Genomic DNA, 461,373 nt, shown 5'->3' on the forward strand with positions numbered 1-461,373 from the left:
CTGGAACGCCGGATCGAGTTGTTAGGAGAAGGTTTCCGTTCCAACGATTTGCTGCGGCAGAATCTTCCGCTCCCCGCCAAAGCCAATATTCAGGCTGTAACAGTAGCAGCCTCGGTATACATCTGGCCGATTCCACAGGGCGAACTGAACGTGAACAAACTGGCCGTGCCAAATCCGTAACCACCGCGTGAAGTAGCCAGAAAAACCGCGCGACGGATTATCTTAACGCCTTCCGGAAAGGGTCGAAACTCGAGTAGAACGGGTTAGAATCCTTCTCCGGAAGGTTTTCTTTTGAGCAGAACACCATATTATTCAATTTATCATTATATTGATCCTACTATTATAACAGTAGTTAAAAAACCGTCTGTTCTAGTTTAGGCAGCAACTCATAGTGTACTGGAAAAAAAAGTTACTTAACGCACTATTTGGTTTACTTATTGCTGATATAAAAGTACTTTTGCAACCATTTTTTTACGTTCATCCAAACAATAACCTATCTATGAGAAAACGTTTAGCCGGATTCTGGCTATTGTGCGTGCTTTTTGCCCTGCCCGCGCTAGCCCAGGATCGGACGGTGACCGGTAAAGTCACTTCATCCGACGACGGCTCCACCCTGCCGGGTGTGAGCATCCAATTGAAAGGTACCAGCCGTGGTACCACCACCGATTCAGACGGAAACTACAGTCTGACCAACGTTCCGGCCGACGCCCGTCTGGTGTTCAGCTTCATCGGAACCGCCACCCAGGAAATTGTGGTCGGCAACCAATCCACCATCAATGTACAATTGAAAGCCGACGCCAGTCAATTGTCGGAAGTGGTCGTAACGGCTCAGGGGATCGAGCGCGACCGGCGTTCGCTGGGGTATTCGACCCAGGACGTTCGGGGTGATGTGCTGGCCCAACGCTCGGAACCCAACGTGCTGAACGCGCTTCAGGGTAAACTGGCCGGGGTAAACATTACCGGAGCCAGTGGTGCGCCGGGTGCTTCCACCAACATCAACATCCGGGGGATTACGTCGTTCAACGGCAGCAACCAGCCGCTGATCGTGGTCGATGGCATCATTTTCAGCAACGACCTGAACCAGACCGAAAACACGCTGTTCGGTTCACAACCCGCCAACCGCCTGGCCGACGTCAACCCCGAAAGCATCGAATCGATCAACGTGCTGAAAGGACCGGCGGCTGCGGTATTGTACGGTTCGAGAGCTTCGGCCGGTGCCATTGTCATCACGACCAAAACCGGTCGGAACATGAAGGGGAAAACGGAAGTGACGGTTAACTCGTCCTACAACATCCAGAATGTCTCCGGTCTGGCCGAGTTGCAAAATGATTACGGTCAGGGAACCCAGAACAATTTCGTGAACACCTCCGGCAACTCCTGGGGACCGAAATTCGGTGGACCGCTCACGCAGGTTGTGACTTTGCAGGGCGAAACGGTCCCCTACCAGGCCTACCCCAACAACGTGAAGGACTTTTATCGTCAGGGGAGCATTCTGCAAAACTCCTTCAACATTGCTTCCGGCGACGAACGGCGCAATTTTATTCTGGCGGTGGGAAATACGCTCCAGAACGGGGTTATTCCCAACACCAAATTTAACCGGACCAACGTTCAGGTTGGTGGGGAATCACGCCTGAATAATGGTATTAAAATCAACGGTACGGTAACCTACGTACAAACCGTGCAGCAGGGTGTTCCGGGCGGAAACGGTGGTAGTGCGTTCGGTCAGTTAACCCGGATACCGCGCAGTTATGATCTGATTGGTCGCCCCTACCAGAACGCGCTGGGCCGGAGCATTTATTACAACCCTACCCAGAACCACCCCCTATGGAGTGCTTACAACGAAACGCTACAGGGCCAGGTCGACCGGGTTTTCGGAAACATTCAGGTTGGTTACGACATCACCAAATGGTTGAACGTATCGTACCGGGCAACCGCCGATACCTACACCGATCGCCGGAAATTCATTGCCGCCATTGGCGCAGCGCGTACCCCGGCTGGTGAACTTCGGGAAGATATCTTCTTCCGGTCGGAGTTGAACGGAGATTTGATCATCACTGCTCAGAAAGACAATCTGTTTCTGGAAGGGTTGAATGCCAGTCTGTTGCTGGGAAATAACATCAACCAGCGGAAGACTCAGAATCCAACGATCATTAGCCAGCAGTTGACCATTCCCGGTTTCGAAAACGTCAGCAACGGATCGGTTTTCTCTGCCAGTACCGAGAGCAGCACCATGCGTCGGCTGATGGGGTATTATGGCCAGCTTTCGCTGGGCTACCAGAACTATCTATTTCTGGAACTGACCGGTCGGGTTGATAAATCATCGACCTTGCCGAAGGCCAACAACACCTACTTTTACCCATCGGCTGCGGTCAGTTTTGTGCCAACGGATGCGTTCAAGTTGAACTCAAACGTACTTTCTTACGCCAAAGTACGGGCCAGCATTGCCCGGGTGGGCCGGGATGCCGATCCGTATCTGCTGAACTCCGTGTTTGAACCGGCATCTTACGGAAACAATGCCGCCCAAATTACCTTCCCTATCTCCGTAGGAACCGCCAGTTTACCCGGTTTTCGCATCGACGACCGGATTGGCAATTCAAATTTGACGCCGGAATTCGTCCGGTCGTATGAATTTGGTTTGAACCTGGGGCTGTTCCGCAACCGGGCCAGCATTGATCTGGCGTATTTCGATACCCGCAGTACCAACCAGATTTTCAACGTTTCGGTATCCAACTCAACCGGTTACGACACCCGCACCACCAACGTAGGTTCCATGCGAAATCGGGGGATCGAACTGGTTTTGAACACGACCCCGGTTCGATTGGATAACGGCTTCAAGTGGGATCTGATCCTGAACTTTACCCGCATCCGGAATAAAGTGGAGGAAATTGCCCCGGGCGTCACGCAATCGCCAATTACCGGCAATGCGTTCATCGGGATCAACCCATCTATTGTGCTGGGGCAACCCTACGGGGTTATTGTTGGAACGGCTAACGCTCGCAGTCCGCAGGGTGAGTATCTGATCAACCCCAACACCGGCCAGTTCGTACCCGGTCTTGCCGGTCAGGTGATTGCCAATCCAAATCCGGACTGGACGGCGGGTCTGACGAATAACTTCAGTTACAAAGGTCTGTCGTTGTCGGTTTTGTTCGATACCCGTCAGGGAGGAGACCTCTACTCGTTTAGTGCAGCCGATTTGAGAGGCCAGGGTCACCTGAAAGTAACGGGCATCGACCGGGATCAACCCCGCATTTTACCAGGCGTCATCGAGGTAACCAATACGGATGGTTCGAAAACGTACACGCCCAACAACATCCAGGTTAGCGCTCAGACGTACTGGGCCGGCCTCGGTGGTCTGGCTTCCGAAGCGGCTGTATTCGATGCCACGGTTTACCGGCTGCGTGAAGTAGCCCTCAACTACAGCCTGCCTAGTAGCCTGATTGGCAAAACGCCTTTCGGTGCCATTTCGGTAGGGGTTAGTGGACGGAACCTGTTCTTCTATGCGCCTAACTTCTTCATGGATCCGGAAGTAAACACGCAGGGTGCCGGGAATATTCAGGGGCTTGATTTGAACGGCGCGCCCAACACCCGGAATTATGGCGTTAACCTGCGGTTTACTTTTTAACTAACCTTCATCATTCTTCCGACAATGAAAGTCTTGAATTATAAAAAATTTCTTCTGGTTCCGCTGATGCTGTCAATCGGGGCCTGCAGCAATTTTGTGGACGATATCAACCTCGATCCCAACAAACCTACGGCTGTAACGCCACCGGTTTTATTGCCTACTGCTTTAGCGGGTTCCGCGTTTGCCAATAATGGTGAACTCAACCGGTTTGGCTCGGTGGTGATGAACTACCTGGCGGGTGCCGGTGGTAGCCCGGCTGCCTACGATATCTTCAATACGAACGGTGCCGATTTTGGAAACCAGTGGCGCTTTGACATCTATGGTGGTGCGCTCGTCAACTATCAGAAATTGATCGAAGCCGCCGACCAGACCAACGCCAAAGCCTATACCGGTATTGCCAAAATCATGAAAGCCTATACGTTCAGCATTGCTACGGACGTATGGGGCGATGTACCGTATTCGCAGGCGCTGAAGGGTGAAGAGTTCATTCAGCCGCGGTTGGACAAGCAGGAAGACATCTACAAAGGCAATCAAGCCTTAGGAATTCAGAGCCTTTTTGATCTGGTGCGCGAAGGTCTGGCCGACCTGGAGGCTGCTTCGACTTCCAAGCCTGCCGCCGAAGACATGGTTTACGGTGGCAACATGGATAACTGGAAACGGGCGGGTTACACCCTGATGCTGAAACTCGCCAATACCATCAGCCGGAAAGAACCGCAACTGGCGACGCAGGTGATCAACGAAGTGTTGACTAAAAACCTGTATATCAACAGCAACGCGCTCGATTTGAACGTAAAATTTGGCAGCAACGTGGGTAGTACCAGTCCTATGTGGAACCTGGCCATCTTCGCTTCTTTCAGCAACGAGCTGATTATGAGCACCCGGTTTCTGAACGTGCTACGGCCCAGTGCCACAGATCCGACCAAAACCGACCCCCGGCTGGCCAAGTTCTTCACCAAACCGGCGGCTGATTACGTCACTATTGACAACGGTTTTCGGGGTACATTGCCCACTCCGCCAGCCAACTGGTCACGCTACAGTCCATATGTCACGGGAACGAGTGGTGAAGGTCCGGTCCGGCTGCTGACCAACTTCCAACGGGCGTTTATCCTGGCCGAATCGGCCTTGATCCTGGGAACGCCGGGCAATCCGCAGACGCTGTATACCGAAGGCATTACGGCTTCGATGAAACTGGCGGGTGTTGCTGATGCCGACATTGCAGCCTATCTGGCCGCCAATCCGAACATCGCCACCCTGACCGGAACCAAAGAGCAGCAACTGGAGCAGATCATCACCCAGAAATGGATTGCCTGGACCGGCAACGGTCTGGAGTCGTGGAACGACTGGCGCAGAACCGGGTACCCCCGCTTGACAGCATCGCAGAATGCCGTGGGGATCGATGGAACCCGACCAGTGCGGGCGGCTTACATCACCCAGGAAATCGAGCGGAATCCGGCTTTCCCAAATCCGGGGCCACAGTCTAACGTACGAGTGTGGTGGGATGTTGATTAATCGGTCATTCGTTAACGAAATACAATCATGAAAAAAATAACACAATTCCTTTTGCTTACCGTACTCGCGCTGGCCGGAGTTTCCTGCAAAGACGACTACGTTTACAGTGACCTCGTTCAGGATAACCGCCCGGCCGTTCCGGTCACCTACACCGGTGCCACGACTTACGGTTTCGACCCGTATTACGAAACGTCGGTAGCCGCAGGTGGCAACATCAAAATCACGCTGTCAATCCCGTCTTCCAGTGGCCGGACGATCAAGGAGATTTCGAAAGTAGCCGCTGGTGCCACCAGCATCAACGCCGGAACTGTGGCTACGGCGGGTAATTACAATGCAGCTCCGATTGCCGGCAGCGGCACCACCGTGGAGTTTACGACGACCGTTAAGGATTTTGCCACGAAGCGTCCCGCCGTTCCGAGTACGCCGGTTGCGCTACCGGGTTTCCGGGAGATTGCCTTTATTTTTCAGGTAACCCTAGATGACGGCACTCAGATCATTGCTACGCCGGTGCGCGTTCGCATCCTCGCCTAGCGCAACGGTCTCATTCTTACTAAAAAAGCCAGCCTTCAAATTGAAGGCTGGCTTTTTTAGTAAGAATATCTTTGGTTTCTTTACTCCACACCTTTCACCTGCATCTCCAGGGTATAAACCGACTCCGAAGCCGTAATAAACAGCGTACGGCGGTCTTTCCCACCAAAACAAAGATTACCCACCCAGCGGGACGGAACCGGAATAACCTGCAGTTTTTCACCCGCCGGATTGTAAACCGTTACCCCTCTGCCACTCAGGTAAACATTGCCCTGATCATCGATCGTCATGCCATCGGAACCCTGTGAAACAAAAAGTTGGCGATTGGTCAGCGTGCCGTCGTCGTTGATCTGGTACTTATATGTTTTGCCAGCGCGAATATCGGCGACATACAGAGACTTACCGTCGGGCGTGCCCACAATTCCGTTGGGTTGCATCAGATCACCATCGACAACGACCGGTTGCTTTTTCCCTTTGGGCAAATAATAGACCTTCTGGCCTTCAATATCCGGTTTTTTTCGCTCCCAGTAGTCTCGCTGATAATAGGGATCCGTGAAATAAATACCACCTTTCGCGTCAATCCACAAGTCGTTGGGGCCATTGAGCCGTTTGCCTTCGAAATCCGTCAGCAAAACCGTCACCTTCCCTTTCGGGCTGATCGACCACAGCTCATCTTTTTCGTCGGCACAGGCAATCAAATTGCCTTTCCTGTCGAAATACAGACCGTTGGAACGCCCGGTTTTGTCCATATACAGCGACAGATGGCCGTCGGTGTCATACTTCCAGATTTTATCGTTGGGCTGATCGGTGAAATAAATATCTCCTTTTTTATTGACGGCGGGACCTTCCGTAAACTTGAACTGGCTGGAAATCTGCTTCGGAACGGCACCCGTTGCGGTAACTTTGACGGAATCGGCACCGCCGGACGGACTGCCGTAACTAAAACCTAGGAATGCGTGTAGCAACAGACCGGCGGAAAGAAGCCCGGCTTTTCCGGTAAGATTCATGGGAATCGTGTTAAGGTTCAGGAAGGTACAAAGATAGCAGATTCCGCTTACCACGGCACTTCCCGCTTGTCTTTCCAGAACTTTCCGGTTTCGGCCAGAGGAGCTTCAGTGGCCAACCAGAGGGTGGTTTCCGCTCCTTTTTCAGGAGAGCGATTGGCCCCCTCTCCTCCCATGCTGGTTTGCACCCAACCCGGATTGACGCAGTTAACCGCAATATTTTTCCCCACCAGGGCAGCCGAAAACTGGCGGGTCATGGCGTGCAGGGCGGTTTTGGAAAGACTGTAGGCCGGATAACTATCCTGCATATGGGAAAGCGAGCCTAAGTCACTGGTCACGTTGATGATGCGGGCACCGGTTCGGCCTTTTTCCAGAAATGGCAAAAAATTCTGAATCACCATGATGGGACCAATCAAATTGGTTTTCAGGGTGCGTTCCAGCGATTCAATGTTGAGCTTGCAGATCGACACATGCCGGTCCGTCTCTTCCAGAATGGCGGCATTGTTTACCAGCACATCCAAATGACTGGCCTTTTGGGAAAAGGCACCGTACGCATTTTTGACACTGACCGGATCAGTTACATCCAGGTGCAGAAAGAGGGCTTCATACCCCTGCCCACAAAGCTCATGAACAGCTTCGCGGCCTTTTTCTATATCGCGGGAGGCCATGAAAACCGCATAGCCTTTTTTACACAACTCCTGAGAAATCTCTTTGCCCAATCCCCGGTTTGCACCGGTTACTAAGGCAACCTTTTCGTGATTGGTGTTCATGATTTCAATGATTGAATGGTAGAGTTGAAGCACGTCGGTCCCTTCGGGTAGCAACGTAACCCCACCAACTCTACTATTCAATCACTGAAATTGTTTAAAAAACGACCTTTTTCAGGCATTTTCACTCCATACATGATTGCACAATCATTACTCCATTTCGTGTTAAAACGGAAGATTATGAATCTTTTCCCAGCGCTTTCACCGCCCCGTATAGCATGTCAGTCATCCGGCGGGAACTTTCATCACCCAGGATATCAGCGTAACGACGCATCAGGTTGTCCCACGCTTTTTTGATGTCCGGTAGCATGGTAATCCCTTTCTCCGTTGCGTAAACCAGCGTGTGTTTTCCCTCGATTTTCCGCTCTACCAGTTTTTTCAATTCCAATTTTTCAATCAGACGGGTAATGGTCGATGGCGTCAAATGCAATTCTCCACTCAATTCCTTCGGCTGAATACCGGGATTTTCGATGGCTTCTTTCAAAACAAAAGCATGGGAAGCCGTGAGGCCTAACCGACCAAATTCATCGTCGGAAATGTTAGTCATTACTCTCGCTAAAGCATTCGCCGTAAAATTCAGGCAACTGCTGTACTTTGAAATCCGTTTTTTTTCTGCGATCATGATTGCTAGGGTTTTTAAAATCCAATCACCTTTAATATGTTACCGATTTGTAAATATAACGAACTTAATTAGAATTAGTTTGTCAAAGCAATTGTTTTCTATTATGCTCGAACACGTTTGTTACTAATTTGTTAACACAAATGACTATAGTTTTGAAGAATTGAAAAAGTAAAAGTATATGTTGCTACAATTAAGTTATTAAACGGTATTAAAGATACAAGAAAATAGCAAATAAATACAATTCGAAAAAGGATAAGCACGAACTTATTATAAAGAGAGTTTCTGTCAACTCCTGCGGTTTCAGGTCCTATTAATGAATGATCAATTCATGGCTCGGTATCCTGATTCTCTGTTCAGTAACACTTCTCTACCGGGAAGGCAGATGAATTTCGGCCATCATACACCGCGCCGAGCCCCCCCCGTTTCCTTCGATCGTTGACAGATTGAAATGGAACAGCGTAGCGAAATCGTCCAATTCGTCCTGCTGCCGGGTCGAAAGCGAATTAAACGCCCGTGTCGACATAATCAGCAATTTTTGTCCTTTCTGGGTTGTCACCAGCAGCATGTTTCCCGCAAAATGAGCCATTTGCTCCAGTGTAATATCGATCACGTGCTTCCCGCTGTTCACCAGTGCCTGCCGAACCATCAACCGCTCGTCGGGGTCGGCAATGGCCGCCAGACACACTATAGCAAAAACGTCGCCAATGCACATCATCACATTGGTATGATAAACCGGTATGCCTGCCGCATCGACGGCTGAAAAGGCGACGACACTATACCCGGTTTGGTGGCTGAACTCAGCCAGAACGTCGGCATCGGTTCGGGGCGACAGACAGGCGTAGGCAATCTTCTTCATCCGGTCAAGCACCAGACTACCGGTTCCTTCGAGGTATTTTCCTTCCTGTTCAAAATGCGTCAGATCGACAATTTTGGCAACGTGGTATTTTTTTGCCAGATCATCGATGATGTCCAACCGCCGTTCGAGCCGGCGGTTGGGCGCCTGCATCGGGTAGAGCACAACCGTACCGCTGAAGTGAAACGACACCCAGTTGTTCGGAAAAATGGAATCAGGCGTATACGGCTCCGGCAAATCGTCGTAAATGATGACGTTCACCCCGGCAGCCATCAACTGATGCGTCATGTCGTCAAATTCACGAAGGGCATTTTCCTGTGCCACATCCTGGGACTGAGTCGCCATATCAGCGTTCTGAAACGCGTTGCTCCCGACGGTTTGCGCATTGAACCCAAACCGTACGGGCCTGATCATGAGAAGGTTTGAGGTTGTCTGTGATTGCATAGGGTTAGGAATTAGGGTTATAACTCGGCACGTAACAAAGGTAAACTCATGCAATGGGAACCGCCCCGCGCCCTCGACAGTTCAGCCGACGGCAACAGGATAAATGTATTTTCAAGGGTTTCCGGGTCGGCTTCACCCCGCTCAAACCGGTCCAGCAGGTCGGCCGCCCGCACGGTTTCGAAGCCCGCCTGGCGAAAGGCCTCCAGAGTCTTGTCGTTCCGGTCATACCCAATCACTACCCCGTCTTTCAGTGCCAGCAGATTACAGGAATCCGTCCATTGTTCGCGGGCTCCGAACGGGAACTCGTTGTTTCCGGAATAAATAAACCGCACCGGTTCCAGACAGCCCAGATCGTCCCGGCTGATGGCCGTCAGCAGGTCTTCCAGGTTTTCGATCTCCACCGGTTTCTGCTCCTCTCCTTTCCTGAACTGGATGATCCGCAAGTCGTCCGGAACGTCTTTCGGGGCCAGGAAATGCAGCAAATCACGCTTCCGGGCTTCGTCACCTGTGCGTCCCAACGATCCCAGCAACACCCAGACGTTGCGTTTTACCTGCGTAAAAATGGTGTCGATGTGCATGTAATCCCGCTTTTTCGGAATCTTGACAATCGTCACTTTGTCGACCACATTTTTGTCAAATAACAAACGAATAACCTGCTGGGCGGCATACAAAGTCGTTCGTTCACTACAGCCGATCAACAGGTGGTTTTTAGCCACCATCATCACATCGCCCCCTTCGAGCGTCGACCGCGAATAGTCGTTGCTCACTTCGTTATCGGGCAGCAGAAAATGATGCTCGTTGTCCGGTATTTCGATAATTTTATCCCGGTATTTGCTAAACAACGGGTGATAAAAGAAAATGTACTGGGCCAGAAACGCTTCGCGGGTCCGGGCCAGCTTGGCGGGCTTGTTCAGTAAAATATGGCTATTAATAACTATGCCAATGTCGCGCGTGAAGATGAAATTCGGCAAGGGCGCGAACAGCATCGTTCGGTCGGGCAGTGATCCGGAAATCAGAATTTTCGACAATTCAACCGGATCATACGTATACAACTGACTCTGAATGAGGAAACTACACCGTTCAACGGCGCAAATTCCCGAAATCAGCCGGGTGCGGATGACTTCATCGGCTAAAATTTCGGTCAGCAAGTGCTGAATATCGATAACGGCGTCGGACCGAAAATAGTCCGGGTGGTCGGGTTTAAAAAAATTACGCTCGGAATCGGCATTGATTTCGGCCAGTTTGCCCCGTATTTTATCCGGATCCAGAAAATACAGCAGAATTTTTACGTAGTAGTCATACTCGTCTTTCCGCATCGTTTCCAGGTGAACGATGTCTTCAAAAAGCCAGTCCTGTGCCTTGGAAGGGACAACTTTTCCCAGGCCGCGGTCGGGGCTGTGAATCAGCAGCCGTTTCAGCGAACCGACTTCTGAAGTCACCCTGATTTCCTGTGTGCGCACCTGATGATTACTATTTTGCATACGACCAATGACCAAAAAAGGGAATACTTCATCAAGTTGCAAGGTAAGGCATTGGGTACTGAAAAAAAAAGTCGGGCCGTGTCTGCCAACGAAATGCGGTGAGCGTCAACTTTTAACGGGTCTAAATTGTTATCAAATCGTGTAGCTATCGCTTCATGCATTACCTTTGCAGTTTAATTGAGTCGAAATCAACCTCCTGTTATGCTAACTATTAGCAATTTACAAGCATCTATTGGCAGTAAAGAGATATTAAAGGGTATCAACCTGGAAGTCAAACCCGGTGAAGTACACGCGATCATGGGACCGAACGGTTCCGGAAAAAGCACCCTGGCATCGGTGCTGGCGGGTCGCGAAGATTATGATGTGACCGGTGGTAGTGTGCTGTTTGAAGGCAAAGACCTGCTGGAAATGGCTCCGGAAAACCGGGCCGCCGAAGGAATTTTCCTGGCTTTTCAATATCCGGTGGAGATTCCGGGGGTCAGCACGACTAACTTCCTGAAAACCGCCATGAATGAGATCCGGAAATACCGGGGTCAGGATCCGCTGGATGCCGTTCAGTTTCTGAAACTGATGAAGGAGAAGATGAAACTGGTGAATATCGATCAATCGTTGCTGAGCCGGTCACTGAACGAAGGATTCTCGGGCGGTGAAAAGAAACGGAACGAGATTTTTCAAATGGCGATGCTGGAACCCAAGCTGGCGATTCTGGACGAAACCGACTCCGGACTGGACATCGACGCCCTCCGGATTGTGGCCGAAGGCGTCAACCAACTCCGCTCACCGGAACGGGCTACGATCGTGGTAACTCACTACCAGCGGCTGCTCGACTACATTGTGCCGGATTACGTTCACGTCCTGTACAAAGGCCGGATCGTGAAGTCAGGTCCGAAAGAGCTGGCTTTCGAGCTGGAAGAAAAAGGCTACGACTGGATCAAGGCAGAAGTGGAAACGGTCTAATTTTTTAGTTAAGAGTTAGGAATTAAGAGTTAAGAGTTATTTCACGGGATGCTCTTTAATTCTTAATTCTTAACTCTTAACCGCACGGGCGGCCCCGTCTTAACTCATAAAGATGAACAATCAGCCTCATAACGATCTCAAATCCAGGCTACTGGCGGATTTCCGAACCTCGGAAGAGCGGATGAACGGAGCCAGCAAGTCGGCTTTGCATCAAATCCGGCGCGAAGCCCTCAACCAGTTCGATCGCCTGGGTTTCCCCACCGTCAAACACGAAGAGTGGAAATATACCAACGTCAATAGCTTAATCAAGGAGGTATTCGAATTCAATGCCCCTTCCGCGATCACGCTGGAAGATCTGGCCCAGTTGGAGTCGTCGCAGCTCAACGGTAACGTTCTCTACTTTGTCAACGGCCAGTATCAGCCCCAGTTGTCGAAGATTGTCAGCCCGGCCGATCAGCTTTCGATCACGACACTGGCCGAAGCGGTCAAAAATACGCCGGATTTGCTGAATCAGTATTTTGCGAAATATGCTGATTTTCAGGACAATGCTTTCACTGCCCTGAACACGGCTTTTGCCAGCGAAGGCGTGGTGATTCATGTCCCCGCCCATACGACGGTGGAAGCACCGACCATTCTGCGCTTCATTTCCGATGCCCGGCAGATGAACGTGGCTTCGCAGCCGCGCAACCTGTTTATTGTCGATCAAAACGCGGAAGTCAAAGTCGCCGAATCGTTCCGAACCCTGGGCGATCAGGCCAGCTTTACCAACGTCGTCACCGAGATCGTGGTGGCCGAAGACGCCCGGATGGAGTATTACAAAATCCAGAACGAATCGGATATGGCTTACCACATCGGCACAACGCAGGTGTATCAGCAAGACCGCAGCCATTTTTATTCGGCTACCGTCACCCTCGATGGCGGTTTTATCCGCAACAACCTGAACATCGCCCTCGACGGTTCCAACTGCGAAGCGCACATGTACGGTTTGTATTTCCCGAACGGACGCCAGCACATCGACAACCACACGCTGGTGGATCACCGCAAACCGAATTCACACAGCAACGAATTGTATAAAGGGATTCTGGAAGACCGTTCGACGGGGGTCTTCAACGGCAAGATTTTCGTTCGTCAGGACGCCCAGAAGACCAACGCCTACCAGTCGTGCAAAAACGTGGTGCTGTCGAACGATGCCACCATGAACACCAAACCGCAGTTGGAAATTTTCGCCGACGACGTGAAGTGTTCGCACGGTACGACCACCGGAAAACTGAACGAAGAAGCGTTATTTTATCTTCAGTCGCGCGGTATTCCGAAAACGGAAGCCCAATCGCTGCTGATGTTCGCCTTTGCGGAAGATGTGATCAAAAAGATCAAAATCGATCCGCTCCGCGAGCAACTGGAACGCCGGATTCAGGCCAAACTTGCACGATAATAAAACTGAAATATCGAATAACGAATGTTGAATAACGAACGCCGAAGTTCTCTTCATTTCGCTATTCAACATTCGTTATCACTATTCGATATTATCATAAATCTTCGCACCATTCCCTGTCGCTTCGTGTTATTTTCTGACAGCTCACTCTGATTTCCATGCAAACTGCGACACACGAAATCCTTGATATTGAAGCCATTCGCCGGGATTTTCCGATTCTCGATCAGGTCGTGAACGGTCGGCAACTGGTATATTTTGATAACGCAGCGACGACCCAAAAACCGCTTCCGGTTCTCCACGCCCTGACCCGGTATTACGAAGGCTACAATGCCAACATTCACCGGGGAATCCATACGCTGGCCGAAAAAGCGACGTCGGCCTTTGAAGCCTCGCGCCGGGCCATTCAACAGTTTCTGAACGCGGCCCATGTCGAGGAAATCATCTTTACCTACGGCACCACCGACGGGATTAACCTCGTGGCCCAGACCTACGGACGGCGGTTTTTGAAAGAAGGGGATGAAATCATCATCACGACGATGGAGCACCACTCCAACATCGTCCCCTGGCAGATGCTTTGCGAAGAAAAAGGCTGCGTCCTGAAAGTCATTCCCATTGACGATAACGGCGATCTGATTCTGGAAGAGTACGAAAAGCTACTTTCGGAACGGACCAAATTTGTCTCCGCCGTTCACGTTTCGAACGCGATGGGCACCATCAACCCGGTGAAGTTTCTCATCGAAAAAGCGCACGCCGTGGGGGCCAAAGTGCTGATCGATGGTGCACAGGCCAGTTCACACATCGACATCGATGTGCAGGCACTGGATGCGGATTTTTACGTCTTTTCGGCGCATAAGCTTTATGGCCCGACGGGCATGGGCGTTCTCTACGGCAAACGGGATATGCTGAATGCCATGCCGCCCTGGCGGGGAGGTGGCGAAATGATCAAGGAAGTTACCTTCGAGAAAACCACCTACAACGATCTGCCGTACAAGTTTGAAGCCGGAACGCCTAACATTGCCGATGTCATTGCGGTGTATGCGGCACTGGAGTACATCGAAACACTTGGCAAGAAAAAGATAGCGGATTACGAACACAGCCTGCTCGAGTATGCGACCGAAGCACTCGAAAGTATCGAAGGTTTGCGGATTATTGGCCAAAGTGCCGAAAAGATCAGCGTCGTTTCGTTCGTTCTGGACGGGATTCACCACCAGGATACGGGCGTCATTCTGGATCAGCAGGGCATTGCCGTCCGGACAGGCCACCACTGTACGCAGCCATTGATGCGCCGGTTTAACCTCACGGGAACCACCCGGGCGTCCTTTGCGGTTTACAACACGAAAGAGGAGATTGACCGGCTGGTACAAGGTTTGCTGCGGGTCAAAAAAATGATGTTGTAATCTTGTAAAAAGCGGTTAGCAATTCGCCCAATGAATGGGCAGGTTATAAATATGACCATCAACGAGAAGCAGGACGAAATTATCGAAGACTTCGATCTCTTTGACGATCAGCTCGATAAGACGCAATACATCATCGACATCGGCAAGAAATTGCCGCCCATGCCGGTGCAGTTCCAGACGGATGAGAACCTGATTCGGGGCTGTCAGTCGAAAGTGTGGCTGCATTCCGAAATGCGGGGCGACACCGTCCATTTTGAAGCCGACAGCGAACCGACCGCCCAAATTAGCAAAGGGCTGGTGAGTTTATTGATCCGGATTTTGTCGAATGAAAAAGCCGAAGACATTGCCAACGCCGATTTGTATTTCATTGACCGAATTGGATTGAGTAACTTAGTAACCTCCCGGCGGGCCGGCGGACTGGCTTCCATGATTCAGCAGATGAAGCAATTTTCGGCGGCACAAGCTGGTAAAAACCGTACGGCCGAACAGCCAACGCTATAAAGCAGAAAGTCATGAATGACGAAGAACTCAAAGAACAAGTCGTAAAAGCCCTGAAAGAAGTCTATGATCCGGAAATTCCGGTAGACGTGTACGAATTGGGGTTGATCTACGAAATCAAAATATTTCCGATCAACAACGTCTACATTCTGATGACGTTGACCTCCCCCTCCTGCCCATCGGCCGGAACCATTCCGGGGGAGATCGAAGCGAAAGTCCGGAGCATCGAAGGCGTCAACGATGTGAGCGTCGAGCTGACATTCGAACCGACCTATTCCACCGAAATGATGTCGGAAGTGGCCAAGCTGGAACTGGGCTTTATGTAACTTGAACGGTTCGATGGTTACTATGGTTAATGGGTTGAAAAGGGTTGTATGGTTGCAATGGTTGGATAGCTAGCCGTACGAGACAAACCATTCAGCCATTTCTAACCATTCAACCATTACTGCCATCTAACCATTACAACCATTTACTATACACTTTAAAAACTCAATACAATGTATCCTCCACATTTAGTTGCCCCGATGAAAGACGACCTGCTAAGCGTCGGTTTCGAGGACCTGAGCACCGCCGAAAAAGTCGATGAGGCCATGGACAATGCCGAAGGCACCATGCTGGTAGTCGTCAACTCGGTCTGCGGTTGCGCGGCTGGTGCAGCCCGTCCCGGCGTTAAGGCGGCTTTAAACCTGAGCGGTATCAAACCCGACAAACTGGTGACGGTTTTTGCCGGCGTCGATTTTGAAGCCACGGCCCGGATGCGCGAGTATCTCCTGCCTTATCCGCCGTCATCACCGGCCATCGGTATTTTCAAAGATGGCGAACTGGTGCACTTTATCGAGCGCCACCACATCGAAGGACGCTCAGCGCAAATGATCGCCCAGCACCTGGAAATGGCTTTTGAAGAATTCTGCGAAAAGGCGTAAGGAAGTCATAGAATAAAGAAGAAAGACAAGGGAGTAAAGACCTGGAACCTGGCTACACCAGATTTCTGTCTCTACTCTTTTGTCTTTCTTCTTTTCTCTCAAAAACTATTGCGGCACTTTGGCCTGCCCCAGCACCCGCAGCAAATTCCCGCCCCAGATTTTGGCAATGTCCTGTTCAGAATAGCCTTTCCGTACCAGTTCCAAGGTCAGGGCTTCGATTTCGCTGACATCCTCCAGACCGTTGACGCCCCCGCCCCCATCGAAATCGCTGCCAATGCCGACATGGTCGATGCCTACCAGCCGGACAATGTAGTCGATGTGTTTGACGATGTCCGCCACGCTAGCCCGTTCATAGGCATACCGTTTCTGAATCGAATCTTCCTTCGCATCAAGACGCGTCCGCATTTCCGGGGTCACTAGCCGGCCCACACCCGACATCCGGATGGAATTCAACGCCTGACGGTGTTCGTCCGACGGTTTCCGGAGGTAATCGGTTACGAAATTCACCTGAATCACCCCGCCTTTCGCGGCTAGTGCCTGGATCATTTCGTCGGTCATATTCCGCGGAAAATTGCAAAGCGCACGCACGTTGGAGTGAGACGCAATCACCGGTGCTTTCGACAAGGCCAGCACGTCGTAAAATGATTTATCGGAAATATGGGACACATCGATCAGAATGCCGAGTCGGTTCATTTCCGGTACCACCTTTTTACCAAAATCACTCAATCCGTTGTAAAGCGGACCATCTGGATCGGTTGCGGAGTCGCAGATGGCGTTGTTGGCAAAGTGAGCGAGCGTAATGTAGCGGCAACCCAGGTCGAAATACGTCTTCAGCATTGCCAGATCTTCGCCCACCGGGTAGCCATTTTCCATACCGATAAAAACCGCCCGCTTCCCGGCTTTTTCAATCCGGTAAGCATCGGCGGGTGTCGTTGCCAGTTCGGCCTGATCGGGGTGTTTTTTCAAAGCGGCATCGATACTTTGAAAAATGGCAAGTGCCCGGGCTTTGGCCTCCGCGTGGCCTTCCGGCGTGCGAGGTCCCTGAGCCAGATAAACCGCAAAAAACATCGCATCCATCCCGCCTTCTTTCATGCGGGGAAAGTCGATCTGCGACTTGTCGCGCACCCGGTCGTGCCGCTCACCCACGTCAAAACCGTCTTTCACCATGTTGATCGGCGCATCGGCGTGGGTGTCGAGCGTCAATATACGCTGGTGAATTTTATGGGCTTTCCGCGTCAGGCGGTCGGAAGGCAGGAAAAAAACGGCAAGAAGTAGAAATAGGGAAAGAATGGGGTTCATTGACGAGTAGTCTAAATCCCAAGGTAGAAAAGAATCGCTAAATAATCGCTATTATAGCCGTTTAAAGCGTCTGAGAAGCGGAATTGGTTCGGAATGATCCTGCCTGGCTGCTTTTTCACCAACCGTTTTTTCAACAAAACAGGAATAAAATGACCCCAACCGCTCTAATCACCGGCTCCACCTCCGGCATCGGTCTTGCCATTGCGACCGCTTTCTCCAAACTGAAGTACCGACTCATTTTGTGTGGCCGACGGCAAGAACGCCTGGACGAATTACAACAGACTCTCAGCCGGGATTCAGCGTGTTACACGCTCAACTTCGACGTTCGCGACCGGGCCGCCGTTGAAACCGCTATCGCTACCCTGCCTGCCGACTGGAAAACCATCGATATTCTGATCAACAACGCCGGCAACGCGCACGGCATGGGGCCAATTCACGAAGGCGACGTGGACGACTGGGATGCGATGATCGACGGCAACGTGAAGGGCTTGCTGTATGTTACACGGGCGGTTGCGCCGGGCATGGTGGCCAACGGGCACGGTCATATCGTCAACATCAGTTCCATTGCCGGGAAACAGACCTACGCGAACGGCGGGGTCTACTGTGCTTCAAAAGCCGCCGTCGAAGCTTTGAGCGAAGGAATGCGGCTGGATTTGACCCAATACGGCATTAAAATTACCAACGTGGCCCCTGGTGCGGTCGAAACCGAGTTTTCGCTGGTTCGTTTCAAAGGCGACGAAGCGCGGGCGGCCAAGATTTACGAAGGCTTCTCCCCACTAACCGCTACGGACATTGCCGATGCCGTCGTATACGCCGTCACCGCCCCGCCCCACGTGACCATTGCCGACATGACGATTCTGGCTTCCGCCCAGGCCGCAGCAACGACGATACACAGGAAGTAATGGTTTGAAGGTTGGGATGGTTAAAGGATGGCTGAATGGCTCTGATGGATAAAAATGGTTGGGATGGTTAAGAATGGTTAAAGATAGCAGCTAGCCCTCCAACCATTCTTAACCATCCCAACCATTCAACCATCCTCCAACTTTACTTCAAAATCATACACGTCGAGGTCGCGTGGGAGTAGAGTTTGCCCTGCGCATCTTCTACCCGTGCTTCGGCCGTGGCAACACTGCGACCGACGTGGATAACGGTTCCGGTGCAGATGAGCTTACCGGTTTTGGCCGTCACGGGCCGCACCAGATTCACTTTCAGTTCAAGGGTGGTGTAGCCAACGCCAGCCGCCAGTTTGGTGTGAATGGCGCAACCCATGGCCGAATCACAGAGAGTGCTCAACAAACCGCCGTGTACTACACCAATCGGATTGTAATGGAATTCAGAGGGAATCACAGAAAAAACCGCTTTGCCGTCTTCCATGGACACCGGGTCAAAATCCAGCGTCTGACAAATGGGCGGAAGCGGGTTGATGCCATCCTGAATGCTTTGTAAATATTCCAGTCCGGACATGGTTTTGGCGGCCTGTGCGCCCTGCATGGGATCTTCCCAGTTATACGATCGTTCTCTTTCGTCTGCTGCCATTGGGTACGTAAAAAATATAGTTAATTAGTTAATTTTAAGGCATTCCCGCGTCAAAACCGTTCTTTTCAGGGTTGAAAAATACCGGCCAGAACGCCTTCTTTCAGCGAATATGTCGACACCCGGATCTGCTGAATCCCGTAGGCCCGCAGCACGTAATCGATCAGGCAGACACCCACCACAATCATATCGACGCGCAACTCGATCATGCCCGGCAGTTGCATCCGTTCTGCGTGGTTGCGGGTTAATAACAATTCATAAGACCGGTAAAATTCGCGGATCGGCAACTCAAAAGCCGTCTGGCCTTCGTCCGGCAAATGGCCTTTTTCGTGCATAAACTGCAGATCGACCAGCGTATCGAACGAACCCGACGAACCCACCAGCGCAACGGGTGCGTATTGGTGAACCGCATTCGTCAACGGCAGGAGTTGTTCCTGAAAATAGCGGTTCAGCCGATTGACCGCCGACGGACTGATCGGGTCGGTATCCATAAACCGTTCCAGCAACCGTTGCCCGCCGATTTCAAAACTTTGTTTCCAGTAGACCCGTCGCTCCGTACACAAAATAAATTCGACGCTGCCGCCACCGATGTCGATTACCAGTGCCATGTTATCATCCAGCGCGCCCGCAGCCCGCACCCCGGCATAAATATAACCCGCTTCTTCGTCGCCCGAGATGGTCCGGATGACAATCCCGGTTTCCTGCCGAATCCGTTCAAGAAACGCAGCCTGGTTTCCCGCGTTGCGGATGGCGCTGGTACCGATGGCAACGACGTCTTCGGGCAAAACCTGGTGCCCGTCAAGCACATCCCGAAAATACCGCAGAACCGTTAACGCCCGCTCGGTGGCTTCGTCGGTGATCAGGCCCTGATTGATACCGGATTTCCCAATTTTCGTCGGTCGGCTCTCGCGAAAAAGCGTCCGCCCTGCGTCCGTAATCATCAAATGGAAGGTATTGGTTCCGAGGTCAATAACGGCTTGTTTCATGGAATGGATGGTTAAATGGTTCCTGGTGGCTAAAAAGGGTTCAATGGTTAAAATGGCTGGTGTCCATTGAACCATTTTTTACCATCAATAACCATTTAACCATTCGACCATTTCGTTGTTAATCATTTCGTGCAAAACTATTGGTTTTTTCCTTCTGGAAACATACCTTTGCAATCCGTTTGGTATCAGAAAATTAACGAATTGCAGGATATGCTTATCATAAACGTCAAAGAAAACGAGTCAATTGACAAAGCCCTCAAGCGCTTTAAGAAAAAATTTGAAAAAACCGGCGTATTGCGCGCCCTGCGTTCCCGGACTGCTTTCCAGAAACCTTCGATCAAACGTCGTCAGGAAATCCTGAAAGCGGTTTACCGTGAAAAAATGTACGGCAGCAATAGTGAAGTATAGTCTGTAGTAAAAGCACCGACAACAGCATGGGTTGGCAGTAGGCATTCGCTTACTGCTTTTTTTATGGTATCTTGTTGTGTATTCCGACTCTCAACGCTCTATGGTTTCGACTTTCCTTGAACACATCCGCTACGAGAAACGCCTGAGCCATCATACCCTGACGGCGTATCGCATTGACATCGACCAGTTTCAGGCCTATCTGAAAAGCCAGTATGAGCTGGAACAACCCGAACAGGCGACCTTTCACATGATTCGTTCCTGGATTGTGAGCCTGGTCGAAAGCGGGCTGGATAAGACATCCGTCAACCGGAAAATTGCCACGCTCCGGAGTTTTTTCGGGTTTATGCTCCGCCGGAAAGCCATTGCCGCCGACCCGATGCTGAAAGTTTCGGCGCTGAAAACCAGCAAAAAAATTCCGGTTTTCGTGGAAGAAAAACCGATGGAAACCTTGCTGGACGACGTCGATTTCCCGGATGATTTCAAGGGGTTGCGCGATAAACTGGTGCTGGAACTCCTCTACGGTACCGGCATCCGGCTCGCCGAACTGGTGGGGCTGAAAACCGCCGACGTCAATCTGTACGAAAAAACCATCACGGTGTTGGGCAAACGCAACAAACACCGGATCATTCCGGTGCCGACGCCCTTGTTCACGTTGATTCAACAATACCAGCAAACGAAGGAAACGGAGTTTGGTCCCAACGCCGACCCGTTTTTTCTGATCCTGAGCGACCAGGGTGTAAAATCGTACCCGGTTCTGATTCAGCGGATTGTAAAGCGGTATCTGGGGTTGGTAACGACCCTGGAAAAGAAAAGTCCGCACGTGCTGCGCCATACTTACGCCACCCATCTGCTCAACCGGGGTGCCGATCTGAACGCCATCAAGGATTTGCTGGGCCATAGCAGCCTGGCCGCGACGCAGATCTATACGCACACGACGATCGATAAATTGAAGAAAGCGTATAATCAGGCCCACCCAAAGGCCGGGTAAGTTGGCAGTCGTCAATCTGCTTACTACTTTTACGGCATGAATTCGCCAGCACTTTCCGACACCCTCCTCGACCTGATCCGGCAGCAACCCGACGCCGAAAAAGCCGTTGCGTACCTGACCCAACAAGCCGACGCCTACCGCAACCAACCCACCACTGCGGTTTTCTACCGCGTTTTTACCGCCATTCCGCGGTTTGTCGGTAAACAATCCATTCGCGTTTCGCCCGACCAAGCGCAGGAAATCCAGTCTTTACGGAATGGTTTTACCGTCGAAAGCTGGTCGCTCGACCGGCTGGCACGCGTGTGGTGGCTGCTCCAATTGCCTGCCAATGATCCGGCGGTATATTTCAGCACCATCGAAAACCTGTTCAAAGCCGCTGAAATGAACGAACTGGCAGCTTTGTATTCGGCCATTCCGGTCCTCCGGTTTCCTGAACACTGGCGGTTTCAAGCTACTGAGGGCGTTCGAAGTAACATGAGTCCGGTGCAGGATGCGCTCATGCTCCAGAATCCGTATCCGGCCGAACAACTGGACGAACCCGCCTGGAACCAACTGGTCATGAAGGCTTTCTTCTGCGACAAACCGGTCGAGGAAATTCTCGGTTTTGAAGAACGCACCAATGAAACGCTGGCACGCATCGCCGTCGACTACGCCCACGAGCGTCGGGCGGCCGGACGCACCATTCCCCCGCAACTCTGGACGCTGGTAAAACCGTTTGTAACCGAAGCCAACCGGGCCGAACTGGAAAGTTTGTTACGTACCCACGGATCGGCTGGCGATCTTGTTTAGCCTTCAATGGGTCATCCCTACGGGATTTTTTCACCCAATCCCGCCTATTTCAGTGGGTTAAAACCCACCGCTACAAAATGAATCATCCCTACGGGATTGTTGGCCTAAACAATCTGTAGGGATAGCCCATTTTGTAGCCCCCGTTTTTAACCGGGAAGGATGCAACATGACAAATCAGCAATCCCATAGGGATGATCCATTTTGTAGCCCCCGTTTTTAACCGGGAAGGATGCAACATGACAAATCAGCAATCCCATAGGGATGATCCATTTTGTAGCCCCCGTTTTTAACCGGGAAGGATGCAACATGACAAATCAGCAATCCCGTAGGGATGACCCATTTTGTAGCCCCCGTTTTTAACCGAAAAGGATGCAACATGGCAAACCAGCAATCCCGTAGGGATGATCCATTTTGTAGCCCCCGGTTTTAACCGGGAGGGCAGGAGGCAACATGACAAATCAGCAATCCCGTAGGGATGACCCATTTTGTAGCCCCCGTTTTTAACCGGGAAGGATGCAACATGACAAATCAGCAATCCCGTAGGGATGACCCATTTTGTAGGGATGACCCATTTTGTAGGGATGACCGATTGAAAGCCAATAAAGGGGTGATTCCCGAAATCCGGATTTAGCTTACAACCAGCGATACGATAACCCGACTGAAAACAGCAAATTTGTGCTGTTTTTCAACTCGTTGTAGTTAAAGAAAACGTGCTGGTACTGCGCCTGGATTTCTCCGCCAAGGTTATTGTTTTTTCCAAACTGAAACTTGGCGCCAATGGCCGGTGCCACCGCGCCCCGAACACCGGTTTTCTGATCCACCAGCGTGCCGTAATACCGGGCATAGTCGACGTAAGCACCACCGGCACCCAATTGTACATACGGTCGGAAAACCGAGTTGATGTCGTTCAGGTATACCGAGCCAATCGCTAGCAGCGGAATGGTCGTCAGCGCCCGGGTTTGCACCGCCGAGATATCTGTTCCGTCTTCAAACGAAAAAACCTGACGCGGCAACCGCTCCGAAACGTATTGCTGACCAATGCGTGCCCCGACCGAAAACCGACCCGGAAACATCGCTTCGACGGCAACGGCAAAATTGCGGTTTCCCACCTTGTCGATGAAGTTCTGCTGGCTACCCTGGGGCAGTCCAACCCCGTAGAACACTGTAGCCCGGCCCGAGACAAACCGCTCGTAGAGTGTTTTATTAAACTCGATGTCCCGCTCTTTTTGTTCCTGATCTGTCTGCGCCACTGCTCCCATGGCCCAGAGGATGCCGAATAGACTCCATATGATTTTCGTATTCATGGCTGTTTTTTTGATGAAAGAGGATAGACAAGAGATGAAAGATGGGATCGCCCTGATTGTCTTTTCTCTCTTGTCTGTCCTCTATTGTCTTTACTGATTAGCCCGCAGATAAGCTGATTGGTCGAACACTTTGGTAATGATGGAATCGACCGAAGTCGCATCAAAAATACCGGTGCCACGAATCTGGGCCTGCCAGATGACGTTCAACTCCTGACTGGCGGTATTTGCATTCTTCAAATCGATCAGTTGAATCAGCCAGTAGGTGTCGCTTACCTCGTAGAACGAATAATAATTGGGGTAATAGGGGTTGAAGCCCCCAAAACCGCCCAAACCGCCGTAGCCCCAGTAATCGAGGTAATAAGGCGAAAAGGGCATGGAGTTAACTCCTACATAACTGTTGTTGACCCGCATCACGGAAACCCCCAGATCGGAGTTGGTGCTCCGGTTCACCCGCTGATAACCACGGCTGGTGAGCGTTTGGGCCAAACGATCCAGAAACGGTTGCTCAATTCCCGTCATGGAAAGTTGCTGCTGATCATTACTGACTTCCACCACCGAATCCGGCAGACTAAACGTTCTATAATTGGCAAAATTGACCGAACGATCATGATTGGTAATAAAAACCTGGCTCTCTTCGGGCGACAGGTTGTCGAGTGGGTCGGGTCGGCAGGAACTGACTCCACTTCCTATGCCTCCACAAACGCCTACCCACAGCAGAATCCGAACGATAGTTTTCATAAGTTACTGAATTTACCTTTTACTTAATTAACGATAAACGCACCGCATCTATTTAACGAAATGGAGAAAGCTTCGGTTTTTAATAGTATTCTAATGGCTCAAAACCGGTTTTCAGAGCATCGGAATCAGAATCGTTCTCCCGGTCGCTTGCAACTGGATGACTACCCAACTAACTTTGCTTTTTAAAGCCGACACACGCATGAGTTTTTTAGATACAGTACGCGGGATGAAGTTTTTTGACATGCACGTCCACATGACCTCCCGCACCACGGACGACTACCAGGCGATGGCCGACGCCGGGATTGTGGCCGTGATCGAACCGGCCTTCTGGCTCGGGCAGCCGCGCACGGGCGTCGATTCGTTCCGCGATTATTTTGCCAGCCTTGTGGGTTGGGAGCGGTTTCGGGCGTCGCAATTTGGCATCCGGCATTACTGCACCATTGGTTTGAACTCCAAGGAAGCCAACAACGAGGCCCTGGCCGAGCAGGTGATGGAAATTCTCCCGCTGTTTATTTACAAGGAAGGCGTTGTCGGCGTAGGGGAAATTGGTTTCGACGACCAGACGCCCGCCGAAGAAAAATACTACCGCGCGCAACTGGATCTGGCCAAAGAAGCCGGTTTGCCCGTTCAGATTCACACGCCCCACCGCGACAAAAAACAGGGCACCAGCCGCAGCATGGACATTGCCCTCGAACACGGCCTGGACCCCGGCATGGTGATTGTCGATCACAACAACGAAGAAACCGTCAAGGAAGTCCTGGATCGCGGATTCTGGGCTGGTTTTACGATTTATCCGTTCACCAAGATGGGCAATGAGCGCATGGTGGAAGTGGTGAAACAATACGGCCCGGAACGCATCATGATCAACTCGGCGGCCGACTGGGGCATCAGTGATCCCCTGGCATTGCCGAAAACCGCAGCCCTGATGAAAGAACGCGGTATTTCCGACGAAACCATCCGTCTGGTCACCTTCGAAAACGCTGTGACGGCTTTTGCCCAAAGTGGCCAGATCAGCCTCGCCGACTTCGAACAACCCATCGACATCGACCAGAGCCAGCGGTACAATGGCAGTTCGGTTTTGCGCGGAGGACAAGCGCCGAGGGTGGATAAATCATCAACGATTATTAAGTAAAAAATAATGAATATTGAATATCGAATGGCGAATAACGAAGGTTGATGACATCCATTAGACTTCAGTATTCGTTATTCAATATTCAATATTCGATATTCCCTTGAACATACTCCCGCTTCTTCGCCTAACCCGCCCTGCCAACCTCATTACGTCTGTTGCCGATGTCATGGCGGGAATGGCCATTGCCGGCTATTACCTCATTCCTGATGCCGATCCGGTGCCGGTGGGCTGGCTTTGCCTGTCGACGGTCGGTCTGTATGGTGGGGGCGTGGTGTTCAATGATGTTTTCGATGCCGAACTCGATGCCATCGAGCGACCGGAACGGCCCATTCCGAGCGGGCAGGTGAGTCTGGGACAGGCAACTTTACTGGGAAGTGTATTATTGCTGATCGGTATCGTGGCGGCCTGGATGGTGAACCCAACGGCGGGGTGGCTGGCGGTGGCGATTAGCGTGGCATCGCTGGTTTACGACAAGTTTGGAAAACACAATGCCATCATCGGACCACTGAATATGGGCCTGTGCCGGGGGCTGAATCTGGTGCTGGGTATCAGTATTCTGCCCGATCAGGTGCCGCTCTGGGCGTCACTGGGCGTGATACCGATTGTCTACATTGCCGCCATTACGATGATCAGCCGGGGCGAGGTGCATGGTGGAAAACCCATGGTTCTCAGGGTGGCCGGTTTGCTGTATGGACTCGTGATCGGCTGCATCGGTGCGATTGCCCAGCAGCAAAACCAATTAGGAACGGCCATTCCGTTTCTTTTACTGTTTGGTTTCTTCATTTTTCCGCCCCTCTGGCAAGCCATTCGCGAACCAACGGGCCGAAACATCGGTATGGCGGTTAAATCGGGGGTGTTGTCGCTGATTGTGATGAATGCCGCGTGGGTGGCCGCTTTTGCTTCGTTTCCGCTGGCAATGCTTGTTGTCTGTCTGCTCCCATTGTCGCGGCTGCTGGCCAAAGTATTTGCGGTGACGTAACCGAACGGTTCCGGCCAAACTCTTGTTTTAAAGAATAAACCGTTGGTTTTAAGTACCTATACATTCTATTAACTTAGTGTTCCAAGGAATGAATACCCTTCACCAGTCATTCAGCGTTCAGTTTACCTACGACGTTTACTTTTCCGACCGTTTGTTCGAAAGTACCAATCTCACCTTACTTGAATTCCTGAAAAAACGCCATTCGGAAGGATTCCGCAAAAAACTGTTCTTCATTCTGGATGAAGGCGTTGTAAACAGCCATCCCGCTTTACCGGAACAAATTAAAGCGTATTTTGCCCATGTCCCGATTGTCGATCTCATCCCTGACCTACTGGTTATTCCGGGCGGTGAAGGTGCTAAAAACGATCCGGAACTGGTCGATCAACTCATCGAGGCCGTGGATCGCTACGGCATCGACCGGCATTCCTACGTGATTGCCATCGGGGGCGGTTCGGTGCTCGATCTGGTGGGCTACGTGGCCGCCATCTCGCACCGGGGCATCCGCCACATCCGGATTCCGACAACGGTTCTGTCGCAAAACGATTCGGGCATCGGTGTCAAAAACGGCGTTAATTACCGGGGAAAAAAGAACTTCCTGGGTTCGTTTGCCCCACCGGTTGCGGTTTTCAACGACGCGGAATTTCTGAAAACCCTCGACGACCGCGACTGGCGGGCGGGCATTTCGGAAGCCATCAAAGTCGCCCTGATCAAGGACCAACCGTTTTTTGAATGGCTGGAAACGAACGCCGAAAAACTGGCCGCCCGCGATCTGGACGCCATGCAATACCTGATTCACCGCTGCGCCGAGTTACACCTCGACCACATTGCCAGTGGTGACCCCTTCGAAATGGGCTCCTCACGTCCGCTGGATTTTGGCCACTGGAGTGCGCACAAACTTGAACAACTTACTGACTTTGAAATTCGTCATGGCGAAGCCGTTGCCATTGGCATTGCCCTCGACAGCCTGTATTCGCAACGACTGGGCTGGCTCAGCGAAGCCGACACCCACCGCATTCTGAATCTGGAACGCACCCTCGGTTTTACGTTATTCCACCCCGCTCTCGACGGCGACGGTTTACTAAAAGGGCTGAATGAGTTCCGGGAACACCTCGGCGGTCAACTGACGATCATGCTGCTGAAAGCCATTGGCAAAGGCGTGGAAGTCCACGAAATGGATACGGAGCTGATTCGCGAAGCGATCGGTATTTTAAAAGAAAACGAAATTCAGCCCGCATGAAAACCCCGCTGGGACATCTCGGTTATTGCACGAACATTCACGCCGGTGAGCATTGGGCGGATCATTTTATCGCGCTGCAACACGCCATTCCGACCATTAAAAAAAAGCTTTCGCCCGATGCCCCCTTCGGCATCGGCCTGCGATTGTCCAACATCGCCAGCCTAGAACTCACGCAGCCCGAGCGACTGAAGGAGTTTCAGAACTGGCTGACCGACAACGACTGCTACGTTTTTACAATGAACGGCTTTCCGTACGGCGGTTTTCACAATACCCGCGTCAAAGACCAGGTTCACGCCCCCGACTGGCGAACGCCCGAACGGGTCGACTATACCATCCGGCTTTTTCATTTGCTGACGGCACTGCTACCGATCCATATGGCGGGCGGTATTACGGAAGCCGGGATTTCTACCTCGCCCCTCTCCTACCGCTACTGGTTTCAATGGAACAACCGGGATGAACGCGATCTGGCGTTCGAAGCTACCACGCAACGGCTGATGACGGTCGTGGAAGAGCTGGTTCGGATCAAACAGGCCGAAGGCATCAGTCTTCACCTCGACCTCGAACCCGAACCCGACGGTTTGCTGGAAACCGGCGACGAGTTTATCGAATGGTTCAACCTGTATCTGTTGCCCATTGGCCTCGAACGGCTCAACGATGAGTTTGGTCTATCGGCGGGTGAAGCGGAAGCGGCTCTGCGCGAACACGTGCAGTTGTGCTACGATGTTTGCCATTTTGCGGTCGGCTACGAACGCCCGGACGAGGTGCTGAAAAAGCTGAAAGAGAATGACCTGAAGGTGGGCAAAATTCAGATCAGCGCGGCTTTGAAAGCCACTTTTCCGGTGGAAGAAAACAGCCGGGCAGCAGTTCTGGACCAGTTCCGACAGTTCAATGAGCCCACGTATCTGCATCAGGTCGTGGCGCGGGATGTGAACGGTGACTTGCTCCGGTTCCCGGATTTACCCGAAGCGCTGCTGGCCTTTGATGAAAGTCACGTCGAATGGCGGTCGCATTTCCACGTTCCGCTTTTTGTGGCCGATTACGGTTTGCTGCAATCGACGCAGGACGACATTTCAGAAGTGCTTCGTTTACAGAAAGAAAACCCGTTTACGGAGCAACTGGAAGTCGAAACCTATACGTGGGAGGTGTTGCCCGAGGATATGAAGCTGCGGTTGAATGATTCGATTGGGCGGGAACTCTTCTGGGTGTTGAATAAAATAAATAATATCGAATCATGAATATTGAATAACGAATATCGAAGTTCAGAAGCGTGCGAGCCACTTCGTTATTCAAGATTCGCCATTCTATATTCGTTATTCCCCGATTTTTATGAAAAAAACCGTAGTAATCGACGTGGTGGGCTTATCAGCCGCTTTGATTGGTGAACATACCCCCTTCCTGAAACAGTGGGTAGCCGAAAAGCAGCTTTCCAGCATCGAGCCGATGTTGCCCGCCGTCACGACCTCGGTGCAATCGACCTACGTAACAGGAAAATGGCCCACCGAAACCGGGATCGTCGGCAACGGCTGGTATGACCGCACCGAATGTGAAGTCAAATTCTGGAAGCAGTCGAACAAACTGGTTGGTGGCGAAAAAATCTGGGAACGCGCCCGGCAACTCGATCCGTCGTTTACGGTTTCCAAAATGTTCTGGTGGTACAACATGTATTCGTCCGCCGACTTTTCGGTAACGCCCCGCCCGCAATACCACGCCGACGGTGTCAAAGCGCCTGACTGTTACAGCCAGCCTGCCGACCTGCGCGACCGGCTCCAGGAAGCGCTCGGCACGTTTCCGCTGTTCAGTTTCTGGGGGCCCAATGCCAACATCAAATCGACCCGCTGGATTGCCGATGCGTCGTTGCTCGTCGACCGCTGGCACAACCCGACCCTGACGCTCATTTACCTGCCGCACCTGGATTACTGCCTACAAAAGTTTGGACAGGATTTCAGCAAAATCTCGAAGGAATTGCAAGAAATCGATGACGTTTGCAAGGATCTGATTCAGCATTACGAACGGCAAAACGCGGAAATCATCCTTCTGTCGGAATACGGAATCACGAACGTCAGCCAGCCGATTCACCTGAACCGCCTGTTGCGGGAAGCCGGGCTGATTCAGGTTCGGGTCGAACAAGGGCTGGAATTGCTCGATGCAGGCGCGTCACGGGCTTTTGCCGTGGCCGACCATCAGATTGCCCACGTCTACATCAACGACCCGTCCTGTGCCGCGCAGGTGCGTTTGATTCTGGAAAAAACACCGGGTGTGGAACTGGTGCTGGATGAAGCCGGGAAAAGGAAATACCATATCGAACACGAACGGGCGGGCGATTTTGTCGTCATGGCCGATGCCAAAAGCTGGTTCACGTATTACTATTGGACGGACGACGCCAAAGCCCCGGATTACGCCCGGCTGGTCGACATTCACCGGAAACCGGGGTACGATCCGGTCGAGATGTTTATGGACCCGGCCAATCCGATGATCAAACTCAAAGCCGGGTATAAACTGATCCGCAAAAAGCTCGGCTTCCGGTATTTGATGAACGTCATTCCGCTGGATGCCACACTGATCAAAGGTTCGCACGGGCGGGTGGGCACCCAACCCGCCGATCACCCGGTTTTTGTGTCGACGCGTCCGGGTCAGGCGAGCGCAAAACCGATACCAGCCATTGACGTTTACGATAAAATCTGGGAAGCCCTGACGACGGAAATACCCCGGAAGACGACCTGATACAGAACACCTTATCAAAAAAAAGCCGACGGTTTCCGAACTGTCGGCTTTTTTTATAGTCCGTTCGATAATAGAATCCAGTCAAAAGCCCGGGGATTGTGTTGTTGAGTCAGGAGACAAAAGAGGTGAGATGCGAGAGTAGTGACGTGGGGAATTCCGATGAACTCATCAAGTGTTGTCTTTCTTCTCTCATCTCACCTTGATCATCTACCCACACTTTCTGATTTACTCAACAACGCAAGAAACGGTATGGAAACTAAAATTCCACCCCAGCACCAGGCTGTCCAGCCCGGTCTGGAAAGTGAACTCAATCCGCAGCCGAAAGTGATTCGGTACACCTACGTCGGGTCGGGGAAATTGCAAGACAAAGTGGCGTTGATTACGGGGGGAGACAGCGGAATTGGTCGGGCCGTCGCCGTCCATTTCGCCCGGGAGGGGGCCGACGTGGCCATTGCCTACACGCAGCGCGAAGAAGGTGACGCGCAAAAAACCCGGGATCTGGTGAAAGCCGAGGGGCGGCAATGCCTGCTTATACCCGGCGATCTGCGTGATCCGTCCTATTGCGAACAACTGGTCGAAGATACCGTCCGGCGGTTTGGCAAGCTCAACATTCTGGTGAATAATGCCGCCCTGCAACTCCAGCACAAGCGGTTTGAAGACATGACCGACGACGATCTGGTCAACACCTTCGAAATCAATATCTACTCGTTTTTTCGGGTCACCCGGGCTGCGGTAAAACACCTGCACGAAGGCGACAGCATCATCAACACGACATCTGTAACGGCTTTTCAGGGCCGCGCCGATTTGCCGGAATATTCAGCCACGAAAGGCGCGATCATGAGTTTTACCCGCGCGTTGTCGTCCAACCTGGCGAAGAAGAAAATCCGGGTGAATGGTGTGGCCCCCGGCCCCATCTGGACGCCCCTGAATCCGGCCTCGGTTCCGGCGGAGGAAGTCGCCCAGTTTGGCAAAGATGTACCGATGAAACGCCCCGGCCAACCCAGTGAAGTGGCACCGGCGTATGTCTATCTGGCGTCGAACGATGCCAGTTATGTCACCGGTCAAACGATCCACCCCAACGGCGGAACGATCATAAATGCCTGACCCAAAAATTTTTACAGCCATGAATCTGGAACTAGAAACACCACCCCAGCACCAGGAAGCACAACCGGGTCTGGAAAACGAAATGCATCCGCAGCCAATTTACATCCAGGATTCGTATGTCGGCACGGGAAAGCTGGAGAATAAAGTTGCCCTCATAACGGGGGGCGACAGCGGAATTGGCCGGGCCGTTGCCGTGCATTTTGCGCGCGAAGGTGCCGACCTCGCCATTGTTCATCATCCGCGCGAAGAGGAAGACGCCCAAAAGACCAAATCACTGGTCGAAGCCGAAGGACGTCGCTGTTTATTAATCGCCGGCGACCTCCGAAATTCGTCATTTATCAGACAGCTAGTGGATCGGGTCATCGGCGAATACCACCACATTAATATCCTGGTGAATAACGCAGCCAACCACGTCGAACAACACGAATTTACCGACATTACGGATCAGCAACTGACCGACACGTTTGAACTCAACATCCTGGCGATTTTCCGGCTGACCAAACTGGCGTTGCCCTATATGAATGCCTACGACTGCATCATCAATACCACCTCTGTGGTGTCGTACCGGGGCAGCAAGGCACTGATCGATTACGCGTCTACGAAAGGGGCCGTAACGGCTTTTACGCGGTCTTTATCGCAACATTTGGTAGAACGGAATATCCGGGTCAACGCAGTAGCTCCCGGCCCCATCTGGACCCCTCTGATCGTTTCAACCAAAACGGAAGAGGAAGTCTCCAAATTTGGCAAAGACACCCCCCTGGAGCGGGTCGGGCAACCAGCAGAAGTGGCTCCGGCCTTCGTTTTTCTGGCTTCTGAAGATGCTTCTTACCTCACCGGGCAGGTCATGCACGTCAACGGTGGGGAAGTAGTCAACTCCTGACCGATTATAAAAGTTGCCTGAAAGGGGCTGATTACCCCGGTTTTCCAGACGGCGTAATTAGACAATAAAAAGAATCTTTACGCCGGTCGGATTGGGGGTTGGTATGATAAGTGTTGGTTGTGAGTCCTGAAGTAGCATTCGTACAGTTTCGGGCAATATACTGAGTTGGATATTTCTGTCAGCCTATTGACTCTGTCAAATGGTTTTCCAAACTTAGGTAGTCCGTGGGTTCTTTGTTTAACTTTTAAACCATGTGACACGTATGAGAATTCAAATTCATTGCGTCCATTTTACAGCAGACCAAAAGTTGCTGGACTTCATTCAGAAGAAGCTTGACAAATTAGAAACCTTCAACGACCGGATTATCAGCGGTGAAGTGTATTTGAGGTTAGAGGGAAGCGATACCAACAAAGTCAAACAGAAAATTTTCGAGGTTAAACTGTTTTTGCCCGGCGACTCCATTTTTGTCCGCCAGCAGGGTACCACGTTCGAGGAAGCAACCGATGTGGTGATCGATACGCTCAAAAACAAGTTGAAACGCCATAAAGATAAACAGCGAAGTATTTCCGCCCAGCAAATCAATGAGTCGACCGACCTCGTTGAAGCGGACACCGTCAACGAAGACATCGAATATTAACCGATACATTTCAACGAAAAAAGCCGCCCCGAAAAGGCGGCTTTTTTCCTATGTACTCACGGAATTTGGCCCGTAAAATTCTCACTATTCCCAAGCTACATTTATCACGGACTACAAACCAAAAGCTTCTTTCACTTTATCGACGTAGTCGAGTTTCTCCCACGTAAAGAGCTCTACTTCAACTTCTTTCGTGCTGCCATTCATGCCGAACACCTTTTTCACAATCTGGTTTTCCCGGCCCATGTGTCCGTAAGCCGCCGTTTCTGAATAGATCGGATTCCGGAGTTTCAGCCGTTGTTCGATGGCATACGGACGCATGTCGAACAGTTCTTCGATTTTGGTCGCAATTTCACCATCGGTCATATCAACTTTAGCCGAGTTATACGTATTGACGTACAAACCGCAGGGTTTAGCCACCCCAATGGCGTAGGAAACCTGAACCAGAATCTGATCGCAAAGGCCAGCCGCTACCAGGTTTTTGGCGATGTGACGCGTAGCATAAGCCGCCGAACGGTCCACTTTCGAGGGATCTTTGCCCGAGAACGCCCCACCACCGTGCGCACCCTTGCCGCCGTAGGTATCGACAATGATCTTACGACCCGTCAAACCCGTATCACCGTGTGGCCCGCCAATGACAAACTTGCCCGTCGGGTTGATGTAATACGTAATGTTATCGGTAAACAAAGCCTGCAATTCCGGCTTCAGTTTTGCCTTCACGCGCGGAATGACAATGTTGATCACGTCTTCGCGAATCCGCTCCAGCATCACCGCATCGGCAGCAAAATCATCATGTTGCGTCGAAACCACGATCGTATCGATCCGGATGGGCTTGTCGTCGTCGCTGTATTCAATCGTCACCTGCGACTTGGCATCCGGCCGGAGGTACGTCAGAATATCCCGGTCGTGGTTGCGGATGTACGACATTTCCTGCAAAATCTTGTGGGCCAGATCCAGCGGCAACGGCATAAAATTGTCCGTTTCGTTGGTCGCGTAGCCAAACATCATGCCCTGGTCGCCCGCGCCCTGGTCTTCCGGGTTGGTGCGTTCGACGCCCTGGTTGATGTCGGCCGACTGATCGTGAATAGCGGATAAAATACCGCACGAATCGGCCTCAAACATGTATTCACTCTTGGTATATCCAATACGCCTGATAACCTCCCGGGCAATTTTCTGAACATCGAGGTAGGTGTTCGTTTTTACCTCACCTGCCAGCACCACCTGTCCGGTAGTAACCAGGGTTTCGCAGGCGACCTTGCTGGAAGGATCGTAGGCCAGAAAATGATCGATCAATGCATCGGAAATCTGATCCGCGACTTTGTCGGGATGTCCTTCAGAGACTGACTCTGAGGTAAATAGATAGGGCATTGTACGTAAGATTTAAGACTAAAAACAGCCGCAAAGCTACTGGAATTTTACGACAGGTCAAATGCTAAATTTAGGTTCGATCCAAAGCGCGGTCAACCCGCTGAGGAATAGCAGTATCCAGACCCAATCTAGTATTTTCGCCGGAAAACCGCTTTCGGAACCAGGTTTCGTTTCAACCGCAACGGCCGACCGGGCGCGGAGGTAATCACTCACCAAACGGTTTCCAAATACCGGTTTTTCGTCCGGCTGGTCGACGTAAACCGCCAGACTGTCCTGCAATGCCAGCCAGCCCGCCTTTCCAAAGCCATACGAAACCTCAGCCGACAGGGGATTGATGGCCGAATAATCGAGCCTGACCGTGTCGTTTCCCAGTCGGATTTCAGCCGGTTTCCGGGTCAGATTATTGAAGTGAATGACGGATCGAAGGCCTTTAAAAACCGGCGCGTCGAGCTGGATGTTATCCGGAAAGGTAGGTTGCAAGGGCGTCAGAATGGCCGTCCAGATCCGGTCGTACGTAACACTGTCGCCACTCAATTTCAGGGGAAACGTCTCGCTCACCAGACTTACCCCGATTTTTCCACTCGTTTTCTGAATCGCCACGGGATACCCGGCCACCGGAAACTGATTCAGAGCCTCCGTAAGCTGAAAAGGCAACGCCTGCAAACCGCTCCCGATCGGAATGGTCGCTTCATTCGATAAGCGCTTCAATTTCCAGCCCGTACCCAAAGCCCGGTTGATGGTTTTCGTGTCGGTTTCGGCGTCCGACAGATTGATAAACAGCACCGGTTTCCCCTGCACCACGGCTTTTTTAACGACAGGATTCGTCGCATTGGCCGGATCGGTGATGATCACGTCGGGCGTGGCCGACCGGTTGATACTCAGGTTACTGCTGATGTTTTTGGAAATCGTGGATGTCAACTGGACGGAATACCCTTTTTTCCCCAGCCAACCGGCGAGCATTCTGCTTTCAAAATCCGGGCTGTCGAGAATGAACTGGTAGGCAATGGGTTCTGTAGGTCGGCTGAAATACCGAAGCGTGTCCAGCGGTTTCTGATCCAGCACCAGCGTCAGTTCGGTACGTCCCTGCGAGAAGGCCGGAAAGTGAAAATTAAAATCCGTCGTGCCGGTTTTTACGGATAAACTATCCAGCGTCTGGTTGCCATACCGGAGCTTCAGCACCCGTTCCTGCGACGATTGAAGACGCCCGCTCACCGACTGTATTTCGCCTTTCCGAAGGATGGCTTTCCAGCGCAGTAGCTGCACCTGATCGGGTTGGACATACGGAATCCACTGGACGGTTTGCCGACTCAGTTGGCCCAGCACATCGGGCGAAAAACCAGTGCCGATCAAGGTGACGGTATCAATCATTCCGTCGGTCAGCCGCGACTGAAACGAAGCATCTTTGAACACCCTGACCCGAACGACTTCCCGGCTTTTCAGACTGTCTTTCAATTGACTAACCGCCGAAGCAGGCACGTTTGAATCCACAATCCAGACTGACTTTGAATCCGGCTTTATTTCCCATTCAATCTGAAGAAAATACGCCAGCAGAAGGCTCCAAAGCAAGCCGTTTAAAGCACCGCGAATCCATTTTCTTCGAACCGGAAGGGTGTCATTTCGAACGACCAGCCCCACCTGCACCACGAGCAAAACCGTTAAAAGAAGCAAGATCAGCCAGCTAACGAAATCAGCCGGGTTAAACGTGACCGCAATCCGATTCAATACGCTCATTTTAAATGCCGCCAGAACGACTGTTCTAATTTCTTTTCGCTGGAATACGAGCCCATTTCGGATTGTATTCGGTTTCGGGATGAACCAGCCGCCAGACTATACAACTTTGTTTTCAAATCCATTCGCTCTTTATCAGACAGTTTTTTACCACTTCCCAGTTTCTGTAAACCGCTGATCACCGACCAGTTCGACAACCCGCTGTTCAGGATATCATTCGTTAAGGATGAACTCAATTGTTGTACGGTTCTTTTCTGGTTTTGATTCAAGGTTTTCAATTCCAGATAGCCCAATACTTCGCCAACCAACTGCCCGGTTTGAACCGGGTCATACATGCGCACCTGATTCAACTTGGTGTTGACCTTCTCTAATTCGCCGGTCAGGCGGGTTTCTTTTTCTTTAATGGGGGGCGGATCGTAGCCGCTTTTCTTCACAAAAGTCCGGGCTTTGTGTTGGGCGGCTTTCAGATAAACCAGGGCTTTATTTTCGAAAGGCAATGCTTTTTCCGGCTCGTATAAACGCAGGTGCAGCTCCGATTGCCACATCTGTTCCAGCGCCATTTTCAACAAACTGCGGGTCGATTGTTCGTAAAACGTGTTGGTTTCCGCATCGTCGTGGGCGTGGATATACTGCTCCATCAAAGCCGCCACCGGGTCTTCGTTGTCACTTTTGGCCTCATTCGCGTGGTCATGTCCGTGTGCATCCGGAGCGGGCAGATCTTTCTTCTGCTGTTCTTCGGCTTTTTCGGCCAGCTTAAACGCAAACGGTTTGGGCGCATTTTTCTCTTCTTCGGTGTCGTGCTTGTGGATAAACCCTTCCAGCACATTGCCCTCGGCCACCAGATCGTGTCCGCCAATCGAATTTTCAAACTCCTCGCCCAAATATTGCCCATACCGCAGCCGCAGCACTTTCTGGTCGAAGCCAATTTCGTTGGACGTACTTTTAAAATCCTTAGCCGCCAGTTTTTTTCGTTTGGCAATCAGCTTTTCCGTGTCGATGATGATTTGCCGCTGGCTGCGAAAATACTCCGGCATGATGTTTACCGCCATTGTTGCCAGTTCAGCTTCTTCCACCCGGGCGGTGTCTTTATACACGACAAAATAAGTATCGGATTTGGCAAAATTTGGTTCCGGCTCTTTGTTGTCGATGGCCGCCCAGTAATAATAAAGTTCGTCGCCCGGCGCAAAATTGAGAGCTTTCAGGTCAATAGTTTTTGTCAGTCGGGCCGCTTTGAAATTGGTTTGTGGCAACGCAAATTTTACTTCCCGGAACTTCACACTTTCACCGGAACCACGCGCTACCGTGGCTACAATGAAGGCTTGCCGAACTTTAAAATCGTCGGAAATCCGCGCCGAAATCCGCAGGTTTTTGTCATCTTTCAGAAAATGAAACTGGTATACTTCCCTGGAATCCGGTTGAATTTTCGGTGCCAGATCGGGTTGCGCTTCCAGTCGGTAATAATCCGATTGATAAACCAACGAATCCTTCCCTGCCGGCGTTTTCCAGTAGCCTTTGATGGCATAAATCCCGGAACTGACCAACTTATCACGGTACTCAAATACGGCTCCGGCCTTCTTAAAAGCGATCTCTTCGCCCCGGCTATTCACCAATCGAACCGAAACCGTCCGGGATTCGCTGAATGCTAACTGCCATTTGAGCAATGAACCACTCACGGCTGACGCGTTTAGATCCGATGATTCTTTGACCGGCAAACCGGTATAATTGGGCGGCTGAATCTGCAACAAAGCCGATTGAAAAGCGGGAATAGCGGGACGGTTCTTGCCAACAAGAACCGGAATGTATTTCGTCAATTGTTTCTGAACAACCGGGTTCGATTGCAGGAGGGGATAGCCGTAATAAACCGCCACGGAAAGCAAAACGAGCAACCCGTAAAAACCGGTTTTTGAAAAAATCAACGAAAGATACCGGCTCGCGGGAATCCGGACCGTCTGGATTCGTTCGTTCAGCCGCGCCAGCTGGAGCTGTTCCGCCATGTTCAGTACTTCTTTCTCCAGCAACGGCAAACTGTATTCCGCATCGCCCACCAACCGATGCATGATTCCAATAGCCTGCGATTTTTTATCCCGAAACAGACCGGTAAACCAGGCACCGAATCCAAATCCCAGTACCCCGAGAATAGCCGCCAGTTCCGGCGAAAAACCGCAGAGTCGGCCAATCATCCCCACCGCAATGCCCAGCAAACTGCTCTTCAGCAGCGCGTTGGCAACAAGCTGGTAGATGATCGTCGACAGGGTCTTTTTCAGTTCGTTCATGCGTTCTGTTTTAAAGCCATCCAGCGTTCCAGGCCGATCAAACCAACGAATGCCAGCAACAGCCAGTTACGAATGTTCTCCGGTTGTTTCTCTCTTCGCTCCCCCGCCGGAACAAACAGCGTATTTAACTGCTCCCGGCTCAACGGGAACGGGTTTGGTTTGAGGTTAAAATGCCGGATCAGAAGCTCGCCCAACTGTTCCGGCAATTGTCCGGTTCGCACCCGTTCGGCGGTTTGGGGAGTCAGTTTTTCTTCCCAGTATACCACATTCGGAACCTTCGGAATGTTGAGCTTTCCCGAAACCACATAAAGAGTTTGGGGGGCGGGAGTAACCACGTCCTGATCCGTTAAAACCCAATCGTACCCGGTTTTCTGCTCTTTTTTTACATCGATCTGCATCCCGAGCGCATACACATCCGACAAGGCATTCAAAGCCGCCAAGACGGTTTGCTGTTCGGTTTTATCGCGGAAATCAACCAGCGCTTTCAAACGCCCCGAATGCACCGGAACATCCTGAAAACGAACGTCTTTGCTCAAGTCTGGACTACTCGTTAGCTGGTTGGAAGCGTTCACAAACACGTTGCCGCTGCCCGGTAATTTCAGATACGGCCGAACCGGACGACTCGCCGAATCAACTATCGTGTGCAATTTAAACTGTGCCAGAACCCGAATAAACGGGGCATCTGCCAGTTGCTGATTATTCAGGACATACAGGTGCAATTCCGACGGCTTTGTTGATACGGTATTGATGGCCGACTGCAATACATCTGAATTAAACTTCCGCTGATCAGGCAATTGCGCTGGCTTATCCGCTGCATCGGTGGCGGCATTGATCCAGTAAACCGCTTCTCCTTTTTTGATTGCTTCCTCCAGTTCAAACCGGTAATTATCGACCACCATTTTCTCCGGCTGCACCAGGTGAATTTTGGCAACGGCCACCGGTTTTGTCAACCCGGTCAGGATCGGTTGGCTCAGGATCAACGCCAGCAGAATTATAACCAGGCAGCGCAGGATCAGCAACAGGAGGTTATCGAGCTTGATGCCCCGCTGCTGTTGCTGGTTCTTTTCCTGAAGCCAGCGTGTGGCGGCCCAGGCCAGGGTTTTGCCCTGTTTCTGGTGCCAGAAATGGATGACCACCGGAATCACCACGGCCCCAATGCCCCACAAAAACAACGGTTGTATGAACTCCATTAAACGCTCCTCCTGGTCAGAAAATCTTTTAGTGCCCCCGCGATGGGCTCACTCAGTTTTACGCGAATCAGGTGAACGTGCGGCAGCAACAGTTCTTCCTGTATTTTTTTGAAATAGGCCGAAACCGCCTGCTGGAACGTCTCTTTGATCGTTTCGGCCTGCACTTCAATTTCCCGATCGGTTTCCAGGTCCTTAAACCGGTAGAAACCGCTCAGGTTAAAGTCCGTTTCCTGATCGCCAAGCAGTTGAAAAATGACAATCTCCCGGCGCGGACTGGCCACGGTTTTAATCAGTTGCAACCACTCATCGTCTACTTGCAGGAAGTCCGAAACCATCACCAGCAACTCCTTTTGCTTCTGCTGAAATTCCGGAAACCGGGCCTGTTTGGGCAGCCAGGTTCCGGAAGCGGTGGCATTTTGCAGGGCAAACAAAATTCGCTGAAAAGCCTGCTTTCCGGTCGGGACCAACGTCTGCAAGGCACCGTTTTGTAGCGCATACAAACTCATCTGATCGCTTTGCCGGTAGCCCAGATAGGCCAGCGAAGCCATCAATAGTTTTGCGTACTCCAATCGGCTGACGCCCTGTTCGGTGTAGTTCATCGAACCCGATAAGTCCAGCAAAAAGCGGATTTGCAGGTTGCTTTCCGTGGCCGATTCGCGCACGAGATGCTTGTCGGTTCGGGCGTATAATTTCCAGTCGATGCGCCGGGGATCATCGCCGGGTTCATAATGGCGATATTGCTCAAACTCCGTCCCCGACCCCGAGCGTTTGCTGGCGTGAATCCCCAGCAGCAACTCATCGCTGACGAGTTTGCCGGCGAGTTGCAGGTTGTTGAGTTTGATGAGATCTGTGGCTAATTGCATTGGAGTTTTCGGTTTACGGTTTTTGGTTTACGGTGGCTGACGCAGGAAGGCTAACGCGTCAGCCACCGTAAACCAAAAACCGTAAACCGAAAACCTATTTCAACAACTCTTTTATCACCTGATCCGTCGTAATATTCTCAGCCTCAGCCCGGAAGTTGAGGGCGATGCGGTGGCGCAGGATGGGGTAGGCCAGCGTCTGAATGTCTTCCGGGATCACCGAAAACCGTTCGTTCAAAACCGCCCGTGCTTTGGAACAGAGCACCAGCGCCTGCCCCGCGCGCGGCCCCGCTCCCCAGTCGCACCACTGCCTGACAAACGCCGACGGACTGCTTTCGGGGCGCGTCGACCGGACGAGTTGGTTGATGAAACCGATCAGTTCATCGCTGATGTGGACCTGTCTCGTCAGGCGTTGCAAGTCGATAATTTCCTGATCGGTCAGCACGGTTTGCAGTTCCGGACGGGCGGTGCCGGTGGTGTTTTTCAACACACTCAGTTCTTCCTGTTCAGAAGGGTAACTCAGTTTGATATACAGTAAAAACCGGTCTAACTGGGCTTCCGGCAGCGGATAGGTTCCGGCCTGTTCGATCGGGTTTTGGGTGGCAATGATCAGAAACGGCCGGGGCAGTTCGTAGTCGGTTCCGGCGTAGGTTACCTTGCCTTCCTGCATGGCTTCCAGCAAAGCCGCCTGCGTTTTGGGCGGTGTCCGGTTGATTTCGTCGGCCAGCACCACATGGGCGAAGATGGGCCCCCGGTTGAATTTGAAGAATTTCTTGCCGGTATGGTGATCTTCTTCCAGAATCTCCGTTCCGATAATATCGCCCGGCATGAGATCCGGCGTAAACTGAATGCGTTTAAAATTCATCTCCAGAGCTTCCGCCATCGTTTTCACCATCAGCGTTTTGGCTAGCCCCGGCACGCCTTCCAGTAAACAATGGCCGCCCGCCAGCAGAGCAATCAGGATTTCGTCAATGGCTTCCTGCTGTCCGACAATCACCTTACCGATTTCTTTCTTCAGGCGCGGAAGCTTGGCGACTACGGTTTTGTAATGGGTCAGTTCCTTGGTTTCCAATGCTTATGCGGTTAATGCGTACGTGATAATGTTGACGCCAAATTTGGTATTATCCTCGGCCAGAAATCGTTTGTTGCGGAAGTCGTAATCCCACTCGCAACCATAATCCTTGTTGCTGTACAGAACGCCAATGCGCCCGTTGATCAGCACGGCTTTCAGGTAATCATGCACCAGATCGTCCCCCCAGCCGTTCAGTTCGAACGTCGTAGTCGGCGGCCCTTCCTCAAACTTGAAAAAGCAGGTATAAATCGGGTGGGAATTCGGGATTTTCTGCAAGGCTTTCGGGCCAAAGGTGCGGGCCATTTCCTGCTCGAACGATTTGGCAAAAAGCCCGTCGATGTCGTGGTTGCAATCGTCCACAAACACAAAACCGCCGTTCTGAACGTAGCGCTTGAAGTGATCCCGTTCCTGGGTCGAAAACTCCACCAGTTTATGCCCACTGAGGTAGCAGAACGGACTCTTGAAAATTTCGTTACTCGTCAACTGAACCACTTTTTCCTTCTCATCCACCGGAATCGTGGTATATTCGACCAGGGAATGCAGCAGGTTGGAAGGCATTCGCTGGTCCGTATCCCAATCGCCGGAGGTATACTGGATGCGGGTGAAAATGAATGGTTTCAAGTTGAGTTGAGTTAAAAGGAACTATTTCGCAGAGTTAAGCGGAGAAAATCAGAGTTAAGCAGAGAAAAAACAACTCTGCTTAACTCCCTTTTTCTCCGCTCAACTCCGCGAAATAACTAAACCGCATCCGACAGCGAACTGAACGTAAATTCCCGGATTTTCATCGGAGGAATCAGGTAGTTTGAATTTGACTCCGTGCTGACCACCCGCTCCGGTCTGCCCAGGGCTTCGAGGTTGTTCAGCATGATGATCGGGCTTTCGTTGAACCGGAAGTTCTTGACCGGATGTTTGATCTTGCCATTTTCGATGTAAAAAGTCCCATCGCGGGTCAGGCCCGTCAGCAGCAGCGTTTGCGGATCGACGGAACGGATGTACCAGAGCTTCGTCACCAGAATACCGCGCTGGGTGCTCTTGATCATGTCTTCCAGCGAAGCCGTGCCACCCGCCATGATCACATTCGTGGGCGATGGAACCGCCTTCACGCCTTTCTTCTGCGCCCAGAACCGGGAATAGGCGACGTTTTTCACCACGCCTTTCTCAATCCAGTTGACCTTTTCCTGCGCCCGGCCATCGCCCGACCACGGCGAAGCCGGCAGTTCGGGATTTGTCGGGTCGGAATAGATCGTAACGCGCTCATCCACAATCTTCTCGCCCAGCTTGGTCTTGCCACCGGGTTTGCTCAGGAACGACCGGCCTTCGTCAGCACTGCGGGCATCCATGTTAAAAAAGATGTTTTCGAGCAACACGGCGGCCGCTGTAGGTTCCAGAATGACCGTATATTTTCCCGGTTCCAGGGCCCGCGCGCCTACCGAACCCAGACACTTCTGAACGGCAATTTTAGTCGCTGAAACCGTATCCAGTTTGGAAAAATCACTGTAGCCGCGCGTCACGTAGCCCGAGCCGGTTCCGTCGTCGGTCCGAACCGTCAGCGAAAAATTTACGTTTGTGCTGGGGTAATACGCAAACAGCCCTTTGGAATTCATCATGGCCGAATAGCCCCGGAAATCCTCCAGAAAACCAGCCGCAGCCAGTTTTTGCTGGCCCGATTCCTGCAAGCTTTTGGCAACGGCTTCCGCCCGAATGGCGGGGGTAACTTTGGCAGTCGATTCAAAATAGCCCGTCGATTTCAGGTATTGCTGCGGTTCCAGCACGCCCATAAATTCCGGATTTTCGGGAGCCAGCTGGGCCAGTTCCTCGGCCCGGCGAACCACTTTTTCCAGGGAAGCATCGTCAAATTCGTCGATGGCAGCAACCCCGTTTTTCTTTCCGAACGACGATTGCACCTGGATGGTCTGCGTAATCATGGTGCCGCTGGTCGAGACTTCGTTCCGGGCGTAGCGGATGTTTCCCCGCTCCCCGCCCACCACGTTCACCTCGCACGCATCCGCTTTGGAATAACTTAATACCTTCTGAAGCAATGCCTTAGCCTCAGACTCGGTTAGTAAAGCCATATTTTTGAATTGTTTACGGTTCTCTGTTTACGGTTTTCGGTGGCTGACGCATTCTTGGCTAACGCATTAAAATCGTGCGTCAGCCAACCGCAAACCAAAAACCGTTAACCGAAAACTAGATTTTCCGTGCTGTATTAATCACATTGACACCGTTGAAACGGGTGGTGGAGCTGCCGTGGGAGACGGCGCTGACCTGCATCGGCTGGCCTTTGCCATCGAAGAACGAGCCACCCAGCCGGTAGTCTTTCTCGTCGCAAATCTGAACACAGGAGTTCCAGAATTCCTGCGTATTCGACTGGTAGGCCACATCTTTCAGCATGCCCGCAATCTGTCCGTCTTTGATTTCGTAGAACAACTGCCCGCCAAACTGGAAGTTATACCGCTGCTGGTCAATCGAAAAAGAGCCGTCGCCGATGATGTAAATGCCTTTTTTGACGTCCTTGATCATCTGCTCTACCGACAGGGGCGTTTTGCCAGCCGCCAGCGATACGTTCGCCATCCGCTGAAACTGCACCGAACTCCAGTTGTCGGCGTAACAGCAACCCTGCGATTCGTTTTCGCCGATGATGTGAACCTGATCCCGAATGGCCTGGTAATTCACCAGCGTGCCGTCTTTCACCAGATCCCACTTTTTGCAGGCAACTCCCTCGTCGTCCCAGCCCACGGCACCCAGCGAACCGACCTGCGTTTTGTCGGCAAACAGATTGACCTGCTTGCTGCCGTAGTTGAAGTTTTTGGATTTCCACTTGTCGAGTGTAGCGAAGGATGTTCCGGCAAAATTGGCTTCGTAGCCCAAGACACGATCCAGTTCCAGCGGGTGACCCACCGACTCGTGGATGGTCAGCCAGAGGTGCGAAGGATCAAGCACGAGGTCGTATTTCCCGGCTTCGACCGACTTGGCCGTCAGCTTCTGCTTGGCGTGTTTGGCCGCCGACGTTACGTCTTCCAGCATGTCGTACCCTTTGTTGTAGCGGGTCGTAATACCGGTTATTTTATCGCTCGGATTAGCTTGCAGGTAATCATACCCCATGCCCATCGGCGCACTCAGCTCGCTGCGGGTTTCAAACTTGCCACTCTTCGGATCGATGGCCGTCACGGTAAACGTGGGCCACAGACGGTGAATGTCCTGATCGATGTACGAACCGTCCGACGACGCAAAATACTTCTGCTCGTTGACCATGAACAACACCGAGTTGACGTAATTGGCACCGTTTTTCAGAGCCGCATCGTTGACCGTCAACAGTAAATCCACTTTTTCCTTGATGGGAACTTCGAACGCATTTTTCTTGATGGGTGCTTTCCAGCTCACTTCTCCGAAGCCTTTCTGTGGCGCTAGTTGCACGGGTTGTTTCATCAACCGGGCGTTGGCTTTGGCAATGGCTACGGCTTCTTCGGCGGCTTTGGCGGTTTGGGCTTCACTTTTGGCTTCCACCACCGACGCAAATCCCCAGCAGCCGTCGACAATCACGCGCACACCCACCCCGTAGGATTCGGTATTGACAATGTTCTGCACCTTGTCTTCGCGCGTAATGACAAACTGCCGCAAATACCGGCCAATCCGGACATCGGTGTAGCTGGCGCCTTTGGCTTTGGCGGCATTCAGGGCGGCATCGGCCAGTCGTTTTTTAACGGCCACATCCACGCCGGGTTCCAGCAGGGCTTCCGGTGCAACCGAGCGACCGAAAACCGCGCTGTCAGGCAAAAGGAATGCCCCGGCACTCAGGCCGGTCAATTGAAGAAAATCTCTACGGTTCAAAGTTTGTTGGTGATAAAGTGATACGGTAAAGCTATCTAAATTTTCGTCCTAATACGGATGGGAACACGGATTCGGCGGATTGAACGGATTTTCGCAGATGAAAATCCGTTTTGATCGGTCCAATCCGCTGAATCCGTGTGCCATCCAAAATCCTAAACAGATTCGGTATAATGCTAACGAAACCCAGTATGCTTTCTGTGGATTTTTGACCGGAAAAATGCGAAATAAGCAGTCGTAACCTATCCTTCAAAATGAGGGATATTTTATCGATCACACCGCATCCGAGAGTGAACTGAACGTAAAATCCCGGATTTTCATGGGCGGAATCAAAACACCACCGGAGCGAACGGGTTTGCCCAAAGCCTCGACGTTGTTCAGCATAATGACCGGACTTTCGTTGAACCGGAAGTTTTTGACGGGGTATTTGATCTGCCCGTTTTCGATCAGAAACGTCCCGTCGCGGGTCAAACCGGTGTAAAGCAGCGTTTGCGGATCGACGGCGCGGATGTACCAGAACCGGGTTACCAGTATGCCTTTCTGGGTGCTTTTGATCAAATCGAGCAGTGACTGGTTACCGCCCTGCATGATGAAGCCCCGGGCGGGCGGAGTGCCTTTCACCCCACTTTTCTGGGCCCAGAACTGGGAATAACTCATGTTTTTGATGATCCCGTTTTCGACCCAGAGTGTTTTCTCCTGCGGACGACCGTCGACGCCACCGCCCCCAAAGCGGCCACCTCCTCCGCCCCCGCCACCACCGGCGAATGGTGAACCGGGAATTTCAGCATTGGCCGGATCGGAATAAATCGTAATCCGCTCGTCGAAGAATTTCTCACCCAATCGGGTGCCGCCCCCTTTCCGGCTCAGAAAACTCCGGCCTTCTTCGGCATTCCGGGCATCCAGGCTGTTCATCATCAGGCCGATGAGATCACCGGCTGCGGTAGGTTCCAGAATAACCGTATATTTTCCCGGTTCCAGGGCTTTGGCATTCGTGGACGCCAGGGCCTTGTTCATGGCCACTTCCGTAGCCTCTTTGGTGCTTAGTTTGGATACGTCGTTATAATCGCGGGATGCGTAGCCGGAACCGGTGCCGTCGGCGGTTCGGGTGGTCACCGAAAATTCGACGGACGTAACCGGGTTGTACCCAAACAATCCTTTGCTGTTGGCAATGGCCGTAAAACCGGCACTGTCTTCCATGTATCCGGCGGCCGTCAGGTTCTTTTTGCTGCACGGATCGATGCTGTCGAAAGCTGCCTGGGCGCGAAACTCCGGATTGATTTTAGCCGTACTTTCGGCATACGCACCGGTTTCGATGTATTTCTGGGGCCCGAGCATCGGCACGTATTCCGGATTTTCGGGAGCCAGCCGGGCGGTTTCTTCGGCTCTCCGGACGGTTTTTTCCAGGGAAGCGTCGTCAAATTCGTTGATGGTGGCCGAACCTACTTTTTTTCCAAAAACCGCCGTTACCGCCAGCGACATGTTATCGGTTTCGCCACTCGTCGACACGTTATTCCGGGCGTAGCGAATGTTGCCGGTTCGGTTGCCATTCAGCGTAACACTCATTTCATCGGCTTTGGAATACCCCAAAACCTTATCCACTATTTTTTTTGCTTCGTCTTTCGTTAGGATAGCCATTTTGTTGATGATTTACCGTTTTCAAATCTTCCGACCGGTATTGATGACGTTCACGCCGTTGAAACGGGTCGTGGGGCAGCCGTGGGAGACGGCGCTGATTTGCGAAGGCTGGCCTTTTCCGTCGAAAAACGAACCGAATGTCCGGTAATCGTCTTTGTCGCAAAGCTGGGCGCACGAATTCCAGAACTCCTGCGTGTTCGACTGGTAGGCGACATCATCCAGCATGCCGACAATCTGACCATTTTTGATTTCGTAATACACCTGGCCACCAAACTGGAAGTTATACCGCTGCTGGTCAATGGAATATGAACCACGTCCCAGAATATAGATGCCTTTATCGACGCCTTTGATCATGTCGGACACGGAGCGTTTTTCAGCACTGGGTTTCAGCGAGACATTCGGCATCCGCTGAAACTGGATCGAATCCCAGTTGTCGGCATAACTGCACCCGTTCGATTCGGTGCCGCCCAGGATTTTCACCTGATCGCGGGTTGCCTGGTAATTGACCAGAATACCGTCTTTGATGAGGTCCCATTCTTTGGCCGGAACCCCTTCGTCGTCGTAGGCCACCGTCCCGAGCGTCAGCGGCTGGGTTTTGTCGGCCACAATATTGACCAGTTTGCTGCCGTAATTGAAGTTTTTGGATTTCCACTTGTCGAGCGTCGCAAAACTGGTTCCGGCGTAATTGGCTTCGTAGCCCAGCACCCGGTCGAGTTCCGTGGCGTGGCCGACCGATTCGTGGATGGTCAGGCCGAGGTGGTTGGGGTCCAGCACAAGGTCATATTTGCCGGGCTGAATCGACTTGGCCGACAGTTTTTCCTTCGCCTGCTTGGCCGCCACCGTCGCATCCTCGACCATGTCGTAGGAATTTCGGTAACTGATCAGGCCGTTCGGGCCGGGAATTTTATCCCCTGCCAAGCCGTCCAGATACTCATAGCCCATGCCCATCGGCGAGCTAAGCGCATCCCGGGTTTTGAACTTACCGGCCTGACGATCAACGGCGGTCACGGTAAACGTCGGCCAGATCCGGTGAATATCCTGGTCGATGTAGGAGCCATCCGTGGAGGCAAAATACTTTTGTTCGTTGATAAAAAACAGGTTGGACGTAACAAAACCGGCTCCGTTTTTCATCGCTTCGCCGTTCACTTTCATCAACAGATCGATTTTCTCCTGAACCGGTATTTCGAAGGCGTTTTTTTTCAGGGGTGTTTTCCAGGCCACTTCGCCCACGCCTTTCTGCGGAGCCAGATCGACGGGTTCCTTCTGGATGCGGGCGTTGGCTTTGGCAATGGCAACGGCGGTTTCGGCGCATTTGGCAATGGCTTCGGGCCGAACGTCACTCGTGGCCGAAAACCCCCAGGTTCCGTTGGCAATCACCCGGATGCCAACCCCGTAGGATTCAGCATTGGTGATGTTTTGCACCTTCATTTCGCGGGTGAACACAAACTGCTGCAAATACCGCCCGATCCGAACGTCGGCGTAAGTCGCGCCTTTGCTTTTGGCTGCGTTCAGGGCCACATCGGCCAGCTTTTTCTTCAGAGCGGCATCGGCGCGGGGTTCAAGCAGTTGGTGCAACGAAACCGTATTGCCCAGCACAGGAACAGAACTGCCCATCAGAGCGCTCATTCCCAAACCGGAGAGTTGGATAAAATCCCTTCTTCTCATGAATTGTTGATGGAGTTATGGAATACGAAAAATCAGAACAGACGCGTGATTTTACAGGTACTTTTCAGAGGAAATAGAGATGTGGCTACTCAATGGTGTAAAAACAGAGCACGAAAATGGTCAAAAATAGCCAAAAGGGCAAAAAAGTGTCTGTTTTTAATGGTAGCTATTTTCTACTTTTCCAGCTTGCCGATGATCAAAAGCTGACTCGCATAGACGGCATTTTCGGCATACTTGCGCGGATCGGTGATGGTCTGGTTGCGGTTTTTGAGAATGGCAGCTTTGTCCAGCGGTTCCGGCGAAACCGTCAGCGTAATGGTGTGCGTGCCTTCGTCCAGGGCCGGCAAAAAGAAATAATGCGAGCGGTAATAGGTAGCATAACTGTCGAAACGGGGATACAGCGCACCGGGCGTACCATCGACCGTCACGGCATATTGCCCACAACCGGGGCCGATGACATCGTAAATCCCTGCCATTGTGCCTTTAATTTTGAACTGAATCGACGCCCCCGGCTGGTTCGATTTCAGGAGGTAGGGAAACCGGTTCCGAAGTTGGCGGGCCACGGTATCGGTCGTCGGGGTCAGCTCTTTCCAGTCGCCCTGGCGGGCCAGCGATTGCACTGAAATCATCTGCGCGTTTTCCCAGTTGTCGGACACAAACGGTTTTGGAACGGCATGAGAGCCGGGTTTGCCCACGGTGGCGATCTGTTGCAACGCCTTGCTCAACGCTTCTACATACAGGCGGTGACCGGTATCCGAATACGGGTGCGTTTTGTCGGGAGCGAAAACCGTTTTATCGGGAAAGTCTTCTTTTTTGCCGCCCCAGACCAGTTTTCCCTGACGATCTAACCGAATCACTTCCAGCCCCATATGCACCGACGGAATCCCGTAATGATTCGCAATGTCTTCCATCGCCCGCACGGAGTTCGGCATCCGGCGTGCCAGCAAGGCCGGGGCCATCGGGGCATTCAGGGTGTAGACGAAACAAATGTCGGTGCGCCGGTTTTGCCGCCAGATTTGCCGAACAATACCTTCCATTGCTTTGTGGATTTTGGCCGGTTGCTGACCGCCATCGTTGACCGCAAATTCGACGAATACCAGATCCGGTTTATGCACCAGCACATGCTCTTTCAGCCGGAAAACGCCCAGGTCTGATCCGGTTCCGCCAATGGCCGCGTTGATGTGCGTCAGGTTGGCTTTCGGATACTGCTGCTGCAACCAGTTCAGGGATTGCTCCCGCCAGCCGTTTCCGGCCTCCGTGATGCTGCCGCCAAAATAGGCGATGGAAACCGGGCCGCCTTTCTGCACCTTCTGAAAAAAATTGGGCAACCCCTCCCGAACCAGAAACTCCCGGCTTTCGGATAAGGTGTCGGTCTGCGCCTGCGCAAAACCGGAATAACTGAGGATAACAATCGAAAAAAGAGTATTCAAAAAACGTCGCATGATGGATCAATGATTAGTTCTGTTCGTGTTGGGCAACCATCTGGTCGAACTCCTGCGCCACCGCCGAATCCAGCCGGGCCTTGTTGCGCCAGGCCATCGTTCCGTAAACACCCGCCTGGCTGTAATCGAACGGTTTGAAGCCAATCCGGCTGACCACATCGGTATTCTTTAACCGAAAATCAAACGCTTTCGGATCGATAAACCCCGGGTCGGCCACGATGGAATGCGGGTCTTTCCCCCCCTCCTGCCATTCTTTCACGGATTGTTTGCCAAAAACCGGCTCTTTCGAGCGGGCATCCCAGTAGCAATTCTGGTCGGCCAATAGGTTGAACTTGGCCCAGTTACTGCTCAGCAAAGTGCCGCTGTTGTAATAAACGATGTTGTTGGTGAACGAAAACGACCGGTGCGGTTCGACGCGGGTGGCCTGGAGCTGTGCCTTGATGTTGTCAGCAAAAATGTTGTTGCGGATGAGGTTGTCCTTGCCGTAATGCTGGTGAAAACCGGAGCTTTTGCAGGCATACACGAGGTTGTTTTCCATCACAATATCCGTCGAACCCTCGTCGGTATACAGCCCCCAGCCACCGTAGTCGAAGGCGTAAATGTGGTGGATCACGTTGTTCGACACCACGGTTCCCTCCGAAACGCCGAGCGTATAGACCCCGCCCATATCGCTCAGAACGCCCCAGCCGAGGTGGTGAATGTGGTTGAATTCGACCCGGTTTCGCTTGGACGGACTGAAAGCGTAGCCCCAAACCCAGCCGACCGACACCCCGGAATACCGAAAATCAGCCACTTCGTTGTGGGACAACACGTTATCCCGACCGTGAAAGATGGTCAGGGCTACGGCGCAGGGAAAAACGTGGCCGCCCGAACGCAGAATGTTGTTGTCGACCGTAATGTGGTGCGTCAGTTCCGACGAATCGGGCCGGATGACGGTTTCGCCGATTTTGACGCCACTCGCGCCCAGATCGTGCAGGTAACACCGCTCCACCCGGCCGTTGGCACAGGCCCGCCGGAACCAGATGCCGCTGCCGCCGGTATGCGCAATTTCACAATCGATAAAGCTGATCTGATCGGCAAAATCGAGTTGAATGGTGGCTTCCACACGCGCGGCCGCCTGCTCCGGTTCCACACCAAACGGCGGCATTCGGTAGCCCGCCACCTGAAACGACAGGTTTTCAAACCGGATGTTTTTCACCCGTTTCCCGCCGGTTTCATCGCCTTTGATAACGACGAATTTCTCGTTGACCGGCGCAAAAACCGTGAGCTTATCGATGGTTTCGCCGGGCCGGGGGCGGTAATACAGAGTGCCGGTTTTTTCGAGAAACCACTCGCCGGGGACATCCAGGGCCGCTTTCAGGTTTTCGATGACAAACAGGGAATGGTTGGTAATTTTATTCCAGGGTTTCATCCCTTCGCCCGCGATGTAAAGAGCCGTATCGGCTTTGCTAACGGCCAGCACCGGTTTGCGGGTGTTGTCCCAGTGGTGGTAGAACGTCAAAACCGCCTGGCTCAATTCGGTTTCCGGGAGCCGGGCCAGCCAGTCCAGACTTTCCGGCGAAACCGTGATTTTCTGTGCGGCAAAATCGGCAAACGGCCCCGTTCCTTTGCTCAGGACGGTTTCGGAGACGGCTTTCGGCTGAAAAAAACCGGTGTTAGGCGTTTGGGCGCGAACGACCCGCTGCCCGTTGACGTACAATTGCTCGAACGACCAGCCATACCGGCGTACTTCCGGTACGTCGGTTTTCCAGAGATCGTCCGATACTTTCTCAAACCGGTTCAGGCGCAGGCCACCGTAAAAAACCGGGGTGCTGCCCGCTTCGCCTTTGACAATCAGCGGGGCAGTTTCGGCGCCGGAATCTTCGGCCGTCAGCGTCAGGGGTTCATTCAGCATATATTCCCCTTTCCGAACCACAATTTCGATGGGTTTGGTGGGCGGCTTTTGCCGACGCAGCAGCCGGGCGCGGTTGCGGGCCGCCGTGAGGGTTGCCAGCGGTTTCTGGATCGTTCCGGGGTTTTTGTCGTTGCCCGAAGGAGCCACGTAGATCGTTTGGGCAACGGATTCAATCACCAGCAGAAAAAGGCTGGAAAGCAGGAAAAGAGGAACGGTTTTGCGCATGGTTCAGGAAATATACTGCCTTCAAAAGCCGGTCGCAGCCGCATTTTACTAGTGAATAAACGGCAAAGCCAAAAGTAGTTGCGACAACCCGACTGACTAGGCTTTTTTCAGCCACCGGTCAAACCAGTCAAAGGCATCGGTCTGCATGTCTTTGTCAAACTTGTGCCCGCCGTCGTAAAACCGTGCCGCATAGCGATCTGCGGCCCCCGCCTTTTTAAAAACCTCACCCAGTATTGTATCAGCGGTCTTCATTTCGGGGAGCGTATACAGCTCATCCTGGTTGTTGCATTGAATCATGGTGGGAAGCGGCACCCGCAGGCCCAGAATCTCCGGAAAATCAAGGTACCGGGGCAACAAAGGCGTATAGGTCATCCACGTATGCGTATACGTTTTATGAAGCGTCAGATCGTCCCATGTCGTCATGAACCCGACGCAGACACAACATTTGATCCGGGAATCCATGCCGGCCAGATACACGGTTCGCAGTCCTCCGCCCGACAAGCCACCACAGCCAACCCGCTGTTTATCAACATCTTTCCGACCACACAAGATAGACAGCGCAACCTGATCTTCGCTTAGAAAAACGCCCGGCCAGGTGGTACCCGCACAAAACAGGGACTTCGACATGACGTGTTCATGCTCGGCGGACCATTGGTTATAGGCTTCGATGTGTTCCGTTTTTTCCGGATCGGCATCGGTCTTCCCCCTCGTATCGAGTCCTTCATATTTCAAATCGACCACATCCTCATACAACACCCGCCGACTGCCAAACGCAAACGCATCGTGCACCAGCACTATATACCCCCGCCTGGCTATATCGTTGGCCCAGGCCCTTCCGCTGTAATCCTCAAGCTGGTGCTCGGTTAATAACGGATGCTGATCATCGCCGGTTTTGACGATTTTTCGATACCCGAAATATTTCTTCCCGGCGTGGTCATGAAGGGCCAGAATGGCAGGCAACGGCTCTTTGGCTCCCTTGGGCTTCAGAACAACCGCCCTGGTGGGTCGGCCGTAGGGAAGCTGCCAGCTAATTTCCTCGATCATCAGCCCGTCATACTCGAAGGTCCGGTCGATGCGGACCTCGGGCGTGGCCGGTTGCGGGGGAGCCGCCACCAATTCCCGGGTCTTTTCCAGTGCTTCCTGCTTCCAGCGGGTCAACTGCTCCGGCTTCCACCGGGCATTCCGGAACGAAAGTGATGGCTGCGTTTGAAGCGAGGCCGCCCAGGAGCCATACAAGCCGATAATACTCTTTGTTTCCGGTACCATTTTGGGTGACAGGGGATTGGTTTGACTTTCCCGGATGGCATCAAAGTCTATGCCGGGAGGCAAAAAGGGAACGGTACCGGTCAGGACCGATGCCTTGATAAATGTTCTGCGGGTTGGGTTGAATTTCATAGCGATTGTAGGCATTTCGTGTGCGTCGGCCAAAGATATTCGTCCTGGAACAGGAATGGAGAGAACGCCCGGTAAATTTAGCCAATTGCGGCTTGATTGGGCCATTTCGTCCAGTAGATCTGGTTTATTTGCCAACCGTTCCAGAAACCGAATTCGTAGAGCTGTGTTCGAAGGCCACCGGTGGTACGATCTGCTCCGAACCGGGCGCGCCAAAACGGTTTTGGGTGTCGACAAAAAACCGCTGTTGCCCGTTCCGATTACTGAAATCATGCCCAACCCCAATGTATTGCCCCAAAATCCAGGGTATTGATCCTCTTGTCCAGCCGCTCATCGGTAGTCCGGCGGAGCGGCTGGCTTTTAGGTAAAAACGTTGAAACCATGCAAGTCAACCTGAAAAGAATCGTCCTGTCGCTCAGTCTCGGATTCGCCCTGACTGGTGTGCTGGTGGCGCAGGACGCCCGCGATATTAAAACCGGGATGGTGATTCCCGACGAAACGTACAGTGATCAACCCTACATCGTCAAGACCAACGACGGCGCGTGGCTCTGCGTGCTCACCACCGGAACCGGTCACGAAGGCGCGTCGGGGCAGCACCTGATTTCGCAGCGGAGTCTCGATCAGGGAAAAACCTGGATCGATAAACGCGATGTTGAACCGGGCGATGGGCCGGAAGCGTCGTATGCCGTGCTGTTAAAAGCCCCGTCGGGCCGGGTTTTTGTTTTCTACAACCACAATACCGACAACATCCGGGCGGTGAAAGGCGACAGTCCGCCGTATGCCGATGGGTTGGTCAAGCGGGTGGATAGCCAGGGATATTTTGTCTTTAAATACTCGGACGACAACGGCAAAAGCTGGTCGGCAAACCGGGTAGCGATTCCGATGCGGAATTTTGAAATCGACAAAAAGAACCCGTATCAGGGCAAAATTCAGTACTTCTGGAACGTGGGCCGGGCGTTTGCCTACAAGGAATCGGCGTATGTTCCGGTTCATAAAGTCGGCGGTTTCGGCGAAGGCTTTTTCACGACGAGCGAAGGCGCGTTGCTGCAAAGTCCCGATCTGTTCACCGCAACCGATCCCGCCAAAGCGAAGTGGAACACCCTGCCCGACGGCGAAATCGGCCTGCGGACACCAGCCAAAGACGGTGGTCCTATTGCCGAAGAGCAGAATTTCGTGGTGTTGAGCGACGGTTCGTTCTTCTGCGTTTACCGGACCATCGACGGCCATCCGGCCTACACCTACAGCCGGGATGCGGGCCACACGTGGGAACCACCCCAGTACATGCGGTATGGCAACGGCCAGTTGATGAAGCATCCGCGAGCGGCTAATTTTGTCTGGAAATGCGAGAATGGGAAATACCTCTACTGGTTTCACAACCACGGCGGGCGGTTTATTCGGGAACACAAAAACCGGCGCAGCATGGCCTACGACGACCGGAATCCGGCCTGGGTATCGGGCGGTGTGGAAGTAGATTCGCCCAAGGGAAAAGTCATCAAATGGACGCAGCCCGAGGTTTTGCTGTACGACGAAGACCCGCTGATTCGGATGAGTTACCCCGATCTGGTCGAAGACAAAGGCTCGTATTACATCACCGAAACGCAGAAAGACATCGCCCGCGTCCACAAAATTGACGACAAGCTGCTGAATCTGGTATGGAATCAGTTCGACAACCCGAAAAAAGCGCAGGACGGTTTGGTCATCAACTGGTCGTATCAATTGGGAAAATTTCCGCAAACCGTGGTCGCCCCAACGCTGCCCGAATTCTACAAACGCGATACCAAAAAACTGGAACAGCCCGGCATGAACGTGCCGAACGGTTTTACCATCGACTTCAGCTTCACGCTCAGCAGCCTGTCTGACAACCAGATCCTGCTCGATGCCCGCGACCCCACCGGCAAAGGGTGGATTGTACGCATGACCGACAAAAAAACGGTTGCGTTTGCGATGAACGACGGCCGAACGGAATCCACCTGGACCTGCGACGAAGGCTTGCTGAAAGCCAATCAAAACCATCACGTCAGCATCATCGTCGACGGCGGACCGCACCTCATTTCCTTTGTGGTCGACGGCAATTTCAACGACGGGGGCGACACGCGACAGTTCGGCTGGGGACGGTTCAACCCCTATCTGAAGTCGGTGGCCGGGGCCGCTCAGATCACCCTCGGAACCCAACTCAATGGACGGATCAGCCAGCTTTCGGTCTACAACCGGGCGCTGACGGTGTCGGAAGCCATCGGCAATTATAACGCCCAGAAGAAGACGCCCTAAAGTCCATGTAAACCCATCACAAAACGTTTTTCAAGATCGGTTATCCCCTACGGGAGTATCAATTTCACCAATCCCGTAGGGATGAATCATCTTGCAGCCTGGCTGCACCCGGCGCCTGGGACCGGGCGAGATCGTACGGCTACGACCCGGCGAAAGCCTGACGATTCACCCGCGCACCATTCACCAGTTCTGGGGCGAAGAAGGTACCGGGTGGCAGATCAACGGCGTTGGCTATACGCTTGGTGCCGGGATTTCGAGCGTCTGCGACGACCTGAACGACAACGTTTTTCTGGTGGATTATGACATCCGGTTTCCCGAAATCGAAGAGGACGAAGCCCGCCGATATTTCCTCTGCCATGAGTATCCCAGGGCTGGTATTGAACTTATTAGCGAATAAACCTAAACCTGATGATGCCACGTCGCTTTTCGATTGCCCTGCTGGTTTTGTCCGGCCTGGCCTTTGCCGGTTCCGCTTTCCTGTATGCATCGGATGAGGTGGGAACAACCGGCCCGGTTTTGATGCTGGCCCTGGTTTTGCTGGCGCTGGCGTTCCGGGGCTTTACCCAACTCAAAGGTTTTTCCTACACCGTCTGGATTCTGGCGGCTGTCACAGTCGCGATGTTCTATCCCACGTATTTCTTCACCGTCGGCGGTTTTCAGTTAAAAAAACTCATCGTTCCTTTTGTGCAACTTACCATGTTCGGCATGGGGTCACACATGAGTTTCGACGATTTTAAGGGCGTCGTCAAAATGCCGAAGGGCGTTCTGATCGGGGTTGGCTGCCACTTTATGGTCATGCCGCTGGTCGGTTTTTCCTTATCCCATCTGTTTGATTTTGAACCAGAAATTGCCGGGGGCGTCATCCTGATCGGCTGCGTTTCCAGCGCGATGGCGTCCAATGTGATGTCGTATCTGTCGGGGGCCAACCTGGCGCTGGCCGTCACGATCGGGGCCTGTTCCACCATTCTGTCGCCGTTCATAACACCCTTTCTGATGAAATGGCTGGGTGGGCAGTACGTCGAAATCGACATTGCGCACATGATGATCGACATCACCAACATGATCATCATTCCGATTGTGGCGGGTTTTATTTTCAACCTGTTTTATTTCGGCAACGAAACCAGACGCGCCAAAACCGTTCAGTTGCTGGCTTTTGCCGGTATCATTCTGGTAACCAATCTGGTGATGATGGTGGTTACGAAGGCCGACGGCCTGGGTTTTCTGACGGCACTCCTGACCTCGACGTTCTGGTTTTACCTGCTGCCCATGGTGAGCGCGATGCTGCTGAAAAATGCGAAGACCATCGACCGGCCCATGATCGAAAGCAGCCTTTCATTCGTTGCCATGCTCGGCATTGTCATCAATACCGTCATCATCACAGCATCCGGGCGCGACAATCTGCTGCAAGTCGGTGGTTTGCTGATCATTACCTGCCTGTTGCACAACCTGATCGGATTGAGCGTCGGTTATTTCACGGCCTTGCTGTTCGGTCTGCCCGAGCGGGACCGGCGGACGATTGCGTTTGAAGTCGGGATGCAGAACGGCGGAGTAGCCACGGGCCTGGCCCTGCAAATGGGGAAAGTGGCGACCTTGGGGCTGGCTTCGGCCATCTTCGGGCCGTTGCAGAATGTGACGGGTTCGGCACTGGCGAACTGGTTTCGGAAACGACCGACGGGGGAAGAAACCGTCAGTGGGTTACCGGTTCAATCGGAAAATCAGGAAGTTTCCATGCGTTAATTGTGGGCATCAAATCCAAATGAGATACTAACCAATCCGTAAAGTTTTGCGGTTGTACCCCAGCGGGGTTTTCTGTCAATAGCCATAACCCGTAAATTAAGATGATGAGCCCCAGCGGGGCGACCTACCTGAAGTTAGTACGCCCCGTCGGGGCTGGAATGGGAATGGGCTGATCCAATTACTATTGACAGAAAACCCCGCCGGGGTTACCCATCATCGCTTTTATCAATGCAGCAGCAACAGCGTCGATACAACCCCGGCCACGTACAGTAGCTTGACCCGCAACACCCGCAGGCACTTGCTGATGTGAAATTCGACGGTTTTTTCGGCCAGCCCGAGTTGCTCCGCAATTTCCTTGTTGGCGAGACCGCTGCGGCTGAGCTCAAATACTTCCCGGCTTTTTTCGGGGAAATTTTTCAATTCCCGCAGGTAGACTTCCTGAACCTCCCGGACCTGAATCCATTCCTGAACCACGTTGGCCGAGTGCGAAATCTGAACTTCCGAATACACCTCGTCCAGTGAAACCGATTTGTGCAGAATTTGCTTCCGAAGGTGGGAAATGATCCGGTTTTTGAGCGCCGAAAACAGATAGACCTGAATGGTTTTGTCGATGGAAAGGGCTTCCCGCTGCACCCAGAGCGTCACGTATAAATCCTGCACCAGATCTTCGGAAGCATCCGAATCACCGGTTTTCCGGTAGGCCAATGCGTAGAGTTTTCCGGAAAACCGGGCGTGCAGTTCCGCAAAAGCCGCCGAATCGGCCTTCGTTTTCACCAGTTGCCACAGCGCCTGGGCGTCCATCTCACGGTACGGGTTGTGCATCGATTCTAAAAAGCAGGGCGGATGCAATACTACTAAGCTTTCAGATAGTATTTGTTATAAACTTTCTTCAAATCCCACCAGGGTTACCGGTTTTTTGTGCGTCTTGTCAGTAGAAAGGCCAACCAACTGGAAGCTGACCACACGAACCTATGAGCCAAAATGCCATTTCGCCCGACTTGCTGAAGAAATACCTGGAGGGAAAGTGCAACCCGGACGAAGTTGAACAGGTAGAGCAATGGTACGCCAGCCTGAACAATGAAACCGCCGAAAGCCGGGAATTTGACCAGCTTGGTCATTTAAATAAAATTCAGGAAATCATTCGCCACCAAACCGATGACGAAATTCAGCCGGAACAGCCGTCCCAAGTCCGTCCGCTGGTGCCAACTTTCTGGCGGTATGCTGCGGCTGCCGTGGTGCTGCTCATCGCGAGTCTGGGTATCTACTTCTATCTGAACACGGCCCAACCGGCTGCAAACCCGGTCGCCGATGCGGTTTCCATTGTCAACACGCAAAAACAGGTGGTCCGTCACCAGTTGCCGGATGGCAGCAAGGTCTGGCTGAATCCGGAGGCCAAAATTCAGTACACGGCCCGGGCGTTTTCCGAAACGTCGCGGACGGTGAGCGTCGAAGGCGAAGCGTTTTTTGAAGTCACCAAAGACCCGGCGCGGCCCTTCTTTGTCAAAAGCAATTCGCTGCTGGTGAAAGTGTTGGGAACCAGTTTCAACGTAAAATCTAATTCCGATCAGTCGTGGTATGAGGTATCGGTCGTAACGGGTAAGGTGTCGGTGTCGGTTCCAGACCGTCAGGGGAAAGCGAAATCGGTGCTGCTCTTGCCCCGGCAACAGGCGGTTTTCGAAGTCGCTTCGGGCCTGCTGACGTCCACGGAACTCTCGAAATTCCGGGAAAAAGTCGATACCTGGCAACCCATCTCGCTCACGTTTGAGGACGAAAAACTGTCGGAAATTGCGATGCGGCTGCAAAAGAAATACGGGATCAAAGTCAAACTCGCCAACCCGAATCTGGCCAATTGCCGCCTGAAAGCCACTTTTGACCACAACCGGCTGGCGGAAATTCTGGAAATAACGACCCAGATGGTGGAAGCGACTTATGAAATGCGGGGCGACAGCATCGTGATCAACGGCGAAGGCTGTAGTACCGTAGAATGAACCCCAAAACCGGAAGACGAAAATTGAATGATAATCTCTAAACCCCCTCCTATGCTACAACGACAACCCCTCTTTTTGCCGGGCTTGTAAAGGAAATCAGGAGTGATTGCGGCACTCCTGACTCTGAACAAGCATTCCTGACTACCATCACTCGGAAGGTGATGATCGGTTTTCTATTGTTCAATTTAACCACCCAAACCTATGCATTTTTTTCTAAAAAACAAGACTGTATATGCCCTTATGCGGTTATCGGTACTTCAAATTCTGCTCATTGGGCTCTTCACGGCGGTTGCCTACGCCCGGGAATCCGACGCGCAGGATCTTCTCAAACGAAACATTAGCCTGAAGGCTGAAAATATATCGCTGCAAAAGGCCCTTTCGGAAATCGAAAACCGGGCCAACGTGCGGTTTGCCTACAGCCGGAGCATGATTCCGGTCGACGAAAAAGTGAGCATCTCGGCCCTCAACGAACCGCTTTCGGCCGTCCTCGACCGGCTTTTGTCGCCCCTGCAAATCGAATACAAATCCACCAACGAGCAGATCATCCTCAAGCGCAACCGACGAAAAACGTCCTTCCTGAACACCCCCGGGATTATTCGGGACATTACGCCCCTGCCGATCCAGCCCAAAGCCGACCTCACGATTTCGGGGAAAGTGACCGACGAGAAAAACGAAGCCCTGCCGGGTGTCAGTGTCGTTCTGAAAGGCTCGCAGCGCGGAACCACCACCAATGCCGAGGGCCGGTATACGCTCGCCGTTCCGAATGAAAACGCGACGCTGGTTTTCTCGTTTGTGGGCTATTTGCCGGAAGAAGTGGTGGTTGGCAATCGCTCCACCGTCGATGTTCTGCTTAAAACCGACACGAAAGCCCTGGCCGAGGTGGTTGTGGTCGGCTACGGAACGCAGCAAAAAGAAGACATCACCGGCGCGATTGCCACGATTTCCGAACGGCAGATGAAGGACGCGCCCGTGGCCCAGGTGGGGCAATTGTTGCAGGGAAAACTGAGCGGGGTGCGCATCGATCAGGTATCGGGCCGACCCGGCGAAGGCATGAACATCAAAATTCGGGGGGCGGTTTCGATCACCGCCGGGGCCGATCCGCTGTATGTGGTAGACGGCATGCCCATTTCCGGCAACATCAACACCATCAACCCCGCTGAAATTGAAAGCATTACGGTTCTGAAAGATGCCGCAGCTTCCTCGCTTTACGGCTCCCGGGCAGCCAACGGCGTGGTGCTGATCCAGACCAAATCGGCGATTCCCGGCAAAACGCAGCTCGATTTCGATGCCTATTACGGTTTTGAACAAATCCCGAAATCACGCCGACTGACGATGATGAACGCGCAGGAATATACGCAGTTTCAGAAAGAAATCGCCGAATTGAACGGTCGTCCGGTGAATGCAGCCTTTCAGAATCCCGAACAATACGCTGGCAAAGGCACCGACTGGTATGACGCCATCACCCGCACCGCGCCCATCCAGAGCTACAACCTGACCGTCAATGCGGGCATGAAAAATTTCAGCACCTCCGTAACGGGCGGTTATTTCAGTCAGGAAGGCGTCATTGTCGGAACGGGGTATAAGCGGCTTTCGCTACGGGTTAACTCGGTTTTTACGCCCAGCCCGAAGGTGCGAATCGGCTTCAACATCGCCCCGAATTACGCTACCAACACCAATTTTGCCACCGACGGCGGACCCTACGGTTCCGAGAACATCGTTTCGGCGGCTCTGGCGACGACTCCGCTGGCAAGCCCGTATAACCCGGACGGCAGCCTGACGCTGACGGCTTCGGACCCGGCGACGTTTGGCAATCCGAACTGGCTGCGGGTGGCCAAAGAGAAAGTGTATGAGGGGAAGAATCTACAACTGCTGGCCAACGCCTTTGTCGAATACAAAATTCTGAAAGGGCTGACGGCCAAGACGACGGTGAATGTTCAGACGAGCAATTCCAACGTGTTCCAGTTCAATCCGTCGACCATCGGCGTCATGTTTACGCCCCCGCCCCGGATTCCGTTCGGTTCAGACAACGCCAGCCGGTCGTATAACTGGGTGAACGAGAACTCGTTGATGTACCAAACCGACTTCAACGGGCACAACATCGACGCGCTGGTCGATTTTACGGCGCAGCGGTTTCGGAGCGAAAACACGCTCGTTACGGCCAGCAACTACGCCGACGACAAGATTCAGGCCGTCAGTGCCGCTGGTCGGGTGGTCGTCACCAGCGGGGTTCAGGAATGGGCGTTGCTGTCGTATCTGGCGCGGCTAAATTACAATTACAAGAGCAAATACCTCTTCACGGCTTCGGTTCGGCGCGACGGTTCCTCGCGGTTCGGGCCGGACAACCGCTGGGGAAATTTCCCCTCGGCCTCCGTGGGCTGGATTGTGTCGAAGGAAGATTTCTGGAAAATCAAACCGGTTTCGTTCCTGAAACTCCGCGCCAGCTACGGCACCACCGGCAATTTCGACATCGGGAATTACACGTTTCGTTCGACCATCAGCCCGGTGTATTACGGTTTTAACAACGGGCTGTTTCAGGGCCGGGCCACCACCAACCTGGGCGACAACGCGTTAGGCTGGGAACGCAAAAAGCAACTGAACGTGGGAGCCGACATCTACTTCCTGAACGACCGCATTCAGTTGACGTATAATTATTATTCCACGAAATCCAGCGATCTGCTGTTTAACGTTGCGGTTCCCCAATCCTCCGGTTTCAGTAACATCCAGACCAACATCGGCGAGTTGAAACTGTGGGGCCACGAAATCGGGATCAATACTTACAACATCAACACCAGCCGGTTTTCGTGGAATACCAACTTCAACATTTCGTTCGACCGCAACAAAACCGTCAGCCTGTCGACCCAATCAACCACGGCCTTGTTCCACGGCATCAGCAGCTACGGTTTTTACAGCCACCGCTCGCAGGTAGGCCGACCCGTCGGGATGTTCTACGGAGCCGTGCAGGATGGGGTGTATAAAAATCAGGAAGACTTCGACAGTTCGCCCAAATACGCTGATTCGCAGGTGGGAACCATCAAATTCCGGGATTTGAACGGCGACCGAAAAATCACGTTTCCCGAAGACTACACCGACATCGGCAACCCCTGGCCGGATTTCATTTTCGGGATGACCAACACCTTTACCTACGGCAATTTTGACGGCTCGCTGACCCTCACCGGCACCTACGGCAACCAGATTCTGACGCAGTATGAAAACTGGACGACCAACCTCGACGGCGTTTTCAACGTCCTGGCCGAGGTAAAAGATCGCTGGAAATCGCCGGAAAATCCGGGAGCGGGCAAATACGGCAGCACTAAACAGGGAACGACGTATCTGGAGCGCGACCGCTGGCACACCCGCTACATCAAGGATGGCAGTTTTCTGTCGTTCAAAAACATTACGCTGGGCTACACGCTACCACTGAAAGCCGGGAGTGTCGTCCGTCGGCTGCGGGTTTACGGCAGCGTTCAGAACGCGTTTGTGATCACCAACTATCCGGGGCCAAATCCAGAAGTGAACACCCGCAATTCGGCCAGCGGCAGTTCGCCGGGCATCGATGAAAATTCGTATCCGGTGCCCCGCACGGTCAGTTTCGGCGTCAACGTCGGTTTCTAAACCCTCCAATTCGACTCACCATGAAAAATAGATTTTTACTCGCGGGGCTCCTGCTTTTACTGGTCAGTGCCTGCAAAGATTTTTTAGATGTTGTTCCTGAAACCGTGCTGACACCGGCCAGTTTCTACCAGTCGAAAGCGGATTTTGAACAGGCCGTCGGCGGAATTTACGCCCCCCTGCAACCGCTCTATAACCAGGACTGGATTCTGAACGAGATGCGCTCCGACAACACCCATTTTGTGTTCAACATCGCCCAGCGCGGCCCCAAACCGGAAGAAGATCCTTCGACGTTCACCATCGAAAACAATAACCGGAATACGGCCGGAAAATGGACGAACGACTACCTGATCATCGCCCGCGCCAACCAGGTGCTGAGCACGATCGATGCGGTGAATTTCGATCAGGCTTCCAAAGACAATCTGAAAGGGCAGGCGTATTTCCTGCGGGCTTTTGCGTATTTTGATCTGCTAAAAAATTTCGGGGGCGTCCCGGTTTTTCTGGAACCGGCGGGTTCCTACAAAGACACCTTCAAGCCGCGCGCCGACATTGCGGAGGTCTACAAACAGATCATCGCCGACGCCGAACAGGCGGCCAAACTGCTGCCCGCCAAAACCGCCCAGACGGCCGGACGCGTCGCATCGGGCGCAGCTTACACCCTGCTCGGCGACGTGTATATCAACCAAAAACGCTGGCCCGAAGCCGAAGCGGCTTTGAAACAGGTGACCGCCCAGGGCTATGCGCTGGTGGCGGAATACGGCGATGTTTTCAAACCGACGAACGAAGGCAATAGCGAAATCATTTTCGATGTGCAGTACGCGGAAGGCACGTCGCAGGCCGTCAGCAATTACATGCCGTATAAATTTTTACCGGTTTTGACCGATCCGTCGGTGATTACCGGCGTAAAACCGTCGTCGTCGAATACGGATGGCTGCTACAACACGCCCACGCCGGATTTGCTGGCGGCTTACGAGGATACGCTCAGAGACCAACGATACAAGGCGTCGATCGGGTTTTATTCCGGCACCTCGCCGTTGGTGGGCGTTACGTATAAAAACACGCCGTACATCAAAAAGTACCAGTTCCCGCACGCCCGCTACGGCGAAACCGGGGTCAACTGGCCGGTCTACCGGTATGCGGAAGTGTTGTTGCTGCTGGCCGAAGCCGTCAATGAGCAGGGCCGTTCGGCAGATGCAGGCGGTTTTCTCAATCAGGTTCGGGCCCGGGCGGGCCTGCCCAATGTCACCGCCACCAACCAAACGGCCTTGCGCGATGCCATCCTGCGTGAACGCCGGATCGAGCTGGCTTTTGAGAACAAACGCTGGCATGATCTGGTCCGCAGTGGTCTGGCCGTCAAGACGATGAGCGAATATGGTGCGCGAATGAAGGCCAATCCGCAGAAATATTATTACCCGCTGGGTAGTGCGCCCGCAACCGCTGCTTTTAACGTTACGGACCGGGATTTGCTGTATCCGATTCCCATCGGCGAGATCATCATCAATCCGGATATGAAACAGAATCCGGGGTACTAAAAAAAGCCCTGTCAGCGGTCGAAGACCCTGACAGCGGCTATCGCTTATCCAACTCTATTGTTCAACAACGGTCCTAAATCAGCTATTTTTCAATATGATACGACCTGAATTTCTCTACAGCAATGTAGGGTGTAACGTCAGCCCAGCGTTGCAACCGCTGACCGGGCCTTCGACCGTACGACGGCCCGGCGCTGTCAGGGTTATGCACCGGTTTCTGCTATTGACAACACTGCTATGGATGTCCTTCTCAACCGGTTTCGCGCAACCCCGCTTGGACAAATCCTTCTTCAACGGGAAAGATTTATCTGGCTGGTCGGCGACGGACATGAAGTATTGGTCGGTGAAAGACGGTGCCATTGTGGGCCGGGCGGACCAGCCAGTTCCCAAAAACCGCTTCCTCTGGTCGTCGGTCAAAGTGAGCGATTTTTATTTGAGCATCGATGTCAAACTCGAACCGGACAACCGCAATGCCGGCATTCAGTTTCGCTCCAGACAGGCCGACGCGACGGGTCAGGCCCTGGGCTATCAGGCGGATATGGGGAAGGATGTCTGGGGGCGGCTGTACCACGAACATGGTCGGCAGAAACTGGACTGGTCGGATCGGGGCGAGAAAGCCGTCAAACGCGGGCAGTGGAATCACTACGAAATTCTGGCCGTGGGCGACCGGATCTGGACGGCGATCAACGGCAAACTAGCCGTCGCGATAAAAGACCCCGGCGGGGATGCATCGGGGCAGATTGCCCTCCAGATTCACAGCGGTGATCCCCAAACCGTTACCTACAAAATCAACAGGCTGGTCCATCATCCGAAGGTGGAACTGGCAGGGATGACTGAAGCGCAGTTGAACGACCAACTGAAACGCCCGGAGGACAAACGCCAGAGCAGTCTGCCGCTGAAATTCAACCCGGACGATGTGATCGCTTTTGCGGGTGGCACCAACATCGCCACGATGCGCAAAGACGGTATTCTGGAAACGCTGCTTATGGCCGCTCACCCCACCACGAAGCTCCACCTCTGGAACCTGGGCTGGGACGGCGACACGGTGTATGAGCAATTCCGGGATGTCGGTTTCGGGAGCTGGAGCAAGAATCTGGACAGCCTGGGCGTTGACGTGGTGTTTGTGCAGTTCGGGCAAATGGAGTCGCTGGAGGGTGAAAAAGCCCTTCCCAGATTCATAGCTGCGTACCAAAAACTGCTGAATGAAATTCGGAAAACCGACCGGCGCATTGTGCTGCTTTCGCCTACGCCATTTGAACCGAACATGGTGCCCCAAACGCTAATGGGAAAATCCGAAAACCCGGTGAATACCGCGCCTGTCGAACGCTATGCGGATGCCATCTTTTGGATGGCGAAAGAGGAGGGCTACCATTACATTGACCTGTTTCATCCGCTTCAAAAACTATCGTCTTTGGCGTATTGGACGGAAGATGGTAAGCATGTGAATCGGAGTGGGCAATTGACAATTCATGGTATGCATTTGTATATGATAACGCCATTAACAACAGACGGCTTGCACCTGAGTTTTGGTGGCCAAGATTTGGTGGCGAGTTTGATCATGGCGGAATTAGGACTTCCCGGAAATATCTCAAGACGGCTGGAGTCGCTTCGGCAGGAAGTTTTACAAAAAAACGTCCTCTGGTTCAACTACTGGCGACCGAGCAACTGGGCGTTTCTGAACGGCGACCGGATCACGCAACCGTTCAGCCACGATTGGAAAGACAAAAACCGGCGGATTTTTCCCGAAGAAATGAAGGCATTCGAACCACTGATCCGCGAAGCCGAACAGCGAATTGCGGACGAACAACGCAAGCTGGCTCCGGTGCGGTGAGCAGTATTCGTCTATTTTCAAAATCTAGCCCACGGTTTCAACCGTGGGAATCCGTCGAAAAAAAACACGACCAGGAAACCGTTTTAACGGTTTTGTAAACCGCATTAAACCGTTAAAACGGTTCATAAAATTACGTTTTTTCTCCAAACCCACGGTTAAAACCGTGGGCTGTATGAACCTGCAAACGCTCAATTCATCATTCCTAAAACCTGATTTTTTGTCAAATGACGCTTACCATTTCTACTTTTCCACCTAAAATCCCGCTATTGATTGCGCTCATTTTGAGTTTAATCAGCCATTCCAATCGTGGTTTCGGTCAAATCAATCCGATGTCGGTTTCGCCAGCCGAAACCGACAATTCGGTGGCCGCCGAACTCAAATCCTTTCAGTTGGCCAAAGGTTACAAAATCGAGTTGTTCGCTTCCGAAGACCTCGGCATTGCCGACCCCTGCGCCATGCGGTGGGACGAAAAAGGACGGCTCTGGGTGCTGACCATTCCGTCGTATCCGCAACTGGAACCCGGCAAAAAACCGGTCGATAAACTCACTGTTCTGGAAGACCGCAATGGCGATGGGAAGGCCGACACATCCTGGGTTTTTGCAGACGGGCTCATGATGCCGCTCGGTTTTGAACTCGGCCACGGCGGGGTCTATCTGGGCGAACAAACCGAACTGGTGTTTCTGAAAGATACCGACGGCGACGGAAGAGCCGACACGCGGCAGGTGCTGATGTCGGGTTTTGGTACGCACGATTCGCACCAGACCATCAACTCGTTTATCTGGAGTCCGGGAGGTGAGTTGTTTTTTTCGCAGGGACACAGCATCTACAGCCGCGTCGAAACCGCCTGGGGCATCGAAAAAGCCGACCGGGCTGCCATCTGGCGGTATCGGCCCCTGCGCCGTCAGCTTGATAATTTTCTGGATGGTTCGATGGCCAGCGTCAATCCGTGGGGCATGAACTTCGGCGAGTGGGGCGAAATGTTTCACAAAGCCAACGACCCCGAATTGTTTTATACCGTTCCCGGTCTGGTCAAAACCGTCCAGCGCGCCCTGCTCCCGCCCATTGGCAAACTCGTCATCAAAGGCTCCATCATCGAAATCATTCGGACCAAACACCTGCCGGACGATCTGAAGGGCGATTTTGTGATTGCGGGGTATTACAACAACAAAATCGAGCGGATGCGGGTCACGAACGATTCGTCCGGGTATTCGGCCCGGTTGCTCGACCCGATCCTGAGTTCGAGCAGCCGCAGTTTCCGACCCATCGACGTCAAGGTGGGTCCCGACGGCGCCTTGTACATTCTGGATTGGTACAATCCGATTATCGGACACTACCAGGCTTCCATGCGGCACCCGGATCGTGACAAACTCCACGGACGAATCTGGCGAATTACGGCCACCGACCGGCCACTCGTTCAGCCACCGAAACTGGCCGGGCAGCCGGTCCCGGTTTTGCTGGATCATCTGAAATCCGATGAACACTGGGTGCGGTATCAGGTGAAACGGTTATTGGCCGAAAAACCGATGCCCGAAGTACGACCGGATTTGACGGAATGGGTGGCAAAATTAGACCCGAAAGACCCGAATTATGAGCACCATCTGATGGAGGCACTCGGCGTGTTTGAAAGCCACGAGCTGGTCTATGAAGCCCTGCTTCGGCAACTTGCCAACGGAAAAGAACCGGGCGCGCGGGCCTATGCCGCCCACGTGGCCGGTCGCTGGTCCGACCGCCTGGCTGATCCGTTGGCCGTGCTGGAACCGTTGATCAACGACAAAAATGCGCGGGTTCGGCTGGAAGCCCTCGTGGCGGTCAGTTCGGTTCACCGCCCCGAAGCGATGGTACTGGCGACTCAGGTGCTGAACCAGCCGATGGACAAATTTCTGACGTATGCGCTGAACAAAACCGCTTATGCCTTGCAGGATTCGTGGGAACCGGCTTTGCAAACCGGGAAGCTGGCGTTCAAAAAACCGGCGCATCTGGCCTGGCTTGTGAGCGTTTTACCACCGTCGTGGTATTCGCCGGATCAATATCGGAAGCTGGTTGGTTCTGAGAATCTATCGCCGGAGGTCCGGCGGAACCTGCTGCTCAGTCTGGCGAAAACCGGAAAAGCCGCCGACATCGAGTTCGTGTTGAGTCAGCCGTTGGCGCAAACCGATGCGGTTTTGCTCGAAAACCTGAGCAAACTGGAAGCCCGGCCCGTCTCTCCTATTGCGGCCGCTTCGCTCAAAAACAGCCTTCTTCCTACCAAAACCGCCGAAGTCAACATGGCCGCGATTCATCTGGCGCGGGCCTGGAAAATCAGTTCAACCGCGGCAACGATCAACAACCTGGCAATGAACAACCAGATCGATCAGCGGGTCCGGGCCGAAGGCTTGAAGGCGTTGGTCGAACTGCGCGGGCGGGCCGCTTTGCCGTTGCTGCAAAAGCTGGTGGGTTCTGCCGAAACGCCCCGCGTAATCCGGCTGGCATCGTTGAAAGGCATCAGTGAGCTGGATGTGGTACTGGCAGCCGGGGCCACCGTGGCCGAAATGCAGCGCTCTGGTTCTTCTGCCGAAGCCATGCGGGAAGCCATCACCCCCCTGATCGATCAACGTTCCGGCATCAAAGCCCTCACGGTGGAACTGGGAAAAACCGCCCTGCCCAAACCGCAGGCCCGGCTGGCGCTGGAAGCCCTGGCGATTAAGGGCATCAATGCGCCCGACCTCAGCGCCCGGCTGAATGCCCTGGCCGAAGAACGAACCATTGTGGCCCGGAAATACAGTTCGGAATATGTGGAAAAACTGGCGAAAGCCGTTCACGAACAGGGCGATGCGAAACGGGGTGAGTTGATTTATCAGGCCAACCCAAGCTGCTCGGCCTGCCATTCGCTGAACGGCAAAGGCGGCACCATTGGCCCGAACCTGTCGGCCATTGGCCGCGGCCTTTCCTCCCGCGAAATCATCACCGAAGTGCTGTGGCCCAACCAGAACATCAAGGAAGGCTATAATCAGGTGCAGGTGGAAACGAAAAAAGGCGAAATCATTCAGGGTATCAAGGTCTTCGAAACCGCTGAGGTGATTCACATCAAAACGACGGGTTCCACCAAAAACCGGGTCATCAACAAAAAGGAACTGGCGAGCCAGACCGAAAGCGGTTCGCTGATGCCGACGGGACTCATGGATGCGTACTCGGAGGAAGATGTGCGGGATTTGATCCGGTATTTAAGCGAATTGGGGAGTAAATAACGGCAGAAATCCGTACGTTTGCTTATTCAGGTTATTCGATTGGCCAAACAACAGAAATGCCATGATCCGGCAATCCTTCCTTACCACACTTTCACTACTGGGAATGCTCTGGTTTCTGGCCCAATGCCAGCCCAAAAACCTCGATTCGGCGTCCACATTCGACCGCCCGGTTTATTTGGTTGTTGACGATTCACCCACTTTTTCAGGAGGAATGAGCAAGTTCGGCGAGTATATTGGAAAGCATCTTCACTACCCCGAAACCGCCCGGAAAGCCGGACAGGAAGGTAAGGTGTTCGTTACCTTTATCGTCAGCGAGCAGGGCCGGATCGAGAAGGCGGAAATTTTAAAAGGCTTAGGTTCGGAACTGGATGCGGAGGCCATTCGACTCATCGAAAATATGCCTGCCTGGATACCGGCGAAACAAGGGGGACAGGTGGTGGCTTGTCGGTATAACCTACCGATCAATTTCAGCCTCAATGGGAGCCGGTAATGCGAAAACCGTTATAAGTGCGTTCCGCAGTATTTGCAGAAAACCGCATCGACGTCGTGCCCTTCCGCCCCGCACGACGGACACGATTGGGACGAAACGCCTTGCTTTAGCTTCAGGGCTGCCTGCGAAAGTTCAACGGTGACAATACCGGTGGGAACCGCAATGATGCCATAGCCCATGATCATGACGAGTGAGGCTAGGGCTTTGCCCAGGGGTGTTTGGGGGGAAAGGTCGCCGTAGCCCACGGTCGTCAGCGTCACAATGGCCCAGTAAATGCTGGTCGGAATGCTGTCGAAACCGTTTTCTTCCCCCTCGATGATGTACATCAGTGACCCCAGCACGACCACCAGCGACAGAACCGTCAGGATGAACACGCTGATTTTGCGACGGCTGGCCCGCAACGCACTGGTCAGAATCGTGGCTTCCGAAAGGTATGCCGACAGCTTCAGGATGCGAAAAATCCGGAGCAGCCGCAAAATACGGATCGTGAACAGATACTGGGTGCCGGGAACGAACAAACTCAGGTAGGTCGGCAAAATGGCCAGAATATCGACGATGCCGAAGAAACTCAGTGCATACCGTAGCGGTCGCTTCACGCTGATGAGCCGGAGGAGGTATTCAACGGTAAACAGCACGGTAAAAAACAACTCCGCAAGGTGCAGTTCATCTCCATACACCGCCCTGACCCGGCCGATGCTTTCCAGCATGACGATGATGACACTCACCAGAATACTCCCGATCAGAATAATATCGAACGCCTTCCCGGCGGGCGTATCGGCTTCGAAAATAATCTCGTGCAGCCGAAGCCGCCAGTGCGTGGAAGGCGGTTTGGGGGTAGACAGGGACATAGGCGCGGTGGTTAATACGGGACGATCCACCTGCTTAACACCGTTTGTTGAAGTCCGGTTTAAAAGGGGTAGTTCGTCCTTCCCATTCCCGAAGCGAATTCATACGAACGAACTACCCATTTTCAGCCCTCTTTTCTTCCTGAATCCGAGACGCGTCCGTAATTCAATACCGAAACGTCTGGTTTTCCGGCAAAACCGATACATGCCCCATTTTGCCCTGCCGAAAAGCCTGGTACAAGCCCTTGATGTCGCTTTCGGTGTCGCCAATGAAAGGCCCGTAGGAAACAATCGGATCATGCTGGGGCTGTCCGGCATACAAAATCACCCGTCCCCCCGATTCTCCGGCCGTCAGTTGAAGGTCACTGAGCGCATCACCCGAAAAGGTATCGAGCCAGCCTACCTGGTTTTCTTTCAACGGTTTGCCTTCGACCTCCACGCTGCCTGCAATCACATACATAAAGGTTTTGAACGAAGCCGGTAGCTGTTGGATGGTGCTGACACCGGATTGCAACTGAATATCGGCAATAATAACCGGAACATGATTCTGAACCGGTGAGGAGATTCCGGCAAACGAACCGCTGTAAAGCCGGATTTCCAGACCGGGTTCAGACACGCGGGGAACCGTCTCTACCGTCACATCCTGAACGCGGGGTGCAGTCCAACGGTCTTTTTTAGGCAGATTGAGCCATAATTGCAAAAGCCGCATTCTCGTTTTCCGGTCGATGGTTTCCGTGTGAACAATCCCGCTTCCGGCGGTCATCATCTGGAAATCGCCCGCTTTCATCCGGTGGTCACCATCCCCCAGTTCGCCTTCCAGGATCAGCGTAACCGTTTCAAAGCCGGCATGGGGATGCGGACCGCCCACTGGCTCACCCCCCTTTTTGTCGAGCACGTCATCCATCAACAGGATAAAAGGATCACTTTCGGCAAAGCTGGTATGAATGACCGCGCGGGCCGTGTGGTCGGGTCCCAGAAATCCCGGTTGAGCGGGTGGCGTATATACGTTGACCAGCTTGCGCCGGATCATCACGTCTTGTTGTGTTTCCATGTCTGTATTCTTTTTATTTCGTAAACAAATTTACCTATATTTACTATTCATTTGTAAGCACTATACTTTTTAATAGCGCTATCCTTTTAGATAGCAAACCGGAAAATATGGAAAAGCCCGTCGAATTGAACCACTCGGAATGTACGGGAATTTTAAGACCCATTCGGGACGCCCTGGATGTGCTGAATGGCAAATGGAAATTGCCCATCATCGTGGCGCTAACCTTTGGGGAGAAGCGTTTCAGCGAAATTGCCCGGGAGGTTCACGGCATAACTGACCGCGTGTTATCCAAGGAGTTACAAGATCTGACGATGAACGGACTGGTGAAACGGACCGTGGAAGACACCTTCCCGGTGAAGGTCACCTACGCCCTGACCCCTCACAGCAAGTCGCTGGATGAAGTCATTGAAGCCCTGCGAAAATGGGGCGTTTTGCACCGGGAAATCATCCTGAAAGGATCGTCAGGCGAGTAACGCCCGACGATCCCTTTTCAGGAGAAATTACCCACTTACTTCAGCCGATTTCCTAAAAACAGATACGGATTCAGCAGGTGGTTTTGAAAGAGTTTTTTGGGGTCAGCCGGAAACTGCTGGAAATACGCTTCGTCGGCATCCAGAACGATGGTTTGCCCGGCCCGCATGAAATGACTGCTTGGGAAATAAGTCGGCGGCTGGTAATCCGGCAAATTTTTACTGACGGCCTTGCTGATGTAGTTCCCCAGAAACCGCTGGTATTGCTTCTGCGCTTTGCGGGACGGTTTATCCATCTTATTGAAAACGTAATTGAACATCACCCGGTTGAGAAACTTCTGATTCCGGATGGCCTTGCGAATCGTCGTAACGGGATTGGTCAGGTTGAAATCATCGGTAGTCTGAACTGTCAACGGAAATTCGGGAACCCAGTCGGCGGAATTGACCACATTAAACGCCCAGCCACTTTGCGTAAGGACTTCATAATCATACGCATACGAAAGATTGCCCGGCTTTGGCGCGGCAATGCTGTAGGTTTTGAACCGGAGGTCGGCGGGCAACCGGTTGCCCCGCAAATTGGAGAGGTACGATGTCATTAAAAAGGTGATAGCGCCCCCCTGACTGATCCCGGTGATCATGAATTCTTTGGTGCCTTTCTGAATGCAGGAATCCATTTTTGGCAGGATGTCTTTGGCCAGATACGCCATTCCGATCAGCCAACCGGCGTGTACAGCCGCACGCGGATTTTTAGCCAGTTTGTAGGAAAACGGCTCATTGGCGCTCAACTGGATCTGGCCCGTGGCGGGCACCATCGCGGCATAGAAGTTTTCAATCCAGCCCAGCGGGTCGAGGGTGGTGCCCCGAATGCTGATCACGGCAACGCCGTTGTCGCCCTGCCACAACTCCCAGCGGTTGTCGAGACCCACAACGGGCGAGCGATATACTTTCTTGTAGCCTTGCGGAGGATCAATCGTCACCGAGTCAATGTGGCCAGCGCCCACCCGCAGCATTTCCAGGTATTCAGCCTTTTCGAAACCGGGTTTCAGCGGGTTCGATTGTGCCGAAACACGCCCGAAAAGCAAGCCAACCGATACAATCAGAAGCAGTAGAAATCGTGTTTTCATACGGAGCGTAATTGGTTACGACGGTAACGGATTGATCAACCTTTTTGATTTACGAAATCCGCCGATTTGTTTCTTCCTGCTCAATACGTTGCCCTGCCACCCGAAATATCGTAGATAAACCCGGTTGAAAAACTATTTTCGGGAGAAACGATGAAACAGGCCATAGCCGCCACTTCGTCCGTTTCACCCAGGCGTCCCATCGGGATTTTGGCGGTCATGTAGGCCAGTTGTTCGGGGGCGGTGTCGGCGTTCATGGCGGTTCTGATCACAGCCGGGGCCAGCCCGTTGACGGTGATTCCGGCGGTTGCGTATTCCTTGGCAATGGCTTTCACCAACCCGATCACACCCGCTTTGCTGACCGAATAGCCCACCATGCCGGGATTGCCTTCTTTTCCGGCGATGGACGCAATGAGCAGAATCCGGCCATATTGCCGGCTGGCCATGTGCCCGACGGTGTATTTGGTAATGAGGAAACTCCCGAACAGGTTGACGGCAAGCAGCTTTTCAAAATCAGCCGACGTGTAGGACGTAATATTGGTGCTGGTAGGCCCGACAATCCCCGCCGAATGCACCACCACATCGAGTTGCCCGAAATCCGCCACGGTTTGCGCCACGGCTTGTTTGACCTGTTCTTCCTGCGAAATGTCCACGGTATACGTCCGAACAACAACGCCCAAAGCCGTCAGTTCCTCCGCCGTTTGTTCCAGCAAAACCGCATTCCGGTCGAACAAGGCCAGGGAAGCACCCTCAGCACCCAGCCGCCGGGCAATGGCTTTTCCTAAACCGTCTGCGCCACCGGTAACGATAGCAACCTGACCTCTGTAGCGGTCAGGGAATACTAAATCACTCATACGTAATGGATTAATAAGAAGATCAAAATTTTTCAGGAATGATAAATGCAAAATGCTGAATGTTAAATGTAAAAAAATTTCAAACCGGCCCTTTTACATTTAACATTCAGCATTTTACATTTATCATTCTTTTCTATCCTCTCCGCTCAATTTTCCCTACCAGAAAAATATACGAACAGGCACCGATCAGACCCAGAGCGCCGATAAAGACCAGAGCCGGTTTGAAATCACCGTCTTTGGCCAGATAGCCGATGACGATCGGAACGATAATCGACGCCAGATTGCCCATGAAATTGAAGACGCCACCCGTTAATCCAATCAGGTGTTTCGGTGATAACAAGGAGACGAAAACCCAGGAAATCAGCGCCATACCGGCTCCGAAAAACGAAAAGGCCATGAAGAAAATGATGTAGGCCGTGTCGGTGCTGTAGTTGGCACCCACAATGCTGGTCGATAAAATGAGCCCGACGATGATCGGCGTCTTTCGGGCCGCGCTCACCGACCAGCCCTTTTTGACCAGATTATCGGACAGGAAGCCGGACAACAGAACCCCGGCGCAGGCGGCCAGAAACGGAATGGAAGCCAGGTAACCGGATTTGATAAAATCCAGGCCCCGGTATTTCACCAGATAGGTGGGAAACCAGGTCAGAAAAAACCAGAGCGTTGCGTTCACGGCAAACTGGGCGATGTAGACGCCCCATAACGTGCGGCCCCGAAACACCAGTTTAATATTTTCCCAACTCCACACGCTGGTGTGCTTTGTTCCCGTTTTTTTCCCCCGGAACAAACCGCCCCCCTCTTCGATATACGCCAGCTCAGCCTCATTGACGCCCTTGTGCTCCAGCGGATCGCGGTAGGAAAGATACCAGATAATACCCCACACCAAACCGACCAAACCCGTGATGACGAACAGCCCTTTCCAGCCCGCGTAATACTGAATCGTTACCAGAACCGGTGTCAGAAACGCCAGGCCGATGAACTGGCCCGAAACATACATGGCCGTCGCAGCCGCCCGCTCATTGTCTGGAAACCAACTGGTTACGATCCGGTTGTTGATCGGATACGAAGGTGCTTCAAAAGCTCCGGTGGCCAGCCGCAATGCAAACAGGCTGGCAAAGCCACGTGCAAAGCCCTGAAATACAGTGGAGATCGACCAGGTAATGAGACAGAATGCGTACAAGATCCGGGGGCCGAAGCGGTCGGCGACCAGCCCACCGGGAATTTGCAACACCGCGTAGGTCCAGCCAAAAGCAGAAAAAATGTACCCCATTTCGACCGGAGACAGGGCCAGGTCTTTGCTCAGCGAAGCCGCAGCCACCGAGAGATTACTGCGGTCTAAGTAGTTGATAACGACGTTGACGAATACGAGTGCCAGCATCCCGTATCGTACCCGGGTTTTGGGGGCCTTGCCAATGACTTGTTCCATTTACGGTTTTGGGTTTAGGTATAGTTTACGGTTGTCGGTATACGGTTTTCGGTATACCAAAAACCGTATACCGTTAAACTATTTCGCCGTCCAGCCGCCATCGACGGTGAGCAGGGAGCCGACCATGTAGGTGGCGGCATCACTGGCGAGGAAGATTGCGGCTCCCTGGATTTCGCGCAGATGCCCCCAGCGACCCAGTGCCGTGGCGCCCACGACAAACTTCTTGCCTTCTTCTGTGTCGGCAATCGGCAGATTCATATCCGTCAGAAACGGTCCGGGGCAAATGGCATTGACGGTGATGTTATGCGACGCCAGTTCCAGCGCCAGCGCACGGGTCATCTGCACGACGGCCCCTTTGCTGGATGTATACGGCGTCCGGTTGGCCAGACCCACAACCCCCAGCGTACTGGCCAGGTTGATGATGCTGCCCCGCCCGGCTTTTTTCATGTAGGGCGTCACGGCCCGGCAGCATAGCCAGGTGCCGGTGACATTGGCCGTCATGACCTTGTTGAAATCTTCCAGCGTCACCTCATCGATGGGCCCTCGGATGTTGATTCCGGCACTGTTGATCAGAATATCGATCCGGCCAAAAGCGTCGATTGCGGCCTGAGCCATCGCTTCGGTCTGTTCCTGACTTGTAATATCGGCGCTGAACGAAAGGACTTTTACCCCAAAATCCTGGCTCAGCTCCCCGGCGGCTTTCGCGCCTTCCTCCGCGTTCCGGTTCACCAGCATCACGTTCGCTCCGGCCGAAGCGAGACCGGCCGCCATCGCAAATCCCAGCCCTTTGGAGCCTCCGGTAATGATGGCGGCTTTTCCGCTTAAATCAAATTGCTTAATTCCCGGCAGTGTTTCTTTACTCATCATTCGTTGATTGGTTTTCAGTTTACGGTTTTCAGTTTACGGTTTCCGGTGCGGCTCCCCGCCGGGACTGACGCATTCCAATCGGACGTCAACCACCGAAAACTGAAAACCGGAAACTCTAGTTAAGCCCCAGTTTGCTGCTACTGTAGGAAAGGCAGGAAACGATGTTTTTCTCCTCAACCGCCAGTCGTTCTTCGGGAGAAAGTTGGGAGACCTTCGGAAGTGCCGGTTTGTAGGAATGCTGTTTGACCATGCGAAGCGTCCGGTTCATGTCTTCACGCGGGATGCCTGCAAAGGTTTCCCAATAGGTCTCTTTTCGGCATGGTATTTCCAGCGGATCACGGGTAATCATTTCCAGGTTGAAGGTAACAGCCGGGTTGTGTTTTTTACAGATGGCCACCATTTTTTGCAGATCCAGGATGCCGCTGCCGAGCGGTACTTCCGACAACAGAAAACCGTCCGCATATTCGGCCACGCCCATGTCTTTGACGTGGGTTGTAAACACATAGGGAGCCAGCGTTTGCACCACGGCCATCGGTTCTTCCAGCAGGGCGATGCTATTACCAAAGTCCAGCGTCACACCAACCCACTCACTGTCAATCTGTTTCAGGATCGTCACCAGTTCGTCGGCCCGCCAGTCCTTATGGTTTTCGACCGCCAGTTTGACTTTGTGTTTGCGCAGAACCGGTTCCGACAGTTGCAGCGAAACCAGCGCATTTTTCTTCAACGCCTGCCACTCTTCGTTGGAATGGTAGGTTTCATACCGCCGACCGCTCGAACAAACCGTCCGTAAAACCGTTGCGCCCGCTTCTTTCGCGTTGATGACTTCCTGCTCAAAAGCCGCTACCTGTTCCGCTTTTTTGGGTAAGCCGATGGACCCTTCCAGATACAGGCCCGTTTTCTCCCGTTCCGTACGCACTTTTTTGGCAAACTCGGCCGACCAGTCTTTGACCACCGTCTGAACCCCGCCCGCGCCGATTTCCTTGCAGTGATCGATTAATTCAATTGCGCTCGTAAAACCGGGGTATTTTTTGCTTTCGACCTTTGAATTCCAGCGACTTCCGTAGGAATGCACGACCACGCCCATCGGTACGTCTTTCAGGAAAGCGGGCATTGTAGGCCACGAGAGCACCAGGGCACCCAGGGTCGCCTTTTGTATAAAGTCACGTCTGTACATGCGGATTACGGGTTTGGAATAGTCTGTATTCGATCTTGCTTTCGGGCGGATTTATTTCCCGCCCGCGGCTTTGGCTTCCAGCATATAGCTGTTCAATTCTTTGGCGGTCCAGGGCATAACGCGCCCCTGCGACGTAATGCGGGTCATCCCGACGGTTCTCCGGCCAATCGGCCCGGCGTTATTCCCCCATTCGTTGCGGATGTACATTAAAATGGACGTGATCGAGGCATCATCCATCGTGGAATGAGCAGGCATCACCGGCAGAATCTCCGGCGCATTGTACACCTTTTTGCCCACTTCTACCGGCCCTTCCATGCCGTGCAACAGAATCAATGCCAGCCGTTTTTCATCGCCCAATACCCAATCCGAGCCCACGAGCGGAGGGCCGAACCGGTTCAGGCCGGCTCCGTCCGTGCCGTGACAACCCGAGCAGGTACTCAGATACAGTTGCCGTCCTGACGCAAACAATTTCTGCTCCTCATCGCTCAAGGGGTTCTTTTTGGTTGCGCTACTCTTGACGGCGGTGTGTCCGGGCCATTCAAAAAGCAGATTTAAGCCCTCCAGACGGAACGGCTCGATTTTCGTGTTGGAATGAGTCAGCAGTGTGGGGGCGGTTTCGAGCCGGATCGGTTTTTTGGTGGTATTGCCCTGAATGGACAGGCTGGTGAGAACGGCTTTTTCCTGCCATCCCAGCGACTCCCGGTCCAGTTGGTTCAACAGGTCGGCGAGTTCAGCCGGATTCCGCTTCCGAACAATCGATGTGGTCAGCATTTCCAGAAAAATCTCCTTCGAAGGTTCATGCGCCTGCCACTGGGGCGATTTCATCAAGCTTTGCAAAAACGCAAACTCCTGATTCTGAAGACTGCTGAGGGCGGCATCCCGGATCAGGGCGGTATTTCCGTACCGGTTTACAATCCCGGCCAGAAGTTGATGAGACACGTTCGGGGAGAGAACACCCGCCGTAAAGGTCATTTGAAGCACCTGCTCGATGGGGGCTTTTTCCCAGGCTCTCAGTAGTTGCGCTTCCAGTTTGGCCCGAACCGCCGGGTTTGTTTGGGCCATCGGTTCCAGCAGCCGCAGCGCGGTGGTTTTGACCAGCGTGTTGGGATCGGCCAGCAGACTCAAAAGCAGTTCCGGACTGCTCAGTTTCAGGCCGTCCAGCGTCCATAACGCGTGAAACCGCCCCAGTTGGCTTTTGCCTTTCAGCACCAACTCGGTGAGCGGCTGCCGCACGGTTTTGTCGTTGCGCTCCACGAGCAGTCGCTGCGCCATATCCCGGTGCCAGCCGTCGGGGCTCGACAATTCCCGAATCAGGTCTTTGGATGCGGTTTTTGATAACTTAGCTGGTTTGGTCGGTTTCCAGTTTTCCGGCACAATCCGCCAGATTCGCCCCCGGTTGATCGGCATGACCAGCCCCCGGCTGATCGTCTGTTCCCGCAAATAGGGGGTTACATACGCTTTGTGCTGCACCAGACCCCGGTACATATCCGCCACGTAAAGCGCGCCGTCGGGACCCGTTGCCTGATGAACCGGCCGAAACCTTTCGTCGGTCGAAGCCAGAAACTCCCGGCCCGGATTGGGATCCTGCGCCGTTATCAGTAGCCCATTGTCTTCGGCGACGTTGCGTTTGACCAGATTGCCCGCGGGTTCGCAGACAAAAACATTGCCGTAATAGGCGGCTGGCAAGGCCGTTCCCCGGTAGACCAGGGGTGAACAGGCCGCCGTAAATTCCAGCAGCCGACCTTCTTTATTCAACGTTCCGGGAATGTAACCCCGGTTCACCGCCGGTGTCGGCCGGATCGGATACACCCGACGGTCGATGGTCAGGCCGTGGTCGATGCCGGTGGTTGGCGTATGGTTTTTATTGCGGGAAAGGTAATTCGGCGGAACCAGATCGGCGTGGAGTTGCGACCAGTTGTAGTTGTAATAAAGTCGACCTTCATCGTCGTGGCTGATGCCCCACTGCCCCCGAAATTCCGTGCTGTCGCGCTCCCATTTTCCGTCGTTCAGCCGGTAGCGAAGGCGCGATTTGGCGTTGTAATACCAGTTGTCCATGCTGCGCCAGAGGCCATTCCCGGCGTGTTCGGGCAAACCGTTGGCCGCATAGGTTGGGTCGATCAGCGTTTTTGTATCGGCTTTCAGATCGCCATTGCGGTCGTTGGTCATCCACAGAGCGCCACTTTCGACCACCAAGGCGCCACCCGGAACCAGTGCCAGCGCCCGGGGCATGACCAGACTGTCGAGGTAGACTTTACTGACGTCCATCTGCCCGTCGCCGTTCGTATCTTCCAATACCGAAATGCGGCCCACCGGTTTTTCTTCGCCGGTACCGTCCATGTTGGGCATGAATCCCCGCATTTCGACTACCCAGAGTCGGCCATCTTCATCGAAGGTAATCACAACCGGGTCCTGAACCATCGGCTCCGACGCAACCAGTTGAACCTTTAACCCCGGCTCAATCTGGAAGGTCGCCAGCTCTTCGGCGGGTGTTCGAACCGGCGACGGAGAGTCTTGCCGAATCGTGATGAAACCCAACAGGCCCAGCAGCCCGGCACCGATCAGGTAAAGGTAATAGACGCGCTTAACCATGAGACGCTTTTTGTCATTATTACATAATAAAGAATTTTTAGTAAAATACTACTCATCTGTTTTGGTACAATCAGCGCCTTTTATCCGTTTTCCTGGAAGATGGTTGATAGAGGTATCCGTCATGATCCCGTAGGGATCTAATAGCGCAGCGTCGGTTGGTTAAGGCAAATCCCCCAACCGCGTGCCGTGAGGTACGCAATGATGCCCATCAAACAGCCGGTTTTGTACCTGACGGCACGCGGGAAAGGGCGGGGAACTGATGTAGCTACCGACGCTATGCTGTGCTGCCCCTAACGGGGCAAAACGGCACTTTACACTTATAAGCAGTTAGTTGCGTTCAGGTCAAACCCGGAAAACGCGCTTGCGAATCACATCAAAGGCCGCAATCGTAAAGGCTCCCAGCGGAACCGTGGTCATAATTTTGAGATCTTCGGCCAGCGTTGTGTCTTCATCCAGAAACCGGAAAATCTGCGCGGGCGGGTTGCGTTGATACAGGCGGGTGAACACATCGTCGGCCGGATGACGGTGGTATTGCAGCACATTCAGCAGCACACTGTCCAGAAACCGCTTGAACACCCGCCGTAGCCACGGCTTACGACGTTTGGGTTTGCCGTTTGCCGCCAGATTCTGAACGATTTCGCGCAAATACCGCTGCGTTCGCTGAAAGGTGTATCCTGTCGAGGGTTTTGTGTAACCACCTGCCGTCCCGATCCGGATGACGTGCTTGCCCGGGCGTTCGGTCGTCGGCTCGTCGGACATCGGGATGATGCCAAATTCCGTTTCCTGAACCGCGTAACTTCCCGTATCGATAAACCGATCGATGTAACTCAGGAGCGCATTTTCGTACTGTTCGTCCGACAACAGCCGGTCGTTGAAAATCGTGTATTCGACCAGCGCGGTCCGGTCATCAAAGGGGAGCACGTACAAAAACCGGCAATCGCCCTGCTGATCCACCCGAAAATCCATCATGCAGGGCTTGTCGACATCGAAACATGGTTTTTCGGCAGTAATCGTCCAGCCTTTGAAATGTTGCCACAGGTTGTGGTTTTCGGAGCGGTTCAGTTTGAGCAAATGGGTGCTGTCAAACACGTAGTCGGCAATGTAAGGTTCGTCATCGGCGATTACAAAACCGCCCTGGGGCGTGTCCTTGACGCGATTGACGGTCACCTGCCGAAACTCAATGGACGGAAACTGCGCGAGGTGATTCTTCATAAACGTATAAAAATCAATGCCGCGCAGCATTTTATACTGATAAGCTCCCATATCGAGCATCCCGTTGAAGGTGGTTCCGAAAAACTCGACAGTATCCCATTTCCGAAATAAAATCGACTCAAACGGCCCTTCCTGATCTTCCCAGAAACACCACGTCCGGTCGTTCCGGTGTTTGGTTTCTTTGTCGAGAATCAGGATGGAACGGTCACGGAGGGACGACAGGCTCAGGTAATACGCCAGGCTTAACCCAGCCATTCCGCCCCCCGCGATGATGAAGTCGTATTTTTTCATTATGAACAAGAAAGCAAAAAAGGAGGTAAGGAAAAAGGGAGGAGCGGAAAAAGGCTTTAAAAACCTCTTTTCCACTCCTCCCCTTCTTTTTAATCCAATTATGTGGGATCAGACGTTCACATGCCGCTCGGCATGGTAGGACGAACGGACCAAAGGCCCGGATTCGACGTATTTCAACCCGCGTTTCAGGCCTTCCTCCCGGTACATTGCGAACGTGTCAGGATGAATCCATTCGATCACTTCGTGGTGCATTTTGGTCGGTTGCAGATACTGACCCAGCGTTAGAATGTCCAGGCCGTGTTCGACCAGATCGTCCATTGCTTTCAGCACTTCGTCGACGGTTTCGCCCAGCCCCAGCATGATGCCCGATTTGGTCCGCTGGCCAAAGTCTTTCGTCCGGCGAATTTGTTCCAGGCTGCGTTCGTACCGGGCCTGCGGACGCACACGACGGTACAGCCGCTCGACGGTTTCCATGTTGTGTGAAACCACTTCCTGCCCGGCTTCAATCATCCGGATCAGCGCATCCCAGTTGCCTTTGGTATCCGGAATGAGCGTTTCGATGGTGGTGGTGGGCGACACCTCTTTCACGGCCCGCACGGTCTGGTACCAGATTTCGGCCCCCCGGTCTTTCAGTTCGTCGCGGTTCACCGACGTCAGAACGGCGTGTTTGACTTTCATCAGCAGAATGGCTTCGGCCACCCGGCGGGGTTCGTCGGTATCGTATTCGTTCGGGCGACCCGTTGCGACGGCACAGAACGTACAGCTCCGCGTGCAGACGTTGCCCAGAATCATGAAAGTAGCCGTACCGGCGCCCCAGCACTCGCCCATGTTCGGGCAATTGCCGCTTTCACAAATGGTATGCAGTTTATACGTATCGACTAATTTGCGGACTTTGGCATATTCCGGGCCAATGGGCAATTTTACCCGCAGCCAGTCGGGGCGTTTCTTTCGTTGTGTTTCGGAGGGAATTACGGGAAGTTCAATCATGGCAAACCTCAATCCTGTTTTTTACACAAGGAATTTTCGGGCAGTAAAGTTCTTAAAAAGAAAGATGCGTTATGAATTGTGAGTCGGCTTTTGCCACCAATAACCCCAAATTCCCAACGCATCCTGATTTAGTACTACTTATCGTTTGTTACCAAAAAACAGCGTTACGAATCCGGAAGTATACACGCTGCGGTTGTTGGTAGCATTCATGATCACCACTTCTTTGGGGAACGCTTCGGCCAGAAAACCAATTTCCAGCCCCGTCATGTTGTTCCGAAACGCGCTCAGTTCGAAAGCCACGGCGGCTTTGAAATTCAGACCCAGCGTTAATTTGGACTTGTCAAAACCCTGAAAGAAACTTCCGGCGCCCACGATCAGTTCGGGTTGCAAACTGGGGTCGAACGGACGGGTATCGACCTGTCCCGGACTGGTCGTATACTGCACGTAATAGGGCTTGATGACACCAATGGACGGCCCAACGGCAACAATACCGTTGATCGCAATGCCTTCATCGGCAGTCCGGGTAAAGAGCGATATTTCGCGACCATACTGCGGCCGGACGACGAAAAGATAATTCTGCTTGTTGTATACATACCGCGCTCCCGAATAGGGCGTCTGTGACTGCACCTCTTTGGGATGCTTCACATTGACAATTTCGAGGGCCATATACCGAAACTGCCGCTTTCCCTGAAACAGGTTCGGCAACGCTTTGGAATGCCGGAAAACAAAACCGCCTAAAATACCGGAGTTCGTATTGGTCGTTACACCGTAGGTGGTAACAGTTGTATACTTATCCTCGTCGGTATCGGCAGTCTGAGCCTGCGCACGGCAAACGCTTAGCAGCAGGCCTAAGATGGACACTATCGGTAAAACTCGTGACACGGTCGTAATAGAAAACTTTTGTAAGGATAAAAATAACAGTTTACTTTGACACTACGAAATTATCGCCGGCATCAACCAACGCGTCTCTTGTAACTTCCTCGTTCTATTGAGTAACGGTCTGAGTCATTGGATGGTTGCGTGAAGCAATTTATATTTTTCAATTTATAGTTGTACACAAACAGGATTTTAGTTTTTGGTCTTATGCCCACGGTACAAACAACCTACTTAGGAGACTTGCGGACGGAAGCGGTTCACCTCCAGTCCGGCACCCGAATTCTGACCGACGCCCCCACCGACAATACCGGCAAAGGCGAGGCCTTTTCACCAACCGATCTGACGGCAACTTCACTGGGTAGCTGCATCATCACCACGATGGGAATAGTGGCCCGGCGCGACGGCATCGAACTGACCAACGGCGAATTGTCGATTACGAAAGTGATGTCGAAAGACGCTCCCCGGCGGATTGTTCGCATTGAAGTCGACATCGTGATGCCGCCCTCGGAAGCCCATACGGAAGCGTTTCGGGCCAAAATGGAGCATACCGCCCACACCTGCCCCGTTGCCCTCAGCCTGCACCCGGATCTGGAGCAGGTGATCCGGTTTGAGTGGAAGGAATGAGTGATTCTATTTCAGAAGCCGGGCTTTAATTTCCGTTAGTTTATCTTCATAGGAAGCGCCAACGGGAATTTTAAAACCGGCGATGGTGATTTCGTTCCGGGCAATTTTCTCGATTTTCCGGAGCGAAATACTGTAGGATCGGTGTACACGGACAAATTGACTTTCCGGCAAAATTCGCGGAATATCCGACAGGGTCTGGCGGCTCAGGACCTTGCGGTTTTTCAGGACGAACGTCACATAATTCCCGTCGGATTCCAGATATAAAATATCATCCAGCCAGACCTTTTCTTCCTCGTAGCCGGTTTTAACAAAAATAAATTCTTCGGCCTCACTATCCCGTAAATTCTTGTAATCCAGTGCCTTGTTGCAGGCTTTCAGGAAACGGGCCAACGGAAACGGTTTCAATAGATAGTCGATGGCATCCAGTTCAAAGCCCTGAACGGCGTAATCGGAATAAGCCGTGGTAAAAACCACCATCGGCACGGTTTGCAGGCAGCGCACAAACTCGATCCCCGAAATATCCGGCATTTTTATATCCAGAAAAATCAGGTCGGTTTTGTGCTTTTGCAAATACGGAATCGCTTCAAACGCATCCGTAAAACTCGCTTTTAAATCAAGAAACGGCACTTTGGCGGCATGGAGCCGGACGACTTCCAAAGCCTGCGGTTCGTCGTCGATAGCGATGGCGGTTAACATGTGCGGTATACTGATTTCAAATACCGGTTTTTAATATCTATATACATGAAATGGTTAATTGTTGTCTATTCCCCACCTTTAGTTATGCTAATAGCGTCTTTATTATATTATTTTTACCCACCGAAAAAGATCAATCTATTTTATGGTTATAGAACCAAGCTTTCTATGATTAATAGTGACACATGGACGACGGCCAATGGATTTGCCTCAAAATATATGTTAAATTTAATTAGTATCTATTCTATTATTTTATCCATAACCTTATCATTTTTAAGAAGAGACGGAATAATTCATGTATTTTATAGTTTAAAGAATTTTTTCCTGATTACAATATTTTTACTTTCGTTACTGATCTTACTCAGTATCATCCTGGTCGAATTAAAGTTAAATGCCATCTTTGACAGCTCAGGGAAACGGAAAATTTAACAAATAGCGATACGAATAGATTACTGAACGGATGGCGGTTAACATTCAATAGCGAATCGTTAAAGCAACAAAATAATCCTGTTCCGACGCCTGAATGGCCAGCGTATGCCGTCCGGGGTAAATTAACTCCAGCCGTTTGCTGACATTTTCCAGACCAATGCCGGTATGCTCTCTCTCCGGGTCATTGACCAGTCCCGGATGGCGCGAATTGTGAACTTTGAAGTAAATCGTTGCGTGATCGAGGGTCAAGGTAACAAAAATCCAGGACGGTTTACGCAGACTAATCCCGTGTTTGAAGGCATTTTCGACGAACGGAATCAGCATCATTGGCGCAATGGATATGTCCCGATCCGGTTCCTGAATCGTCACCCGAATTTCGATTCCGTGCGATTCGTCCAGCCGCATCCGCTGGAGCTCGATGTAATTACGCAAATATTCCACCTCTTTTTCCAGCGAAATCCGATCCCGGTTGTTTTCCTGCAACATGAACCGCATCATATCGCCCAGTTTCTGAATCCCGTCGGCGGTTTTTTCGCTGTTTTCTTTCAAAGCCGTGGCATAAAGACTATTGAGAGCGTTGAACAAAAAATGCGGATTGATCTGGGACTGGAGGCCCGCCAGTTCGGCGGAAGTGTGGGAAACCTGGGTTTGCAACGCGACCTTTTCTTTAACCGAAGTCCGGCGCAGCAGGGCAATGATAACCGCGCAAAAAAGCGTCAGTATCGACAACGTATTGTTCAGCCCTGAATTGGGAAACCTGAAATAGGTGCGGGCGCCCCAGAGCATCGCACTGAGCAGAAACCAGATCAGCAAACCGGCCAACAAACGACCCAGAAACTCGGTCGTGCGAAAGCTTCGGATATAGGGCAACAGTGACGTATAGATATACGCCTGTAGAATATACACCTGAATGGGAATAGCCAGCGTAAGCAGGATTTCAAAAACCGGACTTTGCCAGAGTCTTTCGGGCAGGTTTCCTCCCAGCACAAAAATCGTCAGGAAGGTGTATAACGGCCCCCACACCAGGAAGCTGATGAACCAGACATCCTGGCGGGCTTTTCGATGCAGGTAGTATCCCAACTGGCAGAGCAATTCATACCCAACGATGAAAATTCCCATGCCGATGGCATCGGCCAGCACATTTCGCTTGCTGTATAAGGAATACACTTTCAGGCCAATCGTAGTACCCACTTCGTTCTGCCGGTAATGCACATGAAGTTTGGCAAAATAATAAAAGGCCACGCTGCTCACGACCAGTAAAATACTCAGACCGGCATACAACCGGATTTTCTCTTCATTGTCTTTGCTGTTCCAGTTCGGAAGGGTGAGGTAATGAAAAACGTACCAGGCGGCCAGAAAATGCACCGCACCGACAATCAGCGGAAAATTGTTGTTGATGATGTGGTTATAACCCGCCAGATCCCGCCAAATGATAGCCGAAGAAACCCGGTTTTGTTCGACTACCTCAATCATTCCGTCAATCCGGTTCGCTTCTTCCAAAAGCCTTCGGACAACGTAAATTAAGGTCGCTCCCCCGGCGAACCACAATTCAAAGCGTCGGATACCCGCTAATTCCCGCATAACTGATCTGTTTTTTCAACAAAACTAGGCCGGGAATGGCAATGCGTGGGAGAATTGGGGTGAACTGACACAAAAATGGGCCGAAGAGGGACAAGTCAGGAAGATACGTGTTTACGGCCGCTGTTTTTTCCGCATTAAATAAATGAACTGGTCATATGAATAGCGAGTAGCTTGCATCACTTGGAATGAAGCCACCTCCCAGCCTGCTTTTTCGACGTAATTGACGGCCTGCATGACCGTATCGAAACGCTGGGTATAGTTCCCCAATGAATCGATACGGCGAAGTTCCCAATAGACACTCCGCTGGAAATTGGCTTGCCCGTAATCAATGTAGACTTCGACTTTTTCTCTGGTCAACCCGGTACGGTGTTCACAAACCAATTGGCAATACTGAATATCCAGGCTATTGACATCGACCCGATTAACCATCAGTTGGGCCGTTGCATTCGTCGTGAGTACAAACAAAAAAAACAGTGTGCTTACTATCCTCATCATGGCGGTTTATTTACTTGTTATACCAAAGCAATACCGCCCGCAAAGATAGAAGATCAACTCTTCTTTTGTTTCGTTGCCAGATTTTGTTTTCCCGCCAGTTCCGTGATGGCCACCACCAGCCGATCGAGGTCTTTGGGCGTCGTGTAGACGTGGGGCGTCACCCGAACCCCGTCGACGGGGCCTAACGTAATCGGCGTCGTATGGATTTTATACGTTCCCAGAAGCTGGCTTTCCAGCTCGGGGCCCGTCATTCCGCTGATGCCGACAACGGCCAGGGCACCGGCAAATTCCGGTTTGAGCGACGTGAATAATTTGACGCCAGAAACCGCCTTCACCTTTTCGGCCCAGTAGTTTTTCAGGTAATGCAGACGCGCAAATTTCCGGGCGGCTCCGATTCCCAGTTGAAAATCGACCGCCGTCCCAATGGCCATTTCGGCGGCAAACGAGCGCGTTCCGAGCGACTCGAATTTCCGGATGTCCGGCCCGTCGGGTTCAGGACTGGACAACAACGCCCAGATGTTTTTGATTTTCTCCTTTTGAATATACATCATACCACTGCCGAAAGGCGCACTAAGCCATTTGTGCAGACTGGTCGCGTAATAATCGCAGCCCAGCTCCGGAATTTTGTAGTCGAGGTGGGCGAAGCTGTGGGCACCGTCGCAAATGACTTCAATGCCCTGCTTGTGCGCCAGATCGGCAATTTTCCGAACCGGCATGATCTGCCCGGTCCAGTTGACAACGTGGGTGACATGAACTACTTTGGTTTTGCTGGTAATGGCGCTGGCGTATTGCCGCACCAGCTCATCGTCGTTTTCGGAAGGCAGTTTCAGGTCGAGCCAGACAAGTTTAATGCCGTCGCGTTTTTCCCGCTGTTTCCAGGCATTCATCATATTCGGATAATCCTGCTTCGCCAGCACGACCTCGTCGCCCGGTTTCAGCGTTAGGCCGAAAATAATGGTATTCAGGCCTTCCGTCGCATTGCGGTTGATGGCCAGTTCGTCCGGTGAGCATCCCGCCAGATCGGCCAGTTTAGCCCGTAGCGACTCCCGGCCCTGATCCAGAATCCGCCACATGTAATAGCTGGGGGCTTCGTTGCAATACTGATAAAACCGGATGTGGGCGTCCTGAACCGTTTTCGGCTGCGGACTGACCCCGCCATTGTTCAGGTTCAGAATATTGGGCGAAACCGTATACTCGGCTTTGATCCACGACCAGTAGTCTTCGTCCTGCGCAATCTGCTGCGGGCTTCCCGGTTTTTGAAGTCGCTGAAAAGCCGTGCGGGTCGATTCAGTCAGAAAATCAGGCAAAACGAGGGGCGTAGCGGCTGCTGCACCCAGTTGGCGGAAGAAAGTACGGCGGGTAGACATTCTGTTCAGGAGGGAATATGGCGTTCGGACTACAAGGTATAAATAAAATTGCCATTTCCGTATTTACACCAAAGAATATTAAAGTAAATCACCAAACCATCTACTTTTCTTCCGCATTGATCGATCAAATAGTATACAATGAATGATGAAAGGGTAACTACGCACTTCCGGCGGAAGGGTATGTGGAAACTACGTGATTTTCAGATTGCGTAGTTGTGCGCTAAAAGAGCTACCCCGGTCGCCCTACCTTTGTAAAGTCGAATCTGACATATCCACACCATTGATACAATTCTAGTCGCAACAAACTAATGAAAACGGTCTTGATAATCAGTACACTCTGCCTCGCCTTGGCAATCACTTTACGGGCTTCGGGTCAGAAAAAAATTACGCTCAAACAAACGCTGGAACAACAGATTGCCTCCTATGTTTTGTATCCGGAGATCTTGCAACAGCTTGATAACGAAGATTTCGTCGTCATCAAATTCCGGGTCGATGGCGAACAACGGCTGGCCGATTTGCGGATTTCCAGCGGTGACAACAAAAGCCTGAATGCCACGCTGATTAAGCAACTCATGGGCAAAAAAGTATTTTTGACCGAGCCAAACTCGAACGAAAATCAGGAATACCTGGCCAAGGTTCGCATTCGCCTGATCTAATGCACTACCTGTCCTCCACCAAAAACGCTGACGGCCCCGGATTGCTCCGGGGCCGTCAGCGTTTGTAGCAACTGGTCTGCCATCTTTCGGTATAAAAAAACCGTATGGCGTTGAGCCATACGGTTTTTTACTAGAAGCAGAAGATTCCCTTACTGCGGATTCTTCGTGAAGGCAATGTAGTCGGCCAGTAACTTGCCACACTCATCCAGATACAAATCCTTCTTCGGTGCCTTGGCATCTTTCGGATCTTTGGCCGGTGTGGTCGAGTCGTTGGTTGCCACCGGTTCGCCCGCCGAAGCACTGATCGACTTCCGACGTTTTTCCGCGTCGTCGCGTTCCTTCTTGCGTTTCGACTCCTGGAGGGAAACGACGGTTTTCTCTTTGGCGCGTTTCAGTTCGGCAAAATCAGCCATCAACTGTTTCATATCCGTATCCGACTTCAAACGCTGTTCGTAGCGTTCGCGGATTTTGGTGATGATTTTGTCGTCCAGGCTACTGGTGACGTCGAACCGGGCCGAAGCAATTTGGTCCCAGGGCAACGCGCTGGGTTGTGAGCTTTCGCCGTATTCTTCCGCGCTGAAAGCCGATGGCAATTCAATGTCCGGAGTCACGCCTTTGTGCTGGGTGCTGCTGCCGTTGATGCGGTAGAACTTGGCAATGGTCATTTTAACCTGTCCCACTTTCTCCGATTCTTTCAACCAGGTGTTCAGATCCACCATCGTCTGAACGGTGCCTTTCCCGTAGGTCTGGCTACCAACGATCAGCCCGCGTTTGTAATCCTGAATAGCGGCCGCAAAAATTTCCGACGCCGATGCGCTGAAGCGGTTTACCATCACCGCCAGCGGACCATCGTAGATGATCGACGGATCGGGATCGGTTTGTACTTCAATGTCGCCCTGGGCTTCTTTCACCTGCACCACGGGTCCGCGTGAGATGAACAAACCAGTCAAGGTAATGGCTTCGGTCAGCGACCCTCCGCCGTTGTCGCGCAAATCCACCACAACGCCGTCTACTTTTTCAGCTTTCAGCTCGTTCAAAAATTTCTGAACATCGCCGGTTGTGCTGGCAAAGCCTTCTTCACGCTTGCGGGCACCTTCAAAATCGCGGTAGAAAACCGGAATGGTAATCACGCCCAGTTTGTATTTCTTCTGGTTCTGCGTGACTTCGATCACCTCTTTCTTGGCACGTTGCTCTTCCAGTTTGATTTTTTCACGAACCAGCCGAATCTCTTTTGGGGGAGCACCGGCAATGGCATCATTCGACTGAATTTGCAGACGAACCGTCGTACCTTTAGGACCTTTGATCAGTTTAACGGCGTCGTCGACCTGATAGCCAACAATGTTGACAATCTGACCGCCTTCACCCTGGGCCACGCCCACGATCTTATCGCCTTTCGTCAACAGCTTGCTTTTGAAAGCCGGGCCGCCGGGAACGATGTCCGAAATCTTGATGTAGTCGCCATCTTCCTGCAACAGGGCACCAATGCCTTCCAGCGATGCGCTCATTTCCTGGTTGAAACGGTCGGCCGAGCGGGGCGACATGTAGTTGGTGTGCGGATCGAGTGATTCGGCAAACGAGTTCATATAAATCTGAAACACGTCTTCGGCTTTGATCCGGCTCATGTACCGATCGAGGTTTTTATACCGCGACTTCATGCTGTTGACGACCGACGTATCGGCTTTTCCGGTCAGCTTCAGTTCCAGCGACTGGTTTTTCAGCAGTTTGCGCCACAAGTCGTTTTGCTCTTCGACGCTTTTGGGCCAGTTGGCTTTTTCGCGGTCGGTATTGAAAGTTTCGTCTACCGTAAAATCGAACGGTTTTACGAAGTTCTCCTGAACAAATTTATTGCGCTCCTGGTAGCGTTTCCGGAACACATTGTAGATGTCGTAAGCGGCCGTCAGCTCGCCGTTGATCAACTGATCATCAATGTTGTTGCGGTATTTCTCGAATGAATTGACGTCGGAAGCCAGAAAGTAAGCTTTGTTTCCGTCCAGTTCCTTGAGGTAATTGTCAAAAACGACCGACGACAGGGAGTCGTTCAGGCGCACTTTGCGGTAGTGGTGGGTCGTCAGCAAACGCGCGACCAGTTGTTCAACATGTTCCTGCGATACCGACGGTTTTAAATCATCAGCGCTCGGGGGGGGCAGCGGTACGGCTGACATCCCTGCTTGTGGACCCGGCTGAAGACTCAGCATCAGCACCGGTACTAACGTAATGAGATACTTTCTCATGTTCCCCTTTTATGATTAATGTAGCACCACTCTTTATTTAAAAACTGAATGGCTAAAAATGGTTAAGATGGTTTATCCAATGGCTACACAGTTTCATCCATTCACCAATTGATTAACCATATTTAGCCCTTGAACCATCCACTGCATCCAACCATTTAACAATTTTTAACCATTCATTGATTACTTCTTCACAATTTCCAGCAGTTCGATATCGAAAACGAGCGTCGAGTTGGGCCCAATTTGGGGGCCGGTTCCCTGCGCGCCATAGGCCAGCGATGATGGAATAAACAATTTCCATTTCGAGCCCACCGGCATCAACTGAAGCGCTTCACTCCATCCCTGAATGACCTGATTGACCGGTATTTCGAGCGGCTGCCCCCGTTCAACGGAGCTGTCAAAAACCGTTCCGTCGATCAGTCGGCCCGTATAATGTGCTTTAACGGTATCGGTGGTCATCGGTTTGGGACCGGTTCCCTCCTTGACGATTTCGTATTGCAACCCGCTGGCCGTCGTCTGCACGCCCGGTTTCTTTTTATTCTCCGTTAAAAACTGTTCTCCAATCTTTTTGTTGGCATCCGCTTTGGCCGACCGTTCTTTCTGGAAATACGCGCCGATGATCTGGTTAGCCTGCTCCGGTGCAATCTGCATGTTCTGCGACTGGAGTGCATCCTGCAATGCTTTCGTAATGGCTTTGATGTTGGCATTGCCGAGATTCTGCTGTTTCAGCCCTAATCCCACATTGACGCCAATGCTATAACTAACGGAATCGATGGCATTGTTTAATTTGAGCGGGGCAGCGGCTCCCGCAACGGCAGCAGCCGGTGCTTTGGGTTTGGGCTTAACGGCCGTTTTTTTCGTTTGAGCCATAACCTGACCCGTTACCAATACAGCCGACAGCAGGCCGGCTAAAGTCCATTGTTTAATCGTCATGTGTAAGATACAAAAGTTGTATTCAAAAAGTGCTTAAGCTGAAAACGTAAAGATGTAGGTCAAAAGTTTGGCAATAGCAGGATTTAATGAAACAAATTATTGATGAATGGTGACAGGCAGGGGTCAGTGGAGACCACCAGGATGGGTAATTCGGTCAATACCGGACTGGGGTTCCTGACGACGAATGACTCACAACTCACTAAAGTAAAAAACAAATGTCAGGATCTCAACAAGCGGAGTTCAAATAGTGTACTTTTTTTCGGGGAACCCCGACTTTCCGGTTAAAATGCGATTCATACCGGCTCAGTCCACTTTATGAAATCATGCACGCCCGATTCTTAGAAAAGTATAAACTTTGCCAACGAATTTTCTTGATAACGTCTGTTTTAGTGAAATTTAGTGCGTAACTTTGCACCCGAATTCTTAGAACCATCATAAAACGATTCTTCCACTCATATGGTATCAGTTAGACCCGACGAGGTTTCGGCCATTCTCCGGGAACAGCTATCGAACTCCAGAACCACCGCCGAACTCGAGGAAATCGGTACGGTGTTGCAGATTGGTGACGGAGTAGCCCGCATTTACGGACTGTCAAAAGTCCAGGCCGGTGAATTGCTGGTGTTTGAAAACGGATTGCAGGCATTAGCCCTGAACCTCGAAGAAGACAACGTCGGAACCGTATTGCTGGGTGACTACAGCGAAATTAAAGAAGGTGCCACGGTGAAGCGTACGAATCAGATTGCCTACGTCAACGTTGGCGAAGGTATTCTGGGTCGGGTTGTCAACACGCTTGGTATCCCCATCGACGGTTTAGGCCCTATTGTTGGCGAAACGTTTGCCATGCCACTGGAGCGCAAAGCCCCGGGGGTTATCTTCCGCCAGCCCGTAACCGAACCGCTGCAAACCGGTATTAAATCCATCGACGCCATGATCCCCATCGGTCGGGGACAGCGCGAGTTGATCATTGGTGACCGCCAGACGGGTAAAACCGCCGTGGCCATCGACACCATTATCAACCAGAAAGAATTTTACGACAAAGGTCAGCCCGTATTCTGTATCTACGTGGCCTGTGGCCAGAAAGCCTCTACCGTTAAGCAGGTGGAAGCCACCCTGCGCCGGGCCGGAGCCATGGACTATACGGTGATCGTAGCGGCTCCCGCAGCCGATCCGTCGCCGATGCAGTTCTTTGCGCCTTTTACCGGTGCCGCCATCGGTGAGTACTTCCGGGATACGGGTCGTCCGGCCCTGGTGGTCTATGACGATTTGTCGAAACAAGCCGTGGCCTACCGTGAGGTGTCGCTGCTGCTGCGTCGTCCTCCGGGACGGGAAGCCTATCCGGGTGACGTCTTCTACCTGCACAGCCGTCTGCTGGAACGGGCCGCCAAGATTATCAATAACGACGCCATTGCCGCCACCATGAACGACCTGCCGCCGTCTTTGACGGGTAAGGTTAAAGGAGGTGGTTCGCTGACGGCTCTGCCGATCATCGAAACCCAGGCCGGTGACGTTTCTGCTTATATTCCGACGAACGTAATTTCGATTACCGACGGACAGATCTTCCTGGAAACCAACCTCTTCAACTCCGGTATCCGCCCCGCCATCAACGTCGGTATCTCGGTATCGCGGGTGGGTGGTAATGCCCAGATCAAGTCGATGAAGAAAGTGGCCGGTACACTGAAACTGGATCAGGCTCAGTTCCGCGAACTGGAAGCCTTTGCCAAGTTCGGTTCTGACCTCGATGCGTCGACGAAACTGACCATCGAACGGGGTCGGCGGAACCAGGAAATCCTGAAACAACCGCAGTATTCGCCGGTTTTGGTAGAGCATCAGGTGGCCATCATCCTGGCCTCGACCAACGGTTTCCTCGATAAAGTGCCGGTCAACCGGGTCAAAGAATTTGAATCCGAATTCACGATGCTACTGACAACGCAATACCAGGATACGCTGGATCTGCTCCGCGCCGGGAAACTGGACGACAGCATCATCGGGGTCATCAAGAAAGTTGCCACGGAATTAGCAGTTCGTTACGCATAACGTTTAGATACTCAGGAGTTCAGATCGTTGAAAGTGCGGAACTAATCGTCCCGGAGACCCCGGCGGATTATTTCCCAACTTTCAACGATCACCACTCCACAACCAAAGACAATGGCCTCACTAAAAGAAGTACGAAGCCGGATTACCTCAATTATCTCGACGCAGCAGATCACCAAAGCCATGAAAATGGTGGCTGCGGCTAAACTGCGCCGGGCACAGGACAACATCATCCAGATGCGTCCGTATGCCCGAAAACTGAGTGAAATGCTCAGCACCGTCGCGGCTGGTGCCGAACTGGCGGGTGAAAGTCCGTACAACCAGGTTCGTCCCATCGAACGGGTACTGCTGATCGTGGTAACCTCGGACCGGGGTCTGGCGGGGGCCTTCAACACCAACGTTGTCAAGGAAACGCTGGTCCTGATCAATGAACGCTACGCCGAGCAAAACCGCCGGGGTAACGTTGAAATTCTGGCCATTGGTAAAAAAGGAGCTGAAGCTTTTCAACGCCGGGGGTATAAGGTCAATACCAACTTTGTCGATACCTTTCTGTCGTTGAGTTTTGCCAAAGTCCGGGCGGCCGCTGAAGAGGTCATGGCGGCTTTCACCGCCGGTCAGTACGATCGCGTAGACGTCGTTTTCAACGAGTTCAAAAACGTGGCGACGCAGGTGATCCGCTCCGAGCAGTTTCTGCCCATCGTTTCGGCAGCAACGCATTCCGCTACGAAGGCGAACAACGTTAACTATCTGTTTGAGCCTTCGGAAGAAGAAATCATCACGGAGCTGATTCCGAAAACGCTGAAAATTCAGTTGTACAAAGCCGTTCTTGAATCCAATGCCTCTGAACACGGCGCGCGGATGACGGCGATGGACAAAGCCACGGAAAATGCCGGGGAACTGTTGAAAGAACTCAAGCTGGTTTACAACCGTACCCGTCAGGCCGCTATTACGAAAGAAATTCTCGAAATCGTTGGTGGAGCCGAAGCACTGGCACAACAATAACAAATAAGAAGCCGATACCGAACCCCCGTTGCGTGATCCGCAACGGGGGTTTATTTTTTATAGCTTCGCAACATTCGAACCGTTGCCATACGAAAGAATCGTTTTCATTATTGTGGTAACTTTATAAATCCACTCACAGCGACAAATTACCTTTCTGCCCATAACTTCCCTACGGTTTTCCGTGAAAATCTATCTTTAAGCCCGTTAATTTTCACACTACAAACCGTATTTTCCATGACCATTGAACATGAAATTGCCAACCGGTATTCCTGTGCAAAATGCCAAAACCGTGAGGTGTATGTCAAGCGGATTGCTGCTACCGGAACGGGCCTGTCCCGTATTTTCGACATCGAGCACAACGTGTTTATAGCCTGCTCGTGTACAAAATGTAGTTATACCGAGTTTTATAATCCGGAAATTCTTGAGGGGAAAGATAATCTGGGGGCCGCCCTTGATTTACTATTTGGTTGATAGCCAGAAATTTGCACGAAATTTTACAACCTCTTCATGAATTGATCTTCAGTGACATCATTCTTTTTCAAAAAAAAATAAGGAATCTTGAAACATTTTTTCGACATTAAATGTATTAACATTAAATGTATTAACATTATTAACCAAAAATAAAAGACAATCATGGCAACTGCTGCTCCCGAAACCATCGTATGGACCATTGATCCATCTCACTCCGTCATCCAGTTTAAAGTACGTCACCTGATGGTCTCGAACGTAACCGGTAAATTCAACTCCTTCGATGGAAAAGTTGAAACGGTTGGCGACGACTTTGAAAACGCTTCGGTTTCTTTCTCCGCCGATATCGATAGCATCACTACGGGTAACGACCAACGCGACGGTCACTTGAAATCAGCCGATTTTTTTGATGCCGAAAACCATCCACAACTGACTTTTGTATCGACGTCTGTCAAGAAAACCGGCGATGATACGTACGACATTACGGGCGACCTCACCATCCGGGGAACCACAAAATCCATCACCCTGAAAGCAGAACACGGCGGACAAATGGGTGATTTCTACGGTAACACCAAAGCTGGTTTCGAAATTACCGGCACCATCAAGCGGAAAGAATACGGTTTGTCGTGGGATGCCGTTACCGAAGCCGGTGGCGTGGTCGTTAGCGACGATGTCAAGCTGCTTCTCGACGTTCAGGTGTCGCATCAGTAAGACTTCTTTTAACTATTTTTAACCATCCGTCTCCAGAGGGCGGATGGTTTTTTAATGCCCTAAAAAACACAGCCTACACAACTAATTTGCTATTAGTCAGCCTTTTAAAAAATAAAGATTTAAACATATAACTCAAGAAAGCAAGGTTGATTCAGCGAACTAACTTTTGTAAAATTTAGTTATTTAAGGGACTAAATACTAATGAGAAATCAGTAAGCGTTAACAAGTAGTTCACTTAAATTTGGAAGTCGATTACATTAACCCTAATAACGCAAATCAACCGATGAATATCAGGAGCATAATTGCCAGTCTGTTCATGTTGGGTCTGTTGGCAAGTTGTTCGCCATCAGTGAATGTCAAATTTGACTATGACCCCAAAGTCAATGTTCGCCAGTTCAGCACCTTCCGGGTTGAAGCTGACCAACGCCGTAATGCTGACCCGATTGCGGGCAGTAACCTGAACCAACGCCGTATTGCCGACGAGATCGAGAAAACGATGCGGGCCAAAGGCTACAAGCCGGTCGTAGGCGGAGAAGCCGACCTTGTCATCCGGTTTTTCTCCGATTCGAAAGACCGTCAGCAAGTGCAGTCCAACAACAACTGGTCGCCTTACTGGATGTGGTATAACCCCGGTTTTAACAATGTATACACCCGTCAATACGAAGAAAACCGGGTCGTTGTCAACGTGTATGATACCCGCACGAACGACATCATCTGGCAGGGCTGGGCTTCGGGTCAGTTAAACCAGAGCAAAAAGGAGAGCAATCGTGATGTGGCTTACCGGACAACGGTTCAAAGCATCATGAAACAACTTCCAGAAAGTGCCGGTTCTGATTACGGCTCAATTAAAGAGAAATAATCAACGACAACACGACGCCTGGCAGGTGTGAGTTTCAAATTGATTGAAAGGTATCAAAACCGCTTACTTCCAACGAAGTGAGCGGTTTTTGCTTTTAGGGCGCTTGCGACAGCCAGCCCGTTAGGCCGGTGGTGTGCCGCACCAGTTGGAACGATCCGAAGACGCCCAAAACATCGACAGCCGATCCGGAGGGCAGTCTTTCGATAACCGCGGCTTGTGAACTGGCCGATTCCAGCAGATCGGTCCCAACGGGCAAGGACGCCCGGCGCAACACCCGCCGGGCCGGTTCAACAACGCTGCTGGCGACATAGCCCCTTACCCCATCCGGCAATTCAACCCGCAGCCACGTTGCTGTTCCGCCCGCAATGGTAAATGCAGAAGAACGCGGCAAGGTGCGCAGAATGGGGGCATCACCGTTGGGCGATTGACGGACCACGGCCCGGGTGGACGAAATGCGAACGGAGTCGCCCAGCGTTTCGGCGGCAAGCAGGGACTGACGCGCCGGACCGGTTCCGCGCCGGACAAAAGGCAGCGGATCGACGGCACCCGTATTGGAACTGTAAATGCCAAAATGCAGGTGCGGACCGGTCGTTCGGGCGTTGCCGGTATTGCCCACAAAACCCACGGTGTCGCCCACCGAAACCTTCTGTCCCTGCTGAACGGCCTGCGAATCCAGGTGGGCGTAATACAGCGTCTGGTTCCGCCGGGCGTCCGATACATAAACCACATTCCCACCCAGGTTATTGGTCCCTACCCGGGAAATATACCCGTCGGATGCAGAAATAGCCGGAGTGCCACGGGGGGCAAAAATGTCGATGCCCTCGTGCCGACGACGCCCCGCATCGCGCGGAACGCCGAAGTAACTGCTGATCTGGCGACTATCGCGACCGACAACCGGAAAACTCAGGATCGGTTCGCGGGTGATGGAAAGCGTGTAGCGGCCACTGCGTAATAACTCAGGCTGAATCCGGACGAGGTGGGTGCGCGTTCGGCGGATTTCCAGCTCTAACTGATTGGTATCAGCTTTGGCGGACGATAGCCGGTCGGGGTCCCGGTTACTTTCGTTCAGTTCAAAAACGTCGATGAAGACCTGCACCGGCTCCTGCCCCTGCACATCGACTTTGATGATGAATTTGTCGCCCCGCTGTCCGTTCAGGCGATAACCGAGCGCAAAAGGGCGGGAAGACGAGAAATAACCGCTTTCGCGGTACGGCACCGTGATAAGCACCGAATCTTTCAAAGCCCGGTCGGCCGTCGTCAGCCAGTCAGTGCCTAAAGCCGTACGTTCCAGCCGGGCATCGCGCAGTGACTGGGCGTATTGATCGTGCGGTGATGCCGACCGAAACAATTTGCCCGGCCCGACACTTGTGCAGGCTCCCAGCAGACTCAGTATGGCGCAAGAGAGAAGTCGGTTGATGAAAGAGAAGTTCATTGATGAGCAGTCGTTTGATTAATAAACGGCTACTCTGGCTGCAAGGTTTATTATTTGCCCATCCAGACTTTAAAATCACTTACCTTCTCGCGGCTAACGATGGCTTCTTTTTCGAATACCGGTTTCAGCGTAAGAGAAAGGCGGTTTCCGAAATACGGCTGAATCTGTTCAACGGTGCTGTGGGTAACGATGACACCCCGGTTGATGCGAAAAAACATACCCGGATCCAGCGCATCCTCCAGTTCGTCGAGGGTGTAGTCGATCAGGTATTTCTGATTATTCCAGGTTTTGAAAAAGCTAAACCGTTCGTCGGTAAAGAAAAAAGCAATGTCCTGCACCTCAATCGAAAGCAGCCGCTGCCCCAGCCGCACCAGAAACCGTCGCCGGTATTCCTTCGGCTGTTGCAATTGCAGTTCGCGCAGGAGTTTATCCAAATTGAAAGCCGGAGCGGATGGGGCACTGACTTCCTGCCGCCGAACTTTCAAATCACGGAATTTTTTCAGACTGCGCTGTAAATCATCCTTCTGAATCGGTTTCAACAAATAGTCGATGCTGTTGACTTTAAAAGCCTGGAGTGCATATTCGTCGTAGGAAGTCGTAAAAATAACCGTACTGTTCACCTCCACCTGCTCGAATATTTCGAAGCTCTGCCCATCGGCCAGTTCAATATCCATGAAAATCAGGTCGGGGGCCGGGTTGTTTTTGAGCCAGCCGACGGTATCTTCAATGCTGGCCGTGATACCCGCCACTTCGAGCGTCGGGTCCACTTCCTGCACCAGTTTTCGCAACTTGCGCACCGCCAGATCCTCGTCTTCAACAATCAATACCTTCATCAGAATAATTTTTCAGGAAACAACAGCAAGTAATGGCATTTCGGCCAATTTCTAAAAAGAATCCTGACCGAAATGCTTTTTCTGATGGGTGTATTGCGAAAACCGGTGAAGGAATTGTGCCGCAGCCTTAATTCTTCCGCCCACGCGAGGTCATGAAATAGATCGGGACGCCCAGACCGGCAATCAACAATCCCATGCCGGTATTGAATGTTTTTTCTTTCAGCAGAATCAGGCAGATGGTCACCCCGGCCAGGATGTAGAGCGCCGGCACCAGCGGATATCCAAAGGCTTTGTAGGGTCGCTCGGCATTGGGTTCTTTGCGACGAAGCAGAAAAAGACCACCGATGGTAATGATGTAGAACACCAACGAAGTGAAAGTACAATAATCCAGCAAATCGCCGTACGTTCCTGACAAACAAAGGACAGACGCCCAGCCGCACTGCAGCCAAAGCGCAATACCGGGGACGGAATTTTTGTTGAGTTGGGCCGCGGTTTTCAGAAAAAGCCCTTCTTTCGCCATGGCGTAATAGAGCCGGGCTCCCGACAGAATCAGGCCGTTGTTGCAGCCGAAGGTTGACACCATGATCAAAACCGCCATGATGGCCACGGCCACATCCCCGAAAATCAGCGAAACCGAAGCTGTTGCCACGCGGTCGTAGGAAGCAAACTGAATGCCCCGGCCCACCACATCCGCAGCACTGGGCGATCCCTGCAAGGGCAGCAGCGAGAGATAGGCAATATTGGCCAGCACGTAAATGGTGGTTACCATCAGCGTTCCCACGAACAAACTCAGGGGTATGTTCCGGCGCGGATTGCGGATTTCGCCGGCAATGAACGTCACGTTATTCCACGAATCGGCTGAGAAAAGCGACCCGATCATCGAAACGCCCAACGCCAGCAGCAATGCCATGCCGCCGAGCGACACCACGGAGCCATCGGCCGTCGTTTGGGTAGCCGCCCAGGCATTCTGGAAGTTCGCCGAGAGCGTTCCGGTTTTTGAGCCAACGCCGATGCCCACGACAATCAAACCCAGAAGAGCCAGTAATTTCGCCGACGTAAACACGTTCTGAATCAGCTTCCCACTTTGAATACCCTGGCTGTTGATCCAGGTTAGCAACACCACACTGCCAATGGCAAAGAGCGCCGACGCCTTGATGGGAAAACTCCCGATGCTAAACAGGATATTTTCGGGATTCAAGGCCGGTATAAAAACCGCCGTAAACTTGGTAAAGGCCACCGCAACGGCGGCAATGGTTCCCGTTTGAATCACGGCAAAAACCGTCCAGCCATATACAAACCCGAGCAGTGAGCCATACGCCCGCTGGATGTACACAAACTGGCCGCCCGCTTTGGGCATCATACCGGCCAATTCGCCGTAACTCAAAGCCGCCGTAACGGTAATGACGCCCGTCAACACCCAGAGTAACAGCAACCAACCTGCCGATCCGACGTTGCGGGACATATCGGCGCTGACGATAAAAATACCGGAACCAATCATCGACCCCGATACGAGCAGGGTAGCATCGATGAACCCCAGCGAGCGTTTTAACTCAGTTTTTTCTTCGGTTAACGGGTTTGCGTAATCAGACATACAGGGGTTGTGAGCTTGAAAAGGTTGGAATCGGAAGATAAAGAAAAAAACTGCGATTCGGCAAAACCGGTCTGAAAAACAAGTTTTGGGTCCTCAAAACAACCTGTCAGCGCGTATTGACGCTTTCTGATGCGATTTTTACCTTTTGATTGAACGGTCGGTTCCTGTCGGGAAATGTAGTTTTTTTGACGCATTCCGACACCGCCAAACCCACCCGCACCCGCTTAATTTGTGTCTGTAAACACGAATACTTCTCATTAATTTTCCTCTTGTATGAAAAAAGTACTGCGCATTGTGCTGATCGTAGTCGGCTTTGTCGTCGTTGGCTTGCTGGGCTTTGTCAGTTTCGTTGCCGTCCGTGGCATTCCCACTTACGACCCTCCCGTGGTTCAGGAAATGACCATCGAAGCTACCCCGGCCCGGCTGGAACGGGGTGCCAAGATTGCCCAGATGCATTGTATTGCCTGCCATGCCGATGCTGATAACCAACTCACAGGCAGACACATGAACGACCTTCCCAGTATGTTTGGAACGGTTTACTCCATGAACATTACGCAGGATAAAACCGTCGGAATTGGCAACTGGACCGATGGGGAACTGCTCCACTTTTTGCGAACCGGCGTCCGTAAAAACGGCACCTTCGCCGGGATCATGCCGAAATTTGCGACCATGGCCGACGAAGACCTGAAATCGGTCGTGGTCTGGCTCCGCTCGGATGCGGCTCCGGTACAAGCCTCCGGCAAAGAAGCTCCTCCATCCGAATTTTCGCTATTCACCAAGCTACTGGCCAATACCGTCATCAAACCGCTCCCCTACCCGGAAAAGCCCATTGTGATTCCGGATAGCACCGACGAAGTGGCATTCGGGCGTTACGTAGCCGACGGTTTGGGAACCTGCTATGCCTGCCATTCGGCCGATTTCACCAAACAAAATCCCCTAACCCCCGAGTTGTCAGCGGGGTATTACGGCGGTGGAAACGAGATGAAAACGCCCGATGGCAAACCCATTTTTACGTCCAATCTCACCTTTGACGAAGAAACTGGAATCGGCAAAAAATACACGAAAGCGCAGTTCATCCAGGCCGTCAAAGCCTGTGTGCGGCCGGATGGCAGCCTGATTCGCTCGCCAATGTTCCCGCACCAGATGACCGACTATGAAGTGGGAGCGATTTATGAGTACCTCAAAACGGTGCCTAAAATCAAGAACGACGTTGCCGGCAAGGAGAAAGAAGCCCTCGCCAGCAACTAAATCGGGGCTTACTCCACCGTAATTTCATCCGCCATGACCCAGGCCTCTTTGCCAGCCTGGGTCATTCCGGTGGGTACTTTTCCTACATTTCGGGCCATGATTCGCACATACCGACACGTCACCGGTTCAAAAGTGATCGTCTGGCGGATGATGGCCTTTTTTCCGCGTTCCGTCGGGTCCATCGACACGGTTTTGACGGTACGGAACGTCTGGCCATCGTCCGAAACGGCAACCTCGACCTGCTTTGGCAACAGAATGGCCCCGGCAGTGGCTTTTACCAATCCAATCCTCACCAACTGAATCGACTTCGGTTCGGCCAGGTCCAGGGTGGCCGTCAGGTCGGCGGTTTTCACACCGGCCACGTTTTGCATTTCCTCCAGATAGCCAATGGTGGTCCCGTAGCGACCGTCAATGACTATCGATGGGTCTATATTTTTCGGCCGGGTTGGTGGCGTGGCGAATTGGATCGATTTACCGGTTGCTTTGGAAACCGCAAAGTCCCACGCTTGCACATCGCCAATCACCGCACCGCCTTTTACCGCAACGGCTTTCACCGTCGTGGGTTTTGTCAGGTCGAACGGGCGATCATACCGAACAGATTGGGCCGTAGGCGTCGAGCCATCGGTCGAATACCGGATTTCGGCGGTTTCTTCCTGCGTTGTCAAGGAAACCTGCAACGTTCCATCTGGCTGCGGACGGGTTTCGGCCACCACATCATAATAAGCCCGTGAATACGAAACCCCCAGCGCATCCAGTCGTTTGAAGAGAACCGGAAGCCGCCGGGTGAAGTCCGGCCAGTTCTTCTGATCGAGGGGTGTCCACACCACTTCGGCCACGGCAGCCGCCCGCGGCCAGACCATATATTCGACCTGATTGGCGGTTTTGAGGTATTCCGTCCAGACGTTGGCCTGCGCACCGATGAGGTGTTTTTGAGCCGTGGCCGGTAGATCAGCCGGTGTTGGATCATACGAATACGTTTTTTCGAGGGGTGTAAACCGGCCAAAAGCCAGCGGTTCCTGCGACCGATCGGCCTGGTAATGATCCAGATACAGAAAGTTGCCGGGTGTCATGATCACATCGTGATTCTGCCGGGCGGCTTTCAAACCACCGTCGATGCCGCGCCAGCTCATGACGGTTGCACCCGGCGATACCCGGATGGCCGGACTGTTCCCTTCCAGAATTTCATCCCAGCCAATGGTTTTCCAGCCTTTGGATGTCACCCATTTATCAATTCGGGAAATAAAATAACGCTGCAACTGATTCTCGTTTTTCAGTTTGAGCTTCTTCATCAGGTTCTGACAGAACGGGCTTTTTTTCCAGGAAATTTTCGGGCATTCGTCACCACCGATGTGAATATAGGGGCCGGGGAATAACGTCATCACCTCCGACAGCACATCTTCCAGAAAAGTAAACGTCCGGTCGTAAGGGCACAAAACGTCCGTGAAGATCCCCCATTTGGTGGCGGTTTCGTAGGGGCCTCCCGAACAGCCGAACTCCGGATAAGCCGCTAAAATGGCCAGGGCGTGACCCGGCATTTCTATTTCAGGAATAATAGTTACATATTTGGATTTCGCATACCGCACCACCTCGCGCACTTCATCCTGCGTATAGAAACCGCCGTACGATTGACCGTCAAACTGTTGTGGATCTGATTCATAATAGTGGCCAATGAGGGTTTCCTTCCGCCGACTACCGACCTGAGTCAATTTGGGGTATTTTTTTATTTCGATCCGCCAGCCCTGATCGTCGGTCAGGTGCCAGTGAAATGTGTTGAATTTATGCAGAGCCAACAGGTCGATGTATTTTTTGATGAACGAAACCGGGAAGAAGTGTCGGGCGACATCCAGGTGCAGCCCCCGGTAACCGTAGCGGGGTTTATCCTCAATGTGGCAAGCGGGAACTGACCACTTAACCGACAGGTCGGCGGGTGTGGAACGGAAGATTTCGGGCGGCAGAAGTTGATACAGCGATTGGATGGCGTAAAAAAAACCAGCCGGTTTGGTCGCTTCTATCGTTATAGTAGTGGTGGTAACGTCAATCCGGTAACCTTCGTCGCCCAGATTCGCGTCAGAAACCGGCAAAAAAGCGAGCAAAGTGCCGGTTGGCGTCGCTCCGGGCCGATTTTCCGTTCGCAGTAAAAAACCGGTAGCGGCCTGAAGTTGACGGATAAACGGATCAGCCAACGATTTCAGCTCGGCGTTGTCCGGGGGAAACCGGACGGTGGTTTCGCTGCTGAAAATAAACCGGCCGTCAAGAACTTCCATTTTGGCCGGTTTGGGAATGATCTGGAAGTGCTGATCCGACTGGCCAAAGCCGGAAAAAGACAGCAGTAAACCCAGCCACAGACCGACAATTCGAGGCATGCACACAAGCAGTTGAGTTTTTAATCGGTTAAAAGTACATAAAACCAGTTCGAACGTGCTACAGTTTTTTCTCATTACCAGCTTATTGATACTGACCTGCACGCAAAGCTTCTGCCAGACGGTAAATCAAAAATACGAAATCGATATCGCCGGTTTTCGCGTCGGAACAATGACGGTTGCCCAGATTACCAGCCCCGGCTCAGTGGTTTACGACCAGATCAGCGACGTTGAATTCTGGTTTTTCGGAAAAATAAAGGTCTATTACAAAACCGTTTCCCGCCACGATCCAACCTCCCGCCAGCTCCTGCATTCCGACATCGACGCGCTGTCCAATCACGGAAATTACCAGTCCGACATTGTCTGGAAAAAAGACCACTATGACATCAACGTCAGGCAGTACAAATATGAACGAAAAGCGATTGAACCGAACCCGATCGATTTTACCACCATGCGGCTTTATTTTGAAGAACCGGTGGGTCGCACCCGGGTTTTTGCGGAATACTTTGGTAATTACGCCACCATCGAACCCACAAAAAAAGGGAGTTACCGCATTCGGATCGATGATCGGGAAGATGAGTACTTTTATGTGAAAGGAAAATTGGTAAAGATCATAAAAAAGAACCCAATCAAGAACTTCGTAATACGATCGATTGAATAAGTACGCAATGGCAGCATTTTATTACCCATCGCCTGTTTTCAATAAAACATTATAAAAAAGATAGAAAATATACCACATTTAATTCCTTAATTCCAGCAATAATCTTTAAAAAATTTTGACAATTTTAATATTATCAAAATTATATTTGCACTTCAAGAATAAGTACCTATAATTGCATCGTCAGTTTTTCTGACGCCTTACAAAACCAGCAGGCCCAAACCATCTCCGGCAAACTTCCCGGTTTGCTGCCCTTTTTCGTCCCATTCTGAACAAGTCGTGCAGTCTCCTTGTCGTGAGGAGCGCAGAACGGCTATTGCCTGTACTCAACACACCCATTCTTTCTTTCTTCCATTTTTATAACCCAAACTATTCAAAAATGAAGCAAATCTACTCTCTGCTACTGGTCTGGATTGTCGTCAGCGGCCTCGGAAAAGCCTGGGCGCAAGACCGAACGCTTTCGGGCAAAATCACCAGTTCGTCTGATGGCACTCCCCTGCCCGGCGTCAACGTGGTGGCCAAAGGTTCTTCAAAAGGCAGCGTTTCGGACGTTAACGGAAATTATTCCCTGCTGGCTCCGGCCGGCACCAAAACGCTGGTCTTCTCCTACATTGGCTTTCTGACCCAGGAAGCACCTGTTTCGGCCTCCTCCAACGCCATCAACGTGACGATGACGGAAGCCAGCCAGAGCCTCGACGAAGTTATTGTTTCAGGTCTGGCTACGAGCGTCAAACGCAGCAATGCCGCCAATGCCGTTACCCGGATTTCGTCGGAAGAACTGGTCGGAAAAACCCGCCCGGTGACCCTCGATGCCGCCATGAGCGGTAAAATTGTCGGGGCCAACATCGTGCAGAACAGTGGTGCGCCCGGCGGTGGGATTTCCGTGAAACTGCGCGGAATTTCGTCCATCAACGGAAGTTCCGAACCCCTGTATGTCATCGATGGCGTTTTCGTCAACAACTCGCAGTTTGCCACCGGGGCCGGCTCCGGCTCGTTCAGCGGGGCGGGCACCAACCAGGATCAGGCCCCCAACCGGATTTCGGACATCAATCCCGCCGACATCGAGTCGATGGAAATTCTGAAAGGTCCCAGTGCGGCCGCTATCTACGGAACCCGCGCCAATGCCGGGGTGATTATCATTACTACGAAAAAAGGGAAAGCGGGCAAAACCAAAGTGAGTTTCGGTCAGGATGTCGGCTTTTCTTCTGCTACCAAACTGCTGGGTTATGAAGGCTTCAGCCTGGACCCCATTGGCCCGGAAGGACAGACCAAATTCGACTACGTTTTTGGCAATGGAACCGTGGGCAGTGGCAGCAAAACCGAAATCGACCTGTGGCAGAAAGCCACCGCCGAAGGCAAGTTGTATGATTACGAAAAGTACATTTACGGCAATACTGGCAAAATCACCAACACCCGGTTAAGCATTTCCGGCGGGAATGACAAGACCAAATTTTACATGGCGGCTGGTTTGAACGACGAAACCGGCATTCAAAAAGGAACCGGTTTTCAACGGAAGTCGATCCGTCTGAACGTGGATCACAAGCTGGCGAAATGGGTCGATTTTTCGATCGGTTCCAGCTACATGCAGACGGGCGCCCAGCGGAGTTTCAGCGGGAACGACAACCGGGGCGTTTCGATTGGCTATACCCTGGCCTATACTCCTAATTATGCCCAGTTGATGCCCGTCAACGGCGTTTACCCACAGTCCCGCTACACCGGCGACAGCCCGGTTGCCATTGCCGAGCGGACGATCAACGACGAACTCACCAACCGGTTTATTCAGTCGTTTACCAGCAACATTTACTTCCTGCAAAAACCGAACAGCACGCTGAAACTGGCCCTCCAGGGCGGTCTGGATTATGTCAACACGGAAGCGGAAGTGTATTTCCCGGAAGATTTGCAGTCGCAGCTCACCCGGGCCACGCCCGGTGCTTCCCGGTATTCGAAAAACCGGAGCTTCAACACCAATTTGCAGGCTTTCCTGATTTACAACTGGCAGTTGCTGGGCGGCAAACTCGACCTGACGTCGCAGGTGGGAACGGTGCGGCTCTCGACCGACAACGATTTTAGCTGGATTCAGGGTGACGGTTTGTTACCCAAGCAGAAGAATCCCAACACCGGGAGCGTTCGTACGTTCAGCGAAACCTGGCAGACCTGGCAGGATGTGGGTCTGATTGCCCAGCAGGAAGCCAATTACCAGGATAAAATCATCGGTACGCTGGGGATTCGCTTCGACAAATCGAGCCTGAACGGCGACAATGCGAAATGGTACGGTTTTCCACGGGCATCACTGGCGGTTAACCTGACGAAATTCGGATTCTGGTCCTACGAACCCATCAGCCAGTTCAAACTCCGGGGGGCTTTTGGCCGGACCGGGGGTGTACCGGCTTATGGAAACCTCTTCACCTCACTCGGAACCACCATCATCGACGGCCAACTGGGTTCTGTAACTCCCACGAGCGTTGGAAACCCGACCATCGAGCCCGAAACGGCGCAGGAAGTGGAATGGGGCGTCGATCTGGGCTTGTTCAAAAACCGGGTTAGTCTGGAAGCGACCTATTACGACAAAAAAATCTTCAACCTGCTGAATCCCTACACGTTATCATCCGGAACGGGGGTTACGCAGTTCAACGCCTATCCGGTCGGTGACTTGCAAAACCGGGGGGTTGAACTGGGCCTGAACGTCACACCGGTCGAGATGTCGAATTTCACCTGGACCTCCTCGGTGCAATACTGGTTCAACCGCAGCAAAATCACGCGGCTGGAAATTCCGAACACGACGGTGGGTTCCGGTTTCAGTATTTACGGACGCAACCAGTTGCGTTTGGGCGAATCGCCAACCCGCTGGTATGGCTCCCCGAACGTTCCGGATGCACAGGGCGTTGCCCAGGCGACCCGCTACGAAGACGCGCAGCCGAAATACCAGGTTTCGTTTTCCAACCAGTTCAAGCTTTTCCAAAGCTTCGACTTCGGATTCCTGCTGCACACCAGCCAGGGGAATCATAACTCCAACCTGACGACCAAACAGAAAGATACGGGCGGTACGACGAAAGACTGGAGCCAGGTCGACAATTTGTATGGCAACGTGGGACTGCCCAACGGACGCGCCCGGCTGCCGGCCAACCCCAACGTAACGGCCCGTGAATTCATTCAGGATGCGAGTTATGTGCGGCTGCGCGAGGTTTCGCTCTACTACACGGTTCCCAGGGCCATTCTGGGCAAAGCGTTTGCCAATGTGGTGTCCAACATCCGGATCGGTACGTCGGCCCAAAACCTGCTGACCTTTACCAAATACGAAGGCTACGATCCCGAAGCGTCGAACTTTGGAAACCAGTCGGTGGGCGCGAGCGTCGACAATGCCGCTTTCCCGAACAGCAAACGGATTTTCTTCCACATTGCGGTTGATTTTTAGTCTCCAAACGTTTTCCTCTATGAAATTTTCTCTAAAACATACCATTCTTCTGGCCGGACTTGCTTTTGCGATGCCGTCCTGTAGCTTTTTTGAAGTCGAAGACACCATCGACCCCAACAACCCCGCCCTGGAGTCTATCCTGACCAACGCGTCCCGGATCCAGATCAACCAGATGGGCATCGGCATCCAGTCGTCTTTCCGCAACGGCCAGTCGAATCTGGTTCGGGTTACCGGCTCCATTGGCCGGGAAATCTACAACCTGGCTTCCACGGAGCTGACCTGGACCACCGAATTACTGGGAACGACCAACGGCGGTTTTAGCGCAACCACCTTATTCAACGGTTATTACAGCGATTACGCCCAGACCCGTCGCCGGGCCGAGTATTTTAAACTGGCCGCCGAAAATTCCGCCCCCAGCGCGCTGACCGACGCCGAAAAGCAGGGGATTCGGGGTTTTGCCAATACCGTATCGGCCTACACGATGTTGTGTATGCTCAACATGCAGTATAAAAATGGCATCCGGATCAAATACACGGACTTGTACAGCCCGGGTGACATGCTGAAACCGGGACCGTTTGTGTCCTACGAAGAAGCGCTGAACGAAATCCGGCGGTTGCTGGACGAAGGAGCAACGCAACTGGCTGCCGGTGGAACGGCTTTCGGATTTACGATGACGAGCGGTTATGCCGGGTTCAATACGCCCGCCAATTTCCGAAAATTCAACCGGGCACTGGCCGCACGGACGGCGATGTACCAGCAGGACTGGACGGGTTTGTTGACCACCCTGAACGAATCGTTTTTCGACCTGAACGGTGCGCTGACCACCGGCCCCAATTTTACGTATTCAACCACCTCGGGGGATATCACGAATCCGCAATTTCAGCAACTGAACACGACGGCTTCGCCCGTGGTCGCCCAGGCGTTGTTTATCTCTCAGGCCGAAGCGGGTGATACGCGGGTGACGAAAAAAGTAACGAAACGCACCTCCGCCCGCGCTCTAAACGGGATTATTGGTGAGTACGACGTGTCGATGTATCCGCTCAGTACCAATCCGATCTCGATCATCCGGAACGAAGAACTGATTCTGATGTATGCCGAAGCGATGATTCAAACCGGCAAACTGGCGGATGCCGTAACAGCCCTGAACAAGGTTCGGGTTGGTGCCGGATTAAAGGAACTGGCGACCGCCAAACCGGCGATTCTGAACGACAAAAATGCCCTGATCGACGAGTTGCTGAATCAACGCCGGTATTCGTTGTTTTACGAAGGCCACCGCTGGTTCGACATGCGACGCTACGGCCGTCTGGCCCAGCTTCCGAACGATCAGCCGAATCATAAAGTGTACGATCAACTGATTCGTCCGTTTGCCGAAGTTCAGTGGGATGCCAAAAATCCGCAGTAACCTAACCCCTAACCCCCATTTTATGAATCATTTCCACAGTAAGATCGCCCGTCGATTGCTGATCGTCCTGGCGTTTCTGACCTCGTTTACTGGTTTTGCCCAGACGAAGCTCAAGTTTGAACTTTCGTTTCCGGCTGCCATCAGCTCAACGCCACTGACGGGCCGGATGTTTCTGATCATTACGCGCAAAGACAGCACCGAACCCCGGCAGCAGGTGGGCCGCTACGGCACGCAGTTCTGGGGAGCGGATTTCGAAAAACTGGCTGCGGGCAAAGCTGTCACCATCGACGGTTCTACGCTGGGTTATCCCATCAACGCGCTGAAAGATGTTCCGAAAGGCGAGTACTTTGTGCAGGCGGTTTTGAACAAATACACCGAATTCAAGCGGTCGGACGGCCACACGGTCTGGATGCACATGGACCAGTGGGAAGGCCAGCAGTGGACGCGCTCGCCGGGGAACGTCTACAGTGCGGTTCAGAAAATCACGATCGATCCGGCGAAAAGCGAAACCATCAAGCTGGAAGTGACGAAGGTGATTCCGCCCATTTCGGTGCCTGCGGATACCAAATGGGTGAAGCACATCAAAATCCAGAGTGCCAAACTAACGAAATTCTGGGGCCATCCGATTTTTATCGGTGCCACCATTCTGCTGCCGAAAGGCTACGACGAGGAACCTACCCGGCTCTATCCGACGGTGTATCAGCAAGGCCACTTTTCGACCGCGCCCCCGTTCCGGTTTGCCGAAAACCCGAACAACGAGTTTTACAAAGACTGGACGGCGGATAATGCCCCCCGGTTTATTGCCATCACGCTGCAACATCCGTCGCCTTACTTCGATGATTCGTACGCGGTCAACTCGGCCAACAACGGCCCGTTTGGCGACGCCATTCACGAAGAATTGATCCCGGAAATTGAAACGAAATTTCGTTGCATCCGCGAAGGCTACGCCCGTTTACTCACGGGTGGTTCGACCGGTGGTTGGGAATCGTTTGCGCTCCAGGTCTGGTATCCCGAGTTTTACGGTGGCACCTGGTCGTTTGCCCCCGATCCGCTCGACTTCTGGAACGTGGAAGGCATCGATATTTACAAAGACAAAAATGCGTTTTACAAAGAATACGAGTGGTATAAAGTCCCTACGACCAACACGCGCATCCCGGCAACGGGCGAACCCCGCCTGACCTCCGAACAGCGCAACATGATGGAGTTGGTCAATGGCACGAAAGGGCGGTCGGGCGGTCAGCTCGACGTCTGGAGTTCGGTGTTCGGGCCGGTCGGTGCCGACGGGTATTTCAAACCGCTGTTCGACAAAAAGACCGGGGTGATCGATCCCAGCGTGGCCGCTTACTGGAAGGAACATTATGATTTGCGGCATTACCTGGAGAAAAACTGGGCAACCGTTGGGCCGAAGCTGGTGGGCAAGCTAAACATCATCGTTGGGCGGATGGACGATTTCTTCCTTAACTTTGGGGTGTATAAAGTCGACGAGTTTTTGAGCAAAACCACCAATCCGGCTTACGGCGGTTCGGTGACCTACGGCGACCGCGGTGGTCATAGCTGGCGGCCCTACTCCAACGGCGAATTGCTCAAAATCATGGATGCGCACATCAAAAAGATGGCTCCGGCCAAGGGTGCAACGACGAAAGCCAATTAGTATAACCAACGCAATCGCATGAAAATCAGTCTGAAAATACCGTCGATTTGCCAGCTGCTGCTGCTGGCGGTGGTCGTTGCTCTGAGTCATCCACTGCTGGCGCAAGTGCCGGGAGTCAACAAGGCGGATTCGTTGTACATCCGGGAAAACTACGTCAAGACGGAAGTGATGGTGCCGATGCGCGACGGGGTGAAACTGTTCACATCGATTTATACGCCGAAAAATACCTCGCAGAAATACCCGATCATGTTCGATCGCACGCCCTACAGCGTGGCTCCTTACGGAGCCGATGCGTATAAAACGTCGCTGGGACCTTCGATGGCGTTCGCCAAAGACGGTTATATCTTTGTTTATCAGGATGTTCGGGGTCGCTGGATGTCGGAAGGCAACTTTGTAGCGGTTCGGCCGCACATTCCCGACAAGAAGAAAAAAACCGATGTGGACGAAAGTTCGGATACCTACGATGCCATCGACTGGCTGATCAAAAACATTCCGAACAACAACGGCAAGGTGGGCACCTGGGGCATTTCGGCACCCGGTTTCTACACGACCATGACCGCCATCGACGCCCACCCGGCCCTCAAGGCGGTTTCGCCCCAGGCACCGGTAACGGACTGGTACATGGGCGACGACCGGCACCACAACGGCGCCTTTTTTCTGATGGGTACCTTCGCCTTTCTATCGTCGTATGGCCAGCCGCGCCCGGTTCCAACCACCAAGGGAGGACCCCGTTTCAACGGCTACTACACCCCGGATTCGTATAAATTTTACATGAATGTCGGGCCGCTGTCGAAGGTCAACGAAAAGTATTTCAAAGGCGAAAATGCGCTCTGGCAGGAGATGATGGTACACGATGCCTACGATGAATACTGGCAAAGCCGGACGCCCGTTCCGCACCTGAAAAATATCAAACCGGCCATCATGACCGTGGGCGGGTGGTTCGATCAGGAAGATTTGTACGGGCCGCTCAAGACTTACGCGGGCATCGAAAGCAAGAATCCGAAAACAAAAAACCTGCTGGTCATGGGGCCGTGGATTCACGGCGGCTGGGCGCGCAGCACCGGCGAATCGCTGGGAAATATTCGTTTTGGCGCCAAAACGTCGCTGTATTACCGGGAAAAAATTGAGCTGCCATTTTTCAATCATTACCTGAAAGACGGTCCCGATCCGCAACTGCCGGATGCGTCTATTTTTCTGACGGGTTCCAATGAGTGGAAGCAATACAGCCAGTGGCCCCCCAAAGAGTCGGAAGAACGCAGCATTTATTTACACGCCAACGGCAAGCTGTCGTTCGAAGCGCCAAAGGAAACCGAAGCGGTTTTTGACGAATACGTGAACGATCCCAAGAAACCGGTTCCGTATACGAACAACATCCAGATTATCCGGGGTGCCGATTTTATGTATGAAGACCAGCGGTTTGCGGCTGCCCGCCCCGACGTGATGGTGTATGAGTCGGAAGCGTTGACGGAAGACCTGACGATTACCGGGAATGTGATGGCGAATCTGTTTGTCACCTCAACCGGAACGGATGCGGATTTTGTGGTGAAACTGATCGATGTCTATCCCGACACGACAACGGCCACCAGCCCGATTCCAACGACCAAAATGGCCGGTTTTCAGTTGCTGGTGCGGGGCGAAGTGATGCGGGCGAAATTCCGCAACAGCTTCTCCAAGCCGGAACCGCTGAAACCGGGTGAAGTGGCTGAAGTGAGGTTCGACATGCAGGATGCGGCCCATACGTTCAAAAAAGGCCACAAAATGATGGTACAGGTGCAGAGTTCGTGGTTCCCGCTGGTCGACCGCAATCCGGGCAAGTTCATGAACATCTACGACGCTACGGAAGCCGATTTCCAGAAAACCACCCAACGGGTTTATTTCTCAAACAAGAATCCCTCGCACGTCAAGGTGCGGGTGTTGAACAAGGGTATTTGAGAGTTGATAATAAAAAGCCGCCGGGCCGTAAGGGAGAGATTCCTTGACGGCCCCGGCGGCTTTTTATTGATGAAACGATTTTAAAATATCGATGAATTCATCAATATTTATCACTTGTAATCGAGGAAAAGGAATACCCTTGAGAATAGTAAAGTGACGGTCGTTGGTGACAATAAAATCGGCGTTACAGGCTACAGCACAATCGACAAACTTATTATCATCCGGGTCATTTTTAATTAGCTCCCAGCGGAAGAATTTAGTAACCAGAGCAACATTGGGGGCATTATCAATGACTTCTAAAACATCCTGCGTTATTGTCGGTCCCAGATGATGTGGTTGTTCAAAAATCTCTTCGTATTCGTCTAAAATGTCACCCGTTACACAAAGTGTGTAGATTCCATTCAGAAAAGCACGGTAAATAAGGTGATAGCGGGAACGGTCAGAAATTGATACTAATAGCACATTGGTATCAATAGTAACTTTAAGATCCGACATAATGCGGTTTATTACCTATTTGCGATAAGGAGTCCGCAGATGGGCATTTAAAATCTCGTCTACTTTTTGGTCATCCCACGCCTGTTCATCCCACGTTTTGTTAGCTCCTTCAATGGATTTCTGAGCGAAGTAATCGACAATGATCTTCTTAATCTCCAGCCAGTGCTCACTATCGACCTCTCTTGAAAACATTTTTAGTAATTCAAGTTGGGGCTGATTAAGAGGGGTTTGCAACGAATTTTCCATAGGCTAATTCCCGAAATTCAGCATTCCTACTGAGTAATTTGCTTATTCAAAGATACACAATGCCTAACGTAATTTTCAACAAAAATTACGTTAGGCTAATTCTTCTACTTTTTCGCATAAACAATCTCCCTTTCCAATCGAAACCCATACCTTTGGGTTCAAATTCCTTCCCTGAAAAAACCGTTTACTTTCCCAATGAAAACCCGATTTACCCTTCTTTTCCTCAGTCTTCTCCCCGGGTTTTTAGCGGCCCAAACCACCGGCATAGTCAAATCCGAGTTTATTTACGAAACGGCCCCTTTCCCCTCCTGTCACGCGTCTACGCTAGCCGAAACCTCGGATGCCATCGTAGCAGCCTGGTTCGGAGGCACCCGTGAACGGCATCCCGATGTCGGCATCTGGTTCAGTCGCAAAACCGGGTCAGGCTGGACCGCCCCGGTCGAACTGGCCAATGGCATTCAGGCTGAAGGGGCACGGCAACCGACCTGGAATCCGGTTTTGTTCCAAATGCCGAATGGACCGTTGCTGCTGTTTTATAAAGTTGGCCCCAGCCCGTCGACCTGGTGGGGCATGCAGATGAGTTCGGCTGACGGTGGAAAAACCTGGTCGAAACCCACGCGACTCCCCGACGGAATCGTTGGCCCGATTAAAAACAAACCGGTTTTGCTGGCCTCCGGCAAATTACTTTGCCCGTCGAGCAGCGAAGACAACGGCTGGCGGTTGCATATGGAAAGCAGCACTGATGGCGGAAAAACCTGGCAGAAAACCCCGGCACTCAACGACGGCAAGCAATTCAGTGCCATTCAGCCCAGCATTCTGTTTCACCCCAACGGCAAATTGCAGTTGCTTTGCCGCAGTAAAAACGGTCGTGTTCTGGAAGCCTGGTCGGAAGATGGCGGGACAAAATGGACGGAGTTGAAAGCGACTGAATTGCCCAACCCGAATTCCGGGACGGATGCCGTAACGCTCCAGGATGGCCGGCAACTGCTGGTGTATAACCACACGCCCAAAGGCCGCTCACCGCTTAACGTGGCCGTGTCGCCCGATGGCAAACGCTGGCAGGCTGCGGTGGTGCTCGAAAACGAGCCCGGTGGCGAGTTTTCGTATCCGGCCGTGATTCAGTCCCGCGACGGACTGGTGCACCTTACCTACACCCATCATCGGAAAAAGATAAAATACGTAGTGCTGGACCCGGCCAAACTGTCGTTGACCGATATCAAAGAAGGGCAATGGCCAAAACCGTAGGGATTGGCTTCGAAAGGTTGTTGAAAAACACAATCAGCGCGTGACCTGCTGTTGCTGGATGGTGCTTTTGAGTCGCTCGATTTCCTGCTGCTGGCTGTCGGCTTTGAAGTAGTAATACAGGCCGGCAATCAGAAAGATCTTGGATAAAACAAACACAATCACAAAAGCCAGTCGCCAGTATTTGTGGACGCGGATAAACGAGTCGCTCACCTCTACTTCCACGTAGTCAGATTTAGCGGTTCGGGGTTCCGCGTCTTTTTTATCGTCCGTTTCGGGCTCTCGTTTCCTGATTTCCTGGCCGGGAATGCGCGCCTGGATGAGTTCCCAGGTGCCGGGTGGCGGGGGAACCGAATTTTCGACACAATACGTTTCAATCACCACTTCAAGCTCGTTCAAAGCCGAAGACACTTCCGGATAAAGAACCTTCATCTGCTGGACTTCGTGTTGCTCCTCTTCGGACGCTAATCCCAACAGATAGGCCTCTAAAACTCCACTATCTATGTATTGACGAATTTCCAATTTCCTACGTAATTACGATCGACGAAACACGTGAATAAAATCCCGAATGGCTTTTACTAATTCCGGTCTGGAAAGGCCAGACTGCTCGGAAATCGTTTCAAAAGAGTAGCCCTGACGAAAGGATAAGTCAAAAATATACTCCGGTGAATAACTGTTATTTACCGAAAATGGTTCCGTGCGGTCGGCTTCCCGTTCTTTCGCCTTATCCTTCAACTCAAGCGCTTTGGCGCGGGCGATTCGGATGACCGCAATCGCCGGATTAACCGCTGAATTGGCGAAAGCCGGTAAGTGTTCGGCGGAAAAAACCTCCATCAGCGCCTTCTGGGCTAAGGTCGATTGCGGAAGAATCTGCAAGATAATCCCATAGGCCAGTGCGCCAAACCGATCGTAGAGCGCTCGTTGATCAACCGGCCGGCGATGATGCCGAAAGGCACCATTTTCTGCTGATCGTTCCAGTTCATTCATGCCATACCCCATTAGTGAAACAAATTCGAATGATCTCCAGATCGGGTTAGACACGGTTGTCGTTAACCAGCTTCTGATGCAATGTATTCTTTGTGTCTCGTTTTCAGCCCGATTCGCACAAAGTTAATGCCAAATTTAAGGTGAAAATGTAGAAAAAAACATAACTATTCCTAAACTTACGATCACAAAAAAGGAATCATTTTCTTTCTCTGCCACCGAAAAACCGTTTGGCTCCGTTCCTCTTCCCCGCACGGCCATGCGTTCCGCCCAATTTTCCGTATCTTTGCGGTCAATTCCAAATCCCAGTACGATCGTGAGTTACAAAGAATATAAGAACCTGAATTATGCGCAGGTTGGCGATGATATATTAGCCTTCTGGAAAGCCAATCGCGTCTTTGAACAATCCGTCGACACACGCGAAGGCCAGCCTACGTTTACGTTTTACGAAGGGCCGCCCTCGGCGAACGGAAAACCGGGCATTCACCACGTGATGGCCCGGGCGATTAAAGATATTTTTTGCCGGTATAAAACCTTGCAGGGCTTTCAGGTCAAACGCAAAGGGGGTTGGGATACCCACGGTTTGCCCATCGAGTTGCAGGTCGAAAAAGAGCTGGGCATTACGAAAGATCACATCGGCAAGCCCGAATCCGAAGGCGGCATCAGCATCGAGGACTACAACCAGAAATGCCGGGAAGCCGTGATGAAATTCACGGACTTGTGGAACGACCTGACCGAAAAAATGGGCTACTGGGTCGATCTCGACAATCCGTATGTCACCTACCAGAGTGAATACATCGAATCCGTCTGGCAGTTACTGAAACGACTGTATGACAAGGGATTACTGTATAAAGGCTATACGATTCAGCCGTATTCGCCGAAGGCCGGAACCGGTCTGTCGTCGCACGAGCTGAACATGCCCGGCACCTACAAAGACGTGAAAGACACGACGATTGTGGCGATGTTTAAGACCAAACCGTCGAATCAAACCGTACAGGTCTTTGGCGACCTGCAAGGTTCACAACCTTACATCCTGGCCTGGACCACCACACCCTGGACCCTGCCGGGCAACTCCGCGCTGACCGTTGGGAAAGACATTGATTATGTGCTGGTCAAGACCTTTAATCCGTATACCTACGAACCGGTGAATGTAGTGCTGGCCAAAGCACTCGTCGGCCGTTGGTTCAATGAGAAAGCCGAACGGTCGGACCCCCACGACGGCGATTTCGACGGCTTTGCGGTTTCGGACAAAAAACTGGTTCCGTGGACGGTTCTTAAGGAGTTCAAAGGCTCGGAACTGGCCGGGATCGAATATGAGCAGCTCATGCCTTACGTGACGCCTGAAACGCCCGCTTTCCGCGTCATTCTGGGTGATTTCGTGACGACCGAAGATGGTACGGGGGTGGTTCATACTTCACCGACGTTTGGGGCCGATGACTTTCGGGTTGCCCAGCAAAACGGCATTCCGTCCATCATGGTGAAGGATGAAAACGGGAAGGAAGTACCGATTGTCGACAAGCACGGGCAGTTTGTGCAGGAAATCGGGGAGTTTGCCGGGCGGTATGTGAAAGAGCAATATTACTCCGACGAAGAACAGGAAGCGCCGGAGTTTAAACCGACGGACGTGCTGATTGCCATCAAGTTAAAGACCGAAGGAAAGGCGTTTCACGTCGAAAAATACGAACACCCGTACCCGCACTGCTGGCGGACCGACAAACCCATTCTGTATTACCCGCTCGATAGCTGGTTTATCAAAACCACGGCGGTTAAAGACAAACTGGTCGCGCTGAACAAAACGATCAACTGGAATCCCGAAAGCACCGGAACCGGGCGGTTTGGCAACTGGCTCGAAAACCTGGTGGACTGGAACCTCAGCCGCAGCCGGTTTTGGGGAACACCCCTGCCGATCTGGCGCAATGAAACCGGCGACGAAATCTGCATCGGTTCGGTCGCCGAACTGAAAGCGGGAGTTGAAAAAGCCGTTGCGTCGGGCTTGTTGTCGGACGAACAAAAGAGCAAAAACGAAGCCTATCTGCAAAAAATCGAATCCGGCGATTACGACCTTCACCGGCCTTTTGTCGATGAATTGTACCTGGTTTCCGAATCTGGTAAAGTGCTGCAACGCGAATCGGATCTGATCGACGTCTGGTTCGATTCGGGTGCGATGCCCTACGCCCAGTGGCATTATCCGTTCGAGAACAAGGACGTTTTCGACAAGGCGTATCCCGCCGACTTCATCTCCGAGGGGGTCGATCAGACGCGCGGCTGGTTCTTCACGCTCCACGCCATTTCCGGGATGCTCGGCACGCTGGATGAAAAAGCCGATTCGTCGGTAGCGTTCAAAAATGTGGTTTCGACCGGTTTGGTGCTGGACAAAAATGGCAACAAAATGTCGAAGCGGCTGGGCAACGCCGTCGATCCGTTCACGACGCTGGCGACCTACGGGGCCGATGCCACCCGCTGGTACATGATCACCAACGCCGAGCCCTGGGATAACCTGAAATTCAACATCGACGGCATTGCCGAAGTGCAACGCCGGTTTTTCGGAACACTCTATAACACCTATTCGTTTTTTGCGCTGTACGCCAACCTCGACCAGTTCGATTTCGACGGTGCGCGGACGATTCCCGTTGACCAACGCCCGGAGCTAGACCGCTGGATTCTGTCGAAATTGCAGTCGCTGGTGCTGGAAGTGGAGCAGCAATTCGAGAATTATAACCCCACCAAAGCGGGCCGGGCAGTGCAGGATTTTGTGAACGACCAGCTTTCCAACTGGTACGTGCGGCTTTCGCGCCGGCGTTTCTGGAATGCGCCCAAAACGTCATCGGGCGAATTAAGCCTGGACACCCGGGCGGCTTACGAAACGCTGCACGAATGTCTGACAACGGTTTCCAAACTGATGTCGCCGATCGCGCCGTTCTTCGCCGACTGGCTTTACCGCAACCTGACGAAAGAAACGGATTTGTCGGTTCACCTGACCAATTTCCCGAAAGCGGAACAAGCCTTAATCGACGGCGACCTGGAAACGTCCATGCAACTCGGGCAGGACATCTGCTCGCTGGTTCACTCGCTGCGGAAAGGGCATAAAATCAAGGTACGCCAGCCATTGACGAAGGTGCTGATCCCGGTTCTGAACGAAACGACCCGACGGCAGATCGAACACGTTTCACCGATTATTCAGTCGGAAGTGAACGTGAAAGCCGTTGAGTTCATCGATGATGCGTCCGGTATTCTGAAGAAGAAAATCAAGCCCAACTTCAAAACGCTGGGTCCGAAATTCGGTCCGATGATGAAAGACGTAGCAACGACGATCAACACCATGACCGAAGACGACATCCGCAAACTGGAAGCCGCCGGAAGCATGCAACTGGCCATTGGCGAGATCACGATAGCCGACGTCGAGATTCGGACGGAGGACGTTCCGGGCTGGATTGTAGCCACGCAAAACGGTTTAACGGTTGCGCTGGACGTGACGGTTACGCCCGAGCTGCGCCAGGAAGGCATCGCCCGTGACTTCATCAACCGCATCCAGAACCTGCGGAAAGACCAGAATTTTGAAGTGACGGATAAGATTCGGATCGAACTGGAGAACAGCCCGACCGAGGTACTAACCAGTGCCATCGAAACCCACAAAGACTACATCTGTCAGGAAGTACAGGCGCTGTCGCTGGAGTTGGTCAACGATCTGAACGGCAATGCGACGGAAATTGAAATGGATGAATTTCTGCTGCGCGTGAAAGTGGAAGTCGCTTAACACAGGAATACGAATACCCACGGATTCAGGTTCGTGGGTATTTTTTTATAAAAAAGATGGTGAATCCTCCGGCACATTCCTCTCTACACATGATCCACCATCTATGTGTAGAAACATCAAAGAAATCGTATTGTTTTAAATAAGACTAAATTCGACCGCTGCCATTGCGTGAAGCGTTGTGGTATCGAACAGCGGTACGTTTGTGTGTTCTGCCTGAACCAGGATGGGAATTTCAGTACAGCCTAAAATCACCCCTTCCGCGCCCTGCCCGGCGAGTTTCTCGATGATCTCTACAAAGCGGATGCGGGTACTGTCGCTGAAGATGCCTTTGCTGAATTCGTGGTAAATCTTGTCGTGAACGTATTTCTGATCTTCTTCGTCGGGCAAAATGACGTCGATGCCAAAACGCTCTTTCAATCGCCCGCGAAAAAACAGACGTTCCATTGTGAAGCGGGTTCCCAATAATCCGACTGTCCGAAAACCGGCTTTCTGAATGGCTTCGGCGGTTACATCGGTAATGTGCAACAACGGAACCGGCAAACGCTCGGTCACGCCTTCAGCGACTTCGTGCTGGGTGTTGCAGGCAATCACCACAAAGTCGGCTCCGGCCCGAACGAGGCCCTGCGCCATGTCGTCAACGGCGGTTTCAATCGCCTTCCAGTCGTCGGCTTTTTGCCACTGGCTGAATTCTTCAAAATTGGCACTCGACAGCACGAGTTTCGCCGAATAATGACCGCCCAACCGTTTCCCAATCTCCTGATTGATCAGGCGGTAGTAAACCGCCGAGCTTTCCCACGACATGCCGCCGATGATTCCGATGGTTTTCATTTTTCAAGATCGGTTACGGTGATTACCCTACCAACGCGACGCCCCACAACACGACAAACAGCAAGGTCGATAAGGCCAGTTGCCCCAGACGCGGGTTCAACTCCCCCGGTTTCTGGTGATTGGCAACCGCCCGACCATTCAGCACAAACAGCGGAAAGGCCAGCAAATACAGCCAGCTAAACCAGTTGTGCCCGATGAGCAGTGTGTAGATTACGGCACAAAGCATACCGCCCAGCAGCAGCAGCCAGTGGTAGCGAACGGCCCGTTGCCGCCCCAGCCGCACCGGAATGGAATATTTGCCGGTTTTGGCGTCGGTTTCAATATCGCGGATGTTGTTGATATTCAGTACGCCAGTGGCCAGTAAACCAACACTGGTGGCCGGTAACAGCAGAATGGGTTCGAAGGACAGGGTGTGCAGAAAGTAGGTTCCCAGAACGCCCACCCAACCGAAGAAAAGCAGGACGGCAATGTCGCCAAAACCGCTGTAGCCGTAGGGCCGTTTCCCGTTGGTGTAGGCAATAGCGGCTCCGATGCAGAGCAAACCCAGGCCCACGAAGATCCAGAAAACTTCCGTTGGAGCATTTTTCAGCGACTCGACCAGCAGCCAGATGCCGGAAATCAACGCCAGCAAGGAGGTAACGATAATCCCGCGCAACATCGATTCTTTGGTGATCAGGCCGGTTGCCACCGCCCGGCGGGGACCCACGCGCTCGGCGGTGTCCTTGCCCGATACCGCATCGCCGTAGTCGTTGGCAAAATTGGAGAGGATTTGCAGAAAAATCGTGGTGAGCGATGCCAGAACGCAAATGGTCCAGCTAAACTGGCCAGCCGAAGCCGCCAGAAAGCTTCCCAGAATGATGCTGGCCAGCGCCAGCGGTAACGTACGCGGCCGGGCAGCCGCAAGCCAACTTTTCATAGTGATGAGTTAAGAGTTAAGAATTAAGAGTTAAGAGTTGGCTGACGCACAAAAACTCTTAACTCTTAATTCTTAACTCTTAATTTTTAACTCAAATGCCAACGGCCGATTTGAATTCCGGATCGGTTGGTAATACTTTGGATGCGAAGAAGTGCGTCAGTTCGCCTTTTTCGTTGATGACGTATTTGCAGAAGTTCCAGGTTGGCACCTTGTCATTCCAGCCATTCAACGACTTGTCCGACAGCCACTTGTAGAGCGGAGCCTGGTTTTCGCCCAGCACTTCGGTTTTTTCGAACATCGGGAACGATACGCCATAGTTCTTTTTGCAGAACTCGGCGATTTCGGAGTTGGTACCGGGATCCTGGCTCTTGAAGTTGTTGGACGGGAACCCTAACACGACCACTTTGTCGCCGTGTTCTTTGTAGAACGCTTCCCATTTTTCAAACTGTGGCGTAAAACCGCACTTGGAGGCTGTGTTCAGAATCACCACCTTTTTGCCCCGGTATTGTTTCAGGGGGACGGTTTTGCCTTCAATGGAGTTGACGGTAAAATCGTACAATGATTTGGTCGGAGCAACCGCGTTGGCCGGACGTACAGCGACTTCGCTTTTGTCACTCAGCAGGAAATTCAAAACAGTTTTTACAGACATAAAGCTGGATAAGGTTACAGCCAGGACACCAACAGATACTAGAAGAAGTAGCTTTTTCATTTGAGTTGGGAAAGGTTTACATTTTAGTAGGCACTTCAATTCCTAATAACTCCATTGTTTTACAGATAGTTTCGACAACGGCTTTCGATAACGCTACCCGAAATTTGAGTTTGTCGGCATCCGGTTCCGACAGGATCGACAACTCCCCGTAAAACTGGTTGTAGGCCTTGGCTAACTCGAAAGCATACTGCCCCAGGTACGAGGGAGCATAGTCGGTGCCAGCTTCGGTAATCCGCTGATGAAACTGCGTCAGCAAATAGACCAGTTGTTGCTCACTATCAGCGAGTTCGACCGTTTGCAAGGGACCAGTAGGGTCGATTGCCAACTGTGCCGCTTTCCGTAAAATCGAGCAAATCCGGGCGTGGGTGTATTGAATAAACGGCCCGGTATGTCCCTGAAAGTCAATCGACTCTTCCGGGTTGAAGGTCATTCTTTTTTTCGGATCGACCTTCAATAAATAATATTTCAACGCCCCCATCGCCAGCATGTGATACAGCCGGGTGGCCTCTTCGCTTTCAAAGTCGTCAATTTTGCCCAATTCCCGGGTGCGGTTCCGGGCGGTTTCGACCATCTCTACGATCAGGTCATCGGCATCGACCACCGTGCCTTCGCGCGATTTCATCTTGCCACTTGGCAAGTCGACCATGCCGTAGGAAAGGTGGAACAGGCCGTCGGCATATGGGCGGCCCAACCGGCGCAGAATCGCAAATAATACCGCAAAGTGGTAGTCCTGCTCGTTGCCCACCACCCAGATGCCGCGCTGAACCGGATAATCCTGAAATTTCAGGTCGGTGGTGCCCAAATCCTGTGTGATGTACACCGAGGTGCCATCCGACCGCAGCACCAGCTTCTGGTCGAGCCCTTCGTCGGCAAGGTCGATCCAGACCGAACCATCCGGTTTACGATAGAAAACATTTTTCTGTAAACCGTCTTCGATGACGTCTTTGCCCAGCAGATAGGTCTCCGATTCGTAATAGGTTTTATCGAAACTCACGCCAATTTCGTGGTAGGTTTCGGCAAAACCGGCGTACACCCACTCGTTCATCAGCTTCCAGAGCGCGACGGTTTCGGGGTCGCCCTGCTCCCACTTCCGCAGCATTTCCTGCACTTTCAGCAGCAGGGGCGTCTTTTTTTCGGCTTCTTCCCGCGGCATTCCCTCCTCGATCAGCTCCTCGATTTGCTGCTTGTGGGCTTTATCGAACCAGACGTAGTATTTCCCGATCAAATGATCGCCTTTCATGCCCGTCGATTCGGGGGTCTCGCCATTGCCGAACTCCTGGTAGGCCAGCATCGACTTGCAGATGTGAATACCCCGGTCGTTGACCAGACAGGCTTTCACGACCTCATAGCCGTTGGCTTTCAGAATCCGGCTGACCGAATCGCCCAGAAAGTTGTTACGCAGGTGGCCCAGGTGCAGCGGTTTATTGGTGTTGGGCGACGAAAACTCCACCATCACCGACTCGTTTCGGGACGGCAACTGCCCCCAGTCCGGATTCGCCAGCATCGCGCTCAACTCATCGACCCAGACTGAATCGGCAATGGTGAGATTCAGAAAGCCCTGAACGACATTGAATTGGCTGATGATCGTCGTGTTTTCTTTCAGGTACGTTCCGATGGCCTGACCGATTTCCACCGGCTGTTTTCGGGTTGTTTTGGTCAACGGGAAGGTGACGAAGGTATAGAGCCCTTCAAATTCTTTTTTGGTAGGTTGCAGAATAACGGTTTCAACGGGCACATTGAACAGCGAATTGATCGCTTCGGCAATGGCTAGTTTAAGTTGTGCTTGAATGTCCATTCGACCAGGTAAGATTCAAAGCACAAAACTACGCCAAAAATTAGTTTCCATCCGTGTTGGGGGAAAGGAACTGCATTAAAAACCGCTCACTCGTCCCGGTTCTTCCGTTTGCTGAGCCGAATGGGATACGAAGCCGTGATCCGAAACGCAAAGCCTCTAGCCGCCATTTGCAGGAAGTAGGCGGTTTGGTTGAGGAATCGTTACTATATTTTTCATCCTGAAATTTCCGATGAGATCGCCTGTCAATATTATCCATAACAAACCGGCCAAATCGTTGGATACAAGTTTCTGTCTGACATAAGACGTATCGCCCGTCCACAAGTCACTTTCTGCCTATTTAATAGTACAGAATTAAGAATTTCCATTCACGCAAAAACCCGCTGTTTGATTTGACAAAAGGGGCGGAATACGTACCTTTAATCAGTACTTAATCAAAATGCTGATGATCAATCGTCTCACGATAGGGCTGTGGTGCTGGATGCTGGTGGCATGTATTCCTGCAATGGCCCAATTTGAGCCTTCCATCCGCCTGGAATTGCCCATTAGTCAGAATTCGGAGGAGTTTTTCGACGTAACGACGCTCGGTGATCAGGGTGTTCTGGTAAATGTCCGGCATGGCGATTACTACTCGTCAGCCCCCACCAAGTTCTCTTTCAAACGCTACGATACCGACCTCAAACTGCTCTGGTCGACGGATTATAAAATTGATGCGTTCTACGAACCGGTTCGGTCGGCCCGCACGGAACATTACCTCTACTGGCTGCTGAAAGAAACCGCCAACGAGAAAATTGCCATCCTGCGGATCAACCTCACCGACGGAGCGATGGAAACCTACCGGGGCGATCTGGTGACGCCCATGGATATTTTTCATTTCAAGGTGCTGGATAACATCGCCTACCTCGGCGGCTATTACCGCTCCCGGCCGGTGGTGGTGTCGTTCTCGTTTTTCGATCTGACTTCCAAAGTGTTACCCGGTTTGTATACCAACCACATTCAGCTCAACAACATCGAAGTCGATGAACAACGGCGGCTGGTTCACGTCATGACTGATGCCACGCACCAGCGGAACTGCGAGTTTACGGTTCGCACCTATTCGTACGAGGGCAAACTGATCCGGACGGTGAACCTGGACGGAAACAAACACAGTCTGATTTCGGGTAAACTGCTTCCCCTCAACGACGACGAATCGCTGCTCGTCGGCAACTATTCCAACGACTGTACGCCCTATTCGCAGGGGGTTTACATCACGCGAATCCGCAATGCCGCGTCGCCGGTGGGTGAAAGCACGGTGATTACGCCGACCGAAGACACCCGGTACATCGACTTTTCGGAGCTTCAGAATTTCTTCAACTACATGAAGCCCAAACGCCAGCAGAAAATGATCGAGCGATTGGCGCGTCGGAAAGACCAGGGCAAAGACACCAAGTTCCGGTATCGGCTGCTGGTCCACGATCTGGTGCCGACCGACGAAGGGTTGATGCTGATTGCGGAAGTCTACTACCCCCAATACCGGGGCAGTTCCTATCCGTATCTGGGCGCCGGGCGTTCCTTTGACCGCTACCAGGAGGGCTACCGGTATACGCACGCGTTTCTGTGCGGTTTTGACAAAAAAGGCAAACTGCTGTGGGACAACTCCCTGCCCATTCCCGATCTGAGCAGTTATGATTTGAATCAGATGGTGCAGGTTTCCCGCCAGGGCAACACGACCATTCTGGCCTATCCGCACGACGGCGAAATCCACGCCGAGGTGATTCAGGGCGGCAAGGTGGTACGGGAGCAGGAGAAGTATTCGCTGAAAAAATTACGGGAAAACGAGAAAGTGGTTTATTCCGAAAACGAACAACTGGAAGCCTGGTATGACGGCCATTTTCTGGCCTGCGGATTTCAGAAAATTTCGACCGACCGCTCCCTCGCTCCTCCGCGTGAAGTTTTTTACATCAATAAAGTAACCCGCATTCCCGACGATCCGGACACCCGCCCGTCGAGCCGCTCGGCCAGCCCGGACGATACCAACGCTACCCGAAAAACTTCCGGATCAAAACAAAAATGAGGTTCAGCAGAACGCTGACGACGATGCAGGTGACAATCGGGAAATAAAAACCGCCGTTTTTACCTTCGATACGAATGTCGCCCGGCAACCGACCGAGCCAGCTTAGTTTGTCACCGAAGAAATAGACGACCAGCCCAATCAGGACTATCACCACTCCAATTCCGATCAGATATTTACCAATGCCTGCGTTCATACCCGTACCCTGTCCGTGTTTGAATCTTTCTCTACAAGTATAGACTACCCTTCTCAAAAAGGCAATTTTCCGGCTAACCCCATTTTTTTAACAGAAACTTGCGCCACCCTATAATTACTAATCAACTTCCTGAACCCACAAGACGAGACGTTTTTCAAACGATACACAAAACCGGCTACGGCCGTTCAGGCCATGTATAAAACCGGGCAAGCCGAGATAACATACGAGGTTTAAAACAAAAACAATCTTTTTCCTTTTCCAGACACTACGGCTACATTGAAAAAACCGACAACGCTGGAACCCTTGGGATTTTGATTGGCCAGATTGGTGGAGACATTTGCCATGGGGGTCGACGTAAATAGCTCTGATAGACCGCCAATTTTGTCAGTCTGATCAATCACTTCATTCAGGTAATTAAAGGCAGCCAGACTGATGGAATGGATCTCGACATACAACGAATCCCGGTGTATAATAGAGGGTTCCCGTTGACCGTCACTGTCTACTTCATTCGGGGTGATTTTGCCCCGAACCGGCGAAATAAACGGTACGCCATCGAAGCCGTTTCCAGATGAAATTCCGGCATCATAGGCAATGTTAATCTCGCTGGCTTTGTTTATAAATTTCCCATTCTTATAGGTTTTGATCCAATAGGTATCGCCTTTACCGACCAGATCGTTCCCCCAGAATTCCGCCCGATATTCATCTTCGATAGGCCCCCTTCCTTCTTCGAATTTATAGGTAATACTGTCGATTGGGGGTACCCGGCCAGCCCTACAGGTAGCTTCAAACGTTTCACCCTGATAGTCAACAATCAATTGGTAGGTTCTGCCGGGAATACCAAGTTGCTCGCCAGTTGCCGGCATCCAGGTGTATGAGCCATCTCTCGTGCGCTCATTTTCAGTAAAATCATACCAATTACCGGCATCATCGCTGATCCGAACCCGCGCTCCGGATACGCCCGGAGGCAGTTGGTCATTTTCGAAATAGGGCTGTGATAAAGTAAGCTTTATCGTCTGGAGTTCGCTTTTGTTGTTCACCCAGGCATCGATATTCAGCACGGCCGTTGAACTACCAAGCATGATGTCGACCTCATCATCGCAGGCCAACAGAACCGGCATCATGAGTGCCAGTAGGAACTTCGTCCAGAATTTTAGTTGGATACCCATGGAGCGTTACAGTGAAGAGTTAAGCTAAAACTTAAAGTTGTAGGAAACAGACGGAACCATCGTTCCAATGATGGCAACCCGGTGTGCATCAGCTTGTAAAGGGGTGTTGGCCGTAACCCGTTGGGTGCTCTGTAAAAAATACTCCGAAAAGGTATTTTTTCGCCCATACACATTATAAATCGAGAATACCCAATAATCACGGTTTTTTCGGGGTACCCCATTTCGGCGAAGGGGGTTCCCTTCCATGCGAATTGAAAGGTCCAATCGGTGGTAGGAGCTTACCCGAATATCGTTCCGCGACTCATTCGAATTATACGGGATCAGGTATCCCTGCGAAACAATTCGCTGGTTGGGATAGGTGGTGGGCGTGCCCGTGGTATAGACAAAATCTGCGGTAGCCGACCATTGCGGGTTGATCGTATACGAACCAACCACTTTCAGGTTATGCGTCTGATCGAATCGGGCCGCATACCAATTCCCTTTGTTGATGCCCTCAATCTTTAATTCAGACCGGCTTAAGGTATAACTGACCCAGCCAGTCAGGTCACCCTTTTTCTTTTGCAGATACAACTCCAGGCCATACGCTCTTCCCTTGCCACTGAGCAAATCGCCTTCCAGATACTTGTTACTCAACAGTTCGGCACCATTGATGTAGTCAACTTCATTCACTGATTTCTTGTAAAAAGTCTCGACCGACGCTTCATACATTCCGGTAGTTCCGATAGTCATAAAATAGCCCAGTGTATATTGATCCGCTACGGTTGGTTTTAAATTGTTCGTGCTGGGAGTCCAGACATTCAACGGATTCGAGGCTGTCGTGTTGGAAATAAACTGCACATACTGCGCGGTCCGTGAATAACTGGCTTTCACCGATTTTTGATCATCGATCCCAAATTTTAAGGAGAATCGGGGTTCCGGATTCTGATACGACGCGATGGTTTGCCCACGCTCATAGTGTTTTTCACGCACTACGGTTCTTCTTTTTCCCGGTATGGTGTCGTTATAAGTTGCTGCGGTACCGGGCCCGAGGTAGTTAAAACGGGAAAACCGGAACCCATACTGAATTTCAAGCCGGGGCGTAACCTGCCATTGATGGCTTGCATAGGCCGCCATTTCCAGGGCATACTTTCGCTCCAGGCTATTGTCAACAGGTTCGCCGTTGGTAATACCTTTTGTATTCGAAGGATTAAATCGGTAATAAGAACCTTCAAACCCAAACTTGATCTCCGACCGGGCACTGATAAAATAGCTAAAGTCGGGTTTGATCACATAATTGGCAATCGAAGAATGCCAGGCGTATTGGTTATTGGCATCCTGATTAAACGCCAGATTGTAGTTATACTCACTGAAAATGGCCGAAACGTTCGAAAATAATTTATTGGTAATCAAGCTATTCCATCGTAGCGTGGCGGATTTATTGCCCCAGTTAAATTTGGCATCATCCGACAGCCCGAAGTTGTCCCGGCCCAAAAAACCGGAGAGGTATACCCGGTTTTTGTCGTTGATTATGTAATTGGATTTAAGGGTAACATCATAGAAGTTCAACCCAAATTTGTCGCCCGTAACCGCGGAGGCTACTGCATCGATGTACGATCGCCGGGCGGCAATCAGAAATGAAGATTTATCCTTGACCAGCGGGCCTTGTACCGATAACCGACTAAAAATAAAACCGACACCACCCTCGACTTCGGTCTTTTTCATATTTCCTTCCTTCAGCCTAACATCCAGAACCGCACTTGTTCGACCGCCGAATTGGGAAGGAATAGCGCCTTTATACAATTTAACGTCCTTGACGGCATCAGGATTGAAAACCGAGAAAAAACCCAGCATGTGGGATGAATTATAGACCGGGGCTTCGTCGAGCAGCACCAAATTCTGACCAACACTCCCGCCCCTGACATTAAACCCGGAAGATCCCTCGCCAACCTGGCTGACACCCGGCAGAAACTGAAGGCTTTTCACAATATCTACTTCGCCCAATAAGGCAGGCAATTTTTGAATCGTCTTAATATCAAGCCGATTCACACTCATCTCTATATTTCTGGCATTGGCACCACCCACACTTTTGTCAACGATCTTGACCTCCTGAAGACTTTGGACTTTGGAGGGTAAGTCAACATCAATTTGAAGGTTCGCTTTCAGATCAATGTTTTTTACAATCGTACTATATCCCACCGAAGTGAATTCAATCCGGTACTGACCAACCGGCAGTGTGATCGAATAAAACCCGTAGCTGTTGGTAGCAGTACCGGTTTTTGCTTCTTTACTAAGAATCGAAGCGCCAATGAGGGTTTCTCCATTGGTCGAATCTTTTACCGTTCCACTGATGGTGTACCGGGCTTGTCCAAACGCACCGCCTGATAAGGTGAGAACCATCAAAATGAATAAAATAAAGCAATGGGCCGCATGCGGTCTTAGTTTGTTGATTAGCATTCGAATGACTCTATTTAATAGCAAATGGAAGATTTTTGACGCGGTTGGCATTGAAGATATACCCTACAGATCCGTTTACCTGCAAGCCTTTAATTCCATTAACTTTTCCGGCGGTATCAAAATTTCCAGAATGGATGTACCGGAGGTGCCCTCCCAAAACCAGCCGCTTGCCAAAGCGCCAGTCAAAACCGGTTTCCAGAGTCGTATGGAGCGCTACCCTGGCTTCTGCTTTAATGCTGGTGGGTCGTGATGAAGGAGGTCCCGAACCTGAACCCATTGACAGCGTGCTAAGTTTTCCACCAAAGATCATGACTGGAATTACGCCCGTACCGAGTGAAATGTAAGGCCTGTATTTGTGCCGTGGTAAAGCATATTTAAATCCAGCCGTGAATAGGAAGACCATACCTCCTCCGGTTTCCAGTAAATCTCCGTCAATTTCCTGCTTTTGGGGTATTTTCAGGCGACCGATATCGACAAACCAGGCGATTGAGTCGTTTACCCATTTTGTCAAATGAATATCGAATGTGGAATGGGAGTTACTGATATCCATATACGTTTTATCCGTAATACCGGTTTTTACCGAGCTATTCATAAAAAAGAGACCGGGCCGAAATTCCAGTACAATGCGACGATGCCAGGTAAATTCCTTAATGGAATCAACCCGGGTCATTCCACCGGTGCCAGCCACATTTTTCCATAATTCATGGTCTGCTTCTGATCGGTAGTTCCCCGCTAACAGTTCCGAAATCACCTTTGCCATTGTCGTGCTGTCGCTGAGCGTGCGCTGGTCGACGGTCAGGCTATAGGCCACCAGGTGCGGGTACTTTTTCTTCAACCTTTCAATCAAACAAGCCTGTTGGTTGTTCCCCAACAGGTAAACCCGGTTCCGGTCGATATGAAAATTGGAGTAGGTTTCTTTTATAATGAGATCGATAAAGTCGGTGTCCTGATCCGCACGGGTGCTATCGGCACAGCGCCATTGGTTTTCACCGGGATTGGGAAACAGAAAAACGGCAGGCCTTCTGCTAGCCAGCCACGCACCATTTGATGCAAACGTCTTTCTCGCATCATCTCCACTGGGTGGCAAGACCACGACAACCGGCAAATTGGGGGATATCGTTTTGTCGCCATTGGTGGTATAATTGATGTACGTACGGTTTATAGAACCCGATTTGGCAACAAAGACTCGTTGTGCCTGGACGAAACGGGGTAAACCCAATAAAACCAGTATAAAAACAATTTTTGGGGTCGGCGTAAAAATGAGCATTGGACCGTATTCAAACTTTGTGGGCATCTAGTCATGGGTACCCAGTTTTTACGGCCAACGTTGAAAAGTATAGACATTTAGGGGGATTGTGTATACATTCTCTGGCTGTTGCCATCCCTGGTCTGCTCAAACGGAAGAATTGCGATATACTTTCTCAAATTCGTCCGCAAAGCGCCCGCCAATGGGAATCTCACGCGTGCCAATGAACAGTTTGGCCCGCTGGAAGGAGGTAATGTGAGCCAGGGAAACAATAAAGGATTGATGAACCCGACAAAACTGACCCGGAATTAGTTTCGTCTCGACTGCCTTGAGGTTCATCCGGATCAGCAGGGGTTTGGTGTCCTGATTGACGGCGTACAATTTTACATAATCCTTCAAACCTTCTATGTAAAGGATTTCATCGTGAAACAGTTTGATCTCCCGGTATCCCGAATAGACGAAAAAGAACGTGCGTTCGCTGGCTTCAGAACTGAACGTATTCGCTTCGGTCTGTCTGACCCGTAATAAATCGTGTGCTTTGTTGACCGCCCGCAAAAACCGCTCAAAGGGTGTCGGTTTGACCAGGTAATCGACTACGTTTAGCTCGAAGCCTTCCACCGCATATTGCTCATAGGCCGTAGTCAATATGACCAGCGGAGGATCCGACAAACTGCGTAAAAACTGAATACCGGTTAGCGTTGGCATTTGAATATCCAGAAATAGCAGGTCTACCGTTGACTGCCGAATCGCATCTCTTGCATCGAACGGATTGGTATAGGCGCCGACCAACTCCAAAAAGGAAATCCTGCGAATGTCTTTTTGGATGACTGCCAGCGCAAACGGTTCATCATCAATGGCTATGCAACGAATATTCATCAGTAAGGAGTTTATAGACTTACCTGCAGGAAGACGTTATAGATCCCCAGCTCGCAATCGAGTGTAAGCTGGTGTCGATCCGGATAATGCAGGTTCAATCGGCGTTTTACGTTTTGGATGCCAATCCCCGAATCTTCAGTGGCCAACGACGTATGATCATCAAAATATCGGTTTTGGGTTTTAAAAATCAAATTCTGCCCGGCTACCGTCAACTCAATGTGAATCAACGATTGGTATTGACTATGCTGGCCATGCTTAAACGCGTTCTCTACAAAAGGGATCAATAACAAAGGAACAATGGTTTTACCGGTTATATCTCCCTGCCAATCAAAACGGACCCCGTCCGGATCGATAAGACGCATCTTTTGCAAATCAATATAATTGTGCAAATGGGTTATTTCCTGATCCAGCGTTACCTGATCATGATGGGCCTGATAGATGATATAGCGCAGCAACTGAGACAGTTTTATAATCGCTTCTTCGGCCCGGTCGGACGATTGGCTCGTTAGCCAACGGATGTTGTTGAGGGTATTGAACAGAAAATGGGGGCTGATTTGCAGCTTTAACATGGCTAACTCTGCCGTCACTTTCTCCAGGCTCATTTGTTGTTGGGCCTCCCGGGTGCGCACCAGATCCCGCCATAATGCCAGACTCGTACTTGCGCCAATGACCAGGACAAAGGACAGCAGTTGCGGAGTCGGCAAAAAGCTACCGAGCCATAAAGGCGACCGGGGAGGTGTTGGGAAGGAAACCCCACCCGGGAACGGAGGAAAAGCGAGGCCAGGGGGATAAGGCAACCCCTTCAGGACTACCCATTGGGAGAATGTTAGCAGCAACAGACAGCCGAGCCCCCCTATTAACACGGGGCCTATTGTATGTCCTCTCAACGCCTGCGGGGTCAGGCGGTGCAAATTCAGGTAAAAAAAAGCAATCAGTAAGGCATCACTTATCAATTTGGCCGGCAGTAGGGTGGCTACTTCCGGTCGCTGCAAAGTGGAGATTTCCAAGGGAAGAAAAAGAAACGGTAGCGTCACCAGCGTTACCCAACCGATCAGGTGAACCAGAACCGAGGAACGCTCAATGAGCCCCTGAGTTAGTCGCATAACAAATGGGTTTTAACTAGTAACGTAAATACGTGCTGTTTCCTGCTTTCCGAAGTGCGTCTGTAGACTATTAATGACAAACACGGCCACGTGGCTGAAGAAATCAGTAGGTATGGCGACACAGTTATCAAACCCGTATTCTTATTTCTTCAAGCCAAAGCCCGCAAACGGCGCTTTCGCATCGTCCAGCACCAGCACCCAGTCCGTGGTTGGGCCCACAATTGGGGCCTTGAATTCCTGCGGACCACTGTTCGGAAATACCCCGATTTTCTGGCTTTTTCCGTCACGGGGATTATACCAGTACGCCAGCACGTTCGGCGCAGCGGTCAGCCGGGCGAGGTCAATTTTCAGCGGACTGCCGTTGGGCGTGTAGGCAAACAGGAAGTTGTCGTCTTCCGAAATGGCGGCCACCTGGTGATTGCCATCGTCGGAATTGGTATTCTGAATCAGCCGCTCATCGGGCATCAGCCGCGTCCACGGATGCGACTCATACAACCGGCGCAAAATTCCCATCTGAAACGCCCCGGCATGGTCGAGTGCCCGCTTCCAGTGCGTACGGGCGGCCGAAACCGGCGGATTTCGGTCGTTATCGAAAAACTGCCAGATGTTGTGGTTACCGTAGGTATGCCCGCAACCGCCCGACAAAACCGCCCACCAGGCCGCCTGTCGCACATCAAAATCGTCAAAATAGCCCTGCTCCGGTTTGTGCGCAATCGGATGGTCTTCGTAACGTGGTTCACCATCGAGCGTCGGTTTGGGTGGAAACATCGCGTAATTCTGCCGTTGCATCACGTAATTCTTCTTGTTTCTGGCACTGTGTCCCGACTGAAACAGGTTAATATTCAGCCATTTATCGCTGTGAAAAAATCCTGACGAGTTGCTGTCGCCCTGCGGGTGATACGTCATTAGCTTGGTGCCGCCGTCGCCTTTCTTGATGCCTTCCGCCATCGCCCGGACAATAGCCAGCCGTTGCTCGCCCTCCGGATTGCGGTCACCGCCCAGAATCCAGATGACCGGTTTTCCCCGGTAGCGTTTGCCAATAAACTCACCGTAGGTCCGGGCATTGGCGGTATTGAAAATTTCGGGGCCTTTTCCCCACTTCTTATTGAATTTATCCCCCCAGGTCGGCAGCAGCCCAACAACCAGCCCCAGCTCCGTGGCCCGGTTGACCACCCAGTCGACATGCTGGAAATACGCTTCATTCGGTTTGGCAGGATCGTTGCCCACCAGCGGCAATTGGCCATACTGATTGGGTTGCGTCAGCCCGTCGAGTTCGGCCAGCACCACCGCCTGAATCACGGTAAACCCTTTGGCCGCCCGGTTTTTCAGGTACAGATCGGCTTCTTCTTTCGTTAGCCGGTGGAATAATTCCCAGGCCGTGTCGCCCAGCCAGAAAAACGGTTTTCCATCGCCCCGCATGATGTAGCGTTTGTCGGGAATGATGTAGAGTTTGGATAAGGCAACGGTTTCTTTCGAAGCCGCAGCGGGTTTCTGGGCGTATCCAAAAGCGGACAGGAACAGGTAGAGAATTCCCAAAGCAAGCATCTTTATTACGCTGTTGCCAGAGCGTGCGATAAACCAATTGGTAACTATATTCATTTTAAAGGAAGGGGCTGTAAAAACCGACATTTGAATGAAATCTAAGACGGTTTGCTTATAATTCAAACACCTTTCCAAAAACTTGCCGTACTTTTGCGGCTTGTTACAACTATGACACCAACGCCACGCGATATTGTTGCCGAACTCCGGCAGGGACGACTCATCCGGCTGGCCGACGAAACCGGGGTTTCACTGGCCTGTGATCCCGGCCATGCGGAAGCCGTCGAACATCTGCTGGATGTCCGGAAAGACCTGGTTCCGGCCCCCCTCCCCACCATTCTCATTTCCGATAGTGGTCAGCTCAACCTCTATGTCCGGCCCGTGCCGGATGTGGCCTGGGATCTGATCGAGTTCGCCGAAATGCCCCTGACGGTTTTATTGTACAACGGCATCAACCTGCCCGAGGCCTTCCGGTTGCAGGTGCCGCTGCGGAAAACCCTCAGCGAATCGGTGCGAAACCTCATCGGCGCGTTTGGCCGGGGGCTGTTGACCCTGCCGTTCGAAGACGCTGAATGGCCGGTCGGTCTGGCAAAACCGCCCATTTCGTGGGGCGAACTGCCAGCCAAAATTCAATTACCGCGTATTATGGAGTTAGGTCCAAAAGGGGAAGTAGCCTTTTTACGAAAATAATGAGCCGTACCGCCACTGCCGACCAGGATCGGAACGATTCGTTATTCCTGTGTTCTATGAACTTTACGGAGACCCTACATAGCAATCCCATTTTTGAAGTCATCGCCCGTCAGGCGGCTGCGCTGGACGTTCGTGCGTATGTCATCGGCGGTTTTGTGCGGGATCTGATTCTGAAACGTCCGTCGAAAGACATCGATATTGTGTGCATCGGCAGTGGCATCGACCTGGCCGAAGCCGTAGGCCGGGAGTTGAAAGTGCCGGTGATTGTGTTTAAGAATTTCGGAACGGCCATGCTACCGGCTCATCCCGACCAAACTATTTATAGCGAGGCAACCGAAACCGTTCCGGGCAGCCGTTCGCTGGGCTGGGAAGTGGAGTTTGTGGGCGCCCGAAAAGAATCTTACCGCTCCGATTCACGAAAACCGCTGGTTGAAAACGGTACGCTCGAAGACGACCAGAACCGCCGGGATTTTACCATCAACGCGATGGGCATTAGCCTGAACGAGAGCGACTTCGGCCAATTGCTCGACCCGTTTGGCGGTCTGGACGATTTGCGCCGGAAAACCATTCGCACGCCACTCGAGCCGAAAGTCACATTTTCCGACGATCCGCTGCGCATGATGCGGGCCATCCGGTTTGCGTCGCAGTTGGGTTTCGACATCGAGCCGGACACGTTCGACGCGATTATTGAAATGAAAGACCGGCTGGCGATTGTTTCGCGGGAACGGATTACGGACGAGCTAAACAAGATTATTCTGTCGGCCAAGCCATCATACGGTTTTAAACTGCTGTATCACGCCGGTTTGCTGGATCTTATTTTCCCGGAACTACTGGCGTTGAAAGGCGTTGAAACCATTGAAGGCAAGGGCCATAAGGACAATTTCTACCACACGCTGCAAGTGCTGGACAACGTGGCCGAACGCTCCGACGACCTCTGGCTGCGGTGGGCGGCTTTGCTCCACGACATTGCCAAACCGGCTACCAAACGCTTCGATCCGAAAGTGGGCTGGACGTTTCACGGCCACGAGGATCTGGGAGCCAAACAGGTTCCGGGCATTTTCCGCCAGATGAAATTGCCGCTGAACGAAAAAATGCGGTTTGTCAAAAAACTCGTTCGGTTGCACCTGCGGCCCATTGCCCTGGTGAAAGAACAGATAACCGACTCGGCACTCCGGCGGCTGCTGATCGAAGCGGGCGACGATCTGGAAGCGCTGATGAACCTGTGCCGGGCCGATATTACGTCGAAAAACTACGACCGCGTCAAGAAACACCTCGCTAATTTCGACAAGGTGGAGCGCAAACTCCGCGAGCTGGACGAACGGGATAAACTGCGTAATTTTCAGCCGGTTATCACGGGAGAACTCATCATGGACGCCTTTGGTCTGAAACCGTCGAAAGAAGTCGGACTGATCAAGGTAGCCATTCGGGAAGCCATTCTGGAGGGGACCGTCGTCAACACGCTGGAAGCCGCGATTCCTTTTATGATCGAAGAGGGCCGGAAAATGGGCCTGGAACCCGTCAAAGCGCTATCCACTCATGCTGACCAATCCGTAACCCGTGATTCCGCTTCCCCGGAAGGCCCGCAATAGATCCGACACGAAACCACCACAAACGCACAAAATACTATGGATAAGAACAACTTCCGACGCTTTTTCGGCGCAACACTGACCATTCTGGGCATCATCGTCGTCCTGTTTGCCTGCGTGGCTTTCCTTTCGGATGCCAAACCGGTGTTGGGCATGAGCATTACGAAATGGGAATCCCTGGCGCCTTTCATCGTGGGCCTGGTGTTTCTGGGTTCGGGCGTTAGTCTTATTAATAATTCGTAGCGGTTTATTACGGCTTTTCCGGTTCTACGAGGAATCCCATCCGCGGAACGGGGTAATACATCCACAGCACCTTCTTACTAACCCCTTACTTTTCAGGTAGTTAATTACTGGTATGGCATTTGAGAGTAGGCTACAAACTCAATGTTAAACCTGTTAATCGATTACCTGTATGGCTTCTTTCACGGAACAGTTAGCGAATTTTTTTGGCACGAGGGACACGGACACATCACTGCGTGAATTATTCATCAGCGAATTGAAAGGCATGTATTATGCCGAAAAGCAAATTGCCGATGCCCTGCCAAACATGGCCGCAGCAGCCACCACCGATGTGGTACGCGACGGTTTTCACCAGCACCTGGCTGAAACAGAAAATCAAATCCGCCGGATCGAGCAAATCTTCCAGCAACTGGGGATGGAGGCCGATGAAAAAAACTGCAACGCCATCGACGGCCTGATCGACGACGGCGACGTGGTTATTTCCGACACGGATTCCGGTTCATTGACCCGCGATGCTGGTCTGATCATTGCCGGTCAAAAAGTTGAACACCACGAAATTGCCGCCTACGGCTCACTCCATTCCCTGGCCCGGTTGCTGGGGTATCATGATGCCGCTCAACTCATCGAGGAAAGTCTGGAGGAAGAGAAAAATACAGATCGGAAACTGACTGAAATTGCGGAATCGTTCATCAATGAACGCGCCAAAATGGAGTCCGACAACGACGATGATACCGACCGGGATGGCATCCGCGACCGGATGCGGGACACGGTTCGCGATGGCGACTACGGCCAGACTACCGGCACGTATGCAGGTGGTAGCAGCTATTCCGGCGTGACCGGTAGCGGTACCGAAGAGAATGCGGATGCGGCAACCTGGCAGCGGGATCAGTCCAGTCAGGGAAACCGTACCTGGAATTCGGATGATGACACCCGATCCAACTCAGGCAACACGACCAACCGGCGCGATACCGATCCATTGACCGGTGGCCCAAGCGGTTTTTAGGGTTTTGTAACCGCAGAATATAAAATGCTAAACGTCCAATGTAAAAGTGGTTTAAGAGCGCTTAGCCTCTTCACTTTTACATTGGACCTTTAACATTTTATATTCTGCGGTTAACTTTTCAGGTCTTACTTTCCCCGCAACAAACTCACCCCAATCTGACACGACAGGCACTTTTTAGGCTGGCAAAAATTGTTGTACAGCTCAATAGCCCCCTGCGAATCGAATGCCGTGCGAATCGGAATATTTAAATCCTGCCAAATCCGGGTCACGCGGTTGTCTTCCGCCGGGAGTTGTTCCAGCAAGCGGATGGCCCGCTCCCGGTATTCCAGCTGATCCTTGTGATGGGAATAAGCAATCAGCAACGGAACAACAGCGTTAATAATCAGATTTTCAGCGGCTTTCTGTCCCATCGCAGCCAGCACATGATCAGATGGTTTTCCAAACCGGTAATGAGTCTGCCAATAAGTGGATGGCGTAACCTGCAAATGCCGCAGCAAAATCCGGCTGTCGTCTGTTTCGATCAAGACTGAAAACAGGCTGTTTCGGAAGGTCAGAAGTTGGGCAAATTGGGCCAGCCGGAGCGTCGGAAAGTTGGCCGGACGAAGTTTAGCCCACTTCCAGGCATAGGCGGGTAGCTTTTTGGTGGTAAGCTGGTATTTGGCCGCCAGAAAACGGTATTCCCGCTGCAATTCCGCTTCATAGGCATCCGGTTTTTCGCTGTTCAGCAAACCGGCCGTCCCAAACAACATCGCTTCCAGTTGCCGAAGCGTACCACGGTGTTTTTGCAAGGTCTTCAGCGGCACCTGACGACTGAGTTGCCCAAAAGGTTCGGTATTCACCTGAAAACCAAAGGCTGCGGCCAGGAGCTGATACGTCGTCTCCTCCCAGTCCAGATCGGTGCTTTGAAACAGGGCCATTACCCCGGCGGCCTTGCGTTCCAGGCGTTGCAGCAGGGCTTTATCCAGCATGGCCGTTTGGCGCAGGGGTTCCACGCGGGCTATCTGAGCAGTACAGGGTATGGGTCCCGATTCAGCCAGCAGAGTCTGATAACGCTGCAACAAAGCCAGATCCGCCCGCTCGCTCAGGCACAAGGTCGGAATAACTGAACCGTCCGATCGCTTCAACTCAAGAGACTCTTTTTCCCAGACAATGTGCAGAATCACGTTGTCGTAGGCCCGGTCGTGCTGGTGGCGGTGGAGCAGCCAGTCCCCGGCCCGCACGTGTGCTTCCACCGTTCCCACCCACTCAACCTCCCCAACAAAAAGGCGGGCGTGCGTAAAATCCGGCCCCGCATCCGGATTGCGGTATCCCGGATGAATCACCCGCAGGCTCTCCCCTTCCTCCGTTCGCAGATCGGTAGCGTGGAAATAGTGAAATTGCCAGAGAAAATAAATAAACTCTTCGGACATAAAGAGTTATGAATGATGAGTGATAACTGAAGCGTATGACGGATCCTCCGTGCAGCTACGTATTGGAAGGAGAAAAAGGCAAAAAGTCACACTTTCAGCCAAAAATCTTCCCTAAACATCTGATCTCATCATCACTCATAACTCTTAACTCATCATTTATAACTCAAAGGTACTCCGCCATTTCCTGTTGCAATAGCCGGGCTTCATCGGCTGCTTTTTGCGCGAAATCAGTGCCGCCGGACGCATACAGAATGCTGCGTGAGGCATTGACCAATAAACCGCACTGCTTGTTCATGCCATAGCGCGACACCTCAGCCAGGCTACCGCCCTGCGCACCCACGCCCGGAACGAGCAAAAAATGATCGGGAATAAGCGTCCGGATGTGCGTCAGCTCGTCGGCACGGGTGGCTCCAACCACGTACATCATCCGGTCGGCCCCGGCCCAGGTCTGCGATGTCCGGATCACATTTTCGTAGAGCTTTTCGCCCCCAACGGGCCATTGCTGGAAATCCGAACTTCCGACGTTGGAGGTCAGGGCCAGCAGAATTACCCATTTATTTTCAAATTCAAGGAACGGTTCGACGGAATCCCGGCCCATGTAGGGTGCCACCGTAACGGCATCAAAATCCAGCCCCGACGAGGTCGGGTCGAAAAAGGTGCGGGCGTATAAACCGGAGGTGTTGCCAATGTCACCGCGTTTGGCATCGGCAATGGTAAAACAGTCCTTGGGAATGTATTCGAGGGTTCGCTGGAGGCTTTCCCAGCCGCGGGGGCCCTGGGCTTCGTAAAAAGCAATATTGGGTTTGTAGGCAACGGCATACTCCGCCGTGGCTTCAATGATTTGTCGGTTAAAGGCCGCCACCGGATCCGGTTCGCGCTGAAGATGCGTCGGTATCCGGCGAATGTCGGTGTCCAAACCCACGCACAAATAGGATTTTTTAGTTAAAATAGTCGTATACAACTCATTAGCCGTCATAGGTTGATCGTCTGCTAAAGTTAAATTAGTCGGGTGCCCGTAAAAAAGGTGAGGCTCAAAATTACTGGAAGTAGACAGAGTTTCCTAAATTTGTCCGCTGATGCCGGACAAACCGGTTCTTTACGCTCAATTAGTATTTCATGCAGGTCATCAAAACGTCGATTGAAGGGTTGGTCGAATTACGCCCGAAGACATTTAAAGACTCCCGTGGTAGTTTTCTGGAGACATACAATCAACCGGTTTTCCACGAATTAGGCATTCCCACTCATTTTGTACAGGACAATCAGTCCTTTTCAACCAAAGGGGTCCTGCGGGGGCTGCACTTTCAGAACGAACCGTTTGCACAGGGCAAACTGGTCCGGGTCATTACCGGGAAAGTGATGGACATTGCCGTAGACCTGCGCGAAGGTTCGCCAACTTTCGGGAAATACGAAGCTTTTATCCTGGATTCAGAAACCAGCAACATGGCCTACATCCCGGAGGGTTTTGCCCACGGTTTTGTGGCCCTCGAAGACAGCATTTTTAGTTATAAATGCACCAATGTCTACAACAAAGCCTGCGAGTCGGGAATCATCTGGAACGATCCTGATCTGAACATCGACTGGGGCATCGAGAACCCGAACGTGTCTGATAAAGACCAACAGTTGGCTCGTTTTCGCGAATTATTTCCGCAATCTGTGTCTTAAATTTTCGGCGCATACCGATTCGTACCGAACCGCTCACCTGAGCGGTTTTTTTGTATCCGTTTAATAAACGAGCACTAGCCATATTGTTAGTTTTGGCACGATTCATGTCCATTAATGAAGCAGATTAAGGGTGCCGTGCCAAACTTTTGTCTGGCACCCGAATCTCCTAACTTTCTAGTTACATACCCCAATGCCATTCGGTTTTCTGACTCGTGCCCGTACAAAAACCGCTAAGCCCGACGCGTCGGCTTCGGCTTCCGAGCTTCGTGTCGATGTCCATGCCCAACTGCTTCCGGGCAGTCAGGACGGAACCGATTCGGTTGAACACAGCATCAGTCTGCTTCGTGAACTCTCTGCGCTGGGCTTTCGGAAGGTCGTTGCAACCCTCCACATCATGGATGGCTTCTACCAGAATACCACCGACAGCATTTTTGCGGCCGCGTCGATCCTGAAGTACGAATTGCAAAAATTAAAGATTAACATTGAGGTGGAAGTAGCCGCCGAGTATTTTGTAGATATCAACCTACTCAGGATTCTTTACTCCAAAGCCGAGTTGTTGACGTTTGGCCAAAGTACGACCGAACGCTATCTGCTTTTCGATACAAGCCTGGTCAAACGGCCCTACGAACTGGATAAGGTGATTACGGCACTCCAACAACGGAACCTGGTGCCGGTTATGGCTCATCCTGAACAATACATCTACCTGCAAAAAAATCCTGAAACGATGCGGGACCTTCATTATCAGGGCGTTAAATTTCAGTTAAACCTCCTTTCCCTCTCGGGTCAGCCCTCGCGGGAAGCCCGAAATCTGGCAGAATGGATGATCGACCAGCGGCTGGTTTCCTTCGTCGGAACGGATATTTACCACGAAACGCAGCTACCCGCCATCAAGCAGACCCGGAAACTTCCGTATTATCAGAAGGTTTTAGAGAGCGGATTGTTGAACAACACCCTGATTTAACGGAAAAGAACCCGAACCCTTCCTGTCGGCTTTCTTACTTTTCAACCATTTCTTCCATCACTTTTTTACCAACTTTTCGGGCCGACAACGGATTTTGACCCGTCACCAACCGGTCGTCTACCTCGATAAAAGGCAAAAAGGGAATTAAACTTTTCCGATAAATCGCGTTCCGTTTCCGAAGCTCGTCTTCCAGCAAAAAGGGGACTTCATGGGTCAGCCCCAAAAGCCGCTCCTCCACGTTGGCAAAACCCGTAATCTGTCGGTTTTGAATCAGCAGGCTACCATCCGACAAGCGCACATTCAACAGCCCGCTCACACCGTGGCACACAGCCGCGACCATTCCACCGCCTTCGTAGATCTGCCGGGTGATCTGTTGTAGAAGATCGTTCTCCGGAAAGTCCCAAAGCGTTCCGTGCCCCCCGGTAAAGTAAATCAACTGGTAATGACCGGCATTCACTTCCTCCGGTTTGCGTGAATTCTCCAGCTTCGCTTTCAGTACCGGATTGGGATACCATTTGTCGTTCGTGTTGTCTTTCCGCTTCAAACTCCGCTCGTCGATTGGTACGCGTCCTCCCTTCGGACTCACGATGTCATACGGGATATCTTTGTCTGATAATTCATCATAAAAATGGGTCAGTTCACTCAGCCAAAGGCCCGTTTTCTCCGGTTTGGTTTTATAATCCGTGTGGTTGGTGCAAACGATGAGGGCCCGGATGGAAGGATTCATAGAGGGTTTCGGCAAAGTGATTGGGGTTACAAATATCCGCAAAATCACCGAAAAGAAAGGCCCGGTTTTCAGAAAACTACCGCCAACTAAAATTCTTCACTTCTTCTTCCTTACCCCTATATTATTTGGATTATTTCGCTATTTTTGACCTAACCGTACTGAAAACTTGTAAAATAACCTATTATCATGAAAACCGTATCCTACGAGTCGATCAAAGCTGATCAGGCCTGGATCACCGTAACACAACACCTTCAACGCCGAAACCAGCTCATCTCCGACGGCATCTCTTTTCTGGAAAAGCACCCTGCCGACCACGTTTTGGCAGGTCGGTTGGTCGTTATTCAGTACCATTTACGCGCCACAGTCCGGCGGTTAATGGAAGAAACATCAGCCACCCCTTCCCCGGCCTCCCTTAAGCAACAAATCAAACGACAGTGGCTGATGGTTCATCAACTGAATTTTCTGTTGCGGCAGATTGACGATGAACTGAGCAAAATGGGCTTCAACAGCCCGGTTTTTCGGTCGTGGATGAGCGCGAAATTAAACCGGTTTTCGTATAACACGCCGGCCGGTCTCTCCCTGAATTAGACACTGGTCGCCAATTTCACCTCATCCTTTTCAGCCAACACACGCGTTGGCCTCAAATTGCTGTAATCCCTTCCGCAGCTTTTCGATATCTTCGATGGGCCAGTCCAGCCGTTTATTGGCCGACATCCGCCGAAGGTGTAATTGCGTCGCCTGCTCCAGAAGACGGTGTTTGGAAGGCGGCATCTGCAATGCCTGACTCATGAAGGGCGCCAACTCCTGCTCCAGGCGCACACAGGCATTGTCGGGTATACCGAAATATTCGGCCAGCAACCGAACTTCACTAACCCGCCATAGACCCGGTTTCTGACGCCGTAGGCGAATCGTATTCTCGGTTAACCGAACGGTTTCGCTCAATCCCCGGCTGTCGACAGCACGGTCTTTCATCCGCCACATAATGGCCCGGTACGTGTTCATGTAAGAGTCGATGAGCTGTTGCAATGGTTCCATGCTGGTGTCTTTAATGTGATTTGGGTTAATACCAGACACTGAATCAAAAAAAAAGCCATCCGAGTGATCAGATGGCACAAATTGACTTTTAGCACTTACTTGATGGTTAAAAGTAACCGATAATGGAGATAAGCAAATTTGCAGTAGCGTATGACGCCTGCACTGGTCACAACAAAAACCCGCAGGCAATTACTATGCCTTGTTCTTTAAAAATTTAACTAATTTACAAATTGATTGACTTTCTGGTTCAGCGCATCGTCGGAGACCGAGCCGGTTGTAATCAGTACCTGATACCGGAAAGTTACGGACTTGCCCGCAGGTAGCACATAGTTCATTGGCTTGTCTTTCCCTTCGCTCATCACACTGGGGGCCAATGGATTAGCGGCATACAGGCCGTATCCGCGTGAGTGCCAGTAGGTCGGATAGCCGATGTTTTTCGGATTATCCAGGAGCGCGACGGAAACGTTTTCTCCGTTGATCACCCCCGTCAGATTCATCCATTTGGCGCGCGTGCCCCAGACTTTTTCGCCTTCTACCCCTTCGCTGCTTTTGTATTTTCCGGTGACGCCCGTATTATCCATCTGGGATACTTTGGTTGCCACACCGCTCGCATCCGTGAACACTTCCGGCTTGTTCGACGGGTGTTCCAGTTGTCGGGCCAGCCGAATCGCCACCATGCCTTCTTTGTTGTCTTTAAACGTCACGTCCTTGCTCAAAGCTTTCAGCGTCGTTGTCCGGTCGATGATGCGTTCTTTTGGCGTACCGCGAAAAACAAACGTCGTCGTTTCCTGCAACAGGGGCTTGCCGTCTTTATCGAGCCAATCGGCGGTTACGACCAGTTCGCCCACATCTTTCCCACTTTTCAGCGATTTAATACCGGTGTGAACGATGGTACCAAACGGGCCGCCGTGTCCTTTCACATCGTTGGAATTGTTCCAGAAATCGTGGCCATTCACATCGCCATAATTGAGCCACATCCCCACGTGGTGCGGGTGGTCGACACGCTCGCCGGGCCGGGGGTCCATCGGCCAGCCTCGCGTGATAAAATTGCCTCCTGCCGTCCGGATCGGATACAACACCGGTTTTTTCAGGACATCCGGCCCCGGGTAGATGTAGGAAGTAAACGGTTTGCCATCAACCGTAACATCCACGCGTTTCTGCGCCTGGTTATTCGTCAATTGCACAGCCTGTTTCTGGGCTATCGCAGCGGAAGCCAGCAGACAAAAGCAGAGGGTCAGTTTTTTCATATCAAGCCATCCATATAGGAACGCGGATTGAACCGATTGACACAGATTAAAACGTTGATCCGTTCGATCCGCGCTCCCATCCATTAAATTAGACTTTTACAACTTTACCGCTCGCCAGCACTTCCTGTTTCGTACTGTCGAACGTTACGCGCTCGCCGGTATGTAAGGCGATGGTTGCCATGATGTTAGCGACGGAGTGATTGAAACCGGCTTTGGCGGGGGCATTGGGTTCTTTCCGGCTGCGAACGCACTCCATCCAGTTCCGCATGTGCCGGGAGGTCATTGGATCGGCACCCGTATTGGCCGAGGTTTCCATTTTTTCACCCGTCGTTGCCAGCGTCTGTTCGGTCAGCAAATTGGCTTTCATGCCCATTTCTTTCGCATATTTTTCTTCCAAACCACCTTCCGACGTAATCTTGTTGGTATCGAGGTTGATCATACCGCCGTTCGAGTAATACAACTCTTTGGTTCCCCCCGCTTCATTGGTCATGCGGGAGTGGTAGGTCACCTGGAAGCCTTTGGTTTTGTCATCATCCGGGCCGTAATCAAAAACCGCCGTGAACGTATCGGCATTGGTACGACCATCTTTCCAGAGGTAAATACCGCCGTTGGCCACCACACTGCGCGGATGATCATAGCCACTGAACCAGTGTACGGTATCGATCTGGTGTGACATCCACTGACCCGGAATACCAGACGAATACGGATAAAACAAACGGAATTCCAGATACTTACGCGGATCCCAGGCCGTCTGCGGACGGTTCATTTGGTAGCGTTTCCAGTCGGTGTCTTCCTGCCGGATTTCAGAAACAAGTTTCGGACGGCGCCAGCGACCGGGTTGGTTGACATTCCAGGTCATTTCGACCATCGAAATATCGCCGAATTTACCCGAGCGGATGAAATCATTGGCGGCAAAGTAGTTCGGCGCACTCCGGCGTTGCGAACCGATTTGAACGATTTTCTTGTTTTTTTCAACCGCTTTCAGGGCTTTCCGGGCGTCGTCGAGCGATTCAGCGAACGGTTTTTCCACATACGCATCCTTACCGGCTTCTACGGCTTCCACGCAGTGCAGTGCGTGCTGGAAATCCGCTGTACTGACAATCACGGCATCGATGTCTTTGCGGTCGTAGAGTTCTTCATTATTCCGACACTTCACAAAGTTATCGGTAATGTACCCTTTCCCTTTCAGGTAGGCCTGCGCTTCATCCCGCCGACGGCTCCAGATGTCGGAGACGGCCACAAACTCGAAGTTGAGTTCTTTGGCATGGTTGGCAAAACTGGGTGCCAAAGCACCCCGGAACCGGTCTGAGAACCCCACAATACCGACCCGAACGCGGTCGGCAGAACCCAGGATTCGGGCATAACTAGCGGCAGAGAAGCTCATTCCGAGCCCCGCCAGAGCAGATTTCTTTATAAAGTCGCGACGATTTTCCATGCGGCTGGTCGTTTAAATGATAAATACAATACGTCTGATTACTGACAAAAGACTATTACTGAAAGACTTATTTGTGAAAAGTCTACTAGTATTTGGCTTATTCCCTTCGTTGTTCGGTGTTCGATATTCAGGATTCGGTATTTAATATTCGATGTTCAGGATTCGATATTACATTTTTGATTTCTATTCAATATCGAATCCTGAATAACGAACCTGGAATAACGAAGGAGATGGCACTTACAACGCTTTAATCTTCATATTCCGGAACGAAACGCGGTCGCCGTGATCCTGGAGCAGAATGTGGCCTTTGGGAGCTTCGCCAAAGCGTCCGTGGGCGTTATACGAAGGAGCTTTGTACTTGCTTTGCGCGACCAGTTTCCGAAATTCCTCACCACCCCGTTCGTATTCGACGACTTTTTTGCCGTTCAGCCAGTGCTCAACGTGGCTGCCTTTCGAAACCACGCGTCCCTGGTTCCATTCGCCAATCGGGTTGGCTTTCTTGTCTTTCGCCGGAATCAGGTCATAGAGCGATCCCACGGTCCGGTTGCCATCGCGACCCATTTTGGCATCCGGGTGTTTGTCATCATCCAGCACCTGAAATTCCAGCCCGTAGGCTGATCCTTTCGGCTTGGGGGTTTCTTCCACCACGAAATACTTCAGGCCGCTGTTGGCCCCTTCCGTCAGTTTGAACTCAAACATCAGGTCGAAATCGCCGTATTCACCCTCCGTCACAATGTCTCCGTAGTGCGTCGATTCCGAACCGTCGGTTTTCGAGATCGTCAGCAAACCGTCCTGAACGAGCCAGCCTTTTTCCGGAAACTTGTCTTTGTAGGCACCCCGCCAGCCTTTGGTGGTTTTGCCGTCGAAAAGCAGTTGCCAGCCTTCTTTTTTCTCTTTGGCCGTCAGCGTGTTGGGAGCCTGCGGTTTTTCAGCAGCCATCAGGCCTAATGCTAAAACGGCCGTAACAAATAGTGTTTTCATAGTATTTTCTCTGATCAGCTCTGATTTTCTCCGATCAACTCTGTGAAACAGCAATTAAATTATTATACAGAGTTGATCAGAGAAAATCAGAGTTTATCAGGGCTAAAGTGGAAAATTGAGTGTTTTGGTAATGTAATCTTTGTTGATTTGAGCACACTGCAAGGGGGTTTTGTTCGGGTCTGGAACGCCGTCCAGTTCAACCACGCCCCAGCCTTTGAACTTAATTTTTTCCAGTGCCGCAAAAACCGCCGGAACGTCGACATTGCCCTGCCCCAGTTCGACAAATTTGTAGGCTTTCGGATCATCCGGTTTTTCAGGTACCGGGCTTTTGGTATCTTTCAGGTGCAGTGTGTGCAGAACATCCTTGTATTGCACAACGGCTTTGGCCGGGTCGCCCCCGCCCTGTTTGTAATGGGCAATATCGAGCAGGAGTTTGACGTACTTCGGATTCATTTCCTGCACCAGAATATCCACTTCTTCGGGTGTTTCGCCCCACTGTTTCATGTGGTTGTGATACGTGGCCTGCACGCCCATGTCGGCGGTTTGTTTGCCAATCTCGTTCATCACTTTGGCGAGTTTCTTGAGTTCTTCGGTAGTCGGAGCCTGCCCGTTTTTCCGAAGGCTGTTGGTCATCTGGAATGCCGAACCGCCCAAGGCTTTCACAAAGCTGGCGTGGGCCACGTGCATATCCACGGTGCTGTCGAACTTCGCCGGGTCGACCTCCACATTGCCACTCGAAAACATCGCCAGCTTCAACTGGTGCTGGTCGAGCAACGCTTTCAGTTCCGACGGTTTGGTCTTATAGGGTGCAAAGGTGTTGGCCCGGAGTTGAATTCCTTTGTAGCCCAGAGAAGAAAGGTCTTTGATGGCCTGTTCGTCTTTGCCGCCCCAGGTAATACCGGAATACCCGATCTTCAGTCCCGATTTTTTAGCGGCAGCGGCCAGCAGATCGGTTCTGGTGGCCAGAACGAGGGCCGACAAACCGGCGGTGGTAAGAAACTGGCGTCTGTTTACAATAGCCTGCATAATAGGGTAGTATAGTCGGCAACCCTGAATTGGAGTTGCGGTTTTTGTTGTAAAGAATTCTAAAGGAAGGAAGGGATTTCGCCGTAAAATCTACTCAGCCCTGCCCTAAACAACAGGCCCCGAACCGGAATTCCGGTTCGGGGCCTGTCTGTCAATCCTTAGCCATACGGATTAATACCCCGGATTTTGCGGATATTTGGCCGCTCCACCCGCCGTACGGTCAATCTGATCCTGTGGAATCGGCCGAAGTATGTGGAAATCCTTGACGTTCGGAGCCCCGTCGGCATTGTACGCTTTCACGCGTTCAACCAGGTTACCCCAACGTTTCAGGTCAAACCAACGGTGCATTTCGCCGGCCATTTCACGTTCGCGTTCCTCCATGACGAAAGCCATCGTGGCGTCGGCAACGGTAATTTCCATGTCTTTTTCCTTACCCGGCCAGGCCGCCCGCCGGCGAACAGCATTGATGAACGGCACCGCATCAGCCGCTTTTCCCTGTTTGATGAGGGCTTCTGCCGCCAGCAGATAGGTATCCGCCAACCGGAACATGATGAAATCGCGGCTACCGGGTTCGTAGGTCCGGTCGGGGCGCAGGGGGTCCAGGAATTTCTGCAAAGTCGGGAACAGGTTGGGCTTATACAAGCTCGGTACCAACACCTGATAGGGACGTTTGGCCCGCTCGGCCAGGGGCATTTCATACCCCGGAATAAAGATGGCCGTATCGCCCGCGTTGAACTTCAGAGATGTTTTCGAATTGTCAAAAATCGGCGTCGTTTTGCTGGGGTTGTTGGCCAGCCAGGTATCCTTAAACGTCTTTTTGTACCGCGAATCTTTCACCCGGTCTTTCTCCGCGAACACGACATTCAACATATAGTTCGTCGGCATAAACCGCTTGAAAGGGCGCCCGTTCAGCACATCGCGCTGCATACCGGCCTGAGTGTCATACTCCATTCCGAAATACAAGTGGGTCTGGTTTCCGTTGATGGTCACCGTGCTGGTTGTCGTACTGTTGAAACCGGAACCAATGTTCGTAATCGGATCGGAAGTGTATTGCGTGGCAAAAATCACCTCGCTATTGACTTCTCCTCCACCCTGGGCAAACACGGCCGAGAAGTCGGGCAGCAGGCTGTACGTATAATTCTTGATTACGTTCTGGGCATACGTGGCCGCTTTGGCAAAATCATCGGCTGCCAGCGCGTCCTTATCGGTCCCTTTCGTCAGATACACTTTAGCCAGCAAGTGCTCAGCGGCTCCTTTGGTTACCCGGCCATAATCGCCGGTGGGAGTTGCCAAATCGGTCAAAGAAGATTCCAGATCCGCGATAATTTGGGTGTATACGTCCTTCACCGGAGCGCGGGTAAATTCCTTCGTCGGAACCAGGTTGCCTTTTGTCAGCAACGAAACCGGCCCAAACATCTGCACCAGAATAAAATAATGGTGCGCCCGCAGGAATTTCAGTTCCGCAACCCGACGTTTTTTAATGGTTGCATCCAGCCCGGCAATTCCATCAGCCGCGTCCAGCGCCACATTGATGGTATTGATGCCTTTGTAAAAAGCATTCCAGATGTTGTTGGTTGGCCCTAACCGGCCGTCGATCTGGGACGTATACTGGTTGACAAATTTGAAACTACCATCGGCTCCCATCGTATAGGTATCCGTTCCGAAAACCGTCAGGGTCATGGCATCTTCGCGACCGTAGTATTCCCGCAACGACGAATAGGCCGCTTTCACCACCGATTCAAACCCGTTCGGCGTGGTGGCATACTGGCTGCCGACCTGCGAAACCGGAACCTCTTCCAGCAAATCTTTACAGCCCGTTGTACTGAGCAACAGCGCACTCACGATCAATAGCGAATGCGTGAACGAGTGAAGAAGTAATTTATATGTTTTCATCTTGAACATCTTTTTAATCCGTTTAATCCAGGTTAAAATTTCAGGTTTAAACCAAACGTGGTCTGCCGTACGGCGGGTGACTGATCCGCGTTGACATCGCCATCGGTTTCGCTGTCGATCCCCTTGTATTTGGTCCGGTATTCCGAGAAAATAAAAGGTTGCTGAATACTGGCAAAAAACCGCAGGGAACCGATGCCCAGTTTTTCCGTCAGACTCGCCGGGACATTGTACCCGAAGTTGATGTTCCGGATTTTCACGAACGTACCGTCAAAATACAACAGCGTTGAGCGGAACGGCGGAAATTCCTGGTTCATGTTTGGCTGCGGAAACTCATTGGTTGGATTGTTCGCGCTCCAGTAGTCAACGTCCAGCGTATTGTATCGACCTGCCAGGGTCAGGAAATCCTGGTGGAAAATACTGCGGAACATATAGCCCACGCGGGCAAACACGAAAAACGACAGATCGAAGCCTTTGTATTCAAAGCGGTTGGTAAGCCCCAGGCTGTATTTCGGCACTTGCGAACCCAGAATGACGCGGTCCGCCGGATCGATTTTCCCGTCGTTGTTCGTATCCTGAATTTTGATCTGGCCCACGGCACTCTGGTATTTCTTAGCCTGTTCTGCTTCGTTGGTCTGCCAGATGCCAATTTTCTTGTAGTCAAAATAGGCGGTCAGCGGCTGACCGATGAACCGGGAGTTCCCGACATCGTCGACTTTGCCATTGAACAGTTCCAGAATCGATTCCCGGTTGCGGGTAAACTGGAAGTCCGTCGTCCAGCGGAATCCACCGGGCGCATCTACGTTGACCGTCGACAAGGTCAGTTCAACCCCCTGATTCCGGGTTTTTCCCACGTTCCGAAGCACGCGGTCGAAACCGCTCGTCAATGGCAGCTGGTCAAACAGCAGCAGGTCGCGCGTATCGGCCCGGTAATATTCGAGCGAACCGGAAACCCGTCCGCTGAACAGACTGAAATCCAGCCCGAGGTTGCTGTTGGTGGTCGATTCCCACTTCAAATCGGGGTTTCCGATGGTAAATGGCCAGTAGCCGAATGCGCCAACCGAACCGAATGCATAGGCCGAACGGGCCAACTGGGCCTGGGTTTGATAGGGATCGATGGCCGTGCTGCCGATTGAACCATAGCTGGCCCGCAGTTTCAGGTTATCGATCCAGCGAACCGACTTCAGAAACCCTTCGTTACTCAAATTCCAGCCAACAGCCGCTGAGGGGAAAAAACCGTATTTCGTGTTTTCACCAAACCGCGATGAACCATCGTAGCGGGCCGTCAGCGTCAGCAGGTATTTCTCCTTGTAGTCATAGTTCACCCGGGCCATGTAGGAGTTCAGCACCCAGCGACGGACGGTTGAACCCACGGAGTTGATCAGCGAAGCCTGCCCCAGGTTGTAGAACTGCTGCGTTTCAGCCGGTACGCCCGTCACCGAGATTTGATTGGTTTCGTAATCGTCTTTCTGAATCGAGTGGAGTGCCGTAACGTTCAGGTTATGAATGTCATTGAACCTTTTGTTGTACGTCAGGATGTTCTCCAGCGTCCAGTTAAACTGGTATTCATTGAACGAGAAAGCGGTCGGATCGGCCCCCCGGCGGGCGTTGGTCTGGCTACCGACAAACCGGCCTATGCGACGGTTGGTCAGGTCAGGGCCGAAATTGACGCGGTATTTCAAGCCATCGATGATGTTCCATTCGCCGTAGATGCTGTTAAAAATCCGCATCCGCTTCGTCAGGTCGATCTGCGCGCCCGGAACCACCTCGGCGATGGGATTGGTCCGCAAACCGTCGGAAGTTGGCAGGAAAATCAGGTTGCCGTTGTCGTCATACGGTTTTCCCAAGGGGTTCTCGGCATAGGCTCCACCCAGCGGATTGAAGTTTTCGCCGTTCCGGGTACTGTAAACGCCCAGGGTCGAAATGCCGACTTTGATTTTCTTGCTAATCTGGTGATCCAGGTTAATCCGGAACGTATACCGGGTAAAATCCTGATTCTTCACGACACCCACGTCCTTGAAGTAGTTACCGGAAATCGAAAACAGGGTTTTCTCATTTCCACCCTGCACCCCAACCTGATGGCTCTGAATGTTCCCCTGCTGCATCAGGTAAGATTGATAATCCGTACTGCGATTGTTTTTGATACCGTCTAATTCGATGGGTTCAAAGAGTTTTTCATCGGTGGTATACTGATTGGCAGCCCGGCGGGATTCCCGTTTGTATTCCGCAAATTCGGCTCCGTTGAAAACATCGATCTGGCCAAGCCGATCCGAAAAACCGTAATAGCCATCATAACTGACGACGGTTTTGCCCGGCTTACCCCGCTTCGTGGTGATCAACACAACCCCATTGGAGCCCCGCGATCCGTAGATGGCCGTTGCCGACGCATCCTTCAATACTTCCATCGAAGCAATGTCGTACGGGTTAATATCGTCGATTCCGCCCGCCAACGGAATCCCGTCAACGACATACAGCGGATCATTCGACGCATTAATCGACCGGCGACCCCGAATCCGGACGACCGGGCCAGCGCCCGGCTTGCTGCTGTTTTGCACCACATCGACCCCGGCAGCCCGGCCCTGGAGTGCCTGGCGGGCGTTGGTGATGGGCAATTCGGCAATTTCTTTGGCGCCAACGGAGGAGATCGCCCCCGTTAACTGGCTCTTTTTCTGCGTACCGTACCCGACAACGACCACTTCGTTCAGCGTGCGCTGGTCAACGGCCAGTTTTAGACTGATCGTCGATTGGGCACCGACGGTAACTTCCTGAGAAAGAAACCCAACCGATGAAAAGACCAGCACAGAATTATTATCCGGAACAGCAATCCGGAATTTCCCTTCGGCGTCGCTGGTGGTTCCGCGCGTCGATCCTTTCACGGCAATGTTTACCCCCGGCAGCGGGGTATTGTCTTCCGCCGTCAGAATCTGGCCCGAAACCGTCCGTTCCTGCAGGGCGGGATCGGTGATTTCACCTGGCCTCAGGCTGGCCATTGGCAGGCCCCTCAGGTTGGCAGCGTGTACGTCTGCAGGGTGTCGGTGGGAACCGATGGCGGCCTCGACGGGCAGGCTACCGGCCAGCAGACCCGCCAACCCGCAAGCTCCCAGACGAGTTGCAACGGCAACCCGCCCCGCTTTAGCAGAGAGAAAGGAAGTAATGATGCATTTCATAATAGAGATTGGTTGATTAAACGTATAGAAATAATAGAGATTGAATTAGATTGAATAGATGACCGACGACGGTTGCAGATCGGTATCGCTAAGGATATAAGATGTTTTGTTCTGAACCGTAACCGGTGTTGGGGCCGGAATTTCAACGGACTCACCGGGTTTCATTTCGATGACCTGCGGATCGTCGTTGCGCATCAACTTTATTTTGCCGGCCGAAAGCTCAACCCTCGTTCCTTTCTTTCGTTGAGAAACCGTAAAGAGGGTTCCCTGCGCTTCCACGGTCAGGGTAGTCGTATGAACCCGAAACTTGCTGTCTTCACCGGAACCGTAGCGTTGGGCAACGGTGAAAAAGGCTTCCCCTTCGAGCCAAACCGCCCTGGGCACTTCTTCCGACCAGACGCGGGCGTACCGAATCTGGCTATTGCCGATCAGTTTTACCAGCGTTCCGTCGGGCAACTTCACCGTTTTAGCCACGCCAACTGGTGTCCGGACGGTTTCCATCGCATGTGACCACTGCGTCCAGAGAACCCAGCCGATAAACAGCACGATGCCGGCTGCGGCACTCACCCAGCGAAAAATATACCAGTTTGTTACCCAACTTTGGATTTCGGGCTGCAGGGGTTGCAACTCCGGCATTTCCTGAATCGATGACCGAATTCGCCCCCACAACGACATCACCTCCTCTCCTTCCATCGGCCGCGACGCCGGGCTTGAAGCCATGCGAACCAGTTCGCGGGCGAAATCGACAACTTCCGTTTTGTAAGGATGGTGAGCCAGCCAACCCTCCCAGTACGCCGAAACCTCAGCGTCATCAGGATGTTGAACCCACCGAATGAATAATTCGTCAGCGGCTAACTCCTCGGCAGTATAGGCGGAGAAGTGTTTCATTTAGTATTTTTTGTAGATAAAGTTTACTATGCCATAAAAGAAGCCCATCCAAACGTTCTACTTGCCCTGCTTTGAAATTTGACGACAAGACTTTTTTACAAACCTGCTTTTACCATACCCCGCCCCATGAGCGGCTTAAAACCGCACAACAAAAGCGATTTCCTGGAAATATACTTAAGTACATTTCCAGGAAACGTAAAATAAATAAACCGGTGAACAGACAATGTGGGAAGAAAATTTACGGAAGAGAATAGGGACAATCGGCGGCTGGATCAACCAGATTCATGACCACGACGTGGCCAACCCGCTGGTAGCCCGGCATTTTGGAACAAGGGCCATAGTCCGCCCGCGTTGCCAGTCCGACGCCCAGAAAACCTTCGCTGCCGACGGCCCCCCGGTTGTTTTGAAACCCTTTTCCACCGGACGCATCTTTGTCCTGTATCAGCATCGTTTCCCGATGCCCCCAGGCCACGACCGCATCCTGATAGAGCCAGGAGAAAATGGCTTGCTCCACGATGAAAGCCGGTAGCTCCAGAACCGGTTTGTCACTGGAATAATAGCAAAACATGTAGATATTCTCAGCCCGCGACATAAACTCGTAGCATTTTCCGCTAAACACCGTCTGGGCGTTGATGCGTTGCAGGGCCGTCCGGCCATCCCGGCTGGTGTGACCAAAAAAGTTGTTCGTGGTCATGTCCGCAGCGTGGGCCTGGGCCACGGCGTTCAGGTGCGTTTCCAGGGCTTCGAGCGGCAGACCGAGTGCTTTTTCGGTACCATACTTCACATCCGCCCGTGCTTTTCGCTCCCCGTTCGTTAGCCACAACGCCCGATCTGCCGGGGACATTTTGGTGTAATTTTCCGGTAACGAAAGGTTTCCCAGGCTGTTGGCGGGCAATTTCATCTGCTTTTCCTCCTGCCGACGGGCGTAATTGAACGCATTCACAACCTGAGCGGGTGTGTCAAAAACCGGGAAACCGTTGGGCGCACTGGTGTACGTCGGCTCTTTCGGTAATTTCACATCCGCTTTCAGGTTTTTCGGTGCCTGACCGAACGCTAAACCGGAAATCAACAGAAGGGCACTGGTAAGTTGTCGCATCAAAAGGGCGTTAGTTGCCAACCCGGTCACCTGCACCGTTGCGAAAAATACGGAACGAACGCAAACAACCCAATAGTTTGCCGTTGCTATTTCGAAAAACCCGGTTTTTAGTGGCCCACCAGCAGCCGCAATACGTTCTGCACCCGACCCTTTGCATCCCGCACCTTCACCCAGTACAGTCCGGGCGCCAGCACCTGACGCGGTATGACGGTGGTGGAAGAGGTCCCTGCCACTGCCCGAACCGGCAATTCAATCCCTGCCGTGTTGATCAATTGAAGACTGATTTCATCCGCCCCTGAAGCCACCAGTGTAAACCGCCCGTCGGCACTGGGATTTGGAAAGAGGTAAACATCCCGGTCTGTTGTTTCTATGTTGATAGACACTGGTTTCGAGAGTTCCGTGCGACCATTCGCGTCGATCTGCCGCAAGCGGTAGTAATACGTCTGGCCCGGTATCACTTCCTCATCCGTCCAGCCGTACGTGTTGGTTTCCGAACTCGTTCCGTTTCCGCGAACAAACCCAATTTTCTCAAACGATTGGGCATCCCGGCTTTTCAGGACATCGAACCCCAGACTGCCCTGCTCCCAGCTGGTCGACCAGCCCAGCACGGCTTTCCCCTGGCGGGAAACGCCCGAAAAATACAGCAGATGGACGGGAAGTGCATCCGTGGTGTTGAATGTACAGCTTGCATCGGCCGTCGGATCGGCAATATTCATCACCACGACGTGCCCGGCGAAGCTACCGGAGCAAGAAGCGGAATAAGCCCCAACGGCTGTCGAAGCAATTCCAATACCGAGAAAGCCTTCACTGGCAGCGCTCCCGTGGTCGTTGACATAGCCACGAAGCGTATTGGGTGGAGGGGCCAGATAAATATCATCATTTTGAATCAGCATGGCTTTTCGATGTCCCCAATTGGCTGACGAATCCCGATATAGCCAGTTAAAAACGGCTTGTTCAACCAAAAACGTCGGGGTTGTTGCACTACTGGTACAGGCAACGTAAATATTCTCCGCATAGCCCATACTCTTTCGACAGACAGAAGGATAGGTGTTATTGACCCGATCAAATGAAGAGGAACCCCCTACCCCGGTGTGGGAAAAAGTATTGCTGGTGACCAGATAACTCGCGTGGCCTTGAGCGGTTGTCACTAAGGCGCTTTCAACCCCTTCCAGGGGTAAGCCCAACACAGCGCTTGTTCCGGGATACGCTATACCGCTCCGGGCGATTCGTTCCTGATTAATGAGGTACAACGCCCGATCATTGGGCGAAAAGGTGGCATAATTAGCGGGTAACGTCAAGTTGCCCAGGCTATTGGCGGGCAATCCCAGTTGGGTTTCTTCGGCTCGTCGCGCAGTGTTGAAAGCCGCTACAATCTGGGCTGTACTTGAAAAAAAAGCCGAGGGGGCAAAATCCGTTTCGGTCGGTGCGGTTAACGCGATGTTGGTCGTCAGGTTCGTCGGAGATTGCGCGTTCCCGTTCAAGAAGAAGAGCGAAAAAAGGAGGATAACACAAAGGCGATTCAGGGTCAGTAAGATTGTCATCATAAAAGTCGGGATTTCGGCGAACACCGAAGAAATGTCTAGCTTCCGGATATTCCTTTTATTGAGACGGTTAGGACGAAGTTTAGTAACACATTCAATCGGGAATTTTTACTTGTTCTGCGATTGGAGTCTTCATTCGAGCTTTTACCTCGTTTTTCTGATCGTTTAAAACCCATTCCGGGAAATTCTGCTGCTTTTTTGCTAAGATTTTCCACATTAACTACAATTATTTCAAAAACAAATACTATTTTACACCTTTACTACCCAGCCAATCCATACTGATATGAACACGTTACGCTCTGATTTTCAGAAAGGGCAGACGCTGCTTGACTATTTTTATTATTGGGAAAAACAACAACCCAAAAAAGTCTACCTGCGGCAACCCGAAGGCGACCGATACCGCGACTATACCTGGCGCGATGTCGGAAAACAGGCGCGGACGCTGGCGACGTACCTGAATTCGCTGGGCTTACCCCCGAAGAGTAACATTGGTCTCGTATCTAAAAATTGTGCGCATTGGATTATTGCTGATCTGGCGATTCTGCTCAGCGGTCACGTGTCCGTTCCTTTCTACCCGACCCTGACGGCCAGCCAGTTACGACAAGTTCTGGAACACAGTGGCTGTCCGGTCTTGTTTGTCGGAAAACTGGACCAATGGCCTGCCATGAAACCGGGTGTCCCCGAAACCGTCCACTGCATCGATTTGCCGGGCTACACGACCGATCCGGACCACGCGCAGTGGGATGCGATTCTGACCCGTTATGAACCCATGACGGACAATCCGCAACCGCATTCCGAGGATTTATTCACGATCATTTACACGTCCGGAACAACGGGCAATCCCAAAGGTGTCATGATGCCCTACCAGGCCATGATCAGCGCCATCGACGCGACCAAACCGCTGATGTGCGTCGACGTGCCGGATTCCCGTTTCTTTTCGTATTTGCCCCTTTGTCATGTGGCCGAGCGGAATCTCGTCGAAGCCCTCAGCCTCATCACGGGCGGTACGGTTTATTTTGTGGAATCGATGGCGACGTTTGCCAAAAATCTGGCGGCTGCGCGTCCGACGCATTTCCTGGGTGTTCCCCGCATCTGGCTGAAGTTCCAGCAGACGATCCTCGCTACGCTTCCACAGCCAAAACTCGATCGGTTGCTTAAAATTCCGGTGATTGCCGGATGGATCAAGCGCAAACTTCGCATGGCCCTTGGCCTCAACGACGTGCGGCTGATCCTGACCGGCGCAGCCCCCACACCCGTGGCCATCATCCGGTGGTTTCGGGAATTGGGCATCACCATTCAGGAAGCCTACGGCATGACCGAGAACCTGGGCGTGGTGTCGGTCATGCCTCCTTCCACGATCAAAGACGGCACGGTTGGGATGCTCTACAGCGGCATTCAGGTGAAATTCGACCCCATCACGGGCGAACTCATGACCCGCTCCGACTGGACGATGCGCGGCTATTTCCGGGAGCCGGAGATGACCGCAGCGGCCCTGGATGCCGATGGCTGGCTCCATACCGGTGACGTGGGCACACTGGACGACGACGGTTTTCTAGCCATTACGGGCCGGGTGAAGGAGATTTACAAAACCACCAAGGGCGAATACGTGGCTCCGGCCCAGATTGAAACCGGTTTTGCGGAGAACAATTTCGTGGATCAAATCTGCGTTGCGGTTCAGCAATTGCCACAACCGATCGCGCTGATTGTTTTGTCGGAAACGGGCCTCAAAGCGGATAAGACGCAGGTTTCACAAAGTCTGGAGGAGACGCTTAACACGCTGAATCCCAACCTGCACACGTATCAGCGCGTCAAAAAAGCCGTGATCGTGAAAGAGCCTTGGACGGTCGACAACGACCTGATGACGCCCTCCCTGAAAATAAAGCGTAAAATGATCGAATCCTGGTATGAACCCCACCTCCAACCCTGGTTTGAACGGGAGGAGACGGTGATCTGGGAAGGGTAAAAATAGTGAAGAGTTGAGAGTGAAGAGTTATGAATAGCTGACGCGTAACATTCATAACTCTTCACTCTCAACTCTTCACTCAATCAAACAGCCGATCAGGTTTTGAAAAACCTGACCGGCTGTTTGATTGAAATGACAAAGGTGGACGAGAATTAGTGAGTAGAAGCGGAAAGGCCCGAGGGCTTAGTTCCGCGCCAGAACCACACGGCTTACTTGCGTTTGAATGGCGAATGACTGAGAAACTTTCTCTTTGCCATAGGCTACCTCGATCACATATTTACCGTCCGCCAATTGCGAGAAGTCGAAAACGCGACCCAGTTGTTCTTTTTTGGTCAACGTGCCGCTATACAGCTTGTTGTTGGAGTCATCAGCAATCGATACAACGATTTTATCATCAACCGGCTGATTAACCGTTACTTTAAATTTCAGGTTACCAACTTCCCGGATCGAAACCGGCGTTGCTTTCGTTTCGGCTTTCGGGCCATCCACTACACGGGCCACAGCCGATGAAGGAGCAATGGCTACCAGAGTCGTTGCGGCCAGCATCGCCAGGCCCAACGTTACACTATTATTGACAAAATTCGTTTTCATAATTTTCTACAGGTTGTATTCGAACTAGGTTGTATTCAGACTTGATATAGTACAATAAACTAAATGCTTACCTTACTGAACCCTTGTCAACTCCTTTGTTGATACAAATTTATACAACATTGAATACAAGTCAATTACCGAATTGTTAATAAACGAAAAGTTGTTTATAATTTAAAGGTTAAACTTAGAAAAATTCAATACTTTACGGTTGTTTACTACTAATACTTTAAATAGTGAAATGTCCATTTTCCCGGATAAATACCAGCTTTTATAAAATAATACAATTCATTCCTGTGGTAATGAAAAAAGCTCCAAACGCGTTGTCCGGAGCTTTTTTCATTTTTTCAGTTTCAGGCCGAAAATTATCTTATTTTATCATAAACAAAGCCAATTCCCCCAATATCGGTGGTAAAATAAAGGGAGAAGTGTCAGTCGAATACCGTATCTTCAAAAACTACCATAATCTTTCAGGGTACTTGCCTTCCTCGTGCAGCCTCTTGAACGACGCCTGTACCAGCGGTTTGTCATCCGGGTACGTAACGCCAAACCATTCCGACTGGCTACGGAATACCTGACACTGACCCTGGTTCCGCTGGATGAGATTGGTCATGATGGTCGGGATGTAAAACTCGGCTTTGGGTGCGTTGTAATTCGCGCGGGCATAATCGGCAAACTGCTCCTCGACGAGTGGAAAAACCGCCGGTTTGAAACCCCAGAAATTCATTGAAACCGGGGTGTCAGGTGCCAGCACCGTCAGGCCATTCGCTTCTTCAAACACAATCTGACCCGCGTCGTCTCCCTCACTTTGCCGGTAGATTTTGGTCCTTTCAATCACCGACGACAGGGTTTCATCGGCATTGAGGTCGCAAACACCCCGCGAAACCGAGCCGTAATCCGACAGCGTATTTTGAACTTCGTAGCCTACCAGGGCCTGCATCGCATCGTCGGTATTGGTCACCAGAAAGTCGGCCAGAATCCGAAACGCTTCCTGCCCGTAGAAATCGTCGGCGTTGATGACCGCAAACGGCGTATCGGTTTGCTCCCAGGCGCAGAGCATGGCGTGGCCCGTTCCCCACGGTTTGGTCCGCTGAATGGTGCCCAGTTCTTCCGGTACGTAGGAATCCAAGGCCTGGATTGCAAAATCCACTTCGATTTTACCGGCGAGCTTCGGCAAAAAGATCTCTTCAAAATCCTTCCGCAATTCTTCGCGAATGATGAATACGACTTTGCCGAAACCGGCCCGAATGGCATCATATAAGGAATAGTCGATAATCGTCTCACCGTTCGGACCAAATTGATCCAGTTGTTTGATTCCACCGTAGCGGCTGCCAATACCGGCAGCCAAAATCAGGAGCGTGGGTTGCATCAGGTTTATGGAGTTGAAAGTTAAGCCCCAACCGTGCGATGGTCCGACCCCTAAAGGAGGGCTTTAAAAATACGGATTTAAATAGCCCCCTTCCGGGGTCGGACCGTCGCACGGTTGGGGGTAATCGCGGGCAAAAATAAGGAAATGCTGATTGCTCTCTACACAGCGTTGTATTAAATGCACTTTACGGCTTGCAAATCCATAAAATCAATTTATAAGAAAATTATTTCCTGAAATTGTTCAATATAATTCTAGAAATACGTTATAATTGTAAGCAAAACAATAATTAGCAAAACAAGTATTATTCCATACCTTTCATCTACGCCCATGCCTTTCTATCACACATTGGGTCAGATCCCGCCCAAGCGACACACCCAATTCGAAAAACCGCCGGGCCGCGACGGTGCTGGTGGGCTTTACTACGAGCAGTTGTTCGGCACGATCGGTTTCGAGGGCATGTCGTCGCTGCTTTATCATGTCCACCGGCCCACGATGGTCAAAGCGGTGCTGGAAAGTGTGGAAAAAACGCCGGTTGTGGCGGTTGAGAAGAACATTCTTTCGCGCAAGCTGCTTGGTTTCAATCTGGAACCCACCAACGCGGATTTTCTGGAAAGCCGTATTCCTTTGTTGGTCAATAAAGATGTGATCGTGGGACTGGCGGCTCCAACCCAGTCGATGACAGATTCCTTTTACAAGAATGCCGATGCGGATGAACTGGTCTTTGTTCACCGGGGTTCCGGGCGGCTCCGCACCTTGCTGGGTACCATTCCGTTCGAATACGGGGATTACCTGATCATTCCGCGTGGCATGATTTACCAGATCGAGTTCGACCGGGACACGCAACCGCGATTGCTTTATCTGGAGTCGCATTCACCGATTTATACGCCCAAACGATATCGCAACCAATTCGGTCAGTTGCTCGAACATTCGCCGTTTTGTGAACGCGATATCAAACGGCCGCAAAACCTCGAAACCCACGACGAAACCGGCGACTTTCTGATCAAAATTAAGAAGCAGGGTGCGCTGCATTCGCTGGTGTATGCCACGCACCCGTTCGACGTCGTGGGGTGGGATGGCTATAACTATCCGTACGGTTTTTCAATTTTCAATTTTGAACCCATCACCGGGCGCGTTCACCAGCCCCCGCCGGTTCACCAGACGTTTCAGACCGACGCTTTTGTGGTTTGCTCGTTCTGCCCGAGGCTCTACGACTATCATCCCAAAGCGATTCCGGCCCCGTATAACCATTCCAACATCGACTCCGACGAGGTGATCTATTATGTCGACGGCGATTTTATGAGTCGCAACGACATCGCGCCGGGCCACATCACGCTGCACCCGGGCGGTATTCCGCACGGCCCGCATCCCGGCGCGATGGAACGGAGCATTGGCAAAAAAGAGACGCACGAATACGCCGTGATGGTCGATACGTTCCGCCCGCTCATGCTGACGGACGCGGCCCTGCAACTGGACGATGGGAAGTATTACAAATCCTGGATTGACTAAATCATCAACAACCAATGGAAACCGCAGAATTGACACAAACGAAACCGGCCACCGATGCGGCAAAAGACTTTCTGCCGCTGAATGGCACCGATTATATTGAATTATACGTCGCCAACGCCCTCCAGTCGGCGCACTATTTCCAGACGGCGTTTGGTTTTCAGCCGCTGGCCCATGCCGGGCTGGAAACCGGCTGGCGCGACCGCGAATCGTACGTCGTCGTTCAGGGCAAAATCCGGCTGGTGCTCACCTCGCCCCTGCACGGCGGTACGGACATCGGTCAACACATCGACAAGCACGGCGATGGTGTGCGGGTAGTGGCCTTGTGGGTCGATGACGCAACGAAAGCCTACGAAGAAACCACGCAGCGGGGGGCCATTCCGTTTATGGCCCCCACGCGCGAGGACGATGCGGACGGTTTTGTGGTTCGGTCGGGCATTCACACCTACGGCGACACGATCCATATTTTTGTCGAACGGCGTCAGTATGGCGGTGTTTTTCTGCCCGGTTACAAAACCTGGGAGCCGGAATACCACCCGGACGACGTGGGTCTGAAGTACGTCGATCACATGGTCGGCAATGTGGGCTGGAACGAGATGAACATCTGGGTCAATTTCTACGCCAATGTAATGGGATTCAGCCAGTTGGTATCCTTCGACGATAAGGACATCTCGACCGATTACACGGCCCTGATGAGCAAGGTAATGAGCAACGGCAACGGTCGCATCAAATTCCCGATCAACGAACCCGCCGAAGGCAAAAAGAAGTCGCAGGTGGAAGAGTACCTGGATTTCTACGGTGGCCCCGGCATTCAGCACATTGCCGTGGCCACGGACGACATTGTAAAAACCGTCACCGCTTTGCGCGACCGCAGCGTGGAGTTTCTGAAAGTGCCGACGACTTATTACGACGATCTGCTCGACCGGGTGGGCCACATCGATGAGGAAATCAATGCGCTACGGTCGCTCGGCATCCTGGTCGACCGTGACGACGAAGGCTATCTGCTCCAGATTTTCACAAAACCAGTGGGTCCGCGCCCGACCCTGTTTTTCGAAATCATCCAGCGGAAAGGTGCCAAATCATTCGGAAAAGGGAACTTCAAAGCCCTTTTCGAAGCCATCGAACACGAGCAGGAATTGCGGGGAACGCTTTAACAATTGTGAATGAGCGATTGAGTGAATAGCTCCGCCATTTTTTTCCTCCGATGAAGTATTCGCTCAATTACACAATCACTTAATGAAAATGGATCAGGCATACGACACCTACACCGCCGACGACCAGGCCGTCTGGCGGTTGCTCTTCGAACGGCAGATGACACTTTTGCCGGGAAAGGCCAGTCAGGCTTATCTGGACGGCATCGATCAGGTCGGTTTTGTGGCCGATCATATTCCGGACTTTGAACGCGAGCTGAATCCCCGCTTGCTAAAGCTCACCAACTGGCGGGTTTCGGCGGTGCCAGGTTTGATTTCCAACCGCGCGTTTTTCGAACTCATGTCAACTCGCCACTTCCCGGCCACCACCTGGTTACGTCGGCGCGAACAACTGGATTATTTGCAGGAACCGGACCTGTTTCACGATACGTTCGGGCATGTGCCGATGTTGTCGAACCAGGCATTCTGCGATTTCCTGGCGGCTCTGAGCCGGATTGCACTCGCCCACGTCGATCATCCCGAAGCCATTGACATGATTTCGCGGCTGTACTGGTATACGGTTGAATTTGGCTTGATCCAGGAATCAGAATTGCGGATCTACGGCGGGGGCATTCTGTCCTCGACGGGCGAAACCGCCTACAGCCTATCAGATCCACGGCCGAATCGCATTCCGTATGAGGTCGGAAAACTGCTGCAAACGCCCTACGTCATCGACCGGTTTCAGGACCAGTATTTTGTCATTGAATCGTACGAGCAACTGTATCAATCCATTCCGGAAATTGAAGAGAAACTGGAAGAATTGTTAGTCACTTAGTTTGGACTACTTTTGTGGTTGGGTTTTGTCATGCTTTTTCGCGGGATGATGAAGCCTGTCGCTCCGGCGTACGAACCCTAGAAAACCGCTATCAGACGAATGACGCATCCCTCCGATCACCGGGCTTATTTTTTTAAGATTGACACGACCATCAAGAAAATTCGGAATGCGCTCCAGAAGCAGTTCAACGAAACCGGTTTTGACTTGACCGTCGATCAATGGGTGCTCATCGATCACCTCTACCGCAACCCCGGTATCAGCCAGAATGTGCTGGCCGATCTGACGACCAAAGACGCCCCGACCGTGACCCGGATGATCGACCTGCTCTGCAAAAAAGGATTGACCGAACGACGCATGGCCGAAGAAGACCGCCGGAAATTTCTGATTTTTCTGACCCCCGAAGGCCAGACCAAATACGACGAAGTGCTGCCGACCGTGGTCGATATTCGACGGAAAGGCTGGGGCGACCTGAGCGAAGAAGATTACCAGCATTTCGTCCGGATTATGGATTCGATTTACAACAACATCAGTGAATGACCCTTCCCTACGGCATATTCAGCACCGACGGTTCCAATCCCCGCGTGGGCGTCCGGCTTGACAACCAGATTCTTGATCTGGAAATGGTCGGCCGGCTCGGTTTTTTCGATGACTTGGCGTTTGATCTGAAAGTATTCAAAAAACCGGTTCTGAATGATTTCATGGCGTTGGGAAAACCGCTTTGCGGGATCATTCGCCAGCGCCTGATCGACTTGCTGAGCGATCCGGAAAAACCGCTCGATGTCTTTGCCGACTTCGTGTTGACCGATGCCGAAGCCGCAACGCTCCACCTACCGATTCGCATTGGTGATTACACGGATTTTTACGCCAGTGAAGAACACGCCAGCAACGTGGGGCGCATGTTTCGTCCGCAGGCTGACCCCTTGCTGCCCAACTGGAAACATTTGCCGGTGGCTTACCACGGGCGGGCGTCGTCCATTGTGGTTTCCGGAACGCCCATCAAACGGCCGAACGGCCCGTTTTTAGGCCCGGACCAGCAGCCGGTTTTCGGTCCTACCAACGCGCTGGATTTTGAACTGGAACTGGGCATCGTCATCGGAAAACCGTCGGTTCTGGGCGAGCCGGTTTCGGTCAACGACGCTGAAGACTATGTGTTTGGGCTGGTGTTGTTCAACGACTGGTCGGCGCGCGACATTCAACGCTGGGAATACCAGCCGCTGGGGCCGTTTCTGGGGAAAAATTTTGCTTCGTCGATGTCTCCCTGGGTTGTGCCGCTGGAAGCACTCGATTCCGTTCGCATCGACGGCCCGAAGCAGGAGCCAACGCCCCTCCCTTACCTGCAATCGGGCGGACGAAAGCACTTCGACCTTACGCTGGATGTGGTTTTACAGACATCCGATAACCCGGATGAGGTCGTTATCAGCCGGACGAACGCACGGCATCTTTATTGGGATGTGGCCCAACTCATTGCCCACCACACCGTCAACGGTTGCAACCTGAACGTTGGCGATTTGCTGGCGACCGGAACGATATCCGGCTCAACGCCTGGCAGTTACGGTTCCTTACTCGAACTAAGCTGGAACGGAACCCGCCCGCTGACCCTGCCCGACGGCTCCTCCCGGACGTTCCTGCAAGATGGCGATACGCTGATTCTGCGCGGCTGGGCCGATGAAAAACGCGTCGATTTCGGCGAGGTTCGCGGTAAAATCGGTGCTTCAACCTAACACCAGCCGATTGATTTTGCCCCGGTTTTTTTGGTAAAACCACAAAATCACTTTTAGATTGCTAACCGCATCCATGACTGGCGAATCCGGCTTTAAAACGACAACAGAGCGGTTTTTTGGTAGTATATAATTATAATCGGCGCGATTTTTGCACTTTTCATGGACAAACTATAGTTTTGACCAACTAAACCCGCCCATGAAAAAACCAGTTGAAGACTTTTTAGCTGACTATAAACCGGAAGTTCGCGACCTTGCGCTGAAAGTTCGGGAGCTGGTTCGGAGCGTGCTGCCCGAAGCACACGAGTCCGTTCATACCGGCTACAAAACGATTACCTACGGAACCGGCCCCCGGATGTCGGACGAAATCTGCTACATTGCGCCACTCTCCTCGAGCGTCAATCTGGGTTTCAATTATGGCACCCAACTGCCCGACCCGAACGGTTTGCTGAAAGGAACCGGGAAACTGCTGCGGCACATCAAATTTGAATCACCCGACGAAATTACGACCTCCGGCCTGACCGAGTTGCTGGAAATGGCCAAAAATCACGGAAAATTCTAGCGTTTTGACTGTACTGTGAAACATCAAATGATAAATACTAAATATAAAAGTCTGGAAACGCTGACTCAACACTTTTACATTTAGTATTCATCATTTGATATTCGACATTCAATTATTTTTTACTTCTTTACGCCCATCCGGGCCAGGTAAGCAGCCATTGGTTCCAGATCCATCTGCTTCCGGCGCTGATCGACATTAGCCTCATCTTCAATGGGATAGACATCTTTCTGACCCTGGTTGTTGATGTGAATCTGGGTACCGTACACTTGTTTTTCTTTCTTTTGAACCTTCACCTGATCAGTCAGAAAAGCCACCCCGGCTTTGTCAAGTTCATTCTTCTGGGCTGCTTCCGTTACCATCGGCAAATATTTTTCGTGAACCGCCCGGTCGACGCTGTGCTGAATGATCAAAAAGGCGACCTGATCCAGCGGTTGACCCACCACACTCTTACCGGGATAGCCGCCGACCTGCGCGATGATTTTTTCTACTTCGGTCAGGTGTTCTTTGTCCATGTCCTTGATTTTCTGCCGGGCGTCCTGCGATTCTTTCGCACCCCAGCCGTATTGGCGTTCAATGGCGTCGTAGGCCGCGCGCTCTTTCTGGTCTTTTTCGTAAATCTGCGTCAACCGCTTGCGAACGTCGGCCATCGCTGCGGCATTTTTGGTAGCCTGCGCCCACAAACCAGTACTAAAAAGGCACAGAAGAATGAGAGAAAGGAATTTCGTTTTCATAATTGTTAATCAGTCGCTTACTAACAGGTGATTTGGTGAAAACCGCTTTTCGGCTCACAAGGTTTATTTTTTTTAATACCCCACCGACGTATTATCCGCCCGCGGGTCCGAAGCGCCTTCGAGCGTGCCGTCGGGCCGGCGCAAAATGCAATCCATGCGACCCAGCGAATTGGTCAGTTGTTCGAGTTTATAACCCCGCGCCTGAAGTTTCTGAATCGTTTCCTCCGAAAAAGCGCCATTTTCAAAAATGGTATTGTCAGGCAACCACTGGTGGTGAAACTTCAGGGCGTTCACCGACTGCTGCATTGTCATGCCGTGTTCCAGCACATTCAGAATCGTCTGATATACCGAGGTGATGATGGTCGAGCCGCCCGGCGTCCCTACCACCATATACAATTTTCCGTCCTGTTCCACAATCGTCGGCGTCATCGACGACAGCATCCGCTTGCCCGGCGCGATGGCATTGGCCTGATTGCCAATCAGTCCAAACATATTGGGAACGCCCGGTTTCACGCTGAAATCGTCCATTTCGTTGTTCATCAGAAAACCGGCACCGCCCACCACCACGCGGCTGCCGTAGCCCCCGTTGAGGGTGGTCGTGATCGAAACCGCATTGCCTTCCTGATCGACGACCGAAAAGTGGGTGGTTTCCAGACTTTCGTAGCCCGGCAGCACACCGCCTTTCACGTTTTTGCTGTCTGTTGCTTTGGCAAAGGTAAAATCGGACCAGCGGGTTTTCAAATAGTCCTGATCGATGAGTTGCGTGACCGGCACTTTCACAAAATCCGGATCGCCCAGGAACTTGGCCCGGTCGGCATACACCCGTCGCTCGGCTTCGATCATCACCTGCACCGTCGAGTCACTGTTCCAGCCCCAGCGACGCAACGGATACGGTTCTACCAGCCGCAGTAACTGCAACAACGCCACCCCCCCACTGGAGGTCGGCGGCATGGTAATGATTTTGTAGTTTCGGAACGTACCCACCAGCGGATCGCGCCAAACAGCCTGGTAACTTTTCAGATCGTTTTCCGTGATGATGCCGCCCCCCCGCTGCATTTCGGCCACCAGCAATCGGGCGGTTTCGCCTTCATAAAAACCGGCACGTCCCTCCTGCTGAATGCGTCGCAGCGTTTGCGCCAGATCCTTCTGAATCAACAATTCACCGGTTTTCCAGTCCGTCGTGTCGGCTTTCATGAAATACCGCTTGTCCGGGTTCACCTGCAAAAACGACTTTTTGGTGCGGTTCAGGCCCAGGGCTTCGCGCTCGGTCAGGGCCACGCCTTTTTCGGCCAGGTCGATGGCGGGTTGCAGCACCTGCGCCCACGTCAGCCTGCCAAACCGGCGGTGTGCTTCCACCATGCCCGCAACCGAACCCGGCACTCCGCTCGCCAGATGACCCGTAATGCTAAGCCGGGGAATGACGTTCCGGGCCGAATCCAGGTACATGTCCTTATGGGCTTTTTCGGGGCCTTTTTCGCGGTAATCGAGCGTGTAGGCCTGTCCGGCTTTGTCCCGAAAAACCATAAAACCACCCCCGCCAATGTTTCCCGCTCCGGGATAAACAACCGCCAGCGCAAACTGGACCGCCACGGCCGCGTCGACCGCATTGCCACCCGCTTTCAGGATGTCCACACCCACCCGCGAGGCTACCGGGTGTGCCGATGCGACCATTCCATTCCTGCCGGTAACCGCCTGTCGGTCCGAATAATAGGGTCCGGATTTACGCTGGGCGGTTGTTTTTTTTTCGTTATCGTACTGATATACACCGGAACTCTGACGAACACCCGGTGTCTTTGAACCCGTTCGGCAGGCACCCAGAACAACCAAAACCAGGATTATGGTATTATTGATAGATAGAATTTTCTTTTTCATAATTCGGGAATTCGTAAACCACTAAACTACAAAAACTAACCAAACATCCGCCGAAACGACCTTCGCCTTCAAATCGTTTGGTAGATTCCGACGGGTCTGATACCTTTAATCTTCTATAAACCGTCAATCCCTTGAAATTCATCCGTCAGACGTACGAAAGCTTCCGGTTCGCGTGGCAGGCCCTGCGCTCGAACCTCCTCAGGACCACGCTCTCGCTGCTGGGCGTGACCATCGGCATTTTCGCCATCATTGCGGTTTTCACCATTGTGGATTCGCTCGAACGGAACATCAAGGATAGCCTTTCGGGTATTGGCGACAAGGTGCTGTACGTTCAGAAATGGCCCTGGGTCTTCGACGGTAATTTTCAGTGGTGGAAGTATTTCCAACGCCCGGAGCCATCGATCAACGAATTCAAATTTTTGTCCGACCGGCTGGAAAACGCCCAGGCCGTGGTGGCCATGGACTTCAAAGGCCAGGTGACGGTCAAAAACGGCAACAACAGCATCCAGGCGCTGATTCAGGGAACCACGATGGATTACAACAAGATTTCGGAAGTGCCGGTTGAACAGGGACGGTATTTTTCCCAGCAGGAAATCGATGCCGCCCGCAACGTGGCCATTGTGGGTGCCGACGTTGCCGAAACCCTGTTTCCAAGCCAGATTCCCGTCGGCAAAGAATTCAAACTGAACGGATTGAAATACGTCGTCATCGGCGTTCAGGAACGAAAAGGCGAAAGCCTGGTCAACTTTGGCGGAAATCCCGACAACAAGTGCATCATTCCGATTGGCGCTTTTGCCAAGATGTACCATTCCATCAATCCGAGCATCGACATTGCCGTGAAAGGGTTCGATCAGGATGAAGGACTTCTCGAACTGGAAAGCGAAATTCGGGGCCTGATGCGCGCCCGGCGGGGTCTAAAACCGTTGCAGGAAGATAACTTTTCGCTCAACCGGCCCGACGCAGCCGCCAAAGCCATCTCCAGCCTTTTTGCCGTTCTGACGGTGGCCGGGTGGGTTATTGGCAGTTTTTCGATCCTGGTGGGCGGGTTTGGCATCGCCAACATCATGTTCGTGTCGGTTAAAGAACGCACCAATCTGATCGGCATCCAGAAATCGCTGGGGGCTAAAAACTACTTTATTTTGTTTCAATTCATGTTTGAAGCCGTTTTTTTAAGTTTAATTGGCGGCAGCGTCGGCATTTTGCTCGTTTATTTGTTGTCATTTATGAAGCTGGGCAGTCTGGTGATTATCCTGTCGCCGGCCAACATCATGCTGGGGCTGGGCGTATCAAGCATCATTGGCACGCTTTCCGGTATTTTACCGGCCCTGGTAGCAGCCCGGATGGACCCCGTCATTGCCATCCGGTCCAAATAACCGAATTGCAATTGCCGCCCAAAAACCATTCATTTGTATGCATAACGTATCAAACCTGAGCATTATCCAATGAGACGCATTCTGATTCCCCTGGTCTTTCTTCTTCTTGTATTTGGCATATTTTATTACCTGACCGCCTGGAGTTACAGCGACGGCGAACGGGCCGGTACCATTTCCAAATACAGCCGCCGGGGATATGTTTTCAAGACCTGGGAAGGCGTTTTGAACGTCGGCGGTTTTTCGGGTGAAACCGGCTCGCTGACTCCGCAATACTTCGATTTCTCGGTGAAAGACGATTCGGTGGCCCAGCAAATCAACCAGGCCGTCAAAACCGGTCAGCGCGTGACCCTGCACTATGAAGAGAAGCTGGTCAAACTCCCCTGGAACGGCGAAACCAAATACTTTGTAACCGGTGTTGAAATCGTGGAACCCCAATACCGCTATGGCGTGCCCGGCCAACCGGCGTATCCGATTCAACCGGCCCCATCGACACCGCCCGCACAACAAGCGTTGCCCGCGCCGGTCGATACGTTAGGACGGGATACGTTGTAGAACGGATGGACCTTAGTCCGTGTTTTGTTTGTTGTCCACAGAAAACATGGACTAAAATCCGTGGGTACTTATGCTAAAAACCGTCAGTCTTCAACGCATTTTCCCGGACGCATTACTGGATCAATACCGGCAACAGGGTGATCCGGATGCCGATGCCGTTATCAGGTCGGTGGCAGCCCAACAGGGCCGTGAAAGCGTCGGTTTGCTGATGCGCTGGCTCGGCAATACCGCCGACTTCGACGGCCTTGACCAACCCCCGGCCGTTCAGGCCTTTATGACGACCCAGGCCCACCTCCCCGATTGGGCCGACCGCCGGAAGATGGACGTGGCCATGCGGTTTTTCAAGAAAAACGAAGTCGCCGTGGGCTTGACGCTGGGGTGTTATTCCCTGCCGTATTGCTACGCCGGAGCCGATGGCGCGCGGGTGCTCTGGCTCTCGCAGCGGATTCACAACGACACCCGGAAGCGGCTGGAAGAAACCGGCGAATGGGTATTCGGGATCATGAAACCGCGCGACTGGGAGAGTGGTAAAGCCCTTCGCCGAACCCTGAAAATCCGCCTGCTGCATGCATCGATCCGCTGGTTTACACTGCACAGCCCGCAGTGGGATCTGGTCTGGGGTTATCCGATCAATCAGGAAGATATGGCGGCTACCAATCTGGCGTTTTCGTACATCGTGATTCGGGGGCTGCGAAAAGCCGGTATTCCGATGACGCCCGAAGAAGAAGATGCCTACCTGCACCAGATCAATGTGGCCGGTTCGCTGCTGGGCGTTGCGGACGAGTTGTTACCCCGGAACCTGCGCGAAGCCTTTCACCTCGAACGCACGATTGCCCGGCGGCAGTTTCGGACTTCGGAGCAGGGAACCGGGCTGACGCGGTCGCTGCTTCAGGCTCTCGAAAACCTGGCACCACCCGCCCTGCGGAACCTCCCGGCGGCCCAAATGCGTTTCTTCCTCGGCGACGAACTGGCCGATTTGCTGAATCTTCCGGCGGTGCCGCTGGAGAAACGGCTGGTCGGGCTGGCAACTTCGCTGCCCATTTTTCCAAACTTATTGAATTCAAGTCTCCGATAAACCCTGATTTTCTCTGATCAACTCTGATTAACAAGTTTGTTATTTCACAGGGTTTATCAGAGAACATCAGGGTTTATCGGAGTTATCAAGCCTTTGATGGATATTTTACAACAGGAACCGATTGCGGCTCTGGCGACGGCGCCGGGCATAGGTGCCATTGCCGTTATTCGGGTATCGGGCGACAACGCCATTGCGCTGACCAGCCGGATTTTTCGCGGCAAAGATCTGAATCAGCAAGCTTCCCATACCGTTCATTTCGGCACCATCCGGGATCAGCAAAACGCGATCATCGACGAGGTGCTGGTGACTATTTTTCGCAGTCCATCCTCGTTTACGAAGGAAGATGTGGTCGAAATTTCCTGCCACGGTTCGGAGTATGTGATCCGGCAAATTCTGCGTCTGTTGCTGAAAGAAGGCGTTCGGATGGCCCAGCCGGGGGAATTTACGCAGCGGGCTTTTCTGAACGGCCAGTTTGATCTGGTGCAGGCCGAAGCCGTTGCCGACCTCATTGCCGCCGACTCCGAAGCCACCCACCGGGCGGCCCTGACCCAACTCCGGGGCGGTTTTTCGAAACAGCTCAAGGCACTCCGCCAGCAATTGATCGAGTTTGCGGCCCTGATTGAACTCGAACTGGATTTTGGCGAAGAAGATGTGGAGTTTGCCCAACGCGACGATCTGCGAAAACTCGTGTTGGCGATTCAGCGCGTGCTCCGGCCACTGATCGACTCATTTTCGGTCGGCAATGCCATCAAAAACGGCGTGGCGACGGTGATTGCCGGCAAGCCGAATGCCGGCAAATCGACCCTGCTGAATGCGCTGTTGAATGAGGAAAAAGCCATTGTTTCGGACATTCCCGGTACCACGCGGGATGTAATTGAGGATGAGTTATTTCTCGACGGCATTCGCTTCCGGCTCATCGACACCGCCGGACTCCGCGAAGCCACCGACACCATCGAAGCCATTGGCGTGGAACGCACCCGGCAGCAGTTGGACAAAGCCGCCATCATCGTCTACTTATTCGACGCGGCTGAAACCACACTGGCCGAAATTGCCGAAATTGAAGCGGAGTTGAAAAACCGGGCGGTGCCGTATCTGCTCGTTGCCAACAAGATGGATAAGCTGGCGGACACCGAAATCAGCCAATGGCGGGATTCGTTCGGTCCGGAACTGGTGCCAATTCAGGCCAATACCGGCAAAAATCTGGACGAAATGGCGCAGCGATTGGTCGGTTTTGTGAAAACGAACGCCATTCCCGGCAGCACCGTCGTCACGAATCTGCGCCACTACGAACACCTGACCCAAACCGATGCGGCCCTCCTCCGCGTCCTCGACGGCCTGGATGCCGGAACAACCCAGGACTGGATTGCCATCGAACTCCGCGACGCCCTGCACCACCTCGGCGAGTTGACGGGGGAGATCACGACAGACGACTTGCTGGCGACGATTTTCAGTAAGTTTTGTATTGGGAAGTAATGCCGCCTAAGTTAATGGCGAAATGCAATGAATGTTGAACCGGCGGGATGCTTTTCACGGGTCGTGTGGTAAAACCGAATCATGGAGCCTGCCTATACCTATAGAAAAAGCCAAAAACTAAGTATAGAACCCACCTGGGATAATTGAAAAGGTAAAATATTCAATTATTCCATGCTTTGGTCCCATAATTGTCGTACATTTTACTTCCACCGTAACAAATCGATAATTATGTCTCAATTTATTCAGGTTCAGCAGAACGATACGGTTATTCTTACTCGATTCATTGAGTATTTACAAAAGCAGGGACTCTCTGTTGGCCGGGAAGGAACCTACATGGGAGAAGGTATTTGGTCTTCGTTTGAAAAATATAACGTCGAAGTAGTCCTCTCCGATTTTAAAAACAGTACGGCCAATTATACCGAAGGACGGGAGATAAGTGAATGGATCGCGTACAAGTAAAAACAAACCATCACCATCGCACTTAAGCGAAGCGGATTACGCCGAAATGGTAAAACAGGCATTGGCCAGATCCATGCGGTCCGTATGCTGATTGCCAGACAAGTAAACAGCAGCACCCAATCGGTTTATCGAAATTCGGGAAAATTGCTCTTCGAAAAACAGTTGGAAAGAGGTTATGGTAACGGTGTGATCAACCAATTATCCATCAACCTGAAAAATGAGTTTCTCGATACGGGTTTGTTTCCGCTTTTAAGGCAGAATACGTGGGCAAGATGAATCTGTATCTTTCTTGGTCTCCTGATTTTGGGAAGTAACCCTTTTTTTACGTACACCCCAAACGTTAGCGCCTTCCTGTCCGTTTTTTTTAGTCAAAAACCGGCCCGATAAACCCGTGCCATTTTTTGCAACGCTATCTGAAAAAGCTTTTTTTGGGGGTAATCTTCCCCCGCCTGGTTCAGTATGCAATTGGTGTCGGCACAATGTATCGATCGGTTTGCAATCTAGTTGTCAGGTTGACTATCGTAAAAAAGCTCAAATTATATCTCAAAATAGTTCTATCTTCTACTACAGGCGGGTTTCCAAAAAACCGGCCCGGTTCAAGCTATCTTTTAGGCTACGGATTGAAGACCACCGGGTAGAATAAGCCCATAGCGCGGTTACTCATAACATACCAAATTCAGAAAATACAATTTATCCGCGAAGGGCTCCGGAAAATAATGTAGCAGACATTATTTACAAGTACGCTATTGTGTGAATGAAGCAGCAACTGATCCTGTTAAAATAAATTATTAAATTAATTATCATACAAAAAATAATTATCCTACTAGATTCAGTGGCAAAATTTTTGCTATTCATTAAATGTGATTAACCGTGTATTTATTTAAATTTTTGAATCTATTTAATTTAAAAATTTTACAATATACCGTATAATAAATAGACAAAGAAAACGGTATTTAAAATTTGACATTTATGAAAAAACAGTTTAAAGTTGCGCATACAAATTCTCTGTCTTTCCTGATTGCGAAACATACTATGAAAAAAAATAGCTTTTTTCAGACGAGTAACTAGTCCTGGCCCAAACCTCCATAGCCAGGTAGTCCCAAACAATTCTTTTGCGACATTCCCTCCAGGATGGGCAAATTAACCGTCAAAGAAGCCAGCATTCACCTCCAGATGCTGTTGTGATTGCAAAAAACAAAGAGTTACCCATTTAGATGTCAGAGTTGGAAACGGCCGGATTAAGCGACCCTTGCTTTCGCATGCTTAATTCTGTAACTCGCATTTAATCTTCAATCATCCTGCTGTCAAGAATAAAAACGCGAGCCACCTCCAGGCTCTATGCGCTATTCTTGTCTGGTTTTCAATACAATAACCAGAATTGATTTTCTCTACAATCAATCAACAGGGACAGGTAATAATGATTTTATGTAACATGTACTTACTGCAATTTTCCGTCATGAAATTCAAAAAATAGGAATTTCTACTGGGGAAAACTATGCCCGTTAAGCTACAAAACTGGACAGCTAATTTTTATAAAAAATAGCTGTGAGTGATGCGTGTGTGCCTAAAATAAAAGTTTTAACTAACAATCCATCCATTTAAAACCAATTCGCTATGACTCCACATTACTGTTTAATTGGGCGAATTAAAAACCGGCTTTCCCGACAGCGGCACCGTCTGATGAGTTTGCTGGCCGTAATTGGTATGCTGGTCAGTATGCCTCCCGCGTATGCGCAGTCATGCTATGCCCCCATTTCCGGGACGGCGGTACAGGTGGGCGGGGTGATCAGTGCAACGGTTTGCGCGGGCCCACTCTGCCTGGGCACGGGCACCTATAACGAATTGCAAAAAATAACCGATAACAGCCTCGAAACCTTTGCCACGATCAACACGACCATTGCGGCTCAGATTGCCCAGGGGATTTCGGTAAAAAGAACCAGCGGTTCTTATACCGGAAGTAATGTGGTCGGTTTTATCCTGTCGCGCAGTGCGCTGGTTGATGTGTCGGTTTTGAGCAGCGTGACCATCCGAACCTACCTGAACGGCAATCCCGTTTCGGCGGCACAACCGCTCAGTTCGCTGGTTTCTGGTTCGGCGTTAGGAAGTACGGAGAAAATGTATGCGACGTTCACAACGAACCAGGAATTTGACGAAGTTCGCCTGAACACCAGTTTGTTAAGCGCCGAAGTGTTCAGCAATCTGCGAATTTTTGCCGCCGTAGCCTTCCCAACCACCTGCTCGTCGCCGGTGTCTACCACCGTTTGTGGTGACTACATCAGTGGCCTGGGTACCGATGCCACCTACTACGGTTCGGTGACCTGCGTAGGCTGCTCGTTGACCGACCGGGCTAACCTGATTAATGGGAATAACGCCGACTACGCGACTCTTTCCGTCGTGGCCGGAGCCGCTCCAACGGCATCCGTAGGCGTCATCGACACCAAAAAAGTGTATGCCAGCGGTCAACGGGCGGGTTTCGTCATTTCCAAAGAAGCGGCCAATGCGCTTCTGTCCGCCAATGCGCTCAATACCATTACGATTGAGACCTATTTATTTGGAACCTTACAGGAAGCCAAATCCCCGGGCGACCCTACTAATGTGCTCAATTTGTCACTACTGGGCGTCAACACGACCATTCCCAAACAGAAACTGGGGTTTGTAACCACGTTGCCATTCAACGAAGTACGAATCAAAGTCAATTCACTGGCAACCGTCATTGGGCCTATCCGGCTGTATGGTGCTTTTGTGGAGGCATCAAGCTGTACCAATTGTGAGAAGGCGCTGGATGCAAACAGCACTGGTAAATACAGCGGTACCATTCAGGAAAACACGAGTTGCGGAATTTTATGTACCAATTCATTTACAGAACTCTACGGACTCCTTTCATTGGGTTCTAGTTTGACGAATACCGGCCGGGTTACCAATACGACCCTGGGTGATTATGCGACCTATAATACCGGCATTTCGGTAGGAGCCGGTGCCCGAATCACCGTCAAGAATGACGGCACGGATTTTACGGCGGGAAAAACGTTCGTCGGATTTCACATTTCCACCGAAACCGGTCTGGTTGATTTAGGTTTACTCAACAGCATTACAATCCGGGTTTACAAAGACGGCAATGCAACCCCCGTCGAGACATCGACCTCGGCCAACTTACTGGGGGCCGCGCTTCTTTCCGGTGGCTCCAAACAATCCGTCGTAGGGTTTACGCCCAGTGTCGCCTTTGATATGGTACAGATCGACATTGGCAGCGTAGTCGGTTTGCTCGGGGAATACCGGATTTACGATGCTTTTGTCATCGAAGATGCTGATGGTGATGGCATACCCGATTGCAACGATGTTTGCGGCACCGGAACCGGCAATGACCTCCTCGATTTTGATGGCGACGGCATTCCCGACACCTGCGATCCGGATGATGACAACGATGGCATTCCCGATACAGTTGAAAATCCGACAGGCGATCCGAACCGGGATACGGATGGTGACAGTAATCCGGATCTGCGGGATCTGGACAGCGATAACGACGGCATCCCGGATTCCGTGGAAAAAGGCCCGGATGGCAACAATCCCTCCAATACGGACGGTACGGACGTTCCCGACTACCGCGATCCTGACAGCGACAACGACGGCATTCCCGACTCCGTGGAAGCTGGCCCGAATGGCGATGAACCCCGCAACACGGACGGCGATGCCCTGCCCGATTACCTCGATCTGGACAGCGACAATGACGGCATTCTGGATACCGTTGAGAAAGGTTCCGACGGCAACAACCCGACCAACAGCGATACCAATACCGGCAGCAACCCCGACGGACGACCGGATTACATCGACCTGGATGCTGATAACGACGGCATCAACGACGTGGTGGAAGGCAATGGCACCGATGCCGACAACAATGGCATTGCCGACGGCACGCCGGGCGCAACGGGCATTCCGGCTTCGGCAGGCAGCGGTCTGACTCCGCCCAATACCGATGGCGACGCCAAACCAGACTTCCAGGACGTTGACAGCGATGGTGATGGCATACCGGACCTCTACGAAAGCGGCATTCCGAGTCCGGGTACGCTCGATACCAACAAAGACGGTATTATCGACGATGCCTCCGAAACGGATAACGACGGAATTCCAACGTCGGTTGATGGGGCAACCGGTAGCTACGGCGATGCCAACAGCCCGGCCCTGCCAAACACGGACGGTGATTCCAATCCCAACTACCGCGATCTGGACAGTGATAACGACGGTATTCTGGATTCGGTGGAACGCGGAGCGGACGGGACAAACCCCACCAACAGCGACACCAACTCGGGCGGCACCAGTGATGGCAAACCGAATTACATCGACCTCGACAGCGATAACGACGGCATCAACGATGTGATCGAAGGCGGTGGCACTGATGCCGACAACAACGGGATTGCCGACGGCGCACCGGGTTCAACGGGTATTCCGGCTTCGGCAGGCAGCGGTCTGACACCACCCGATGCGGACAATGACGGCACCCCGAACTACCTGGATCTGGACAGTGATAATGACGGCATCAAGGATCTCTACGAAAGCGGTATTCCGAACCCGGCCACGTTAGATACCAACGGCGATGGGATTATCGATAATGCCGATGAACCGGATAACGACGGTATTCCGCAGTCGGTCGATGGGGCGCAGAATGCGTACGGCGATGCCGGCAGCCCCACATTGCCCGATGGAGATACGGACAACAACCCGGATTATACGGACCCGAACGTGGATTTGACCCCGACGAATTTGATGCCGAATGCCGGCTTCACGGCCGTTGGCCAGTCGCGCAGTCTGACCATCACGGTACGGAACATTCCGGCCAACTCGGTTTCCAACGGAACGATTACGGTGACGGTGACCAAACCGACCCAGTATATGACGGTTGCCTTCTCAGGCTCCGCTGGTGATGAATGGACGCTCACCGATTCCGGAAGCTTCTTCAGACTGGTATCAAAACCGGGTGTTACCATCGCGGGATTAGCCGCCAATGCGAAAAGCATCGGGCTGACGCTAACGCTGACCGCAGGAGCCAACTCGGGAGCCAGCCTGATCAATACCCGCATCCAGAGCGGGTCGGGCGGTGAGGTCAATAACGAAAACAATACCGCGGTTACAGCCGTCAACATTACCTTCTAACTCCAACAAGTCTGGGGGGCCAGCCCCCCAGACTTGCATCTCTTCCACGAAACCAACAAAAATTCCATGAAAAAGCAACTACTTATCGCGTTCATCTTCCTGGCCGTCATCCAGCTTTCGCACCAGAGCCAGGCCCAGGTGGTTGACGTTTATGCCACCCCAACGGATGTTATCTCCGATGACAATACGTCAACCTTTGCCGGTCCCAATCACCCCGGGGTGGTACGGGTGACGGTGGGCAACAACAACCCCGCTCCGATCCCGGCGGGGCAAATGTCGGTTGTGATAACGCTCAACCAGTATGTCAACTACGTATCGGCTTCGTCCATCCCCGGTTTTGAAGTGGTTCCCGGTAACACCAGCACGACCAGCGTATATTTGATCAACAACATTCCCATTGCGGAAGCGGGTTCGCCTATTGTTTTGGAGATCAACGTAATAGCGGTACAAACCGTTGGCACAACGACCATTACCTCCACGGCTTCACTGGTGGAACCGACCGATCTGTCAGAAAACATCACGGCCAACAACACCAGCAACCGGGAAACGTCCGTTGGCACCTCGGCCCTGCCCGTCACCTTATCGTCCTTCAACGTGAAAGCCGTCAACCAACATGCGGTTCTGGAATGGACTACCTCTTCCGAGAAAAACAACGCGTTTTTCGAAGTACAGCATTCGACCAATGCCCGCGATTTTGAGGTGCTGGGCACCGTAAAAGGCCACGGAACGACGTACCAAACCCAGCATTACCGCTTCACGCAGGAATATCCCGATCCGTCGGTGGTTCATTATTACCGCTTGCGGCAGGTGGATACGGACGGGAAATACGAATTCAGCTTCCTGCGCTCCCTGACGTTTGAGGGCTACGTGGGCATCGAACTGAAACTGTCGACCAACCCGGTTACCAACGGCACCATCAGAGCGTATGTCGATTATGGCGACGAAAATCTCTCCCGGGAAGCGAACCTGGTCCTGGTCGACAACATGGGCCGAACCGTCGGCAAACAATCGATTTGGCTGGAGAAAGGCCGGAATACCGTGCAGTTCCAGGGCGTGTCGCTACACAGCGGCCTGTATGTGATTTCGCTGCAAAACCCGTCGCTGGTGCAGCCGAAGTTTGTAAAAGTAGCGGTTCAGTAACCGGCTGAACAGACTAGGCTTATTCGTTACCGCCGTCCTGAAAACCGCGGTACCGGGCTCTGTATTGCCAATCATCTGAGTCGATAATCCCTCATCCTAGATTATAAAGTGATGATAGAGCACTATTTAAAAATTCATTCAAACCGCATTGTCTCCAGCTATTTCGTGCTGCTGGCCGATGTTTGTATCTCCATCGGTTCGTTCCTGATCGCTTTTTTGCTGCGGTTTAATTTCGAAGTAACGGCCATTTATGCCGATTACTTTCTGTACTGCCTGGGTCTCACAGTCGGAATCCGGTCTCTGTTTTTTGTGCTGTTTCGCTCCCACCAGGGCATTATCCGCCACACCAGCCTGGAAGACATTCTGCTGCTGCTGTATGCGGTTACCGCCGGGAGCACGCTTACGGCCTTCGGAACCTATTTCGGCTGGCAAGCCGGTTACCTCGTATATTACGTACCGGTATCGATTCTGATGATCGATTATTGCTGCTGTCTCGTAGCGCTGTCGCTAAGCCGGTTTCTGGTCAAAGCGTTTTACTGGCACCTGCGGTCGATTACGCGGGGCACGCCACCCCAGCCGATTTTGATCTACGGAGCCGGCAAAACCGGTTTGCTCACCCGCAACGCGCTGGCGCAGGACCCCACGCAACGGTATACGGTTCTGGCCTTCATCGACGACAATCCGTACAAAATCAACAAAGTCATTCAGGGGTTGCCGGTCGTTTCGCGGCAGGAAGCTTACAAACGCTATATTCGGAAACAAACCATTCCACCGCAGATTCTGCTGGCGATGGGGGCCATCAGTCCGAAGAAAAAAACGGAAATCACCGATTTTTTCCTGCAATACCACGTTTCGGTCAAAACCATACCCACGGTTGAACAATGGATCGACGGCCGGCTGAATGCGTTTCAGATCCGTGACATTCGCATCGAGGACCTCCTCGGTCGCTCACCCATTCAGCTGGAAAACAGGGCCATCCGTGAACAACTCAGCGATCAGGTCGTGATGGTGACCGGGGCCGCCGGTTCAATTGGTGCCGAACTCATCCGGCAGGTGTTGCGCCACCGTCCCCACACCGTTGTGCTGGTCGATCAGGCGGAATCGGCCTTGTTCGATCTGGAATTCAAACTGCGCCGGGAATACCAGGCGATGGCGAGCGAGGTCAACGTGATCGTGAAAATTGCGGACATTTCCGACGAGTTTCGGATGCGGCATATTTTCCGGGAAACCCGCCCGACGATTGTCTTTCATGCCGCAGCCTACAAGCACGTTCCGCTCATGGAAGAACATCCGTACGAAGCCGTGCGGGTGAACGTGCTGGGAACGCAGATTGTCGCGGATCTGTCGCTGAAATTTGGCGTCCGCACGTTCGTCATGATTTCGACCGACAAGGCCGTCAACCCCACCAACGTCATGGGAGCCACCAAACGGCTGGCCGAAATGTACGTTCAGAGCCTCAATCACCCCGACAAAGCCCTCCGTCGCACCCGGTTTATTGCCACCCGGTTTGGCAACGTACTGGGTTCCAACGGCTCGGTGGTGACGGTTTTTCAACAGCAAATCCAGTCGGGTGGCCCCGTGACGGTTACCCATCCCGACATCATCCGGTATTTTATGACCATTCCGGAAGCCTGCCAGCTGGTGCTCGAAGCGGGCGGTATGGGCAAAGGCGGGGAAGTATTCGTGTTCGACATGGGCGATCCGGTCAAGATCGTGGAGCTGGCCCGCAAGATGATTCACCTGTCCGGTTATGCCGTAGACAAGGACATCAAAATCGTTTTCACGGGTTTGCGACCGGGCGAAAAGCTGTTTGAAGAACTCCTCAATGACAACGAAAGCACGCTGCCGACCCATCATCCCAAAATTATGATTGCGCAGGTGGTCATTCCCGAGGCGGACGAAATGAAAGCGACGCTCGACCAACTGCGGCATCTGATGCTCAACGGCAGTGATCACCAGTTGGTGGGAACCCTTAAACGTCTGATTCCCGAGTACATCAGTAACAACTCCGTTTTTACGGCCCTGGATTATTGAAAACCGGGCCTAGTGCAGTGATGAAATACTATTTAACGCTAAAACCAGGAAAGTTATGTACAAGATCTTATTAGTAGACGATCATTCCATCGTCCGTTCGGGCATCCGTTTGTTGTTGAAAGAACAGTATGGCACCATCCAGGTTGACGAAGCCAAAAACGGCAGTTCAGCTTTCGGCAAGATCATGGATACCACCTATCATCTGGTAATTATGGATATCAACATGCCCAATACGGACACCTTTAGTTTGCTCCAGAATATGCGGGCGATGGCACCGGACTTGCCGATTATGATCTTCACCATCATGACCGAATACGCTTTCGCCAAACGGTATCTGCAACTGGGCGTCAAGGGGTACATCAGCAAGCAGGCCGAGGACCCGGAAATCCGGAAAGCCGTCCACGCCATCCTGTGCGGAAAACCGTGTGTGTGCCCCGACTTATTGGAAAAAATGCAGGATGATAACCACTTCAGGAAAGACCTGGACCCGTTCGATGCGTTGTCGAACCGGGAACTGGAAATTGCTTTTCACCTGGTGAGGGGTAAATCCGTCAGCCACATTGCCGATACGCTCAACATTCACACGTCGACCGTTGGCACGCACAAAGCCCGGATTTTTGACAAGCTCAAAGTCGACAATATCCTGGTTATGAAGGACCTGGCAGCGCATTACCGACTGATTTAATCCTAGCGTTGAATAAATAGCCGATTGGGAGTGGAAACCGTGTGAAACGTTCTCGTTTCCCGGCCACTTCCAATTTCTTCGACCATCGCTCCAGGCAATCTTTTATCGGACGATCCGGTATCGCTGCTGAATTCGCTGGCGAATGCAGGTGCCGACGGCATACGAGAAGCTGAGCAGCCCAACGGTCCAGACCAACCCCCAAACGCTCAGATACGTCCATTTCCCGGTACTGACGGTGGTTAGTAGAGCCATCATCATCAAGACCATTCCGACGGTCATCAGCAGGGCCGTGCGCAGGGAATTCCGGTATTCCTGCCGCAGATCATACGCACCGTACGCTTTGTTGCGAAACTGAAACACAATATCGTCCAGATCCGCTTTCCGAAGCTGTTCCTCGTTCATGGTCAGCTCGATCTGGTAGGTTTTGCGCAAGTGTTTTACGGCTTTGGCGTTTGCTTCGAGCTGCACTTTTTCCAGGGCGGTTTCAAACGGCAGACCAATCCACATGTAATGCTCGACCTCACAAGCCAGGTGATCGAGGAGTTCTTCAAACAGCGCTTCGTCGGTGCCGTTCCAGACCAGATGGCGGTATAGGATTTCTACTTGTTGCGGGTTGAGCTTTTCCATAGGACTATCGGGTTTAGCGGCTGATCGGTTCGGATTTTAGTGGCCCAGCGACAAGGCTGGCACCGGTTGTAAAAGGGCTTTCATTACTTCAACAAATCGCTCGAAATCAGAGACTTTCTGGTGGGCCATTTCGTTACCACTGGGGGTGAGTGTGTAGTATTTGCGCAACCGCCCGTCCACTTCCACCGACTCCGTAATCAGTAACCCTTCCTGTTGCAATTTGTGCAAAACCGGGTACAATGCCCCGAACGTCAGAATAACCTCTCCCTGCGTCCGCTCTTTGACCGACTGCGTGATTTCGTATCCGTACATCCGGCCCCGTTCGGTCAGCAGTTTCAACACGATTGTCTTCAGGGTACCCCGCAAAAATTCATTGCCTGATGGTTCCATGCTGTGCAGAAATAGAATGTTAATTTATTTGTACGAAGTAAATATATAAAAGATTCCAATATATAAACAAAATCTTTTCCGGATTTTTTTTCAAATCCTCCACGCAACAGACCCCACCCCAACGGGGCACCATCATTAGCCCCGGACATCGTCCGGGGAATACGGGGAGGTCGCCCATCACCACGCCCCAAAGGGGCACCAACATTAGCCCCGGACGATGTCCGGGGCTAATGTTGGTGCCAATTGGTCATAACCCTGAAAGGGTTGGATAAATAAATTGGTATTCAACCCTTTCAGGGTTATGAGGGTGGGAATATGGTCATTACCCCGGACGATATCCGGGGCTAATGATGAGACCCCTTCGGGGTTTGTTTGGGCGGTGGGATTTTTGCCACGGTTGTCCCCGGACGATGTCTGGGGTTGATGATGGTGCCCCGTTGGGGCGGAGTGACAGAATATGGAAGGCGCGGTTCCCTACGCGTCGTACGACAGAACCGGAGACAACCAGCGTTCGACCTCATCGAGGGGCATATTCTTCCGCTGTGCATAATCGAGCACCTGATCCTTGTTGATTTTTCCGACCGCAAAATACCGCGACGAGGGGTGCGAGAAGTAAAAACCGCTCACCGACGACGCCGGGTACATGGCAAAACTTTCGGTCAGTTGAATGTCGATCTGCCCGGCATCCAGCAGTTCAAACAGCGTCGCTTTTTCAGTATGGTCGGGGCAGGCGGGGTAGCCCGGTGCCGGCCGAATGCCCTGGTATTCTTCCTTGATCAACTCTTCGTTCGACAGTTTTTCATTGGTCGCATACGGCCAGAATTCCGTCCGAACCCGTTTGTGCATCAATTCGGCGAACGCTTCGGCTAACCGGTCGGCGATGGCCTTGATCATGATGCTGTTGTAATCATCGTGATCACGCTCGAATTCTTCAACCAGTTTTTCAATGCCAATGCCCGCCGTAACGGCAAAACCGCCAATGTAATCGGTATGACCTGTCTCCATCGGGGCCACAAAATCCGCCAGACAGAAGTTGGGTAAACCGGGTGCTTTCTGGTTTTGCTGCCGCAGAAAATGGAGTACGGTTTTGGTATCGTAAATCAGTTCTCCGGCCGATTTCCGCTCGCTAGGCTCGGCAAGATGGCTGAGTTTGTATTCGATGTGCGCGTGCGAACCGTGCCGTTCACAGGGAATCTCGCGGACGATTTCTTCAAAGTCGTGCAGCAGCACATCGTCATCGGTGGCGTTGGCGGGATAAAAACCAACCACGGCTTTGGCCGTCAGCAGTTTTTCATCGATCACTTTCTGCAAAAGCCGCTTGGCATCTTCAAAAACTTTCCGGGCTTCCACGCCAACAACCTCATCGGTCAAAATCGCGGGGTATTTTCCGTGCAATTCCCAGGTCTGGAAAAACGGCGTCCAGTCGATGAACTCCGCAATTTCTTTCAAGGAATAGTCCTGAAAATAGCGGTTTCCGAGAAACTGCGGTTTGGTCGGTTCAAATTCCGACCAGTCGATGACGGTTTTGTTTTTCCGGGCTACGTCGATCGTCAGGGTCTTTTTGTCCTGCTTTCGTTTCGCGTGATCGGCGCGGAGTTTGGTGTACTCGTCTTTAAATTCCCGAAAAACCAGATCGCGCGTGCTTTCCTGCTCGCTGATGAGCCGACCGGCCACCGGCACACTCCGGCTGGCGTCCAGCACGTGAACCACCGGACCCGAATAATGCGGATCGATCTTGACGGCAGTGTGAATGCGCGAAGTTGTAGCCCCCCCGATCAGCAGCGGCATCGTGAAACCCTGGCGCTCCATTTCCTTCGCCACGCCCACCATTTCATCAAGCGAGGGCGTAATCAAACCGCTCAGGCCAATGATATCGACCTTGTGTTTTTTGGCTTCCTCCAGAATTTTCTGGGTCGGCACCATCACGCCCAAATCAATGATTTCGTAGTTGTTACAACCCAAAACCACACCCACGATGTTTTTCCCAATGTCGTGCACGTCGCCTTTGACGGTCGCCATCAGAATTTTTCCGGCCGCCCGGGCACCCACCGCTTTGCTCGCTTCGATGAATGGGAACAGGTACGCAACGGCTTTTTTCATCACCCGCGCCGACTTCACCACCTGCGGCAAAAACATCTTTCCCTCGCCAAACAGGTCGCCCACCACGTTCATGCCGTCCATCAACGGCCCTTCGATCACCTCGATGGGACGCTCATACAGCAGCCGGGCTTCTTCCGTGTCCTGGTCGATGTAATCCGTGATGCCGCGCACCAGCGCGTGTTTCAGGCGTTCCTGAACCGGTTCCTGCCGCCAGCTTTCATCCTGAACAACGACTTTCCCTTTGGCTTTGACGGTTTCGGCAAAATCGACCAGCCGCTCCGTCGCATCCGGACGGCGGTTGAGCAGCACATCTTCGCAGCGTTCGAGGAGGTCTTTCGGGATGTCGTCATAAACGCCCAGATTACCGGCGTTGACAATCCCCATGTCCATCCCGGCTTTGATGGCGTAGTACAGAAAAACCGAGTGCATCGCTTCCCGCACCACCTCGTTGCCCCGGAAGGAGAACGAAATATTGGACACACCGCCACTGACTTTGGCTAACGGCAGATTTTCCTTGATCCAGCGCGTCGCATTGATGAAATCGACGGCGTAATTATTGTGTTCTTCGATTCCCGTGGCAACGGTCAGGATGTTCGGGTCAAAAATGATGTCCTGCGCCGAAAAACCGACTTTATCGACCAGAATCCGGTAGGCACGCTCGCAGATTTCAATCCGTCGTTGGAAATTATCGGCCTGACCGGTTTCGTCAAATGCCATCACCACGGCCGCAGCACCGTAGCGTTTGACCAGATTGGCACGTTCGATAAACGCTTCTTCGCCTTCTTTCAGCGAAATCGAGTTGACGATGGCTTTGCCCTGTACGCATTTCAAACCGGCTTCGATCACTTCCCATTTCGAGGAGTCGATCATGATCGGCACGCGCGCAATGTCGGGTTCGGCGGCAATGAGATTCAGGAACGTCGTCATGACCTCCACCGAATCCAGCATACCTTCGTCCATGTTCACGTCGATCACCTGCGCACCGTTTTCTACCTGCTGACGCGCCACGGACAAGGCCGCATCATAATCCCCGGCTTTGATCAAACGCGCAAACGCCTTGGAACCCGTTACGTTCGTCCGTTCACCGACGTTGACAAAGTTGGTCAACTCCGTGATTTTCAACGGTTCCAGACCGCTCAGTTTCTGATACGATTCAGCCTGCGGTCTCGGACGGGGCGGGTATTTCGCAATCGCCTGCGCAATGGCCCGAATGTGATCCGGCGTCGAACCGCAGCAACCGCCCACGATGTTGACAAAACCGTCCTGCACAAAGCCTTCGATCTGGGCCGCCATTTCGTCGGGTGACTGATCGTATTCCCCCATTTCGTTGGGCAACCCGGCATTCGGATACGCCGACGTAAAAAATGGTGCTTCTTTCGCCAGCGTCTGCACATACGGCCGCAGCAGTTCGGCCCCCATCGCGCAGTTCAACCCAATGCTGAGCAACGGCAGGTGCGATACCGAATACAGAAACGCTTCCGTCGTCTGGCCCGACAGCGTCCGGCCCGAAGCGTCGGTAATCGTTCCCGAAACCATGATCGGCAGCGGTTCCAGGCCTTTATCCGCAAAATATTTATCCACGGCAAACAACGCGGCTTTGGCGTTGAGCGTATCCGTGATGGTTTCAATCAATAGCAAATCCGATCCGCCCTCGACCAACCCGGAAACCTGGGTGTAAAACGCTTCGACCAGTTGATCGAAAGTAATAGCGCGATAACCCGGATTGTTCACATCGGGCGACATGGAGGCCAGCCGCGTGGTCGGTCCCATCGCACCGGCCACAAACCGGGGTTTGTCGGGATTCTGGCGGGTTACTTCCATTGCCACTTCCTTCGCGATTTTCGCCGACTCGTAATTGAGTTCATACACGAGTTCCTCCATGTGGTAATCGGCCATCGCCACCCACGTTCCGCTGAAGGTGTTGGTTTCGATGATGTCCGACCCCGCTTCGAGATACTGGCGGTGGATTTCCTTGATGATGTCCGGTCTTGTGAGCGACAGCAAATCGTTATTGCCCTTCAAATCGTGGGGCCAATCCGCAAAACGCGTCCCGCGATAATCTTCCTCTTCCAGTTTATATCGTTGAATCATAGTACCCATGGCTCCATCGAGAATCAGGATACGCTGTTGAAGAAGGTCAGTTATTTTTTCCAATTTCTTGTATTGATTAGGATTACCTACCCGGCAAACCACCGCCTGTAGCAGAACGGGACAAATATGGTTACACGGCTTATCGAAGAAAGGAAGCAGGGTGCAAGCTTTCAACTTATCTGTCCCCGTTGCCGGGGCGGAATTTGGCACCTTTTTCAGGGAGTATGAATGGTTGCCAAGACATCATCGGGTCCAATCCCTCCGTCTTTCTCGATAAGCGGTTTACAAAAATAGAAAAAGAGCCGGTCTTCGCCAAACCGATTCCCTTCGGGGAGAAACAGGCGGTTTTTGCAAAAGATTCCGTTACCAGGTATGTTCCAGATCTTCTTTGGTATAGGTGTGGTTCCGCTCGTGGTAAAGCGACGTGTCCGGCGTTCGCTTGATCGTCAACGGGTTTTTCGCCCGGAGCCGGTAGAGGTACGCGATCGGGACTAAAACCGCCCAAAATAAAACCGTCAGAATGATTTTGCTGTTGATGATTCCCAGCACTTCGGCCAGTTTGAACCACGCCCAGGCAATGCCGTTGCCAGCCGCCGGAATGAAGATGCTCAAAAGCCCTACGGCTGCTGCGGCATAGAGCCAATAAACGGATTTAAAGACAAAGTACAAAACGACCAGACCGGTTACGATCACCAACTGGGCCTTGACGCGCTCTACTTGACTCATAGGCAGATATCTGTTAAAAATTCTTAAGAAGTTGTTTAAATTAAGGCCAGAGGCCTGTCCTGTCAATAGGCAATGGCATCCATCAGCTAGTGGTAGCTCCGGAGGAGCGGCCCGAAGATGTTTTTAGACCGCTCCTCCGGAGCTACCACTAGCTGATGGATGCCATTGCCTATTGACAGACCGCCCTTCCAGGGNCCCGAAGATGTTTTTAGACCGCTCCTCCGGAGCTACCACTAGCTGATGGATGCCATTGCCTATTGACAGACCGCCCTTCCAGGGCACTCCCCGGTTAACTTAAACAGCTTGTAAAGTATTACTTTAAGGTTATCGCTCGCGTGTCACGAGTGACAACGGTAGTCTTCTGCTATCAATCCAATCCAAATTCTTCTTTCCACACGCCCTTTTCCGGCCACGCCGGTTGCTGTTTTTTATCAAACACATAATTCCCGACGACCAGATAATCCATTTCCGTTCGCATGAAACACCGATACGCGTCATCCGGCGTGTTGACGATGGGTTCGCCCCGCACGTTGAAACTCGTGTTGACCAAAACCGCACACCCCGTCTGTCGTTTAAACGCATCGATCAATTGCCAGTAGCGGGGGTTCGTTTCCCGGTGAACGGTTTGAATCCGGGCGGAGAAGTCGATGTGCGTAATGGCCGGCAAATCCGAGCGTTGAACATACAATTTTTTCCGCATCGGAAGGCTGTCATACTCAGCGGGCAGCGGTTTTCGGCGGTTTTCCAGAACCGGGTGCACCAGCAACATGTAGGGCGAGGTCCCGTCGCAATCGAAGTAGTCGGAACAATCTTCGGCCAGCACCGAGGGCGCAAAGGGCCGGAACGACTCGCGGTATTTGATGGTCAGGTTCAGTTTTTTCTGCATACCGGCACTTCGCGGATCGCCCAGAATGCTACGACCACCCAGCGCCCGTGGCCCGAATTCCATTCGCCCCTGCACCCAGCCGATGACGGTTTCGTTTGCCAGCAACCGGGCGGTTTCGTTGCACAAGGCTTCAAAATCGTCGTAATGCGTAAAAAACGCTTTGTACTTTTTTGCCATCAATTCAACGTCCAGATCGGAAAACGTCGGGCCTAGAAACGACCCTTGCAGGGCGTCATGCGGGTAATCGATGATGCGTTCCCGGTCAAAATAGATGTGATAGGCCGCCAAAGCCGCGCCCAAGGCACCACCCGCATCACCGGCTGCCGGTTGAATGAAGATATTTTTAAAAATGCCGGATTTTTGGAGTTTTCCGTTGGCAACGCAGTTGAGGGCAACGCCCCCTGCCAGCACCAGATTATCCGTATCAGTCAATCGCCGGGCTTCACGCGCCATGTTGATGACCACCTCCTCCGTCACCCGCTGAATCGCCAGTCCCAGATTACCATGTTCCGGTTTCAGTTCATCATCCGGATGGCGTTTCGGAATACCGAACAGCGTTTCCCACTTTTTTTCGTGAACCATCCGCAAACCGGTCGCATAATCGAAGTAGTTCTGGTCGAGCCACACGGAACCATCTTCCTTGATCTCCACCAGCTTCGTTTTAATTAGCCCGACATACCGGTCCACGTCCGGCGAATTCGGATTTCCGTACGGGGCCAGCCCCATCAGTTTGTATTCGCCGGAGTTGACCCGAAAGCCCAGAAAATACGTAAAAGCCGAGTATAACAACCCCAGCGAATGCGGAAAATGCAGTTCTTTTAAAACCGTAATCGCCTTGCCGTCGCCTAACCCGATGGAAGCCGTCGCCCATTCGCCCACGCCGTCGATGGTCAGAATGGCGGCTTTTTCAAAAGCGGAAGGGTAAAACGCACTGGCAGCATGTGACAAATGATGCTCGGGGAAAAGCAGTTTTACCGGTTTTCCAGAATCGTAGCCGAGTTTTTTCAGCTCGGCCCGCAGGAGTCGTTTCAGGAATAATTTATCCTTCATCCAGACCGGCATCGCCATCAGAAACGATCGCAAACCACGCGGAGCAAAGGCGTAATACGTCTCCAGCAACCGCTCGAATTTCAGCAGCGGTTTGTCGTAGAACACAATGGCATCCAGCTCATTCAGGCTCATTCCGCCGTAGTCCAGACAAAAACGAATGGCATGGGCCGGAAAACCGGCATCGTGTTTTTTGCGCGAAAACCGTTCCTCCTGCGCAGCTGCCACAATCCGCCCGTCTTCGACCAAAGCCGCAGCCGAATCGTGGTAAAAAGCGGAGATTCCGAGAATAGTCATGTCTGTGTCGGGCAGGCCCGGCAAAACCGGTAAGGGTCAATCGGTGTTAAAGGTACGCCTGTTCATTCAAAAGTACCCCAAATTTTAGCGCACAGCCGAATCCGCCCGACCGTTCTATAGAAAAGCCGCCGTATTTCGTCTGGGGATGTAAATTGAGTATATTTGGGCGTTTCAGTACCACTTTTCCCAACTTCATTTTGAAAATTGCTGCCATCGATATCGGCTCCAACGCGGCCCGTCTCCAGATTTCAACGGTTCTGCACGTGGACGACGTGATTAGTTTCAAGAAGGTTGAATACGTCCGGTTTCCGCTTCGGCTGGGTCACGATGTATTTAATTTTGGAGAAATTACGCCCGAAAGCGAAGTTCGTACCAACAAATTGATGCAGGTGTATAAGCTGTTGATGGAACTCCACGAAGTGGAAGACTACATGGCCTGCGCCACCTCGGCCATGCGGGAAGCCGTCAACGGTCACAAAGTGGCGACCCGCATCAAGGAGTTGACCGGCATCGAAATCAACATCATCGACGGTCAGAAGGAAGCCGAACTGATCAACAATGTGGTGGTGCAGGCCCTCGACGAACGGCAGTTTCTGCACATCGACGTGGGCGGTGGCAGCACCGAACTGAACCTGTATCTGAACCGGAAAAAGGTCAACTCGAAGTCGTTCAAAATCGGCTCCGTGCGCTCACTGGAAGGAAAAGAAACCAAAGGGGCCTGGAACAAAATGAAAGACTGGGTGGACGAAAACGTGCTGAAAACGCAGGATATGGTCGCCGTGGGTACGGGCGGAAACATCAACAAGATCTTCAACCTCGTGGCGAAAGTCGGTGACACGACCACGCTGGCGGAAATTGAACGGATGCGGAATTATATTTCGGGCTATAGCCTGGAAGACCGGATCAATAAACTGCGGCTGAATGCCGACCGGGCCGACGTCATCATTCCGGCGGCAGACATCTACATTTCGGTTATGAAATGGGCGGGAGCCGACACCATTGTGGTGCCTGACCTGGGTCTGAAAGACGGTATTCTTCAGTTGGTGTATGAACGTTGGGGCAAAAAGCAGCCGAAAAAAAAGCCCTAGTTGCCGAATATTTCAAGCAGTAAACCGGCTGTGTACGAACTTCTTCAGGTAGAAAATCCGCTCCCGGAACAGATTCCGCCGTTCTGCCAGGACGGTTTTCTGTTCCTCCAGGCCCGTCATCTGCTCAACCAGCCGGATCGACCGCTCCACTATTTTGCCCTTCTCGACCCCAAAACCGGCCGGGCCGACGCCCGTTGTGCGTTTTTTATCCGCGACGACTGGGCCATAAGTCCGTCTGCCGCATCGTTTGGTTCCATCGAGTTTTCGGATGAGTTGCCGGACGAAGAACTAGCCCGACTGGTAGACGACGTAGTAACAACTAGTAAAAAATTACTAGTCCAGGGAATTCGAATAGTCAATTACCCGGATTGCTATTTGCCGGTTCATTGCCAGCGACTTCGTGCGGTATTGCTGGACGCCGGTTTTGCGGTGAAATACGAAGAACTGAATCAACACCTGACCGTCAGCGCACGTTCCTTTACCGAACACTTGCATGCTACCGAACGACGGCGGCTTCGGAAATGCCGGCAGGCCGGTTTTACGACTCACATCCGGGAAAATCCAGATGCGGAGACCTTGTTTGCGTTCATTCGGAAAGCGCGGTTACGGAAAAACCTGCCGCTATCGATGAGCAGCAAAGAGCTTGCCAATCTTCTCACAAATTTCGGGGGTGTCTGCCCGGTTTTTACGGTGTGCGATGGTGATCAGCTTATTGCTGCCTGTCTGGGGATTCGGGTTTCGCCCACTGTTCTTTATTACTTCCTACCCGCCGATCACGAAGATTATCAACAGTTTAGCCCGTCGGTGATGCTGGTCGAAAATCTGTACACCTATTGCCAGCAACACCAGATTCCGTTGCTCGATCTGGGCATTTCGACCAGCCATGGCATTCGGAATGAGGGATTGATCCGGTTTAAACACCAATTGGGCGCAGTGGAATCGGCGAAGCTGGTCTTTGAGATGCGGTTTTGAAGCGCTTCAGTTTCCCTTACTCCATAAGCCTGTATTTTTAGCATTTTCTGAGATGCCGTCAGGCATCAAATATTTGTCGCTGACGCGACCTATTTACCATCGGGACAAACTAGGGTTACCTAATTGAAGGATCTGTGGATGTCCTGATCACCGCCGTCGAAAGCCCCGCATACGCCCCAGCACGGACCCCATCAACCCATTCATATCGTCCGATACCCGGAACCACAGAATCAGCCCGGCAAACAGGCCCACCAGCACCAGTGAGCGTCCGATGATGCTGAACAATACCAGCCACAACGAACCGTTCCACGCGGGAAGAAGAAGCGACACGCCGTAGACCAGCACCAAAACCGCAAGGGCCTTGACGCCCGAAAACGTGAACGGCAGGATTCGGAAAAACACCCAGACCAGACCGACTTTGCTCAGGGCAAAAACCAGCGTGGTGAGTGTGGTGGCAAAAGCCGCTCCGTCGATGCCGTAGCGCGGAATCAGGTAGGCATTGGCACCAATCGCCAGGCAGGCCATCACAATCATCAGCAACGTGGCGTAGCGGTAGTATTTAGAGTAATTGATGATTTCACCGTTCACACCCGTAGCCATTTCAAACAGCTTCGCCGAAGCCAGCAGCAAGACTACGTGTTTGCCCTGCCGGTAGATGTCGGCTTTCGGCAACAGGCTGAAAATCCCGTCGATGTTGGTCCAGATCAGCAGAAAAACCAGCCCACCCGCCAGCAACTGGTTCAGCGACGATTTGTGGTACAACTCCTGAACGTGCACCATATCGTTCTGGCGTAAGGAATTGGAAACCAGCGGGGTTGAAATCTGCGTAATGGTTTTTCGGGGAATCTCAATAATGCCGGCAATGTAGGTCGCGATGATAAAAATAGCCGCATTGGTCAGCCCTTCGCCACCGGAAAGCATCGTGCGGTCGATGAAATACACCACCTGCGTGCCGACGCCCCCCATGACCACAAAGAGACCAAAATAGACCATCTGGCGAAACATGCCGTCTTGCAGCCGCTTAAAGTCGAACCGCAGCGAAAACTTGCCCAACTGATAAATATACACCAGCAGAATCACCACCGCCAGGCCGTACGACGCAACCATCAGGTACAGCATCCAGTCGAAATTATACCAGCCCAGCCCAAACAGCAGAATCACCAGCACATTCGCCAGTTTCAGATACACTTCCCGAATGAAGGTCGGGATGGCAATGCGGGCGTTGTTGCGACAATAGGCTTCCAGCACGGAGATGTAAATCCAGAAAATCGTGAGTGGCACCACCAGCACATGATAGGGAATCAGCCCCGCCGATTTTTCGGCAAAATAATCCTGAATGGGTTGCTCGAACAGAAAATAAGCCGCCGTGAACAGACTGATCCCAATCAGGGGAAAGGCCAGCAGAAAACCCAGAAAACCGTTGTTCTTCGTTTTGTCATCGCGGAAATAGCCAAAAAACCGGTCGGTGATAAACGGCGCGCCGAGGTGCGCAAACGCGGCAAAAAGCAGGCTATTTTCCAGCAATAAACGCGAAATCGCCAGCTGATCGGTTGACAGAAAATGCAGCGAAACGTACAACTGGTTAATAATCCCGATGCCGACTCCGATGTAGGAACCGATGCTGGCTTTCAGGCTTTGGCGAATGACAATTCCCATGTGTTTTGGTTACACTCCCTTTCGATAAATGGCGACCACCGTGGCCCCGTCAGACATGATCGGCAGGCGTTTGGCCACAAACCGGGTCGATTTATAGACGAGCGACGCGAACAGATTCCGGCCCAGGTGTTTTTCCAGCCACAGGCGATAGCCAAGACTCCGGTGCGTCACCGAAGCGGGCTCGTTCCGGATTTCAACCACGGTCAGCCCCATCCACTCACCGGCATATTGCAACGAAACCGGGTCCCAGAGCAGGGTGTGGTGGGGCGGCAGATTCAGCGTATGATACGGATCTTCGCGGAAATAATACGAGGCATTATTCGGAACGCCAATGGCCAGCAAACCGCCCGGTTTGACGCATTGAGCCGCCTGCCGGAAAAAATCGCCGACATTGTTGACATGCTCGAAAACCTGAAACGCACAGACGACATCGTATTGGCCTTCATGCTGTTGGGCGTGAATCTGCAGATCTTCGTTGATGATGTTGACCCCGATTTTTTTGCCGTACGCAATCGCGTCGTCGTTCAGCTCCAGCCCCAAACCGTTCGCTCCTTTTTCGGGCAGCCGTTTCAGGAAGTAGCCATTACCGCTGCCAATTTCCAGCACCCGGTCGCCCGACCTGAGGTGTTGAAACACCAGCTCATGCTCCCACTTCCACGGGCTGTAATACCCTTTATAATGCTTGCCCAAGTCGGCGTAAAAATCCGCATCACCCGCCAGCGAAAACGGGTAATAAAACCGCAGTTTCGACTGGTTGCATTCATAGATCATCACCTCGTCCATCCCGGCAAAATACCGGCTGACGTCCATCCCGAACTGATCGCGATACCGTTGTTCGATGGTGCGGGCGTTCAGGCTCCGAACGGCCGAAACCGCGGGCGAGTTGGTGAGCGGTGAGCGTACGGTCATAGTTCCAATAGACGTTTTAATTCCTTGATGCGGTCACGCATTTCGTATTCATTGATCATTTTTTGCCGGGCATTCCGACCCAGTTCACCGGCCAGTTTCGGCTCATCCAGCAACTGAACCATGTACTTCGCCATGCCCTGGTAATCACCTTCTTCGACCAGAAAACCGGTCACGCCGTGTTCGACGGCTTCCTTGATGCCCGCGTGGCGGGTGCTGACAATCGGCAAACCGGCCGCCGAGGCTTCCAGCACGGTATTGGGCGTTCCTTCCGAATCACCATTCACCGGATTGACCATCGAATGCTGGGCGAAAAGACGGGCTTTTTTGTGCCATTCCGCAATTTCCGCAGCGGTTTTAACACCCACTAACTGAACGGCGTATTTCAACTGCAAGTCGTCGACCAGCTTCTTACACGATTCCAACAATTCACCCCCGCCGATCATCACCAGCTTGGCATCCGGATGTCGGTCCAGCACTTTATCAAACGCACGAATCGTCAGTTGTGGCGCTTTTTTAGCCGTAAACCGCCCGACGGTTACAATCAGTTTTTCTGCTTTTTCCGGCTCGGCCCCGGCGAACAATTTCGTTTCAACGCCGTACGGATTTCGGTGAACTTTCTGCGGATCAGCACCCAGCCGGATCAGTTGCTCTACCATATCGTTGGAAACCGCTACAATCGCTTTGGCCTGCGCAAAAAGTTGGCGGTATGGCGTTTCGAGCTTTCTGAGCGTTTCCTTCTCGACCGCATCGAAGCCGTGAAAATGCACGACCAGCGGAATGTTTGCCTTTCGGCAAGCCGCCATCACATGGCAAGCCGTCGGGCCGTATTCCGCCAGCAACACATCCGGGCGGTTTTCATTCAGGAATTTCGTTAAAAAATGGCTGTAAAAAGCCGGGTAGAGTGCCGACACCATCCGCTTGATACCCACCCGAATCGGCTCGGCCAGCGGCATCCGGATAATTGTGTCACCGTCCGGCGTACGATAGGGTCGCCAACCACCGGAGAGCGTCAATTCGGGCTTCAAATACGCGATATGGTTGTGAATAAAGGTCTCCGAATAGCTGTTTTTGTTCGGATAGGCAATGCAGATTTTCATAGCTTCCGGCCGACGACCAAATACGTACACGCGTCCTTGTCCTTCGTTTCCTGAGATGTCGTCTTGTCAAACAGGCTGATCGACGCCTGCATGATGAGCGCAAACGGCGGCCAGAGCCAGCGCGGTATTTTGAACAGAAAACCATCCTGAAACAGTTGCAAACCCATCGCCGAGCGTCCGATAATGCCCCGAAACGAGACGATTTCAAAGCCGTTGCGGGCCACAATTTTCTGCAAACCGGCCGAGGTCCAGCGCCAGTAATCCGTGGGGTCGGGGTGATACATCCAGTAACCGTGTGTCGTCAGGAGCAACAAACCGCCCGGTTTCAGAATCCGGCACGCTTCCTGCAAATAGCCTTCGGGATCTTCAACGTGTTCGAGCACCTGCGTCGACAACACCACATCCACCTGCGCGTCGTCCATGCCAATGCGGCTGTCGGAACCGATGTAGACATCGGCGTGCGGGTTCCAGTCAAGGTCGATGCCGATGTACTGCACCTGTTCGGGCGGGAAAAGCGACACGTAGGGTTTGGTTCCGCAGCCGTAATCGGCCAGTTTGATCCGCCCGGTTTTCGTCAGCGGATCGATGAACGTGGTTCTGGCATACTGCACCAACTCCCTGAGTTTGATCAGATAATACCGCCGGGGATTGGTCAGTGGAGGTTTAATCCGGTAATGCTCAGACGGATCGTCCGGCATCGCTTCAGCGCGGATTGTTGTCATAATGAAATAGAAACGTCGTGGTGCGGCCCGGCTTGAACGGGAATCGGCTGATTTTCAGAAATACCAAACAAATCAGCCCTGACACGCGTACGATTTGTGGTGCGTATTGGCATTGTAAACACAAAGAAAGCAGAGACGATGCAAATAATTAAGTAATCTTGTAATTAGTTTGGGGTTTACGGTATTCCGTTTTCAGTATTCGGTTTTCGGTAACTCGCGCGTTCTTCTAAATGCGCTACTTACCGAATATCGTAAACCGAATACCGTAAACCGAATACCGAATACCGTAAATCGTAAACCGTAATGCCCTTCGCTCCCATCGTTTTATTCTGTTACAACCGCGTCGATCACCTGCGTGAAACGATTAAATACCTGTCCAATAACCCATTAGCCAGGAAAAGCGTTCTCTATGTTTTTTCGGATGGCCCCAAAATGAACACGCCCACGGCGAAAGAAGACGCGGAACGGGTGCAAAAAGTCCGGTCGTATTTGCCAACCATCGAAGGCTTTGCGGACGTCCGGATCAAGGAAGCCGAAACGAATCAGGGCCTGGCGAACTCCGTAATCCGGGGCGTGACGGCGGTGATTGAGCAACATGGCCGCGTGATTGTCATGGAAGATGACATCATCTGTACGACCGATTTCCTCGATTTTCAGAATGCGGCCCTGGACTTTTACGAACACCATCCGCTGGTTTTTTCGATTTCCGGGTATTTGTATCCGTTTTCCATTCCGCCCGCTTATTCCGAGGAGGTTTTGCTGTTGCCGCGCGCGTCGTCGCTCGGCTGGTCGACCTGGAAAAACCGCTGGGAACTGGCCGACTGGTCGGTGGCGGATTACGCCCATTTCATTCAGGATTCGAAAGCCCGGCAGGCTTTTTCGGCCAGTGGCAGCGACCTGATTCCGATGTTTGCCAAGCAGCAAAAGGGCCTGATCAGTTCCTGGGCCATCCGCTGGAGTTACACGCATTTCAAGCAAAAGCGCTATTGTCTGTATCCGATCCGGTCGAAAGTCGAACACATTGGCTACGACGCCGGCACCAACTTCGGCCGCTTCAGCCGGTTTCAGAACACGGCGCTTCACGAAGGCAAAATCAGACTAACCGCGGATGTTCAGGTCGATCCGGAAGTCGTTCAAAACCTCAAACGACATTTCAAGCCGAGTTGGCTGCGGCAGATGATCAACCGGTACAAGTACGGTATTTAATGCGTTTGCTTCCGTTGAAAAATCGTCGTATTCATCCATTCCAGTTCCTGTAGCGACTCATGCAACAAACGACTACTTCACACACAAACGACCCGAACCGGGACACTCCCCGGTCCATGAACCCCTCCCGGCTTCTCTCCCTCGACACTTTCCGGGGCATCACCGTTGCGGCCATGATTCTGGTCAACAATCCCGGCGACTGGGGCCACATCTACGCTCCGCTGGGCCACGCCCACTGGCACGGCTGGACGCCCACCGACCTGATTTTCCCCTTTTTTCTTTTCATTGTCGGCGTATCGATTTCGTACGCGTTGCAGCAGAAGGACCGGGCCGGACTGGTAGGTAAGGTTGTGAAACGGAGTCTGATCCTGTTTAGCCTGGGCCTGTTTCTGAACCTGTTTCCGAAATTTGATTTCACGACCGTCCGGATTCCGGGGGTTTTGCAGCGCATTGCGCTGGTGTATCTGGCCTGTTCGCTGATTTACATCAAAACCGATACCCGAACACAGGGCTGGCTGATCGGCATTTTGCTCGTCGGCTACTGGCTGCTGATGTCGTTCGTTCCCGTGCCGGATTTTGGCCCCGCCAATCTGGACGCTGAAACCAACCTCGGCGCCTGGCTCGACCGGACTTTGCTGGGTGGGCACCTCTGGAAAACCTCGAAAATCTGGGACCCCGAAGGACTGCTCAGCACCCTGCCCGCCATTGCGACCGGCCTGTCCGGAATTCTGGCCGGAACACTCCTGAAATCCCGCCGACCGGAAGCAGAAAAAGCCGTCTGGCTGTTCGTAGCGGGTTGTTTCGCCTTGCTGGGAGCTTATATCTGGAACGGTTTTTTCCCGATCAACAAATCCCTCTGGACCAGCTCGTTCGTGTTGCTCACCTCCGGCTTGGCGTTGCAGGGACTGGCGCTTTGCTACTGGCTGATCGACGTGCAGGGGTATAAAAAATGGACCAAACCGTTCGTGGCCTTTGGCGTCAATGCCATCACGGTTTTCTTTCTCTCCGGTCTGATTCCACGCATTTTGAACATGATCAAAGTTCAGCACCCCGATGGCTCAGAGATCGGCGCGAAGGAGTGGCTGTACCAGACGTTGTTTGTACCGTATTTCGAAAGTCCCTACAACGCGTCACTGGCCGGGGCGCTGACCTTTGTGCTGATCTGGTTCGGGATTCTGGGCTGGATGTATCAACAAAAAATCATTATTAAAGTATAAATAATGCCGCTAATTTTGAGTTAACACAGCAGACACGTGATCCGCCGTGTTTTCAAAACCGACCTAATGAACAAGATTCTTGCGACCGGCCTTGCCATTTCTCTGTTGGTAACCGGTGCGAATGCCCAGCAACCCGCCAAAACCGGTGCCAAAAAAGCCGCCGTTCCTTCCAGAGCAGCCGTCTCGGCGGGAATCCCCGCCGAACTGAAACAACCCATTCCGTTTGACCCGGGCGTTAAAGTGGGGAAACTACCGAACGGAATTACGTATTACATCCGCAAAAATGCCGAGCCTAAAAACCGGGCCGAACTGCGGTTGGCGATCAATGCCGGGTCGATTCTGGAAACCGACGACCAGCAGGGACTCGCCCACTTCATGGAACACATGGCGTTCAACGGCACCAAGAACTTTCCCAAAAACGAACTGGTGAGCTTCCTGCAATCGTCGGGCGTCCGGTTTGGGGCCGACCTGAACGCATCGACCGGTTTTGACGAGACGGTTTACCAACTGCCCGTTCCGACCGACTCGGCGCGGCTTTTTGAGCGGGCGTTTCAGATTCTGGAAGATTGGGCCCACAACGTGACGATGGACCCGGCTGAAATTGAAAAAGAACGGGGGGTGATTCTGGAAGAAGCCCGGTCGGGGCGCGGGGCGGGTCAGCGGATGCGCGAGAAGTATTTCCCGCTGATTCTCAACAACTCCCGCTACGCCAGCCGTCTGCCCATCGGAAAAGATGACATCATCAAAACCTTCAAACCCGAAGTCCTGCAACGGTTTTACAAAGACTGGTACCGCCCGGATTTGATGGCCGTTGTGGCCGTGGGCGACTTCGATGTGGATCAGGTAGAAGGCATCATCAAGGAAAAATTCGGTCGCATTCCGGCGGCAACGAACCCGAAACCGCGCCCGGAATACCCGGTTCCACCCCACAAAGACACCAAAATCGCCATCGTGACCGATCCGGAACAACCGAACACGATGGTACAGATTATGTATAAACGACCCGAAATCAAGGAGAAAACCCTGTATGACATCCGCGAGGCAATAAAACGGGTGTTGTTCAACTCCATGATCGGAAACCGCATCAATGAACTCACGCAGCAGGCCGACCCGCCGTTTCTGGCCGGTTACAGCAACTACGGCGGTTTTCTGGGCGATCAGGACGCCTTCAGTTCGTACGTCATTGCCAAAGACGGAAACGTAGCGCGGGCCGTTACGGCCATTCTGGACGAAAACGCCCGCGTCGATCGCTTCGGCTTCACGGAGACGGAACTGGATCGCGCCAAAAAACAGTATCAGAAAGCCGTCGACCGCATCTACCGCGAACGCGACAAAACCCGCTCGACGAGCTACGTGGGCGAATACGTGGAAAACTTCCTGAAAGGCGATATTCCGGTCAGCATCTCGTTTTACAATGATTTTCTGAAAAAATACCTCGGCGGAATCACCGTTGGCGACGTCAACAACCTGGCGAAACAGTTCATTACGACTGAAAACCGGGCCGTGGTCATCATGGCTCCCGAAAAAGACAAGGCCAAACTCCCGACCGAAAAGCAGGTGCTGGCCCTGATCGACAATGCCGGTAAAAACCTGACGGCGTATGTCGATAAAACGATGGATAAACCGCTGTTGCCGACGCTGCCCGTTGGCGGTCCGGTAACGAGTGAAAAAGAAATCAAGGACATCAACGTCACGGAATGGACGCTCCGCAACGGCGTGAAGGTGGTGTTGAAACCGACGGATTTTAAAAACGATCAGATCATTTTTTCGGCCAACAGCCCGGGCGGAACGTCTCTCTACCCCGACAAGGATTTTGAATCGGCGCGGTTTGCCTCCACGCTGATGCACATGAGCGGCATTGGCGAATACAACCAGATTCAGTTGGGTAAATACCTGACCGGAAAAACCGTCAGCGTGTCGCCCTACATCGGTGAAACGACCGAAGGCATCAGCGGCAGCACCACACCCGATGACCTGGAAACCGCCTTGCAACTGGTTTATGCCTACTTTACGGCTCCGCGTCAGGACCCCGACGTGATCAAGGGTTTTTTGTCGAACCAGCGGAGCTTTCTGCAAAACCAGTTGGCCACCCCAACGCCCCAGAAGGTTTTTCAGGATACGGTTCAGTCGTTGCTGGGAGCCTACAACTACCGCCGGTTGCCGCTGACACCCGAGCGGCTGGATAAAGTGGACGTCAACCGGGCCGGGGCGATTTACAAAGAACGCTTTGCCGACGCCAGCGACTTCACGTTCTTCTTCGTCGGAAATTTCAAAGAAAAAGACATCAAGCCGCTGATTGAGAAATATTTAGGCGGCTTACCTTCTACCAACCGCAAGGAAACCTACCGCGACCTGGGCATCCGGATTCCGGCCGGAAAAATCGAAAAATCCGTTACCAAGGGCCTCGAGCCCCGGAGTACCGTGCAGTTGATTTTCAGCGGTGATTTTGTCTGGAATGCCGAAAATGCCACCCAGGTCGATGCGCTGGCCGAAGTGCTGGAGATCAAACTGACCGAAACACTGCGGGAAGAAGAAAGCGGGGTCTACGGCGTGGGCGTCAGCGGAGCCTATGCCAAAATTCCGGCCCAGCGGTATACGTTCCGCGTCGGTTTCAGTTGCGCCCCCGAAAACGTCGATAAACTGATTGCGCGAACCCTGGCCGAAATCGAAAAACTGAAGCAGAATGGTGCCGATTCCAAAGACATCGACAAATTCAAAGCCGAAACCCGGCGCGAAACGGAAGTTCAGTTGAAGCAGAACAATTTCTGGCTGGGGTATCTGTCCAACCAGTATTTCAACCAGGACGACCCGAACGAAATCCTGCACGAAGCGGAATTTCTGAAACAGGTGACACCCGAAAGCACGAAACAGGCTGCCAATCAGTATTTTGGCAAGAATTTCATCAAGTTGTTGCTGGTGCCGGAGCGAAAATAAGCCCCGGCTTACCTTTCGCTAAATCGTTGGGCCGCTTTGCAGGAAAAAAAGCATAACTTGCTTTAACTCCCTGCACGTCTCATGCTGTACCAGAAGTATCAACCGGCTCCCCATCTGCGCCCGTTTGTCGAGTGCTACTACGTTTGGGAAAACGCAGCCTTGCCTGCTCAGCCGATGACCGTCGAGTCGCCCCCGAACGGCTACGGCTCGCTGGTGTTCAATTATGGTGATCCGTACCGGCTTCAAACGCAGAAAAACGGAACGAAAGTGGTGCCGGCGTCCTTCCTGAGCGGGCAGTCGACCCGCAGCTACCAATTGCAGTTGCAGGGGCAAATCGGCATGATCGGGGCGGTTTTTCGTCCGGCGGGCCTGAACAGTCTGTTTGGGTTACCGATGTATGAATTTGTCGATGAACGCATCGATCTGAGTGCCATTCTGGGCGATGGCATCCGAACCATTCAGGAACGCATCGCCGAACCCAACAGTGTCATCGGTCGGATTCGGCTACTGGAAACCTTTCTGAGCAACCAGATGACCCGCACCAATGCCATAACCGACCGCACGGATTACGTTGCCAACCTGATCGTAGACAAGCGGGGCATTATCAACATCCATGCGTTGATGGACGAACTGTATGTTTGCCGGCGGCAGTTTGAACGAAAATTCCTTCAAAAAGTAGGCGTTAGTCCGAAATATTACGCCCGCATCCGGCGCATCAGTTACCTGTGTGCTCAACTGGCCAGCAAACACTGGAATGTAGACGACTGGCACGACGTCATTTACCGGGCGGGGTATTACGACCAATCGCATTTCATCCGTGAGTTTACCGGCTTTACGGGCCGGATTCCATCACTTTACGTACGGGATAACGTCGAGCTGGCGAATTTTCTCAAATCGTGAGCGCCGGTTTGTCCGCCTTTTGCAAAATGTCGCATTTATACAATAAAGCGGCATGGGGGTCCGGTACTTTTGGTGCATCATATAACCACGATTTTTCATGAAAACGACACAAACGGACTCGCTGACTGACCTGACTCGCAAAGGCACCAGCATTGAATTTTTCTCGGCCTACCAGGAACGGGATATTGAACGAATGATGGCCCTCTTCGACCCCGCCGGCGAATTCTGGCTCATGCCGCTCGGCCCCGATCCGCAGGGAACCATCGGCGACTTGGGCCGGAATTTCTGGACGGGCGTCATCGGCGCTTTCCCGGACATTGATAACACCGTCGATAAAGTGACGGCCGACGGCGACAAAATCATTTGCAACGTGGCGTTGTTCGGAACCCAAACCGCTGATTTTGCCGGCATTACGAACAAAGGACTGCGTTTCAACAGCGACCATATTTTCATTTTCCGCTTCAACGAAGACGACAAGATCGAAGCGGTGGCCATCGACTGGGATCACACCAGCTTCCAGCAACAACTGGGTGTATAGCTTTTTTTCAGAGACAAGAGAGGATAGACATGAGAGTAAAGACTAGTGCTGAGAAAACAGTCTATCTTCTCATGTCTATCCTCTCTTGTCTAAATCGCTCCTCACTTCAGCGTTTCCAGATTGAACAGAAACTCCGACGAATTGACGAGTGTGTGAACCAGGGCCGCGTAAAAGACATTTTTCGTTTTCATGTACGTGTAGCCGTAGCCCCAGCCCGCGATGCTGGCCAGCCCCACAAAGACCAGCGAGCCCGCGTGAAAATGAACCAGGCCAAAAAAGATACTCGTGATCGCCAGGGCCGTATACGGGCCATTCAGCCCGGTCGATTTGTTCTCAATCCAGTAAGCAGCCAGAAATAGGAGAACCGTGATCAGGACCGGAACCCACAGCAAGGCCGCGTGCATCAGATAGCCGGTGAGCAGCGAGAGCAGCAGAAAAACCGCAAATCCCCACTTCCAATACATCTTCCAAACGCCGGATTCCGTAATTTTCCGGGCCAGCATGTTTTGCAAAATGCCCCGCAGAAAGAGTTCTTCGAACAAGGCCGTACCAAAAAATATCCGCACCATCTCGCCAACAGCCAGGGGAATCAACGCCATCGAAAACGGTTCGTAGCCGTCGGTTTTCAGAAAACCGCTGACAGTCGCAATCAAGGCGGTCAAGGCAATAAAAGCCAGCCAGACCCAGAGGGCGGTTTTCAGATAACGCCAATTAAAAGTCGGAAAAAATCCGATGTCGGGCAGCTTTCGGATGGTGCCGAAACCGTAGACCGCCGTCAGAATCAGCACAAACCGCAACACATTGCTGAAGCCCGCGCCGTTGAAAGGCAGGTTGGTTTTAACGCCGAAGGAAATGGACGTGGCCGGAATCAGAAAGAGAAAATAAACCGCAAAATCCGTCCATTTGATCGGCTGGTAATCCTTCGGATAGGCTAAAAAACCGAGGACCGGAAACAGCACATAAAAAGGAAACAGCGCAGCCGACCCCTGGAACGGCGAATGTCCGTGGAACCCCAGATACGAATACAGAACAATAATCAGCAACACCGGAAACACCACCGCCCGCTCCAGGCCGGTGCTCACGGCCCGGCGGAGCGATTCGGAAAGAGCCGGTTGACCCAGGATGAACGTCAGGAAATACAACCCGATGAAATACGGACTCGCCAGCAGCAGTTCGGCGGGTGGGAGTTGCCCATTGAAATAGAGGAAAAGCGCAAAAAAGGCCGCTGTCAACAGCACGCCCGTCCGTAGTTCGCCCGCATAACCCGTCGTCTTTTTCATCATCAGTCGATTTGTTCCAGATAACTACGAAAAGAAAATCAGATGGGCTATTGAGCGAGGCAAAAAACCGTAAAAAGGCCTTATTATCCTCAAAAACATCATTTTTAAGACAAAATCTGGTGAGATTCTTCAATGTTCGACCAATTAATAAATAACCCGCCGGTTTCAAACTCCTCTTTTTGTAAATTATACCGAACAAACTGATACACAATACGATAACCGTTACACAAATGACCCCACTTCTAAAATCGTGCCTATTGACGCTGGCTCTGGTTCTGACGTTTGTCGTTGGCTGGGAATGGTACTGGCGCAGTCAGAACCTCGGGCTTTCCTACAACGACGACGAAAGCCTGTGGGCGCACACCCGGAAAGCGATTTACCGAAGCAGTCCATCGAGGCCGGTGATCATTGGCTCGTCGCGCGTCAAGTTCGACCTCGATCTGGCGACCTGGGAGGCTACAACCGGCGAAAAACCGATCCAACTGGCGCTGGTCGGTACGGCCCCCCGGCCTTTGCTGACGGATCTGGCCAATGATCCGAACTTCAAAGGAACACTCATCATTGGCGTCACCGAAGGCCTTTTCTTCGCGCCCGACGGTTCTTTTCCCGAACGGGAAGCCACGAAACGGGTTAACTTTTATCCCAGGTGGTCGCTTTCCCAGCAAATCAGCTTCCACATCAACCGGGTGCTGGAACCCTGGCTGTATTTTCTGGACGAAGAACGGCTGGCCCTGCGCCCCCTGCTGACCAACCTGCCGATTCCGCCCCGCCCCGGCACCTGGGGTGGACCGAAATTCCCAAAAGAGTTTTCGATTATCCAGTTCGACCGGCAGGATGTCATGACCGATGCGATGGTGGCCGACACCGCCATTCAGAACAAAGTGAAAGCAGTTTGGCTGGACATTGGCGCTCACAGCCCGAAGCAAACCATGCCGGATGCGATGGTTACGGGCATCCTGAACTCCGTCAAAAAGTCGGTAGACCAGATTCGGGCACGGGGTGGTCAGGTGGTTTTTGTCCGGATGCCTTCGGACGGCCCTTTCTATGAAGTCGAAAAAATGAGCCACCCACGGGAAAAATACTGGGACCGCCTGCTGGCACACACCCGGACGCCCGGTATCTATTTTGCGGATTACCCGGCATTGTCCAAATACCGCTGTCCGGAATGGTCGCATCTGGCACCCAAAGATGCGGCCACGTTCACGCAGGATTTCATCCCGATTCTGAAGCAGAAAACCGGCTGGCCCATCACGATCCGGCCTACTCAAAAGCCCGCCCTTACGGCTTCCCTTCCTCCCCACCAATAGCTCCTGAGATCATGGTTTTCAACTCCTACAGTTTCGCCCTCTTCTTCGTTCTGCTGCTGGTGCTGCACAATCTTCCACTGCCCTGGAAGGTAAAAAAGATCAACTTATTGCTGGCCAGTTACTTATTTTACGCTCTTTGGAATCCGCCCTTCATTCTGCTGCTCTGGCTTTCGACGGTGGTGGATTTTTACATGGCCCGGCTGATTGCCCGCGAGCAACGATCTGCGCCCCGTAAACTCCTCCTGACCGTCAGCCTGTTGCTGAATCTCGGCATGTTGAGCTATTTTAAATACGGCGGTTTTTTGCTGGAAAACTTTACGGCTTTGCTGTCGGCGATGGGCATTGCCTTCCAGGCAGCCAAACCCGATATAATCCTACCGGTCGGCATTTCCTTCTACACCTTCGTAACGCTTTCCTATACGCTGGATGTGTACCGCCGGAAAGCCGAACCCGAACCGTCTTTCCTGAATTTTGCCCTGTTCGTTACGTTCTTTCCGCACCTGGTTGCGGGGCCGATTGTCCGGCCCGAAGATCTGATTCCGCAGTTTAAGGAACCCCACCGCGCCACGACCCAACAGATGACGTGGGGGCTTTTTCTGCTGTCGCTCGGCCTGTTCATGAAAGTGGTGGTTGCCGATACGCTGCTGGCCGACTCTGCCGACACCATTTTTGGCGTCCCCTTTCCGGTGCAGCCACTCGATGCCTGGTTGGGTGTGATGGCGTTTTCGGGACAGATTTTCTGCGATTTTGCGGGCTATTCGACCTGCGCCATCGGCATTTCGCTGTGTCTGGGATTTGTGCTGCCTGACAATTTCCGGTATCCCTACGCGTCCATCGGTTTTTCGGATTTCTGGCGTCGGTGGCACATCACGCTCTCAACCTGGCTGCGCGACTATCTCTACATTCCGCTGGGCGGAAACCGCAAGGGGGCTGCCCGGACCTATATCAACCTGATGATCACAATGTTGCTGGGCGGCTTGTGGCACGGAGCGTCCTGGAACTTCGTGATCTGGGGCGGTTTGCACGGTATTTTTCTGTGCGCCGAACGACTGATCCGGGATTGGTCCGGCAAGCGGCAGCGGAGTTTTGCCGGACAAAACCGCTCCGATCAGGTGCTGGCCGGAACCGTTGCGCAGGCGTCGATGCTGCCCGTTTCGTGGAATGGAAGGCTCGGCAACTTCGGTCTGGCCTTGCTCACGCTGTTTCTGGTCGACATCACCTGGGTGTTTTTCCGCGCCCCCGATTTCGGTAGCGCGATGCGAATTCTGCTGTCGATGTTTGGCGTCATTCCCAACGGAGCGGCCCTGCTCACCTCCCTGGACATCCTGAAAGTCAGCTCGGTAACGGTGATTCTGATTGCCTGTCACTGGGCGATGCGCAATTCGTCGCTGGTGAAACTTGGGGCGCGACTGCCGTGGTGGCTGCTCAGCCTGGTCTGGGCGGTCATGCTGATGTTACTGATTCTGACTCAGAAAAGCAGCAACTCGTTCATTTACTTTCAATTCTAAAAATTACCTGTTCCGAACGGGGTTTTCATCACCGGGATTGAATGCGCGCCCGGTGTTGAAAACCCCAGTCCGCCATCGCCTGGATAATGTCGTCCAGCGAACGGCTGTATTCCGTCAGTTCGTATTCGACCAAAACCGGGGTCTGGGGGTAAACATGGCGCACGACGAACTCGTTTTGCTCCAGTTCCTTCAGCTCTTTCGAGAGCAATTTGGGCGTGATGCCTTCCACCCGCCGTTGCAGATCCTTGAACCGCGACGGGCCTTCGGACAAGGCAATGATGATGGGCAATTTCCATTTGCCATTGAGCACATAAAGTGCATCCCGCACCCCGGCTAAGCTGCGGTTGCAGGTGCTTTTGGTATGAATGACCGACTCTTTTTGCTTGACCATAACCGTTCCGGATCGCTTAAAAATACCGGTATCTTTTTGGTGTATAGTATCTTTTCGATAGCAAAGGTAAGGATTTTACAGCAAGCTACTCATCAGCAAACTGCAGCAACTCGATGCGGTTATCGAACGGATCGTGGAAGAAAAACCGCTGCCGCCCGTCGATCTCGGACGAATAGGTGATCGCGATGCCGTGGTTTTCCAACTGCTGTCTGGCTTCGGCCAGGTTCGCAATTTCAAAAGCCGGGTGCCGTTTGGAATACGGCCCGGCGGCTTCTTCGCGAAAATGCAGTTCAATACCGGCAATCGAAAACCAGAGCGACCCGCCGGGGTGCTCGCCCGGGACTTCTTCCAGCCCCAGCACATCGCCATAAAATGCTCTCGCTTCTGCTTTTTTCCCTTCCGGAATGGGAATCAGAATATGGTCTAACCGCTTGAAATGAATCATCGTAATCGCATTTGATCTAGAATCCGGCGCAAAGCTAGCAATTCGCTACCGGATGACGCAAATCGTGGTTCGTTTCTTCATTTCTACCAAATTCGTTCTCCCGTCAGGCCCAAATTGTTGGATTCTTTCAGCCACTTTTCCTACTTTTAACGATCCCGGTTTTTGAAAATCCATTTCAACGCGCCTATGTCGTCCGTAAAATCTGCTGCTTTTGTCGAATTCAGACGAGAACTCCACCGTTTCCCGGAGCTTTCGGGGCGGGAATTTGAGACCCAGCGACGGATTAAGGAATTTGTTAACCGGTTCAATCCGCTTAGCCTGATCGACGCCGGAAAAACCGGGCTTCTGCTGCAATATGGCGCGGATGTTACGGGGCCGGTAACCCTGATCCGGGCGGACATCGACGCTTTACCAATTCAGGAAGTCAACGAATTTGACCATCAATCCCGCACCGAAGGGGTTTCTCACAAGTGCGGACACGACGGCCACGCGGCCATTCTCTGCCGGCTGGCGGCTCATCTGGCCGAAAAACCGTCGCTGAAAGGCCGGGTGTATCTGCTTTTTCAACCCGCCGAAGAAACCGGAGAAGGCGCCAAAGCCGTCCTGGAAGACCCAGCCTTTGCCGCGATTCGCCCCGACCGGGTGTTTGCCCTGCACAATCTGCCCGGTTTCAGTTCAGGAACGATTGTCTGCAAACCCGGCCCGTTTACGTCAGCCGTTCAAAGCCTGATCGTGACGTTTACGGGCAAAGTGTCGCATTCGGCGGAACCCGAAAAAGGCGTCAATCCGGCGTATCTGATGGCGGATTTTATTCTAAAAACCAGGCAGTTGACACATCCCGACAGCCGATCCGACGACTTTGCACTGATCACACCGGTTTATACCACACTGGGCGAAAAATCGTACGGTATCTCGGCTGGTTACGGCGAAGTGCATCTGACGCTCCGAACCCGGACGAGCCAGAACATGGAGCGGTTGACCAAGCAATTGCTCAGCGTCTTGTCGATCCTCAGCGTCGGAACCGGTATTGAAATTGAAACCGCCACCACGGAAGTGTTTTTTGCCAGCCAGAACGATCCCGATGCGTTTGAGCAGGTCAAAAACAGCGCACTGAAATTGGGGCATTCGTTTGTGGAAAAACAGGAACCGTTTAAATGGGGAGAAGATTTCGGTCTTTTCACACAACATTACCAGGGTGCCATGTTCGGGATCGGCGCGGGCGAAAACACCCCGGCTTTACACAACGACGACTACGATTTTAACGATGATCTGATCGAACCAGCGGCCCGGATGTTCCTGGAATTGATCGACCTTCAGCACAAATAGGTTTACGGTAAATTGTAACCGAATAATCAATTAAAAAGCCTCTTTCTACCACTTGCTCAATACTTGTGAGCACCAGACCCATTTGATTTTAACTTATTGTCAGTTAACTCTTTTCGGGCAGCACATAAAGGCCGGTTTTTCGAAAACCGGGGTTATGGATCACCCTACTCACTCCCTTTAACGTACCATTTATCATGTTCAGGAAAGTCTTGAAATGGCTTGGCATTGTCCTCGGTTCCGTCGTGGTTTTGCTCCTGGTTTTTTATGCATTCGTCTATTTCCAGACCGAATCGCGCGCCAACAAGGTGTATGATGTCAAATTGCAGACACTCACCCTTCCGAACGACACGGCTTCGTACGCACTCGGCAAACACATTGCCGGTATCCGGGGTTGCGCGGAATGCCACGGTGCCGATTTCAGTGGCAAAGCTTTCTTCGACGCCAGCACACCGATCGCTATTTTGTACTCGTCCAACCTGACCACCGGAAAAGGCGGGATTTCCTATACTGATCAGGACTGGATTCGCGCCTTGCGGCATGGTTTGGGAAAAAACAACAAAACGTTGTGGTTCATGCCGGCACCGGAAGTCAGTGCTCCGCTGTCGAACCGGGATATGGGGGCGTTGATTTATTTCCTGAAGCGTCAGCCACCCGTCGATAAAACCCATCCGGCCAAAGCAGTAAAACCATTGGGGCGGTTTTTAGCGTTTACCGGCGACTTGCCACTTTTTCCGGCGGAAGTCATCGACCACGAGGCCCAACCCACCGAAAATGTACCGGCTGCGGTGGATGCCGTCTACGGAAAATACCTGGCCGTTACCTGTTCCGGCTGCCACGGTGCCAGTTTCAAAGGTGGTCCCGGCCACGGTCCTGGCGAACCGCCTATTGCGGACCTGACCCAAACGGGCAAAGTCGGAAAATGGACGTCGGACCATTTTGTTACCGCCATCCGGACGGGCAAAACACCGGATGGGCGCGTGATCAACGATTTTATGCCCTGGAAGTATTTCGCCACCGTGTATACCGACGACGAACTGAAGGCGATTTATCTATACCTGCACGACCTGAAATAACGGTCGAGAAATAGATTTTGATTGCTTTGCAGGGAAATAGACCGCTTCGCCGTATTTTAGCGGCCAAACTGCTAAACCCCGCTCATGAACTTCCAGATTTTCGACGACTACGAAACGCTTTCCCGTCATACTGCCCAACACATTGCCGACTTACTGAACCGCAAACCCGATGCCCTGATTTGTGCTGCTTCCGGCGACACGCCCGTTGGCACGTACCGGGCCCTGGTACAACTGGTCAAAGAAGGAAAAACCAGCGTCGACCGCTGCACCTTTGTGGGTCTGGATGAGTGGGTCGGTCTGGGGCCGGAAAGTGAAGGAAGTTGCGCGAATTACCTCCAGCGCGAACTCTTCGGGCCGCTCAACATTCCGTCCGATCAATACCGCCTGTTCGACGCCAAAGCCGATGATCTGGAAGCCGAATGTGCGTCGATGACGCAATTTGTGGATGACCGGGGCGGTTTTGACCTCATTCTGGTAGGCGTCGGTCTGAACGGCCACATTGCTTTGAACGAACCCGGAACACCGTTCAACCTGAAAGCCCACGTTTCCGAACTGGCCGAAACGACCATCACGGTCGGGCAAAAATACTTCTCTACGCCAACACCCCTGACGCTGGGCGTCACGACCGGCCTGCAACAATTGATGGACGCCCGGGAAGCCATTCTGATTGCCAGCGGCAGCAAGAAAGCCCCCGTGATCAAAGCCGCCCTGGAAGGCCCGGTGACGGAAAAATTTCCGGCCAGCATCATGCAAACGCATCCGAAGGGGTATGTTTGGGTGGATCGGGACGCGGCTGGGGAGTAATAAACCGTCTTTCTCTCAGAAAATAGTGTTTGTTAGTAGTGCTTTACATTACTAACAAACAACTTTTACAAATTCTCCTCAATCAGTTTCGCCACGTTTTCCCGCCTGAACTCGCCGGAATACAGCACGTTTCCGGTTTTGTCGAGCAGGACGATCATGGGAAAAACACCAATACCGTAGCGTTTTGCCACCTCCTGCGCATCGTATAAAAGCGGGTACGCCGGCTGAATTTTCTGTTTAAAAACCGCTATGACTTCTTTCGAATCGTGCGGATTGATGCCCAGTAGCTCGAAACCGTTGGTTTTGTACTGGTTATAAAGGGCATTTAAGTCGGGGACAGACGCCACACAATAGCCGCAATTCCGAATCCAGAATTCCAGCAAAACGATTTTTCCTTTCAACTGACTCAGCGTGAGTTCGGTCGTGCGGTCAAAAACCGGCAAGGTCCAATCCGGGGCGGTCTGGCCGCGTGGAATGATTTGCAGCTTTTCATCTTCCGGGCTTCCCAGCTTGTACTCATTCCGGTAACTGGAAAAATACCAGGACGAATCAGCCGGCGAAGCTGTTGCATCGAGGTATTGAAAGCGGGTTTTTGTAAAATCCTGGTTGCGGTTGTTGGACTGTATCACTTCAACGGGCAAATGCGTCGCCTTATCGATCAGCAAACGGTATCGGATCGATCGGTCCGCCGTGATCGGACGGTAAGCGCCCAGATAATCGATCACTTTCTGTTTCAGGGTGAAGGTCACTGCATAAAAAGGCTTCGCGTTCACCACGGTATCCTGCACGGTTTTAGGCACCGACGCATCCGAAAGAAGCATCGGCAACGCGTTTCGATACGTAACCGGCGAATCGTAAAAGAACGAAAGCGACTCAAAATTCCGGCGGGCCGGTTGTGCGGTAACCCGCAACGTCTTGCTTTTTCGGTCACATTCGAACTTTTCGGTGCCATTAAAAACCGCCAGTATATCCGCGTTGCTGAACTGGTAGCGAAAGTCCAAAACCGGGTTTACACTGCTAAAATCCAGAAAGCACGCTCCGTTCATCGCGTTGTGGATGCCTTCCGAGACGTAATTCAGTTCCCGGTGATAGCGGTACCGGAGCGTTTTCCGGCCGCTGAGTGCTTGCGAAGTTTTACGAAGTACGTCCTCCGCCGAAACGGTTTCGGACTGTGCCAAACCGGGCGTCTGGGTTGTCATTACCAGAAAAAAGGGCATAAGAATGCCACTGAAAATCAATGATTTCATTGCAGCAGAAAATAAGATTTTGAGGAAAGACCGGAAGGTCTATTTTGTGTTCTTCGCTTTTTTTTGAGAAAGAGAATTTGCCGAAAAATGGGGAGGAGCCAGGGCAATGACACGGGCCTGCTCAATCTGATCGCCGTTCAGTTTTACGAACACATCCATGCCTCTTCCCACGCTGTTTTTTGTAAAAAGGATCAGTTCCGTTGGCGGTTTTGTCCCGGCTTTTTGGTGTTTGAGCTGGATGGTTCTGATCAGGTTGGCCGTTCCGTTGGGCGTATCCACCTCAATTCCCTGATTGTAGAATAGATCGGAAATCCGTCCAACGGCCGCTTTCGTTTTTCCGATTCGCCCCACGGTTTCAGGGGCTATTTTTGGAAATATAAGCACAATCAAAATCACCAGCAGCAAACTGTAACTCACCGTAAAGTGCCAGGATGACGGTTTTCGATTCATCATCCCAATCCGTTTTTTGATGGTCAGTTCGGTGAAATTAGTGGCCAAAGTCACTCGCAAGCCGCCGATGCGCACCAGTATATATTGATAGTTTTTAGCGTCAAACCCGCTCCGCAGCATTTGCTGATCGACCCTGAATTCCAGATTTTCTTTGATCGCCCGTTTCAGAAACCAGCTCACCGGATTGAACCAGAAAAAAACCGTACCCAATTCCGCCAGCAGGACATCCAGCGTATGCCACTCCCGAACGTGAACCCGCTCGTGTTGCAGAATCGGCCCGAGTTCTTCCTCTGAATGTCGGGACGGATTCAGGTAAATGGTTGGCCCGAACGAAAACGGGTTGAAATTTTCGCTGACCGCCCGAAAACGGAAACCCTTGTACGTTGCCGGTTGCGCACGCCGGTGAATGCGGCAGAGCGACAGCAACTGCACCGCCAGCCGGACCGTCATCACGCCAAGGCCGGACCAGAACACGACCACCAGCCACGTCCCGATATTTCCGCCGTCGGTTTGCTGCGGAATGGCTTCCAGTATTCCCCAATCAATCGTCCGCTGAATCGGTCTAAACAGCGTCTCATTTTTCCGGGCAAATTCAGAAAAATCGATCAATGGATAGACAACGGAAAAAATCATTCCGAACAACAGAAACAGGCGATTCAGCCCATAAAAGGTCAGCCGACGAAGGACCAGAAAGTAAGCCAGAAAGAACAGCAGTAAAGCCGCGTTGGCCTGAAGCAGGTATATCAAAACCGGGAGCATATCAGTCAGATTTACGTTTTTCAATCATCTCGATAATCTCCTTCAGTTCATCGGCACTGATCTTCTGGTCTTCGGCAAAAAACGTCACCAGTTCTTTGAAGGAATTCTTAAAATAATCACCCACAAAACCACTCATGAAACGTTTCTTGTACTCTTCTTCGCTAATCAGCGGCTCGTAGCGATACGTATTGCCCCACTTTTTACTCTCCAGAAACCCCTTCCGCTCCAGATTCCGAATCGTGGATGCCAGGGTCGTGTAGGGCGGGCGGGGTTCGGGTAGTTGTTCCAGAAAATCTTTGACAAAACCGCCCTGGCTTTTCCAGATCACCAGCATGGCTTCTTCTTCCTGTACGGTCAGCTTATGCATAACTACGATTTTTTCGTAAATCTACGAATATTTCGTAATTGTGTAATGAAATGCTAAAAATAAAATTCAGGACTTCAGAAATGATTAAAATAGCCCCCGGTTAAAACCGGGGGCTAATGGGATTCGGTACGGATGCAAACGTTCTTTCCTAATTTCGCTCCACGGTTACCCGGGCGCTTCCCGCCGGAATTCCCGCCCCACACGAGCTTTTTAAAGACGTAATCGTGTACTCCGTCGAACTGGTGGGCGCCACCGTCAGCACATACGGATTGAGAAAAGTGCCGTTCACCTGCGTGCCATCGGAGAGCACAAAGGACCAGGGCGGCAATCCATTTTTGAAGGCCACGCGAACTTTGGAGGTCTGCCCGGGCCGGATGGTTCCCTCGCCCGCCACAACGGCCTGACTCACATTGGGTGCCAGAACTTTAATGGAGGTTTCGGAACCCGCCACCGCCGGGCTGGTCGATGCTACCCGCAGCCGAACGGTATTAAGCGTATCTTTCAGGTAAGCCGGACTGATGGCGGCCTTCAAAACCCCGTCTTTGTAGGTGGTCGCCAGACTGACAAACCGCCCGCTGGTGTCGGCCACCTGCACAATGTACTTGTTGTTGGCATAAAACCGCCCCGCCGTCGTAAACGGAACCGCAATTTCGGCACCGTGGCAAATCGTCCGGGCCGACAGATTGCCGGTGGTGATGGTCGAGGGCGGGATGTTTACCTTCACAAACGCCCGACCACTGTACTCGCCTACCCCGCAAGCGCCACCCGCCGAGGTAATGGCGTAAGGCGTCGGGTTGTTGGGCGTCACGCGGATGGTATGCGGGCTTTTGGCAATGTTGTTTTCGTAGGTGCCATCCGTCAACAGAACGAACCACGGCCCACCTCCGCCAAAATCCACGGTCAGTTCGGCGGTTTTTCCTTCTTCGATCTTCACCGTATCGTTCCGCAAAACCGCTACGGCCTGAGCCGCCACGATCAGATTTTCGGCGTTACTGGTAATGGCTGGCTGCGTGGCTACTACCCGGATTTTATAGGCTCCTTTGGGCGAAATACCGTAAGGCAGCCGCGCCATCAGCGGGCTGGCCGTGCCGGAAGCGGAAATGGTCGTCCAGTTGTCGGTGGAATCGGCGAGTTGGGCCACAAAACCGTTTCCGGTCTGGTATTTCCCGGTAGCCGTAAAAGCGACCTGAAAAGGGGTTCCGGTACAAATCCTAAAACCGCCGTTTGGTGCTTTGATCGCGATTTCCGGGTTCGGATTCTCGTTTACATTGACAATGATTTCCCCTGAAACCGTTCCGCTCCCGCAGGGGCCACTGACGTTCACCACTTTGTAAATCGTTGGTTTTTCGGACGTTACCGTCACTTCATAAGGTGTCGTCATGGTGTTTTGCACTTTCGTTCCGTCCGAGAGCACAAACGACCACGGCCCGTGTCCGCTCAGCGCGATGCGGAACGTGGCGGGTTGACCCGGCAAAACCGTTACGGCATTGCTGCCGTCGGCGAGTTCGATGCGGGCACCCGGCGCGGGCAACACCCGAAGTGCCTGCGCCGTGCCGTTGACCACCGGATTGGTGGAAGCGACCCGCAGTGTATACCGGCTTCCTGCCTCCGTTGTGACCGGAATCACACCCGCCAGCGTTCCGTTGCCAAACGGCCCGGCTTTGGCGGGTTCGCTCAGGTTGGTCACCTTTCCAGCCGCATCGACCAGTTGGAGAACAAATTGATTATCCGGTGAAAACCGCCCGCCCGACGAGGTATACGGCACCGAAACCGGCGATCCGGCACAAACCGCCAGACCGTTCAGGTCGCCCGTCACCACTTCCGGCAGCGCCACTTTATGACTGTCAGCCTGGGCGCGCATAGCCGCCGAGTCGATGCGCATGGTGGTATCACGCTGAAAAATGGCTTTATACAGACTGTCTTTCAGGTACTTTTCAATCAGCGTATCCTTCCGGATTTCAATCAGTGTATCGGCAACGGCATGGGATTGGCGGGTTCGTTGGTCCACTCCCGACGCGCCGAGGGTCAACACCCCAACGACTCCCAAAACGAGACTCAGCAACGTAAATTTATTCATGCCTGTGTGGTTCAGCTTCAAAACTTGGTGTTCTTTCCGATTGGGTTGACGAACTTTGCATGGTCACACCATTTTCTAAAAGTGACCTTAAAGGTAAAAACGATAACCGTTTCCGAAATGCAAAGTTCGCTAACTATAACGGAAAGTTTGCAGACCCTGGTACAAAGTTAACACGCTCGCATGAACGAGGAATTGATTCATCTTCAGGTATCCGAAATAATTCCGGAAACGCCCGACACGAAAACGCTTCTTTTACAACCCACCGACGGGCAACCTGTTCCGTATCGGGCGGGGCAGTTTCTGACGCTTCTCTTTCACCACCTCGGCCACGAAGTCCGGCGGTCGTATTCATTGAGTTCGACACCCGGTGGTGATCCGGCAGAACCGTTGAGCCTGACGATCAAACGGGTAGAAAACGGCGAAATCTCCCGGTATCTGCTTGATCACCTGCGGGTCGGCGATACGCTCAGCAGTTTGCCGCCAACGGGCCGGTTTACACTGGAAACCAACCCTGATCAGCAGCGGGATATTGTACTGATTGGGGCCGGAAGCGGTATTTCGCCCCTGTACGGTATTTTGAAACAGGCCCTGCGTGATGAACCGCAAAGCCACATTACGCTGCTGTATTGCAACACCAGCGAACAGCATATTATTTTCTACACCCAACTGGAAGCGTTGCGGAAACAGCACCCCGACCGGTTTCAGTTGATACACCTGCTCAGCCAGCCGTCGGACGATTGGCGGAAAGCGGGTAACATCCGGCGGGGTCGCCTGAACAACTGGCTGCTGGAAACCATGCTGCCCGAGTTGGTGCGTTTTCAGCGCGACAAGGCGCATTGGTACGTTTGCGGGCCGTTTGCGTTCATGCGGATGGTGCAGTTTACGCTGGTCTATGCGGGCATTCGGCTCGATCACATCAAGAAAGAAAATTTTGTAATCGAACCCGTTACCAGAACGCCACCGCCCGAACTGGCACGCGATCACCGCATCCTGCTGCGGTATCGCGGAACGGAATACGACATCGACGTACCGGCTTACAAATCCATATTGCAAGCGGCTCTGGATCATGGCATTCCGTTGCCGTATAGCTGCAAAGGCGGACGGTGTTCGAGTTGTGCAGCCCGATTGAAAGCGGGAGAAGTTCACATGACCATCAACGATGTGCTGACGGAACGCGACCTGGCCAACGGCTGGGTGCTGACCTGCACGGGTTATCCGGCGTCGGAAGGACTGGTGCTGGAGACCTAGCCCACTCCTTTTACTTTTACCGGTTAGAAACTTCATCCCTGAAATTTCTGTTAGATTTAAGAATAAGGCTATCACAACGTGACAGAAAACAACGCTTCCGCCCCAAACACCGGGCTTACAGACATTGACCTAACGGGCTACGAACAGATTGAGGTATTGGGTGCCCGCGAACACAACCTGAAAAACATTGATGTTACCATCCCCCGCAACAAACTGGTGGTGGTAACCGGTATCAGCGGCAGCGGCAAATCGTCGCTGGCCTTCGATACCATCTATGCCGAGGGACAGCGCCGGTACATGGAGAGTTTCTCCGCCTACGCCCGCTCGTTTCTTGGTAATATGGAGCGACCCGACGTCGATAAAATCAACGGATTGAGCCCGGTTATTTCCATCGAGCAGAAAACGACCTCGAAAAACCCCCGTTCTACCGTCGGCACAACCACCGAAATCTACGACTTTCTACGGCTGCTGTATGCCCGTGCCGGTGAAGCCTTTTCGTATGTCACGGGGCGGAAAATGGAGCGCCAGTCACAGGATCAGATCATCGACACCATTCTGACGCATTATGCCAATAAAAAGCTGACCCTGCTGGCCCCCATCGTCCGGGGCCGGAAAGGGCACTACCGCGAACTGTTCGTGCAGATTGCCAAGTTGGGCTATGCCAAAGTGCGCGTCGATGGGGAGGTGCAGGACATTGTTCCGAAGATGCAGCTCGACCGGTATAAAGTTCACGATGTCGAAATTGTGATTGATCGGATTGTTCCGAAACCGGAAGACCGCTACCGGCTCAGCCAGTCGGTGCAAACGGCTTTGAAACAGGGCAAAGGAGCCATGCAGATTCTGGATGAGAAAAATCACCTGACGTATTTTTCACAAAACCTGATGGACCCGGAATCGGGCATCAGCTACGACGAGCCGTCGCCCAATACGTTTTCGTTCAATTCGCCCTATGGAGCCTGCCCGGTTTGCAACGGATTGGGGATTATTGAAGAAATTACGGAAGAATCGGTGATTCCGAATAAATCGCTCAGCATCAGCCGGGGCGCCATTGCTCCCCTGGGCGAATACCGCGAACTCTGGTTTTTCAGGGAGATTGAAGTGATCCTGAAAAAATACAAACTCAGCCTGACGACACCGGTCGAAAAATACCCGGCAGATTTGCTGCATGCCCTGCTCTACGGAACGGAAGATGAATCGACCATGCCGTCGAAAAAAAATCCGGGCCAGGACTATTACAATTTCAAGTTTGAGGGAGTCATTACCTTCCTGAAACGCCAGCAGGAAAGTGCTGATTCGGCGGGACGTTCCGATAAAATTCAGGAATGGCTGAAGGATTTTACGGTAATCAAAACCTGCCCGGAATGCGAGGGTGCGCGCTTGAAAAAAGAATCGCTGTACTTTCGGCTGGACACCAAAAACATCTCCGAACTGGCCCGGATGGACATTTCGGAACTGGCCGTCTGGATGACGGATGTGGAAAGCCGCCTGTCCAACCGCCAGAATGTGATTGCCAAAGAGATTCTGAAAGAAATCCGCAAACGGATCGGCTTTTTGCTGGACATCGGGTTGGATTACCTGATGCTCGACCGGCCGCTGCGCACGCTCTCCGGTGGCGAAGCCCAACGCATCCGACTGGCCACACAGATTGGCACTCAATTGGTTGGTGTTCTGTATATTATGGACGAACCCAGCATCGGTTTGCACCAGCGCGATAACGTCAAACTGATCGACTCGCTGAAAAACCTGCGCGATCTGGGCAATACGGTTTTGGTGGTGGAACACGACAAGGACATGATGCTGGAGTCGGACTACATTCTGGACATTGGTCCGGGAGCCGGTCGGCACGGTGGTCAGGTCGTTGGTGCCGGAACGCCGGAGCAATTCCTGAAAAACGGCAGCACGACGGCGGCTTACCTGAGCGGTCGCCGGGCAATTGAAGTCCCGAAGGAACGCCGAAAAGGCAATGGGAATCAATTGGTAATCAAGGGCGCCACGGGACATAACCTGAAGAACGTAACCCTCAAACTGCCTTTGGGTCAGATGGTTTGCATTACGGGTGTGTCGGGGAGCGGAAAGTCGTCGCTGATTCACGAGACGCTGTTTCCGGTGTTGAACAAGCATTTTTACAAGTCAAAACGCGAGGCTCTGCCGTTCAAATCGGTCGAAGGACTGGATCAGTTGGACAAGGTAATCGAGGTGGACCAGTCGCCGATTGGCCGGACGCCCCGTTCGAATCCGGCGACGTATACCGGCATGTTTTCCGACATCCGAAGCCTGTTTGCCGAACTGCCCGAAGCGAAAATCCGGGGGTATAAACCGGGGCGGTTTTCGTTCAACGTCAAAGGCGGTCGGTGTGAGGAATGCGAGGGCGCGGGGATGAAGAAAATCGAAATGGAGTTTTTGCCGGATGTCCACGTCATGTGCGAAACCTGCAAGGGCAAACGCTTCAACCGCGAAACACTGGAGGTACGATTCAAGGGCAAATCCATCGCCGACGTGCTGGACATGACGGTTGAGCAGTCGTTGGAGTTCTTTGCCAGCCAGCCGAAGATCCTGCGAAAAGTACAAACGTTGAACGATGTCGGATTGGGCTACATCACCCTCGGCCAACACGCCACGACGCTCTCGGGTGGGGAAGCACAACGGGTGAAACTGGCGGAAGAACTCTCGAAGAAGGACACTGGCAAAACCATGTACATCCTCGACGAGCCCACCACCGGCCTTCATTTTCAGGACATTTCCCATCTGCTCGACGTGCTGAACAAGCTGGCCGACAAAGGCAATACGGTTTTGATCATTGAACACAATCTGGATGTGATTAAAGTCTCCGACCACGTCATCGATTTGGGGCCGGAAGGGGGCAACAAGGGCGGTTACATCATCGCCGAGGGAACGCCGGAGAAAGTCGCCAAAACGAAAGGGAGCTATACCGGGAAGTTTCTGGCTGCGGAGTTGACCGCGTTTTCAAACCGTTAAAACGGTTTTTGGAATTGAGAGAAACCGATTCGTGGACCCACGGTTGAAACCGTGGGCTGGTACAAATATCGTTATCTACATTGGAATGTTATTTTGAATCGGTCGACACCGTTGCATTGGGTTTTGGCTCCCAAACCGACATGTTAACACCAGCCCACGGTTTCAACCGTGGGTTCCATAAAACCGGTCTCCCTCAATTCCATAAACCGTTGGTATTCTTCGCTAAATGTCATTTTCTGGTGATGCTGTTCCTGATTGGCAATGTATTGTCGGACCCGTTCAACCTGGGATTCACTCACCGAAAAAGCACCATACCCCGTTTGCCAGGCAAATTTGTCCGGAATAATATTCAGCCCGTTGATGTGATGGGAACTGCTGCCCTTGATCTGCTTCATAACAGCCGAAACCGCTAGTTGCGGTTGTAACAGAAACAGGATGTGAACATGGTCTTCGATGCCGTTGATGCTGTCGACGATACAGTCGGCCTCGGTTAATTCCTGACGGATATGGCGGTATAAGAAATCCCGGACGGTTTTCCGAATGAGCGGCTGGCGGTTTTTAGTCGAGAAAACGGCGTGAATCCAGATTTTGGTTTTGGAATGTGACATCGCGGAAATAGAGGTAGACGACAACCAATCTATTTTGTCACTTCATTGGCGATTCGGCAGAAACCGACGTGTGATTCCCAACACCCGGCCGCTCTGGCAACTCACCAACGATCTGTAGTTCCATTTCCGACTCCGTTCCGATGCCAAGTTCCTGACGCATCTCGTCAGCGGTCTGACTCCGCCCATCGTGGCTCCAGCCGGGAGGAGCCAGCAGGTATCGGATCTTCTGACCGAACGGCCCCGGTATACGAAGGTCTGAAATCAACTTCTTCCACTCGTGAAAAACCAGATTTCCCGGTGAGTGGTCGGTGAGGTTGGTCGTGAGCCCGTAGCGAACGGGGTCTTCCGGGGCTTCTTCGGCAAAGGTGCCAAACAGGCGATCCCAAACAATGAACATCATGCCCATGTTCCGATCCAGGTAGCGAACATTGGACGCGTGGTGAACCCGGTGGTGTGACGGCGTAACCAGAAACCATTCCAGAAAACCGAGACGGCCAACATACTGAGTATGAACGATAATGCCGTAAATCTGCGTTGCGGAATACATAAACACAATGTCCTCGGCCCGAAACCCCAGCAACGCAATCGGGACAAAATAGACGAACCGGTAGAGCGGTTGCAGCACGGAAGACCGAAAGCCAACGGTGAGGTTGAATTCCTCCGAAGAATGGTGCGTGACGTGGATGGCCCAGAACAGGCGGCAGAAATGATCGACGCGGTGTAGCCAGTAGAAGGCAAAATCTTCCAGAATCAGGAGCGTCAGCCAATACAGCCAGGGCGTCGTAATTTCCGTAATGCGATACTGGTAAACCCAAACCAGAACGCCGACATAGAAACCCCGAACCAGCAAATCGAGGCCCATATTGAGCAGGGTTAGGTAACAATTCTGAAGGACGCCTTTGATGGAATAATAAGGCCGATGCTGGAAATAGCTCAACACCATCTCCGCGCCGATAATGAGCACATACAACGGTGTGGAGAGCATGAATAGCAAAGACTCCCGAAATCCAATCATTCTTCAGTGTTACGACGAATACGTCGCAAGTTACGGCATTGAACTACATTTGTAATTGTACTTTGATTAGAAATTCATTAAAAATGAACTTCCTCATTTCGAACTAAAAAAGGCGGTTTTCTCCTACCAGCGTACCTGTCCATCGCCAACCACCACCCATTTTTCCGTCACCAGTTTTTCAAGAGCGAACGGCCCCCGGGCGTGTAGTTTCTGCGTCGAAATCCCGATTTCGGCTCCCAGACCAAATACCCCGCCGTCGGTGAAACGAGTCGACGCATTGGCATACACGGCTGCCGCGTCCACTTCATTCAGAAACCGGTCGATAGCCGCCGGATCGCGGGACACAATCGCTTCGGAATGGCGCGACGAATAGGTTTGAATGTGCGACAGAGCCGCTTCCAAACCGTCAACCACTTTAATGGCGCATTTATAATCCAGAAACTCCCGGCCAAAATCGCTCAGTTGAGCCGGGTGAAGCTGGGGATAACCGGCTGATGCTAAAATACGATAAGCTTCCTCATCCGCAAAAACCTCCACGTTCCATTTCATAAAATCCGCCACCAGCATCGGCAAAAATGTCCCGGCAACAGCCTGATCGACCAGCACGCAATCCAGCGAGTTGCAAACCGACGGGCGCGACACCTTGGCATTCACGACCATATCGCGCGCTTTTGCCAGATCAGCCGTCTGTTCAACATAGGTATGACAAACGCCCGCACCGGTTTCGATGGTGGGCACGAGCGAATTTTGCCGGACATACTGAATCAGCGAATCAGACCCACGCGGAATTATAATATCGACGTACCGCGTAGCCGTCAGCAATTCGTTCACCACCGCCCGGTCAGGAGGCATCAGCGAAACGGCAGCTTCCGGCACGCCAAACTCCGTCAGTACCTGGTGAATCAGCCCCACAATGGCCAGGTTGGAATGATGCGCTTCCTTCCCGCCTTTCAGTACACAGGCATTTCCCGACCGCAGGCAGAGCGAAGCCACATCCAGCGTCACGTTGGGCCGCGATTCGTAAATAACGCCCACCACGCCCAGTGGAACCGCCAGCTTCCGGAGCTGAAGCCCCTGTTCTATCGTCTTTTCCAGTAAAACCTTTCCGCTCGGATCGGGCAGCACCGCCACCACGCGCAGGCTTTCCGCCAGATCGCAGATGCGCTTTTCGTTCAGCAACAACCGGTCTTTCTTCGGATCAGAATCCGGCATGGCGTCCAGATCTTTCTGGTTCTCAGCCAGAATGGTTTCTTTGTTTTCAAAAACCACGTCCGCCAGCCGGTTGAGCAAGGCGGTTTTCTGCTCGTCGGACAGGCGCCGAACCGCAGCCGAAGCAAACTTCGTTTCCTGAAGCAAAGGAGTTACTGTATTCATACAATCCGGTATTTTCACAAAAGTACAATATCATTGGCATTTGCCACCTCCACATTTTGCTGGTTCAATTGTGGCAGTAAGTCCGCCGACGACAGGCGGGCACGGGCTACGGCCACGGTGTTGCCCGCTTCGTCACAAATTTCTACGACTTCGCCAGCCGCGAATTCACCTTCTACCGTCCGAACACCGACGGCCAGCAAACTGTTCCGCCGACCCAAAGCCGCCACCGCGCCGGCATCGACCCGCAGAATTCCGGCCGTCAGGCTGCCACTGCCGAGCCAGCGTTGCCGCGCCGAGGGCGTGCTCACCTGCGGTTTAAACGTCGTGCCGGTTTCGCCCCGCAACGCCCGCAAAATGCCGTCGGGTTGTTTCAGACCAAAAATCGTGACCCGAATGCCCATGCGGGTCGCCAGTTTGGCAAAGGTCAGTTTAGACGCCATTCCGCCCAGGCCCAGGGCCGATTTTTCATCCCGAACAATCCCGAAAACGGATTCATCGACCCGATCGACCTTGGGAATGATGTGATTGTCTTCGTCCAGCAAACCGCCAACCGAGGTACACAGCATGAGTGTCGAAGCCCCAAAACCCACAGCCATGAGCGTGGCGAGTTCGTCGTTGTCCGAAAACTTCAGTTCCCGGTCGCTGACCACATCGTTTTCATTCGCAATGGGAATAATGCCGTTTTTCCACAATTCCTGCACGGTTTCCTTGAGCTGGAGAAACTGCTGGCGGTCGGCAAAATGATGGCGTTCACAGAGGGTTTGGGCGATGGGAATGTTATATTCGGAAAAATAGCGGTTATACACATTGAGCAACAGCAGATTCCCGACGGCAGCAGCGGCTTTCCGCTGGGCCATTTCACCCCGATAGCCTTCGATCAGCCCTTTTCCGGCACCCACCGCGCCGGACGACACCAGCACGATGTGATACGACTGACGCAATTCGGCCACCTGCCGGGCAATATCGGCAATCACGGCTTCATGGAGCGAACCGTCCGGCTGGGTAATCGATGCCGTACCGAATTTAATGACTAAGACTGACACGCTTGAACTGGATTAAGAGACTAAACTAAACTGATGTTACAGGCGATGAAGTGAAAGAAGGGGCAAAAATACGAAAGATTCCGCCAGACCGCGCGAATCGGCCGAAATCGGGGGCAGAAAACCGTGGGGGAACGAAAGACGCTATTAATCCGGCTGATTTTTGAAAAGATGCGCCAGAACCGGCTCCGTAAAATTGGCTTTTTTTTGCAGCGTTTGCTTCAACCGCTTCATGTATTCCGGTCGTGGAATTTCAATGGCACCAAACCGCCGGACATTATCGTTGATAAATTGAGTGTCCAGCAGCTCAAATTGTTGTTTTCTCAAGATTTCAATCAGGTAATGGAACGCTACTTTTGAGGCATTGGGCACCTGATAAAACATCGACTCACCAAAAAAAACTGCTCCCAGCGCAACGCCGTAGAGTCCGCCGACCAGACAGTTATCGATATACGTTTCCACGCTGTGGGCCATTCCCATCTGGTGTAAATCCATATAGGCTTCGATAATTTCTTCGGAAATCCAGGTGCCGTCATTCTCCGAACGTGGCAATGCACACTTTCGCATAACTTGCTCAAAATCAGCATTAATACGAATCTCGAAAACCTTTTTGTTCAGGACAGGCCGCAGCGATTTAGCGGGTTGATACGTGTCCAAAGGAATGATGGCACGGGGGTCGGGGGAGTACCAATACAGCGTATTGTCCGTGTCGGCCATCGGAAAGATTCCATTGATGTAGCCATAAATCAGGTCATCAGAAGACAGACGATACATGGAGATTCGCTAAGGTTCTCCAACAAATATATAAAAATAATGGTTTGTAAAAAATGGCACGATTACTGAACGTTTCTTCAAAATTATCGTTATTTTATTGCACAAGCGGAACAATTCCTTTATCATTGTCCCGCTTTTTGGCAAACATAAAAATGGCAACACGCGTCTATCTACCGACATTCTACCACACAACGCCATTTCGGTTCAGGTCCGAAAGGACCCGACCTAATTGCTTGCCTATGCGGTGAGCATCCGCTCCTGCGGTTCAGCCCTTTCTCATTTTCATTTATCAACAAACTTTTTTGATCACACGATCCAACCGGTTATTCGCCGGACAAGGGTGCATTCATTCGATCAAACGACGATGATTTCAGAAGTAAACAACGATACGTATGTAGTTCAGGTGGCCGATGAAAACCACCTTCAACTGGCCGAAGCAATCTGCAAAGAAATGGAGGAGAGCGCCAAGGCACGGGGGACGGGCATTGCCAAACGCTCGCCTTTGTACCTGATGGAGAAAATGCTGGAAGGCAAGGCGATTGTGGCGACAACGAAAACCGGCGAATGGGTGGGTTTTTGTTACATCGAAACCTGGCAGCACGGCAAGTTCGTCGCCAACTCGGGCCTGATCGTCCATTCTTCTTTTCGGAAGAGCGGCATTGCCACCCGCATCAAAAACGAAGCCTTCAAGCTTTCGCGCAAGAAATATCCCGACGCCAAAATCATCGGCTTGACGACCAGCCTGGCGGTGATGAAGATCAATTCGGATCTGGGCTACGAACCTGTGACGTTCAGCGAATTACCGGCAGATGATGCGTTCTGGAAAGGCTGTTCGAGCTGTGTCAATTACGATATTCTGACCCGGACCAACCGGAAACACTGCCTCTGCACGGGCATGTTGTATGATCCTGAGCAGCACAAAAAGACGGAAGAGAAAACCGAAAAGTGGAATTTCCTGAAGGAATCGAAGCTGTATGAACGCTGGATGCGCATCAAGCAACGCATTCTGATGCGTTTTCAGGATCGTCCCCGGACAAGGAAACCCGAACGTGAGTTGGAAACCGTCGGATAATAAAGTCATTGTAAAGGTATTCAAGTGATTTTAAGTCCCTTTCGGCGGTCGGCTGGAAGGGATTTTTTAGTTTTGTGTCTTACATACAATCTGAGCTGTCCCCAATCCGGTCAGATCAGCCCTTTTTATTCCATACGTCCCACAGTTCACCGTGATGTCTCAACAGAAAAAAGTAGTTCTTGCGTTTAGCGGAGGTCTCGACACCTCGTTTTGTGTTAAATACTTATCCGAAGATCTGGGGTACGAAATCTACTCCGTGCTGGTCGATACCGGCGGTTTTTCGGAGGCCGATTTGAAAACCATCGAAGACCGGGCCTATTCGCTGGGCGTGAAGCACCACACTGCCATCGCCAAAACCGACGATTACTACCAGCAATGTTTAAAATATCTGGTGTATGGTAACGTACTAAAAAACAACACCTACCCCCTGAGCGTCAGTGCCGAGCGGATTTTTCAGGCCATCGCCGTTGCCGAATACGCTAAATCCATTGGTGCCAATGCCATTGCGCACGGCAGCACCGGCGCAGGCAACGATCAGGTACGGTTCGACATGGCATTCCGGATTATTGCCCCCGAAGCCGAAATCATTACGCCCATCCGTGACCTGCGGCTGTCGCGCGAAGCGGAAATCGACTACCTGAAAGCCAAGGGCGTGGAGCAGGAATGGCACAAAGCCGCCTATTCCATCAACAAAGGCTTGTGGGGAACGTCGGTGGGCGGTCGCGAAACGCTGACTTCCAACGGTTTTCTGCCCGAATCGGCCTGGCCAACGCAGGTGACCAAAACCGAACCGGAGCAAATCACGCTGCATTTTGAAGCGGGTGAACTGAAAGGCATCGGTGCAGAACCGGTCGGAGATCCCGTTCAGGCCATTCAGCAACTGACGGCGCTGGCCGGACCGTTTGGCATTGGCCGCGATATTCACGTCGGCGATACCATCATCGGCATCAAAGGCCGGGTCGGTTTTGAAGCCCCGGCTCCGCTGATTATCCTGAAAGCGCATCATGCCATCGAAAAGCACGTCTTGACCAAATGGCAGCAATACTGGAAAGACCAACTGGCGAACTGGTACGGCACGATGCTGCACGAAGGCCAGTTTCTGGACCCCGTCATGCGGAACATTGAGACCTTCCTGACCGACACCCAAACCCACGTCACGGGCAAAGTTCACGTTTTGCTGGCCCCCTATCGGTTCCAGGTGCTGGGCATCGAATCGCCGTTCGACCTGATGTCGTCCGCGTTCGGCAGCTACGGCGAAATGAACAACGCCTGGACCGGCGAGGATGTCCGCGGCTTCTCGAAAGTCATGTCGAATCAGTTGATGATTTATGGGAAAGTGAAGGAAAGCAATTCTTAAAATGATGAATGATGAACGATAAATGATGAATGTAAAGATCCCAGGGTAATCCATCGGATGCTTTTACAATCATCATTCATCGTTCATCATTCATCGTTCATCATTCAAAGCGATTGAACGTAATCATCGACGCCAGCCTTCCGGGTATTGGCTTTTACCACCGTCAGGCCAAAACGGGTGTGAGTCGCGTAGCCGAGCAATTGGTGAAGGGACTGCTTGCCTCGGAGCAGGTGCAGCTTTCACTGGCCGCACCAACCAACCAGGCCGAAACGTTGCGGTATGCGCGGGAAACCTTCGGAACACAGGCTCCGCCCTTGATCAACCGCCCGGCCGAACAGCGCTGGGCGAAGCTGGAAAATACCCTGCTTGGTCCGTTTGCGCCCCAAAGCCTGCCGTCGAAGGTGATTCGGCAGATTTTCTACCGGTCCCGAAAAGCGTTGAAAGGCGAACAGGCCCGGTTTTCGGCGGAACTGCTGCCGAACGGAGCCATTTATCATTCGCCATTTTTTGCCATTCCGGACGACATTGGACGAATGCCGCACGTTCGCAAGGTGCTAACGGTGCATGATTTGATTCCCATTCACCACCCCGAATGGTTTCCGGCGGGCGAGCGGGCCGTCAAAGAGGCAATCCAGAACCTGCCCAAAGACGCGCACGTCATTACCGTTTCCGAAGCGACGAAAGTAGATTTTTGCCAGTTTACCGGTTTTGATCCAGCCCGCGTAACCGCCATTCATCTGGCGGCTTCACCGGCCTTGTTTTACCCGGTAACCGATGCCGCACGAATCAAAGCCACGCAACAACGCTTCGGCTTGGGCCACGAACCGTATCTGCTTAGTCTGGCGACGCTCGAACCGCGCAAAAACCTCGATCACCTCATCCGCTGTTTTGTCCAACTAGCCGAAAGCAGGGAGTTGCCGACGGCAGTGAAACTGGTATTGGTCGGTACAAAAGGCTGGAAAATGGATCAGGTTTTGAGCGAAATCGCGAAGAATGAAAGCATTCGGTCGCGGCTGATTTTCACCGGCTTTGTGCCTGACGAAGACCTGGCCGCTATTTATTCCGGCGCGCTGGCCTTCGTGTATCCATCGTTGTTCGAAGGCTTTGGCTTACCGCCCTTAGAAGCCATGCAATGCGGTTTACCGGTGATTACCTCAAACGTATCGTCGTTGCCCGAAGTGGTTGGCGATGCGGCCATTCAGGTGTCACCTACCGACGCCGACGCCCTCGCCCAGGCCATGCTGACGGTCGTTCGGTCGACAGATTTACGCAACGAATTAGCAACCCAAGCGCTCCGGCGGGCACAATTGTTCTCGTGGGAACGTTTCACCAGTGAGCACATCAGGCTCTATCAGACATTATGACTAAACTACGTATCGGGATTATCGGCGGAGCGGGCTACACGGGTGGCGAGTTGCTGCGTATTCTCATCAACCACCCCAACGCCGAAATGGCCTTTGTCCACAGCAAAAGCCAGGCAGGAAAACCGGTTTACAATACCCACACGGATTTACTGGGCGACACCGATTTGACCTTTTCCGGAGACGACACCCGCGACCTGGTCAACCAAGCCGACCTCTCTGTGATTTTTCTGTGCTCCGGCCACGGCGAATCCGCGAAGTTTCTGGCGGAAAATCCGATCCCGGAAACGCTGAAAGTAATTGATTTGAGTACCGATTTCCGCGATCAGTCGAACGGCTTTGTATACGGTTTGCCCGAATTGCAACGCGAACGCATCCAATCCGCAACCAAAATTGCCAACCCCGGCTGTTTTGCCACCAGCATTCAACTCGCTTTGCTGCCTCTGGCGCAGGCCGGACTGCTCACGGAGGCCGTTCAGGTGAGTGCCATTACCGGCTCCACCGGCGCGGGGCAATCGTTAAGCCCAACCACCCATTTCACCTGGCGGAACAACAACGTTTCGATTTACAAAGCCTTTACGCACCAGCACCTGACGGAAATTCGCCAGAGTCTGAATGCGTTGCAACCCGGTTTCGATCAACCGATCCACTTTGTTCCGTACCGGGGCGACTTCACCCGCGGTATTATGGCCAACGTCTATACGCCCTTTGCCGGGAGCCTCGACGAAGCCCGTCAGCTTTTCGACCATTATTATCACGGCCATCCGTTTACGCACCTCAGCAACACGCCGGTGGATGTGAAGCAGGTTGTCAATACCAACAAATGCCTGATTCACCTGGAAAAACACGACGGTCAGTTGCTCATTAGCAGCGTAATCGATAACCTGACCAAAGGCGCATCGGGCCACGCCGTTCAAAATATGAATCTCCTGTTCGGGTTGCCGGAAGATACGGGACTGCGACTGAAAGCCGTTGCGTTTTAACTTTCTCAGGGGGCCGGATCACACAAAATCCGACCCTTTTTTGTGAGTTATTGGCTCTACACCGCCAGTTATCGACTCCCGCTGGCCGGCGGTTTCGAAGCCCGTATCTTTGTATTCATACGTAGCCGACGCAACAAAGAAACCTGATCGTCGTTGATCTTCATTTAAACGCGGACGAAAGTCCGTGGGTACGTAGGTGGTTTGAAGTTTTGTCTTATTTTTACAAAAAACATTCTAATCCCATGGAAAAACCGTTCACGGCGAAACCGTACCCCTGGCTAAAGCATTATCCGGAGGGTATTCCTGCCGATATAAATCCCGATGCCTATTCATCCCTGATCGACCTGATCGATGAAGGATGCCAGCGGTTTGCCAGTCTACCGGCTTACGCGAACATGGATAAGCAACTGACGTTCCGGGAAATTTATACGCTTTCGGGACACTTTGCTTCTTACCTGCAAAACAACCTGAAACTGCAAAAAGGCGACCGCGTTGCCATTCAAATGCCGAACCTGTTGCAATATCCGGTGGCTATCTTCGGCATTCTCCGGGCCGGTCTGGTGGTTGTCAACACAAACCCGCTGTATACGCCCCGGGAAATGCAGCACCAATTCAAGGATTCGGGCGCGAAGGCCATTATCATTCTCGCCAATTTTGCCGCAAATCTGGAGAAAATCATCGACCAAACGGACATCAAACACGTCATCATTACCAATGTAGGTGATTTGCTCGGCTTTCCGAAGAAGCTGATTGTCAATGCTGTCGTGAAATACGTCAAAAAACTGATTCCGCCCTACCATCTGCCTCAGGCGGTTTCGCTGGCTGATGCGCTGAGCCGGGGGAGCCGTCAGCCGTTGCAGAAAGTTCAGGTTGCGAACACCGACATGGCCTTTGTTCAGTATACGGGTGGCACCACGGGGGTTTCGAAAGGGGCCATTTTGACGCACCGCAACATCATTGCCAACACAGAAGCCGGTTGTTACTGGATGCAGATCGACCGCATGAAGACGGACCAGTGCGTGATCATTACGCCCCTGCCCCTCTATCACATTTATGCCCTCACCGTCAACGCCATGCTGGCGCTCAAGAGCGGTTGCCTGAATGTGCTTATCACCAACCCGCGCGACATGAATGCGTTTATCGACGAGATGAAGAAATACAAATTCAACATGTTTGTCGGATTGAACACGCTCTACAACGGGTTGGTCAATCACCCCCGGATCAATGAGGTCGATTTCAGCCACCTCCAGATTTCGTCGGCGGGCGGCATGGCGCTGCAAACGGCGGTGGCCGAACGCTGGAAAAACCTGAGCGGGAATGTGATTTCGGAAGGATACGGTTTGTCGGAAACCTCGCCGATTCTTTCGTCAAACCCCTGCGACGGCACGGCCCGGCTGGGAACGATCGGTCTGCCGCTGCCGAGTACGGAGCTGAAAATCGTGCAGGAAGACGGCACCGAAGCGCCGATGGGGATGCCGGGTGAAGTGTGGGCGAAAGGACCGCAGGTTTTTCCGGGCTACTACAACCGCCCCGACGAAACCGCCAAAGTGATGGAGGGAGACTGGTTCAAAACCGGCGACATCGGGGTGATGGACGAAGACGGTTTTTTCCGGATTGTCGACCGCAAGAAAGACATGATTCTGGTTTCGGGCTTCAACGTATACCCCAATGAAATCGAGGATGTGATTGCCCAGTGTCCGGGCGTACTGGAAGTGGCCTGCATCGGTGTACCTGACGATAAATCGACGGAAGCCGTCAAAATTTTTGTGGTCAAAAAAGACCCCAACCTCACGGCCGAAGACATTCTCAAGTACAGCAAAGACCAACTGACCAACTATAAACGACCGCGCCACATTGAGTTTCGGACCGAGTTACCGAAAAGCAATGTCGGCAAGATTCTCCGACGGCCACTGCGCGACGAGGAACTTGCTAAACTCCCGAAAAAGTAAAAGACAAGCGGTTGAAAAACCGCTTTTTTTGTGCCTCAGGCCACGGCATACTGCGTCGTAAGCGGAAGGAATTCCTGCTGAAAGGCAACCACCAGCCGCATAAAATGCGTAGTTTTCCGACGCGAAACTTCAATTTCGCACCCATTTGTCAGACAGATGGTTGTGCTTTTCCCCGGGCGGATTTCCTGTAGATACAGCAGGTTGATGATGCTTTTTTTGTGGGGTCTCACAAAGATTTCCGTCGGCAGACGGCCTTCCAGTTTTTTCAGCGTCAGCGACACGATCATCTCGGAACCGTCGCTAAAATGCACCACCGTGTAGTTGCCCTGCCCTTCGAGCCAGGTAATTCGGTACGCCGGAATTTTCCGGCGCTGGCCCCAGAAAGGCAGGACGATGTCTGACAGATTCAGATGGCGGGTGACGGCTTGCAACTGGTACTCGGAGTAACTATTTCTGGGGGTGGAATGGATTTGTAATTTCATATACGTAGCCGTTGTATATTGATCTTCTACAAAAATGGCTCATATTATTTGATAAACGCAATGTTTTTTCAACATTTTACCCTCGAACAGCAAAAATATTTTCAACTTCTTTAGTCTAATGCCGTTTTACTGCATTACAACGCCATTTTTAGTAACATTTGGACGGTTTGCAACTTTGAAAACCGCCATCGTGTTTGATTCAGATAGGCTTTCATTCTTCGTACACTCTTCATGGCTACTTTATTAGATTTTGTTGGGAACACCCCATTGGTTGAATTAAACCGTATTCACTCACATCCAGGCGTTAAGCTGTACGGAAAGATGGAAGGACACAATCCGGGCGGCAGCGTGAAGGATCGTCCGGCCTACAGCATGATCAAGGGAGCCATCGATCGTGGTGATCTTAAACCGGGTATGAAATTGATCGAAGCCACGAGCGGGAACACCGGCATTGCACTGGCCATGATTGCCCGGCTTTACAACGTTGAGATTGAACTGGTTTTGCCCCAGAACTCGACTCGCGAACGGATTCTGACCATGCAGGCATTCGGAGCAAAAGTGACCCTGCTGGAAACGATGGAAAGCGCCCGCGATTATGCCGAAGAACAGGCCACAAAAGGCAATTATTTTCTCCTCAATCAATTTGCCAATCCTGACAACTACTTAGCCCATTACCGCACCACAGGCCCCGAAATCTGGAAAGATACTCAGAGTAAAATTACTCATTTTGTTTCAGCCATGGGGACCACCGGCACCATCATGGGAACGTCCCGGTATCTGAAGGAACAGAACCCGGCGGTTCAGGTGATCGGCTGCCAGCCTTCCGAAGGGTCACAGATCCCGGGAATCCGGAAATGGCCTGAGGAATACCTGCCCAAAATTTTTGAACCCAGCCGCGTCGATCGCGTCATTGAAATGTCGCAGGACGACGCCACCCGGATGACCCGCCGGTTGGCCCGCGAAGAGGGAATCTTTGCCGGGATGAGCAGCGGAGGGGCCGTTTTTGCCGCCCTTAAGCTGATTGAAGAACTGGAAGAAGGTGTCGTGGTCTGCATCATCTGCGACCGGGGCGACCGGTATTTGTCGTCCGATCTGTTTGGCAGTTAACCGAACAACGCAACGGCCGGGGAATGGCTGCCGGGAAATTAATTTTTCCGGCAGTTAATTATCCATCTGGTGGCTTGCACCACATCCCGACAGTTCTGTACATTTGTGTTATGTACAAGCGCGTCGTCCTGCCCCTCCTCTTTCGTTTTGATGCTGAACAAATTCACCATTTTGTTACTTCTTTCCTGAAAATATCGCTGGCCATTCCCGGTTTTCGCTGGCTGGCCCGTCAGTTGTTTACCGTCGACGATCCGCGCCTGAAACGGGAAGTTTTCGGTATTCAGTTCACCAATCCCGTCGGCCTGGCCGCCGGTTTCGATAAAAATGCGGAATGGGTGGACGAACTCGCCTGTCTGGGTTTTGGCTTTATTGAAATCGGGACCGTAACGCCCCGCCCCCAGGCCGGCAACGACCGCCCCCGACTTTTTCGTCTGAAAGCCGACCAAGGGCTCATCAACCGCATGGGATTCAACAACGAAGGTGCCAAAGCGGCTGCCAAACGACTGCGCAAACGGCGCTCGGGCCGGCAACTGATCATCGGCGGAAACATCGGCAAGAATAAAACGACGCCGAACGAAAACGCGCTGGATGATTACCTGGCCTGCTTTCACGACTTATTCGATACCGTCGATTATTTCGTCGTCAATGTCAGTTCGCCCAACACACCGGGGCTGCGGGCCTTGCAGGAAAAAGAACCGCTCATGGCCCTGTTACAGCGCCTGCAGGACGAAAACCGCCGGAAACCGGTTGCAAAACCCATTCTACTCAAAATTGCCCCCGACCTGACCGACAGTCAGTTGGATGATATTATCGAAATTGTTACCACCACCCGCATTGCCGGTATTATTGCGACCAACACGACCATCAGCCGCGACGGTTTACAAACCGATGCCCAGACCGTTGAAAAAATAGGCATGGGTGGCGTCAGCGGAGCGCCGTTAAAACAACGTTCGACGGAAGTGATTCGTTATCTTTGTCAACAATCGGGTCATGCGTTCCCGGTTATTGGGGTAGGCGGTATTGCAACGGCGGAAGACGCGCTCGAAAAACTGCGGGCTGGGGCCAGTTTGGTGCAGGTGTACACGGGGTTCATCTATGAAGGCCCTACATTGGCGAAAGAGATTTGCAAAGTATTGGCAGAAGAGGTAGATTATAGCAGTTTACAAAAAAATGAGTCAACCCATTAACCGACAAAACTCCGTTCGGAACGAGCGGCCGAAACCGCGGCCATCGTCGGTTTCGATGAAATGGCCGGCCTGGCAAGCCGACCGCCGGTCGCAATTAGCCTTTGGCGGGTTGCTGATGCTGCTGGCTATCGGGCTAACCGTAGCCTTCTGCTCATACTTGCTCACCGGTCAGGCCGACCAGAGCGTGCTGAGCAAAGTGACGGACGCCCCCCTGCGGGAATCGGGCACCGAAATGCGGAATTTTCTGGGAATTCTGGGGGCCTACATCGCCCACGTGTTCATTTTCCGCTGGTTCGGAATTGCCGCCCTCGGCATTCCCATCATCCTGTTTTTAGCCGGGTGTAAGCTGGCTTTCAATTTCGAACTGTTGCCGTTGAGTCGCACGACCAAAGCCGTGCTGTTTTACATGACCTGGATCAGTGCGCTGGCCGGTTACATCGTTCTGGCCACCGACTCCGTCGGGCAGGGCAGCGTCTGGTGTGGCGGCATTGGCTACGAAGTGAACGTCTGGCTCTATAACCTCATTGGCTGGGGCGGTCTTGCCATCATCGGGTTCGCGTTGTTCGTCTTTCTCGTTTTTTTCTACGGAATTACCAAATTGCCGTCGATCTCGTTGCCCCAAAGACCGGTTCCGGCCTCCAAATCAGCTTATGATAGCGAGGACGATGATCCGGAAGAAGAGGACGAAGATGATGTAAAGGATTTTATCGACGTCAAACCGGCATCGAACGGCGTTCCAAAACCGGTGCCCGCGCCAAAGCCAGTCCCGGCTGCCGAAGTCCCGGCGGAACCCGAGCCCCTGAATGGGCACACGACTGATCTGAAACCCGAAAAGGTCAATGGATCGGGGCCACCCGCTAAAAAACCGCTTACGTTTACCATTGCCGATACCACGCCAATCGAACCGGCTTCTGATTCGCCCCAACCCGTTGCAGAAGTGTTTGCCGGACCAACGGACGAGGTGGACGAGGATGCGTTGAAACTGCACGGTCTCTATGACCCGACGCTCGATCTGCCCCGGTATCAGTTTCCGACCATCGACTTACTGACCGAATATCCGGAAAATAAAAAGGCCCAGGTTTCGGCGGAAGAACTGGAAGCCAACAAAGACCGGATTGTGGATACCCTCCAGAATTACGGCATCACGATCGATAGCATCAAGGCAACCATCGGGCCAACCGTCACGCTGTACGAGATTATTCCGGCAGCCGGGGTACGGATTTCGAAGATCAAGAGCCTGGAAGATGACATTGCCCTGAGTTTGGCGGCACTCGGCATTCGGATCATTGCGCCGATGCCCGGCCAAGGCACCATCGGGATCGAGGTGCCGAACAAAAACCGGGAAATGGTGGCGATGCGGTCCGTAATGACCACCGAGAAATTTACCAAAAGCAATTTTGAGCTGCCGGTGGTGATGGGCAAAACCATTTCCAACGAGATTTACGTGGCTGATCTGGCCAAAATGCCCCACCTGCTCATGGCCGGTGCCACGGGACAGGGGAAATCCGTCGGGTTGAATGTATTGCTGACGTCGCTGATTTACAAGAAACACCCCTCGCAGCTCAAACTCATTCTGGTCGATCCGAAAAAGGTGGAATTGACGCTGTTCAACAAACTCGAACGGCATTTTCTGGCCCAGTTGCCCGACAGCGACGAGCCGATTATTACCGATACGAAAAAGGTGGTCAATACGCTCAACTCGCTTTGTATCGAGATGGACAACCGGTATAACCTGCTCAAAGACGCGCAGTGCCGGAACCTGAAAGAATACAATGCCAAGTTTATCCAGCGCCGGTTGAACCCGGAAAAGGGGCATAAATTTCTGCCTTATATCGTGCTGGTGATCGACGAGTTGGCCGACCTGATGATGACGGCAGGCAAGGAAGTCGAGCAGCCCATTGCCCGGCTGGCGCAGTTGGCGCGGGCCATCGGGATTCACCTGGTGGTGGCCACCCAACGGCCCTCCGTGAACGTCATTACGGGTTTGATCAAAGCCAACTTCCCGGCGCGTCTGTCGTTCAAGGTGACCTCAAAAATCGACTCCCGGACCATTCTGGATACGGGCGGTGCCGAGCAACTGGTCGGCATGGGTGACATGCTGTTCTCGTCCAACTCCGATATTGTCCGGCTGCAATGTCCCTTTGTCGACACCAACGAAATTGAAGACATCTGCGAATTTGTGGGTAGCCAGCGCGGGTATGATTCGGCGTATAACCTGCCCGAATTTGCCGGTGATGAATCGGGAAGCAGCGAAGAGAAAGAAATTGACCTCGAAAACCGCGATCCGATGTTCGACGAAGCGGCCCGTCTCGTGGTCAACCACCAGCAGGGCAGTACGTCACTCATTCAACGCCGGTTAAAGTTGGGCTACAACCGGGCCGGTCGGCTCATCGATCAGTTGGAAGCCGCCGGTATTGTGGGGGCCTTTGAAGGCAGCAAAGCCCGCGAGGTGCTGATTCAGGACATCCATACGCTGGAGGAAGTCCTGAAAAATATGAATTAGGAAGTCGTACAGGCGGAGAAGCCAATAAAAAGATCATGACGAGGTCATTTCTTTCGGTTGGCTTCTCCGCTTTTCGATTGGGTCCTTCTCCTATTTATTAAACTTTTTCCCATAAATCTTGTCTACCTACAAAACGGTCAGCAACTTTGCGGGCGGTTTTAGAAATCACCCGAAATTACGTAAAAGACGATACACATGAAAAAATTAGCCTTATTGTGGGCATTGGTTATTGGATTTTCGCTGCCTTCGGTGGCGCAAAAAGATAAAAAAGCATCGGACGTTTTAGATGCCATGAGTGCCAAATACAAAGCACTGAATTCCTACAAAGCCGCCTTTACCTACACGGGTGAAGGAAGCAATTACAAAGGTGATTTAACGGTAAAAAAGAATGCGTTCCGGTTGAAGCTGGCCGGTCAGGAAGTCTTTACTGACGGCAAAACGATGTCTACTTACATCAAGGAAACCAACGAAGTGAACGTACAGGATTACGACGCCGGGGCCGCCGGGGACTTCAATCCGACGAAGATCTATTCCATCTACAAGCAGGGGTACAACTACAAATACATCGGCGAGCAGAAACAGGGTGGCCAGCTCGTCGAAGTGGTTGAACTGACTCCCGAAAAGAAAAGCACGCAGATTGTTAAAGTACAAATCTCAGTCAACAAGAAAGACAAGCAGGTGAAAGGCTGGAAACTGACCGACAAAACCGGTAAAGTGACCAGTTATACAATCGACAAATTCACCCCGAACGTGGCCGTAGCCGATACGTATTTTGTGTTCGATAAAACCAAGTATCCCGGCGTTGAAGTCGTCGATTTGCGGTAATTTCGATTCTTAAGCCTGTGCGGTAGAAACGACGGTTTCCGGATTGGGTTTCGAAATCCGGAACGGTTGCCGCTTCCAGTAGGTCAGCGACCGCCAGGCCCATTCCAGTGGACCGAAGTAAAAAAACCGCAGCCACAATAGACTGGCTATCAACTGAAAAACCCAGACACCAGCCACGACGTAGAACAGTTGATAGTAGGTTAATTTACCGAAATAGCCCAAACCGTACCCAAAGAAAATAAAGGTGCAAATCAGGGTCTGCATTACGTAATTGGAGAAAGCCATCTGGCCGACCGCTCCCAAAGCGCTCATCAGGCTGCGCAACCAGCCCGATTTATAGACGAGCATAATCAGGCCGACATGCCCCAGGGCCATCGTTACCCGGCGAATGTCGTAGGTACTCCGGGGAAATCCAAAACTGTGCGTGTCCAGGTAAAGTCCAAAGTTCGTGTGCGCTTCCTGGGTGAGTTGGTGGGCCAGCCAGCCGAGTGGAATGCCGATGCCGTAGCCGATCAGCATCAACGCCAGGTAACTCCGTCGACGGAGCCGACCGGTGAAAACACCCAGCTTGTAGAGCGCCATGCCCAGTAGCATCATTCCGATGGCATCCCAGAAGTAAAAATTATACATGACCACCGACTGGATTTCGCTGTTGATGGGCAGATAATACGCCCAAACCGTCGGATAGCCGGAGCGTACTTTTTTGATCTCTTCGTCAATCTTTTTCTGGTCCGGTTTGCTGTTTTTTACGACGGTTTCCCACGCCTGTTTGTCAGCTTTCTGCTCGTCGGTCAGCTTCTTTTTCTGCTTTTCCAGCGCCATCACTTTCAGGTAGGCTTCGCGTTTTCCCTTCGTTTCCTGAAAGCGTAGATTTCCTTTAAACATGAGGACGCCGAAACAAAAGAGGCTGGCCAGAATCAGATACCGCGGAGCCAGCTTCCGAAACGGAAACAGAAACAAACCGCAAAGACCGTAAGCATACAGAATATCGCCCGCCCAGAGCAGAACGTAGGCATCCAGCACACCAAACAGAATCATCCACAAAATCCGGCGGTAGTAAATATCGGCCACCGACAACCCGACAGCGTGTTCCTTGCGCGTGGTCAGCAGGATTACTCCCGCGCCGAAGAGCATGGAAAACAAGGCCCGCATTTTGCCCGAAAAAGCAATGTCGACGATCTGGTGGGTAACAAAATTGGTGTCACCGGGATGATCGAACTTCAGGGAACCCAGAATGCCTTCCGGCAGGCCGAAATACGGAATGTTCATCATCAGAATGCCCAGCAACGCGACTCCGCGAATGACATCGATGGAGCGAATGCGTTCGGCCCGCTCAACCGGGCGCAGGTTTTCAGCCACTGCGGCCGACGGAGTTGCTGAAACGTCGGGCGTATTCATACACGGAAGGAATTAGAGGAGAAAGAAGGTTCGCTACGGTAAATAGCGAAGGATTTGATTCATATCCAATTCCGGATTGGGGGATTTTAGGATTCGGTAAAGGGCGTATTCGCCATGGCATCCAGGATCAGTTCGATTTCCGACTGCACCCGGCCGAGTAGCTCGTTTACGTTCTCCGCATCAAACCGTTCGAGGTATTCCAGCGTACGCGCCAGCGCAGCGAGGTTGGACATACCGGCACTCACGGCGGTTCCATACAATTTGTGGCCGACGGCTTTCAATCCCGTTAAATTGGCTTTTTCGGCCTGAAGAAGAAGCTGAGGAATCGATTTTCTCAATTCATCGCCGGCAACCTCCACCAACTCCCGTGCCAACGCCAGATCATGCCCCGCCATTTCCTTGATCATCTCCAGGTCAAAACGGGCATTCCTTTCGGCGAATTGGCCGACAGCAGGGGCGGTTTTTGGCTCGGCCCACAACCACACCCTGAACAGAGCAGCCAGGGATTCCGCCACGATGGGTTTGGTCAGGAAATCGTCCATTCCGGCGGCCAGACACTTCTCCCGTTCCCCTTTCACGGTTCCTGCCGTCAGGGCAACAATCGGAATGCGTCGATCCTTCTCCAGTTCCCGGATTCGCTGCGTAGCTTCGTACCCGTTCATCAACGGCATCTGGACATCCATCAGAATCAGATCGGGCGCATCCTGAATGTAACACTGAACCGCTTCCACGCCGTTGAGCGCTTCAAAAATGCGCGCGTTCGGGGCAATCCGGCCAATGATGACTTTCGCCAGCAACAGGTTAATTTTATTATCTTCAACGATCAACACCTTTACGGCTTGGTTATCGACAGCTGCCTCCTGGTCGAATAAGGCCGGCACGGGTTTTTCGTCCTGCTGAACCAGCCGGTACAGTGCCTGATACAGTTCCTGCATTTTGATGGGTTTTACCAGCCGTTGGTTAACATCCAGCGACTCACAGGCTTTGATGATTTTTTCGTCATCCGACGAACTATGCAGAAAGATGATGGGCTGCTCGTCGGGCGACGGAAAGAAGGTGGTCCGTATTTTCTGAATCGTTTCCAGCCCATCCATGTAAGGCATGTGGTAATCCATCAGAATGACATCGTATTTTTTATGACGGCCCAGCAACTGAAGCGCTTCAAAACCGTTACTAACTTCTTCTACTTCAATGTTTTTCAATAGAAACATTTGCCGCAAAATAAGGCGGTTGTGGGCATTGTCATCCACGATCAGCACGGTATGGATCGGGAGGCTATTGCGCCAGACGATAGCCTCCCCCGGTTCGGCCTTAAGCCTGATTTCGAAGAAAAAGCAACTTCCTTCACCGGGTTTGCTCGTCAACTGAAGCTGGCTTCCCATCAAGCCCAAGAGCTTGTTGGAGATGGTCAGCCCCAATCCGGTTCCGCCGTATTTTTTCGTCGTGGAAGGGTCTTCCTGAGAAAAAGCGTCAAATATGCGTTCCTGCATTTCCGGTTTGATGCCAATACCGGTATCCCGCACTTCAAACCGAAAGGTGACGTACTCTTCTGCAACATCGCTCAATGCCTTGATTTTCAGTTCAATTTCACCTTTCTCGGTGAATTTCACGGCATTCCCCAGCAAATTGACCAGCACCTGTTTCAACCGCACCGAATCGACAAAAACGAACCGGGGGAGGTCAACGGAAAGATTTAATAACACTTCCAGCCCTTTGTTCTGAGCCTGGTACGTGATGGTGTCGGCCACCTGGCTACTGATCTCGTAAAGATCCGTTTTTTCAATCGCCAGTTCCAGTTTTCCGGCTTCGATTTTCGAAAAATCCAGGATGTCGTTAATGATGCTCAGCAAGGTATTGGCCGATTGGTTAACGATGGACAAATATTGCTGTTGCGTGGTGTTCAGGGCGGTTTTCAGCACCAGATCCGTAAACCCGATGACTCCATTGAGCGGGGTTCTGATTTCATGGCTCATGTTGGCCAGAAACTCCGATTTCGCCAGGCTGGCCTGCTCTGCCAGAATCTTCGCTTTTTTCAGTTCATCGCGTTGCAGGCAAATTTCGGTGATGTCCTGGGTAAATATCATGATGCCCCCGATGGTACCATCGAACTGGTACCAGGGCCGGACTTCCCAGCGCAGGTACTGGTCATGATCCCATCCCTCGGGGCGCCAGATGTCTTCTTCATTTTTTTCTATAGCCCCGTTTACACAGCGGGAATGAATCGCCTTCCATTCGTTTGATAAATTGGGAAATACATCATAATGTGACCGCCCGAGAACACTGCCTGACAAATGATACTCTTCCATCCAGCGATTGCTGACGGCGATGTACCGAATCTCGCGGTCGAGCATGGCGACGGCCGCCGGAGCGTGTTCAACAAAAGCAGCCAGGCGTAATTTTTCGTTCAGCAGCGCCTGCTCTGCTTTCTTTCGTTCATCAATATCCTGAAACGTGCCGTATAAGCGCACACACTTTCCGTCCTGGTATTCGGGGGTTCCCAGCGCCCGAATCCATACAGCCCGGCCCTTCGCCGTAACGATCTGCAATTCTACATCGTAGGCAATGCCTTCCTGAACGGAGCGGTTTACGGCTTCCATAATCTGCTCGTAATTTTTCCCTTTGAAGAAAGATACGGCAGCATGAAAATCCGGAACATAGTCTTTTGGCACTTCATGAATGGCTTTGGTTACCGCTGACCAGTATACGGTTTCCTGAACAACATTCACTTCCCAGGTTCCGATTCGGGCCACTTCGTTGGTTTGTTCCAGAATTTGTTTGGTCCGGTTCAAATCCGCTTCCAGCTGGTGTCTGCGGGTAATGTCGATGGCATTACCAATCACATACGTATGGCCGTTCAGTTCTTCTTCCAGGATGTTGTTGAACAACCAGATCAGCAACGACCCGTCTTTGGTAAGCGTGTGCATCAGCCCGCTGGCCCGACCGGTTTTCCTGATGGTTTGCAGGTAAGCGGTCAGGGCATCCTGATGCATTTCGGGAACAATATCGGACAACTGCAGGCCGACTAATTCTGCCGGTTCATACCCCAAAGCGTGGGCACCCGCACTGTTGACGGTGAGCAGTTTCCCCTCCAGGTCATGAATGCACATGAGGCCCTGGGAGTTTTCAAAAAACGAACGGAATTTGCTTTCCGACTGGAACAACAGACGCTCTTTTTCCTTCTCGTCGGTAATGTCCCGGGCAATGGCAAACAGATACCCGGTGTCGGGTTCGGGAGTCGCGACCCATTGCAGATTCCGATAAGTACCATTCTGGCAACGAAACCGGTGGGCAAAATTGATGGTCGACTTGCCCGATGCCAGTTCAGCGATTTCCTGCCGGGTAGCTTGCAAATCATCCGGGTGAACTAAATCAAAAAAAGAAGTCTGCAATAGATGAGACTCATCCCATCCGAGTACATCATGGAAAGCCGGATTTAGTTTTTTAAAATAGCCATCGGTACCCGCGACACAGATCAGGTCATTTGACAGCGCAAAGAGGTTTCCCAGGTATTTCAGCTCCTGATTCTGGCGATGTTTAATAATCAGTTCAATAACCGCATCCCCCAACAGGCGCAACGATTTTTGCTGGCTTTCGGTGAGTTGCCTAGGAATTCGATCCAGCACGCAGAGGGTTCCTAATGCATACCCATCGGAATCGGTCAACGGATAACCGGCGTAAAACCGGATGTGGGGTTCCGAAGTAACCAGCGGGTTTTCTTTAAAGCGCGTATCGCGTGTGGCATCTTCCACTTCGAAGAGGTCACTGTTCAGAATGGCATACCGGCAAAACGCAATATCCCGGCTGGTTTCTTTCAGGTCGAGGCCAACCCGCGATTTAAACCATTGCCGGTGGTCGTCGATGAGTGATACCAACGAAATAGGAACCTGACAAATCAGGGATGCCAGTTCGGTCAGCCGGTCAAATTCCTTCTCGGGAACCGTGTCCAGTATCTGGTACCGGTGCAAGGCTCTTACTCTTTCAGGCTCATTAATTGGAATTGGCATGGCATTCAATGCGTACAATGGCAGTGTATAAAATTACCGTAATCAACAGCATTTTCCAGGCCAAGTTACTAATATGCGCAAATTGTACACTTAAATAAATCCGAATGCACGGCTTGTATACTCCTTCTTTGTCTTTAATCCCGGTCTACAAATACACTTTTGTAAATTCTGTGAATCGCATTGCGATCCCGTGGCAAAATAGAACGGAATACATACCCGACAGCTAGCACCAGACCCAGGCAGAGGACGAAGGTCGTCACTGCGGTTTTCAGCGCCAGACTAATCCCGATCAATAAAAGAAAATTGATAAAAATACTCCAGCTGCTTACATTACTTTTTACCTGACCAAAACTCAGGCTGTTGTGTACCCGAAACGCTTTATACTGCGAAAAAAGAAGGCCATTCAAACTGAAACAAGCCGTGCTGATGAGGTAAAAAGAGAGCAGGTGCCCACTGAGCAGGTTTAAGAAGGCAAGGACGCTGACGGTTACGATCAGATCGATCAGAACAGGAATGATAAAAAGCTGAAAATAAATCAAATACATCTCCGATCGACTCCCTAACGCACCGTTGATCCACAAGGCCGGGAAGAATCCCCAGCCATTATTGGCCACATAATTGAATAAAATCATGGGAGAAACGTATAGGAGAAGCAGAAAATCGGCTGACGAAAAATCACTATTCAACATCTTTCCTGAAAACAAAAGGAATAGCACTTTCATCAAGATTCCGAACACGAAGGCTTTTCGCGCCTGGGCATTGTTGATGAAGGCCGTATAAACCGGCGATAGGTAGTTTGTCTTTACGAGCAGAACCGTTGATTCCGTTCTCGCCAGAGCAGCCCGATCCACGCCGTACAAGAGTATACTTTGGCTGGCTAAAGCAATACTCAAGACAAGAAGCAATCCGGTTGGATCGAACCGCCAATGCCAGGCAAAAAACCCCATCAATCCACTCAGCATTCCCCAGCTTAACAGGAATACCGCTTGCCGCCGGTGCGTCGATTCCAGGAACGCTTTCAGCAGTTGAACAAAAACCACGGCGTTGCCCAGCAGCAGGAGTGAACATATCAGATGGGCGTTGGTATACGTTTTCGAAAACGCGTTCAGAATGACGAAAAGTAGTCCCGAACCAACCACCGAAACCGTGAACGCATCATACAGCAGCGTTGCGATCCACTGAGAGCGATATGGAATCGGAAAGGTTTTTGAAAACAGCGTTGACCGTGGTGTGTAGGTCGGAAAGAATTCCGTCCACACCCACTGTCCACAGACGACACCGTTGCTGATCAGGATGAGATTGTTAGGATTAGTGTTCATGGTGTCAGCAGTGGCGGCCAAATCGATCAGCCAGCCCGTCGCACCCGCGCTCAACGCCAGAGCGGCCATGAAAACAAGCCGCAGAATTAGTCCGAGGATGGACTCGGCATTCCGGAAGGAGCCAACAAACCGCCGGCGCAAGGCAAAAAAGAGGATGGGAAACATCATTCGGAAAGGTTAGAGCCAGTCGAAAGTGGTTTGTTTGGTCTTTGGGACTAATATCTCGAACAGGGCCTCATTGATGACTTTGGTGCCTTGTTCGGTAAAATCCGCCAGTTCGCCGTCAAATTTGATCTGCGTCTCATCCAGCACCAGGATGCGTGTGGCGATTTCTTCCAGATAACTCAGGTCATGGGACGCAACCAGGATGATGCGGTCTGCCCGCCGATAGGTTTGCAGAAAGGAAATCAACTGACGGACGGCTATCGGATCGAGACCGGCAAACGGTTCGTCCAGGATGACGACCGACGGAATGTGCAGAATCGCAGCACAGAAACTAATCTTTTTGATCATCCCCGTCGAATACTGGCTCATCTTCTTTTTCAGGACGCCTGGTTCGTCAAAAAAGAAATTGGTCAAGTCGGTCGAGCGTTTTTGAAACGTCGCGTCATCGAGCTTGTGAATCAAGCCCATAAAGCGCAGGTAGTCCGCGCCGGTAAATTCAGGCACGGGCGGAATGACGTCGGACACGATGCCCAGCACCCGTTTCAACGGCAACCGATCGCCGGTTAACTCCTCGCCTTTGAAATAGAATTCCCCGCTATCGGGTGCAATCAGGTCGATCAGGCAATTGAGAAAGGTGGTTTTTCCCGATCCGTTTTTGCCCAGCAGCCCAATCACATCGCCACCCCGAAAGGTCAGATTGAGGGCATCGAGCACGGTTTTTCCCGAATAGGATTTGCGGAGTTCTTTAATGACCAGTTCCATGGTGAAAGAAAGTGGTTGTGTGGGTCAACGACTGGGTTTGACAACGTTGTGATTAGTTATCAGACGTAATTACTGACCTGAAGTCACACCCGGTCGCCTTTATTCCGAAAATCGTTTGAGCGAGCGGTCAATAAAGTAACTCGAATTTATAGACTGGTATCCAGAAGGTTATAAACGCGAAAAGTCGGCCACATGAGCCGACTTTTCCAATGTCTTAAACGAACCGGAGCGTTACACCAAAACCGTATTCAGCAACTGCTCCAGAATCAGCCGCCCGTCGGTATTGCCCAACAGCGAATCGGCGGCCCGTTCGGGGTGAGGCATCAGGCCGAACACGTTTTTGCGTTCGTTGGCAACGCCGGCAATGTTGTCCAGACTGCCGTTCGGATTGGCTTCGTCGGTGATATTTCCCGCTTCGTCGCAATACCGGAAAATGATCTGATCGTTGTCGTTCAGTTCATTTAGGGAATCGGCATCGATGAAATACCGGCCTTCACCGTGGGCAATGGGGATTTTATAGGCCCGATCGTCCAGACCGGCGGTCAGCAAAACGCTCTTCGATTGCGGACGGAGGTAGATATTTTTGCAAACGTATTTCTGGTTGGTGTTTCGCAGCAGAACACCCGGAACCAGCCGCGCTTCGGCCAGAATCTGGAAACCGTTGCAGATGCCCATCAGGTAACCACCGCGCTCGGCGTGTTTGATCACTTCGTTCATGATGGGCGAAAACCGGGCAACGGCCCCCGTCCGGAGGTAGTCCCCGTAGGAAAAACCGCCGGGCAGAATGATGAAATCACAGCCCTGCAAATCGTGGTCTTTGTGCCAGAGTTTGACGACATCCTGTTTCAGTTGATCACGCAGCGCGTCGACTGCATCGTCATCGCAATTGGAGCCGGGGAATACTACTACACCGAATTTCATACGTTCTTGGTTTGTGGCAAAGTTAACACTTGTCGGGCAAAAAAATGCTAAAAACCGTTATTTCAGATCAGCGCCCGGCTTTCCATCACCACTTTTTCGTAATAGGCTTCGTAGTGCGGCAGAATGCGCGAAATTTCAAACTCCTTCGCCCGCTCCAGCGCGTTGTGCTTGAAGGTCGGCAGGTTGTTGTCATCCAGGATGTACAACGCATTTTTCACCATATCATCCACATCGCCGACGTTGCTCAAAAAACCGGTCACGCCCTGAAGGTTCAATTCGGGCAGACCACCGGCGTTCGACGTGATCAGCGGCACTTCGCAGGCCAGTGCTTCCAACGCGGCCAGGCCGAAACTTTCGTTTTCGGACGGCATCAGGAACAAATCGGCCACCGACAAAACTTCCTCGACGGCATCCAGCTTGCCCAAAAACCGCACGTCCTGATAAATGCCCATGTCGCGACACAGCTTCTCGATCCGCGCCCGCTCCGGGCCATCGCCCGAAAGTAATAATTTACTGGGAATCTGCTGGTTGATTTTATGGAAGATCTGCACCACGTCGTCGATGCGCTTCACCCGCCGGAAATTCGAGGTATGAACGATCAGCTTCTCGCCATTTGGGCAGATCGCCATTTTGAAGTGGTCTTTCTTCTGCCGTTTAAACCGGTCGAGGTCGATGAAATTCGGAATCACTTCAATATCCCGGCGAATGGCAAACTGATCGAGCGTTTCCTGCCGCAGGTGTTCCGAAACCGCCGTTACGCCGTCCGACTCGTTGATACTGAACGTCACCACCGGCTCGTAAGACGCATCTTTGCCCACCAGCGTGATGTCGGTTCCGTGCAGCGTGGTAACAAAAGGAATGTGCCGCCCCTGCGCCCGCAGAATCATCTTGGCCATGTAAGCCGCCGACGCGTGCGGAATGGCGTAATGAACGTGCAACAAATCCAGCTTTTCGTATTGAACGACGTTCACCATCGCACTGGCCAGCGCCGTTTCGTAAGGTGGGAACTGAAACAGCGGATAGGTGGGTATATTTACTTCGTGGTAAAAAACGTTTTCGTTAAAAAAGTCCAACCGGTGCGGTTGCTGGTAGGTAATGAAATGAACTTTGTGGCCGGCTTTGGCCAGGGCCTTGCCCAGTTCCGTTGCCACCACACCGCTTCCCCCGAACGTCGGGTAACACACTATGCCAATTTTCATATAGTCGTAAGATGATGGAAGGACTGAGGGAGGGAGGGAGTAAGCGAGTGACAGACACCCGTTCACACCTTCGCTCTTCCAATCAGTTCCCATAACATCAATTCCGGTCGTTTGTGTTCACAAATTTGGTTGGACAGAGAAAGATTTTAGCGGAGCCGGTGATTCGGCCCGGAAACCGTATCTTTGGTTCACTGATTTTCCCTTTCGGTTATGACCCCAAAAGTCCGGAGCCATTCGTCCCGCGCGGGCACTCCGCCATTTTACGTATACATCCTGGGGTTCCTGCGGTTGATCCGGGTACAAAACCTGCTCATCATCGTCGGCACGCAGTATTTTGCCCGGATTACGCTCATTGGCCCGCGCGACAACTGGACCGGTTTGCTCCCGGACCCGAAGCTCTTTCTGCTCTCACTCTCAACGGTTTTGATCGCAGCGGCCGGCTACATCATCAACGACTATTTCGACATCAAGATCGATATTATCAACAAACCGGATCGGGTCATCATCGGGCGGTATTTGAAACGGCAGATTGCGATGGGATTGCACCAGGGGTTGAATTTTCTGGGGGTAGTGATCGGTTTTTACCTCAGCAAATGGGTTTTCGTCGTCAACGTTCTGTCGGTCACATTGCTGTGGTTTTACTCGTCGACCTTCAAACGCCAGCCGTTCATCGGGAATTTTATCGTGGCTCTGCTGACGGCTCTGTCGCTGATTGTGCTGGCGGTTTTTTACCGGCAACAGGTCGATTTGCTGCTCATTTACGCGCTGTTCTCCTTCGTCATCACGCTGGTTCGGGAAATCATCAAAGACATGGAAGACGTGAAGGGCGATGCCCGCTTCGGCTGCCGGACACTGCCGATCGTCTGGGGTCTTCGCCGAACCAAACAATTGCTGTACAGCATCATTGCCGCCTTCATCCTTTCGCTCTTCACCATTGCCCATTCGCTGCAAAACGAGCAATTGTTCTGGATGTTCGTGATCCTGCTGGTGCCCATTGCGTGGCTCGTCTACCGGCTGGTTCGGGCCGACACCAAGCGGGATTTCGCCTACCTGAGTTCGCTCTGTAAACTGATCATGCTCATCGGGGTCGTCAGCATGGCGTGGGTCTGACATCCGTTTACTCAATCCTTGATTCCGGTTCGGCAAATTTTCCGTAGTTTACCAGCTTCGTACCGAACCCTATTTCTATGAAAACGCTGCTCCTTTTCTTTGCTCTCGGTTTAACCAACTTCTTTACGTACGCTCAGGACTGCCTGGGAATCAAATTCAAGCCGGGAACCAGCTACGAAATGCTGTCCTTCAGCGCCAAAGACAAACCGACCGGCCGGGTTGTGTATAGCATCAAAGAGGTCACGAGTGAAGGCGGTTCTACGCTGATCAATATCGTCATGCAGTCGTTCGACGACAAAGGCAAAGCGGCTCCCGAAATGGCAGTGAAGTATACCTGTACGGGGGATGAACTCATCGCCGATCTGTCGGGCGTGGTGCTGGCCACCAATGACGCGATGAAAGACATGGAAGTGCGGATCAAAACCAACAAACTGGTTTATCCCAAACAATTGAGCGCAGGCAGCGCCCTGCCCGATGGCGAACTGGAAGCCGAGACCTACAGCAAAGACACCAAAATGATGGACATGTCCATCAAGGTTGTCAACCGGAAAGTAGAAAGCAAAGAAAGCCTGACAACACCCGCCGGAACGTTCGACGTCTACAAAATCGGTTCCGACATCAACCTGGCCAATCGGATGATGGGCATCCCCGTCCGGGTTTCGTTCCGCTCCGTCAGCTACCGGGCAGCCGATGTGCTGTTTGATATCAAAACCGAAACCTATAACAAGAACGGGAAACTGAAAGGCTATACGGTATTGAGCAAGCTGAGTGATAAATGAGAATGTCTTTATCACTCAGCCAGATTGTGGCTCCAGAACTTACGTGTGATAATTCTCTTATACTGACGGTTTTCTTACTGAACCGTCAGATCGAAGTCCAGATTCACATCGTCGCTGCCCGGGGTTGGCGTGCCGTCTTTTGCATTCGGCTGGTGACGGAGTTGAATTTTTAGTTTTCCGGTCCCGGCGGCATTCGTTTTGAACGTGCCTTTCAAACCGATGGGCAGGTTGTTGGCGTCCTTGTCGCCGTAGGTGTACGTCGCGAGGGTTGTCGGTGAAACCGTAAAGACGAACAAATGCTCATCGCTTTCTTCGGCGACTTCCTTCGTAATATCGTCCGTGGGGGTTTTGCTCTCGTCCAATAATTCCACCGCCAGCTCGTAAGTCTTGCTGGGTTTCAGCACGATTTTATCGAATTGGGTGGCAGCCTGTCCCCCATCGCCGTCGGTATCCCGGTACGTAAACGTCTGGGTCGTTGTCGTTCCCGACTCCGTAAATTTCAGGTTGACGGTCGTAATCAATTCGTTTTCATCAGCCGGTTCGGGCTCATCGGCTTTGTCATTACAACCCGCTACCAGCACCACCGACGCTGCCAGTGACAGCATCCACACCCATTGACGTGTTCGTTTTGCCTTCATTCTTCAATGCTCTTTAGTTTGTTTTAGCCGACAATCGGTCAGCAATCCGGTAGCAAAAGTATGCACTCGCAACAAGGTTGCAAAAATAAATGCAACTTTATTGCAAATAATCTTGATCGGTACAAAACCATCTGTTTATTTTGCAACGTTCACTGAGAAAAAGGGCTACTATGAAATGGGGAGAGCTAAGCAGCAAAGCGGATTACATCGGAATTAGTGGATCGGTATTGTGCATCATTCACTGCCTGATCACGCCCATTCTGCTCGTATCGTCGTCTTTTCTGGCCAACGACACGGTTCGGGTTGGCTACCTCAGTCTCGACTACATCTTCATCGGCGTCAACATTGTGGCGGTATATTTTGCCACCCGGCATTTCACCACGCCCGCCATCAAAGCCTGCCTGTGGTTTTTTCTAAGCGTTTTTGCCGTGGGCATTGTGCTGGAAGACGTCAGCGAAACCTTCGAATACATCGGCTACGCAGCCTCTTTGGGCCTGGTCCTGACCCACCTCACCAACATCCGGCTTCACCGCCTGCGCCACGCGCATTGATCAAACCATTCCTTTTTGACCGGTTTTTAAATCAGGGAAAATGAATTCATTCGTAGACCATTTAATCCCGTAGGGATTGAACAGCGCAGCGTCGGTAGCCTAAAAGAACCAATCATTCTCCCCGCGTGCCGTGGGGTACGCGACGATTTGTAGCACCCGGAAGGTCGCGTACCTCACGGCACGCGGGCGGGAGAACGACTCTCGTTTATCTACCGACGCTGCGCTGTTCGATCCCTATGGGATAAATGCCTGTGTGCAGAAATGCCTGTATCCACACGGAAACAACTTCTCTATTTCTCCTCCGCCGGATTGAAATCCGGATGACCGGCAACCCGGCAGACAACCCCTTCCAAAACTAATATTAATACAACTATTTACCCTTTAAATAGTATTTATTTAATAAATATAAAATTTATTTGTTTTATTAAATTTTGAATCCCACCTTTCGGGTACGTACACGTTTTTACAAACCTATACCCTTGTAAAATATTATATGGCAAATACACTCAATCGTAGAAAATTCTCGATACTGGCGGCATCCGCTGGTTTGGGGTCCTACCTGCTTCCATTCGGAGCCGTCGGATCGGCACCCGCCGGGACACTCCCAGGGAAAAAAGTGGGCATCATCGGGCTGGACACCTCCCACAGCATTGCCTTCACCAAAGAACTCAACAACCCAACTCCCAATCCCGACTGGGCCGGGTATCGGGTGGTGGCGGCTTACCCCAAAGGCAGCAACGACATCGAAACGAGTGTCAAACGAATTCCCGGCTACATCGAAGAGGTCAAAAAACTGGGCGTCGAAATCGCGGATTCGATCGATGATTTGCTGCGTAAAGTAGATGTCGTGATGCTGGAAACCAACGACGGTCGGCTGCACCGGGAACAGGTGGCCAAGGTTTTTGCCGCCGGAAAACGCGTTTTCATCGACAAACCCATTGCCGCTTCGCTCACCGACGCCATTGCCATTTTTGACCTGGCGAAAAAGAAAAACATCCCGGTTTTCTCGGCATCGTCGCTGCGCTACATCAAAGGCATGGACAGCATCGACAAAAGCCTGGTCGTCGGTGCCGACACCTACAGCCCGGCGGTTTTGGAAAAAACGCATCCTGATCTGTTCTGGTACGGTATTCACGGCGTCGAAACGCTGTTTACGGCCATGGGAACGGGCTGTCAAAGCGTGACGCGGGTCCATACGCCCGACACCGACATCGTGATCGGTACCTGGAGCGACGGACGCGTGGGAACCTTTCGCGGAACCCGCACCGGCAAGCACGAATACGGCGGCACGGTATATACCAAAAACGGCAATGTAACGCTGGGCCCCTACGCCGGTTACAACCCGCTGCTGAAAGACATCATCCACTTTTTCGAAACCGGTGAAACACCCGTCAAGCCCGAAGAAACCATCGAAATTTTCGCCTTTATGGAAGCCGCCGACGAAAGCAAACGCCAGGGTGGCGTTGCCGTGAGCCTCGCCAGCGTCCTGAAAAAAGCACAAAAAGCGTAGTACCTTTTTTTGTCCCGATTCCGGGTACGTACCCGGAGCGCATATTCTGCTCAATTAACCCCCTCCATGAACTGGTTTATTTCCAGTTTTTCTCATGCTCAAATCCTTTACACTATGACAACTGCTCTCCAACGCCTGCGACGGCTCGTCTGGCAGATGACCTGCCTCTGGTTGCTGGTTCTGCTGGCCAACCGGTCGGCAATGGCCCAAACTTCTACCCCAATTAAAGGCGTTATTCGGGACAACCTGGCTCAATCACCGCTGCCGGGTGCCAACGTGGCCATCAAAGGCACAACCCGGGGTGTTTCGACGGACGGCGACGGCAAGTACAGCATCGATGCCAAACCGAATGATGTGCTGGTATTTTCGTACATCGGCTACACGACCCAAGAAGTAAAAATCGAAGGGCAGACCACCATTGATGTGCTGCTGCAACAGGCCGCTTCTTCGCTCAACGAAGTGGTGGTAGTGGGCTACGGAACCCAGCTCAAGCGCGAACTGACCGGATCGGTTTCGTCCGTTAAAGCGGAAGAATTGCAAAAAGTAGCGACCAACAGCGTTACCTCGTCGCTGCAGGGGCGCGTTCCGGGGGTCTTCATCAGCCAAACCAGCGGTGCCCCCGGCGGTGGCGCTTCCGTTCGGATTCGGGGTGTCGGGACAACGGGCGGCAACCAGCCGCTGTATGTGGTCGACGGTTTTCCGCTCGGTGGTGGTAATATGGGCATCAGCGGCAGTTCGGATCAGGTTGACGGTTTATCGATCATCAACCCGAACGACATCGAATCCGTTGAAATCCTGAAAGACGCTGCGGCTGCCGCCATTTACGGAGCACGGGCCGCCAACGGCGTTATTCTCATCACGACCAAACGCGGAAAAGAAGGCCAGGCCAAAGTGAGCCTGAACGCCTATACCGGGATTCAGCAACTGTGGAAAAAGCCCGAATTCTTGAACGGACAGGAATTTGCGACCCTAGCCAACGAACTGTATACCAACTCCGGAATGGCACCCAATCCGGAATGGGCCAACCCGGCCTCCTTCGGCCAGGGAACCGACTGGATCGGCGAAGTTTTCAGCAGCGCGCCGGTGCAAAACGTGGACCTCAGCATTTCGGGTGGCAGCCAGAAACTGAAAGGTGCCCTGACCCTCGGCTACCGGGATCAGCAGGGAACGCTCATCGAAACCTGGTACAAACGCTACACCGCCCGCGCCACCGCCGACCTGATCGTAACAAACAAACTGAAATTTGGCGGAACGATGGCCCTCACCTACTCGCAGGCCAAAGGACAGCAGAACCAGGATCTGCGGATCGGTATTTTTAACCTCGCCCAGCAGTTTTACCCGACCTTAGGCCCCAGCGCCGTGGTCAACGGCTCTTCCGCGTATTACACGACTCAGGGCGACAACCCGCTGCTCCGGGCCAATTCCATCGAAAATTACCTCTACAACCTGCGCATCTACGGCAACATGTTCGGTGAATACGAGGTCATTAAGGGACTCAAATGGCGCACCAGCGTGGGCATCGACGCCAGCAACAACCGGTCGACGACCTGGGAACCGAAAGCCGAACGCGGCCACTACCGCAACCTGCAGGCCCGGTTGGGCAACACCTTTACGCAGGGACTAAACTGGCTGGTTGAAAACACGCTCTCCTACTCCACGGATGTGGGGGCACACCGCATCAGTGCGGTTGTGGGGCAAACCGCCCATAAGAACGTCTCGGACTGGGTTTCCGTAACGGCGCTGGACTTCCAGAATGAGCAATTGCAGGTCATCAACGGCAGCAACGACACGCAGCGCCGGGCGAGTGGCACCGGTTCGCTCTATTCGCTGGCATCCTATCTGGGCCGGGTCAATTATTCGTACAAAGAGCGGTATTTGCTCTCGGTCAGCATGCGACGCGACGGTTCGTCCAACTTCGGGCCGAAGCATAAATGGGGCAATTTCCCGTCGGTTTCGGCGGGCTGGAACCTGTCGGACGAAGCCTTTATGAAAGGGATTCCGGCCATTAACTCGCTGAAACTGCGCGGAAGCTGGGGGCAGTTGGGGAACGACGCCATCGGCTCTTTCGGCTATCTGAGCACCATCCAGATCGGAACCGTCAACGACAACTACGTGCTGGGCACCAACCAGGGGCTGGTTATCGGAGCGAGCATGTCGCGGCCCGGCAACCCCAACCTGAAGTGGGAAATCAGCGAACAAACCAACTTCGGGATCGACGCGTCGTTCTTCAATGACCGGCTGTATCTGACGACGGATTACTACGTCAAAAACACCAAAGACATGCTGGTGAGTCTGCCGGTTTCGGTGGAAGCCGGTTTCCAGAACGCGCCCTCCGTCAACGGCGGCAAGGTTCAAAACCGGGGCTGGGAGTTTTTGCTCGGCTACCGGGGCAAGGTTGGCCAGTTCCGGTATGACGTTAATACGAACATCTCGACGCTCAAAAACGAAGTCAAAAGCCTGGGCGTCGGCCAGCCGATCACGGGGGCTACCGTATCCAGCTACTTCGACATGCGGGCGACCTATACCGAAGTGGGGCAACCAATCGGGTATTACCGGGGCTACCAGGTCGATGGCATCTACCAAACCAATGAGGAGGTCAACAAAGTGCTGCAACCCAACGCCAAAGCGGGCGACTTCCGGTTTCGGGATATCAACGGCGACAACCAGTTGACGGATCAGGATCAGGTGCGGATCGGAAGTCCGTGGCCGACGCTGATGTATGGGGCCAACGCCGATCTGTCGTACAAAGGATTTGACCTGAACATCATCGTGCAGGGCATCGGCGGCAGCCAGATTTACAACGCCAACCGCCGGTCGGTGTATCCGCTGAAGTATTTCGGGGGATCGGGCGTCATCAACGGCGTGAAGGACGTGCTGAACCGCTGGACACCCGGCAGTGGCCGCAATGATGTACCCCGGTTGCAGTATACGGATGCCAACGGAAACTTCGGAAACAGCTCAACTTTTTACGTCGAAGACGGCGATTACCTCCGAATTCGGAACGTCACGCTAGGCTACCGGATTCCGGCATCGCTGCTGTCCAGAACCCGGGCGTTCCAGGGCGCGCGTGTGTACGTATCGGCCCAGAACCTGTTCACGTTCACGAAATATTCGGGTTTCGATCCCGAAATCGGCAGCCTGAATCCGTTGCAGGCCGGGATCGACGATGGCGTTTATCCGCAACCACGGACGTTCATGGCGGGTATCAATCTGAACTTTTAATCCAATCGAACTCATGCGCAAGTATATCAACTACCTGGCCCTCACCGGTTTTTTGCTGACGGCCACCGCGTGCAGTGATTCGTTTCTGACACTGACGCCCAAGGATGTTTTGACCGATGCCAATTTCTTCCTGACCGAATCGGACGCCCAGGCGGCACTGATCGGCACCTATGCGGTTTTACAACGCGAGGAAACGTTTACGAACGTCCGCGATGCCGCCGATATTGAATGGGCGATGTCGGGCGATATGTACGAAATGGACGGCAGTGCCAACCGGATCGAACTGCATTCGCTGAACCTGCCGTCGAGCAACACCATCATCCGGGACGTTTATCAGGCCGCTTATCAGGGCATTGGCCGGGCCAATCTGGTAATCGACGGAGCTACCAAAATGAGCGGTATCAACCCGGCCAATCAGGCTCTTATTCTGGGACAGGCGCGGTTTCTGCGGGCGTTGTTCTATTACCGGCTTGTCAATTACTTCGGCGGAGTACCGCTGATTACCGAAAAACTGGATGCGTCTTCCAACCTCGCCATTCCGCGGGCCACGGCGGCCGAAACCTGGAAACAGATCGAAACCGATTTGCAGGAAGCCGCCAGGGCGCTGCCAACGGCCTGGACCGGAACCGCCGATGTGGGCCGGGCCACCAAAGGAGCCGCTCTGGGCTATCTGGTGAAAGCCAGCCTGTGGCAGCAAAAGTGGGCCGACGCCGTCAAATACAGTGAAGACCTGATCGCAACCGGCGCCTACGACCTGATTCCCAATTTCCGGGACGTGTTTCGCGAAAGCAACGAAAACAACAAAGAGATTTTGTTCTCGACCCAATTCCGGGTTTCCCCGGATGCGGAAGGCAACAACCTCGTGAAGCGGACCGCCCCGCGCGGATCGCCGTCGCAATACAGTGGAAGTGCCGCCTGGAGTAACTTCGTACCGCAACCGCAATGGGTGAATGCCTTTGAAAAAGAGGCCGGTGGCAAAATCAAGGACAAACGCTACTGGAGCGTCATCATCGGGCCGGGCGAAGCGCACCAGGACATGCCTGCGTTTGTAATGCCGAAAGACGTACCGGCGGGCTGGTCCCGAACGGGCTACATCGTTACCAAATACTGGGAAGGCCCCGCACTGACCAACGCCGGCATCAACCCGCCCATTCTTCGGTTTGCCGAAGCCCTGCTCAATTACGCCGAAGCCCTCAACGAAGTGGGTCGCTCGCAGGATGCCATGCAGCAGGTCAACCGCATCCGCGTACGGGCCGGTCTGGCGGCCAAACCGGCCACGCTGACCAAAGCGGAAGTGCTGGATGCGATTTTCTACGAACGCCGGATGGAATTCATCTGGGAACCGGCGGGCGCGTTCTCGGACCTCAACCGACGCGGGCGCTTCATTGATTTTATCAAGGCCAACCGCCCCAACATCAAGGACCTGGAAATCGACAAAAAACCGTGGCTGAGCACCGTCCCCATTCGGTTCCCGATTCCGCGCGATGCCTGGAACCGGAACAAGGCCCTGGAGCAAAATCCACATTATACTTTTTAATTGGGTAAAGCCCGTTCGTCATATCCTTTCTCAACCATGCGGTATTCGCTTCGCCTGATTTTGACCTTTCTGTTAACCGGCTCGCTGGCAACCTCGCTTTGGGCGCAGGCTGACCTGGCCCGGCGGAAACAGTATCTGGAAGAATCCCTGCGGCTGAATGTGCAGCAGGACCACCGGCATCCGATCAGCAGACGGGTGACGGTTCAGGACAGCACCTGGCTGGATTGGCAACGGCGAACGGGCGAATTACCCCCCGATTTTTCCACACTCCCGTCCGTGCCGTTTCTGCCCGACCCGCTGCTGTCGGGCACGACCGGAAAACGCATCCAAACCGCAGCCGACTGGTCGCAGGAGCGAAACCGGATCAGGCGGGAATTTCAGCACTGGATCAGCGGAACCGTCCCTCCGGCTCCTGCGTCCGTGAACCCCCGAATGCTTTCGGACCGCTACGAAGGAACCGTTCGGATTCAACGGATCGAACTGTCGTTTGGTCCCGAAAACCGCGCCCGGATAACGCTGGAACTGATGATTCCGCCGGGAAAAGGAACCTTACCGGTATACATGACGCCCGTGACGCACCGGGGTTGGGCACAACTGGCCGTCAAGCGCGGCTACATCGGCTGCGTCTATGCCGGGGCCGATACGCAGGACGACACGCAGGCCTATCAGACCCTTTATCCCGACTATGATTTTACCGGTTTGATGCGCCGGGCCTGGGGCGCTTCGCGGGTGGTGGATTATCTGGTTACGCGAAAAGAAGTCAATCCGGCCCAGATCGCCATTACGGGCCATTCGCGCAATGGCAAGCAGGCGTTGTGGGCGGCTGCGTTCGACGAGCGGTTTGCGGCTGTCATTTCCAGCAGTTGCGGGACGGGTGGTATCACACCCTGGCGGTTTAGCGACCCGCAGTACGGCAACCAGACCATCGACGACATTTGTGCCAACGCGGCCCACTGGTTTCACCCGCGTCTGCGTTTTTTCTTCGGACGGGAAGACCGGCTGCCCATCGACCAGAACCAGCTTCTGGCCCTGATCGCTCCGCGCAGTTTGCTGCTCACCTACTCGACGGTGGAACGGCAATTGAATCCCTGGGCAAACGAGCAGTGTTACCAGTCGGCAAAAACCGTCTATGATTTTCTGAAATCGCCCGAAAAAATCGGCCTGCTTCCCCGCATGGGCGAACATGCCGTGACGACGCGGGATGTGGAACGGTGCCTGGATTTTCTGGACAACCAGTTTAAACGGAAAACCGCCCGGTGGGAAAACGTCCGCTATTGTGATTTTTCCTATCATAACTGGCTCCAATCGACTAAAACCGCACGTCCCTCCTGGCCCGCGATCCGCCTGAACGAAGCCAAAGATACCGTTGCACTGGGCCGCCAAAAGCAGGCCATCCGGGCGCGTCTCAACTGGTTGCTGGGGGATGAGCCCGCCGGTGTGAAACCCAATCCCGTAGCCCCCACCACCATTGACCGCGTCGACTGGATCGACGGCATCACGGGCCGACCCAAACCCAAACGCACGACGATTACCTATCTGGGGCCGTATACCGCCATGGGCGATCATCTGAGTGGCACGTTATACCAGCCGATCGACAGCCTGAAGCCAGGTAAAAAGAGACCCGTTGTCATTTACCTGCATTCTTACAATTACAATACGGGCTACGCCGTTGGCTACAAACCCGAGGGTGGGCGGGGTAATGAGGTGCTGTTTCAGGAAGTTCTGGATCAGGGCTTTGCGGTTTTGGCCATCGACTTGCTGGGATTCGGAAACCGCCTGGAAGAAGGCACCTACTTTTACGAGCGCTTCCCGGCCTGGTCCAAAATGGGCAAAATGGTGAGCGATGTCCGGGCGTGCGTCGATGCGCTAGAAGCCTACGAAGGTCTTGACAACCGGCAGATTTATGTACTGGGCGAAACCATCGGCGGCAGCGTCGCTTTGATGGCGGCTGCGCTCGATCAACGGATTGCCGGGGTCGCCGTTGTGGCTGCGTTTTCGCCCTGGCGGACGAGTACGAAGCAGTATGAAAGCCTGAAAAATGACGCTTACCAACACGGTTTTTTACCGCGACTGGGCTTATTTGCCGAAAACCCGCAACAGACGCCGGTCGATTATGACGAAATCATGGCCTGCATTGCTCCGCGTCCGTTGCTGGTGATTTCACCCAGCCTGAACCGTCATGCCGACCCGCTGGCGGTGCAGGCCACCCTGGAGCGGGTCAAAACCGTCTTCAGTATTTACCAGAAAACCGATGCTTTGCAGTTCCAGACGCCACCGGAAATTAACCGGATTACCGCGCCCATGCGGGCGGACCTGACGCGGTTTCTGGTACAATCCGACAAGCCTTAAAATCAACACAGGCAACCCTTTTTCAACTTAATAGTGAAGTATAATGAGCCAATCGAAATTAAAAACAGAAGACACAGCCGGTTCGCAGTCAAGGAGGACCTTTCTGGGCCAGACGCTGGCGGGAACAGCGGCCTTATCGCTGGGTGGTATGCTCCCCGGTTTTAGTCCCAAAAGTTACGCCCGGATTCTGGGAGCCAACGAACGCATTCAGGTGGGCATGATGGGCGTCAACAGCCGCGGACTGGCGCTGGCGACCAATTTTGCCCTGCAACCCAACTGCGAAATCCGGTCGGTTTCGGACGTCGACACCCGCGCAGCCGACAAGTGCATCACCACCGTGGAAGGTATCCAGAAATCCAAACCCAAAACGGTTCCCGATTTCCGGAAAGCGCTGGAAGACAAAGACCTGGATGCGCTGGTGGTGGCTGCTCCGGATCACTGGCACGCACCAGCCGCCATTCTGGCGTCGAAAGCCGGGAAACACGTGTACCTGGAAAAACCGTGCAGCCACAACCCGAACGAGGGCGAAATTCTGGTAGCGGCGGCTAAAAAGTACAAAAACGTGATTCAGATGGGCAACCAGCGCCGGTCGTGGCCCAACGTGGCCGCCGGAGTCCGGGCGGTTCGGGATGGTGTGATCGGTCGGGCGTATTTTGCCAAAGGCTGGTATACCAACAACCGTCCGTCCATTGGCGTCGGGAAGGAAACCGCCGTTCCGTCGTGGCTGAACTACGATCTGTGGCAGGGTCCGGCGCCCCGTATGGCGTTCAAAGACAACCTGTTACATTACAACTGGCACTGGTTCTGGCACTGGGGAACGGGCGAAGCCCTCAACAACGGCACGCACATGCTGGACCTGATGCGCTGGGGGCTGAACGTGGAGTATCCCACCCGAGTGACCTCCTCGGGCGGACGGTATCGTTACAAAGACGACTGGGAAACGCCGGACACGCAGGTGATCAACCTCGAATTTGCCAACAACACCGGCATGACGTGGGAAGGCCGGAGTTGCAACGGACGCACCATCGAAGGCAGCAGCGTCGGCGTTATTTTCTACGGGGATACCGGCTCGTTGCAGATTGACGGGGGCAATGCCTACCGGATTTATGACCTGGAAAACAAGCTGGTGAAGGAGGTCAAGAACGACGTGGTGATCAACGCCCGCGACCGGATGAACCCCTCGCAGGTGCTAGACGCGATCCACATCCAGAATTTCTTCGACGGCATCAAAAAAGGAACGGCTCTGAACGCCGATATTCTGAGTGGTCACCAGAGTACACTGCTTTGTCAATTGGGCAACATTGCCCTGCGGTCGGGCGGAACGCTGGAAATTGACCCGACCAACGGCCACATCAAAAACAACCGCCAGGCCCAGCAGTACTGGAAACGCGACTACCAGCGGGGCTGGGAACCCACCGTTTAGATTCATAATCGCATGAAAAACCAAACCAAGACGGTTGACGTAGGGTCGCTAAGCCAGCGGGATACGCGGATTTCCATCGCCCTGATCGGGCTGCTTTTCTTTGTTTTCGGGTTTGTGACCTGGGTCAACGCCATCCTGATTCCGTATTTCAAAATTGCCTGCGAACTCACGAACTTCCAGTCGTATCTGGTCACCTTCGCGTTTTACATTTCGTATTTCGTGATGTCGGTGCCGTCGTCGTATCTGCTGAAAGCCACCGGTTTTAAAAAAGGCATGATGATCGGTTTCTGGATCATGGCGCTGGGCGCGTTCATTTTCGTCCCGGCCGCCCTGACCCGAACCTACGAGATTTTTCTGCTGGGACTGTTCATGATCGGGGTCGGGCTGGCGGTTTTGCAAACGGCAGCCAATCCCTACATCACGGTTTTGGGACCAAAAGAACGGGCTGCCCAGCGCATCAGCATCATGGGCATCGGTAACAAGGGGGCCGGGATTCTGGCCCCGATTCTGTTTGCCGCCGTGATTCTGCGGGCCACCGACACCGACCTGTTCAGCCAGTTGCCGGGCATGTCGCCCATCGAAAAAGCCCAGGCGTTGGACGAGCTGGTCCGGCGCGTGATTGTTCCGTATACGGTGATGGGCTTCGTGTTGATCGGACTGGGGATTCTGGTTCGTTACTCACCCCTACCTGAAATTAATACCGAACAGGAAACCACCGAAGTGGCGGCTGCCAATTCCGGGAAAACGTCGGTGCTTCAGTTTCCGCACCTGGTGCTGGGCGCGATCGCCATTTTTCTGCACGTCGGCACGCAGGTGATCTCCATCGATACGATCATTGGTTACGCCAGTTCGATGGGCATTTCGCTGCTGGAAGCCAAAACGTTTCCGTCGTATACGCTCTTTGCCGCCATCTGCGGGTATCTGCTGGGCATCATCCTGATTCCCAAACGCATCAGCCAGGTAAACGTCTTCAGAATCTGTACGTTACTGGGATTAGCGTTCACGTTACTGATTATTTTCGCAAAAAGCAGCGTAGTCTTTCTGGGTCATCAGGCCGACGTTTCCATCTGGTTTATCGTGTTGCTGGGGCTGGCTAACTCGCTGGTCTGGGCCAGCATCTGGCCCCTGGCCCTCGACGGTTTGGGGCGGTTTACGAAAGTCGGGGCGGCTTTGCTGATCATGGGCCTGAGCGGCAACGCCATCCTGCCGTTGGTTTACGGGTATCTCGCTGATCAATACGGACTGCGGGAAGCCTATTGGGTTCTGTTTCCCTGCTACTTATATTTGGCTTATTATGCCTTTTACGGTCACCGCATTCGCCGGTGGCGGATTTCGGGGGCGGCTAAAACACCTGTTCATGAACAACACTGGCAAGGCACCACAACGGATTAAGGTTACCAACGCCCGGATTCTGACCCCCTACCGGATCATTCCCCACGGAACGATCCTGATTACGGGAAAAACGATCACGGAAATCAGCGAGCGCGACATCGACGTCCCCGACGCACTGGAACTGGATGCCGGGGGAGCGTATGTGTCGCCCGGTTTTATCGACCTGCACGTCCACGGCGGGGGCGGGCACGACTTTATGGACGGCAGCGAGGAAGCCTTTCTGCGCATCGCCGAACTCCACGCCCAATACGGCACCACCGCGATGGTTCCGACGACCCTGACCAGCACGCGCCAGGAATTGTTCAACACGCTGGAAATTTACGAGAAAGCGAACGCCAAAAATACCGCTGGCGCCCGGTTTCTGGGTATGCACCTCGAAGGGCCGTACTTTGCCATGAGCCAGCGGGGAGCCCAGGACCCGCGCTACATCCGCGATCCCGACCCGGACGAATACCAGGAAGTTCTGGCACGGTCCTCATCCGTCACCCGCTGGAGTGCCGCACCCGAACTGAAGGGCGCGCTCAAGTTTGGTCAATTCCTTCGCTCGAAAGGTGTGCTGGCGGCTGTGGCCCATACCGACGCGGTGTATGAGGAAGTGCTGGCGGCTGTCGAAAATGGTTATTCGCTGGCCACGCACCTCTACAGCGCGATGTCGGGTGTTACCCGCCGGAACAGTTTTCGGTATGCCGGTGTGGTCGAAAGTGCGTATCTATTGGATCAGATGGACGTGGAACTCATTGCCGATGGCGTGCATTTACCGGCCCCACTGCTCAAACTGGCCTATAAAATCAAAGGGGCCGAACGAACCGCTCTGATCACGGACGCCATGCGGGCCGCCGGAATGCCACCCGGCAACAGCATTCTGGGTAGCCTGCACAACGGAACCGAGGTGATTGTGGAAGATGGCGTTGCCAAAATGCCGGATCGTCAGGCCTTTGCGGGAAGCGTCGCCACCGCCGACCGGCTGGTGCGCACCATGATCAACCTGGCCGACATTCCGCTGCTCGACACCATCCGCATGATCAGCAGCACCCCGGCCCGGATTATGGGCGTTGCCGATCGGAAAGGGGTTCTGGCCCCGGGGAAAGACGCGGATCTGGTGTTTTTTGATGCCGATATTTCAATACAACTGACGATGGTTGAAGGACGGATTGTCTACCAGCGTGAAAACATCCCCGTCTTTTAAAACCTATACGAAGAAAAATACCATCATCCGAATGATTAGTCAATCGAATACCAACCAACTTGATTTTCGCCGGTTCGAAAACCGGAACCAACTGGGCGACAGTGCCGCACAAGCCGTGGGCAACTGCCTGCGAACCCTGCTGGCCGAACAGGCTACAGTCTCCGTGATTTTTGCCGCGGCCCCGTCGCAGGAAGAATTTCTGGCGGCTTTGTGCCAGGAAGAAGCCATCGACTGGAGCCGGATTCACGCTTTTCACATGGACGAATACGTCCAGTTGGCCGAGGACGCTCCGCAGCGGTTCGGCAATTTCCTGAAAGAACGCATTTTCGACCGGGTGCCTTTCCAAACCGTTAACTACCTGAACGGCAACGCTTCGGATCTGACTGCCGAGTGCCAGCGGTACAGCGATCTCCTGAAGCAACACGCCGTCGATGTGGTTTGCATGGGCATTGGCGAAAACTGCCACATCGCCTTCAACGATCCCCACGTCGCCGATTTTAACGACCCGGTTTTGGTCAAAGTCGTCGATCTGGACCAGGCCTGCCGCCAGCAACAGGTGAATGATAAGTGCTTTGCGGTTTTTGAAGACGTGCCAACGCACGCCCTGACACTGACGGTTCCGGCCCTGATGCAGGCCCCCCACGTTTTTTGCATGGTTCCGGGAGTCAACAAAGCGCAGGCCATCTACCACACGCTGCATTCACCGGTCAGCGAGCAATACCCTTCCACCATTCTGCGGCTGCACGAAGATGCGGTTTTGTTCGTCGACACCGACAGTGCCTCCCGCTTACCCCAATGACCCCACTTGTTGTCGCCCGCATCTCGCGGGCGACAACAAGAATACAAAATGGCTCCGTACGGGAAAATACCGCTTATTTCCCCTGACTTATGATCCTATTTGTTGCGGCATAAAGCAAAAAAAGTATCTTTCGGTGAAAGAGTGAGAGAAAGGAAAGAGAAACGTATTCCGGCCCGCTGGCGGTTTGCGACTTTTTGCCTGTTCGGAGAGCCAATACATGAAAAAGAAAGAACTTCAGGGCGTTAAGGAAATTGCCCGACGGGCCAACGTCACCATTGCTACAGTAGACCGCGTTATTCACAACCGAACCGGTGTTTCGGACAAAACACGCGAGAAAATCAACAAAATCATCGAGGAACTGAACTACCAGCCCAACATGCTGGCCCGCCGTCTGGCGTCCGGCAAAATCATCAAGCTGGCGGTTTTGATTCCTTCGGCCACCGAAGAAACCGAGTTCTGGGATGCGCCTTTGCGGGGCATTCAGCGGGCCAACACCGAAATCAGTCAGTATGGCCTGCAAGTTGATTTGTTCTTTTTTGACCTCAGCGACCAGCAATCGTTCGTCCAACAGGCCAACGCCATCCTGGAATCAGCGGTCGACGGCATTGTACTGGCACCCATGTTCATCAACGAAGCCCGGGAGTTCACGGCAACCTGCGACACCAAAGGCATTCCGTATGTCTTTATCGACTCGACCATTCCCGACCAGAAAAACCTTTCGTACATCGGTCCTCCCCTCTTTCAGAGCGGTTATCTGGCCGGCAAATTAAGCACGTACGCGCTCCGGGAAAACAGCCAGTTGCTGGTGGTCAACATTGCCACGGCCATTGATAGTTACACCTATAAAGAGACGGAAGAAGGTTTCAGGGCGTATTTTGCCGAACACCACAAGTCGTATCCCATCCTGCGGGTCGATAGTCACCAGACCGACGAGCAATCCGTTTTCCGGAACCTTCAGCCGCTGTTCGAAGCCAATCCGGCCATCGATGTGCTGTTCGTGACCAACTCCCGGTCTTTTCTGGTGGCGCGTTTTCTGGAAAAAGTAAAACTGGCGCAAAAACCGCTGCTGATCGGGTACGACCTGATCAAAGAAAACGCCAAATATCTGGACAACGGCCTGATCGATTTTCTGATCTGTCACCAACCCGAAGACCAGGGCTATCGGAGCATCATGACGTTGTATCAGCTTCTGATTTTTTCAAAATCCATCGAAAAGGAGCAATACATGCCGATCGACATTGTCATGCGGGAAAACCAGGCGTTTTACCGAAATTAACTATTCTTTCAATCCGGCTGAAAACGGCGGTCGCGGATGTATTCATCATCGGTCAGTGTTCGCAGGAACGCCAGCAGATCCGCTTTGTCGGTGTTGGTCAGGGCAATACCGGGTTTGCCGGTTTTCTTCAGCAACGGATCGAGTTGGGGCGTGTCCTGAACGTCGTTGATGTAATGTTCCAGCACCTGGTCCAGCGTCTGAAAACGCCCATCGTGCATGTAGGGCGAGGTGCGTTCCACATTCCGCAGGCTCGGCACCCGGAATTTATTGTAATCGTCCAGGTTTAGCGTGATCTGATACCGGCCCAGATCGAAGTCTTTGCTGTTGGCCAGTTGCATCCGCAAACCGTTGTTGCGGTAGCTCTGGTCGGTGAACAATTCGCCGGTATGGCAACCCGAACAATTCGCTTTGAACAACGTCAATCCGCGCAATTCCTGATCGGTCAACGAACCGCCGGTTTCTTTGCGGGAATATTTATCGTATTTGGAATTGGCCGAAACCATCGTCAGCATAAACTGCGACAGGGCCTTCAAAAACCGCTCCGTCGTTACTTCCTCCGTTCCAAAAGCCGCTTTGAACAGGGCCGGATACTGCCCGCTGGCCCGGATTTTCTTCAGCACGTTGGCCAGCGAATCGCCCATTTCGACGGGATTCTGAATGGGCGCAATGGGTAACAAATCCAGATCGACAATCCCGCCATCCCAGAAAAAAGCCCGCGTCCAGGCCACATTCTGAATACCGGGTACGTTACGGGTGCCAATTTTATCGCCGATGCCGTGGCTCAGGGCGTGGTCGTTGTGCGCAAAACCAGAAAACGACTGGTGGCAAAACGCGCAGGTGATGGCCCCGTCGCGCGACAGGATTCCGTCATAGAACAGGGTTTTTCCCAGGGCGACACCTTCGACCGTCAGCGGATTTTTGGTAAAATCATAGTGCGGATCGTCGAAATTGGCCGGTTTTTTCCAGTTGTACGGCGTCGCCTTGAACTCGACGGGTTTGGGTTCCGGCTCAACCGGGCCATCCTTCCCTGAGTCGTTCTGACAGCCGACCGCGAAACCGTAAAAAACGATTGCCGCCAGGATTGCAACATGTTGCCAACGCGTCATTTCTATCTACTTCAGCTTTACTTGCTAATCTGAATACAAATTTACTACAATAAAACGTACGGAAGAATGTAAACGTATGGCGGGCAATGATTAACCCGCCATCCATTTACGATTGAAAACCGGCAGTCCTAATCGGTTTTTATGGTCGCAATCTGAAACATCCGGGCGTAGTTGTCGGCCACACCGGACGACAGCGAAGACACCATAATATCGGCATTCGCGGCAATACTCAGTTTCATCGGCCCATCGAACACCTTGAGAACATCCGCCTGAATCGTTACCTGTGGAACGACGCCGTTTTCGGTTACCCGGACGGTCGTCGTCCCGAAGGGCAAAGTAATTGTCCTTAAATTATTGATGGTTTTTGTTCGATAACCGCCGAAAAGGCCGATGTGATACAGGAAAACCTTACCACTGGCCGAAACCGGTGCGAGTGGTGAGGTTCCTTCCAGCTTAAAATGAATGTACCCGGAATTCCAGTCCCAGTACATGCCGCCGGTCATGCCACCGGACGGGTCCAGAACCCCCGTGCGTTTGCTGACGTCCATCGTGTTGCGCAGGCTATCCACGCCAATCAGGTACGAAACTTCCGTGTAATCGCCGACCGGAATATTTTTCAGCATAATGCGCTGCGAAGCCGGTTCGGCCTCTTTCACCAGGAAATAACTGCTATCCTGCGGAACCGCATACGCCGACCCATCCGCCCGTTTCAGCCGGATGTTGGTGACGTAATAATTCAGGGTTGTTACCTTGAAGGCTTCGCCACTGGCGTTGGTATAACTTCCGGTATGAAGCTGTAAATCGGCGGTTCCCACAACCTGATCGAACACGAATTGGAGCGAGCCCGTGGGTCCCGGCTGAGGGTCCGGGTTGTCGTGACGGCAGGACCAGAAAATGCCGGTAAACAGACCGAGCCAGCCAACGGCAGTCAGCGTGATTTTTCGGATTTTTCTCATTCTTTCAGGTAGTTTTGGGCATCAGTGAAACTCTGGCGCATCAGGCGACTCAGGGAATTTACTTTCTCCTGCTGGATTTTCAGGTAGTCGAGCGCTTTTTCCTGATCCAGTTGTTGGAGCGTATCGCCCTTGTACTGATGCATCCAGTCCATCATTACCTCATCAGCCTGTTTAAGCTGCCGGAGAACCTGCTGCCCTTTTTCCCTGGATGGCCTATCGCTCTTTTCTACTTTAACGGACACTTCTTCCTGGATACGCATGAAATCAGTCATTTGGAGCATCATGCTGTCGTGTACGGCCAGAACCTGTTTTTCCAGTTCCGCAACGGGGCCGGTCGTCTGTCCGGAATCCGAAGTCGTGTGGTAGTGGTGATGATCGTCGGGTTGTTTTTTGGATTGACAAGACCCAAGAAGCCCAAGCAGAAAACACAAAATCGAAAGTTTATTTTTACAAATCATTGACAATCAGATTTTAGACAATAAAACCATCATTAAAACGTCCGGGCCAGATGAATCCCAACCCGGCTGTGGGCCTGCACCAATCCTTCGGAAATTCGCTGAAGAAGGGGAATCTGGGCGTTTGCCCCCATCATCCAGTTCCCCCGGTAGAGGTCCAGCCCAACGGTTCCGGCCAGCATATACCCGCCCGTTTCGGCCACGATGCCGGCGTAATCCCGGTCTTTGTGCGCCAGCTCACCGTAGAAGCCCGCGCTCGGCATCATCGCGACATTCAGCTTTTCCCATTGCTGCACGTAAAAACCGGTGAGGGAGCTGTTCAGCCGATTGCCAAACCGGTAGTCGTTGGCATTCGTGCCGGTCAATCGACCCGTTGCATCCGCATTCATGCCCCATTTGTCGATGCGCAGCGTATAAATGGCGTTGAAAACCGCATCGTAAGCCCCCGTACCCGCCTGAAAATTCGGGTTCGCCACCTGCGCACCGTCATACGGGTTGTAGCGGTATTCGCCCGTCGCGAGCTTGGTGCCGCCCCCCACCAGCAGCGTTTGTTTCACCACCCGGCCACTGTCACTCATCCGGGTTTTGTCGAGCAGTTTGTAGTTGACCAAAACCGTCGCGTCGCCAATTCCCTGGTGCCGCCGGACGTCCGGCCCCTGGGTCTGTTTGTTGACCTGGTAGGGCAGCATCGCCAGCACCTGAATCCGGGGATGGGGATAAACCCGCCCCCAGAGGTCGATGGCCTGAAACTCTTCCCGCGAATCGTAGATCGTTCCGGCGTGGTGAAGCGTCAGCCGGGTATCGTAACGTTGGGTTCGGTAGCGCAGCCCAACGAAGTGCTTTTGGAACTGGGGCAATACGCCCAGGTAAAAGTTGGAGCCGGAACACCCGCATACTTCACAGGCAGAAGCCAGAACCGGACCAAGCAGGAAAAACAGTAAAAAAAGCTTTTTCATAAAGTGTATGATTAGAATCAACATCCTGATTAGTCATCAATTCGGAATAAACTGTCGGTCGGTAATAAACTGCTGATCAGTGAGTGTTTTGAGGAAAGCAATGATCTGCTTTTTCTCCGGCTCGGTGAGGGGAATTCCCGGAACGCCACCGGTTTTCAGGCGCGAATCGAGCGTTGGGCTGTCTTTCACACCCTGACTATAGTGATCCAGCACCTGCTCCAGCGACCAGAACCGCCCGTCGTGCATGTACGGCAGTGAGCGTTCGATGTTGCGCAAACTGGGTACCAGAAACTTCAGCCGATCGGTTTCTTTTTTAGTCACCCCAAACCGCCCCTGATCGTTGATTTCACTGACCGGCAAACCGTTGTTGTGATACCCCTGATTCGTGAACAACTCGCCCTGATGGCAACCCGCACACTTCTGCTTGAACAGCGAAAGCCCCGCCCGTTCATCCGCCGACAAATCCCCGCCGGGTTCTTTCCGAACGTATTTGTCGTAGCGCGAATTGGCCGAAACCATCGTCAGCATAAACTGCGACAAGGCTTTGAGAAAGTTCTCCTGCGTAATCTGCTCGGTTCCGAACGCTTCTTTAAAACGCGCCGGATAGCTCGCACGCTGGCGTACTTTGTCCAGCACATTGCCCAGATGCTCGCCCATTTCCAACGGATTCTGAATCGGACTGACGGCCAATGTATCCAGATCCGTGATGCTCCCATCCCAGAAAAAAGCCGTGCTCCAGGCCACATTTTGCAGATTCCGCACGTTGCGGGTGCCAATTTTGTCGTCGATGCCGTGGCTGAGCGAATGGTCGGCGTGGGCAAAAGCCGAATACTGCTGGTGGCAAAACCCGCAGGCAATCCGGCCGTCGCGCGAGAGCGCTCCATCGAAGAACAGCATCTTCCCCAATGCCACGCCTTTTTGGGTCATCGGATTTTTCGAGAAACCGTAAACCGGTTCCGGAAAATTCGCCGGTTTTTTCCAGTCATACGGGGTCGGGTCATACACGCCGGTGGCTTCAGGCCCGGGATCTTTGCCCGATTGGCAGGCCATCACAATGCCCAAAAAGAGTATACTGCCAATGATTCCAAAAGATCGGTTTTCCATCATCTTGTGAAAGCGAATCCGCTGCGTTTCCGTTAGGGCCGGTAAGCCCGGTTGGTGACAAACTGGTGGTCTGTCAGGGTGTTCAGAAAAGCCAGAAGCGCTTTTTTATCAGTGGTTGCCAACCTGAAACCACCCGCCGGTAAGCGGGCGTCAAGGGTCGGCGATGTTTTAATTCGGTCTGAATAATGGTCCAGCACATCCTCCAGCGTGTCCATGCGCCCGTCGTGCATATACGGAGCCGTCAGGGCCACATTGCGCAACGTGGGGGTGCGGTATTTTCCCCGGTCGGCCGGGTCGAACGTCACCCGTTCCCGACCCAGCCCTTCGCCGTCGCCTTCATCCGAGAAAACCACATCAATACCGTTGTTGTGGTACTGGTTGTTCGTGAAAAGATCCGTTGCATGACAACCCGCGCAGTGTTGCTGATACAGTTTATGTCCCCGTTGTTCTTCATCGCTGAGCACACCACCCTCCTGGCGAACCCATTGATCATACCGGGAATCGGCCGAAATCAGTGTCCGCTGAAACTGCGCCAGTGCCTTCGCAATCGTTGCGTAATGAAGGGCTTCGCCGGGGAAAGCCTGCTCGAACTGCGCTTTATAGACCGGGACGGTTTTCAGGTAATTGGCCAAAATGACCAGATCGTGGCCCATTTCGTCGCGGTTCGTCAGCGGCCCCAACACCTGGGATTCCAGGTTTTTAGAACCGCCATCCCAGAACAGGCCATTGGTTGCCCAAGCCAGGTTCATCAAAACCGGACTGTGCCGCAGCAAAGCCCGACCCGACACGCCCAGCGCGGAAACCCTGACACCGTCGGAAAAGGCTTTGGCCGGATCGTGACAGGAGGCACAGGATACTTTTCCGTTGCCGGAAAGTTGCGGATCGTAGAACAGTTGCCGGCCCAGTTTCACCCCCGCCGTCGTCGCTGGATTATCCGACGGCGACGGCAAGGGTGGGAAATTGGCGGGTTCCCGCACCAGCAGTGGCGTCCCGGGTGTCGGCACAGGATCATCCGGCGGAGAACAGGCGACTATTCCCAGCAGTATCAATCCCGCGAAAATGCCCCGTCGATTCATTACTGACTAACGCGGGCGGTTTTGGCGTTTACGAAAGAAACCGGGTAGTTTCCGGCGAGTTTGCTCATCATGCTGGCGGTTCCGGCATTGATGTGGTACGTTTTGTCGGTCGTGTTCAGTTTAGCATCCCGGGCAATCACAATCCCGTCCAGAATCCTGGCAACATCAGCCTGCAACGTCATCTGTCCTTTCATGGCGCCATCGACCATCAAGGGTGTGGCAAACGTCTGCGAGATGGTTTTGTAATTGGCGTTCGTACCGGTTTCCAGCAGGAAAGGGCTGGCTGCGCCGGACACGTCAACGGTTCCACCCAGTTTGGTGAAGATGTAGCTGGTGTGCCACATCCAGCTCACATTCGTCATGTTTTGCAGGATATTCAGTTCGCCAGCGGCCAGGGTCAGGTTGTCGTTGTATTTGGGATCGACGCCAATGCCAAACTTGACACCGGTATATTCCCCCGCCGGAACACCCGTCAGGTTCACCACCTCGCGTTTACCGGCTGTCAGGGTAAACGTGCCGTCCTGAATGGCTTCATCTTTTCCCAAATACTGCATGAGGTAATAGGAATTCGGCACTTCATACACGGAACCGTCTTTTTGGGTCAATTCCACTTTGCTAACCCAGAACCGGAGCTGATCGAAGGTTACTTTTTCGTTTCCGGCCGTGGTGTAGGCCTTGCCCAATTCAAACGCTGCGGTGCCATAGAGGGCTTCGATTTTCAAATCGACCGCACCGGGGCCAGCCGGTTCCGGGGTCGTAGTGGGCGAATCATTCGTGCAGGCCATAAAAAGAAGCACCACACTGATTATCAGAGAGAAAGAACGGAAGTTCATACGAAAGTTGAATAAGGATTGAAAATTGCTGATTTGGAGTAAATGGAAGGAATTGAAACTAAACCGGCTGCTCATGCTCTTCCCGGCCACGTAAAAACGTTGCTGGAAGAGCAGGCAGACGCTTCCTGAGTAACCGAAAGAAAACGATTACCCGGTTTGTGACAATAGGCCGGTTTGCTTCGGAATGTTACAGACGGGGCGGCTGTAGTAAATCAGCGAGGGGAGCCGAATAGGCTGGTAATTGATAACTAAACGTAACTTTTGTGGGCAAAACCGTCAACTCCGGCAAGAAATCGAACCGGAGGAAAGGGGGCGTGTATAACTGGAAAACAGGGATATTCTGCACCTGTTCGGTGGTCTGTTGATCCTGTTTTTCCTGTTGTGCCTTCAACCGCCGGGCCAGATAGCAGTGTCCGTCGCAGTGAAGCTCCGGCCGATCGCGGTTTTCGCACAACACCCGGGCAATGTACTCCTTGTTGAGCTGGAAATACGCAATCGTTCCCCACTGACTGAATGTCGGCAGCAGAATGGCGCATAACCAGCTATACAAAAGGAGATTTCGGATCATACTTGTACCAAATACTTAATCAACCTGAACCGTACCGATGCTGAACATCGTTGCGTAATTGTTCGCTACATTTTTCGCAGAATCCGATACCATAATCGTCGGTGCTGCCGCAATGCTGAGCGGTTTGACCCCATCGAATACCTTCAGCACATCTGCCTTCACCTGAATACCGGTTGTTCCGTTCACAATCACGTGGGCGGGCTGTGTACCCAGCGCCAATTGAATGGTTTTGAGATTATTGGCGGTTTTGGTTTGGTACCCGCCGAACAAACCGATGTGGTAGACAAAATTCCGTTTTCCCGTCGCATCGACCGGCGCTTTGGTTGAGGTTCCTTCCAGTTTCAGGAAAATATAACCCGAATTCCAGTCCCAATACATCCCGGCAGCCGCACCACCGGGGTCGAGTGCGCCGGTCCGTTTCCCGATTTCCATCGTATTCCGCAGACTATCCACACCCACCATAAAGTTGATGCTGGTGTAGTCGCCCACCGGAACGTTGCGGAGCAGAACCGTCCGGGAAGCCGGGTTGCTCTGCGACGTCAGAAAATAACTGCTGTCCTGCGGAACGACGTATTCCGACCCATCCGCTTTTTTTAGCTTGATGTTACTGACGAAATACGTAAACCGGGAGACGGTAAACGGTTCTCCGCTGCCGTTGGTGTAGGTCGTTGAATCCAGTTTCAATTCCTGCGCACCGACTACGTTATCAAATCGCAGTTGAACCGTTCCGTATTCCGGTTCCAGGGGGTCGTTGTGGCAGGCGACCAGAACGGTCAAAAAGAGAAATAAACTCATACCGGAAGCGAAGAAGGCGTTTTTCATACTGAACGTTGCATTACATTGATTCAATCCATCTACTTACGATAACGCTGTTTTGCTGGTCTTTCTTCTGTTCATAAGCCACTAAAAGTCCTTTTTTTGTGGCTAAAACTACCGGAAAAGCCGCATTGACATCGGTTGGTGTAAGGTAGGTGATGGGTGAAGCCGTGCCGCCGGACACCTTCCGCATCCCGATTCGGGAGATAAACCGGCTTTCGCCATCCGCATTTTTCACCTCCATCGATTCGTCCCAAACCCAGACCAGGTGCCCGTTGAGCGACGCTAGTTGCGGATGTTTCGTTCGCACGGAGACGATCCCCGAAACCAGTTGCGTTGCTCCCAGCCGGGCCAGCTTGATACCGGGCGCTTTTTCTCCCCCCGAAAACCAGGTCACGAAAAGCTCATTGCCGACCTGCGCCACATCGGGGCCGGTATGCGGGCAGGCGTTGACTTTCCACTGGTCATCATATACCACCTTCGGGCTGCTGAACGACCGACCGCCATCGGTCGAAACCGCGTGGCTGATGTCGCGCGCACCGTTGTCCAGTAAATCCCGGTACGCGATGTGAATCTGGTTTTTCGAATCGACAAACACATTGGTTCGGCAACACTGGCAGGCATTGTCGTCTACCAGCACCTCTTTCCCAAAACCGCCCCCCGGCACCGTTTGGGCGAACTTCACGGTTCGGCCTTCCTTGTTGGCGGTTTTTTCGTCGAGCCAGGCAATTCCGATTTCGCCGTTGGGCAGCCGGTTCAGGTTGCTGAACGAGTGGCCTTTCCCCGGCGTGGTGTCGCGGTGAACGGCTTTGGGTTCGGTCCAGGTCTGCCCACCGTCGGCCGAAGTGACATACAGCACATCACCGGCGCGCGGGGCCTCTGCCGTGGGCCGGGACACTTCGAAGGTCGCCAGCACGGTTCCGTCTTTTTTAAACGCGACTTTCGGCATTCCTTCGGCGTGGATCGAAAAAACCGCCGGCGACTTGATCCGGATTTTCTCACCGAACGTCCGGCCACCGTCTTCCGAGACGGCATAGTAAAAAGCGACTTTCTCGCCTTCTTTTTCCGTCCAGCTCAACACCGGGTGATTCCGGTGGTCGGTGGTCAATCGGGGCGTCGCGCCCACAAACTGGGGATTCGAAAGCCGGATTTCTTTGGCGGGTCGCTCGGCAAATCCAAACAATAGAATTGCGGCAATTAAAAGGCTGTTTTTCATGGTCAATATGGTATGTGGTTTAGATCACTTCGAAAAATTATACTGAATCCCGCCCACCAGCGTCCGGGGCGCTGCGGGCGTATAGGTGGTTCGGTCGGTGGCGTTGTTGCCGCGCGTGGCCGAGGTCGCGTAGAGTTCGTTGGTAGCATTCATCAGGTTGGCAAATACCTCAAATCGCCGGAAAGCATACCCCGCCCGCAGGTTGATGACGCTGACCCCCCGCCCGCCAAATGCGCCCCGGTCGTCGTACGAAACCGTGTTGATCTGGTTCTGGTACCAGGAACTGATGCGCTGCCATTCCGCCGACATCCGCAACCCTTTGGCCCAACGCGGTTTATACGTCAATTCCGTGTTGGCTACCCAGCGCGGAGCCTGCGGCATATCGAAGCCGTTTACGTTTTTTACGGCATCGGAAGCCCTTGTACTCAAGGCAAAATCGACAAACCGGTGGACGGCATTCGTCCCGCCAAACCGGAAAAACCACTCGCCCGACGGACGGTAAGTAAGGCTGTATTCAATACCCCGGTGCAGCGTTTTTCCCGCCGACTGGTAATCGGTGCTGTTGTCGGGCTGGCGAATGTTGAGCAGCTCGTTACGCCCTTCCATCTGGTAAACCGCCACGTCGATGTATATTTTCCGGTTGAGGAGCGATGCCCAGCCACCGACTTCGTAGTTGTTGAAATACGCCGGTTGGAGGTTGTAATAAAACGGCGATTCACCCAGTTGGGCATTGACGCGTTTGGTAAAAATCGATGTCAGACCCGGCGGTGAAAAGCCTTTGCTGTAGTTGGCATACAAACCCTGGTCGCGGCCCAGGTCGTAGGTCAGCCCCACTTTGGGCGTAAACTGGCGATACGCTTTTCGTCCGTTACTCTGATCCAGGTAATTGTCATAATCGAACGCCATCTGATCAAATCGTCCGCCGAGTGAAATCCGCAGCGCCGACCAGGGATTCAGGTCGAGTTGGGCGTAAATGGCCGAGTTGTGAATGTCGGCTGCGTAATCGGCCAGCAGCAAGTCGGGCCTTTCTCTCACCAGTTTATACTGTTCCACCGATTTTTTATCGGGTCGTAGCTGGGCTTCCAGTTCAATCTGGTAGGCGTTGTAGGTTGTTGGCGACGCATCATAGGTCAGCCCGGCCATCATCCGCCCGTTCCAGAACGGCAGCTTCTGGCTGTGCTGGGCAATGAGGCCGTAACTGCTAAAGGCATTGACGTTGATCTGGCCCGTGGCTTTGGTGGCACCACTCGTCCAGCGAATGCCGTAGCTGGGGTTCTGTCCAATCGAATTGTCGCGGTAAAAAGCCGTCAGGTAGCTATCGGAGCCGTTTTTCCACTGGTGATCGAGCGTCAGCCGCGAGCGGATTGCCTTTACTTTACGATACGTAAAATCAGAGGTCGAGGTATATTGCCGGTTGTAAAACGCAATGCTGTCGACGCTGCCGCCGGTTTGCGAATTGTAGTCGTTGTAGGAAAACGTGCCGGTCAGTTTGGTACGACCCGTAAACGCGTATTCGGCGCGGCCATTGAACGACACTTTGTCGTAGTCGGACCGGGATTGCCAGCTATTGCGCTGCCGGGCAAAAAAACCGCCCGCATAGACACCCAGCTTTTTAGTCAACATTCCGCCCCCGCCATACTGCACCCGGCCATAGCCCCACTGATCGCCCTGAATGCCAACCCGAAACGTCGGGACGGCGGTGGGTCGCTGCGTGATAAAATTGATGGCGCCCCCCACCGCTTCCGGTCCGTAGAGCGACGAAGCCGGGCCTTTCACAATTTCTACCGAGCTAACGGTGAAGACGTTCATCTCAATGAGGGCATTGTGGTTGAAAACGCCCATTGGCCGGATCGGAACACCGTCTTCAAGGTAGAGAAAGTAGGCACTGGTGCCAAACGGCTGGCGAATGCCCATGCCGTGTTGCTCGTTGTTGTAATTGAGCATCACCACCCCCGGCGTTTTGTTGATGAGTTCGGCCAGCAAAGTCGGCTTGGTTTCGTCAATCAACGTGGGCGAAAGCCGGGAAATGGCGACGGGCGCTTCGGTCCGTTTCTGCGCTTCGCGGTTGGCCGTCACGACAATCGTTTGCAGGTTTTCGACGGCGGGAGCCAGGGCAATGCGCAGCGGTTTTTCGGAGGGCGTTATTTCCTGCGATTGAAAACCCACCGCCGAAATCAGCAATTTTTGGGTGGTGGAATTCAACAAAAACTGGCCGTTGGCATTCGTCAGCGCGCCGGTTTTGCGGTCTTCCGTCGAGATGGCAACGCCCGCCAGGGGCTCTTTGGTTTGGGCATCGAAAATGGTCCCCTGAATAAGGGATTGGGCGTATAGCCCGAATGGCGCCAGGATCACGAAAACCGTGACCACGAGCCGGTATAAAAAAGTCATACAGCAGATTCGATTTGATGAAATACGAGCAAACCGCTGGGAACGTCCCATTGGTTAAACCGGGAACCTGTCAGGTTTTTGAAACCTGACAGATCTGACAATAAACCATCAAACCTGCGGAGGCTGGAACAACGAATACAGTGGGGAAGGATACGATCCCGGCAGATAAGCCGGCAAAACCGTTGTCTGAGCAATGACAACCGGTTGAAATAAAAACGGCAAATTCGACTGGTAGAATAATTGAAAATCAGGCGTTTTCTGCACCTGTTCCGTGGTCGCTTTATCCTGCTGCTCCTGTTGAGCGGTCAGTTTTTTAGCGAGGTAACATTGCCCGTCGCAATGCAGCTCCGGTTTGGCGCGATTTTCGCACAGGACTTTGGCAATATACGCTTTGTTGGCATGGTAATACGCAATGGTTCCCCACTGACTGAACAGGGGCAGCAGGGTCGCAATCAGCAGGATGTAAGCCAGTGCAGCGCGCATACGATTTTAAAATCCGCACAATAGTACAAAAAAATGTTGAATTCACCCCGAGGTTACCACTTGACTAAATTCGTAATATTTTGTTAATTCGCATAGCCACCCGTAGATTCTATCGTAACTGTTTTAACCGAAATGAGATTATTGTGCAATGCACTGATTTTTAGTGTATTTTATTTGTCATTGTTTTCTGGTTATTCGCAGTTGGCACCTGTTGAGACCAGCGGTGATGTATTGGCGCATGTTTCTGCTTTGACCAGTACGGCCCGGGAAAACCGGCAGCGTATATCCGTGGTGGTGGGCATGGAGCACCAGCTCTTTCCCTCCTATCTGCTGGCGCGGGCGACTCTTTCCGAAAAAAGTAAACATTACCGATTGGGCGATGGCGACGGCAATGTGTCGGTTTCGTTTCATAACCCCGGCCTGAACACCTCCGTGCGGGTGGAAGTGGGCGCAACCCCCTTTAGTGAAGCGGCTGTTTATGAAGGCATTTTGCAGGAACCCGACAAGAACTACGAAATAACGCCCCGCATCCCCTGGAATTTTGAAAAACTGCGCGGCTTGCTGCAACCTACGCCGGTTAATTTCACGGTTACGACCTACATCAACAACGAAAAAGTCGGCCATCGGACGGTGGTGGCCACGATGCGTTCCGTCAACGACTGCCCGTATTACTGGGAAGACGACGAAACCGGTACGGGTGATCTGGATCTGAATTACATGTACGTGGCCTACATCAACGAAGACGACCCCGTTGTGGACGAGGTGTTGAGTCAGGCGTTGCAAAATGATATTGTGGATGGCTTCGACGGCTACCAGACCGGCGACAAAAAGCGGGTCGATGATCAGGTTTTTTCCATCTGGTATGCGCTCCAGAAACGGGGCATTCGTTATAGTTCGATCTCAACCAATTCAAGTACCGGCATTTCGCAAAACCTCTATAGCCAGCGCATTCGGACGATTGACCAGACCTGGAACAACCGGCAGGCCAATTGCGTCGACGGCATGGTGTTGATGGCGTCGGTACTACGCTCCATTCACATCGACCCCGTTCTGGTTTTGCTGGCCGACCACTGCGTGCTGGGCTACTACCGCGACGCCGAACACAAGGATCTGGCCTGTCTGGAAACCTCGATGATTGGCGATGTCGATTTACGAAAAATCATGTCGGTTCGTCGTCGGAAAGCTTCCCGAAAGCTCTTCACCGAAGCCCGTCAACGCGCCCAGCGGCATTACCGCACCTCCAAAGACGCGTTCGACAAAGACCCCCGCTACCGGTTTATCGTCGTCGCCGATGTCCGGAAATCGGGCATCCGGCCGATTGGGCGGTAATCGCCACCGCTTTACTGGAACGAATGGCGAAATGCCAGCGGAGAGACATTCGTCTTGCTCCTGAATAACTTACTGAATGACTGGGGATGCTCGAAACCGAGCCCGTAAGCGATCTCACCAACCGACAAAGTCGTTGTCGACAGCCTTTCTTTGGCCTTTTCAATGAGTTTCCCGTGAATATGCTGCTGGGCGTTTTGCCCGGTCAGCGTTTTCAGCAGACTGCTCAGATACGTAGGCGACAGATGGAGTTGTTCAGCCATAGATCCGACCGTTGGCAAGCCGGTTTTCAGTCGCTCATCGCTGGCAAAATAAGCCGCAAGCACGGTTTCAAACCGGTCAAGCAGTTCGTGGTTGGTGATTTTCCGGGTGATGAACTGTCGCTGGTAAAACCGGTCGGCATAATTGAGCAGTACGTCGAGTTGAGCAACGATGATGTTCTGGCTGAATTTGTCGACGGGAGCCTGGTATTCCTGCTGAATCTGCTGGATGATGCCAACGATCACAGACTCTTCCTTTTCAGACAAAAACAGGGCCTCCCGAATGGAATAGTCGAAATAGTCGTACTGGCGAATCGTTTTGGCCAGGGGTGTATGCCACAAAAAATCAGGGTGGATCATCAACAGCCAGCCACTGTGTTCAAAGGTCTCATCAGCCGTAACCGCCAGCACCTGACCGGGCGCTAGAAAAACCATCACCCCATCGTCGAAATCATACGGCTGTTGCCCGTATTTCATCCGGCCGTTGAAATTCCGTTTGAGCGCAATCGAATAGAAGTTGTTCACAAAGCTTTTCGGTCTGTCAATCTTCTGTGGTCTAATGTCGTCAAACCGGACTACACTAATGAGCGGATGGCCCGGTTTGGGAAGACCGGCGAACTGATGATACGCGGAGATGGTGTCGATGCGGTGAAGCGGTTCGGTTGACATCTTTCGATGGGTTTATGGCCTGATTTTACTATCTACAAAGCCAGACGGCGCCTGTTACAGCTTATACAACACCGTTAACCCGTCTTTGAGTCCAGTCGGTTTTCGACCCAGCAACTTTTCCAGGTCAGAACTGATGCTATCTTCCTGTCCATTGGCGATGTCGGTGATAAACCCGGTGATGCGCCGGGCCACGACTTCAGGCAAACCGCGTCCGATCAGTTGGGCTTCAAAGGTGCCTGGCTCCGCTGGCGTGTAAGTGACGGACTTGCCTGAGAGATCGGTCAGGGCAGCGGCTACATCATAAAACGAATACGACTCACGGCCCGTCAGCCGGTACGTTCGGTTGCCTTCCACGTCACCGACCAGCGCATTCGCGATCGCTTCGCCCATCTCGCTGCGGAGAGCAAAGGCAACCCGGCCCTGACCGGCCGGCACATTGATACCACGCTCGAAAACGGCGTCGCCACCCACAAACTGCGGAATCGCATCCAGATACAGGATGTTCTGAAACAGCGTATAGGGCAGTCCACTGGCTTTAATGTAATCTTCGGTCTGAAAGTGGCCTGCCATCAACCGGTTGACCAGCGTCGCCGAGTTTTTCAGCGCCCGACTCGTGTAGGCAATCCGCTGAACACCAGCTCTTCGGGCCGCATCCACGACATTCTGGTGCTGGCGAACCCGGTTTTCCTCATCCGTACCCGCAATCAACAGAACCGTTTCGATACCCGGCATGGCACGATCCAGGGCGTTGGTGTCGTCATAGGTGCCAACGCGTACCGTCACGCCCTGTTTAAGCCTATGGGCGGCTTTGGTGTCGTCCCGCACGAAAGCGGCAATCTGGCGGGCTGGCACTTTTTGAAGGAGTTGGTCGATGACCGCAGTGCCAAGTTGGCCCGTGGCTCCGGTTACTAAGATCATGGTTATGCTCTATTGGTTAGGACAAAGGTCCGCCATTTCCAATGAGCAAACGTAGCCGAATTTGGGGTTGTTGTAGCCGAATTAATTATTTGTCTTGTGATTAGTTAATTCTAAACCCACTGTTTGATTTCCGTTAGTAGATAATCCATCAACTCTAGAAAAGAACTTCTTGCAAAATTGTAATTGAGCCGACGATAGGTAATGATTTGGGCGTCACTAACCAGTACCTGCTCTTTTACTCTTTCTAGCTGGCTAACAAGTGTCTCTATATCAAGGCTTTTCACTACCTCAACGATCTCTTCTGGCCAAAGTACAAAAGCATTGATGCCACAGCAGCCAGCTATACACGCTATTTCTGTCTTATTCCAGAATTCACTCAAAGGATCTCTAACATTGCTATATTTAAAAGTAATATCACTAGAGAATGGACCCAAACATTCATTTATTTCCAGTATAGAATCGGTGTCATAGTTAAAATCAAGCAGGATTATTTCTTTTTCCGGTCCTATTGAAATAGTATCTAAAGTGGCCATTTTAGTGGTATTCCCTAGTATTATTTTGTTGTATAGTTACTTATATATTATCTCAGCAACACCTAAACGGTGTAGCTTTGGTGTTGCTGAGAAAGAGATCAGGTTTTTACTTAATCTGAAAGGAAATCCCGACGGTAATACTATGCCGGTCGGTCGGTTTGCGAAAGTGATTGACCGATTGTTGAATATACTTTTCGGCGAGTGCATGAATGACCCACCGGTCGCTTAGCCGGTATTGAACGCCCAATCCTACATTTACCATTCCATACCCGTATCTAGACCGATACGGCTCCAATCTCATGCTGTTGGGAGTTTCCTGGACGAAGCGAAGCGATTTATAATTAGCTTGTCCATAAAAATAACCGGCTTGACCGTAAATGGATAATCGTTTCGTGTGCAGAAAGTGATATTGAGTCGTTAAGCCTGCACCCAGATACTGGTCTCCATTGGGGCCGTTGTAATTATAACGGCCTTCAATCCGCAGAGCCCAATTATTTTTCAGGAAGTATTGAGCGTACGGTGTAACTCGTAAATAGCCCCCGATTGTATCTCCAACACTGGCTCCTACTCCTATTCCGACCTGCATTTGTCCCTGCTCTAACCAAGTCGATTTTGTTGCCGATTGAGCCCAGCCAGTGATTGGAAGTAGAAGGGCGATCCATAGACTATATTTTTTCATAAATGATAGAAAGGATGATTTCTCAGCAAGGTATAAAGGTCTCTGAATGAGTGGTTAGCCCTTAACAACTTTTAACAGCACTCCTTCGAATTGGTTGTATAAGTAACCATAGTCTTCCTTTTGCCAGCAAATAAACGCACACCTCTACCCAAAAAAACCGGTGGTACATACACGTGATGGTTTACGGTGGCTAACGCACAAAAAGCACGCGCCAGCCACCGTAAACCGTATACCGAAAACCATAAACCGTTCTTACTGCACCGCAAATTCCTTGTCATCCAGCCCGGTGTTCACCACCAGCGACTGGGTTTCCATCTTCATCACCATCGGCCCGAAGTTCTGGGTCAGGGTGTGCGGGAACTTCACGCCGTTTACTTCTTTATAATTGCTCAGACCGGTGTTGATGGCCATTTCACCCTGCGGAGTCTGCTCAATGGCCGTGTGCTGCACTTTCAGGCCGGTTTCGGTATCATAAAACTCCGAAATGGTCTTTTTACCCAGCGTCACGTCAATTTTGAAGGCATCTTTTCCATTCACTTTTTCCGTGCCGACGAGCGTCGTTTTGGCTCCCAGTGTCGGATACAGCAATTCAGCGAAAGCGGCATTCTTCAGAATTTCCATCTTGGCTTCTTCGTCCGTCACGTTTTTCGACTGACCAGCGCCTTCCATTTTCACTTTCGTGCCGTCGGAAGTCACTTTCTGCACCACCTGACCCTGCGCCGTTACGGCCAGCGAGAACTTGTTCAGCCCTTTCTGCTTGCTTTCAATGTCTATTTTCGTGCCCTGAATCTCAGTCGTCAGCTTTTGGGTGACATCCTTGATTTTCGCAATGGCGTCTTTCCCGCCGATCGCGGTCACGTATTTTTCGATCACCTGATCCGCCGTCACACCCACCGGCGTGGTCGTCAGTTTGCCGGGAGCGGGCGCTTCCACTTTCGTGCCGTTGACATCGTAGTAAACAATGTCGCCAAACCGTTTCAGTTTATCGGCCACTTCGGCAGCTTTACCCACCACCACAATATAAGCGTGTTCCGGATCGATCAGCTTGGCGGCTGAGGCTTCAACCTGATCTTCCGTGACCGCATCGACGTTTTTCAGGTAATTGGCGAAAAAGTCTTCCGGCAAATTGTAGCGGGCGGTATTGATCGCAAAATTGGCAATCGTCTCAGGGTCTTCCAGCGTAAAAATGAAATTGCCGGCAAACGTGTTTTTCGTACTTTTCAGTTCTTCAGCCGTCGGTTTCGAACTCCGGATTGCTTTCAGTTCCGTCATAAATTCCGCTACGGCGCTGTCTGTCACCGCATTCCGCACATTGGCGTTGGCCCGGAAGCGGCCCACCAGCCGGTCGCTCGTCAGCGACGAATACGCGCCGTAGGTATACCCGTGTTTTTCACGCAGGTTGTTATACAAACGGGCGTTGCCACCGCCACCGCCCAGAATGTCGTTGGTCAGGCTGGCCTGAATCGACTCGGGCGTATACGGTTTCAACAGAACCGGATGCGTGATGTAGACCACCGACTGCACCGAACTCGGCCGGTCGATGAGCGCAATGGTCGTTTTGGCGGGCGGTTTTGGCGTTTCATAGCTCGGTTTCGGAACCTCGCCCGGCTGCCATTTGCCAAAGTATTTCTCCACCATCGGACGCGCTTCTTCCGGCGTAATGTCACCCACCACGGCAAGATAACCGATGTTAGGCCGGTAATAGGTTTCGTAGAATTTGCGGCAATCTTCAAGTGTAATCCGGTCAACGGTTTCTTCCGAATCCGGCTCACCGTACGGGTGATCTTTGCCGTACACCAGCATGCTGCTCACCCGCGTGGCAATGGCCGCCGGGTTGTCTTTCTGCGACGCCAGCCCCGATTTGGTCTGTTTTTTCAGTTTGTCCAGTTCTTCCTGCGTAAACTTCGGATTCAGCACCACATCCGACATCACTTCCAGCATTTTGGGCGTGTGCTTTTTCAGCGACATCGCGTAAACGCCAGTTGGTGAGGTGTTCAGACTGCCACCGATGAAGTCAACGGCTTCGTCGATCTGGTCTTTGGTGCGGGTTTTGGTCCCGGTTTTAATCAACTGGCTCGCAATGCTGACGTACCCCGCCTTGTCGCCTTCGCGGATGGGCAGGTAGTCGAACAGCAGACTGAAACCGACGCGCGGCAGTTTATTGTTTTGTACCACGAACACTTTCAGGCCGTTGGCGAGCGTAAACGACACGGGTTTACCCACTTTAATGACCGGTGCCGGGGCGTCGGCGGGCAGTTTTGACCGGTCAAGCGTTTGCGCCTGAACCGACAGACCGAGAGCCATCAAGCCCGCAGCCAGAATATAGTTTGCTTTCATCATTCGATATTCAAAATTCGATATTCAGTGTTCGATGTTCGTTATTTGCTTATTCCCCCTTGCCCTCTTTTTTCGGCTCCATCGCCTTGGGCAGATAATACAACACCACGCGGTTTTCTTTCGTGAGGTATTTGTTGGCCACCCGGCGCAGGTCTTCTTTCGTCACTTTGTTATACCGCTCCAGTTCCGTGTTGATCAGGTTGGCATCACCCAGATACATTTTGTAGTTGGCCAGGCTTTCGGCAATACCGGCTACACCCGCGTTCTGATTCACGAAATTGGTTTCAATCTGGTTTTTCACCTTCTGAAATTCGGCATCGGTAACCAGGGTTTTCTTCAATTTCTCAATCTCGGCGTTCATACCCGCTTCCAGATCTTCGGCTTTGACGCCCATGTTGGCAATGCCGATGGAGATAAACAAACCGGGATCTTCAGTGGAGAGGGGAAATACACCAGTTTGAACCGCTTTCTGCTGTTTATCAACGAGTTCCTTGTTCATCCGGGAGCTTTCACCGGCGGCAAGCAGGGTCTGCAACACGTCCAGTGCGTAATAATCCGGATCACCCTGGGCGGGCATGTGGTAGGCCTGGAAGACACCGGGCAGCGAGACGTTGTCGTAAACGATGTCGCGCACCTCGGCTTTTTGAACCGGCTCTTTTACGGTTGGGCGATATGGCGTTTTTGTGCCTTTCGGAATTTCAGCAAAATATTTCTCAATCAGTTTTTTCGTATCCTCGGGATTGATGTCACCGGCGATGGATAGAATGGCATTGCCGGGGATGTAAAACTCCTTGTAGAAATCCCGGAATTCATCAATTTTGGCCGCATTCAGGTCTTCCATCGAGCCGATGGGCGCCCATTTATACGGGTGAACTTTGAACGCATGGCTCAAAACCTGCGGAAAAAACGTGCCATACGGCTGGTTTTCATACCGCTGCCGCCGTTCTTCTTTCACCACTTCGCGCTGGGTTTCAACCCCTTTCTCGTCGACTTTAGCGTGCAAAAGCCGCTCCGATTCCATGTATAGACCCAGTTCGAGTTTGTTGGAAGGCAGGATTTCGTAGTAAAATGTCCGGTCGGTAGAGGTGTTGGCGTTCAACTGTCCTCCGGCCCCTTTTACGATCTTCATATATTCCCCGCGCTTGATGTTATCGGAACCTTCAAACATCAGGTGTTCGAAAAAGTGCGCAAACCCTGAACGCCCCGGTTGCTCGTTCTTCGAGCCGACGTGGTACATCATCGTCACGGCCACCAAGGGCGTTGTATTGTCCTGGTGCAGAATCACATGCAAACCGTTCGGCAAATCGTATTCAGTAAATTTGATGCGTGCCGCCGACTCGGTCGATGGGCTTTTCGGAGCGGTCGAAACCGTGGTAGCCGGTTTGGGAGCAGGCCGGTTTGGGGTCGATTTCTTAGGCGTTTGCGCCACTGCCGACCAGAGCAGGCACTGGCTTAACGCAACGTAAAGCACGGTTTTTTTCATAGAGTAAGAACACTAAAATGTAGGTTATGACAACGCCGGCAACCCGGTCTTTCTCAAATATACAATGTTTTTTTCGGAGGGAAACAGATCGGAAATAACCGGGGTGTAAAGTTTGTCAAAAGGCTGAAAAGGAATGGTGAGCGGTTTTATTTTGTTACCTAAACGACTTACCTTACCCATTAACAGACAACGGATGGGGCGTCAGGGAAGACCTTCCGTTTCCTTTTTAAATTCGCTTTATGATTATCGTTCGCGTACCGTTTTTGTGGGTCAGTGGCATGGCGCTATTTCCGTTCGTATTGGTACGGACGAAACGCCCGGATGCGGTCTTGCTCCACCACGAACGCATACACCTCCGCCAGCAACTGGAACTGGGTATCCTCCCCTTCTATGTCTGGTATTTGCTGGAATACCTGATCCGGCGCTGGCAATACAACCATCATTACGATGCGTACCGTAACATCAGCTTTGAGCGCGAAGCCTTTGACAATGAGCACAATCTGATGTACTGGAAAACACGGAAGTGGTACGGTTTTCTGGCGTATCGTACCGACAAACCGCCGGGCGGTGCCGTTTAGTCCACAGGGGTGTCATCCCGGTAACTGATGACGCCCACCATCATCACCAACGCCGTCAGCAACACCACGGCCATCAGAATACCATCGCGGAAACCCACCAGTTTGAGATTATCCGGAATGCTGAGGTACAGCAGCACCGTAATCAGCCCGCGGGGGGCAATAAAAACCACGGGATTGATGCTGCCCGGCAACGATAACCGCAACACACCCGACCGAACGGAGTAGAGAATCAAGAGGAGTAAAAAGCTAACGATCAGGGCATCAGGTTCGATCAGGGTGTAGAAATCGGAGGCATAGCCAAACAGCAGAAAGAAAAATGTCCGAACAATAAAAGCTCCCTCGGCCGTCAGGTTTTTAAACTGATCCAGCTCTTTTTCAAACAGCTCATTTTTAAAGATTCGGTCGAGCCGTCCCCGGATGAACAGTTCGGTGTTGTTGAGGAATAACCCGAAAACCAGAATCAGCAAAAGCGGGGAAAGCTGGTAAATCCGGCTAACGGCATAGACAAGAAAAAGAACCGAAATGATCGGCAGGAATTTGATCCGATGGCTGATTTTACTGATCAGATACAGCAGGAAAAAGCAACAGATCAGGGAGATGATCACCATGATGATGGTGTCTTTGGCAAACGATACTATCGACAGAATGCCGCCGGAAGCGTTGTATACCAGAAAATTAAAAATCATAACGCCCAGAATATCGGACAGCGACGATTCGTAAACGACAAACTCGCGGCTCGTTGGGTTCAGGTTGTTGCTGCCCGGAACGGCCACCGCACTACTGATGACGGCAAACGGCGTGGCGGCCACTAGACACTTGAAAAACGACGCTTCCATCAGCACGTAAAACAACGAGGCCATGAGCAGTGACGTGACCAGGATGGACGACAGCGACGCCCAGAAAGCCCGGCGGATCATTCCCAGTTTCTCTCCCGTCAACTCCAGTTCCAGCGCGCCTTCCAATACGATCAAAATCAGCCCCAGCGTCCCCAAAGTCGGCAAAATGGTGTCGACATACGGCAGTTGAAACGCAAAATAATTCGTCACCTGCCGCATCAACATGCCCGACGCCAGCAGCAAAATCACCGACGGCGTTTTGTAACGGCTGCTGAGCAGGTCGAACACGTACGAAAGGAGAACCGATAAACTGAAAATGATAATCAGGTACGAAGTATCCATGCCGTCGAGTTTCAGTGCAAAGCTTGCAATATACGGTTTTCAGCCTTTCACCGGATAGCCTGCGGAATTACCAGACAACTTATAGCAAATCCGTCGCAATTTTAGCCGACAGCAAACAGAGCGGAATGCCGCCCCCCGGATGCACACTGCCGCCAACAAAATACAGATTCCGGAACTGGTGCGAGAAGTTGGCGTGGCGCAGGAAAGCCGCAAACCGGTTGTTGGAACTGTTTCCGTATAACGCACCCTGCGAACTTGAGGTGCGGTTTTCGATCTGAATGGGATCTAAAAGGGCTTCGCAGGCAATCAGGGGCGCAACATCGACGCCGAGGTTCTGACTCAGCTTCCGAATGACGTTCTGGCGGGTTTTGGCAATCAGAGCGTCCCAATCCTGCCCTGTATTGTTCGGCGCATTGATCAGAATAAACCAGTTTTCGAAACCCGGTGGCGCATCGTCCGGTTTGTGTTTGGAGGTGATGTTGAGGTAAACCGTGGGATCATCCGACAGCGTTTTCTGATTGAAAATGTGGTCGAATTCGGCGCGGTAATCAGAACTGAAAAAGATGTTGTGCAGGCCCAGTTCCGGAAACTCCCGCTTGATTCCCCAGTAAAAAATCAATCCGGAACTGGACTTCGGCTGACGTAAAATCCGCTCCGGCTGCCGGGCGTTCGGCAACAGTCGCCGGAACGTGCTAACGACATCCATGTTGGAAATCACAACGTCGTAAGGTTTCGGTTCGCTCCGTGCATTGTCTCCATTCCCGGTTCTGACGCCCGTTATGCGCGCGCCGTCCGTCACCAATTCCGTCACCCGCGTGTTGAAATGAAACCCTACGCCCAGTTCTTCCGCCAGCCGGACCAGGCTGTTGGTGATGCCGATCATGCCTTCTTTCGGAAAAAATGCCCCGATGTTGTATTCCAGGTGCGGAATGATGTTCATCGTGGCAGGCGTCTGGTACGGATCGGAGCCGTTGTAGGTCGCGTAGCGGTTGAAAAGCTGCACCAGTTTCGGATTCTGAAACCGCTGTTCGTTGGCCCGGTTCATGGTTTTGAACACCTCCAGCTTCGGCAAATTCAAATAGCCATACAGCGCGTCGCGGTTAAACCAGGTCGATAGCTTATGGAGCGAGCGGTGCAAAAACAGTTTTTCGGTGATGTGGTACTTGGCGGCACTGTCGGCCAGATGCGCCAGCAGGTGATCGGCGGGTTCGCCCAGTTGGGTCGCCACTTCGCGGGCAAAACCGTCGCGATCAGCCCAGGCGGTCAGGTGCGTGTGGTCATCCCAGAAATACCGGCAGGTCTCATCCAGCCGACTGTACTTAAAATAATCGTCAGGGTTTCTGCCCGCCAGCCGGAACAGTTCTTCGACCAACTGCGGCATGGTGAAGAGCGACGGTCCGGCATCGAACCGAAAACCGTCGAGCGAAAAACCGGACAATTTCCCGCCGGGATACGCATTGGCTTCGAACACATCGACGCGGTAGCCTTTGACCGCCAGCCGAATAGCAGCGGCAATACCGGCAATGCCGGCTCCAACGATGGCAGCGGTTTTAGACAAGACGATGGGGTTTTAAGCGTTTCGAACCGGGGAGTCTCCCCTGCTTCAGCGTCCTATAACCGTTTGTAGTAGTTTAAGGTTACCGACGCCTGGCTTCCTTTTTCGGGCAGGGTGTAGTAGCCATTGCTGTTTTTGTCGAAACAGATGGTTTCGCTCTGTATGCCGAGCGGATCGGTCGCCAGGGTTTTAAAGCTGTTTTTTTGCATCGCATCCGCCAGCGACTGGCCACTTTTCCGACGCCAGTGATACGCGCCCAGGTAGGAGATCAACGCAATTTCGTTGCCGTCCGCCGAAACGCTGCCGCCCGTAATCAGCGTCAGGGGCAGTTCGCCGTAGTAGTCCGCCTTCATCTCAACGCTCGTGCTTTGGGGATACGGCAGGCGGTAGATGCGTACTTTTTCTTCGGCTTTGCTCACAATCCAAAGATCGCGGGTTTGGGGGTCGAGCAGGATGGCTTCGGCATCGCGGGCACCGTCGGCATACCGAAAACTAATGCGTTCGACGCCGTTGACGGATTCGTTGGTGCTTTTCGGTTCCGGAAACCGGTAGATGTAATTGAGGTCGTTTTGCTTGAGATTATCGCCGATGTCGGCCACATAAAGGTACGAAACGCCATCCTGCGGCCCCGGCCCAATGGCCAGGTCTTCCCAGTCCCGGTTGGAGGCTCCCGGTATCGGGAACCGCTTTTCCAGCTTGCCATCGGTGGTCAACAAATTGATTTCGGCGGGATTACCGCTGTCTTCCTGCACCCACAACCGACCATCCATCGAACGGCTGGCAACCATCCCGGATGCTTCATCGACCTGCCCCGGCTGAACGGCAAATTTCTCCGGACTGGTCGAAAACCGGTCGGAACTGGACGAGTTGGGCGAAATAATCCCGCAGGAGCAAAGGGTCAAAAGCAGGCTGACGGCCAGATAACGAAGATACATGCGTTTTTTACAAGGTTGTATGCCACAAATAACGCGAAATCGGATGCATATAGTTGTAGAACCGTGAGAATTTTGAGTAAGCGTATCGGCGGACTCAAGTCTTTCGGTAGGCTAGTGAGTGGTTTTGTAGCTAAAATTTTCGCGGTAGAGTTGAATGAAACTCATCGAATAAATGATAGCAATGAAGCTGAGAATGGCAGCAATACCCGCATGTATTTGTAAAGGGCCTTGCGCTCCAAAAATCACACCCGTGGAACGCATGTTCAGAAAGAAGCCAGCACTGTTTAATAAAATCCCCGCCCGATAACCTAAAGAGTCCCAAATAATCTTTTTAGAAGTACCGGCCATTTTTTTATTTTCATAATAGCAATACTGAATAACAGCCATTTGGATAAACGCTGAGAGCAGGAGTATCAGGATAAGTACATCATCGGCTAAAATAGGTATAACGATATATACCAGAACCCCAATCAACAAGGTCGTCAAAACCGTCGGCCAGCGGAAATAACTCTTCAGAATTTCCAGATGTCGACTTGAAATCTGTTTGCGGATATTCTTTTCATAATCCCGCTGAATGGCATTCAAACCGGGTCCGGCCCCCAACTCCGCCCAGGCATTCGCGCTGGCATACTCGAAGACTTGTCCAGCCTCCATCTTCTGCTCCGTCAGCGTCGCATAGTGATCCAGAAGTTCATTTTCAACTTCTTCGTACTCGACGTGCGCCAGCGCGCGGAGGTCCTGGCGAAGAAGGGTGAGGTGGTGTGAAGTAAGCATAGAACTAAGATTTTACGCTTTTCAATCGTTTGGTTTTGTACCACATCAGGAGTTCGAAGGTGCTGACTTCGTATAAAAAGAACACGATACAGATAAACGTAGTCACGGCCGGATGTAAGTTCAACAAGATTTTATCCGGCAGAAATAATCGCAGGTAAAAAAAGCTTAAAAACAAAGCATTAAATCCCTGCAAGATGAGATTAACCTGAGCATTCCGACCAAATCCGGATTTGTGCCAGTACATCAATCGCCTGAAAGCAAAGAAATAAGTGACCAAGGCGACAGTGGCGAGGGCAAATCCCACATAATCCGATTTCAGTGAAAGTGGAAACATCACATTTAAACCATACAGAACCAGACTGGAAAGAACCGTAATACCCAATCGTGGCATTTTAAAATAGCTGCTCAGAATGGATCGAAGCAGCCGAATGTGAACTTTGGCCTGAGTAGTATGGTACTCTTCCTCCATCTTCAACAACCCCTTCCGCCCTCCAAATCCTTTGTGAATGTCGATCAGGGCGAGTTCAAACGGAATACCGTTGGCCACTTGCTCAGCAATGCCGTTGGCGTAGTGATCGGTCAGTTCGGCAATCAGGTCTTCGTTGAGGAGCCAGTTTTCTTTCCGCAGGTGGCGATCGATCGCGGTGAGTTGGTCGGGTGTCAGTGCCATATCAAATAGCCGGTTTTAACGTCAAAAGCCGTTGCAGGTTCTCCAGCATGATGCCCAGTTCCGAAATCCGGCTGACGGCTTCGGTGTGGCCGTCTTTCGTTAGCGAATAGTATTTCCGCGCGCGCCCTTCCACCACCTGCGTTTCGGTTGTCAGCAGACCCTCGGCTTCGAGTTTGTGCAAAGCTGGATACAGTGCGCCCTCCGTAATCGCCATCTGGCCCGCTGTCAACGCTTTCACTTTCTGCGTGATTTCATAGCCGTACATGCGCTCCTGTTCTTCGAGTAGTTTCAGGATTATGACGGACAAACTGCCTTTAAGTAACTGCTGATTGCTGTTCATAGCAGCAAGTATACAAAAAATTTCAACATACCTACAAGTCTTAGGTATACAGTGTTTCGTCAGAGAATAATCATCGTTCATCGGAATAAGCATCGAAATCCTGGTTCAGACCGTATCTTTGCAGGCAATGAAAACCTATTTTCGCTTACTTTCTTACGCCAGACCACTGGGGCGTTTTCTGACGCCCTTTTTGCTAACCTCCATGTTGGCCAGCGTATTTGGCGTGCTGAACTTTACGCTGCTGATTCCATTGCTGGATGTTCTTTTCGATAAAGTCGACCCGGCAAAGTTACAGGCCCTGCTGAGCCAACCCGCTCCGAAGCTGTCGTTCGAGACCTCGCCGACCGAGGTTTTTCAGTATTATTTCGCGCTTTTTTTCCGGCAATATGGCAAACTCGGTGCCTTGCAGTTCGTCTGCGGCATTGTGGTGACGACGGTCCTGCTCAACAATTTATTCAAGTATCTGTCGGTTCGGCAATTGGAGAGCTTCAAAGCCCGGATGGTGGCCCGGCTGCGCGAGACGGTTTTTACCAAAGCCATTCAGCTGCACCTCGGTTTCTTCTCCAACGAACGCAAGGGTAACCTCATCGCCCGCACCATCACCGACGTTCAGGAAGTCGAAAACTCCATCGCCAATAGCCTTTCGGCGGCTTCCAAAGAGCTTTTTCTGCTCATCGCCTACATCATCGCTCTGTTCAACATTTCGGCCAATCTGACGTTTTTTGCGCTGCTGGTCATCCCGGTTTCGGGTGGTTTTATCGCCATGCTCGTCCGGCGAATGAAGCAGGACGCCCAGGTCGGCCAACAGCGGCTGAGCGGCATTCTGAGCCTGCTCGATGAAACCTTCGGCGGGATGCGCGTCGTGAAAGGGTTCAACGCCGAGGGCTTCGTGACCGAGAAATTTCAAACGGAAAACGATGGCTACCGCCGGGCCGTCCGATCGCTGGCCAACCGGCGCGAACTGGCGTCGCCCTTCTCCGAATTTATGGGCATTCTGGTCGTCGCCATCATTCTGCTCTACGGCGGTTCGCTGATCCTGACCCAGCAATCGGAATTATCGGCTTCGGATTTCATCACTTTTATTCTGATTTTTTCGCAGGTCACGCGCCCAGCCAAGGAGATTTCCAACGCTTTCAGCGGTTCACAGCGCGGGATTGCGTCGGGCGAACGGGTGCTGGAACTGATTGATACTGTGCCGCTTATTCAGGACAAACTCAACGCCCTTACGCTCCCCGGTTTTCGGCAGCACATCGAAGTCCAGAACGTGTCCTTTGCCTACCAGCCTGACCGGCCGGTTTTGAAAGGAATCAGTTTTACGCTGGAAAAAGGCAAAACCATCGCCCTCGTCGGGTCGTCGGGGGGCGGAAAATCGACCATCGCCGACCTCATTCCGCGTTTCTACGACCCCACCGCCGGGCGGATTCTGATCGACGGCGTGGACCTGCGCGATTGCACGATGCACTCCCTGCGCAACCTGATGGGGATTGTGACCCAGGAGAGCATTCTGTTCAACGATACTATTTTTAACAACATCGCGTTCGGCAGCGAGGCCACGGAAACCGACGTGATGCGGGCGGCCGAGATTGCCAATGCCCACGATTTTATCCTGGCTCAGCCCGATGGCTACCAAACCGTTATCGGCGACCGGGGTGGGCGGTTGTCGGGCGGACAACGGCAGCGCATTAGCATTGCCCGGGCGGTGTTGAAAAATCCACCGATTCTGATTCTGGATGAAGCGACGTCGGCCCTGGATACGGAATCGGAAAAACTGGTTCAGGAAGCGCTCACACGCCTGATGGCCAACCGCACGACGCTGGTGATTGCCCACCGGCTCAGCACGATTCAGCACGCAGACGAGATTCTGGTGGTGCAGAACGGGGAGATTGTCGAGCGCGGCACGCACCAGGATTTGCTGGAACTGGAAGAAGGATTTTACCGGCGGCTGACGGTATAATACCGCCTGGCGGATTTACTGGCGGGCCTGGTAACAAATCTGGTGGATAAAACTCAGCTTTTCCAGAACACCCGACGGGATGATAAACGGATAGAGATCAGGATGGCCCATGCTGCGGTTGAGATTGTTCATGGCAAACGACAGCGGCCCCCAGAGATCCATCAGCGTCTTGAAATCTTCCGGATCATAGGGATCGATTTTCTCTTCCTGCGCCATGCTCATCGAGTCCATAACCGGCTGGAATTGAACGCTTAACCCAAAGGCATAAGCGGTTTCGAGCGTATCCAGAATGTGCAGGTAATGCGCCCAGGTTTCGGCCCAGTCTTCCCAGGGGTGAGCGCTGGCGTAGGCGCTGATGTATTTCAGATTCCAGCCCGCCGGAGGCCCCTGCTGGTAATGATTTCGCAAGGCATCTTTATAACTCTCCCGCTCATCGCCAAACAGCTCCCGGTACTGATCGATCCGGTTGGTGTTGCGGATCAGGCGATCCCAGTAATAATGCCCGATTTCGTGCCGAAAATGGCCCAAAACCGTGCGGTACGGTTCGTCCATTTTCTGGCGGGTCATCTCCCGTTCAATGTCATCGGCTTCCACGATGTTGATGGTAATCAGGCCCCGCATGTGACCGGTTCGGATGCGTTTCTGGGTTCCGTCGGCCAGAAAATCGAAGGAGAGCCCCCGTTCCGGATCGGCCGACCGGCCAATCACGGGAAGTTTCATGCGCCGGAGCGAATAAATCAGTCGGTGTTTGGCGGTCTCGATCACTTTCCAGCGTTGCAGATACGCCGGTTTACTCAGGTTGGGAATGGTTCGGTTCAGCGTACAGGCTTCGCAATAGCGCGATTGTCCATCTTCCACCAGCCAGTTGCAAACGCCGTACTGGTGGTTGGCACAATAACGGTAAAGCGTTTCACCCTGGTTATAAATCCGGAACGTATCGGTGCCTACAGCCTCCAAAGGCAGCAGTTCCAGTTGCCCGGCGACAAAGCCAAGCGGGTATTCACACTGGGTACACCGGCTGTTTTCAAAGTAAATCGGTTCTCCGCAGTGTGTACATTTAAAAAGTTTCATACGCTAACAGAACCAGGAATCTTAAAACTCCTCATCTTCTAAACCCTAACTTACTCTAAATTAACGCGACCTATGAGATGATGCCCTTGCCTAACAGTTGTCTAAGTGTCGGCGGCACGTAATGTTAATAGTACATCGGGCCCCTCCGGGGTCAATAATCTCACAGTTTGCGTTAAATTACTTTCTCTTTAACGTCTTTACGACAAAATGGTTCGATAAACACCCTTTTTATTTGACGTAATAATACAAAAAATTGCAAATTCTAATACAGCTTTCTATCTTAAAATCAGAAAGTTACTAATAATTACAACATAGAAACATTCAATTACACACCTGTTACCCTATTTTCGTATCATTCTTCTCTGAATCAGATTCTGCTCCTGATAAAGCTCATTCAATACCACTCGCGAACGGTTTTCACCAGGTCGGCGCGTCGGGCTACGGTGACGTTCACTAACGCAAAAGGCGGTTCGCCCCGAAGCATTCGCCAGCGGAAGTCGAACTGGCCGATGGTTTGCTGAACGCCGTTTGTGAACCACCAGGCGGTATACAGCCGCTCGCGCCCCCGCTGCAACGACCCGACGTAAATCCGGTGGCCGTCGATCACTTTTTCCGCGACGGCCCCAAACGCATACCCGCTGCCTTTCCAGCACACCACCGGGCTGTGTTCAGCACTGTACGCCGTCCGAACCGGTTTGACGTACACCAGCGACCCGGTTTTGCTGTATTGGGTAAACCCATGATCGAGCTGGCGAGAAACATAGCCCGATGGAACCGAAACCGCCACCGGTGCAACAGGCTGGCTCCGCTGAATGACCCCAAAACCGGCCAGCCCCACGACGCCATAAACCGCTGCCAGCCGCGCCCAGAACCGACTCGAATGGGCAGGCAACGGTTTTCCAACCCGACTATAAAGACGCTGCAAGCCCCAGGTCAGCGGAACGAGCAGGTACAGGGCCAGACACGCCAGACCGACCAGATCGTGCAACGGGTCTTCGGGCGCAATCCGGAAAACGACCAGGGTCAGAATCCGCAGCAGGTTGGTCAAAACCAGCAGCCCACCCGTTCCGACTCCCACCAGCACCAGCCAGCCGAACGAAAGACGCGTGTGGGTGCGGTTTTCCAGGTGAATGACCAGAAATAAACTTGCCAGCATCGACAAACCCGTCATTTGTAGCCCCATGCAGGCCGGATCGACGGCAAAATCGACGCCGTTCAGCCGGATCAGATTGCCGCTCACGGTGGCATCGGCACCCAACATCTGCAAAATCGCCACGACCCCCGCACTCAGTTGCAGGCGGATCGGAAACCCAAAAACCGTCGTCAGCCAGCGCAAACCGGGCGACGCCAGGGCCAGTCCGCCCAGCACAGCCATCCACCGGCTTCGGGCTGGCGTCAGCAGTACATAAACCGCCAACGCCAGCCCGATGAGGAAGGTCAGATCAAAGACCCACATAACTGCCTTTTTGCCAGAGGTAGAAAACCCACACCACGGCCAGGATCAGCAAAACCCATTCGTGCGGTTCGGGAACCGCGCCGGTGTTTTTCAGGGTGGCATTGTCCAGTCCCTCTTTTGATTTTTTGATCCCAAACCGGTCGTAGTCCTGCTGCGTTTCCAGCACAATCAGGCTCGAAACCGGGGAAACGATGTTGGCCTGCTGGGCTTCGGCAACGAGCGGAGCTGTGGCATAATCCGGCTCGAAATACCGGGTTCCCAATTGGTTTAGCAGGTGGTTATAGGCATACAAACGGAGCAAATGATCGGGTGCCAGAGTGGCTGACGGTTCTGTATTTATCTCTGACATTCGCGTAATCCGGATACCCGACTGCGGCAACGAAACGGACTGATCAGACGTCATTTGCCGGATAAACCGGTTGTGTTTCACCAGCGTTTGTAACTCAGAAACCGTACCGTAATCCATTTGAAGCACGCCCAGTTCGCTCAGCGTTTTCACCAGATCCGACGGTTTCGAGAGCGAAAACGTTCGCAAAGCCGGACGTTTTCCGGCCTGCGTCTTCAGCGTTTCGGCGTAGGGACTCCCGGCCAGATCGCTCAGTTGCGGCCCGATTTCGGAGCCTTTCGTCACCAGCAAAGCCGTAGCCGGATCGGGAATTTGATGGATCGGAAACACACTAAACCGCTGTTGCAGAAGCCGTTCGGTCAGCTCGATACGGTTGGCGCTGGTCAGTTGAACCAGGCCTTCGTCGTAGACCCAAACCGGACGGTGTTCAGCGATTTTCAGTACGTCATCGATGTCGGTTTCCGTCCAGTCCTGGTTCAGATCCAGAAAAACAGCCTGCGGATTGAATCGTTCGGTGATCGTCCGGGCGGGTTGCAGGCGGTAGGTATGCCCATCGAACCGATAACCGCCCGTTGCCAGTGTCGGCGCGTCAAAGCGAAATTCCCAATACCGCTGGTAATTCGACTCGCTGATCCGTTGTTTTTCGACCGGTTTTTCAAAAAAGCCGGGTTTCAGAAAGTCCGGCCACGCCGGATTTTGCGGTTTCTGCGAAAAAACAATTTTTACGGTTTCGGTTGCGCCCTGCTCATCGGGGCCTTCAAACCAGGCGTTTTCATACACCAGTTGGGGTGGCCCGGTCTGCCGGGTTTCCAGCCGCAGGGGCGAAGTGATGCCGATTTTTACCTGCCGCGCGTCGTGGGGCAGACAGGGGAAAACCCGTACGCTGATCCGGTTTCCTTCGCGCCAGTGAACCACCGACGGATCGCGCCGTTCCACGCTCACGATGGTTCGGTAGGCGGTATCGGCTTTCGCTTTGGTGGTCAGAATGCCTTTTTCTTCCCGCCCATTGATCCACAACGACAGCGAGGTGACCACCGAACCTTCCGGCAAATGAAAGGTGTAGAGTGCTTCCTGCTGCAACGGACCGCCGTTGTGAACATGCAGGGTTTTCTCGGTATACGCCAGCCGGTATTCCGGGTAAATTCGGGCCTGGGTCAGCACATTGGTCGTCCGCAGGTGCGTACCCGACCACAGCCGCTCTTCGGTCTGGTGCCGGGAGGTATACAGCGTTCCGATGAGTTTCTGCATGTCCTGATTCCAGGCTTCGGCCGGTTTTCGGTACGCCGACGCGATAAACACCAGGGGATCGTGCCGTTTCAGTTCGTCCTGTCGCCCAAACACGCTGTTCATCCGGCTCCCCTGCTGGCTATAGATCGACCCGGTTTTCAGATACCGCTCCGTAATCCAATCGTTCGGCAGTTGCTGCGCCAGCAACACCCAGGACGGCAGTTCGTCGTCTTTCCGGGCCGTAATGGCGTTCGAGGTATAGCGAATCCGGGTATCGATTTGCGTCCATTGGTATAAAAACCAGCCGATAACGATGAGGGGCACCAAAAAACCGGCGATGATGGCCGGACGCCGGTGTTCGTGCTCGTTCCAGCTTCGTTGAAGAAGCCGACCCAGCGCAATGGTGATGAGCAGAGGGACGAGAATATGTCCGCCGATGCCCAGCAGGATGATTCCAAAAAGCCCGAGGTGGTAATGCGGAGCGACATAAACCGTCTGGTAAAGAAACAGGCACCAGACCACGGTCAGGCCAAACACCAACGCTTGCTGTCCCCGAACCGAAAGGCCATCCAGCCAGGTGGAACCAATCATCAGAAAGCCCGCAAAAATCAACATCACTTTCAACCACGGAACCGATTCCTGAAATACCGGTATGTCCCGGTTCAGCGCGTAGGCACTGATTAGCCACAACACCAGCATGAGCATACGGGCTGGGCGGCCCTGTGGCGGTTGATTATACTGACTCAACTCCTTCCTCATCAGCAGCCAGGCGGTGTAGGCAATGGCAATCCCGTAATGATACACGAATACCGTCATGTGGGCGGGTGATCCGTTTCGGGCCACATAATATTCATACAAGGCAAACAGGGTGGCCGAAACCGCGACAAACCCGAGTCCCCAGCGGAACGTCGGCTGCCGGAAAGCCAGCCACCACCAAGGCGTTTGATCGGTTAGAGGAGCAACCACTTCGGGTTGTTCCGTTGGCTGGAGAGCGGGGGCGGTTTTGGCCGGTTCGCTCGTAACGGGCGTTACAGGTGTGCTCATTCTTATGTATTTAAAAGTACTTTGTAAATCAAAGTAAAAAACACTGAAGTGTCAACTATTGAGTGAAATTTAATTAAAACCGTACCATAAAATGCTCAAAAACAGATAGATACAACCTAAACAAAAAAATCACGGCACACATTGGCACCGTGACTGTTGCTTAGAAATGAAGAGTTGGGTTACAAACACCCATCCCAGACTGAGGACCGGAATAATTTCATTGGGAAAAGCTAACACGCTGTTTGAGTTAACCGGAGAGAGCCCTGGAAGGGCGGTCTGTCAATAGTCAATAGCCGATACCAACGAGTGGTAGCTCCGAAGGAGCGGCCTGAAGATGTCTTTAAACCGCTCCTCCAGAGCTACCACTCGTTGATATTGACTATTGACAGGACAGGCCTCCGGCCTTCATTCAAACAACTTCTAAGGTTTGACCACACATACCCGATCCAAAGCAAATGAACCGGTTCCATTGCCCTGAATTCGGATCGAATTAGTTCCCTGATTCAAATTCTTCGTCAAAGTATATGTAGAATACCCGTTCGCTCCTGAATTGCTGAGGGTGGTGATGCTGGCAGCCTGCTCATTGACCAGTACAGCCGCCTGAGCCGCTGTTGCCGTTGTATAATACCGAATCTGAATTTGGTACGTACCGGCCAGAGGAACGGTATTGAGTGTAAACCGCCGGTTCGTACTGGAGTTACTATAATTACCAATCCGTTGGCTTCCCGAAGCAGCCGCATCATTCGTGACGGTGCCTGTCCCGGTCGTCAACGTGGCATCTTCGGCTTCAATACACACACTGTATGAACTGCTGGCAGAAATCATCACTGATGTACTGGCTACCGCAGTACAACTGCCCACAGAAGCCATCACCTGATACGCACCGGAATTTACTGAAGTTGCCACCGGAATGGTAGGATTCTGAGCGGTAGAAGTAAAACCGTTGGGGCCAGTCCAGCGATACGTACCTCCCCCAATAGCCGTCGCGGTCAGTGACAACGGCTGCCCTATGGCAACGGGACTGTTGCTCCCGGCATTCAACAGAACCGCTGGATTGACAATAACCGTTGTGATTGCGGGTAAACTAACACATCCACCACTATTATTTTCCACAAATTTGCCATAAGCCGTCACGCCCGCCGTAGCACCAAAGGTTTCCTTCATCAGGTTGACCCGAACTTGCAAATAGAGGGTGGCGTCTCCGCTATCGGCCGGTGCCGCAGCCACCCGCAATTCACTGACGGTAATCGAAAAACCGGCCAGTTTCTGCTCATTTTGATAACCCAAAGCACCGACTGTCAGCCGGGGTGCATCGGTTTGCAGCACCAGATTCTCGAACGTAATCCCCTTGAATTGGAGCGTTGCAGCACCCTCCGTGGCTTCGGAGCCATTCTTCATGGCATAAATACCCAGGCTACCGTGGAGTGTCGCCTGCGGTTTAAAGGCACCGTTAGCTACTGTTAACGTCACGGTAGAAGAAGGATGCAACGTGGCGGTGGCGCGCCAGAGAGGAAACTTAAGCGATTCTACGACCGTCACAGCGAGTCGGTACTCCTTGTTTTTACTGATTTGCCCCCGATATCCCAAGGGAGTAGTGGGCGCAATGGGCAAGGTTAACAATCCTTGAAAAGCCCCACCGATCAATTTGTGTTTTTCAAATGCCAGTTCGAAGCGATCCAGCGTCATGGACCAGCCGGAAGCCGACAGGGGTTGTCCGTTCAATGGATTGTTTACCGCAACAACCGCCGTCAGCCCCTGCCGGTCGTAGATCAGGTTCGTGGCTTCGATGGAAATGCGCTCCGAGCCACCGCTCCGGGTTTTAAACTCAGGAGGTAAGATGATCCGAAACTGTTGAATATAAACGCCCTTCCAGGTGCCGGGATCGGAGCCATCCGGCAAGCTGTTTTGAGGATCGTTGAAATAATCCGGCGGAAACAAAACGGCGTTGTCGTTTCGTTTTTCACTGAGGTCTAGAACCGCCTGCGTCAACTGGAAGCCGAATTGTTCGTAGCCCGTCACGGCAAAGGGCGTGATGTCGACCTTCGCGATCAGGTCGCTAAAATCCGGGGCACTCACCTGAAAGGTGCCCATCACCTGCCCGGAACCAATAACCCCGCCAGTCACCGGTTCGATGGGCACCAACATACTCCGTGGAAACAGCACATCACCGGCTACACCTAACCCGACCAGACCGCCACAATTAAACGTTGCATACGTCAAATCTTCCGTAGCTCCCGTGAAACGGTTCAACCCGCCCCGCAGCCGCAAGGTCATATTGCCCATCGGGACAATATAATCACCCAGCAGCACCAGCTTAAAATCACCCGTTAATCCACCGTCGCGGGTAAAATGCACCTGATCGGCCCCGAAAAACAATTCGCGCTCATTGACGCCCGAATGAGGGTCAGGCATCGAAGCCTTTATACGGGCAAAAACCGTCAGTTCCGCGTGTTGGGGGAAAAAGGTTACTTTCAGAATGCCCAGTTCAACGGTGCGGTTACCGATCTGTTTTTTGAGGCCGACCGGTAATACCGTTAAATCCTGCATTGTCAACTCCTCCACGTAGCCATTGCGGCTGTCTAAATAGCGAAACAGCGAAGCCGCTGAATCGCGCTCCGCCGAGGTGGCGGCTGCCAACTTCGGTTCTATCAAGGCGGTCTGGTCTGATAAAACCCGGCTACTCGTTTTTTTCGGCGAGTGGGTCAGTGCCCGCTGTAGCGCATGTTCCAGGCCCGCCGTAGTGGCGGTCGAAAGTGCGGTGCTGTTGGTGTTGAGTTTGACAAGGGCTGTTGTGGTCCCAGCCGGAAGCAACGGGCTTGAAGCCGTTGCCGGTCGGGCCGGATCCGTATCCGATGGTCGGTCTCGGTTGTCAGCATAGGCCGACCGGAAGCTCAGGAGCATTCCAAGTGGCAAAAGCAGCCCCAGGACGGTCTGGCAAACAACCGTTAACGATCTTTTCATAAAGAAACCGGATTAAAAGAAACCGGACTGTAGGACTGTCCGGCCACGAAGCATCATTTTTTAGTTGCGGTAATCTGGATATTGCTGTTGGCACCGGTGTCGTCCGTCTGTTTCACGTTCAGCGTTAGCAACTTACCCGACAAAGTACCGCTTCCCTCGGAGGTCATGGTGCCAAAATCGTCCTTGATGGTGTGTTTCGCCAGCGTGATGGTGTTTCCACTCACCGTAGCCGGCAAAAAATCAGCCTCGCCCAAACCGAAGTCAAATTTTATTTTTACTTCATTGGATTTGCTACCGGCCTGAATTTCGACATCGATGGGGTCTAGCTCAAAATCCATGAGTTGGCCTGTTGCAACCATTTTGCCCGTATAGGTTCCGACAAAAGTGCTTGTCGTATCCTGTGGGTCATCGCTGTCGTTTTTACAAGCCGAAAAACTGAGCAGAATCAAAACCGGTACAATCGTTTTCAGGTAGAAGTGGAAAAATGGTGCAGACGTTTTCATGTGCATTTGATTGGTGTATGGATTGAATAAAATTGAATTATTTTCGGGTTGCCGTAATTTCGTGCGTGTATTGCCCCTGGCCATCGTCCTCCCGGAGCGTAACCGTGAGTTGCTGTCCGATGAGGGTGCCCGTTCCTTCGAAAACCACCTCATCTCCCGGGCCATACGTAAGCTTCTGGCTTTGTGTCGTGAATTTGGTGCCCTCTATCGTTGCCATCAGCGGATCGTTGTAATCACCGAAAGGACCGATAATTTTCCACTTGACTTCGTTTTCCTTGCTCCCTGCCGTCATTTCAACGGTGATGGCCATGGTCTGGACAATGGCAGACCCCTGATTCGTCAAGCCGCCCGTTGTAACCATCTTCCCGGCGTATTTGCCGATGCTGGAAGTGGGGCTGGGTTCGGGATCGTCGCTGTTCTTGTTGCATCCGGCAAGCCCAACGATTAAAAGCATACACAGAGCCAATAGGAATTGAAGGCGTAAGGTGATGGATTTCATACAATTTATTGCTTGAGCAAACATTTTAAATGGGTTAAATTTTTCATTATTCTTCCTGTTTACTTGTAATTATGAGTTGATATAACGCCTTTAAAACACATCCAGATAAAACCGCTCACCAAAATCTTCATAGCGAATGCTGGCATCATGTCTGCGGGTTTCCTTATTGATTAATTGGTATTCCACATTTTTAAATCTCTTTTGATAGGTCGAATCATGATGAATGGCTTGTTGAAATTTTATCAAGGATTTACTATTTAATTCATTATAATCTAAACCGTATTTAATTGTGGCTTTTTTTGAATTGTGAGTTACTTTTTTGCTTTCTTTATCAACATCCAAGATGCCAACCTTATAAGTCACCATATCATTTATAATTAGTTTTTTCAAAGCTCCATCATAAACGATTTTAGTAGTATCTTGAACTATATAAAGAAAAACATCATTATCATCAAATACGTCAACCTGTAGCTCGTCATCACCACAAGGTATTTTTTTAGTTCCAAACATATTTTCTGGATATTTCTCACCACCAAGGTTTTTATAATAATCAAGATGATGAATAACAGCACATATTTTCTTCCAGTTTTCAATATTATCGCAAAAACAATTTAAGCGTCTATACACAGTTGTGTAAGAGTTTCTAACGGGAGGGCACGCTCCTATTAGAAACATTTTTTCACTTCCATATGATTTACAAGCGGGTCTATTTATTCTATAAATAATATAGAATACTGCCAAACCCAGCAAAAAAAAGTAATTTTTTTTATATTCATCGGATCGTAAATTCATTTATCAATTTGGCTGAAATTCTGGTTTGAAAAGGATGCCCAACACCCCAGAAATGCTGTAACATAAATAAGGCCTTCAGGCTTTCACTGAAGTCTTTCTTTATAGAACTTCCATTAATATCTGCTTCATCGGCACCATACCAATCCATAATATGGAAAGTAGCATTTAATCTTTGAATTGTATAATCAAAAGATTCAAGATTTTGATTATACAAACCCAGTCCTTTTTTTTGCAATTGTTTTTAATTCCATCTCGACCTTAATCTTTTGCGTACCTCCCATAATACCATAGAAATCATAGAAAGGGATCTCAGTAGGATTACTAAAATCTGGTAACCCAATACCATTAGCGCCCTCGCGCTTACTAAAAACAAAGTTACCGGTTAATTTGTCAAACCCACTTTCCTTTATGCTTGGTGTAACCTTGGTAATAAATTTATCAATATAGGGCCGTAAAGGATGCTGATAGTATTCGATTAATTTATTGGAAACAGGATCGCCTATTTCAAAAGCAACCTCTGTTTGTCTGCCAGTAAAAAAGTTATCAATGATTCTATTTTGCGAAGCAGCGGAAAGTACATCTCGAACCCCCAAAGCCGCATCAAGTAAACCACCATTTTCGTATATAGCTCTGGTATTTTCTTGTGTATATCCCACATATTTATTCCAATCACTTAAGCTCCCTGTGGTATCTATTAATTGTCGAATAGCTATCCTATTTGCTTGAGTATGAATCTTATTTGAGATTTCATTAGGCTTACCATACCATTGAAATTCACCAAATTCGATTGTCCTTTTTTGCAGATCAATAGTTGACTCTGGAAGGCCTTCATTCATCATGTCAATGAGATCCTGAGGATTCGGACAGGCAGTAGCGGTTCTTCTACCATTAGGTGAATTTGATAAAGAATCACAAGATACTAATTCATTCAATTTAGCTTGAATTATAGTCGTATTATGAATAATAGCTTCTTTAGCTTCTTGGGGAATTCCGTCATCCTCCTGGTAAGCTTGCTTCACTTCATCAAGCTTTTTCGTATATTCTTCCAATTTAGCCTTGTCATTAGGAGTATAAACTGCTAATAAATCTTTTATGGCCGTGACAGCATTTGTCACTACTTCATCAATAGGCTTAACTTCCGTCCACTTCGGATCATACGCCGACTGCGCCGTCCCTCCCACCAATTCGTAACACTCATTGACCACCACCCCGGTCAACTCAATGGCAATCCGCGAGCCCTGCAAATACGGAATCTCCGTGTAGCCCACCCCATTCCAGCCTGCCGAACCGCCACCCGTCACCTCCGTCACGATGATGTCGAAATCAGCCGCCCGGATCGTGTCGCCCGGCGCCAGGTTGCTCAACCGGCTCCCGGTGTCGGGCAGCGGAATGGCGGGCGTCGTGCCACAGGCATACGTGTGCGTGCGGGGTGTACACGGTTTGCTGCGAACCGTCAGGTAAGCCGTACAGGTGTCCGTCCCACTCATCAGCTTCACGGCGTATTCCCCAATCGCCGTCGCCGACAAGGTTGGTGAGGTGCCCAGGCTAACAGCCGCACGCGTTCCACTGGTGCGACTCCATTGATACTGGTAACCCGTCAGCGAAGCTCCGTCCATGTGTTCTACCGACAGCGTCAGCGGTTGCAAAACCCCGCCCACTCGCGGCAACACATCGGTTTCGGTATTCTGACTATCGACCGCCTTGATGCGGATGTTGCAGCCCGAAACCGTCGTGTCGCAGTCGACCGTCACCAGTCGGCTTCCCGCCCGGCAGGTGTCGATTCCCGTTACTTCGTACGCATCGATCCGGTACGTGCCTTCCTGCAAACCCGTAAAAACTGCCGGGCTGTTGGGTAGAATCGACCTCAGTTTAGTTAACAGATTTAGGAAAACGGTGCGATTTTATAAAACCGCACCGTGACCAGTTGCTGCTTTTATTTTGTCGTTCTGAATGTCAAAGAACGGGTGGATTAGCCGTTGCTAATCCGGTTTTTCCGTGGCAGTTATTTGATTAATACCTGACACAGGTATCGATTTAGTTTGTCACTAAATTGTGAGTTATTAGCAACAAATTATTCTATCAACTTGCATTTACAAACAATTTTAAAAATTAACCTATTTATATTTTAACTGCAACAAAAATTGAAGAATATTCATTGGTTGCTCTAAAATAAATCCAAATAAAAACGCTCGTCAAAATCTTCATAGCGAATGATGGCGTCGTACTTATTAGTTTCTTTATTAATTAATTGATATTCCACGTTTTTAAATTGTTTTTGATAGGTTGAATACATGGTGTATTTTCTATTGAAATACGATTCAGGATTGACTGTTTAGTTCATCAACTCCATTTAACATTGAACAGTATTTTTTATTATGAGTTTCTATTCTATTTTTCATACCGGTTTTGTAGATAGTAAGTAATACTTTCAAGTAATAAAAATAGAATGGCAAAGTGTGCCAATACGTGTCGGTGAAAAAGCTGGGCAAATGAAACGAGCATATATGGGCCTCCCAATAAACTATAAATGACAACATAAACGACAAAAATCAATGCCAATCGAGTTATAATATCAAATAATTTAAGCCGAATTAGTTCGGTTAATTTGATTAAAGTAACCGCAAAGCAAAACATTGCACCATCACTTTTTGCCATTTCAACTAGTAGGCTAAAATTATCTAGAATATCTTTTGTTAAAATTTTGCAAAACAAAATATAAGTTCCCAGCAATACCCATATTACTGCAATAGTAATAGCCTCATACTGTGTTTTCATAAGAAATTTTCACAGGCTTAATCATTTTTAAATTAAATATCTTACACTATTTTACTTTCCGGTTTTGCAGATAGTAAGTAATGCCTTCGAGTATTAAAAAGAGAATTGTAAAGTGTGCCAATACATTCCTGTAAAAGGGTTGGAAAAATGAAACAAGCATGTATGGACCTCCCAACAAGTCATATATAACAATATAAATAAGAAAAATTACAATTAAACGAATTATTATATTAAATAATCGTAACCGAAACAATTCGACTACTTTGGTAGCAGTTACAGACGCACAAAACATAATCCCATTAAGTTTATCTGCCCTTGTAAGACTAAATTCCTCATATGGATTTATAAATAAAGCATTTATAAAAATATAAATCCCCAATAAAATCCAAATAAATATAATAGGCATAACTTCATAATGTGCTTTCATAATTTGTATATTCCATTTTTATTGCCCTAAAAAAGCTTGCTTGAATTGCTCTACATTCTGATTTCCATATTCTGTTTTTAAATAATCCAAAGCTTGCTGATATCTAGGCGAATTGACGAATGTTGGGTCATCAGCATGGCGAAGAAAAACTAATGACCGACCAATGGCAAAACGATGTTTCTCAATTTGATAGTCAAGCCGGGCAGTGTTGACCAGGAATTTTGCTAGTTTAAAATGGGGATTGAAAGGTTCATAATCTTTAAAATTTTCATTAATTTGATAAATATCAGCCTTAGGCAAGTAATTATTATTAAATAAATATTGAGTCAGAGCACGTTGTTCGATTAACACATAGTTAAAATCCCAAATTATACCATTGCCTTGTGCTATATTCGAACTACCTGATGTCAAAATTTGATTGATGATAGGCATGTTTTTCTCTAGCAGAATTACGTTTACATCAGCTAGTGATTTACGTCCAGCTTCTGAAAGTCCTGATGCTAAAGGAACTGTAAATGCTCCGCGTACCCCTAGCCAACCCGTTACATCACGGGCTGCATGAAAAAACCGTACAGATGATTTTTTCTGTACTTCCAAGGCGGCCCAATTGTAATAAGCGCTGATTTGGTCGATTGGCCTATATAGACGATAATTTGACCTATTCGTATTGTATATAGCCGCTTTACCAAAACTGTTATCACATGATCCTGTTTCCTGGCAATTAATCCGGTCCTGAATATACCATTGGGTGAAACGGGTCAGTTGCTGTTTCCCCGACATGAATAAAGTAATGGGGTTAACCTCACCATAGCGAAAAAGACTGTCGATGACGACATCCACCGTTTCATACCACCCTTCATTGACGGCAATATCACCAATCTTTTTAATATAGATCCATGTCTTAGTACATGCAATGCCAACGGTACCTACTTTAACACTTTGAACAATTCCGTGTGTTGTTTTCAATTCCCCATCCCGTCCCGTTCCAGTGGGTTTAGGAGCATTGCAACCCGGCATACTACCACCAAGAGCTTCCGTGTAAGCAACTTCGCTTCTGGCAATTTCGATTTGAATATCCTGGCAATTGGGCGCGGCTGCCAATCTCCCTCCTGGTGTCGAAGACGTTGAACAGGAGGCACAAATACAAGGCTGTTGTTCAACTATGGTTAATTGTTCACTAATCGCATTGATTTGCTGGATAGCTTGTTGCTTTTGAACCTCCGTTAGACTTGTATCGGCCTGGATAACTGAAGTTAATGAGGAGAGCCGCTGCTTTTGCTCAGTAACAAGGTTTGCATCTGTAGATTTTAGATTTTCAAGGAGCGTATAGACTTCAGCAACCACCTTTGACAAGTCTGAGAACTTATCTACGCTTCCTGGCTGCCCACTAAATCCACTCGGATCATACGCCGACACCGCCGTTCCGCCCACCAACTCATAGCACTCATTGACCACCACCCCGGTCAGTTCAATGGCAATCCGCGAGCCCTGCAAATACGGAATCTCGGTGTACCCCACCCCGTTCCAGCCTGCCGAACCGCCACCCCGCACCTCCGTCACGATGATGTCGAAATCAGCCGCCCGGATCGTGTCGCCCGGAGCCAGGTTGCTCAATCGGCTCCCGTTGTCAGGCAGCGGAATCGCGGGCATCGTGCCACAGGCGTACGTGTGCGTGCGGGGCGTACACGGTTTGCTGCGAACCGTCAGGTAGGCCGTACAGGTGTCCGTCCCACTCATCAGCTTCACGGCGTATTCCCCAATCGCCGTCGCCGAGAGCGTCGGCGTGGTGCCCAGGCTGACGGCGGCACCCGTTCCCGCCGTACGCGTCCACTGGTAGGTATACCCCGCCAAAAAAGCCCCTTCCAGGTGTTGTACCGACAGCGTCAGCGGTTGCAAAACCCCGCCTACCCGCGGCAACACATCGGTTTCGGTTTGCTGACTATTGACCGCCTTGATGCGGATGTTGCAGCCCGAAACTGTCGTGTCGCAAACCACCGACACCAGCCGGCTTCCCGCCCGGCAGGTATCGATTCCCGTTACTTCGTATGCTTCGATCCGGTACGTGCCTTCCTGCAAACCCGTAAAAACCGCCGGGCTGTTGGGCAGAATCGACTTCAGTTGGTAGCTCGTTTGCCCACCGTTCACCACCGGCTGGTAGAGCGCAATATGCAATGAGCTATTAACCTGTTCATTTTTCACCTTCACCGTAATCCGGCCCCGGCGCGTGGTGTCAGCCGCCGAAAAGTCACAGTCCGCCAACGGTTCGCCATCGAACGCCAAGGTGCAAGTCACCGACGGTTGTACCGTCACACTAACCGTGGCTACGGCCGGACAGGCAGCTCCGCTATACGCCCGAACCGTGTACGAACCACCCATCCCCACGGTTGCATTCGGGCGGCTGACCGACTGCCCCGTGGCCATAAAACCGCCCGGACCACTCCATTCGTAGCGGGTAGCCCCCGCAGCCGTCGCGCTCAGGCTGATGGTTTGCCCCGTGGTGTAGGGGGTTTGGCCGGTCGTGGCACTGGCACCGGTGGGCGCAGTTTGCACCAAAATCCCGATGGCATTGGAAGCCTCACTGGCCACGTTGCTCACCACGCAGGTCGCTGAGTAGGTTGTTGTGGCCGTTGGCGCAAACCGGATGCGGTTGCCCGTCATCCCGTTCGACCACCGCACCAGTCCTTCACAGCCGTCTGCATCCAGTTGCAGGGTATCACCCGGACACAAGGCGGTCTGGTTGGTGCGGATGATGGGGGCCGGAACCGTGATCCGTTGCACGGTCACCGAAGCGGTGGGACTTTGGCAACTGCCAGACAGGCAGCGAGCCGTGAAGGTAGTGGTTTGGGATAGCGTCACCATCAAGACAACCCCCGTCGAGGTGCCGCCCGGCCCGGACCATTCCACCTGGAAAGCACAACCCGAAGCCGTCAGCGTGACGGTCTGGGAGCCGGAGATCGCGGCAGGCAACGCATTGACTGTCGGGGCACTCATCGGGCAGCAATCGGTGGTGAGAATCCACCGGGTTTCATTATACGTCACCGAACCCGTTGCCATGTCACGTTCCTCGCGTTCCAGGCGATTGACGGTAGGGTTACAGCGGGTATTGCCCGTGGTTTGCCAATTCGCTGTGGGAAGTCTACAGTCTTCACCGGTCGGCACCCAGTGGATTACATTATAGGTGAGCGAACCTTCGGCGATGTCCCGTTCTTCCCGTTCCTGAAGATAATCCGTCGAAGCATCACAACGAACATTGCCCGTGGGCTGCCAGTTGGGGAACATTGCCCGTGGGTTGCCAGTTGGGGGCGATAACCGGGAAACAGTCGTTGCCGTTGTTGGTCCGCTCCCAGCGCGTCTCATTGTAGGAGGGCGACCCTTCGGCGATGTCCCGCTCTTCCCGCTTCTGATAATACTCCGTCGACGCGTCACACTTCAACACCCCTGTCGGTTGCCAATTAGGGTTTACTGGGGGAAAACACTCCTGACCGGTCGGCACCCAGTGGGTTACATTATAGGTTGATGAGCCCTGAGCGACATCCCGTTCTTCCTGTTCCTGATAATACTCCGTCGACGCGTCACAGCGAACATTTCCGGTCGGCTCCCAATGGGCAGGTTCGCAAGGTAATCCGGTTAGTACCCATCGAGTTAGCATATTCCTGGTAGCGGCCAGTCGGGCCTGCGGATTACAGGAACTGCTCAAGAATTCTTCTCGCTCTAATTGGCCATTAGTACAGCGCTTAGTGCTCGTCGGCAACCAGCATTCTGTCTGACAACTCGATACATTGACCGGATCGCTGGATTGATCGCCACATACCCCCGAATTTGCATAGCAGTAAACCGTATAGGTCCCATTCCCCCCCTGGTTACAAGCAATGATGGTATTTTGTCCGATTGTAGCTGTTAAAACAATATTATCCCGTACCCACATGGTTGTGCCACCACAACCATAAACAGTCAAAACGCCACTAGCATCGTTAATAACAGGCCTTGTTTCATCACAAGGCGAATCGGATAGTGGTGTCGCTCCTTGTGGTGTCGCCCCTTGTACGCCTTTGATGGGTTTCGATGGGGCAAAAGCGTAATTGACGGCCACCACACAGGCCGGGTTCCATTTCTCCCGAACATAGACCGTGCACGTCCGGGACTGCTGTTTGGGAAAGAAATTGGTCGGATAAAACGTGATGTTATCCAGGCTGTATACATAACGGGTCGGGTTTTCCAACACCTCAATCACTAAAACCCCCGCCACCGGCTCATAGACCCGAACCTGACTGGCCTCCAGGGTACAGACAGGCTGAAGATCCAGCACCAATTCCGCTTTCTTCTCAAAAAGGCTTTGTGTACTTACTTGTTTAGGCCCTCTCAGAAGCGTAAAAGGTTCCGGTGAATACCGGGTAAACTTCCCTTTAACCGTATACTCGACAGCGGGTTTGGATTGCAGATCAAGTGTCGCACCAATGAAGTCGGTATAGGTTCCACCCGTTATCTCAAACCCGTCGGGCAACAGCAGTTTGAGGGAAAACGATTTCTGATCCTCAAAAAAGAACAGCAGGCTGGGTGGAATATCGAGCAATTCGGCCCGGATGGTTAGCTCAATTTCTTCACCAACGGTGATCGCCGTTTTATTGGCCGTCAGGATAAACCGAACCGGATCTACACTGTTTTTCAGGGGTCGTACGGGGCTTAGCCGGAAAGGCCGCGCCGGAATCGATTCCGGCCGTTTTAATCCTGATGGGGATGGATTTTCAGACGGGGTCGACAACCTTAGAGAACCGGTTTATTGGCCCATACATCCCTACTTTAGCCTTCGGCGTCCGCTTACTCCCATCAGGCAATTCTTCTGAATCCCTAAAAGTTGCACCAAAACAATTATATGTACAAACAATTATTAGTACAATAAACTGTATGAATGAACGATAACGTTTTCCCATACGAAATAGTGGAGACAGAGTCGGTATAAATGCGCTACATAAAAACAGCTTCCACATGGAAATGCCCAGCGAATGATGCGCAATATGGGGTCACATTGTATAGAAACCAACTTATTTTTGTCTGGCAACGAAAGAAGTGCTAAATGTCACTTTCCTAAGTTACCAGTCCATTTAACAGACAAATAACAAGTAACTTTTTGAGGTAAAAAGGGCATAAATGTCGCTTACAATCCTCAGTCCGGCAACGCTGCTTTGGGGGCCCTTCTCCTCCGCAACTCCCGAAGTTTTGCGTATTTCACCACCGGATACATCGCCGAAAACAACGACCAGATAAAACCGGGATAGCCGTTCAGGAAATTCCGTTTAATCACATACTCTTTTACGAAGGTGATCGGGAGCCGAAAAATGATCTGGGCAATGGAACCGCGTTTGTTCCGACTCAGCAAATCGCGGGCACCGGCGGTGGTATAGCGGTTGAATTTCTCGAAGTATTCGTGGAGGCTGCCGTAGCTGTCGTGCAGCATGTGGTGCGTCAGTTTGCCGACCGGGCCGGTCAGCACCACGTCTTCGTGAACCCGGGCGGTGTTGTAGTTGCCAAACCGTTTGTCGAAAAGCCGCAGATGGGGCATTTTGTATTCTCCGCCAAACCGCATCAGCCGGTCGAGAAAGACCAGCGAAATCGGGACTTCAAAACCGTGAAAATCGCGTTGCCCGGCTTCTACTTCCGCCAGGCGGAGCTGAATTTCAGAACGGAGTTCGTCGCTTACAACTTCGTCGGCATCGACCACCAGCACCCAGGAATTCCGGGCCTGGCTAACGGCAAATCCTTTCTGTAAACCAAATCCGTCGAAATCCCGGTGGAGAACGCGACAACCGAACTGCTGCGCCAGGGGAAGGGTTTGATCGGTGCTGCCCGAATCGACCACGACAATCTCGTCACACCAGCTTAAGGCACGCAGGACCGCCGGCAGAATGCGGGCGGAGTTGAAAGTAATCATTACGGCACTCACCGGCGGCAAGCCGGGCAATGGCAACTCGGACATAAAAACACTAAAATCGAGATGGGACTACAAATGACTGGCTTTCAATGCAAAAATCAAATTTTAGCAGATTTCTAAGAAGTTATTTTTTTGCCCGCTCAACAACTATTTGATACCTATGGAGTTATTCAGAAAGCGGCTACCCGGCTAGTTTCATCCATCAATTTTTAAGTTGCATTCCTCCGCCAATGCGATAACTTTGTTAGCCCGCTTTTTAGTTTACTGAACGTTACACTTACCACTAAGTCTATAAGAATCATGGCTCAACCTGAAGCAATCGAACCGATCTTACAAGATGATCCACTCCGGTTCGTTCTTTTCCCGATCCGACACCACGACATCTGGAGAATGTATAAGCAGCACGAAGCGTCGTTCTGGACGGCGGAGGAAATTGACCTCTCGCAGGACCAGCGCGACTGGGAAAACCTGAACGACGGCGAGCGGCATTTTATCTCCAACGTCCTGGCATTTTTTGCCGCTTCAGACGGAATTGTCAACGAAAATCTGGCGGTCGGTTTTCTGTCGCAGGTGCAATATGCCGAAGCCAAATGCTTCTACGGTTTCCAGATCATGATGGAAAACATCCACTCGGAAACCTATTCGCTGCTGATCGATACGTACATCAAAAACCCGGTCGAAAAAGACAAGATGCTGCGGGCGGTCGATACCATTCCCTGCGTGAAACGGAAAGCCGACTGGGCCATGCGCTGGATCGAAAACGGTTCATTCGTGGAACGGCTGCTGGCCTTTGCGGCCGTGGAAGGCATCTTCTTCTCCGGTTCGTTCTGCTCGATTTTCTGGTTGAAAAAACGGGGTCTGATGCCCGGTCTGTCGTTCTCGAACGAGCTGATTTCGCGCGACGAAGGCTTGCACCGCGACTTTGCCTGCATGCTCTACACGGAGCACATCAAGAATAAACTGCCGGAATCGGAGGTATACGCCATGATTCAGGATGCGGTCAGCATTGAGCAGGAGTTTGTCAGTGAATCACTGCCGGTTTCGCTCATCGGTATGAACGCCGAGTTAATGAAGCAATACATCGAATTTGTGGCCGATCACCTGCTGGTGTCGCTGGGTTTGCAGAAGGTGTATAACTCCACGAATCCGTTCGATTTCATGGACATGATTTCGCTGCAGGGCAAAACCAATTTCTTCGAGAAACGCGTCGGCGAATACCAGAAAGCCGGTGTCATGTCGTCTACCAAAGAAAAAGAAGATCAGAAAATTACCTTCGACGCTGATTTTTAAACCGACCTGTCATTGGCCTGTCGGTCGTGTCGCGGTTGGCAACTGAATAAAGAATAAAGACAAGAGAATAAAGACGTTCTGAGCATTTCATTCGTCTTATTCTCTTGTCTTTATTCTTTATTCTCTTTTTACTCTTTATTCTCCCCAATAACCGCCCACACCATCTCGCTTTCATAGCCTTTGCTGATGGCGTACCGGACCAGTTTCTGTTTCATCACCAGTGGGCTTTCGCCCTGGAGACTGCGCTTCTTTTTTTCGAGTAAATCGACCAGCGTCTGGCGGTAATCGTCGGGTTCGATTTCCTTCATGGCCTGTTCGAGGTTGTAGCCGGTAATGCCGCGCTGCTTGAGGTGTTGTCGGATTTTGTGCCGCCCCCAGCGTTTCACCCGGAACTTGCTGCCCGCAAACGTTTTGGCAAACCGCTCCTCATTCAGGTAATTCTGTTCGATCAGCCACACAATCATCTCCTCAGCCTCATCGCCGAACACCTCCCACTCACCAAGTCGTTCGCGGACTTCCCGCTGGGTTCGTTCCTGGTAGGCGCAAAACGAAGCCGCCCGGCGTAGAATGTCTTTTGTTTGCTCGGTCATTTTTGGGAAGAAAGACGTAAGAGTAGCGACAAAAGAACACCCCGGCCCTTAATGTTTGTTCCCGGCGAGTTTTAAGTGGATAGCGATTTCGGGCAGAATGTATTGCGCATCGGGTAAAGCGGGGTCTGCGCTATACGTCATGCCCCATTGGGTGCGGTCCACCTTGAGCGTGGCTTCCACGGCCAACTGATTGTCTTTCAAGGCAATTTTTGCAGGAAAGTTCACCGGATGGGTCTTGCCCAGCATCGTCAGACTGCCATTCACCCGGTAGTTGGCCCCAGCCACGCCTTCTCCACCCGCATAAGGTGCCAGACTGGTGATGGTGTAGGTAATCGACGGATGCAACGCCATGTTGAAGAAATCGGCACTTTGAAGATGGTGTACCAACACCGGCTTGAGCGTGTCCGGCAAACTGGTGCTGACGATGGAAGAAACCGGAATCGTGAATGAGCCACCGGTTATTTTCCCGTCTTTCACCGTCAGGGCATCGCTCGTCACGGCAATGGAGCCTTCTTCAAAATAACCAGTTCGCAGACTGCCTTTCCACACGGCGACGGACGTTTTTTCGTCAAGCTGGTACTGCTCCTGCGAAGGATCTAAATGGTCTTTCGTACAATTCAACAGAAAAAACGACAGGGCAATGGCGCAAAATAAGCGTACTTTTTTCATGGTGTATTCGTTGTTTTGACGTAAAAAAAATAGAAGCAAAATGGCCTGTTGCCGAACTCAGGGCGCGGGCGGAATCGGGGCGGGTACGGCATTGGAAACCGGTTTGAGCGATTTCAGATAGGCAAAAACCGCCTTCATGTCCGCATCGGTCATCCCGGCATAGTTCGGCCACGGCATCGGCGGTAGCAAGGGTCGGCCGCTGTCCAGCCCTTTGAATTTCCCCTGCCGCATGGCTTTGTTGAACTGCTCCTCCGACCAGTTGCCGATCCCGGTGGCATCCGGCGTTAAGTTGGCCGCAAACGACACGCCCCAGGGGCCGATGAAGGCCGTATTCTGCCCATTGAACAGCACCCATTGACCCGACTTGACCAGATTTTTGTCGTACGAACCCAGCGGTTGAGCGCTGTTGTAACCGGACAGAAAGCGGTCCATGTCAGGTGCGGGTCCCCGGGCTGTCATTTTCTTGGGCGCGTGGCAATCCGCACAGCCCATAATCGTCACCAGGTATTCGCCCCGTTTGACCAGCTCGCCCTGGGTTGTTTTTTGGGGTACCAGAACCGGACTGAATTCCGGTTGGGGGGCGTTATGCGGCTGGGTAAAGGCACAGGCAAGCCCGATGGCGGCTGTAGCCGCCAGATAAATCCATCTCATGGTGTGTTTGGTTGTAGTGAAAAAAAAGACCCCTGTGATCTGCCGGATTTCAGGCAGACCGTCATTGAAACGGTAAAAAGGTGGATAAATAAAACCGGCAGCGTCTACCAAAAACCGGAATCGGATGCTTTAGGCATGGGTCCGGATCAGTTGCCGCCCCGGAACCCGGTAGTAATGGCCCTGGTCATTAAACACCATCGTCGGGGCGTCATTGGTAAACAGTCTGAATTCCCGGATAAAATGGGCCTGGTCCGAATAGCCAAACGTGTGCGAAACATCCAGCCAGTTGGGGAGTGTCGTTTCCTGCTGGAACGACTCGTAGGCATTCCGGAAGCGAATGATCCGCTGGTACATCTTGGGCGTGGTGCCGTATTTGTCTTTAAAACTGCGTTCCAACTGCCGCTTGCTCACGTATAAATGCGTGCTCAGATCTTCGATGGACAGGTTTCCTTTTGCTTTCCGGATCAGCCGGGTGGCTTCGAATACGTAATTGCGGTCGGCCTTCAGATTCCGGAGTTGCGCCAGTAGAAACGTCTCCGCTGCGCTGACCACCGCCTGGATATCCGGCAAACCGTAGACGCTGTCGACCAGGCGGTTCATGCGTTTTCCGAAGAGACTTTCCAGGTCCGTGAAATTATTGAACAGCGATGCGCCAGGCACATTGAACAGTTGCGGCAGACTCTCCGGTTTGAGCTGGATACCGAATTTGCGGGTCGTTCCCACCGACTTCCACTGCACGGCATCCTGGTAAAGCCCCGCAAAAAACGCCTGCGGGAGCTTGTGCCACTGCTTATCAAACAACACATAGGCGCGGTTATCGTCCAGGTGCATGATCAGTTCCAGCGTTCCGAAAGGCAGGCAACGCTGCAGGGGCGACTCTTCGTTACCGCTGGTTTCAAAATGATGCAGCCAGTAACATTCAACGAAAGGTTGCAGCGCGGCCGACGGTTTAAATTCCTGGTACCATGTATTCATTCCTGTTCAATCGTAGTGTTGTTGCGAATTGTGCCGTAAAAGTAAAGCCCCAATCGGTTCCGGTATTGAAAAAATGCGACATTTTCGCAACCGGTCACACACCTGACTGTATTTTTCTTTCGAGCCCGACGGGCAAAAAAATGGCCGAAGCGATCTCCGGCCATCGTACGTATTGATTGAAATAACAATTTACCAGGTTCGTTTGCTCATGACTTTGTCCAGCTCCGGCCGGGTCATGGCGCCCAGTTCGGGATGTTGCCCCAGCCATTTCAGAAACTCCGTCTTAATCTCGTCGGTCCACTGGCTGTCGATCTGGCCGGTGGTGTAGCGGTTTGATTTTACCATCTCGAAGCCAAACTGATCCTTGCGGGTCACAAATTCGCAGGTGGTAATCACCTGCTCGGCCATGTGCGCCGGTACGAACAGAATGCCTTCGCGCTGGGCAATCACCAGATCGCCCGGCAACACCATCGTGCCCCCCATGCGGATCGGTGTGTTGAGTCCCATCAACACCATTTCTTCCAGAAAAGACGGGTGAAAATCCCGCACAAAGGCGTTGAAACCCTTGATGTTCTGCAATTCCTGCAAGTCGCGGGCGGCTCCGTTGAAGACGACGCCGTTGCCGGTTTTGCTGAAAATGGCGTTCCCCAACGTCGCCCCCACGAGCGTTCCTCCGCCGATTTTCCCAAAACCGTCGGCCACGTATACATCGCCCTTGGTCAGCGTTTCAATGGGCCAGGTGTTGGTGTTTCCCTTGCGACCCTGTTTGGTGGTGCCGCGCTCCTTGATGTTTTTCTCCACATCCGGTCGGCTGGGCATAAACATCGCCGTTACGGCCCGGCCCACCACGATGACGTCATCGTGGATGAATTTCCAGCCGCCTTCAAACTGGTTCGTGTAGCCTTCGTTTTTCAAAACCGTCCAGGCATCGTCGATTCCGATTTTTTTAGCCCGTTCTACGAGGGCATCCGGAATTTTAGGACGCCCGTCGGGAAACCGTTCTCCCTTCCATTCCGATGTCAAAAATGTCAATTCCTCCTTCGGAATGGTTTGGGCAACCAACGAATGCGTGCTGAATACGAGGACAAGGAGAGAAACGATTAAAGCAATGCTGGATTTCATACGGGGTCAATTAATCTGTAAACAATATCAAATGTTAAATGAGTAATGATAAACGTAAAAGTGTTGGATTGAAACCTACTTTTACGTTTATCATTACTCATTTAACATTTATCATTACCTTTTTTAATGTTCTTTCGCCAGATAGGCGTCAATGTCTTTTTGGGTAATCGCTAATTTTTTGGGGTATTTGCCCACCCAGGCTCTGAATTCATCTTTGATCTTGGCCGACCAGTCGCCGTGAATCTCGCCCGAGGGGTATTTTCCCTGCTGCAAAAGTACACGTTCAAATTCATCCCGCAAGGCCGTCATCTCCGAAGCCGACACCAGCCCCTCCACCAGGTGGGCCGGAATGAACACTACGCCGTATTCGTTCGCAAACACAACATCGCCCGGAAAAACCGTCACCTCACCGATGCGAATCGGCGCATTGATGGACGTCGGCGTCATGTCTTTGATATACGACGGATCGTGGCCTTTCACCCAGGCGTTGAACCCTTTGGTGTCTTTCAGTTCCTGCATATCCCGGACCGAACCGTAGAAAATGACACCCTTCCCGGTTTTGCCATAGATCGCGTTGCCGAGGCTCGAACCAATCAGGGTTCCATCTTTAATTTTTCCGTAGCCGTCGGCCACATACACATCACCTTTGGTCAGAATATCGATCGGCCAGATGTTGATACCGCCTTTCTGCGAACGCCCTTCAGCTTTGCCCTGCTTCCTGACCAGGCTGTCGAGGTCGGGCCGGGTTGGCATAAACTGCGCCGTAACCACCCGCCCGGTCATGGTTTCGCCGGGTTTGAGAATGACCCAGTTTTTTTCGACCTGGTTGCGGTAACCTTTGTTCCCCAGATAGCCCCAGATTTGCTCCAGCGTACAGTTTTGCAGCCGCTCCAGAACCAGATCCGGCACATTGGGCCGACCATCGGGCAAACGTGCCCCTTTCCAGTTAGACGTTAAAGCGGTAACCTGCTCAACCGATGAGCCAACCCGCTGGGCCTGAGCCGACATACTTCCCAAAAGGGTAATTGCCAATGCTACGAACGTTTTCTTTATCATCGCTTTTTAAGGGTTGCCGGTCAGCAAAACTGCACGCAGATACTGCACCCGGAAAGATTAAGGAATTAGAAAAGTCAAAAAGGTCTACTCATAAAGACAGGAGGTTGGGTAAAATACTGACCCAGGCGGCTGGTGTAAAAAAATAGGCCACCAAAACGAAAAATGAGGTTTTTCATTAACTTTCTCAATAAATTGAATTATATCCAGACTGAAGTTTGCTTTTCTATGTAAATACCGATTGAATGAAATAGTATTACCTAAATCCAGTTAAACGCATGAAAAAAATTCAACACTTACTTGATTTATTGAAGAAGTACCCGGCACCGACAGCCGCCGAACCCCGTCTGGGAGGTCCGTCTTCCGGCGTCGACCGGCGTGGTTTTCTGCGCAACTCGGCTCTGGGCGGTCTGTCGATGGGAATGCTGTTCGACGGAAGACCGGAACGCGAACTGGAGTTTATCACCCAGAAGGTAAAGCGCGAATCGAAGCCATCGGAACTCAAGATCACCGACATGCGCATTGCGGTTTTGCAGGGCGTTCCTTTTTCGAGCCCCATCATCCGGATCGACACCAACCAGGGTCTGGTGGGCTGGGGTGAAGTGCGCGACGGCGCCAGTGCCAACTACGCGCTCATGCTGAAAAGCCGCATTCTAGGAAAAAACCCGTGCAATGTGGAGCAGATCTTTAAACAGATTAAGCAATTTGGGAATCATGGCCGGGCAGCCGGGGGCGTCTGCGGGGTCGAAATGGCCCTGTGGGATCTGGCAGGCAAAGCCTATAACGTGCCGGCCTACCAGTTGCTGGGCGGTAAATACCGGGATTACATCAGGCTCTACGCCGATACGCCCGAAGGCAAGGATTACGACGAATTTGCCAAACACATGGTCCGACGCCGGGATCAGGGCTATACATTTCTGAAGATGGACTTCGGCATCGGGATGCTGGCCGACACGCCGGGAATGCTGGTCGGTACGAAGAACTGGAATGTCAAGCAACAATGGAATGATGCCAAACCGGGGCTGATGGGCAATTATGCGCAGACCAAACACCCGTTTACGCGCATTCAGGTAACGAAAAAAGGCATCGATGCCCTGGCTCTGCACGTGAGCAAAGTTCGGGACATCGTGGGCTACGACACGCCACTTTCCGCCGACCACTTCGGACATTTTGACGTCAATACCGCCATTCAGATTGGCAAAGCCATGGAACCGTTCCGGCTGGCGTGGCTCGAAGACCTGGTGCCCTGGTTCTATACCGATCAGTGGAAACAAATCTCGGATGCCATCGAAACGCCCACACTGACCGGTGAAGACATTTTCGCCAAGGAAGAATTCATCAAGCTCATCGATGCCAAAGCCATCGACATGATTCACCCGGATCTGGCTTCGTCGGGCGGTTTGCTGGAAACGAAAAAAATCGGGGATTACGCCGAAGAAGCCGGGATTCCGATGGCGATGCACTTTGCCGGTTCGCCGATCTGTATGATGGCCAACATCCATTGCGCGGCTGCGACCGAAAACTTCGTTGCGCTGGAACACCACGGCGTCGACGTGGATGGCTGGGAAGACATCGTGACCGGGATCAAGCCGATCGTTGAAAAAGGTTTCGTGAAAGTGCCCGACAAACCGGGTCTGGGCGTCGAACTCAACGAAGAAGTTGCCAAGAAATTCCTCCGGAAAGGCGCAACCTGGTTTGCCCCCACCGATAGCTGGAACACCCGCGATTCGTCGGACCGGGATTGGAGTTAAGAATAATGAGTTAAGAGTGATGAGTTAAGAGTGATGAGTTGAGAGTTGGCTGACGCATACACAACTCTTAACTCATCACTCTTCATTCTTTAATAAAATCTGCATCCGGTCGGCTTTTGCAATTTTCCGGCGAAAATCGACATAGTCGGAATAGGTTTCCGGCGCATACAGACCGGCTTCAACAACCAGTCTGCGAATGTATTTCACGGTCTTCCCTTCCACCTTCACGGATGCCTGATAACTCCCGAAACGGGATGTGAGCTGAATGGGTTCGAACACATACTCAACGCCAAGACCGGCCGGTAGCTGACAAATTACCGTGTCGGTATCGATATAACCGGTAGCAAGTTGCAACGCTGCCGTTCGGTGATCGGTTTGAATGGGGAGCGTTTGAGTCGACGGTAACTGGTTAGGAACAAAAAATAGACGATTTCCACTGCGGGTGGCGCAATTAGGCAATTCAACAACCATCCGTTCAATAAAGGTTGGCAATGCACTTTTGTCTTCCTGAAACGAAAAAGACAAAATCGTAAAATTCGGTATTCCAAACTGCCGATAGAGCCACTGCCGTTGATCGTCTGGGTTGGCAGCACGCACGACGGATTCGACCGACTCTGCCTGAATACCGGTGTATATCGTTCTGACATCGGCAGTCGCCTTTCCTGACGCATCCAGTCGTAGGATTGCCGAGCGGTTTTGTCGGTTATGGACCGGGAGGTATACCGGAGTCCGAACCAGTTTTCCACCGTCCGGCGTCAAAACCAACGCATACCGGTTATCGGTAAAACTACCCGTATAACCAGCGGGTGCGTGTTGATCCGTGCATTCCAGCCAAAGAGTATCCTTTGCCAGGGGAACGCACAGAAACATGTGGTTGAACCGCGACGCGGGAAAATCCGGTAACACATCCGCCGAATGCTGGCCTGCCGACACCAATGCCCGAAAGGACGGAATACCCACTGTTTTTAGCAACGCATACGTATAGTTCGTCAATGCTTTGCAGTCGCCGTAGCCTTTCTCGGCCACGACGGAAGCCGGAAACGTTTGCCATCCGCCAATGCCCAGTTGGATACTGACATAACGCGTGTGTAGCTGTACAAACCCATATATTTTCTGAATCTTCTTCTTCACATCGGTTTCATTGGCAACGAGCTCCAATACCTGCTGCCGCAGCGACTCGGGGAGTTGATCACGGCCCTCATTCAGTTCATAGTGAAACCGGCCCAGTTCCTGCCAGGTAGTCATACGGCCTTTTCGAGTCCCCAGTTCAAACTCATCCGGTGCGGTCAGTACACCCGGCCCCCGGTTGGTATAATAGGGAGCCTGGACCTCCTGTTCATGGATCTTTTGTTGCTTCAGCTTCCAGGTGTAGGTCCGCCCCGTTGAAGTCTCAACGACTTCGGGAGCCGGTAAGTGATTCAATGTTTTGTAGCGCAACGTCTGCCCGACCGGCACAATCATCCGAAACTGGGCCGACTCCAGCGCCAGTTTATCATCGCTCAGTGGAAACCAGTCCGGATACAACATCGTATTCTGCGTGGTGGTTTCGTAACGAAATTCGACGGTAAACGGATAATCCGCATACGTAAAACCGGCCGATTTCATCCGGCTGTCTTCAAATAAAGAAAAATTACTGACCCAGCTCAGGTCCTCGATGTCGCTTCGTTTGAGCCGCCGAATGACCTTCCCTTCTGCATTGTATAAGATTCCCTCGATACTGCCTACTTTTGAAAGCTTGGTATACGGAATTGCAACAGAGGTGTACGACTTCCCTCCTTCGTTCAGAATGGTAACCGCATAATGAACGGTTTCAACCGCTTCGGCACGCGTCCTGACCTCGAATGTCTGTTCATAAAGCCGCATGACCACCGCAGCCCCCGCCGGCAAACCGCTGGGAATGGTCGCAACGGAAAAAGGCTCTGCGGCCCAGCTTGCCAGACTGATTAACCAACAAGCTACCAAGCCAATGAACTGCTTATTTTTCATCTGTCTTTTTCAGTACAACCTGCTCGGCGTGTTTGGCAATAACCTGGTTATAAAACTCCCGCAGTGCGCCGTATTCTTCCGGACTGAAAACGGCTTTATTAAAACTTAATCGACTGGCAACCTGCAATTTCCCCTGTTCCTGTTGCGCCATAAACGTAAAGCGACCCGCATTTCCCGGTAATACCAGCGCGATATTTTTAGGCAATTCCTCTACCGTATAGCCTTCGGGCAGCATATACGTTGCAGCAAAGGACTTTTCGACCGGAACGCCCATGTCGACCGGAAACCGTCGTTCGGGCGATTTAAAAGGGTTTTGCATGAAGATCGGTAATGGACGCAAAAACAAACGGTTCTGGATTCGGCTCACGCCCTCGGCCAGCGTGACGTTTCCCCTGATGCTCAGCGGCAGATAGATAGAGTCGGCATTTTGTACTTCCAGCTTACTCCACTGCCAGTCGGGATTGCGGCTTTTAAATTCCTCTCCGAATTTTTCCAGACTCACCGCCCGCAAGCGCTGGCGACTCTCGGCGGCCGCATAACCCGTATGGGTGATGCTGATCGTTCCATCGAGTTGACCTTCTCTCGTCATTTTCAGCAGGAACTGCCCCGTTTCCCGACGTTTTTCAACCGGCGTAAGCGGTATCCAGCGAGCCCGTCGGATATGGATGAGCCGTCCGTCGCCGTTCAGGCAGCGCACGGGGAGTACACCCGCTCTCAGGTCTGGTTCACACACATCCAGCAGGAGGTCTTTTCCGGCCAGGATCACCACGGCAACCACGTAGTCGAACCGGGAAAGCAACGGATAGTCTTTACTTAGTGTACCATTCTGTTTCGTACTTAAAATAACCGGATAAGCTTCCAGATCCATTTCCCGCAACAGGCCGACCAGCATCAGATTCAGCTCTGCGGTATTCCCGGTTTTGGCATCAAATGCATTTTTGAGACTGTTTCTGGTAAGAATAGAGCGTTGACCATTCCATGTCATCGCCTGGTGAATATATTGATACGCTGCCGTTATCTGTTTCAGGGTGTCGGACGATTGGCTCTTCAGAACGGAAGCGATTTCTTTCAGAAAGCTGGTCCGGTTCAGGGCCAGTCCAAACTTGTCATAGGATAATAGAAACTTATCGAGGTCTTCCCACTTTTTAGCAAAGTTCTGGGGGCCTACCTGAGTAGGTAAAGTCGTTCGGATCAGTTCAAACCAGACTTTGGCGCGGTAATTATCGGGTGTTGCCATAAAATCTTCCTCCTGCAACGCCACCAGGTCTTTCATGGCCCAGCGGTACTGAATGTCACTACCCGATTGCTGGTTTTTGTCAATTACCAGCGATTCGTATCCCTGAAAGAGAATACGGTATTCAAATCCCGGTATCAGATTCAGATCATATTGACTCCAGCGGACCGGAATATCGCGCTGAAAATTCCATTCACGCAATTCAAACACAAAATCGGAGGAAAGCGTATACCGGAATTCAATCACGGAACCTACGCGGACGTTCGGTAACGTAAATCGCTTGACGTACCTTTCTTCCGTTCGGCGCTCCTCAAAAATGGCATCTTTCGCCAGTTTATCCACTTTTATGGAGCCATCCGCCAACTGATTATGGGTCATGCCTTCAATGTCACTTATTTCCTCATGAAGATCGACGCGGACGCGGTGAAAAGGAATCGTCACCGTAGCTCGGTCAAAGGCACTTTTTTTTAGAATTTTAATTCGAACATGACGCTCGTAATATACGTAATAGCCTCGGGAATCATTCTTCGTAATAGAGGCTTTACCAAGGTCTGACAGCACAACGGCTTCCGCCGACGAATCGGCAGGATAAACCGTCATTTTCAAATCATCAAAATTCACCTGCCCAAAAGTGATACTACTATTCTGGGCGAATGAACAATAAGAAACCAGAAGGTAAGCAATAGCCAACCCGTAGTTAATACGGCGAAAAAAAATCATACAAGCACGGTATTTATACTCAATCAGTTCCGCCAAACTACGCATTAACCTATTATCAAACAATTGCTATTGTTTTTTATACGTCTTCTCCCCCGCTTCCACCGCTACTGCTAAATGGTTTTCTTTGGGTGGAATCGGACAGGCATAGCCGTCGCTGTAGGCACAGGACGGATTATAGGCTTTATTGAAATCGATTACCACTTTCCCGTCTTTGATATCCCCCATCCGCAGGTCCATGTAACGCCCGCCACCGTAGGTTTCCCGGCCATTGGTGGCATCTTTAAACGGCAGAAATAAATAGTCGCGGTATTGGGGCAAACGCGCCAGTTGCAGGCTGCGGTAAACCGTCAGGTGATGCGGTTTTCCCTGCATACGGAACGTCAGAACGGCATACGGAACGTAGCTTTTTTTCTGACCGTCGTAAGTAGGTAATTCAAACGGCTCGGCTTGGGGCGTTCGCTGAACCGTGGCTTCAACCCGATAGGTAGAATCGGGGTCGTAGAAACTGAGATTTTTTAAATCCTCTTTTTTTAACGGACTCTTCGGCGATTTCAGGAATTCGGCTTTATAATTTTCCCGATGCGCCAACAGATGTTGGGTATACGTCGACTGAGAAAAGCCGGAAAGGTTCGCTACAAGAGCGAACAACAATCCGGCCATCCGAAGCTTATTCCTCCGATTCATCAGAGGCCGCTGTGCGTGGTGTTTGCTGGTCAGAAACGAGTTCAAAACCGGATACGCCATCACCATACTCATACGGTTTGATCGTGAATGTATATTCATGATCCTGAAAGTTAAGCCCGATTTTCTGGAAGACTCCTTTCAGGGGAATGGAATAACCACGACCGGTTTTGGACAGTTCAAACGCTTCACCGTCACCAGCTTCCGTTGGAATCAGATACAACGCTTTTACGCCTTTGCGACGGTTAACCGTTCCCACTTTGTAGTGGGGTTTCGAAGGATCGATACTCAATCCTTCCATCAGTTTTTGGGGGAAAGCCAGGCGACCGGTTTTGGTCACAGACGTCGAAAACGAAGTCTCTTTCGGTGTTACTTTGGGTGCTTCATCCGTATTGTCTTCCGGTGAGAAGAAACGGATTTTGTTCGGTTTTACTTTCATTGGGTGTGTTGAAAAATGTTTGCCCACAAAGCTATTCAATTCTGTTTAATTTATTTCACTTTTATTTAAAATAACCCGTATTAAACAAGGCGGTTTTAATCAACAATTAATCTAATTTAGGAGTTGATCAACGGCTCGCTTGAAAAATTAGCGAAGCGAAACCACCTTTCTTCCCGTCAAAAGTTTGTCTGGTAAACCATCTGTTTCATTCGGTCGTTTCACGATAAATCAGGAAAAAGGAAAAATAAAGTTACCGAAAGACGATTTAAAAAAGTAGGTATTTTTCAACATGGATCGCGTTATCGTTTCATCATTACTTGATCATTCGTTAATTAGCTTGTCTTTTTGTTAACGTAATCCCGCAATTATCCCTTAAAACGGGAGCCATATTCCGAACAAAGACGCAAAAAACGAATGCGCTGATTCGGCACGGCTTGGCCACCAACCCCGGACCTTTGGATAAATATTCAGGATTATTGAAAACACTTTACCCGAGATCTCGAGTTTTACTACTAAAGAGTCTAACAAAACATCTCACGCAATAAAGCTCAACTGATCATGAAAAAAGTAAGTTTATTTCTACTGTTAGTATTGGGGACATACACCTTCCAGGCGTGTAATAGTAGCAGCAATAAGGACAGCGCGGAACAGGCCGAAGAAGCCAATGACGAGAAAGACATGCCCGAAGATGATTCCGAATTTGCGGTAAAAGCAGCCAGCGGGGGCATGATGGAAGTGGAACTTGGAAAGCTCGCCGAACAGAAAGCTGTGAATCCCAAAGTGAAGGAATTTGGTGCCATGATGGCCTCCGATCATGCCAAAGCCAACGAGGAATTAAAAACCCTGACGACATCCAAGAACATCACCATACCGGCAACCCTGAGCGAAGATCATCAGAAACATGTGGACGATTTAAGCAAACTCTCGGGGGCAGAATTTGACAAAGAATACGTTAAACTGATGGTCGATGACCACAAGGAAGATATTGACCTTTTTAAAGACGCTTCCTTCAACGCCAAAGACCCGGATGTAAAAGCTTTCGCAGGAAAGACGCTTCCAACCCTGCAAAAACACTATGATGCCATCAAAGCGATTCAGGACGCGATGTAAGACCACAAAAAGTTGGTTAAAAAAGGAACGCAGGGCAACTTGCGTTCCTTTTTTATTTCTTTGTTGTATCTTGGAAATTCGTCGGTGCTGCTCTACCCGGGCAATTTTACAGGAGTAGAAGGGCGCTTTGACGAACAGTTTTTACTTACTCCTAAACACCTTGCTGTATATGAAAAAAACTACGTTTCAGGTGCTGCTGTTCCTGACGGTTTTGCCTGCTTTGGTGGTTGCCCAAACCGGAAAAGTACTGGACAACCAGTCATTAAAAAGTAAAATTCTGAAGAGTGACCGGAAGTTTGCCATTTATTTACCCCCCGACTACGAAACCTCGCAACGCACCTACCCGGTGCTGTATCTGCTGCATGGCGCCGGCGACGACCACACGGGTTGGGTACAATTCGGCGAGGTCCTTCACATTGCCGACCGAACCATTGCGGAGGGCAAAGCAACTCCCATGATTATCGTGATGCCCGACGCCAACACCGGCCGTCGTGGTTATGAAAATGATGTGAAAGGGGAATGGCGTTACGAAGATTTTTTCTTCGAGGAACTGATGCCTTTCGTTGAAAAAAACTACCGAATTAAAGCAGAAAAGCGGTTTCGGGCCATTTCCGGCCTGTCGATGGGGGGCGGTGGTACTTTTACCTATGCGCTCCACCACCCCGAATTGTTTTCGTCGGCCTGCCCGCTCAGTGCGGCCACAGGGCCGGTCTCAACCGAAGATGCCAAAACCCGGCTGGCCCGAACCAACCAGACCGCCACAGACGACGAATTGCAGGCTTATTTTAACCGGCAAAGTGTGTTAAATCTGGTGAATAATATACCCGATAATCAGAAAAAAGCGGTTCGCTGGTACATCGACTGTGGTGACGACGACTTCCTGTATGAAGGAAATTCATTGGTTCATATTGCCATGCGTAAAAAAGAAATTCCACACGAATTTCGGATTCGGGATGGCGGCCACACCTGGACCTATTGGCGTGCGTCTTTGCCAACGGTTTTAGAATTTGTTTCGGCCGCTTTTCACCAATTTTGAGTCGCGGCAAAAAAGTAAACTTTATTATCAAAATCATATGGTAATAAATACTCAAAAGAAAGCCGTTATTACACCAACCGGTTTCCTTAAACTGTCCTTTATAATCTGGAATAATGCTAAAAACCGGCTCAATAATGTGAATAATTATGTAGCCAAATAAGTCACATCAGTAACTTGATGACATTCATACACTTTCCTTTTTCCTGCAACGTAAAAACCCGGCCTGTCTTATAAATCCTGACCAAATCATTCCGACCCCAACGTCGGTTGGATGTTCTTATTGTTCAGGAGGAAATAAAATCATTCTTAGTAAACGATTTCAAGGTATAAACGACGGTAATCCCCGCATAAAACCGTCGTTTATACCCTGAAGCCCGGGGTAAAAAGTAGCTGATGGCAGCCCAAAATCCACTGCATTCCCCGTTTTTCGTTCGTCGGACCTTCACTTTTTTTCTCCTTTTAGGGACTCCGGCATCGCGCTGCATTGCTTCCGAAAACAGCCTGCGGTGTTGCTGTCTCAGACTTTGTTTTCCGCCTGACTATCAACCCCTAAGCAACTGATGCGCGTCAAATCTGTTCGCCATTCGCCAGGTGGAGCCCCACCAACGATTCCCGGCCCGGTCGGCGTCAGCAAACACCGGCCAAGGCCCTCCCGTTCTGCTTTCCAAAAAATTTGCGAAAACAGGACGCTTATTCGAAGCGTCCAACCTGCCTGCGTCAGCCGTGTTAATTTTGAAACACAGCCTATTCGCCCCCGTTTTCTCCTTGTATTTCTGTGAGAATAAGTGTTATTTTGCGGGTCAAATTTCTGCGTAAAACTAACAATGGCTTTAATTAACAAGATCAGAGAAAAATCAGGCGTTGCGGTCGGTGTGATTGCCGTCAGCTTGATTTTATTTATTGTAGGAGGTGATCTGCTCGGTCCGGGAAGCCTGTTTGGCGGACAGGACCAGACCGTGGGTGAGATTGCCGGTCAAAAGATTTCGTATCCGGAATTCAATGCGAAAGTCGATGAAGCCCGGGCCGCTTATGAGCAACAAACCGGTCGCCCCGCTACCGAACAGGATCAGGTTCAACTTCGCGACCAGGCCTGGAACCAGTTCATTCTAGACATTGCCTACCAGAAAGAATACGATGCCCTCGGCCTGTCGGTAACGCCCGAAGAACTGGTTGATATGGTGCAGGGTAACTACATCAGCCCCGCCATCCGGCAGACGTTTACGGACCCCAAAACCGGCTCTTTCGACAAAAATACCGTTATCAATTACCTGAAAAGCCTCAAAACGCTGCCCGCCGAACAACAACAGGCCTGGGCCAATTTTGAGAAAAACCTGAGCGCTGACCGCACCCGGACCAAATACGAAAACCTGCTGCGGCTATCGTCGTTTGTCACAACCGCCGAAGCCCAGAAAGAATACCAGGCCCAGAACACCCGCGCCAACGCCAAGTTCCTGCTGGTTCCGTATTACTCCGTTCCGGATACGACGGTAAAAATAACCGATGCCCAGTTGCAGGAATATCTGGACAAGCACAAGGACGAATACAAGAGCATCAACAGCCGGACGATTCAGTATGTAACCTTCCCGGTGGCGCCGTCGAAAGAAGACAGCACGGCCTTATACGATCAGATTAAAACGCTGGCCCGTGGTCTGGCAACGGCCACGAACGACTCGTCGTATGCCCGCATGAACTCCGACATTCAGGCTCCGTTGTACATGACGCTTGGCGAAATGCCCGAGCAACTGAAAGCCACGGTTGGCACGTTTGCTCCGGGTGGTGTATACGGTCCTTACAAAGAAGGCAACACGTATTTCATTTACAAGTATGGTGGCGTTAAAAAGGACACCAACTTCACCGTTCGGGCCAGCCACATCCTGATTCGGGCTGCCGGAAGCGATTCGGCGAAAGCCGCAGCGCGGATCACGGCCGAAGGTATTCTGCGTCAAATTCAGGGAGGAGCCAGCTTTGAAGCCCTCGCCCAAGCCAACAGCGCCGACGGTTCGTCGCAGCAGGGTGGTGACCTGGGATATTTCAAAAATAACAACCAGATGGTGAAGCCGTTCCAGGATGCGATTTTCGGCTTCAACGGCACCGGTTTGATTCCGCGTCTGGTTGAAACCGAATTTGGCTACCACATCATCAAAGTAACCGAGCCGAAAACGAATACGCTGTACCGGATTTCGACGATCGGTAAAACCATTACCCCGAGCCAGGCAACCCGCGATGAAGTGTATCGCAAAGCAGAGCAGTTCGCCACGGAAAGCCAGACCAAAGAAGCGTTTGACGAAAACGTGAAGAAAGACAAAACACTGGTGGTAGCCACCGCCGAACGGATTCCGGAAAACTCAACCAGCGTCAATGCGCTGGGGAACGCCCGTGAACTGGTTCGCTGGGCTTTCAACGACGATACGGATGTCAACGATGTTTCCTCGGCGGTTGAAGTGGATGACCAGTATGTCGTGGCGGTTTTGACCGGCGAAACGTCCGAAGATGAAGTGAAGATCGACAACTTCCGTCCGGAACTGACCGCGAAAGTTCGCAACCAGGTGAAGGCGGAACAGATCATTGCCAAACTGAACAGTGCATCGGGAACCCTCGAGTCGATTGCCCAGAAATACGGTGCCGGTGCGCTGGTCGAAGAAGTACCCGACCTGAACCTGGCCAACGGTTTTCTGAAAAGCGCAGGCGTCGATCCGGTGGCCGTTGGTAAAATCTTCGGTCTGAAAAACGGCAAACGCTCGAAACCTTTTGCGGGTGATGCCGGTGTCCTGATTGTGGAAACCACCTCTGTAACGCCAGCCCCAACGGTAGCCGATTACACGGTTTATAAAACCCAGCTTCAGCAAAACGCCAGCAGCCGCACCGGTTTTATGATCAATGAAGCCATTCGTGAAAACGCCAAGGTGAAAGACCGCCGGGCGAAGTTCTATTGATTAGATCGATCTTACGCAACAAAAAAGGCTTCCCGAACAGGAAGCCTTTTTTGTTTTGCCCCTTTAGGAGGTTGGGGGCAACTCTTTCAAAAACGCCACCAGTTTGGCAAATGCCTTCCCCCGGTGGCTAATGTCCCCTTTCTCCTCCATGCTCATCTCGGCAAAGGTGCGATCGTAGCCGTCGGGTTGAAAAATGGGGTCGTAGCCAAACCCGCCGTTGCCTCGCGGCTCAGTCAGAATCTGCCCTTCGGCAACGCCTTCAAACGACTGATACTGCCCGTCGATGACCAGCGTGATCACCGTCCGAAACCGCGCCCGGCGATTGGTCTGGTCTTTCAGGTTGGTCAGCAGCAAATTCAGGTTGCGCTCGTAGCTGCGCGGATGCCCGCCATAATAGGCTGAGTGAACGCCCGGTGCGCCGTCCAGCGCATCGACTTCCAGGCCCGAGTCATCGGCAAAACAATTGACGTGGTAATGATCCCAGACGTGTTCGGCTTTCTGGCGCGAATTGCCGGGAATCGTGTCCTGCGTTTCGGGAATCTCTTCAAAACAGCCAATATCCTGCAAGGTTTTCAACGTAAACTGGTCACCCAGCAGTGCCGCGATTTCGGCCAGTTTGTTGGCGTTGTTGGTGGCGAAACAAAGCGTCATAGAAAAGGGGTTAATAAAAATAGGCTGCCTCGCTAAAGGCAGCCTATTGCTCAGGAAAGATTGTTTATTTGGCACTAACGACTTCTATATCAAATGCGAGCGAAGCGTAGGGAGGAATGGGAGCCTTTCCCAACTGCCCATACCCAATGGTAGAAGGCAGAACGATCGTGGCTTTTTCGCCTTCCCGCATTTTTACCAGTGCTTCATCCCAGGCGGCAATAACCGCACCCGTTCCAATGTTGAAATCGGCTCCATCGGCATTAGCATCAAATTGATTGCCATTCAGCAGGGTACCTTTGTATTTGATTTTTACTGTTTGTCCTACTTTCACGAGGGCCGAATCGGGATAGGCTTTTGTCAGGAGAAACCGGAGACCGGAAGCGGTTTTCTCAGCCGCCGTCAGGCCTTTGGCAACCAGATAATCCTGAATCTGTTCTTCTTCGGTCCGGACGCTGACCACCGTAATATCGTACCGGACGGGCGTATAAGCCGGGAGGAGTAAATTACCGCTCTTGTTGTCGGTCGGGTCGTAGGGTGCCAATACGATGCCTTCTTCGCCTTCTTTCAGCAATTGCAAGCCGTTGTAAAGCCGGGCCGTAATCGTTCCCTGCAAAGGTGCTCCAATCGTGACCGTACTCGGCTTTTTGGCGAAGGTTTCGGAACTGTCGACAATAACACCATCCAGACGGCGCTGTACAAAGTAGAAACGAACTTCGTCGCCCACTACCGGAGTCTGGCCGGTCGGTACGGTTTTCGTTTTAGCAAGGTACAAACCGGTTGCATCATCCTTAGCGGCCGGGAGGTTTTCTTGAGTAATATAAGCCTTAATTTCCTCCTCGTTTTCGCGTCGCTTGCGATCGTTCAGCGCTTCGCCCGGATCCGGCGCACAGCTCACCTGTGCGATCAACAGCCCAATCAGCGAAACGGCAACACTCCATTTCAGCCAATTTTTCATTCCTGCCATCTCATTCGTGTATCTAAATACGCTTTTACTCAACTTCTATTAATAAACAACGAACCCGATACGAATCTGGTATCGGGTTCGTTCACAGATTTCGGGTATTGATTACCGTCCGCCCTGCGGCATTTGGGGCATCTGCGGGGTTGGTGCGGCTCCTTTTTTAATGTCGACCAGTTCCACATCGAACATGATCACGGAGTTTGGCGGAATGGCACCCGGTGCGCCTTCTATGCCGTAGGCCAGACCCGACGGAATGATCAGGAGTCCTTTACCGCCTTTTTTCAGTTGGCGGACGCCTTCATCCCAGCCCGGAATAACGGCACCCTGACCCAGCGGAAAGTCGATACCAGCCTGCGTCTGTGGATTTTTGTCGGAACTGTCGAACACTTTTCCATTCATCAGTTTACCGGTGTATTTCACTTTCACGACATCACCCGAGCCCGGGTTTGCGCCCGTTCCCGGTTGCGTAATGACGACATACAAACCGGATGCGGTTTTCTGACCGGCCAGTTTGTTCTTGGCTACATAATCAGCGATGGTTTTGTCGTCGGTACCTTTCTGCTTTTCCCGAAGCGATACCTGCGCTTTCTGGAACTCCTCCATCGACTGAATATCGATCACTTTGATGGTGTAGGCAATGTCGGAGCCTTTCGGAATAAACGGCGGCAGGGGTTGCTGCGACCGGCCGGCAATCGAATCGGCGTTGACATAAATGGTGGCACTGTCGCCCTTGCTCAACAGAGCAAGCCCTTCTTCGAGGCTGCCTTTGAATGTCGATGCCTGCAAAGGCTGTTTCACGGGCGCTCCGTTCTGATAGCTGCTGCCCAGAAGTGAATCCTTGCTGTTTTTGACCGTTAAATTAAAGGTCATCACGTCGCCGACTTTCGCTTTACGCGTATCTTCAACATCTTCGTGAAACTTGTACTTCAAGCCGGTTTCGGTTACTTGCACCCGGTTGTTGTCGCAGGAAGCCAGTACCACGACCAGCAGAGAGAGTTTACTAACGGTTTTGATAGTCATGAAATTTAGTGTTTGTAGTTCGTAGTTTGGTTTTAGAATTTGTGGTTAACTACACACCACAAACGGGACTTTGGTTTAGTTGACAAAAATAGTATATGGTTTACGGTTTTCAGTATTCGGTTTATGGTGGCTGACCCGAGAATACGAATGCGTCAGCCACCATAAACCGAATACTGAAAACCGTAAACCTATCTCAAACCGACTCCAGCAGTTGCTCCTGGTAGGCGGGCAATACACTCAGTAGTTTTTGCTCTGTTTCCTTGAGCGTCAGCGTTGTCCGGCCACCGGCGGCATTTTTATGACCGCCCCCGCTGAAATGCTGGCTGGCCAGATCACGCACCGAAAAATCACCCACCGACCGGAACGACATTTTCACTTCGTCTCCCCGATCGATCAGAATGGCCGCCATAATCACGCCTTCGACCGCCAGCGCTTGGTTGACCAGACCTTCCGTATCACCCATTTTCGACCGGAACCGCTTCAGTTCCGCATCGGTAATGGTGATGTAGGCAAAGCGGTATTCCGGCAAAACCACCAGCTTTTCCGATAACGCATAGCCCGTAAACCGCAGTTTGTCGAGCGAAACGTTGTCATAAATTCGGCGGTGGATGGGACTCACGTCAATGCCGATATCGATCAATTCGGCAACCACCCGATGCACGTCACCTGTGGTGCTGGCGTGCCGGAACGAGCCCGTATCGGTCATAATACCGGCGTAAAGGCATTCAGCCATCCCCACATCGACGAGTTTTTTATCACCAAACCGGTCGATCAGTTGAAACACAAGCTGAGCGGTTGCTGCGGCTTTCGTATCCCAGTAGGCAAAATCGGCAAATGACTCCGGTTCCAGATGGTGGTCGATCATCACCTTTTTGGCGCGCGACTGCCGCACCATTGGTTCCAGATCCCGGATGCGGTTGAGTGCGGAGAAATCCAGGCAAAAAATAACGTCGGCCTGTTCGAACAACTGACTGATTTCGACCCGTTTCTTTTCGTCAAACACCAGCACGTCGTTGTTACCGCTTAACCAGTACAGGTTTTCGGGGTAATCGGTCGGCGTGATCACCGTAACATGGTGGTTCCGTTTTTTCAGATAGCCCGCCAAGCCCAGCGACGAGCCCATGGCATCGGCATCAGGGTTTAGGTGGGTAGTAATCAGCACCGTCTGGGGCTGGTCAATCAGCGTACGGATAGCGTCGAAGTCTTGCATTTACGAATTACCCCGGGTGAACGGGCAGGTATCAATTCGCAAAATTACGAAGAATTGTTCTCTAATCTTTATACCTTTGGAGCCAAATAATATTTTGTTTCACTCCCTGATGACGACCAACCGTACGTTCACGATGATTAAACCCGACGCCGTGGCGGAGGGGAATTCCGGTGCAATCATTCAAATGATCGAAGAAGCCGGATTTCGGATTGTAGCCGTAAAGAAAGCCCTGCTGACGAAAGAGCGGGCCGGACAGTTTTACGCCGTTCACAGCGAACGCCCTTTTTACAACGACCTGTGCGCCTATATGTCGTCCGGAGCCATCATTCCGATGATTCTGGAAAAAGACAATGCCGTGGCTGATTTCCGCAAGCTGATTGGTGCTACCAACCCGGCCCAGGCCGAAGAGGGAACCATTCGGAAACGGTTTGCCAAGTCGATCGAAGCCAACGCCATTCACGGCTCGGACTCGGACGAGAACGCGAAAATCGAGGGTGATTTCTTTTTTGCCGGTATCGAGCAGTTCTAATTGCTAATGGGAACGCAGATTGAACGGATAAAACTGATTTTATCCGCTAAATCCGCGTTCCCATCAATTTTTCGAAGTATTGACAAAAATGCGTCAAGGCGCATTCCGAACATTTCGGTGAACGGGCGACGCACACGTAACGTCCGTGCAAAATCAGCCAGTGGTGGGCTTTGGGGACGTATTCTTTCGGGATGTATTTCACCAACGCCAACTCGACCGCCAGGGGCGTCGTAGCGGTTTTCGGCACCAATCCCAGCCGGTGCGACACGCGGAAGACGTGGGTATCGACGGCCATCGTCGGCTGATTAAAAATGAGGGATGCAATGACGTGGGCGGTTTTTCGACCCACCCCCGGCATTTTCTGCAAGTCGTCCACTTTCGCTGGCACTTCCGACCCAAACTCCTCCGTCAATACCTTCGCCATGCCCACCAGGTGTTTCGCCTTGTTGTTCGGATACGAAACACTCCGAATGTAGCCAAACACCTCATCGACCGACGCTGCCGCGAGCGATTCCGGTTCGGGAAACCGTTCGAACAGCTTCGGGGTTACCTGGTTAATCCGTTTATCGGTGCATTGGGCCGACAAAATAACTGCCACCAGCAATTCATACGGATTGCGGTAATGCAACTCGGTCTCCGGTTCCGGGAAGTGGGTAATGAAGTAATCGAGAAAATGGCGAAACCGTTCTTTCTTTAGCATACAGCAAAGATAATCCTCTCTGATTTCCTCTGATTCACTCTGTGTAACAATTTTTAAGTGGTTACAAAGAGTGAATCAGAGATTATCAGGGTTCACCAGAGAAAACAGAAACCCGTCAGCCTAAAAGTCTTAAGCTGACGGGTTTGCCGCGTAATTTCTCGAATAATTCAGGATATTTTGAACGGTGCGCTCGGCCGGTTTGCGTTCGATTTTATTCATCAAACACTTGATTTCGAGCGTATCTAAATAGAAGCTCATCAATTCCGGTTCTGCCATGAGGGCGTCTTCGATCAGGAGATTTTCTTCGCTGGAAGTCTCTTCGTAGACATACCGGATTACGTCATCGTTGGTAAAAATTTGTATCATAGTATGGGGAACGTTTGCTTAACTGCTTACGCAAATTAATTAAAGCATAACGCATTCTCCCCAATGCCGTATTGATACTGACTCCGGTTGCATCGGCGATTTCCTGGAAACTCATTTCCTCGTAATGCCGCATAATCAGAACCTGACGTTGCTGCTCGGGCAGCCGTTGAATCAGCTCACGCAGATGTTCATGTGTCTCCTGCCGAATCTGCACCGACTCGATGGAGTCTTCGGCAAATTCCAGCGTATTAAACACATTACTACCATCTTCAAACACTACATTGGGGTAGCGTTTTTCTTTCCTAAAAAAGTCGATAGCCAGGTTGTGAGCGATCCGAATAATCCAGGGCAAAAATTTACCCTCTTCGTTGTACTTACCGGATTTTAATGTTTCAACGGCCTTGATAAAGGTGTCCTGCATTAAGTCTTCGGCAACGTACTGGTCCTTTACAATCAGATAAATCGTGGTATAAACTTTCGATTTGTGGCGCTGAACCAGTTTTTCGAAGGCTTTTTCACTACCGCGGATGTACAGGGATATAAGCTCACTGTCGCTAACCTGCAATTTGTCCATTTTCAGTAATCAGTTAGGTAACGTAGAGCTTTGTATCGATAGTGTGTGAGCGTTGGGATTTTTAGTGAAAGATCTGATTGGTTGTCTCAAAGTAAAATATTTTCATCGTACTTTGCAATAGGCGGAAAAATTATTTTCATACTAATCAGTCAAAATACAACACTTTATTGTGTGAATTGTAAAAAAAACTTTAATTCCTGATCATTTCTACATTTCTGCCTTATTCAAGGATTCATTTGTACTTTTTCAACCAACTACCTGGATAGACCCAAAATGATGCCAAAGGGTTTAAATCCCTGAAATTCTTTCTCTAAAATTCGCGTAGCACTCCTGAGATTTTTAACGGAACTTTGCAATTCTTACTCATATACGAAATTCGCCATCGGTGCGATTGAATCCATCCTCATGAAATTTAAGAAACACGTTTTTATTTGTGCCAATCAAAAACCGGCCCCCAAAAAAAGCTGCGGAGAAGCCCACGGCCTGGCGCTGGTCGATGCGTTCAAGGAGGCCTTGAAACAACGCGGTTTACAAATTGATATCCGCGCCCAACGCGCCGGTTGCCTCGACACCTGCGCCCTGGGGCCGTCGATGGTGGTATATCCGGAAGGAACTTATTACGGCAATGTACAACTTTCGGACGTCGAAGAAATTGTGGAAAGCCACCTCGTCAATGATCAACCGGTGGAGCGACTGGTGCTCCCGTTTTAATGGTTCAGGCGTCAGGACATACCGGCCGGGCAGTGGTATGCAACGTCTGTCGGTTCTGACGCCTGACTTTCTCAGCCATGTATAAACATCTTTTTTTCGACCTCGATCATACCCTCTGGGATTTTGACCGGAACTCAACGGAATCAATTTTTGAATTATATGAGACATTCCGGCTCTCGGAGGCCGGTATTGCCTCCGCCGACGAATTTAACCGCCACTTTATTGCCATCAACAACCAGCTCTGGTCCGATTTTTACAACAACCGGCTGACCCACACCGACATTCGAAAATACCGGTTTCGAATGGTCATGGATGCCGTCGGTGTTTCGGATCATTCCGTTTGTGACCAGATGAACGAGGCCTATCTGCAACTGCTGCCCCGCAAACCGCACCTGATGGAATCGGCGGCCGATGTGCTGGACTACCTCAAAGAGCGCTATCAGTTGCACATCATCACCAACGGTTTCGACGAAATTCAGGCGTTGAAAATGGCCAGTTCGGGCCTGACCGACTACTTCCAGCACATTGTGACCATCCAGAAAGCCGAAGCCAAAAAACCGGAGCCGCGCATTTTCGAGTTTGCGCTGGACGTATCGGGCGCTTCGCTCGGTGAAAGCCTGATGATTGGCGATAATTATGAAGCTGACGTCTGCGGAGCCCTGAACGCGGGCATGGACGTGGTGTATTACAACACCGCCAGCCTGCCGATCGAAGGCGTTGCGCCAACGTACGAAATCCAGCACCTGAAAGAATTGATGGCGATTTTATAGAGCGGTTTCCGGCAGGAGCGGTTTTCCGGAAAAAATCCCTTCGCTTCCGACGACGGCAAACCGGGCAAACAGTTCTTCCGAATACCACCGTCGTTCGCGCGTCAGCCGAACCACCTCCTTGTGGCCACTCTGCCGGTAGGCAAACTGATCGATGGTTTTCTCATCCTTCCAGACGCTGATCGTGCATTGCTGCGTAAACGGTTTTTCACCGACGCCAATGGCCAGGAGCAGGTCATCCGCGTGGGCTTTCAGGCGTTGGCGGGCCTGCGGAATGTGCCGCCAGAAATCGGGTAAAGCCGCCAGCCGAAGTGTGGCACGCGTCAGCACGGCCACCGGAAAACCGGTCGAACGCGAAGGCTCCCGCACTTCAAACGGATTTTGTCCATCCCATGCACCGTGCGACCGCAGCGGGTTCATATAGAGTGTTCCCACCTCCTTCGTGCTTTTGCAGAGCGTTTTCCAGCGGTCTGACTCAAAGAACAACCGGGCGGCTTTTTCGTCCGTCCAGACGCCAAGAAAAACATAGGCCGATAAATCCGGAATCAGGCCGAAGTTTCGCCCACAGCCCATCATTTTCTGAAACTGCAGCCCTTCCGCCCGAAAAGGCCGCATGACCCACCGGCCCATGTTGGCAAAAGCCGGATACCAGCCCCGCGCCGGATACCGCAGCAAAGTGAACGTTACAATCAAGGGGTGTATGTGGGTTAACTATGCTCTCTGAATCAGAATCGCGAGGGCATTTTTTGGTCAAAAGACCGAAAAAAAAATTTTTTTAGGTCTTTAAAACCGCCGAATGTTCAACGTTTTTTTCAGAACACTGTTCATTTACGCCAACACTCTGTGTATATTTTTCCACAGAAAAGCCGCCCCAACCAGCGCGGTTGGGGCGGCTTTTCTACCTAACTACCTAAAACGATTAGTTATCGTTATCAAGTTTATCACCAGCTTTGTCGAACGCATCGCCGATGTTTTTACCTGCTTCCTTAAAGCCTTTTTTCACATCTTTCCAGGCGGCTGCGGTGGCGTTCTGAGCGTTTTCCAAATCCTGACCCAGTTCTTTCCTGTCTTCCTCCAGTTCGGCCAGTTTTTCTTTGGATTTTGCCTTGGCTTCCGCCCCTTCGCGGTTGATATCCGCCTTTAATTTATCGATACGGGCATCCAGATCCCGTTGTTCTTCCTTGATATCAGCTACTACTTTGTCGCGTTCCTCCCGAAAATCGGCAGCCGCTTCTTCGCCTTGGGCTTCCATTTTATCACCGGCTTCTTCGGCATCGGCCTCTACGGCCTCACCCGTTTTTTCCATAGCATCTTCGGTGCGGGATTCATTTTTCCCGTCATTCTGACAAGACGTCAGCGATAACGAAGCCACAAGGAAAGCTGCTCCGGCCAACATACGAATCTGTTTGAACGTCATGATCACCTTTTTCATACGATTTACTGATTGATTGGTTTGTACAGTGCCCTTGTCAAAAGCAGTGCCAAAGGGAATGAAGAGTTAAGAGTTAAAAATTAAAAGTAGGCTGACGCGTACAGTAGTTTTAATTTTTAACTCTTCATTCTTCAGATGCTTTTCCACTTGATGGCACAGCCGATGGCTTTGGTGGTGGTCAGAACAACGGGGCGGCCCAGCAGCAGATTATTGACCGCGTCCTCCACATAACGTCGTCGCACGCCCGAGGGAATCTGCGGACTGTCGTCGATGGAGCCGGTATACTCGACCGTAAACCGGTCGCCGACACGTTTCAGGATGAATGCTTCGGGCGTGCGGGTGGCGCCAAAAGCGTGGGCCACGGTCTGGCTTTCGTCCGACAAATACGGGAATGAATAATTTTTCTCCTGCGCCCGGATTTTCATGTTCTCAAACGAATCCTCGCTGTAGGCGCCCGGGTCGTTGGGTTGAATGGCAATCACCGGAAAACCGGCCACGGCGTATTTTCGATCCAGCGCCATCACGCGCTCTTCGTAGGCTTTCGAAAACGGGCAGTGGTTGGACGTAAAGATCAGAATGACTCCTCTCCCGTTTTTATAATCGCTCAGTGAAACCAGGCGACCATCGACATTTTTTAGCTTAAAATCCACCACGGCGTCGCCAATGGCATACACCTTTTCCCCGGCAGAAGGAGGTGCCGGAGCAAACGTAGCTGCTGCCGCCATCAGCAGCACAGCCAGCAGGCTTATCCATGCTTTCATACGAATCGGGTTAAAGTCAAAATAATCTTCTCCGTAGGACGATACAATGCCGAACCCATACACCCTTTCGGCCAGGTAACCGACGGCCAGCCCCTCCTACGTTACGCGAGCCGTTTAACCCGAAAACGCTGCACAAAATTCGTGCTAACCAACAAATAACCAGTGCGTTTCCTGTTAATTTAACATTTCTGGTGAATAGAAGGTTCTGGTTTCTTTTTTCAAACAAAAACTCCTATATTTGCACCTCATTTCTGAGAAACAACATTTTCTGTATCAATCATGTATGCAATCGTAGAGATCGCAGGGCAGCAATTTAAAGTTGAAAAGGGCCGTTACGTCTATACCCACCGGTTAGAAGGCGACACGGACGCTGCACTTGTGTTCGACAAGGTACTACTTGTCGATAATGACGGGACTATTTCGGTAGGCGCCCCGACCGTCGAAGGCGCCCAGGTTTCCGGCAAAATTCTGGAACACCTGAAAGGCGAAAAAGTGATCGTCTTTAAAAAGAAACGTCGGAAAGGCTATAAGAAGAAAAATGGCCACCGTCAGTATCTGACCAAAGTATTAATCGAAGACATAACCGTATAAATTCGTTTACGATCTACGGTTTCCAATGACCGACACCAACGCGTGTCAACCAACCGGAAACCATAAACCGTAAACCGTAAACTTTCTAAAAAATGGCGCACAAGAAAGGTGTAGGTAGTTCAAGGAACGGCCGCGACTCGATGAGCAAACGCTTGGGTGTGAAACTGTTCGGTGGTCAGTCGGCCATTGCCGGTAACATCATCGTTCGTCAACGCGGCACCAAGCATCACCCCGACAAAAACGTCGGCATCGGCCGTGATCATACGCTGTTTGCGTTGGTCGATGGCTCCGTACATTTCCGCAAAGGCAAAGGTGGTCGTTCCTTCGTGAGCATCATCACATCAGCCCCCGCGGTTGAAGCGGCTCCGGCAGCGGAAGTAGCCGAAGCTCCGGTAGCTTAATCAACTACTTTTTGTGATTCCGGACGGTGTCACAACGATCTAAAAAGCCTGTCTGGGAATACCGGACAGGTTTTTTATTGTTGGTAAACTAATCAATCCGGACGGGTGTTTGCCCAGTAGCGGTTTTGATACACAACTGAAACGATTACGAAAATGACGAGTACGTTATATCCTGCTTTATCGCTGTATACCGAAAGCAGCCCGAATCCCAATTCCATGAAGTTCGTGGTAAACTTTCCATTGGCACCGGAAGGGCTTTCGTTCGATTATGCCGATGCGTCGGAAGCCCTGATCAACGGGAAAAATTCGCCCCTGGTCGTGGCTTTATTTGGCTTCGATTACGTGAAGCGGGTGTTTATAGCCAGCAACTTTATCACGGTTACGAAAGACGAACAAACTGAGTGGGAAGATGTTCTGATTGAGGTTAAACAATATATCCGGGCGTATTTCAACGACCAGAAACCGGTTTTTGCCCAGCAAACCATCGACTCCAACACCACCAAAGTGGAAGCGGATTCGCCGACCATTCAAAAAATCAAGTCCGTTCTGGATCAGTATATTCGCCCGGCTGTTGAATCCGACGGGGGTGCCATCAGCTTCCACTCGTTCAACGACGAAGATGGTACCGTCAAGGTGTTGCTGCAAGGTTCCTGCAGTGGGTGCCCCTCTTCCACACTGACCCTGAAAGCCGGTATCGAAAATCTCCTGACGCGTTTAGTGCCCGAAGTAAAACAAGTCGAAGCAGAAGGCGTTTAAAGAATGATGAACGATGGATGATGAACGATGAAGGTTGTAAGCGTTAGCTAATTCATTGTTCATCATCCATCATTGATCATTTAGATTTATAACCTTTTTGTGTATGGGTTTACGGCTCACCCGTTTTCTATTTTTTTGTCTGTTTACTTCTTCGGTTGCGGCCCAAAATTTTCTGGGTGTCGCGCCCAGTCCTTACGGTGGTACCCAGAGCCTTTATCTGAATCCTGCTTTTGCTACCGACTCCAAATACGGTTTTTACCTGAATCTGGGGGCCGGAAATGCCCACATCGACAACAATTACGTTCGCTACCAGGCTCCCTATTCGCTCTCTTCGCTCGCACTGAAACGGGTGCCGGATCAATATAAACTATCCGATGGAGCCGTTTTATTCCGACCCGAATACCTGGAAGAAATTGCCAATGGAAAGCCCAAAAATGCCACCGCCTGGACCGATCTGCGCGGGCCGTCTCTGTTGCTTCAACTGGGTGGTCGGGCGGCCATTGGGCTGACAACCCGGCTACGGGCCACGGCCCAGATCCGCAATGCGTCGGAATCACTGCTGTCGGTGGTGCGGGCGGGTTTGCAGGACGAACAACTCTACAACATTCCGAATAAAGACAACCAGTTCAGTATCAACACCAACACCTACGCCGAAGTCGGGCTGACGCTGGCGGCAGCACTCATTCAGGACGAGTATCAACAGCTTTCGATTGGCGTCACGGTGAAACGCCTGCAGGGCATCACGGCCGGTTTTCTGAACAACAAGGGGCTGTCCTACCGCGTTTTGTCGGATACCGCCAACACGGGTTCATATTACATGCAGGTCGATCAGCTCAACGCCGAACTGGGCTACACGACCTATTTGCAGGATCAGGGGCGTTCGGTCAGCCTGCGTCAGTTTTTCGACGGCAACAACCCCGGCAGAGGCTGGGGAGCCGACATTGGCTTTTCGTACCAGCTTAAATCGGCCGATGACCCGGACCAGTATGCGCTCCGTTTAGGGGTAGCGCTGATGGATATTGGCACCATCCGGTACGAGGATAACCGGTACGTCCAACGGTATTCGATCAACACCACCAACCAGCAATTTACCTCCGACGATTTCATCAACGCCAAGGGGAGCGAAGGCATTGCCGAAGTGGTTCGGGATGAACTGAATCTGACCGAAGCCAACAACACCGGGCGTTTTACATCGGGACTGCCAACGGCCCTTTCCCTCAATGCCGACATCAACGTCGGGCGGGGCTTCTACCTGACGGGGACTGTACTCCAGGATTTGCGGGCCAAAGATGCGATTGCCATCCGCCAGCCTTCGCTGGTTGCGATAACGCCCCGGCTCGAAACATCCACAGTTGGCGTGGCCATTCCGCTGGTGTTTCTGAATAACGCCTTCATGGCGGGGGCTTCCGTCCGCGTGGGGCCGGTTTTTCTGGGAACCGATAATTTGTTTGGGATGATTGGCAGTAATTCCAATAAATTGCGTCCGCGAGGGGCCGATGTCTATGCCGGGCTGGCCCTGGGTAGCCGTCGCCGAAAACCGTAGTCTTCAAGCGAAATGAAAGGTTTTAACGCTTTTATTCTTTCCCTGCTCCTGACGCTGCAGGCCGTAGTTGGTGCCGGACAAACCAATCCGGTGGAAGAATACACTGTTCGGATTGAAACGAAAGACCGCAGCGGCCGCCTGCTTCCGGCAACCCTGACCATTACCAACGAAAAAACCAGGAAAGTCCAACGCGGTACGCTGCAATTAGGCTCCTACACGGTGGCGCTGCCAGCCGGGAACATTTACCGGCTCGATGCCAATTATGCCGGCTACCGACCGGCGCAGAAAATTCTTCGTCTCGACCGCGTAACGGACCCGGAACAATCCCAGCAAACCATCGTGCTGGAAATGGAACGCGAGGTTTCAGCCGAATCGCCCGTGAATGTCACCGTGGTCGACTACGACACCAAGCAACTCATCCGGCAGAAGCTGAATGTCCAGATTCAGGAATTTAACGGAAAACGGGTGATTATGACCGGCCCACCGCGCGAAGGGCGTTTTACATTTCTGGCGGAATTCGGGCAAAAAATACGATTTACCGTGGAGGTCGACGGCTATCAGCCCTACGAGTATACGGTCGATGTGAAAGACCAGCATGACATCACGATTCGGCTGCAGCGGGCTAAAAGTCCGGTCGTTGCCGAAACGCAGCCCACCGCAGAACCGGTTTCACCAGCCGCCACCCCGCCGGTGGTGACGCCCCCCGCGACGACTTCGCCCCCGGTCGTTGCCGAGACCAAACCGGTGGTGCCGGAAGCCAAACCAGCGACAGGAGCCGCCCCGGTCAACACGGATTTGGCAACGCTGACGACGGGCAAAACCGTTACGCTCAACAACGTTTATTTCGACCAGAGCAGTTATTTGCTGCGCCCCGAATCCTACACCCAATTGAATCAGCTGGTGGCTCTGCTGAAAAGCCGGCCGGGTTTGCGAATTGAGATTTCGGGCCATACCGACAACGTGGGCGACCCCCGGCTGAATCTGGCGCTTTCCGAAAACCGCGCCCGGGTCATCACCACCTACCTGACTACCAACGGTATTGCCGAAAACCGCCTTCGTTTCAAAGGATACGGCCAGACAAAACCCATTGCAGCCAACGACACGGAAGAGAATAAACGGAAAAACCGGCGGGTCGAAGTGCGGTTACTGGACGGATAAATTGTTGGTCGATGACGCCGACGTCAACGCCAGCCAATGCTGGTAGACCTGCCGCATCAGCTCTTTAATCTCTTCAAAATAAAGGGGTTTACTGATACAAACCGTGGCTCCGAGGTCGACGCACAGCTCCATTTCACCCTGATTCTGGGTATTGACAAACAAGACCACGGGGATGCGTTGCCAGACCGGCCTGTGCTTGATTTCCCGCAGCGTGTCGAATCCGCTCAGGCCCGGCATGTACTTATCCAGAATGATGATCCACGAACGCAGTGCAGCCGGCGAATCGCCTTCCTGCTCCATAAAACTTAACAGCCGCTCTCCACTGTCAAACTCCTGAATCGGGGTCGCCATTTCCATCGATTCAAGCGCCATTCGCATCAACATCCGGTCCTCTTCGTCGTCATCTACCAACAAAACCGTTGGTCTACTCTCAGAATTAGTATACTGTGTTTCCATGCGATCCAATTTTCGTTCACAAGAAGCGCCAAAAATCGGCAATCGTGGGCAATGGTTAAGCCCATTCAATCAAAAAAACGAAGAATGTGGAAGAAAAATTAAACAAAATCCCCCGGAAAACGGTCAGCAAGCGGCTTACTGGCTGTTCTGAAGCGATTCAATAACGGTTTTGACCTTTTACCGGGTAATCAGCAAACTGCCGCTCCGGTGGGGCTGCGAGTCTCCGGGTTTAATCACGTAATGGTAGACCGCCGGGGGCAAATCCTGCCCTGCGCTTTTGCCATCCCACGGCTGCGAATAGCCCTGGGAAACAAAAACCGGATTGCCCCAGCGGTTGTATACTTCAACCTGACAATCAGGATAATCACTGATTCCCCGGATCACCCAATGGTCATTCATTCCGTCGTTGTTGGGCGTAAAAGCATCCGGGATAAAAAGGGCCGTCATCACCGTTACCGTCAACCGGGTGGTGTATTCACAGCCCTGCGGGGAAGTAGCCCTCACCCGATACGTGGTGGTGGTATCGGGGCTCGCAAAAGGCTGGGCGGCCACCGGACTGCTCAATCCGATGGAGGGTGTCCAGTAATACTGGAGCGAATCGAGGCTGTTTTTGTTCAACTGAACCTCGCTGCCCCGCCGAACCGTCGCGTCGGCAACGGCAATGGTCGGCGCCTGATGCACGACCACCGTCTGCTGCGCCCGGCCCGGACAGGTATTGCCCGGCATCGACAGCGTGTAGGTAATCACAAATTGACCCGGTCCGGTTTTGGCCGGATCAAATTCCAGACCCGAAACACCCGCAGCCGCCCTTCCCACACCGGCAAACGTTCCGCCACCGGGTTCGGCACTCAGGGCCAGGCGTCCGGTGGCATTTTCGCAAAGGGCCGGTAAAGGGGCCATTGTAACGGTGGGCGCGGTTTTAAATTGCAGCAGAACCTCTTCGGAAGTGGCCTGGCACTGGTTGGTGTCGGTAACGGTTAACACATAATGACCGGCTTGTGTGACTGCCAGCGACGCTCCGGCTTCCTGATCGATGAGGGTTCCGGTATTGGCCCACTGGTAGGTATAGGTCGGGCGGGTGATGGCGTTCAACCGGATGGTATCGCCGGAACAGGCCGTCGTCAATGCCGGGGGCACAATCGACGCCTGCGGTTTGGGCTTCACCCGAACCATGACGCTGTCGGTGACGACGCAGCCGGTAATAGCACTCGTGATCTGAACCTTGTATTCACCGGTTTCATGCGGCTGATAATCCGGCTCGCTGGCCCCCGGAAACACGCGGTCATCTTTGAACCACGCGTACGAATACGGGCCTTCAGGGGCTTTCAGGATAACGGATTTTCCGTCGCAGAACGTGGTCGGCCCCGTCGCGGTCAGCTTCAGGGTGTCGGCTTCCGACAGGTCGACTTTCACGCTGGTCTGCGCCGGGCTGGGTTTCCCGCAGGTGTTCCGGAATTGCTTGACCACCGTATAATTTCCGGATTCTCTGGCCACCAGCGTAGCCAGGGTATCGCCCGGCAGATTGATACCATCGCGTTGCCACTGATACGACCAGGTGGGGGAAGCGTCGGTTTTGAGGGTTACGCTTTGACCCTGGCAGGCTGATACGCTCGAAATGGTGCCGTTTGCTGCCTTTCCGATCCGGGCATTTTCGGGGGCTTTCTCCAGCGTAATCATTGGAGCGGGTGGTGTGTTATTGGGGCAATCGACAACGGCCAGTTGAAAATCCCGCCGAACAGAACCGATCCGTTTTCCATCCCGGTATTCTTCGCACAAAACCGCAAAAGCAAACAGGCCAACCTGGCTGGCCGTTACGGTGAGCACCCCGGTTTCGGCGTTGACCTGAAGACCCGGCGTACCGGGTACGGAACTGGCCGCACTGAAACCGGCTTTCCACCCGACGGTCGGATAGGTCGAACTGGGCTGGTTGTCAAAGGCAACACCCTGGTTCGTAAAGCCTTTGTAGGGCGTGACAATCGAATATTTGAGCTGATCGCCATCGGCGTCGGTGGCCTTGAAGCTGAACGTGAACGGTTGTCCCTTACAGGCATATTCGCCCGTAGGAACCGAAAAAACCGGTGACGAATTCGGGACGGTTTGGACAGGTGGAAAATCCAGGTAAAAAACCATGCCCGACTCGTCGGCCTGAACGATGTTATCGATGGCTCCGCTGCGGCAACACACCCCGTGGACGACGTAATAGCCATCGGGATCGTCGAAACGATCGCCGGACAGTTCAATCGCTTTGCTGTAAATGATTTCGCGAAGTTTCAGGGGCCGAAGTTGCGCACAGGCCTGATTGGAAACGGCCAGCGCCTGCTCACTGAGTAGGGGAAGTTCGAACTCACCCATTTTCAGATTGTCCCGTCGGCGGTAAATGGCCAGTTTGAGGCTTGGTTTAATGTCGCCCGCCCGGCTGTTCTGTTCGTCGATGAACAAATCCAGCGACAAGGTGTATTGGTCAGGGGCTGCCCCGGCGGTAAGCCGGACATTACCGCCGACGATGTGTGAAGCTGATCCCCAACGACTTAAGCCGATGAACACCAGAAATAAAAGAATCGTATTCCGTTGAGCCATAGACCACATGCTATCCCGGTATATTCTTACAAAAAGTAAGCCATTATGGCAGAAGTTAAAAGAATCGTTCTAAAAATTTTCATTATCAGCCCTTTATTCCCTGATTTCAAGCGACAAATTGGTATCAACTCATCCGAAAAACAGTATCTTTTACGAAATTTTGTAGTTTTGGTTAACCACAAGGCTGACTCCCGAACCATTCCGCCCCGGCGGGGTTGTTCAACAAATTGAGGGTATGACTGAGCGCGTAACGTTTTTCGACACAAAAATTGACTATTTGAAGGGTGTGGGCCCTCAGCGGGCGTCGTTACTCAATACCGAACTCAACATTTTTACGTACCGGGACCTGATTCAGTATTACCCATTCCGGCACGAAGACCGCACCCGCTTCACCACCATCATTGAACTCTCAGAAGCCCTGCCGGCGGCTCAGGTTATCGGGCGTATCCGCGACTGGGCGGTGATCGGCGAAGGCCCCAAGAAGCGCCTGGTGGCCGAGTTTACCGACCATACCGGTTCGATGGATCTGGTTTTTTTTCAGGGTATTTCGCATTTTGAGAAATTTCTGCGCCCCGGTGCCGAATACATCGCCTACGGCAAACCCATTGCTTTTGGCAGCAAATACAGCATCACCCACCCGGAACTCGACCCCCTGACGGCCGAAAACGAGCAGGGCAGCACGTTTCACCCGGTTTATAACCTGACTGAAAAGCTGCGCCGGATGCGGGTCGACAGCAAGCTGATTGCCCGCATGATGCAGCATTTGCTCGAAATAGCGTATCCGCATATTCACGAAACGCTGCCCAATTCGCTGCTGGAAAAATACCGGATGATCTCGAAAGCCGACGCGATTGAGAACATCCATCTGCCCAAGAGCCAGGCCTGGCTGAAGCAGGCCGAACGACGGCTGAAGTTCGAAGAGCTGTTTTACAACCAGTTGCGGCTGATCAAAAACAAGCTGATTCACAAAACGGAATACCCGGGTCAGGTATTCCGGAACATGACGCTGCTGACCCGGTTTTACAGGGAATTCATGCCGTTCTCACTAACCGATGCCCAGAAGCGGGTTTTGCGCGAAATTCACGCCGATCTGGTCAGTGGAAAACAGATGAACCGACTGTTGCAGGGCGACGTCGGCAGCGGCAAAACGATCGTCGCCTTCATTGCCATGCTCATGGCAATCGACAACGGCGCTCAGGCTTGTATCATGGCCCCCACCGAAATTCTGGCCGACCAGCATTACTACGGACTGAAAGTATTTGCCGACCAACTGGGCCTGACCATTGGGCGGCTGACGGGCTCAACCCGTACCAAAGGCCGCCGGATCATTCACGAGCAGTTGCAAAGCGGTATGATGCACATCATTGTCGGCACGCACGCGCTGCTGGAAGATGTGGTGCAGTTCAAGAACCTCGGTTTGTGCATCATTGACGAGCAACACCGGTTTGGCGTGGCCCAGCGTGCCCGGCTCTGGAACAAAAATCAGGAGATTTACCCGCACATGATGGTCATGACGGCCACACCCATTCCGCGGACGCTGGCAATGACGCTCTACGGCAACCTCGATCTGTCGGTGATCGATGAACTCCCGGCGGGTCGGAAGCCAATCAAAACCGTTCATCGGTACGACACCCACCGGCTGGAAGTGTTCGGGTTCATCCGGCAACAAATTGAGCAGGGACGTCAAATCTATATTGTCTATCCCTTGATCGAGGAATCGGAGAAACTGGACTTCAAGGACCTCATGGACGGACACGAAAGCATCACGCGGGCGTTTCCGAATCATCCCATTGGCGTTCTGCACGGACGGATGACGGGTTACGACAAGGATTTTGAAATGGACCGGTTTGTGAAAGGCGAGACCAAAATCATGGTGGCAACAACCGTGATCGAGGTCGGCGTAAACGTTCCGAATGCCAGTGTGATGGTGGTCGAAAGTGCCGAGCGGTTCGGGCTGGCGCAGTTGCACCAGTTGCGGGGGCGCGTCGGGCGGGGTGCCGAGCAATCGTACTGCATTCTGATGACGGATTACAAGCTCTCCAAAGAAACCCGCACCCGCATCGAGACGCTGGTAAAAACCAACAACGGGTTTGAAATTGCCGACGTGGACCTCCAGCTTCGCGGACCCGGCGACCTCTCCGGCACGCAGCAAAGCGGCATTGCCGACCTGATTCTGGCCGACCTGGCCAAAGACGGTGCCATTTTGATGGCGGCCCGCGAATCGGCGCAACAGATTCTGGACGAAGATCCCGATTTGATTTTGCCCCAGCACGCCCCAATCCGCAACCAGGTAGAAATGCAGCGGGCGGACGAAACGAACTGGAGCCGGATTAGTTAGTTCGCTGGTCGAGATTTGCACATCTTGATCAGCACGGTTTTATCAGAATTTCAACTTGATTTCCTGCGCCATTTCGGTAACAACCTGCGGATTTTGCCGGTTTTTGGTTTGTCGTTTCACCTCAATCTGCGTGCGCAGCAAGACATCATCCAGCACTTCGCCCGACCGGAGATGATTGAGCAGCGAGCGCGTATATACGCCATTTCGTCCGGAACTATTCTCGGCAACATTCCCCCAACCGGTTGCCATGGCCAGGTACATATTGCCTTCGCCGGAAAGATCGCCAACGGGTTTAAAACCTCGGGAACCGCCCCGATTGAAGGATTTAAACGGATTATCGCGGCAGGCATCCATGATAATGACGTTAAAAGCCGCTTGGGTATTCCGGCGCATCCGATCAATCAGTTTCTGTACATCCACCCCCTGGAGATCCACATCATCCGGGTCCGTTAGCTTTGCGTCCACCGGAATCAGGTAGTTGTGGTTATCAAATTCGATTCCGTGTCCGGCATAGAAAAACAGCGCAACATCGGCGTTTTTAAGTTGTTGATTAAACTGACCAATGCTTGTTTCAAGCGCAGATTTGGTAGAATTGGTCACCAGCGTCACCAAAAAGCCCAGCGCGCGCAGCCGATCAGCGATATCGGTGGCATCGTTGACGGGTATTCCTTCCAGCGATGACCCATTCTGGTAAGCGGAATTGCCAACCACGAGCGCAAAGCGTCGGGGAAACGCCATAACAACGGGTTGCTGGGCGGCTGGTTGCGGAGTGGCAGCCGTGGTGGTGGGGTTATCCCGAACCGGTTTTGGGTCAGTCGTCGGTTTTGATTCGGCGGGTCGCTGCGCAACCGGACTGGCAGGCGTGGTAGTTAAAAACGGCGCGTCGTCGGTTGGCGTGATACAGATCACGTTTTTATCCTGAAACTGCTTCAGAATGTTTTCCAGATTGGTCAAATGCTCATTCAAATCGGCTTCCGTACTCTTGGTTTGTCTGGCTCGTTCAAAATACGGTACGACTTTTTTAAATGTGCCGCATACCTGCCCTTCCACTTTTTTGCCGTACTGGCTGTATTCCGCCGAGCTCATACCATCCACTACTTTTTTTAGTTTAACGGCCTGATTAAAGTACCGAACGCCCATGTTGAAATTGGCATCATAATTACCGGGATCAAGGGCAAGGGCACGCGTCAGGTAGTACTTTTCCAGTTCCTTTTCCCGCGCGTATTTCTGCCTGGCCTCCTCCAGCCGCCGGCCAGATTCCAACGCGGCTGAAGCGTGCATGGCCGACTGGTCATTCGCTTCCAGTTGGGCGATTGTAGCCTGATTATCAGTAATGCGTTGTTTTACCGTGCCTAGTTGACGTTTCAATTCGGCATTTTGGGGTTGTTTCCTGAGGAGCGCATTGAGTCGCTTCTGCTCAGTCAGATAGACATCCAGCGTTTTTTTCGTATCCGCCAGTTGTTTCCCCAGGTCGCTTTCTTTCTTGGTCTCGATTTCCAGTTTGTCAACTTCCTCGTCTGTTTTGGTAGCCCTATTCGTGTAGATGATGGAAAGATTAACGAGACTTTGTACATCGTTCGGATTTCGCTCAACCGCCTTTTTTAAATTGTCAATTGCCTCATCGATCCGATTGGCAGTCAAAAAAATATTGATTCGTTCGTTGGCAAGATCCCGGTTCGTGGGGTGGATGGCAATGGCTTTTTCGAGCGTAGAAAGGGCCTTTTCATAGTTCTGATCGGCTTTATAAAACGATGACAAGGTGTAAAAAACTGCAGCATCCCGCCCTCCACGCGCAACGTATTTTTCAAATTGCGTTATTGCCGTTGGCTCATCTTTTAGTTGTTGAGCAGCAATTCCGGTGTAAAGTGGAGCAATGGTGTCATTCGGCATGAGGCTTCCGGCTTCCGACATGTGTAGGATAGCGGCCGTGAAGTTTTTTTTCTGATAAGCGGCAACGCCCAGGTCCATCAAATCCTTGTATCTTTTCGCGTCATTTTTCTGCGCCTGAGCAGCCGGTATGCATTCAAACACACTGATAAAAAGCCACAGTAGGGTGGCAATTGTTTTTTTATCCATTTTCAACATGCTTTCATTTCGCTTCAAACTTCCGACTCAAACAATAGGCAACGGCTGGAGGGGTAGTATGGTTGCAAAGACCTAAACCGGCGAAAAGAGAACCGATCAGAAACAAACTCCATCAAATACCCTCAGCTAAAAATGCCCAATCAGGCAATAAGTTATCATCTGAATTGAAAAAAAAAGCATAAATGGTAACAAAATCACAATTACCCCAATCCTTGTATATTTACCCCAAAATAATCGGATGCTCTCCCGTCGCCACTTCCTTCAATCCTCCACCCTGCTGGCGGGCAGTCTGCTCGTTCCACCGGTACCGTTTTTGAAAACCGCCCCAAAACCGCTGCGGCTGGGCGGCCCCATCTTTCTGAAAAGCGACGACCCGGCGGAACTGGCGCGCGAACACCGGCGGCTGAACTACAGCTCGGCGTATGTTCCGGCGGTCAAGCTGACGGAAACCGCCAGAATTGCCGCCATCCGGAAGGCTTTTTCGGATCAAAACGTCCTCATTGCCGAAGTCGGCGCCTGGGTCAACATGCTGGATCTGGATACCGAAAAACGGAGCAAAAACCTGGCGTATGTCACCGAGCGCCTGGCATTGGCCGAAGAGATTGGGGCGCTCACCTGCGTAAACATCGCCGGTTCCTACAACCCGAAGCAGTGGGATGGCCCGGATGCCCGCAATCTGACGAAAGAATACTTCGACGCGACGGTAGAAAACTGCCGGAAGGTCATTGATGCCGTCAAACCGAAAAAGGCCAAATTCGCCCTAGAAATGATGGGCTGGAGTTTGCCCGATGGGCCGGATTCGTACCTGAAATTCATCAAGGCTATCGACCGCCCGGCTTTTGGGGCGCACGTCGACATCGCCAACATCATCAACACACCCGAACGGTTTTACAACAACGCGGCCCTGATTAACGAGACTTTCCGGAAGTTAAGCCGCTGGATTGTGGCGGTTCATGCCAAAGATGTCCACGGCAAGGATGTGCATTTTGCCGAAACCATGCCGGGTCGCGGAACGCTTGATTACGTTGCCTACATCCGAAATGTCACCGCCTTACCGCAGGAAGTCCCCTTTATGCTCGAACACCTCCGCACCCCGGAAGAATACGACGAAGCCCGGCAATTCGTCATTCGCAAAGCGACCGAAGCGGGGATTCCGCTGGCGTAAAAACCGGAAAACAAAAACCAGTCCTACTTCAACTGATTCTGCAAACGTTTGGCCAGCGTGTGACTCTTGAACGAACTGCTGAGCTTGTCGTACATGGCGCGGGCTTCGGCTTTGGGAAACTGATTCCAGTACCAGTTCAGCAAATACAGGCTCAGTTGCGAATCAGGATTGGCCTTGATCTGCTCGGCCACTTTCTGGTTTTGTTCCGCCTTCAGCCGCTTTTCTTCCCGCACCACCCGGTTTGCAATGGCCGTATCACCGGTCGAACGCTGGCGGTCGTTGTACAAATCCATCAGCACCTCGCGGTAGGGGCGGTCTACTTCATTCTGAAATTTCAGCCAGCGGTCGGTCAGCGGTGAGCCTTTTACCTCGGCTTCGCGAAATGCGTCGCGGGTGCCTTCGAGGGTCAGATCACCGTCCCAGATAAATTGCACCTGCCCCGGCAAACCAGCCGCCACCACATTGTAGAAATCAATTTCAGGAATGGTGCGGCTAAACGTAAACTTGCCATCCACCGCCCGGGTCGAATCCACGATCAACGGCTTGCTGTTGGCATTATCGGTTTTCTTGAGGTACACCATAACCGTACCCAGTCCGTTGACATTGCCCTGCAGCCTGACGTTTTTCTGGGCCCGAACCGACGTAAAAAATCCAAGACTGAGGAGAAGGACGAGACTATAAATACTTTTTTTCATGACACGATGGTGAGGCTCTTTTAAGATTTGCCGTTAAATAAAACGTTTTGATACCCGGAAGGTAACCGGGTATATTACAGAGAATAAACCACAAAAATACCCTTTCTGTCTGCGTTTGGTGTCCGTAACCGGCAGTAAACTTATCCTCTGGCCTTTTCAAATCAAAACGGTCTCGTCACCCTCTATCATTCTGCTTCATGGATGCCCTTTCGCCCACCGTTCCCTTGTCTTCCGAATCCCCGGCTACGTCGCCGTCCAGCCCGTTGCCACAGCCGACCGCATTCCAACCGTCGACGTCATTCGTGGTTTTGCGCTGCTCGGCATTCTGATGATGAACATCCCATAGTTTGGCCTGTCGCACACGGCTACGCTCCGGTTTTTGTTGAGGGGAATTAAAATGAGGAATGCTAACTGTAAAAGTGGCAGGTAGTGAGCCTCTTCCTTTTACAGTTAGCATTCCTCATTTTAAATTCCCTTTTTCACAATCCGTCTTCTTCCTTCGTCCAAACATCCGCATAGTCTTTCGGATGCCGTTTGAACCGGGCGTGAACGTATGGACAAAGCGGGATGACTTTCAGGCGGTTTTCCCGCGCATACGCCACCATCGCATCCAGCATCTGTTTGGCGTAGCCCTTTCCTTCGGCTTCCGGGACCACTTCCGTATGGTAAACCGTCAGGTTACCATCGGCGATATTGACCACCATTTCGCCAATTTTAACGCCCTCTTCGTAGAGGTAAAAAGCACCGGGATTTTTCTGATCCAGGTCTGGTTTGATTTCTGCCATCGTATGGTACGGTAAACGAACGCTGCACCGGTCGTTGAAAAGTAGGGCGGCCGGTTTGCGGAAATATAGGAATAAATCGAATTCCGACCGCTTTTCAGGGCGAAATTCCACCCCGCTTCTCATTATTTGATAACTTACCCGCCGAGCCTACGCAATCACGGTATGAAATCAAAAATGGAACGTTTGACGACGCTTTTCTTTACCAGCTATGCCCTGTTTCTGCTCTTTTCCACGCCGGGACTGGCGCAAACGGGCCGAGGAGATCGCATCAGCGGCTTGAACTTCGCCACCCGGAGCCCGGTTGTGGCCAGCCACGGCATGGTGGCGACGGCTCATCCCCTGGCGTCACAAATCGGCCTCGACATGCTGAAACAGGGCGGAACCGCCGTCGATGCGGCCATTGCGGCCAACGCGGCCCTGGGCGTGCTGGAACCCAACAACTGCGGCATCGGTGGCGATTTATTCGCCATCGTCTGGTCGGCCAAAGACCGGAAACTGTATGGCCTGAACGCCAGCGGTCGGTCGCCCCGGGGGCTGACATCCGACAAATTAAAGGCGGTTTTAGGCGATAGCAAGACGATTCCACTGTATGGCCCCCTCTCGGTTTCGGTGCCGGGAACCATAGATGGCTGGTTCGAATTGCACCGGCGGTTTGGCAAACTCGCCATGAAAACCCTGCTGGCGCCCGGCATTCGTTACGCCCGCGAAGGCGCTCCCGTTCCATCGGTCATTGCCTATTCGTGGCAGGAGGCCGTTCGGCGGCTGGAAGCGAGCCGGTCCACGATTCAGGAGTTCGATAACTTCCGACGAACCTTTCTGATCAATCAGTTACCTCCCCAAGAAGGACAAATCTTCAAAAACGCGGATTTGGCGGCTACCTACGAAAAGATCGCCAACGGCGGTCGGGATGCTTTTTACAAAGGGGCGATTGCATCAGTCATCGATCGGTATGCCCGAAAAACCGGGCTATACCTGCGCAAGGAAGATCTGGCTAGCCACAAAAGTACCTGGGTCGATCCGGTTTCGGTCAACTACCGGGGTTTCGATGTTTTTGAATTACCCCCCAACGGCCAGGGAGTTGCCGTGCTCCAGATGCTGAACATGCTGGAAGCGTATGACTTAAAGAAAATGGGACATAACAGCGCGGAGTATCTGCACGTATTGACGGAAGTCAAAAAGCTGTCTTTCGAAGACCGCGCCCGGTTTTATGCAGATCCGGACTTCGCCAAAATACCGCTATCCTGGTTGTTATCGAAGGACTATGCTGCCCGGCGTCGGAAATTGATCGATCCGAAACAGGCTGCCAAACGAGTCGATTCCGGCGCTCTGCCGCTGCGGGAAGGCGACACGACCTACCTCACCGTGGCCGACGACGAAGGCAATATCGTGTCGTTGATTCAAAGCAACATGCTCGAATTTGGCAGTGGACTGGTGCCCGACGGGCTGGGATTTGTTTTTCACAACCGGGGGACGAGTTTCAGCCTGCAGGCCGGTCATGCCAACGAATACAAACCGGGCAAACGGCCCTTCAGCACCATCATCCCGGCTTTTGTCCTGAAAGACGGAAAACCGTTCCTGAGTTTTGGCGTCATGGGCGGAGCCATGCAACCGCAGGGCCACGTTCAGATTCTGTGTAATCTCCTGGATTTCGGTATGAACGTGCAGGAAGCGGGCGACGCGGCCCGGTTCAGCCATTCCGGCAGCAGCGAACCCATTGGCACCCTAATGCTGGACGGCGGTCACCTGGCGCTGGAAAGCGGTATTTCAAAAGACGTCCGCGAAGAACTGGAGCGCCGGGGCCACCACCTGGTTCCAAAGGATTTCTTCGGTGGCTATCAGGCCATTCTGTCCGATACCACGCATAAAGTCTATCACGGTGCCTCGGAGATGCGAAAGGATGGGCAAGCGGTGGGCTATTAATGAAAGAATTATAAATGTGAAATGAGGAATGCTCAATGTACAAGTGAAGTAAAGCTGGCTACTTTTACATTGAGCATTCCTCATTTTACATTTATAATTTCCTTCAAATTCCCAGTTCCTTCAAAATCGCTTCCGTAATCTGGCGACGGGCGGAGATGAACGTAGCGGGAACCGGTTTTGGACTTTCTACATTGGTGGCAAAATAATAGACCTTGTCCCCTTTCTCCACGTAGCCTACAAACCAGCCGATGTTGGGATTGGCACTCCCACCAGCCCAACCCGTTTTGCCGTAGAGTTTTGAACCCGGTTTTTCGTCGATCAGCATGATTTTTTTCAGAACCGCCAGGTTTTTGGGTGCAAACGGCACCTTGCCCTCGTGAATCCGGCGCAACAGATCGATTTGTTGCTCCTGTGTAATCGTGGATTTGCCTTCCAGCCAGAATGAATCCAGGTTGTCGGCCTGGATGTCCAGTTTTCCGTAGCCAACTTTAGCAACCCACTCGCGCATCCGTTTCAGGCCCACTTTCCGGGCCACTTCCTGGTAACACGGCACGCAGGAAACTTTAAAGGCGGTTTCGAGCGTATTGTCGCGGTTCCAGGTTTCAATGTCCCGTTTGACGCTATCCCATTTCATGACGGAATGTTCGTCTTTCAGAACACCGGTTTCCAGACCGATCAGTGTGTTGAGAATCTTGAACGTGGACGCGGGCAGAAATCCCTGCCGGGTGCGTTCGAACTGATACGCCGTGTAATGGTCACGCTGTGGATCGTAGAGCAGAAAAGACCCTTTCAGTTTCTGTTCGGTAAAAAACCGTTCGAAATCCGGACGTTCCGTCACGGAAGCGGGGCGGTAGCTCAGCAGAAAAAGAGATGCGAGGGCAACCAGGATCTTCATAAAAAGGGAAACATTACGGTTTGGACGAGATGGACTGAATTTTGGCAAACTTACCCGCTCCGCCTTTTTCACCCAGGGCTGGCTCAAAACCGAGTTGAATAATGGACCCCTTCCAGGTGGGTACTTTGGTCATATCGATTTCATACGTCCGGTACTGACCGTCGCCAATAATCGGAAAATCGACAAAGTTTCCGGCCACAAATTCGGGGTCTTTCGGCACCATCCACCGGAGCCGGGCCTGCGTTGCATCGGTTTTGAAAGCTCCTTTGATGTACATCTTCGGCACATCGGCCGCCTGATACATTTCATTGGGGCCAATCATCAGGAAACTCCCGTTATCGAGCGGCAGATCCAGTTCGTTTTTAATGGGCCAGCCGCGATCGGTTCCCTGATAATACCACCACGATTGCCGGTCGGCCACAAAGCGATAATCCGGCGCCAGTTTGGGGCGGGGTTGCGCATAGACATACTTCCGGATGTCGTCGAGCGTGCCGACGACCAGCGTATAATCGTACTGATACTGAATATTGTAGTCGATGACTTCGTAGGCCGAAGGCGTAATGTAAGCCGTCGTGAAGTCGTATTCGCCCCCAATGGGTGAGGTTCCGAAAATACCGCCGATAAAATAGTGGTGGTTCGGTTTATAGACTGCTACCCCCCAATTGGCATCGTTGACCATCGCCATCCAGTTTTCCGGGGAGATCAGCGGCTGTCCGCCGAAAATTTCGTTGACGGTCTGGCTACTCGTTTTGGTGAGTACATCATTGGTAAAAGGGCGCGCACCCGTATAGGCAACGACATTCCGGAACGGCGCATTCAGAAAGACGGCCGGCAACTCCTGCGGTTTTGCCGAATATTGTTTCGTATCACTCCGGTTGTTGTTCAGCCGGTGACGCACTTTAACGGTATTTTTATCGAGCGTGATCCAGGTTTCAATCGTGCATTCGCCAACCACATTATCGTTGGGCCAGATCATCGGCACGGTTTTGACGTAAATTTCCCGCCCATCATTCCGCGACTCAAGCACTTTCGAACGGTTGCCAAAAACGTCGCCCGACATAATCGGGTTCCAGCCCAACTCCTGCCATTGCGGATGGGGTTGTTTGCCGCCCGGCGCAAAGGGCGTCGGCCCGGCATAAAACGACGCCTGAATCTGACGACCCGAATCCCAGTTGTTCACCAGGTTCTGCCCGTTGGCCGACGTGGCCAGGTAGGTAATGGCCCCCCCCATGTTCAGATCGACGCTCAGGCGAAGGGACCCGTTATCGATGTAAGAAGGCCGGGCCGGTGGATTGGGCAAACCGGTGATGGGCGAGGTTCCGGGGCCGCTCCCGCCCGTATTTCCCCCCGGCGTTCCCGGCGTACCGGGCGTTCCGGGCGTACCACCCTGGTTGGAAGGCGTCCGCCAGACCCGCTCTTCGTATTTATAACAGCCTGCAAACGTCAGACCAACCACCGCTATCAGCACCCATGCACGTCGACGTATCATCATAGTTGTAAAGGAGACTAACCTGTTAATTTTCCGATCAATAAATATCTGTTTCTTTCAGAACGTAAACTTGGGGATAAGTTTACAAAATAATGGCTTTAATGTTTAACTTGGCCGCTATTTAAACCAAAAGCAATTCAATAATGGGCCTGAAAAGCTTGATTCCCAACTCGATAAAAACCGCACTAAAGAATGTCATTCCGGTTTCCGTCATCGATCAACTGGAAATTATCACCGGTGAGCGGGATGCACTCACTCCTCCGTCCAGGATGATTTTTATCGGTGACGGCGATTTCAGGAAAGTAGGGAAACTCACGATCGACCGGATGAAAGAAATCGGTGACCTTCAGTCAACCGACCGCGTTCTGGACGTCGGCAGCGGTATTGGCCGGCTGGCCATTCCCCTGACCGAATACTTGAAAACGCCCGGTGGATACGACGGCATCGAGATTGTCAAAGACGGCGTAGACTGGTGTAACAAGGAAGTACACAAACGCTTCCCGAACTTCAACTTTCACCACCTGAACGTCTACAACAAGATGTATAACCCGAACGGAACCATGCAGGGCCACGAGCTGCGGTTTCCGTTTGAGTCTGCAACCTTCGATTATGTCATTCTGAATTCGGTGTTTACTCACATGCTCGAACCGGATTTTGAGCGGTATCTGGCCGAAATTTCGCGGACGTTGAAGAAGGGCGCGCGGGGCTACATCACCATGTTTTTGCTAAACGAGGAATCCCGCCGGTTGAATGCCGAAGGAAAAAACAAGTACGATCGACACCTGACGCCCTTTACGGACAACACGATGGTATATCTCCAGGATCTGCCCGAAAGTATGATTGCGTTCGATGAAACCTACGCCCGGAAAGCGTTTGAAAAAGCCGGGTTGACCATTCGCGATATTAAGTTTGGCAACTGGTGTGGTCGACTCAATACCGTTGATTACCAGGATTTGATCTTTGTGACTAAAAAATAGCGTTTTTGTCGTTGCACTGCGGTTTCCGGGTGCAACGACAAAAACATTTAAAAGTTTTTCTTCCTAATTCGTCTCCATCCACTAATTTTGTGGGATTTTTGACCATACCGAAACAGATTGGCTTCGGAAGCAACTAAACGGTGCGCCCTGTGTCTGCGTTCCGGTCGCTGTGCCAACCTGTTTTCGCTTCGGGCCAGTACGTTTCAGGGGGTCAGGAATAGTGATTGTGTGTTAAGGATTGACACACATTTTTCATCGGTTTGCCGTGGCAACGGTCGCCAGATTCATTATTCATTCGTCTCACTGTAATGCCCAAAGACTCCTCCATCCGTTCGATTCTCATTATCGGCTCCGGCCCTATTGTCATCGGTCAGGCCTGCGAATTCGACTATGCCGGTTCACAGGCCGCCCGTTCGCTGCGCGAAGAAGGCATCGAGGTATCGCTGATTAACTCGAATCCGGCCACGATCATGACCGATCCGATCAATGCCGACTACGTCTATCTGAAACCGCTTGAGAAAAAATCCATCGTCGAAATTCTCAAAAAGCATCAGGAAGAAGGTCATCCCATCGATGCGGTTTTACCAACCATGGGTGGCCAAACGGCTTTAAACCTGGCCATCGACTGCGATAAAGCCGGTATCTGGAAAAAATACGGTGTCCGCATCATCGGTGTGGATATCAAAGCCATCGAGACCACCGAAGACCGCGAGAAATTCCGGCTGAAAATGATCGAACTGGGGGTTGGCGTTTGCAAAGGACGCACGGCCCGTTCGTTTCTCGAAGGAAAAGAAATTGCCCAGGAAATCGGTTTTCCGCTCGTTATCCGGCCTTCCTATACCCTCGGCGGAACCGGGGGCGGTTTTGTCGACCTGCCGGAAGACTTCGATCAGGCGCTCAACAACGGGCTGCACGCGTCGCCGGTGCATGAAGTACTGGTTGAACAAAGCGTGATGGGCTGGAAAGAGTATGAGCTGGAACTCCTCCGCGACGGTGCCGGCAATTTCATCATCATCTGCTCCATCGAGAACTTCGACCCGATGGGGATTCACACCGGCGACAGCATCACGGTGGCTCCGGCAATGACCCTGCCCGATACGCTCTACCAGCAGATGCGCGATCTGGCCATTAAAATGATGGACGGCATCGGTAAATTTGCCGGTGGCTGTAACGTTCAATTCTCGGTCAATCCGGCCGACGATTCCATCATCGCCATTGAAATCAACCCGCGCGTGAGCCGGTCGTCGGCCCTGGCGTCGAAGGCCACCGGGTATCCGATTGCGAAAATCGCGGCCAAAATGGCGATTGGTTACAACCTGGACGAACTGATCAACCCGATCACCGGCTCGACTTCGGCGTTCTTCGAACCCGCTATCGACTACGTGATTGTGAAAGTCCCGCGCTGGAATTTCGACAAATTTCCGGGTGCCGACCGCTCGCTGGGCCTGCAAATGAAATCCGTAGGCGAAGCGATGGGCATTGGCCGCAACTTTCAGGAAGCCTTGCAGAAAGCCTGCCAGTCGCTCGAAATCCGGCGCAACGGCCTGGGTGCCGATGGCCGGGAACTGACCGACCAGGCCGCCCTTACCCACAGTCTGGCACACCCAAGCTGGAACCGCCTGTTCCATATCTACGACGCCTTCAAAATCGGAATGTCGTTCAAAACCATCCAGAACCTGACCAAAATCGACAAATGGTTTTTATACCAGATCGAAGAACTGGTGGAACTGGAAAAAGAAATCGGAAAGTACGATCTGGAAGATGTACCGGCCGCTTTGATTCTGAAAGCCAAGCAGAAAGGCTATGCCGACCGCCAGTTGGCGCATTTGCTGGGGGTCAAGGAAAGCAAGATTTACGATTTCCGTCAGGAACACAACATCCGGCGCGTCTTCAAATGCGTAGACACCTGCGCGGCTGAGTTTGAAGCCCGGACGCCCTATTACTACTCGACCTTCAACAGTCCGCAATTGCCCAGTGCCGGTGGCGCGTTCCCCGAAACAGGGGCTCTGCCCGTTGGTTTGCTAGCCGGAAATGAGTCGATCACAAGCGATCGCAAGAAAGTCGTCATTCTTGGTTCAGGTCCGAACCGCATCGGGCAAGGCATCGAGTTCGATTATTCGTGCGTACACGGCGTTCTGGCCGCCAAGGAGTGTGGCTATGAGACGATCATGATCAACTGTAATCCCGAAACCGTCTCGACCGACCCTGATATTGCTGATAAACTGTATTTTGAACCGGTTTTCTGGGAGCACGTTCACGCCATCATCATGCACGAAAACCCCGTGGGGGTCATTGTACAGCTGGGCGGACAAACGGCTTTGAAAATGGCCGAAAAGCTGACGCGCTACGGCATTAAAATCATCGGAACGGATTACGAATCCCTGGATTTGGCCGAAGATCGCGGGCGATTCTCGGCGCTGCTGCGCGATTACAACATTCCGTATCCGAAATTCGGAACGGTGCGCGGTTCCGACGAAGCCGTTGAGCTGTCACGCGAGTTGGGTTTCCCGCTTCTGGTTCGGCCCAGCTACGTTCTCGGCGGTCAGAGCATGAAGATTGTGCTCAATGAACAGGAACTGGAGCAACACGTCGTCAAGATTCTGCACGACATTCCCGACAACAACATCCTGCTTGATCACTTCCTCGAAAACGCCATTGAAGCCGAAGCGGACGCCATTTGCGACGGGGAGGATGTCTACATCATCGGGGTGATGGAACACATCGAACCGGCCGGGATTCACTCGGGTGATTCCTACGCCGTGTTGCCGACTTTCGACCTGAGCGAAGCCGTCATCCAGCAAATCGAAGCCCACACCCGGACGATTGCCAAAGCGTTGAAAACCGTCGGGCTGATCAACATTCAGTTTGCGGTGAAAGACGAAATGGTGTACATCATCGAAGCCAATCCCCGGGCGTCGCGGACGGTGCCGTTCATCTGCAAAGCCTACCAGGAACCGTATGTCAACTACGCCACGAAGGTGATGCTGGGCGAGAAAAAGGTGAAGGATTTTGACTTCAAACCGGTCAAAAAAGGCTATGCGATCAAAATACCGGTATTCTCGTTCAACAAGTTCCCGAATGTGAACAAGGAACTCGGCCCGGAAATGAAATCGACCGGTGAAGGCATTTACTTCATCGACGACCTGGAAGACGAGTTTTTCCAGAAAGTCTACTCCGAGCGGAATTTGTATCTGAGCCGGTAGTCACCCTGTCAGCGGTGAGTTGAAATTTACTGCCGACAGTCAACAGCAAATGCTGTTGACTGTCGGCTTTTTTAATTTCTGAGAAACGAGTGCCTAAAGCAATCGTTACAGTTATCGGCCAGTTCGAGCTCCTTATTTGAGAATCGTCTGATTATGGTTCCGTTCATCAGGAAAGAAGAATAATAATTAATCGTATCCTTCTTATGCCGTATGAAATGATCAACAACCAAACTTGGCTCCTTGGAATTACTGTAAATGCTTTCTGCACCGGTTAACCGGTAATTTCCTGAGTAAAAAAGTAAATTATTAATATATACTTCAAATACTCCGGCCGCTGTAAACCGCAAGATATGCACATCGCCGTTCTTGGGCTTTAGGTGCAAGCCAGCTATTCCACCAGTTGATGAAATCCAACGCCAGTCGCCTACAATGGGATGTTGTGGCTCAGTCGGTTGACAACCCCAGTTGATTAAGAAAAGAGCAAGTAGTGGTATAATCTTTTTCATAAGATAGCTTTAAAGACGCTGAAGCTCAAGTGACCCCTAGTTACTATTAATGGTTGTAACACCAACAAAGAGTTAGATCATTTTCTGGGGTTGACAGCTGCCGTTTCATTTTAAGTATTTTATAATATCAGTAGAGCAACTGTTTAATCCGCTTTTGCGTTATATCTTTATCTCATAACCCGAACACCCGGTCGTTCAGCATGATTTTTAAATTCTTATTCGTTCTTCTGCTCCTTATCGCCTTTGTACCGCCGGTACGACGGTTTTTCTTTTGGCTGCTGGTCGGTCGCCAACTTGCCAAAGAACAGCGAAAAGCCAATGAGCGTTTCAACCAGGGCGGTCGCGAAGGCGAAACCCGCGTTTATACGACGACGCCCGGCGCCACCGACTCCAAGCTGAAAGGGGGCGAATACGTGGATTACGATGAAGTGAAGTAACCCTCACTGACTCACCTCCCGTTCCTTCTGGTACTTCACGGCCATTCCCCGCATGGAATATCCATTGACGGTTGCCGAACTGTAGTATTGGTACCGAACGGCAATCAGCGCGTCGGCGCCCAGTTTTTTCGCCTGCATCGTTAAGCGCGCCAGCAGCAGTTCTTTCTGCTCAATGTTGTTGCCCCGTTTCACCATACGCCCTTTTATCGGTTCCTGCTGTTGTTGGGTGAGCGGCACTTCTTCCTTGTATTCCAGCCATTCCATTTCCGTAAAGGGCCGGTCGGGCTGCTGGTTTTCGTAGAACACATCCACCGGATAATTGGGCGACATCGAAATCGGAATCGCCGGCCGAAAACACCCCGCCAGACTGACCACCAGGCCCACCATTACCGCTAAACCGCCCGGTCTGAACTTCAGTAGTCGATATTTTGTATTCATAATTCGCTATTCATTAACACCTTTTCCACCACTTCCGGATAATATCGGTGTTCCAACACCTGCACTTTTCGGGCCACATCCTCCGGCGTATCAAAGGGTTCGAGCGCGCAGGAAGCCTGAAAAATGATGTTTCCCTCGTCATAGTGCTCATTCACGTAATGAATCGTGATCCCCGATTTGAGTTCGCCGGCTTCAACCACGGCTTCATGCACGAAATGGCCGTACATGCCTTTGCCGCCAAACTTTGGTAATAAAGCCGGGTGAATGTTGATCATCCGTTGAGGAAACGCTTTGACCAGTGTTTCCGGTATAAGCCACATAAAGCCCGCCAGTACAATCAAATCAATCTCCTGTTTCTGAAGGAGTTCCACGATACGATTGGTTTCGTAAAACGTCTTCCGGTCGAACACCAGAACCGGAACATGCAATTTCTGGTCGGGGCCAAAACCCCGGCGCGCACGCTCGATGATCCCGGCTTTCGGGTTGTTGGACAGGATCAAGGTAACCTCAATGTCGGGATGATCCGTCAAATACCCGGCAATTTTCTCCGCGTTGGTTCCGGAGCCGGAGGCAAAAATGGCAATTCGCTTCATGGATTGATCAAAATGGAACGCAATAACGCTACAAACCTACGTATCTTTCGAAAAAAATTGATGATATTAGCCGTATGCTTCAATCGCATCAACTGACCTTTTCGTACGCACCGACCAAACGATTCGCCTTTCCGGACATCCGCTGCAATGACCGCGAAGCGGTTTTGATTCTGGGAAAATCCGGTACGGGCAAAACCACGCTGCTGCATCTGCTGGCGTTACTCCTTCGGCCAGAGAACGGTTCGGTGACCATCGACCAGACCGACCTGACCCAATTGCCACCGGCCCAAACCGCCACCTTTCGGGCCGCTCATGTGGGCATCATCTACCAGAAACCGCATTTTGTCAGCGCACTGTCAGTCATGGACAACCTGCTATTGGCCAACTACCTGGCCAAAAACCCGCAGGATAAAAACCGCGCTCGTGAACTGGCCGCGCACCTGGGCTTTGCCGAACACCTGAACAAGAAAACGCACCAGATGAGTCAGGGCGAACAGCAGCGTGTGAGCATTGCGCGGGCCGTCATGAACAAACCGGGGGTGATTCTGGCCGACGAACCTACCTCCAGTCTCGACGACGTCAACTGCGCCCGGGTGGTGGCATTGCTGCGCGAACAATCCGAGCAAATCGGGGCCAGCCTGATTGTGGTGACGCACGACCAGCGGTTGAAAGACGAATTTTCGAATCAGGTGATTTTATAAAGTTTATAGTTTGAGGTTTATAGTTTAAAGTGTCTGAAAATCAACACGAAATGGCTTGATTACAACCACAGACTATAAACCATAAACGAACCAACTGCATATGAATCTTTTTAAAATAAGCTGGGCCAATCTGAAAGATAAACCGCTCAGTAGTTTCCTGAGTGGCTTGCTGATGACGCTGGGCATCACGATCATTTCGCTGTTGCTGCTGTTGAACAAGCAGTTGGACGAGCAGTTTTCCCGCAACGTCAAAGGCATCGACATGGTGCTAGGTGCGAAAGGCAGCCCGCTGCAACTGATTCTGTCGAGCATTTATCAGATCGATTCGCCGACGGGCAACATTCCACTGGAGGATGCCGAACGGCTGACCCGCAACCCGATGATCAAAACCGCCATTCCGCTGTCGATGGGCGATAGTTACAAAACCTTCCGGATTGTCGGTACGAACAAAAAATACGTCGATCACTTTGAAGCCACTGTCGGCCAGGGTACTTTATTCAGTAAAGACCTGGAAGTGACCATTGGCGCCCGCGTAGCCGAAACGACGGGTCTGAAACTGGGTGATACCTTCGCCGGTTCGCACGGACTGGATGGCAATGGCGAAGAACACGGCGAGACAAAATACAAAGTCGTCGGCATTTTCAACCCCAGCAACAGTGTTATCGACCAGTTGATTCTGACGCCTTTATCGAGCGTCTGGGCCATTCATGAACACCACGAAGAACACGAAGGCGAGGAGCACGAGGGCGAAGCACACACCGACGAAGACCATGACCACGAAGCACCCCGCGAAATTACCAGCATGCTGGTGAAGTTCCGGAATCCAATGGGCATGATGGTGGCGCGGGGCATCAACGACAACTCCAAACTGCTGGCGGCTCTGCCCGCCATCGAAATCAACCGCCTGTTCGATTTGCTGGGTATTGGCGTCGATACGTTGCGCGGACTGGCGGTCGCTATCATGCTCATCGCCGGCATCAGCGTATTTGTGTCGCTTTACAATTCGCTCAAAGAACGCAAGTACGAAATGGCCCTGATGCTGTCAATGGGTGCTGGCCGGACACAACTCTTCGGCATGCTGCTACTCGAAGGGTTGACGCTTTCCCTGATCGGTTTCATCTTAGGACTGGTTTTCAGCCGAATCGGTTTGCTCCTGTTCTCCATGCGCGCCGAACGCAATTTCCATTACAGCCTGAATAACCTGAACATCCTGCCCGAAGAATGGCTGGTGCTGGGTGTCGCCGTCCTGATTGGTATTGTTGCCGCAGCACTTCCGGCTTTGGGTGTCTACCGCATGAATATTTCGCAAACGCTGGCGGAAGAATGATGAGTTATGAGTTATGAGTTATGAGTTATGAGTTATGAGTTATGAGTTATGAGTTGAAACCCAGGTTAAGCCACATATACTGTATTTCAGCATCTTAAATTCTTTTTTTCAACTCTTAACTTTTAATTCTTAACTCTTAATTTCCAAAAACCGCTTTCACTTCCTTTAAATCCTGCCGGTGGGCCGTCAGGGCGTCCATCGTGTTCGGCGATTGCTTTTCGATGCATTGCTCCAGTACCAGATGCGGGCGAATTCCGAGTTTTTTTAGTTCTTGGGCCAGACGCGGGTAATCAATATCTCCGTCGCCGAATGTTTCCGCCCAAATGCCGTTTTTCGACTGGCGGAGGTGCAGTTCCGTAATGCGTTTTCCGTAGAGTTTCACAATGTCGAACAAAGCGACCTGCGAGTTGCCCGAACCCCGATAAATCCAGTGTACATCCAGACAAAGCGACACATTTTTAGGGTCGGTTTCCAGCATCATGTGGTGAAATTCGCGGGCAGCATTGCGCATTTCGACGTCATGCGTATGGTACGACAACGTCATGCCCCGCTTCCGAAGTTCGGCCCCGAGCAGGTCCAGATTGGCGGCCTGTGTGGCTAAGTCTGCATCGGTTTTGTCCTCCCCACTCCCCCACTTGATCGGGCTGGGATTGGTTACCACCAGCCGCACCCCCAGCGGACGGGCCGCATCCGCAATGGCCGTCACCGTCGCCAGCGTTTTGTCGGCTTCATCGGCCTTGTGCAAAGTGCTGTTGACATACAGCGAATGCATTTCCAGTTTGTGCTTTTTCAGCAGCGGTGCCAGCTTCCGGATTTCATCCGCCGACGTAATCGACGGCTCATACCCGACAATACCCGATTTGGCAAAATCGGCCAGCGACGCATCCAAATCCGCCGACCAGTTGCGGCCCTGCCGTTGATAAAACGTGTGCCAGGTATACTGGTTGCAGGCGATCTGCGGTCGCTCGGCGGCAGCGGTTTTTGCTCCGGCCACAGCGGTTTTGGTCAACGGAAGCAGCGCAGCCAAGCCGACCAGAGACTGTAAAAAAGTACGACGATCTGTGTTCATGGGTTTAGGGCGAAAACCCTGTCAGCGGTCGGAGACCCTGACAGGGGTTAAACTTTTGGTTTCTTTGAGCAAGAATATTGCGGTAACTTTTTCACCGCTGCCAGGGCCTTCGACCACTGACGGGGTGAAAAAGTTACCGCAAATTATCTAAATTTAACGCTTCGCTCCATCTTTCAAACTTTGTTTACCTGTTTTTCATGAAACACCGTTTTCTCCCGACTGGGCTGGCGGGCGTTCTGAGTTGCTTTGCGGTCTTCTTTCAGGCCGCTGCGCAAACGCCACCCGCCGGACCATACTCCTCTTCTGCTCAACTTGCAACCCGATTAAAAACCCTGACCAGCCGCTACGGCCCATTGACCAACCTACAGTCCATCGGCAAATCTCGCCAGGGAAAAGACGTCTGGCTGCTGACGGTGGGTCGCGGAACGGCAGCCCAAAAACCGGCCATTGCGATTGTCGCTGGTGTGCAGGGCGCTCATCTGGCCGGAACGGAACTGGCCGTTCAACTCGCCGAAAAACTGCTGGCGGCTTCGGGTCAGGATAGCGTGGCCCGGTTGCTCGACAGCAAGACGTTTTATATTTTCCCCAGTGTCAACCCCGATGCGCAGGAACAATTTGTGGCCAAACCACGCTACGAACGAACCGGCAACGGTGCCGATACCGACGACGACCGCGACGGTCGGCTAAACGAAGACCCTTTTGAAGACCTGAACAAAGACGGTTTGATCACGCAAATCCGCGTGGAAGACCCGACCGGCACCTTCATCGCCAGCAAAGACGACCCGCGAGTGCTGGTCAAAGCCGATCCGGCAAAGTCCGAAACCGGGCGTTATTTAGTGATTTCGGAAGGAACAGACAACGATAAAGACGGCGCTTTCAACGAAGACGGCGCGGGTGGCGTGGCACTGGACAAGAATTTCACTTTCGATTACCCGTTCTTCACGCCGGGTTCGGGCGAGATGCCGGTGTCGGAACCGGAAAACCGGGCCTTGCTCGACTTCCTCTACAAAGCCCCGAATGTCTACGCAGTTTTTACCTTCGGGCCGTATAACAACCTTTCAGAAGCGCCAAAATTCGACCGCACCAAAACCACCCGGCGGATCATTACCGGGGTCATGGAAAAAGACGCGCCCGTCGGCGATCAGGTTTCGAAACTCTACAACAGCCAGACGGCGCTGAAAGACGCGCCACCGATGCCGCCGACCAAAGGCAATTTTGCCCAAACCGCCTATTACCACTACGGACGGTTCAGTTTCTCGACACCGGGCTGGTGGACACCCAAAGCCACCGCTTCGGCAGATACCATGAAGGGAAAAGGCGGTGCGAAACCGTCGGACAATGACGACGTGAAGTTTCTGAAATGGGCCGATGCCAACAACGTCCGCGAGGTGTTTGTCAACTGGCAACCCATCGAACATCCCGATTTTCCGGGTCGGAAAGCGGAAGTAGGCGGTATCGCTCCGTTTGCCAAACTAAATCCGCCGGTTTCGTTTCTGAACGACATCGCTGACAAACACCTGAAATTCATGACGGCTTTTGTTCGCCAGATGCCGGTAATCGACGTCGTAAACCTGCGGACGGAATCGCTTTCGGGCGGACTAACGCGCGTCACGGCGCAGGTCATCAACCGGGGTTTGCTGCCGACGGGCTCCGAGATCGGCGACCGGGTGCGGTTTGTTCCCAAGATGAAAATCGAGCTGCGAACCGGCAACGGCCAAACCGTGGTATCGGGCCGGAAGCGGATTCTGCGCAGTCCGATGGCGGCTGGCGAGTCGATGGAAGTCACGTTCCTCGTCTCCGGCACGGGCCGCGCCACGCTCGAAGCCGGCAACGCCATGACCGGCCTTAAATCAATCGACATCACCCTCAAATAAACCCTCATTACCTCTGATGTTTTCTGATCAACTCTGTGAAATAGTTATTACGCAGAGTTGATCAGAGAACATCAGAGGTAATCAGAGAAAAATTATGAAAAAGATAGGTATACTTTTCTGGACACTACTTGCCATTCCCGCTTTTGCGCAGCAGAAACCGGCGCAGAACGACGATCTGACCGGGTTGCGGGCCGTGGGTTCACCGGCCAACCCGAAAGTGCCGATGCGCTGGAATCATTACAACGACTACGCCGGGATTACGAAGTTTTGCCAGGATATGGTGAAGGCCCACCCGAACCTGGTGAAGCTCGAATCGATGGGCAAAACGTTTCAGGGCCGCGATTTGTGGGTGCTGGTCGTCAGTGATTTCAAAACCGGCAACGCCGATCGCAAACCCGGTTTTTACATCGACGGCAACATTCACTCCAACGAGTTGCAGGGGTCGGAAATTGCGATGTATACGGCCTGGTATCTGGCGGAGAATTTTGGCACCATCGAGTTTACGACCCAGTTGCTGAAAGACAAGGTGTTTTACATCGCGCCCAGCATCAACCTCGACGCGCGGGAAGACTTTATCAAGAATCCCAACAATCCCAATTCGCCCCGCTCGGGGCTGATGCCGTTCGACGACGATGGGGATGGCGAGATCGATGAAGACAAGTACGATGACCTCGATGGCGACGGCAACATCGTGCTAATGCGCCGGAAAACCCCGCTGGGCCGTATGAAACAGGACCCCAACGACCCGACGCGCATGATTCCGGCCAAAGCCGATGAACCGGGCGAATACGAGCTGCTGGGCTACGAAGGCATCGACAACGACGGCGACGGACAAGTGAACGAAGATGTAGCCGGACGCTACGACCCCAACCGCGACTGGGGCTGGGGCTGGCAACCGGATTACATTCAGGGCGGGGCGCTGTTTTATCCCGGAACCTTACCCGAGACGCAGGCCATCAAGAAATACATCATTGGCCACCCGAACATCGCCGGAGCCCAGAGCTATCACAACTACGGCGGGATGATGCTGCGCGGGCCGGGTGCCGAAGAAGATCAGCAATATTACAATCCGGGCGACATTGCGGTGTATGACGTCATCGGGCGTACGGGCGAAAAAATCATTCCCGGCTACAATTACTACGTGATTTACAAGGATTTGTATACGGTTTATGGTGGCGAAATCGACTGGCTGGCGCTGGGCCGGGGCGTTTTTACCTTCTCCAACGAGCTGATGTCGTCGTATCTGCTGTTCCGGCAAAAACCGGGGGAAAGCAACCGGTTTCAGAACGACGAGTTCAATCAGTTTGGGAAATATTTGCTGTTCGATGATGCGTATGTGGCCTGGAAACCGTTCAAACATCCGCAGTATGGCGACATCGAAATTGGTGGCCCCAAGAAGAATTACATCCGCAACCACCCCGGTTTTATGCTGGAAGAAGACGCCCACCGGAACATGTCGTTCACGCTTTTCCACGCTCACCAGACGCCGAAGCTGGACGTTCAAGCCATCACCACGAAACCGCTCGGCAACGGCCTGACGGAAGTGACGGCCACCGTCGTGAACCAGCGCGTGATTCCCACGCACTCCGCGCACGACATCCGGTTTAAAATTGAACGACCCGATTACATCACACTCAAAGGAGCCACGCCACTGGCGGCCATGATTGTCGAAAATGCCGATCTGAATATTACGAAAGAGCAGAAAAATAACCCTGCAACGATCGAGGTGCCAAACATTCCGGGCATGGGGTACGTGAAAGTCCGCTGGATCGTGAAAGGCGGTGGTGGCAAATACACGGTTTCGGTCGACAGCCGCAAAGGTGGCGTGGTTGAAAAAACGCTGTAATGGTCAACGAACTCCGACAAACCCAGTTTCGACTACAACAACCATAGATTCGACTACATCTATTTTTTGGGGGCTGCTGACCTTTGCAGAAACAAAAAAATAGAAAAATGAAAATCATACTAACCGGTTCGTTAGGACACATCAGCAAACCATTGACGCAGGAATTGGTAGAAAAAGGCCATGCGGTTACCGTCATCAGCAGCAAGCCCGACAAGCAATCCGCTATCGAAGCCCTGGGAGCCACCGCAGCCATTGGGTCGCTGCAAGACGCTGATTTTCTGACGAAAACGTTCACCGGTGCCGATGCAGTGTATACGATGGTGCCACCAGCCAACTATTTCGATCATACCCTCGACCTGCTGGCCTACTATCACCGGATCGGCACCAACTATGCACAGGCCATCGGACAGTCGGGCGTAAAGCGGGTGGTAAATCTCAGTACGATTGGTGCCCATTTAGGGGCCGGTGAGGGCTCGGGTATTTTACTCGGCGCGCACGATGTAGAGCAGATTCTGAACGCGCTGCCCGCGGATGTGGCCATCACCCACATGCGGCCCACTTCTTTTTACTACAACTTATATGGCTACACCGCGATGATCGAAGCAGAGGGGGTTATCGCAGCCAACTATGGTGCCGACGGCACGATCCCCTGGGTTTCGCCAGTCGATATTGCGGCTGCGATTGCTGAAGAACTCGAAACCCCGCTTGTTGGCCGAACCGTGCGGTATGTAGCCAGTGAAGAATTGACGGGCAACGAGACTGCCACCCTGTTAGGGGCTGCCCTTGGAATGCCTGATTTAAAATGGATTCTTATTTCGGACGAACAAACGCAGAAGGGGTTGGTGTCTATCGGGATGAATCCGACCATTGCGGCCAGTCTGGTTGAAATGTATGCCAGTCTGTACACGGGTGTCCTGGCCGAAGACTATAACCGCCATAAACCGGCGTTGATGGGTAAGGTAAAACTGACGGATTTTGCGGAAGAATTTGCGGCTGCCTTTCACCAAAAATACGTATCTTGACGTATGGCTACCACGCAACCACGGCGGTTTAAAACGATTGGTGAATTCCACCAGTTTAGGGAATTGCCCAAGCCTGAGCATCCGTTAATCAGCGTAATTAATCTGGAATCAACCAAGCAGTTGCCTGCCAACGAAACCGGCATCGTGAAGGATTTCTATTCCATTGCGCTAAAAAGAAACTTCAATGCCCGCATGAAATACGGGCAGCAGGAATTTGACTTTAACGAAGGCCTGATGTTCTTCATGGCCCCGGGCCAGGTCCTGAAAATTGAGATCGAGAAGGATACCATACTACAACAGACGGGGTGGATGTTACTGGTCCATCCCGACTTTTTATGGAATACGCCCTTAGCCAAAACCATCAAGCACTATGAATATTTCGACTACTCGGTGAACGAGGCCCTGTTTCTGTCTGAGAAAGAAGAAGCCATCATGGCCGGGATTGTCGAAAGCATTCAGCAGGAATACCACGCAGCCATTGACAAGTTCAGCCAGGATATCATCATCGCCCAACTGGAAGTATTGCTCAAGTATGCAGACCGGTTTTATCAGCGGCAGTTCATCACCCGAAAAATAGCCAATCATAAAATCCTGGATCGTCTGGAGAAGCTGATTGCCGACTATTTCAACAGTGACGACTTAATGAAACAGGGTTTGCCAACCGTTCAATACGTTGCCGAAAATCTAAATCTATCACCCACGTATTTAAGTGGCCTGCTCAAATTAATAACCGGACAAACTACCCAGCAACACATTCACGACAAATTGATCGAAAAGGCCAAAGAGAAACTATCTGCCACCGATTTGTCCGTCAGCGAAATTGCCTACGAATTAGGGTTCGAACATCCACAGTCGTTCAGTAAATTATTCAAGACCAAAACCAGCCTTTCTCCGCTGGAATTTCGGCAGTCTTTTAATTAAGCAGCCCGGCATGGCTTTGTTCGGATGCAGGAAAGCAATCCATCTTCTTTCCGTTTACTCAATACTATGCCTCCCGCTCGCGAAGATTACTTACCTTTCGAACGATCTGAAAGACAGCATTCTGCCTGAATCGTGCTGAAGTTCAGACCACTAAGCTGGCAGAAAACCGATCGGTCGCCACTCACCCGACCAGCGGTTATCTGCGGTTGAATCCACCCGTTTAAATCCAGGAAAGATGAATCCAAACAAAGCGTTATGGGAAAAAGGAGACTTCACCCAAATTGCCGCCACCATGCGGGAAAGCGGTGAAAAACTGGTTGCCGACCTGAACATCACCAGAGACCTTCACGTGCTCGACCTTGGTTGTGGCGATGGCACCACGGCCATCCCGGAAGCCAAACGGGGAGCTACGGTTTTAGGCGTTGACATCGCCCGGAATCTGGTTGAAGCCGGCAACCGTCGGGCCAAAGCGGAAGGACTGACCAACTGCACCTTTCAGGAAGGGGATGCGACGGATTTGCAGGAACTGGAAGATGAGCGTTTTGATCTCGTCGTCAGCATCTTTGGTGCCATGTTTGCGCCGAAGCCCTTTGAGGTCGCCAAAGAAATGGTTCGGGTGACCCGTCCCGGGGGCCGGATCGTCATGGGAAACTGGATACCGGGCGATCCTACGCTGGTGGCCCAAATACTAAAAATCAGTTCGGCCTATACGCCCCCACCGCCGGAAGGGTTCATCAGCCCCATGCTGTGGGGAGTAGAAAGCCACGTTACTGAACGCTTTGAGAAAGCCGGTGTGTCCAAAGACAACATAACCTTTCTGAAAGATACGTTTACCTTCAATGCCCCGTATGCCCCTTCCGAATTCGTTCAGGCATTCAAAAACTATTACGGCCCGACCATGAATGCGTTTGAAGCCGCCGAAAAAAATGGGAAAGCATGGGAACTACAGCGCGAATTGGAAGACCTGTTTACCAGTCAGAACAAAAGCACCGATCCGAAACACACTTCGGTAGATGCCACGTTCTTACGGGTTACGGTGATGCGGTGAACAACCGGTCGTGATTCGACAAAACTACCCACCGCTCACTTTTTCCTAGCGCATATACACGCCGATGCGCTCCTCATCGCTCAGCACCACCAGCACGTGTTCGGTCAGCGTGGTGCTGAGTTTGTAGCCAATGTAATCGGCGGCAACGGGGTAGCGTTTGTGGTCACGGTCGACCACCACGGCCACCTTCAGCTTGGTCACGGGCACATTCAGAAACGGTTGCAGGGCAAACGCCAGGGTTCGCCCCGAGTTCAGGACGTCATCGATCACGATGACCGATTTTCCGGTAAAAACCGCTTTCTCGGCATCCAGATGAACCGGCGGTTGCTCCAGCGTGGTTTTGTCCAGCGTAATTTTCATCACCATGACCTCCAGGGGAGAAATCTGCCGCAATACCTCCGCCAGCCGTTCGGCCAGCACGTGCCCTTCGCCCGATACGCCGGCCAGAATCACGTCAGATTCTTCAAAGTTGTTCTCGTAAATCTCAAAGGCAATCCGGCGTATTTTTTGCTCTACTTGTACGCGGGTCAGAATCTGGGTAGTCTCGGAAGTCATAACCGATCAGGGAAGTCGATGGTAAAAAATGAAAATTACCCGAAAACGCCGAATGCTCAAAATAAACGAAGCCTTTTCGTACTTTTGCAAACTGTTCAGACAAGAGAGTTGAGACAAGAGACAAAAGACTTGAAGTCTCTTTCTCTTTATTCTCTTGTCTAACATCTCCAGTCTAAAATGTAATTTATTTCAATGATTATCAAAACCAAAAAATACGCCCTCGACCAGAAAACCTACATCAGTCTGGCGATGCGTAGCTGGGTAAAAAACAACTGGTACTGGGGTTTCGTCCCACTGGGTCTCATTTTTGCCAATGCCATCCTGAACGTGACGGGCGTTTATCCGAACTGGTGGATTTACCTCGTCATTGTACTCCTCACCATCCTGTACGTGCTGTTCTGGGCCGTGCAGTTTACGGGCATCACGCAAATGGAACAGACCAAATCGCTGTTTCAGAAATATGTCTACGAGATTGACAGCCGCCAGATTATGCTGAAACTGAACGCCCGTGAAGGCGGTATCCTGAAATGGGATCAGATCCGGAGCGTGACCAAAGACAAAACCGCTTATGTCATGGTGGTTTCCAACGACCAGGCGATGAACGGCATGAAAGTAAACTGGCTGGCCAAAATCGTGGCTAAAGGCATGAAAAACGCCCAGTTCCTCTACCTGCCGTATTCGATCTTCACCACCGAAAACGAACTGAAGTTCATGGATACGCTCCTGAAACGGAAGGGTTTTTTGGCGGAACCCGAAAAGATAAAAGCGTAGCAACCCCCAAAAAAAGGCAACGGGAAGAAACGGCAAAAAGCGTTTCTTCCCGTTGCCTTTTTTTGAGTTATTTCGCCTGGTTGGTGAAATCGACCACTGTTACATCGGCCAGCCAGCCGCCAACAAGTTTACCAAATTCTTTGTGAGCCGGGTGCGGCAGGTAAGTATCCCGGTCTTTTTCGTTCGCAAACGTCAGCACAAAGGCGTGCGTCAGGCCCTTGTCGAGTTTCTCCGGGCTGTTGTTGGTTCCCCACTTAAAGCCTTTGATTTCTTTAATTTTTGAGGGTAATGCTTCAAAAGCGGCTACAATTTCTTTCACCTTCTCGGGCGTAGCTTCCGGTTTGAATTTGAAAAGAACAACGTGGGTGAGATCGGATGGAGTCATTTTGTTTTGAGCGGAAGCGCCGGTCAGGGCGAGACCAAAAAAAAGAAGGGTGGCAAAAACGGTTTTCATGAAATTGGTTCGTAAGTTTTAACGCTGCGACTACAGGACGTTTCAAATAAGGCAATCTGCTTCGGAAACTACTGCCTACTGCTTCTCGGCATACGGAATGACCAGTTTCTCCCCCCGGGCGGCATAATTCTTGGTCTTTCCGTTGGCTTTCATCAGCGCATCGACTGTAACTCCGTATTTTTCAGCCACGACACGGAGAATATCGCCGGCGCCAACGGTATGATACGCCCGCGCTTTCACCTTCAGTTTCGTCACGTCGGCCTTCACCGCGTTATCTTTCAAATCCGGATTCAGTGCTTTTAACGTACTGATACTCAGATTGTACTTGGTGGCTACACTGTAGATCGTTTCACCCGGTTTTACGGTATGCGTAATCGATACCCCACCCGCCGGAACATTCACTTTGGGCGTTTCTTTTTTCTCTTCTTTGGGCTTTTCTTCTTTTGGCTTTTCCTCTACCGGTTTCTCTTCCCGCACCGGTTTTTCTTCTTTGACTTCGGCTACCGGTTTCTCCGCCGGTTTGCCCACTGCCGGGCGTTCTTCGGAATCCAAAGCCGGTTTTTTAGGGACTTCCTTTTCCTCATCGATGGGCGCTGGGGCCGTCTGCGACAAGTCGATGGGCGCATTCCGGCTGGACGTATCGATTTCGATGGGCGCTACCAGTTCCGGTTCCAGCGGCAGTTCCACCGGTTTTTGCACGGTCGTATCCAACGCGACACTCGTCAGTTCCTCCGACCCTTTCGTGTCATCGGCCACGTACTCGTAGCCCACGTACAACAGGGCCAGAATCGTCAGAATCAGAACGGCCAGCGTAATGGTGGGCAAACTTGAACCCTCCGTCTGCCGGGGGTTACGCTTCGCATTTTCGGTTTCCATATATAAGGTTTACAGTTTACGGTTTATGGTTTATGGTTGGCTGACGCATTCTTATTCGTGCGTCAGCCAACCATAAACCATAAACCGTAAACCCGTTAACTGTTCTTTACCTCCTGGCTCATTTTTTCCACTTTCACTTTCATGTCTTCCTTGTAGTTCTGCAACCGTTGGGCCACGATTTCGTCGAATGTCCCCACAATCTGAGCCGCCAGAATCCCGGCGTTGCGGGCACCGTTGAGGGCTACGGTTGCCACCGGCACCCCCGAAGGCATTTGCAGAATTGAAAGAACAGAATCCCAGCCATCGATCGAATTGCTGGATTTCACCGGCACCCCGATCACCGGCAAGGTCGTCAGCGAAGCGACCATCCCCGGCAAGTGGGCGGCACCACCCGCACCGGCAATCACCACTTTCAAACCCCGCTGGCGGGCGGTTTTGCCGTATTCCACCATTTTCTCCGGCGTCCGGTGGGCCGAAACCACATCGATTTCGTACGAGACTCCCAACTCAGTCAATATATCGGCCGCTTCCTGCATGACCTTCAGGTCCGAGCTGCTGCCCATGATGATTCCAACCATATTTTTAGTGAAGAGTGAAGAGTGAAGAGTGAAGAGTTGGCTGACGCATACAACTCTTCACTCTTCACTCTTCACTCTTCATTTTTGACTCTTCACTTTTATAGTTTCCTTCACCGAATCGGCTTTCGCTTTCAGTGCATTTAAATCCGAACTAATAACGGTAATATGCCCCATTTTGCGAAACGGGCGGGTGATTTTTTTACCATAAAGAAAGGGAAACACACCCGGCATCGCCAGCAGGGCTTCCATGCCTTCATACCGGGCGGGGCCGCTGTGGCCGGGTTCGCCCAGTAGGTTGATCATCGCGGCTGGCGAAAGGATGGCCGTATCGCCCAACGGCAGGTTCAGGATGGCCCGCCAGTGTTGTTCAAACTGCGACGTCACGTTCGCCCGAATCGTGTGGTGACCGCTGTTGTGCGGACGTGGCGCCACTTCGTTGACGATGATTTGCTGGTCTTTTGTCAGAAACAACTCCACCGCCAGCAAACCGACAATTCCGAAAGCTTCGGCGGTTTTCCGGGCAATTTCCTGCGCCTGTTGATCGACGGTTTCAGAAATCGCTGCGGGGGCAAACAGGTATTCCACCAGATTCTGTTCGGGATGAAAGACCATTTCGACCGTCGGGAAGGTCGCCGTTTGGCCCTGCTCGTTGCGGGCGACAATCACCGCCAGTTCTTTCTCGAAATCAACGGCTTTTTCCAGAACGCCCGGCGCGTCGAAGGCTTTATCCACATCATCAACGGAAGCAATCCGCTGCACCCCGCGACCGTCGTAGCCATCGCGGCCCAGTTTGTGGAAAGCGGGCAGGAACTCCGGATTTTTCGCTACATCGTCCCGGTTTTCAGTCAGAATGAAATCCGCCGTGGGGAGGTTATGCTCGCGGTAAAACTGTTTCTGCGCCCGCTTGTCCTGAATAATCCGGATCACCGACGGCTGCGGAAAAACCCGCTTTCCTTCGCGCTCCAGAGCCTCAAGGGCGTCAACATTCACCCGCTCGATTTCAATCGTCAGCACATCGACCTGCTGGCCAAACTGATAAACCGTATCGTAGTCGGTGAGTGACCCTTGCGTAAATGACGTAGCCAGGTGGCGGCAGGGCGCTTCGGCATCGGGGTCCAGAATATGAACAATCAGGTTCCAGTCGATCCCGGCCTGAATCAGCATCAGGCCCAGTTGACCTCCTCCGAGGATTCCAATGCGGGTTGTGGGGTTGAATGTAAGCATACTTGTAACAATCCTCCGCAAAAGTAGCCCCAATTCGGACTTTATCGTACTTTTTAAGACACTATATTCGATCTACTTAGCATCCCGTTGCCTTGCTGCTGCAAGCGCATGGCTAAGCTCAGCCCCTGGTTTTAAGCGTGCGATTATGAAATAAATCAAATCAGGCATTTTTGAACCGTGAAACGGTTACGAACTCCACTTTTCCGTCATAGCCCCACGGTTTTAACCGTGGGCTGGATTTTTTGCCTTTCCAATCAGCAATTTTGGGTTAAAAATGACGGTTTCAGCCAATTTTTGGTCATTAAATAAATAAACCGTTTTCCTGCACCCGCCCGGTTCTCAACAATTCCAACTCTTCCTGTTAATTTGCACGTTCATACCTGAAGCGGGAAGTACCAAAATAGCGTACAAGACAAGAGATGAAAGACAAGAGACCAACCAACCCTTTGACTATCAACCATCTGCTTCATTTCTCACGTCTAACCTCTTTCATCTCTATTTAACCTATGAAGGACAAACTATTCAATCAAAAAGACCTAATTGCTTATTTCATTGTTGCGGCCATTGGTGCCTCCCTGCAAATTGTTGTGAGTTCGTTGCTTCAGGAGTGGTTCAAGGTTTCCTACGAAAATGGCGTCTTACTGGGCTACATCAGCTCGTTTTTCATCGGCTTTTTTCTTACCAAACTGCTGGCATTCAACGCCAAAAACTCGGCCAAAACCCGCCGGGAGATGGTTAAATTTGCGATGGTTTCGGTGATTTCCTGCCTGATTACGGTCTACGGTGCGTCGGCCTTATACAACTTCTCGGTCAGTCAGAACGGGATCTACGTGTTTACGCTGCCGGGATCGGTCAAGACCGTGAATATCAACAAGTTGTTTTCTCACACATTCGGAATGGGCCTGAGTTTTATCTCCAATTACATTCTGCACAAAACCTTTACCTTCAAAAATACCGGTTTCTACGAACGGCTGAAATCGCTGCTGAACCTGAACTAATCCGATCAATCCAGCAACGCCAGAATGTCTTCTTTCGTCAGCGATTTCATGAAGTTTTCCTCGGTCGTAATCAGGTCGCTGGCCAGCTTTTGCTTGGAACGTTGCAGGGCCAGAATCTTCTCCTCCACGGTGTTTCGGGAAATAAATTTGTAGGTAAAAACCGTCCGTTTCTGCCCGATCCGGTGGGCGCGGTCGATGGCCTGGGCCTCAATGGCCGGGTTCCACCACGGGTCGAGAATGAACACGTAATCGGCTGCCGTCAGGTTGTGGCCCAGTCCGCCCGCTTTCAGCGAAATGAGAAACAACTTGATCGAGTCGTTGTTTTGAAACAGATCCACCTGCCCGCGCCGGTCCTGCGTCGAACCGTCCAGGTACGCATACTGAATCCCCCGTTCCTGCAAATACTGCTGAACAACGTCCAGGTGTTTGATGAACTGACTGAAAACCAGAATCTTGTGATTATCCGCCATTGCACCTTCCAGCCGCATCACCATGTCGTCCAGCTTGCCGGAATTGCCTTCGTACGTTTCGTCGATCATGCGCGGGTGATTCGCAATCTGGCGCAGTTTGGTTAGCCCCTGTAAAACCACCATCTGCGATTTGGCCATGCCGTCTTCCTCGATGCGTTCCAGAATCAGGTTCCGGTAATACGATTTGGCTTCTTCATACTGCTTCTCCTGTTCCGGCGACATATCGCTGTAGTGAATATTCTCCACTTTCTCGGGCAGGTCACGCGCCACCTGCGACTTGTGCCGCCGGAGCATAAACGGTTTGATGATGCCATAAAGCCGCTGCGTTTTCTGCTCGTCGTTCTTTTTCTCGATCGGAATCTGAAACTCGTTGCGGAAAAACGTCTGACTTCCCAGCAAACCGGGGTTGATAAACGTCATCTGCGTCCACAAATCCATCGTGCTGTTTTCCAACGGCGTACCGGTCAGAATAAGCCGGTGGGCCGAGTCCAGTTGCATAACCGCCCGGGTGATGTGCGACGACGGATTTTTAATGGCCTGTGATTCGTCCAGAATGATGTAATGAAACCGGTACATCTTCAGCAAGTCGATGTCGATCCGGACAATGCCGTACGAGGTCAGAATAACGTCATAGCCATCGAACTGGGCGGTATTTTTGTCGCGGTAGGTACCGGTGTACGCCATGACGCGCAGGCCGGGCGTAAACCGTTTGGCTTCGAGTTCCCAGTTATACAGCAACGAAGTGGGCATCACGAGCAGCGTCGGTTCCGTAAAACCGGCTTCCTTCTGCGACTGCAACATCGCCAGCGTCATGACGGTTTTGCCCAATCCCATATCATCAGCCAGGCAACCGCCAAAGCGGTATTGATTCAGGAATTGCAGCCAGTCGTACCCGGCTTTCTGGTAAGGCCGCAGTTCGCCCTTGAAACCGGCGGGCAGCGGATGCGCATTGATTTCTTCAAAACTCCGCAGTTTTTCAAGCTTCCGGCTGATCACCGCCGACGCCAGGCTCTCCTCCTGCAATTCCTGCACCAGCGCAATGTGGTGTTTGTGCAGCACCAGCCGGTCGCTGTCCACCTCGTGTTCCATGAACGCGAAGAGTTCCGAATATTTCGTAAACCACGTTTCGGGAATGACGGCAACCTCGCCGTTGGGCAGCGTAAACTCCCGTTTCTTGTTTAGAATCAGCGAACGCAGCTTGATAAACGGAATCTCGAACTCCCCGAATTGCACTTTCGCATAAATGTCGAACCAGTCCCGGGTTTCGTTGATCGAAACCACAATGGACGAATAGCCTAAAAAGTAGCGTTTTGTGTCATCAGCGTGTTGTGAAATCTGAAAACCGGCTTCCACCAGCCGGTTGTGGTTTTGCTGGAGCCACTCGAAAGCGGTCGCTTTTCCGAGTTTGGAATGACCGTTGTCTTTCAGTTCCAGACCGTTTTCCTTGAGCCAGAAAAGCGTCGATTTCTCCTTCCGAACATCCCGGCGAATTTTGTGAAAAACATAATCGTTCCCTTTCTTTTCGATGCTGACATTAGCCGAATCCGTAAAACCGTCGTAGCGAAACGTGAACTGCCCGTATTGAAACAGCAGGTCGAAAACCACCTGCGAGTCGTCGACGGGCGCGGCATGGGCCATTTCCGTCAGCACGTTGTTCATCCGTTCCGACGCCCCGTTTCCGTTCCGGTGGCCGTTCGAAACCGCCTGATCGAAGAGCGCGGGCGTAGTCCGGTGCGCGACGGCATGTTCCGAAACCGTCAGCACGGGCGCGGGAGGCAGCACTTCGTTCCGGATTTCAAACCCTCTGGCGTATACGTCGTAGGACGCAATCAGGGGGGCGACGAAGCGGTGATAGTACTGATCTTCAATATTTTTCGGGATAACGATATTTCTTTTTTGCAGAAACGGGCGCAATTTTTTGCCGTCGACATTTTTGTCGAAATGAAACAACCGCTTCCCCACCATCATCCAGGCCGGATCGTCGCAAATCAAGAGCGCATCCTTAAAATGAAATTCGACCCGCTCACCGGCGTATTTAATAATGGGAAAGTATTCCGTGGCGGTTTCGGTCCGCACAAAATTGAAAAAGACGCGGGCCTTGTCGGGCATCCGCTCAACGGACATCCAGGCCGGGTTGCCGTCGTTGCCCATGACATACAACGGTTTTTCGGCCAGCCGCTCCAGAATCAACGCCCGGCGGGTTTCGAGGTATTCGCAAATCCGGTCCCGCAGTTCTTTATCCCCCTTTTGGGCGTCGTAAATCTTTAGAAAGAAATCGACCGCCGGTAATTTTTTGGGATTGAATTTTTTCAGAATGACGTCCTGCTGGATTTCGTCGATGATCCGAATCAGCTCAAAATCAGCATCGTCCAGTTCACTGGCAAACTCCCCGGCGTTTTTGGCCGACAGCGTCTGGTTCTGCAACGTCAGCTCACCCCGCGCATTGAGTTGCACGACGAAAGCTTCAAACAGATACCCCAGAAACTCGTGTTCCAGGAGTGAATAGACCAGTTGAAACGGTTCCGCAGGAGAGACTTTCATAACACCGTAATGATTACTGCCTGACTGTACCAGGCCCGGAAATACCGGGTTAGTCGTAAAAAATCGCGTTCCCGGACGGAAAAGAGAAGCTTCAAAAAAGAAAGCAAAAAGGCTGATTTGCCGTCCGGTTAGAATACGCAACAAACTCAAATATACGAAGAGCTACAACAAAGGCAAATCGAAAAATACGGAAGCCCCACGCGAACTGATTTTACGGCCTGAGAATGGGATCAGCGGCATTTTGACGCGGTAAATTTCAATAGCCGATTCAACGCTAGAGTACCCCCGAAAACAAAACCGCTTAGTACCTAAGTGAGAAAAAATTGCAATTCATTCAGAAACCGAGCGAGGGTTGTGCCTATTTTTCTTGTCTTTGCAGTAGACCCTGAACTGTATGAATGAATCGACCCTGCAACCGGATTTTTCGGACGAACGACGCCCGGACGCGCAAATAAGAATGTTGGTGCCGATGGATTCAAACCGTGCTGCCGACCCGGAATGGATGATCCGACGGATGCTGCATTCGGACCCGGTGAAAGGGTTCGAATTGCTCTATCAGCGGTATTACCGCCCCTTGTGCAGCCACGTTACACGCCTGGTCTATTCCCGCGAAATTGGCGAAGACCTCGTCGGCGATCTGTTTTTTCACCTGTGGCAAACGAATCAGTACACCCAGATCACGGGCTCGTTCCGCGCCTACCTGTTTTCGGCCGCCCGCAACCGCGCCATCAACTACCTCCGCTGGGAATTTAACCGGACTGAACCCACCGAAGACAACGAGCAGATCGACCCGGCAGACAGCACCGAATCCGATGCGGATCTGGCCTTTGAAGAACTCACAACCCGCATCCACCGCGCCCTGGACGCCCTGCCGCCCCAATGCCGCAACGTGTTTGTGCTGAGCCGGTTTGAAGGTCGCAAAAACAGCGAGATCGGGGCAGATCTGCACATTTCGGTCAAAACCGTAGAAGGTCATCTCACCAAAGCCCTGAGCCGGTTACGACAGGCCCTCCACGACTATTGGCTGGTGTTACTCCTGCTGCTGACCTGGTAAGTATCTCTCCTCCTTTTCGACATCAACATGCAATCGGAACTATCCAAGGCACTGCTCTTTGCCTATTTTGAAGGGACTACCACGCCGATCCAGACCCAGCGGATTCAGCGATGGCGACAGAAACCCGAAAACCGGGAGTGGTTTTTCGCCTGTCTGGAAGAATGGGAAAGTCAGCGGCTGCAATACGAAGCCGACCCGGAAACCGCCTTCCACCAATTCCGGGAACGGATTCAGCAACTCGAATCACCCCCCGACACACCGGTTTTGCCGCTGGCAACACCGTCCGTCCGCCGGGCGTGGCTCGTTGCCGCTTCACTGGCGTTGCTCACCCTGCTGGCCGTCTGGCAGCGCGACCGCGGGCTCTACCGCACCTATTCAACGCAGTATGGCGAACTGAAAACCGTTGGTTTGCCCGACGGCAGCCGGGTAACGCTGAATGCCCATTCCAGCCTGCGGTTGTCGCGTTGGACGTTTGGCCGAACCAGCCGGGAAGTCTGGCTCACCGGCGAAGCCGAGTTTTCGGTGCGGCATCTGCCTACCCACCAGCGGTTTATCGTCCGAACACCCGATGAGCTGGAAGTAGTCGTATTGGGCACGGAATTCGTCGTTTCGAGCCGCCGACAAGGTTCGCGCATTGTGCTGAACAGCGGAAAAGTGGCCTTCCGGTCGTTGCAAGGTTCGGCGCCCGCACCGGTGGTGATGAAACCGGGTGATGTAGCCACCGTGAAGCCGGGCGGTCAGGTTCAGATGCAATCCCACCAGTCGGTCGAACGCTACCGGGTCTGGAAAGAACACCGGTTTCTGTTCGACCGCACGCCTTTATCGCAGGTGCTGGCGACATTGGAAGAACATTTTGGCGAAACCGTACAACTGGCTGACTCCGAACTGGTTCACCGGCAGATTACCGGTACGTTTCGGGCCGAAACCGCCCCGGTTCTGCTCGATTTGCTCACCACCCTGACCCGCACGCAGGTTGTCGAAACCGATTCGGGCAAAGTGATGATTCCTCTTTCCCCCTTAAACCCTTAAAACGTATGGTGCCATTTTTAAGAATCCTGCTGCCAACGGCGGGTTGTCTGCTCTCGGTGGCCGTTCAGGCGCAAACCCTGGCGTCGGTTCAGGCGGCCCGGTCGGTCATCCAGTCGTCTCCTGGTTCGACGGTTCAACTGCGGGACGCCCTGCTGGAACTTCGCAGCCGCTATAAGGTCGATCTGGCCTTTGAAGAACAGCAGCTCCAGGGCGTCAGCGTTCCCACTGGCTGGTTCCACCCCAAATGGTCGCTGGAGAAAAACCTGGAAGGCCTGTTGCGGACCACGGATTTTCAGGTGAAACGGCTGTCCAACGGAACCTACCTGATCGTGTCGAACGCAGCCCGGATGCGACCGGCGCGAACCGCATCGCCCAACCGGTCCGAAGCGCCCACCTCGATGACGCAGCCCGAACCTTCCGGGGCCAACGACAACGCTGCCACCCGAACCGGGCCGACCGAAACCGCAACGCAGCCTGCCGACGTGGCCGTTCAGGGACGCGTGACCGCCAGCGGGTCGGACGAAGGGCTTCCGGGTGTGAATGTGCAGGTGAAAGGAACAACAACCGGTACCACCACCGACGCCAATGGCTCATTTACGCTGCGGGTGCGCGATGAACAGGCGGTGCTCGTGTTTTCGTCCATCGGCTACGAAGCCCAGGAAGTGACGGTGGGCAGGCGGCAAACGCTGAGCGTGATCCTGAAACCGAGTGAGCGCTCGCTGGAAGAAGTGGTGGTCGTGGGGTATGGAACCGTTAAAAAGAGCGATTTGACGGGTTCCGTTTCGTCGGTTTCGGGCAGTGAATTTCACAAATTGCCGATGGCAACGCTCGATCAGGGGTTGCAGGGCCGTGCCGCCGGGGTGCAGGTGACGCAAACCGACGCGGCTCCCGGCGGCACGGTTTCCATCCGGATTCGGGGCGGCAACTCCATCACCAACAACAACGAGCCGTTGTACGTCGTGGATGGTTTTCCGGTGACGGCCCTCAAAAGCCTGAATCCGTCGGACATCGAATCGATTGAAATTCTGAAAGATGCCTCGGCAACGGCCATCTACGGTTCGCGGGGTTCCAACGGTGTGGTGCTGATTACGACCAAACAGGCCAAGGCGGGCCAGTCGCGCTTCGATGCCGAATATTACACCGGTTTTCAGAAATTGATTTACAAAATTCCGCTGCTGAACGGAACGCAGTTTGCCGAACTCGCCAACGAAGCCGCTGCCTTCCGAAACCGGGCATTACCGTTCGCCGATCCGAAGGCGCTGGGCGAAGGTACCGACTGGCAGGACGCCATTTACCGAACCGCGCCCATCCGAAACTACCAGCTCACGTTTTCGCAGGGACTGGAAAAAACCCGGTTTATGGTCAGCGGTAATTATTTCGATCAGGACGGCATTATCAGCAACTCCAATTTCAAACGGTTATCGCTGCGGTTCAACATGGAAACCAAAATCAACGCGAAACTGACGTTTGGCAACAACCTGCAACTGAGCTACGTCAACAACCATGCGGTTCTGGTCAACAGCGGTGGCACCGGCAGCAACGGCGTGGTTCACACGGCTTTAACGAGCGGCCCGAATTTGCCGATTTACGACCAGGACGGCAATTATTTTGTCGACTGGCAGCAAATCGGCCCTTCCGTCCGGCGGGATAACGCGGTTTCGCTGGCCAATGAAACCACCAACCTGACGCGCACCGCCCGCATTCTGGGCAATATGTTTCTGCAATACGAAGTGGTGAAAGGGCTGACCGCCCGCGTCAGTCTGGGAGCCGACGCTACGTTTTCGAAAAACAACCTCTACATTCCGCGCACGACTTACCGCGCGTATTTTCAGAACGGCATTGCCAACGTGAGCGACCAGCAATCATATAACTGGCTGAATGAAAATACCTTGACCTACGACAAAACCGTGGGCGTTCACCATGTCAATGTGCTGGGCGGTTTTACGGTCCAGCGGGAAATCAGCGAAGAGGTGGAAGCAAAAGGGCAGAATTTTGTCAACGATATTCTGACGTACAACAACCTGGAAGCTGCCGGACTCGTACAGCCAGCCGCTTCGGGGGCCAACCAATGGTCGCTCATGTCGTATCTGGGCCGGATCAATTACGGGTTTCGGGAGCGGTATCTGCTGACGGTTTCGCTGCGGGCCGATGGGTCGTCGCGGTTTGGAGCCAGCAACAAATGGGGCTATTTCCCGTCCGGGGCGCTGGCCTGGCGGGTGTCGGAAGAACCATTCATGCAGGCCCAGCGGATCGTTTCAGATCTGAAGTTTCGGACCAGCTACGGCGTCACCGGTTTTCAGGAAATTCCGCTGTACCGCTCCCAGAGTTCACTCAGCAATACCTCCTCCATTATCGGCAACAACCTCGCCATCGGGATTGCACCGTCGCGGGTCGCCAACCCGAACCTGAAATGGGAACGAACCGCGCAGTTTGACGTGGGGATTGATTTCGGCGTGCTCAACAACCGGGTGCGGTTTACGGCGGATTATTACTATAAACGTACCAAAGACCTGCTGCTCGAAGTGAGCGTTCCCTGGACGTCGGGCTACAATACGTCGCTCCAGAATGTGGGCAGCACCGAGAACAAAGGGTTTGAGTTTTCGGTCAGTGCCACGCCGGTCAACGGCAAATTCAAGTGGAACGTGGACGCCAATTACTCCCAAAACCGCAACAAAGTGTTGAGTCTGGGCGGTGTAAACGAGTTTTTTGGCCCCGAATCGGGTTCCAGTTTCTACTCGCCCGGCCCGGCCATTCTCATCCGGAAAGGCCAGCCGGTCAATTCCTTCTTCGGCTACATCGGCGACGGTTTGTTCCGCACGCAGGAGGAGGTCGCCAGCGGCCCGGTTCACCGCTACATGGAACCGGGCGACCTGCGGTTTAAGGACGTGGATGGCAACGGCACGCTCTCCCCCGCCGACCGAACCATCATCGGCAACGCCCAGCCCAGGTTCATCTACGGCCTGAACAACACCTTCACCTACGGCAACTTCGACCTGACGGTTTTGATGCAGGGTGTTTACGGCAACAACATCCTGAACCTGCTGCGGGTCTACGAACTCGAATCCATGCGCGGCACCCACAACAACCACATCCGGGCGCTGGACCGCTGGACGCCCCAGAATCCGAACGCCTACATGCCCAAAGCCGATTACCGTGGTCAGGAGCAATTCATCAGCACCCGGGCGCTGGAAGACGGTTCATATCTGCGGGTACGAAACGTGGTGTTGTCCTATAACCTGCCGGGCAAGCTGGTCAAATGGGCGCGTTCCGCCAAAATTTACGTCAGCGGCCAGAACATCCTGACCTGGACGAAATACACCGGCTACGATCCGGAGGTCAATTCGCACGGGCAAAACCCGATCAATCAGGGCATTGATTACGGAGCGTATCCGCGCGCCAAAACGGTTATGATCGGTGTCAACCTGGGCCTTTAACACCCGACTTCCATGAAAAAGAAACTATCTACCCTACCTATCCTTTTCCTGAGCGTATGGCTCGGCAGCAGTTGCCAGTTTCTGGACGAAAACCCGCAGGATTTTCTGGCACCGGCCAATTTTTATAAAACCGAAGCCGATGCTGTAGCCGCCGTCAATGCGGTTTACAGCCACCTGTCGACGGGCGCGTATTACGGCGGGGGGGCCTGGCGGATGGGCGATCTGGCGTCCGACCTGCTGGACGACGGCGCGGTGTCGCGCACCGAAACCCTGGAATTGAATACGTACACCGTTGCCTCGACCAATGCGGTTCTCGCTGATTTCTGGCAGCGATTGTATGTGGCGGTCAATCAGGCCAATGCGGCCATTGGGCGCGTACCGGGAACGACGATGGATGCTACCCGGAAGGCCCGGCTGGTGGCCGAAGTACGGTTTTTGCGGGCCTTGTTTTACTTCGATCTGGTGAAAGCGTTCGGCGATGTGCCGCTGGTGGTGGAAGAAACCACGAGCCTGAATGCGCTGTCGGTGGTTCGCCGGCCAGCCGCCGAAATTTACACCCAGGTTATTCAGGATTTGCAGGAAGCCGAGAAAGGTTTGCCGGTTAGCTACGCGGCTGCCGATGTAGGCCGGGTCACCAAAGGGGCGGCTCAGTCTTTACTCGCTAAAGTGTACCTGTTCAACCGGGATTTCGCGGCTGCGGCCCAAAAAGCGCAGGAAGTAGTTCAGGCCAATACCTACAGCCTGGTTCCCAACTACGCCGATTTGTGGCCGGCCGAGAAGGAAAACGGGCCGGAGCATATTTTCTCGGTCCAATACAAAGCCGGGGTCGTCGGCAGCGGTTTTAACGAAACGTTTGGCGTGCGGGGCGGAAAAACACCCATTACGGGCGGCAGTGGCGCTTTTGTCAAGAAAGCGTTCATCAGTAGTTTCGAAACGGGCGACCTTCGCAAAGACGTCAGCATCAAGGACTCCTACACGTTTTCGGACGGCAGCAAAGCCACGTTTCAGCCCCACGTCTGGAAATACTTCAATCCCAACGGCACCACGCCCAGCAACACAGACACCAACTGGCCCGTCATCCGGTATGCTGATCTGCTGCTGATTCTGGCCGAAGCCCGGAACGAGGTGGCGGGTCCAACGCCCGATGCCTATGCGCCGATCAATCAGGTTCGCAGCCGCTCCAAACTCAAAGCCCTGCCCGCCGGACTGACCAAAGAACAGTTTCGGGATGCGGTTTTGCAGGAACGCGGCTGGGAATTGTGCTTCGAAGGCCACCGCCGGTACGACCTGATCCGAATGAATAAACTTCGGGAAGCAATGCAAAAAGTAGCGGTTACGACCACCGTACCCAAGCATAATCTGTACCCGATTCCGCAACGTGAACTAGACACCAACCGGGAACTCCAACAAAATACCGGTTATTAACCTTCTGACAATCAACTTATGCAACGCCGAGATTTTTTAACTACCGCCCTTGTAGGAGCCGCCGTCTCCCAGTCGGCCACGGCCTATTCCACCATCCGCCCCGATGCCAACACCCTGGCCGAAGCCGCCCGCGAGGTGCCGGTGGTCGGCGACTACGACGTCATTGTCTGCGGTTCCGGCCCCGCCGGGGTGGCAGCCGCCATCGAAGCCGGGCGCAGCGGGGCCAAAACGCTCCTGCTTGAAGTCCACGGTTGTCTGGGGGGCGTCTGGACGTCCGGCTGCCTGACGTGGATTCTCGACAACACCAACAAAGCCGGTTTGGTCCAGGAAATCAAAGACGAACTGCAAAAACGCGGAGACAGTGCGACCGTTCCGACGGGCAGCACGTTCTCCTTCGACGCCGAAGGCATGAAACTGTTGCTGGAGGAATATTGCCTGAAAGCCAACGTCACCGTGCGGTTGTTCACCCGGGTGGTGGCAACGGCCCAGAAAGCCGGGCGGCTCACGCACGTGGTCACCGAATCGAAATCGGGGCGGGAAGCCTGGGCGGGCAAAGTGTTCATCGACTGCACGGGCGACGGCGATCTGGCAGCTCAGGCCGGTTGCGGTTTCGACTACGGCGACAGTTCCGGGCAGGGCCAGCCGATGAGCTTACTCTGTCTGATAACCGGCGTCAATTACGCTGACATCAAGGAATATGTCCGCGACGCAGCCGACAGCAAGGGCGGTTCGCCTTCCAAAAAACGACTGGAAGAAGCCATCCGTCGCGGAGGTCATTCGCCTTCGTATACGCACCCCAGCATCCATCCCATCCGCGAAGATTTACACATGCTGATGGCTAATCACGAATACGGTTTTAAGGGCACCGACGCCAATCAGGTTTCGCAGGCCACGCTGAAAGGCCGGGCCGAAGTGCACAAGATCATCGGGAGTCTGCAGTCGCTCAAGGGCGTCTGGAGCAACCTGCGGCTGGTGGCTACGGGCGAGCAGATTGGCGTTCGGGAAAGCCGCCGGATTCACGGGCTCTACACGGTTTCCCGCCAGGATCTGATGACCGGAATCCGCCACCCGGATGCGGTTTGTCGCGTTACGTTCGGCGTGGATGTCCACTCCGTCAAAAAAGACGACGAAGCCACGACCAACTACAAGCGGGGAACGTCCAGCAAACCGTATGACATTCCGGTTCGGGCGCTGATTGCCAAGGATGTGCAGGGATTGATGATGGCCGGGCGGTGCATCAGCGGTGACTTTATCGCCCACTCCAGCTACCGCGTCACGGGCAATGCGGCCATGATGGGACAAGCCGCCGGTCGCGTGGCCGCGCTGGCCGTTCAGGCCAACCGGCTGCCGCAGGACGTCAAATGGGCGGATGTGAAGTGGCGCGTGGAGTAGAAAATAATAAAAGAATTATAAATGTAAAATGGTAAATATCAAATGTAAAAGTTGCTCAGTGCCAGTACTTTTACATTTGATATTTACCATTTTACATTTATAATTAAAACACTTAAGCCTGTCGGATCACCAATTACGCGTACGTATTCAGCATTACCGGCATCACCAGCATCAGAATATCTTCGTCTTCTTCCTTGTCGGCCGGAATGATCAGACCCGCGCGGTTGGGGGCCGACATTTCGAACGAGAGCATTTTGGCGCTCAGGTTGTTGAGCATTTCGGTCAGGAATTTGGCGTTGAAGCCAATTTCCAGCGGATCGCCGTCGTAGTCGCAGAGCAGTTTTTCGTTGGCTTCGTTGCTGTAATCCAGATCTTCGGCGGAGATCGTCAGGGAGTTGGTTTTGAGCGAAAGCCGGATCTGGTGCGTCGTCCGGTTGGCGTAAATCATGATCCGCTTCAGCGAATTCAGAATGTCCGTCCGGCCAATGGTCATGATGTTCGGATTGTTGGTCGGAATGGCGTTTTCGAAATCCGGAAACCGCTCGTCGATCAACCGGCAGATCATCTGCGTCGATCCGGCGGGAGAACCGGCAAAGGTAAATGACGCGTTCGACTGGCTGAACTCGGCTTTCACCGGCGCGGCTTCGGGCAAAGAAGCCTTCAACAGCGTCAGGGCTTTGCGCGGGATGATCATCGACGAATCGCTGGGCGAACTGATGTCCGTCCGGCGGTAGCGAATCAGCCGGTGTCCGTCAGTAGCCACAAACGTCGCGCTCCCGGCGGTCAGTTGCAGATACACCCCCGTCATGGCCGGGCGCAGGTCGTCGGTACTGGTGGCAAAAACCGTATTGTTGATGGCGCTCAGTAAGGCATCCGACGATAATTCGACGGTCAGGCTGCGGTTGACCGTCGGAATTTTCGGGAAGTCGATCGGATTTTCGCCCGACAGTTTATAACGGCCGTTATCCGTCAGGATTTCGGTTCCGAAGGTTTCTATATTGACGTTGAACGTGATGGGTTGTTCGGGCAAACCGCGCAGCGTATCGAGCAGCAGTTTGGCCGGAATGGCAATGGCTCCCTTCTCCGACGACTCCACGGCAATGTTGGTGATCATGGTCGTTTGCAGATCAGAAGCCGTGACCGTCAGGATGTCATCTTCCAGTTTGAACAGAAAGTTTTCCAGAATCGGCACAATCGGATTCGTTGCCACCACACCGTTGATGGCCGAAAGTTGCTTGAGTAATACGGAGGAGGAAACGATGAATTTCATATGCAATTTTGTTTGGGGCCGTTAGTCCAATGAGAACAAAAGTAGGAAAAATAGTCGAATTTTCAGGGGTTGTTACACAGAGTTTATCAGAGAAAATCAGAGTTTATCAGAGAGTTTTTTGATTACCCCTGATTTTCTCTGATAAACTCTGTGTAATAGCTTTTCCCTCCCTATGCGTACTTCCTCCGGCGAGCAAATTGCCAGATGACGCCCACCAAAACCACCAAAACCGCCGGACCCAGCAGGTTCAAAAGTTGCCAGGAAGTGCGCTCTTCTTTCATCCGGATTTTATCCAACGGTCTCAAGGTCACCTGTTTGGTACGGGCCGCAATGATCCCGTTATCGTCCAGTAGATAATTGACCGCATTGACCACAAAATCCTTGTTGGCGAAGGTATTTTTCGAGAACCGTTCGTATCCCAGTGGATAGGGCGCGTTGGTGCGGTAGTTGATGTCGTTGATGAGCAGATCGCCGTCGGAGCAAACCACAATTTTGGTGGATTCTCCCTGCGCCTTAAAAGCCGCAGCGCGCGGATCGCCGGGCAAAATGCGGTTGGCATAGAGCGACTGAAACCGGCCTTCCAGCAAACAGGCAATCATCTGAACGCCGTTGTTATAGGTGCGCGGATCGGGTTGCTGCCGGGCTTCGTTGTAGCTCACCAGCGCCGGGGCTTTCAGGATTTTGGTGTATTGCGAGGTCATCAGCAGGGGCGTTCTCGCAATGCCCACGGCCTGTACGGTATCGAGCGTGCTGGTAAACCGGGTGTAAACCGCATCCAGATTGCGGACAATCGGACTTTTGCCAAAGGTGTTGATCAGCGGGAAAAACCGCCACGGCAACATCTGGACGTTCGGTTTGTCGCCCATATCGCCGACGTTCAGCGGAATCATGGCGCAACTCAAATCCTTGATAATGTCGTTGTTGACCCGAACACCCCAGCGAAAAAACAGGTCGTTCAGGTTCAGATCGAGCGGCTGGGCGAAGGTGCCCTCCCGCCCTACGCTGTCGATTTTCAGGCCATCGACAAAAAACAGCGCCTTGCCGCCGTTGACCACAAACTGGTCGATTTTGTATTTGTCGGCTTCCGAAAACGCGCGGTCGGGTTTGGGAACAATCAGCCCATCGAGCCCCACCAGATCGCGGGATTCCTGCAAATTGATCAGCTTGATATCGTAAACCGCATTGAGGGTCGCCAGCAGATCGGACAGCCGGAGCGGTTCGACATTGGTGTACGAAACCGCCACGCCCAGCACTTTTTTCTCCTTGATGGTCAGCCGCCGGATGGCCGACGCCAGCTCATATTCCACATTTTCGATCGACTGGTTCAACTGCTCCTCCGACGAATTGGAGCGGTTTCCATGCAGCAGCAAAACCGGCTGTTCGCGGCCGTTGTAAGAAACAATCGCCCACGGAAAAATCAGTTGTTCGGTGCGCTGATTGCCTTCGGCCGTAAAATTCAGGCTGGTGGGAGCCAGTCCTTTCTGGATCAGTTGCGTCTGTTGTTCGGCCCGTTGTTTGGCGTCCGGATTGGCGGTGGGGTCGATAAACCGGAACGTCAGGTCTTGTCCGGCCCGGGCCTGAAACTCGTTTAGGGTTTCGCGAATGCTGGTTTCCAGCCGTTTGAAACCAGCCGGCAATTTTCCCGTCAGGTACACATTGATGTGTACGTCATCGTCGAGATTCGCCAGCAGGTTTTCGGTGGCTTCCGACAGCGTATAACGGCCGTCCTCCGTCAGATCGACCCGAAAAAACAAAAACGACGACAGCAAGTTGACTAAGACCAGGACGGCCAGAACAACACCGAATCGGAAAAGGAATGACTTCATACCTGCGTAAAACGCTGAAAGCAGTTAAGTTGTGCGAAAGTAGAAGAAAAAATGACGGGCCGCACGCTGCATGATCCGCTAATTTTTCAAAACCGGCGTAGGGGTAACATCGAAGATAGCGGTCTTAGGGTCGTAAACAACAAACTACTGAATCATGATCACGAAGAGCCTCCACACCTTCTTTTTTCTGTTGTTGCTGGAACTGACCAGCGCATTCATCCCGGTTTTGGCTGGTGTCCGCGAGTTTCCGGTGCCGCCCTCTGCCCCCAACCGGCTGTTTTACATTCAGCGGAGCAATAACACCAACACCGTTATTTATGAAGCGAATCTAACAGCCGGTCGGCGGCTGGATGCGAACGATCCGGTCAGCGTGTACTGGATTCGCTACGCCGAGCAGGGTCAACGCGAGTCGCTGTCGATGATTCAGTGGAAACTGGCCTACGGCTACAAACACAAAGCGTTGAATCGCAGCGAAAATAGTTTCGAAATTTACCTGAACGCCTTCAAAAAGCGCACCATCTGGGTGGATATGCAACAAGGCAGGCCGATGGCATTAACGACCATCAACGGTCGAAAAGCGTGTCTGCAAAAAGTCTTTGTACAACTCGAACCCGGTTCGGGCCTGATACCGAAGGTGCTGTACGTCGAACTGTTTGGCATCGACCCGGTGGCCGGAAATCCGGTTTACGAACGAATGATGGTCTAAAATCCGGTTTATCGAAACGCCCGAAAAGCGTCGTCGATAGCCAGTTACTTTGCCAATGTCAGCGCGGCAACATGGGAAAAAGGCGTTTGATTTCCTCCGGACCGGGCTGTCTTCCGTACTCGCAAATTTCGAAGACTTCAACCGATTTGACCTTCGCAGCCTTTTCCGGGCCATACCATTTTTCGACGGAAGCCTTAATTTCCGGCGTCAGGGAAGAACGCTTTTCCATGGCGGCCAGCAGCCATTTTTTTCGCTCCACGGGGTCTTTGGGAACGTTGGCCAGATCCTGTCTGGTCCAGGGCAGCCACTCATAAAATTGGGAGGTGTGTGCATCGAGACCGTCTACTTTCTTCGCCAGTGTTTCGGTAATATCGATGGCAATGTCGGGCCGGAACGGATTGGGGCGCTGAAAACCGTCGCGAAAATAGAGAAAAACCGGATTTTTGGTCAGCGGGGGCACACTGCTCAGCACGTTGGGCACGATGACCAGATAAGCCGCATCCTGCACGATAACGCCCGTGTTTCGGTGATCCGGGTGATAATCATTGGTTCGTGGCGCAATCACCAGATCCGCTTTCCATTCCCGGATTTTGCGAATGACCGCCAGCCGGTTTTCCAGGGTAGGCATCAGTTCCCCGTCATGATTGTCGAGCACGTCGTAGGTAATGCCCAGCCGTTTGGCCACTTCCTGGGTTTCTTTGTACCTTCTTTGGGCCAGTTCGCCCCCACCCATGTCCTGATGCCCGGCGTCACCGTTGGTCATCGACACAAATTTCACCTGGTGACCCATGGCGGAATAAATGGCGGCAATTCCGCCCGCACCCAGGTCGCAATCGTCCGGATGGGCACCAATAACGATGATGCGCAAAGGCGAGTTCGGCATTTGGGCAAACGTACCGACAGCACTCAGGCAGAGGGCCAGCAGCAGGGTAAATCGCATCTTCAGGGTCATCCGGTTTTGCATGGTATCATCAGGTTAAATGATTGGGCTCAAGACTTTCGCTAAAATAGGGGAAAGCGAAGAAAGATCAATCAGTAGAAGTAGACATCCTGTTTGCTTACCAGACAAACCCTGTTGAGCAAAACGGAGTCAATATGAAAACAAGGATCGTTGCCCTGGTGTGTTGGGTAACACTAAGCGCGCCCCTTTTGGCGCAAAACGCGGTGAAAGCCTCTTTCCCGGACGGCAGTCCGATCAGTAGCTGGTTTACAACGATCCGGAAAGTAGACCCGATTCAACTCGGAAAGCGGTATGTGATTACGGACTTTGGCGTAAAAGCAGACAGTACCCTCGTGCAAACCGATGCGATTCAGCAGGTCATTGATGCCGCAGCCCGGAAAGGCGGGGGCGTTGTCGTGATTCCGAAGGGGACGTTTAGATGTGGGGCTTTATTTTTCAAGCCCAAAACCCATTTGCACCTGACAGAAGGGGCCACTCTGAAAGGCTCCGACAACATCGCCGACTACCCGAAACTGCCATCGCGGATGGAGGGGCTGAGTCTGGATTACTTTGCGGCACTGGTGAATGCCTATCAGGTCGACGGTTTTACGATTTCGGGAAAAGGGACGATCGATGGCAACGGGCTGCGTTTCTGGGAGGCCTTCTGGGCCCGGCGGAAAGAAAATCCGAACTGCACGAATCTGGAGGTTTCCCGGCCCCGGCTGGTCTTTATCTGGAAATGCAACGACGTGCAGGTGCAGGACGTAAAGCTGCACAATGCGGGTTTCTGGACCAGCCACTATTACCAGTGCCGGAACGTGAAAGTGCTGAATGTACACATTTATTCGCCCTACAAACCCGTGAAAGCCCCCAGTACGGATGCCATCGACCTTGATGTCTGTACCAACGTGTTGATTAAGGGCTGTTACCTGTCGGTCAATGATGACGCGATTGCTCTCAAAGGCGGCAAGGGCCCCTGGGCCGACCGGGTGCCCAGCAACGGCGCCAACACCAACATCCTCATCGAAGATTGTGAATTTGGCTTTTGCCATTCGGCGCTGACCTGCGGCAGTGAAGCCATTCATAACCGGAACATTCTGATGCGCAACTGCCATGTCAGCGAAGCCAGCCGGGTGTTGTGGCTGAAGATGCGGCCGGATACGCCCCAACTGTACGAATATATTACCGTCGAAAACATCAAAGGCCAGGCCCACAGCCTGCTGTATGCCAAACCCTGGACCCAGTTTTATGACTTACAGGGCCGCAAGGACCAGCCGCTTTCATTCGCGAATCATGTGACGCTGAAAAACATTGAACTGGTGTGTGATACGTTCTTTGACGTAGCGGTTTCAGAACGCGACAAACTCACCCATTTTACCTTTGAGAACTTCCGGGTAGAAAGTAAAAACGCGGCCATTGACAAAACCGTCGTCGAGGGGCTTGTGCTCAACAATGTGCGGGTAAATTCGAAACTAATACAGTAAATCCCCCATTTCAGATGCAGGATTAAACGAATTGTCGTACAATGTATAACCATTTAACGGCCATTCTAAAATAAAAAATTCAACATTTAAACCGGAACGAAAATGAAAAAGACCTGGACCGATCGCATCCATCTTTCTACGTTTGGAGGATGCTTATTCTTCTTCTCATTATTAGCCAGTTCTGTTGTTGACGCTCAAACCGTCCCCGCTGCGAATTCAGCCAACAGACCAGGAAGTGGAGTGGGGCGGTTATTTCCCGCAACCGTAAAGGATGACAGCCTGGGATTTGTCTCTATTTTTGACGGAAAAACCTTGAATGGGTGGGATGGCGATGCCACCTTTTGGCGCGCCGAAAATGGCATTCTCATCGGCGAAACAACACCCGAAAAAGTCGTTAAGGTCAATAATTTTCTCATCTGGCGCGGAGGGAAAGTGAAAGATTTTGAAATCAAATTCGATTTTAAAATAAACGGAACCAACAGTGGGATGCAGTATCGAAGTACCGAATTGCCGGAAGTTGGAAAATGGATTCTGAAAGGCTACCAGGCTGATCTGGATTTCACTAATTTATTTACCGGAAATGTTCATGAAGAACGGGGAAGAACCGGGCATGTGGTCTTAGCCAGACGCGGGGAAGTAACGCGGGTGGTCGACGGACCCGCCTTCAAGTCCGTGGCAAAAATTGCAGACCCGGTCCTGTTGCGGGGGGTGGTCAATACGAATGGATGGAACGCTTACCATATTATTGCCCGCGGCCCCATTATGATCCATATCATTAACAATCAGGTTATGAGTATATCGATCGATGAAGATTCTAAAAACTTTGTTCCGGAGGGGTTGTTAGGCTTTCAGATGCACGCCGGACCGCCCTTTATCGTCCAATACAAAAATATTCTCTACAAGAAAATAGAAGCGAAATAGAAGCGTTCAGTGAACCTGGGCGAAATTTAACCAACGGCGACCTGTTATTCTCTTTACTTCATACGAATGCAACCAACACCCCAACCCGACCTCGCTCCCATTACCCGACACCTGCGCGCCATGTTTGGCTCCCGGCTGCTGATTGCCGCCGTTCACCATCTGGCGGTTTTTGAAGAACTCAGCAACGGACCGCTGCCGATCGCCGAACTGAGTCAGCGGATTGGGTTGAAAAACCGGCCGGCCAGCGTCCTTTTTCCGGCACTTTGCGCAATGGACATGCTGGAAGTCAACGAAACCGGTGCGCTTCAGATCACGGCATTAGGGCGGTTTCTTACCCAAAACCAAACCCCCAATCTGATCGGATACGTCGGTTTGGAAAAGAGCGATCCGGGGGCCGTGGAAATGGCGGTTCGGCTTCGGAACGATGGGCCGCTGGATACGTCAGGTGGTATTTCGTATGTCAAGGAAGGCGACGAGCCGTCGCCGATGGACGATGCTGACCTGAGCCGGATGTTTACGCTCGGGCTGGCCGGCAGGGCGCAGAAGTTGTCGCCAATCGTAGCCGGAAAGCTGTCGAAAAGCGAGGGGCATTTACTCGACGTGGCGGGTGGCACCGGTTTCTACACCTATGAATGGCTGCTGCTCAATCCGACGGCCACGGCCACGATTCTGGATCGTCCGGCGGTTCTGGCCGTAGCCGAAGAACTACTCGATGCGTTTACCCAAAGCGGACGTCCTGGTGCCGAAACCGTTAAAAACCGGGTAACGTTCCAGCCCGGCGACATGCTGACGGACGACATCCCGCAGACGGATATTTTACTGGCCGCCAGCCTGTTCCACGACTGGCCAACCGAAACCTGCCAGCTCTTGGCCGACCGGTTTGCTGCCGCCATTCGTCCCGGTGGGGAATTGTGGGTACACGACGCGTTTCTGAACGACGCGCTGGATGGTCCGCTGGCTGTTACCGATTATTCCGCCCAATTGTTCTGGGGCACCAAAGGCCGCTGCTACAGCCGCCGGGAATACCGCGACTGGTTTGCCAAAGCCGGACTGGAACCCACTGACGAGAACCTTCCAACGCAGATGGATTACGGACTGATTTGGGCGCGGAAACGATAAGAAACTATTTTACCTGCCCGGCTTTTTTCAGGAGATCGACCACTTTCTCAACCGGCAGTTGCTCAACCTGGTAACCGTTGCTGGTGGTCATCGACCGGGCGGCAAACAGCGAGTTAATGATGGCTTCTTCGGTGGCTTCGATGGCGGCCATAAAGCAGGGCGAAGTCTCATCGTTGCGGAGGAGTTTCACCTCGTCGAAGGTGCTTTTCGAGGCATTGGGAATGCGGTTGGCGGTTGAGACGGCGATGACGTAATCACCACTGCCGTTGGAAGCGATGCCACCCGTGCGGGCCATACCCATGAACGCCCGTTTGGCGAGTCGTTTCAGATTCCGGGCGTCCAGCGGAGCGTCGGTCAGCACCACCATCATGCACGAACCATCAAGTTTTTCTTTAAACGAGAATTTGCCCAGTTCCACACCAACCGGTACGCCCGCAATTTGCAAAACGCCCCCGAAGTTGGTCTGCACCAGCACCCCAACCGTATAGCCGCCGAGTGAAACCGGCAGTTTTCGCGAAGCCGTGCCAATACCACCCTTGAAACCGAAGCAAACCGTACCGGTTCCGGCACCGACATTGCCTTCGTCTACCGCGCCGGTTTTGGCCTGCTTGATGGCATCCAGAACGTGCTGTTTCGTAACGGGGCGGCTGCGGATGTCGTTCAGACCACCGTCGTTGGTTTCGCCGACCACCGGATTCAGGGAGCGCACCTGTTCATTACCGGGTTGGGCTAAGGTGTAATCGATCACGGCATCGGCCGCCGTTGGAACGCCGAGCGTGTTGGTCAGCACAATGGGCGTTTCGAGGGTCCCGAGTTCCTCGACCTGCGTGTAGCCCGCCAGTTTGCCAAAACCGTTGCCGACATAGATGGCCGCCGGGCATTTTTCCTGAAACAGATTGCCGCTGTGGGGTAGAATGGCCGTCACGCCCGTCCGCACCCGCTGACCTTCCTGCAAGGTCACCTGCCCGACCCGCACGCCCGGCACATCGGTGATGGCATTGAGAGGCCCGGTGGGCATGACGCCGAAGCGAATGCCGTAGTCGCGGGGGCGTTTGGTCGATTGAGCGTGCATGGTGTACCAGCCGGTGAAGAGCAGGGCCGTCAGGAATACGCGGAAGGCGGTTTTCATACCGGAAAATAGGCAGAGAAGCGGTCTTTTCCAACAGAACGGCAACGCGCCGGTTTGGCTAGCCCGGCTGGCTCGACGGAATTTTCTTCTTCCGCCGTCGTAACCGCAGCATTTTATTGATGTCTTCCTCCGAGGTTTGGTCGCCCAGCAAAATGCCCCAGGGCTCCATGCCTTCGACCCGGTCGAAAATCACTTTCAGGATGGCGATGATCGGAATTGACAAAAACATTCCGGAAACACCCGACAGCGCCCCGCCGACCAGTACACCCACAATGGAAACCAGCGCGTTGATCCGCACTTTGGAACCAATGATGACCGGTACCAGAAAGTTGTTGTCGATGAATTGTACCACCAGAAATACCGCTACGACTCCCAGCAGCATCGACGGTTCGGGATGGTTGACAAACGTAACGGCCACTGCCAGACCCGTAGCCACCACCCCCCCGATGTAGGGAATCAAATTCAGAATGGCGGCAATTACGCCCATCAGAACTGCGTATTGAACACCAAGAACCAGCAAGCCGACGGAATTCAGCACGGCCACACAGACGGTTTCGGTCACCAGCCCTACCACGTAACTCTGAATGACACTCCGGATTTCGCCCAATACTTCACGAACGCGTTCCGTATGCTGGCTGGTGAACAGCCGGATGATGAACTGAATCAGCATGGCCCGGTAATACAGCAACAAAAAAATATAAATCGGCAGAATCAGCAACGTCCCCAGTGGCCCGGTGATGACGCCGAGGGTTCCGGAGCCCTGCAGCGTGTCCATCGTTTGATCCTGGGCTTTTTTGAGGTATTGATCCTGTTTGCTGTAGCTCACATTGTATTCCTGCCGAATCCAGCGCCGGGCGTCGTTGTAGAAGTCGTTGAGGTTTTTTTGCAGCTTGGGCCAGTCGTCGGCAAAGTGGGCGATCTGCATTGAAATCAGCATGGTCAGCCCCACGATTGCTCCAATTGCCAGAAACAATGCCAGACTAATGGCCACCACCCTCGGTAAACCGCGCCGAACGAGCCAGGCTTCGACGGGACGCAGCAAAACCGCCAGCAACCCGGCCATGGCAAACGGCACGATGATGTCCTGACCGAGATAGAACGCGGTCATAATCAGGCCCAAAGCCAGAAGCGTGTGCGAAAGCCGGTGGTAAAACGGCGGGGGTGTAACCGAAGACATGGGCAGTGACGTTTACGTGATTGTGTGTATCTCCCCGGTCACCTCACTCATTTCTGCACGTTTTCGGACTGGTTGAATCACCTTTTAACGGGATTGGTGGAAAATTGTTACACAATACCGATCAGGAAAAGCAAAAGCCATTCTGATTTTCACAAGATATATTGAAATCGTGACCTAGTAAATATACCTACTCCTTGTCTGACAAAATAATCCAAAAATAGTAAATTTCTTGTTGAAGACGCTGACCTGACATTAGAATTCGATTAGAACAAAACTCTCTATTATCATAATAATAAGTTATTGATCGGTAAAAAATATTCGTAAAATCATATCAATACAAGGATATTTACAGCCCCTGCCAGTTGTATTTATTTAATAAATCTTCTACTTTTGTAACTGTGTTTAAGAGATCGGGTACTTTCTCGAAAACACAACACCATTCGGTTTCCCAACCGTCTATTTACCCCACCGTAACACTTTTTGAAGCGTCTTGTTTGATCCGTGTTATACCTAATCGCCCCTTTAAGTTTACGTGTGTATGTCGTTACCGTTGACCCAGCAACAAGCTGAATCCTCTGATTTTCTGAAAACATTTCCACAGTTCGACTGCCTTTCCGACGCGCTTTATCGCCGGCAGTGCATCGACAAACGCACCGGCGAACTCCACAGCATTCTGCGCCTGGACAAACGGCGGTTCTGCGTGGTGCCTCCCCAATGGGTCCGGCAACTGGAAAAAGCCGGGTATCCCGTCGCGGTTCGCTAAGAACCAACGGGAATATCGCCTTTTGGAGTTGGTTACACGGGCAATACCGCCTACCTTGCCATTATGAAAAGGCAGATCCGGGAAGTCCGGTATTTTCTATTCGGTCAGCATTTTTCGGATGGCCTGCGCATCACGTTAGCCATCCTGATTCCTTCCGTGGTGCTTTACCGGTTTGAGCAATTCGAAACCGGTCTGATCATTTCGCTGGGCGCTTTCTGGGTTAGCATTACGGATGCGCCAGGCCCGGTCGTACACCGGCGAAATGGCATGTTATACGGCCTGCTGGTGGTGGTGCTGGTTTCGCTCATCACCGGTTTTGCCCGCATGAACGTCTGGCTCCTGGGCGTTGAAATTCTGCTCTTCAGTTTTTTCTTTTCGATGTTCGCCCTCTATGGCAACCGGGCCACCGCCGTCGGAACAGCCGGTTTGCTGGCGATGATTCTGACCATGGACCGGGAACTCGAACCGGCGGCTGTCTGGCAGTATGGCGCACTCGTTTGCGCGGGAGGGCTCTGGTATACGGCCATCAGCCTGACATTTTCCCAACTCCGCCCCTACCGGGCCGCTCAGCAGGCCCTGGGCGAATGCATCCACGAAATTTCGAAATTCCTGATGATCAAGGCCGACTTTTACAGCATTCGGACGGATTTACAGGAAGATTACCGCAAACTGATGGCGCAACAGGCCATTGTCAGCGAAAAACAGGATGCCGTGCGGGAAATCCTGTTCAAAACCCGCGTAATTGTAAAAGAAACGACCTGGACGGGCCGCCTGCTCGTGCTGACGTTCAGCGACATTCTGGATTTGTACGAGCAGATTACGGCGATGTATTACGATTATCCGTCCATTCGGGAACGGTTCGGCAAAACCGGAATTCTGGACGACATTGCCCGTCTCATCCGCCAACTGGCCATCGAAATGGACTACATCGGCCTGGCCATCCAGTCGAACCGTCCCTACAAGAGCCGGAAAGATCTCATGCGGCACCTGGAACGACTCAAAACAAAGATCGATGACATTGGCAAACAGGACACCGAAGGCAGCAACCTGGTGTTGAAAAAAATCCTGATCACCCTCCGCAACCTGAACCAGCGGCTGAACGACATCCATACGTATTCGCCGACGGTTTTGAGCGAAAAACCGCAAAAAAATAGAACCGCCGAATATTCCCGCTTTGTTTCGCATCAGGAAATCGACCCGAAACTGGCGGTTAACAGCCTGACGCTCAGTTCTTCGATTTTCCGGCATTCGCTCCGGGTCACGATTGCCTGTCTGGTCGGTTTTGTGGCCGCTAAACTGATTGCGTATGGCAACCACGGCTACTGGATTCTGTTGACCACTTCCCTCATTCTGAAACCGGCGTTCAGTCTGACCAAACAACGCAATTACGAACGGATCATTGGCACGGTGATCGGCGGATTGATCGGTGTGGGGCTGCTGCTCCTGATTCCAAACACCACCGGTTTGTTCTGGGTGATGCTGTTTCTGATGATCGGTGCCTACAGTTTCCAGCGCACCAACTACATCGTGATGGTCATCCTGATGACGCCTTACATCCTCATTCTGTTCCGGTTTCTGGGTTTGGGTGGCATCAGCGTGGCCGAAGAGCGGGTGGTCGATACGCTGATTGGCTGCGTGATTGCTTTTGCGGCCAGTTACCTTTTTCCGCACTGGGAATCGCAGCAACTCAAAAATCTGCTGCGCGATGTGCTGGTAGCCAACCGCGCGTATCTGCGCAAACTGGTCGAAAGCCTGTCGGGAAAACCGCTGACGCTGCTGGAATACAAACTGGCCCGCAAAGACGTCTACGTTAGTTCGGCCAACCTGTCGGCGGCTTTTCAGCGCATGACTTCCGAGCCGCAGAGCAAGCAATGGCATAAGAACGAAATCCACCAATTTGTGGTGTTGAACCACATTCTATCGTCCAACATCGCCACCATCACCTCCGCCCGGCTGAACGCCGAACACCCATCGGCCTGTCCGCCCGAAATCCTGCGTCCCGTCCGGCGTTCACTGACGGTTTTGAACGAAAGTTTGAAAAAACTCGACCCTACCCCGCCCCAAGCTGCGGCAGAATCCTCCGCTCCTGAGCCAGTGTTGTCGGAAAAACCGGAAACCGTTGTCACAGAAGACCGCTCCCTGAAAGAACAACTGGAGTTTATTCAGAAAGTGAGCTACGACATTGGCAAACTCACCGATACCATTCTGACCTGAACATCCCGGTTTTTTACCTGTCATATAGCCCCGAATCCGTTGGTAAGAAAGTCCTTTTACTACTTGGCATTGCACAGTACCTTTGAATCAACAGTAACAGCAAAAGAAAAGAAAAAAGTAAACAACCAGACTAATAAAGCCATGAATACGAAACAGTTGCACCGCATTCCTTCCGAATCCATGCTGGGTGGTGTATCCGCCGGACTCGCTGATTATTTCGGAATTGATAAAGTTTTAGTCCGTATTTTCTTCGTCCTGATGGTCGTCGTGCCCAACCCCGTCCCCACCGTCCTGATCTACATCGTTTTGTGGATCGTCATGCCGAAAGGCGAGCGGTATTTGACGGCCCGGCCCGATCAACCGTATCAACCCAGGTAACACGGATTACAAATCATAAAAAAAGCGGACCGCTAAAGTCCGCTTTTTTCATAAACACCTAAATCACCTGAAGGGCTGCTCTACTCCGCGCTCAAGTTCAAAATCTCATTAATCAGCCAGACGCCATTGGTGCGAACCAGTTTGCATTCATAACTGGCCAGCAGGTCGAACGCCACACTGGCGCGGTCTTTCCGGAGCGTCACTTTGTTGATTTTCAGTTTATTAAGGGATTTCAATTGCAGATCCACCTCCTGGCTGAGCAGGACAAAATCGTATTCAAAACCGGTCGGTGGACCTTCCGTTTGATGCGTTAACTGAAACCCCTGTTGCCGTTGCCGAAAATAAATCCGCCATTCGTTCAGGAATGTATTTGTCAGCAGGTGGCTGCTTCGGAGGTAAGCCAGGTATTTCTCACCGTTTTTAAAGTTTACCGCATACGGTTTGCCCGGTTTCTGATCGACCAAAATAATGCGGCTCACCGAGTCGATGTGGTTTTTATACCAGTTCAGCAACTTCACGACCGACCGCGCGGCCGCAGCCGAATCGTTGACAACCGCCGAAACCGCAACAGATTGGCGACTATTGTTTTTAGACATCGTATCAACGCGATAACCGGCTACTGCCAGCACCACGAGAACGCTCAGAATCATTCCTTTTATCATGACTTTTGGGTGGATAAGCACTACTCTTCACTCTGGTCTGGGTTGCGTATGGTTTTCCAGAAGCTTTTTAAAAACCGTATACGCTGGCGGGATATCGTCCACATCGGCGTACAATTCCGCGTGTTGAGCCATTATTTTCTTCAGGTCATCGCCCTTCGGTGTCCGATAGGCCGGATTGGCCCCTTCTTTCAGCAACAGTTGGCAAATGTCCCACAGCTGTTCCCGGGCTGCATACATCAGGGGTGAATAATTCGCATCGTACGTCGTATCATCACTCCCCATCACGGCATTGGGATCAGCACCCCGGTCGAGCAGGAGTCTGACTTTTTCCAGTTGATCATCGCCGTACCGCATCACTTCAATCAATAGCGGATTACCGCCCCCTGGCCGGAAGTTGGGATCGGCGCCTTTGTTCAAAAACCACTTGAGCAAAACCGCCGGGCCGTGTTTACAAACTCGGAAATGCGTCGGTACGTGCTGCGGATCAGCCCCCTGGATGGTGGCCCCGTGGTCGATCAACAGCTTCAGACATGCCATCATTTGTGCGATGTTTTGGGTGGTGGCGGCTCTCTCACCCGCAAAATCAAGGAGGGTTGTCCCGTAATTACCGGGTTCGTTCAGGTGCGGAACCGGCTGTTGCAACAACTGCCGAAGCCGGGTGGTGTCGGCGGCACCGATGGCGGCCGCAACATCCCTGCGGGGTTTGTCGTTGAAGAAAATTGAACCGTTGGCCCGGGCCGCTTCAACCTGGTCCTGAGTCCGTGAATTGAGGTACTGGCTGGTTAATCGAGACAAAAAGAGGAGCCCCGGCGCCAGCATAAGAATAAGTATGATGATCTTCGGAATCGTATACGGCAGGAGGTTAAGCCCAAAAAATACCACCAGAACGAAAGCGACGACATAGGCCAATGCCGTGTCCAGCCCCCGGGTGGCCGCATCCCCTCCCAATCGGCTCGGATTCAGCAGCATATACAATACCCAACTCCCGTATAAACCGATCAGAATCCAGTTCAGTATGGCAATGGCTTTCATACACCCTTCATGAAGATTTTTTGGCCCCCTTTGTGTTCAGGAACGTCTTGAAAGCCTGGTAATCTGCCGGCAGACTTTTCCGATCCGTATACGGTTCTTCGAACTTAGCCAGCACGGTTTTCAGATCCTCGCCTTCCGGAGTCCGGTAATCCGGGTCGGCTCCGCGTTCCAGCAGAAGCTGGCAAATGGTCCACGACTGCCGTTGCGCGGCATACATCAGGGGCGACGTAAACGGCCTGATCGTGTACTCATTCCGACCGGCGGGCGCGTTCGGATCGGCACCGTGGTCGAGCAATACCTTTACTTTCTCCAGTCGCTCGACATCCAGATCCATCACTTTAAAAAGAAGCGGGCTTCCATCGTGCGGTCTTTCATTCGGATCGACTCCCTTGGCGAGAAACCACTCCAGAAGGGCGGGCGACCCGGTTTCGCAAATTAGAAACTGGGTGGGCAGGTGCAACGAGTCTGGCCCTTGAACGGTGGCACCGTGTTCCATCAGCAGCTCCAGGCATTGCAGGATGCGTTGCGGGTTCTGGCTCCTGACCGCCGTCATGGCCGCAAAATCGAGCAGCGTCGTAGATTGGTAACCGCTTTGATTGAGCTGGCGTGGTGTTTTTTGCAAGAGCATTTTCACTTGCTCCACATCGCCAACCGCCACGGCAGCCGCAATTTGCTGCCGCTCCACATCCGGAAAGTAGAACGAGCCGTTTTCCACAGCCAAGGCATCTTTGCGCTGTTTTTGTAATTCAAAATAATTGCTGATGCCGTTGTAGAGGCCGAAAACCGCAGGCAATGTCAGGACGATCAACGTGGTGATCTTCGCAAAACGATATGGCAACAGATTGAGAACGATGAGACCGGCCAGCACCAGCGTGGCAAAAATCGCCAGGCCTGATTCCATGCCCCGCCCGGCGGCATCGTTGCCGGAACGGTTTACGGTCATCAGGGTAAAAATGACCAGTGCTCCGTAAATGCCGATAAAAATCCAGTTGGTCGTGGTAATGATTTTCATGCCCCGAAGATGGGGATAACAACCGGCGAACGCCATCGAAAATCAACACTGGGTTGCTTTGGGTTAATAAGTAACGCCGGTATCCAACGGCTGCCTTGACCGCCGGGGTTTCACTCAATAGATTTCCATCAGAAATTTTAGAACGACCACCGTTTTTGAACAAACTTAAAGTAACTTAGGTAACTGAATTACAGGGAGTTTTTTGTGTTTACTATTTTCATGAACCGAATTCCGTTATGAAACGATACCTCACGCTCCTGCTGGTCATGCTGTCGATTGCCAGCCGCGCCAATTCCATCCTGATTCCGATGGACGACCGCCAGAAAAACCACTTAAAATCATACGGAATTGCCTACTTTGTTCTGAAAGCCGGACTGGAAGTCGACTGGCTGCTGAACTACCGGGGTGGAAGTTTCATGATCAAACACAGCCCGACCGTCGAAACCGAGTGCCGGGTTCGGGGCATTTCCTTCGAGATCATATCGGATGCCGATGCCAACACCATCCAACAGCAGATTTCCAACCCGGACCTGAACATGGCGTCGGTTAAGTTGGTGTCGGCGGCCCGGATTGTGGTCTATTCCCCGATCAAGGTCAGCCCGTCCGAATTTGAAAATACGGATGCGGTTTTACTGGTGCTCAAATACGCCGAAATTCCGTTTGAAGTGGTGTATGACGAAGAAATTCTGAAGGGCGATCTGGCCAAATATGACTGGATTCACCTGCACCACGAAGATTTTACGGGTCAGTATGGCCGCAACACCCGCCGGATGTCGGCGGAAGATGTCAAGGCGCAGGAAGACATTGCCAAAAAATTCAATTACCCGAAAGTGTCCCAGATGAAACTGGCGGTTGCCAAGAAAATCCGCGATTTCTGCGCCGGGGGCGGTTATATGTTTGCCATGTGTTCGGGCGCCGAAACGTTCGACATTGCGCTGGCTGCCGAGGGCGTCGACATTGTGAGCAGCACCTACGACGGCGACGGCATCGATCCCAAAGCGCAGTCGAAGCTGGATTTTGAAAAAACCGTCGCCTTCCAGAACTTCACCCTCGAACTCGACAATGGTTACGGCGGCATGGCGTTCTCCGACATCAACAGCTCGGCGGGGCGGTTTGGCGGTGGCTGGGATCAGCCCTCGGGCTATTTCAACCTGTTCAATTTCTCGGCGAAGTGGGATATGATTCCCGCGATGCTCGTTCAAAACCACGAATCGAACATCAAGGAATTCCACGGCCAGACCACGGCTTTTCGCAAAAGTACCGTCAAACCCAATGTGCTGGTGATGGGCACCAGCCCTTCCTCCGACCGCTACATCTACGGCGAAGTCGGCATCGGCCAATGGACGTTTTACGGGGGCCACGATCCTGAAGGCACGCGGGGCGGAGGCTGGCGAATGGCGACCGACCTGAATTTACACCCCAATTCGCCCGGTTACCGCCTGATTCTGAACAACGTGCTGTTTCCATCCGCCAAGAAAAAGAAGCGGAAGACGTGATTGCCCCGACAGCGTCCAAAGGTCCTGTCAGGGTTCGGTTTGCCGTAAAATCGCGGCTTGCTGGAGGGCATTTTTCAGTTCCTCAATCACGATTGGTTTGGCGATGTAATCATCCATCCCCGCGTGCAAACACGCTTCGCGGTCGTCGGCCATCGCATTGGCGGTCATCGCAATGATGGTCGGTTGAGGCCCTGGCTGCTGGCGAATGCGGATAGTGGCTTCCAGACCGTTCACTTCCGGCATCTGCACATCCATCAGAATGACTTCGTAAAACCGCCGTTGCACCAGATCCAGCACCTCGGCACCGTTTTGGGCCAAATGTGCCTGATAGCCCAGTTTACTCAGAATGTTGAGCGCCAGTTTCTGGTTGGCCGGGTAATCTTCCGCGACCAGAATCTGCAGGGGATAGTCTTTGGAAAACTGATTCGACAGCGCGTGGTGGACCGCTTTGGCAGCAACCACCCGGGGCTCCACCGATTGTTTGAGTTGCTTTTGCACCACATCAAAAAGCTGCTGCTGCTTGACGGGCTTGGTCAAAACCGCCGAAAAAAGCTCCGGATAGGATTTGCGGCTTTCTTCACCGATGGAACTCAGCAGAATGATCGGCAGCGTCAGGTGTCGCCCGCGAATGGCCCGCGCCAGTTGTACCCCGTTCATTTCCGGCATTTGCATGTCCGTAATAACCAGTTGAAAAAGCGCTTCCTGGTTCATGATTGCCAGCGCCTGCTTGCCCGACGATGCCGCCACCACCACGAATTTCCACTGTTCGAGGTGGGCCTTCAGAATGGTCAGATTCGTGGGGTTGTCATCGACGAGCAAAACCCGTTTCCCGTCGTTTTCGCCGGTATTGAAGAAAATATACTGCCGCTGGGCCTGCTGGCTGATCTGGCATTGAATCGTGAACGTGAACGTCGTTCCCATCCCGATCTGGCTGTTAACCGTTATTTCCCCGCCCATGAGTTTGACCAGCCGTTCGCTGATGGCCAGCCCGAGGCCCGTGCCGCCATACCGCCGGGTCATGGACGAATCGACCTGGGAAAAGGCTTTGAACAGCCGTTGCAGTTTATCTTCCGAAATACCGATGCCCGTATCCCGAACCCGAAAAACCAGCTCCAGTTCCTGATCAGTGATCCGTCGTTGCAAACCAATGCTGACAAACACTTCGCCCCGCTCGGTAAACTTGATGGCATTGCCCACGAGGTTGATCAGAATCTGGCGCAGGCGCAGGCTGTCGCCGATGACCTGTGTCGGCACCTGAGGGTCCAGTTCATAGACCAGATCCAGCTCCAGTTCGGCGGCTTTGCTGGCAAACAGATCGAGGACGTCTTCCACGCAATGCCGCAAGTCGACGTCCTGGAGTTCCAGTTCCAGACTCCCGGATTCGATCTTGGAAAAATCAAGAATATCGTTGATCACACCCAGCAGATTCGTTCCGCACTGATGGATGGTGTCGACGTATTCGTGCTGCTCTTCCGACAATTCCGTTTCCTGCAACAAATACGTCATGCCCAGCACGCCGTTCATGGGCGTCCGGATTTCGTGGCTCATCGTGGCCAGAAAAACGCTCTTGGCCTGGTTGGCTTTTTCGGCTTCTTCCCGCGCGTGTTTTTCCTGCAACCGTTGTTCGTGGATTTCTTCGACAAGAACCTGCAAATGTTCCGATTGGGTCTGAATTTCTTCCGATTGGTACAGCACTTCGGCGGTTCGTTCGCCAACTTCTTTTTCCAGTTCCTTTTTCTGGTTTTCGATGGTTTTTACCCGATACCGGTATAAGCCATAGGCCCCCAGCAGCAAGGCCAGCACCAGGCCGGTTCGAAACCACCAGGTGGCCCAGAAGGGCGGGGTAATGACAATCCGGAGCGAAGTGCCCCGCTCATTCCAGACGCCATCGTTGTTGGACGCCCTCACCCGAAAAACGTATTCGCCGGGGTCCAGGTTGGTGTAGGTTGCCATCCGGGAATGACCAGCGTAAATCCAGCCCCGATCAAATCCCTCCAGTTGATACGCATACTGGTTTTTTTCGGGCAGGCTGTAATTCAACGCGGCAAAGGTTACCGAAAACATCGACTGCCAGTAGTCCAGCGTGATTTGGGTGCTTTCATCGATGCTTTTTCGCAGCAGCGAATCCGCCCCCCCAATGGCAACGGGTTGATTAAACAGGTGAAAATGGGTGATAAAAACCGGCGGAATCGCCGAATTGTCGCGCAAACTATCGGGATCAAACGTGTTCAGACCGTTGGTTCCGCCAAAGAAAAGTTCACCCAGCCGCCCTTTGAATACTGCCCTCCGGTTGAACGAATTGCCCTGCAAGCCATCGCTGACTCCGTAATTCCGGAAAGTGCCGGTTCGTGGCGTAAACCGGGAAAGCCCCCGATTGGTGCTGATCCAGAGGTTTTTCCGACGGTCTTCCACCATACCCTGAACCACATCATTCGGCAAACCCTCCTGCTGACGGTATACCGTAAACGATTGGGTTTTGGTATTGAATTTATTGAGCCCGCTGTCGGTGCCCACCCATATCGTTCCGCTGGCATCTTCGTAAATGCTGTTGACCAGATTGTTGCTCAGGCTTCCGGGCACATTTCGATTGTATCGGTAATTCGTAAAGGTGTTACTCCGGCGATCGAACCGGTTTAGCCCACCGCCTTCCGTGCCAACCCAGATGGTGCCGCTCCGGTCGCAGTACAACGTCCGGATGACCGCATGACTCAGGGTGCCCGGTTGGGTCGCATCAGGCCGGTAATGCGTAAATAAACCGGTTTTTTTATCGTAACGGCTCACCCCGGCGCCGAGCGTCCCGAGCCACAGATTGCCTTCATGGTCTTCGGTAATGGCGCAGATGCTTTCGTGGCTGATGCCGTCCGGGCCGTCACTCTTCGGGAAATTGACAAACTCGCCCGGTTCCTTTTCCCACCGACTGAGCCCACCTTTGTAACTACCCACCCAAATCCTGTGTTCGCGGTCTTCGAAAACGCACATCACGAAGTTGCTGCCGATGCTGCGCGGACGATCTGCGTGGTGCATAAACCGGGTAAACTGATTGGTTTTTCGGTTCAGGTGGTTTAGCCCTCCGCCGTCCGTCCCCATCCAGAGATTTCCTTCGGCATCTTCCAGCACAGACAACACATTGTTGTTACTCAGGCTATTGGGATTGTAACGATCTTTTTCATAGCGTTCAAATTTTCGGGGTTCACGGTCGTAAAAATTGATTCCTCCGCTGTAGGTACCGATCCACATATCGCCTTTTCGATCCCGGCAGATGGCATAAATCGAGCCGTTGTTCAAGCCTTCGCTGTTGGTTTCGCTGTAGGGATGGCGGGTTACGGTGGTAAGGTCTTTGCTTAGAACGCTAATGCCGCCGTTCCGGGTGCCCATCCACAGACTTCCCGTATTGGCTTCTTCCAGCGAAATGACGTCATTGTGGCTAATGGTGTTGACATCGGTTTTGCTGTGTTGAAACCGGGTAAACGAGTGCTGATCGGCATTCAACAGGTTCAGGCCACCACCTTCGGTGGCCACCCAGATCCGGGTCTGCGAATCTTGCAGGAGGGCGGTGACGTTGTCGTTGCTCAGCGAGCCCGGATCGGCGGGATTGTTGACAAAGTGCCGGAAAGTTTGAGTCGTCGCATCGAAACGATCCAGTCCGCCCCCGCCGGTTGCCACCCAGAGCCGTCCTTTCGCATCGACCAGCATATCGTAAATAAAATCATTTCCCAGACTGCGGGGGTTAGCCGCATCGTGGGTGAAATGGGTGAAGGATTGCTGGGCAGGGTCGAAACGGTTCAAACCGCCACCGTAGGTTCCAACCCACAGCATTCCCTGACGGTCTTCCACAATCGAGATCACCTGGTTATGGCTCAGGCTGTTGAGCTTGTCGGAGGTCCGCTGAAAGCTGACAAAGTTGTCGGTTTCGCGGTTAAAGAGATTCAAACCGCCGTCTTCCGTGCCGACCCACAGGCGGCCTTTGTGGTCTTCGTAGAGTGCCCGGATAAAATTATGACTCAGGCTATTCGCTTTCTTGGGGTCATTCCGATATACCGTAAAGGTATAACCATCAAACCGGTTTAAACCGTCCTGCGTGCCAAACCACATGAACCCCTGCCTGTCTTGTAAAATACAGGTTACATTGTTCTGGGATAACCCCTCATTTGTGGTAAGGTGTTTGAACCGTATCGGAACGGCCCGGGCGTTTAATGGCTGAACCTGCAACAGGAATAGCAATAGAACAGCACATATTACTTTCATACAAAGCCCGCTACGTTATTTTTTGGTAAAACAACTATTTCCCCACAAATTATAACTAAGTCTGACAATTGTACTATTCCATCAAAAATCGTGCGTAAAATTGTATCCGCAGAAAACAGTTTTGTTATCTATAAATTTTTCATGTTGCCTTATTCAACAAAGCCCGCCCAGTATCAATTGCCACTTAAATAGTGAGTAATCGGTTCGTTACTTCGAGCCATTATGGAACGATTTTTCACCTTATTCGTCGCCAGCCTGTGTGCGGCCCCCTTGTTTTATTTTTTGTTTGCCGAAGTAACCGTTGTCCTCAACAGCTCTGCTACCGGCCCGGACGCCCGGCTGGGAGTGGCCTACCTGGCAACCTGGGGCGGTTTTCTGGCGGCATTCGTCGGTTTTTTTGTAGTCTGGTTTCTGGCGCGGTATTTCCTGGTCGAAAACTACATCCGGTATCTCCAGATCTTCGATGGTATTGCGCTCATCGGCTGGTTCGTATTCTACCTGAACTGGTCGGATCAGCAGGAATACCGGCTGGAATACCCCGATCACCGGGCGGTAGTGGACGTGGAGATGCGTGCCACGCAATCTTTTCTCAAGGAAGCGACCATCGACTCGATTCTGATTCCTCAATTCATCGGGCAGGACCTGGACAGCCCGCATCCCGATCGGATTCGGAAGGAAGGGGATTTTGTGATTTTGCCGTGGGAAACGACCCCAATCAGTCTGAAAAAATGGCAGATGCGCGTATTTGTTCACAACGCGCCGGTCGATTTTCCGCTCGATCTGCCCAGGCGACCGCAGGCATCAACGGATTGGTCGGCCTGGCTGACTCCTTCTGAAAAACAGGAAGATCCTTTGCCCGCTGGTGCCCTGGAACACATCGCACTCCGGTATCGCTTCCGGCTGATTCCCCACGGGTCGCCGGAATAAGCTCCTTATAGAGCAACTGAGCCGCCCGGTCGACACCTGATCATCGATTGGACGGCTCAGTTGACGACTTATTTCACCATTGAAACCGGCTCATAGAGGTTATAAATCTCCATGATGCTTCTCATTTTCTCTTCAAAATTGATCTTCAGATCGATTAGTTTTCCGGTGCGAACATCGAACACCCAGCCGTGTACCCGGACGCCCCGTTCGCGGAAGGCTTCCTGAATGGCTGCGGTTTTGATCAGGTTGACACACTGTTCTTCCACATTCAGTTCCACGAGCCGGTCGTAACGGGCTTTAACATCCTCGATGGCATTCAATTCGTCCTTGTGATAGCGGTATACATCGCGAATGTTGCGCAACCACGGGTTCAAAATCCCCAGATCGACCGGTTCCATGGCGGCTTTCACGCCCCCGCAATTGTAGTGTCCACACACGACCACATGGTTGACTTTCAAGTGCCGGACGGCATAATTCAGCACCGACATGACATTCAAATCGACGTTGTTGACCAGGTTCGCAATGTTTCGGTGAACGAACACTTCCCCCGGCTTAACCCCCATCAGGTCTTCGGCAGTAACCCGGCTGTCGGAACAGCCAATGTAGAGAAACTCCGGCTGTTGCCCCTGCGACAACTTGGTGAAATAATCTTCGTCGCCGGCCAGTTTTTCGGCGATCCACTTTTCGTTGTTTTGAAATACGCTGCTAATATTCATGGGATAGGATGATAAAGTAAGCGCCCAATCTCGGCAATTTATTCCGTTCTATCAAAATCAAACCGGGCAGCCTGTACTGAAAAGCGACAGTCGCTCCCCCTCTACAATACGAAACATGGTAACCACAAAATAGTTATTTTTCCGCGGATGATGCGTCGATAATTCGCTGCAAATTTGCGTCAAGGTTTGGCGTATCAGGCAGCGTCAGCCGGAAAATTTCCTCGAGTACGGTGCGGAATTCGGCCACGCTGCGGAGTTCCCGCTGCTCCGATTCACCCCCCAGACGATGCGTCGTCAAAATTGTATCGCGCAGGCCATACCGCCGGTCGGCCGTCGTTCGGGCAACGGCCAGGCTGCGGAGAAAATACGAGTGGGGATGCGTACACAGATAAAAGCTAAACATCTCATAATCAGGCAACAGAAATTCCCGCAATGTAAAGCGATACAACGACCGCCACTCGTTTCGGACTTCCGCCTGTACTTCCAGTTCACCACTTGACTCGATCAATCGGAACGGTTCATGGGGGGTCTCCTGCACGGTATTCAGCACAAGCCGTACGGGGCCGGTGGGCGACAAACCGCCAAAACCCACATCCACCAGGTACGATTCCGGCCCCATCTCCACCTGCAGCAGCATGTGAGTGATGGCTTTGACTTCACCTGCCGGAACGTTCCAGAGAACGCGGGCGGCCAACCCCCGAACCCGAAAACCCAGCGCTTGCAAAACGAAGCTTAACAGCCGGTTTTGTTCGAAACAATACCCGCCCCTTCTATTCTGCACCATCTTTTGCTGGAGTGAATCACTGTCCAGCAAAACCGGCAGGCCCAGCAACGGATTGAGGTTTTCGAACGGAATGGTTTCGGTGTGGAGACGTTGGAGGGTTCGCAGCGTTTCGAGTGTGGGCGTGCGGTCGCCGGTGTAGCCGATGCGCCGAAAATAAGCGTCGAGATCGATTCCCGACAGGGCTGACGCGGCTTCTTGTGGCTGAATGAGTTGGGATGGCATGGATGCAAAGTTATCAACACCCCTGAAAAAATAAGCGGGAAAATTTTTCAAAAATACAAACGCCCGATTTTTGCTGCTGACACAGGGCTGTCACCCGGCGGTTGTACCTTTACTTTTGATCGAACCGAAACGTCAACCAATCCAATCACGATATCGTCCCTTTTCACCGCACGCCCATGACCCGTTCAGACCTCCTTGCATACCGCCTTCATCAGCAACACCTGATGCAACCGTCGCTGACAACCCCCGGCGCCCTGGTAGCCTGGTTTGGGGCCATTCAGGGACAGGATTATACGGCTGGCAAATGGGCCATCGGCAACCGGCTACCCGGCAGCACCGACGCCGACATCGAGCAGGCAATTGCCGACCGAACCATCCTGCGCACCTGGCCAATGCGCGGTACCCTGCATTTCGTGGCGGCTGCCGATATTCACTGGATTCTGGAACTGAACCAGCCCCGTTTGCAGGCCCTCTACGCCAGTCATTTCCGCCAGCTTGAACTCAGCGAACCGGTTATTGCAAAAAGTAAAGCGGTTTTCACAAAAGCGTTGTCGGGCGGTCGACACCTGACGCGCCCCGAATTAAAAACCGCTCTGGAACAGGCGGGCATTCCGGCCCACGAAAACCGCCTGAGTCTGCTGCTGGCGCGGGCGTCCTACGACCGGCTGATCAGCCACGGCGTCCGACGCGGCAAGGAGTTTACGTTCACGCTGCTGGACGACTGGGTGCCGCCCACGAAACCGTGGCTGCGCGAAGAAGCCCTGGCTGAATGGACCCGGCGGTATTTTACCAGCCACGGACCGGCAACCCTAGCGGATTTTAGCTGGTGGTCGGGCCTGACGCTCACCGACGCCAGAGCCGGGATGGAACTGATTAAATCCGGTTTTGTATCGGAGGTGGTGGACGGTCAAACGTATTGGATGCCCGCATCTCTGCCTGCTTTGCATGAATACACCACAACCGCTTATTTATTACCGGTTTACGACGAATATTTAGTCGCCTATAAAGACCGAGGTGCCCCGCTCGGCGGCTTGGACCCGGCGCAGATCGCCAAAGCCGGCAACGGTATTTTCAGCCCGGTTATCGTGATCGACGGGCGGGTGGTCGGCACCTGGAAACGGACGTTGAAGAAAAATTCGGTTTTGATCGAAACCAGCCTGTTCACCACCCTGACCGACGCGCAGCAACAGGCTTTGTCGGATGCCAAAGAGCGGTATCAACGGTTTTTGGGATGTGAATAGGATTGAAGAGTCAGGTAACGCCCGTATCCTTCTGCATAAACCGAAACCGCTGCCAGGACTACGCTTCGTTCACTTTCCGGGAAATGCCAAACCGGTGCCAGCCGTTGCTTTCGGCATACTGCACCCCCAAACCGTACGTGTCGCAGATTTCTTTGATGATGGCCAGCCCTAAACCCACAGAATCCGGGCTGGAACCTTCTTTTTTGAAGCGTTCGAACAAGCGTTCAGGATTCGAAACCAAGGCATTGCCGGTATTGCCCAGTGACAGAATGTTTCCGTCGGACCGCAGTTCCACGCGCCCTTCTGTCTGGTTATGCTTGATGGCATTATTGACCAGATTGGTCACCAGACTATCGGCCAGTGCCGGGGGCAGTTGAACCGTAAACGGCACCAAGTTCCGGATCTCTACCGCAATTCGTTTGTGGAGCAAAACCTCGTCCATTGCGCTCAGTTTCTCGGCCAGCAATGCCGCCAGGTCAACGGCTTGGTTGTCGGTAAACTGCTGATTATCAATTTTAGCCAGCAAGAGTAATCCCTGATTCAGCCGGGCCATGCGCCGGGAGGCCTGGTAAATTTCCTCGATCCAGCGGGTTTGCGTTTCCGTCAGTTTTTCCGATTGAATGAGTTGCTCCACTTTGGCGTTGATCAGCGCGAGGGGTGTCTGGATTTCGTGGGAGGCATTTTCGGTAAATTCTTTCAGGCTGCGGTAATCCTGCTGCATTTTGTCGCCCATCTTGCGCAGCACTTCATTCAGCTCCCGAAACTCGTTGATCTCTGGTTTGTCGAGTTGCAACGGCGTCGAACTGGCCAGATTGAAGCGTTTGATGCGGGACAGGCTTTCGTAGAACGGCAACCAGAGCCGCCCCGACAGTTTCCCCTGAAACCAGAACGTGCCGAGCAGCAGCAATCCCAGACAGGCCGCCATCGTCACCGTGATGACTTCAATGAGTTGGTAGGATTGAATGAGAGATTTTCGAATTGAGACCCGGTGCATCACGCCCTTGATGGGCACGTAAAACGTGAGTTGCCGAAATGGCATCAGTTCCTGGTCATACCGGTTTTGGATCAACGTATCGATAAACGTTTCCGAAAGCCGGGTTTGCCGCCCAACCGGAACGACATCGATCTTGTTTTCAACAAAATAGGTGGTATCCGACCAGGCTTTGTGCTGCTTCAGATAGGCTTCAAAATCCCGCTTTTCAACCTTCAGCCGGGTTTCCACTTCGTTGTAAATCAGAATCCGGACAACCTGATAGAAGGCCAGCCCGGCGAAAAGATAAATGGCCAGCGAGAAAGCCAGGTAAATGCGGTTCGTTTTAGCGAGTAGTTTCACGGTTCGCCGAATTTGTAACCGATCCCGTATACCGAACTGACATAATCCGAGCCGCCTTTTTCCAGCAGCTTCCGGCGCAGGTTTTTGATGTGTGAATACACCATATCCAGGGAATCGGCGGAGTCGATGTTGTCGCCCCACAAATGCTCGGCAATGGAAACTTTGGTTAGCACAACGTCGATGTTCGACAAAAAATACAGCAGCAGATCGTATTCTTTCCGGGATAAAACCGCCAGTTGGCCGTTCACATACACTTTCCGCGACGACGGATTCACCCGGATTTCCCGGAAGCGGATTTCGGTATGACCCCCAAAATTCCGCCGGCGAATCAGCGACTTCACCCGGGCATTCAGCTCCGACAAATGGAACGGTTTGGTCAGGTAGTCGTCCGAGCCAATTTCCAGCCCCCGAATCTTGTCTTCCAGCGCGTTGCGGGCCGAAATAATGATCACGCCGGTGGTGGCCAGCAGTTTTTTCAACGTCTGAATCAGTTGAAAACCGTCACCGTCGGGCAGCGTCAGATCCACAATCACACAATCATACTGATACAGATAAATCCGCTCGTCGGCTTCCCGGAAAGTCCCCGCCGTTTCGCAAAGATACCCCTCTTTGTTCATATAGTCGGTGATGCTTTCGGCCAGGCCTTTTTCATCTTCTACCACCAGTACCTTCATCTTTCTTTGGGTTCATCCAATTCCTAAACACCAAAAGTAGCGGGCAATGTTGGAAACATTCTGGAGGTTTCTAAATGGAGGGGTGAAGATTTACATCTGCTGGAGAAAAAGTTGTTACACAGAGTTGATCAGAGGAAATCAGAGTTACACAGAGAAATTCTCTGATTACCTCATCAACTCTGTGTAATAACTTTTTACTTCCCAAATGTTTCCAGAATTGCCCCGTTGTTTTGCAGGCACTTACCACGGTATTGTTACCAACACCGGAAAATGAGTTGCCAATGAAACACGTACATTTTAGGTTCCGCCGATCGCGCATCTGGTTCCTGACGGCCACAACCGGAGCGTTCCTTTTTGGCCAGCGTATGGCTCAGGCGCAAACCCTGACATTGTTGCAGGCCCTGGAACGGGGAACGCAGGCCTACCCGTTTCTGAAATCCAAACAGGCCGAAATCCAGAGCGCCGAAAAACGGGTTCAGGCCAGCCGCACGGACTTTCTGCCCAGCGTTATCGTACAGGATCAGTATACGTATGCGACCAGCAACGCCCTGAACGGTTCGTTCTTCCCCAACGAAGGAACGTCCATTTCGACTTCCGGCGGCATTCGGCCCGACAACATCTACCGGGGCACCACCGGCAGCTTTGTCAGCGCCGTCATCGACTGGCGAATCGTCAACTTCGGTCGCGTAAAAGCCAGTGTGAAAGCCGCCGAAGCCGACCTCAACCGTTCCCAAACCGATTACGATAACGAGCTGTTTCAGCACCAGATCCGGATTATCGACGCGTACCTCACGCTCCTGGTCAACCAGAAACTGGTCGATGTCCAGCGCAGCAACGTCGAACGGGCGGAAACCTTCAAAAATGTGGTCGATGCGGGTGTTCGTTCGGGGATGCGGGCCGGTGTCGATAGTTCGCTGGCCACCGCCGAAGCGGTTCGGGCGCGGTTAATTCTGCTCGAAAGCCAGCAACGCGAGCAGGTGCAGCGGCTGCGACTCTCGGAACTCATCGGTCAGGTGCAGGTCGGTCTTCGCATCGACAGCATGCGGTTTTATACCACCTTGCCACAAACCACCTTTCAATCGGATTCCATTTCGCCGAAAAACCCGGTTTTGCGGTTTTTCCAGTCCCAAATCAACTTTTCGTCTGCGCGAACCGTGGCGCTCCAACGTTCCATGCTGCCGTCGATTTCGCTCGTCGGGGCCGGTTGGGCGCGGGGTTCGGGCTTCGCCAATGCCGATGAAACGTTCGCGATGGATTTCAACCGGGGACTGGGTTACCAGGCGGCCAACTACCTGGTCGGCGTGGTGGCCCGCTGGAACCTGACCAACAGCCTGCGGCTCAAACACGATGCCCGCAGCGAACAATTTCAGGTCGAACGTTTCCGGCAACTCTACAACGACCAGCAACTGCGCATCACCCGGCAAAACCGGGAAGCCGAAACGCAACTGACGCTCGGACTGGAACAGGCGCGTCAGGCCCCCGTCCAGCTTCGGGCCGCCCAACAAGCCTACAACCAGGCCAAAGCCCGCTACCAGAACGGACTGGCCGATTTACCCACGCTCCTGCAAAGCTTCGTCACCCTGAACCGGGCCGAAACCGATGGCTACGTCGCCACCAGCAACGTCTGGCGCTACCTGCTGCTGAAAGCCGCGGCTGAGGGAGATATTTCGCTGTTTATGAACCAGATAAAATAGTCAAGAACTTATGTATCAACTCATTCGTTCCGCGCTGCGGAAACCCATTTCGGTGGTGGTATTGGTGCTCGGTCTCCTGTTTTTTTCGGTGATGTCGCTGTTTACCATTCCCGTTGATATTTTCCCGAATCTGGATCTGCCGACGATTTACGTGGTGCAGCCCTACGGCGGGATGGCCCCCGACCAGATGGACGGTTTTATTGCCACCCGCTACCAGGACCACTTTCTCTACGTGTCCGGGATTCGCGACATCGACGTAAAAACCATCCAGGGACTGTCACTCATCAAATTGTCGTTTTATCCGGGTACGGATATGGCCCAGGCAGCGGCTGAAGTGGCCAACAACGTGTCGCGCGCCAAAGCCTACATGCCGGAGGGCACCGTGCCGCCCCAGGTGGTGCGGTTCGATGCCAGCTCGGTGCCGGTCGGGCAACTGGTTTTTGAAAGTCCGAGCCGGTCGCTCAACGAAATTCAGGATTTTGCCTCGTCGCGGGTGCGGCCGATGTTCTCGCGGATTCCGGGCGTTTCCAGCCCTCCGCCCTTCGGGGGAAACCAGCGGACGGTGATCGTGAAAGTGAATCCGGCCCTGGTGCGGAGTTATCAGCTCACGCCGGAGGAAGTGATCAAGTCGATTGTGACCAACAACCAGCCGTCTCCCGCCGGGAACATTCGGATTGGCGAAAAAACGCTGATGACGCCGGTGAACTCGCTGGTCAAGAAGCCCGAAGATTTTCTCAACATTCCAATCCGCGTGGGTGCGGGACCGACGGTTTTTGTGCGGGATATCGCCACGGTAGAAGATGGTGCCGACGTTACGGTGAGTTACGCGCTGGTCAACGGTCGCCGGGCGGTATATATTCCGGTGGTAAAAAAATCGGATGCCTCGACGCTCGACGTTGTGAACAACATTCGGAAGGCGCTGCCGGAACTACGGGCCGCTGTGCCGGAAGATGTAAAGATTTCCTACGAATTCGACCAGTCGGTTTACGTCACCAACGCCCTGAAAAGTCTCGTTACGGAAGGGATTCTGGGGGCGGTTTTGACCGGTTTGATGGTGTTGCTTTTCCTCCGCGACTGGCGCAGTGTGATCATCGTGGTAATCACCATCCCGATCTCGATTCTGTCGGCGGTGATCATGCTCAATCTGTGCGGGCAAACCATCAACATCATGACGCTCTCGGGGCTGGCGCTGGCCATCGGGATTCTGGTGGATCAGGCCACCGTAACGATTGAGAATATTCACCAGCATCTCGAAATGGGTCGACCCAAAGCCGTTGCGATCTGGGATGCCTGTAAAGAAATCGTTTTCCCGGAATTCCTGATTCTGCTGGCCATTCTGGCGGTTTTTGCCCCGGCCTTCGTGATGAGTGGCGTCCCGCGTTCCATGTTTTTGCCGCTGTCGTTGTCGGTCGGTTTTGCCATGATCGCGTCGTTTTTACTCTCGCAAACGTTCGTGCCGGTTCTGGCAAACTGGCTCCTGAAAAGCCATCCGGCCCACGAACCAGCCACGCTGGCCCTCGACGCCCAGGAGCGTCATGTTATGCGGGAAGAAGGGGCGCATCCGGTCAAAAATGCCACCGGTTTCGACAAATTCAAACAACGGTATTCGACCTGGCTCGAAAAAATCCTGAACCGCCGGGGATTGGTGGTGGGCGGTTATCTGGCGGGTAGTCTGGCCATTATCGTCGTGTGTTTTATGGTAATCGGAACCGACATTCTACCGCACGGCAACAGCCACCAGTTTCAGATGCGCCTGCGGATTCCCGACGGAACAAGGGTGGAACGCACCGAAACCGCCACGCTGAAAGTGCTGGAGATTATCAAAGAATCCGTTGGACAGGACAACGTTGAAATTTCGTCGGCCTACGTCGGAACGGTTCCGTCCAGCTACGGGACGTCCAACATTTTCGTGTTCAACAGCGGTCCTCACGAAGCGGTTTTACAGGTGTCGCTGAAGGAGGATCATCCCGTGAAGATGGATAACCTGAAGGAAGAACTTCGGGAGCGCATCGCCAAAGCGTTGCCGACGGCCAACATTTCCTTTGAACCGATTGAGCTGACCGAGAAAATCATGAGTCAGGGCGCATCGACCCCCATTGAGGTGACCGTGGCCGCCAAAGATCTGAGCGAAGCCGGGCGGTTTGCCAACAAGATTCGGGCGGAAATGACGAAAATCGACTTTTTGCGTGATGTGCAAATTGCGCAACCCCTCGCCTACCCGGTTTTGAACGTAACGCTGAACCGCGAACGGGCCGGTCAACTGGGCGTAACGTCCACACAAGTTGCCCGGTCGATGGTCGCGGCCACCTCGTCCAGCCGCTTTACGGACAAAAACCTCTGGCTCGATGAGTCGAAAGGACTGGCCTACCAGGTGCAGGTGCAGATTCCGGAATACAAAATGAGCAGCACCAGCGACATCGGGAATATTCCGTTGAAGAGTGGCGAAATGCGGCCGCTGTTGTCGGACGTGGCCACGTTTTCGGAAGGTACTGCGCCGGGTGAATACGACCGCGCCGGACCGAACCGACTGGTGACGATCACGGCCAATTTGCAGAATAAGGATTTAGGTTCGGCGCAAAAAGCTGTTGAGCAGGCAATCAAAAACGCGGGCGAACCGCCCCGGGGTGTGCTCGTTGAACTGGGTGGTCAAACCAGCCTGCTGACCGACACGCTGAGCAGTTTGCAAACCGGACTTCTCGTCGCCATTGTGATCATCTTCTTACTGCTGGCCGCAAACTATCAGTCGTTCAAACTCTCGCTGGTGATTCTGGCGGCTATTCCGGCCGTGGTGGCCGGGGCACTGCTGATGCTGCTGGCCTGCGGAGCCACGCTCAACCTGCAATCGTACATGGGCCTGATCATGTCGGTGGGCGTGTCGGTGGCCAACGCCATTCTGATGGTCACCAACGCGGAAAATCTACGGCTGGAAATGGGCGACACCCGCAAAGCCGTCGTGCTGGCGGCCAACAGCCGGATTCGCCCGATCCTGATGACCAGCATCGCCATGATTGCCGGGATGGTGCCGATGGCATCCGGCATGGGCGAGGGCGGTGATCAGATTGCTCCGCTCGGTCAGGCCGTCATCGGCGGTTTGATTGCCTCCACGCTGGCGGCTCTGCTGATTCTGCCCTGTGTTTTCACCCAGTTTCAGACCAACGCTTCCGTTCAGTCAGTATCCCTCGATCCGGAAGATCCGGAAAGCAAATTTTACCATCAACCCCTGAGTACCGTCGTATGAAACCGTTGTTAAAACTTGTTTGGCCCGTCGTCGCTGCTGCCGGAATGGCGGCCTGTACGTCGGCCGCCAGTGAAGAAAAGAAAACCGTCAAAGTACCTGACGTACAAAATGTTGCCATAACCGAAGTGCAAACCATGCAACCCCGCCAGGCGGTCACTCTGCCGGGCGAACTGAAGCCCTGGAACCGCGTCAGCCTGTACGCCAAAGTAAAAGGATTCATTCGGGATGTGCGGGTCGATCGGGGTTCGTCGGTTCGGAAAGGCCAGGTGCTCGCCGTGCTTGATGCGCCGGAAGTGTTGTCAGAACTGAGCACCGCGCAGGCCCAACTTCAGGCGCAGGAAGCGGCCTTGCAGGAACAAACCGCCCGGTTCCGCGCCAGTCGACTGACGTATAACCGACTGCTGCAAACCAGCAAGGTCGAAGGAGCGGTTTCGCTGCACGAACTCGATCAGGCGCAGGCCCGGATGCTGGCCGACAGCGCGACAGTGGCCGTGGCAACCGGAAATATTCAGGTGGGCCGCTCCAATTACCAGACCAAAAAAGAACTGCGGCAATACCTGACCATCACCGCGCCGTTCGACGGTGTGATCACCGAACGGAATGTGAGCGCCGGGGCGCTGGTTGGCGCGGGCGACAGCAATTCCAAACCGTTGTTTGTGCTGGAAGACAGCCGGACGTTGCGGTTGACGGTAGCCATTCCCGAAACGTTTGCGAATCAGTTGGCCGCCAAAAGTGCGGTTACGTTTACGGTCAACGCCATTCCCGAACAGCAATTTAACGCAAAACTGGCCCGGAGCGCCCAGAGTCTGGTGGAAGCCAACCGGTCGATGCTGGCCGAATTTGACTTCGACAACAAGGCCAATCAACTGAAATCCGGGATGTATGCCGAGGTGAAGATGCCGATGGAACGGACGGCTCCTACGTTGTTTGTGCCGAAAACCGCCGTGGTCAGTTCCAGCGAAAAAACGTTCGTGATTCGCGTCAATAACCACAAAGCCGAGTGGGTCTCGGTCGAAAAAGGCAACACGCTCGACAGCCTGGTCGAAGTGTTCGGCGGTCTCAAAGCCGGCGAACCGGTGGTCCGGATCGCTTCGGAGGAGATTCGCGATGGTCAGGCATTAACCAACACTCAACAATGATGCGGTACTGGATTTTGCTGGGAGCGGTTTTGCTGCTCGTTCAGGGTTGTGCTACCCACCGGACGCATTATCAACTGGTGTATCGCAACGACCGGGGTGGCTATCAGGTTCAGGCCCCGGATTGGCGGGCGGTGAAGGTGCACTGGCACCCGTACAACGTGCAGGTAACGACGGATTCGGGTCAGAGAAAAACCGTAGCCACCGAACGGCTTTGGGGGTATAAGCAGACAGACGGAACCTTGTACCGGCTGTATCTTGGAAACACCTACGAGGTGGTGCAGGAAAAAACGCTGACGCTCTACCGCCAGTCAGACTTTGGGGAAGGGGCCACGGAACATTATTTTTTCAGCGTCACGCCCGACGAGCCAGTGCTGTCGCTGAACCGCCATAATCTGGAAGTGGCTTTTGCCAAATACCCGTGTATGCAGGAGCTAATCCAGCAAACACCCGCCCGCAACTGGCTCAAAACCGACCACAAAAGCTACCGGTTGATCGACAGCTATGATCACTGCCGACAGAAAAGCGCGGGTTCGCAACTCTCGACCAACGATACTCCTGTCAGCGGCCACAGACCCTGACGGGAGTAGTCAATCTTCTTCATAAAACTCCAACGGTAACCCGTCCGGATCGCTGAAAAACGTAAACCGTCGCCCGGTATGCGCATCGATCCGGATGGGTTCTACGTCGATACCAGCGGTTTCCAGGGCGATTTTGGCGGCTGCCACATCCGACACCGCAAAGGCCAGATGCCGCAACCCCAGGGCTTCGGGCCGGGATGGCCGCGCGGGTGGGTTCGGAAACGAGAACAGTTCGATGATGTACTGGCCATTCAGTTCCAGATCCAGTTTATACGAATCGCGTTCGGCGCGGTACACTTCCCGGATGATTTTCAATCCCAATATCTCCGTATAAAAATGCTTCGACCGCTCATAATCCGAGCAAATGATAGCAATGTGATGAACGCTGTTGAGTTGTAGCATGGCAGTTTTTGATGCGCAGCAGGAATAATAGCACTATTTTTTAGAACTATAAAGCAGATTGTTCGACAAATCTGCTTTATAGTCTGCAAACCCAGAAGACCAGTCGCATGGGTTTGCGCGAAAAAAACAACCTCCTAAGCCCTGCGTTATGTCAATACTCATGAGAATCAGTTCCTTTGTCATCATCGGCCTCGTTTTTGTGCTGCATGCCAGCATGACCGTCCGGGTCGCTGACCCGGTTCATGTGCTGGTATTTTCCAAAACCAAAGGCTGGAAACACACCTCCATTCCGTTCGGGATTGCGGCCATTCAGAAACTGGGTCAGGAGAATAATTTTTTGGTGGATACTACGAAAAATGCCGCCGTGTTTACGGACGAGAATCTGAGAAAATACGCCACGGTGATCTTCAACAACACCACGGGCAACGTCCTGAATGGTGAGCAACAGGCGGCTTTTGAACGCTACATTCAGGCCGGTGGTGGCTACGTCGGCATCCACGCGGCCGCCGACACGGAATACGACTGGCCCTGGTATGGCAAGCTGATGGGCGCGCATTTTGCCAGTCATCCACACAATTCCAACGTCCGCAAAGCAACCGTCGATGTTACCGACAAGAAGCATGTTTCTACAACAACGTTACCGGATCATTGGAATCGCACCGACGAATGGTACAATTACCGCTCGTTTTATTCGGGCATCAACGTGCTGGCAAACCTCGACGAAAACAGCTACGAAGGCGGCACCAACGGGGCCAATCACCCGATTAGCTGGTACCATGAATTTGATGGTGGACGGGCTTTCTACACCGGCAACGGCCACACCGACGAAAGCTACAGCGAACCGCTGTTTCTCAAACACCTGTTGGGTGGTGTCCAATACGCCATCGGTGACGCTAAACCGCTTGATTACAAAAAAGCCTACGCCAAAGTAACGCCGGAGCAAAACCGCTTCGTGAAAACCGTTCTGGTCAATGACCTGGCTTCTCCGATGGAACTGGCGGTTGCCCCCGACGGGCGCGTGTTTTTCTCCGAAATTCAGGGAAATTTGTCGGTTTATGACCCCAAAACCCGAAAAAACGCGCTGGTTCATAAATTTCCGATTACCTACGTGGGCGGAACCGGGCTCATTGGCGTAACGGTTGATCCCAATTTTGCCAAGAATCAGCACATTTACGTCTATTATACCCCCGCCGGGCAAACCGAAGAACCGATCAATTTTCAGCTTTCCCGGTTTACGGTCACTGCCAGCAACACGCTCGATCTGAAGTCGGAGAAAATCCTGCTGACGGTTCCGGTGGAAAAAAACAGCGGTTCGCACCACGGCGGCTCGCTGGCCTGGGACAAAGACGGCAACCTGTACTTATCAACCGGCGACAGCTCCAGCCCTTTTCCGTCCGACGGTTATTCGCCGATGGACGAACGGCCCGGCAAGGAATTTTACAGCCTGGACGCCCAGCGGTCGGCGGCCAACACGAACGATCTGAAGGGAAAGGTGTTGCGGATTCATCCCCAACCCGATGGCAGCTACACGATTCCGGATGGCAATTTGTTCCCGAGAGGAACCGCTAAAACCCGCCCGGAAATCTATACGATGGGCTGCCGAAATCCGTACCGCATTGCCGTCAATCCGAAAACGTCGGTGTTGTACTGGGGCGAAATTGGCCCCGATGCAGGCAAGGAAGGCTTACAGGGACCACGTGGCTACGACGAATTCAATCAGGCGAAAAAAGCCGGTTACTTCGGCTGGCCGTATTTTGTCGGCAACAATTACCCGTATGTCAGGTGGGACTTTGCCACCAAAACCGCCGGGCCAAAATTCGATCCGGCGGCTCCCGTCAACAACTCGCCCAACAATACCGGATTGAACCAGCTACCGCCCGCAACGCCCCCGATCATCTGGTATCCATATGCCGCTTCGACCGAATTCCCGGAGCTGGGGCTCGGCGGTCGCAGCGCGATGGCGGGTAAATTTTACACCTTCGATACGAAATCAAAGTCTGCCAATCAATTCCCCGCGTATTACGACGGCAAGCTGTTCGTTTTCGACTGGATGCGCAACTGGGTGTTGGCGCTTAGCTTCGATGAAAACGAAAACTACGTGCGCAGTGAGCCTTTCATGGCGTCAAACGGCGATTTTCGACGCCCGATCGATCTGGATTTCGGGCCGGATGGTGTGATGTACATGCTGGAATACGGTTCCGTTTACGGGGCCGATAACGAAGATGCGCGTCTGGTAAAGATCGAATACAACACCGGAAACCGCCCTCCGCTGGCCCAGGCGAGCGTGCAGGACACGGCGGTGGAAAACCACCTCGACCGCACGGTTTTTCTGACGTCCGAACGCCGGAATTTCCCGATTCTGCGCGAAGCCGCCGGGGCGGCTCCGTTGCAGGTGTCCTTCGTGAGCCGGGGGTCGCGCGATCTGGATGATGATGATGACGTGAAATACGAATGGCTGTTCGATGGCAAAAAAGTGGGTGCTACCACGCCAAATGCGACCTACACCTACGCCAAACCCGGTATTTACAAAGCCATTCTGAAAGTCACGGATCGGGCTGGATTGGTCGGCCGGGATACGGTTATCGTTAAAGTAGGCAATACGAAGCCAGCGGTAACCATTGCCAGCACCGACAACCAATCCTTTTTCTGGGAAGGCAAACCGTTTGCGTATACGGTGAAAGTGCAGGATCAGGAAGATGGGAAAATCGATCCGAAGCGCATTAAGGTGCTTTACGCCTACAATCCGCAGCCCAGTACCGTCGATCCAAACGCGCCGAAATCGCCGACTTCCGTGCTGGTGAGCAATCCGCCGGGCAAAATGCTGATGGACGCCAGTGATTGCAAAGCCTGCCATACGATTGATAAAGTATCGGTGGGGCCGTCGCTGCTGGCGGTGGCGCAGAAGTACAAAACCCAAACCGGGGCGCTGGAGCAACTCGCGACCAAGATCATCAACGGCGGTGGCGGTAACTGGGGAACCGTGCACGTCATGAGCGCTCACCCCCAGATTTCGGTAACCGATGCGCAGGAAATGGTGCGTTATATTTTCTCGCTGACCGACAAACCAAGGGCACAGAAAACCGTACCGATGCAAGGTTCTCTGACGCTGGCCGACCACCAGAAAGAGGAACTACGGGGACAATACACGCTGCTGGCATCGTATACCGATAAAGGCGGGCAGGTCGTTGGACCACTGACCGGAACCGACGCCGTTACGCTGCGGAATGCGAAGGTTCGGGCGGTGTATACTGATGCCCAGGTCGGTTTCCCCCGGTTTGGCGTCAACCTGTCGCAGGGGGGGCACAAGGCGTATCTTCTCCTGAAAAACGTCGACTTGACCCACATCAAACAGTTCACCTACGAGTATGCCTCGCTGGATCAGCCGGGCGAAATTCAGGTGCGGATCGACTCGCAGGCCGGGCCGGTGATCAGCACGACGGCCTACCAACCAACCGGGGCCTGGAACACCAACAAAGAAGTTACTGGTTCGATCAGCAAACCCGTATCGGGAAAACACGATGTCTACTTTTTTGCCATCAAGCGCACCAAACCCAACGATGCGATTCTGAAATTTGTCACGATTCAGTTTCAAGAATGAATTAACGGTTATCTGTATTCGGTTTACGGTATTCGGTGGCTGACGCATTCACAAGCACGCGTCAGCCACCGAATACCGTAAACCGAATACTGGAAACCGTAAACCATTCTGCGCAATTTTATTCTGACAACCTGGCATTTAAACGGTTTTTACTTGTATAAATCGCAAAACATCCATTTTTTATTTATGTATTAACGATTAATGCTGTTATTTTACCTTGGAATTGCACAAGGTATGGTGGACCACCGACAGCGCATAATCGAGGAAAACGACTATTTACTGGAACTCTGGCAGCGATCGAAGGCTGGAGATCAGGCGGCTTTTTGCCAATTGGCCGAGTCGCAATACCGGGCACTGTTCAGTTATGCGGCCAATTTTACGGAGGACCGCGAGTTTATTAAGGATTCGATTCAGGAAATCTTTATTTCGATCTGGGAGAAACGCCAGGTGCTCACGATCCAGTATGTAGCGATCTATCTGTTTAAATCGCTTCGCAATCAGCTTTTACAGGAATTCCGGCGCAATAAAAACGCGGCTTCGGCTCCATCCTTGCAGGAAATCAGCCAACTGTCTGACTGGGAAACCGTCGAAACCGCTATCGAGAAAAATGAGGCCGATTCGGAAAACCAGCGCAAAGTTCGTCAGGCCATCGATACCCTTCCAAAACGACAGCAGGAAGTGGTTTTTCTGAAGTTTTACAAAGGCCTGGAAAATGAGCAGATCGCGGAATTGATGGAAATCAACCGCCAATCCGTGGCCAATTTGCTCTACAAGGCGTTGACCTCGCTCAAGAGTCAGATTTCTTTTTTTAAGTATTGGCTGCTCGTAATGTGTCTACTCCAGTAATGCGGACAAAAAAATAGCCACTGAACTCCTTTCCAGTGGCTATCCGGGAATTATAGACAAACCTAAAAACGCTTTGAACGATAAAAACTGGTGTTCAGGTCGAACAGGATCGCGTTTGTATCGCTATTTTTTTGACCTCTGCCCGTAAAATAACCGGAGCGTTCTTAGAGCGAGGTTAAGAACTGCTTAGAATCTGCTTAGTAAGCCGGGACCGGATGCCGGTTTCCCCGCTAACGCGGTCAATGAAATGAAAGGGGTACGATAACAATCCGATTCAGCGATGGTTAGGTAGTCAGAACCTAGCCTTTTGTATATGAAAATTCTAGTGGTTGAGGATGAGCCCAAAACCCTGAATGCCATTCGGCAGGGTCTGGAAGAAACACAATTTGAAGTAGACATTGCCTACGACGGCCTGATTGCCAAGCGGCTGGCTTTAAAAAATTCGTATGCCGTCATCATCACTGACGTTATCATTCCGGGCCTGAACGGTTTTGAACTGATTCGGCAGTTGCGGGCGCAGGGCGTCACGACGCCCATTTTGCTGCTAACGGCTCTGGGCGAAAGCAGTGATAAAGTGATGGGTTTCGATGCCGGAACGGATCAGTACCTGACCAAACCGTTTCAGTTTGCCGAGCTGCTCGCGCGGGTGCGATCCCTGACCAAACGGAGTACGCAGGTCGCCATGACGGCCCAGACGCTCCGGTTTGCGGGGATCGAAATGAACCTGGATGCCAAAACCGTTCGTCGCGATGGTCAGGTGATCGATCTCACCGCCCGGGAGTTTGCCCTGCTCGAATACCTGTTGCGAAACCAGGGGCGGGTAATGTCGAAAGTCGATATTGCCGAACGGGTCTGGGATTTGAATTTTGATGCGGGAACGAACGTCGTGGAGGTGTATATCAATTATTTACGCAAGAAAATTGACAAGGATTTTCCTAAAAAACTCATTCATACGCAGTTTGGTATGGGTTATGTGCTAAAAGAAGAATAGGTTCGCGGGGCGAGCCGTTTTCTAACAAACTGTTTGAGTTAACCGGGGAGAGCCCTGGAAGGGCGGTCTGTCAATAGCCGATACCAACTCGTGGTAGCTCCGGCCTTCATGCAAACAACTTCTAAGGAAATTCTAAGCAGTTATTTAATCCTGCTTAAGATCTTCGCTCCAGTTTTGTAGTTAAGAAGTGTTTTCCCAGCACGTGATATGACTTCTAACTTGCGATACAGCCACACCTACGGAACGGATTCGAGCCCTTTGATGGGACACCGAGACAGTTCACCTCCCTCCGGGTCGAACAACCGCGAACCACGACAGCCCGACTGGCTGATGATCCTGATGGTGAGCCTGTTTGTGTTGACGCTGCTGATTGCCTGGCTGGTCGACATTCCGGCCTTACTGCGGTAGTGTTTTATGACCATCCGCACCCGCCTGACACTCCGTTTTACGGGCCTGGTTTCGGCCATTCTGGCCCTCGCTTTTGCCTGCCTCTACGCGTTTTGCTGGTATTTTATCTCGTCCGATTTTTACCGGCGGCTCGACCGAAAAGCTGACACCATTGGCGAATTGCTCATTCGGCAGAAAATGGGCCCCCAACTCCTGATTCAATTTACCCGCCTGCGGAAAGACCAGCTTCCGGCGCAGAAAATAGCCGTATATGACGGCCGGAACAGTCCGGTTTTCATCACCAATGAGCAGGTGCCACTGGCCGTATCGACCCAGGTGCTGGACGCCATTCGGGCGAAAAAAAACAAGAAATTCCGGCAGGGAGCGGCTTACGTAACCGGCGTTCGCTACGCAACCACCTCGGGCCAGTATGTGGTGCTGGCCAGCGCCGAAAACCGCTATGGCGACCAGTTTCTGCGCCAGATGCTGGTCGTTTTGGTCGGATTGTTCGGCGGCATTGTCGGGATTGTCGCCTTTTCGGGCTGGCTCTACGCGGGCGACGCGCTCCGGCCCATGAAGCGCATGGAACAGCAACTGAACCACATTTTCCCGAATACCTTGCAGGAACGCTTGCCGGTCAGCACGGACAATGACGAAATCAGCCGCCTGTCGACCACCATCAACCGCCTGCTCGATCGGATTGACGAATCGTTCCGGCTGCAACGGATGTTTGTGGCCAATGTCTCGCACGAACTGAAAAATCCGCTGACCCAGATCAGCTCCCAACTGGAAGTGGCGTTGCTCAACCGCCGGGAATCGGCGGTGTATGAAGAAACCATCCGGTCGGTGCTGGATGATGTAGGCGAGCTTTCGACCCTGACGCGGGAATTGTTACAGCTTTCGCAGGTCAACCAGGCGTCGGCGGTCGGCTTGCTGACGGATTCGGTGCGCCTGGACGAAGTGGTCTGGGACATTCGGGAGGAAGTCAGCAACATCCACGCCCACTACGACGTAACGGTTCGTTTTGACGAATTACCGGACGATTTCAACCAGTTGGCCGTGCCGGGCAATACCGCGCTGCTGCGAACGGCCCTGAAAAACCTGACCGAAAATGCCTGTAAATTCTCCAGCGATGGCAAAGCCGTGATCCACGTCCGATTCACCGAAACCGCCGTTGTGATCAGCGTGCAGAACAACGGCACACCCATTCCTGCCGATGATTTGCCGTATATTTTCGAACCTTTCTACCGGAGCCGACAAACCGCCGAAGTCAGGGGCAACGGCGTCGGTCTGTCGCTGGTGGAACGCATTGTCCGGCTCCATCAGGGCCGGGTGTCCGTCACCTCCGGCGAAGGCCAGCCAACGGTTTTTCAACTGGAACTGGTCCGTCAGTTTATTTCCTGAAAACGAACGGATTACTGTTCAGATCCGCTTGCCAGTCCTTACCGTTTTGCCAGTTCGATAATGTCTTTCCCTTCCAGAATCTGCTTTTCGTAGCCTTTGTTGACCGTATGGATCATGGCCAGCCCCAACTCCCGTAAAGTGCAAAAACCGCCGGGATACAACGCCCGGCCAATGGGAAACAGCCAGAGCATATACCGGTACATTTTCAGTGTATTTTTCAGTCCTTTGGTCGGTTTGATAAAACCCGGCCGGAAGTTAAATACCTGTTTAAAAGGCAGTTTGAGCAGGTCATTCTCGGTTTTCCCTTTGACTCGCGCCCACATCGAACGTCCTTTCTCCGTGCTGTCTGTGCCCGCTCCCGAAATGTAACAAAACGTCATGTCCGGGTTCAGTTTGCTCAAAACCGTCGCCACGTTCAGCGTGAGCGTGTGGGTTACTTTGTAATAATCCGGCTCGCTCATGCCGACCGACGAGACGCCCAGACAGAAAAAACACGCGTTGTAACCAGCCAGACGGTTTTCAATCGTCGACAGGTCATAAAAATCCGCATGAATGATTTCTGTCAATTTGGGATGGGACATTCCGGACGGTTTTCGGTTGATCATCAACACCGCTTCTACCTCCGGATGGAGCAGGCATTCGTGCAAAACACCTTCGCCTACCATACCGGTCGTACCAGTGATAATGGCTCTGATTCCGTTCGTTTTCATGGTTTTTCGGGGTTTACGATCATCGTCCAGGTGAGTTCAAAAACGTCATTGATCTGTTGCTGCTGGTTCTCAGCAGACACGGTTTGGGCAGTCAGATACTGAAAGAGTCCATTGATCTGGTTCATTGAAAGCATCATGAGCAAGTCCGGCGGCAACGGTTTCAACGCCTTCGCGTCACGGGCCTCCTGAAACAGGTTCCGGTGCTTTTCAGATTGCTTCCGAATCTCCTCGTCCGGAACCAGACCCAGATGCGGGGAAAAATGAAACTGCTGGATGAAGTAAAAAGCGTCCCGGTTTTCCAGCGCCCACGCCAGAGAATACCGAAACAGGTTCCTGAATTTCTCTTTCACGTCGCCGGTTTCGTTGGCTTTTTCTGCCAAATACTGATTCAGTTCTTCCTTGATGGCCGTGTACAAGGACACCACCAGCTCGTCTTTCGTCTTGAAATAATGAAAAAGCGTGCCGTTAGACACCCCGGCCTCGCTGGCAATTTTGCTCGTGGGCGTGCCGTGAAAACCGTAGGCAACGAAGAGTTTCAACGCGGTCGCCAGTATTTTCTCGGGTTTATCCAGTTTACTCATTTTTTCTGATTGACTAATCGCTCTATGAATATACGCAAAATAAGCAGGTCACGGCGGAATTACACAAAAAGGTGGTAAATGGAAAACTGTAACGCAGTGAATGCCCCAAATGAACTATTGGCGGTTTTTAAAAGTACTACTAACAATATGGATCGGCTTTCTGAATCCGGCCAACCGGTTGAGAGTCGTCTTCTTTTTTCGATCAATACTTTTTAACTGAATAATCATGGAATTAGGTATTAGCAGTTTTGGCGAAGTACTGCCCGATGGCGTGGCCGGAAAAGCCGTCAACGCTCACCAGCGGATGCAGCAATTGCTGGAAGAAATTAAACTGGCCGACGAAGTGGGGCTGGACGTCTTTGCCCTCGGCGAACACCACCGGCCGGATTTTATGGTGTCGGCCCCGGAGGTCATTCTGGCAGCCGCAGCTTCTCTTACAAAAACGATCCGGCTGTCGAGTTCCGTGACGGTTTTGAGTTCAGCCGACCCGGTTCGGGTGTTCCAGAATTTTGCTTCGCTGGATCTCATTTCCAACGGTCGGGCCGAGATCATGGCCGGGCGTGGTTCGTTCATCGAATCCTTCCCGCTGTTTGGCTACGACCTGAAGGATTACGACGAGCTGTTTACCGAAAAACTGGATCTGCTCGTAGCGATCAACAAGAGCGAAATCGTTAACTGGCAGGGCAAACACCGGGCCGCCATCCGCAACCTGGGCGTTTATCCGCGTCCGTATCAGGAATCGCTCCCAATCTGGCTGGCCGTTGGTGGCACACCCGCATCCGCCGTTCGGGCGGGCACGATGAACCTGCCCATGACGCTGGCGATGCTGGGCGGCTCGCCCGACCGGTTTGTGCCGTTTGTGAACCTGTTCCGGCAATCGGCGCAGAAAGCCGGTCATGACGTTGCGAAATTGCCCCTGGCGATCAACTCGCATTTCTACCTGGCCGATCATTCGCAACAGGCATCGGACGAACTCTTTCCGTCGTACGAACAAATGATGAACCGCATCGGTCGCGAACGGGGCTGGTCGCCCATTGGCCGGGAGCATTTCGAGTACATGCGCCAGTCCGGGCCGCTGCTGGTGGGCAGTCCGCAGCAAGCCATCGACAAGATTCTGCACTTTCACGAATTGTTCCAGAACACCCGGTATCTGGCCCAACTCATTGGTAGCCATCAGCTTCCGCACAGCAAAGTGCTTCGCGCGATCGAATTGTTCGGAACCAAAGTGGCGCCAGCCGTTCGGAAAGCCTTACGAACGCCCGAGCCGGTTTAAACCGTAATTGCCGGGAATTAGACGTACCTTCACCGGAATACGGGCGCAGTGCTCCCTTCCGGATTGCAAACGATCTTTGATTCCCTCATCACGAGTTTTATTGACCACAACGTCGGCATCGCCGATCATTTTTTAAGTGAGTCTCTGGCGGCCCATCTGAAAGAAAATCTGACCACGCTGTACGCCGAAAACCGGCTTCGGTCGGCAGGTACCGGCAGCGACGGCCAGGTTGTGCAGAATAAACGGGTTCGCAGCGACCTGATTTACTGGCTGGATCGCCAGCACAATGACCGCTACGAAAATGATTTTTTTGACCTGATGGACCAGTTTGTCCGTCATTTAAACCAGACCTGTTACACGGGCATCACCGGCTACGAATTTCACTATACGCTGTATGAAACGGGCAGTTTTTACCAAAAACACCTCGATCAGTTTCGCAACAACGACAGCCGGAAGTATTCGATGATCCTGTATTTAAACGCCGACTGGCAGGAAGATGACGGTGGCGAATTGTGCATTCACCGGGGCGATACCGTACAACACATCGCCCCGATGAATGGCAAAATCGTCTTTTTTAAGAGTAACGAACTGGAACACGAAGTTCTCCGGACCAATAAACCCCGGATGAGTATAACCGGGTGGTTAAAAGTGAATTACTTTACTTCTTCTGCTGCGACAGGAACGTGATCAGCGACGCAAATTCTTCGTATGACAGGGCGTTGGCCAGACCGGACGGCATCATCGAAGTTTCCTGTTCTTTCCGCGTCAGAATATCGCTGGTTTTGATGGTGAACACTTCGCCGGTAATGTTGCGCATCACCACCTTGCTGGCCGATTCTTCGGAAACAAAACCCATGTACGTCTTATTGCCTTTGGCCGTAATCAAAACCGTGGCAAAGCCCTGCGAAATCGACGCATTGGGTTTCAGAATCGACTCGGCGATCTGTTCGCGGTTCATGATCGAGCCAATCTGACCCATAAACGGCCCTTTCATCGGCTCGCTTTTGCTCAGGCTGTGGCAGGCAATGCAGCCCTGTTGGGTAAACAGCGTTTTCCCGAGGGCCGCATCCCCTTTGATTTTCGCCATCGCCAGCATCACGTCTTCAATCGATGCTTTGCCAACCTGCCCTTTCTGGTTTCTGATTTTTTCCAGATCCACTTTGGTTTCTTCGTTAGCCGCCACGACTTCTTCCCCGCCAAACTCGGTGATTTCCATCCGGTGCCGTCCGTTCAAATCGGCAAAAAATTGCTTGCCCGACGCATCCGCTTTCGTCCATTCCTGCATCAGCAGGTCTTTGATCGCCGGTGACGATTCCCACGTAATCCCCTTGTAATAAGGCCCGTGCGTATCGGGCCGGGTACTCCACCACCACGAACCGTCGTAATCCGCTTCTTTCTTGTATAACCGGGATAAAGTCGTCAGAATCTGCTTTTTCAGGGTTTCATCCTTCGCGTTTTTATAAGCAGCAATCAAACCGGTGGCGGCTTTCGGATCGTGCATATACCGCAGCGCCCAGAGTGCAATTGTCGAATTTTCGGTGCCGATAGCATTCACACACGCATCGACGGCATTCAGGCTCACCAACGCGCGAACCGCCAGGTGCGTAGGAACGATGGCGGCATTCGGCGTCGCGTGCGGGCCTTCCGTGCCTTTTGCCGGAGCAACAAAGGAAGCTGGCACTTTCACCTGCAACAAGGCCGGCGCGGCTTCAATCCGTCCCAAACGCCCCAAACCGATGATGGCCGCCAGCCGCACCCGCTCCGACGGATCTTTCAATCCCTGAAGAAACGGTTCGATGGGCACGGTTTGGAGGTTCGGTTTCCGGTCGGCCAGGGCTTTCAACGCGAACTCCCGAACGTCGTTTTCCGAGGTCAGTTTCACCAGATTGGCAATGCCGTTGGCACCAGCCGCCTGTGCGTACGTAAAAATACCGGCCACCCGAACGTACAGCGGCAGACTTTTATCGGCGGCCAGTTTCCAGGAAGCGTCAGCCGCATCTTTCGGGCGGGTCAGCAACTCCTGCTGGGCGGCCAGACGGGCCACGGCGCTGCCGGATTTCAGCAGGGCCACCAGTTCTTTCACCGACGCTTTTTTGACATCCGCAAAGGCTTTGTACGACCAGGTTTTCGGCACAACCCGCACCACGTAGCCTTTGGACGGATTGCCGGAATAGCCCGCACCGTCCCAGGCCGACAGATACATCCGACCCGACGCGTCGACGTCCACATCGGTGATTTGCGGTAATTTGATGAACTCTTCTTCTTTTTGCGTAAAACTCGGGCCATCCGGCGTCACGCGGTGAATGTAAAGCTGGCTTCTTCCCCAGTCGGCCATCATCGGCACGTGGTTGTATTTTTCCGGCCAGGTCGGATCGTCCATGAACAGCGAGCCCGTACCGGAGCCCCCGCCCACATCGACCAGCGCGGGAATGATTTCATCCGTAAAGCCTTTAAAAAGAACCGGATAACCGTATTCCCCGGATTGAATCTGGTGGCTAAACCGGATGTTCCAGCCCCCGCCGTCGTTGGTGTTGTCGCGCGTGAAAATATTCATATACGGGTCGATGGCCACGTCATAGATGTTCCGCATCCCGTGCGAATACACTTCCATTTCGGTTCCATCCGGCCGCACCCGCACAATGCCCCCGCCGAGTTGGGTCAATTTCTTTCCGCTCCGGTCCACGGCGCCGTGGAAACCAAAGTCGCCGACGGCAATGTAAATCCAGCCGTCGATTCCCATCCGGATGCCGTTGGTCGAGTGATCGGTGCCCCGGCTTTGCAGAAATTTGGGCGAGCTGATGTTCTGAATCAGCGGTTTTGACGGGCCGTCGGCCACACCGTCGTGGTTTTTATCTTCGAAAACCACCAGATCCATGCCACTGGCGATCCCGGTTTCAGTCGAAAACGTCGTGTGCAGGACAAACAGTTGATCACCCTGGGAAATAATACCGCGCGGGTTGTCGGCCATCGCAAATTTGGTGTGCCGGTCGACTTTGCCATCGTTGTTGCTATCGACCAGTTTGATGATGTAGCCCTTGCCCGGCGTTTTGCCCAGCGACCCAATCATGTCTACCCCGACGTAGACTTCGCCGGTGGGTGCCACGGCAAGACAGGATGGGCTGGGCGTCAGGTCGGGACCGGCGAAATTCGTAATTACCAGTTCATCCGGGTCGGCAGAAACAACCGCCCGATTCGTAGATTTTTGGAGTAGTTTGGTTTCAGAATCGCCCAGTTGCCCAACCAACCCCATCAGGATCAGGACACTATAGACCAGACTTAAGGAAATTTTTAACATGGTTTTCTTTTTAGAACGTTTCTCGAGGGTGCCGCAAAATCGAATACGAAGTACGTCTACTTTACGGATAAATAAAAATGGCAAAAACGGCTATTTCCTGCCCCTGATTTCCCGTATTTTTATAAAAAAGCAACCGGTTGCGCATACACTCTGTATGCTTTACAAATTCCTAAATACCGCCTACGACCCTATGAAAAACACGGTTTTTCTTCTTTCTTTTTTAGCCCTGAGCGGTTTCCAGGCCGTCGCGCAGGATCCGGATTCCACCCGAAAAGCCTTTCTGGCGGCTCAGGCGGTTATTCAAAAGCAATCGGAACATGATCACAAAAAGATGCTGGAACAATTGAATATCACGTCGTTGCGCCCCGGCCCATCGGGAAATCCCAATGCGCCCAATGCCGCGAACATCGATGAGTCACAGGCCACGCCCTACACCAGTCTGCCCGATCCGCTGGTGTTGAAGAATGGCAAAAAAGTGACTACGCCCAAACAATGGTGGCAGCAGCGACGACCGGAAATTGTGGAAGATTTTGACCGGGAAATCTACGGGCGAGTGCCGAAAAACCTGCCGAAAGTGACCTGGGAAGTGACCAGTGAAACGAAAGAAATGAACGGCGATATTCCCGTGATCACGAAAAAACTGCTGGGGCATGTCGACAATTCCGCGTATCCGGCCATCAAGGTCGACATTGAATTAACGCTTTCGACCCCCGCCAACGCTACCGGCCCGGTTCCGGTCATGATGAGTTATGGATTCCGGTTTCCGGCGGGTTTCCGGCTGCCGCCCCCTCCCGCGACCAACCCACCGGCGAAACCCGAACCGACCTGGCAGCAGCAGCTTCTGGCCAAGGGCTGGGGTTATGCGGTTTTGTACCCCACGAGCTACCAGGCCGACAACGGCGCAGGTCTGACGCAAGGCATCATTGGGCTGATGAACAAAGGACAAACCCGCAAACCCGACGACTGGGGAGCCTTGCGGGCCTGGGCCTGGGGAGCCAGCCGCGCCCTGGATTATTTAGAAACCGACAAAGCAGTGGATGCCCAAAAAATTGGAATCGAAGGGCTTTCGCGCTACGGCAAGGCCACTGCTGTCACGATGGCGTATGAACCCCGGCTGGCCATTGCGTTTGTCGGCTCGTCGGGCGAAGGGGGCGTTAAAATTCACCGCCGGAAATTTGGCGAGCAGGTCGAGAATGTCGCTTCTGCCGCCGAATACCACTGGATGGCGGGCAACTTCATCAAATATGCCGGACCACTGACCCCCAACGACTTACCCGTCGATGCCCATGAATTAGTGGCTTTGTGTGCGCCCCGACCGGTTTTCATCAGTTCCGGTTCACCGCAGGTGGAAGGCAACTGGGTCGATGCCAAAGGTATGTTTCTGGGGGGCGCATTGGCCGGACCGGTTTATAAACTGCTGGGTAAAAAAGGTCTGGGAACGATGGAATTCCCGCCCATCGAAACTGCCCTGGTCGACGGCGACATCGCTTTCCGCCAGCACAGCGGAGGGCACACGACCGGCCCCAACTGGCCGACGTTTCTGATTTTTGCGGATCGCTATTTCAAATAATCAGCCCTCCTGTTTATGTTTATGGTGTTGTTACTCCCACGGTTTCAACCGTGGGATGATACCAAAAACCGCACCTTATTTTTCTGGCGTAAACACCGCATTTCTGGCAATCTCAACGTCGTTTGCGACCTCGCCCCGCAGTTTCTCCCAGTGAAACCGGAGCGTTTCGTTTTGCTCCCAGGTGCGGCCTTTCTGTTCGCTAAAATGAACCAGTGGCATGTCGTTGTAGAGCGGGCGGGTGATGGCCACGACGGCGTCCCAGTACCGCAAAGCAGCTTCCAGATGAGTTACCGCAGCCTGTTTATTCGACTCACCACCCTGGGTTCGGTAGGTTTGCAATGCAACGGCACCCTTCAGTTTTTCGGCCAAATGGAAACCCAGATTGGCCCAAACCTGCACATCGGCCACCTCGTAGTGCAGCGAGCGATTGGCTGATGTGTTGATGGATTTGACCACTTGCAGGGCTTTCTGACCATCCTGTTCCAGCATCTGAGCCAGTTTCGGCGGGGTTATTTTTGTGGGTTCAAAACCACCACCGGCGATGACGGTTTTCACATAATCGCTGGCCGACACATAATCAGGATCAAGCACGGGCTGGGTCAGGAGCCGGTCGACGGAGATGTAGGCGACGTTTTTCTTCGCATCGTGCGCCAGCATACCCTCGCTATACAGCGAAAAATCCCAGGTGAAATCGAACAGCGAAGCCAGCCGCAAGGGGGTAGACGACGCCAGTGCGTAGGCTTCCAGCAAACCGCTCGCCGATGGGCCGTAACGCCGGGTGAACTCGGCCTTAAAAACCGCATCCGGTGTGGCCGGATTGTACAAAAGCCGCCCCCAGAGTTTGTAAAACAACCATTGCCGTTCGAACGCGTATTTCCAGTCGACCGGGCCACCGGGTTTGGTGAAGTAATCTTTCGCCGGAATGTAGGTTTCCGAACCCAGAAAATAACCGCCCACGTACGACTGCCGGTTGGCGGCCAGGTGCGCCCGGACAAAACCCGGAACACCCCACCGCAGGCAGAAAAAATCCTCATTCCGTACCGTCCAGGTAATTTTATAGGCTTTCGGGTCCGGTACAAAATAGGTATCGTATAGCTTGCCGCCGTGGACTTTCACCAGTTTCGGCGTTGAATGCCCGTGCGACCAGTTGTATTTCAAATCCGCCCAGATCGGCCCTTCAATAAACGGCAAAGCCCCTTCGGCTTCGATGGATTTCCGGGTGAGTTTTTCCGTATCGATGCTGGTGACACCGAGTGAACCCGTCGTGCTGGAAAACGGAATACGGTGAATCAGTTTCGTTTTCCGACCCGCCAGCCGCATACCCTCGATCATCGTTGCCTTCATCCAGTTTTCGCGCTGCTGGGGCGTCATCCCACCCATCGCTTCGCCCAGCGTCAGGCCAAAACCGGTCAGTTCGGGGTATTCCTGGAGCACCTGCGTGACGCATTCCCGGGTGTAACGTTTGACGATTTCGGACGTATCGCCGTCGATAAAGTGATGATGGGTCAGGTTGTTCAGGGCCGGGTTGACGTTGTAGGCTTTCGAGAATTCCGGGCTGGTGAAAATATTGAAGGGAATCAGATAGGTGTCGATCGCGCGTTCGTGAGCCATCCGGAAAATCGACCGGAAGAGTGTCTGCCACTGCTTCAGTTCCTGGTCGTTGAAGGGTGTAGCCGCCGGGAAGTTTTTGGGCCGGATCATGAATGTGTACGGATGCAGGTTCCACAAACTCAGCGCATTGAAGCGGTTTTGTACCATCATATCCAGAAACGCTTTCCAGTAGGTCGTATCGCGGCAGGTTTCGGCGTGCAGATCCAGCGCATAACTGTGCCGGTAGGTATCCCAGGGCAGATCGAATTTGATGGCCCGAAGTGCGAAGGCCGGCCGTTCGTTCTGCGCTTTGATTTGCGGCAAACCGACGCCATTCCGCAACTCCTCCACCACCGCCAGACTGCCGTAGATCAGCCCGCGTCCGTCACCGCCGGTGATGGAAAGGGTTTTGCCCTGCCGGGAAATGCCGTAAGCTTCCGGGCCGAATGTAGCCGCGTCCAGCTTCAGCAAAACGAAATACTCGACCGGTTCCGAACCAACCGTATACTTCCGTTCCCGCAGTGCTTTTTTCAATTGTTCAGCCGCGTAAACCGCCTGGGGCGACGGATTGGCCGACCGAACGGCCACCCGCTGTGCCAGGCTAAACGGCCGCAATCCGAGCCAACAGCCCATCAGAGTCAACAGGAAAGCTTTCATAGGTTGTAAGATTAAGAGAAAAGGTGGCCGGTAAAAAATGACGACGAACCAAACCACTCCACACCGATCATCAAAGGCAGCATCCGCCCGATCATACCCGTTGATGTGCCTGGCAGATGCGAATTAATTCCCATTCGTTTGCCGGGAAAAAACCGTTGCCGTCCGCTGTTTTCCAGCGATGTCCCGGGCCTCTGAAATTCGGCAATCTCACGCTGGCTTTTGTGTAAACGGTTTTCCATTGCCCTGAAAATGAGCGAACTTGGGCGCATTCCCACAAGCGTCTAAACCTTCTCCTTTATGCAACCCTTGCAACTTAACTCCTCCGGCGCCGACGTCGTCCGGCTCCAGGAAAAACTGAAAGCCCTGGGCTTCAACCCCGGCAAAGTCGATGGTGATTTCGGGACCGGCACCGAAGCCGCCGTTATCGCGTTTCAGCGGAGCGAAGGATTGCTGGCCGACGGCATCGTTGGTCTCAGAACCCTGCGGGCACTCGGTTTTGAACCCACGCCCGAAGCGATTGCTGCCGACTCGGTGTTGCCACAGGTCACCGTGGGCGTGGTGTCCCGCATGTTTCCGCTCACGCCCCTCGACAACATCAAAAAACACCTGCCTTTCGTGCTCGACGCCCTGAAAAATCAGGACCTCACCGACCGCAACATGGTGCTGATGGCCCTGTCGACCATTCGGGCCGAAACCGCCGGTTTCAAACCCATTGACGAAGGCAAATCCCGCTTCAACACCTCACCGGGTGGCAAACCGTTCGACCTATACGACAATCGCCGGGATTTGGGCAACCAGGGGCCGCCCGACGGCGACCGGTTCAAGGGCCGGGGTTTTATCCAACTCACGGGCCGCAGCAATTACCAGTCCATCGGAAGAGAGTTGGGCGTTGATCTGATCGGAAATCCGGCGCTGGCCAACAAACCCGACATAGCGGCTGCGGTTCTGGCGCTTTTCCTGAAACGGAAAGAACGGCAAATCAAGGAAGCGCTGCTCGAAAACGACCTTCGGCAAGCGCGTAAACTCGTCAACGGCGGGAGCCACGGACTGGCCGAATTTACGGCGGCCTTCCGAATTGGTGAGAGCCTTTTGCCGGTAAAACCGGTGCAACTGGTCGTGTCGGTATCGTAAAATCGGAGAAGTCGCGTGCCTCACGTCACGCTGAGGGTGGCGGAATAGCCTGCTCCTACAACGCTACGCTGTTGAGCTCCTAACGGAGCAAAGAGCGGTATTAAAACGGGTGTCGTTACCGAATTGCGTGGTCGTTTTTTTCTTCTTCCAGATCGAGTTGCGCTTCTATTTTGCGGATCACGTCTGCATCGAACTCTTCCTGGTGCCGGAGCCGCTCCAGTTCCTGGCGTTTGATGCGGTGCAAGCGGGACAGGGCCTCGTTGTAGTTGGCCAGCAGCGGGCCGTCCCGATCCGACGAAACGTATTGATTTAAGAGCAAACCGCTTTCCAGCCGACTTTTTAAATGACTCAGCAACTGGTTGTCAGCCACCGCGTAGTGCTGGGTCAGCTCCTGCAAGGCCGCTTCATGCAACCGGCGGTTGATGGTGGCCTCCTGCTTTTCTTCGGGCAGACGCGGAATCACTTCTTTCGGGTTAACCCAGCGGATGACCAGTGGCAGCGTCAGTCCCTGCAACACCAGCGTCACCAGAATCACCATGAACGTAATGAACAAAATCAGGGGACGCTCGGGGAAAGGGGCACCCGAGGGCAGTGTCAACGGAATCGACAGGGCAGCCGCCAGCGAAACGACGCCCCGCATGCCCGCCCAGCCCAAGACGACAGGGCCTCGCCAACCCACATTCCGCACCGCAACGGGAATAAACCGCCCGGCAATTTCGGTAAATACCATGGCAAACAGCGCAAACACCTGCCGAACGACGATGACCAGGGCCGAGATCGCCAGACCGTAGCCAATGGCATCCGTCAATGAATGGCCGTCCAGTCCTTTCACGACAACGGATAATTCCAGACCAATCAACACAAACACCAGACCGTTGATGATAAAAATGACCGTTGCCCACATTGCCAAACCCTGCACCCGCTCCGCGTGGTTGAGCAGCCGCGAACTGTGGTTCGACAAAAACAGTCCGCCACTGACGACAGCAATGACCCCCGAATAATGAAACTGTTCTGCGGTCAGGTACATGATGTAAGGCGCAATGAACGTCAGCAGGATCGTGATTCGGGTCTGAATGGGCAACCAGCGGTGAATCGCATAAAATACACCCGCCACCGCTAGGCCGATCACCGCGCCCATGATCGTCACCATAACGAAATTCAGGCCGACCTCCTGCCAGACGAAAGTGCCCGAAATCACCGTTGCCATCGCAAACCGGAAGACCACCAGGCTGGACGCATCATTAATCAGGCTCTCGCCTTCCAGAATGCTGAGGGTACTTTTGGGAACGTTGACCCCTTTGAGCACCGAGGTCGCGGCCACCGCATCCGGGGGTGAAACAATACCGCCCAGCAAAAATCCCAGTGCCAGCGTAAAACCGGGAATGAGAGCCGTTGAGGCATAGGCCACCGCCGTAGCCGTCAGGACGACCAGCCCAAAGGCCAGTACCAGCACAATCCGTCGCCAGCGCCAGAGTTCGCGCCAGGACATGAACCAGGCGGCTTCGTAGAGCAAGGGCGGCAGAAACACCAGAAAGATGAGATCCGGTTCGATGGTCAGCGTCGGCACACCCGGAATCAGGCTGGTCAGCAAACCACCCATCACCAGAAAGATGGGCGTTGGAATCCGCAGCCGCTGCGCCAGCGTAGCGAGCAGGGCCATGCCCAGTAATAAAGCCAGTCCGAGGAAAACCAGGTCACGCATGAATAAGGAGTTAATCGAATGGTTGGGAAGACACCAGAAATCGGTGTCCACAAATTACGCCCTCCTGATCGATCTTCCAAGCGCTTTTACCGGTCTACCGGTCGGTTTACGCAAAAACCGCCTTAAGCAGCCATGACGGAATCGCTCAACAGCACCCGTTCCAGATGGGCCACATACCGTTGTCGGTCCCGTTCGATGTTGGCATTCTTTTCCACGTCGTGAAAGTGCAGTCCTTCCAGTGGCTCCATCCCCGTGAAAGCATTCATCCGGTGAAAACCGAACATGACGCCTTCGTCGACACTTTTTTGATTGAAAAACTCGCCGGGCAGCGTGAAGGCTTCTTCCGGCGCATTCCAGCTCGTGGTGAGCATATAGTGCCGCCCCTGAAGCGTTCCGCCCGTACCGTAATTAATGGCCGGATTTTTCCGCGAACGACCGTCGCTGACGTAAATGCCCTGCTGGTGACCCGCTGTAAATACCACATCGATGTACTCCTTCAGCCGGTGGGGTACCTGAAACCACCAGACCGGCGTGTGATAAATCACCACATCCGCCCAAACGTATTTTTTCACTTCTTCAGCCGGTTCGTAATCCTCGTTGATGTTGGTCACTTTTACAGCAAAATCAGGGTGCTGACGCAGAAAATCGACGGTCCAGCCCGTCAGCGTCTGGTTGAATGCTCCGCCCGAATGGGCAAATTTTTGACCGCCATTGATCACAAATATATTCTTCATGGTGTTTCTCGTTTATGTCGATGCAAAAGTAATGGCCTCATTACTATCATAAAAATAAGTTAAATAGTATATTTGTATCACAATACTGATACATCATGATTGCTAATCTGGAATGGTTTCGGACGTTCAAGGCCATCTACGAAACTGGCTCACTGACCGCAGCGGCTCAGGCCCTGTATATTTCGCAACCGGGCGTCAGCCTGCATCTGAATTCGCTGGAAGCGCATACGGGCTACAAACTCTTCGACCGGGCAGCCCGGAAAATGGTGCCGACGGAACGCGGAAAAGTCATGTATAATTTCATTCTGGAGCCCATCAGCAAGCTCGAAGCCGCCGAACAGCAGTTTCATAAAAGCTCCAGAACCGGCAGGGCGACCATCAGCATCGGCATGTGTTTCGAGACGTTTCAGTTTACGCTGGAACCGCACATCGCCACGTTGCCGTTCAACGTCATTATCAAGTTTGGGGAATACACCGAAATGCAGCACGATCTGGACAAAGGCTTGCTGGATCTGATCATTACGCCCCAGAAAGGCACGCAGACAAACCTGACGTACCAGCCGTTTTCGAAAGAGCGGATTGTGCTGATCGGGGGTGCCCGGTCGCAAACCACCGAACTGGACTCATTGCTGAAACAGAATAAGTTCAGCGAAGCCGAGGTCTGGTTAAAACAGCAGATCTGGTACAGCACAGCCGCCGACATGGATCATCTCAGGCGGTTCTGGCACCTGAATTTCAACCGCCACCCGGATTTCAAACCCAACTACATTGTGCCGAACATCTGCTCCATTGTGCGGTGTCTGAGCGACCGGGAGGGTTTTTCGATCATTCCGGATTTTCTGTGCCGGGACGAGATGGATCGGGGGCTGGTGAAACTGGTTTGGGAAGGAACGAACGTCATTGAAAACACCCTGTATTTCGGTACCCGGAAGAAAACCATCTACAGCGAGGAGATTGCCCGGATTCAGCAGATTTTTGAAAAGAATGCGGTTATCTGACTTCAGTCAGGAGGCTATTCCACAATCAACTTAATTTTCCGGCTCTTGGTGCGGCTGCGCAGCCAGTTTTCAATGCGCCTTTTTTCGGCGGGCCGGTGTCGGCGGCTAAATTTGGCGTAGACCAGCAAAACCGTATCCGGGCGGTTGCCGGTGCGGCTCATGACCAACGACCGTGCGGCCGTGAACGACTGCACGTCGGGCATGAGGGTTTTGAGTTCGTCGCGCAAATCGGCCACCGGCAAATGGGCCGACTGCGTGGCTTCGATGTAGTTCCGGAGCGAATCGATCGTCTGGTCTTTACGGGCAATAGACCCCTGACTGTATTTGATGATCTGGTCAGTGACGGTAGACGTGATGGTGTTGACATCGACTTCCGCATCTTTCAAGGCTCCCTGCCTGATGATCAGGGCGGTATTACCCAATCCGTAGGCAGGCAATTTGGCTTTCAGGAGCTGAATCGAGTCGGGTGGCATGGGTTCGCCCACCACCATAAGTTCGATACTGCTTGCATCCCGCTGGTAACGCGCCGTATAATTGACCACCTGCCGATACTGGAAATTCCCTTCATTGGTCACAAACCGTTTGGCGGCCTGTTCGAAGATGGTTTTCCGAACGATCTGGTAGCCCAGGTACGTACTGGGAACGAGCACGATCAGGACGGCGGCCAGAATGGTATTTCTAACCCGTCTCTCAATGGCCGGATTGGCGTATTCCTTCTGGTGATAGCCCAGAAACCGCACAATCAGAAACGTGGCCAGACTAATGCAGACGCTGTTGATCAGGAACAGGTAAAAAGCCCCGAAAAAGTACGAAAGATTGCCGTTGGCGATGCCGTAACCCGCCGTGCAGAGGGGTGGCATCAGGGCGGTGGCAATGGCCACGCCCGGAATAACATTGCTGATTTTGTCCCGGCGCGAACCCGCCACAATGCCGGCCAGCCCCCCAAAAAAAGCGATGAACGCATCCCAAATCGTGGGCGAGGTGCGGGCCAGTAATTCCGACTGCGCAACGTGCAACGGACTGACCAGAAAGTAGAGGGTGGACGTCAGCAGGCTAATAATGGCGGCAATGAACAGGTTTTTGAAGGCCCGTTGAATCAGGGACAGATCGTTGATGCCTACCCCCAATCCAATGCCCATAATAGGCCCCATCAACGGGGAAATAAGCATGGCTCCGATGATGACCGCCGTCGAATTGACGTCCAACCCAATAGAGGCAATGAAGATGGCGAAAATAAGCGCCCACAGATTAGTCCCTTTGAACTCAATGCCCCGGCTGATGGACTGAATGATTTCGGCTTCATCGGCCTTATCCTCATCCAGACTGAACCGGTCACGGATGAAATGGCGGATGGTATCCCAGGTCGAGCTTCGTTCTTTTCGGGCTTGATTCCGCTCTTCAGTTAACATTATTTCGGTAGGTTTAGGCGATAAAACGGTGTCTGTCGGTCTTTTACCAGCAAAGCAGCACCAAAACCGGGTTGAATCTATTTAAAAAACGCAATTTTTGTTCCAAAAAGCCGGGTTCTAAGCAAAATCTAATCCGGTATTAAGCCCGGCCTAATCGGTGTTCATCAGCTTTGGCAGCCAGCACCAGCCCACCGTTTGGGGTCTTCGATCAAAAAAATCAGGTTGGCAAGACGCTTTTCGCAACGCACCAGGACTCAGCCCAATGAATAACTTATTGGATTGGAAAGCGTTTAAAATTCGTTCTTTTTCCAGATTTCTAAAACAGACCATCGGAACGTTTCTCTAGTTGATGAAAAACCAGCCCTCGTTGTACCAGAAGCTATTAACCCGTTTCGACAACCGTTTTGTCCGGTCCATTTACAATGAGCGCGTCCGCCGAACCACGCTGCAATCCATTCCGTTCTGGATTGCATCGCTCCTGACGGGCCTGGTGACGGTGGGATACGAACGTTTGTTTGCCTGGTCAGAAGCCACTTTCCAAACCTGGTTCCTGCGCATTCCGGCCTGGGCTTTCCTGCTCACTCCACTCTGCTTTTTGCTTTCCTGGGCACTGGTTCGGGTGCTGGCCCCTGCCGCCCGCGGGAGCGGCATTCCGCAACTCATGGCGGCCATCGACCTGGCTACACCCGCCCATCACACCAAAATTTCGTATCTGCTGAGCATTCGGATTGCCGTCGTCAAAATCCTGAGCAGCGGGATTCTGTTGCTCGGCGGGGGAGCCATCGGCCGCGAAGGCCCCACGATTCAGATTTCGGCTTCGCTCTTTCAACTCATCAACCGCCTGCAACCCCGGGGCTGGCCACAGCTATCCCGCCAGATTGTGCTCGTCACCGGCGGAGCCGCCGGGCTGGCGGCCGCGTTCAACACCCCGCTGGGTGGTATTGTGTTTGTGGTGGAAGAACTGACGCACACACACATCACGCTCTACCGAACCGCCGTTTTCACCGCCGTCATCATTGCCGGTATGACGGCACAGGCCCTGCTGGGCTCCTATCTGTACCTCGGCTATCCCGCCATTCCCACCACCGGCCTGTCTTTTCTGGGCGTGGCCTTTGTCACAGCACTCATCGCCGGGCTGGCCGGTGCGCTCTTTGGCAAACTGCTGGTGCAAATCAACCAATACCGGAAAACCTGGAAAACCGTGCCGCAGCAGGTGCTTTGGGTCATCGGCTGTGGCCTCCTGTTTGCGGCCCTGATCTACTGGGGTGGCATCGATGCCGCCGGAACCGGCAAACCGCTCATCAATCACCTGCTGTTCCACCACCCCGGCGAAGTGCCCTGGTATGTGTTTCCGGCCCGGATCATGGGCATGGTTTTGAGCTACAGCAGCGGAGGAGCCGGTGGAATTTTTGCCACGTCGCTGAGCGCCGGAGCCATTTTGGGCGAACTGATCGCACACGTCTTAACGATTGATCAGCAGGAAACCACCGTTGTGGTGCTGGTCGGGATGGTGAGTTTTCTGACCGGCGTGGTGCGTTCACCGTTTACGGCGGCCATTCTGGTGCTGGAAATGACCGACCGCCACTCCGCGATTTTCCCACTGCTGCTCGGCGGCCTGACTGCGCAACTGGTGGCTTCACTGGTCGATCCGCACTCCATGTATGAACACCTGAAAAAAGGTTTTCTGGCCGAAACACACCTGGCCATGCCCAACGAACCGGCTGCGACACCGAAGGCAAACTGACGGTTTTCCGGCCACTGACGTCTGCCGGCTCTAAGACAATTCTAAGGTTTTATTAAGCCCGTTCTTAGCTTTCTCATGCAATTTGCAGTCCATCCCACCGGGATTTTCCCGGTGAAATGCATCCACGCAAACGCTCAACACCATGAAAAAGCACATCATATTCTCGTTGATAGGGACGCTTCTGGCGGGCAGTATGGCGGTAGCACAATCCGCCGACGCCACGATTCAGCAGGCCATCACCCACTTCCAGTCCGACCGGCCCCAGCAGGCGGGTCAACTCTACCGGCAGGCCGTTTCCAGCCAGCCTTCTCCCGATTCCTATTTCTTTCTGGGCCGGTATTACCTGCAAATCAACCAGCCTGATTCGGCCCGTATGGCCTTTCAGAAAGGGGCGGACCTGGAAAAAAAGAACTACCTCAATAAAATCGGACTGGGGGGCGTGGCTCTGCTGCGCGGCCAAACCGACGAAGCCAAAACGATCTGGGCTGAAGTGGAGAAAAAAGCCAAACGCAAGCACCCCGACTGGCTCCACCGCCTGGCCGAAATGAATATCCTCATCGACAAAAACCGGAACCCCGACGAAGCCCTACGGTTGATCGACAAGGTGTTATCCAACGAAAAAGTGGAGAAAAAAGCCGGTTATTATGTCGTGAAAGGCGACGCACTGCGCCTGAAAAACCAGGGTGGCGAAGCCGTGTCGGCCTACGAATCGGCTTTACAACTCGACGCTCAGCAACCGGATGTCCTGACGAACATCGGTTATATTTTCAAAGGGTCGAAAAACTACAACACCGCACGTGATTATTTCGTCAAAGCCCTCGGCGTCGATTCAACGTTCACGCCAGCCTATGAAAACCTGGGTGATCTGTACTCCCTGAGCCGCAATTACCGGTCCTCGGCCTATAACTACAAAAAAATGGTGGACAACTCGGAACCGTCCGATTCCACCATCCTGCGCTACACCAAGCTGGCTTTTCTGAGCGAAGATTACAAAAACATGATGGACTACCTGGCCAAAATTAAAGACCAGTCGCTCCTGAAAAACAGCAACGCTGTCCGGCGCATGTATGCCTACGCCTACGTGACGGACGACTACAAAAAGTATGACGAAGCCCTGGAACTGATGCAACAGGTATTGAACGAGTCGAAAGAAGAAGACCAGTTTACGATGGATTATGCGGCTCTGGGTCGGGCCTATGCCAACCGCGCCGACACGACAACCGTCAGTGATTCGCTGGCGCTGGTGTTTTTAAACAAAGCCACGGCGGACACCTCCAAAAACTACTTCGACGAAATCGCCCTGATTCAGTATAAAGACCTCAAAAACTACGGCGAGGCCGCCCGCGCCTACGAACAGGGCATCCAGTGGAAGCAGCAACACAACCAGCGCGTGGTGGGTCAGGATTATTACAACGTGGGCCGAAGTGCGTATTTCGGGTTTTCCATCAACAAGGACAGCACCCTGCTGCCGAAAGCCGACTCGGCTTTTGCCAAACTGACCGAGGTCAATCCCACCTACGACCGGGGTCCTTTCTGGCGTGCGCGGGTCAATCGGTATATGAAAGACGACAGCGCCGGTCTGCGGGCCATTACGTATTATCAGGCTTTTCTGGAAAGTGCCGATTCGTCCAAGGTGTCGAAGAAAGACCTGATTGAAGCCAACAGCTTCATCGGCTATCAGTATTACCGCGAAAAAGACATCGCTCAGGCGGTTCCGTATCTGCAAAAGACGCTGGAACTGGACCCTGCCAACAAGAACGTTCAGCAACTGCTGGACTACATCGATAAGCGGGAAATGGTAGCGGATACCAAAAAAGAAGCGGAAAAACCGGAGGCCACGGATACTGACGACAATAACTAGTTGAGTACGTTTGAGTAAGATGGTAAATGGGAACCCTGCCGGGGCGGTTTAGACCTCTGGCAGGGTTTTGTTTTCCCATCACACGCTTTCAGGGTACGTTTCCGAACAGCTAAGTCAGAATTTACGCGGCACTCTATTTACTACTTACTGATACTACATTGCAATTGCTTACTCCTTGCCCTCTTCCAGGAGTTGGACCGACAGGGTGCGAATCAACTCCCGGGATTCCAGCAACCCGTTGTGCCGCCAGATTTCGATGCCCTGTTTCAGCAGGATGAACGACGGCAACTGGTGAACCCCAAAGCTTCTGACCACTTCAGGATGAACGACCTGATCGACGCGGGTGATCCGGATGCGATCGCCCAACACCGTTCCGACCCGGTCCAGCAACTGATTGACCGAATCCTGCTGTGACCCCGAATTCGGGACAAACACCAGCAGAACCACGATTTTGGCGGGAACGATCAGGGGCCGAAAAAGGGTCGAGTTCATAAATTCAGTTCATGGTTTACGGGTTAAAGTTTACGGTTTACGTTACTTGAGCGGCCTATCCCGGCCAACTATCAACCAGAAATCATAAACTCTAAACAGAATACCCAAAATTGCCGCTTTGCCGTCCCAACGACCATGAGATAGGTTGGTTCCCGAACTGATTTTTGTCAGGTAGCGGCTTGTTTTTCCCGCTTAACTTGCATCCAATCCCGCTAGACGGTCATTTATTGCCAGTTTCCGGACAAACCGCATGATCACCGATATATTTTCTGCCGTTTTTGCCAACGCGACCATCGGCATCATTCTCTCCGACAGCCGGGGCCGGATGATTTCGGTGAGTCATTACGCGCTCCAGCTATTTGGCTATTCGGAAGCCGAAATGGTGGGGCAATCCATCGAATTGCTCGTTCCCGATTCGCTGGTTCACCTCCACCAGAACCTCCGGAAGTCGTTTAATGCCCGGCCGGAAGTGCGCCCGATGGGGCATGGCCGTGATCTGCACGTCAAACGCAAAGACAGTTCGCTGTTTCCGGCCGAAATCAGCCTGAGTTATTTTTACCGGGAAAATGAGTTGTTTGTGGTCGCTTACATCATCGATACGACCTATAAAAAAGAAGCCGAGCGGGTGCTCATCGAACAGAAAAACCGCATCGAACAACTGAACGCCGAACTGGAACAGAAAGTAGCCGACCGAACCAACGCCCTCATGGTGACGCTGCACCAGTTGGAATTGTCGAAAGACGAACTTTCAAAAGCCCTGACGACCGAGCGCGAACTGGGCGAACTCAAATCCCGCTTCGTGTCGATGGCATCGCACGAATTTCGAACGCCCCTGAGTGCGATCCAGACGTCGGCCGATTTGCTGAATAAATACACGACAACGGAGCAGCAGGACAAACGAAACCGCCACATCCAGCGCATCAAGGCATCGGTGAACCACCTCAACGACATTCTGGAAGAATTTCTGTCGGTTGGCAAGCTGGAAGAAGGAAAAATTGAAGCGTCCTACTCTTTGTTCGACCTCGAAGAGCTGGTAACCAGTGTGATCGCGGACGTGCAGGGCATGTTAAAACCCGGCCAAACGATTCAAACCGAGCCGGATTGTGCCGGAAAAGTCTGGCTGGATCCGTCGCTGGTTCGCAAAATGCTGGTCAATCTGCTGTCGAATGCCATCAAATATTCCGGGGAAAACAAACCAATCCGGGTTCGTTTCTGGTGCCGCGACGGCCGGGTTCGCCTGTCGATCGAGGACCAGGGCATTGGCATGTCGCCCGACGATCAGAAGCATTTGTTCGAACGGTTTTACCGCGCCAAAAACGTCACGGCCATTCAGGGAACGGGTTTGGGATTACACATTGTCGCGCAGTATCTGACGCTGCTCAACGGCACCATTGACTTCCAGAGCCAGCTTAACCAGGGAACCACCGTAACCATTTCGTTCAGTCATGAAGACGATTCTGCTCATTGAAGATAACAATCACATTCGGGAAAATACCGCTGAAATTCTGGAACTCGCCAACTACCACGTTCTAACGGCCGAAAACGGCAAGATCGGTGTGGAGAAAGCGCTCGAAACCCGGCCCGATCTGGTGATTTGTGACATCATGATGCCCATCCTGGACGGCTACGGCGTGTTGCATATTTTTAACAAAAACCCGGTTTTGTCGGGCATTCCGTTCATTTTTCTGACCGCCAAAACCGAGCGTTCCGACTTCCGCCGGGGCATGGAAATGGGCGCCGATGATTACCTGACCAAACCGTTCGATGAAGTTGAATTGCTGAACGCGGTGGAAGGACGGTTAAAACGCTTCGACCAGATGCGACCGGCTTATGAACCCACCAAAGACGGCCTGGCTCAATTTCTGGACGATGCCCAGACGCTGACCGGCATCGATTCGCTGACCGTGGACCGGAAAGGGCATTTGATCCGCAAAAAGCAGTTTGTGTATTCGGAAGGCGACGAACCGATGCGGCTGTATTTTGTGCAGAGTGGCCGGGTGAAAACGTACAAAACCAACCCGGATGGCAAGGAATTTATTACGGGCCTGTACCAGACGGGCGACTTTTTCGGGTATGTGAGCCTGCTGGAGCAAACCGACCACACGGACTCGGCGGTGGCGCTGGAAGATTCCGAACTGGTGTACATTCCGAAGGAAATCTTCATCGATCTCCTTTCGCGCGATGGGGAAGTGGCGCGGAGTTTTGTGCAGTTGCTGGCCAACCGGGTCACTGAACGCGAACAGCAACTGCTTGAAATGGCCTACGATTCGCTGCGCCGGCGGGTGGCCGATACGCTGCTGCGGCTCCACCAGAATTTGCAAACCCACGAAAGTGAGCCGGTGATTCAGTTTTCCCGCGACGACCTGGCCGCGATGGTCGGCACCGCCACCGAATCACTGATCCGCACCCTGAGCGAGTTTAAAAGCGACGGACTGATCGACATCAGCGGCACCAACATCCGCGTGCTCCAGCCCGAAAAGCTGAAGCGGTCGCGCTGGTAAAACCGCCGGAAAAGTCGGTTACTTTTTCCGCATCGCCCACTCCCGGCCCGGTTTATCGACCCGGAAGCTTTCCAGATTGCCCTGATCCTGCAGCGTGACGTAAGCCGTGCGACCGTCTTTTCCGCCGAAACAGATGTTCGTAGGTCGTTTGCCCACCAACGGGATTTCCTGAATCACCTTGCCACTCGGGGCCACCTTGGCAATGGTGCCTTTGCCAAAGCGGGTGAGGTAGAGATTGCCGTCGGCATCGCAGCGCATACCGTCCATGCCGAAATCCGGGAACTCGATCAGCAGGTGTTTGTTGCTGATTTTCCCATCGGCCGACAAGTCATACACCCAGACTTTCCGCTGGTTCGACTCGTTGACATACAGCCGTTTGTCATCCGGGCTTACTTCCACCCCGTTGGTGGTACCCATGTTTTCTTCGAGCAGGGTCACCTTGCCGTCGGTATCGATGCGCCAGAGGTTGCCGGTATTGTTTTTCCAGCTTGGGTCGCTCGCATACAAGCGGTCTTTGCCGTCGATGGCGATGTCGTTGGGCTGGTTCATGCGCGGTTCGTGGGCAAAAACGCTCAGGTTTTTGGTGCCTGCGGCCACTTTCAGAATGTTGTGTTTGGGGTAATCGGCAATGAACATATCGCCTTTTTTGCTGAACCGGATGCCGTTGCCGATGCTGCCTTCGGGCAGTTCGATGAATACGCTGGCGTCACCCGTTGGCGTCACCTGCCCAATCGTGCCCTGCTTGCCAAAGTTGACGGCATAAACCATCCCCGCTTTGTCCACCGCCGGGCCTTCAACGCCGGACGTAAACCCGTTGACAGGTGTAAAAACCGTCGATTTGAATAATTCCTCAGCGGTATTCGGCATGGCTGAAATCAGGAGTAAACCCGCGCCGGTCAGCGAGGCCACAACAGCGAGCGATAATGTTTTGAAAGGCATTCGATTCATTGTGAAAGTTATTGATTCAAGGTTTATAATCCTCCAGCGTCATTTGGCTCCGGAGGAGCGGCCTGTTCATAGAAAAACAATCGGGCAAAAGCTTCAAGCCCCAGCGGGACGACCTCGTATTTTATGTTGAGTAAGCTCCGCCGGAGCTTATTCAGACCCGAAAAATGAATTTCTATTAACAGAAAACCCCTCCGTGGTGACTATAAACTTCGGTGGCCGTGCACCACTTCCTGCGGAGCATCGCGTTCTTCTTTCGGCATCCGGCGGTGCCACCACGACGCCAGAATGGAACCCGTAATGTTCATCAGCGGTCCAAAAATGGCCGGGGCCAAACCGACGG

Annotated in this window: 383 protein-coding genes and 1 riboswitch (2 of these 384 running past the window's edge); of the genes, 175 read left to right on the forward strand and 208 right to left on the reverse strand. The window is 52.4% G+C overall.

Annotation, left to right across the window (positions count from 1 at the left end):
• The 4 genes from FH871_RS02970 to FH871_RS02985 form a co-directional block, all read left to right on the forward strand.
• Positions 1-180: the 3' end of a RagB/SusD family nutrient uptake outer membrane protein gene (locus tag FH871_RS02970; protein WP_138989828.1), read on the forward strand. It extends 1,311 nt beyond the left edge of the window; the window shows 180 of its 1,491 coding nt (coding positions 1,312-1,491); the start codon falls outside the window, past its left edge; its stop codon occupies positions 178-180.
• 319 nt (positions 181-499) lie between these two features.
• Complete coding sequence (locus FH871_RS02975; protein ID WP_138989829.1) at positions 500-3,622, forward strand: SusC/RagA family TonB-linked outer membrane protein; 3,123 nt, start codon at positions 500-502, stop codon at positions 3,620-3,622.
• 24 nt (positions 3,623-3,646) lie between these two features.
• Entirely contained in the window at positions 3,647-5,131 is a 1,485-nt protein-coding gene (locus FH871_RS02980; protein WP_138989830.1) for a SusD/RagB family nutrient-binding outer membrane lipoprotein, read from the forward strand.
• Between the two features lie 27 nt (positions 5,132-5,158).
• Positions 5,159-5,662 (forward strand): hypothetical protein, encoded by a 504-nt coding sequence (locus FH871_RS02985; protein ID WP_171062742.1) that lies wholly within the window; start codon positions 5,159-5,161, stop codon positions 5,660-5,662.
• Between the two features lie 80 nt (positions 5,663-5,742).
• Here the strand turns inward: FH871_RS02985 and FH871_RS02990 are convergent, their stop codons facing one another.
• The 5 genes from FH871_RS02990 to FH871_RS03010 form a co-directional block, all read right to left on the reverse strand.
• The gene (locus FH871_RS02990; RefSeq protein WP_138989832.1) at positions 5,743-6,666 is read right to left on the reverse strand and encodes an SMP-30/gluconolactonase/LRE family protein; all 924 of its coding nucleotides are present in this window, start codon (positions 6,664-6,666) and stop codon (positions 5,743-5,745) included.
• A gap of 47 nt (positions 6,667-6,713) precedes the next feature.
• Complete coding sequence (locus FH871_RS02995; protein ID WP_138989833.1) at positions 6,714-7,433, reverse strand: SDR family NAD(P)-dependent oxidoreductase; 720 nt, start codon at positions 7,431-7,433, stop codon at positions 6,714-6,716.
• 175 nt (positions 7,434-7,608) lie between these two features.
• Positions 7,609-7,977: a MarR family winged helix-turn-helix transcriptional regulator gene (locus FH871_RS03000; RefSeq protein ID WP_229312029.1), complete on the reverse strand. Its 369-nt coding sequence runs from the start codon at positions 7,975-7,977 to the stop codon at positions 7,609-7,611.
• A gap of 442 nt (positions 7,978-8,419) precedes the next feature.
• On the reverse strand, positions 8,420-9,349 hold the full coding sequence (gene ctlX / locus FH871_RS03005) for a citrulline utilization hydrolase CtlX (protein WP_138989834.1): 930 nt from the start codon (positions 9,347-9,349) through the stop codon (positions 8,420-8,422).
• A gap of 17 nt (positions 9,350-9,366) precedes the next feature.
• Positions 9,367-10,830 carry an arginine deiminase family protein gene (locus tag FH871_RS03010; RefSeq protein WP_138989835.1) on the reverse strand — a complete coding sequence of 488 codons (1,464 nt, stop codon included), beginning with the start codon at positions 10,828-10,830 and terminating at the stop codon, positions 9,367-9,369.
• A 201-nt stretch (positions 10,831-11,031) separates the two neighbouring features.
• On the opposite strand from FH871_RS03010, the gene sufC reads away from it, so the two are divergent.
• The 6 genes from sufC (at position 11,032) to FH871_RS03040 (ending at position 16,037) form a co-directional block, all read left to right on the forward strand.
• The gene (sufC, locus tag FH871_RS03015) at positions 11,032-11,787 is read left to right on the forward strand and encodes a Fe-S cluster assembly ATPase SufC (protein WP_138989836.1); all 756 of its coding nucleotides are present in this window, start codon (positions 11,032-11,034) and stop codon (positions 11,785-11,787) included.
• A 112-nt stretch (positions 11,788-11,899) separates the two neighbouring features.
• Positions 11,900-13,219: a Fe-S cluster assembly protein SufD gene (gene sufD, locus FH871_RS03020; protein WP_138989837.1), complete on the forward strand. Its 1,320-nt coding sequence runs from the start codon at positions 11,900-11,902 to the stop codon at positions 13,217-13,219.
• 158 nt (positions 13,220-13,377) lie between these two features.
• Entirely contained in the window at positions 13,378-14,616 is a 1,239-nt protein-coding gene (locus tag FH871_RS03025; RefSeq protein WP_138989838.1) for a cysteine desulfurase, read from the forward strand.
• A gap of 51 nt (positions 14,617-14,667) precedes the next feature.
• On the forward strand, positions 14,668-15,117 hold the full coding sequence (locus tag FH871_RS03030; protein WP_138990242.1) for a SufE family protein: 450 nt from the start codon (positions 14,668-14,670) through the stop codon (positions 15,115-15,117).
• A gap of 11 nt (positions 15,118-15,128) precedes the next feature.
• Positions 15,129-15,440 carry a DUF59 domain-containing protein gene (locus tag FH871_RS03035; RefSeq protein ID WP_138989839.1) on the forward strand — a complete coding sequence of 104 codons (312 nt, stop codon included), beginning with the start codon at positions 15,129-15,131 and terminating at the stop codon, positions 15,438-15,440.
• A gap of 171 nt (positions 15,441-15,611) precedes the next feature.
• Positions 15,612-16,037, forward strand: coding sequence for a BrxA/BrxB family bacilliredoxin (locus FH871_RS03040; RefSeq protein WP_114404197.1), 426 nt, complete (start codon positions 15,612-15,614; stop codon positions 16,035-16,037).
• 105 nt (positions 16,038-16,142) lie between these two features.
• Here the strand turns inward: FH871_RS03040 and FH871_RS03045 are convergent, their stop codons facing one another.
• Positions 16,143-17,336, reverse strand: coding sequence for a dipeptidase (locus FH871_RS03045; protein ID WP_138989840.1), 1,194 nt, complete (start codon positions 17,334-17,336; stop codon positions 16,143-16,145).
• Positions 17,337-17,485: 149 nt separating this feature from the next.
• Between FH871_RS03045 and FH871_RS03050 the strand changes: the two genes are divergently transcribed.
• Positions 17,486-18,238: an SDR family NAD(P)-dependent oxidoreductase gene (locus FH871_RS03050; RefSeq protein ID WP_138989841.1), complete on the forward strand. Its 753-nt coding sequence runs from the start codon at positions 17,486-17,488 to the stop codon at positions 18,236-18,238.
• Positions 18,239-18,380: 142 nt separating this feature from the next.
• Here FH871_RS03050 and FH871_RS03055 read toward each other — a convergent pair whose 3' ends face one another.
• Together FH871_RS03055 and FH871_RS03060 are read right to left on the reverse strand one after the other, a co-directional pair.
• Complete coding sequence (locus FH871_RS03055; RefSeq protein WP_138989842.1) at positions 18,381-18,872, reverse strand: PaaI family thioesterase; 492 nt, start codon at positions 18,870-18,872, stop codon at positions 18,381-18,383.
• 65 nt (positions 18,873-18,937) lie between these two features.
• Complete coding sequence (locus FH871_RS03060; RefSeq protein ID WP_138989843.1) at positions 18,938-19,855, reverse strand: phosphatase; 918 nt, start codon at positions 19,853-19,855, stop codon at positions 18,938-18,940.
• Positions 19,856-20,065: 210 nt separating this feature from the next.
• Here FH871_RS03060 and rpsU point away from each other — a divergent pair, with 210 nt between their 5' ends.
• From rpsU to FH871_RS03075, 3 genes are all read left to right on the forward strand, one after another.
• A complete protein-coding gene (rpsU, locus tag FH871_RS03065) occupies positions 20,066-20,263 on the forward strand; it encodes a 30S ribosomal protein S21 (protein ID WP_114404259.1) in 198 nt (65 codons plus the stop codon).
• Between the two features lie 100 nt (positions 20,264-20,363).
• Positions 20,364-21,251, forward strand: a complete 888-nt coding sequence (locus tag FH871_RS03070; protein ID WP_138989844.1) for a tyrosine-type recombinase/integrase — start codon at positions 20,364-20,366, stop codon at positions 21,249-21,251.
• Positions 21,252-21,287: 36 nt separating this feature from the next.
• Complete coding sequence (locus FH871_RS03075) at positions 21,288-22,040, forward strand: EboA domain-containing protein (RefSeq protein WP_171062743.1); 753 nt, start codon at positions 21,288-21,290, stop codon at positions 22,038-22,040.
• A gap of 632 nt (positions 22,041-22,672) precedes the next feature.
• On the opposite strand, the gene FH871_RS03080 is transcribed toward FH871_RS03075, so the two are convergent.
• Together FH871_RS03080 and FH871_RS03085 are read right to left on the reverse strand one after the other, a co-directional pair.
• A complete protein-coding gene (locus FH871_RS03080) occupies positions 22,673-23,344 on the reverse strand; it encodes a porin family protein (protein ID WP_138989845.1) in 672 nt (223 codons plus the stop codon).
• Positions 23,345-23,434: 90 nt separating this feature from the next.
• The gene (locus tag FH871_RS03085) at positions 23,435-24,082 is read right to left on the reverse strand and encodes a DUF4136 domain-containing protein (protein ID WP_138989846.1); all 648 of its coding nucleotides are present in this window, start codon (positions 24,080-24,082) and stop codon (positions 23,435-23,437) included.
• Positions 24,083-24,281: 199 nt separating this feature from the next.
• Between FH871_RS03085 and FH871_RS03090 the strand changes: the two genes are divergently transcribed.
• The 8 genes from FH871_RS03090 to FH871_RS03125 all read left to right on the forward strand — a co-directional run bounded on the left by FH871_RS03090 (position 24,282) and on the right by FH871_RS03125 (position 32,772).
• Positions 24,282-25,214 carry a TatD family hydrolase gene (locus FH871_RS03090; RefSeq protein WP_114404204.1) on the forward strand — a complete coding sequence of 311 codons (933 nt, stop codon included), beginning with the start codon at positions 24,282-24,284 and terminating at the stop codon, positions 25,212-25,214.
• 100 nt (positions 25,215-25,314) lie between these two features.
• Positions 25,315-26,193, forward strand: a complete 879-nt coding sequence (gene eboC, locus FH871_RS03095) for a UbiA-like protein EboC (RefSeq protein WP_171062744.1) — start codon at positions 25,315-25,317, stop codon at positions 26,191-26,193.
• A gap of 88 nt (positions 26,194-26,281) precedes the next feature.
• Positions 26,282-27,430, forward strand: a complete 1,149-nt coding sequence (locus FH871_RS03100) for a 3-dehydroquinate synthase (RefSeq protein ID WP_138989847.1) — start codon at positions 26,282-26,284, stop codon at positions 27,428-27,430.
• Entirely contained in the window at positions 27,427-28,665 is a 1,239-nt protein-coding gene (eboE, locus tag FH871_RS03105; RefSeq protein ID WP_138989848.1) for a metabolite traffic protein EboE, read from the forward strand. Before FH871_RS03100 ends, eboE begins: the two co-directional genes overlap by 4 nt.
• A gap of 91 nt (positions 28,666-28,756) precedes the next feature.
• A complete protein-coding gene (locus FH871_RS03110) occupies positions 28,757-30,151 on the forward strand; it encodes an alkaline phosphatase family protein (protein WP_138989849.1) in 1,395 nt (464 codons plus the stop codon).
• Positions 30,152-30,310: 159 nt separating this feature from the next.
• Entirely contained in the window at positions 30,311-31,255 is a 945-nt protein-coding gene (locus tag FH871_RS03115) for an SDR family oxidoreductase (protein WP_255516860.1), read from the forward strand.
• Positions 31,256-31,274: 19 nt separating this feature from the next.
• A complete protein-coding gene (locus tag FH871_RS03120; RefSeq protein ID WP_138989851.1) occupies positions 31,275-32,135 on the forward strand; it encodes an SDR family oxidoreductase in 861 nt (286 codons plus the stop codon).
• 262 nt (positions 32,136-32,397) lie between these two features.
• A complete protein-coding gene (locus tag FH871_RS03125; RefSeq protein ID WP_138989852.1) occupies positions 32,398-32,772 on the forward strand; it encodes an HPF/RaiA family ribosome-associated protein in 375 nt (124 codons plus the stop codon).
• A 111-nt stretch (positions 32,773-32,883) separates the two neighbouring features.
• On the opposite strand, the gene metK is transcribed toward FH871_RS03125, so the two are convergent.
• The 14 genes from metK to FH871_RS03195 form a co-directional block, all read right to left on the reverse strand.
• Positions 32,884-34,137: a methionine adenosyltransferase gene (metK, locus tag FH871_RS03130; protein ID WP_138989853.1), complete on the reverse strand. Its 1,254-nt coding sequence runs from the start codon at positions 34,135-34,137 to the stop codon at positions 32,884-32,886.
• 57 nt (positions 34,138-34,194) lie between these two features.
• Positions 34,195-35,868, reverse strand: a complete 1,674-nt coding sequence (locus FH871_RS03135; protein WP_138989854.1) for a hypothetical protein — start codon at positions 35,866-35,868, stop codon at positions 34,195-34,197.
• Positions 35,865-38,138: a hypothetical protein gene (locus FH871_RS03140; protein ID WP_138989855.1), complete on the reverse strand. Its 2,274-nt coding sequence runs from the start codon at positions 38,136-38,138 to the stop codon at positions 35,865-35,867. Before FH871_RS03140 ends, FH871_RS03135 begins: the two co-directional genes overlap by 4 nt.
• Entirely contained in the window at positions 38,135-39,328 is a 1,194-nt protein-coding gene (locus FH871_RS03145; protein ID WP_138989856.1) for a BatA domain-containing protein, read from the reverse strand. Before FH871_RS03145 ends, FH871_RS03140 begins: the two co-directional genes overlap by 4 nt.
• Positions 39,328-40,191, reverse strand: a complete 864-nt coding sequence (locus tag FH871_RS03150; RefSeq protein WP_138989857.1) for a DUF58 domain-containing protein — start codon at positions 40,189-40,191, stop codon at positions 39,328-39,330. The genes FH871_RS03145 and FH871_RS03150 overlap by 1 nt, the downstream gene beginning before the upstream one ends.
• A gap of 94 nt (positions 40,192-40,285) precedes the next feature.
• Positions 40,286-41,260 carry a MoxR family ATPase gene (locus tag FH871_RS03155; protein ID WP_138989858.1) on the reverse strand — a complete coding sequence of 325 codons (975 nt, stop codon included), beginning with the start codon at positions 41,258-41,260 and terminating at the stop codon, positions 40,286-40,288.
• A gap of 3 nt (positions 41,261-41,263) precedes the next feature.
• A complete protein-coding gene (locus tag FH871_RS03160; RefSeq protein ID WP_114404218.1) occupies positions 41,264-41,881 on the reverse strand; it encodes a DUF4159 domain-containing protein in 618 nt (205 codons plus the stop codon).
• Between the two features lie 116 nt (positions 41,882-41,997).
• Positions 41,998-43,332, reverse strand: a complete 1,335-nt coding sequence (locus FH871_RS03165; RefSeq protein WP_138989859.1) for a TldD/PmbA family protein — start codon at positions 43,330-43,332, stop codon at positions 41,998-42,000.
• 115 nt (positions 43,333-43,447) lie between these two features.
• Positions 43,448-45,088: a TldD/PmbA family protein gene (locus FH871_RS03170; RefSeq protein WP_138989860.1), complete on the reverse strand. Its 1,641-nt coding sequence runs from the start codon at positions 45,086-45,088 to the stop codon at positions 43,448-43,450.
• Positions 45,089-45,358: 270 nt separating this feature from the next.
• Positions 45,359-46,720: a TldD/PmbA family protein gene (locus tag FH871_RS03175; protein WP_138989861.1), complete on the reverse strand. Its 1,362-nt coding sequence runs from the start codon at positions 46,718-46,720 to the stop codon at positions 45,359-45,361.
• Positions 46,721-46,741: 21 nt separating this feature from the next.
• Positions 46,742-48,385, reverse strand: a complete 1,644-nt coding sequence (locus FH871_RS03180) for a TldD/PmbA family protein (protein WP_138989862.1) — start codon at positions 48,383-48,385, stop codon at positions 46,742-46,744.
• 173 nt (positions 48,386-48,558) lie between these two features.
• Positions 48,559-49,827, reverse strand: coding sequence for an SGNH/GDSL hydrolase family protein (locus FH871_RS03185; RefSeq protein ID WP_138989863.1), 1,269 nt, complete (start codon positions 49,825-49,827; stop codon positions 48,559-48,561).
• A 13-nt stretch (positions 49,828-49,840) separates the two neighbouring features.
• Positions 49,841-51,946, reverse strand: coding sequence for a right-handed parallel beta-helix repeat-containing protein (locus tag FH871_RS03190; protein WP_138989864.1), 2,106 nt, complete (start codon positions 51,944-51,946; stop codon positions 49,841-49,843).
• 96 nt (positions 51,947-52,042) lie between these two features.
• Entirely contained in the window at positions 52,043-53,356 is a 1,314-nt protein-coding gene (locus FH871_RS03195; protein WP_171062745.1) for an alpha/beta hydrolase family protein, read from the reverse strand.
• Between the two features lie 148 nt (positions 53,357-53,504).
• Here FH871_RS03195 and FH871_RS03200 point away from each other — a divergent pair, with 148 nt between their 5' ends.
• The 4 genes from FH871_RS03200 to FH871_RS03215 all read left to right on the forward strand — a co-directional run bounded on the left by FH871_RS03200 (position 53,505) and on the right by FH871_RS03215 (position 57,343).
• The gene (locus FH871_RS03200; RefSeq protein ID WP_138989865.1) at positions 53,505-53,651 is read left to right on the forward strand and encodes a RagB/SusD family nutrient uptake outer membrane protein; all 147 of its coding nucleotides are present in this window, start codon (positions 53,505-53,507) and stop codon (positions 53,649-53,651) included.
• Between the two features lie 68 nt (positions 53,652-53,719).
• Positions 53,720-55,606 (forward strand): LamG-like jellyroll fold domain-containing protein, encoded by a 1,887-nt coding sequence (locus FH871_RS03205; protein WP_138989866.1) that lies wholly within the window; start codon positions 53,720-53,722, stop codon positions 55,604-55,606.
• Between the two features lie 91 nt (positions 55,607-55,697).
• A complete protein-coding gene (locus FH871_RS03210; protein ID WP_171062746.1) occupies positions 55,698-56,003 on the forward strand; it encodes a D-lyxose/D-mannose family sugar isomerase in 306 nt (101 codons plus the stop codon).
• An 11-nt stretch (positions 56,004-56,014) separates the two neighbouring features.
• The gene (locus FH871_RS03215) at positions 56,015-57,343 is read left to right on the forward strand and encodes a bile acid:sodium symporter family protein (RefSeq protein WP_138989868.1); all 1,329 of its coding nucleotides are present in this window, start codon (positions 56,015-56,017) and stop codon (positions 57,341-57,343) included.
• Positions 57,344-57,568: 225 nt separating this feature from the next.
• Here the strand turns inward: FH871_RS03215 and FH871_RS03220 are convergent, their stop codons facing one another.
• On the reverse strand, positions 57,569-58,165 hold the full coding sequence (locus FH871_RS03220; RefSeq protein WP_138989869.1) for a sigma-70 family RNA polymerase sigma factor: 597 nt from the start codon (positions 58,163-58,165) through the stop codon (positions 57,569-57,571).
• A gap of 149 nt (positions 58,166-58,314) precedes the next feature.
• On the opposite strand from FH871_RS03220, the gene FH871_RS03225 reads away from it, so the two are divergent.
• From FH871_RS03225 to FH871_RS03250, 6 genes are all read left to right on the forward strand, one after another.
• Positions 58,315-59,331, forward strand: a complete 1,017-nt coding sequence (locus tag FH871_RS03225) for a FecR family protein (protein ID WP_138989870.1) — start codon at positions 58,315-58,317, stop codon at positions 59,329-59,331.
• 201 nt (positions 59,332-59,532) lie between these two features.
• The gene (locus FH871_RS03230) at positions 59,533-62,943 is read left to right on the forward strand and encodes a TonB-dependent receptor (RefSeq protein WP_171062747.1); all 3,411 of its coding nucleotides are present in this window, start codon (positions 59,533-59,535) and stop codon (positions 62,941-62,943) included.
• A gap of 20 nt (positions 62,944-62,963) precedes the next feature.
• Complete coding sequence (locus FH871_RS03235; protein WP_138989872.1) at positions 62,964-64,472, forward strand: RagB/SusD family nutrient uptake outer membrane protein; 1,509 nt, start codon at positions 62,964-62,966, stop codon at positions 64,470-64,472.
• Positions 64,473-64,566: 94 nt separating this feature from the next.
• On the forward strand, positions 64,567-66,300 hold the full coding sequence (locus FH871_RS03240; RefSeq protein WP_138989873.1) for a family 16 glycoside hydrolase: 1,734 nt from the start codon (positions 64,567-64,569) through the stop codon (positions 66,298-66,300).
• A 224-nt stretch (positions 66,301-66,524) separates the two neighbouring features.
• Positions 66,525-69,524: a PVC-type heme-binding CxxCH protein gene (locus FH871_RS03245; RefSeq protein WP_138989874.1), complete on the forward strand. Its 3,000-nt coding sequence runs from the start codon at positions 66,525-66,527 to the stop codon at positions 69,522-69,524.
• A gap of 61 nt (positions 69,525-69,585) precedes the next feature.
• Positions 69,586-70,014 carry an energy transducer TonB gene (locus FH871_RS03250; protein ID WP_138989875.1) on the forward strand — a complete coding sequence of 143 codons (429 nt, stop codon included), beginning with the start codon at positions 69,586-69,588 and terminating at the stop codon, positions 70,012-70,014.
• 11 nt (positions 70,015-70,025) lie between these two features.
• Here the strand turns inward: FH871_RS03250 and FH871_RS03255 are convergent, their stop codons facing one another.
• Entirely contained in the window at positions 70,026-70,862 is an 837-nt protein-coding gene (locus FH871_RS03255; protein ID WP_138989876.1) for an ion transporter, read from the reverse strand.
• Between the two features lie 163 nt (positions 70,863-71,025).
• Positions 71,026-71,910 (reverse strand): pirin family protein, encoded by an 885-nt coding sequence (locus tag FH871_RS03260; protein WP_138989877.1) that lies wholly within the window; start codon positions 71,908-71,910, stop codon positions 71,026-71,028.
• 107 nt (positions 71,911-72,017) lie between these two features.
• On the opposite strand from FH871_RS03260, the gene FH871_RS03265 reads away from it, so the two are divergent.
• A complete protein-coding gene (locus FH871_RS03265) occupies positions 72,018-72,383 on the forward strand; it encodes a helix-turn-helix domain-containing protein (RefSeq protein WP_138989878.1) in 366 nt (121 codons plus the stop codon).
• Between the two features lie 35 nt (positions 72,384-72,418).
• Here FH871_RS03265 and FH871_RS03270 read toward each other — a convergent pair whose 3' ends face one another.
• From FH871_RS03270 to FH871_RS03310, 9 genes are all read right to left on the reverse strand, one after another.
• Positions 72,419-73,504, reverse strand: a complete 1,086-nt coding sequence (locus FH871_RS03270) for a lipase family protein (protein ID WP_138989879.1) — start codon at positions 73,502-73,504, stop codon at positions 72,419-72,421.
• An 80-nt stretch (positions 73,505-73,584) separates the two neighbouring features.
• The gene (locus tag FH871_RS03275; RefSeq protein ID WP_138989880.1) at positions 73,585-74,355 is read right to left on the reverse strand and encodes an SDR family NAD(P)-dependent oxidoreductase; all 771 of its coding nucleotides are present in this window, start codon (positions 74,353-74,355) and stop codon (positions 73,585-73,587) included.
• A gap of 133 nt (positions 74,356-74,488) precedes the next feature.
• The gene (locus tag FH871_RS03280; protein WP_138989881.1) at positions 74,489-75,781 is read right to left on the reverse strand and encodes an MFS transporter; all 1,293 of its coding nucleotides are present in this window, start codon (positions 75,779-75,781) and stop codon (positions 74,489-74,491) included.
• A 78-nt stretch (positions 75,782-75,859) separates the two neighbouring features.
• Positions 75,860-76,645 carry an SDR family NAD(P)-dependent oxidoreductase gene (locus tag FH871_RS03285; protein ID WP_138990245.1) on the reverse strand — a complete coding sequence of 262 codons (786 nt, stop codon included), beginning with the start codon at positions 76,643-76,645 and terminating at the stop codon, positions 75,860-75,862.
• A gap of 118 nt (positions 76,646-76,763) precedes the next feature.
• Positions 76,764-77,822, reverse strand: coding sequence for a sugar phosphate isomerase/epimerase (locus FH871_RS03290; protein WP_138989882.1), 1,059 nt, complete (start codon positions 77,820-77,822; stop codon positions 76,764-76,766).
• A gap of 51 nt (positions 77,823-77,873) precedes the next feature.
• Entirely contained in the window at positions 77,874-80,411 is a 2,538-nt protein-coding gene (locus FH871_RS03295; RefSeq protein ID WP_138989883.1) for a c-type cytochrome, read from the reverse strand.
• Between the two features lie 342 nt (positions 80,412-80,753).
• Positions 80,754-81,914, reverse strand: a complete 1,161-nt coding sequence (locus FH871_RS03300) for a lycopene cyclase family protein (protein WP_138989884.1) — start codon at positions 81,912-81,914, stop codon at positions 80,754-80,756.
• 108 nt (positions 81,915-82,022) lie between these two features.
• Positions 82,023-82,901, reverse strand: coding sequence for a lipoyl synthase (gene lipA / locus FH871_RS03305; protein WP_114409669.1), 879 nt, complete (start codon positions 82,899-82,901; stop codon positions 82,023-82,025).
• Positions 82,902-83,039: 138 nt separating this feature from the next.
• The gene (locus FH871_RS03310) at positions 83,040-83,762 is read right to left on the reverse strand and encodes a hypothetical protein (protein ID WP_229316997.1); all 723 of its coding nucleotides are present in this window, start codon (positions 83,760-83,762) and stop codon (positions 83,040-83,042) included.
• A gap of 222 nt (positions 83,763-83,984) precedes the next feature.
• Between FH871_RS03310 and FH871_RS03315 the strand changes: the two genes are divergently transcribed.
• The gene (locus FH871_RS03315; protein WP_138989886.1) at positions 83,985-84,401 is read left to right on the forward strand and encodes an OsmC family protein; all 417 of its coding nucleotides are present in this window, start codon (positions 83,985-83,987) and stop codon (positions 84,399-84,401) included.
• A 6-nt stretch (positions 84,402-84,407) separates the two neighbouring features.
• Here FH871_RS03315 and FH871_RS03320 read toward each other — a convergent pair whose 3' ends face one another.
• Entirely contained in the window at positions 84,408-85,097 is a 690-nt protein-coding gene (locus tag FH871_RS03320; protein WP_138989887.1) for a LytTR family DNA-binding domain-containing protein, read from the reverse strand.
• A gap of 84 nt (positions 85,098-85,181) precedes the next feature.
• Between FH871_RS03320 and FH871_RS34135 the strand changes: the two genes are divergently transcribed.
• Positions 85,182-85,523, forward strand: a complete 342-nt coding sequence (locus tag FH871_RS34135; RefSeq protein ID WP_369008797.1) for an SdpI family protein — start codon at positions 85,182-85,184, stop codon at positions 85,521-85,523.
• Between the two features lie 45 nt (positions 85,524-85,568).
• Here FH871_RS34135 and FH871_RS03330 read toward each other — a convergent pair whose 3' ends face one another.
• From FH871_RS03330 to FH871_RS03340, 3 genes are all read right to left on the reverse strand, one after another.
• Positions 85,569-86,996, reverse strand: a complete 1,428-nt coding sequence (locus tag FH871_RS03330) for a sensor histidine kinase (protein WP_229316998.1) — start codon at positions 86,994-86,996, stop codon at positions 85,569-85,571.
• 219 nt (positions 86,997-87,215) lie between these two features.
• Positions 87,216-87,599, reverse strand: a complete 384-nt coding sequence (locus FH871_RS03335; protein ID WP_138989890.1) for a hypothetical protein — start codon at positions 87,597-87,599, stop codon at positions 87,216-87,218.
• A 53-nt stretch (positions 87,600-87,652) separates the two neighbouring features.
• The gene (locus tag FH871_RS03340) at positions 87,653-88,966 is read right to left on the reverse strand and encodes an aminotransferase class V-fold PLP-dependent enzyme (RefSeq protein WP_138989891.1); all 1,314 of its coding nucleotides are present in this window, start codon (positions 88,964-88,966) and stop codon (positions 87,653-87,655) included.
• A gap of 308 nt (positions 88,967-89,274) precedes the next feature.
• Here FH871_RS03340 and FH871_RS03345 point away from each other — a divergent pair, with 308 nt between their 5' ends.
• Positions 89,275-89,622, forward strand: coding sequence for a hypothetical protein (locus FH871_RS03345; protein WP_138989892.1), 348 nt, complete (start codon positions 89,275-89,277; stop codon positions 89,620-89,622).
• Here FH871_RS03345 and FH871_RS33960 read toward each other — a convergent pair.
• The 3 genes from FH871_RS33960 to FH871_RS03355 all read right to left on the reverse strand — a co-directional run bounded on the left by FH871_RS33960 (position 89,619) and on the right by FH871_RS03355 (position 92,783).
• Complete coding sequence (locus FH871_RS33960) at positions 89,619-89,741, reverse strand: hypothetical protein (RefSeq protein ID WP_255516863.1); 123 nt, start codon at positions 89,739-89,741, stop codon at positions 89,619-89,621. The two genes, FH871_RS03345 and FH871_RS33960, sit on opposite strands and share 4 nt — an antisense overlap.
• A gap of 30 nt (positions 89,742-89,771) precedes the next feature.
• Positions 89,772-91,853 carry a carboxy terminal-processing peptidase gene (locus FH871_RS03350; RefSeq protein WP_138989893.1) on the reverse strand — a complete coding sequence of 694 codons (2,082 nt, stop codon included), beginning with the start codon at positions 91,851-91,853 and terminating at the stop codon, positions 89,772-89,774.
• 180 nt (positions 91,854-92,033) lie between these two features.
• Complete coding sequence (locus FH871_RS03355) at positions 92,034-92,783, reverse strand: FKBP-type peptidyl-prolyl cis-trans isomerase (protein ID WP_138989894.1); 750 nt, start codon at positions 92,781-92,783, stop codon at positions 92,034-92,036.
• Between the two features lie 456 nt (positions 92,784-93,239).
• On the opposite strand from FH871_RS03355, the gene atpA reads away from it, so the two are divergent.
• From atpA to FH871_RS03380, 5 genes are all read left to right on the forward strand, one after another.
• Complete coding sequence (gene atpA / locus FH871_RS03360; protein ID WP_114409659.1) at positions 93,240-94,817, forward strand: F0F1 ATP synthase subunit alpha; 1,578 nt, start codon at positions 93,240-93,242, stop codon at positions 94,815-94,817.
• A 111-nt stretch (positions 94,818-94,928) separates the two neighbouring features.
• Positions 94,929-95,816, forward strand: a complete 888-nt coding sequence (gene atpG, locus FH871_RS03365) for an ATP synthase F1 subunit gamma (RefSeq protein ID WP_138989895.1) — start codon at positions 94,929-94,931, stop codon at positions 95,814-95,816.
• 234 nt (positions 95,817-96,050) lie between these two features.
• Complete coding sequence (locus FH871_RS03370) at positions 96,051-96,287, forward strand: zinc ribbon domain-containing protein (RefSeq protein ID WP_138989896.1); 237 nt, start codon at positions 96,051-96,053, stop codon at positions 96,285-96,287.
• A gap of 162 nt (positions 96,288-96,449) precedes the next feature.
• Entirely contained in the window at positions 96,450-96,995 is a 546-nt protein-coding gene (locus FH871_RS03375; RefSeq protein WP_138989897.1) for a YceI family protein, read from the forward strand.
• A gap of 349 nt (positions 96,996-97,344) precedes the next feature.
• Positions 97,345-97,854, forward strand: coding sequence for a DUF4136 domain-containing protein (locus FH871_RS03380; protein WP_229316999.1), 510 nt, complete (start codon positions 97,345-97,347; stop codon positions 97,852-97,854).
• A gap of 94 nt (positions 97,855-97,948) precedes the next feature.
• Here the strand turns inward: FH871_RS03380 and FH871_RS03385 are convergent, their stop codons facing one another.
• The 3 genes from FH871_RS03385 to FH871_RS03395 form a co-directional block, all read right to left on the reverse strand.
• A complete protein-coding gene (locus tag FH871_RS03385) occupies positions 97,949-99,286 on the reverse strand; it encodes a M23 family metallopeptidase (RefSeq protein ID WP_138989899.1) in 1,338 nt (445 codons plus the stop codon).
• A 50-nt stretch (positions 99,287-99,336) separates the two neighbouring features.
• Positions 99,337-100,119 (reverse strand): LytTR family DNA-binding domain-containing protein, encoded by a 783-nt coding sequence (locus tag FH871_RS03390; protein WP_138989900.1) that lies wholly within the window; start codon positions 100,117-100,119, stop codon positions 99,337-99,339.
• Positions 100,120-100,246: 127 nt separating this feature from the next.
• Positions 100,247-101,710, reverse strand: a complete 1,464-nt coding sequence (locus FH871_RS03395) for an APC family permease (protein WP_138989901.1) — start codon at positions 101,708-101,710, stop codon at positions 100,247-100,249.
• Between the two features lie 273 nt (positions 101,711-101,983).
• Here FH871_RS03395 and FH871_RS03400 point away from each other — a divergent pair, with 273 nt between their 5' ends.
• Positions 101,984-102,958: a cytochrome c gene (locus FH871_RS03400; protein WP_138989902.1), complete on the forward strand. Its 975-nt coding sequence runs from the start codon at positions 101,984-101,986 to the stop codon at positions 102,956-102,958.
• A gap of 8 nt (positions 102,959-102,966) precedes the next feature.
• Here FH871_RS03400 and FH871_RS03405 read toward each other — a convergent pair whose 3' ends face one another.
• The gene (locus FH871_RS03405) at positions 102,967-105,321 is read right to left on the reverse strand and encodes a family 20 glycosylhydrolase (RefSeq protein WP_138989903.1); all 2,355 of its coding nucleotides are present in this window, start codon (positions 105,319-105,321) and stop codon (positions 102,967-102,969) included.
• 55 nt (positions 105,322-105,376) lie between these two features.
• Here FH871_RS03405 and FH871_RS03410 point away from each other — a divergent pair, with 55 nt between their 5' ends.
• The 5 genes from FH871_RS03410 (at position 105,377) to FH871_RS03430 (ending at position 114,373) form a co-directional block, all read left to right on the forward strand.
• Positions 105,377-105,979, forward strand: a complete 603-nt coding sequence (locus FH871_RS03410) for a DUF6134 family protein (RefSeq protein WP_229317000.1) — start codon at positions 105,377-105,379, stop codon at positions 105,977-105,979.
• Positions 105,980-106,355: 376 nt separating this feature from the next.
• Entirely contained in the window at positions 106,356-109,388 is a 3,033-nt protein-coding gene (locus FH871_RS03415) for a SusC/RagA family TonB-linked outer membrane protein (protein ID WP_138989904.1), read from the forward strand.
• Positions 109,389-109,407: 19 nt separating this feature from the next.
• A complete protein-coding gene (locus tag FH871_RS03420) occupies positions 109,408-110,790 on the forward strand; it encodes a RagB/SusD family nutrient uptake outer membrane protein (RefSeq protein WP_171062748.1) in 1,383 nt (460 codons plus the stop codon).
• A 22-nt stretch (positions 110,791-110,812) separates the two neighbouring features.
• Entirely contained in the window at positions 110,813-112,441 is a 1,629-nt protein-coding gene (locus tag FH871_RS03425; protein WP_171062749.1) for an alpha/beta hydrolase-fold protein, read from the forward strand.
• Positions 112,442-112,459: 18 nt separating this feature from the next.
• On the forward strand, positions 112,460-114,373 hold the full coding sequence (locus FH871_RS03430; protein ID WP_138989907.1) for a CocE/NonD family hydrolase: 1,914 nt from the start codon (positions 112,460-112,462) through the stop codon (positions 114,371-114,373).
• 63 nt (positions 114,374-114,436) lie between these two features.
• Here the strand turns inward: FH871_RS03430 and FH871_RS03435 are convergent, their stop codons facing one another.
• Both FH871_RS03435 and FH871_RS03440 read right to left on the reverse strand, forming a co-directional pair.
• Complete coding sequence (locus FH871_RS03435; protein WP_138989908.1) at positions 114,437-114,868, reverse strand: putative toxin-antitoxin system toxin component, PIN family; 432 nt, start codon at positions 114,866-114,868, stop codon at positions 114,437-114,439.
• Positions 114,869-114,883: 15 nt separating this feature from the next.
• A complete protein-coding gene (locus FH871_RS03440) occupies positions 114,884-115,114 on the reverse strand; it encodes a hypothetical protein (RefSeq protein ID WP_138989909.1) in 231 nt (76 codons plus the stop codon).
• Between the two features lie 195 nt (positions 115,115-115,309).
• Between FH871_RS03440 and FH871_RS03445 the strand changes: the two genes are divergently transcribed.
• Entirely contained in the window at positions 115,310-116,359 is a 1,050-nt protein-coding gene (locus tag FH871_RS03445) for an exo-alpha-sialidase (RefSeq protein ID WP_138989910.1), read from the forward strand.
• Between the two features lie 33 nt (positions 116,360-116,392).
• Here FH871_RS03445 and FH871_RS03450 read toward each other — a convergent pair whose 3' ends face one another.
• Both FH871_RS03450 and FH871_RS03455 read right to left on the reverse strand, forming a co-directional pair.
• The gene (locus FH871_RS03450) at positions 116,393-116,788 is read right to left on the reverse strand and encodes a hypothetical protein (protein ID WP_229317001.1); all 396 of its coding nucleotides are present in this window, start codon (positions 116,786-116,788) and stop codon (positions 116,393-116,395) included.
• 102 nt (positions 116,789-116,890) lie between these two features.
• A complete protein-coding gene (locus tag FH871_RS03455) occupies positions 116,891-117,343 on the reverse strand; it encodes a hypothetical protein (RefSeq protein ID WP_138989912.1) in 453 nt (150 codons plus the stop codon).
• A gap of 313 nt (positions 117,344-117,656) precedes the next feature.
• Between FH871_RS03455 and ileS the strand changes: the two genes are divergently transcribed.
• The gene (gene ileS, locus FH871_RS03460) at positions 117,657-121,094 is read left to right on the forward strand and encodes an isoleucine--tRNA ligase (RefSeq protein WP_229317009.1); all 3,438 of its coding nucleotides are present in this window, start codon (positions 117,657-117,659) and stop codon (positions 121,092-121,094) included.
• Positions 121,095-121,229: 135 nt separating this feature from the next.
• On the opposite strand, the gene FH871_RS03470 is transcribed toward ileS, so the two are convergent.
• From FH871_RS03470 to argS, 4 genes are all read right to left on the reverse strand, one after another.
• Entirely contained in the window at positions 121,230-121,922 is a 693-nt protein-coding gene (locus FH871_RS03470) for an aspartate/glutamate racemase family protein (RefSeq protein ID WP_138989914.1), read from the reverse strand.
• A gap of 22 nt (positions 121,923-121,944) precedes the next feature.
• The gene (locus tag FH871_RS03475; RefSeq protein ID WP_138989915.1) at positions 121,945-122,838 is read right to left on the reverse strand and encodes a 1,4-dihydroxy-2-naphthoate polyprenyltransferase; all 894 of its coding nucleotides are present in this window, start codon (positions 122,836-122,838) and stop codon (positions 121,945-121,947) included.
• A gap of 91 nt (positions 122,839-122,929) precedes the next feature.
• Complete coding sequence (locus FH871_RS03480; RefSeq protein WP_138989916.1) at positions 122,930-123,547, reverse strand: glutathione peroxidase; 618 nt, start codon at positions 123,545-123,547, stop codon at positions 122,930-122,932.
• A gap of 16 nt (positions 123,548-123,563) precedes the next feature.
• Positions 123,564-125,342 carry an arginine--tRNA ligase gene (argS, locus tag FH871_RS03485; protein ID WP_138989917.1) on the reverse strand — a complete coding sequence of 593 codons (1,779 nt, stop codon included), beginning with the start codon at positions 125,340-125,342 and terminating at the stop codon, positions 123,564-123,566.
• Positions 125,343-125,784: 442 nt separating this feature from the next.
• Between argS and FH871_RS03490 the strand changes: the two genes are divergently transcribed.
• The gene (locus FH871_RS03490; protein ID WP_229317011.1) at positions 125,785-127,392 is read left to right on the forward strand and encodes a hypothetical protein; all 1,608 of its coding nucleotides are present in this window, start codon (positions 125,785-125,787) and stop codon (positions 127,390-127,392) included.
• Here FH871_RS03490 and FH871_RS03495 read toward each other — a convergent pair.
• From FH871_RS03495 to FH871_RS03525, 7 genes are all read right to left on the reverse strand, one after another.
• Positions 127,358-127,585, reverse strand: a complete 228-nt coding sequence (locus FH871_RS03495; protein WP_138989918.1) for a DUF2905 domain-containing protein — start codon at positions 127,583-127,585, stop codon at positions 127,358-127,360. The genes FH871_RS03490 and FH871_RS03495 overlap by 35 nt on opposite strands.
• Before the next feature lie 230 nt (positions 127,586-127,815).
• The gene (locus tag FH871_RS03500) at positions 127,816-128,751 is read right to left on the reverse strand and encodes a DUF4249 domain-containing protein (RefSeq protein ID WP_138989919.1); all 936 of its coding nucleotides are present in this window, start codon (positions 128,749-128,751) and stop codon (positions 127,816-127,818) included.
• Positions 128,752-128,775: 24 nt separating this feature from the next.
• Positions 128,776-131,127 (reverse strand): TonB-dependent receptor, encoded by a 2,352-nt coding sequence (locus FH871_RS03505; protein WP_138990248.1) that lies wholly within the window; start codon positions 131,125-131,127, stop codon positions 128,776-128,778.
• A 67-nt stretch (positions 131,128-131,194) separates the two neighbouring features.
• Positions 131,195-132,478: a hypothetical protein gene (locus FH871_RS03510; RefSeq protein WP_171062750.1), complete on the reverse strand. Its 1,284-nt coding sequence runs from the start codon at positions 132,476-132,478 to the stop codon at positions 131,195-131,197.
• A gap of 99 nt (positions 132,479-132,577) precedes the next feature.
• A complete protein-coding gene (locus FH871_RS03515) occupies positions 132,578-133,306 on the reverse strand; it encodes a LytTR family DNA-binding domain-containing protein (protein ID WP_229317013.1) in 729 nt (242 codons plus the stop codon).
• A gap of 11 nt (positions 133,307-133,317) precedes the next feature.
• Positions 133,318-134,409 carry a sensor histidine kinase gene (locus FH871_RS03520; protein WP_138989922.1) on the reverse strand — a complete coding sequence of 364 codons (1,092 nt, stop codon included), beginning with the start codon at positions 134,407-134,409 and terminating at the stop codon, positions 133,318-133,320.
• A 141-nt stretch (positions 134,410-134,550) separates the two neighbouring features.
• Positions 134,551-135,954 (reverse strand): glycoside hydrolase family 140 protein, encoded by a 1,404-nt coding sequence (locus FH871_RS03525; protein ID WP_171062751.1) that lies wholly within the window; start codon positions 135,952-135,954, stop codon positions 134,551-134,553.
• Between the two features lie 165 nt (positions 135,955-136,119).
• Here FH871_RS03525 and FH871_RS03530 point away from each other — a divergent pair, with 165 nt between their 5' ends.
• The 4 genes from FH871_RS03530 to FH871_RS03545 all read left to right on the forward strand — a co-directional run bounded on the left by FH871_RS03530 (position 136,120) and on the right by FH871_RS03545 (position 139,467).
• A complete protein-coding gene (locus tag FH871_RS03530; protein WP_138989923.1) occupies positions 136,120-136,638 on the forward strand; it encodes a Sua5/YciO/YrdC/YwlC family protein in 519 nt (172 codons plus the stop codon).
• Between the two features lie 56 nt (positions 136,639-136,694).
• Positions 136,695-138,227 carry a CCA tRNA nucleotidyltransferase gene (locus FH871_RS03535; protein WP_138989924.1) on the forward strand — a complete coding sequence of 511 codons (1,533 nt, stop codon included), beginning with the start codon at positions 136,695-136,697 and terminating at the stop codon, positions 138,225-138,227.
• Positions 138,228-138,263: 36 nt separating this feature from the next.
• A complete protein-coding gene (locus tag FH871_RS03540; protein WP_114405262.1) occupies positions 138,264-138,467 on the forward strand; it encodes a hypothetical protein in 204 nt (67 codons plus the stop codon).
• Between the two features lie 169 nt (positions 138,468-138,636).
• A complete protein-coding gene (locus tag FH871_RS03545; protein WP_138989925.1) occupies positions 138,637-139,467 on the forward strand; it encodes a ferritin-like domain-containing protein in 831 nt (276 codons plus the stop codon).
• Between the two features lie 125 nt (positions 139,468-139,592).
• On the opposite strand, the gene FH871_RS03550 is transcribed toward FH871_RS03545, so the two are convergent.
• Positions 139,593-140,876 carry a DUF2851 family protein gene (locus FH871_RS03550; protein WP_138989926.1) on the reverse strand — a complete coding sequence of 428 codons (1,284 nt, stop codon included), beginning with the start codon at positions 140,874-140,876 and terminating at the stop codon, positions 139,593-139,595.
• Positions 140,877-141,039: 163 nt separating this feature from the next.
• Positions 141,040-141,852: an orotidine-5'-phosphate decarboxylase gene (gene pyrF, locus FH871_RS03555; RefSeq protein ID WP_138989927.1), complete on the reverse strand. Its 813-nt coding sequence runs from the start codon at positions 141,850-141,852 to the stop codon at positions 141,040-141,042.
• Between the two features lie 140 nt (positions 141,853-141,992).
• Between pyrF and rfbC the strand changes: the two genes are divergently transcribed.
• Complete coding sequence (rfbC, locus tag FH871_RS03560) at positions 141,993-142,538, forward strand: dTDP-4-dehydrorhamnose 3,5-epimerase (RefSeq protein ID WP_138989928.1); 546 nt, start codon at positions 141,993-141,995, stop codon at positions 142,536-142,538.
• A gap of 190 nt (positions 142,539-142,728) precedes the next feature.
• Complete coding sequence (locus tag FH871_RS03565; protein ID WP_138989929.1) at positions 142,729-143,499, forward strand: tyrosine-protein phosphatase; 771 nt, start codon at positions 142,729-142,731, stop codon at positions 143,497-143,499.
• A 34-nt stretch (positions 143,500-143,533) separates the two neighbouring features.
• Here FH871_RS03565 and FH871_RS03570 read toward each other — a convergent pair whose 3' ends face one another.
• Positions 143,534-144,226: a type 1 glutamine amidotransferase domain-containing protein gene (locus FH871_RS03570; protein ID WP_171062752.1), complete on the reverse strand. Its 693-nt coding sequence runs from the start codon at positions 144,224-144,226 to the stop codon at positions 143,534-143,536.
• Positions 144,227-144,412: 186 nt separating this feature from the next.
• Between FH871_RS03570 and FH871_RS03575 the strand changes: the two genes are divergently transcribed.
• Positions 144,413-144,814 (forward strand): hypothetical protein, encoded by a 402-nt coding sequence (locus FH871_RS03575; RefSeq protein ID WP_138989930.1) that lies wholly within the window; start codon positions 144,413-144,415, stop codon positions 144,812-144,814.
• Positions 144,815-144,844: 30 nt separating this feature from the next.
• Here FH871_RS03575 and FH871_RS03580 read toward each other — a convergent pair whose 3' ends face one another.
• The 10 genes from FH871_RS03580 to FH871_RS03625 form a co-directional block, all read right to left on the reverse strand.
• The gene (locus FH871_RS03580; protein ID WP_138989931.1) at positions 144,845-145,261 is read right to left on the reverse strand and encodes a hypothetical protein; all 417 of its coding nucleotides are present in this window, start codon (positions 145,259-145,261) and stop codon (positions 144,845-144,847) included.
• Between the two features lie 218 nt (positions 145,262-145,479).
• Positions 145,480-146,508, reverse strand: coding sequence for a PmoA family protein (locus tag FH871_RS03585; RefSeq protein WP_138989932.1), 1,029 nt, complete (start codon positions 146,506-146,508; stop codon positions 145,480-145,482).
• 88 nt (positions 146,509-146,596) lie between these two features.
• Positions 146,597-147,943, reverse strand: a complete 1,347-nt coding sequence (locus tag FH871_RS03590; RefSeq protein WP_138989933.1) for a Gfo/Idh/MocA family protein — start codon at positions 147,941-147,943, stop codon at positions 146,597-146,599.
• Positions 147,944-148,180: 237 nt separating this feature from the next.
• Positions 148,181-148,924: a DUF1080 domain-containing protein gene (locus FH871_RS03595; protein ID WP_138989934.1), complete on the reverse strand. Its 744-nt coding sequence runs from the start codon at positions 148,922-148,924 to the stop codon at positions 148,181-148,183.
• Between the two features lie 102 nt (positions 148,925-149,026).
• Complete coding sequence (locus FH871_RS03600) at positions 149,027-149,950, reverse strand: sugar phosphate isomerase/epimerase (protein ID WP_138989935.1); 924 nt, start codon at positions 149,948-149,950, stop codon at positions 149,027-149,029.
• Between the two features lie 171 nt (positions 149,951-150,121).
• Positions 150,122-151,843 carry a RagB/SusD family nutrient uptake outer membrane protein gene (locus FH871_RS03605; protein WP_138989936.1) on the reverse strand — a complete coding sequence of 574 codons (1,722 nt, stop codon included), beginning with the start codon at positions 151,841-151,843 and terminating at the stop codon, positions 150,122-150,124.
• 32 nt (positions 151,844-151,875) lie between these two features.
• Positions 151,876-154,830, reverse strand: a complete 2,955-nt coding sequence (locus FH871_RS03610; protein WP_138990251.1) for a TonB-dependent receptor — start codon at positions 154,828-154,830, stop codon at positions 151,876-151,878.
• A 222-nt stretch (positions 154,831-155,052) separates the two neighbouring features.
• Positions 155,053-155,895 carry a FecR family protein gene (locus tag FH871_RS03615; protein ID WP_138989937.1) on the reverse strand — a complete coding sequence of 281 codons (843 nt, stop codon included), beginning with the start codon at positions 155,893-155,895 and terminating at the stop codon, positions 155,053-155,055.
• 238 nt (positions 155,896-156,133) lie between these two features.
• The gene (locus FH871_RS03620; protein WP_138989938.1) at positions 156,134-156,991 is read right to left on the reverse strand and encodes a CAP domain-containing protein; all 858 of its coding nucleotides are present in this window, start codon (positions 156,989-156,991) and stop codon (positions 156,134-156,136) included.
• Positions 156,992-157,098: 107 nt separating this feature from the next.
• Positions 157,099-158,535 (reverse strand): T9SS type A sorting domain-containing protein, encoded by a 1,437-nt coding sequence (locus tag FH871_RS03625; RefSeq protein ID WP_138989939.1) that lies wholly within the window; start codon positions 158,533-158,535, stop codon positions 157,099-157,101.
• A 280-nt stretch (positions 158,536-158,815) separates the two neighbouring features.
• On the opposite strand from FH871_RS03625, the gene FH871_RS03630 reads away from it, so the two are divergent.
• A complete protein-coding gene (locus FH871_RS03630) occupies positions 158,816-160,495 on the forward strand; it encodes an AMP-binding protein (protein WP_138989940.1) in 1,680 nt (559 codons plus the stop codon).
• A gap of 183 nt (positions 160,496-160,678) precedes the next feature.
• On the opposite strand, the gene FH871_RS03635 is transcribed toward FH871_RS03630, so the two are convergent.
• Together FH871_RS03635 and FH871_RS03640 are read right to left on the reverse strand one after the other, a co-directional pair.
• Entirely contained in the window at positions 160,679-161,086 is a 408-nt protein-coding gene (locus FH871_RS03635; protein ID WP_138989941.1) for a hypothetical protein, read from the reverse strand.
• 454 nt (positions 161,087-161,540) lie between these two features.
• On the reverse strand, positions 161,541-162,452 hold the full coding sequence (locus FH871_RS03640) for a sugar phosphate nucleotidyltransferase (RefSeq protein WP_138989942.1): 912 nt from the start codon (positions 162,450-162,452) through the stop codon (positions 161,541-161,543).
• Between the two features lie 327 nt (positions 162,453-162,779).
• On the opposite strand from FH871_RS03640, the gene FH871_RS03645 reads away from it, so the two are divergent.
• The 6 genes from FH871_RS03645 to FH871_RS03670 all read left to right on the forward strand — a co-directional run bounded on the left by FH871_RS03645 (position 162,780) and on the right by FH871_RS03670 (position 168,200).
• Positions 162,780-163,958, forward strand: a complete 1,179-nt coding sequence (locus FH871_RS03645) for a homogentisate 1,2-dioxygenase (RefSeq protein ID WP_138989943.1) — start codon at positions 162,780-162,782, stop codon at positions 163,956-163,958.
• Positions 163,959-163,972: 14 nt separating this feature from the next.
• Positions 163,973-165,109, forward strand: coding sequence for a 4-hydroxyphenylpyruvate dioxygenase (hppD, locus tag FH871_RS03650; RefSeq protein ID WP_138989944.1), 1,137 nt, complete (start codon positions 163,973-163,975; stop codon positions 165,107-165,109).
• Positions 165,110-165,197: 88 nt separating this feature from the next.
• Positions 165,198-165,920 carry a phenylalanine 4-monooxygenase gene (gene phhA / locus FH871_RS03655; protein ID WP_138989945.1) on the forward strand — a complete coding sequence of 241 codons (723 nt, stop codon included), beginning with the start codon at positions 165,198-165,200 and terminating at the stop codon, positions 165,918-165,920.
• A gap of 99 nt (positions 165,921-166,019) precedes the next feature.
• Positions 166,020-166,457 (forward strand): MarR family winged helix-turn-helix transcriptional regulator, encoded by a 438-nt coding sequence (locus tag FH871_RS03660; RefSeq protein WP_138989946.1) that lies wholly within the window; start codon positions 166,020-166,022, stop codon positions 166,455-166,457.
• The gene (fahA, locus tag FH871_RS03665) at positions 166,454-167,641 is read left to right on the forward strand and encodes a fumarylacetoacetase (RefSeq protein WP_138989947.1); all 1,188 of its coding nucleotides are present in this window, start codon (positions 166,454-166,456) and stop codon (positions 167,639-167,641) included. The genes FH871_RS03660 and fahA overlap by 4 nt, the downstream gene beginning before the upstream one ends.
• 196 nt (positions 167,642-167,837) lie before the next feature.
• A complete protein-coding gene (locus FH871_RS03670; RefSeq protein WP_138989948.1) occupies positions 167,838-168,200 on the forward strand; it encodes a DUF1801 domain-containing protein in 363 nt (120 codons plus the stop codon).
• 119 nt (positions 168,201-168,319) lie between these two features.
• Here FH871_RS03670 and FH871_RS03675 read toward each other — a convergent pair whose 3' ends face one another.
• Both FH871_RS03675 and ggt (FH871_RS03680) read right to left on the reverse strand, forming a co-directional pair.
• Complete coding sequence (locus FH871_RS03675; RefSeq protein WP_138989949.1) at positions 168,320-168,931, reverse strand: DUF6624 domain-containing protein; 612 nt, start codon at positions 168,929-168,931, stop codon at positions 168,320-168,322.
• A 72-nt stretch (positions 168,932-169,003) separates the two neighbouring features.
• On the reverse strand, positions 169,004-170,803 hold the full coding sequence (gene ggt / locus FH871_RS03680; protein WP_138989950.1) for a gamma-glutamyltransferase: 1,800 nt from the start codon (positions 170,801-170,803) through the stop codon (positions 169,004-169,006).
• Positions 170,804-170,934: 131 nt separating this feature from the next.
• On the opposite strand from ggt (FH871_RS03680), the gene FH871_RS03685 reads away from it, so the two are divergent.
• From FH871_RS03685 to FH871_RS03730, 10 genes are all read left to right on the forward strand, one after another.
• Positions 170,935-172,176: an ABC transporter permease gene (locus tag FH871_RS03685; protein WP_138989951.1), complete on the forward strand. Its 1,242-nt coding sequence runs from the start codon at positions 170,935-170,937 to the stop codon at positions 172,174-172,176.
• Between the two features lie 69 nt (positions 172,177-172,245).
• Positions 172,246-172,728, forward strand: a complete 483-nt coding sequence (locus tag FH871_RS03690) for a hypothetical protein (RefSeq protein WP_138989952.1) — start codon at positions 172,246-172,248, stop codon at positions 172,726-172,728.
• Between the two features lie 70 nt (positions 172,729-172,798).
• Entirely contained in the window at positions 172,799-173,803 is a 1,005-nt protein-coding gene (locus FH871_RS03695) for an oxygenase MpaB family protein (RefSeq protein WP_138989953.1), read from the forward strand.
• A 96-nt stretch (positions 173,804-173,899) separates the two neighbouring features.
• Positions 173,900-175,276 (forward strand): tRNA uridine-5-carboxymethylaminomethyl(34) synthesis GTPase MnmE, encoded by a 1,377-nt coding sequence (gene mnmE, locus FH871_RS03700; RefSeq protein ID WP_138989954.1) that lies wholly within the window; start codon positions 173,900-173,902, stop codon positions 175,274-175,276.
• 228 nt (positions 175,277-175,504) lie between these two features.
• Entirely contained in the window at positions 175,505-175,735 is a 231-nt protein-coding gene (locus tag FH871_RS03705; protein ID WP_138989955.1) for a hypothetical protein, read from the forward strand.
• A 69-nt stretch (positions 175,736-175,804) separates the two neighbouring features.
• Positions 175,805-176,011 (forward strand): hypothetical protein, encoded by a 207-nt coding sequence (locus FH871_RS34140; protein WP_369008798.1) that lies wholly within the window; start codon positions 175,805-175,807, stop codon positions 176,009-176,011.
• A 1,338-nt stretch (positions 176,012-177,349) separates the two neighbouring features.
• Positions 177,350-180,880, forward strand: a complete 3,531-nt coding sequence (locus FH871_RS03715) for a hypothetical protein (RefSeq protein WP_138989957.1) — start codon at positions 177,350-177,352, stop codon at positions 180,878-180,880.
• Positions 180,881-180,946: 66 nt separating this feature from the next.
• Complete coding sequence (locus tag FH871_RS03720; RefSeq protein ID WP_138989958.1) at positions 180,947-182,020, forward strand: hypothetical protein; 1,074 nt, start codon at positions 180,947-180,949, stop codon at positions 182,018-182,020.
• Between the two features lie 111 nt (positions 182,021-182,131).
• Positions 182,132-184,054, forward strand: a complete 1,923-nt coding sequence (locus FH871_RS03725; RefSeq protein WP_138989959.1) for a nucleoside-diphosphate sugar epimerase/dehydratase — start codon at positions 182,132-182,134, stop codon at positions 184,052-184,054.
• A gap of 55 nt (positions 184,055-184,109) precedes the next feature.
• Complete coding sequence (locus tag FH871_RS03730) at positions 184,110-184,739, forward strand: response regulator transcription factor (protein WP_138989960.1); 630 nt, start codon at positions 184,110-184,112, stop codon at positions 184,737-184,739.
• A gap of 102 nt (positions 184,740-184,841) precedes the next feature.
• On the opposite strand, the gene FH871_RS03735 is transcribed toward FH871_RS03730, so the two are convergent.
• From FH871_RS03735 to FH871_RS03755, 5 genes are all read right to left on the reverse strand, one after another.
• On the reverse strand, positions 184,842-185,366 hold the full coding sequence (locus FH871_RS03735; protein ID WP_138989961.1) for a hypothetical protein: 525 nt from the start codon (positions 185,364-185,366) through the stop codon (positions 184,842-184,844).
• A 36-nt stretch (positions 185,367-185,402) separates the two neighbouring features.
• Entirely contained in the window at positions 185,403-185,756 is a 354-nt protein-coding gene (locus FH871_RS03740; protein ID WP_114405302.1) for a PadR family transcriptional regulator, read from the reverse strand.
• A gap of 474 nt (positions 185,757-186,230) precedes the next feature.
• A complete protein-coding gene (gene metH / locus FH871_RS03745) occupies positions 186,231-190,010 on the reverse strand; it encodes a methionine synthase (RefSeq protein WP_138989962.1) in 3,780 nt (1,259 codons plus the stop codon).
• Positions 190,011-190,119: 109 nt separating this feature from the next.
• A riboswitch (SAM riboswitch) is annotated at positions 190,120-190,227 on the reverse strand.
• An 83-nt stretch (positions 190,228-190,310) separates the two neighbouring features.
• Entirely contained in the window at positions 190,311-190,673 is a 363-nt protein-coding gene (locus tag FH871_RS03750; RefSeq protein WP_138989963.1) for an SxtJ family membrane protein, read from the reverse strand.
• A 367-nt stretch (positions 190,674-191,040) separates the two neighbouring features.
• Complete coding sequence (locus FH871_RS03755) at positions 191,041-192,903, reverse strand: carbamoyltransferase (RefSeq protein WP_138989964.1); 1,863 nt, start codon at positions 192,901-192,903, stop codon at positions 191,041-191,043.
• A 197-nt stretch (positions 192,904-193,100) separates the two neighbouring features.
• On the opposite strand from FH871_RS03755, the gene FH871_RS03760 reads away from it, so the two are divergent.
• Together FH871_RS03760 and FH871_RS03765 are read left to right on the forward strand one after the other, a co-directional pair.
• Positions 193,101-193,991, forward strand: coding sequence for a Ppx/GppA phosphatase family protein (locus FH871_RS03760; protein ID WP_138989965.1), 891 nt, complete (start codon positions 193,101-193,103; stop codon positions 193,989-193,991).
• A gap of 30 nt (positions 193,992-194,021) precedes the next feature.
• A complete protein-coding gene (locus FH871_RS03765) occupies positions 194,022-194,963 on the forward strand; it encodes a GNAT family N-acetyltransferase (RefSeq protein WP_171062753.1) in 942 nt (313 codons plus the stop codon).
• A gap of 147 nt (positions 194,964-195,110) precedes the next feature.
• Here FH871_RS03765 and FH871_RS03770 read toward each other — a convergent pair whose 3' ends face one another.
• Genes FH871_RS03770 through FH871_RS03785 form a run of 4 tightly spaced genes read right to left on the reverse strand, consistent with a single transcriptional unit; the run spans position 195,111 to position 199,347 of the window.
• The gene (locus tag FH871_RS03770) at positions 195,111-196,619 is read right to left on the reverse strand and encodes an oligosaccharide flippase family protein (RefSeq protein ID WP_138989967.1); all 1,509 of its coding nucleotides are present in this window, start codon (positions 196,617-196,619) and stop codon (positions 195,111-195,113) included.
• Positions 196,620-196,628: 9 nt separating this feature from the next.
• Positions 196,629-197,528, reverse strand: coding sequence for a bifunctional 2-polyprenyl-6-hydroxyphenol methylase/3-demethylubiquinol 3-O-methyltransferase UbiG (locus FH871_RS03775; RefSeq protein WP_138989968.1), 900 nt, complete (start codon positions 197,526-197,528; stop codon positions 196,629-196,631).
• Positions 197,525-198,625 carry a glycosyltransferase gene (locus FH871_RS03780; RefSeq protein ID WP_138989969.1) on the reverse strand — a complete coding sequence of 367 codons (1,101 nt, stop codon included), beginning with the start codon at positions 198,623-198,625 and terminating at the stop codon, positions 197,525-197,527. The genes FH871_RS03775 and FH871_RS03780 overlap by 4 nt, the downstream gene beginning before the upstream one ends.
• Positions 198,622-199,347, reverse strand: a complete 726-nt coding sequence (locus FH871_RS03785) for a class I SAM-dependent methyltransferase (protein WP_114405314.1) — start codon at positions 199,345-199,347, stop codon at positions 198,622-198,624. The genes FH871_RS03780 and FH871_RS03785 overlap by 4 nt, the downstream gene beginning before the upstream one ends.
• 303 nt (positions 199,348-199,650) lie before the next feature.
• Between FH871_RS03785 and FH871_RS03790 the strand changes: the two genes are divergently transcribed.
• From FH871_RS03790 to FH871_RS03810, 5 genes are all read left to right on the forward strand, one after another.
• Positions 199,651-200,553, forward strand: a complete 903-nt coding sequence (locus tag FH871_RS03790) for a sugar transferase (RefSeq protein ID WP_138989970.1) — start codon at positions 199,651-199,653, stop codon at positions 200,551-200,553.
• 116 nt (positions 200,554-200,669) lie between these two features.
• Positions 200,670-201,770 carry an acyltransferase family protein gene (locus tag FH871_RS03795; RefSeq protein WP_138990252.1) on the forward strand — a complete coding sequence of 367 codons (1,101 nt, stop codon included), beginning with the start codon at positions 200,670-200,672 and terminating at the stop codon, positions 201,768-201,770.
• A gap of 66 nt (positions 201,771-201,836) precedes the next feature.
• Positions 201,837-204,704 (forward strand): pitrilysin family protein, encoded by a 2,868-nt coding sequence (locus tag FH871_RS03800; RefSeq protein ID WP_138989971.1) that lies wholly within the window; start codon positions 201,837-201,839, stop codon positions 204,702-204,704.
• An 81-nt stretch (positions 204,705-204,785) separates the two neighbouring features.
• Complete coding sequence (locus FH871_RS03805) at positions 204,786-205,604, forward strand: AraC family transcriptional regulator (RefSeq protein ID WP_138989972.1); 819 nt, start codon at positions 204,786-204,788, stop codon at positions 205,602-205,604.
• Between the two features lie 97 nt (positions 205,605-205,701).
• Positions 205,702-206,142 (forward strand): nuclear transport factor 2 family protein, encoded by a 441-nt coding sequence (locus FH871_RS03810; RefSeq protein WP_138989973.1) that lies wholly within the window; start codon positions 205,702-205,704, stop codon positions 206,140-206,142.
• Between the two features lie 101 nt (positions 206,143-206,243).
• Here the strand turns inward: FH871_RS03810 and FH871_RS03815 are convergent, their stop codons facing one another.
• A complete protein-coding gene (locus FH871_RS03815; protein WP_138989974.1) occupies positions 206,244-207,425 on the reverse strand; it encodes a CPBP family intramembrane glutamic endopeptidase in 1,182 nt (393 codons plus the stop codon).
• A 227-nt stretch (positions 207,426-207,652) separates the two neighbouring features.
• Between FH871_RS03815 and FH871_RS03820 the strand changes: the two genes are divergently transcribed.
• Together FH871_RS03820 and FH871_RS03825 are read left to right on the forward strand one after the other, a co-directional pair.
• On the forward strand, positions 207,653-208,729 hold the full coding sequence (locus FH871_RS03820; protein ID WP_138989975.1) for a hypothetical protein: 1,077 nt from the start codon (positions 207,653-207,655) through the stop codon (positions 208,727-208,729).
• 11 nt (positions 208,730-208,740) lie between these two features.
• The gene (locus tag FH871_RS03825) at positions 208,741-210,237 is read left to right on the forward strand and encodes an MBOAT family protein (protein ID WP_138989976.1); all 1,497 of its coding nucleotides are present in this window, start codon (positions 208,741-208,743) and stop codon (positions 210,235-210,237) included.
• Between the two features lie 28 nt (positions 210,238-210,265).
• Here the strand turns inward: FH871_RS03825 and FH871_RS03830 are convergent, their stop codons facing one another.
• On the reverse strand, positions 210,266-210,628 hold the full coding sequence (locus FH871_RS03830) for a helix-turn-helix domain-containing protein (protein ID WP_138989977.1): 363 nt from the start codon (positions 210,626-210,628) through the stop codon (positions 210,266-210,268).
• A gap of 85 nt (positions 210,629-210,713) precedes the next feature.
• Positions 210,714-211,073: a VOC family protein gene (locus FH871_RS03835; RefSeq protein WP_138989978.1), complete on the reverse strand. Its 360-nt coding sequence runs from the start codon at positions 211,071-211,073 to the stop codon at positions 210,714-210,716.
• 186 nt (positions 211,074-211,259) lie between these two features.
• On the opposite strand from FH871_RS03835, the gene FH871_RS03840 reads away from it, so the two are divergent.
• The 3 genes from FH871_RS03840 (at position 211,260) to FH871_RS03850 (ending at position 214,276) form a co-directional block, all read left to right on the forward strand.
• Positions 211,260-212,399, forward strand: a complete 1,140-nt coding sequence (locus FH871_RS03840; protein ID WP_138989979.1) for an amidohydrolase — start codon at positions 211,260-211,262, stop codon at positions 212,397-212,399.
• A gap of 194 nt (positions 212,400-212,593) precedes the next feature.
• Positions 212,594-213,472, forward strand: coding sequence for a c-type cytochrome (locus FH871_RS03845; RefSeq protein WP_138989980.1), 879 nt, complete (start codon positions 212,594-212,596; stop codon positions 213,470-213,472).
• Positions 213,473-213,556: 84 nt separating this feature from the next.
• Positions 213,557-214,276 (forward strand): glucosamine-6-phosphate deaminase, encoded by a 720-nt coding sequence (locus FH871_RS03850; protein WP_138989981.1) that lies wholly within the window; start codon positions 213,557-213,559, stop codon positions 214,274-214,276.
• 65 nt (positions 214,277-214,341) lie between these two features.
• On the opposite strand, the gene FH871_RS03855 is transcribed toward FH871_RS03850, so the two are convergent.
• The 4 genes from FH871_RS03855 to FH871_RS03870 form a co-directional block, all read right to left on the reverse strand.
• Positions 214,342-215,523, reverse strand: a complete 1,182-nt coding sequence (locus tag FH871_RS03855; RefSeq protein ID WP_138989982.1) for a peroxiredoxin — start codon at positions 215,521-215,523, stop codon at positions 214,342-214,344.
• 39 nt (positions 215,524-215,562) lie between these two features.
• Positions 215,563-216,732 (reverse strand): M56 family metallopeptidase, encoded by a 1,170-nt coding sequence (locus FH871_RS03860; protein WP_138989983.1) that lies wholly within the window; start codon positions 216,730-216,732, stop codon positions 215,563-215,565.
• 1 nt (position 216,733) lies between these two features.
• Positions 216,734-217,099: a BlaI/MecI/CopY family transcriptional regulator gene (locus FH871_RS03865; RefSeq protein WP_138989984.1), complete on the reverse strand. Its 366-nt coding sequence runs from the start codon at positions 217,097-217,099 to the stop codon at positions 216,734-216,736.
• Positions 217,100-217,247: 148 nt separating this feature from the next.
• On the reverse strand, positions 217,248-219,176 hold the full coding sequence (locus tag FH871_RS03870; protein ID WP_138989985.1) for a hypothetical protein: 1,929 nt from the start codon (positions 219,174-219,176) through the stop codon (positions 217,248-217,250).
• 180 nt (positions 219,177-219,356) lie between these two features.
• On the opposite strand from FH871_RS03870, the gene FH871_RS03875 reads away from it, so the two are divergent.
• Both FH871_RS03875 and uvrA read left to right on the forward strand, forming a co-directional pair.
• Positions 219,357-220,424 (forward strand): ferredoxin--NADP reductase, encoded by a 1,068-nt coding sequence (locus FH871_RS03875; RefSeq protein WP_138989986.1) that lies wholly within the window; start codon positions 219,357-219,359, stop codon positions 220,422-220,424.
• A 78-nt stretch (positions 220,425-220,502) separates the two neighbouring features.
• Positions 220,503-223,400 carry an excinuclease ABC subunit UvrA gene (uvrA, locus tag FH871_RS03880; protein WP_138989987.1) on the forward strand — a complete coding sequence of 966 codons (2,898 nt, stop codon included), beginning with the start codon at positions 220,503-220,505 and terminating at the stop codon, positions 223,398-223,400.
• A gap of 143 nt (positions 223,401-223,543) precedes the next feature.
• Here the strand turns inward: uvrA and tnpA are convergent, their stop codons facing one another.
• The 5 genes from tnpA to aat all read right to left on the reverse strand — a co-directional run bounded on the left by tnpA (position 223,544) and on the right by aat (position 228,211).
• Positions 223,544-224,008, reverse strand: coding sequence for an IS200/IS605 family transposase (gene tnpA, locus FH871_RS03885; protein WP_138989988.1), 465 nt, complete (start codon positions 224,006-224,008; stop codon positions 223,544-223,546).
• Positions 224,009-224,045: 37 nt separating this feature from the next.
• On the reverse strand, positions 224,046-225,023 hold the full coding sequence (locus FH871_RS03890; protein ID WP_138989989.1) for a sterol desaturase family protein: 978 nt from the start codon (positions 225,021-225,023) through the stop codon (positions 224,046-224,048).
• Positions 225,024-225,146: 123 nt separating this feature from the next.
• Entirely contained in the window at positions 225,147-226,397 is a 1,251-nt protein-coding gene (locus FH871_RS03895) for a glutamate-5-semialdehyde dehydrogenase (RefSeq protein ID WP_138989990.1), read from the reverse strand.
• Between the two features lie 14 nt (positions 226,398-226,411).
• Entirely contained in the window at positions 226,412-227,440 is a 1,029-nt protein-coding gene (proB, locus tag FH871_RS03900) for a glutamate 5-kinase (protein WP_138989991.1), read from the reverse strand.
• 144 nt (positions 227,441-227,584) lie between these two features.
• Positions 227,585-228,211, reverse strand: a complete 627-nt coding sequence (gene aat / locus FH871_RS03905; protein ID WP_138989992.1) for a leucyl/phenylalanyl-tRNA--protein transferase — start codon at positions 228,209-228,211, stop codon at positions 227,585-227,587.
• Between the two features lie 364 nt (positions 228,212-228,575).
• Here aat and FH871_RS03910 point away from each other — a divergent pair, with 364 nt between their 5' ends.
• The 5 genes from FH871_RS03910 (at position 228,576) to FH871_RS03930 (ending at position 234,933) form a co-directional block, all read left to right on the forward strand.
• Positions 228,576-229,283 (forward strand): GNAT family N-acetyltransferase, encoded by a 708-nt coding sequence (locus tag FH871_RS03910; protein WP_138989993.1) that lies wholly within the window; start codon positions 228,576-228,578, stop codon positions 229,281-229,283.
• Between the two features lie 154 nt (positions 229,284-229,437).
• Positions 229,438-230,640, forward strand: coding sequence for an argininosuccinate synthase (locus tag FH871_RS03915; RefSeq protein ID WP_138989994.1), 1,203 nt, complete (start codon positions 229,438-229,440; stop codon positions 230,638-230,640).
• A gap of 113 nt (positions 230,641-230,753) precedes the next feature.
• Positions 230,754-232,004, forward strand: a complete 1,251-nt coding sequence (locus FH871_RS03920; protein ID WP_138989995.1) for a glycosyltransferase family 1 protein — start codon at positions 230,754-230,756, stop codon at positions 232,002-232,004.
• Positions 232,001-232,984, forward strand: a complete 984-nt coding sequence (argC, locus tag FH871_RS03925) for an N-acetyl-gamma-glutamyl-phosphate reductase (RefSeq protein WP_138989996.1) — start codon at positions 232,001-232,003, stop codon at positions 232,982-232,984. The genes FH871_RS03920 and argC overlap by 4 nt, the downstream gene beginning before the upstream one ends.
• A 242-nt stretch (positions 232,985-233,226) precedes the next feature.
• The gene (locus tag FH871_RS03930; protein ID WP_138989997.1) at positions 233,227-234,933 is read left to right on the forward strand and encodes an AMP-binding protein; all 1,707 of its coding nucleotides are present in this window, start codon (positions 233,227-233,229) and stop codon (positions 234,931-234,933) included.
• Between the two features lie 35 nt (positions 234,934-234,968).
• Here FH871_RS03930 and FH871_RS03935 read toward each other — a convergent pair whose 3' ends face one another.
• Positions 234,969-235,415 carry a LytTR family DNA-binding domain-containing protein gene (locus tag FH871_RS03935; RefSeq protein WP_225309452.1) on the reverse strand — a complete coding sequence of 149 codons (447 nt, stop codon included), beginning with the start codon at positions 235,413-235,415 and terminating at the stop codon, positions 234,969-234,971.
• Between the two features lie 231 nt (positions 235,416-235,646).
• Between FH871_RS03935 and cysM the strand changes: the two genes are divergently transcribed.
• The 4 genes from cysM to FH871_RS03955 all read left to right on the forward strand — a co-directional run bounded on the left by cysM (position 235,647) and on the right by FH871_RS03955 (position 241,037).
• Positions 235,647-236,522 (forward strand): cysteine synthase CysM, encoded by an 876-nt coding sequence (gene cysM, locus FH871_RS03940; protein ID WP_138989998.1) that lies wholly within the window; start codon positions 235,647-235,649, stop codon positions 236,520-236,522.
• Positions 236,523-236,632: 110 nt separating this feature from the next.
• Positions 236,633-237,709, forward strand: a complete 1,077-nt coding sequence (locus FH871_RS03945; RefSeq protein ID WP_138989999.1) for a quinone-dependent dihydroorotate dehydrogenase — start codon at positions 236,633-236,635, stop codon at positions 237,707-237,709.
• Entirely contained in the window at positions 237,693-240,212 is a 2,520-nt protein-coding gene (locus FH871_RS03950; protein WP_138990000.1) for a DNA translocase FtsK, read from the forward strand. The genes FH871_RS03945 and FH871_RS03950 overlap by 17 nt, the downstream gene beginning before the upstream one ends.
• A 195-nt stretch (positions 240,213-240,407) precedes the next feature.
• Positions 240,408-241,037 (forward strand): outer membrane lipoprotein carrier protein LolA, encoded by a 630-nt coding sequence (locus FH871_RS03955; protein WP_138990001.1) that lies wholly within the window; start codon positions 240,408-240,410, stop codon positions 241,035-241,037.
• A gap of 9 nt (positions 241,038-241,046) precedes the next feature.
• On the opposite strand, the gene FH871_RS03960 is transcribed toward FH871_RS03955, so the two are convergent.
• The 6 genes from FH871_RS03960 to bshA all read right to left on the reverse strand — a co-directional run bounded on the left by FH871_RS03960 (position 241,047) and on the right by bshA (position 250,805).
• The gene (locus FH871_RS03960; RefSeq protein ID WP_138990002.1) at positions 241,047-242,435 is read right to left on the reverse strand and encodes a DUF418 domain-containing protein; all 1,389 of its coding nucleotides are present in this window, start codon (positions 242,433-242,435) and stop codon (positions 241,047-241,049) included.
• A gap of 86 nt (positions 242,436-242,521) precedes the next feature.
• Positions 242,522-246,439, reverse strand: coding sequence for a PAS domain S-box protein (locus FH871_RS03965; protein ID WP_138990003.1), 3,918 nt, complete (start codon positions 246,437-246,439; stop codon positions 242,522-242,524).
• 134 nt (positions 246,440-246,573) lie between these two features.
• Positions 246,574-247,926, reverse strand: coding sequence for a hypothetical protein (locus tag FH871_RS03970; protein ID WP_138990004.1), 1,353 nt, complete (start codon positions 247,924-247,926; stop codon positions 246,574-246,576).
• A 9-nt stretch (positions 247,927-247,935) separates the two neighbouring features.
• Positions 247,936-248,685: an ABC transporter ATP-binding protein gene (locus FH871_RS03975; RefSeq protein WP_138990005.1), complete on the reverse strand. Its 750-nt coding sequence runs from the start codon at positions 248,683-248,685 to the stop codon at positions 247,936-247,938.
• Positions 248,686-248,916: 231 nt separating this feature from the next.
• Positions 248,917-249,606 carry a phosphoribosylformylglycinamidine synthase subunit PurQ gene (gene purQ / locus FH871_RS03980; protein WP_138990006.1) on the reverse strand — a complete coding sequence of 230 codons (690 nt, stop codon included), beginning with the start codon at positions 249,604-249,606 and terminating at the stop codon, positions 248,917-248,919.
• 62 nt (positions 249,607-249,668) lie between these two features.
• Positions 249,669-250,805 carry an N-acetyl-alpha-D-glucosaminyl L-malate synthase BshA gene (bshA, locus tag FH871_RS03985; RefSeq protein ID WP_114405365.1) on the reverse strand — a complete coding sequence of 379 codons (1,137 nt, stop codon included), beginning with the start codon at positions 250,803-250,805 and terminating at the stop codon, positions 249,669-249,671.
• Between the two features lie 210 nt (positions 250,806-251,015).
• Between bshA and FH871_RS03990 the strand changes: the two genes are divergently transcribed.
• A complete protein-coding gene (locus FH871_RS03990; protein WP_138990007.1) occupies positions 251,016-251,915 on the forward strand; it encodes a geranylgeranylglycerol-phosphate geranylgeranyltransferase in 900 nt (299 codons plus the stop codon).
• A gap of 77 nt (positions 251,916-251,992) precedes the next feature.
• A complete protein-coding gene (locus tag FH871_RS03995) occupies positions 251,993-252,694 on the forward strand; it encodes a hypothetical protein (RefSeq protein WP_138990008.1) in 702 nt (233 codons plus the stop codon).
• 74 nt (positions 252,695-252,768) lie between these two features.
• Here the strand turns inward: FH871_RS03995 and FH871_RS04000 are convergent, their stop codons facing one another.
• The gene (locus FH871_RS04000; RefSeq protein WP_138990009.1) at positions 252,769-253,332 is read right to left on the reverse strand and encodes a hypothetical protein; all 564 of its coding nucleotides are present in this window, start codon (positions 253,330-253,332) and stop codon (positions 252,769-252,771) included.
• 170 nt (positions 253,333-253,502) lie between these two features.
• On the opposite strand from FH871_RS04000, the gene FH871_RS04005 reads away from it, so the two are divergent.
• The 10 genes from FH871_RS04005 (at position 253,503) to FH871_RS04050 (ending at position 268,577) form a co-directional block, all read left to right on the forward strand.
• On the forward strand, positions 253,503-253,883 hold the full coding sequence (locus tag FH871_RS04005; protein WP_138990010.1) for a MerC domain-containing protein: 381 nt from the start codon (positions 253,503-253,505) through the stop codon (positions 253,881-253,883).
• Positions 253,884-254,376: 493 nt separating this feature from the next.
• Entirely contained in the window at positions 254,377-255,393 is a 1,017-nt protein-coding gene (locus tag FH871_RS04010) for a Gfo/Idh/MocA family protein (protein ID WP_138990011.1), read from the forward strand.
• 114 nt (positions 255,394-255,507) lie between these two features.
• Positions 255,508-258,615, forward strand: a complete 3,108-nt coding sequence (locus tag FH871_RS04015; RefSeq protein ID WP_171062754.1) for a TonB-dependent receptor — start codon at positions 255,508-255,510, stop codon at positions 258,613-258,615.
• Between the two features lie 13 nt (positions 258,616-258,628).
• Positions 258,629-260,152 carry a RagB/SusD family nutrient uptake outer membrane protein gene (locus FH871_RS04020; protein ID WP_138990013.1) on the forward strand — a complete coding sequence of 508 codons (1,524 nt, stop codon included), beginning with the start codon at positions 258,629-258,631 and terminating at the stop codon, positions 260,150-260,152.
• Positions 260,153-260,188: 36 nt separating this feature from the next.
• Positions 260,189-262,501: an alpha/beta fold hydrolase gene (locus FH871_RS04025; RefSeq protein WP_138990014.1), complete on the forward strand. Its 2,313-nt coding sequence runs from the start codon at positions 260,189-260,191 to the stop codon at positions 262,499-262,501.
• A 43-nt stretch (positions 262,502-262,544) separates the two neighbouring features.
• Positions 262,545-263,924 carry a Gfo/Idh/MocA family protein gene (locus FH871_RS04030; protein WP_138990015.1) on the forward strand — a complete coding sequence of 460 codons (1,380 nt, stop codon included), beginning with the start codon at positions 262,545-262,547 and terminating at the stop codon, positions 263,922-263,924.
• Between the two features lie 12 nt (positions 263,925-263,936).
• Positions 263,937-265,316, forward strand: coding sequence for a sugar MFS transporter (locus FH871_RS04035; protein ID WP_138990016.1), 1,380 nt, complete (start codon positions 263,937-263,939; stop codon positions 265,314-265,316).
• On the forward strand, positions 265,282-266,502 hold the full coding sequence (gene nagA, locus FH871_RS04040) for an N-acetylglucosamine-6-phosphate deacetylase (RefSeq protein WP_138990017.1): 1,221 nt from the start codon (positions 265,282-265,284) through the stop codon (positions 266,500-266,502). The genes FH871_RS04035 and nagA overlap by 35 nt, the downstream gene beginning before the upstream one ends.
• Before the next feature lie 31 nt (positions 266,503-266,533).
• Entirely contained in the window at positions 266,534-267,301 is a 768-nt protein-coding gene (locus tag FH871_RS04045) for a glucosamine-6-phosphate deaminase (protein WP_138990018.1), read from the forward strand.
• A 217-nt stretch (positions 267,302-267,518) separates the two neighbouring features.
• Positions 267,519-268,577 (forward strand): substrate-binding domain-containing protein, encoded by a 1,059-nt coding sequence (locus tag FH871_RS04050; RefSeq protein WP_138990019.1) that lies wholly within the window; start codon positions 267,519-267,521, stop codon positions 268,575-268,577.
• Between the two features lie 8 nt (positions 268,578-268,585).
• Here FH871_RS04050 and FH871_RS04055 read toward each other — a convergent pair whose 3' ends face one another.
• The 12 genes from FH871_RS04055 to FH871_RS04110 all read right to left on the reverse strand — a co-directional run bounded on the left by FH871_RS04055 (position 268,586) and on the right by FH871_RS04110 (position 280,534).
• Complete coding sequence (locus tag FH871_RS04055; RefSeq protein ID WP_138990020.1) at positions 268,586-269,683, reverse strand: cytochrome-c peroxidase; 1,098 nt, start codon at positions 269,681-269,683, stop codon at positions 268,586-268,588.
• Positions 269,684-269,811: 128 nt separating this feature from the next.
• Positions 269,812-270,639, reverse strand: coding sequence for an MbnP family protein (locus FH871_RS04060; RefSeq protein WP_138990021.1), 828 nt, complete (start codon positions 270,637-270,639; stop codon positions 269,812-269,814).
• A complete protein-coding gene (locus FH871_RS04065) occupies positions 270,636-271,070 on the reverse strand; it encodes a hypothetical protein (RefSeq protein ID WP_138990022.1) in 435 nt (144 codons plus the stop codon). Before FH871_RS04065 ends, FH871_RS04060 begins: the two co-directional genes overlap by 4 nt.
• A 59-nt stretch (positions 271,071-271,129) precedes the next feature.
• Entirely contained in the window at positions 271,130-272,050 is a 921-nt protein-coding gene (locus FH871_RS04070) for a hypothetical protein (protein ID WP_138990023.1), read from the reverse strand.
• A gap of 36 nt (positions 272,051-272,086) precedes the next feature.
• Positions 272,087-273,157: a cytochrome-c peroxidase gene (locus FH871_RS04075; protein ID WP_138990024.1), complete on the reverse strand. Its 1,071-nt coding sequence runs from the start codon at positions 273,155-273,157 to the stop codon at positions 272,087-272,089.
• Positions 273,158-273,186: 29 nt separating this feature from the next.
• Entirely contained in the window at positions 273,187-274,230 is a 1,044-nt protein-coding gene (locus FH871_RS04080) for a cytochrome-c peroxidase (RefSeq protein WP_138990025.1), read from the reverse strand.
• The gene (locus FH871_RS04085) at positions 274,230-275,063 is read right to left on the reverse strand and encodes an MbnP family protein (protein ID WP_138990026.1); all 834 of its coding nucleotides are present in this window, start codon (positions 275,061-275,063) and stop codon (positions 274,230-274,232) included. Before FH871_RS04085 ends, FH871_RS04080 begins: the two co-directional genes overlap by 1 nt.
• 187 nt (positions 275,064-275,250) lie before the next feature.
• Complete coding sequence (locus FH871_RS04090) at positions 275,251-275,631, reverse strand: hypothetical protein (protein WP_306439227.1); 381 nt, start codon at positions 275,629-275,631, stop codon at positions 275,251-275,253.
• 15 nt (positions 275,632-275,646) lie between these two features.
• Entirely contained in the window at positions 275,647-276,426 is a 780-nt protein-coding gene (locus FH871_RS04095) for an MbnP family protein (protein ID WP_138990027.1), read from the reverse strand.
• A gap of 40 nt (positions 276,427-276,466) precedes the next feature.
• Entirely contained in the window at positions 276,467-277,663 is a 1,197-nt protein-coding gene (locus FH871_RS04100) for a sialidase family protein (RefSeq protein WP_138990028.1), read from the reverse strand.
• A 24-nt stretch (positions 277,664-277,687) separates the two neighbouring features.
• Positions 277,688-280,051 (reverse strand): TonB-dependent receptor, encoded by a 2,364-nt coding sequence (locus tag FH871_RS04105; RefSeq protein ID WP_138990029.1) that lies wholly within the window; start codon positions 280,049-280,051, stop codon positions 277,688-277,690.
• Between the two features lie 108 nt (positions 280,052-280,159).
• Entirely contained in the window at positions 280,160-280,534 is a 375-nt protein-coding gene (locus FH871_RS04110; protein WP_138990030.1) for a hypothetical protein, read from the reverse strand.
• Between the two features lie 132 nt (positions 280,535-280,666).
• On the opposite strand from FH871_RS04110, the gene FH871_RS04115 reads away from it, so the two are divergent.
• Positions 280,667-281,863, forward strand: a complete 1,197-nt coding sequence (locus tag FH871_RS04115; RefSeq protein ID WP_138990031.1) for a hypothetical protein — start codon at positions 280,667-280,669, stop codon at positions 281,861-281,863.
• Positions 281,864-281,874: 11 nt separating this feature from the next.
• On the opposite strand, the gene FH871_RS04120 is transcribed toward FH871_RS04115, so the two are convergent.
• From FH871_RS04120 to FH871_RS04145, 6 genes are all read right to left on the reverse strand, one after another.
• Positions 281,875-282,789 carry an AraC family transcriptional regulator gene (locus FH871_RS04120; protein WP_138990032.1) on the reverse strand — a complete coding sequence of 305 codons (915 nt, stop codon included), beginning with the start codon at positions 282,787-282,789 and terminating at the stop codon, positions 281,875-281,877.
• A gap of 54 nt (positions 282,790-282,843) precedes the next feature.
• A complete protein-coding gene (locus FH871_RS04125; protein WP_138990033.1) occupies positions 282,844-283,707 on the reverse strand; it encodes an SDR family oxidoreductase in 864 nt (287 codons plus the stop codon).
• 110 nt (positions 283,708-283,817) lie between these two features.
• The gene (locus FH871_RS04130; RefSeq protein WP_138990034.1) at positions 283,818-284,240 is read right to left on the reverse strand and encodes a DUF6331 family protein; all 423 of its coding nucleotides are present in this window, start codon (positions 284,238-284,240) and stop codon (positions 283,818-283,820) included.
• Between the two features lie 106 nt (positions 284,241-284,346).
• A complete protein-coding gene (locus tag FH871_RS04135) occupies positions 284,347-284,919 on the reverse strand; it encodes an outer membrane protein (protein ID WP_138990035.1) in 573 nt (190 codons plus the stop codon).
• 252 nt (positions 284,920-285,171) lie between these two features.
• Positions 285,172-287,259 carry a pitrilysin family protein gene (locus tag FH871_RS04140; RefSeq protein ID WP_138990036.1) on the reverse strand — a complete coding sequence of 696 codons (2,088 nt, stop codon included), beginning with the start codon at positions 287,257-287,259 and terminating at the stop codon, positions 285,172-285,174.
• 46 nt (positions 287,260-287,305) lie between these two features.
• Complete coding sequence (locus FH871_RS04145) at positions 287,306-288,739, reverse strand: pitrilysin family protein (protein ID WP_138990037.1); 1,434 nt, start codon at positions 288,737-288,739, stop codon at positions 287,306-287,308.
• 239 nt (positions 288,740-288,978) lie between these two features.
• On the opposite strand from FH871_RS04145, the gene FH871_RS04150 reads away from it, so the two are divergent.
• Positions 288,979-289,317, forward strand: coding sequence for a hypothetical protein (locus FH871_RS04150; RefSeq protein WP_138990038.1), 339 nt, complete (start codon positions 288,979-288,981; stop codon positions 289,315-289,317).
• Here the strand turns inward: FH871_RS04150 and FH871_RS04155 are convergent.
• The 6 genes from FH871_RS04155 to FH871_RS04180 all read right to left on the reverse strand — a co-directional run bounded on the left by FH871_RS04155 (position 289,314) and on the right by FH871_RS04180 (position 294,769).
• Positions 289,314-290,495, reverse strand: a complete 1,182-nt coding sequence (locus tag FH871_RS04155) for a sodium:proton exchanger (RefSeq protein ID WP_138990039.1) — start codon at positions 290,493-290,495, stop codon at positions 289,314-289,316. The two genes, FH871_RS04150 and FH871_RS04155, sit on opposite strands and share 4 nt — an antisense overlap.
• 79 nt (positions 290,496-290,574) lie before the next feature.
• Positions 290,575-292,053, reverse strand: coding sequence for a 1-hydroxycarotenoid 3,4-desaturase CrtD (crtD, locus tag FH871_RS04160; protein WP_138990040.1), 1,479 nt, complete (start codon positions 292,051-292,053; stop codon positions 290,575-290,577).
• Positions 292,054-292,106: 53 nt separating this feature from the next.
• Complete coding sequence (locus FH871_RS04165) at positions 292,107-292,985, reverse strand: PE-PGRS family protein (RefSeq protein ID WP_229317016.1); 879 nt, start codon at positions 292,983-292,985, stop codon at positions 292,107-292,109.
• A gap of 111 nt (positions 292,986-293,096) precedes the next feature.
• Positions 293,097-293,759 carry a hypothetical protein gene (locus tag FH871_RS04170; RefSeq protein ID WP_138990042.1) on the reverse strand — a complete coding sequence of 221 codons (663 nt, stop codon included), beginning with the start codon at positions 293,757-293,759 and terminating at the stop codon, positions 293,097-293,099.
• A 4-nt stretch (positions 293,760-293,763) separates the two neighbouring features.
• Positions 293,764-294,429 carry a hypothetical protein gene (locus FH871_RS04175; RefSeq protein ID WP_138990043.1) on the reverse strand — a complete coding sequence of 222 codons (666 nt, stop codon included), beginning with the start codon at positions 294,427-294,429 and terminating at the stop codon, positions 293,764-293,766.
• Between the two features lies 1 nt (position 294,430).
• Positions 294,431-294,769, reverse strand: coding sequence for a PadR family transcriptional regulator (locus FH871_RS04180; RefSeq protein ID WP_114405403.1), 339 nt, complete (start codon positions 294,767-294,769; stop codon positions 294,431-294,433).
• A 127-nt stretch (positions 294,770-294,896) separates the two neighbouring features.
• Here FH871_RS04180 and FH871_RS04185 point away from each other — a divergent pair, with 127 nt between their 5' ends.
• Positions 294,897-296,723, forward strand: coding sequence for an ABC transporter ATP-binding protein (locus tag FH871_RS04185; protein WP_138990044.1), 1,827 nt, complete (start codon positions 294,897-294,899; stop codon positions 296,721-296,723).
• Between the two features lie 15 nt (positions 296,724-296,738).
• Here the strand turns inward: FH871_RS04185 and FH871_RS04190 are convergent, their stop codons facing one another.
• The 9 genes from FH871_RS04190 to FH871_RS04230 all read right to left on the reverse strand — a co-directional run bounded on the left by FH871_RS04190 (position 296,739) and on the right by FH871_RS04230 (position 307,932).
• Entirely contained in the window at positions 296,739-297,794 is a 1,056-nt protein-coding gene (locus FH871_RS04190) for a putative zinc-binding metallopeptidase (protein WP_138990045.1), read from the reverse strand.
• 394 nt (positions 297,795-298,188) lie between these two features.
• Positions 298,189-299,250 (reverse strand): exosortase N, encoded by a 1,062-nt coding sequence (gene xrtN, locus FH871_RS04195; protein ID WP_138990046.1) that lies wholly within the window; start codon positions 299,248-299,250, stop codon positions 298,189-298,191.
• A complete protein-coding gene (locus FH871_RS04200) occupies positions 299,237-301,867 on the reverse strand; it encodes an XrtN system VIT domain-containing protein (protein ID WP_138990047.1) in 2,631 nt (876 codons plus the stop codon). The genes xrtN and FH871_RS04200 overlap by 14 nt, the downstream gene beginning before the upstream one ends.
• Positions 301,868-302,287: 420 nt before the next feature.
• On the reverse strand, positions 302,288-304,828 hold the full coding sequence (locus FH871_RS04205) for a CBM35 domain-containing protein (RefSeq protein ID WP_138990048.1): 2,541 nt from the start codon (positions 304,826-304,828) through the stop codon (positions 302,288-302,290).
• Between the two features lie 53 nt (positions 304,829-304,881).
• On the reverse strand, positions 304,882-305,331 hold the full coding sequence (locus tag FH871_RS04210; protein ID WP_138990049.1) for a hypothetical protein: 450 nt from the start codon (positions 305,329-305,331) through the stop codon (positions 304,882-304,884).
• A gap of 37 nt (positions 305,332-305,368) precedes the next feature.
• The gene (locus FH871_RS04215) at positions 305,369-305,785 is read right to left on the reverse strand and encodes a hypothetical protein (protein WP_138990050.1); all 417 of its coding nucleotides are present in this window, start codon (positions 305,783-305,785) and stop codon (positions 305,369-305,371) included.
• A 135-nt stretch (positions 305,786-305,920) separates the two neighbouring features.
• Entirely contained in the window at positions 305,921-306,622 is a 702-nt protein-coding gene (locus FH871_RS04220) for a hypothetical protein (RefSeq protein ID WP_138990051.1), read from the reverse strand.
• The gene (locus FH871_RS04225; RefSeq protein WP_138990052.1) at positions 306,603-306,857 is read right to left on the reverse strand and encodes a hypothetical protein; all 255 of its coding nucleotides are present in this window, start codon (positions 306,855-306,857) and stop codon (positions 306,603-306,605) included. Before FH871_RS04225 ends, FH871_RS04220 begins: the two co-directional genes overlap by 20 nt.
• Positions 306,829-307,932: a hypothetical protein gene (locus tag FH871_RS04230; RefSeq protein WP_138990053.1), complete on the reverse strand. Its 1,104-nt coding sequence runs from the start codon at positions 307,930-307,932 to the stop codon at positions 306,829-306,831. Before FH871_RS04230 ends, FH871_RS04225 begins: the two co-directional genes overlap by 29 nt.
• 1 nt (position 307,933) lies before the next feature.
• On the opposite strand from FH871_RS04230, the gene FH871_RS33045 reads away from it, so the two are divergent.
• The gene (locus tag FH871_RS33045) at positions 307,934-308,083 is read left to right on the forward strand and encodes a hypothetical protein (protein ID WP_171062755.1); all 150 of its coding nucleotides are present in this window, start codon (positions 307,934-307,936) and stop codon (positions 308,081-308,083) included.
• Positions 308,084-308,202: 119 nt separating this feature from the next.
• A complete protein-coding gene (locus FH871_RS04235; protein WP_138990054.1) occupies positions 308,203-308,478 on the forward strand; it encodes a hypothetical protein in 276 nt (91 codons plus the stop codon).
• A gap of 532 nt (positions 308,479-309,010) precedes the next feature.
• Here the strand turns inward: FH871_RS04235 and FH871_RS04240 are convergent.
• The 4 genes from FH871_RS04240 to FH871_RS04255 all read right to left on the reverse strand — a co-directional run bounded on the left by FH871_RS04240 (position 309,011) and on the right by FH871_RS04255 (position 315,795).
• Positions 309,011-309,397, reverse strand: a complete 387-nt coding sequence (locus tag FH871_RS04240) for a hypothetical protein (RefSeq protein ID WP_138990055.1) — start codon at positions 309,395-309,397, stop codon at positions 309,011-309,013.
• 445 nt (positions 309,398-309,842) lie between these two features.
• Positions 309,843-313,103: a hypothetical protein gene (locus FH871_RS04245; RefSeq protein ID WP_138990056.1), complete on the reverse strand. Its 3,261-nt coding sequence runs from the start codon at positions 313,101-313,103 to the stop codon at positions 309,843-309,845.
• Positions 313,063-314,583 carry a hypothetical protein gene (locus FH871_RS04250; RefSeq protein ID WP_138990057.1) on the reverse strand — a complete coding sequence of 507 codons (1,521 nt, stop codon included), beginning with the start codon at positions 314,581-314,583 and terminating at the stop codon, positions 313,063-313,065. Before FH871_RS04250 ends, FH871_RS04245 begins: the two co-directional genes overlap by 41 nt.
• 402 nt (positions 314,584-314,985) lie before the next feature.
• A complete protein-coding gene (locus tag FH871_RS04255; protein WP_138990058.1) occupies positions 314,986-315,795 on the reverse strand; it encodes a glycosyltransferase family 2 protein in 810 nt (269 codons plus the stop codon).
• 255 nt (positions 315,796-316,050) lie between these two features.
• Between FH871_RS04255 and FH871_RS04260 the strand changes: the two genes are divergently transcribed.
• The gene (locus FH871_RS04260) at positions 316,051-317,040 is read left to right on the forward strand and encodes a ribonucleotide-diphosphate reductase subunit beta (protein WP_114405425.1); all 990 of its coding nucleotides are present in this window, start codon (positions 316,051-316,053) and stop codon (positions 317,038-317,040) included.
• Positions 317,041-317,168: 128 nt separating this feature from the next.
• Here the strand turns inward: FH871_RS04260 and FH871_RS04265 are convergent, their stop codons facing one another.
• The 6 genes from FH871_RS04265 to FH871_RS04290 form a co-directional block, all read right to left on the reverse strand.
• Positions 317,169-317,630, reverse strand: a complete 462-nt coding sequence (locus FH871_RS04265) for a regulatory protein RecX (RefSeq protein WP_138990059.1) — start codon at positions 317,628-317,630, stop codon at positions 317,169-317,171.
• Between the two features lie 48 nt (positions 317,631-317,678).
• A complete protein-coding gene (locus FH871_RS04270) occupies positions 317,679-318,299 on the reverse strand; it encodes a YceI family protein (RefSeq protein ID WP_138990060.1) in 621 nt (206 codons plus the stop codon).
• 57 nt (positions 318,300-318,356) lie between these two features.
• Entirely contained in the window at positions 318,357-318,950 is a 594-nt protein-coding gene (locus tag FH871_RS04275; RefSeq protein ID WP_138990061.1) for a c-type cytochrome, read from the reverse strand.
• Between the two features lie 129 nt (positions 318,951-319,079).
• Positions 319,080-319,925: a helix-turn-helix domain-containing protein gene (locus tag FH871_RS04280; RefSeq protein WP_138990062.1), complete on the reverse strand. Its 846-nt coding sequence runs from the start codon at positions 319,923-319,925 to the stop codon at positions 319,080-319,082.
• Positions 319,926-320,114: 189 nt separating this feature from the next.
• Positions 320,115-321,047 (reverse strand): RraA family protein, encoded by a 933-nt coding sequence (locus FH871_RS04285; RefSeq protein ID WP_138990063.1) that lies wholly within the window; start codon positions 321,045-321,047, stop codon positions 320,115-320,117.
• A 123-nt stretch (positions 321,048-321,170) separates the two neighbouring features.
• Positions 321,171-322,103 (reverse strand): RraA family protein, encoded by a 933-nt coding sequence (locus FH871_RS04290; protein ID WP_138990064.1) that lies wholly within the window; start codon positions 322,101-322,103, stop codon positions 321,171-321,173.
• A 275-nt stretch (positions 322,104-322,378) separates the two neighbouring features.
• On the opposite strand from FH871_RS04290, the gene FH871_RS04295 reads away from it, so the two are divergent.
• On the forward strand, positions 322,379-323,851 hold the full coding sequence (locus tag FH871_RS04295; protein WP_138990065.1) for a mandelate racemase/muconate lactonizing enzyme family protein: 1,473 nt from the start codon (positions 322,379-322,381) through the stop codon (positions 323,849-323,851).
• 75 nt (positions 323,852-323,926) lie between these two features.
• Here the strand turns inward: FH871_RS04295 and FH871_RS04300 are convergent, their stop codons facing one another.
• The 4 genes from FH871_RS04300 to FH871_RS04315 form a co-directional block, all read right to left on the reverse strand.
• Positions 323,927-325,837 (reverse strand): DUF3857 domain-containing protein, encoded by a 1,911-nt coding sequence (locus FH871_RS04300; RefSeq protein WP_138990066.1) that lies wholly within the window; start codon positions 325,835-325,837, stop codon positions 323,927-323,929.
• Positions 325,827-327,671, reverse strand: coding sequence for a DUF3857 domain-containing protein (locus FH871_RS04305; protein WP_171062756.1), 1,845 nt, complete (start codon positions 327,669-327,671; stop codon positions 325,827-325,829). The genes FH871_RS04300 and FH871_RS04305 overlap by 11 nt, the downstream gene beginning before the upstream one ends.
• A 186-nt stretch (positions 327,672-327,857) precedes the next feature.
• Positions 327,858-328,379 carry a DUF1684 domain-containing protein gene (locus FH871_RS04310; protein ID WP_229317018.1) on the reverse strand — a complete coding sequence of 174 codons (522 nt, stop codon included), beginning with the start codon at positions 328,377-328,379 and terminating at the stop codon, positions 327,858-327,860.
• Between the two features lie 79 nt (positions 328,380-328,458).
• The gene (locus FH871_RS04315) at positions 328,459-328,911 is read right to left on the reverse strand and encodes a hypothetical protein (protein WP_138990068.1); all 453 of its coding nucleotides are present in this window, start codon (positions 328,909-328,911) and stop codon (positions 328,459-328,461) included.
• A gap of 558 nt (positions 328,912-329,469) precedes the next feature.
• Between FH871_RS04315 and FH871_RS04320 the strand changes: the two genes are divergently transcribed.
• The 3 genes from FH871_RS04320 to FH871_RS04330 all read left to right on the forward strand — a co-directional run bounded on the left by FH871_RS04320 (position 329,470) and on the right by FH871_RS04330 (position 333,990).
• Positions 329,470-330,021, forward strand: coding sequence for a DUF4142 domain-containing protein (locus FH871_RS04320; protein ID WP_138990069.1), 552 nt, complete (start codon positions 329,470-329,472; stop codon positions 330,019-330,021).
• 169 nt (positions 330,022-330,190) lie between these two features.
• Positions 330,191-331,057 carry an esterase family protein gene (locus FH871_RS04325; RefSeq protein WP_138990070.1) on the forward strand — a complete coding sequence of 289 codons (867 nt, stop codon included), beginning with the start codon at positions 330,191-330,193 and terminating at the stop codon, positions 331,055-331,057.
• 824 nt (positions 331,058-331,881) lie between these two features.
• Positions 331,882-333,990, forward strand: coding sequence for a peptidylprolyl isomerase (locus FH871_RS04330; protein WP_138990071.1), 2,109 nt, complete (start codon positions 331,882-331,884; stop codon positions 333,988-333,990).
• A 63-nt stretch (positions 333,991-334,053) separates the two neighbouring features.
• Here the strand turns inward: FH871_RS04330 and rdgB are convergent, their stop codons facing one another.
• The 4 genes from rdgB to FH871_RS04350 all read right to left on the reverse strand — a co-directional run bounded on the left by rdgB (position 334,054) and on the right by FH871_RS04350 (position 337,832).
• Positions 334,054-334,641, reverse strand: a complete 588-nt coding sequence (rdgB, locus tag FH871_RS04335) for an RdgB/HAM1 family non-canonical purine NTP pyrophosphatase (RefSeq protein WP_138990072.1) — start codon at positions 334,639-334,641, stop codon at positions 334,054-334,056.
• Between the two features lie 64 nt (positions 334,642-334,705).
• A complete protein-coding gene (locus FH871_RS04340) occupies positions 334,706-335,596 on the reverse strand; it encodes an FKBP-type peptidyl-prolyl cis-trans isomerase (RefSeq protein ID WP_171062757.1) in 891 nt (296 codons plus the stop codon).
• A 111-nt stretch (positions 335,597-335,707) separates the two neighbouring features.
• Positions 335,708-336,622, reverse strand: a complete 915-nt coding sequence (locus FH871_RS04345) for an FKBP-type peptidyl-prolyl cis-trans isomerase (protein WP_138990074.1) — start codon at positions 336,620-336,622, stop codon at positions 335,708-335,710.
• 193 nt (positions 336,623-336,815) lie between these two features.
• The gene (locus FH871_RS04350; protein ID WP_138990075.1) at positions 336,816-337,832 is read right to left on the reverse strand and encodes a bifunctional oligoribonuclease/PAP phosphatase NrnA; all 1,017 of its coding nucleotides are present in this window, start codon (positions 337,830-337,832) and stop codon (positions 336,816-336,818) included.
• A gap of 109 nt (positions 337,833-337,941) precedes the next feature.
• Here FH871_RS04350 and FH871_RS04355 point away from each other — a divergent pair, with 109 nt between their 5' ends.
• A complete protein-coding gene (locus FH871_RS04355) occupies positions 337,942-338,361 on the forward strand; it encodes a nucleoside-diphosphate kinase (protein ID WP_138990076.1) in 420 nt (139 codons plus the stop codon).
• A 46-nt stretch (positions 338,362-338,407) separates the two neighbouring features.
• Here the strand turns inward: FH871_RS04355 and nth are convergent, their stop codons facing one another.
• The 3 genes from nth to FH871_RS04370 form a co-directional block, all read right to left on the reverse strand.
• Positions 338,408-339,061: an endonuclease III gene (nth, locus tag FH871_RS04360; protein WP_138990077.1), complete on the reverse strand. Its 654-nt coding sequence runs from the start codon at positions 339,059-339,061 to the stop codon at positions 338,408-338,410.
• Between the two features lie 129 nt (positions 339,062-339,190).
• The gene (locus tag FH871_RS04365; protein WP_138990078.1) at positions 339,191-339,427 is read right to left on the reverse strand and encodes a hypothetical protein; all 237 of its coding nucleotides are present in this window, start codon (positions 339,425-339,427) and stop codon (positions 339,191-339,193) included.
• On the reverse strand, positions 339,402-340,001 hold the full coding sequence (locus tag FH871_RS04370; protein WP_114405445.1) for an RNA polymerase sigma factor: 600 nt from the start codon (positions 339,999-340,001) through the stop codon (positions 339,402-339,404). The genes FH871_RS04365 and FH871_RS04370 overlap by 26 nt, the downstream gene beginning before the upstream one ends.
• Before the next feature lie 405 nt (positions 340,002-340,406).
• Here FH871_RS04370 and FH871_RS04375 point away from each other — a divergent pair, with 405 nt between their 5' ends.
• Both FH871_RS04375 and FH871_RS04380 read left to right on the forward strand, forming a co-directional pair.
• Positions 340,407-340,712 carry a ferredoxin gene (locus FH871_RS04375; RefSeq protein WP_138990079.1) on the forward strand — a complete coding sequence of 102 codons (306 nt, stop codon included), beginning with the start codon at positions 340,407-340,409 and terminating at the stop codon, positions 340,710-340,712.
• 77 nt (positions 340,713-340,789) lie between these two features.
• Positions 340,790-341,482 carry a YjjG family noncanonical pyrimidine nucleotidase gene (locus tag FH871_RS04380; RefSeq protein WP_138990080.1) on the forward strand — a complete coding sequence of 231 codons (693 nt, stop codon included), beginning with the start codon at positions 340,790-340,792 and terminating at the stop codon, positions 341,480-341,482.
• On the opposite strand, the gene FH871_RS04385 is transcribed toward FH871_RS04380, so the two are convergent.
• The 3 genes from FH871_RS04385 to FH871_RS04395 all read right to left on the reverse strand — a co-directional run bounded on the left by FH871_RS04385 (position 341,477) and on the right by FH871_RS04395 (position 343,672).
• Positions 341,477-342,172 carry a DUF3291 domain-containing protein gene (locus FH871_RS04385; RefSeq protein ID WP_229317020.1) on the reverse strand — a complete coding sequence of 232 codons (696 nt, stop codon included), beginning with the start codon at positions 342,170-342,172 and terminating at the stop codon, positions 341,477-341,479. The genes FH871_RS04380 and FH871_RS04385 overlap by 6 nt on opposite strands.
• A gap of 226 nt (positions 342,173-342,398) precedes the next feature.
• On the reverse strand, positions 342,399-342,911 hold the full coding sequence (locus FH871_RS04390) for a hypothetical protein (RefSeq protein WP_138990082.1): 513 nt from the start codon (positions 342,909-342,911) through the stop codon (positions 342,399-342,401).
• 131 nt (positions 342,912-343,042) lie between these two features.
• Positions 343,043-343,672 (reverse strand): thioredoxin family protein, encoded by a 630-nt coding sequence (locus FH871_RS04395; RefSeq protein WP_138990083.1) that lies wholly within the window; start codon positions 343,670-343,672, stop codon positions 343,043-343,045.
• Between the two features lie 279 nt (positions 343,673-343,951).
• Here FH871_RS04395 and rplU point away from each other — a divergent pair, with 279 nt between their 5' ends.
• The 5 genes from rplU (at position 343,952) to FH871_RS33735 (ending at position 348,121) form a co-directional block, all read left to right on the forward strand.
• Positions 343,952-344,263, forward strand: a complete 312-nt coding sequence (gene rplU, locus FH871_RS04400; RefSeq protein ID WP_138990084.1) for a 50S ribosomal protein L21 — start codon at positions 343,952-343,954, stop codon at positions 344,261-344,263.
• A gap of 92 nt (positions 344,264-344,355) precedes the next feature.
• A complete protein-coding gene (gene rpmA / locus FH871_RS04405) occupies positions 344,356-344,664 on the forward strand; it encodes a 50S ribosomal protein L27 (RefSeq protein ID WP_138990085.1) in 309 nt (102 codons plus the stop codon).
• Positions 344,665-344,817: 153 nt separating this feature from the next.
• Positions 344,818-345,420 carry a NifU family protein gene (locus tag FH871_RS04410; RefSeq protein WP_114405452.1) on the forward strand — a complete coding sequence of 201 codons (603 nt, stop codon included), beginning with the start codon at positions 344,818-344,820 and terminating at the stop codon, positions 345,418-345,420.
• A gap of 103 nt (positions 345,421-345,523) precedes the next feature.
• Positions 345,524-346,963: a DUF5723 family protein gene (locus tag FH871_RS04415; protein ID WP_138990086.1), complete on the forward strand. Its 1,440-nt coding sequence runs from the start codon at positions 345,524-345,526 to the stop codon at positions 346,961-346,963.
• Positions 346,964-346,975: 12 nt separating this feature from the next.
• Positions 346,976-348,121, forward strand: coding sequence for an OmpA family protein (locus tag FH871_RS33735; protein ID WP_229317022.1), 1,146 nt, complete (start codon positions 346,976-346,978; stop codon positions 348,119-348,121).
• On the opposite strand, the gene FH871_RS04425 is transcribed toward FH871_RS33735, so the two are convergent.
• The gene (locus FH871_RS04425) at positions 348,107-348,577 is read right to left on the reverse strand and encodes a response regulator (RefSeq protein ID WP_138990087.1); all 471 of its coding nucleotides are present in this window, start codon (positions 348,575-348,577) and stop codon (positions 348,107-348,109) included. The two genes, FH871_RS33735 and FH871_RS04425, sit on opposite strands and share 15 nt — an antisense overlap.
• A gap of 177 nt (positions 348,578-348,754) precedes the next feature.
• Positions 348,755-351,154 (reverse strand): gliding motility-associated C-terminal domain-containing protein, encoded by a 2,400-nt coding sequence (locus FH871_RS04430; RefSeq protein ID WP_212768197.1) that lies wholly within the window; start codon positions 351,152-351,154, stop codon positions 348,755-348,757.
• Positions 351,155-351,389: 235 nt separating this feature from the next.
• Here FH871_RS04430 and recG point away from each other — a divergent pair, with 235 nt between their 5' ends.
• Positions 351,390-353,492 carry an ATP-dependent DNA helicase RecG gene (gene recG, locus FH871_RS04435; protein WP_138990089.1) on the forward strand — a complete coding sequence of 701 codons (2,103 nt, stop codon included), beginning with the start codon at positions 351,390-351,392 and terminating at the stop codon, positions 353,490-353,492.
• 42 nt (positions 353,493-353,534) lie between these two features.
• Here recG and FH871_RS04440 read toward each other — a convergent pair whose 3' ends face one another.
• The gene (locus FH871_RS04440) at positions 353,535-355,568 is read right to left on the reverse strand and encodes a caspase family protein (protein ID WP_171062758.1); all 2,034 of its coding nucleotides are present in this window, start codon (positions 355,566-355,568) and stop codon (positions 353,535-353,537) included.
• A 247-nt stretch (positions 355,569-355,815) separates the two neighbouring features.
• Between FH871_RS04440 and FH871_RS04445 the strand changes: the two genes are divergently transcribed.
• Positions 355,816-356,742 (forward strand): sugar phosphate isomerase/epimerase, encoded by a 927-nt coding sequence (locus FH871_RS04445; RefSeq protein WP_138990091.1) that lies wholly within the window; start codon positions 355,816-355,818, stop codon positions 356,740-356,742.
• A gap of 23 nt (positions 356,743-356,765) precedes the next feature.
• Here the strand turns inward: FH871_RS04445 and FH871_RS04450 are convergent, their stop codons facing one another.
• The 3 genes from FH871_RS04450 to FH871_RS04460 all read right to left on the reverse strand — a co-directional run bounded on the left by FH871_RS04450 (position 356,766) and on the right by FH871_RS04460 (position 358,222).
• Positions 356,766-357,437: a DUF4369 domain-containing protein gene (locus FH871_RS04450; protein ID WP_138990092.1), complete on the reverse strand. Its 672-nt coding sequence runs from the start codon at positions 357,435-357,437 to the stop codon at positions 356,766-356,768.
• Positions 357,438-357,612: 175 nt separating this feature from the next.
• Positions 357,613-357,798 (reverse strand): hypothetical protein, encoded by a 186-nt coding sequence (locus FH871_RS33050; protein WP_171062759.1) that lies wholly within the window; start codon positions 357,796-357,798, stop codon positions 357,613-357,615.
• A gap of 118 nt (positions 357,799-357,916) precedes the next feature.
• Complete coding sequence (locus tag FH871_RS04460) at positions 357,917-358,222, reverse strand: GNAT family N-acetyltransferase (protein WP_138990094.1); 306 nt, start codon at positions 358,220-358,222, stop codon at positions 357,917-357,919.
• Positions 358,223-358,384: 162 nt separating this feature from the next.
• On the opposite strand from FH871_RS04460, the gene ggt (FH871_RS04465) reads away from it, so the two are divergent.
• Complete coding sequence (gene ggt, locus FH871_RS04465) at positions 358,385-360,142, forward strand: gamma-glutamyltransferase (protein WP_229317031.1); 1,758 nt, start codon at positions 358,385-358,387, stop codon at positions 360,140-360,142.
• A 103-nt stretch (positions 360,143-360,245) separates the two neighbouring features.
• Here the strand turns inward: ggt (FH871_RS04465) and blaOXA are convergent, their stop codons facing one another.
• Both blaOXA and FH871_RS04475 read right to left on the reverse strand, forming a co-directional pair.
• A complete protein-coding gene (gene blaOXA, locus FH871_RS04470) occupies positions 360,246-361,037 on the reverse strand; it encodes a class D beta-lactamase (protein ID WP_138990096.1) in 792 nt (263 codons plus the stop codon).
• A gap of 13 nt (positions 361,038-361,050) precedes the next feature.
• On the reverse strand, positions 361,051-362,529 hold the full coding sequence (locus FH871_RS04475) for a hypothetical protein (protein ID WP_138990097.1): 1,479 nt from the start codon (positions 362,527-362,529) through the stop codon (positions 361,051-361,053).
• A gap of 140 nt (positions 362,530-362,669) precedes the next feature.
• Between FH871_RS04475 and FH871_RS04480 the strand changes: the two genes are divergently transcribed.
• Positions 362,670-363,503, forward strand: coding sequence for a class I SAM-dependent methyltransferase (locus tag FH871_RS04480; protein ID WP_138990098.1), 834 nt, complete (start codon positions 362,670-362,672; stop codon positions 363,501-363,503).
• A 308-nt stretch (positions 363,504-363,811) separates the two neighbouring features.
• Positions 363,812-366,706 (forward strand): carbamoyl-phosphate synthase large subunit, encoded by a 2,895-nt coding sequence (gene carB, locus FH871_RS04485; RefSeq protein ID WP_138990099.1) that lies wholly within the window; start codon positions 363,812-363,814, stop codon positions 366,704-366,706.
• Positions 366,707-366,777: 71 nt separating this feature from the next.
• Here the strand turns inward: carB and FH871_RS04490 are convergent, their stop codons facing one another.
• Positions 366,778-367,212, reverse strand: coding sequence for a hypothetical protein (locus FH871_RS04490; protein ID WP_138990100.1), 435 nt, complete (start codon positions 367,210-367,212; stop codon positions 366,778-366,780).
• Between the two features lie 200 nt (positions 367,213-367,412).
• Between FH871_RS04490 and FH871_RS04495 the strand changes: the two genes are divergently transcribed.
• Positions 367,413-367,649 carry a DUF4834 domain-containing protein gene (locus FH871_RS04495; RefSeq protein WP_114405469.1) on the forward strand — a complete coding sequence of 79 codons (237 nt, stop codon included), beginning with the start codon at positions 367,413-367,415 and terminating at the stop codon, positions 367,647-367,649.
• A gap of 3 nt (positions 367,650-367,652) precedes the next feature.
• Here FH871_RS04495 and FH871_RS04500 read toward each other — a convergent pair whose 3' ends face one another.
• Together FH871_RS04500 and FH871_RS04505 are read right to left on the reverse strand one after the other, a co-directional pair.
• A complete protein-coding gene (locus tag FH871_RS04500) occupies positions 367,653-368,087 on the reverse strand; it encodes a hypothetical protein (protein WP_229317033.1) in 435 nt (144 codons plus the stop codon).
• On the reverse strand, positions 368,084-368,680 hold the full coding sequence (locus FH871_RS04505) for a phosphoribosylglycinamide formyltransferase (protein WP_138990101.1): 597 nt from the start codon (positions 368,678-368,680) through the stop codon (positions 368,084-368,086). Before FH871_RS04505 ends, FH871_RS04500 begins: the two co-directional genes overlap by 4 nt.
• Before the next feature lie 74 nt (positions 368,681-368,754).
• Here FH871_RS04505 and FH871_RS04510 point away from each other — a divergent pair, with 74 nt between their 5' ends.
• Together FH871_RS04510 and FH871_RS04515 are read left to right on the forward strand one after the other, a co-directional pair.
• On the forward strand, positions 368,755-369,381 hold the full coding sequence (locus tag FH871_RS04510) for an ABC transporter ATP-binding protein (protein ID WP_138990102.1): 627 nt from the start codon (positions 368,755-368,757) through the stop codon (positions 369,379-369,381).
• Between the two features lie 100 nt (positions 369,382-369,481).
• Entirely contained in the window at positions 369,482-370,708 is a 1,227-nt protein-coding gene (locus tag FH871_RS04515) for an ABC transporter permease (protein ID WP_138990103.1), read from the forward strand.
• Positions 370,709-370,844: 136 nt separating this feature from the next.
• Here the strand turns inward: FH871_RS04515 and FH871_RS04520 are convergent, their stop codons facing one another.
• Complete coding sequence (locus FH871_RS04520) at positions 370,845-371,777, reverse strand: sugar phosphate isomerase/epimerase (protein ID WP_138990104.1); 933 nt, start codon at positions 371,775-371,777, stop codon at positions 370,845-370,847.
• A 197-nt stretch (positions 371,778-371,974) separates the two neighbouring features.
• Between FH871_RS04520 and FH871_RS04525 the strand changes: the two genes are divergently transcribed.
• The 5 genes from FH871_RS04525 to FH871_RS04545 all read left to right on the forward strand — a co-directional run bounded on the left by FH871_RS04525 (position 371,975) and on the right by FH871_RS04545 (position 378,488).
• Complete coding sequence (locus FH871_RS04525) at positions 371,975-373,651, forward strand: M14 family metallopeptidase (RefSeq protein ID WP_138990105.1); 1,677 nt, start codon at positions 371,975-371,977, stop codon at positions 373,649-373,651.
• 94 nt (positions 373,652-373,745) lie between these two features.
• A complete protein-coding gene (locus tag FH871_RS04530) occupies positions 373,746-375,497 on the forward strand; it encodes a M14 family metallopeptidase (RefSeq protein WP_138990106.1) in 1,752 nt (583 codons plus the stop codon).
• Between the two features lie 107 nt (positions 375,498-375,604).
• Positions 375,605-376,519, forward strand: a complete 915-nt coding sequence (locus FH871_RS04535; protein WP_138990107.1) for an NAD(P)H-binding protein — start codon at positions 375,605-375,607, stop codon at positions 376,517-376,519.
• Positions 376,520-376,522: 3 nt separating this feature from the next.
• Entirely contained in the window at positions 376,523-377,440 is a 918-nt protein-coding gene (locus FH871_RS04540) for an AraC family transcriptional regulator (RefSeq protein WP_138990108.1), read from the forward strand.
• A 235-nt stretch (positions 377,441-377,675) separates the two neighbouring features.
• The gene (locus FH871_RS04545; protein WP_138990109.1) at positions 377,676-378,488 is read left to right on the forward strand and encodes a class I SAM-dependent methyltransferase; all 813 of its coding nucleotides are present in this window, start codon (positions 377,676-377,678) and stop codon (positions 378,486-378,488) included.
• Between the two features lie 45 nt (positions 378,489-378,533).
• Here the strand turns inward: FH871_RS04545 and FH871_RS04550 are convergent, their stop codons facing one another.
• The gene (locus FH871_RS04550; protein WP_138990110.1) at positions 378,534-379,043 is read right to left on the reverse strand and encodes a phosphoribosyltransferase family protein; all 510 of its coding nucleotides are present in this window, start codon (positions 379,041-379,043) and stop codon (positions 378,534-378,536) included.
• A gap of 192 nt (positions 379,044-379,235) precedes the next feature.
• On the opposite strand from FH871_RS04550, the gene FH871_RS04555 reads away from it, so the two are divergent.
• Complete coding sequence (locus tag FH871_RS04555) at positions 379,236-379,814, forward strand: YcxB family protein (RefSeq protein WP_138990111.1); 579 nt, start codon at positions 379,236-379,238, stop codon at positions 379,812-379,814.
• 67 nt (positions 379,815-379,881) lie between these two features.
• Here FH871_RS04555 and FH871_RS04560 read toward each other — a convergent pair whose 3' ends face one another.
• The 4 genes from FH871_RS04560 to FH871_RS04575 all read right to left on the reverse strand — a co-directional run bounded on the left by FH871_RS04560 (position 379,882) and on the right by FH871_RS04575 (position 382,946).
• Positions 379,882-380,199, reverse strand: coding sequence for a Dabb family protein (locus FH871_RS04560; protein ID WP_229317059.1), 318 nt, complete (start codon positions 380,197-380,199; stop codon positions 379,882-379,884).
• Positions 380,200-380,343: 144 nt separating this feature from the next.
• The gene (locus tag FH871_RS04565; RefSeq protein WP_138990113.1) at positions 380,344-381,144 is read right to left on the reverse strand and encodes a LysM domain-containing protein; all 801 of its coding nucleotides are present in this window, start codon (positions 381,142-381,144) and stop codon (positions 380,344-380,346) included.
• A 95-nt stretch (positions 381,145-381,239) separates the two neighbouring features.
• A complete protein-coding gene (gene purE / locus FH871_RS04570; RefSeq protein ID WP_138990114.1) occupies positions 381,240-381,722 on the reverse strand; it encodes a 5-(carboxyamino)imidazole ribonucleotide mutase in 483 nt (160 codons plus the stop codon).
• 78 nt (positions 381,723-381,800) lie between these two features.
• A complete protein-coding gene (locus FH871_RS04575; protein WP_138990115.1) occupies positions 381,801-382,946 on the reverse strand; it encodes a 5-(carboxyamino)imidazole ribonucleotide synthase in 1,146 nt (381 codons plus the stop codon).
• Between the two features lie 506 nt (positions 382,947-383,452).
• On the opposite strand from FH871_RS04575, the gene FH871_RS04580 reads away from it, so the two are divergent.
• Positions 383,453-383,944 (forward strand): GtrA family protein, encoded by a 492-nt coding sequence (locus tag FH871_RS04580; protein WP_138990116.1) that lies wholly within the window; start codon positions 383,453-383,455, stop codon positions 383,942-383,944.
• Between the two features lie 5 nt (positions 383,945-383,949).
• Here the strand turns inward: FH871_RS04580 and FH871_RS04585 are convergent, their stop codons facing one another.
• Entirely contained in the window at positions 383,950-386,955 is a 3,006-nt protein-coding gene (locus FH871_RS04585; RefSeq protein WP_138990117.1) for a DEAD/DEAH box helicase, read from the reverse strand.
• A 394-nt stretch (positions 386,956-387,349) separates the two neighbouring features.
• Between FH871_RS04585 and FH871_RS04590 the strand changes: the two genes are divergently transcribed.
• Genes FH871_RS04590 through FH871_RS04610 form a run of 5 tightly spaced genes read left to right on the forward strand, consistent with a single transcriptional unit; the run spans position 387,350 to position 395,289 of the window.
• A complete protein-coding gene (locus FH871_RS04590; RefSeq protein WP_138990118.1) occupies positions 387,350-388,009 on the forward strand; it encodes an RNA polymerase sigma-70 factor in 660 nt (219 codons plus the stop codon).
• A gap of 27 nt (positions 388,010-388,036) precedes the next feature.
• Positions 388,037-389,038: a FecR family protein gene (locus FH871_RS04595; RefSeq protein ID WP_138990119.1), complete on the forward strand. Its 1,002-nt coding sequence runs from the start codon at positions 388,037-388,039 to the stop codon at positions 389,036-389,038.
• A gap of 5 nt (positions 389,039-389,043) precedes the next feature.
• Positions 389,044-392,472 (forward strand): TonB-dependent receptor, encoded by a 3,429-nt coding sequence (locus FH871_RS04600; protein WP_138990120.1) that lies wholly within the window; start codon positions 389,044-389,046, stop codon positions 392,470-392,472.
• A gap of 12 nt (positions 392,473-392,484) precedes the next feature.
• Positions 392,485-393,897, forward strand: coding sequence for a RagB/SusD family nutrient uptake outer membrane protein (locus FH871_RS04605; protein ID WP_138990121.1), 1,413 nt, complete (start codon positions 392,485-392,487; stop codon positions 393,895-393,897).
• A gap of 18 nt (positions 393,898-393,915) precedes the next feature.
• Positions 393,916-395,289, forward strand: a complete 1,374-nt coding sequence (locus tag FH871_RS04610) for an FAD-dependent oxidoreductase (RefSeq protein ID WP_138990122.1) — start codon at positions 393,916-393,918, stop codon at positions 395,287-395,289.
• A gap of 133 nt (positions 395,290-395,422) precedes the next feature.
• On the opposite strand, the gene dnaN is transcribed toward FH871_RS04610, so the two are convergent.
• Together dnaN and gldG are read right to left on the reverse strand one after the other, a co-directional pair.
• Positions 395,423-396,559 (reverse strand): DNA polymerase III subunit beta, encoded by a 1,137-nt coding sequence (dnaN, locus tag FH871_RS04615; protein WP_138990123.1) that lies wholly within the window; start codon positions 396,557-396,559, stop codon positions 395,423-395,425.
• 170 nt (positions 396,560-396,729) lie between these two features.
• A complete protein-coding gene (gene gldG / locus FH871_RS04620) occupies positions 396,730-398,385 on the reverse strand; it encodes a gliding motility-associated ABC transporter substrate-binding protein GldG (protein ID WP_138990124.1) in 1,656 nt (551 codons plus the stop codon).
• A gap of 154 nt (positions 398,386-398,539) precedes the next feature.
• Between gldG and FH871_RS04625 the strand changes: the two genes are divergently transcribed.
• Positions 398,540-399,091 carry a DUF4833 domain-containing protein gene (locus tag FH871_RS04625; protein WP_138990125.1) on the forward strand — a complete coding sequence of 184 codons (552 nt, stop codon included), beginning with the start codon at positions 398,540-398,542 and terminating at the stop codon, positions 399,089-399,091.
• Between the two features lie 58 nt (positions 399,092-399,149).
• On the opposite strand, the gene FH871_RS04630 is transcribed toward FH871_RS04625, so the two are convergent.
• Entirely contained in the window at positions 399,150-400,055 is a 906-nt protein-coding gene (locus tag FH871_RS04630; protein WP_229317039.1) for a PIG-L deacetylase family protein, read from the reverse strand.
• A gap of 131 nt (positions 400,056-400,186) precedes the next feature.
• Here FH871_RS04630 and FH871_RS04635 point away from each other — a divergent pair, with 131 nt between their 5' ends.
• The 3 genes from FH871_RS04635 to FH871_RS04645 all read left to right on the forward strand — a co-directional run bounded on the left by FH871_RS04635 (position 400,187) and on the right by FH871_RS04645 (position 403,555).
• Positions 400,187-401,515: a glycoside hydrolase family 28 protein gene (locus tag FH871_RS04635; protein WP_138990126.1), complete on the forward strand. Its 1,329-nt coding sequence runs from the start codon at positions 400,187-400,189 to the stop codon at positions 401,513-401,515.
• A gap of 102 nt (positions 401,516-401,617) precedes the next feature.
• Complete coding sequence (locus tag FH871_RS04640; protein WP_138990127.1) at positions 401,618-402,436, forward strand: DUF1080 domain-containing protein; 819 nt, start codon at positions 401,618-401,620, stop codon at positions 402,434-402,436.
• 66 nt (positions 402,437-402,502) lie between these two features.
• Positions 402,503-403,555: a methyltransferase gene (locus tag FH871_RS04645; RefSeq protein WP_138990128.1), complete on the forward strand. Its 1,053-nt coding sequence runs from the start codon at positions 402,503-402,505 to the stop codon at positions 403,553-403,555.
• A gap of 4 nt (positions 403,556-403,559) precedes the next feature.
• Here FH871_RS04645 and FH871_RS04650 read toward each other — a convergent pair whose 3' ends face one another.
• Both FH871_RS04650 and FH871_RS04655 read right to left on the reverse strand, forming a co-directional pair.
• On the reverse strand, positions 403,560-404,627 hold the full coding sequence (locus FH871_RS04650; protein ID WP_229317063.1) for a P1 family peptidase: 1,068 nt from the start codon (positions 404,625-404,627) through the stop codon (positions 403,560-403,562).
• Between the two features lie 115 nt (positions 404,628-404,742).
• A complete protein-coding gene (locus FH871_RS04655) occupies positions 404,743-405,861 on the reverse strand; it encodes an AI-2E family transporter (protein WP_138990130.1) in 1,119 nt (372 codons plus the stop codon).
• 538 nt (positions 405,862-406,399) lie between these two features.
• Between FH871_RS04655 and FH871_RS04660 the strand changes: the two genes are divergently transcribed.
• The 3 genes from FH871_RS04660 (at position 406,400) to FH871_RS04670 (ending at position 409,216) form a co-directional block, all read left to right on the forward strand.
• Entirely contained in the window at positions 406,400-406,624 is a 225-nt protein-coding gene (locus tag FH871_RS04660) for a hypothetical protein (RefSeq protein WP_138990131.1), read from the forward strand.
• Positions 406,625-406,687: 63 nt separating this feature from the next.
• Positions 406,688-408,838 (forward strand): FUSC family membrane protein, encoded by a 2,151-nt coding sequence (locus tag FH871_RS04665; protein WP_138990132.1) that lies wholly within the window; start codon positions 406,688-406,690, stop codon positions 408,836-408,838.
• Positions 408,839-408,979: 141 nt separating this feature from the next.
• Positions 408,980-409,216 carry a PspC domain-containing protein gene (locus tag FH871_RS04670; protein ID WP_138990133.1) on the forward strand — a complete coding sequence of 79 codons (237 nt, stop codon included), beginning with the start codon at positions 408,980-408,982 and terminating at the stop codon, positions 409,214-409,216.
• An 80-nt stretch (positions 409,217-409,296) separates the two neighbouring features.
• Here the strand turns inward: FH871_RS04670 and FH871_RS04675 are convergent, their stop codons facing one another.
• The 3 genes from FH871_RS04675 to FH871_RS04685 are packed head-to-tail and all read right to left on the reverse strand — an operon-like array spanning position 409,297 to position 411,922.
• Positions 409,297-409,878, reverse strand: a complete 582-nt coding sequence (locus tag FH871_RS04675) for a hypothetical protein (protein WP_229317040.1) — start codon at positions 409,876-409,878, stop codon at positions 409,297-409,299.
• Between the two features lie 27 nt (positions 409,879-409,905).
• Complete coding sequence (locus tag FH871_RS04680; RefSeq protein WP_138990134.1) at positions 409,906-410,910, reverse strand: ankyrin repeat domain-containing protein; 1,005 nt, start codon at positions 410,908-410,910, stop codon at positions 409,906-409,908.
• A gap of 7 nt (positions 410,911-410,917) precedes the next feature.
• Positions 410,918-411,922 carry an ankyrin repeat domain-containing protein gene (locus FH871_RS04685; RefSeq protein WP_171062760.1) on the reverse strand — a complete coding sequence of 335 codons (1,005 nt, stop codon included), beginning with the start codon at positions 411,920-411,922 and terminating at the stop codon, positions 410,918-410,920.
• A gap of 236 nt (positions 411,923-412,158) precedes the next feature.
• Between FH871_RS04685 and FH871_RS04690 the strand changes: the two genes are divergently transcribed.
• Positions 412,159-413,418: an asparagine synthetase B gene (locus tag FH871_RS04690; protein WP_138990136.1), complete on the forward strand. Its 1,260-nt coding sequence runs from the start codon at positions 412,159-412,161 to the stop codon at positions 413,416-413,418.
• Between the two features lie 27 nt (positions 413,419-413,445).
• On the opposite strand, the gene FH871_RS04695 is transcribed toward FH871_RS04690, so the two are convergent.
• Entirely contained in the window at positions 413,446-417,663 is a 4,218-nt protein-coding gene (locus FH871_RS04695; RefSeq protein WP_138990137.1) for a hybrid sensor histidine kinase/response regulator, read from the reverse strand.
• Between the two features lie 222 nt (positions 417,664-417,885).
• Between FH871_RS04695 and FH871_RS04700 the strand changes: the two genes are divergently transcribed.
• Positions 417,886-418,590 (forward strand): hypothetical protein, encoded by a 705-nt coding sequence (locus tag FH871_RS04700; protein ID WP_138990138.1) that lies wholly within the window; start codon positions 417,886-417,888, stop codon positions 418,588-418,590.
• A gap of 68 nt (positions 418,591-418,658) precedes the next feature.
• Here the strand turns inward: FH871_RS04700 and FH871_RS04705 are convergent, their stop codons facing one another.
• Both FH871_RS04705 and FH871_RS04710 read right to left on the reverse strand, forming a co-directional pair.
• Positions 418,659-419,306 carry a carbonic anhydrase gene (locus FH871_RS04705; protein ID WP_138990139.1) on the reverse strand — a complete coding sequence of 216 codons (648 nt, stop codon included), beginning with the start codon at positions 419,304-419,306 and terminating at the stop codon, positions 418,659-418,661.
• Positions 419,307-419,439: 133 nt separating this feature from the next.
• Complete coding sequence (locus FH871_RS04710; RefSeq protein ID WP_138990140.1) at positions 419,440-420,312, reverse strand: arylamine N-acetyltransferase; 873 nt, start codon at positions 420,310-420,312, stop codon at positions 419,440-419,442.
• 176 nt (positions 420,313-420,488) lie between these two features.
• Between FH871_RS04710 and FH871_RS04715 the strand changes: the two genes are divergently transcribed.
• Positions 420,489-421,553 carry a winged helix DNA-binding domain-containing protein gene (locus FH871_RS04715; protein ID WP_138990141.1) on the forward strand — a complete coding sequence of 355 codons (1,065 nt, stop codon included), beginning with the start codon at positions 420,489-420,491 and terminating at the stop codon, positions 421,551-421,553.
• A 58-nt stretch (positions 421,554-421,611) separates the two neighbouring features.
• Here FH871_RS04715 and FH871_RS04720 read toward each other — a convergent pair whose 3' ends face one another.
• Together FH871_RS04720 and FH871_RS04725 are read right to left on the reverse strand one after the other, a co-directional pair.
• The gene (locus FH871_RS04720) at positions 421,612-422,886 is read right to left on the reverse strand and encodes a HAMP domain-containing sensor histidine kinase (RefSeq protein ID WP_138990142.1); all 1,275 of its coding nucleotides are present in this window, start codon (positions 422,884-422,886) and stop codon (positions 421,612-421,614) included.
• On the reverse strand, positions 422,883-423,560 hold the full coding sequence (locus FH871_RS04725; RefSeq protein WP_114405510.1) for a response regulator transcription factor: 678 nt from the start codon (positions 423,558-423,560) through the stop codon (positions 422,883-422,885). The genes FH871_RS04720 and FH871_RS04725 overlap by 4 nt, the downstream gene beginning before the upstream one ends.
• 281 nt (positions 423,561-423,841) lie before the next feature.
• Between FH871_RS04725 and FH871_RS04730 the strand changes: the two genes are divergently transcribed.
• From FH871_RS04730 to FH871_RS04745, 4 genes are read left to right on the forward strand one after another with little or no spacing between them, the layout of a single operon-like run.
• Positions 423,842-425,254: a TolC family protein gene (locus FH871_RS04730; RefSeq protein ID WP_229317044.1), complete on the forward strand. Its 1,413-nt coding sequence runs from the start codon at positions 423,842-423,844 to the stop codon at positions 425,252-425,254.
• A gap of 10 nt (positions 425,255-425,264) precedes the next feature.
• On the forward strand, positions 425,265-428,492 hold the full coding sequence (locus tag FH871_RS04735; RefSeq protein ID WP_138990143.1) for an efflux RND transporter permease subunit: 3,228 nt from the start codon (positions 425,265-425,267) through the stop codon (positions 428,490-428,492).
• Positions 428,489-429,631 carry an efflux RND transporter periplasmic adaptor subunit gene (locus FH871_RS04740; protein ID WP_138990144.1) on the forward strand — a complete coding sequence of 381 codons (1,143 nt, stop codon included), beginning with the start codon at positions 428,489-428,491 and terminating at the stop codon, positions 429,629-429,631. The genes FH871_RS04735 and FH871_RS04740 overlap by 4 nt, the downstream gene beginning before the upstream one ends.
• Positions 429,628-430,209, forward strand: coding sequence for a hypothetical protein (locus FH871_RS04745; RefSeq protein WP_138990145.1), 582 nt, complete (start codon positions 429,628-429,630; stop codon positions 430,207-430,209). The genes FH871_RS04740 and FH871_RS04745 overlap by 4 nt, the downstream gene beginning before the upstream one ends.
• Before the next feature lie 9 nt (positions 430,210-430,218).
• On the opposite strand, the gene FH871_RS04750 is transcribed toward FH871_RS04745, so the two are convergent.
• Positions 430,219-430,611, reverse strand: coding sequence for a VOC family protein (locus FH871_RS04750; protein WP_138990146.1), 393 nt, complete (start codon positions 430,609-430,611; stop codon positions 430,219-430,221).
• 160 nt (positions 430,612-430,771) lie between these two features.
• Here FH871_RS04750 and FH871_RS04755 point away from each other — a divergent pair, with 160 nt between their 5' ends.
• From FH871_RS04755 to FH871_RS04775, 5 genes are all read left to right on the forward strand, one after another.
• On the forward strand, positions 430,772-434,209 hold the full coding sequence (locus FH871_RS04755; protein ID WP_229317046.1) for a ThuA domain-containing protein: 3,438 nt from the start codon (positions 430,772-430,774) through the stop codon (positions 434,207-434,209).
• Positions 434,210-434,443: 234 nt separating this feature from the next.
• Complete coding sequence (locus tag FH871_RS04760; RefSeq protein ID WP_229317048.1) at positions 434,444-435,055, forward strand: RNA polymerase sigma factor; 612 nt, start codon at positions 434,444-434,446, stop codon at positions 435,053-435,055.
• Positions 435,056-435,368: 313 nt separating this feature from the next.
• Entirely contained in the window at positions 435,369-436,046 is a 678-nt protein-coding gene (locus FH871_RS04765) for a response regulator transcription factor (protein WP_138990148.1), read from the forward strand.
• A gap of 207 nt (positions 436,047-436,253) precedes the next feature.
• On the forward strand, positions 436,254-436,454 hold the full coding sequence (locus tag FH871_RS04770) for a hypothetical protein (protein WP_138990149.1): 201 nt from the start codon (positions 436,254-436,256) through the stop codon (positions 436,452-436,454).
• Positions 436,455-436,460: 6 nt separating this feature from the next.
• The gene (locus FH871_RS04775; protein WP_138990150.1) at positions 436,461-437,837 is read left to right on the forward strand and encodes a cell wall metabolism sensor histidine kinase WalK; all 1,377 of its coding nucleotides are present in this window, start codon (positions 436,461-436,463) and stop codon (positions 437,835-437,837) included.
• Between the two features lie 38 nt (positions 437,838-437,875).
• Here FH871_RS04775 and FH871_RS04780 read toward each other — a convergent pair whose 3' ends face one another.
• Complete coding sequence (locus FH871_RS04780; protein ID WP_138990151.1) at positions 437,876-438,547, reverse strand: NAD-dependent epimerase/dehydratase family protein; 672 nt, start codon at positions 438,545-438,547, stop codon at positions 437,876-437,878.
• Positions 438,544-439,128: a TetR/AcrR family transcriptional regulator gene (locus FH871_RS04785; RefSeq protein WP_138990152.1), complete on the reverse strand. Its 585-nt coding sequence runs from the start codon at positions 439,126-439,128 to the stop codon at positions 438,544-438,546. Before FH871_RS04785 ends, FH871_RS04780 begins: the two co-directional genes overlap by 4 nt.
• 226 nt (positions 439,129-439,354) lie before the next feature.
• Here FH871_RS04785 and FH871_RS04790 point away from each other — a divergent pair, with 226 nt between their 5' ends.
• Complete coding sequence (locus tag FH871_RS04790) at positions 439,355-440,401, forward strand: Atu2307/SP_0267 family LLM class monooxygenase (protein ID WP_138990153.1); 1,047 nt, start codon at positions 439,355-439,357, stop codon at positions 440,399-440,401.
• A 63-nt stretch (positions 440,402-440,464) separates the two neighbouring features.
• On the forward strand, positions 440,465-441,088 hold the full coding sequence (locus FH871_RS04795) for a 2OG-Fe(II) oxygenase (RefSeq protein WP_138990154.1): 624 nt from the start codon (positions 440,465-440,467) through the stop codon (positions 441,086-441,088).
• On the opposite strand, the gene FH871_RS04800 is transcribed toward FH871_RS04795, so the two are convergent.
• Positions 441,060-443,696: a HEAT repeat domain-containing protein gene (locus FH871_RS04800; RefSeq protein ID WP_138990155.1), complete on the reverse strand. Its 2,637-nt coding sequence runs from the start codon at positions 443,694-443,696 to the stop codon at positions 441,060-441,062. The two genes, FH871_RS04795 and FH871_RS04800, sit on opposite strands and share 29 nt — an antisense overlap.
• A 190-nt stretch (positions 443,697-443,886) precedes the next feature.
• Here FH871_RS04800 and FH871_RS04805 point away from each other — a divergent pair, with 190 nt between their 5' ends.
• Positions 443,887-445,266 carry an acetylxylan esterase gene (locus FH871_RS04805; protein WP_138990156.1) on the forward strand — a complete coding sequence of 460 codons (1,380 nt, stop codon included), beginning with the start codon at positions 443,887-443,889 and terminating at the stop codon, positions 445,264-445,266.
• 75 nt (positions 445,267-445,341) lie between these two features.
• Here FH871_RS04805 and FH871_RS04810 read toward each other — a convergent pair whose 3' ends face one another.
• Together FH871_RS04810 and FH871_RS04815 are read right to left on the reverse strand one after the other, a co-directional pair.
• A complete protein-coding gene (locus FH871_RS04810) occupies positions 445,342-447,513 on the reverse strand; it encodes a hypothetical protein (RefSeq protein ID WP_138990157.1) in 2,172 nt (723 codons plus the stop codon).
• A gap of 11 nt (positions 447,514-447,524) precedes the next feature.
• Positions 447,525-447,752: a hypothetical protein gene (locus FH871_RS04815; RefSeq protein ID WP_138990158.1), complete on the reverse strand. Its 228-nt coding sequence runs from the start codon at positions 447,750-447,752 to the stop codon at positions 447,525-447,527.
• Positions 447,753-447,810: 58 nt separating this feature from the next.
• Between FH871_RS04815 and FH871_RS04820 the strand changes: the two genes are divergently transcribed.
• The gene (locus tag FH871_RS04820) at positions 447,811-448,644 is read left to right on the forward strand and encodes a peptidoglycan-binding protein (RefSeq protein ID WP_138990159.1); all 834 of its coding nucleotides are present in this window, start codon (positions 447,811-447,813) and stop codon (positions 448,642-448,644) included.
• Positions 448,645-448,759: 115 nt separating this feature from the next.
• Here the strand turns inward: FH871_RS04820 and FH871_RS04825 are convergent, their stop codons facing one another.
• Both FH871_RS04825 and FH871_RS04830 read right to left on the reverse strand, forming a co-directional pair.
• On the reverse strand, positions 448,760-450,346 hold the full coding sequence (locus tag FH871_RS04825; RefSeq protein WP_138990160.1) for a Na+/H+ antiporter: 1,587 nt from the start codon (positions 450,344-450,346) through the stop codon (positions 448,760-448,762).
• Positions 450,347-450,468: 122 nt separating this feature from the next.
• Positions 450,469-451,080 carry an NAD(P)H-dependent oxidoreductase gene (locus FH871_RS04830; protein WP_138990161.1) on the reverse strand — a complete coding sequence of 204 codons (612 nt, stop codon included), beginning with the start codon at positions 451,078-451,080 and terminating at the stop codon, positions 450,469-450,471.
• 95 nt (positions 451,081-451,175) lie between these two features.
• Between FH871_RS04830 and FH871_RS04835 the strand changes: the two genes are divergently transcribed.
• Positions 451,176-452,078, forward strand: a complete 903-nt coding sequence (locus FH871_RS04835) for a LysR family transcriptional regulator (protein ID WP_138990162.1) — start codon at positions 451,176-451,178, stop codon at positions 452,076-452,078.
• Between the two features lie 14 nt (positions 452,079-452,092).
• Here FH871_RS04835 and FH871_RS04840 read toward each other — a convergent pair whose 3' ends face one another.
• Complete coding sequence (locus FH871_RS04840; RefSeq protein WP_138990163.1) at positions 452,093-453,487, reverse strand: TIGR00341 family protein; 1,395 nt, start codon at positions 453,485-453,487, stop codon at positions 452,093-452,095.
• Positions 453,488-453,836: 349 nt separating this feature from the next.
• On the opposite strand from FH871_RS04840, the gene FH871_RS04845 reads away from it, so the two are divergent.
• Positions 453,837-455,231 carry a chloride channel protein gene (locus FH871_RS04845; protein ID WP_138990164.1) on the forward strand — a complete coding sequence of 465 codons (1,395 nt, stop codon included), beginning with the start codon at positions 453,837-453,839 and terminating at the stop codon, positions 455,229-455,231.
• 142 nt (positions 455,232-455,373) lie between these two features.
• Positions 455,374-457,092, forward strand: coding sequence for a tetratricopeptide repeat protein (locus tag FH871_RS04850; protein ID WP_138990165.1), 1,719 nt, complete (start codon positions 455,374-455,376; stop codon positions 457,090-457,092).
• Positions 457,093-457,260: 168 nt separating this feature from the next.
• Here FH871_RS04850 and FH871_RS04855 read toward each other — a convergent pair whose 3' ends face one another.
• Positions 457,261-457,584 (reverse strand): thioredoxin family protein, encoded by a 324-nt coding sequence (locus tag FH871_RS04855; protein WP_138990166.1) that lies wholly within the window; start codon positions 457,582-457,584, stop codon positions 457,261-457,263.
• 250 nt (positions 457,585-457,834) lie between these two features.
• Between FH871_RS04855 and FH871_RS04860 the strand changes: the two genes are divergently transcribed.
• A complete protein-coding gene (locus FH871_RS04860; protein ID WP_138990167.1) occupies positions 457,835-459,052 on the forward strand; it encodes a PAS domain-containing sensor histidine kinase in 1,218 nt (405 codons plus the stop codon).
• The gene (locus FH871_RS04865) at positions 459,030-460,085 is read left to right on the forward strand and encodes a response regulator (RefSeq protein WP_138990168.1); all 1,056 of its coding nucleotides are present in this window, start codon (positions 459,030-459,032) and stop codon (positions 460,083-460,085) included. The genes FH871_RS04860 and FH871_RS04865 overlap by 23 nt, the downstream gene beginning before the upstream one ends.
• 18 nt (positions 460,086-460,103) lie before the next feature.
• Here the strand turns inward: FH871_RS04865 and FH871_RS04870 are convergent, their stop codons facing one another.
• Positions 460,104-461,024, reverse strand: coding sequence for an SMP-30/gluconolactonase/LRE family protein (locus FH871_RS04870; RefSeq protein ID WP_171062761.1), 921 nt, complete (start codon positions 461,022-461,024; stop codon positions 460,104-460,106).
• A gap of 209 nt (positions 461,025-461,233) precedes the next feature.
• Positions 461,234-461,373 carry the final stretch of a bile acid:sodium symporter family protein gene (locus FH871_RS04875; protein WP_138990169.1) on the reverse strand. The gene runs 973 nt beyond the window's last position, so 140 of the gene's 1,113 nt are visible here — the last part of the coding sequence; its start codon lies off the right edge, out of view; the stop codon is at positions 461,234-461,236.

It is taken from the genome of Larkinella sp. C7 (assembly GCF_006149005.1).
Classification (GTDB): Bacteria; Bacteroidota; Bacteroidia; order Cytophagales; family Spirosomataceae; genus Larkinella.

What these genes read in the sequence shown, in the direction of transcription:
- FH871_RS03355 (WP_138989894.1), bottom strand. Translation starts at nt 92,783, where the DNA reads ATGACGATTAAACAATGGACTTTAGCCGGCCTGCTGTCGGCTGTATTG.
- FH871_RS04565 (WP_138990113.1), bottom strand. Translation starts at nt 381,144, where the DNA reads ATGGAAACCGAAAATGCGAAGCGTAACCCCCGGCAGACGGAGGGTTCA.
- FH871_RS04770 (WP_138990149.1), top strand. Translation starts at nt 436,254, where the DNA reads ATGACTTCTAACTTGCGATACAGCCACACCTACGGAACGGATTCGAGC.
- FH871_RS03195 (WP_171062745.1), bottom strand. Translation starts at nt 53,356, where the DNA reads ATGCCTACAATCGCTATGAAATTCAACCCAACCCGCAGAACATTTATC.
- phhA (WP_138989945.1), top strand. Translation starts at nt 165,198, where the DNA reads ATGGATCAGGCATACGACACCTACACCGCCGACGACCAGGCCGTCTGG.
- FH871_RS04265 (WP_138990059.1), bottom strand. Translation starts at nt 317,630, where the DNA reads ATGACCGAGCAAACAAAAGACATTCTACGCCGGGCGGCTTCGTTTTGC.
- FH871_RS04575 (WP_138990115.1), bottom strand. Translation starts at nt 382,946, where the DNA reads ATGCTTACATTCAACCCCACAACCCGCATTGGAATCCTCGGAGGAGGT.
- FH871_RS04820 (WP_138990159.1), top strand. Translation starts at nt 447,811, where the DNA reads ATGCAACCCTTGCAACTTAACTCCTCCGGCGCCGACGTCGTCCGGCTC.
- FH871_RS04415 (WP_138990086.1), top strand. Translation starts at nt 345,524, where the DNA reads ATGGGTTTACGGCTCACCCGTTTTCTATTTTTTTGTCTGTTTACTTCT.
- FH871_RS03070 (WP_138989844.1), top strand. Translation starts at nt 20,364, where the DNA reads ATGGTTTCGACTTTCCTTGAACACATCCGCTACGAGAAACGCCTGAGC.
- FH871_RS04425 (WP_138990087.1), bottom strand. Translation starts at nt 348,577, where the DNA reads ATGGAAACACAGTATACTAATTCTGAGAGTAGACCAACGGTTTTGTTG.
- FH871_RS34135 (WP_369008797.1), top strand. Translation starts at nt 85,182, where the DNA reads ATGCTAATAGCGTCTTTATTATATTATTTTTACCCACCGAAAAAGATC.
- FH871_RS03030 (WP_138990242.1), top strand. Translation starts at nt 14,668, where the DNA reads ATGACCATCAACGAGAAGCAGGACGAAATTATCGAAGACTTCGATCTC.
- FH871_RS04325 (WP_138990070.1), top strand. Translation starts at nt 330,191, where the DNA reads ATGAAAAAAACTACGTTTCAGGTGCTGCTGTTCCTGACGGTTTTGCCT.
- FH871_RS04205 (WP_138990048.1), bottom strand. Translation starts at nt 304,828, where the DNA reads ATGAAAAGATCGTTAACGGTTGTTTGCCAGACCGTCCTGGGGCTGCTT.
- FH871_RS04260 (WP_114405425.1), top strand. Translation starts at nt 316,051, where the DNA reads ATGGCTCAACCTGAAGCAATCGAACCGATCTTACAAGATGATCCACTC.
- FH871_RS03890 (WP_138989989.1), bottom strand. Translation starts at nt 225,023, where the DNA reads ATGATTGGATTTCGGGAGTCTTTGCTATTCATGCTCTCCACACCGTTG.
- FH871_RS03035 (WP_138989839.1), top strand. Translation starts at nt 15,129, where the DNA reads ATGAATGACGAAGAACTCAAAGAACAAGTCGTAAAAGCCCTGAAAGAA.
- FH871_RS04295 (WP_138990065.1), top strand. Translation starts at nt 322,379, where the DNA reads ATGAAAAAAATTCAACACTTACTTGATTTATTGAAGAAGTACCCGGCA.
- FH871_RS04180 (WP_114405403.1), bottom strand. Translation starts at nt 294,769, where the DNA reads ATGAACAGCAATCAGCAGTTACTTAAAGGCAGTTTGTCCGTCATAATC.
- FH871_RS03455 (WP_138989912.1), bottom strand. Translation starts at nt 117,343, where the DNA reads ATGAATGAACTGGAACGATCAGCAGAAAATGGTGCCTTTCGGCATCAT.
- FH871_RS03590 (WP_138989933.1), bottom strand. Translation starts at nt 147,943, where the DNA reads ATGGAAAATCGTCGCGACTTTATAAAGAAATCTGCTCTGGCGGGGCTC.
- FH871_RS03315 (WP_138989886.1), top strand. Translation starts at nt 83,985, where the DNA reads ATGCCCACGGTACAAACAACCTACTTAGGAGACTTGCGGACGGAAGCG.
- FH871_RS04035 (WP_138990016.1), top strand. Translation starts at nt 263,937, where the DNA reads ATGAAAAACCAAACCAAGACGGTTGACGTAGGGTCGCTAAGCCAGCGG.
- FH871_RS04320 (WP_138990069.1), top strand. Translation starts at nt 329,470, where the DNA reads ATGAAAAAAGTAAGTTTATTTCTACTGTTAGTATTGGGGACATACACC.
- FH871_RS03915 (WP_138989994.1), top strand. Translation starts at nt 229,438, where the DNA reads ATGTCTCAACAGAAAAAAGTAGTTCTTGCGTTTAGCGGAGGTCTCGAC.
- FH871_RS04410 (WP_114405452.1), top strand. Translation starts at nt 344,818, where the DNA reads ATGACGAGTACGTTATATCCTGCTTTATCGCTGTATACCGAAAGCAGC.
- FH871_RS04105 (WP_138990029.1), bottom strand. Translation starts at nt 280,051, where the DNA reads ATGACTTTTTTATACCGGCTCGTGGTCACGGTTTTCGTGATCCTGGCG.
- FH871_RS03205 (WP_138989866.1), top strand. Translation starts at nt 53,720, where the DNA reads ATGCAAGTCAACCTGAAAAGAATCGTCCTGTCGCTCAGTCTCGGATTC.
- FH871_RS03045 (WP_138989840.1), bottom strand. Translation starts at nt 17,336, where the DNA reads ATGAACCCCATTCTTTCCCTATTTCTACTTCTTGCCGTTTTTTTCCTG.
- rplU (WP_138990084.1), top strand. Translation starts at nt 343,952, where the DNA reads ATGTATGCAATCGTAGAGATCGCAGGGCAGCAATTTAAAGTTGAAAAG.
- FH871_RS04480 (WP_138990098.1), top strand. Translation starts at nt 362,670, where the DNA reads ATGGGCCTGAAAAGCTTGATTCCCAACTCGATAAAAACCGCACTAAAG.
- FH871_RS03430 (WP_138989907.1), top strand. Translation starts at nt 112,460, where the DNA reads ATGAAAATCAGTCTGAAAATACCGTCGATTTGCCAGCTGCTGCTGCTG.
- FH871_RS03370 (WP_138989896.1), top strand. Translation starts at nt 96,051, where the DNA reads ATGACCATTGAACATGAAATTGCCAACCGGTATTCCTGTGCAAAATGC.
- FH871_RS04490 (WP_138990100.1), bottom strand. Translation starts at nt 367,212, where the DNA reads ATGAAAAAGATTATACCACTACTTGCTCTTTTCTTAATCAACTGGGGT.
- FH871_RS03055 (WP_138989842.1), bottom strand. Translation starts at nt 18,872, where the DNA reads ATGGCAGCAGACGAAAGAGAACGATCGTATAACTGGGAAGATCCCATG.
- FH871_RS04155 (WP_138990039.1), bottom strand. Translation starts at nt 290,495, where the DNA reads ATGGATACTTCGTACCTGATTATCATTTTCAGTTTATCGGTTCTCCTT.
- FH871_RS04100 (WP_138990028.1), bottom strand. Translation starts at nt 277,663, where the DNA reads ATGAAAAACAGCCTTTTAATTGCCGCAATTCTATTGTTTGGATTTGCC.
- FH871_RS04135 (WP_138990035.1), bottom strand. Translation starts at nt 284,919, where the DNA reads ATGAAAAAATATAGTCTATGGATCGCCCTTCTACTTCCAATCACTGGC.
- FH871_RS03260 (WP_138989877.1), bottom strand. Translation starts at nt 71,910, where the DNA reads ATGGAAACACAACAAGACGTGATGATCCGGCGCAAGCTGGTCAACGTA.
- FH871_RS03705 (WP_138989955.1), top strand. Translation starts at nt 175,505, where the DNA reads ATGTCTCAATTTATTCAGGTTCAGCAGAACGATACGGTTATTCTTACT.
- FH871_RS04300 (WP_138990066.1), bottom strand. Translation starts at nt 325,837, where the DNA reads ATGAAAAATAAGCAGTTCATTGGCTTGGTAGCTTGTTGGTTAATCAGT.
- FH871_RS03955 (WP_138990001.1), top strand. Translation starts at nt 240,408, where the DNA reads ATGAAAAAATTAGCCTTATTGTGGGCATTGGTTATTGGATTTTCGCTG.
- FH871_RS03600 (WP_138989935.1), bottom strand. Translation starts at nt 149,950, where the DNA reads ATGCAGGCTATTGTAAACAGACGCCAGTTTCTTACCACCGCCGGTTTG.
- FH871_RS03635 (WP_138989941.1), bottom strand. Translation starts at nt 161,086, where the DNA reads ATGAAAACGAATTTTGTCAATAATAGTGTAACGTTGGGCCTGGCGATG.
- FH871_RS04365 (WP_138990078.1), bottom strand. Translation starts at nt 339,427, where the DNA reads ATGATACAAATTTTTACCAACGATGACGTAATCCGGTATGTCTACGAA.
- FH871_RS02975 (WP_138989829.1), top strand. Translation starts at nt 500, where the DNA reads ATGAGAAAACGTTTAGCCGGATTCTGGCTATTGTGCGTGCTTTTTGCC.
- FH871_RS04330 (WP_138990071.1), top strand. Translation starts at nt 331,882, where the DNA reads ATGGCTTTAATTAACAAGATCAGAGAAAAATCAGGCGTTGCGGTCGGT.
- FH871_RS03565 (WP_138989929.1), top strand. Translation starts at nt 142,729, where the DNA reads ATGCCATTCGGTTTTCTGACTCGTGCCCGTACAAAAACCGCTAAGCCC.
- FH871_RS03330 (WP_229316998.1), bottom strand. Translation starts at nt 86,996, where the DNA reads ATGATTGAGGTAGTCGAACAAAACCGGGTTTCTTCGGCTATCATTTGG.
- tnpA (WP_138989988.1), bottom strand. Translation starts at nt 224,008, where the DNA reads ATGTCACATTCCAAAACCAAAATCTGGATTCACGCCGTTTTCTCGACT.
- FH871_RS02985 (WP_171062742.1), top strand. Translation starts at nt 5,159, where the DNA reads ATGAAAAAAATAACACAATTCCTTTTGCTTACCGTACTCGCGCTGGCC.
- FH871_RS04315 (WP_138990068.1), bottom strand. Translation starts at nt 328,911, where the DNA reads ATGAAAGTAAAACCGAACAAAATCCGTTTCTTCTCACCGGAAGACAAT.
- FH871_RS04635 (WP_138990126.1), top strand. Translation starts at nt 400,187, where the DNA reads ATGAAAACAAGGATCGTTGCCCTGGTGTGTTGGGTAACACTAAGCGCG.
- FH871_RS03225 (WP_138989870.1), top strand. Translation starts at nt 58,315, where the DNA reads ATGAGCCAAAATGCCATTTCGCCCGACTTGCTGAAGAAATACCTGGAG.
- dnaN (WP_138990123.1), bottom strand. Translation starts at nt 396,559, where the DNA reads ATGAAATTCATCGTTTCCTCCTCCGTATTACTCAAGCAACTTTCGGCC.
- FH871_RS04220 (WP_138990051.1), bottom strand. Translation starts at nt 306,622, where the DNA reads ATGAATTTACGATCCGATGAATATAAAAAAAATTACTTTTTTTTGCTG.
- FH871_RS04370 (WP_114405445.1), bottom strand. Translation starts at nt 340,001, where the DNA reads ATGGACAAATTGCAGGTTAGCGACAGTGAGCTTATATCCCTGTACATC.
- FH871_RS04165 (WP_229317016.1), bottom strand. Translation starts at nt 292,985, where the DNA reads ATGTATCTTCGTTATCTGGCCGTCAGCCTGCTTTTGACCCTTTGCTCC.
- FH871_RS04660 (WP_138990131.1), top strand. Translation starts at nt 406,400, where the DNA reads ATGTCGTTACCGTTGACCCAGCAACAAGCTGAATCCTCTGATTTTCTG.
- FH871_RS04835 (WP_138990162.1), top strand. Translation starts at nt 451,176, where the DNA reads ATGATTGCTAATCTGGAATGGTTTCGGACGTTCAAGGCCATCTACGAA.
- rdgB (WP_138990072.1), bottom strand. Translation starts at nt 334,641, where the DNA reads ATGACGCTTTGTTTCGCCACCAACAACGCCAACAAACTGGCCGAAATC.
- FH871_RS04815 (WP_138990158.1), bottom strand. Translation starts at nt 447,752, where the DNA reads ATGGAAAACCGTTTACACAAAAGCCAGCGTGAGATTGCCGAATTTCAG.
- FH871_RS03660 (WP_138989946.1), top strand. Translation starts at nt 166,020, where the DNA reads ATGACGCATCCCTCCGATCACCGGGCTTATTTTTTTAAGATTGACACG.
- FH871_RS04710 (WP_138990140.1), bottom strand. Translation starts at nt 420,312, where the DNA reads ATGCCATCCCAACTCATTCAGCCACAAGAAGCCGCGTCAGCCCTGTCG.
- FH871_RS04790 (WP_138990153.1), top strand. Translation starts at nt 439,355, where the DNA reads ATGGAATTAGGTATTAGCAGTTTTGGCGAAGTACTGCCCGATGGCGTG.
- FH871_RS03385 (WP_138989899.1), bottom strand. Translation starts at nt 99,286, where the DNA reads ATGAACTTCTCTTTCATCAACCGACTTCTCTCTTGCGCCATACTGAGT.
- FH871_RS03720 (WP_138989958.1), top strand. Translation starts at nt 180,947, where the DNA reads ATGAAAAAGCAACTACTTATCGCGTTCATCTTCCTGGCCGTCATCCAG.
- FH871_RS04750 (WP_138990146.1), bottom strand. Translation starts at nt 430,611, where the DNA reads ATGCTACAACTCAACAGCGTTCATCACATTGCTATCATTTGCTCGGAT.
- FH871_RS04145 (WP_138990037.1), bottom strand. Translation starts at nt 288,739, where the DNA reads ATGAAAAAAACCGTGCTTTACGTTGCGTTAAGCCAGTGCCTGCTCTGG.
- FH871_RS04850 (WP_138990165.1), top strand. Translation starts at nt 455,374, where the DNA reads ATGAAAAAGCACATCATATTCTCGTTGATAGGGACGCTTCTGGCGGGC.
- FH871_RS04690 (WP_138990136.1), top strand. Translation starts at nt 412,159, where the DNA reads ATGAAACGATACCTCACGCTCCTGCTGGTCATGCTGTCGATTGCCAGC.
- FH871_RS03605 (WP_138989936.1), bottom strand. Translation starts at nt 151,843, where the DNA reads ATGAAAACATATAAATTACTTCTTCACTCGTTCACGCATTCGCTATTG.
- FH871_RS03945 (WP_138989999.1), top strand. Translation starts at nt 236,633, where the DNA reads ATGTACAAGCGCGTCGTCCTGCCCCTCCTCTTTCGTTTTGATGCTGAA.
- FH871_RS04150 (WP_138990038.1), top strand. Translation starts at nt 288,979, where the DNA reads ATGATTATCGTTCGCGTACCGTTTTTGTGGGTCAGTGGCATGGCGCTA.
- FH871_RS03080 (WP_138989845.1), bottom strand. Translation starts at nt 23,344, where the DNA reads ATGAATACGAAAATCATATGGAGTCTATTCGGCATCCTCTGGGCCATG.
- FH871_RS03075 (WP_171062743.1), top strand. Translation starts at nt 21,288, where the DNA reads ATGAATTCGCCAGCACTTTCCGACACCCTCCTCGACCTGATCCGGCAG.
- FH871_RS03220 (WP_138989869.1), bottom strand. Translation starts at nt 58,165, where the DNA reads ATGCACAACCCGTACCGTGAGATGGACGCCCAGGCGCTGTGGCAACTG.
- FH871_RS04030 (WP_138990015.1), top strand. Translation starts at nt 262,545, where the DNA reads ATGAGCCAATCGAAATTAAAAACAGAAGACACAGCCGGTTCGCAGTCA.
- FH871_RS03540 (WP_114405262.1), top strand. Translation starts at nt 138,264, where the DNA reads ATGGATAAGAACAACTTCCGACGCTTTTTCGGCGCAACACTGACCATT.
- FH871_RS04175 (WP_138990043.1), bottom strand. Translation starts at nt 294,429, where the DNA reads ATGGCACTGACACCCGACCAACTCACCGCGATCGATCGCCACCTGCGG.
- FH871_RS04860 (WP_138990167.1), top strand. Translation starts at nt 457,835, where the DNA reads ATGATCACCGATATATTTTCTGCCGTTTTTGCCAACGCGACCATCGGC.
- cysM (WP_138989998.1), top strand. Translation starts at nt 235,647, where the DNA reads ATGGCTACTTTATTAGATTTTGTTGGGAACACCCCATTGGTTGAATTA.
- FH871_RS04025 (WP_138990014.1), top strand. Translation starts at nt 260,189, where the DNA reads ATGCGGTATTCGCTTCGCCTGATTTTGACCTTTCTGTTAACCGGCTCG.
- FH871_RS04665 (WP_138990132.1), top strand. Translation starts at nt 406,688, where the DNA reads ATGAAAAGGCAGATCCGGGAAGTCCGGTATTTTCTATTCGGTCAGCAT.
- FH871_RS04285 (WP_138990063.1), bottom strand. Translation starts at nt 321,047, where the DNA reads ATGAAATCCAGCATTGCTTTAATCGTTTCTCTCCTTGTCCTCGTATTC.
- FH871_RS04745 (WP_138990145.1), top strand. Translation starts at nt 429,628, where the DNA reads ATGATGCGGTACTGGATTTTGCTGGGAGCGGTTTTGCTGCTCGTTCAG.
- FH871_RS03110 (WP_138989849.1), top strand. Translation starts at nt 28,757, where the DNA reads ATGAAAAAAACCGTAGTAATCGACGTGGTGGGCTTATCAGCCGCTTTG.
- FH871_RS03585 (WP_138989932.1), bottom strand. Translation starts at nt 146,508, where the DNA reads ATGAAAAAACTGACCCTCTGCTTTTGTCTGCTGGCTTCCGCTGCGATA.
- FH871_RS04170 (WP_138990042.1), bottom strand. Translation starts at nt 293,759, where the DNA reads ATGCTTACTTCACACCACCTCACCCTTCTTCGCCAGGACCTCCGCGCG.
- FH871_RS04345 (WP_138990074.1), bottom strand. Translation starts at nt 336,622, where the DNA reads ATGACTATCAAAACCGTTAGTAAACTCTCTCTGCTGGTCGTGGTACTG.
- FH871_RS04865 (WP_138990168.1), top strand. Translation starts at nt 459,030, where the DNA reads ATGAAGACGATTCTGCTCATTGAAGATAACAATCACATTCGGGAAAAT.
- FH871_RS03290 (WP_138989882.1), bottom strand. Translation starts at nt 77,822, where the DNA reads ATGTACAGACGTGACTTTATACAAAAGGCGACCCTGGGTGCCCTGGTG.
- FH871_RS03490 (WP_229317011.1), top strand. Translation starts at nt 125,785, where the DNA reads ATGATCAATCGTCTCACGATAGGGCTGTGGTGCTGGATGCTGGTGGCA.
- FH871_RS03250 (WP_138989875.1), top strand. Translation starts at nt 69,586, where the DNA reads ATGATCCGGCAATCCTTCCTTACCACACTTTCACTACTGGGAATGCTC.
- FH871_RS04740 (WP_138990144.1), top strand. Translation starts at nt 428,489, where the DNA reads ATGAAACCGTTGTTAAAACTTGTTTGGCCCGTCGTCGCTGCTGCCGGA.
- FH871_RS03930 (WP_138989997.1), top strand. Translation starts at nt 233,227, where the DNA reads ATGGAAAAACCGTTCACGGCGAAACCGTACCCCTGGCTAAAGCATTAT.
- FH871_RS04735 (WP_138990143.1), top strand. Translation starts at nt 425,265, where the DNA reads ATGTATCAACTCATTCGTTCCGCGCTGCGGAAACCCATTTCGGTGGTG.
- FH871_RS03895 (WP_138989990.1), bottom strand. Translation starts at nt 226,397, where the DNA reads ATGAATACAGTAACTCCTTTGCTTCAGGAAACGAAGTTTGCTTCGGCT.
- FH871_RS04060 (WP_138990021.1), bottom strand. Translation starts at nt 270,639, where the DNA reads ATGAGAAAAATCCGAAAAATCACGCTGACTGCCGTTGGCTGGCTCGGT.
- FH871_RS03135 (WP_138989854.1), bottom strand. Translation starts at nt 35,868, where the DNA reads ATGAGCGTATTGAATCGGATTGCGGTCACGTTTAACCCGGCTGATTTC.
- FH871_RS04375 (WP_138990079.1), top strand. Translation starts at nt 340,407, where the DNA reads ATGAAATTTAAGAAACACGTTTTTATTTGTGCCAATCAAAAACCGGCC.
- FH871_RS04765 (WP_138990148.1), top strand. Translation starts at nt 435,369, where the DNA reads ATGAAAATTCTAGTGGTTGAGGATGAGCCCAAAACCCTGAATGCCATT.
- FH871_RS04210 (WP_138990049.1), bottom strand. Translation starts at nt 305,331, where the DNA reads ATGAAAACGTCTGCACCATTTTTCCACTTCTACCTGAAAACGATTGTA.
- FH871_RS04460 (WP_138990094.1), bottom strand. Translation starts at nt 358,222, where the DNA reads ATGGCAGAAATCAAACCAGACCTGGATCAGAAAAATCCCGGTGCTTTT.
- FH871_RS33045 (WP_171062755.1), top strand. Translation starts at nt 307,934, where the DNA reads ATGATGTCGAAATCAGCCGCCCGGATCGTGTCGCCCGGCGCCAGGTTG.
- FH871_RS03645 (WP_138989943.1), top strand. Translation starts at nt 162,780, where the DNA reads ATGCCTTTCTATCACACATTGGGTCAGATCCCGCCCAAGCGACACACC.
- FH871_RS03120 (WP_138989851.1), top strand. Translation starts at nt 31,275, where the DNA reads ATGAATCTGGAACTAGAAACACCACCCCAGCACCAGGAAGCACAACCG.
- FH871_RS03230 (WP_171062747.1), top strand. Translation starts at nt 59,533, where the DNA reads ATGCATTTTTTTCTAAAAAACAAGACTGTATATGCCCTTATGCGGTTA.
- FH871_RS03820 (WP_138989975.1), top strand. Translation starts at nt 207,653, where the DNA reads ATGACCCCACTTCTAAAATCGTGCCTATTGACGCTGGCTCTGGTTCTG.
- FH871_RS03350 (WP_138989893.1), bottom strand. Translation starts at nt 91,853, where the DNA reads ATGAGAAAGTATCTCATTACGTTAGTACCGGTGCTGATGCTGAGTCTT.
- ggt (WP_138989950.1), bottom strand. Translation starts at nt 170,803, where the DNA reads ATGAAAAAGAAAATTCTATCTATCAATAATACCATAATCCTGGTTTTG.
- FH871_RS04445 (WP_138990091.1), top strand. Translation starts at nt 355,816, where the DNA reads ATGCTCTCCCGTCGCCACTTCCTTCAATCCTCCACCCTGCTGGCGGGC.
- gldG (WP_138990124.1), bottom strand. Translation starts at nt 398,385, where the DNA reads ATGAAGTCATTCCTTTTCCGATTCGGTGTTGTTCTGGCCGTCCTGGTC.
- FH871_RS03670 (WP_138989948.1), top strand. Translation starts at nt 167,838, where the DNA reads ATGAAAAAACCAGTTGAAGACTTTTTAGCTGACTATAAACCGGAAGTT.
- FH871_RS04515 (WP_138990103.1), top strand. Translation starts at nt 369,482, where the DNA reads ATGAATCTTTTTAAAATAAGCTGGGCCAATCTGAAAGATAAACCGCTC.
- FH871_RS03630 (WP_138989940.1), top strand. Translation starts at nt 158,816, where the DNA reads ATGAACACGTTACGCTCTGATTTTCAGAAAGGGCAGACGCTGCTTGAC.
- FH871_RS04600 (WP_138990120.1), top strand. Translation starts at nt 389,044, where the DNA reads ATGGTGCCATTTTTAAGAATCCTGCTGCCAACGGCGGGTTGTCTGCTC.
- FH871_RS03445 (WP_138989910.1), top strand. Translation starts at nt 115,310, where the DNA reads ATGAAAACCCGATTTACCCTTCTTTTCCTCAGTCTTCTCCCCGGGTTT.
- FH871_RS02980 (WP_138989830.1), top strand. Translation starts at nt 3,647, where the DNA reads ATGAAAGTCTTGAATTATAAAAAATTTCTTCTGGTTCCGCTGATGCTG.
- FH871_RS04340 (WP_171062757.1), bottom strand. Translation starts at nt 335,596, where the DNA reads ATGAAAAATTGGCTGAAATGGAGTGTTGCCGTTTCGCTGATTGGGCTG.
- FH871_RS04015 (WP_171062754.1), top strand. Translation starts at nt 255,508, where the DNA reads ATGACAACTGCTCTCCAACGCCTGCGACGGCTCGTCTGGCAGATGACC.
- FH871_RS03975 (WP_138990005.1), bottom strand. Translation starts at nt 248,685, where the DNA reads ATGGAACTGGTCATTAAAGAACTCCGCAAATCCTATTCGGGAAAAACC.
- FH871_RS04305 (WP_171062756.1), bottom strand. Translation starts at nt 327,671, where the DNA reads ATGACGGTTTATCCTGCCGATTCGTCGGCGGAAGCCGTTGTGCTGTCA.
- FH871_RS03335 (WP_138989890.1), bottom strand. Translation starts at nt 87,599, where the DNA reads ATGATGAGGATAGTAAGCACACTGTTTTTTTTGTTTGTACTCACGACG.
- FH871_RS04240 (WP_138990055.1), bottom strand. Translation starts at nt 309,397, where the DNA reads ATGAAAACACAGTATGAGGCTATTACTATTGCAGTAATATGGGTATTG.
- FH871_RS04805 (WP_138990156.1), top strand. Translation starts at nt 443,887, where the DNA reads ATGAAAAACACGGTTTTTCTTCTTTCTTTTTTAGCCCTGAGCGGTTTC.
- FH871_RS03575 (WP_138989930.1), top strand. Translation starts at nt 144,413, where the DNA reads ATGAAAACCGTATCCTACGAGTCGATCAAAGCTGATCAGGCCTGGATC.
- FH871_RS04045 (WP_138990018.1), top strand. Translation starts at nt 266,534, where the DNA reads ATGATTAGTCAATCGAATACCAACCAACTTGATTTTCGCCGGTTCGAA.
- FH871_RS03395 (WP_138989901.1), bottom strand. Translation starts at nt 101,710, where the DNA reads ATGTCTGATTACGCAAACCCGTTAACCGAAGAAAAAACTGAGTTAAAA.
- FH871_RS04655 (WP_138990130.1), bottom strand. Translation starts at nt 405,861, where the DNA reads ATGTCTTCGGTTACACCCCCGCCGTTTTACCACCGGCTTTCGCACACG.
- FH871_RS03270 (WP_138989879.1), bottom strand. Translation starts at nt 73,504, where the DNA reads ATGAAAACACGATTTCTACTGCTTCTGATTGTATCGGTTGGCTTGCTT.
- recG (WP_138990089.1), top strand. Translation starts at nt 351,390, where the DNA reads ATGACTGAGCGCGTAACGTTTTTCGACACAAAAATTGACTATTTGAAG.
- FH871_RS03375 (WP_138989897.1), top strand. Translation starts at nt 96,450, where the DNA reads ATGGCAACTGCTGCTCCCGAAACCATCGTATGGACCATTGATCCATCT.
- FH871_RS04355 (WP_138990076.1), top strand. Translation starts at nt 337,942, where the DNA reads ATGACGACCAACCGTACGTTCACGATGATTAAACCCGACGCCGTGGCG.
- FH871_RS04555 (WP_138990111.1), top strand. Translation starts at nt 379,236, where the DNA reads ATGATTATCAAAACCAAAAAATACGCCCTCGACCAGAAAACCTACATC.
- FH871_RS04255 (WP_138990058.1), bottom strand. Translation starts at nt 315,795, where the DNA reads ATGTCCGAGTTGCCATTGCCCGGCTTGCCGCCGGTGAGTGCCGTAATG.
- FH871_RS03965 (WP_138990003.1), bottom strand. Translation starts at nt 246,439, where the DNA reads ATGCCAATTCCAATTAATGAGCCTGAAAGAGTAAGAGCCTTGCACCGG.
- FH871_RS03675 (WP_138989949.1), bottom strand. Translation starts at nt 168,931, where the DNA reads ATGAAAACGAAATTCCTTTCTCTCATTCTTCTGTGCCTTTTTAGTACT.
- FH871_RS03285 (WP_138990245.1), bottom strand. Translation starts at nt 76,645, where the DNA reads ATGAGTAAAGAAACACTGCCGGGAATTAAGCAATTTGATTTAAGCGGA.
- FH871_RS03495 (WP_138989918.1), bottom strand. Translation starts at nt 127,585, where the DNA reads ATGAACGCAGGCATTGGTAAATATCTGATCGGAATTGGAGTGGTGATA.
- FH871_RS03040 (WP_114404197.1), top strand. Translation starts at nt 15,612, where the DNA reads ATGTATCCTCCACATTTAGTTGCCCCGATGAAAGACGACCTGCTAAGC.
- FH871_RS04550 (WP_138990110.1), bottom strand. Translation starts at nt 379,043, where the DNA reads ATGACTTCCGAGACTACCCAGATTCTGACCCGCGTACAAGTAGAGCAA.
- FH871_RS04870 (WP_171062761.1), bottom strand. Translation starts at nt 461,024, where the DNA reads ATGCCTTTCAAAACATTATCGCTCGCTGTTGTGGCCTCGCTGACCGGC.
- FH871_RS04730 (WP_229317044.1), top strand. Translation starts at nt 423,842, where the DNA reads ATGAAACACGTACATTTTAGGTTCCGCCGATCGCGCATCTGGTTCCTG.
- rfbC (WP_138989928.1), top strand. Translation starts at nt 141,993, where the DNA reads ATGCAGGTCATCAAAACGTCGATTGAAGGGTTGGTCGAATTACGCCCG.
- FH871_RS03100 (WP_138989847.1), top strand. Translation starts at nt 26,282, where the DNA reads ATGAATACCCTTCACCAGTCATTCAGCGTTCAGTTTACCTACGACGTT.
- FH871_RS04780 (WP_138990151.1), bottom strand. Translation starts at nt 438,547, where the DNA reads ATGAAAACGAACGGAATCAGAGCCATTATCACTGGTACGACCGGTATG.
- xrtN (WP_138990046.1), bottom strand. Translation starts at nt 299,250, where the DNA reads ATGTGGGTCTTTGATCTGACCTTCCTCATCGGGCTGGCGTTGGCGGTT.
- FH871_RS04275 (WP_138990061.1), bottom strand. Translation starts at nt 318,950, where the DNA reads ATGAGATGGATTTATCTGGCGGCTACAGCCGCCATCGGGCTTGCCTGT.
- FH871_RS03615 (WP_138989937.1), bottom strand. Translation starts at nt 155,895, where the DNA reads ATGAAACACTTCTCCGCCTATACTGCCGAGGAGTTAGCCGCTGACGAA.
- FH871_RS04840 (WP_138990163.1), bottom strand. Translation starts at nt 453,487, where the DNA reads ATGTTAACTGAAGAGCGGAATCAAGCCCGAAAAGAACGAAGCTCGACC.
- argC (WP_138989996.1), top strand. Translation starts at nt 232,001, where the DNA reads ATGACTAAACTACGTATCGGGATTATCGGCGGAGCGGGCTACACGGGT.
- mnmE (WP_138989954.1), top strand. Translation starts at nt 173,900, where the DNA reads ATGGATATTTTACAACAGGAACCGATTGCGGCTCTGGCGACGGCGCCG.
- FH871_RS04540 (WP_138990108.1), top strand. Translation starts at nt 376,523, where the DNA reads ATGGCTACCACGCAACCACGGCGGTTTAAAACGATTGGTGAATTCCAC.
- FH871_RS04090 (WP_306439227.1), bottom strand. Translation starts at nt 275,631, where the DNA reads ATGATCCGAAATCTCCTTTTGTATAGCTGGTTATGCGCCATTCTGCTG.
- nagA (WP_138990017.1), top strand. Translation starts at nt 265,282, where the DNA reads ATGAACAACACTGGCAAGGCACCACAACGGATTAAGGTTACCAACGCC.
- ctlX (WP_138989834.1), bottom strand. Translation starts at nt 9,349, where the DNA reads ATGCAATCACAGACAACCTCAAACCTTCTCATGATCAGGCCCGTACGG.
- FH871_RS03950 (WP_138990000.1), top strand. Translation starts at nt 237,693, where the DNA reads ATGAGTCAACCCATTAACCGACAAAACTCCGTTCGGAACGAGCGGCCG.
- FH871_RS04055 (WP_138990020.1), bottom strand. Translation starts at nt 269,683, where the DNA reads ATGACGCGTTGGCAACATGTTGCAATCCTGGCGGCAATCGTTTTTTAC.
- FH871_RS04785 (WP_138990152.1), bottom strand. Translation starts at nt 439,128, where the DNA reads ATGAGTAAACTGGATAAACCCGAGAAAATACTGGCGACCGCGTTGAAA.
- FH871_RS03340 (WP_138989891.1), bottom strand. Translation starts at nt 88,966, where the DNA reads ATGTCTACCCGCCGTACTTTCTTCCGCCAACTGGGTGCAGCAGCCGCT.
- FH871_RS03525 (WP_171062751.1), bottom strand. Translation starts at nt 135,954, where the DNA reads ATGCTTGCTTTGGGAATTCTCTACCTGTTCCTGTCCGCTTTTGGATAC.
- FH871_RS04395 (WP_138990083.1), bottom strand. Translation starts at nt 343,672, where the DNA reads ATGAAAGCATGGATAAGCCTGCTGGCTGTGCTGCTGATGGCGGCAGCA.
- FH871_RS04585 (WP_138990117.1), bottom strand. Translation starts at nt 386,955, where the DNA reads ATGAAAGTCTCTCCTGCGGAACCGTTTCAACTGGTCTATTCACTCCTG.
- FH871_RS03935 (WP_225309452.1), bottom strand. Translation starts at nt 235,415, where the DNA reads ATGAAATTACAAATCCATTCCACCCCCAGAAATAGTTACTCCGAGTAC.
- FH871_RS03750 (WP_138989963.1), bottom strand. Translation starts at nt 190,673, where the DNA reads ATGAGTCAAGTAGAGCGCGTCAAGGCCCAGTTGGTGATCGTAACCGGT.
- FH871_RS03165 (WP_138989859.1), bottom strand. Translation starts at nt 43,332, where the DNA reads ATGGCTTTACTAACCGAGTCTGAGGCTAAGGCATTGCTTCAGAAGGTA.
- FH871_RS04705 (WP_138990139.1), bottom strand. Translation starts at nt 419,306, where the DNA reads ATGAATATTAGCAGCGTATTTCAAAACAACGAAAAGTGGATCGCCGAA.
- FH871_RS03775 (WP_138989968.1), bottom strand. Translation starts at nt 197,528, where the DNA reads ATGACCGTACGCTCACCGCTCACCAACTCGCCCGCGGTTTCGGCCGTT.
- FH871_RS03995 (WP_138990008.1), top strand. Translation starts at nt 251,993, where the DNA reads ATGAAAACGCTGCTCCTTTTCTTTGCTCTCGGTTTAACCAACTTCTTT.
- FH871_RS03875 (WP_138989986.1), top strand. Translation starts at nt 219,357, where the DNA reads ATGAACGAGGAATTGATTCATCTTCAGGTATCCGAAATAATTCCGGAA.
- purE (WP_138990114.1), bottom strand. Translation starts at nt 381,722, where the DNA reads ATGGTTGGAATCATCATGGGCAGCAGCTCGGACCTGAAGGTCATGCAG.
- FH871_RS04270 (WP_138990060.1), bottom strand. Translation starts at nt 318,299, where the DNA reads ATGAAAAAAGTACGCTTATTTTGCGCCATTGCCCTGTCGTTTTTTCTG.
- FH871_RS03145 (WP_138989856.1), bottom strand. Translation starts at nt 39,328, where the DNA reads ATGGAGTTCATACAACCGTTGTTTTTGTGGGGCATTGGGGCCGTGGTG.
- FH871_RS03255 (WP_138989876.1), bottom strand. Translation starts at nt 70,862, where the DNA reads ATGTCCCTGTCTACCCCCAAACCGCCTTCCACGCACTGGCGGCTTCGG.
- FH871_RS04505 (WP_138990101.1), bottom strand. Translation starts at nt 368,680, where the DNA reads ATGAAGCGAATTGCCATTTTTGCCTCCGGCTCCGGAACCAACGCGGAG.
- FH871_RS03730 (WP_138989960.1), top strand. Translation starts at nt 184,110, where the DNA reads ATGTACAAGATCTTATTAGTAGACGATCATTCCATCGTCCGTTCGGGC.
- FH871_RS03780 (WP_138989969.1), bottom strand. Translation starts at nt 198,625, where the DNA reads ATGAAAATCTGCATTGCCTATCCGAACAAAAACAGCTATTCGGAGACC.
- FH871_RS03115 (WP_255516860.1), top strand. Translation starts at nt 30,311, where the DNA reads ATGAACTCATCAAGTGTTGTCTTTCTTCTCTCATCTCACCTTGATCAT.
- FH871_RS03140 (WP_138989855.1), bottom strand. Translation starts at nt 38,138, where the DNA reads ATGAACGAACTGAAAAAGACCCTGTCGACGATCATCTACCAGCTTGTT.
- FH871_RS04280 (WP_138990062.1), bottom strand. Translation starts at nt 319,925, where the DNA reads ATGAATACATGGTACCAGGAATTTAAACCGTCGGCCGCGCTGCAACCT.
- FH871_RS04000 (WP_138990009.1), bottom strand. Translation starts at nt 253,332, where the DNA reads ATGAAGGCAAAACGAACACGTCAATGGGTGTGGATGCTGTCACTGGCA.
- FH871_RS04775 (WP_138990150.1), top strand. Translation starts at nt 436,461, where the DNA reads ATGACCATCCGCACCCGCCTGACACTCCGTTTTACGGGCCTGGTTTCG.
- FH871_RS03010 (WP_138989835.1), bottom strand. Translation starts at nt 10,830, where the DNA reads ATGCAAAATAGTAATCATCAGGTGCGCACACAGGAAATCAGGGTGACT.
- FH871_RS03405 (WP_138989903.1), bottom strand. Translation starts at nt 105,321, where the DNA reads ATGCCTCGAATTGTCGGTCTGTGGCTGGGTTTACTGCTGTCTTTTTCC.
- FH871_RS03690 (WP_138989952.1), top strand. Translation starts at nt 172,246, where the DNA reads ATGAGACGCATTCTGATTCCCCTGGTCTTTCTTCTTCTTGTATTTGGC.
- FH871_RS03595 (WP_138989934.1), bottom strand. Translation starts at nt 148,924, where the DNA reads ATGAAAACACTATTTGTTACGGCCGTTTTAGCATTAGGCCTGATGGCT.
- fahA (WP_138989947.1), top strand. Translation starts at nt 166,454, where the DNA reads ATGACCCTTCCCTACGGCATATTCAGCACCGACGGTTCCAATCCCCGC.
- FH871_RS03755 (WP_138989964.1), bottom strand. Translation starts at nt 192,903, where the DNA reads ATGACTATTCTCGGAATCTCCGCTTTTTACCACGATTCGGCTGCGGCT.
- FH871_RS04605 (WP_138990121.1), top strand. Translation starts at nt 392,485, where the DNA reads ATGAAAAAGAAACTATCTACCCTACCTATCCTTTTCCTGAGCGTATGG.
- FH871_RS04670 (WP_138990133.1), top strand. Translation starts at nt 408,980, where the DNA reads ATGAATACGAAACAGTTGCACCGCATTCCTTCCGAATCCATGCTGGGT.
- ggt (WP_229317031.1), top strand. Translation starts at nt 358,385, where the DNA reads ATGAAATCAAAAATGGAACGTTTGACGACGCTTTTCTTTACCAGCTAT.
- FH871_RS03420 (WP_171062748.1), top strand. Translation starts at nt 109,408, where the DNA reads ATGAAATTTTCTCTAAAACATACCATTCTTCTGGCCGGACTTGCTTTT.
- FH871_RS04520 (WP_138990104.1), bottom strand. Translation starts at nt 371,777, where the DNA reads ATGAACACAGATCGTCGTACTTTTTTACAGTCTCTGGTCGGCTTGGCT.
- FH871_RS03960 (WP_138990002.1), bottom strand. Translation starts at nt 242,435, where the DNA reads ATGAATACGCCCGACGTTTCAGCAACTCCGTCGGCCGCAGTGGCTGAA.
- FH871_RS04020 (WP_138990013.1), top strand. Translation starts at nt 258,629, where the DNA reads ATGCGCAAGTATATCAACTACCTGGCCCTCACCGGTTTTTTGCTGACG.
- FH871_RS03790 (WP_138989970.1), top strand. Translation starts at nt 199,651, where the DNA reads ATGCCCTTCGCTCCCATCGTTTTATTCTGTTACAACCGCGTCGATCAC.
- FH871_RS03815 (WP_138989974.1), bottom strand. Translation starts at nt 207,425, where the DNA reads ATGATGAAAAAGACGACGGGTTATGCGGGCGAACTACGGACGGGCGTG.
- FH871_RS03050 (WP_138989841.1), top strand. Translation starts at nt 17,486, where the DNA reads ATGACCCCAACCGCTCTAATCACCGGCTCCACCTCCGGCATCGGTCTT.
- FH871_RS03695 (WP_138989953.1), top strand. Translation starts at nt 172,799, where the DNA reads ATGCTAAAAACCGTCAGTCTTCAACGCATTTTCCCGGACGCATTACTG.
- FH871_RS03245 (WP_138989874.1), top strand. Translation starts at nt 66,525, where the DNA reads ATGACGCTTACCATTTCTACTTTTCCACCTAAAATCCCGCTATTGATT.
- FH871_RS03535 (WP_138989924.1), top strand. Translation starts at nt 136,695, where the DNA reads ATGAACTTTACGGAGACCCTACATAGCAATCCCATTTTTGAAGTCATC.
- FH871_RS03440 (WP_138989909.1), bottom strand. Translation starts at nt 115,114, where the DNA reads ATGGAAAATTCGTTGCAAACCCCTCTTAATCAGCCCCAACTTGAATTA.
- FH871_RS04125 (WP_138990033.1), bottom strand. Translation starts at nt 283,707, where the DNA reads ATGATCTTAGTAACCGGAGCCACGGGCCAACTTGGCACTGCGGTCATC.
- FH871_RS03735 (WP_138989961.1), bottom strand. Translation starts at nt 185,366, where the DNA reads ATGGAAAAGCTCAACCCGCAACAAGTAGAAATCCTATACCGCCATCTG.
- FH871_RS03840 (WP_138989979.1), top strand. Translation starts at nt 211,260, where the DNA reads ATGTCGTCCGTAAAATCTGCTGCTTTTGTCGAATTCAGACGAGAACTC.
- FH871_RS04580 (WP_138990116.1), top strand. Translation starts at nt 383,453, where the DNA reads ATGAAGGACAAACTATTCAATCAAAAAGACCTAATTGCTTATTTCATT.
- FH871_RS04130 (WP_138990034.1), bottom strand. Translation starts at nt 284,240, where the DNA reads ATGGCCACTTTAGATACTATTTCAATAGGACCGGAAAAAGAAATAATC.
- FH871_RS04845 (WP_138990164.1), top strand. Translation starts at nt 453,837, where the DNA reads ATGAAAAACCAGCCCTCGTTGTACCAGAAGCTATTAACCCGTTTCGAC.
- FH871_RS03400 (WP_138989902.1), top strand. Translation starts at nt 101,984, where the DNA reads ATGAAAAAAGTACTGCGCATTGTGCTGATCGTAGTCGGCTTTGTCGTC.
- FH871_RS03870 (WP_138989985.1), bottom strand. Translation starts at nt 219,176, where the DNA reads ATGAATAAATTTACGTTGCTGAGTCTCGTTTTGGGAGTCGTTGGGGTG.
- FH871_RS04855 (WP_138990166.1), bottom strand. Translation starts at nt 457,584, where the DNA reads ATGAACTCGACCCTTTTTCGGCCCCTGATCGTTCCCGCCAAAATCGTG.
- FH871_RS03795 (WP_138990252.1), top strand. Translation starts at nt 200,670, where the DNA reads ATGAACCCCTCCCGGCTTCTCTCCCTCGACACTTTCCGGGGCATCACC.
- FH871_RS04500 (WP_229317033.1), bottom strand. Translation starts at nt 368,087, where the DNA reads ATGAATACAAAATATCGACTACTGAAGTTCAGACCGGGCGGTTTAGCG.
- argS (WP_138989917.1), bottom strand. Translation starts at nt 125,342, where the DNA reads ATGGACATTCAAGCACAACTTAAACTAGCCATTGCCGAAGCGATCAAT.
- FH871_RS03570 (WP_171062752.1), bottom strand. Translation starts at nt 144,226, where the DNA reads ATGAATCCTTCCATCCGGGCCCTCATCGTTTGCACCAACCACACGGAT.
- FH871_RS04450 (WP_138990092.1), bottom strand. Translation starts at nt 357,437, where the DNA reads ATGAAAAAAAGTATTTATAGTCTCGTCCTTCTCCTCAGTCTTGGATTT.
- FH871_RS03505 (WP_138990248.1), bottom strand. Translation starts at nt 131,127, where the DNA reads ATGGTTCTCACCTTATCAGGCGGTGCGTTTGGACAAGCCCGGTACACC.
- FH871_RS03625 (WP_138989939.1), bottom strand. Translation starts at nt 158,535, where the DNA reads ATGATGACAATCTTACTGACCCTGAATCGCCTTTGTGTTATCCTCCTT.
- FH871_RS03435 (WP_138989908.1), bottom strand. Translation starts at nt 114,868, where the DNA reads ATGTCGGATCTTAAAGTTACTATTGATACCAATGTGCTATTAGTATCA.
- FH871_RS04760 (WP_229317048.1), top strand. Translation starts at nt 434,444, where the DNA reads ATGGTGGACCACCGACAGCGCATAATCGAGGAAAACGACTATTTACTG.
- FH871_RS04200 (WP_138990047.1), bottom strand. Translation starts at nt 301,867, where the DNA reads ATGAGCACACCTGTAACGCCCGTTACGAGCGAACCGGCCAAAACCGCC.
- FH871_RS04005 (WP_138990010.1), top strand. Translation starts at nt 253,503, where the DNA reads ATGAAATGGGGAGAGCTAAGCAGCAAAGCGGATTACATCGGAATTAGT.
- FH871_RS04070 (WP_138990023.1), bottom strand. Translation starts at nt 272,050, where the DNA reads ATGAAAAAGCTTTTTTTACTGTTTTTCCTGCTTGGTCCGGTTCTGGCT.
- FH871_RS04640 (WP_138990127.1), top strand. Translation starts at nt 401,618, where the DNA reads ATGAAAAAGACCTGGACCGATCGCATCCATCTTTCTACGTTTGGAGGA.
- FH871_RS04810 (WP_138990157.1), bottom strand. Translation starts at nt 447,513, where the DNA reads ATGAAAGCTTTCCTGTTGACTCTGATGGGCTGTTGGCTCGGATTGCGG.
- FH871_RS33960 (WP_255516863.1), bottom strand. Translation starts at nt 89,741, where the DNA reads ATGGCTCAACGCCATACGGTTTTTTTATACCGAAAGATGGCAGACCAG.
- FH871_RS03515 (WP_229317013.1), bottom strand. Translation starts at nt 133,306, where the DNA reads ATGAATATTCGTTGCATAGCCATTGATGATGAACCGTTTGCGCTGGCA.
- rpsU (WP_114404259.1), top strand. Translation starts at nt 20,066, where the DNA reads ATGCTTATCATAAACGTCAAAGAAAACGAGTCAATTGACAAAGCCCTC.
- FH871_RS03805 (WP_138989972.1), top strand. Translation starts at nt 204,786, where the DNA reads ATGCTGTACCAGAAGTATCAACCGGCTCCCCATCTGCGCCCGTTTGTC.
- FH871_RS04530 (WP_138990106.1), top strand. Translation starts at nt 373,746, where the DNA reads ATGAAAAAGATAGGTATACTTTTCTGGACACTACTTGCCATTCCCGCT.
- FH871_RS03275 (WP_138989880.1), bottom strand. Translation starts at nt 74,355, where the DNA reads ATGAGTGATTTAGTATTCCCTGACCGCTACAGAGGTCAGGTTGCTATC.
- blaOXA (WP_138990096.1), bottom strand. Translation starts at nt 361,037, where the DNA reads ATGAAGATCCTGGTTGCCCTCGCATCTCTTTTTCTGCTGAGCTACCGC.
- FH871_RS04535 (WP_138990107.1), top strand. Translation starts at nt 375,605, where the DNA reads ATGAAAATCATACTAACCGGTTCGTTAGGACACATCAGCAAACCATTG.
- FH871_RS03580 (WP_138989931.1), bottom strand. Translation starts at nt 145,261, where the DNA reads ATGGAACCATTGCAACAGCTCATCGACTCTTACATGAACACGTACCGG.
- FH871_RS04215 (WP_138990050.1), bottom strand. Translation starts at nt 305,785, where the DNA reads ATGCTTTTAATCGTTGGGCTTGCCGGATGCAACAAGAACAGCGACGAT.
- FH871_RS03085 (WP_138989846.1), bottom strand. Translation starts at nt 24,082, where the DNA reads ATGAAAACTATCGTTCGGATTCTGCTGTGGGTAGGCGTTTGTGGAGGC.
- FH871_RS03475 (WP_138989915.1), bottom strand. Translation starts at nt 122,838, where the DNA reads ATGAAAAGTTGGCTTGCGGCTGCCCGGCCGCGTACGTTACCGCTGGCG.
- FH871_RS03185 (WP_138989863.1), bottom strand. Translation starts at nt 49,827, where the DNA reads ATGCGACGTTTTTTGAATACTCTTTTTTCGATTGTTATCCTCAGTTAT.
- FH871_RS04685 (WP_171062760.1), bottom strand. Translation starts at nt 411,922, where the DNA reads ATGAAAATCATTACCACGACCAACTGGATTTTTATCGGCATTTACGGA.
- FH871_RS03770 (WP_138989967.1), bottom strand. Translation starts at nt 196,619, where the DNA reads ATGGGAATTGTCATTCGCCAAAGCCTGAAAGCCAGCATCGGTTCCTAC.
- FH871_RS03480 (WP_138989916.1), bottom strand. Translation starts at nt 123,547, where the DNA reads ATGAAAAAGCTACTTCTTCTAGTATCTGTTGGTGTCCTGGCTGTAACC.
- FH871_RS03345 (WP_138989892.1), top strand. Translation starts at nt 89,275, where the DNA reads ATGAAAACGGTCTTGATAATCAGTACACTCTGCCTCGCCTTGGCAATC.
- FH871_RS04715 (WP_138990141.1), top strand. Translation starts at nt 420,489, where the DNA reads ATGACCCGTTCAGACCTCCTTGCATACCGCCTTCATCAGCAACACCTG.
- FH871_RS03510 (WP_171062750.1), bottom strand. Translation starts at nt 132,478, where the DNA reads ATGCCCACAAAGTTTGAATACGGTCCAATGCTCATTTTTACGCCGACC.
- FH871_RS03320 (WP_138989887.1), bottom strand. Translation starts at nt 85,097, where the DNA reads ATGTTAACCGCCATCGCTATCGACGACGAACCGCAGGCTTTGGAAGTC.
- FH871_RS03300 (WP_138989884.1), bottom strand. Translation starts at nt 81,914, where the DNA reads ATGAAAAAATACGACTTCATCATCGCGGGGGGCGGAATGGCTGGGTTA.
- FH871_RS03785 (WP_114405314.1), bottom strand. Translation starts at nt 199,347, where the DNA reads ATGACAACAATCCGCGCTGAAGCGATGCCGGACGATCCGTCTGAGCAT.
- FH871_RS03845 (WP_138989980.1), top strand. Translation starts at nt 212,594, where the DNA reads ATGTTCAGGAAAGTCTTGAAATGGCTTGGCATTGTCCTCGGTTCCGTC.
- FH871_RS03190 (WP_138989864.1), bottom strand. Translation starts at nt 51,946, where the DNA reads ATGCGCAAAACCGTTCCTCTTTTCCTGCTTTCCAGCCTTTTTCTGCTG.
- FH871_RS03280 (WP_138989881.1), bottom strand. Translation starts at nt 75,781, where the DNA reads ATGGAACAAGTCATTGGCAAGGCCCCCAAAACCCGGGTACGATACGGG.
- FH871_RS04010 (WP_138990011.1), top strand. Translation starts at nt 254,377, where the DNA reads ATGGCAAATACACTCAATCGTAGAAAATTCTCGATACTGGCGGCATCC.
- FH871_RS03810 (WP_138989973.1), top strand. Translation starts at nt 205,702, where the DNA reads ATGAAAACGACACAAACGGACTCGCTGACTGACCTGACTCGCAAAGGC.
- FH871_RS03520 (WP_138989922.1), bottom strand. Translation starts at nt 134,409, where the DNA reads ATGCGACTAACTCAGGGGCTCATTGAGCGTTCCTCGGTTCTGGTTCAC.
- FH871_RS04140 (WP_138990036.1), bottom strand. Translation starts at nt 287,259, where the DNA reads ATGATGAAAGCAAACTATATTCTGGCTGCGGGCTTGATGGCTCTCGGT.
- FH871_RS04630 (WP_229317039.1), bottom strand. Translation starts at nt 400,055, where the DNA reads ATGCAAAACCGGATGACCCTGAAGATGCGATTTACCCTGCTGCTGGCC.
- FH871_RS02990 (WP_138989832.1), bottom strand. Translation starts at nt 6,666, where the DNA reads ATGAATCTTACCGGAAAAGCCGGGCTTCTTTCCGCCGGTCTGTTGCTA.
- FH871_RS04700 (WP_138990138.1), top strand. Translation starts at nt 417,886, where the DNA reads ATGGAACGATTTTTCACCTTATTCGTCGCCAGCCTGTGTGCGGCCCCC.
- FH871_RS04695 (WP_138990137.1), bottom strand. Translation starts at nt 417,663, where the DNA reads ATGAAAGTAATATGTGCTGTTCTATTGCTATTCCTGTTGCAGGTTCAG.
- FH871_RS04380 (WP_138990080.1), top strand. Translation starts at nt 340,790, where the DNA reads ATGTATAAACATCTTTTTTTCGACCTCGATCATACCCTCTGGGATTTT.
- FH871_RS04440 (WP_171062758.1), bottom strand. Translation starts at nt 355,568, where the DNA reads ATGGATAAAAAAACAATTGCCACCCTACTGTGGCTTTTTATCAGTGTG.
- sufC (WP_138989836.1), top strand. Translation starts at nt 11,032, where the DNA reads ATGCTAACTATTAGCAATTTACAAGCATCTATTGGCAGTAAAGAGATA.
- eboE (WP_138989848.1), top strand. Translation starts at nt 27,427, where the DNA reads ATGAAAACCCCGCTGGGACATCTCGGTTATTGCACGAACATTCACGCC.
- FH871_RS04755 (WP_229317046.1), top strand. Translation starts at nt 430,772, where the DNA reads ATGAGAATCAGTTCCTTTGTCATCATCGGCCTCGTTTTTGTGCTGCAT.
- FH871_RS04525 (WP_138990105.1), top strand. Translation starts at nt 371,975, where the DNA reads ATGAAACACCGTTTTCTCCCGACTGGGCTGGCGGGCGTTCTGAGTTGC.
- FH871_RS03865 (WP_138989984.1), bottom strand. Translation starts at nt 217,099, where the DNA reads ATGCATAAGCTGACCGTACAGGAAGAAGAAGCCATGCTGGTGATCTGG.
- FH871_RS04050 (WP_138990019.1), top strand. Translation starts at nt 267,519, where the DNA reads ATGAAAAAGAAAGAACTTCAGGGCGTTAAGGAAATTGCCCGACGGGCC.
- FH871_RS03000 (WP_229312029.1), bottom strand. Translation starts at nt 7,977, where the DNA reads ATGACTAACATTTCCGACGATGAATTTGGTCGGTTAGGCCTCACGGCT.
- FH871_RS03060 (WP_138989843.1), bottom strand. Translation starts at nt 19,855, where the DNA reads ATGAAACAAGCCGTTATTGACCTCGGAACCAATACCTTCCATTTGATG.
- nth (WP_138990077.1), bottom strand. Translation starts at nt 339,061, where the DNA reads ATGCTAAAGAAAGAACGGTTTCGCCATTTTCTCGATTACTTCATTACC.
- FH871_RS02995 (WP_138989833.1), bottom strand. Translation starts at nt 7,433, where the DNA reads ATGAACACCAATCACGAAAAGGTTGCCTTAGTAACCGGTGCAAACCGG.
- FH871_RS04290 (WP_138990064.1), bottom strand. Translation starts at nt 322,103, where the DNA reads ATGATAAAGAAAACGTTCGTAGCATTGGCAATTACCCTTTTGGGAAGT.
- FH871_RS03800 (WP_138989971.1), top strand. Translation starts at nt 201,837, where the DNA reads ATGAACAAGATTCTTGCGACCGGCCTTGCCATTTCTCTGTTGGTAACC.
- FH871_RS04120 (WP_138990032.1), bottom strand. Translation starts at nt 282,789, where the DNA reads ATGTCAACCGAACCGCTTCACCGCATCGACACCATCTCCGCGTATCAT.
- FH871_RS04650 (WP_229317063.1), bottom strand. Translation starts at nt 404,627, where the DNA reads ATGCACGCTCAATCGACCAAACGCCCCCGCGACTACGGCATTCGCTTC.
- FH871_RS03550 (WP_138989926.1), bottom strand. Translation starts at nt 140,876, where the DNA reads ATGTCCGAAGAGTTTATTTATTTTCTCTGGCAATTTCACTATTTCCAC.
- FH871_RS04645 (WP_138990128.1), top strand. Translation starts at nt 402,503, where the DNA reads ATGCAACCAACACCCCAACCCGACCTCGCTCCCATTACCCGACACCTG.
- FH871_RS04825 (WP_138990160.1), bottom strand. Translation starts at nt 450,346, where the DNA reads ATGCGTGACCTGGTTTTCCTCGGACTGGCTTTATTACTGGGCATGGCC.
- FH871_RS04085 (WP_138990026.1), bottom strand. Translation starts at nt 275,063, where the DNA reads ATGAACTTCCGTTCTTTCTCTCTGATAATCAGTGTGGTGCTTCTTTTT.
- FH871_RS03415 (WP_138989904.1), top strand. Translation starts at nt 106,356, where the DNA reads ATGAAGCAAATCTACTCTCTGCTACTGGTCTGGATTGTCGTCAGCGGC.
- FH871_RS04590 (WP_138990118.1), top strand. Translation starts at nt 387,350, where the DNA reads ATGAATGAATCGACCCTGCAACCGGATTTTTCGGACGAACGACGCCCG.
- sufD (WP_138989837.1), top strand. Translation starts at nt 11,900, where the DNA reads ATGAACAATCAGCCTCATAACGATCTCAAATCCAGGCTACTGGCGGAT.
- FH871_RS03450 (WP_229317001.1), bottom strand. Translation starts at nt 116,788, where the DNA reads ATGAAGGTTCTTTATCCGGAAGTGTCTTCGGCTTTGAACGAGCTTGAA.
- FH871_RS33735 (WP_229317022.1), top strand. Translation starts at nt 346,976, where the DNA reads ATGAAAGGTTTTAACGCTTTTATTCTTTCCCTGCTCCTGACGCTGCAG.
- FH871_RS04800 (WP_138990155.1), bottom strand. Translation starts at nt 443,696, where the DNA reads ATGTTAAAAATTTCCTTAAGTCTGGTCTATAGTGTCCTGATCCTGATG.
- FH871_RS03175 (WP_138989861.1), bottom strand. Translation starts at nt 46,720, where the DNA reads ATGGCTATCCTAACGAAAGACGAAGCAAAAAAAATAGTGGATAAGGTT.
- hppD (WP_138989944.1), top strand. Translation starts at nt 163,973, where the DNA reads ATGGAAACCGCAGAATTGACACAAACGAAACCGGCCACCGATGCGGCA.
- FH871_RS04080 (WP_138990025.1), bottom strand. Translation starts at nt 274,230, where the DNA reads ATGAATCGACGGGGCATTTTCGCGGGATTGATACTGCTGGGAATAGTC.
- FH871_RS03910 (WP_138989993.1), top strand. Translation starts at nt 228,576, where the DNA reads ATGATTTCAGAAGTAAACAACGATACGTATGTAGTTCAGGTGGCCGAT.
- FH871_RS03425 (WP_171062749.1), top strand. Translation starts at nt 110,813, where the DNA reads ATGAATCATTTCCACAGTAAGATCGCCCGTCGATTGCTGATCGTCCTG.
- FH871_RS03640 (WP_138989942.1), bottom strand. Translation starts at nt 162,452, where the DNA reads ATGCAACCCACGCTCCTGATTTTGGCTGCCGGTATTGGCAGCCGCTAC.
- FH871_RS03150 (WP_138989857.1), bottom strand. Translation starts at nt 40,191, where the DNA reads ATGCAATTAGCCACAGATCTCATCAAACTCAACAACCTGCAACTCGCC.
- FH871_RS03295 (WP_138989883.1), bottom strand. Translation starts at nt 80,411, where the DNA reads ATGGTTAAGCGCGTCTATTACCTTTACCTGATCGGTGCCGGGCTGCTG.
- FH871_RS03725 (WP_138989959.1), top strand. Translation starts at nt 182,132, where the DNA reads ATGATAGAGCACTATTTAAAAATTCATTCAAACCGCATTGTCTCCAGC.
- atpG (WP_138989895.1), top strand. Translation starts at nt 94,929, where the DNA reads ATGGCCTCACTAAAAGAAGTACGAAGCCGGATTACCTCAATTATCTCG.
- FH871_RS04430 (WP_212768197.1), bottom strand. Translation starts at nt 351,154, where the DNA reads ATGGCTCAACGGAATACGATTCTTTTATTTCTGGTGTTCATCGGCTTA.
- FH871_RS03390 (WP_138989900.1), bottom strand. Translation starts at nt 100,119, where the DNA reads ATGAAGGTATTGATTGTTGAAGACGAGGATCTGGCGGTGCGCAAGTTG.
- FH871_RS03180 (WP_138989862.1), bottom strand. Translation starts at nt 48,385, where the DNA reads ATGAGAAGAAGGGATTTTATCCAACTCTCCGGTTTGGGAATGAGCGCT.
- FH871_RS03470 (WP_138989914.1), bottom strand. Translation starts at nt 121,922, where the DNA reads ATGAAAACCATCGGAATCATCGGCGGCATGTCGTGGGAAAGCTCGGCG.
- FH871_RS04595 (WP_138990119.1), top strand. Translation starts at nt 388,037, where the DNA reads ATGCAATCGGAACTATCCAAGGCACTGCTCTTTGCCTATTTTGAAGGG.
- FH871_RS03850 (WP_138989981.1), top strand. Translation starts at nt 213,557, where the DNA reads ATGAACTTCCAGATTTTCGACGACTACGAAACGCTTTCCCGTCATACT.
- FH871_RS04545 (WP_138990109.1), top strand. Translation starts at nt 377,676, where the DNA reads ATGAATCCAAACAAAGCGTTATGGGAAAAAGGAGACTTCACCCAAATT.
- carB (WP_138990099.1), top strand. Translation starts at nt 363,812, where the DNA reads ATGCCCAAAGACTCCTCCATCCGTTCGATTCTCATTATCGGCTCCGGC.
- FH871_RS04560 (WP_229317059.1), bottom strand. Translation starts at nt 380,199, where the DNA reads ATGACTCCATCCGATCTCACCCACGTTGTTCTTTTCAAATTCAAACCG.
- FH871_RS03835 (WP_138989978.1), bottom strand. Translation starts at nt 211,073, where the DNA reads ATGATTCATTTCAAGCGGTTAGACCATATTCTGATTCCCATTCCGGAA.
- FH871_RS03240 (WP_138989873.1), top strand. Translation starts at nt 64,567, where the DNA reads ATGATACGACCTGAATTTCTCTACAGCAATGTAGGGTGTAACGTCAGC.
- FH871_RS03740 (WP_114405302.1), bottom strand. Translation starts at nt 185,756, where the DNA reads ATGGAACCATCAGGCAATGAATTTTTGCGGGGTACCCTGAAGACAATC.
- FH871_RS04390 (WP_138990082.1), bottom strand. Translation starts at nt 342,911, where the DNA reads ATGAAAAAGGTGATCATGACGTTCAAACAGATTCGTATGTTGGCCGGA.
- FH871_RS03530 (WP_138989923.1), top strand. Translation starts at nt 136,120, where the DNA reads ATGACACCAACGCCACGCGATATTGTTGCCGAACTCCGGCAGGGACGA.
- FH871_RS04350 (WP_138990075.1), bottom strand. Translation starts at nt 337,832, where the DNA reads ATGCAAGACTTCGACGCTATCCGTACGCTGATTGACCAGCCCCAGACG.
- FH871_RS04245 (WP_138990056.1), bottom strand. Translation starts at nt 313,103, where the DNA reads ATGTTCCCCAACTGGCAGCCCACGGGCAATGTTCGTTGTGATGCTTCG.
- atpA (WP_114409659.1), top strand. Translation starts at nt 93,240, where the DNA reads ATGGTATCAGTTAGACCCGACGAGGTTTCGGCCATTCTCCGGGAACAG.
- FH871_RS04115 (WP_138990031.1), top strand. Translation starts at nt 280,667, where the DNA reads ATGAGATTATTGTGCAATGCACTGATTTTTAGTGTATTTTATTTGTCA.
- FH871_RS03215 (WP_138989868.1), top strand. Translation starts at nt 56,015, where the DNA reads ATGATGCCACGTCGCTTTTCGATTGCCCTGCTGGTTTTGTCCGGCCTG.
- aat (WP_138989992.1), bottom strand. Translation starts at nt 228,211, where the DNA reads ATGTATCGTCTGTCTTCTGATGACCTGATTTATGGCTACATCAATGGA.
- FH871_RS03620 (WP_138989938.1), bottom strand. Translation starts at nt 156,991, where the DNA reads ATGCGACAACTTACCAGTGCCCTTCTGTTGATTTCCGGTTTAGCGTTC.
- lipA (WP_114409669.1), bottom strand. Translation starts at nt 82,901, where the DNA reads ATGATTGAACTTCCCGTAATTCCCTCCGAAACACAACGAAAGAAACGC.
- FH871_RS03545 (WP_138989925.1), top strand. Translation starts at nt 138,637, where the DNA reads ATGGCTTCTTTCACGGAACAGTTAGCGAATTTTTTTGGCACGAGGGAC.
- FH871_RS04510 (WP_138990102.1), top strand. Translation starts at nt 368,755, where the DNA reads ATGCTTCAATCGCATCAACTGACCTTTTCGTACGCACCGACCAAACGA.
- FH871_RS03090 (WP_114404204.1), top strand. Translation starts at nt 24,282, where the DNA reads ATGAGTTTTTTAGATACAGTACGCGGGATGAAGTTTTTTGACATGCAC.
- FH871_RS03855 (WP_138989982.1), bottom strand. Translation starts at nt 215,523, where the DNA reads ATGAAATCATTGATTTTCAGTGGCATTCTTATGCCCTTTTTTCTGGTA.
- FH871_RS03970 (WP_138990004.1), bottom strand. Translation starts at nt 247,926, where the DNA reads ATGATGTTTCCCATCCTCTTTTTTGCCTTGCGCCGGCGGTTTGTTGGC.
- FH871_RS04185 (WP_138990044.1), top strand. Translation starts at nt 294,897, where the DNA reads ATGAAAACCTATTTTCGCTTACTTTCTTACGCCAGACCACTGGGGCGT.
- FH871_RS03125 (WP_138989852.1), top strand. Translation starts at nt 32,398, where the DNA reads ATGAGAATTCAAATTCATTGCGTCCATTTTACAGCAGACCAAAAGTTG.
- FH871_RS04610 (WP_138990122.1), top strand. Translation starts at nt 393,916, where the DNA reads ATGCAACGCCGAGATTTTTTAACTACCGCCCTTGTAGGAGCCGCCGTC.
- FH871_RS04495 (WP_114405469.1), top strand. Translation starts at nt 367,413, where the DNA reads ATGATTTTTAAATTCTTATTCGTTCTTCTGCTCCTTATCGCCTTTGTA.
- FH871_RS03830 (WP_138989977.1), bottom strand. Translation starts at nt 210,628, where the DNA reads ATGGTCAAGCAAAAAGAGTCGGTCATTCATACCAAAAGCACCTGCAAC.
- FH871_RS04095 (WP_138990027.1), bottom strand. Translation starts at nt 276,426, where the DNA reads ATGAGTTTATTTCTCTTTTTGACCGTTCTGGTCGCCTGCCACAACGAC.
- metK (WP_138989853.1), bottom strand. Translation starts at nt 34,137, where the DNA reads ATGCCCTATCTATTTACCTCAGAGTCAGTCTCTGAAGGACATCCCGAC.
- rpmA (WP_138990085.1), top strand. Translation starts at nt 344,356, where the DNA reads ATGGCGCACAAGAAAGGTGTAGGTAGTTCAAGGAACGGCCGCGACTCG.
- FH871_RS03990 (WP_138990007.1), top strand. Translation starts at nt 251,016, where the DNA reads ATGACCCCAAAAGTCCGGAGCCATTCGTCCCGCGCGGGCACTCCGCCA.
- bshA (WP_114405365.1), bottom strand. Translation starts at nt 250,805, where the DNA reads ATGAAAATTGGCATAGTGTGTTACCCGACGTTCGGGGGAAGCGGTGTG.
- FH871_RS03235 (WP_138989872.1), top strand. Translation starts at nt 62,964, where the DNA reads ATGAAAAATAGATTTTTACTCGCGGGGCTCCTGCTTTTACTGGTCAGT.
- FH871_RS04680 (WP_138990134.1), bottom strand. Translation starts at nt 410,910, where the DNA reads ATGAAAGCCATTGCCATACTGAACTGGATTCTGATCGGTTTATACGGG.
- FH871_RS04075 (WP_138990024.1), bottom strand. Translation starts at nt 273,157, where the DNA reads ATGATGGAAAACCGATCTTTTGGAATCATTGGCAGTATACTCTTTTTG.
- FH871_RS03825 (WP_138989976.1), top strand. Translation starts at nt 208,741, where the DNA reads ATGGTTTTCAACTCCTACAGTTTCGCCCTCTTCTTCGTTCTGCTGCTG.
- FH871_RS04475 (WP_138990097.1), bottom strand. Translation starts at nt 362,529, where the DNA reads ATGATGATACGTCGACGTGCATGGGTGCTGATAGCGGTGGTTGGTCTG.
- FH871_RS04725 (WP_114405510.1), bottom strand. Translation starts at nt 423,560, where the DNA reads ATGAAGGTACTGGTGGTAGAAGATGAAAAAGGCCTGGCCGAAAGCATC.
- FH871_RS04675 (WP_229317040.1), bottom strand. Translation starts at nt 409,878, where the DNA reads ATGATAAAAGGAATGATTCTGAGCGTTCTCGTGGTGCTGGCAGTAGCC.
- FH871_RS03715 (WP_138989957.1), top strand. Translation starts at nt 177,350, where the DNA reads ATGACTCCACATTACTGTTTAATTGGGCGAATTAAAAACCGGCTTTCC.
- FH871_RS03265 (WP_138989878.1), top strand. Translation starts at nt 72,018, where the DNA reads ATGGAAAAGCCCGTCGAATTGAACCACTCGGAATGTACGGGAATTTTA.
- purQ (WP_138990006.1), bottom strand. Translation starts at nt 249,606, where the DNA reads ATGAAATTCGGTGTAGTAGTATTCCCCGGCTCCAATTGCGATGACGAT.
- FH871_RS04110 (WP_138990030.1), bottom strand. Translation starts at nt 280,534, where the DNA reads ATGCGCGCTGCACTGGCTTACATCCTGCTGATTGCGACCCTGCTGCCC.
- FH871_RS04625 (WP_138990125.1), top strand. Translation starts at nt 398,540, where the DNA reads ATGATCACGAAGAGCCTCCACACCTTCTTTTTTCTGTTGTTGCTGGAA.
- FH871_RS04190 (WP_138990045.1), bottom strand. Translation starts at nt 297,794, where the DNA reads ATGAAACTTTTTAAATGTACACACTGCGGAGAACCGATTTACTTTGAA.
- FH871_RS04830 (WP_138990161.1), bottom strand. Translation starts at nt 451,080, where the DNA reads ATGAAGAATATATTTGTGATCAATGGCGGTCAAAAATTTGCCCATTCG.
- FH871_RS03860 (WP_138989983.1), bottom strand. Translation starts at nt 216,732, where the DNA reads ATGCTCCCGGTTTTGATATACCTGCTTCAGGCCAACGCGGCTTTACTG.
- FH871_RS03610 (WP_138990251.1), bottom strand. Translation starts at nt 154,830, where the DNA reads ATGGCCAGCCTGAGGCCAGGTGAAATCACCGATCCCGCCCTGCAGGAA.
- pyrF (WP_138989927.1), bottom strand. Translation starts at nt 141,852, where the DNA reads ATGACGGCTAATGAGTTGTATACGACTATTTTAACTAAAAAATCCTAT.
- FH871_RS03500 (WP_138989919.1), bottom strand. Translation starts at nt 128,751, where the DNA reads ATGGGTATCCAACTAAAATTCTGGACGAAGTTCCTACTGGCACTCATG.
- FH871_RS03025 (WP_138989838.1), top strand. Translation starts at nt 13,378, where the DNA reads ATGCAAACTGCGACACACGAAATCCTTGATATTGAAGCCATTCGCCGG.